At 53.8% G+C, this 461,373-nt stretch carries 334 protein-coding genes and 38 pseudogenes (1 of these 372 only partly in view); 212 read left to right on the top strand and 160 right to left on the bottom strand.

Annotated features, from left to right (window positions below):
- Nucleotides 1-690 precede the first annotated feature (690 nt).
- Entirely contained in the window at nt 691-1,131 is a 441-nt protein-coding gene (locus KRAC_RS55660) for a LexA family protein (protein ID WP_211221541.1), read from the top strand.
- Entirely contained in the window at nt 1,128-2,414 is a 1,287-nt protein-coding gene (locus tag KRAC_RS55665; protein ID WP_007922224.1) for a Y-family DNA polymerase, read from the top strand. The genes KRAC_RS55660 and KRAC_RS55665 overlap by 4 nt, the downstream gene beginning before the upstream one ends.
- A 162-nt stretch (nt 2,415-2,576) precedes the next feature.
- Here the strand turns inward: KRAC_RS55665 and KRAC_RS55670 are convergent, their stop codons facing one another.
- From KRAC_RS55670 to KRAC_RS55695, 6 genes and pseudogenes are all read right to left on the bottom strand, one after another.
- Nucleotides 2,577-3,752: an RNA-guided endonuclease InsQ/TnpB family protein gene (locus KRAC_RS55670; RefSeq protein ID WP_274532223.1), complete on the bottom strand. Its 1,176-nt coding sequence runs from the start codon at nt 3,750-3,752 to the stop codon at nt 2,577-2,579.
- A 5-nt stretch (nt 3,753-3,757) separates the two neighbouring features.
- Nucleotides 3,758-5,551, bottom strand: coding sequence for a group II intron reverse transcriptase/maturase (gene ltrA, locus KRAC_RS55675; protein ID WP_007922226.1), 1,794 nt, complete (start codon nt 5,549-5,551; stop codon nt 3,758-3,760).
- A gap of 697 nt (nt 5,552-6,248) precedes the next feature.
- The gene (locus KRAC_RS55680; RefSeq protein ID WP_476629975.1) at nt 6,249-7,436 is read right to left on the bottom strand and encodes a group II intron reverse transcriptase; all 1,188 of its coding nucleotides are present in this window, start codon (nt 7,434-7,436) and stop codon (nt 6,249-6,251) included.
- A gap of 792 nt (nt 7,437-8,228) precedes the next feature.
- Nucleotides 8,229-8,822, bottom strand: a pseudogene (locus tag KRAC_RS55685) (reverse transcriptase N-terminal domain-containing protein); the annotation flags it as partial.
- Nucleotides 8,823-10,002: 1,180 nt separating this feature from the next.
- Nucleotides 10,003-11,250 carry an oxalate decarboxylase family bicupin gene (locus tag KRAC_RS55690; protein WP_007922231.1) on the bottom strand — a complete coding sequence of 416 codons (1,248 nt, stop codon included), beginning with the start codon at nt 11,248-11,250 and terminating at the stop codon, nt 10,003-10,005.
- A 423-nt stretch (nt 11,251-11,673) separates the two neighbouring features.
- The gene (locus KRAC_RS55695; protein ID WP_007922236.1) at nt 11,674-12,525 is read right to left on the bottom strand and encodes an MBL fold metallo-hydrolase; all 852 of its coding nucleotides are present in this window, start codon (nt 12,523-12,525) and stop codon (nt 11,674-11,676) included.
- A 50-nt stretch (nt 12,526-12,575) separates the two neighbouring features.
- Between KRAC_RS55695 and KRAC_RS77780 the strand changes: the two genes are divergently transcribed.
- Nucleotides 12,576-13,160 carry a hypothetical protein gene (locus tag KRAC_RS77780; protein WP_007922238.1) on the top strand — a complete coding sequence of 195 codons (585 nt, stop codon included), beginning with the start codon at nt 12,576-12,578 and terminating at the stop codon, nt 13,158-13,160.
- Between the two features lie 163 nt (nt 13,161-13,323).
- The gene (locus KRAC_RS55705; protein ID WP_007922240.1) at nt 13,324-14,538 is read left to right on the top strand and encodes a cytochrome P450 family protein; all 1,215 of its coding nucleotides are present in this window, start codon (nt 13,324-13,326) and stop codon (nt 14,536-14,538) included.
- A 389-nt stretch (nt 14,539-14,927) separates the two neighbouring features.
- Here KRAC_RS55705 and KRAC_RS55710 read toward each other — a convergent pair.
- From KRAC_RS55710 to KRAC_RS55715, 3 genes and pseudogenes are all read right to left on the bottom strand, one after another.
- A pseudogene (locus tag KRAC_RS55710) lies at nt 14,928-15,386 on the bottom strand (IS6 family transposase); the annotation flags it as partial.
- Nucleotides 15,317-15,754, bottom strand: a complete 438-nt coding sequence (locus KRAC_RS74260; RefSeq protein WP_075164657.1) for a hypothetical protein — start codon at nt 15,752-15,754, stop codon at nt 15,317-15,319. The pseudogene KRAC_RS55710 and the gene KRAC_RS74260, both read right to left, overlap by 70 nt.
- 2,302 nt (nt 15,755-18,056) lie before the next feature.
- A pseudogene (locus KRAC_RS55715) lies at nt 18,057-18,313 on the bottom strand (IS6 family transposase); the annotation flags it as partial.
- Nucleotides 18,314-19,146: 833 nt separating this feature from the next.
- Here KRAC_RS55715 and KRAC_RS55725 point away from each other — a divergent pair.
- From KRAC_RS55725 to KRAC_RS55735, 3 genes are all read left to right on the top strand, one after another.
- Entirely contained in the window at nt 19,147-19,629 is a 483-nt protein-coding gene (locus KRAC_RS55725; RefSeq protein WP_083815301.1) for a DoxX family protein, read from the top strand.
- Nucleotides 19,630-19,690: 61 nt separating this feature from the next.
- The gene (locus tag KRAC_RS55730) at nt 19,691-21,121 is read left to right on the top strand and encodes a sensor histidine kinase (protein ID WP_244422618.1); all 1,431 of its coding nucleotides are present in this window, start codon (nt 19,691-19,693) and stop codon (nt 21,119-21,121) included.
- Nucleotides 21,118-21,723 carry a response regulator transcription factor gene (locus KRAC_RS55735; protein ID WP_007922245.1) on the top strand — a complete coding sequence of 202 codons (606 nt, stop codon included), beginning with the start codon at nt 21,118-21,120 and terminating at the stop codon, nt 21,721-21,723. The genes KRAC_RS55730 and KRAC_RS55735 overlap by 4 nt, the downstream gene beginning before the upstream one ends.
- Before the next feature lie 52 nt (nt 21,724-21,775).
- Here KRAC_RS55735 and KRAC_RS55740 read toward each other — a convergent pair.
- Nucleotides 21,776-22,396 (bottom strand): annotated as a pseudogene (locus KRAC_RS55740) (IS6 family transposase); the annotation flags it as partial.
- 121 nt (nt 22,397-22,517) lie between these two features.
- Nucleotides 22,518-23,030 carry a maleylpyruvate isomerase N-terminal domain-containing protein gene (locus tag KRAC_RS55745; RefSeq protein ID WP_007922246.1) on the bottom strand — a complete coding sequence of 171 codons (513 nt, stop codon included), beginning with the start codon at nt 23,028-23,030 and terminating at the stop codon, nt 22,518-22,520.
- A gap of 610 nt (nt 23,031-23,640) precedes the next feature.
- Between KRAC_RS55745 and KRAC_RS55750 the strand changes: the two genes are divergently transcribed.
- The 3 genes from KRAC_RS55750 to KRAC_RS64550 all read left to right on the top strand — a co-directional run bounded on the left by KRAC_RS55750 (nt 23,641) and on the right by KRAC_RS64550 (nt 26,538).
- Nucleotides 23,641-24,429 carry a hypothetical protein gene (locus tag KRAC_RS55750; protein ID WP_007922250.1) on the top strand — a complete coding sequence of 263 codons (789 nt, stop codon included), beginning with the start codon at nt 23,641-23,643 and terminating at the stop codon, nt 24,427-24,429.
- 74 nt (nt 24,430-24,503) lie between these two features.
- Nucleotides 24,504-25,520 (top strand): DMT family transporter, encoded by a 1,017-nt coding sequence (locus KRAC_RS55755; RefSeq protein ID WP_007922252.1) that lies wholly within the window; start codon nt 24,504-24,506, stop codon nt 25,518-25,520.
- Between the two features lie 173 nt (nt 25,521-25,693).
- Nucleotides 25,694-26,538 (top strand): IS5 family transposase gene (locus KRAC_RS64550; RefSeq protein ID WP_274532247.1). Its coding sequence is split into 2 segments (ribosomal slippage): nt 25,694-26,021 and nt 26,021-26,538, totalling 846 coding nucleotides; the frame shifts between segments, so codons are not numbered across the junction.
- 651 nt (nt 26,539-27,189) lie between these two features.
- On the opposite strand, the gene KRAC_RS55765 is transcribed toward KRAC_RS64550, so the two are convergent.
- Complete coding sequence (locus KRAC_RS55765) at nt 27,190-29,397, bottom strand: baseplate J/gp47 family protein (RefSeq protein ID WP_007922256.1); 2,208 nt, start codon at nt 29,395-29,397, stop codon at nt 27,190-27,192.
- Nucleotides 29,398-30,039: 642 nt separating this feature from the next.
- Complete coding sequence (locus KRAC_RS55770) at nt 30,040-31,035, bottom strand: phosphotransferase enzyme family protein (RefSeq protein WP_007922258.1); 996 nt, start codon at nt 31,033-31,035, stop codon at nt 30,040-30,042.
- 1,104 nt (nt 31,036-32,139) lie between these two features.
- Here KRAC_RS55770 and KRAC_RS55780 point away from each other — a divergent pair.
- Both KRAC_RS55780 and KRAC_RS55785 read left to right on the top strand, forming a co-directional pair.
- A complete protein-coding gene (locus KRAC_RS55780) occupies nt 32,140-32,376 on the top strand; it encodes a hypothetical protein (RefSeq protein WP_007922260.1) in 237 nt (78 codons plus the stop codon).
- A gap of 307 nt (nt 32,377-32,683) precedes the next feature.
- Nucleotides 32,684-33,514 (top strand): phytanoyl-CoA dioxygenase family protein, encoded by an 831-nt coding sequence (locus KRAC_RS55785; RefSeq protein ID WP_007922264.1) that lies wholly within the window; start codon nt 32,684-32,686, stop codon nt 33,512-33,514.
- 53 nt (nt 33,515-33,567) lie between these two features.
- On the opposite strand, the gene KRAC_RS55790 is transcribed toward KRAC_RS55785, so the two are convergent.
- The gene (locus KRAC_RS55790; RefSeq protein WP_211221543.1) at nt 33,568-33,858 is read right to left on the bottom strand and encodes a hypothetical protein; all 291 of its coding nucleotides are present in this window, start codon (nt 33,856-33,858) and stop codon (nt 33,568-33,570) included.
- Between the two features lie 1,127 nt (nt 33,859-34,985).
- Here KRAC_RS55790 and KRAC_RS55795 point away from each other — a divergent pair.
- The 7 genes from KRAC_RS55795 to KRAC_RS55825 all read left to right on the top strand — a co-directional run bounded on the left by KRAC_RS55795 (nt 34,986) and on the right by KRAC_RS55825 (nt 42,996).
- The gene (locus tag KRAC_RS55795; protein ID WP_007922270.1) at nt 34,986-35,237 is read left to right on the top strand and encodes a ferredoxin; all 252 of its coding nucleotides are present in this window, start codon (nt 34,986-34,988) and stop codon (nt 35,235-35,237) included.
- The gene (locus tag KRAC_RS55800) at nt 35,224-36,645 is read left to right on the top strand and encodes an NAD(P)/FAD-dependent oxidoreductase (RefSeq protein WP_007922272.1); all 1,422 of its coding nucleotides are present in this window, start codon (nt 35,224-35,226) and stop codon (nt 36,643-36,645) included. Before KRAC_RS55795 ends, KRAC_RS55800 begins: the two co-directional genes overlap by 14 nt.
- 75 nt (nt 36,646-36,720) lie before the next feature.
- On the top strand, nt 36,721-37,923 hold the full coding sequence (locus KRAC_RS55805) for a cytochrome P450 (RefSeq protein WP_007922274.1): 1,203 nt from the start codon (nt 36,721-36,723) through the stop codon (nt 37,921-37,923).
- A gap of 428 nt (nt 37,924-38,351) precedes the next feature.
- Nucleotides 38,352-39,299, top strand: coding sequence for an AEC family transporter (locus tag KRAC_RS55810; protein ID WP_007922275.1), 948 nt, complete (start codon nt 38,352-38,354; stop codon nt 39,297-39,299).
- 207 nt (nt 39,300-39,506) lie between these two features.
- Nucleotides 39,507-39,725 (top strand): hypothetical protein, encoded by a 219-nt coding sequence (locus tag KRAC_RS55815; protein ID WP_007922277.1) that lies wholly within the window; start codon nt 39,507-39,509, stop codon nt 39,723-39,725.
- Nucleotides 39,726-39,949: 224 nt separating this feature from the next.
- Nucleotides 39,950-41,467, top strand: coding sequence for a catalase (locus KRAC_RS55820; protein WP_007922279.1), 1,518 nt, complete (start codon nt 39,950-39,952; stop codon nt 41,465-41,467).
- A gap of 791 nt (nt 41,468-42,258) precedes the next feature.
- Nucleotides 42,259-42,996 (top strand): alpha/beta hydrolase, encoded by a 738-nt coding sequence (locus KRAC_RS55825; protein ID WP_007922281.1) that lies wholly within the window; start codon nt 42,259-42,261, stop codon nt 42,994-42,996.
- A 216-nt stretch (nt 42,997-43,212) separates the two neighbouring features.
- On the opposite strand, the gene KRAC_RS55830 is transcribed toward KRAC_RS55825, so the two are convergent.
- Together KRAC_RS55830 and KRAC_RS55835 are read right to left on the bottom strand one after the other, a co-directional pair.
- Nucleotides 43,213-43,851 carry an HD domain-containing protein gene (locus KRAC_RS55830; protein WP_007922283.1) on the bottom strand — a complete coding sequence of 213 codons (639 nt, stop codon included), beginning with the start codon at nt 43,849-43,851 and terminating at the stop codon, nt 43,213-43,215.
- Nucleotides 43,852-44,132: 281 nt separating this feature from the next.
- A complete protein-coding gene (locus KRAC_RS55835; RefSeq protein WP_007922285.1) occupies nt 44,133-45,365 on the bottom strand; it encodes a citrate synthase family protein in 1,233 nt (410 codons plus the stop codon).
- Between the two features lie 195 nt (nt 45,366-45,560).
- Here KRAC_RS55835 and KRAC_RS55840 point away from each other — a divergent pair, with 195 nt between their 5' ends.
- The 3 genes and pseudogenes from KRAC_RS55840 to KRAC_RS55845 all read left to right on the top strand — a co-directional run bounded on the left by KRAC_RS55840 (nt 45,561) and on the right by KRAC_RS55845 (nt 47,866).
- On the top strand, nt 45,561-46,139 hold the full coding sequence (locus KRAC_RS55840) for an isochorismatase family protein (protein WP_007922286.1): 579 nt from the start codon (nt 45,561-45,563) through the stop codon (nt 46,137-46,139).
- A gap of 45 nt (nt 46,140-46,184) precedes the next feature.
- Nucleotides 46,185-46,320 (top strand): annotated as a pseudogene (locus KRAC_RS80595) (IS982 family transposase); the annotation flags it as partial.
- Nucleotides 46,321-46,393: 73 nt separating this feature from the next.
- Complete coding sequence (locus tag KRAC_RS55845) at nt 46,394-47,866, top strand: MFS transporter (protein WP_007922287.1); 1,473 nt, start codon at nt 46,394-46,396, stop codon at nt 47,864-47,866.
- Between the two features lie 296 nt (nt 47,867-48,162).
- Here the strand turns inward: KRAC_RS55845 and KRAC_RS55850 are convergent, their stop codons facing one another.
- From KRAC_RS55850 to KRAC_RS55870, 5 genes and pseudogenes are all read right to left on the bottom strand, one after another.
- Complete coding sequence (locus tag KRAC_RS55850) at nt 48,163-50,073, bottom strand: PAS domain-containing sensor histidine kinase (RefSeq protein WP_007922289.1); 1,911 nt, start codon at nt 50,071-50,073, stop codon at nt 48,163-48,165.
- A 670-nt stretch (nt 50,074-50,743) separates the two neighbouring features.
- Nucleotides 50,744-51,298: pseudogene (locus KRAC_RS55855) on the bottom strand (excinuclease ABC subunit UvrA); the annotation flags it as partial.
- 159 nt (nt 51,299-51,457) lie between these two features.
- The gene (locus KRAC_RS55860) at nt 51,458-51,856 is read right to left on the bottom strand and encodes a VOC family protein (protein ID WP_007922298.1); all 399 of its coding nucleotides are present in this window, start codon (nt 51,854-51,856) and stop codon (nt 51,458-51,460) included.
- A 222-nt stretch (nt 51,857-52,078) separates the two neighbouring features.
- Complete coding sequence (locus KRAC_RS55865; protein WP_007922301.1) at nt 52,079-52,303, bottom strand: hypothetical protein; 225 nt, start codon at nt 52,301-52,303, stop codon at nt 52,079-52,081.
- Nucleotides 52,304-52,485: 182 nt separating this feature from the next.
- On the bottom strand, nt 52,486-55,692 hold the full coding sequence (locus tag KRAC_RS55870) for a DUF6788 family protein (protein ID WP_040448515.1): 3,207 nt from the start codon (nt 55,690-55,692) through the stop codon (nt 52,486-52,488).
- A 759-nt stretch (nt 55,693-56,451) separates the two neighbouring features.
- Here KRAC_RS55870 and KRAC_RS55880 point away from each other — a divergent pair.
- From KRAC_RS55880 to KRAC_RS55890, 3 genes are all read left to right on the top strand, one after another.
- Nucleotides 56,452-57,834, top strand: a complete 1,383-nt coding sequence (locus tag KRAC_RS55880) for an ABC transporter substrate-binding protein (protein WP_007922304.1) — start codon at nt 56,452-56,454, stop codon at nt 57,832-57,834.
- Nucleotides 57,835-57,981: 147 nt separating this feature from the next.
- Nucleotides 57,982-58,950 (top strand): carbohydrate ABC transporter permease, encoded by a 969-nt coding sequence (locus KRAC_RS55885; protein ID WP_007922305.1) that lies wholly within the window; start codon nt 57,982-57,984, stop codon nt 58,948-58,950.
- Entirely contained in the window at nt 58,947-59,915 is a 969-nt protein-coding gene (locus tag KRAC_RS55890) for a carbohydrate ABC transporter permease (protein ID WP_007922306.1), read from the top strand. The genes KRAC_RS55885 and KRAC_RS55890 overlap by 4 nt, the downstream gene beginning before the upstream one ends.
- A gap of 32 nt (nt 59,916-59,947) precedes the next feature.
- On the opposite strand, the gene KRAC_RS55895 is transcribed toward KRAC_RS55890, so the two are convergent.
- The gene (locus KRAC_RS55895) at nt 59,948-60,838 is read right to left on the bottom strand and encodes an AraC family transcriptional regulator (protein WP_007922308.1); all 891 of its coding nucleotides are present in this window, start codon (nt 60,836-60,838) and stop codon (nt 59,948-59,950) included.
- Between the two features lie 182 nt (nt 60,839-61,020).
- Between KRAC_RS55895 and KRAC_RS55900 the strand changes: the two genes are divergently transcribed.
- Complete coding sequence (locus KRAC_RS55900; protein WP_007922310.1) at nt 61,021-64,398, top strand: DUF5107 domain-containing protein; 3,378 nt, start codon at nt 61,021-61,023, stop codon at nt 64,396-64,398.
- 98 nt (nt 64,399-64,496) lie between these two features.
- Here KRAC_RS55900 and KRAC_RS55905 read toward each other — a convergent pair whose 3' ends face one another.
- The 5 genes and pseudogenes from KRAC_RS55905 to KRAC_RS80605 all read right to left on the bottom strand — a co-directional run.
- Nucleotides 64,497-65,483, bottom strand: coding sequence for an aldose epimerase family protein (locus KRAC_RS55905; RefSeq protein ID WP_007922312.1), 987 nt, complete (start codon nt 65,481-65,483; stop codon nt 64,497-64,499).
- A 222-nt stretch (nt 65,484-65,705) separates the two neighbouring features.
- Nucleotides 65,706-68,297, bottom strand: coding sequence for an NPCBM/NEW2 domain-containing protein (locus tag KRAC_RS55915; RefSeq protein ID WP_007922314.1), 2,592 nt, complete (start codon nt 68,295-68,297; stop codon nt 65,706-65,708).
- Between the two features lie 694 nt (nt 68,298-68,991).
- Nucleotides 68,992-70,173, bottom strand: coding sequence for a chromate efflux transporter (gene chrA, locus KRAC_RS55920; protein ID WP_040448725.1), 1,182 nt, complete (start codon nt 70,171-70,173; stop codon nt 68,992-68,994).
- Between the two features lie 123 nt (nt 70,174-70,296).
- Nucleotides 70,297-70,599, bottom strand: a pseudogene (locus tag KRAC_RS80600) (rhodanese-like domain-containing protein); the annotation flags it as partial.
- A gap of 76 nt (nt 70,600-70,675) precedes the next feature.
- Nucleotides 70,676-70,849, bottom strand: a pseudogene (locus KRAC_RS80605) (VOC family protein); the annotation flags it as partial.
- 522 nt (nt 70,850-71,371) lie between these two features.
- On the opposite strand from KRAC_RS80605, the gene KRAC_RS64555 reads away from it, so the two are divergent.
- The 6 genes from KRAC_RS64555 (at nt 71,372) to KRAC_RS55955 (ending at nt 77,351) form a co-directional block, all read left to right on the top strand.
- Nucleotides 71,372-72,103: an ArsR family transcriptional regulator gene (locus KRAC_RS64555; RefSeq protein ID WP_244422619.1), complete on the top strand. Its 732-nt coding sequence runs from the start codon at nt 71,372-71,374 to the stop codon at nt 72,101-72,103.
- A 94-nt stretch (nt 72,104-72,197) separates the two neighbouring features.
- Nucleotides 72,198-73,196 (top strand): NAD-dependent epimerase/dehydratase family protein, encoded by a 999-nt coding sequence (locus tag KRAC_RS55930; RefSeq protein ID WP_007922322.1) that lies wholly within the window; start codon nt 72,198-72,200, stop codon nt 73,194-73,196.
- Between the two features lie 399 nt (nt 73,197-73,595).
- Nucleotides 73,596-74,204, top strand: coding sequence for an IS607 family transposase (locus KRAC_RS55935; RefSeq protein WP_007918819.1), 609 nt, complete (start codon nt 73,596-73,598; stop codon nt 74,202-74,204).
- Complete coding sequence (locus tag KRAC_RS55940; RefSeq protein ID WP_040448517.1) at nt 74,173-75,624, top strand: RNA-guided endonuclease TnpB family protein; 1,452 nt, start codon at nt 74,173-74,175, stop codon at nt 75,622-75,624. Before KRAC_RS55935 ends, KRAC_RS55940 begins: the two co-directional genes overlap by 32 nt.
- A 217-nt stretch (nt 75,625-75,841) precedes the next feature.
- The gene (locus KRAC_RS55945; RefSeq protein WP_040448518.1) at nt 75,842-76,396 is read left to right on the top strand and encodes a hypothetical protein; all 555 of its coding nucleotides are present in this window, start codon (nt 75,842-75,844) and stop codon (nt 76,394-76,396) included.
- A 616-nt stretch (nt 76,397-77,012) separates the two neighbouring features.
- Nucleotides 77,013-77,351 carry a DinB family protein gene (locus KRAC_RS55955; protein WP_075164660.1) on the top strand — a complete coding sequence of 113 codons (339 nt, stop codon included), beginning with the start codon at nt 77,013-77,015 and terminating at the stop codon, nt 77,349-77,351.
- Nucleotides 77,352-77,457: 106 nt separating this feature from the next.
- Here KRAC_RS55955 and KRAC_RS55960 read toward each other — a convergent pair whose 3' ends face one another.
- On the bottom strand, nt 77,458-77,802 hold the full coding sequence (locus KRAC_RS55960) for an MFS transporter (RefSeq protein ID WP_075164661.1): 345 nt from the start codon (nt 77,800-77,802) through the stop codon (nt 77,458-77,460).
- Nucleotides 77,803-78,314: 512 nt separating this feature from the next.
- Between KRAC_RS55960 and ppsA the strand changes: the two genes are divergently transcribed.
- Together ppsA and KRAC_RS80610 are read left to right on the top strand one after the other, a co-directional pair.
- Entirely contained in the window at nt 78,315-80,927 is a 2,613-nt protein-coding gene (ppsA, locus tag KRAC_RS55965; RefSeq protein WP_007922328.1) for a phosphoenolpyruvate synthase, read from the top strand.
- Nucleotides 80,928-81,239: 312 nt separating this feature from the next.
- Nucleotides 81,240-81,365 (top strand): annotated as a pseudogene (locus KRAC_RS80610) (aromatic-ring hydroxylase C-terminal domain-containing protein); the annotation flags it as partial.
- 91 nt (nt 81,366-81,456) lie between these two features.
- Here the strand turns inward: KRAC_RS80610 and KRAC_RS73305 are convergent.
- A complete protein-coding gene (locus KRAC_RS73305; protein WP_157508284.1) occupies nt 81,457-81,609 on the bottom strand; it encodes a hypothetical protein in 153 nt (50 codons plus the stop codon).
- Nucleotides 81,610-81,732: 123 nt separating this feature from the next.
- Here KRAC_RS73305 and KRAC_RS73310 point away from each other — a divergent pair, with 123 nt between their 5' ends.
- The 3 genes from KRAC_RS73310 to KRAC_RS55980 all read left to right on the top strand — a co-directional run bounded on the left by KRAC_RS73310 (nt 81,733) and on the right by KRAC_RS55980 (nt 85,085).
- A complete protein-coding gene (locus tag KRAC_RS73310) occupies nt 81,733-82,020 on the top strand; it encodes a hypothetical protein (RefSeq protein ID WP_157508287.1) in 288 nt (95 codons plus the stop codon).
- A 344-nt stretch (nt 82,021-82,364) separates the two neighbouring features.
- Nucleotides 82,365-83,750 carry an FAD-binding oxidoreductase gene (locus KRAC_RS55975; protein WP_007922334.1) on the top strand — a complete coding sequence of 462 codons (1,386 nt, stop codon included), beginning with the start codon at nt 82,365-82,367 and terminating at the stop codon, nt 83,748-83,750.
- Between the two features lie 57 nt (nt 83,751-83,807).
- Entirely contained in the window at nt 83,808-85,085 is a 1,278-nt protein-coding gene (locus KRAC_RS55980; RefSeq protein ID WP_007922336.1) for a hypothetical protein, read from the top strand.
- A 222-nt stretch (nt 85,086-85,307) separates the two neighbouring features.
- Here KRAC_RS55980 and KRAC_RS55985 read toward each other — a convergent pair whose 3' ends face one another.
- Nucleotides 85,308-86,399 carry an SDR family oxidoreductase gene (locus tag KRAC_RS55985; RefSeq protein WP_007922338.1) on the bottom strand — a complete coding sequence of 364 codons (1,092 nt, stop codon included), beginning with the start codon at nt 86,397-86,399 and terminating at the stop codon, nt 85,308-85,310.
- Nucleotides 86,400-86,540: 141 nt separating this feature from the next.
- Here KRAC_RS55985 and KRAC_RS55990 point away from each other — a divergent pair, with 141 nt between their 5' ends.
- A complete protein-coding gene (locus KRAC_RS55990; RefSeq protein ID WP_007922341.1) occupies nt 86,541-86,936 on the top strand; it encodes a winged helix-turn-helix transcriptional regulator in 396 nt (131 codons plus the stop codon).
- 236 nt (nt 86,937-87,172) lie between these two features.
- On the opposite strand, the gene KRAC_RS80615 is transcribed toward KRAC_RS55990, so the two are convergent.
- The 4 genes and pseudogenes from KRAC_RS80615 to KRAC_RS56005 form a co-directional block, all read right to left on the bottom strand.
- Entirely contained in the window at nt 87,173-87,322 is a 150-nt protein-coding gene (locus tag KRAC_RS80615) for a DUF4113 domain-containing protein (protein ID WP_083815253.1), read from the bottom strand.
- Nucleotides 87,323-87,416: 94 nt separating this feature from the next.
- Nucleotides 87,417-87,743: pseudogene (locus KRAC_RS80620) on the bottom strand (DinB/UmuC family translesion DNA polymerase); the annotation flags it as partial.
- A 58-nt stretch (nt 87,744-87,801) separates the two neighbouring features.
- Nucleotides 87,802-88,092 (bottom strand): DNA polymerase Y subunit UmuC family protein, encoded by a 291-nt coding sequence (locus KRAC_RS56000; protein ID WP_040448521.1) that lies wholly within the window; start codon nt 88,090-88,092, stop codon nt 87,802-87,804.
- A gap of 383 nt (nt 88,093-88,475) precedes the next feature.
- On the bottom strand, nt 88,476-88,763 hold the full coding sequence (locus KRAC_RS56005) for an ArsR/SmtB family transcription factor (protein ID WP_211221549.1): 288 nt from the start codon (nt 88,761-88,763) through the stop codon (nt 88,476-88,478).
- 394 nt (nt 88,764-89,157) lie between these two features.
- Here KRAC_RS56005 and asnB point away from each other — a divergent pair, with 394 nt between their 5' ends.
- Both asnB and KRAC_RS56015 read left to right on the top strand, forming a co-directional pair.
- Nucleotides 89,158-91,005 (top strand): asparagine synthase (glutamine-hydrolyzing), encoded by a 1,848-nt coding sequence (gene asnB / locus KRAC_RS56010; RefSeq protein WP_007922350.1) that lies wholly within the window; start codon nt 89,158-89,160, stop codon nt 91,003-91,005.
- 454 nt (nt 91,006-91,459) lie between these two features.
- On the top strand, nt 91,460-92,464 hold the full coding sequence (locus KRAC_RS56015; RefSeq protein ID WP_007922352.1) for a zinc-dependent alcohol dehydrogenase family protein: 1,005 nt from the start codon (nt 91,460-91,462) through the stop codon (nt 92,462-92,464).
- A 621-nt stretch (nt 92,465-93,085) separates the two neighbouring features.
- Here KRAC_RS56015 and KRAC_RS56020 read toward each other — a convergent pair.
- Nucleotides 93,086-94,468: an aldehyde dehydrogenase family protein gene (locus KRAC_RS56020; protein ID WP_007922353.1), complete on the bottom strand. Its 1,383-nt coding sequence runs from the start codon at nt 94,466-94,468 to the stop codon at nt 93,086-93,088.
- On the bottom strand, nt 94,468-95,565 hold the full coding sequence (locus KRAC_RS56025; protein WP_007922354.1) for an acyl-CoA synthetase family protein: 1,098 nt from the start codon (nt 95,563-95,565) through the stop codon (nt 94,468-94,470). The genes KRAC_RS56020 and KRAC_RS56025 overlap by 1 nt, the downstream gene beginning before the upstream one ends.
- A gap of 288 nt (nt 95,566-95,853) precedes the next feature.
- On the opposite strand from KRAC_RS56025, the gene KRAC_RS56035 reads away from it, so the two are divergent.
- Complete coding sequence (locus tag KRAC_RS56035) at nt 95,854-97,680, top strand: ATP-binding protein (RefSeq protein ID WP_007922355.1); 1,827 nt, start codon at nt 95,854-95,856, stop codon at nt 97,678-97,680.
- On the opposite strand, the gene KRAC_RS56040 is transcribed toward KRAC_RS56035, so the two are convergent.
- A complete protein-coding gene (locus tag KRAC_RS56040; protein WP_007922356.1) occupies nt 97,677-100,070 on the bottom strand; it encodes a glycoside hydrolase family 65 protein in 2,394 nt (797 codons plus the stop codon). The genes KRAC_RS56035 and KRAC_RS56040 overlap by 4 nt on opposite strands.
- A 429-nt stretch (nt 100,071-100,499) precedes the next feature.
- On the opposite strand from KRAC_RS56040, the gene KRAC_RS64560 reads away from it, so the two are divergent.
- Both KRAC_RS64560 and KRAC_RS56050 read left to right on the top strand, forming a co-directional pair.
- Nucleotides 100,500-101,003 (top strand): DUF302 domain-containing protein, encoded by a 504-nt coding sequence (locus KRAC_RS64560; protein WP_007922359.1) that lies wholly within the window; start codon nt 100,500-100,502, stop codon nt 101,001-101,003.
- A gap of 104 nt (nt 101,004-101,107) precedes the next feature.
- The gene (locus tag KRAC_RS56050) at nt 101,108-102,487 is read left to right on the top strand and encodes an IS4 family transposase (protein ID WP_007904297.1); all 1,380 of its coding nucleotides are present in this window, start codon (nt 101,108-101,110) and stop codon (nt 102,485-102,487) included.
- A gap of 23 nt (nt 102,488-102,510) precedes the next feature.
- On the opposite strand, the gene KRAC_RS68495 is transcribed toward KRAC_RS56050, so the two are convergent.
- On the bottom strand, nt 102,511-102,702 hold the full coding sequence (locus KRAC_RS68495) for a ribbon-helix-helix protein, CopG family (protein WP_007922465.1): 192 nt from the start codon (nt 102,700-102,702) through the stop codon (nt 102,511-102,513).
- Between the two features lie 78 nt (nt 102,703-102,780).
- Between KRAC_RS68495 and KRAC_RS56055 the strand changes: the two genes are divergently transcribed.
- Nucleotides 102,781-103,980, top strand: a complete 1,200-nt coding sequence (locus KRAC_RS56055) for an RNA-guided endonuclease InsQ/TnpB family protein (protein ID WP_007922363.1) — start codon at nt 102,781-102,783, stop codon at nt 103,978-103,980.
- 227 nt (nt 103,981-104,207) lie between these two features.
- Here KRAC_RS56055 and KRAC_RS64565 read toward each other — a convergent pair whose 3' ends face one another.
- The 4 genes from KRAC_RS64565 to KRAC_RS56075 all read right to left on the bottom strand — a co-directional run bounded on the left by KRAC_RS64565 (nt 104,208) and on the right by KRAC_RS56075 (nt 108,420).
- Complete coding sequence (locus KRAC_RS64565; RefSeq protein WP_083815254.1) at nt 104,208-104,435, bottom strand: hypothetical protein; 228 nt, start codon at nt 104,433-104,435, stop codon at nt 104,208-104,210.
- 313 nt (nt 104,436-104,748) lie between these two features.
- The gene (locus tag KRAC_RS56065; RefSeq protein ID WP_169461079.1) at nt 104,749-106,650 is read right to left on the bottom strand and encodes a DHA2 family efflux MFS transporter permease subunit; all 1,902 of its coding nucleotides are present in this window, start codon (nt 106,648-106,650) and stop codon (nt 104,749-104,751) included.
- A 201-nt stretch (nt 106,651-106,851) separates the two neighbouring features.
- Nucleotides 106,852-107,577, bottom strand: a complete 726-nt coding sequence (locus tag KRAC_RS56070; protein ID WP_007922367.1) for a hypothetical protein — start codon at nt 107,575-107,577, stop codon at nt 106,852-106,854.
- A gap of 93 nt (nt 107,578-107,670) precedes the next feature.
- Nucleotides 107,671-108,420: a glucose 1-dehydrogenase gene (locus KRAC_RS56075; protein WP_007922369.1), complete on the bottom strand. Its 750-nt coding sequence runs from the start codon at nt 108,418-108,420 to the stop codon at nt 107,671-107,673.
- A gap of 287 nt (nt 108,421-108,707) precedes the next feature.
- Between KRAC_RS56075 and KRAC_RS56080 the strand changes: the two genes are divergently transcribed.
- From KRAC_RS56080 to iscB (KRAC_RS56105), 4 genes are all read left to right on the top strand, one after another.
- Nucleotides 108,708-109,106, top strand: coding sequence for a winged helix-turn-helix transcriptional regulator (locus KRAC_RS56080; protein ID WP_007922371.1), 399 nt, complete (start codon nt 108,708-108,710; stop codon nt 109,104-109,106).
- A gap of 323 nt (nt 109,107-109,429) precedes the next feature.
- Nucleotides 109,430-110,662, top strand: a complete 1,233-nt coding sequence (locus tag KRAC_RS56085) for an RNA-guided endonuclease InsQ/TnpB family protein (protein ID WP_007922373.1) — start codon at nt 109,430-109,432, stop codon at nt 110,660-110,662.
- Nucleotides 110,663-111,790: 1,128 nt separating this feature from the next.
- Nucleotides 111,791-113,638, top strand: coding sequence for a reverse transcriptase/maturase family protein (locus tag KRAC_RS56095; RefSeq protein ID WP_007922378.1), 1,848 nt, complete (start codon nt 111,791-111,793; stop codon nt 113,636-113,638).
- Between the two features lie 611 nt (nt 113,639-114,249).
- A complete protein-coding gene (iscB, locus tag KRAC_RS56105) occupies nt 114,250-115,566 on the top strand; it encodes an RNA-guided endonuclease IscB (RefSeq protein ID WP_007922380.1) in 1,317 nt (438 codons plus the stop codon).
- 149 nt (nt 115,567-115,715) lie between these two features.
- On the opposite strand, the gene KRAC_RS56110 is transcribed toward iscB (KRAC_RS56105), so the two are convergent.
- Nucleotides 115,716-116,438, bottom strand: coding sequence for an alpha/beta fold hydrolase (locus tag KRAC_RS56110; RefSeq protein ID WP_007922382.1), 723 nt, complete (start codon nt 116,436-116,438; stop codon nt 115,716-115,718).
- A 381-nt stretch (nt 116,439-116,819) separates the two neighbouring features.
- The gene (locus tag KRAC_RS56115; protein ID WP_007922384.1) at nt 116,820-117,461 is read right to left on the bottom strand and encodes a tautomerase family protein; all 642 of its coding nucleotides are present in this window, start codon (nt 117,459-117,461) and stop codon (nt 116,820-116,822) included.
- A 129-nt stretch (nt 117,462-117,590) separates the two neighbouring features.
- Between KRAC_RS56115 and KRAC_RS56120 the strand changes: the two genes are divergently transcribed.
- A complete protein-coding gene (locus KRAC_RS56120; protein ID WP_007922388.1) occupies nt 117,591-121,262 on the top strand; it encodes an eIF2A-related protein in 3,672 nt (1,223 codons plus the stop codon).
- Between the two features lie 94 nt (nt 121,263-121,356).
- Here KRAC_RS56120 and KRAC_RS56125 read toward each other — a convergent pair whose 3' ends face one another.
- Both KRAC_RS56125 and KRAC_RS56130 read right to left on the bottom strand, forming a co-directional pair.
- Entirely contained in the window at nt 121,357-121,932 is a 576-nt protein-coding gene (locus tag KRAC_RS56125) for a hypothetical protein (protein WP_007922391.1), read from the bottom strand.
- A 304-nt stretch (nt 121,933-122,236) separates the two neighbouring features.
- Complete coding sequence (locus KRAC_RS56130; protein ID WP_007922393.1) at nt 122,237-122,692, bottom strand: PAS domain-containing protein; 456 nt, start codon at nt 122,690-122,692, stop codon at nt 122,237-122,239.
- A gap of 286 nt (nt 122,693-122,978) precedes the next feature.
- Between KRAC_RS56130 and KRAC_RS80625 the strand changes: the two genes are divergently transcribed.
- From KRAC_RS80625 to KRAC_RS56170, 7 genes are all read left to right on the top strand, one after another.
- Nucleotides 122,979-124,165 (top strand): IS630 family transposase gene (locus KRAC_RS80625; RefSeq protein WP_420795887.1). Its coding sequence is split into 2 segments (ribosomal slippage): nt 122,979-123,420 and nt 123,420-124,165, totalling 1,188 coding nucleotides; the frame shifts between segments, so codons are not numbered across the junction.
- A gap of 335 nt (nt 124,166-124,500) precedes the next feature.
- Nucleotides 124,501-125,100, top strand: coding sequence for a TetR/AcrR family transcriptional regulator (locus tag KRAC_RS56145; RefSeq protein ID WP_007922400.1), 600 nt, complete (start codon nt 124,501-124,503; stop codon nt 125,098-125,100).
- A gap of 473 nt (nt 125,101-125,573) precedes the next feature.
- Nucleotides 125,574-126,083, top strand: a complete 510-nt coding sequence (locus tag KRAC_RS56150) for a DUF302 domain-containing protein (RefSeq protein WP_007922402.1) — start codon at nt 125,574-125,576, stop codon at nt 126,081-126,083.
- A gap of 45 nt (nt 126,084-126,128) precedes the next feature.
- Entirely contained in the window at nt 126,129-126,584 is a 456-nt protein-coding gene (locus tag KRAC_RS75060; protein WP_052569402.1) for a hypothetical protein, read from the top strand.
- Between the two features lie 12 nt (nt 126,585-126,596).
- Complete coding sequence (locus KRAC_RS75065) at nt 126,597-127,196, top strand: hypothetical protein (protein WP_052569403.1); 600 nt, start codon at nt 126,597-126,599, stop codon at nt 127,194-127,196.
- A 256-nt stretch (nt 127,197-127,452) separates the two neighbouring features.
- Nucleotides 127,453-128,454, top strand: coding sequence for a zinc-dependent alcohol dehydrogenase family protein (locus KRAC_RS56160; RefSeq protein WP_007922404.1), 1,002 nt, complete (start codon nt 127,453-127,455; stop codon nt 128,452-128,454).
- Nucleotides 128,455-128,950: 496 nt separating this feature from the next.
- Nucleotides 128,951-129,295, top strand: a complete 345-nt coding sequence (locus tag KRAC_RS56170; protein WP_007922406.1) for a hypothetical protein — start codon at nt 128,951-128,953, stop codon at nt 129,293-129,295.
- A 379-nt stretch (nt 129,296-129,674) separates the two neighbouring features.
- On the opposite strand, the gene KRAC_RS56180 is transcribed toward KRAC_RS56170, so the two are convergent.
- Entirely contained in the window at nt 129,675-130,175 is a 501-nt protein-coding gene (locus KRAC_RS56180; protein WP_007922410.1) for a GNAT family N-acetyltransferase, read from the bottom strand.
- A 538-nt stretch (nt 130,176-130,713) separates the two neighbouring features.
- Between KRAC_RS56180 and KRAC_RS56185 the strand changes: the two genes are divergently transcribed.
- Nucleotides 130,714-131,037 carry a GYD domain-containing protein gene (locus KRAC_RS56185; protein WP_007922412.1) on the top strand — a complete coding sequence of 108 codons (324 nt, stop codon included), beginning with the start codon at nt 130,714-130,716 and terminating at the stop codon, nt 131,035-131,037.
- 1,067 nt (nt 131,038-132,104) lie between these two features.
- Here KRAC_RS56185 and KRAC_RS73315 read toward each other — a convergent pair.
- Entirely contained in the window at nt 132,105-132,245 is a 141-nt protein-coding gene (locus tag KRAC_RS73315) for a hypothetical protein (protein ID WP_157508296.1), read from the bottom strand.
- 156 nt (nt 132,246-132,401) lie between these two features.
- On the opposite strand from KRAC_RS73315, the gene KRAC_RS56190 reads away from it, so the two are divergent.
- Entirely contained in the window at nt 132,402-133,349 is a 948-nt protein-coding gene (locus KRAC_RS56190) for a glycine betaine ABC transporter substrate-binding protein (protein ID WP_007922421.1), read from the top strand.
- A gap of 47 nt (nt 133,350-133,396) precedes the next feature.
- Here the strand turns inward: KRAC_RS56190 and KRAC_RS56195 are convergent, their stop codons facing one another.
- A complete protein-coding gene (locus KRAC_RS56195) occupies nt 133,397-133,732 on the bottom strand; it encodes a hypothetical protein (RefSeq protein WP_157508298.1) in 336 nt (111 codons plus the stop codon).
- Nucleotides 133,733-133,909: 177 nt separating this feature from the next.
- On the opposite strand from KRAC_RS56195, the gene KRAC_RS56200 reads away from it, so the two are divergent.
- Nucleotides 133,910-134,350, top strand: coding sequence for an IS4 family transposase (locus KRAC_RS56200; RefSeq protein ID WP_040448526.1), 441 nt, complete (start codon nt 133,910-133,912; stop codon nt 134,348-134,350).
- 270 nt (nt 134,351-134,620) lie between these two features.
- Nucleotides 134,621-136,250: pseudogene (locus KRAC_RS56205) on the top strand (nuclease/transposase family protein); the annotation flags it as partial.
- Nucleotides 136,251-136,332: 82 nt separating this feature from the next.
- Here the strand turns inward: KRAC_RS56205 and KRAC_RS56215 are convergent.
- Both KRAC_RS56215 and KRAC_RS74270 read right to left on the bottom strand, forming a co-directional pair.
- Nucleotides 136,333-137,004 (bottom strand): class II aldolase/adducin family protein, encoded by a 672-nt coding sequence (locus KRAC_RS56215; RefSeq protein ID WP_040448528.1) that lies wholly within the window; start codon nt 137,002-137,004, stop codon nt 136,333-136,335.
- Between the two features lie 104 nt (nt 137,005-137,108).
- Nucleotides 137,109-137,294 (bottom strand): hypothetical protein, encoded by a 186-nt coding sequence (locus KRAC_RS74270; RefSeq protein ID WP_040448529.1) that lies wholly within the window; start codon nt 137,292-137,294, stop codon nt 137,109-137,111.
- Nucleotides 137,295-137,632: 338 nt separating this feature from the next.
- Between KRAC_RS74270 and KRAC_RS77795 the strand changes: the two genes are divergently transcribed.
- Nucleotides 137,633-138,181, top strand: a complete 549-nt coding sequence (locus KRAC_RS77795; protein WP_244422658.1) for a DUF3102 domain-containing protein — start codon at nt 137,633-137,635, stop codon at nt 138,179-138,181.
- 120 nt (nt 138,182-138,301) lie between these two features.
- Here the strand turns inward: KRAC_RS77795 and KRAC_RS77800 are convergent, their stop codons facing one another.
- Nucleotides 138,302-138,442, bottom strand: a complete 141-nt coding sequence (locus tag KRAC_RS77800; protein WP_244422622.1) for a hypothetical protein — start codon at nt 138,440-138,442, stop codon at nt 138,302-138,304.
- Between the two features lie 406 nt (nt 138,443-138,848).
- Here KRAC_RS77800 and KRAC_RS64580 point away from each other — a divergent pair, with 406 nt between their 5' ends.
- From KRAC_RS64580 to KRAC_RS77810, 9 genes are all read left to right on the top strand, one after another.
- Nucleotides 138,849-139,568, top strand: a complete 720-nt coding sequence (locus tag KRAC_RS64580) for a winged helix-turn-helix domain-containing protein (RefSeq protein ID WP_244422623.1) — start codon at nt 138,849-138,851, stop codon at nt 139,566-139,568.
- Nucleotides 139,565-143,449: a protein kinase domain-containing protein gene (locus tag KRAC_RS56240; RefSeq protein ID WP_007922433.1), complete on the top strand. Its 3,885-nt coding sequence runs from the start codon at nt 139,565-139,567 to the stop codon at nt 143,447-143,449. The genes KRAC_RS64580 and KRAC_RS56240 overlap by 4 nt, the downstream gene beginning before the upstream one ends.
- A 48-nt stretch (nt 143,450-143,497) precedes the next feature.
- Nucleotides 143,498-144,865 carry a protein kinase domain-containing protein gene (locus tag KRAC_RS56245; RefSeq protein WP_007922435.1) on the top strand — a complete coding sequence of 456 codons (1,368 nt, stop codon included), beginning with the start codon at nt 143,498-143,500 and terminating at the stop codon, nt 144,863-144,865.
- A 70-nt stretch (nt 144,866-144,935) separates the two neighbouring features.
- Nucleotides 144,936-145,745 carry a PP2C family protein-serine/threonine phosphatase gene (locus KRAC_RS56250; protein ID WP_007922438.1) on the top strand — a complete coding sequence of 270 codons (810 nt, stop codon included), beginning with the start codon at nt 144,936-144,938 and terminating at the stop codon, nt 145,743-145,745.
- A 113-nt stretch (nt 145,746-145,858) separates the two neighbouring features.
- Entirely contained in the window at nt 145,859-146,737 is an 879-nt protein-coding gene (locus KRAC_RS56255) for a serine/threonine-protein kinase (protein WP_007922440.1), read from the top strand.
- Nucleotides 146,738-146,758: 21 nt separating this feature from the next.
- Entirely contained in the window at nt 146,759-147,115 is a 357-nt protein-coding gene (locus KRAC_RS77805; RefSeq protein WP_007922441.1) for a tetratricopeptide repeat protein, read from the top strand.
- Nucleotides 147,116-147,201: 86 nt separating this feature from the next.
- Nucleotides 147,202-147,423: a hypothetical protein gene (locus KRAC_RS56265; RefSeq protein ID WP_007922444.1), complete on the top strand. Its 222-nt coding sequence runs from the start codon at nt 147,202-147,204 to the stop codon at nt 147,421-147,423.
- 111 nt (nt 147,424-147,534) lie between these two features.
- Nucleotides 147,535-148,485, top strand: a complete 951-nt coding sequence (locus KRAC_RS56270; RefSeq protein ID WP_007922449.1) for an ADP-ribosylglycohydrolase family protein — start codon at nt 147,535-147,537, stop codon at nt 148,483-148,485.
- A gap of 10 nt (nt 148,486-148,495) precedes the next feature.
- A complete protein-coding gene (locus KRAC_RS77810) occupies nt 148,496-148,774 on the top strand; it encodes a hypothetical protein (RefSeq protein ID WP_007922451.1) in 279 nt (92 codons plus the stop codon).
- Nucleotides 148,775-148,816: 42 nt separating this feature from the next.
- Here the strand turns inward: KRAC_RS77810 and KRAC_RS68515 are convergent.
- The 5 genes and pseudogenes from KRAC_RS68515 to KRAC_RS56310 all read right to left on the bottom strand — a co-directional run bounded on the left by KRAC_RS68515 (nt 148,817) and on the right by KRAC_RS56310 (nt 159,779).
- Nucleotides 148,817-150,348 (bottom strand): annotated as a pseudogene (locus KRAC_RS68515) (RNA-guided endonuclease TnpB family protein).
- 667 nt (nt 150,349-151,015) lie between these two features.
- Nucleotides 151,016-152,317: an MFS transporter gene (locus tag KRAC_RS56290; protein ID WP_007922452.1), complete on the bottom strand. Its 1,302-nt coding sequence runs from the start codon at nt 152,315-152,317 to the stop codon at nt 151,016-151,018.
- 37 nt (nt 152,318-152,354) lie between these two features.
- Entirely contained in the window at nt 152,355-154,931 is a 2,577-nt protein-coding gene (locus tag KRAC_RS56295) for a beta-mannosidase (RefSeq protein ID WP_007922453.1), read from the bottom strand.
- 299 nt (nt 154,932-155,230) lie between these two features.
- Nucleotides 155,231-158,476 carry a winged helix-turn-helix domain-containing protein gene (locus KRAC_RS56305; protein WP_007922455.1) on the bottom strand — a complete coding sequence of 1,082 codons (3,246 nt, stop codon included), beginning with the start codon at nt 158,474-158,476 and terminating at the stop codon, nt 155,231-155,233.
- Nucleotides 158,477-158,957: 481 nt separating this feature from the next.
- Nucleotides 158,958-159,779 carry an alpha/beta fold hydrolase gene (locus tag KRAC_RS56310; protein ID WP_007922456.1) on the bottom strand — a complete coding sequence of 274 codons (822 nt, stop codon included), beginning with the start codon at nt 159,777-159,779 and terminating at the stop codon, nt 158,958-158,960.
- A gap of 151 nt (nt 159,780-159,930) precedes the next feature.
- On the opposite strand from KRAC_RS56310, the pseudogene KRAC_RS73320 reads away from it, so the two are divergent.
- Nucleotides 159,931-160,068: pseudogene (locus KRAC_RS73320) on the top strand (RNA-guided endonuclease InsQ/TnpB family protein); the annotation flags it as partial.
- 680 nt (nt 160,069-160,748) lie between these two features.
- On the opposite strand, the gene KRAC_RS56325 reads toward KRAC_RS73320, so the two are convergent.
- On the bottom strand, nt 160,749-161,192 hold the full coding sequence (locus KRAC_RS56325; RefSeq protein WP_007922459.1) for a hypothetical protein: 444 nt from the start codon (nt 161,190-161,192) through the stop codon (nt 160,749-160,751).
- A 457-nt stretch (nt 161,193-161,649) separates the two neighbouring features.
- Entirely contained in the window at nt 161,650-162,849 is a 1,200-nt protein-coding gene (locus KRAC_RS56330) for an RNA-guided endonuclease InsQ/TnpB family protein (protein ID WP_007922464.1), read from the bottom strand.
- Nucleotides 162,850-162,927: 78 nt separating this feature from the next.
- Between KRAC_RS56330 and KRAC_RS68520 the strand changes: the two genes are divergently transcribed.
- The gene (locus tag KRAC_RS68520) at nt 162,928-163,119 is read left to right on the top strand and encodes a ribbon-helix-helix protein, CopG family (RefSeq protein ID WP_007922465.1); all 192 of its coding nucleotides are present in this window, start codon (nt 162,928-162,930) and stop codon (nt 163,117-163,119) included.
- A 323-nt stretch (nt 163,120-163,442) separates the two neighbouring features.
- On the opposite strand, the gene KRAC_RS64585 is transcribed toward KRAC_RS68520, so the two are convergent.
- The 4 genes from KRAC_RS64585 to KRAC_RS56350 form a co-directional block, all read right to left on the bottom strand.
- On the bottom strand, nt 163,443-163,895 hold the full coding sequence (locus tag KRAC_RS64585) for a DoxX family protein (RefSeq protein WP_007922468.1): 453 nt from the start codon (nt 163,893-163,895) through the stop codon (nt 163,443-163,445).
- Between the two features lie 103 nt (nt 163,896-163,998).
- Entirely contained in the window at nt 163,999-165,417 is a 1,419-nt protein-coding gene (locus tag KRAC_RS56340) for a hypothetical protein (RefSeq protein WP_040448536.1), read from the bottom strand.
- A gap of 832 nt (nt 165,418-166,249) precedes the next feature.
- Nucleotides 166,250-166,831 carry a dihydrofolate reductase family protein gene (locus KRAC_RS56345; RefSeq protein WP_007922470.1) on the bottom strand — a complete coding sequence of 194 codons (582 nt, stop codon included), beginning with the start codon at nt 166,829-166,831 and terminating at the stop codon, nt 166,250-166,252.
- 335 nt (nt 166,832-167,166) lie between these two features.
- Nucleotides 167,167-167,868 carry a helix-turn-helix domain-containing protein gene (locus KRAC_RS56350; protein WP_007922471.1) on the bottom strand — a complete coding sequence of 234 codons (702 nt, stop codon included), beginning with the start codon at nt 167,866-167,868 and terminating at the stop codon, nt 167,167-167,169.
- Between the two features lie 683 nt (nt 167,869-168,551).
- On the opposite strand from KRAC_RS56350, the gene KRAC_RS73325 reads away from it, so the two are divergent.
- From KRAC_RS73325 to KRAC_RS56375, 6 genes are all read left to right on the top strand, one after another.
- Nucleotides 168,552-168,731: a hypothetical protein gene (locus KRAC_RS73325; protein ID WP_007922472.1), complete on the top strand. Its 180-nt coding sequence runs from the start codon at nt 168,552-168,554 to the stop codon at nt 168,729-168,731.
- A 363-nt stretch (nt 168,732-169,094) separates the two neighbouring features.
- Nucleotides 169,095-169,355, top strand: coding sequence for a hypothetical protein (locus KRAC_RS56355; RefSeq protein ID WP_007922473.1), 261 nt, complete (start codon nt 169,095-169,097; stop codon nt 169,353-169,355).
- A 19-nt stretch (nt 169,356-169,374) separates the two neighbouring features.
- Nucleotides 169,375-170,829, top strand: coding sequence for an ATP-binding protein (locus tag KRAC_RS56360; RefSeq protein WP_007922474.1), 1,455 nt, complete (start codon nt 169,375-169,377; stop codon nt 170,827-170,829).
- A gap of 661 nt (nt 170,830-171,490) precedes the next feature.
- The gene (gene iscB, locus KRAC_RS56365; protein WP_007922475.1) at nt 171,491-172,780 is read left to right on the top strand and encodes an RNA-guided endonuclease IscB; all 1,290 of its coding nucleotides are present in this window, start codon (nt 171,491-171,493) and stop codon (nt 172,778-172,780) included.
- Nucleotides 172,781-172,963: 183 nt separating this feature from the next.
- Nucleotides 172,964-173,200, top strand: a complete 237-nt coding sequence (locus KRAC_RS56370; protein WP_244422624.1) for a hypothetical protein — start codon at nt 172,964-172,966, stop codon at nt 173,198-173,200.
- Between the two features lie 390 nt (nt 173,201-173,590).
- The gene (locus KRAC_RS56375) at nt 173,591-174,355 is read left to right on the top strand and encodes a MerR family transcriptional regulator (RefSeq protein ID WP_007922485.1); all 765 of its coding nucleotides are present in this window, start codon (nt 173,591-173,593) and stop codon (nt 174,353-174,355) included.
- 69 nt (nt 174,356-174,424) lie between these two features.
- Here the strand turns inward: KRAC_RS56375 and KRAC_RS56380 are convergent, their stop codons facing one another.
- From KRAC_RS56380 to KRAC_RS56390, 3 genes are all read right to left on the bottom strand, one after another.
- On the bottom strand, nt 174,425-175,324 hold the full coding sequence (locus tag KRAC_RS56380) for a hypothetical protein (protein WP_007922487.1): 900 nt from the start codon (nt 175,322-175,324) through the stop codon (nt 174,425-174,427).
- Nucleotides 175,248-175,577 carry a hypothetical protein gene (locus KRAC_RS79115; RefSeq protein WP_075164665.1) on the bottom strand — a complete coding sequence of 110 codons (330 nt, stop codon included), beginning with the start codon at nt 175,575-175,577 and terminating at the stop codon, nt 175,248-175,250. Before KRAC_RS79115 ends, KRAC_RS56380 begins: the two co-directional genes overlap by 77 nt.
- Before the next feature lie 359 nt (nt 175,578-175,936).
- Nucleotides 175,937-176,749: a hypothetical protein gene (locus KRAC_RS56390; RefSeq protein ID WP_007922489.1), complete on the bottom strand. Its 813-nt coding sequence runs from the start codon at nt 176,747-176,749 to the stop codon at nt 175,937-175,939.
- A 243-nt stretch (nt 176,750-176,992) separates the two neighbouring features.
- Here KRAC_RS56390 and KRAC_RS56395 point away from each other — a divergent pair, with 243 nt between their 5' ends.
- Both KRAC_RS56395 and KRAC_RS74275 read left to right on the top strand, forming a co-directional pair.
- On the top strand, nt 176,993-177,331 hold the full coding sequence (locus tag KRAC_RS56395) for a VOC family protein (protein ID WP_007922492.1): 339 nt from the start codon (nt 176,993-176,995) through the stop codon (nt 177,329-177,331).
- A gap of 236 nt (nt 177,332-177,567) precedes the next feature.
- Complete coding sequence (locus KRAC_RS74275) at nt 177,568-177,873, top strand: hypothetical protein (protein WP_169461069.1); 306 nt, start codon at nt 177,568-177,570, stop codon at nt 177,871-177,873.
- Between the two features lie 22 nt (nt 177,874-177,895).
- Here KRAC_RS74275 and KRAC_RS77815 read toward each other — a convergent pair whose 3' ends face one another.
- Complete coding sequence (locus KRAC_RS77815; RefSeq protein WP_007922495.1) at nt 177,896-178,432, bottom strand: protein-L-isoaspartate O-methyltransferase family protein; 537 nt, start codon at nt 178,430-178,432, stop codon at nt 177,896-177,898.
- A 755-nt stretch (nt 178,433-179,187) separates the two neighbouring features.
- On the opposite strand from KRAC_RS77815, the gene KRAC_RS56410 reads away from it, so the two are divergent.
- From KRAC_RS56410 to KRAC_RS56430, 5 genes are all read left to right on the top strand, one after another.
- Nucleotides 179,188-180,816, top strand: a complete 1,629-nt coding sequence (locus KRAC_RS56410) for a hypothetical protein (RefSeq protein WP_007922512.1) — start codon at nt 179,188-179,190, stop codon at nt 180,814-180,816.
- On the top strand, nt 180,813-181,127 hold the full coding sequence (locus KRAC_RS77820; RefSeq protein WP_040448538.1) for a hypothetical protein: 315 nt from the start codon (nt 180,813-180,815) through the stop codon (nt 181,125-181,127). The genes KRAC_RS56410 and KRAC_RS77820 overlap by 4 nt, the downstream gene beginning before the upstream one ends.
- Nucleotides 181,128-181,342: 215 nt before the next feature.
- Entirely contained in the window at nt 181,343-182,356 is a 1,014-nt protein-coding gene (locus KRAC_RS64590) for a HEAT repeat domain-containing protein (protein WP_007922513.1), read from the top strand.
- 327 nt (nt 182,357-182,683) lie between these two features.
- Nucleotides 182,684-184,372, top strand: a complete 1,689-nt coding sequence (locus tag KRAC_RS56425; RefSeq protein WP_007922514.1) for an ISL3 family transposase — start codon at nt 182,684-182,686, stop codon at nt 184,370-184,372.
- A 65-nt stretch (nt 184,373-184,437) separates the two neighbouring features.
- Nucleotides 184,438-184,956 carry a DUF6398 domain-containing protein gene (locus tag KRAC_RS56430; RefSeq protein ID WP_007917628.1) on the top strand — a complete coding sequence of 173 codons (519 nt, stop codon included), beginning with the start codon at nt 184,438-184,440 and terminating at the stop codon, nt 184,954-184,956.
- Between the two features lie 174 nt (nt 184,957-185,130).
- Here KRAC_RS56430 and KRAC_RS56435 read toward each other — a convergent pair.
- Nucleotides 185,131-185,307 (bottom strand): annotated as a pseudogene (locus KRAC_RS56435) (HTH domain-containing protein); the annotation flags it as partial.
- Nucleotides 185,308-185,524: 217 nt separating this feature from the next.
- Here KRAC_RS56435 and KRAC_RS56440 point away from each other — a divergent pair.
- From KRAC_RS56440 to KRAC_RS56450, 4 genes are all read left to right on the top strand, one after another.
- A complete protein-coding gene (locus KRAC_RS56440; RefSeq protein WP_007922516.1) occupies nt 185,525-186,355 on the top strand; it encodes an alpha/beta fold hydrolase in 831 nt (276 codons plus the stop codon).
- A gap of 19 nt (nt 186,356-186,374) precedes the next feature.
- Nucleotides 186,375-186,512 (top strand): hypothetical protein, encoded by a 138-nt coding sequence (locus KRAC_RS73330; RefSeq protein WP_007922517.1) that lies wholly within the window; start codon nt 186,375-186,377, stop codon nt 186,510-186,512.
- A gap of 45 nt (nt 186,513-186,557) precedes the next feature.
- On the top strand, nt 186,558-187,619 hold the full coding sequence (locus KRAC_RS56445; protein WP_007922518.1) for a hypothetical protein: 1,062 nt from the start codon (nt 186,558-186,560) through the stop codon (nt 187,617-187,619).
- Nucleotides 187,620-187,688: 69 nt separating this feature from the next.
- A complete protein-coding gene (locus KRAC_RS56450; RefSeq protein WP_007922519.1) occupies nt 187,689-189,056 on the top strand; it encodes a dipeptidase in 1,368 nt (455 codons plus the stop codon).
- Nucleotides 189,057-189,417: 361 nt separating this feature from the next.
- Here KRAC_RS56450 and KRAC_RS79120 read toward each other — a convergent pair.
- From KRAC_RS79120 to KRAC_RS80630, 4 genes and pseudogenes are all read right to left on the bottom strand, one after another.
- Nucleotides 189,418-189,645 (bottom strand): annotated as a pseudogene (locus KRAC_RS79120) (hypothetical protein); the annotation flags it as partial.
- A 190-nt stretch (nt 189,646-189,835) separates the two neighbouring features.
- Nucleotides 189,836-191,494 (bottom strand): IS1634 family transposase, encoded by a 1,659-nt coding sequence (locus KRAC_RS56455; protein WP_007922520.1) that lies wholly within the window; start codon nt 191,492-191,494, stop codon nt 189,836-189,838.
- Nucleotides 191,495-191,622: 128 nt separating this feature from the next.
- A complete protein-coding gene (locus KRAC_RS56460) occupies nt 191,623-192,813 on the bottom strand; it encodes a WD40 repeat domain-containing protein (protein WP_007922521.1) in 1,191 nt (396 codons plus the stop codon).
- Between the two features lie 200 nt (nt 192,814-193,013).
- Nucleotides 193,014-194,227 (bottom strand): annotated as a pseudogene (locus KRAC_RS80630) (ISAzo13 family transposase).
- A gap of 457 nt (nt 194,228-194,684) precedes the next feature.
- Between KRAC_RS80630 and KRAC_RS56475 the strand changes: the two are divergent.
- Together KRAC_RS56475 and KRAC_RS56480 are read left to right on the top strand one after the other, a co-directional pair.
- On the top strand, nt 194,685-195,119 hold the full coding sequence (locus KRAC_RS56475; RefSeq protein WP_007922523.1) for a MarR family winged helix-turn-helix transcriptional regulator: 435 nt from the start codon (nt 194,685-194,687) through the stop codon (nt 195,117-195,119).
- A 53-nt stretch (nt 195,120-195,172) separates the two neighbouring features.
- Nucleotides 195,173-195,730 (top strand): hypothetical protein, encoded by a 558-nt coding sequence (locus KRAC_RS56480; RefSeq protein WP_007922524.1) that lies wholly within the window; start codon nt 195,173-195,175, stop codon nt 195,728-195,730.
- On the opposite strand, the gene KRAC_RS80635 is transcribed toward KRAC_RS56480, so the two are convergent.
- Nucleotides 195,663-195,935 carry a restriction endonuclease gene (locus KRAC_RS80635; protein ID WP_075164667.1) on the bottom strand — a complete coding sequence of 91 codons (273 nt, stop codon included), beginning with the start codon at nt 195,933-195,935 and terminating at the stop codon, nt 195,663-195,665. The two genes, KRAC_RS56480 and KRAC_RS80635, sit on opposite strands and share 68 nt — an antisense overlap.
- Before the next feature lie 561 nt (nt 195,936-196,496).
- On the opposite strand from KRAC_RS80635, the pseudogene KRAC_RS70030 reads away from it, so the two are divergent.
- Nucleotides 196,497-197,401: pseudogene (locus tag KRAC_RS70030) on the top strand (ISAzo13 family transposase).
- A 169-nt stretch (nt 197,402-197,570) separates the two neighbouring features.
- A complete protein-coding gene (gene argC / locus KRAC_RS56500) occupies nt 197,571-198,644 on the top strand; it encodes an N-acetyl-gamma-glutamyl-phosphate reductase (protein WP_007922531.1) in 1,074 nt (357 codons plus the stop codon).
- On the opposite strand, the pseudogene KRAC_RS80640 reads toward argC, so the two are convergent.
- Nucleotides 198,531-198,791: pseudogene (locus tag KRAC_RS80640) on the bottom strand (CGNR zinc finger domain-containing protein); the annotation flags it as partial. The gene argC and the pseudogene KRAC_RS80640 sit on opposite strands and share 114 nt — an antisense overlap.
- A gap of 83 nt (nt 198,792-198,874) precedes the next feature.
- On the opposite strand from KRAC_RS80640, the pseudogene KRAC_RS56505 reads away from it, so the two are divergent.
- Nucleotides 198,875-199,135 (top strand): annotated as a pseudogene (locus KRAC_RS56505) (ISAzo13-like element transposase-related protein); the annotation flags it as partial.
- Nucleotides 199,136-199,176: 41 nt separating this feature from the next.
- Here KRAC_RS56505 and KRAC_RS70040 read toward each other — a convergent pair.
- Nucleotides 199,177-200,024, bottom strand: a pseudogene (locus tag KRAC_RS70040) (IS5 family transposase).
- A 217-nt stretch (nt 200,025-200,241) separates the two neighbouring features.
- Nucleotides 200,242-200,532, bottom strand: a complete 291-nt coding sequence (locus tag KRAC_RS56520; RefSeq protein ID WP_007922532.1) for a hypothetical protein — start codon at nt 200,530-200,532, stop codon at nt 200,242-200,244.
- A gap of 926 nt (nt 200,533-201,458) precedes the next feature.
- On the opposite strand from KRAC_RS56520, the gene KRAC_RS56525 reads away from it, so the two are divergent.
- The 5 genes from KRAC_RS56525 to KRAC_RS56540 all read left to right on the top strand — a co-directional run bounded on the left by KRAC_RS56525 (nt 201,459) and on the right by KRAC_RS56540 (nt 205,529).
- A complete protein-coding gene (locus KRAC_RS56525; protein WP_007922534.1) occupies nt 201,459-202,631 on the top strand; it encodes an RNA-guided endonuclease TnpB family protein in 1,173 nt (390 codons plus the stop codon).
- Nucleotides 202,632-202,694: 63 nt separating this feature from the next.
- The gene (locus tag KRAC_RS56530; protein WP_007922535.1) at nt 202,695-203,213 is read left to right on the top strand and encodes a hypothetical protein; all 519 of its coding nucleotides are present in this window, start codon (nt 202,695-202,697) and stop codon (nt 203,211-203,213) included.
- Nucleotides 203,214-203,652: 439 nt separating this feature from the next.
- Nucleotides 203,653-203,820: a hypothetical protein gene (locus tag KRAC_RS77840; protein ID WP_007922540.1), complete on the top strand. Its 168-nt coding sequence runs from the start codon at nt 203,653-203,655 to the stop codon at nt 203,818-203,820.
- 55 nt (nt 203,821-203,875) lie between these two features.
- Nucleotides 203,876-204,859, top strand: a complete 984-nt coding sequence (locus KRAC_RS64595) for a sensor histidine kinase (RefSeq protein WP_007922541.1) — start codon at nt 203,876-203,878, stop codon at nt 204,857-204,859.
- A complete protein-coding gene (locus KRAC_RS56540) occupies nt 204,852-205,529 on the top strand; it encodes a response regulator transcription factor (protein WP_007922542.1) in 678 nt (225 codons plus the stop codon). Before KRAC_RS64595 ends, KRAC_RS56540 begins: the two co-directional genes overlap by 8 nt.
- A gap of 112 nt (nt 205,530-205,641) precedes the next feature.
- Here KRAC_RS56540 and KRAC_RS56545 read toward each other — a convergent pair whose 3' ends face one another.
- Nucleotides 205,642-206,307: a nucleotidyltransferase domain-containing protein gene (locus KRAC_RS56545; protein ID WP_007922543.1), complete on the bottom strand. Its 666-nt coding sequence runs from the start codon at nt 206,305-206,307 to the stop codon at nt 205,642-205,644.
- 219 nt (nt 206,308-206,526) lie between these two features.
- Here KRAC_RS56545 and KRAC_RS79125 point away from each other — a divergent pair.
- A pseudogene (locus KRAC_RS79125) lies at nt 206,527-207,265 on the top strand (RNA-guided endonuclease InsQ/TnpB family protein); the annotation flags it as partial.
- Nucleotides 207,266-207,511: 246 nt separating this feature from the next.
- Nucleotides 207,512-208,327: a class I SAM-dependent methyltransferase gene (locus KRAC_RS56555; RefSeq protein ID WP_007922544.1), complete on the top strand. Its 816-nt coding sequence runs from the start codon at nt 207,512-207,514 to the stop codon at nt 208,325-208,327.
- Between the two features lie 757 nt (nt 208,328-209,084).
- On the opposite strand, the gene KRAC_RS56565 is transcribed toward KRAC_RS56555, so the two are convergent.
- Nucleotides 209,085-209,711 (bottom strand): TetR/AcrR family transcriptional regulator, encoded by a 627-nt coding sequence (locus tag KRAC_RS56565; RefSeq protein ID WP_007922546.1) that lies wholly within the window; start codon nt 209,709-209,711, stop codon nt 209,085-209,087.
- Nucleotides 209,712-209,952: 241 nt separating this feature from the next.
- On the opposite strand from KRAC_RS56565, the gene KRAC_RS56570 reads away from it, so the two are divergent.
- Nucleotides 209,953-210,930 (top strand): zinc-binding dehydrogenase, encoded by a 978-nt coding sequence (locus tag KRAC_RS56570; RefSeq protein ID WP_007922547.1) that lies wholly within the window; start codon nt 209,953-209,955, stop codon nt 210,928-210,930.
- Between the two features lie 536 nt (nt 210,931-211,466).
- A complete protein-coding gene (locus tag KRAC_RS56575) occupies nt 211,467-214,385 on the top strand; it encodes a PAS domain-containing sensor histidine kinase (protein WP_007922548.1) in 2,919 nt (972 codons plus the stop codon).
- A gap of 406 nt (nt 214,386-214,791) precedes the next feature.
- On the opposite strand, the pseudogene KRAC_RS80645 reads toward KRAC_RS56575, so the two are convergent.
- From KRAC_RS80645 to KRAC_RS56610, 7 genes and pseudogenes are all read right to left on the bottom strand, one after another.
- Nucleotides 214,792-215,971: pseudogene (locus KRAC_RS80645) on the bottom strand (RNA-guided endonuclease TnpB family protein).
- Between the two features lie 372 nt (nt 215,972-216,343).
- Nucleotides 216,344-216,724, bottom strand: a pseudogene (locus tag KRAC_RS77860) (AAA family ATPase); the annotation flags it as partial.
- Between the two features lie 39 nt (nt 216,725-216,763).
- On the bottom strand, nt 216,764-217,801 hold the full coding sequence (locus KRAC_RS56590; RefSeq protein WP_007922550.1) for a LacI family DNA-binding transcriptional regulator: 1,038 nt from the start codon (nt 217,799-217,801) through the stop codon (nt 216,764-216,766).
- A gap of 112 nt (nt 217,802-217,913) precedes the next feature.
- Nucleotides 217,914-219,076: pseudogene (locus KRAC_RS56595) on the bottom strand (RNA-guided endonuclease InsQ/TnpB family protein).
- Between the two features lie 189 nt (nt 219,077-219,265).
- Nucleotides 219,266-220,840: a carboxylesterase/lipase family protein gene (locus tag KRAC_RS56600; RefSeq protein WP_007922551.1), complete on the bottom strand. Its 1,575-nt coding sequence runs from the start codon at nt 220,838-220,840 to the stop codon at nt 219,266-219,268.
- A gap of 89 nt (nt 220,841-220,929) precedes the next feature.
- Entirely contained in the window at nt 220,930-222,267 is a 1,338-nt protein-coding gene (locus tag KRAC_RS56605) for an MFS transporter (RefSeq protein WP_007922552.1), read from the bottom strand.
- Between the two features lie 663 nt (nt 222,268-222,930).
- The gene (locus KRAC_RS56610) at nt 222,931-225,693 is read right to left on the bottom strand and encodes a glycoside hydrolase family 78 protein (protein ID WP_007922554.1); all 2,763 of its coding nucleotides are present in this window, start codon (nt 225,691-225,693) and stop codon (nt 222,931-222,933) included.
- Nucleotides 225,694-226,054: 361 nt separating this feature from the next.
- On the opposite strand from KRAC_RS56610, the pseudogene KRAC_RS56615 reads away from it, so the two are divergent.
- Nucleotides 226,055-227,409: pseudogene (locus KRAC_RS56615) on the top strand (RNA-guided endonuclease InsQ/TnpB family protein).
- A gap of 62 nt (nt 227,410-227,471) precedes the next feature.
- Here the strand turns inward: KRAC_RS56615 and KRAC_RS78920 are convergent.
- On the bottom strand, nt 227,472-227,888 hold the full coding sequence (locus tag KRAC_RS78920; RefSeq protein ID WP_274532239.1) for a ribbon-helix-helix domain-containing protein: 417 nt from the start codon (nt 227,886-227,888) through the stop codon (nt 227,472-227,474).
- Nucleotides 227,889-227,938: 50 nt separating this feature from the next.
- Here KRAC_RS78920 and KRAC_RS56625 point away from each other — a divergent pair, with 50 nt between their 5' ends.
- Nucleotides 227,939-229,066, top strand: a complete 1,128-nt coding sequence (locus KRAC_RS56625; RefSeq protein WP_007922558.1) for an RNA-guided endonuclease InsQ/TnpB family protein — start codon at nt 227,939-227,941, stop codon at nt 229,064-229,066.
- Between the two features lie 105 nt (nt 229,067-229,171).
- On the top strand, nt 229,172-229,300 hold the full coding sequence (locus tag KRAC_RS78925) for a hypothetical protein (RefSeq protein ID WP_007922559.1): 129 nt from the start codon (nt 229,172-229,174) through the stop codon (nt 229,298-229,300).
- Nucleotides 229,301-230,166: 866 nt separating this feature from the next.
- Here the strand turns inward: KRAC_RS78925 and KRAC_RS56635 are convergent.
- Complete coding sequence (locus tag KRAC_RS56635) at nt 230,167-230,994, bottom strand: helix-turn-helix transcriptional regulator (RefSeq protein WP_007922561.1); 828 nt, start codon at nt 230,992-230,994, stop codon at nt 230,167-230,169.
- 117 nt (nt 230,995-231,111) lie between these two features.
- Between KRAC_RS56635 and KRAC_RS56640 the strand changes: the two genes are divergently transcribed.
- The 3 genes from KRAC_RS56640 to KRAC_RS56650 all read left to right on the top strand — a co-directional run bounded on the left by KRAC_RS56640 (nt 231,112) and on the right by KRAC_RS56650 (nt 235,059).
- Nucleotides 231,112-232,182: a quinone oxidoreductase family protein gene (locus tag KRAC_RS56640; RefSeq protein WP_007922562.1), complete on the top strand. Its 1,071-nt coding sequence runs from the start codon at nt 231,112-231,114 to the stop codon at nt 232,180-232,182.
- A gap of 463 nt (nt 232,183-232,645) precedes the next feature.
- On the top strand, nt 232,646-234,013 hold the full coding sequence (locus KRAC_RS56645) for an IS701 family transposase (RefSeq protein WP_007922566.1): 1,368 nt from the start codon (nt 232,646-232,648) through the stop codon (nt 234,011-234,013).
- A 155-nt stretch (nt 234,014-234,168) separates the two neighbouring features.
- Nucleotides 234,169-235,059, top strand: a complete 891-nt coding sequence (locus KRAC_RS56650; RefSeq protein ID WP_007922568.1) for a hypothetical protein — start codon at nt 234,169-234,171, stop codon at nt 235,057-235,059.
- 225 nt (nt 235,060-235,284) lie between these two features.
- Here KRAC_RS56650 and KRAC_RS56655 read toward each other — a convergent pair whose 3' ends face one another.
- Nucleotides 235,285-236,577 (bottom strand): serine hydrolase domain-containing protein, encoded by a 1,293-nt coding sequence (locus KRAC_RS56655; RefSeq protein WP_007922570.1) that lies wholly within the window; start codon nt 236,575-236,577, stop codon nt 235,285-235,287.
- Nucleotides 236,578-236,904: 327 nt separating this feature from the next.
- Between KRAC_RS56655 and KRAC_RS56665 the strand changes: the two genes are divergently transcribed.
- The 3 genes from KRAC_RS56665 to KRAC_RS56675 all read left to right on the top strand — a co-directional run bounded on the left by KRAC_RS56665 (nt 236,905) and on the right by KRAC_RS56675 (nt 239,041).
- Nucleotides 236,905-237,582 carry a DinB family protein gene (locus tag KRAC_RS56665; RefSeq protein WP_075164671.1) on the top strand — a complete coding sequence of 226 codons (678 nt, stop codon included), beginning with the start codon at nt 236,905-236,907 and terminating at the stop codon, nt 237,580-237,582.
- A 407-nt stretch (nt 237,583-237,989) separates the two neighbouring features.
- Nucleotides 237,990-238,490 (top strand): IS1/IS1595 family N-terminal zinc-binding domain-containing protein, encoded by a 501-nt coding sequence (locus KRAC_RS56670; protein ID WP_007905782.1) that lies wholly within the window; start codon nt 237,990-237,992, stop codon nt 238,488-238,490.
- Nucleotides 238,451-239,041, top strand: coding sequence for a hypothetical protein (locus tag KRAC_RS56675; RefSeq protein WP_244422627.1), 591 nt, complete (start codon nt 238,451-238,453; stop codon nt 239,039-239,041). Before KRAC_RS56670 ends, KRAC_RS56675 begins: the two co-directional genes overlap by 40 nt.
- 447 nt (nt 239,042-239,488) lie before the next feature.
- Here KRAC_RS56675 and KRAC_RS56680 read toward each other — a convergent pair whose 3' ends face one another.
- A complete protein-coding gene (locus KRAC_RS56680; protein ID WP_007922578.1) occupies nt 239,489-241,009 on the bottom strand; it encodes an MFS transporter in 1,521 nt (506 codons plus the stop codon).
- A 369-nt stretch (nt 241,010-241,378) separates the two neighbouring features.
- Here KRAC_RS56680 and KRAC_RS80650 point away from each other — a divergent pair.
- Nucleotides 241,379-241,432: pseudogene (locus tag KRAC_RS80650) on the top strand (hypothetical protein); the annotation flags it as partial.
- 271 nt (nt 241,433-241,703) lie between these two features.
- Complete coding sequence (locus tag KRAC_RS56690) at nt 241,704-242,528, top strand: RNA-guided endonuclease InsQ/TnpB family protein (protein ID WP_052569411.1); 825 nt, start codon at nt 241,704-241,706, stop codon at nt 242,526-242,528.
- A 1,693-nt stretch (nt 242,529-244,221) separates the two neighbouring features.
- On the opposite strand, the gene KRAC_RS56695 is transcribed toward KRAC_RS56690, so the two are convergent.
- From KRAC_RS56695 to KRAC_RS56715, 5 genes are all read right to left on the bottom strand, one after another.
- Complete coding sequence (locus tag KRAC_RS56695; protein ID WP_007922582.1) at nt 244,222-245,007, bottom strand: SDR family NAD(P)-dependent oxidoreductase; 786 nt, start codon at nt 245,005-245,007, stop codon at nt 244,222-244,224.
- A 567-nt stretch (nt 245,008-245,574) separates the two neighbouring features.
- Complete coding sequence (locus KRAC_RS77870; RefSeq protein WP_040448550.1) at nt 245,575-245,940, bottom strand: zinc ribbon domain-containing protein; 366 nt, start codon at nt 245,938-245,940, stop codon at nt 245,575-245,577.
- Between the two features lie 8 nt (nt 245,941-245,948).
- Nucleotides 245,949-246,542, bottom strand: a complete 594-nt coding sequence (locus tag KRAC_RS64605) for an RNA-guided endonuclease InsQ/TnpB family protein (RefSeq protein ID WP_052569412.1) — start codon at nt 246,540-246,542, stop codon at nt 245,949-245,951.
- A gap of 185 nt (nt 246,543-246,727) precedes the next feature.
- Nucleotides 246,728-247,570, bottom strand: a complete 843-nt coding sequence (locus KRAC_RS56710; protein WP_007922584.1) for an IS4 family transposase — start codon at nt 247,568-247,570, stop codon at nt 246,728-246,730.
- Nucleotides 247,571-247,912: 342 nt separating this feature from the next.
- On the bottom strand, nt 247,913-248,389 hold the full coding sequence (locus tag KRAC_RS56715; protein WP_040448551.1) for a hypothetical protein: 477 nt from the start codon (nt 248,387-248,389) through the stop codon (nt 247,913-247,915).
- Between the two features lie 229 nt (nt 248,390-248,618).
- Between KRAC_RS56715 and KRAC_RS56720 the strand changes: the two genes are divergently transcribed.
- Both KRAC_RS56720 and KRAC_RS56725 read left to right on the top strand, forming a co-directional pair.
- Nucleotides 248,619-249,965, top strand: a complete 1,347-nt coding sequence (locus KRAC_RS56720; protein ID WP_007922585.1) for an IS701 family transposase — start codon at nt 248,619-248,621, stop codon at nt 249,963-249,965.
- A 268-nt stretch (nt 249,966-250,233) separates the two neighbouring features.
- The gene (locus KRAC_RS56725; RefSeq protein WP_007922587.1) at nt 250,234-250,701 is read left to right on the top strand and encodes a GNAT family N-acetyltransferase; all 468 of its coding nucleotides are present in this window, start codon (nt 250,234-250,236) and stop codon (nt 250,699-250,701) included.
- A gap of 165 nt (nt 250,702-250,866) precedes the next feature.
- Here the strand turns inward: KRAC_RS56725 and KRAC_RS56730 are convergent, their stop codons facing one another.
- Nucleotides 250,867-251,760, bottom strand: a complete 894-nt coding sequence (locus KRAC_RS56730) for a DUF2268 domain-containing putative Zn-dependent protease (protein ID WP_007922588.1) — start codon at nt 251,758-251,760, stop codon at nt 250,867-250,869.
- Nucleotides 251,761-252,035: 275 nt separating this feature from the next.
- Between KRAC_RS56730 and KRAC_RS56735 the strand changes: the two genes are divergently transcribed.
- Nucleotides 252,036-252,878 carry a MerR family transcriptional regulator gene (locus KRAC_RS56735; RefSeq protein WP_007922590.1) on the top strand — a complete coding sequence of 281 codons (843 nt, stop codon included), beginning with the start codon at nt 252,036-252,038 and terminating at the stop codon, nt 252,876-252,878.
- A 61-nt stretch (nt 252,879-252,939) separates the two neighbouring features.
- Here KRAC_RS56735 and KRAC_RS56740 read toward each other — a convergent pair whose 3' ends face one another.
- Nucleotides 252,940-253,896 (bottom strand): tyrosine-type recombinase/integrase, encoded by a 957-nt coding sequence (locus tag KRAC_RS56740; RefSeq protein WP_007922592.1) that lies wholly within the window; start codon nt 253,894-253,896, stop codon nt 252,940-252,942.
- Between the two features lie 606 nt (nt 253,897-254,502).
- Between KRAC_RS56740 and KRAC_RS56745 the strand changes: the two genes are divergently transcribed.
- From KRAC_RS56745 to KRAC_RS56770, 6 genes and pseudogenes are all read left to right on the top strand, one after another.
- A complete protein-coding gene (locus tag KRAC_RS56745) occupies nt 254,503-255,369 on the top strand; it encodes a nuclear transport factor 2 family protein (RefSeq protein WP_007922594.1) in 867 nt (288 codons plus the stop codon).
- 284 nt (nt 255,370-255,653) lie between these two features.
- A complete protein-coding gene (locus KRAC_RS56750; protein ID WP_007922596.1) occupies nt 255,654-256,199 on the top strand; it encodes a hypothetical protein in 546 nt (181 codons plus the stop codon).
- A gap of 78 nt (nt 256,200-256,277) precedes the next feature.
- Nucleotides 256,278-257,498 carry a serine hydrolase domain-containing protein gene (locus KRAC_RS56755; RefSeq protein WP_007922598.1) on the top strand — a complete coding sequence of 407 codons (1,221 nt, stop codon included), beginning with the start codon at nt 256,278-256,280 and terminating at the stop codon, nt 257,496-257,498.
- A gap of 165 nt (nt 257,499-257,663) precedes the next feature.
- Entirely contained in the window at nt 257,664-257,996 is a 333-nt protein-coding gene (locus tag KRAC_RS56760) for a DUF4158 domain-containing protein (RefSeq protein WP_157508314.1), read from the top strand.
- A 219-nt stretch (nt 257,997-258,215) separates the two neighbouring features.
- Nucleotides 258,216-258,554: pseudogene (locus KRAC_RS68585) on the top strand (RNA-guided endonuclease InsQ/TnpB family protein); the annotation flags it as partial.
- 107 nt (nt 258,555-258,661) lie between these two features.
- A pseudogene (locus tag KRAC_RS56770) lies at nt 258,662-259,318 on the top strand (DUF7737 domain-containing protein); the annotation flags it as partial.
- A 429-nt stretch (nt 259,319-259,747) separates the two neighbouring features.
- Here KRAC_RS56770 and KRAC_RS56775 read toward each other — a convergent pair.
- Nucleotides 259,748-260,302, bottom strand: a pseudogene (locus KRAC_RS56775) (response regulator); the annotation flags it as partial.
- On the opposite strand from KRAC_RS56775, the pseudogene KRAC_RS56780 reads away from it, so the two are divergent.
- Nucleotides 260,291-260,542, top strand: a pseudogene (locus KRAC_RS56780) (recombinase family protein); the annotation flags it as partial. The pseudogenes KRAC_RS56775 and KRAC_RS56780 overlap by 12 nt on opposite strands.
- 110 nt (nt 260,543-260,652) lie before the next feature.
- Here KRAC_RS56780 and KRAC_RS56785 read toward each other — a convergent pair.
- Both KRAC_RS56785 and KRAC_RS64610 read right to left on the bottom strand, forming a co-directional pair.
- Entirely contained in the window at nt 260,653-261,330 is a 678-nt protein-coding gene (locus tag KRAC_RS56785; RefSeq protein ID WP_007922600.1) for a response regulator transcription factor, read from the bottom strand.
- Nucleotides 261,311-262,669, bottom strand: coding sequence for a sensor histidine kinase (locus tag KRAC_RS64610; protein WP_007922601.1), 1,359 nt, complete (start codon nt 262,667-262,669; stop codon nt 261,311-261,313). Before KRAC_RS64610 ends, KRAC_RS56785 begins: the two co-directional genes overlap by 20 nt.
- 269 nt (nt 262,670-262,938) lie before the next feature.
- On the opposite strand from KRAC_RS64610, the gene KRAC_RS56795 reads away from it, so the two are divergent.
- The 4 genes from KRAC_RS56795 to KRAC_RS56810 are packed head-to-tail and all read left to right on the top strand — an operon-like array spanning nt 262,939 to nt 268,339.
- Complete coding sequence (locus tag KRAC_RS56795) at nt 262,939-263,706, top strand: ABC transporter ATP-binding protein (protein ID WP_007922602.1); 768 nt, start codon at nt 262,939-262,941, stop codon at nt 263,704-263,706.
- Nucleotides 263,703-266,246 (top strand): ABC transporter permease, encoded by a 2,544-nt coding sequence (locus KRAC_RS56800; RefSeq protein ID WP_007922603.1) that lies wholly within the window; start codon nt 263,703-263,705, stop codon nt 266,244-266,246. The genes KRAC_RS56795 and KRAC_RS56800 overlap by 4 nt, the downstream gene beginning before the upstream one ends.
- Before the next feature lie 40 nt (nt 266,247-266,286).
- Complete coding sequence (locus tag KRAC_RS56805; RefSeq protein WP_007922604.1) at nt 266,287-266,883, top strand: hypothetical protein; 597 nt, start codon at nt 266,287-266,289, stop codon at nt 266,881-266,883.
- Nucleotides 266,867-268,339, top strand: coding sequence for a S41 family peptidase (locus KRAC_RS56810; RefSeq protein ID WP_007922605.1), 1,473 nt, complete (start codon nt 266,867-266,869; stop codon nt 268,337-268,339). Before KRAC_RS56805 ends, KRAC_RS56810 begins: the two co-directional genes overlap by 17 nt.
- A gap of 245 nt (nt 268,340-268,584) precedes the next feature.
- Here KRAC_RS56810 and KRAC_RS75070 read toward each other — a convergent pair whose 3' ends face one another.
- From KRAC_RS75070 to KRAC_RS56840, 6 genes are all read right to left on the bottom strand, one after another.
- Nucleotides 268,585-268,818 carry a PLDc N-terminal domain-containing protein gene (locus tag KRAC_RS75070; RefSeq protein WP_007922606.1) on the bottom strand — a complete coding sequence of 78 codons (234 nt, stop codon included), beginning with the start codon at nt 268,816-268,818 and terminating at the stop codon, nt 268,585-268,587.
- Nucleotides 268,819-268,939: 121 nt separating this feature from the next.
- On the bottom strand, nt 268,940-270,190 hold the full coding sequence (locus tag KRAC_RS64615; RefSeq protein ID WP_052569414.1) for an RNA-guided endonuclease InsQ/TnpB family protein: 1,251 nt from the start codon (nt 270,188-270,190) through the stop codon (nt 268,940-268,942).
- Between the two features lie 494 nt (nt 270,191-270,684).
- Nucleotides 270,685-271,560: an ABC transporter ATP-binding protein gene (locus KRAC_RS56825; RefSeq protein ID WP_040448765.1), complete on the bottom strand. Its 876-nt coding sequence runs from the start codon at nt 271,558-271,560 to the stop codon at nt 270,685-270,687.
- Nucleotides 271,561-271,603: 43 nt separating this feature from the next.
- A complete protein-coding gene (locus KRAC_RS56830; RefSeq protein WP_007922612.1) occupies nt 271,604-272,563 on the bottom strand; it encodes an ABC transporter permease in 960 nt (319 codons plus the stop codon).
- 90 nt (nt 272,564-272,653) lie between these two features.
- Nucleotides 272,654-273,517 (bottom strand): hypothetical protein, encoded by an 864-nt coding sequence (locus tag KRAC_RS56835; protein WP_007922613.1) that lies wholly within the window; start codon nt 273,515-273,517, stop codon nt 272,654-272,656.
- A complete protein-coding gene (locus KRAC_RS56840; protein WP_040448554.1) occupies nt 273,518-274,087 on the bottom strand; it encodes an RNA polymerase sigma factor in 570 nt (189 codons plus the stop codon).
- 514 nt (nt 274,088-274,601) lie between these two features.
- On the opposite strand from KRAC_RS56840, the gene KRAC_RS56845 reads away from it, so the two are divergent.
- The 10 genes from KRAC_RS56845 (at nt 274,602) to KRAC_RS56890 (ending at nt 286,923) form a co-directional block, all read left to right on the top strand.
- Entirely contained in the window at nt 274,602-275,297 is a 696-nt protein-coding gene (locus KRAC_RS56845) for a response regulator transcription factor (protein WP_007922615.1), read from the top strand.
- A complete protein-coding gene (locus tag KRAC_RS64620) occupies nt 275,284-276,756 on the top strand; it encodes a sensor histidine kinase (protein ID WP_083815264.1) in 1,473 nt (490 codons plus the stop codon). Before KRAC_RS56845 ends, KRAC_RS64620 begins: the two co-directional genes overlap by 14 nt.
- Before the next feature lie 156 nt (nt 276,757-276,912).
- Complete coding sequence (locus tag KRAC_RS56855) at nt 276,913-278,289, top strand: ABC transporter permease (RefSeq protein WP_007922623.1); 1,377 nt, start codon at nt 276,913-276,915, stop codon at nt 278,287-278,289.
- A 28-nt stretch (nt 278,290-278,317) separates the two neighbouring features.
- Nucleotides 278,318-279,169: an ABC transporter ATP-binding protein gene (locus tag KRAC_RS56860; RefSeq protein ID WP_007922625.1), complete on the top strand. Its 852-nt coding sequence runs from the start codon at nt 278,318-278,320 to the stop codon at nt 279,167-279,169.
- Nucleotides 279,170-279,485: 316 nt separating this feature from the next.
- Nucleotides 279,486-280,889, top strand: coding sequence for a S1C family serine protease (locus tag KRAC_RS56865; protein ID WP_007922627.1), 1,404 nt, complete (start codon nt 279,486-279,488; stop codon nt 280,887-280,889).
- A gap of 448 nt (nt 280,890-281,337) precedes the next feature.
- On the top strand, nt 281,338-283,446 hold the full coding sequence (locus KRAC_RS56870) for an ArnT family glycosyltransferase (protein ID WP_007922629.1): 2,109 nt from the start codon (nt 281,338-281,340) through the stop codon (nt 283,444-283,446).
- Between the two features lie 83 nt (nt 283,447-283,529).
- Nucleotides 283,530-284,684, top strand: coding sequence for a bifunctional lysylphosphatidylglycerol flippase/synthetase MprF (locus KRAC_RS56875; protein ID WP_040448555.1), 1,155 nt, complete (start codon nt 283,530-283,532; stop codon nt 284,682-284,684).
- Between the two features lie 58 nt (nt 284,685-284,742).
- Nucleotides 284,743-285,399 carry a GtrA family protein gene (locus tag KRAC_RS56880; protein WP_007922635.1) on the top strand — a complete coding sequence of 219 codons (657 nt, stop codon included), beginning with the start codon at nt 284,743-284,745 and terminating at the stop codon, nt 285,397-285,399.
- Complete coding sequence (locus KRAC_RS56885; protein ID WP_007922637.1) at nt 285,347-286,063, top strand: glycosyltransferase family 2 protein; 717 nt, start codon at nt 285,347-285,349, stop codon at nt 286,061-286,063. Before KRAC_RS56880 ends, KRAC_RS56885 begins: the two co-directional genes overlap by 53 nt.
- Nucleotides 286,064-286,329: 266 nt before the next feature.
- Complete coding sequence (locus tag KRAC_RS56890; protein ID WP_007922639.1) at nt 286,330-286,923, top strand: transposase family protein; 594 nt, start codon at nt 286,330-286,332, stop codon at nt 286,921-286,923.
- A gap of 75 nt (nt 286,924-286,998) precedes the next feature.
- On the opposite strand, the pseudogene KRAC_RS78930 reads toward KRAC_RS56890, so the two are convergent.
- Nucleotides 286,999-287,124: pseudogene (locus KRAC_RS78930) on the bottom strand (ribbon-helix-helix domain-containing protein); the annotation flags it as partial.
- Between the two features lie 55 nt (nt 287,125-287,179).
- Here KRAC_RS78930 and KRAC_RS56895 point away from each other — a divergent pair.
- Nucleotides 287,180-288,307 carry an RNA-guided endonuclease InsQ/TnpB family protein gene (locus tag KRAC_RS56895; RefSeq protein ID WP_007922641.1) on the top strand — a complete coding sequence of 376 codons (1,128 nt, stop codon included), beginning with the start codon at nt 287,180-287,182 and terminating at the stop codon, nt 288,305-288,307.
- Nucleotides 288,308-288,387: 80 nt separating this feature from the next.
- Nucleotides 288,388-288,708 carry a transposase gene (locus KRAC_RS56900; protein ID WP_157508316.1) on the top strand — a complete coding sequence of 107 codons (321 nt, stop codon included), beginning with the start codon at nt 288,388-288,390 and terminating at the stop codon, nt 288,706-288,708.
- A gap of 370 nt (nt 288,709-289,078) precedes the next feature.
- On the opposite strand, the gene KRAC_RS56905 is transcribed toward KRAC_RS56900, so the two are convergent.
- The gene (locus tag KRAC_RS56905) at nt 289,079-291,052 is read right to left on the bottom strand and encodes an MFS transporter (protein WP_007922646.1); all 1,974 of its coding nucleotides are present in this window, start codon (nt 291,050-291,052) and stop codon (nt 289,079-289,081) included.
- An 888-nt stretch (nt 291,053-291,940) separates the two neighbouring features.
- On the opposite strand from KRAC_RS56905, the gene KRAC_RS56910 reads away from it, so the two are divergent.
- Nucleotides 291,941-296,500 (top strand): AAA domain-containing protein, encoded by a 4,560-nt coding sequence (locus KRAC_RS56910; RefSeq protein WP_007922651.1) that lies wholly within the window; start codon nt 291,941-291,943, stop codon nt 296,498-296,500.
- Between the two features lie 19 nt (nt 296,501-296,519).
- Here KRAC_RS56910 and KRAC_RS56915 read toward each other — a convergent pair whose 3' ends face one another.
- Complete coding sequence (locus tag KRAC_RS56915; protein WP_040448558.1) at nt 296,520-296,888, bottom strand: hypothetical protein; 369 nt, start codon at nt 296,886-296,888, stop codon at nt 296,520-296,522.
- 355 nt (nt 296,889-297,243) lie between these two features.
- Here KRAC_RS56915 and KRAC_RS56920 point away from each other — a divergent pair, with 355 nt between their 5' ends.
- The 22 genes from KRAC_RS56920 (at nt 297,244) to KRAC_RS57025 (ending at nt 353,228) form a co-directional block, all read left to right on the top strand.
- A complete protein-coding gene (locus tag KRAC_RS56920; protein ID WP_052569415.1) occupies nt 297,244-297,942 on the top strand; it encodes a vWA domain-containing protein in 699 nt (232 codons plus the stop codon).
- Between the two features lie 13 nt (nt 297,943-297,955).
- Nucleotides 297,956-300,028 (top strand): protein phosphatase 2C domain-containing protein, encoded by a 2,073-nt coding sequence (locus KRAC_RS56925; protein ID WP_007922653.1) that lies wholly within the window; start codon nt 297,956-297,958, stop codon nt 300,026-300,028.
- A 42-nt stretch (nt 300,029-300,070) separates the two neighbouring features.
- Nucleotides 300,071-301,396: a protein kinase domain-containing protein gene (locus KRAC_RS56930; RefSeq protein ID WP_007922655.1), complete on the top strand. Its 1,326-nt coding sequence runs from the start codon at nt 300,071-300,073 to the stop codon at nt 301,394-301,396.
- Between the two features lie 85 nt (nt 301,397-301,481).
- A complete protein-coding gene (locus KRAC_RS56935; RefSeq protein WP_007922663.1) occupies nt 301,482-301,847 on the top strand; it encodes a TerY-C metal binding domain-containing protein in 366 nt (121 codons plus the stop codon).
- Nucleotides 301,844-303,835 carry a right-handed parallel beta-helix repeat-containing protein gene (locus KRAC_RS56940; protein WP_007922664.1) on the top strand — a complete coding sequence of 664 codons (1,992 nt, stop codon included), beginning with the start codon at nt 301,844-301,846 and terminating at the stop codon, nt 303,833-303,835. Before KRAC_RS56935 ends, KRAC_RS56940 begins: the two co-directional genes overlap by 4 nt.
- A gap of 68 nt (nt 303,836-303,903) precedes the next feature.
- On the top strand, nt 303,904-305,571 hold the full coding sequence (locus tag KRAC_RS56945; protein ID WP_007922665.1) for a coiled-coil domain-containing protein: 1,668 nt from the start codon (nt 303,904-303,906) through the stop codon (nt 305,569-305,571).
- Entirely contained in the window at nt 305,571-306,089 is a 519-nt protein-coding gene (locus tag KRAC_RS56950; RefSeq protein ID WP_007922666.1) for a hypothetical protein, read from the top strand. Before KRAC_RS56945 ends, KRAC_RS56950 begins: the two co-directional genes overlap by 1 nt.
- 371 nt (nt 306,090-306,460) lie before the next feature.
- Entirely contained in the window at nt 306,461-310,378 is a 3,918-nt protein-coding gene (locus KRAC_RS56955; RefSeq protein WP_007922667.1) for a serine/threonine protein kinase, read from the top strand.
- A 16-nt stretch (nt 310,379-310,394) separates the two neighbouring features.
- Nucleotides 310,395-312,080 carry a methylation-associated defense system protein MAD7 gene (gene mads7 / locus KRAC_RS56960; RefSeq protein WP_007922668.1) on the top strand — a complete coding sequence of 562 codons (1,686 nt, stop codon included), beginning with the start codon at nt 310,395-310,397 and terminating at the stop codon, nt 312,078-312,080.
- A 5-nt stretch (nt 312,081-312,085) separates the two neighbouring features.
- Nucleotides 312,086-317,200 carry an ATP-binding protein gene (locus KRAC_RS56965; protein WP_007922670.1) on the top strand — a complete coding sequence of 1,705 codons (5,115 nt, stop codon included), beginning with the start codon at nt 312,086-312,088 and terminating at the stop codon, nt 317,198-317,200.
- 166 nt (nt 317,201-317,366) lie between these two features.
- Nucleotides 317,367-318,203, top strand: coding sequence for a hypothetical protein (locus KRAC_RS56970; RefSeq protein WP_007922672.1), 837 nt, complete (start codon nt 317,367-317,369; stop codon nt 318,201-318,203).
- Between the two features lie 176 nt (nt 318,204-318,379).
- Nucleotides 318,380-327,760 (top strand): RecQ family ATP-dependent DNA helicase, encoded by a 9,381-nt coding sequence (locus tag KRAC_RS56975; protein ID WP_007922674.1) that lies wholly within the window; start codon nt 318,380-318,382, stop codon nt 327,758-327,760.
- A 444-nt stretch (nt 327,761-328,204) separates the two neighbouring features.
- Nucleotides 328,205-331,402 carry a DISARM system SNF2-like helicase DrmD gene (gene drmD / locus KRAC_RS56980; RefSeq protein ID WP_007922679.1) on the top strand — a complete coding sequence of 1,066 codons (3,198 nt, stop codon included), beginning with the start codon at nt 328,205-328,207 and terminating at the stop codon, nt 331,400-331,402.
- Between the two features lie 12 nt (nt 331,403-331,414).
- Complete coding sequence (locus KRAC_RS56985; protein ID WP_007922680.1) at nt 331,415-335,596, top strand: Eco57I restriction-modification methylase domain-containing protein; 4,182 nt, start codon at nt 331,415-331,417, stop codon at nt 335,594-335,596.
- Between the two features lie 259 nt (nt 335,597-335,855).
- Nucleotides 335,856-337,973, top strand: coding sequence for a UvrD-helicase domain-containing protein (locus KRAC_RS56990; protein ID WP_007922681.1), 2,118 nt, complete (start codon nt 335,856-335,858; stop codon nt 337,971-337,973).
- 456 nt (nt 337,974-338,429) lie between these two features.
- Nucleotides 338,430-339,683, top strand: a complete 1,254-nt coding sequence (gene iscB / locus KRAC_RS56995; protein WP_007922682.1) for an RNA-guided endonuclease IscB — start codon at nt 338,430-338,432, stop codon at nt 339,681-339,683.
- Nucleotides 339,684-339,858: 175 nt separating this feature from the next.
- Nucleotides 339,859-343,701: a DISARM system helicase DrmA gene (gene drmA, locus KRAC_RS57000; protein WP_007922683.1), complete on the top strand. Its 3,843-nt coding sequence runs from the start codon at nt 339,859-339,861 to the stop codon at nt 343,699-343,701.
- A gap of 16 nt (nt 343,702-343,717) precedes the next feature.
- A complete protein-coding gene (gene drmB, locus KRAC_RS57005; RefSeq protein ID WP_007922684.1) occupies nt 343,718-345,580 on the top strand; it encodes a DUF1998 domain-containing protein in 1,863 nt (620 codons plus the stop codon).
- An 81-nt stretch (nt 345,581-345,661) separates the two neighbouring features.
- On the top strand, nt 345,662-348,022 hold the full coding sequence (locus KRAC_RS57010; RefSeq protein WP_007922685.1) for an AAA family ATPase: 2,361 nt from the start codon (nt 345,662-345,664) through the stop codon (nt 348,020-348,022).
- 68 nt (nt 348,023-348,090) lie between these two features.
- A complete protein-coding gene (locus KRAC_RS64625; protein WP_007922686.1) occupies nt 348,091-349,212 on the top strand; it encodes a hypothetical protein in 1,122 nt (373 codons plus the stop codon).
- Between the two features lie 20 nt (nt 349,213-349,232).
- Nucleotides 349,233-351,521, top strand: coding sequence for a hypothetical protein (locus tag KRAC_RS57020; protein ID WP_007922687.1), 2,289 nt, complete (start codon nt 349,233-349,235; stop codon nt 351,519-351,521).
- Nucleotides 351,522-351,596: 75 nt separating this feature from the next.
- Entirely contained in the window at nt 351,597-353,228 is a 1,632-nt protein-coding gene (locus KRAC_RS57025; protein WP_007922690.1) for a restriction endonuclease, read from the top strand.
- Between the two features lie 148 nt (nt 353,229-353,376).
- Here the strand turns inward: KRAC_RS57025 and KRAC_RS57030 are convergent, their stop codons facing one another.
- Together KRAC_RS57030 and KRAC_RS57035 are read right to left on the bottom strand one after the other, a co-directional pair.
- Nucleotides 353,377-353,994: a CYTH domain-containing protein gene (locus KRAC_RS57030; protein WP_075164674.1), complete on the bottom strand. Its 618-nt coding sequence runs from the start codon at nt 353,992-353,994 to the stop codon at nt 353,377-353,379.
- On the bottom strand, nt 353,927-354,811 hold the full coding sequence (locus KRAC_RS57035) for a radical SAM protein (protein WP_007922693.1): 885 nt from the start codon (nt 354,809-354,811) through the stop codon (nt 353,927-353,929). The genes KRAC_RS57030 and KRAC_RS57035 overlap by 68 nt, the downstream gene beginning before the upstream one ends.
- A 241-nt stretch (nt 354,812-355,052) precedes the next feature.
- Here KRAC_RS57035 and KRAC_RS57040 point away from each other — a divergent pair, with 241 nt between their 5' ends.
- The 6 genes from KRAC_RS57040 (at nt 355,053) to KRAC_RS57065 (ending at nt 358,773) form a co-directional block, all read left to right on the top strand.
- Nucleotides 355,053-356,081, top strand: coding sequence for a sugar-binding transcriptional regulator (locus tag KRAC_RS57040; RefSeq protein WP_007922694.1), 1,029 nt, complete (start codon nt 355,053-355,055; stop codon nt 356,079-356,081).
- A gap of 397 nt (nt 356,082-356,478) precedes the next feature.
- Nucleotides 356,479-356,697 carry a hypothetical protein gene (locus KRAC_RS57045; RefSeq protein WP_007922695.1) on the top strand — a complete coding sequence of 73 codons (219 nt, stop codon included), beginning with the start codon at nt 356,479-356,481 and terminating at the stop codon, nt 356,695-356,697.
- A 10-nt stretch (nt 356,698-356,707) separates the two neighbouring features.
- Nucleotides 356,708-357,052: a hypothetical protein gene (locus KRAC_RS57050; protein WP_007922696.1), complete on the top strand. Its 345-nt coding sequence runs from the start codon at nt 356,708-356,710 to the stop codon at nt 357,050-357,052.
- Nucleotides 357,052-357,957: a class I SAM-dependent methyltransferase gene (locus KRAC_RS57055; protein WP_007922697.1), complete on the top strand. Its 906-nt coding sequence runs from the start codon at nt 357,052-357,054 to the stop codon at nt 357,955-357,957. Before KRAC_RS57050 ends, KRAC_RS57055 begins: the two co-directional genes overlap by 1 nt.
- Before the next feature lie 31 nt (nt 357,958-357,988).
- Nucleotides 357,989-358,294, top strand: coding sequence for a hypothetical protein (locus KRAC_RS57060; protein WP_007922698.1), 306 nt, complete (start codon nt 357,989-357,991; stop codon nt 358,292-358,294).
- Nucleotides 358,291-358,773, top strand: coding sequence for a hypothetical protein (locus KRAC_RS57065; protein WP_007922704.1), 483 nt, complete (start codon nt 358,291-358,293; stop codon nt 358,771-358,773). Before KRAC_RS57060 ends, KRAC_RS57065 begins: the two co-directional genes overlap by 4 nt.
- A gap of 198 nt (nt 358,774-358,971) precedes the next feature.
- On the opposite strand, the gene KRAC_RS57070 is transcribed toward KRAC_RS57065, so the two are convergent.
- The gene (locus tag KRAC_RS57070) at nt 358,972-359,292 is read right to left on the bottom strand and encodes a nitroreductase/quinone reductase family protein (RefSeq protein ID WP_007922705.1); all 321 of its coding nucleotides are present in this window, start codon (nt 359,290-359,292) and stop codon (nt 358,972-358,974) included.
- A 215-nt stretch (nt 359,293-359,507) separates the two neighbouring features.
- On the opposite strand from KRAC_RS57070, the gene KRAC_RS68595 reads away from it, so the two are divergent.
- Nucleotides 359,508-360,119, top strand: coding sequence for a hypothetical protein (locus tag KRAC_RS68595; protein WP_244422632.1), 612 nt, complete (start codon nt 359,508-359,510; stop codon nt 360,117-360,119).
- Here the strand turns inward: KRAC_RS68595 and KRAC_RS68600 are convergent.
- The 3 genes from KRAC_RS68600 to KRAC_RS57085 all read right to left on the bottom strand — a co-directional run bounded on the left by KRAC_RS68600 (nt 360,018) and on the right by KRAC_RS57085 (nt 363,473).
- A complete protein-coding gene (locus tag KRAC_RS68600; protein WP_007922706.1) occupies nt 360,018-360,593 on the bottom strand; it encodes a class I SAM-dependent methyltransferase in 576 nt (191 codons plus the stop codon). The two genes, KRAC_RS68595 and KRAC_RS68600, sit on opposite strands and share 102 nt — an antisense overlap.
- Before the next feature lie 42 nt (nt 360,594-360,635).
- On the bottom strand, nt 360,636-361,886 hold the full coding sequence (locus tag KRAC_RS57080) for an RNA-guided endonuclease InsQ/TnpB family protein (RefSeq protein WP_007922708.1): 1,251 nt from the start codon (nt 361,884-361,886) through the stop codon (nt 360,636-360,638).
- 384 nt (nt 361,887-362,270) lie between these two features.
- Nucleotides 362,271-363,473, bottom strand: a complete 1,203-nt coding sequence (locus KRAC_RS57085; protein WP_007922711.1) for an outer membrane protein assembly factor BamB family protein — start codon at nt 363,471-363,473, stop codon at nt 362,271-362,273.
- Nucleotides 363,474-364,507: 1,034 nt separating this feature from the next.
- Here KRAC_RS57085 and KRAC_RS57090 point away from each other — a divergent pair.
- The 7 genes and pseudogenes from KRAC_RS57090 (at nt 364,508) to KRAC_RS57110 (ending at nt 369,533) form a co-directional block, all read left to right on the top strand.
- On the top strand, nt 364,508-364,951 hold the full coding sequence (locus tag KRAC_RS57090; RefSeq protein ID WP_007922712.1) for a MarR family winged helix-turn-helix transcriptional regulator: 444 nt from the start codon (nt 364,508-364,510) through the stop codon (nt 364,949-364,951).
- Between the two features lie 61 nt (nt 364,952-365,012).
- The gene (locus KRAC_RS57095; RefSeq protein ID WP_007922720.1) at nt 365,013-365,372 is read left to right on the top strand and encodes an ester cyclase; all 360 of its coding nucleotides are present in this window, start codon (nt 365,013-365,015) and stop codon (nt 365,370-365,372) included.
- Between the two features lie 214 nt (nt 365,373-365,586).
- Nucleotides 365,587-365,802 (top strand): annotated as a pseudogene (locus tag KRAC_RS68605) (IS607 family transposase); the annotation flags it as partial.
- 32 nt (nt 365,803-365,834) lie between these two features.
- Nucleotides 365,835-367,130, top strand: coding sequence for an RNA-guided endonuclease InsQ/TnpB family protein (locus KRAC_RS57100; protein ID WP_007922722.1), 1,296 nt, complete (start codon nt 365,835-365,837; stop codon nt 367,128-367,130).
- A gap of 189 nt (nt 367,131-367,319) precedes the next feature.
- Complete coding sequence (locus KRAC_RS73370) at nt 367,320-367,577, top strand: hypothetical protein (protein ID WP_169461070.1); 258 nt, start codon at nt 367,320-367,322, stop codon at nt 367,575-367,577.
- Nucleotides 367,578-367,654: 77 nt separating this feature from the next.
- Nucleotides 367,655-368,407 carry a cyclase family protein gene (locus KRAC_RS64630; protein WP_007922725.1) on the top strand — a complete coding sequence of 251 codons (753 nt, stop codon included), beginning with the start codon at nt 367,655-367,657 and terminating at the stop codon, nt 368,405-368,407.
- 43 nt (nt 368,408-368,450) lie between these two features.
- The gene (locus tag KRAC_RS57110; protein ID WP_007922726.1) at nt 368,451-369,533 is read left to right on the top strand and encodes a tartrate dehydrogenase; all 1,083 of its coding nucleotides are present in this window, start codon (nt 368,451-368,453) and stop codon (nt 369,531-369,533) included.
- A 554-nt stretch (nt 369,534-370,087) separates the two neighbouring features.
- Here the strand turns inward: KRAC_RS57110 and KRAC_RS57115 are convergent.
- The 4 genes from KRAC_RS57115 to KRAC_RS57130 form a co-directional block, all read right to left on the bottom strand.
- A complete protein-coding gene (locus KRAC_RS57115) occupies nt 370,088-370,321 on the bottom strand; it encodes a hypothetical protein (RefSeq protein ID WP_007922727.1) in 234 nt (77 codons plus the stop codon).
- 422 nt (nt 370,322-370,743) lie between these two features.
- Complete coding sequence (locus tag KRAC_RS57120) at nt 370,744-373,188, bottom strand: hypothetical protein (RefSeq protein ID WP_007922730.1); 2,445 nt, start codon at nt 373,186-373,188, stop codon at nt 370,744-370,746.
- A gap of 1,232 nt (nt 373,189-374,420) precedes the next feature.
- Complete coding sequence (locus tag KRAC_RS57125; RefSeq protein ID WP_007922731.1) at nt 374,421-375,584, bottom strand: RNA-guided endonuclease InsQ/TnpB family protein; 1,164 nt, start codon at nt 375,582-375,584, stop codon at nt 374,421-374,423.
- Nucleotides 375,544-376,194 (bottom strand): IS607 family transposase, encoded by a 651-nt coding sequence (locus KRAC_RS57130; RefSeq protein ID WP_007922732.1) that lies wholly within the window; start codon nt 376,192-376,194, stop codon nt 375,544-375,546. The genes KRAC_RS57125 and KRAC_RS57130 overlap by 41 nt, the downstream gene beginning before the upstream one ends.
- Nucleotides 376,195-376,370: 176 nt before the next feature.
- On the opposite strand from KRAC_RS57130, the gene KRAC_RS70055 reads away from it, so the two are divergent.
- Entirely contained in the window at nt 376,371-376,778 is a 408-nt protein-coding gene (locus KRAC_RS70055) for a tyrosine-type recombinase/integrase (RefSeq protein ID WP_274532248.1), read from the top strand.
- Between the two features lie 72 nt (nt 376,779-376,850).
- On the opposite strand, the pseudogene KRAC_RS57140 reads toward KRAC_RS70055, so the two are convergent.
- Nucleotides 376,851-378,087 (bottom strand): annotated as a pseudogene (locus tag KRAC_RS57140) (RNA-guided endonuclease InsQ/TnpB family protein).
- A 403-nt stretch (nt 378,088-378,490) separates the two neighbouring features.
- Complete coding sequence (locus KRAC_RS57145) at nt 378,491-379,786, bottom strand: RNA-guided endonuclease InsQ/TnpB family protein (RefSeq protein WP_007922734.1); 1,296 nt, start codon at nt 379,784-379,786, stop codon at nt 378,491-378,493.
- 1,033 nt (nt 379,787-380,819) lie between these two features.
- Here KRAC_RS57145 and KRAC_RS57150 point away from each other — a divergent pair.
- The gene (locus KRAC_RS57150; RefSeq protein ID WP_007922735.1) at nt 380,820-381,608 is read left to right on the top strand and encodes an SDR family NAD(P)-dependent oxidoreductase; all 789 of its coding nucleotides are present in this window, start codon (nt 380,820-380,822) and stop codon (nt 381,606-381,608) included.
- A gap of 272 nt (nt 381,609-381,880) precedes the next feature.
- On the opposite strand, the gene KRAC_RS57155 is transcribed toward KRAC_RS57150, so the two are convergent.
- The 3 genes and pseudogenes from KRAC_RS57155 to KRAC_RS57165 all read right to left on the bottom strand — a co-directional run bounded on the left by KRAC_RS57155 (nt 381,881) and on the right by KRAC_RS57165 (nt 384,396).
- On the bottom strand, nt 381,881-382,858 hold the full coding sequence (locus KRAC_RS57155) for an MFS transporter (protein ID WP_007922743.1): 978 nt from the start codon (nt 382,856-382,858) through the stop codon (nt 381,881-381,883).
- Nucleotide 382,859: 1 nt separating this feature from the next.
- A pseudogene (locus tag KRAC_RS57160) lies at nt 382,860-383,549 on the bottom strand (RNA-guided endonuclease TnpB family protein); the annotation flags it as partial.
- Between the two features lie 58 nt (nt 383,550-383,607).
- Nucleotides 383,608-384,396, bottom strand: a complete 789-nt coding sequence (locus tag KRAC_RS57165; protein ID WP_007907679.1) for an IS5 family transposase — start codon at nt 384,394-384,396, stop codon at nt 383,608-383,610.
- Nucleotides 384,397-384,961: 565 nt separating this feature from the next.
- Between KRAC_RS57165 and KRAC_RS57170 the strand changes: the two genes are divergently transcribed.
- The 4 genes from KRAC_RS57170 to KRAC_RS57185 all read left to right on the top strand — a co-directional run bounded on the left by KRAC_RS57170 (nt 384,962) and on the right by KRAC_RS57185 (nt 389,776).
- Entirely contained in the window at nt 384,962-385,825 is an 864-nt protein-coding gene (locus tag KRAC_RS57170) for an alpha/beta fold hydrolase (protein WP_007922744.1), read from the top strand.
- A 128-nt stretch (nt 385,826-385,953) separates the two neighbouring features.
- Nucleotides 385,954-386,166, top strand: a complete 213-nt coding sequence (locus KRAC_RS57175) for a GNAT family N-acetyltransferase (RefSeq protein WP_040448565.1) — start codon at nt 385,954-385,956, stop codon at nt 386,164-386,166.
- A gap of 48 nt (nt 386,167-386,214) precedes the next feature.
- Complete coding sequence (locus tag KRAC_RS57180) at nt 386,215-387,957, top strand: M3 family oligoendopeptidase (protein ID WP_007922745.1); 1,743 nt, start codon at nt 386,215-386,217, stop codon at nt 387,955-387,957.
- Nucleotides 387,958-388,240: 283 nt separating this feature from the next.
- The gene (locus KRAC_RS57185; RefSeq protein ID WP_007922746.1) at nt 388,241-389,776 is read left to right on the top strand and encodes an RNA-guided endonuclease TnpB family protein; all 1,536 of its coding nucleotides are present in this window, start codon (nt 388,241-388,243) and stop codon (nt 389,774-389,776) included.
- Between the two features lie 311 nt (nt 389,777-390,087).
- Here KRAC_RS57185 and KRAC_RS57195 read toward each other — a convergent pair whose 3' ends face one another.
- The 5 genes and pseudogenes from KRAC_RS57195 to KRAC_RS57215 form a co-directional block, all read right to left on the bottom strand.
- Nucleotides 390,088-390,543 carry an SMI1/KNR4 family protein gene (locus KRAC_RS57195; protein ID WP_244422636.1) on the bottom strand — a complete coding sequence of 152 codons (456 nt, stop codon included), beginning with the start codon at nt 390,541-390,543 and terminating at the stop codon, nt 390,088-390,090.
- 307 nt (nt 390,544-390,850) lie between these two features.
- On the bottom strand, nt 390,851-391,048 hold the full coding sequence (locus KRAC_RS57200) for a hypothetical protein (RefSeq protein ID WP_007922750.1): 198 nt from the start codon (nt 391,046-391,048) through the stop codon (nt 390,851-390,853).
- 682 nt (nt 391,049-391,730) lie between these two features.
- Nucleotides 391,731-392,252 (bottom strand): flavoprotein, encoded by a 522-nt coding sequence (locus KRAC_RS57205; protein ID WP_007922753.1) that lies wholly within the window; start codon nt 392,250-392,252, stop codon nt 391,731-391,733.
- 316 nt (nt 392,253-392,568) lie between these two features.
- Entirely contained in the window at nt 392,569-393,864 is a 1,296-nt protein-coding gene (locus KRAC_RS57210) for an RNA-guided endonuclease InsQ/TnpB family protein (RefSeq protein ID WP_007922755.1), read from the bottom strand.
- Nucleotides 393,865-393,880: 16 nt separating this feature from the next.
- Nucleotides 393,881-394,455 (bottom strand): annotated as a pseudogene (locus KRAC_RS57215) (IS607 family transposase).
- A gap of 302 nt (nt 394,456-394,757) precedes the next feature.
- Here KRAC_RS57215 and KRAC_RS57220 point away from each other — a divergent pair.
- Nucleotides 394,758-395,579 carry a nucleotidyltransferase domain-containing protein gene (locus tag KRAC_RS57220; RefSeq protein ID WP_157508323.1) on the top strand — a complete coding sequence of 274 codons (822 nt, stop codon included), beginning with the start codon at nt 394,758-394,760 and terminating at the stop codon, nt 395,577-395,579.
- Here KRAC_RS57220 and KRAC_RS57225 read toward each other — a convergent pair.
- From KRAC_RS57225 to KRAC_RS73380, 3 genes are all read right to left on the bottom strand, one after another.
- Nucleotides 395,526-396,899, bottom strand: coding sequence for a helix-turn-helix transcriptional regulator (locus tag KRAC_RS57225; protein WP_007922757.1), 1,374 nt, complete (start codon nt 396,897-396,899; stop codon nt 395,526-395,528). The two genes, KRAC_RS57220 and KRAC_RS57225, sit on opposite strands and share 54 nt — an antisense overlap.
- A gap of 304 nt (nt 396,900-397,203) precedes the next feature.
- Nucleotides 397,204-398,841: a hypothetical protein gene (locus KRAC_RS57230; RefSeq protein WP_007922758.1), complete on the bottom strand. Its 1,638-nt coding sequence runs from the start codon at nt 398,839-398,841 to the stop codon at nt 397,204-397,206.
- Nucleotides 398,842-399,194: 353 nt separating this feature from the next.
- Entirely contained in the window at nt 399,195-399,368 is a 174-nt protein-coding gene (locus KRAC_RS73380) for a hypothetical protein (RefSeq protein ID WP_007922759.1), read from the bottom strand.
- Between the two features lie 1,122 nt (nt 399,369-400,490).
- Here KRAC_RS73380 and KRAC_RS64635 point away from each other — a divergent pair.
- Both KRAC_RS64635 and KRAC_RS68620 read left to right on the top strand, forming a co-directional pair.
- Nucleotides 400,491-400,847 (top strand): carboxymuconolactone decarboxylase family protein, encoded by a 357-nt coding sequence (locus KRAC_RS64635; RefSeq protein WP_007922761.1) that lies wholly within the window; start codon nt 400,491-400,493, stop codon nt 400,845-400,847.
- The gene (locus tag KRAC_RS68620) at nt 400,828-401,367 is read left to right on the top strand and encodes a peroxidase-related enzyme (RefSeq protein ID WP_007922762.1); all 540 of its coding nucleotides are present in this window, start codon (nt 400,828-400,830) and stop codon (nt 401,365-401,367) included. The genes KRAC_RS64635 and KRAC_RS68620 overlap by 20 nt, the downstream gene beginning before the upstream one ends.
- Before the next feature lie 849 nt (nt 401,368-402,216).
- Here KRAC_RS68620 and KRAC_RS57250 read toward each other — a convergent pair.
- On the bottom strand, nt 402,217-402,408 hold the full coding sequence (locus tag KRAC_RS57250; protein WP_007922764.1) for a ribbon-helix-helix domain-containing protein: 192 nt from the start codon (nt 402,406-402,408) through the stop codon (nt 402,217-402,219).
- Between the two features lie 74 nt (nt 402,409-402,482).
- On the opposite strand from KRAC_RS57250, the gene KRAC_RS57255 reads away from it, so the two are divergent.
- The gene (locus tag KRAC_RS57255) at nt 402,483-403,682 is read left to right on the top strand and encodes an RNA-guided endonuclease InsQ/TnpB family protein (RefSeq protein ID WP_007922766.1); all 1,200 of its coding nucleotides are present in this window, start codon (nt 402,483-402,485) and stop codon (nt 403,680-403,682) included.
- Nucleotides 403,683-403,759: 77 nt separating this feature from the next.
- A complete protein-coding gene (locus KRAC_RS57260) occupies nt 403,760-403,993 on the top strand; it encodes a hypothetical protein (RefSeq protein WP_007922773.1) in 234 nt (77 codons plus the stop codon).
- A gap of 72 nt (nt 403,994-404,065) precedes the next feature.
- Here KRAC_RS57260 and KRAC_RS57265 read toward each other — a convergent pair whose 3' ends face one another.
- Together KRAC_RS57265 and KRAC_RS64650 are read right to left on the bottom strand one after the other, a co-directional pair.
- Nucleotides 404,066-405,067: an LLM class flavin-dependent oxidoreductase gene (locus tag KRAC_RS57265; RefSeq protein ID WP_007922775.1), complete on the bottom strand. Its 1,002-nt coding sequence runs from the start codon at nt 405,065-405,067 to the stop codon at nt 404,066-404,068.
- 440 nt (nt 405,068-405,507) lie between these two features.
- Nucleotides 405,508-405,987: an ester cyclase gene (locus KRAC_RS64650; RefSeq protein WP_007922777.1), complete on the bottom strand. Its 480-nt coding sequence runs from the start codon at nt 405,985-405,987 to the stop codon at nt 405,508-405,510.
- 291 nt (nt 405,988-406,278) lie between these two features.
- Here KRAC_RS64650 and KRAC_RS57275 point away from each other — a divergent pair, with 291 nt between their 5' ends.
- The 3 genes from KRAC_RS57275 to KRAC_RS57285 all read left to right on the top strand — a co-directional run bounded on the left by KRAC_RS57275 (nt 406,279) and on the right by KRAC_RS57285 (nt 409,968).
- Nucleotides 406,279-407,982, top strand: a complete 1,704-nt coding sequence (locus tag KRAC_RS57275) for an ISL3 family transposase (protein ID WP_007922778.1) — start codon at nt 406,279-406,281, stop codon at nt 407,980-407,982.
- A gap of 469 nt (nt 407,983-408,451) precedes the next feature.
- Nucleotides 408,452-409,285, top strand: a complete 834-nt coding sequence (locus KRAC_RS57280; protein ID WP_007922780.1) for a helix-turn-helix domain-containing protein — start codon at nt 408,452-408,454, stop codon at nt 409,283-409,285.
- Nucleotides 409,286-409,383: 98 nt separating this feature from the next.
- Complete coding sequence (locus KRAC_RS57285; RefSeq protein ID WP_007922781.1) at nt 409,384-409,968, top strand: dihydrofolate reductase family protein; 585 nt, start codon at nt 409,384-409,386, stop codon at nt 409,966-409,968.
- Between the two features lie 320 nt (nt 409,969-410,288).
- On the opposite strand, the gene KRAC_RS57290 is transcribed toward KRAC_RS57285, so the two are convergent.
- The 7 genes from KRAC_RS57290 to KRAC_RS57315 form a co-directional block, all read right to left on the bottom strand.
- Nucleotides 410,289-410,774: an iron chaperone gene (locus KRAC_RS57290; RefSeq protein WP_007922783.1), complete on the bottom strand. Its 486-nt coding sequence runs from the start codon at nt 410,772-410,774 to the stop codon at nt 410,289-410,291.
- 167 nt (nt 410,775-410,941) lie between these two features.
- Complete coding sequence (locus tag KRAC_RS64655; protein ID WP_007922784.1) at nt 410,942-411,394, bottom strand: pyridoxamine 5'-phosphate oxidase family protein; 453 nt, start codon at nt 411,392-411,394, stop codon at nt 410,942-410,944.
- Between the two features lie 21 nt (nt 411,395-411,415).
- Complete coding sequence (locus KRAC_RS73385) at nt 411,416-411,559, bottom strand: hypothetical protein (protein WP_157508325.1); 144 nt, start codon at nt 411,557-411,559, stop codon at nt 411,416-411,418.
- 27 nt (nt 411,560-411,586) lie between these two features.
- Entirely contained in the window at nt 411,587-411,964 is a 378-nt protein-coding gene (locus tag KRAC_RS57300) for a glyoxalase superfamily protein (protein WP_007922787.1), read from the bottom strand.
- A gap of 59 nt (nt 411,965-412,023) precedes the next feature.
- Nucleotides 412,024-412,239 (bottom strand): hypothetical protein, encoded by a 216-nt coding sequence (locus tag KRAC_RS57305; RefSeq protein WP_007922789.1) that lies wholly within the window; start codon nt 412,237-412,239, stop codon nt 412,024-412,026.
- Between the two features lie 198 nt (nt 412,240-412,437).
- On the bottom strand, nt 412,438-413,616 hold the full coding sequence (locus KRAC_RS78935; RefSeq protein ID WP_274532243.1) for a LuxR C-terminal-related transcriptional regulator: 1,179 nt from the start codon (nt 413,614-413,616) through the stop codon (nt 412,438-412,440).
- Nucleotides 413,609-414,736 (bottom strand): RNA-guided endonuclease InsQ/TnpB family protein, encoded by a 1,128-nt coding sequence (locus KRAC_RS57315; protein WP_007922558.1) that lies wholly within the window; start codon nt 414,734-414,736, stop codon nt 413,609-413,611. Before KRAC_RS57315 ends, KRAC_RS78935 begins: the two co-directional genes overlap by 8 nt.
- 50 nt (nt 414,737-414,786) lie before the next feature.
- Here KRAC_RS57315 and KRAC_RS68625 point away from each other — a divergent pair, with 50 nt between their 5' ends.
- Nucleotides 414,787-415,002 (top strand): ribbon-helix-helix domain-containing protein, encoded by a 216-nt coding sequence (locus tag KRAC_RS68625; RefSeq protein ID WP_244422638.1) that lies wholly within the window; start codon nt 414,787-414,789, stop codon nt 415,000-415,002.
- Here the strand turns inward: KRAC_RS68625 and KRAC_RS64660 are convergent.
- Complete coding sequence (locus KRAC_RS64660) at nt 414,942-417,131, bottom strand: DUF6788 family protein (RefSeq protein ID WP_052569420.1); 2,190 nt, start codon at nt 417,129-417,131, stop codon at nt 414,942-414,944. The two genes, KRAC_RS68625 and KRAC_RS64660, sit on opposite strands and share 61 nt — an antisense overlap.
- 565 nt (nt 417,132-417,696) lie before the next feature.
- On the opposite strand from KRAC_RS64660, the gene KRAC_RS57325 reads away from it, so the two are divergent.
- The 11 genes from KRAC_RS57325 to KRAC_RS57375 all read left to right on the top strand — a co-directional run bounded on the left by KRAC_RS57325 (nt 417,697) and on the right by KRAC_RS57375 (nt 432,512).
- Nucleotides 417,697-418,113 carry a tyrosine-type recombinase/integrase gene (locus tag KRAC_RS57325; protein WP_040448569.1) on the top strand — a complete coding sequence of 139 codons (417 nt, stop codon included), beginning with the start codon at nt 417,697-417,699 and terminating at the stop codon, nt 418,111-418,113.
- Nucleotides 418,114-418,537: 424 nt separating this feature from the next.
- Entirely contained in the window at nt 418,538-419,827 is a 1,290-nt protein-coding gene (iscB, locus tag KRAC_RS57330; RefSeq protein WP_007922790.1) for an RNA-guided endonuclease IscB, read from the top strand.
- A 150-nt stretch (nt 419,828-419,977) separates the two neighbouring features.
- Nucleotides 419,978-423,175 (top strand): DUF6788 family protein, encoded by a 3,198-nt coding sequence (locus tag KRAC_RS57335; protein WP_007922791.1) that lies wholly within the window; start codon nt 419,978-419,980, stop codon nt 423,173-423,175.
- A gap of 137 nt (nt 423,176-423,312) precedes the next feature.
- Nucleotides 423,313-424,062: a GyrI-like domain-containing protein gene (locus KRAC_RS73390; RefSeq protein ID WP_007922793.1), complete on the top strand. Its 750-nt coding sequence runs from the start codon at nt 423,313-423,315 to the stop codon at nt 424,060-424,062.
- 70 nt (nt 424,063-424,132) lie between these two features.
- Nucleotides 424,133-425,062 carry a cysteine peptidase family C39 domain-containing protein gene (locus tag KRAC_RS57345; protein ID WP_007922795.1) on the top strand — a complete coding sequence of 310 codons (930 nt, stop codon included), beginning with the start codon at nt 424,133-424,135 and terminating at the stop codon, nt 425,060-425,062.
- Nucleotides 425,063-425,180: 118 nt separating this feature from the next.
- Nucleotides 425,181-426,359 carry a protein kinase family protein gene (locus tag KRAC_RS57350; protein ID WP_007922796.1) on the top strand — a complete coding sequence of 393 codons (1,179 nt, stop codon included), beginning with the start codon at nt 425,181-425,183 and terminating at the stop codon, nt 426,357-426,359.
- A gap of 453 nt (nt 426,360-426,812) precedes the next feature.
- Nucleotides 426,813-428,525, top strand: a complete 1,713-nt coding sequence (locus KRAC_RS57355) for a M3 family oligoendopeptidase (protein ID WP_007922797.1) — start codon at nt 426,813-426,815, stop codon at nt 428,523-428,525.
- 553 nt (nt 428,526-429,078) lie between these two features.
- Complete coding sequence (locus KRAC_RS57360; RefSeq protein ID WP_007922798.1) at nt 429,079-430,446, top strand: IS701 family transposase; 1,368 nt, start codon at nt 429,079-429,081, stop codon at nt 430,444-430,446.
- A 155-nt stretch (nt 430,447-430,601) separates the two neighbouring features.
- Nucleotides 430,602-431,492: a hypothetical protein gene (locus KRAC_RS57365; protein WP_007922799.1), complete on the top strand. Its 891-nt coding sequence runs from the start codon at nt 430,602-430,604 to the stop codon at nt 431,490-431,492.
- Nucleotides 431,493-431,822: 330 nt separating this feature from the next.
- The gene (locus KRAC_RS57370; protein WP_007922801.1) at nt 431,823-432,299 is read left to right on the top strand and encodes a DUF2975 domain-containing protein; all 477 of its coding nucleotides are present in this window, start codon (nt 431,823-431,825) and stop codon (nt 432,297-432,299) included.
- A 9-nt stretch (nt 432,300-432,308) separates the two neighbouring features.
- Entirely contained in the window at nt 432,309-432,512 is a 204-nt protein-coding gene (locus tag KRAC_RS57375; protein WP_007922803.1) for a helix-turn-helix domain-containing protein, read from the top strand.
- 267 nt (nt 432,513-432,779) lie between these two features.
- Here KRAC_RS57375 and KRAC_RS57380 read toward each other — a convergent pair whose 3' ends face one another.
- Entirely contained in the window at nt 432,780-433,466 is a 687-nt protein-coding gene (locus tag KRAC_RS57380; RefSeq protein ID WP_007922805.1) for a dienelactone hydrolase family protein, read from the bottom strand.
- A gap of 510 nt (nt 433,467-433,976) precedes the next feature.
- Nucleotides 433,977-434,483 carry a DinB family protein gene (locus KRAC_RS57390; protein ID WP_007922807.1) on the bottom strand — a complete coding sequence of 169 codons (507 nt, stop codon included), beginning with the start codon at nt 434,481-434,483 and terminating at the stop codon, nt 433,977-433,979.
- Nucleotides 434,484-434,752: 269 nt separating this feature from the next.
- Between KRAC_RS57390 and KRAC_RS57395 the strand changes: the two genes are divergently transcribed.
- The 5 genes and pseudogenes from KRAC_RS57395 to KRAC_RS80655 all read left to right on the top strand — a co-directional run.
- Nucleotides 434,753-435,718, top strand: coding sequence for a hypothetical protein (locus tag KRAC_RS57395; RefSeq protein ID WP_244422660.1), 966 nt, complete (start codon nt 434,753-434,755; stop codon nt 435,716-435,718).
- An 8-nt stretch (nt 435,719-435,726) separates the two neighbouring features.
- Nucleotides 435,727-436,467, top strand: a complete 741-nt coding sequence (locus KRAC_RS57400; protein WP_007922809.1) for a hypothetical protein — start codon at nt 435,727-435,729, stop codon at nt 436,465-436,467.
- Nucleotides 436,468-437,042: 575 nt separating this feature from the next.
- Nucleotides 437,043-438,953 (top strand): hypothetical protein, encoded by a 1,911-nt coding sequence (locus KRAC_RS57405; RefSeq protein WP_007922812.1) that lies wholly within the window; start codon nt 437,043-437,045, stop codon nt 438,951-438,953.
- A 502-nt stretch (nt 438,954-439,455) separates the two neighbouring features.
- The gene (locus tag KRAC_RS57415; protein ID WP_157508332.1) at nt 439,456-439,917 is read left to right on the top strand and encodes a hypothetical protein; all 462 of its coding nucleotides are present in this window, start codon (nt 439,456-439,458) and stop codon (nt 439,915-439,917) included.
- A 10-nt stretch (nt 439,918-439,927) separates the two neighbouring features.
- A pseudogene (locus KRAC_RS80655) lies at nt 439,928-440,089 on the top strand (OsmC family protein); the annotation flags it as partial.
- A 150-nt stretch (nt 440,090-440,239) separates the two neighbouring features.
- Here KRAC_RS80655 and KRAC_RS57425 read toward each other — a convergent pair.
- From KRAC_RS57425 to KRAC_RS57435, 3 genes are all read right to left on the bottom strand, one after another.
- Entirely contained in the window at nt 440,240-440,758 is a 519-nt protein-coding gene (locus KRAC_RS57425) for a nucleotidyltransferase domain-containing protein (RefSeq protein WP_007922816.1), read from the bottom strand.
- A 608-nt stretch (nt 440,759-441,366) separates the two neighbouring features.
- Nucleotides 441,367-442,008 (bottom strand): HAD family hydrolase, encoded by a 642-nt coding sequence (locus tag KRAC_RS57430; protein ID WP_007916830.1) that lies wholly within the window; start codon nt 442,006-442,008, stop codon nt 441,367-441,369.
- Between the two features lie 369 nt (nt 442,009-442,377).
- Entirely contained in the window at nt 442,378-442,689 is a 312-nt protein-coding gene (locus KRAC_RS57435; protein ID WP_007922822.1) for a hypothetical protein, read from the bottom strand.
- Between the two features lie 449 nt (nt 442,690-443,138).
- Here KRAC_RS57435 and KRAC_RS80660 point away from each other — a divergent pair.
- Nucleotides 443,139-443,231, top strand: a pseudogene (locus KRAC_RS80660) (IS5/IS1182 family transposase); the annotation flags it as partial.
- A 3-nt stretch (nt 443,232-443,234) separates the two neighbouring features.
- Here the strand turns inward: KRAC_RS80660 and KRAC_RS57440 are convergent.
- The 10 genes and pseudogenes from KRAC_RS57440 to KRAC_RS73400 form a co-directional block, all read right to left on the bottom strand.
- A pseudogene (locus tag KRAC_RS57440) lies at nt 443,235-443,807 on the bottom strand (Type 1 glutamine amidotransferase-like domain-containing protein); the annotation flags it as partial.
- Nucleotides 443,808-444,106: 299 nt separating this feature from the next.
- Nucleotides 444,107-445,321, bottom strand: coding sequence for a hypothetical protein (locus KRAC_RS57445; protein WP_007922824.1), 1,215 nt, complete (start codon nt 445,319-445,321; stop codon nt 444,107-444,109).
- A 273-nt stretch (nt 445,322-445,594) separates the two neighbouring features.
- Nucleotides 445,595-445,813, bottom strand: a complete 219-nt coding sequence (locus KRAC_RS73395; RefSeq protein WP_157508336.1) for a hypothetical protein — start codon at nt 445,811-445,813, stop codon at nt 445,595-445,597.
- Nucleotides 445,814-446,169: 356 nt separating this feature from the next.
- Entirely contained in the window at nt 446,170-447,900 is a 1,731-nt protein-coding gene (locus KRAC_RS57450) for a CocE/NonD family hydrolase (RefSeq protein WP_052569422.1), read from the bottom strand.
- 152 nt (nt 447,901-448,052) lie between these two features.
- A complete protein-coding gene (locus KRAC_RS57455) occupies nt 448,053-448,448 on the bottom strand; it encodes a DUF6262 family protein (RefSeq protein WP_040448573.1) in 396 nt (131 codons plus the stop codon).
- A gap of 709 nt (nt 448,449-449,157) precedes the next feature.
- Complete coding sequence (locus KRAC_RS57460; protein ID WP_007922827.1) at nt 449,158-450,693, bottom strand: DUF3995 domain-containing protein; 1,536 nt, start codon at nt 450,691-450,693, stop codon at nt 449,158-449,160.
- A gap of 181 nt (nt 450,694-450,874) precedes the next feature.
- Nucleotides 450,875-451,567: a response regulator gene (locus KRAC_RS57465; RefSeq protein WP_007922828.1), complete on the bottom strand. Its 693-nt coding sequence runs from the start codon at nt 451,565-451,567 to the stop codon at nt 450,875-450,877.
- A gap of 14 nt (nt 451,568-451,581) precedes the next feature.
- On the bottom strand, nt 451,582-453,051 hold the full coding sequence (locus KRAC_RS57470) for a HAMP domain-containing sensor histidine kinase (RefSeq protein WP_211221553.1): 1,470 nt from the start codon (nt 453,049-453,051) through the stop codon (nt 451,582-451,584).
- A gap of 406 nt (nt 453,052-453,457) precedes the next feature.
- Nucleotides 453,458-454,867, bottom strand: coding sequence for an ISKra4-like element ISKra2 family transposase (locus KRAC_RS57475; RefSeq protein ID WP_007905642.1), 1,410 nt, complete (start codon nt 454,865-454,867; stop codon nt 453,458-453,460).
- Nucleotides 454,868-455,338: 471 nt separating this feature from the next.
- Entirely contained in the window at nt 455,339-455,506 is a 168-nt protein-coding gene (locus KRAC_RS73400) for a hypothetical protein (RefSeq protein WP_157506249.1), read from the bottom strand.
- Here KRAC_RS73400 and KRAC_RS57485 point away from each other — a divergent pair.
- Entirely contained in the window at nt 455,499-457,181 is a 1,683-nt protein-coding gene (locus KRAC_RS57485) for a recombinase family protein (protein ID WP_007922831.1), read from the top strand. The genes KRAC_RS73400 and KRAC_RS57485 overlap by 8 nt on opposite strands.
- 144 nt (nt 457,182-457,325) lie before the next feature.
- Here the strand turns inward: KRAC_RS57485 and KRAC_RS57490 are convergent, their stop codons facing one another.
- Genes KRAC_RS57490 through KRAC_RS57500 form a run of 3 tightly spaced genes read right to left on the bottom strand, consistent with a single transcriptional unit; the run spans nt 457,326 to nt 459,581 of the window.
- Nucleotides 457,326-458,390 (bottom strand): ADP-ribosylation family protein, encoded by a 1,065-nt coding sequence (locus KRAC_RS57490; protein WP_007922832.1) that lies wholly within the window; start codon nt 458,388-458,390, stop codon nt 457,326-457,328.
- A gap of 57 nt (nt 458,391-458,447) precedes the next feature.
- The gene (locus KRAC_RS57495; RefSeq protein WP_007922833.1) at nt 458,448-458,912 is read right to left on the bottom strand and encodes a hypothetical protein; all 465 of its coding nucleotides are present in this window, start codon (nt 458,910-458,912) and stop codon (nt 458,448-458,450) included.
- A 36-nt stretch (nt 458,913-458,948) separates the two neighbouring features.
- Entirely contained in the window at nt 458,949-459,581 is a 633-nt protein-coding gene (locus KRAC_RS57500; RefSeq protein ID WP_244422639.1) for a transposase, read from the bottom strand.
- 35 nt (nt 459,582-459,616) lie between these two features.
- On the opposite strand from KRAC_RS57500, the gene KRAC_RS64670 reads away from it, so the two are divergent.
- Together KRAC_RS64670 and KRAC_RS57510 are read left to right on the top strand one after the other, a co-directional pair.
- Nucleotides 459,617-460,189 carry an ArsR/SmtB family transcription factor gene (locus tag KRAC_RS64670; RefSeq protein ID WP_007922835.1) on the top strand — a complete coding sequence of 191 codons (573 nt, stop codon included), beginning with the start codon at nt 459,617-459,619 and terminating at the stop codon, nt 460,187-460,189.
- Nucleotides 460,186-461,373, top strand: the 5' portion of a protein-coding gene (locus KRAC_RS57510; protein ID WP_007922839.1) for an MFS transporter. The gene runs 36 nt beyond the window's last position; only the first 1,188 of its 1,224 coding nucleotides appear in the window; its start codon is at nt 460,186-460,188; its stop codon lies beyond the right edge, outside the window. The genes KRAC_RS64670 and KRAC_RS57510 overlap by 4 nt, the downstream gene beginning before the upstream one ends.

The raw sequence follows: 461,373 nt of genomic DNA on the forward strand, positions 1-461,373 counted from the left end.
GGCTGAGCCAGGAAGGTTACGCTCAATGACGCCACTACATTTTGAACAGGTAAATCTGCTGTAGGCACACATCCGTCGGGATAGTGTGTGTATGCCTCAATTCTGTCGCAACGGTATTCAGGATACGTGGTAGGCTCCTTTCAACCTCAAAGCACGCGTTCTTGCCAATCCTGTATACGACGCGTCCAGTTTAGAAAGTGAGGCAATGCCAGTGGCTCACCTTTGCGTGCCTCAAGAAGTGAGCGCAGTGTCTCAGATGCAACGGCTGCAGGGGAAACGCGGTCACTCCAACAAACTAGGGAAGGCCCGTAGCGCTCCCGATAGCGGCAATGGTGGGCAACGAGGCCTACATCCATGCTTTACTGATATTGAGAATGGCGGTTTTCCTGTCGGGCATGGCAAAGAATCCCTTCTTTTCCATGATACGTCCTTAGATAGACGAAAATTAGCCTGCTTTTTCTCATGCTGAGGGAACAGTATATGTGGAGAAACATAAAAGAGCAGTCCTTTTATCCGCATCCATATGGACATCGCTGTTTCAAGGGCCGACATTCATTGACAGGTTGCTTGTTCCTTGGGTATACTGATACTACAAATAGTAGAACAAAGGTTCTCATTTGCGTATAGAGCCATGGTATGGCTGTTCAAGGCGTCATGAGACAAATTCACTCTTTTTTAGGAACAAAACCTATGGGGTATTTCTATGTTGGTGAAGTTGGAGCGGGTTTCCCCTCCCCTGCGGAGCGTTGGCGTGAGCGCTCGCTCGATCTGAATGATCTGCTCCAGATGCATCCGGAGGCGACGTTCTTCATGCTGGTTCGCGGCGAATCCATGAAAGGCGTTGGTATTTATGATAGGGACCTGGTAGTGGTTGACCGTGCGCTTCAGGCAACCCATGGCAATATCATCATTGCGCTTGTCAATGGAGGCTTCTCGATCAAGCAATTGCGCATCCTCTCTGATGGAAGTATGGAATTAGCTTCTGCACATCCCAGATTCCCTCCGCTGGTGATTACCCCCAGGGTGTCCTTTGAGGTCTGGGGAGTCGTTACCTTTGTTCTTCATAGCGTCCACCCCTCTGCTTCACTGAAAAGCAGGCTGTATCGCTTCCTCCGGCAGAAGAATCTATGAAACCGCGCGTCTTTGCTCTCGTTGACTGCAATAATTTCTATGTCTCGTGCGAACGTCTCTTTTGTGCCGAACTGCGAGATCGACCCGTTATTGTCCTCTCCAACAATGATGGCTGCGTCGTGGCACGCAGTAAGGAGGCGAAAGCCCTCGGCATCGCGATGGGGCAACCGCTGTTTCAATGCCAAAAACTTATAGAGAAACATCAGGTCGCGGTCTACTCTTCGAATTACGCCCTCTATCAAGAGCTCTCCGACCGTGTCATGGCTGTCCTCAAACGATTTACTCCAGCAAGAGAAGTGTACTCGATTGATGAGGCCTGGCTTGACCTGAGCCATGTGCCCTCTGACAAGCTTGAGCGCTATGGTCAGCAGATCCGCCAACGCGTTCTACAAGAAACAGGCATTCCTGTTTCTGTTGGTATCGCCCCCACCAAGACACTGAGTAAAGTCGCGTGCGAGCTAGTGAAACGCCACGGGATGTTTTCTGGCGTCCTGAATATGTTGCCCTGGCCAGAGAAAGAATGTGACGCATGGCTCGCTGGGATCCACGTCGGGGATGTATGGGGCATCGGTCCTCAACTCAGCCGGAAACTCAAGGCCAGAGGGATACACAGCGCGAGAGCCTTAAAACAGGCTGATCACATCTGGATACGGCATTATTTGAACGTGACGGCACAGCGAGCCGTTCTCGAACTTCAGGGTATCTCTTGCTTGCCTGTTCAGACACACACCAAGCCGAGAAAGGGAATCATGGTCTCGTTGGCGTTTGGCCGAGCCGTGGAGGAACTGGACGAATTAGAAGAGGCCATCGCAACCTATGCAGCGAGCGCCGCCGAAACTTTGCGAAGACAACGCTCCCTCGCTACTCAGGTCAGTGTCTTTCTGCAAACGAATCCGTTTGAGCGGCGCACCCCGCAATATGCGATGAGCGCATCAGCCTCCCTGCCATTAGCCAGCGCTTTTACACCTGACTTCCTTGACCTGGCGCTCGCGCTGCTGCACACTATCTATCAACCAGGCTATAGATACAAACGTACAGGCATTTATCTCACGCAGATCCGGCCGCAGTATGTGGTACAAAGCGACCTGTTCGGCATCTTTTCGCCCGAGGCCTTCGCCAGACAGATGCACTTGATGGCAACCATCGATGAATTGAATAGGTACTGGGGGCGCAATATGCTCTCCTTTGGCACCCAGATCGGACGCAGAGACTGGTTTATGCAACAAACACGGCGCTCCCAACGCTTCACGACCCGTTGGGAAGAAATATTTACCGTTTCCTAGTGCAGGTTCAAAAGACAACCTGTGCAAGGGAAGGGAGTCAATCTTGTAGAAGAGTGCGTTTTCCAGAGATCAAGGCATCTCACAGCAGGCTACACGCATACATGCAACCAATCATATGGATCATCCACGTGACGACTCCCCACGGCTAAAGCCGGGGGCTTCTCAGGAGGCTTGCGCTTCCTGATGGCTCCGTCCAAGCCAAAGAGCTTTTATGTTGCGTGCGGCATTGTGGTCGCGATCCAGCTCACACCCACATTCGCAAGAGTGCCAACGTTCAGATAGCTCTTTCTTGCGAACCGTACCACAACTGCTGCATCCCTGGCTGGTATACCTGGGATCAACTCTCACGACCTGCACCGTACCAGCGTTTGCAGCTTTGTACTCGCAAAAGGCGATGAATTGACTCCAACCAGCATCCATGATGGACTTGTTGAGGCCGGATTTCGCACTGGCCCCGTTAGGAAGATAGTGCCCTGTCTCCTCATCCTGCTTGGGCTTCGCCCGTCTGGAGAGATTGGCAGGCGCGATATCCTCAAACACAATGGTTTCGTAGGTATTCACCAGACGACACGACCACTGGTGAAGGGAGCCATTGCGCTGATTTCTCACCTTCCTGTGAAGCTTCGCCACACGCTCAACAGCCTTCTTGCGTCGATTGCTCCCGCGCTTCTTTCTTGACAGAGCTTGTTGTGCTTTCTCAAGCTTCCTCTCTGCTTTGCGATAGTAACGCGGATTCTCGATCACGTCACCAGTGGAGAGTGTTGCCAGCTTGGAAACACCCAGGTCAATGCCCACTGTCTCATCTGTGTAGGGGGTGCGTGGTACACGCCCCACTTCACAGGAGAAACAGACATACCAGCATCCGCCTTCTCGCTTGATCGTACAGGTCTGGATAGCCCCTAGCACTTTTCGATGGAGCTTGATTTTGACATGCCCAATCTTGGAAAGAGCGAGACGCCCGTTCTCAATCGAGTAGCCCGTTTGTGGGTAGGTGAAGCTGTCGTAGTGATTGCGTCCCTGGAAGCGTGGGTAGCCAGGGGTAACACCTGCCTTGACTCGACGAAAGAAGTCTTTGAACGCTTTGTCCACCCGCCTGAGCACATCCTGCAACACCTGAGAATGAATGTCTTTGTACTCTTGCCTGATCTGCTTGATCTCAGGCAATTGCATGGCTTGTGCGTTGTAGGTCGTGCCCTTGCCTGTGTATTTGTACATCTCTCGACGCTCTTGCAACGATTGGGTAAGGACACGGCGCGTTACATCCCTTTCGGCATGTACGTTTCCGCATCCTCCCCACCGAACCCGGCGTGCAAGTTGTCCCTGCACCGGGCTCTCCATTATCCTTAACCCAATTGGCTTCTTTTCTTGAACTTCACTTTGTTCTGATGGATGCGTTCTGCCCGATGTTCCTTTGTGTGACACTCAAAACAGATAGCTTCCAGCATCTCTGGTCGATTGTCTGCTTGACTGAGCTTTCGTTTCCCTGTTTTTATCCTGTTTTTGTGGTGCGTAAAGAGCTTCGTTGCTTTTCCGCACCGCTCACAGCAACCTTTGGCCCTTTTCAATGCTTCCCTTCGATTGGCATCATAGATCGGAGCTTCTCTGTTACCATGCCAGGCGTTTTTGAGCGTTGGGAGTACGAATTGCTCGACTTTCTTCTTCTCTAGATAGGGGTTGGGCCAATGTCGTTTCCATGAAGGGCGGTAATGAATCAGTTTTGTGCGCATTGCTCGTCTTCGCCACAACCACTTTCCTTCCACGTCTTGGGCGGCGAATTCGGCATAGCCTCCTTCTGGCCCATTGCGATGCCGCATGTATTGCTTCCTTACCTGGAATGAGCTTATCTGATACTTCTTTTGCAACCAGCGTCTCAGTCGTATCCAGACATATCGGTCTAGTTTGTCAAAGATTCGGCAAGGATTGACCGCTCTGTAGTAGCTCGCCCATCCTCCTATCAGGGAGTTGATGGCCTCAAGCTTGTGCAAGTAATCATCATTGAGTGTCTTTTTGTTGGTCATCTCTTTAATCTTCTGCCTGATCCGCTTTAGGCCCTTTTCCGTTGGCTGCATAAAGACGCCAACGATATTGCCATTAGAGGTTCGGTTACAGCGGAAGATGCGATATCCCAGGAAATCAAATCCATCGATGATGTGAGTGATGACGGTCTTCTCTTCGCTTAGCTCTAATCCCAGTTCGTCTTGAAGGAAGCGTTTGCATTCCTGCTTGATTTCCTGGGCTTGTGCTTGTGTTCCGCGTACGACGATAATCCAGTCATCAGCGTAACGAAACATTTGCGTTGCGGCTTTGCCTTTCCCTTTCTTTCTTGCTCGTTGCCAAGCAGACCACTTCGCCACGTCTGTTTGTCTATCTGGCATCCCGTAGTGTTCGTGGTACCATTCATCGAACCGATGCAAATAGATATTGGCGAGTAAAGGCGATGCAATGCCGCCTTGGGGCGTGCCTTCTTCGCTGGGGGCCAACTTTTCATGATCCATTATGCCGCTTTTGAGAAAGCTTCTAATGAGTTTGAGAATGTTTGGGTCAGCGATCCGTCGTGCTACCTCAGCGACTAACTTGTCGTGGGGTATGCGGTCAAAACACGCTTTTATGTCTCCTTCAATCACCCATCGGTATCCGGTAGTGGTATTGCCTAATTGGTACAAGGGCTGCACGCAATCCATCGTGTTACGCCCAGGCCGAAAGCCGTTGGAGAAGTAGTAAAAATCTGCTTCCCATATCGGCTCCATGAGCATTTTCAGCAGAGTTTGAACACAGCGATCTTTAATGGTTGGAATTCCTAAAGGTCGCTTCTTGTTCGTTCCGGGCTTAGGTATCTCTACCCGTCTCACGGGCATCGGTTTGAACGTGCGGTTTTTCAGTTCCGCTTGCAAGGTCTCAATGAATTGTTGTCTGAACTTCTCGTTCTCGAAGTCGCTCTTGTCCACATCATTGAAAGCTTTCCAACTCATCCCGTCAACGCCTGCTGTTTGTGAGCCGTCGTTGTCCAGCACGTGTCGGAGGGCTTCGTCAATCCACTCCCTCTTGCACAAAAGATGATAGAGATCTTCAAAACGGTGAGTTCGGTCTGCTTCCGCTTTTCGGGCTAAACCTTGTTGAGCTTTGATGATATCGGACATACGTATCCAGTCCTCTCATACTCTCCTCGGTTTATGGGATAACTGCCACCCTTCCCCTCAGTCCAGGTGTTAGCTGGCTTTCCTGGGTACTATGGTGGCTCTGACTGCTCCCTTGCCCATCAAGTGCAAGCAACCGTAGCCCTTTCGGGCGGGCAAAGAAGCTCTCACAAGTTTACCAGTTGACCCACTACGATCACCTTCGGGTCGCTCCTCTAGGCCGGATACAGACGCATCTCGTCTGCCGTATCGGGAGGCTAGTTTCTACCCCTGTAACATCGCCTTCGCTAAACGCCATGTAGCTTTCTGGAGTAAACGCAGTGTACTCCTTACCCGATACTCACGGTTGTTCTCTTGCGAGATTGGCTATCATCAGGCCGTGTTGCTCTTAACGACCCATCAGGCAGAGCTTTCTTTCGTAACCCTGGTGATCTTTGGCTAGCAGACCGCTTCAGAGGGGATAGCTTTCTTCTGGCGTCCACATTGTCCGAGCAGCTCTTTCACCACCAATGCTTCTTTGGTAGCTACGCTCGTAGCCATCAGCCTCTTGGGGGAGAGGCTGAATCTTACCAACAAACTTCTTTGTTTGTTGCTTCAGATAGTGTCAAAAGGTAAGTGCTTGTCGCACCGGCATTGTACAGCTCGCAACATCTGGCAAGCGTCCATTCCAGCTTCTCGGCTTGCTTACGGGTAGGATAAACTAAGCGCATGGGTCGCCCCATCCGCTCGTCTGCAAAACCGAGCATGAAGATTTCTCTTCACTCAGCTCCTCAATCATATGGCCCTTGTTATGGGTACCATGTCTTTGGTCGTGGCAATGTCGGTGGAGAGCACACTTGTTACTCAGTTCCTCTCCTCCTCCCTCACTTTTAGGAGTGATGTGGTCTATCTCGATTTGATCTCCTTCGCGGAACTGCAAATCGCACCATCTACACTGGCGATGCTGCTTCAGAAGCAGCATTGCCAGTGTTCCTCTCGTTGTTGGATGGTTTTTCAGTCGTTGGCTCCAATACAAGAGATTTCCGTCATAGGGACTGGCAGCACCTTTTACTTTGACATGTCGTTGGATCTTCGTCGCATCATGCCTTCTCAGGTCATAATCTTCGGAGGTTGCAAAGATGCTGTATTGGCCTTCGCCTCTCTTCCAATACCTTTGTCTAATCCAATGTCTGTTTTTGTTTGGGTGCCTGCGAATTGCCCACGACCATAGCTGTTGCTGAAGAATGTAGTCACATCTACTGTACTCAGCCTTGGAGCAGACTGTTCTGTAGTAGTTGGACCATCCCCTGATGATGGCAGAAAGTTCCTTAATCAGTTGTCCTTGCGGCGCTGATCTCCGTTTGTTGATTTGCTGCTTCATCTGGGCTATGTGTCGTTTGACGGCTTCTTTGCTCGGTTTGATGATCGTTTTGAAGCCAAGCGGAGTGCCTTGTGAGTTTGTCCCTGTACGGTTCTTTCCTACCGGATATTGCCGGATGGAAAATCCTAGAAACTCGAATCCCACATTTCCTTCATAGGGTGTGAGCGTGTGGGTTATTCTCGTTTTACTTGGCTTCAGTTCCAGTCCCATGTCCCTTAACCAGTCATTGATTCTTGTTTTCACTTCAAGGATGGTTTCTAGCGTTGAATGAAAGACCACTAGATCATCGGCGTATCGTACCATTTGGGGTTTATCCCTTGTGGTCCTCTTTACGCCTTTGAGAGCCTCTTCCAGCCCGTGCAACGCTATATTCATGAGTAAAGGAGAGACAACGCCACCCTGCGGGGTTCCGCTGGTTGTAGGTGTGAACTCCCCCTCTGTCATGACTCCCGATTTGAGCCAGGCCTGGACGGTCTGTCTCAGACGTGGATAGGTCTGAAGTTTTTTCAAGAGTGCTGTCTGGTCAATGTGGAGTCAAGGTGAGGCGCCTGGCTCACTTTCATGAGTAGGTTTCCCCACCGTGCTCCCTCAAACTGAGCGGACCCCTTTCGGAGTACTCAGCTTTCCCTGTTGACTCTTGTTGTTTAGCAAGATGTGTTTGTTCCTGTTTGACGTTGTTTAAGGGTCTAGTTCCCTCGTCTTTCGGTACTAAAACACCGTCAACACTACCGCCCTTCCCCATGTTCGCGGCTCTCCCGCGCTCAGAGTACTACAGCGGTTCCGCCCCATATGCCCTCTTCGGTGTCCTCACCACCTCTCCTTCAAAAAAACTTTGGAGGAGCGAGGAACACATGGTTCTCCGGTAGCGCCAGATCACTTTACCCGCTGACCGTAGGTAGGACAACCACATGCGTAACCTCTGCTACGCTGAGATCATTCCTGCTTTGGTGATGCAGCCTCTACAGCACTCGCAGGGCGAGGGAACGGCTACGACAAACAAGTAGCCTATTCGTCAGATCTCATCGGCCCTTCAACCGTCCTGAGCCGGGTGTGCTATTTTAGTGGCTTTATCCTTCGCGGATTCGACCCGCTTACCTTAGTCAGCTCTCCTCGCAGCACATGCCTCTTGGTACGACGATTTCCCGCACATGCGCCGCATGTCCCTCTCCGGGCTAACCGATACGCACAGGGCTTATTGGCTTCGTCACCTGCGCCCCCTATCGAGTGAGACCGACAGGGCGGGAGAGGTTAGGAACGGACAGCTTCATCCTGTCCGTAGGCTGTTCACAGCCTGGTCATCTGGCACCCGAACGGACGCCCGTTATCGAAACAGCCCCGGATGTCGGCGTCAAAGACATATTTTGCCTTTTTTCCGATATCCAGAAAGATTGCTGCGATAGCATCGTGACAGGATCGTCCAGGGCGAAAACCATAGCTGTTCACCTCAAAGCGAGCTTCCCATTCTGGTTCGAGCGCGGATTTCACAAGACATTGTCGTCCGCGCTCATACATCGTAGGAATCCCTAAAGGCCGTTGTTCGTTTTTTCCAGGCTTGGGGATAAATACCCTTCGGACTGGTTTTACTTTCTGCGGCCATTGTTTGGGATGAATGAGCGATGCCACCTGTCGCCTCTGTTGAGGTTTCAAGTTCTTCACTCCATCAACCCCCGCTGTTTTCTTGCCCTGGTTATCCTGTGAGACGCGGCGTACAGCAAGAAGCCTTGCTGCTTCCGATTTCATCAAGAGCTTTTGAAGTTTTTGGACTGCACGTTGATTGCCACGTTGACTGGCTCGGTAGATTCTCTTTTGGATGCGGTAGACATGCTGCTCAAACTTGCGCCAGGGCAACTTGTTCCAAGCCTCACTCTCAGGGTCAATTTTCTTCTTGATCCTGGGTGCTTTCCTATTTGTCATCGTACTTGATCTTCTACTTTCCATACAACTGTGTCCACGTCAGCCTATCCTCTCGCTTTCCGAGAGGCATTCGCTTCTTGGACAATCCTTCCGTCGTGCTGCTTGCGGTTGGCACCTGCTCATGGTATCGACCCCCATGAGAGCAAACACGCGGTTACTCCGTTCTGTTGCTCTGTTTTGCGCTACCGTAGGTGTGCATTCTCCACCGGAGTCCTGACAGATAGGCAATGGAGCTGTACCATCTCCATTGTGTACTCGACTCGTTCCCGTTTTGGGCTGGCTTGTTATCCTGCGTAGGCCAGTTTTCCGTAACGATGGTTCAGTCATGCATTCGTTTTATCTGCCTTGTTAGACAGGCTTCTCACCGTAGTAGCCAGCTAGAAGGTGTCCTCATATCAGGTTTATGAGGCATCCCCCGTTTCATCCCGCTTCACTGATTGAGGGCCAGTCGCTACAGTGGGGATGATGCTATCCATTCCTATCGAATGAGAGAGGAATTGCGCCTCTCGTCAGAGAAACAGTTGTCAGTGTCTTTCAAAAAAAAACACCGCTGCTCGTCCCCCATTTATCATGGTTTGGAGCAAAACGGGTCGCACGGTACAAACGATACTTAAACGTCTTCACGCGGTTTGTACTCCCCCCCCTGTACTCTTTGTAATTCTTGTTCTACCAAGCGATCCATTGTCTCTATCATGCTTTCATGTGTTAATGCTGAAAGCAGCTTTAACCGTTGCTGGGTCTTGACCCAAATACGAATCGTTTGATGTTCATGAGGCTTCTTTTGCATGTAGGCATTACAGCAAAATGCCTACATGCTGTCAATAGTGTCCGCCACCCTATCCACCCAAACAAGGAACGCGCCTTCTATCCCCATAGCTCAAGCTAGGGGTTTTACGGCGCGTTTTGATAAAATTCTTGCTGTTGCGGCAACATTGGAGAAGATGGCTCTGATGTTGAAGGGTCGCTCTTCGGTGTGATACGCTTTTTCTTGGATACAGGCATAGTTTCCTCCTTGTTTGGGAATGAATGTTTTGTTGAAGATGACAACTTATGCCTGTATTATCACCTCAAAAGCGCCTCGCTGGATAGGCTTCTCTTTACACAACTTTCGGGATGGTATCTGCTCTCAAGCATTAGCCAACGTTGATTACCCTCCGCTGGATCACTCCCACTAGGTCAGCTAAACGATGAGCGGTTTTTTCTTCGGCAGGGCATTCATTACCTCCTGGGGTAGATTCAGATCTCCCTGCACGAGCTCGGGTGGAGTCACTGCCATCCACTGGGCCAGGGAGATTTCGGCAAAGTGATCGGTTTTGAATAATACCAGAAAACGCAGGAGACTGTCTCCTGTATTCTCGATGTAGTGCCCCATATTTGTGGGAACATACCCGACGTCCCCTGCCTGGTAATCAAAGGTGCGAGCTTTGCCCTCTGCCCCAAACACGGTCATGCGCCCACTGCCTTCGATGTAGTATTGCCACTCATCTGCATTTGGGTGCCAGTGCATCTCCCGTATCCCGTCTGGCTCAACATCCTGCAACACTGCCGCGATGGTCTTCGAGACATGGAAGCTGCTGGAGTCCACAATACGCACCGTGCCTTTCGGGGTTTGGATTGGTGGCTGTGCCAACATCTGGTAGGTGAAGCTTTGCGGCGCTGGGCCATAGGGGTCGGAGACCTGCATAACTAATGGCGGACCAGGCACGATGCCTGGGTAAATATACCGCTGTGATGGAGAGGGGAGATGCTGAAAATCGCTTTGAGGCACGCCAAAATTTTTTGCCAGGACCCCTTTGGGGGTATGCGCGAACCAGTCACTGAGCAAAAAGGTGTCATTCTCAGAGAAATTCCCGCTATCGAAAGCAAGCAGGAACTCACAGCCTTCTTCCAGGGCTTGAATAGAATGGGGATAGCCAGCGGGAAAGTACCACAGGTCACCGACGCCGACATTTCCCACAAAGTTGTGGCCTTGCGGGTCAAGGCATGTCACCTGGGCAGTCCCAACAAGCATATAGGCCCACTCTGCAACCGGGTGCCAGTGCAGTTCACGGATCGCTCCCGGCTTCAGACGCATATCCACGCCCGCGATGCTTGTCGCAATTGGCAAATCGACCTGCGTGACCTGCCGTGCCCAGCCACCATCTGTCAGCCGCATGGGAACATTGCTGAACGAGAATTTCAGGTTCGGCATATCGCCAGCGTCAGTTGGTGGTGGCGTTAACATATCGGGATTCAGTCGATCAAGTATCACATTGCGTGGGCCGGGATCATCCGCCCCAAGATGGCCCTCAATCGGCTGTGGCACGGCGGAGGTACCAGTTGGAGGGTCATCAACGGTCGAGGAAAAAGCCGCCCTGGTCGTGCCGGAAACAGCGGCAGCAACCCCAGCAGCCAGAGACTGGACGATTTTCCGTCTCGTTACGTCCATTCTATTTGATCCTTTCTTTTTACCAAACCGAGGACCGTGGGACAAGACGCACAGCCCTCTATCCTTTTTACTATACGAGACTGGTAAAAGAAGAAAGGAGCACCTCCCAGGTGAGGGAGGCGAGAATGTTGCCAGAGGCTCACAGGGAGAGCTCCATCAAACCTCATCACGACCTTTACACAACATTCGGTATGGCATCAGCAGATGCCTTCTTTTCGTTTCCTCAATTGAAGGTTATTTGTTTACTCGAGTACCATTGTGTTCATATTTTCGTCAGAAATTACTTATGTGTAAAGATCCCCTATCCAAAGAGAAATCTTCGAAGTGATAATACAGGCATAGCTCGCGCCTTTGGAACAAAACCTTCATAGTAAAACAAGGAGGGACTATGCCCATACACAAGAAATAGGATACCACACCGTCCTAGAGTTGCTTCCACTTGAGACCAGAAGAAGTGTGCTCTACACAACCAATGCCGGCAATATGAGCAGCGGTGAGCAGGGCTTGCTCGTCCAAAGCTGCCTGTATGAGCGCTTGGCGACTACTCAAATTGGTGTTGAAATCTGCCCATGAGGTCATCCAATCTGGATGTTCGACCTCCACTGGATCATGATAGAGGTCACCCAGACAGTAAAGTGTCTGCCCCTGGGAGTGGATACGCACAATCTGGTGACCAGCAGACTCGCCAGGAGCCGGGATGATTTGGATACCAGGGACAAGTTCACGCTCCCCCTCGACCAACTCCAGCAACCTCCTCTGGTACAATACACCAAGCGTGCTCCCATCCTGGGAATGGAGGTCCTGGAGCGCTTTCTGCATTTCGGACTGCTCCCAGTCAGCTCGTCCGAGAAAGCACCTGGCAAGGGGGAAACAGGGGACCATCTGCCCATTGCGCTCAGTCGTGGTACCCGAATAATGATCAAAATGGGCATGTGTAATGACGAGGTGCGTGATGTCTTCGGGCCGTACTCCTTGCTCGCCCAATTGAGTAACCAGGCCTGGCGGTGGCTGATAGCCCGGCAGGAAGTATGGTGAAGATGGTGGAAAAGAGCGCGTGTAGTTGCACGCATCAATCAAGACCGACGCCCCGGGAAGGGCAATATGAAAACACTGTGTGGGAAAGCGTGCTGGTTGCTCAAGCCGTGCTGTGATAGCAGCATCCTGCTTATCCTCTGGAATGACCAGCTCATCGGACAGGCGAAACTCGATATCGCCGACATTCATGACAGACACGGTCGCGATACCAACTTCAATCCTGCGCGTGTGATGACTCATGTTCTTTGCCTTTCTCGCTAGACTTTCTGACCTCACCCCTTAGGAGATTATTGTTACAGCTCTCCTCGTGGGTATTCTATGCCAGAGCGAACGTGGTCGTAAAGAGCAATCATTCTATTCTGAGGCTTTACGCACAACTCGGCATGGTGTCTCAGCTTCACCCTGATCCGGTACGCACGACCGAGTTTGCTCCTGCTCTCTCACCACCTTCCCCGCACACGGCTCCCGCATCGGGCTACGCGTCTCCTCACGTGGGCTTGTCCTGGAAAACTGGCCGCTTCTCGGGCCAAGACTTTGCGCTCCAGCCCGATAGGACCCTGCGGTGCCCTGCTGACCAGGCGCTTTCCGCCCATGAGCAACGCAGAGAAGCCGATGGTAGCCTGCGCGTGGTGTATGGGGCTAGCATTGTTGCCGCCCTTGTACGCTACGTGAGCAGTGTCAATGGCAGGGTGGCGCCACCAAGAAGCCGTGCCAGGTCAGCGTATTGTTGCATCCATTGGTCGTCGGGAATGCGCCGCAGTACCACCATCCGTTATGCTGCCATGCACTTCCAAGGATATCAGGATTATCTCCTGCATCGACCACTCGACAAAAATTATCTCGACTACATCCACCAGCACCATTTAGATTTATGAAATATGCAACCCTGCTAGTTTGCTTGAGGATCATCTCGTTGCGCAATTCGTGGGGGCAGGAGGCTGGCTCAGCAGGTTGAAGGTCAGCTGATAGAACCCGAGGCGGTCCACAACCGTAGATAAGAATATATATATTTTCCGCTACATCATGGAGGGAATCTGCGTGACCCAGTCCCCAGAGATTGATCTGTTTTCGTCTGCTGCCAAGGCCAATCCGTATCCCAGCTATACCCTGGTGCGCTCCAGTGATCCCGTGTATCCTCTGAACATGGAAGATGGGCACACCAGCTGGCTCATTACGCGTTACGAGGACGCACTGGCCATTCTGAAAGATCAGCGGTTCATCAAGGACTTCCGTCGCTTGCTTACCCCAGAACAACGGGAGAAGATTCGGGAAGATGCATATTCCGCGTTGAGCGCTCATATGCTCAGTGCTGATCCACCAGATCATACCAGGCTGCGCGCACTGGTCAATATCTCGTTTACCCCGCGTTTGGTTGAGCAGTGGCGCGAGCGCATCCAGGTTCTGGCTAATGAGCTTATCGACGCGATTGAGCGGCAGGAAGACCGCGAGTTCGATCTGATCGACGCTTTTGCCTTCCCTTTGCCTATTGTGGTTATCACGGAGATGCTGGGTGTGCCCACGGAGGACCGCGCCCGTTTCCGCGAGTGGTCAAATGCGCTGCTTGATGCAACGGGAAAGCCAGAAGCCATCCTAGGTACGCGTGAGAAAATTATCGCGTTTACGATGTACCTGCGTCATTTGATCGAGACGAAACGCCAGCAGCTTGGCGACGATCTGATAGGTCGACTGCTCGTGGCCGAGGCCAATGGAGATACATTAAACGAGACCGAACTCATCTCGATGATCTTCCTGCTCCTTATAGCTGGACACGAGACGACGGTGAACCTGATTGGCAATGGCATGCTGGCTCTGTTGCAGTATCCCGAGCAAAAGCAGCTTCTCCAGGAGAATCCTTTACTGATTAAGAACGCCATCGAAGAGTTTCTGCGCTTCCACAGTCCAGTTGCCATCAGCACACGCCGATGGGTGGGCGAAGACCTCGAATTTGGCGGCAAGCAGATGCGTCGGGGCGACCCTGTGCTGGTCAGTCTAGCCGCAGCCAATCATGATCCCGAAGCGTTCGCGCAGCCGGATGAGCTGGATATCACTCGTCAGGAGAACCGCCACCTGGCCTTTGGCATGGGCATCCATTACTGTCTGGGCGCCCCTCTGGCACGCTTGGAGGGGCAAATTGCCATCCGCACACTCTTGCAACGTCTACCCAATATGCGTCTGGCTGTGCCCGCTGAGGAGTTGGTCTGGCGGCCCAGCATGCTGCTGTTGGGTGTCAGCAAATTGCCGGTGGCGTTTTAAAGTTGTTCAGGAAACAGAAAAGGTTGAGATTGATATATCAAGCCCAGCCTTTTCTGCTCTTCAAACAATTTCATAGCACGGGATGTTCACCGCGATTGTGCCCGAGATCGTGCCTATGAAGACCATAGGTTCTGACAGAACCTAGGAGGAGAACTCCATGGGCTGTAATAAGTGTTGCTATTCTCAGTGAGAATAGCGTGGCTGAAGATCCCCTCCATGACGAGAACAACTACCACGTATGCCGCCAGACTTGCTATACATTCCATCCTGGCATTCTTCCACGTAGCCATGTCCATTCCAAAAACTGGCGATACAGGAAAAATAGGGCTATGTTGCAAAAATACGAAGAGGAACACAAAGAACGGAGTTTCATCGGTCTTCTGTTGCGTTTAGATAGCTACTCCGAACAGTTCTGCAATGAACGCAGCCTGCTTTGGGCTGTCGCCTTTCTTTACCTCTCGTACCTGTCCTTTTCTGATCATATTCATGATCTCATATCCTTGTAAAGTCTTCATTGCCGTCTCAAACGAAAAGAAGCCCAGTCCTGGTTTGACCAGTCGTTTGATAAAGCGGTGATCTTGCTCGATCAGGTTGTTGAGGTACTTGTTCTGCCGCAATTCACACGCTACGGCAAGAAGCCCTGCTGTTTTCAAATGCTTGAGGGCTTTGGGATACGCCGCGTTTTTGTCAACCGTGATGACGCGGGGAGTGGTCGTGTGAGACGCCCCAAGAGCTTTTGCGAAAAAACGCCCGGCGGCCTGAGCATCACGGATGATGCTCAAATGGAACTCCAGAGTGTTTCCCTGAGAATCCACCGCGCGGTACAAGTACATCCAAACTCCTTTGACGTAGGATAGGCCGCTGGCGAGGTACTGTCATCGCTTTGACCTGCCAGAATACATCTGGTGGTGTCTGGGCCAGCCCTTTTCCATCGGCCCTCCCCCGAACCGTGCTTGCAGGTTTCCTCAGCACACGGCTCTCCAGTTTCTCGCCGTTCTTCCGAGTTGGCTCTCCGCATTACGCGTCCCTTTCCCGGTTCCCGACGATACTCCCTGTTCCCCTTCGTCGTGTCCCAGGAATTCCCCTGGGCATTTGGCATGAAGTAGACCGCCAGCGAGGTACTGATGCTGTCCCGACCTGCCTGATGTTTCAGGTGGTTTCCTGGACTCAGCCCTTTTCCAACGGTCTCTTCCCGAACCCAGCGGGCCACTTTCATGGCACTGTAGCTCTCCAGAACCCTTTGCCTCGTTGCGCAAAGATCGTGTGGCCCATCCAGGCCAACCTCTGCCGCTGAGACGAGTTCCTGGGACCCTTCGCCCTGTCTGTGTCTTTCTCACAGGCCCCGGCGGAGCGTGACTTCCGCGACTACTTCGGTCCCTCTGTACCCATACACCTCGCGGTGGTTAGGGCAACCCCAAGTTGCCTCCAAGAATCTCAGTTCGTGCTCCAGGTGTCCTTTACGTCTTTTCCCGTTCCTTACGGGTAGGCTCCGACGGAAGCTTTGTCGGGAAGTAGTACCGTTCCCGGCAACGTCGAACACAGGCGCTAGTACCGTTTCCTGTGGGCTGCCCCGGTTCCGCCTTGACTGGGCTTCAGACAATCAGTCTTCACCATACACGACTTACCTGACGAGCCTCTGGCCCCTGGTACTGGGACTTCACTCGCCTTTGATACAACATGCTACGGTCCCCTCAACTCTTTCGAGCGAAAGTAAGTTGCTGGTTTATCCACACTGCTTCAGTGGACCCACCCCGACGGGTGAGAGAGATTCTTGTGCCACATGGGCGCACGTAGGGTAAGAGGCCAAGTCCCGATTGCTCGGGAGCATCAACCCCTCCCCTCCGAACTCCACGTGCACCCTTTCGATGCATGAAGCTCTCCAGAGGCCAGTGTCTTTTCAACACCACTCCCACAGTGGTCTTCTGACACATCCGTGTCAACCACCATTTTTGAGTGTGGCCTCCTGCAACCCTTTGCTGGGTACATACCCAACTCGTATGGTCGCTCCGTCACCATGCCCCTTACGGGGTTTAGGCGATCCCTTAGTTCCATCAAATGTCTCAGTCTGTACGTAGGTGCCCATTTCGTCATTTCCCTCTCCGTGAGGGCTGGCTCCAACGAGAGCTTGTAGGGAAAGTAGTACCGTTCCCCTACACGTTGGACACAGGCGATAGTCCCTTCTCCTGTGGGCTGCTCCATTTCCGCCGTGACTTGAATTCAGCCAATCAAGACTTCACCCTATACAGCTTCACTGATGAGCCTCTGGCTCCTGGGACTGGAGCTTCACTCACCTTTGACACGACATGCTATTTTCCCCCCACGCCTTTCGGGTGAAGGTGTCCCCGCTCTCTATGAGAACGGGTAAGTCGCTGTGTTACTCACCTTGCTCTAGTGAGCTTACCCCGACGGGTAAGGGAGACATTTGTGGCACAAAGGCGCACGTAGGGTAGGGTAAGAGGCCAAGTCCCGATTGCTCGGGAGCATCAACCCCTCCCCTCCGAACTCCACGTGCACCCTTTCGATGCATGAAGCTCTCCAGAGGCCAGTGTCTTTTCAACACCACTCCCACAGTGGTCTTCTGACACATCCGTGTCAACCACCATTTTTGAGTGTGGCCTCCTGCAACCCTTTGCTGGGTACATACCCAACTCGTATGGTCGCTCCGTCACCATGCCCCTTACGGGGTTTAGGCGATCCCTTAGTTCCATCAAATGTCTCAGTCTGTACGTAGGTGCCCATTTCGTCATTTCCCTCTCCGTGAGGGCTGGCTCCAACGAGAGCTTGTAGGGAAAGTAGTACCGTTCCCCTACACGTTGGACACAGGCGATAGTCCCTTCTCCTGTGGGCTGCTCCATTTCCGCCGTGACTTGAATTCAGCCAATCAAGACTTCACCCTATACAGCTTCACTGATGAGCCTCTGGCTCCTGGGACTGGAGCTTCACTCACCTTTGACACGACATGCTATTTTCCCCCCACGCCTTTCGGGTGAAGGTGTCCCCGCTCTCTATGAGAACGGGTAAGTCGCTGTGTTACTCACCTTGCTCTAGTGAGCTTACCCCGACGGGTAAGGGAGACATTTGTGGCACAAAGGCGCACTACTACGGGAACTCCGTCGCCATCGGATTCTCATCCCTTAGGCGATCCCGCATTTGCGCCTGTGAGACGTTCAGTCCGTTTAGGTGCCCATTTCGTTCCCTTCAACCAGTTCACTACTGGTCACTCACTGGAGAAAGCGTTCCCTCTCCGTGAAAGTCTGAGAGGTATTCCAGTGTCATCGCTTCAGATAGGCTGCGATGGATGACCTACACATCGTTGGGAACTTGGGTTCAACTCATTCAAGCTTCACCATGCGGACAGGACTTGCGGCGCACTACACTACCTATCTTCGTGTTCCGCCGCTTTACAAGCATGCTACTTTCCCCTTTGTCTTTCGACGCCAGGTCGGCCAGTCATCCTCAAGGTCATCTGCTTTCAACCTTGCCATCCTCGAGATGGAATCATCACAAGCGCCGAAGAGGCGCACCTTCACGTAGGTCTCATCTACCCACCAGGAGTCATTGGTGGTCTTGAGATGAGGACGGCAGCGCTTCTCCAACTCGGGAGCGTAACGTTGTACCCACCGATAGATCGTGGAGTGATCCACCAAGAGACCCGCTCGCGCATCATCTCTTCCAGATCGCGGTAGCTGAAAGCGTACCTTAAATACCAGCGCACGCACAACAGAATGATCGATGTTTCGAAGTGGCGCCATTTGAAGAGATGTTGTCCTGCCATGAGAGGTCCTCTTCGGTCTTCTTTTGGGCCCACTCTGCCAGATCAGCTTTCTCTTTGCAACACAGCCGGATTCTGCGGGCGCAATTGGTATCATTCTTCGAGTCGCTCCCATGCCGAAAATCCGTGTTGCAGAGACCGCTTGCCCACCCAGAGATCCGTGCCGATTTTCCCACCCGTGAGATTTGTCATGGTCAAATCTGGAGGAATTTCACTTCTCCTCCCGTCCAGATGCGGGTACACTCCTGCGTAGGAGCAGATGCGAGCATCGAAATGGAGCAATGTACCAGAGAGATCTTTCTCTGATCTCGGCTGGGAAAAGGAGGAAAGACCGTTGATCGTTCGGATAGCACAATGGGTATTGCGTATCTGTATTGGATTGGCCTTGATCCTTGGAATCCTATTCTGGACAAGCCACGCAGCCGATAGCCTAGTCTTTGTCCATATGGGATTGGGTATCCTGGTCGTGATTTCCCTTTGGACACTGGGTTTGGCCCAAGCCCTGACAAAGGGGGGAGACTGGAGTTTGGCGATAGGTGCCGTGGTGGTAGGCCTCATCCTCGTAGCATCCGGGGGACCCAGGACGAGATTCTCACGGGCTCGTGGCACTGGCTCATCCAGATGATCCACCTGCTGCTGGGTCTCTCAGCGCTTGGCCTCGGAGAGAGGATTGGCGGTCGCTCCAGGCACCGCAGAGTGCCAGCAATGTCTTAACCATCGCCGTATGCAGATTCGAAACGTTCCCGTCTCCATGGACTGTCTTCCAGATAGTGACGAGCCTGAGCGTGATTCGCGTTCTGGAGAAACCAGAGATGCATGAGAAAGAAACAAGCAACATGTCAACGAGAACCAGCACGATGTCAGCACTACATCTTCAAGAAGACGCGCTGCTGAAACTGAAGCTGATCGGATATTGGGTGACCACCATCATCGTCACGCTTGAGCTGCTAGCAGGTGGCGTGACAGACCTGATCCATAGGCCAGCACTACTCTTTGCCGGCGACCCTGTCGTCCTTATCCTGGCAAAGCTTGGCTACCCAGTGTACTTGCTCACGATCCTGGGCGTGTGGAAGCTGCTGGGAGCCGTCACCTTGCTTATGCCGCGTTTTCCTCGGCTCAAGGAATGGGCATATGCCGGCACCTTCATCGAACTGACAGGTGCCGCTGCATCGAGTGCGGCGCGCGGCGGTGGCATGGGCGATCTCATAGGACCCCTTATCCTCGCCGTGCTCACGCTCGCTTCGTGGGCGCTTCGACCGCCAAGCCGGACCCTCGGCGTCCTCTTTCCTGGGAGGCGCACAGGCGTAGGACCGTCCTGAACGCTTGCCCCGGTCATCCATATGGGGCCAGATGCAAAGAAAGGGACAGTGCTGAAGCACAGTGCGACGGGGAGCCGACCTCGCACGTGATGGGACGGAGGGCCTCGTCGTCATCGAGGGAAACAGGATCGAGGAAGATCAGCCTGGACAACAGCAGTGGTACAATGGAAGCGGATGCCCGGCGACATCATTGACGGTACCGGAAAGAAGGGACTCTGCTATGCGGGCACGAGACGAGAACTCATGGCGAGCAAAGAAAAACACATGCCAAGGGGGGGTCGAAACGAGCGATGAAGTGATGAGGGAGAGTGGCGTGACCATCCCCCTCTGGCGGCTCTACCAGCACTTCTGGCTTCTGGTTTGTCTGTTCTTTCCTCTAGCTTCTTTGGTGCGCAAACCGGATGCCTGGCTTCGTCTCGCTGTGGGCAGCACGGCCCTGCTCTTTTTCGCGATCAGTTATACCTGGATCATGTGGCCTCATCCCGCGAGCCAGGGAGCGCGAACCCGTGGCCTATCTCGTCTGTCGGTGCTCCTCCTGGTTGCGCTCTGCCTCCAGGTCACCATGTTCAGCCTCCTTGATGACCCTGCCTGGCTCTGGCCCTTTCTTGGGGTGAGTGCCATGGTTGGAGTGGTGCTCCCTATGCGCCGTGCGGGGATGGTCGTCGTGCTCTTGACGCTGTTGCCGCTCCTCATCACCATCTTCATCCATAGAGGCGTAGCGGGGATCGATTGGTGGTGGCTCATCGCGCTGATGCTGCTCGTGCGAGGACTGGGCCTGGATATGATTGGCGTGTCCCGCATGGGCAGCGCCATTCGAGAATTGCATACGGCGCGCCAAGCCCTCGCTCGCCTGAAAGTGGAGGAAGAGCGCCAGCGTTTGGCACGGGATTTGCATGATCTGCTGGGACAAACCCTCTCGGTGATTACCCTCAAGAGTGAACTGGCCCGTGGCCTGATCACGGAAGATCCCGCACGCTGTGCTCAGGAACTCGCTGAGATTGAACAGGTCGGGCGTACGACGCTGCGAGAAGTCCGCAAGACCGTCGCAGGCTACCGGCAACCGCGACTTGCGAGCGAATTGGACGGGGCGCGACAACTGCTCGAAGCAGCGGGGATTGAGTCTTCCATCGAGGAGCTTGCTGGAGAGCTTCCCCAGCCGCTCGATGCAGTCCTGGCATGGACAGTGAGGGAAGGGGTCACCAACGTCATTCGTCACAGCCGGGCACGACACTGTCTGCTGCGGTTCGAGCGGGATCAGGGAGAGATTGGGGTGGAGATGCTCAACGACAGGTCAGGGACAGAAGATGCAGAAATGCAATGCATCGGCCAGAGGAGTGGGCTGCTTGGCCTGAGGGAACGGGTGAGTGGACTGGGAGGAACGATGGAGGCTGGTCCACTTCTGCTGGGAGGTGAGCCACATTTTCGCTTACGCGTGGAACTGCCAATGCAGCCCCAGGTGGAAGTGACAGCGATGCCGGAGGAACGATCATGATCCGTGTACTGTTGGCAGAAGATCAGGCGATGGTACGTGGGGCACTGGCGGCGTTACTGAGTCGAGAAACAGATATCGAGGTCGTCGCGGAAGTGGCACGGGGCGATACCGTCGTCGAAGCAGCTCTGACCTCTCGCCCGGACGTGGCGCTGCTGGATATTGAAATGCCTGGGGGAGGCGGACTCGAAGCTTCCCACGCATTGCGCACGGCGTTGCCATCATGCCGCGCGGTGATCCTGACCACCTTTGGGCGCAGCGGCTATCTGCGCCGGGCGATGGAGAGCGGGGCCGTCGGCTTTCTGCTCAAAGATGCCCCAGCCTCAGAACTCGCTTCCGCTCTGCGGCGTGTGATGCACGGGGAACGAGTCGTTGATCCCGAACTGGCCTTGCTGGCGCTTTCGGAGGGAAACAATCCCCTGACCCATCGAGAGCGGGAGGTGCTCGTTGCCGCTCTCCCTGGCCTCAGTCATGCGGAGATCGCCACCCGCCTTGCTTTGTCCGAAGGGACGGTACGCAATCACCTTTCTGCGGCCATGCAGAAATTGGGGGCGCACAATCGGATGGAGGCGGCACGCCTGGCTGAACAAAAGGGATGGTTGTGATCCTGTTTCTCTCATTCCCTCGCTTTGGGTAAAGGCAAACGTTGTCTTAGCGAAAGGCACAACAGAAACGTGCTGCCGCTTCAAATGTTCCAAAAGCCACGCATGGGATAGTATCGTTGCTTGATATCACGATGATCTTGTTCCAACCGGTTATTGAGATACTTATTCGTTCGATGCTGGACATGGTTGCCCATCGTCTCGTGTATAGCACGCGGATAGGAACGATGCCCATCAGTCGTCACTTGGTCGGGAGCATGACCAACCACAGCAACTGCCTGCTTGAAAAACCACTTCGCCACCTCCATGTTCCGCTTCTCGCTCAACATGGAATCAACGAGATTGTCCTCATGGTCGATCGCCTGATACAAATAGCACCACTTCCCATGCACTTTCAGGTAGGTTTCATCGATGTGCCAGGAGATCCCTGCTTGTCCACGTCGCCTTGCTCGTAACTGTTCCGCTATCAAGGGAGCGAACTGCATTTCCCAGTCTCGGATAGTTTCGTGCGTGAACGAAAAGCCACGCTCGAGAAACATCTCCGCCACATCACGCAGACTCAGTTTCGTTCGTTGAAAACATGTTGGCATTTGAGACAGAAGAAGGTTGCATACCCAAGTTTCGTTTTCTTTGCTCGCTCCTTGGTGCTCGTGGCAGTACAATGAGGGCAGTTCATGAGTTACGTTCCTCGTTCCGTCAGAGTGCTGAGATCAGCATACCAGAAAGATAACCCCTGTGCCAAGATTGTGTTTGAGTTCTGACAGAACCAAGGTTCGCGAGAGGTTCTCAACCGAGCACTATTTACCAGCCTCTGCCTGACCATCCAGCCACGTTTTCAGATCTGGTGCGTGCTCTCGATAATGCTCATACGCATTCCCGACAAGCCCTTCCCACAGCGGTCGTCCCACCCAAAACGAATGCAGCCGTCCGCCCAATCCATCGGTGCTATTAAATTCTTCGTTGGAGAGCGCCTGTATTGCTTCTATAAGTTGCTGGTATGTCCGCCGAGAGAAAGCCAGCGTGTCAGTGAGCGTCCGCCTGCGCTGCTGCTCATATAATCTCGCATTTCGCTCATCGTCGCTCAACCCCGTCAACTCCGGGTCCCACTCTGGCTGCTCGCCTCGCAGTGCGCGTTGGATCTCATTTGCGGTCCATTCTTCATACACTGCGATATGTGCAATGACATCCTTTAGTGACCATTTCCCGGCGAAACCCGGTCGCGTCATTCGCTCCTCGTCGATCTGCGCCACCTGTGCATCCCATTGTGCGCGTTCACCGTGCAGCGTATCAAGAAACGCCTGCTTATCCATGGTCGTCTCCTTTCACGAATCGCTCAAATTCTACACATTTTTCCTCGCTGTCTCATTTGAGATTACCACAAAAAACGGATAGAACTTGCCCTGATTGTTGTTTGAATAACTTTTCATATCAACGCGAAAAGAGGCTTGTTGCCTGGATTCTGCCTCACGCAAAACAACTTGCCGCACCCCCTGGCTAAAGCCCTGCCTCCTATACACATTTAACAAAGTGATTTTGCCACTTGGCTGAAAAAGCTGTCTTGGAAAGAAGAGCTGACAAACAGAGATGTGAAAGCTCAAGCTTCCCGTCCCGCATCTGATGCTCGCTCCCTTTTGCCAATGTTAAATGTGTATAGGAGGCAGGGCTTTAGCCAGGGGGAGGAAAGAGGTCAACGTTGATGACTTTCTCATCATTAAGCGCAGCTTATCGATGGATATCAATGACAGTAAGCACGACGAGTAAGTAGGTTTTGAGACGAAGCATGATTCATTGTCTAGGAAAACCGCTTCACATCTGGTATCCTCTTCTAGAAATTGTAAATAGTGTTCTTTATCTCGGAGAGAGTCGCCTGTATTCTCTCGATGGAAGTATATTTGGCATTGCCACCAAAGGTGAAAAAATATGACGGGATACGACTGGACCTGTCAGGCATGTGGGAACAAAGAACCTGGCGTCCGCTTCCCTGTTCTTGAAAAGCTGCCAGACGGTGAGCAGAGGCAAATCATGATCTGTGAAAACTGTGAGCCGCAGTTTGAGAGAGTAATGTATCTGCTTCGGCGGTTTGATGGGCAACTCTTTCCCATAGAAGAGGGAAAAGCACCACTTCCACAATGGAGAAATGATGCCCCTCTGCACTATACACACAATCATATCATCTACTATATGCTAGAGCAAAAAATAGCTGGTCTTGATGAACAAGAACGTTCCATCTATCTCAGAGAACATGCCGTTGATTCTGCGCGGCTCCCCCTTGACGATTTTCCTCTCGTCGAGGACTTTGAAGTGAGCTTAGAGACAGTGGTCGCCAGGCACAATATGCAGAAAATGCTGGTTCCATACTTTACGGCTCGTCTCTACAGTCCATCTCACGGGTCCCTTGGCAGCTTTTCAGGACGTATCCAATCTGATTACATGTGTCGCTCTGATTTTGTGATCCCCCATGGCGATTTTACGCTTCCCTACTATGACCTGGAGCAAGGAGTTGATCTCCTCATCATGGAAGATGATCGATTTGTCTATGTTCTCTCTGGCGATTGGGAAAACCATAATTCTGGTCAACTCTATGTGTGGCAAAGAATAGAAAATTATTACGACAGCTGGGTAAAAATAAAGAGAGAAGCTTACTATAGTGCATGGGAGAACGCTATTCTACAGAGCCGTGCGTTTCATGGGAAAGAGGGCTCATGTTGAAGAGGCACAAAAGCCACCTGGTTCTGTGCCTCTTCAACACGATCGCTCGCTTTCATTAAAAGGAGAATCCCAGAGTGACCCCACTGATACGAAAGAACGTGCCCATACGAGCCTATAGTGCCCTGCTCCTCTCAGCCATATGTTGGGGATTGGCTCCAGTCGCAACGCGCTATTTACTCATTGCTTTCACACCACTGCAACTTGTCTTCGTACGTTTTGTTCTTGCAGCGCTTTTCTTCCTCCCCTTGCTTACGTCCTTGCGCCATTTCCAGTGGAGTATGAAAAAGGTCTCCTGGATCATATTTTGTGGGATGACTGGAGTTCTCGGCTACAACGTTCCTGTCGCCTATGGCTTGCGCATCATTCCTTCTAGTCTTGCAGGTTTGCTTATTGCAACGGAGCCAATCTGGATTCTCCTCATTGCTGCCATCGTACTCCGTGAAAAAATCGCGTGGACAGCGGTGATTGGGCTCCTCTTCTCCCTCCTTGGAATAACCGTCCTCTTCGGCCAAGCATATGTTGACGCAATCTGGAACATGCAAAATGTTCCAGGCGCCCTGCTCATAGTGCTCGCGGCGTTCATGTGGTCGATCTATACGCTCTCAGTACGTCGGCTAAGCAAAGAAGTAGGGGCACGGACAGCTACTGCTCTCACAATGATTGTTGGGACAGTTCCCCTCCTCACATCGTGGGATACTCACATCTGGACGATTCTCAGCCAGGTGAGTGGAACAGCCTGGCTCGCTCTTGCACTCTTAATACTGGGAAGCACGGTAGCTGCAACGATCCTCTGGAACTATGGCGTTGCCTATACAACAAGCTCGCAAGCAAGTCTCTTTCTCTACCTGATCCCATTCATCAGTATCATCGGGGGAACGATCTTTCTTCATGAGCACACAAGTATCCTCTCGCTGTTCAGCGGACTCCTCATTCTTGGAGGAATAGCACTCGCTCAATTTGCCCATCCTGGAGCAACAAAAAAAGAGATGTCAACAGAAAATCCCTCGCCCTCAAATAGTGGAACAGGAATCGCAACAAGACCTTGTGCCAGAAAAAAGAGCCTGAATTCTTCAGAACACCTTTCCGTCTGAGAAGGTGTAAAATAGTTGGGGATACTTGGTAGAGCAACTCTCCCCCAACCAGCACTAGAGACTGTATGTAAAGCGGTAAAATTGAAAGGGAGAGGAGTGTCAAAGAAACTGAGCAGGGACGTTTATCTCAAGCAGGAGGACTTCCATGAGATGGCGTGCCTATCCCGCGCGATATGAGTGATGAGGAATGGGCAATCTTGGAACCCTTGATCCCGCCCGCCAGGCTAGGTGGACGACCACGAGCGGTGAACATGAGGGAAATCGTGAATGCGATTCTGTATATCTTGAGAAGCGGTTGCCAATGGCGCATGCTTCCTCGTGAGTTCCCGCCCTGGTCAACCGTCTGGACCTACTTCCGTACGTGGTGCAGGAACGGGAGTTGGGAAAGGATGCATACTGTTCTGAGAGAGGCGCAAAGGAAACAGCAAGGGCGAGAACCTCCCCCCAGTGCCGCCATTCTCGACAGTCAAACGGTCAAGACGAGTCAAAAAGGGGGGCCCGTGGCTATGATGGCGGCAAGAAAATAAACGGGCGAAAACGTCAGGTTCTCGTTGATACGTTGGGATTGATCCTGCATCTGAAGGTTCATACGGCAGATGTGCAAGATCGAGCAGCGGTTGCGTTCCTACAGGGGGTTCAAGCTCGCTATCCTCGCCTCGAGCACGTCTGGGTTGACCAAGGCTACACGGGAAGTGGGAAAACCTGGATGGAAGAGCATTTGGGGTGGAGCGTTACCGTCGTCCAACATCCCCCTCGTTCCCGAGGAGAGTGGGTTCCCATAGGCGACATCAATGATCTGGCTCATCTACGCTTTGAGTGGCGACGACTTCCTCCTTTGCATACCGGTTTCCGAGGAGTCCTTCCGCGCCGCTGGGTGGTCGAACGGACCTTTGCTTGGCTCACCTTCTGCCGTCGGCTCTGCAAGGACTACGAGTTCTTGCCAGAAAGCAGCGAAAGTTGGATTTACGCGTCTCAGATCCGCTTGCTTCTGCGTCGCCTAGCGAGAGCCCCATCTTGAAGCCTTTACATACAGTCTCTAGCAACAACCTGAACCATGAAGCCCAAGCCCTCATGGAACGGAAGTACGATAAACTACTAGCAGCTTGTCGGAGAGAACGGAGCAGCGGTCACGCGAGTTGCTCAGACCATGCACGCGTTCTTCATGACATGGGCAGGAGTGATTCAATGGAGCCGACTCACATGCAGAACATCGTCGGTGATGCTGTGCTATTCGAGTTGGAAGAATGCCGTTGCTCCTGTGCTACGCCCAAGATAAGGTCCAGAACCGAAACCGGCTCTGGCCCAATTTAGGTGAATGATGAGCTTATCTTTCTGGCTTCTACTATTTTTCAAGCTCGGATTCATGACATCGGCGAGCTTATTGAAGACCTTATCACCTAAATTGAGCCAGAGCCGCTTAATGTCAAAGTTTACACTGTTCTAGCACAGTGTTCAGTTCTGTTCCCAAGTTGACAATACCAGTAAGCGGCTTGAGCAAAGAAGGGCAACCAACCAGCTATTCAAACCAGTAGGTTGCTATGAAACACCTTCTCAGGCCCATTCGTTCGTTTTGCACCGGATACTCGTACTACATTCTTCTCAGCCCTCGGCCCGTTTGCTGGCAGCTTGTGTTCACGGCAGGTGGCACACGAGGGTGGTGCCCCAACCCCTACGGGCCAACCTGTATGATAATCTTGTGCTCGTCGAGGGGCAGCACATTGCCGGGACTATCGGTGACTGTAATGCGGGCCTGGGTAATCCCGGGCCGGCGCAGCAGCAGATCCTGCGCCGAGGCCGCATTGAGGCCCGCGATCAAACGCGCCATCTCCTGCCGGCTCGCTACATCAAACTGTGCCACCCACTGCCCCTGCGCCTCGATGTGCAGCGAGGCCATGCCCTGTGGATTCTGAATCACAGCATTGATCAATGTCGTTTTCAGCCGGCTGGTCAGGGCATAGTTGCTGTGAAAGGTCTGCGTGGCATCACTTTTGAGCAGGTTGGCCGCCATGGCATAGGCATCATCGCGATTGAATACTTCAGCTATGCAGGTCATCGTCGTGGAGACGGTCACGCTATTGGAGCGCTCGCCCGCGCTATGGCTGGCGCTCGAACTGGCACTGCATTTCGCATTTCCGGCCTGCTGTTCCCCGCTCTGAATCTTCCCTTGTATCGCCTGCTGTCCCTCGGTGGTCATTTCGGCTGTCAGGTTGCTGACGGCCATATCAATATCACTCTGCTGCACATACGAGTAGGGCCGGGCATCCTGTCCGTCACTGAAGGCATCATGATTGGTCAGCGTAATGCCAGCGTGGCAGCAGGTTGTCTCTTTAAAATCCAGGGCCGGGATATTGCCTTGCGCGCCGGGAATGAGCGCGTGGGCGATACTGCTCATGCTGCCTTCGGTGGGCGGATTGGCCGCGGGAATGGTAATCGTTTCGTCGGTGGCGACCTGGATGCCTTTCTCATCGGCAAAGATCGTTCCGGCGGGAATGTTCTGTGAATAGGGTAGGGCATTATAAAAGGTCAGCAAGCCCAGGGCATTGGTGGCCTGAATCATGCCGCGTCCGGAAGTTTGCACCGTTTTTGTGTGGGGTGACGTGGTCACGCTGATAAAGTGCGCGGCTACCTGGTGCAGCGTCGGGTCAGGCACCCAGGTAATCGCCGAAATAGCATAGACATTTTTAAATATTCTCTTCTCAGGCGTGATGGTCACACTGGCGGAACTGCCGGGGAAGAGCCGGGCCAGCGGGCCGAATCCGGCAAAAACGCTCAACATTGAGCCGCCGATCAGCAGGAAGAGCGCCAGCAGCATAGCAACCAGTAGCGCACGTGTGCGCCTGTGCTTGCGTCGTGGCGGTGAGGTTGGGACCAGGCTGACCACCACATCTATTGGAGTGAGCATCTGGCTGGGAACGCTGCGCGGCGTGACGGCCTCATCCACCACTATCGGTCTGGCCTCCATTGGCTGTAGTGGTACTGGTAGATCCTCTTTCTCCTTCTGTGCGACCTTGTCTCGTGGCGCTGGCTTCTTAGGTGGAGCGGCAGGACGTTCAAATGGCTGAGCTGGCGACTGATCAGCGGAGGCTGGCGCCGGGGTAGAGGTGCGTGCTGGCTTCTTAGGCGGAGCGGCAGGACGTTCAAATGGCTGAGCTGGCGACTGATCAGCGGAGGCTAGCGCCGGGGTAGAGGTGCGTGCTGGCTTCTTAGGCGGAGCGGCAGGACGTTCAAATGGCTGAGCTGGCGACTGATCAGCGGAGGCTGGCGCCGGGGTAGAGGTGCGTGCTGGCTTCTTAGGCGGAGCGGCAGGGCGTTCAAATGGCTGAGCCGGCGACTGATCAGCGGAGGCTGGCGCCGGGGTAGAGGTGCGTGCTGGCTTCTTAGGCGGAGCGGCAGGACGTTCAAATGGCTGAGCCGGCGACTGATCAGCGGAGGCTGGCGCCGGGGTAGAGGTGCGTGCTGGCTTCTTAGGCGGAGATAAAGGTGTCTCGGTCGTCTTTTTTTCAGCGGAGTCCGGAGGCTGATCTCCGCTAATAAATGTTTTAGCATAGCTGGCATAGTTTTCTAGCGAGAGAAAGACCGGGAATTGCTGGCGTTGGGCGATTCTGGCAATCGTAGTGTTAGATGAGGCCACAATCACAAGTTGGGTCTTCAGCCCCTGTAGCAGGTTTCTCAGGTCTGCGAAGTCGGTTGTACGCCGGAATGCGGCGTTATCGTCAGGCATGACCAGTACGGTATGTCTGCGTCCCAGCTTATCCTGAGCAAGAATCGCGGTCAGAATGCTTTGCCGGTCATCTGACGCAGCCACGTGAATAATTCCAACGCTGGCGCTGCGTGGATCGTCGGGTCCAAATAGTTCCGTGCCATTCTTCTGTCGCATAATGCGTTCCTTTCCTGCTACTTCGGTAGGGTTTTTCAGTTTTCCGACCTCTCCAACGCAAGCTCGCTGACGTGCCTGCTCCTCACCCAGGCTTTATTGTATAACGAGCAACGCTAGCAAGGTTTCTCTCTTTTCCTTTCGTGTATGACTTTCCTCTCCTTTTCCCATCCTTATGAGCTATTTCATTGTAACCTCTCTCATGGATAGAGATGTATGATATCTTTACCTCTCTGCGGATGCATTGCCTCAGAAAAATCTTCCAAAATCTGTCTGAGAATCCCCCCTCTTTCCCGCTGCTTTCGTTGTAAACTTTGACATTAAGCGGCTCTGGCTCAATTTAGGTGATAAGGTCTTCAATAAGCTCGCCGATGTCATGAATCCGAGCTTGAAAAATAGTAGAAGCCAGAAAGATAAGCTCATCATTCACCTAAATTGGGCCAGAGCCGAAAGGCGGACCGATTTTGCACTGAAGGGTGGGAATTTGATCTGAAGCATGGGAATTGACGCTTCATTGCCTGGGAAATCCGCTCCACATCTGGCTTCTTTCATCGATACCTTGTAAATTAGCAGATTTTACCACAAGTATCCCGTCAGTGACCCACCAGGAGAAGTGTGTGATTTTCAACAGAACAACGTTTGGATTTATACCGGTATCGAGAGAAGAGACGTTTTGTAGTTCTGTTTCCAGTTTTCGAGCTTCAACAGAAGTGAGGTACACCATTCTGGATAGTCCTGATCCTGCGTCAGATCTGTCGCCCGCACCAGCTTTGCATAGATGATGAGATTCACGAGTCTCATAAATGTTGGCAGATGGGAAAGCAGTTCCTCATCCAGAGAATACTGTTCGCAATACCCACGGATGAACGCGCGAAATGATGGATGGCTCAGATCCACACCGGTTTCAAAAAGATCCCTGAGGGCAAATGCAACATCTGCAATATACCAAGAAGCAGCACACTCGTCGAAGTCGAACATCGCTAGGGTCTCGTCTTGCCACCTGAGATTATCGAGTTCAAAATCCCCATGAATGAGACCAGAGTTCATTTCTGTCACAGGGAGCGCAGCAAGAAACGAGGTGAGGTAATCGCATTCGGCCTGGACTCTTGGTTCATCTGTTGGCACAGCATTTCGGACCAGAGTAAGGTGATCTCTCCAGGTCCCGCGTGCGGCTACCTTGGGGTCCTGATACCGATGCGTCATGGCATGCAGTTTCCCGAGTGTGGCTCCCCATATCTCAAATTGAGCGGGACTCAGCTCTTCAATCTCTACCTCTCGACCTGGCAGTTGCGTAAATACGACTGCATGAAAGGTGCCGAGATCCGTCTCGACCGTTGCCACACATCGGCCATTTTTGGACACAACTGGCGTCGCCACGGTCATTCCCTGGCTAGCGAGAAAGTTGAGAAGAGCCATCTCGGCCTCAATCTCTGCTCGTGTCCGCTCGGTACTCTCGGCAAAGCGCAGAAAGCAGGTTTCACCACCTTTGCGGAAGATGTACACGAAGTTCGTGCTCGATCTGAAGAACTGTGCTGACCCTTGGTCATGCTCCCACTGCTCCAAAATGTGTTCTGCAATTGGGCTTTGCCCCTCTTTGTCCACCGTTCTATCAACCTTGAGCATCGTGCTCAATTTCATCATACATTCTATCCTTCTTTTCTCTCTAATGATAGCACAGTAACACTCTTCATCGAAATTACCACTATTTCCGCTCAATGATACCACAATTTACAGAATGGCGATGGAAGAAACCAGATGTGGAGCGGTTTGGCCAGACATCGAAGCTTGAATTTCCATGCTTCAGATCGAATTGTACGGATAGGTAGGAGCTTACGCCCTTTCCCCCCGTCCACACCGGACATGCGACTTTCACCGCATCCGGCGTTCCAGTACTCGGATAAACACTCTTACGTGTACCTCAGGGGGAGTCGATGGATTGGGGTTTTACCCCCCCAGAGCGCACCAGCCAGAGCACAGCTTCACCTGTTGCATGGAGTCCCCCGCTATGCCGGAGAACAAGGCTCCACTACTCTGACCGTCATTTGCTTTCTCTGGTTCATCCATTTCTTCTCTCTTCAGGTTCCTTTCCCTGGCGAACCTTCGCCCTGTCCAGCCCATTACAGGCTGGCATTTGACTACTACGCCGCCGCCGCCCTCTCTCCCGCATGCTGGCATTCTCGCATCCCTTTCGGGTAAAGCGGTTTGAGAGTTCCCTGTCTTTCTCCTTATGGAGTTATAGTGATCCGTAGCTGCCTTCTATACGCCGCGCGAACAAAGGAAGAGTCCCAGATATCGGTGGAACATATCTGGGCAGTCGCGATACCATTTTGGTCAGAGTGTGTCAGCCAGTTTCACTCTTCACTGATCACGACGCTTCAGATGAAGGTTCCTCTCGTCAGCATAGATCACAGGGTTTGCCCTTCTTTCCCTTCTGACTAAGTTGGTCGGGCGTTATCAGCGGGCTTCACACCCCCGGAAATGCCGTTTCCAGACGCATGCCGCCTAACCCTAGCACCACTCTTCAATTGCTGCTCTTTTGAGCAACTCCATAAAGCCTTGCAGGCGCACCCCACCCTTCAGTGCAAAATCGGTCTACTCTTCAGTTAATTTACCACCTCGCTGATGGCCTGCTCGGCCTCGACGAGTGTGGCGACTGAGACGCCGAGAAGATATGCTGGTCCCAGCACCTGAGACGGTGAAGGAAGCTGAAGCCGTCTGGATGAGTCACGATGAGCAGGGACTCTGGTGACGGTGAGCCGCTGGAGTAGCTTGCATTTCCGGCAAGCCCGCGAGACCCCGGTTCATGTGTTCCGTGTGCAACGAGAGGGCGCCAAAGACAGCAAACGCGATCCGCGCGAGAGTTGGTTTGTCTGCATTGCTCTGTGTGGAGTCGATCTGGCTTTTGGTCGCTGCAAAGCCATGCTCAATACAGAACGCGAATGGCTCAGTGTGACAATTGCGCCGGTCATAGAAAAACGTTGAATGTCATCAAAAGCTGTATCTGAACGTAAATTGAGGTGTTTACACTGGATTTTCATCCAGTGTAAACACCTCAATTTACTTATAAGCATTACCAGGGGAGAAATGGCAATTTTTAAGTAACTCTGATGTTTTATTCTTAAATAAGAAAATGGTAATATTATAATAAAAGGGTACAAAGTGATCAGTCAAGAGTTCTTACTTTTCAATGGGCTAACAATCCTCTATTCTGAGCCAGAAGCTAGAGAGTACTATTCATCCGTAGCCATGTTTTTGCATATGACACAGCAAAGGAAAGGATACTTTAGCCATGACCATATTAAGCAGCGTTGAACCGATCCTGAGCGAGGATGAGGTTGCTCAATTTCATGAACTTGGCTATGTCCTCGTGAAAGGTGTACTTTCACGGGATGAAGCCGCCTATTACCACGGCCAGATTTTAAATCTGGTCCCACGTGATTTGACCCTCCCGGCCCATTGGGGCACCCACAATGGTAGACTCAAACCAATGAATGAAAATGGAAGCCAGACAATTGATACGCCGGAACTTTTACCACTGATGATCAATGAGAAACTTTATAGAGCGGCAGTCCAATTGCTTGGCTCGACGCGCTTGCGATCGATGGATGGGTCAATAGGCATTACGTTGCGCAATGCAGGCGAAAAAAATATCCTGAGTCAGCGTCTTCACCTTGATGCCTCTGTCCCCAACACTGTGAACAACTTCCAATTTACACAACAAGAATTACAGGTTGGAGGATGCTACTATTTCAATACTGTTGAACCGCAAGGCGGTGGTATCCATGTCGTTCCTGGTGGACATCGACTCGTCGAGGAAAAAGCACGAGCACATACAGAAGGACGTCAACTTTATGAAAAATGGAAAAATATTACCGATTTTCCGGAAACAGTCGAGGTAACCGGGGAGGCGGGAGATTTTGCCTTACTCCATCATCTGATGCCACATGCGGCATCACACAACCACCTGCCCAGGCCGCGAATAGCTCAATTTACCCGCTTCATCCGTGAGGATCATCCGCATTATCCAGCCAGGCCTGCTGCGCCTGATCAATATAGTCAAGCGCAACTTCGCGTGATGACTCCGTTGGGCCGTAAACTACTGGGTATTGATCCCTGGTAGCAATACATTATCCTTTTCGGGTTCTCAAAACTGACGACGTACGCCACAATTTCTTACGATCTGAGTACGTCGTCAAGCTTTTCCACCGAGAAGAAACTCATTCCAAGTACACATTCTATGCTGTAGCAGGCGACATCCCCGATACCACAGGCAAACAGTTGCTGATGAGCGGTTGGACTCTGAAGCATACCTGTGTATTCACTTCCACCTGCCTGTGTGATGGGCATGGAGGAAGAAGAGGTGTACTGAACGGTGGAAGAGGTGCCATATGGCACAGGTGTATGTGTAGTGAGTAGAACACCTACCAGCATGAGCATGGCAATACCTCCCCAGCGCGTAAGCATGACATACGGTCTTCTTGTCATCAGTGTAATTAAAGCGCGAGTAAGCAGGCGAGACATCAGGTAGCTCCTTCTTCTGTATTGATCTCTCTGTATTAAGGGTAAGTGTACTCAACGGGGACGGTGAAGGGGAAGAGGAAAACCACCCAATGTCGGGCGAAGTTCTTCCCAGTTTAGGGCGAAGTGGGGGGAAGTGAATGTACAGGAAAGTATTTTTATTGCATATTGATAAAAATACTGTTACTTTGATCTGATTTTTGCCATCTACATTATCTATTCGGGAATAGAAATCAAAAGCTCTCCCTGTCGTTGGAAGAAAGAGGCGGTTTGCTAGAAGTAGACGCACTCTCCTTATGGAGTGTGCGAAAGGAGCACAGAAAAAAGGAACAGGCAGAAATTTGTGCGATTGAAATTTGTGTAGGTGGTGTGTGACAGCATCTTTGGTGCATCATGAAAACATTGCATCGGCCGTTAGCTGATACACAATACTTTGTGCTTGCCAATACCTTGTATGGAACTCGCCGATCGACTGCACAGTAGAGAAGGAGGTGCGCAGATACCCCTCCTCCTGATGAGTTCTGATTTGCTACGGGAATGCTTGCCAGAGACCATTTCAGAATGCTGCAAAAAACCTTCGACATAGAGAGGCTATAGCGATTACACGGCGGAACTGCTTGTTTCATGAGGAGATGGGTGCATCGCCGAGAAGAAATGATACGCATGTCACCCCTTCCTGGCGACGGGCTGGCGATCATTGACGTCTTTTGACATCCTCTTCCGGACGGATAATATCACGGGGAATTCCTCGAGGGTTTTCCTGCTTCGCTGAGCCTTGCCAAGACGGGACAAAACCAGTCCAGGTCTTACGGACTCTCCACAGGCAAGAAGAGACTTTCGTCTATCACTATCCGCCTTCATGGAGGAGACGAGGAGAAAAGGAGAGGTATGGAGATCGGAGAGTGTTTCCGCAGAAGAAGTTTGTGTTCTCGTGGCGTGCTGTGCTCGTAGATTGCCGTTTGGGTATGCTAAAAGAGGTGAATACAGATACTAATCACTTCTTGGCTGTTCAGTCACTGGTTTTTTGTGCATCACCAGACATGGGTCTCCCCTTTACACGAAGGAGGTTTGTGATGAAGCTGGTCGTTGATTTAAATAAATGCCAAAGCTATGGGCAATGTATCTACGCTGCCCCAACCGTGTTTCGGTGGCATAGCGAGGAGTCGCTCGAATTCAACTACAATCCCGATGATGGCCTGCGTCAGCAGGTTGAGCGAGCCGCCGCGGCCTGCCCGGTTCAAGCCATCCGCATCGGGCGGTCGAATGAGCAGGTAGCAACAGCGCAGCCATCGGCGCAGGAGGCTCATCATGATGAGGAGGAATGATGGGCGCTTCAATGGGCGTATTATCATTGTTGGTGCATCTCTGGCTGGTCTGCGTGCAGCCGAAACACTGCGAGAGGAAGGCTTTAATGGGCCACTGATACTGATTGGAGACGAGCCGTATCCACCCTACGACCGCCCACCGCTCTCCAAGTCGGTGCTGACTGGCTGGCTTCCCGCGACCAATACCTTTCTGCCACAAGGTCGGGATCTCAATGCCGAGTGGCTGTTGGGAGTGCCAGCGACACACCTGGATCTTGCACAGAAGGCCGTCCAACTCGCCGATGATCGGCGCATTTCCTTTGATCGACTCCTTATTGCAACAGGGACACGAGCGCGACCGTGGCCAGATGCGTCACAGGCTGCACTTGACGGCGTCTTCACCATCCGCACCCTCGATGATGGCGCGCGACTGCATCAACGCCTGGCCGCTAGCCCACGCCATATCCTGGTGATAGGTGCAGGCTTTACAGGTTCAGAGGTTGCCTCGGTGTGTCGTGAGCTTGGTCTGGTCGTGACCGTGACCGAGCGGAGCGCGGCACCACTGGCGGGAGCGTTGGGAGGTGCGGCCGGCACCGTTGCCGCTCGTCTCCAACGAGCGTATGGGGTTGATCTGCGCTGCAATACCACGGTGATGGCACTTGAAGGAGATGCACAGGGACGCCTCTGCCGCGCCCACCTTTCAGACGGCGACGTGTTAGAGGTAGATGTCGCAGTGGTCGCGCTCGGGGCCGTCCGCAATGTCGAATGGCTGCAACATGCGGGACTGGCAGCCGATGCCCGTGGCGTGGTCTGTGATGGAACCTGTCGCGTGTTTGACGCCAACGACATCGTCACTGATGATCTCTTCGTGGCTGGAGATGTCGCCCGCTGGCCCCATCCACTCTTCGATGGGCAACTCCTTGCCGTTGAACACTGGGGCAATGCGGTCGCACAGGCAAGCATCGCAGCACATAATATGGTGTGTGCCCCGTGGGAGCGTCGCGGACATCGCCATATCCCCAGCTTCTGGTCCAATCAATTTGGCTTGAATATCAAGTCAGTCGGTCTGCCAACACTTGCCGATGAAGTCGTGGTCACGCAAGGATCAGTCTCCGAACGTCGTTTTGTTGCTGTCTACGGACACAAGGGACGCGTCGTTGCTGCATTAGCTGTCAATATGCCTCGTGGACTCGATGTCTATGAAGCACTTATTGAGCAGAAGCGTTCTTTCCCTCCCCATCTCAACGCACCCGACGAGCCAAAACCGTTGCGCGTTGTTGCAGCCGGTTTTCCCGTACCGGGGCAGCCTACCCACAGCCCGATTGCCACTGCAACTGGACCGGGCCCCAGTACCCCACCAGAGGAGCGTGATGCCGCTGCTGCCCGTGCCTCCGATCCACGCGTTCCGTCCGGCCCCCTACCATTATGAGAGTCTTGGACACCGTTTTTCGCATGATCCGAAGTGCATCATTGCGATGTTTCAGTTCCTGAAAGGAGGACAGCTATGCATTCCACCAAGACCAGCGTCGCGAGCCTGTTCGAACGACTGCTCGATCCTGCGAGTCGTCCGAACCCTTATCCGATTTATGAGCAGATGCTCGAGATCCCGGTGGCGCAGTTGGATGAGAATTACTTTCTGGTCAGTACGTACCATGAGATCCTCTTTCTCCTCCACGACCCGAGTGTGGGCAAAGATCAACGCAAAAGCAAGATCCCTGTTGAAGGCCTACGCGACGTCGCGAAACAATGGATACTCTTTCTTGATCCCCCTGAGCACGACCGCTTACGACGGCTTGTCATGCATCAATTCACGCCGGAAAGGATCACGGGGATGCAAGGACGGGTCGCCGATACCGTGACCCAACTGCTCAACGCCCAGCGCGACCAGAAGCAGTTTGATCTTGTCGATGCCTTTTCGTATCCACTTCCAGTCACGGTCATTTGCGAACTGCTCGGGGTGCCGCGAGAGGATGAGACGCGCTTCCATGCGTGGGCTGATATGCTGACGTATGGCCTGGACCCGGCGCTGGCGATGGACCCCGGCATCACAAAGGCCTTTGAAGAGATTTCTCAGTACATGAGCCAGCTGATCGCCGAGCGGCGTATGCATCCCAGAGATGACCTGGCGACAGGACTTGCCCTCGGCAATGATCCTGCGGGGCGCATGGATGACGAAACGCTCATCAGTACCATGATCTTGTTGCTGTTAGCTGGTCACGAGACGACAGTGAACCTGATTACCAACAGCATGCTGACCTTGTTACGTCATCCCCAGGAGTTGCAGAAGCTCCGCGATCATCCTGAACGTGTCCATCTCGTGATTGAAGAGGTCTTGCGCTACGATCCGCCAGTTCAATTTGCCACACGTTTTGCACTCACCGACATGACGCTTCATGGAGTGACGATTCCTCAGGGGTCAGGCCTACGGCTGATGTTTGCGGCGGGCGACCGCGATCCGCGCTGTTTCGCTCATCCCAACGAGTTTGACCCTGACCGTCCTGACAACCGGCACTTTGGTTTCGGGAATGGTGTTCATTACTGCGTTGGCGCACCGCTAGCACGCATAGAGGTACAGGTGGCGCTCACTGAGCTCTCTCGTCGACTGATTCAGCCACGCTTAGTCGTCGATCCTCCTCCATATCGAGCAAATGCAGTGTTACGAGGTCCCCAGCATCTGCCCATTGCCTTCGATCGTATGGAAGCCTGAGTGCCAAAAAGCACTTCCATGTGTTCCATGTACGCGAAGCTGCTCTCGATCCTTTTGAGACAGCTTCGCGTAATGAATGAGAACTTTAGAGAATGACAGAGTATCATGAAGAGCATTTTGCGCTTTCCTCTCATATTTTCTCGTCTGAAGAGAGGTTGCACCTCTGCTTTTGGTAGGCTTCAAAACGACAACGAGCGATACTGTACACATCTACCACACAGCATTGCATAGTTGCCGGAACCGATATCCCACCCCCACGATGGTTTCAAGATACGTAGGATGCCTGGGATCGTCTTCGAGTTTCAGGCGCAGGGTATGCAGGGGGAAGAGAAAAGAGGAACAATGCATGTCCAGGTTGGAATGAAGCTGTTGATTTTTGGGTCATTCCCCTGTTGCAGGCTGAGGAAATGCCATTGAAAGGAAACTGAATGCCCATGTCCACGGTTATCAACGCGTTCTTGGTGCTCTTGCCCGTGCTGTTCGTCATGGCCCTGGGCTTCTTGGCGGGACGTGCCAGGCAATTCGACCGCGACCAGGTCCAGGGCTTGAATGAATTGGTCCTCACCTTTGCTTTGCCGGCGTTGTTGTTTGTGGGAATCGTGACCACGCCGCGCAGCTCACTCCTGGCCGCAGGGCCGTTCGTGCTCGCGTTGCTCATCGCTTTTGTGGGACTGTTTGTGGTGGTGGCGGTGGGAAGCCGGTTCGTGCTGCATCATAGGGTGGGGGCAGCCGCTCTTCAGGCAAGCTGCATCGTCTTTTCCAACGTCGCTTTCATCGGCCTTCCGATTTTGACCCCTTTATTTGGCTCATCCAGCACTCTTTCCGTTGCCATAGCCGCTCTGGTCTCGCAAGTGACGCTGGTTCCTCTCATGGTGACCATGCTCGAATATGATCGACAGCGCTCGGCTGGTGGAGAGACGCCCCGTCTTGCGGCGCTGGTCGGTCAGAGCCTCTTGAGCAGACCAGTCGTGCTCGCTCCGCTGCTGGCAACGATCCTCGTCTTGCTCGCTGTGCCCGTGCCCAAAGAGATTGAGAGCACGCTCAATCTGATTGGGTCGGCAACCGCGGGTGTGGCCGTGTTTGTGGCCGGGCTCATCATTGCCGCCTATCAGGTCAAAGTGACCGTGGAAACTGCCGCAAACACGCTGGTCAAGATGATCGTGCAACCCGCCCTGATGGCATTGCTGGTGGTGGCATTTGGCATTGGCAAGCCACTGGGCAGCCAAGCCATTCTCATCTGCGCGCTTCCGACCGCTGTCGTTCCGGCCATGTTCGCGCTCCGCTATAAGGTATACGAGGCCGCTTCGACACTGCTTTTGACGACGATAGCGATGATCGTGGTGATGCCGCTGTCGATTGCGTTGACAGGTGCATGAGAAGCAGTGTAACGAGAGGCACCTCTGGCTATCCCTTTGCAAGCCTCTCGCCTGAGCGCGCTTTTTGGCATCTGTTAGGACGTATGACTGTCCTTTGCCTCTCTTGCTCTATCGGGCCGTCGCATGGCTCTTTTTGTCCGGAGGGTACACTAAAAGCGATGGCATGTTCATTGAGGAGGAATGGAAGCGTGAGATGATGGGAATCGTATGAGCCAGAGCGGTCAGGAGAGCCAGTTCTCTCTGACCGTTGCCCAGGTAATAGCCAGACTGCGCGTGACTGATTGGACAATCCAGCGGCACACTGAAGCAGGGCAATCGCATCGTATTTTGGGGGCTGATTCCCCAAGCAGCGTCATGACCAATCAGCTTTCAAGGCCCTGCTTTACGAATGGGCTCGACAAGACACTTGAAAAGGGAGCAGAATGAACCGCTACGCCTAGCTGGTGACCACCGGCAGTGGAGACAGAAAAAGTAACTGACCAGATCTCTTCTGTGTTTGAGCAGAAAGAGATCACGTGTGCTTCCTCTCCTCCCTCTGTTTGTTGAATATGCTCATCATTGCTGCCGAGAGAGCACTTATGAGGAGCGTGCGACATGTTCATCTGACGACAACAGGAATAGTGAAGAAGAGATCATGATTGGAGGAACAATTGAGCAAACAACGCGAACAAAAAAGACCACTAACGACGACTGATGCTGGCATTCCCGCACCAAGCGATGAATATTCGCTCACCGCAGGGCCCGATGGACCCGTGCTGCTCCAGGATGCCTACCTGAACGAGAAGCTGGCCCACTTCGTCCGCGAGCGCGTCCCCGATCGCGTGTACCACGTCAAGGGCGGCGGCGCCTTCGGCTACTTCGAGGTGACCGCCGACGTCACTCAGTGGACCAAGGCCGCCTTCCTCAACAAAGTTGGCAAGCGCACACCGATGCTCGTGCGCTTCTCGTCGGTGGCCGGCGAAGAGGGCTACCCGGACACGGACCGCGACGTGCGCGGCTTCGCCCTCAAGTTCTACACCGAAGAGGGCAACTACGACATGGTCGGCAACGACACGCCGGTCTTCTTCATGCGTGACCCCATGAAGTTCCCTGACTTCATTCACTCGCAGGAGCGCATGCCCGACACCGGCCTGCGCAGCAACAACATGCAGTGGGACTACTGGACGCTCTCGCCCGAGTCGGCCCACCAGGTGATGATCCTGATGAGCGACCGGGGCACGCCGCGCACTTGGCGCAACATGAACGGCTACAGCAGCAGTACGTACATGTGGGAGAACGCAGCTGGCAAGAAGTTCTGGGTCAAGTACCACTTCAAGACCGAGCAGAGCATCCAGAACTTTACTGACGCCGAGGCCAGGGCCATGCGAGCTGAGGACCTCGACTACCACCGGCGTGACTTGTGGGAGGCGATTGCACGCAAGGACTACCCGTCCTGGCGCCTCGAGATGCAGATCATGCCGTACGAGGACGCGGCCAACTACCGCTTCAATCCCTTCGACATCACCAAGGTCTGGCCGCACAAAGACTACCCGACGATCCCAATCGGCCGGATGGTGCTCGACCATAACCCCGAGAACTTCTTCGCCCAGATCGTGCAGGCCGGGTTCGAGGTGGCGAACTTTGTCCCGGGCATCGGGCCCAGCCCGGACAGGATGGTGCTGGGGCGGATGTCCGCCTACGGCGACTCGATCCGTTATCGCAACGGCGTGAACTCTGATCAGCTGCCGGTCAACCGGCCGCTCAACGAGGTGCACAACTACAACAAGGACGGCCAGATGCGCTTCCGCCACAATGGGAACCAGCCTGTCTACGCGCCCAACAGCTATGGCGGGCCGCGGGCTGACCCGCAGCGCTACCACGATCCCAGCTGGTTCGTGGAGGCTGGCGAGATTATGCGCAGCGCGTATAGGCCGCACGCGGAGGATAACGACTTCGTGCAGCCCGGCACGCTCTACCGCCAGGTGATGTCACCAACCGATCGGGACCATCTGGTCGGCAACATCGTCTGGCACCTGAGCCAGGGCGTCGAGCGTTTCATTCAAGAGCGCGCGGTCAAAAGCTACTTGTCCCCGATCGACCCCGATCTGGGAGCGCGGGTAGCCAAAGGCCTCGGTTTGGAAATCATGGCTGAGGCAACCGCGTCAGTTGGGAAAGTCCGGAGGAAATAGTCGCCGGGGAAAGGACAAGATGCGTGGAGGCGACTGCCAGAGCGGATTGAAGACAGACGAGAGGGAAAGAGGAGACAGCTCTTCCTCTCCTCTTTCCCTTAGGGTGACAGACGACAGCGGTTCGCTGTGGCACTCAATCCTGGAGACCATGGCAATTCCGGGGCTGGCAGATGGACCGCGCTCCGCTCCGCATGGGAGACGCTTGCCGACAGATGAAGCGGCTTTACAGCCTATCGTTGTTTCCCGGTTTGTTCATACTCGATCCCCTTTTTCTCCCTCCAATTTACAAGGTGTCGATGGAAGAAGCCAGATGAAGAGCGGTTTTTCCAGGGAACGCGTGTACCAGTGCTCAAGATTGAGGGCAAAAGCTGCTCGCTTTCCGGCTCATGCCCTGGTTTGGTGAATCATGAGCTTATCGGTGTGAGGTTCCCTAAGATTCGCGCTCACTCGATAAGCTAGCGTAACTCATCAATTTCTCGATTCACCAAACCAGGGCATGAGCCGCTTTCCAGGGCATTTACCATGAAAGAGTCATAATACGAAGTGTCTAACAGTCTCCTTTGTACACTCACGACAAAGAGCCGACCTGCTACTTGCGAGACAAGCCAATTGGCTCTAGAAAGATGCTCTGTGAATCGTGCTTGTGCGGTAGAAGATGTGGCAGAAGCCCATTCGCATCATGGGCACTTGTGTCGAGTACGCTCTGCAAGCAGCTTTTAGTGTAGGTTTCGCCCGAAATCATACAGTGGCCCAATAGGCGGGCATTACCTCGTTAGAAAAAGGAGATCATTATGGCTGGAGTATCTCATTCGGTGGAAAGAACAATCGTTCTTGTCCACGGTGCCTTCGTGGACGGTTCCGGTTGGGAGAGCGTCTATAGGATATTGAAGAAGGACGGCTATCGTGTCACCATCGTCCAGAATCCGACGATCTCGCTGGCCGACGATGTCGCTGCAACCAAACGCATTATTCACGCGCAGAACGGCCCGGTGATTCTCGTCGGCCACTCCTACGGAGGAGCGGTGATCACCGAAGCCGGCAACGATCCACAGGTCGTGGGTCTTGTGTATATCGCAGCCTTTGCCCCCGACACGGGCGAGTCCGTGTCCACGCTTCTCAAGGATACCCCGCCTGGCGCGCCTGCGTCCCCGATCCTGCCGCCCCAGGATGGCTATCTGTACCAGGACAAGGTCAGGTTCCCTGCCTCATTTGCGGCTGACGTGGACGAAGAAAAGGCTGTGTTCATGGCCGATTCGCAGGTCCCGTGGGGCGAGGAGGCACTGAACGGCATGATCAGCGAACCAGCGTGGAGGACCAAGCCGAGCTGGTACTTGATCGCTAACGACGACAAGATGATCCCACTGTCAGCCCAGCGTTTCATGTCCAGGCGCGCAGGTTCGACAGTCGTCGAGGGAGCGGGCAGCCACGCGATCTACATGTCGCAACCAGGTGCGGTAGCTGAGCTCATCGAACAAGCCGTACAAGGAGTGAAGGTGTCGGCGAACGAAGCTCGGCGAACGCTTCCATAGTGATTTGGCTTGAGAGCGTTTTTCGCGGCTCTTCCGCTTTCATTATGCAGAAGTATTTCCAGCCTCTTAGCCAGCAAAAAGCCGGAACATTGAACGGGCCAGTGAAGACTCCTCAGCACAAAAAGCATCTCATTGCGCAATCCGTGGACATTTACCATTCCTGCAGAATAACATCCCCTGAAACGCTCTGAGAAGCATTCTCAGCATTTCACGCTGCTAGTTGTTCCACGGTGACTGGAGAACCAGGTCGCAGAAGTTCGGCCGTTTGTAGCCGGGGAGATAGCGCTCGCAGACATCCGAGTCGATGTTGCCAAACGCCGTCTCGGGTTTGTGTCCGATGCCATCGAGAAACGCATGCAATATCTTGTTCTTGAAACCGTCGCGGGGGAAGGCAGAGACGACCTGAGAACGTGTCTGCTCGGAGAGTTCGTCAAAGCGATCACCCATGACGTCGAAGCCAACTCCGTGATAGAGCAGAGCCACCACCGTTTCCTTGTACTGGGCCACTCCAATGGTTTGATGCAGCGCGATCGCGTCCCAGACAAGCTGTGTGGACTCTTTGGAGAGACCATGTTGTTCAAGCAAGCTACGAGCCGCATTGGCTCCATCTATCTCGAAGCGCTTGTCTGGGCTCCTGTAATGCTTGGTGAGCCCAAGATCGTGAAACACGGCGCTCACGTAAAGCAACTCAGGATCGTACTTCTGGTTCTCCTGACGGCCGAGCAGTGATCCAAAAAGGAAAACACGGTGCGAATGGTTCCACAGCAGCGGGTCGCCGTATTCGCGCAGTAACTCCGCGGCTTCGTTGGCCAGTTTGCTATCGGGAATAGCAATACCTGCAATACTTTTTGTCATGATTTTGTTCTCCTTGCGACATCTTGACTGCTTGTTCTGTTCCAAGAGGACGTAAGCGTAGGGGGTGTTTCTGCTTCCCCTCTCTTTCGAGTCTACTCCCTCCACAAAAATGGGCCATGGTCACAGCAATCTTCCCCCGAAAGGACGGAGAGCCCACTAATCAAGTTAAATGACACTCACCACCCTTGCTACTCAAAAAGTCTGTATGTGCAACAATCCATCGTTGTAAGCGCGGATATACCTGGAAGCCGTAAATACTGAGCGTAACCAAAGCGCTTCTTCTAGTGACCGCCTTCTGGCTGTATTCCCGTATAACGAGCGCGTGGCCGAATCCCTTGCGGGCTCCACGCTTGCTCCAAGGCATGCCCGATCCAACCGACACAGCGGGCCAGCGCGACGAGAGCCTGAAACTGCTCATTGGTGAGCTTCAGGTTCAGGGCCAGAGCTGCGTAGGCGAGCTCGATGCGCGGATGGATACCCAGTATTTGCTCAACTTCGGCAACCAGCGTCTCAACGAGCCTGGTACCGGAGGCTTCAGGATATTGCACGTGCAAGAGTTTCAACAGCATCACTACCCGCGGGTCCCCAGCTGGGAAGAGAGGGTGCTCGAAGCCTGGAATATCTTCCCCTTGCTTCAGGCGTTCGACGAGTACCTGATTTATTTGTTGAGGTTGACCAAGACTGCTGAGAAATCGAAAAACCTGCCCGGTCCGGAAAGCTGCTAATGCTCCATTGATAGCGGCATACAGTGTTGCACCAGTTGATGCGATGCAGCGGGCAGTAAAAGCTGGAGCGCTTAATTCGTTATCAGCATTCAGAATCAGGGCCGCATTCAAGATCTGCGAGGCCTGGTCATCATGTGGTGACCAGGCCTGCTGGAGCGTCTCAGCCAGGGAGGCCTGAGGACTTGTTGCATGGACTAGAAAGCACGTGAAAAGCCAGATCAGGCGTACGCTTGTAGTGAGTGCGGCCTCCTGACTCGGACGATAGGCACGCATATCCTCTGCGCCTAGCAGGGGCAGCACCATCTGGAACTGCTCAAGAAGCGACAAGTTGGTAGGATACAGTTTTTCCCGGAATGTCGCCAGTTTTTGGAGCAGAGCTGGCTGAGGCTTTTCCTCAGTGAAAAATTGCTCTACTTGTCGGGCATTCTCGCTTTCAGCAAAACCCCAGAGCAGCGCCGCGACTTGTTCAATCTTCCATGACGCGGCCAACTCCACTGCCTCGCGGCCACGATAATAGACGCGATCATCTCTTACCAGGGTCAGTTCGGAATCGATGATGGGCTCCCCCCAACTAATCGCCTTGCTCACCACTTGCTCTGGATGCTGGCGCATCTCCTTGCGCGCTTTCAAGCGTTGAATATCTTCCGCCAGGTAGGCCCGCACGCGACGCGAACCGCCGACTGCTTCCGAACGGATCGCCCCTCGACTCACATATGCATACAACGTTGTCAGGCTGATTCCTAATTCAGATGTCGCCTCCTGCGCACTCATATAGCGCTCATTACTCATGTGTTTCTGCCTCCTTCAGATGTTTTGTTGCCCCTATCATACAACATATTGATTTTAAAATCAATATGTTGACAATCTATTGACATTAAAATATACTCATGGAGAAATGAATACAACCACACGTGAACTGTCTTCAACCGCCTTTTCCCGGGTGGAGAGAAGAGCAAGTACAACAACCGCGAGGAAAAGAAAAGAATGTCAGTAACTGAACTCGATGAAAAAATAGCTCTAGTCCTGATTGATCTCCAGAATGGTTTTGCTGGAATACCGACGACTCCCCATTCGATGGAAGAGGTGATTGCCAATTCAATCAAGTTAGCCGAAACGTTTCGCCAGCAGGCATTGCCTGTGATGCTTGTCCACGTAACGTACTCACCTGATGGTGGTGATATGTTTGTGCCGCGCACCGACACTGAGTCTACAACTCGCAGGTCTTTAGGAGCAGATTGGGATCAACTGGTGAGGGAGATTGGTCAACAAGGCAACGATATTGTCGTACCCAAGCGTAGCTGGAGCGCCTTTCATGGAACATCGCTCGATATGCATCTGCGACGCCGTGGTATCACCGAGATTGTGCTGGCTGGTATCATGACAAGCATCGGAGTCGAATCGACTGCACGAGAGGCGCACGATCATGGATATCATCAGATTTTTGTTGAGGATGCGATGTCAGATCGCAGCGAAGAGTCTCATCAACATACCATCAGCCGCATTTTTCCACACATCGGGCGCGTCAAAAGCACCGAAGAGGTTCTCTCTCTTCTAGCACGTTGAGCCGAGCGCTGGCTAACATGAACGCCTGGTGTGAGATAGCCAACACGCGAACGGCCTCATGCCCTGGCTGGTTTCCAGGCCCAGCTCGCCGCTAAAGTTGGCTTGCACAACTTTTACTCTTGGCTCAAACTCTTCCCTCCATCGGGAACTCTTGGCCTTTGCCGACTTGCTGGAGGGATAACCTATCTCACACCAGGCGTTCATATTTCCCAGTTCAATGACATTTGAAGGTATCTTTACATGGAGAATAGTCAATGGTAACAAAAAATATCTCAGAAGCCCATTCCATCCAGAATGCTGAATTGTCTTCTTTTCGCCGCAATTTGATATTGATTATATGCTGCGTCAGCGTATTTCTTGTTGGCGTAGATACAAGTATTCTGAACGTCGCCCTTCCATCGATTCAGCACGACTTCCATGCTTCAATCGCAGAAGCACAGTGGACCCTGGATGCATATACGCTTGTGATCGCTAGTTTACTGGTATTGTCCTCTTCAACTGCAGACCGTGTAGGGCGGCGGCGTATCTTTCAGCTAGGGGTGAGCCTCTTCACGCTCGGATCACTCCTCTGTAGCCTTGCACCAAGCATTACGTGGCTTATCGTGTTCCGAATGATGCAAGCAGTCGGTGGCAGTATGCTCAACCCGGTCGCCATGTCAATTATTGGTAACACATTTATCAAGCCAGCAGAACGGGCTCGCGCTGTCGGTGTTTGGGGTGGTGTTGCTGGAATCAGTCTCGCCGCCGGTCCGATACTCGGTGGCCTCCTTGTCGACAGCATTGGTTGGCGCTCGATTTTCTGGATCAATGTTCCATTCGGAATCGCCGTTATATTGCTAACAGCCAAATTTGTACCAGAATCGAAGGCTCCTCATCCGCGCCGTTTCGACCCTATCGGTCAGATTCTCGTGATAGCTTTACTCGGACTGCTTATCTATGGAATCATTGAGGTCCCGGCATACGGATGGACCTCGTTTGAAATCCTCGCCTGTCTCATTGGTGCTGCAGCTTGCTTTGTTGGATTCATCGCCTATGAGCGAGTCCGTAAAGAGCCGCTCATTGATATACGGTTCTTCCGATCTGTTCCATTCAGTGGTGCCTCGATTATTGCATTATGCACATTCACGGCTCTGGGTGGCTTCTCAATCCTCAACACATTGTACCTGCAAGACATCCTGCATTTCTCGCCTCTTCAGGCTGGTACCGCTTTTTTACCAATGGCTGTAGCCCTGGCAATCTCCTCGCCGATTTCTGGCCGCATAATTGGGAGATATGGAACTCGCATATCACTCCTTATCGGGGGCGCAGCAATTGCCATCGCGGGTCTCCTTGCCGCCATAGAATATAATAATCTACCTTTTATCGGACTTCTTGTCTGTTATGCACTTGTCGGTTCAGGCGTTGGTTGGATCAATGCAGCAATCAGCAATACGGCTCTCTCCGGGATGCCCCGTTCTCAGGCAGGTGCTGCGGCTGGCATCGCTTCGACGATGCGACAACTAGGTCAGGCACTCGGTGTAGCGGTGATTGGTTCTGTTATTGCCTCACGTGTCACACACTTGACAGCGAGTAGTGGATTTACTGACGCTTCTCGCATAAGTTGGGGTATCATCGCTGGTTGCGGTTTCGCTGTCTTGTTTCTCGGCTTGATCACAACTGGCACTTGGGCAAAGTGCACCGCCAGCCGAAATGCGGAGCGCATGCAGTTAGAGATGGAGCACATTTGATCAGCATCTGGGAATGTACGGGTGCGCTCACACCTTGCAGGAGGTAGGGCTAAGATCCTGACCAAAGTGTGCATTCATGTCATATCTGAGATGTAAATGTTGGAATTAAGCTGTTGATTTCTTAGTGATTATCCTATGGATGAGTTGTATCCTCTTACAGAACATACTAGCTCAGGAGATGATCAACACACTTTGACACTTAGACATGGCAAACCACCCCACTTGCAGGACAAGCGGGGTGGTGGAATGATCACCCTCTATCAGCTTCCTGCCGAGGCCCGCGACCATGAATCCTCTTATGGGACGATTGGCAAGGTAAACCAGAAGGTAGAGCCTTCCCCTAATGTACTTTCCACACCAACTTCTCCCTGGTGTTCGGCGATGAGCATCTGGCAGATATATAAGCCCAGACCCAACCCTTTCCCCGAACCACTCTGGACGGGTACGCCTTTCACCTGGTGAAAACGCTGCCAGATTTCTTTCTGTGCTTCTGCCGAGAGGCCCGGCCCCCGATCGCGCACCCAGACGCGAGCAACACCCTTCTCGGCGGTGAGACCAATATGCACCGGCTGGTCGGGACGCGAATAGCGCAGCGCATTGGTCACATAATTGGTCACCACCTGACTGATGCGATCTCGATCAGCGAGCACGTGGACCAGAGTATTCTCTGGCATTTCAAGGAGGAGCGAGCGTTCGGGCGCAGTGACCCGCAAATCCTCAACAGTTTCACGCACCAGGCTGACGAGTTCACAGCGCTGCGGCGAGAGCTTCAGGGTATTGGATGTGATGCGCGAGATGTCCAGCAGGTCATTGATCAAGCGCGTTTGTGCATCGACCTGGCGTGCACAATCCTCCAGATTTTTCGTGAGTCCCTGGACGAAGGTGCTCCATTCTGGGGAGACGTTGTCCGCCGTCGTGACTACCCGTTTCAGGCGCCGTTGGATTAATTGAAGCGTCCCTCTGAGGGCAGTTAACGGTGTTTTTAATTCGTGGCTGGTTATGCCAAGGAAGAGGTCTTTTTGCCGTTCCACTTCTTTGCGGGCCGTCAAATCTAAGACGAACGTGATGGCCAGCGGTGAGGAGCCGACCCGACGCAAAAGGGTTCCCCCGTTCAGGACCGGTACGCGCGTGCCGTCTTTGGCCACATACTCTTTTTCAAACGGCTGAACCACCCCGGTTGTCTGCAGTTCCTCGATCGCCCGCGCGTCTTGGGCCCGATATTCCGGGGGAGTCATCGTCGTCCACTGCATCCGTCCGGCTGTCAGGTCTTCCCGGGTATACCCCAAAAGCTTGAGCAAGGCATCGTTGGCCTCATGAACGGTTCCCTCCAGGTCAACGAGCGCCATTGCGATGATATTGGAATCCATGAAATGACGAAACCGGGCCTCGCTCTCCCGCAGGGCCTCTTCCGCCTGTTTCAGTTCCGTCACATCCAGGCCAACTCCTATCAGATGGATCGGCTTGCCGCGGAGATCAGAGATGCATTGTACTCTGGCTATCAGCCAATGCAGGCTCCCATCGGGCCAGATCGTGCGGTACTCAATACTATAATCCCTCTTCTCAGTCAGGGCCCGTTGGTGCGCGCGTTTGACTTTCTCGCGATCGTCAGGATGCACGCACGCCAGGAACTGTTCCTCACTCCCTGAAGTCACAGGAGAGAGACCAAGATGGACCGCCATCTGATCCGTGCAGACAAATTGCAGGGTCAGGAGATTCCAATCCAACAGACCCACACCGGACGCTTTCACGGCGAGCTGCATCTCTGCTTCACTCATCTGTTTCGCCAGTTCCTGCTCGGTGACATCGGTGCCATAGGCCACCAACTCATAAATAGCCCCCGAAGGCTTGCGCACGGGGATCAGACGCCAGTGTATCAGGCGGTAGCTTCCATCATATCGGCGCACCCGGCGTGTGTGTTCACTGCTCCGCCCGGAGATGACCGTTTGGATCAGCGCTTCTTCGACTTGCGGCTGATCAGCCGGATGGAACGCCTCCAGCCAGCCCTTCCCTCGATACTCGTTCTCCTCTTGCCCGGTAAAGTTGTGCCAACTGGGGGAAATTTCTCGCACCTCGCCTCTGAGCGTGAGAATACAAAAAATATCCGTGCTTCCCTCCATCATCGCACGAAAACGATCGACAAAATCGGCCTCTTCAGGGGGACGTTGGGTGGTGTTTTCTTGCTGAGGGTTGTCGTTAAAGAAAGCCATAGAATAAGAGCCTCTCCTCTCTTGGACCAGGACACAGACAAACGCACCTTCGATCTTCGGGGCAACAGATCCTTGGTCCTCGGTTTTTCATTTGAAGGTGTGAGCAAAGGCTAGCCTCCGATCCTCCTCGCATGAGGCAATCATGACGGGAATAATTGCCTCTTCATCTTAGGAATTTCATCGCTACACATGCAAGCACAAGAAGCAGCGTCAGAGGTGTCGGTCGGAGAAACTGGTGCCGACTCGTTCCCCATGGGGAAGATCAAAATGAGCCAGAAAAGCAACCGTTTTCAGGCATTTCCTGGCGCATTTCCCATATATCTTGGCGAATGAGTTGCGAGATCAGACGGAGGAGGGAGACAGGAATGTATCTGATCGGCACGACCTACAATTTCTGTTGGGCTCATCAGGAACTTTCCAAATCGACGCACATGGACAGAGCATGTACGCCTACCATGGCCGCGGGGTTGACGGATCATATCTGGAGTGTCAGTGAGGTGTTACAGTACAAAGTTGCGCCCTTACCGTGAGTTGAGCCAAAACGACGAGGGCGACAAAAGAAGCAGGCTGACCTGTCTGCTTCTTCGGTGAAGCCATCCAGTCATCGGCCGCTGGTTCGCCTTCGTCAGGGACAATTGTGCTCAACCACCGGTTAGTGGGTCTCTACCGCATCGACGCGGTTCGCCGCTGCAAAATCCTTGCGCACGTCATCCATGATGCCAGTATAAGTCGCGGGATTAGAACGGCTGGATGTGCCTATGGCTTCTTGATCAATCACTACCGCCTCCTGGTGCTGGCGGAGAAAGGCTTCATTGATCAGCGAACTCTTGCCCGAGCCGGCCACGCCGGTGATGACCGTCAGGACGCCGGTGGGAATATCCACACTGACGTTTTTCAGATTGTTGACGGTGGCGCGGACAATCGGCAGGCTGCCGGTCGCCTGGCGGAAGGTGTCCTTGAGCGGCCTGGTACGCAGCAAATGGTTGCCAGTCAGCGTGTCGGCATCAAGCAGGCCAGCGTAGTTGCCTTCATACACGACCTGGCCGCCCTCGCTCCCGGCATACGGCCCCATATCGACAAGATAATCCGCGACTTTGATAACATCAGGATCGTGTTCCACTACAATCACAGTGTTCCCTTTGTCGCGCAATTTCTCCAGGAGCTCGTTCAGACGATGAACATCCCGCGGGTGCAGTCCGACGCTCGGCTCGTCAAAGATATACAGGTGGCAAGGCAAACGGCGCGACGCCTCGAATGAGAGAGCGTCGTGCCGTTCGGCCCGGCGGCACGCGTCTGATCAGTTCTGACCTGCTCACCTCGCTGGTGGAAGCGGGGAGCAGTTGACGCGGCTGGGCGCCTCAATCATGGGAAGAATGATCGATTTTTACCCGTTTCCCGGACCTTTTTCTGACTGAACCATCAGCCACCGGTTGCCATCGGGATCACTGAAATTAAACCACTTGACGCCAGAGCCCGGGCCATACAGGTCATCCTTCACTTCGTGGACCTCGGCGCCCTTTGCTTTGAGTTCGTTGTACGTCGCTTCAATATTTGAAGTCGAGAGATAGAGCGTCATCGTCCCCGGTTTCAGCTTTCCATGCATCGTCGACAGCGTCAGAGTGGCGCCTCCTCCTGGGAGCGAAAGCGTGACCCAGTGCCGATCGCCTTCTCCGTAGTCTTGGGTGACAGACCAGCCCAATTGCTCCGCGTAGAACGCTTTGGCCTTCGCCATATCGGTGACTGACATCGTCACCATCAGAATTTTTTCATCAGCCATTGTCATAACCTACCTTTCACCTGTCGTCAAACAGCCTGTTGTGTGTTCTTCTCGCGCTTGTCCGCAGTCGGCTCGCGGGAGTCAGACTCCTGTTGTGTTTTCGCGCGTCACTCTTCTGACTGCTCATCGCGCAGAAATGTGACCGGCTTCCCGCGCATATGCGGGAGGACCATTCGCGGCCCGTGCTCACGCAACCAGAAAAGCTTCTGCATTCCCTTTGCGCGCGGCTCAGAGATCATCCCCTGTCTCGTTCGGCGCCTCGCTCGTTTCAAGCGAGAGCAGAGCCAGACCGAGACGGATGATCTGTAGGAGCACTCCATGCAGCGCGGCCTGATCCGGCAGCGTCCCCGAAAGCAGCGTCGTCCCGGTCTCCTGCTGCTCGATGCAGAGTCCGCCAAAGCGGTCTTGCCAGGACGGGCTCAGGTGTCCTTGGACACGTATCGCGTAGTACATTTGCCTCCTCCGCATTCTGCGCGTTTCACTGCCTCCTCGCTGTGCTCGGAAGGAAGATCACCATTGTCTCCTTACCGCGTCTTCACAAAGCATAGCAGAACGCGAGCCATTCCACAGTCGTCAAAAGTATGCCAAAGGGAGTAGTTGTATGAGGAGGAGGCCACCTGTTGGGAGGAATCAGGTTAGAGCAGTGAGAGGGCACGTGCCCGGCTAATCGCCTGCGTGCGGCTAGAGGCTCGCAGCTTGCCGAGCAGGTTGCTGACATGTTTCTTGACCGTGGGCAGCTCGATCACCAGGGTCTGGGCGATCTCCTGATTGGAGGCTCCTGTGGCCAGCAGGCGCAAGACTTCCTGCTCACGCTGGGTCAGGGAAGCACCCGGCACGGAGAAAACAGCCGATGCCTGCTGCGCAGAGGAAAGAGCAGGCTTGGGAGTGGGTGCCGCCAGGGATGTGCCTGCGCTTTGCCGCTCCTGCTCGAAAACGGCCAGCAGCTTTGAGATATAGGCTCTGGTGGAGGGAGCCAACTCATGCTGCTGGGAGTGCGGAGTGAGCAGTGCCTCAAGTGTCTGGCGCATCGGTCCGCCTTCATCCAGGTACACGCGCAGGTAGCCCTCTGGTTCGGTCAAGGCAAACAGGCGCTCCGCGACCTCGTGGGCTTGCTCGTTCTGGCCTGCGTAGTGCAGCGCCACCATGTACTGGGCCAGATACGTGAGGGTGATCCTGCTGTTGGCCGAACGACCCAGACCCCCGCTAAAGCGCTCCAGCAGCTCCAGCGCCTCTGTCCAACGAAGCTCTGCAAAATACACCCGCATCACGACCGGGAAAGCGTCATACAAGCTGCGTTCCCATGCCCCTTCTGGAAAGACAATGCTCACCGCCCAGTCGGCTGCCTCCTTCATCTGTCCCTGGGCCAGCCACCACTGTGCTCGCATGATGGGCAGCCAGTTCCGACGGTGATATCCTTGATATCCTTCCAACTGCTCAAACTCTTGCAATGCTTGCTGGACAGCAGACAGATCTCCTCTCGCCAGCTCAACTTGCATCAGGCGGATGTATCCCGACAGGAGTAAATCACTCTGCTGCCAGGTAGCGGCATCCTGAATGACCGTTCGCAGCCAGCCACGCGCCTCTTCCAGCCGATTCCACTGATACAACACCATCGCCAGGACATCCTTAAAGTACCCTTTGAGCAGGGCATAGCTCGCCGTCTGCTCGATCAGGTCGAGGGCGGCCAGACTCTCCTGATAGGCTAGGCGCAACTGTCCCGCCTCTTCTGCCGAGAGCGCCAACCACTGTATGACTCTGGTAGCCGCAAAGTGGCTTCCCGACCGGCGCACCCGCTGCCTGGCATCCAGCAGTTGCGGCAAAAGCTTCGCTCTCTCTTGCCGGAATGTGTAGTAGACGACGTTACAGAAGAGCGGGAGCATGTGCCAGATGACCTCCTCGTCCTGGTCAAGCTCCTGCATCTCCTGATGGAGGGCGGGCAAGCGCTCATACGCCGAGGCCTCTATCGCCTCATACAAGGTCATCCCCGCGCGTAACAGGCGCAGACGCCGATGCAGCAGTGCCTCCGAGGCCTCGCGGGCCTCCAGATCGATGAAGCGAGAGGCCGAGCCTGCGCGCGTAGCCAGGATCTCCTGGTTGGTCTCATTCGCTTGATGCTGCAAGGCGGCTTCGACCCGCGCCATGAGTTGCCTCACCTGCTGGTGGCGACTTTCGCGCAGCTCGCGGGTCGAATAGGTGACGGGGTGGAGCAGGTAGAGCGCTGTGGTGAGCGCCAGGCGTGTGTGTTCGCGCACCAGCGGATCAGGCAGCGCCAGCACCCAGCGCGCCATCGTTGCCGCCTCTCCACGCACCCAGAACTGCTCGACCGTCTGCTCCATCAGCCGCGCTGCCGTGGAGAAGGAAGCTCCGGCAAGCGCATGGGTAATGGCCTCGGTCCACTGCCCCTCGGCCTCATAAAAGCCGGCGGCCCGGCGGTGCAAGAGCGACACCATCTCTGGTTGGCTGGTGTGGAGCGCCGAGAGCAGGGCTTCACGAAAGAGATCATGCAGACGATAGGTGCGCCGCTCCTCATCCAGGGGCACCAGGAAGAGGTTCGCTCGCTCCAGCAACGCGAGCATTTGCTGACTGGCCGCCTTCGTTGGTGCGGCGGTGACGGCCTGGCACACAGCAGCGTCCAGACGCGAGAGGATGGCGATGTGGAGTAAAAAGTCACGCGTATTGGGGGACAGACGTGCCAGGATGTCCTCCTGCACGTAGTCCAGCAGATACCGCTGACTACCGGTCAATGTCTCAAGGTATGCTGTGCGATCCTCACGCTTCTGCATAGTGAGCGCGACCAGGTGCAGACCGGCGATCCAGCCTTCCGTCCGGCTCACCAGCCGCTGCAACTCTTCTTCCGAGAGCGGCGGGGAGAGCATCTTGCCCAAAAACTGACTCGCTTCGCCCTCCTGGAAGCGCAGCTCGTCCGCACGAATCTCGGTCAACTGCCCGTGGGCTCGTAGACGCGCAAGGGGCAGGTCTGGGTCCACGCGGCTGGAGAGGATCAGATGCAGATGAGCGGGCAGATGCTCCAGGAAGAAGGCCATGCCCTGGTGAATGACCGACTCTTCTATCACCTGATAATCGTCCAGAATGAGGACGATGGGAGCAGGATGCGCCTGCTGGCTTTCCAGCTCATGGAGAAGCACGGAAAGACAGGAGGAAAGCGGCGGTGGCTGGGGCGATTGCAACTGTGCCACCACGTTTTCCCCAAAGTTCGATGCCAGACTGGGGCAGCGGCGCAGGGCCGCGATCAGCGCGACCCAGAAGCGTGTCGGGCTGTTGTCCAGTTCGTCCGGCGAGAGCCAGGCCACCTGCGTCTTTTGCCGGTGCGCCCAAACCGAGAGCAGCGTGGTTTTGCCCCAGCCCGCCGAGGCAGAGAGCAGGGTCAGTGGTGTCGAAATCGCCTCATCGAGTGCAGTCAGCAAGCGTTCGCGCTCCACCAGGGCGTTCGGCAGTCGCGGCGGAGCAAGTCGGCTGGAGAGCGGCATCATCCCCTGCTCGGTCGTGGTCGCGGGCTGCCGCGCGTGCAAGAGCGAGCGCGCAGTCTCCTCTAACCGCGCCAGCGAGAGGCTTTCCGTTTGTCCGAGATAGCGCTTGCGGGTGCGGCCCTCTTTGGTCTGGTAGGCATACCAGTATGCACCTCCACGTGGCCTCTTCTCCAGGTAGACATTCAAACTCCCAGACGCGCCGTGGAAGGCAAAGGAGGTCGCCTCGCCGAGCCAGGCCAGCCACACGGCTGGCTCTGCCGGTCGAAAACGCTGCTTCAACTGGCCCTGCGTGTACAGCTCATAGAGACGCTGCTCCCCGGACCACATGAGGGCGTGAAGAGGTGCTCTTCCCATCAGGTCTTCCCTGTGCCTCCTTTGTTTCCAACTGCCCCTCAATTCCTCCCAACACCAAGAAGTATACCAAAGAAGAAGCCAACAGGGCAAGGGATGCGCGACGATCCATTCGGTCAACGACTTGTTCGTCTGCATCCTGCGGCGGAGGCTTTCGATGCTCTCCTCGATGCGTTCCTCCGACACGGAATGGTCCCGCAACGAGTGGGCAACAGCCGATACCAGGGGAAAGAAGAAAAAGGTGGGCCATACAGTGCCGATAAGATGCACCGGATAAATATACTGCGGATCGTCACCTATCTTCGTGCACACATTCAATGCAAGCCTTCGTGTTCTGAACGTCGAACATCGCCCTCTGCTTGTCTCAAATAGGTGGCTTGACCAGTTCATCCAGATGTCTGAACAAAATTTCCCAACAGAGTATTCTGAAACACCTAAAAAAGCTCTGGTATTCGCGTTTCATGCGGAGTGGTGCGCCAATCGGCGCATGACGTTTCATGTATGCGTGGGGAGTCGTCACATTCTTGAACATCTTGATGACTTCCGCATCTCTTTGGCGCCTGCGGCACTCAGGGGGTAAGGTTCTCCTGAGAAGGGAAACCATTATATTGTCCATCCGAATCACCATATCGTCAATTGTTCCTAAGGTGTGTCGATTTTATACTAACAGCAGATATTTCCACTGAAGGTTGTTTTAATTTAAATTCATAACATGGAGGCAGTGTTGCCTCTACACAACGACGAGAGAAAGGTGTCGTCCATATGGCCAATACGGAAAAGAGTAATATTTTCCAGGACATCATGCAAGGCAAAATTGGGCGCCGAGATCTCCTGACGCGGGCACTGATGGTCGGTATGACTGCTGGCAGTCTTGAGGCCTTACTGGCGGCCTGTGGAGGAGACCAGGGAAGTGGCGGTGGCAGCGGCTCCACAACCGTAAAGTACGCGAACTGGGCATCCGCTGAATCAGCGACGAAGACGCAGATCGACCAGGCACTGAAAGATTTTGAGACGCAGTTTAAAGCCAAGGTCGAGAATATTGGCATTCCCTTCGATAATATGCTCACGCAGTTGCAGACTATGACCACAGGCGGTAATCCTCCTGATGTCATGGAGCTCAGCGGAAACTGGCCCTATGCCCTTGGCGGAGGCGGCGCGCTCCAGTCGCTCAATTCCTACGCTGGGAGTTGGCGCAACGATGCCTTTACCAACACCTTTGAGGTAGGCACCTATAAAGGTCAGGTCTACGCAGTTCCTTTCAGTATCTCGCCACATGGTTTCTGGTATAACAAAACCATCTTGCAGAAGTATGGCCTCAGCCCCGATAAGCCTCCCATTTCCATAGATGAACTCAATAGTGTAATGGAAGAGCTACGGGCCAAACTACCGGCCAATGCTCATCCGATCGGTATTGATATATCCAAAACCGAATATGCACTCGTTGGCTTCTGGCCCTGGATCTGGACCTTTGGAGGCGATCCTATGCACGAAGACGACCAGGGTAACGTCACCATCAACTGGGCAGATGATGGAACGGTAAAGGCCTTCCAGTGGCTGCAAGATGCGGTAAAGAAAAACTGGACTCCGCCCGATCAAGCCATCAAAGCTGAGCGCCAGTTGATGTCGACCGACCAGATGGTCTTCAAGCTCGATGGTCCTTACCTGACAGGTATCCTCCAGAGCGATAATCCATCCGTCTATAAGTCTGTCGCTGATGTCAATACACATTGGGGCGTGACCACCACGCCAGTCGGACCGGGACAAAGCGCTCCTGTAACCTGCGCCGATATTCACAACCTGGGCATGTCGGCCAACTCCAACAATAAAGATCTGGCCTGGAAGCTTATTGACTATCTGACTTCCAACAAGCAAGTACTGACCAACTACCTGGTTACAGAGGGTGTCTTCCCTCATAAGAGCCAGGTTACAAGCGGTGGCCCGTATGCCAACCTCTTCTCAGACGATATCAGCCAGGCTTTTATCAACAAAGTCTTCCCAACCATGCGTCCGCCAGCCTATCATCCTAAGTATAGCCAGGCCGCGACCTATGTCGTGACCGCGTTACAGGATATCGCGGGTGGCGCGAATGTGCCCAAACGTCTTGCGCAATTGAACACAGATGTGAAAACCGCCTTTGGGCAGTAGGCGCTCCATCACCACGAAAGTGGATATATAACGTACGCATATATCATTGTGGAGAGAGAATGCAAGCTGTTTATCGAGAGCAATCTCGATAAACAGCCTGTATTCTCGCATGTTCGTTTCTAGCATCACGAGAAGAAAGGTGGTCACGTGTCTCTCATCAACACTCGGGTGCAGAAGTCACATGCTTTCAGGAATCGGCCATACTATGGACGTGGTCTTAACGGCCCATTGCTTTTCTGGGTTCTGCTCACACCATCGCTGATCCTGTTCATTGGCATCATCTTCTACCCCCTTTTTAACACGATTCTGCTCTCATTCCAGTCGCTGAACCTGGCCGATCCTCTTGATAACAACTGGGTGGGCTTGAAAAATTATGTCGATGTGCTAACACGGCCAACGTATAATTTTTGGAGTTCCGCTGGATTTAGCCTCCTTTTCAGTGTCGTCACTACCTGCGTCTCGTTTGTCATTGGTTTTCTCTTCGCGATCATCCTTAACCAGCGCCTGCGCTTTCAGACGCTCTGGCGCGGTCTGGCCCTCATTCCCTGGGTCGTTCCATATGTCGTGGTCGCCTATCTCTTCTTCTACATGTACAACTCTCAGTATGGGATCATCAACCAGCTTCTGACCTCGATCAATCTCCTGGGATGGCACCCTTTCCCTCAGCCACTAGCATGGTTTGGCGGTGATGGGAAACTGGCTATCGTTGCCGTGATCTTCGCCAGCATCTGGAACAAGTTCCCTTTCTTTACGTTGATGCTGCTCGCGGGCCTGCAAACAGTCCAGCAGGACTTACTGGATGCGGCGACCGTGGACGGTGCTGGGATGTGGGGGCGCTTCTGGCACGTTATCGTGCCACAGCTACGCGGCATTATTGTCGTTGTCACGACGCTTCAATTCATCTGGAGCCTCAACGAATTCACCATCATCTACTCGATGACCCAGGGCGGTCCTGGCAATGCTACCAATAACATCATTGTCAACATTTACCGCACGGGTTTCATGAACCAGAATATCAGCATTGCAGCTACCATGGGCACGATCTGGCTGATCATGCTCCTCCTCCTTACCAATTTCTATATCCGTATCATGGAAGGGAAGGCTGGGTCCCAATGAGTAAAGACATCTCTAACCGCCAACCGCTGATCACCGTACAGGAAGAGGCGAATGAAGAACAGGCGCGCACGCAGAGCGTAATTAGCGCGGATCAGCAACATTCGCGCCACGCCGATGCGCAGCGCCACCGCACAAGGTATGTCTTCATGCGCATTGTGACCTACGTGCTTCTTGTCGCGCTACTACTGTACGCCTTCTTTCCCATCTTCTGGCTCGTCTCCACGTCCTTTAAGTCGCAGGGGGAAGCCTTCTTCTATCCGCCTACTTTCTGGCCACATCAATTCACGCTGCATAGTTACCAGATCTTGCCAGCGGACCAACAAGGCTTTGTACGCTACTTCGCCAACAGCTTGATCGTCAGCGTCTGCACATGCCTGCTGACACTGCTGGCAGCTGTGCCTGGTGGTTACGTCCTCTCGCGTTTCCACTTTCGCGGCGTTCGAGCAGTGCTACTGGTGATCCTGGCGACACAGATGTTTCCATACGCGGTAATCTTGATCTCACTCTACACCCTGTTTCGCCAGTTGCATATGTTAAATACCTATCCCGCCCTGGTGCTGGCCTTTACCACCTTTTCCTTGCCCTTTAGTATCTGGATGGTTAAGGGATTTTGCGATACGCTACCTACCGATCTTGAAGAGGCGGGGCGCATTGATGGGTTGAGCCGTGTGGGCGTCCTGGTACGTATTGTCTTCCCTTTAATCGTTCCTGGCGTGGTCGCGGTTGGCTTCTTTGCCTTCCTCAATTCCTGGAATGAGCTGCTCTACGCAGTCACGCTGACGACCAGCCCGGATATGCGCACTATTCCAGCCGGCTTTATCGGTACCTACGTGGGTGAGTTCCAGGACCGCTGGCCCGATATGATGGCGGCCAGCGTTGTGGTCTCGCTCCCGATCGTGATCCTTTTCACCATCTTCCAGAAACAACTGGTAAGTGGTCTCACAGCTGGCGCGGTCAAAGGTTAGCGGAAATTCTCGGCAAGGCCGGTATAATCCTGCTAGCCCTGCCGCGTCCGGCGATAGTCGCTAGGAGGTTGACCAATCACCTTACGAAAGACGCGCGAAAAATAATAGGGATCATGAATGCCAACGCTCTTGCTTACCTCTTTGATACTCGCATTTGTCATGTCAAGATAGAGACAGGAGCGTTGCATCTTCAGACGCAGGTAGTAATCAATCGGGGAATAGCCAGTCACCTGTTTGAACATGTGGATAAAGTGAGGTTTGGAGAGGTTGACATGGTGGGCCAGGTCGTCGAGCGTGAGGGAGGACTGTATTTGTTCAAGCATATATTGGATGGAGCGTTCGATGACCTCTTTCTTGTTATCGTCCTCCTGCGCCTCCCCATGCAAAAGTATACACATTCCTAGCAGGTAGTGCAGTGCCTGCGTCACGTAGAGATAGTGTCGCAAAGAATAACCTTTATACTGTAGAATACTGTAACACTCCTCAAAGAGATTGATGATTTTTGTGGCCTGAGTGGCGGGGACATGTAGCGTTGCGTTAAGCATATCAAACTGTTGAACGAAATTCACTACCGCCTCGCCCTTCAAGTGAAACCAGTAAATACTCCAGGGATCGTCTTCGCTTGCTCCATAAATATGCGGCGTCCTGGCCGGAAGCACCAATAGTCTGCTCTTGGGTATACGCTGTTTCTTGCCCCTTTCCAGGATGACCCATCCCTCACCTTCTGCACAATAGATAAAGACATGCTCATCACAGCCATTTGGTCGCTCACGGTAATGGTAGCGCGCATGGGGAAAGAAGCCAATATCAGTGACATACAGAGGCTTCAAGAGTGAATGGTGCGAGGCATCTTCCAGGAAAGCCTCCGGAAGAACAATGAGCTTCTGAGCCTCAAAGCCATCCGCCTTTTGTATTATCTTCATCGTGCCTTGGCTCCTTCGTCCACACAAAACAATCAGAGGGACCGGCCCTCCCTTCAGGCAAGCGTTAGGAGGGACCATTATATAGTCCATCATAATCACGATATCGTCAATTGTCAATATAATTGCCTGCCTGTACACTAACATCAAAACTATAGTTAGTAGTACCAGGATGGATGATACGCATGGAAGAACAATCCAGTTCACAGGTACGTGTGTGGGACGAAGATGTTGTCATTCCCACCTATGCCACTGGACAACCAGACAAAAATCCAATGTTCTTAGAAAAACGGGTGTACCAGGGTAGCTCAGGCAAGGTTTATCCCTACCCGGTCATCAGCAAGATTGAGAATGAGAAGACGCTCCAGTCCTATCACCTCCTATGCCTTGAGAATGAATACCTGCATATTGAACTTCTGCCCGAGCTGGGGGGGCGTATCTATCGCGCGCTCGACAAGACCAACAACTACGATTTTGTTTACTATAATCGCGTCATCAAGCCAGCTCTCGTCGGGCTGACTGGGCCCTGGATCTCTGGTGGCATCGAGTTTAACTGGCCACAACACCATCGACCAAATACGTATGGCCCGGTCGAATATCGTATTACGCATAACCAGGACGAGAGTAAGACCATCTGGATAAGCGAAATAGATCGTATGTATGGCACGAAGATGACGGCTGGTTTTACACTTCATCCAGGCAAAGCTTATCTGGAAATCCAGGTACAGCTCTATAATCGCACGCCCGAACCACAGACCTTTCTGTGGTGGGCCAATCCCGCGTTCGCCGTCAACGAGCATACCCAGTCCGTCTTCCCCCCCGATGTCCATGCCGTCTTCGATCATGGGAGACGGGATGTCTCCCGCTTCCCCATCGCCACTGGCACCTATTACAAAATGGACTATTCCGCAGGGGTGGACATTTCGTGGTATAAGAACATTCCTGTCCCGACCTCTTATATGGCGTACCAGTCACGCTATGACTTTATTGGTGGATATGATCACGCGCTACAAGCCGGACTCCTTCATGTCGCGAGCCATCATATTTCACCGGGGAAAAAACAATGGACATGGGGCAATGGCGAGTTTGGTAAGGCCTGGGATCGTAATTTGACCGATGAAGATGGACCATATATAGAACTCATGGTTGGCGTCTTCACCGATAATCAACCCGATTTCTCCTGGCTCCAGCCCTACGAAACCAAATCCTTCAGTCAGTATTTTATGCCCTATAAAAACATTGGGCTCGTCAAAAATGCCTCGATTGATGCCGCAGTCAACCTGGAAATCGACGACGCGAACCATCTCGCTAGCATTCAGGTCTATGCCACAGCTCTCTTCTCTGGTGCCGCGATCGAGCTGAAAGGCAAGCATCAGCACTATCTGCACGAAGTCACGATGCTCTCGCCTACTCAAACCTTCACCACCACGGTACCACTCAACCCTGAAGAACAGGCACACGACGTCACCATTACGGTCAGCGACGCGCAAGGGCGCCTCCTGGTAGCCTATACGCCAGTCCAACCGGAGATTGCGAAATTACCGGAGCCCGCCTCTCCACTTGGAGCCCCTGAAACACTGAGCAATAATGAGGCCCTCTACCTGGCTGGACAGCACCTGGAACAGTATCGCCACGCGACGTTTGAGCCCGCCCCTTACTACCTGGAGGGACTCAAACGCGATCCCGGTGACAGCCGCATTAACGTCGCGTACGGCAAGCTCCTCTTCCAAAGAGGACTATTCCAGGCAAGTGAAAGCTATTTCCGCACCGCCATTGCAACCCTTACCCGCCACCATCCCAACCCCTACGACAGCGAAGCCTACTATCAGCTTGGCCTGACCTTAAAGTTCCAGGGACGACTCGACGAAGCCTTCTCGGCACTCTACAAATCTACCTGGTCGGAGGCCTGGCAGAGCGCGGGCTACTTCACCCTCGCCCAGATTGCCTGTATGCACCAGAGATATACCGAGGCACTGAAATTGGTTGAGCTCTCACTGCAACACCATACACATAACTACGAGGCTCGCCATCTCAAAACATCACTGTTGCGTAAGCAGGGGCGTGTGGACGCGGCCATGCATTTCGCCATTGAAACGACGCAGCTCGATGCCGCCGATTTTGGCGCGCAGTATGAGTGTGTTCTGCTTCATGTGGCAAAAGGTGAAGAGGGGCTGGCGCGGGATAATGAAGAACAATTGACCGCTTTGATGCGCAGAGATGCGCATAACTATATTGCCCTGGCAACCGATTACGCACACAGTGGGCTTTATGAGGAAAGTATCGCGCTGTTGTCCCGCCTGACAAGCGAGAACCAGGAAACTCTCTCGCCCATGGTCTACTATTACCTCGCCTATTTTTGTGACCAGGCAGGGCAACAGGAGCAGGCACAGATCTATCGCCATGCAGGCCAGAATGCGCCTACAGACTATTGTTTCCCCAACAGCCTCGATGATCTGATCGTCCTTGAACATGCCACGAATGCCGATGCGAGTGACGCCCGGGCCCACTATTATCTCGGCAATTTACTCTATGACAAGAAGCGGCATACAGATGCGATACGCCATTGGGAGACCGCAAGAGCGCTCGACACTGGCTTCGCGACGGTCCACCGTAATTTGGCCCTGGCTTACTACAATACGCTGCACCAGCCGGAGCAGGCGTTGCGCTCACTCGAAACGGCCTTTGAGTGTGATCCAACCGACGCCCGTGTGCTCTACGAGTTAGACCAGCTCCGCAAAAAAATAGGGGTTGCTTCTGAAGAGAGGCTCGCAACCCTGGAAAAGCATCGGGGGCTCGTCATCGAGCGTGATGATCTCTACCTGGAATACGTCACCTTGCTGAATACCCTACAACGCTATGAAGAGGCACTGGCGCTACTTACTGAGCACATCTTCCATCCCTGGGAAGGCGGCGAAGGGCAGGTCGCCCGGCAGTATATCTTCTCGCATGTCGAGCTAGGGAAGCGCGCACTCCTGGCGCGAGATAGCCAGCGAGCCATCGACGAACTTCAGCAGGCACTCATCTATCCCGAGAACCTCGCGGAAGGGAAATTGACGGGCACACAGGAGAATAACATTTACTACTACCTGGGTTGTGCTTATGCAGAACAGGAGCTTGTAGACAACGCGAGAGAGTGCTTCCAACGCGCAGCCCATGGACTCGAAGAACCCACTAGCGCGATGTTCTACAACGATCAGCCACCAGATATGATCTTCTATCAAGGACTTGCGCAAATCCAACTCCAGGAGCAACAGAAGGCCAGGAGTCGCTTCCATAAGCTGATCGATTATGGCGAGCAGCATCTCTTTGATACGGTCAAGATAGATTACTTCGCCGTCTCGTTGCCCGATTTCCTGGTCTTTGAAAGTGATCAGGATAAGCAAAATGAGATTCACTGTCACTACATGCTGGGTCTTGGGCATCTTGGCCTTCAGGAGTACGAGCAAGCCAGAACGCATTTCGAGCAAGCCTTGCGCTTAGAACGCTATCATCAAGGTGCTAAGATCCACCTTGCAATGTGTAGCGATCCCGCGCTACTCTTTATCTCCTCGAAGGAAGCCTGATAGAGTTTTTCCATCGCCTTTGAGTAGGGGATATTGGTGTGGGGGCTGGCATCCGCCAGCCCCCACACCAATATCCCCTACTCATGAGCTTAGTTCTTTTAGCGTGCGCTGAGATGAATCTCAAGCCACCACTCTTTCATCCCATTGGCCGGTAACATCTCATATCGCTGATATTTCTCGACCGCATCTTCCAGCGAGTCCTGTGCTCCTATGCATGGCTCTAGACCAAGGTTGTAGTAGGGGGCGCCACCCATGCCCGAGTAGCCCCGGGCATTCATCCATATCCCAAGCTGCGGAAGCTTGGCAGTATCAAAAGTAAAGCGAAATTCCCCGTCGTGCGCTATCAGTGCGGCAAAACCTTGTGCAAGAGTTTGACTCCATAGCTTGATTCCGATGCCCGCAGTCTCGTCAGGCATGTAGCTCAAATCCCATTCATGCTCGCCTAGCATGGCATGGATCGGCCACGCCTGTTCACCACCTTGAAGGTCAAGTTGTGCAGGCATGCTCACCCATGTGTTCATACGTGTGTTGTCTGGCAACTGTATGCGCATTCCGGGCTCGACAGCGAAAAGCGGGTGGCTGCTCCAGATAAATGCAGTGTCGTTATCAGACAGGTTCACAACGCGATAGTCAAACCGCAGGCTAGGTGAGTCCGCGGTGATGCGGATGATACGTTGGAACACATATGGGAGACCAATGCTTTGGACCTGCATGTCGATTATCAAAGTGGTCTCAGTATCCCCATCGCACTTTATTGACCATTGCAGAGGCCAGATCTCTCCGTGGTCTGGTATGCTTCGACCCTTCCAGGGGGGAAGGGGATAGGAGCACGCGCTCACAGTGGGGAAGCATTCGTCCCACCCGCCTGTATCGGCCTCCTGTACATACGAGGTTCCATAACCATGCAACTGATATGGAAGCTGGGTGTTCGTCCAGAGCCATTCCCGTCCATTGCGCAGATCGCGAATACTGCTGATCTTTCCACCTAGATCTGGGATGATCGTCAGAGATAGGACCTGATTGGTTATGTGCAGTGCGCGGAAACCTTGGATCTCAGTTTCTTCTACATGAATTTTGCCTGACATGGAATTTCTCCACTTATTTTTACTCAATATCCATATAATTTCGGATGAGTCAGGTGCGACCTCCTCGGCTCGCAAGCTCGCCTTTGGGGTATTGGTGTGTGCGCGTGGGAAACGGGGCAATGTTTTGTTTCCCACGCGCACACACCAATACCCCAAACCCCTTCGTGCCGCAGACGCGAAGGGGCATGGTGGTGGGGTGCTGACTTTTACATTGCATGGGCATTAAGCGGCAGGTATATCAGCCACATTGATCTCGGCGGCAGATGCGTAGCCACCGACACCACTTGTGGCCTCGAGCCTGACATATCGTGCCTGCTGGGTGCTAAAGCTAACGGATTTGAGAGACCGGTCGGACGACCAGGAGCCGCTCGCGACCTTTGTGAACGTCGTCCCATCAGTGCTGACATAGACATTATAGCCAGTAATGTTTCCTGTCGTAGACGTGTCAAGGCGTGGCTGGTAGGTCAGCCCGGCTATGCTCTGAACACTCCCAAGATCAATGGTAATTGCTTGGGGCATCGGAGCTTGCGGAGTGAATTCGTCATGCCAGATCGTATTCAGATTGCCATCGACGGCTGCGCTGGCTGGGTAACCATCGTGGGCACTCGTTGCGGTCGCACTCAGCGTTGACTGCGGCACAAAATGCGGCCAGGGACCATTAGGAACAGTATTGACCGGTGCACCGCAGGTCAGCTGTAAATCTGCCCAGTCGGTACGATCATTATAGTTACCGTCACCTCCATCATCGACGTGTAGAGTGAGCACCTTCGCTCCAGTCAGGTTGACATCAACAGGTTTGGTTGCGGCCCGGGTGACGAGTCCACTGTCGTAGATCTTCGTCCCATCAGCGAATATCTGGAATATTGCTGTGCCGCCTTGTGGGTTGATCTGATTCACAATGTCGTTGATCCCAACCGTCGCGGACAGGCGTGTGCAATTATTTCCCAGGTAGTACTCAACATCGGATTGTGGAACAACACCAATGCCCTTAGAATAGGTATGTCCTTGTAACGTAATCGGGTATCCTTCCACGCTGGCATTGGGGAATGGAACGCTATAGCTACTGCTTGCATCGAGCCAGTAATGATCGCTGAGGTAACCAGTGCCAGATGGTGGCGCTGATGGCACGGTTACTGCTAATTGGGTGCTTGTGCTCTCCTTATGGTGATTACCCCATTGGTATGTCGCAGTCACTGAGAGAGTGTAACTGCCAGGAAGGGTACCAACTGATGGCGTTACGAGCCAGGTCCCTTTGACTTGCTCCCCAGTTCCAACAGTATGGGTACCGACAGGTTGCTTTTTCACCTGCCATCCCTGGGGGGCTGAGAAATCGAGGCTCACATCATTAACAGGTTTACGCCCGTAGTTCTCAAACATCGAGGAAACAGTCATACCCGTTCCAGGGAGAGCCAGGTAAAGATTCGATCCAGGATAGGCCGCAGGCGTGCTTGGGGCTGATAGGCTTGTTGACGGAGGAGTCTCATTTCCAGCTTTTTTGGAAACACGGTAAAGAATGGCACTCTGTGGCGCAACGGTTGCGCTAATTTGCCCCGCCGTCTCTGTACTCTGGTGTGCCCACAAATTGTTCAGCGTGTAATCAGAGGCATAAGCAAGACCAGTATCGGCCGCGCTGGTTGTGATTGTCAAAGGACTTGTTCCTCGATTAAGGAGGGCAACAGCACGATCACCGTTGGCAAGAGGCTTGACCCAGACATCGCCATTGCCATCTTGCTTAATCCGAGTCCCCTGCACGCCAAGCGTATCCTGGTCCACGGCTATGACATCGCGATTGGTCAACATCCCCTGGATTGTCGCGGACATGTTGCGAATATCACTCCCAACAATTAAAGGGGCGGCAACCATAGACCACATAGTGAACTGAGCCTGCGACTCAGCATCGGTCATGCCAAGCCCTGGTCCAAGATAGTCGGGATCGTTCCAGTGCCCAGGTCCGGCAGCTTCGGGATGGGCGGCATCGTGGTCCAGGTTTCTCAGCACATCGGGCCAGAGCACGCTATTGGGAAAACCGACATCAGTGTCTGTGCGCCACGAATTACCAGTGTTTGGACCAAATGAGTAGGAGTAATATGCGGATTTTTGCAGAGGTGGGTTATTCTGACCGAAGACATTTGGCGGGAATGGATTGCAGATATTGAACAACATAGGCCTATGGCTGTTGTTATTCAGGAGTGCATCACGAAACTGGCCATATGCCGTAGCTGGATCTAAATCCAATTCATGACCGCCACAGAAGTCTACCTTCACCGCGTCAAATCCCCAGGCAGCAAACTGGTCTACATCCTGCTGATAGTGGCCGTAACTGCCCTGATTGGCGCCGCCACAGCCATTGCTTCCTGCATCCGTATAGATACCAGCCTTCAGCCCCTTGGAGTGGATATAGTCCGCGATCCACTGCATGCCATGCGGCCATTGCGTCGCGTCAACAGTGATATTGTTGTTGTTATCACGCGTACCAGACCACCAACCACCGTCGATCCAGACGTACTGATAACCGGCTGCCTCTAATCCACTACTTACCATCGCGTCGGCGATACTGACAATTGTCTGCTCATTAAAATTACTGCCGAGTCCATAGTAGGTATTCCATCCCATATAAGGGGTGATGGCAAGACCGTTGTCCAGGTTGGCCTGAGCTTGTACAGGCTGTGTCGATCCAAAGAGCATAAACTGCACTGCAATAGCTAGAGCCAAGCTCACTGCAATAGCGGCACGAACTACATGTCTGCTCACTACAGCGCGTGGCCTAAAACACAGCGTGCGGGCACCGCTCGATAGATTACGTACAATATTCACGTTCTCTTTCCTTCAAGGTACGTGGTGCACTGATCGTCCATGATCAATGATTTTATTGGGGAGCTCTTCTTTCATAGAGAAAGAAGAAGTGCTCCACTCTTTCAACAAAAAAGCTTTCCGTATCAAATGATGAACTGTCGTCCGCTCGTATTGTCTACATGATAAAAATAGTAGTTACGTTCTCGGAGAAGATAGCTCCTTTCACAATGAAGAATCCCTTATGATTGTTAGTGGTGCATTTGGCAAGTGAGAAGGAGAATTTGTGGGGAACACCCCACGCCCCGGCAGGAGGGGTCCCTCCTGCAATTCCCCTTTTGTGCTGGATGCACCATGAGGAAGCAACCATAAGTGTTCATCCTATTCCTAAATATTGCCATGCACGATTTTGCGATTTGTTGTTAGTGTATCGTTGGAAGTATCTGCCTACAATTGACGATCTAGTGGTAACAATGGACAATATAATGGTTTTGCTCATCAACTCTTCATGAGCGGACCGCCTTCCCCTATCTTTCAAGTGGGGCAAGGTCATCCCCTACATGATCGGTATATTTGGCTACTAACAAGTGCAACTGTAGTGAGAGAAGAGTAAACAGCCGCAAAGTAGCGGGCATGACGGGCATAGTATCGTTCAACATGGTACTTTTTGCACGTTGAAGGGCGCGTAAGCCCTCCGATGGCACTAGGAATCGCATCGTTACAGCAAGCTCATGCTAGCCCCCAGCAGAGCGGAAAGGACGACCACCACCCAGGGCGGCACCTTCCAGAGCACCAGCAGCCCAAAGGCAATGAGGCTCAGGGCGAAATCGACCGGTGCGTGAATAGCACTGGTCCAGATGGGTTGATAGAGTGCTGCCAGCAGGATACCCACCACCGCCGCGTTGATGCCACGCAGGGCGGCCTGGAAGGCTTCAATGGTACGCAGTCGGTTCCAGAACGGAAGAATGCCTGCCACAAAGAAAAACGAGGGCAAGAAGATGGCGGCCAGAGCAATCAGTGCTCCCAGCCACCCATTGGGCGCGGATTTACTCACTGTTCCCAGGTAGGCCGAAAAGGTGAAGAGGGGGCCAGGAACCGCTTGCGCGGCCGCATAGCCGGTGAGGAACTGATCATTGCTGACCCATCCAGCCGGAACCACTTCACGCTGCAAGAGCGGCAAGACCACGTGTCCACCGCCAAAGACCAGCGAGCCAACGCGAAAGAAGGTGTCGAAAAGCGCCAGGGCCTGATTATGCACGAAGAAGCGCAAGAATGGCAGCCCGAAGAGGAGCGTGAAAAACACGATCCAACACGCAACGGCAAGCCGACGTGGTACGTGGAGGGGCAGGACTGCGGGCTTAGAAACCTCGGCCCTTTGGAGGAAACGCCAGCCGAGCAGTCCGCCAACAGCAAGGATGAGGATCTGTCCAATAACCACCGGCCACAGCAGAATGGCAATGGCCGAAAGGATGGCGATGGTGGCGCGTGGACGATCAGGACACTGTGTCCGTGCCATGCCCCACACGGCCTGCGCCACCACGGCGACCGCCACGATCAAAAGGCCACGCAACCATCCTGCCTCCGTTATCCCTTGGCCCCCCGCAGTGACGGAGGCAAACATGGTGAGGGCAATGGCCGAAGGCAAAGTGAAGCCGAGCCAGGCGGCCAGTCCCCCGAAGATGCCTGCACGCGTCATCCCCAACGCAATGCCCATCTGGCTGCTGGAAGGACCAGGCAAGAACTGGCACAAGGCCAGCAGATCCGCGTAGTTCTGTTCATCGAGCCACTTGCGGCGCACGACTATTTCCTCTCGGAAGTACCCCAGGTGCGCGATAGGCCCGCCAAAGCTGGTCAGACCGAGCCGCGTAAAGACGAGCAGCACTTCCCAAAAAGATCCCAGCGGTCTGAGGTGCGCGGCATCCTTGTTCCCTTGTGCCTCATCTGCATCGGCGTTGCTCTCTTCTTTTTGTGCTTGTTCCACTTTTCGTGCCTCTTCGATTGGGAACAAGAGGTTCTTCCAGTTCGGGTAACCGCCAGTGAGCACTCGCGCTTGGTAGCCTTGTTCCCGCAACAGAGCTGCTGCCCGTTCCCCCTGTGACTCCCCCTGATGAGACATGTTGCAGTAGGTGACCACAAGCTGATCATGGGGGAGCTCCACAAGTCTGTCAGCAAGCTCTCCCAGAGGAATATGCACGGCTCCCTGCACATGTCCACTTGCGTACTCATCGATGCTGCGCACATCGATGACCAGGGGTTGCTGCTCACCGAAGTCCCCGTCGTGCAACTCCTGTGGCTTGATCTGATGGGTTGTTGGATCGTTCTTCATGCGTGTTTCCCGTAAGTGTTTTTTTGACAGTAGGTGTAAATCTCAGAATTCCCATTGAGTGGCACCATTGAGTGGTGCGAAACTGTGCTCCGCTCAAACGCAGCGCCTCGACCAGACCGGCAAGATTTTTGACCTCGATCTGGATGCGATTCCAGCCTCCAGGTGCAGGCTACCTTCCATCCGGCATGAGCTGGGCCGCGCCGCCTGACCCACCCACAACCGAGAGGAGGAGGCGCAAGTTCCCTCTGGTATCGAGGTTGTACACGAAATAGCGAATGTTGACAGTCATGGGAGGTTATCCTTTCTGTTTGACGTACGCAACTGAACGACAAGTCCTGGAACGAATGGGGGGGAACCACATCTTTTTCGTCCCCCATGCGCTCCGCTTCGCCGAAAGAAGGGCTTTCCTCTTGGAGAGACCCTTGCCTCGGATGCACGAGCCATTTCATCTAATCTCATTTGAAGCAAATATATTTAATAGAAATATAGCACGTCTCCTCAAAAAAAGGCAAGGTCAGAGGGACAGCCAGTGACTGTCCCGTGTTTTGCGGGAGAGCTGCGTATGAGTTCTAACGAGATCTGGTCCTTCCTCTCGCTGTCAGCAGGGAGATCATCAGTGGTTACAAGCGTGGGCTGTGGCTCACGCGAGACCCCACCATGAGGCCGTCTTCTCCAGAGCCACAGACCTTCTCTCTTGACTTTTCAACCCCACTCGGGTTATAGTTTTCTTAAAGTGGATTGCTTCAAATAAGATTGGAATAAAATGATGCAGATGAGAGAACAGCCAGCACCATCGGTGCTGAAACTCCTGGCGCATGATCTGCGGTGGACGTTACTCCAACAGCTCACACGGAGCGATTACCGTGTAGCCGAACTCGTTGCGCAGGTGAAGCAGCCACTCAATCTGGTGTCCTACCACTTACGCCAGCTCCGCCAGGCGGGCCTCGTTCATGAGCGACGCAGTACTGCTGATGAGCGCTCGTTTTACTACAGCCTGGACCTGCAACGCCTGCACACGCTCTACCTGGAAGCGTCGTCAAGCCTCCATCCGAGCCTTGGGGAAGCGATCTCTCCAGCACAGCGTACGCAATGGCACTTTGACAGTCCCCCACCGCGTCTTCTGTTTCTCTGTACGAGCAACAGCGCCCGCTCTCAGATGGCCGAGGCGCTGGTGGGTCACCTGAGCCAGGGACAGGTCCAGGCGTTTAGTGCCGGGAGTCATCCTGCCCAAGCGGTCCATCCGTTGGCGATGCTCGCCCACAGGGTGCTCCATGAGATTCATGGCGCACCCGAAAAGGGCCTTGTTGGGGTATCGCTATGTAAGTTGGAACCTTCCGCTCGGCCTCGCGGGCGATACGAGTATAATCTGAACAATGAAAAAGTTCCGAAAAATTTTCTGGAAAGGAACTTGACCCCATTTGCCCTACTGGAAGCGTGCTTGGTTGTGCTCTTCGCTCGTGTTCGCTATACTCAGGCGGACGTTCCCAGTTCCGACTCCGTCTAGTAAAGGCCCAACCTGCTCAAGCCTCTCTTGAAGACAAAGAGACTGAGTATCAGCCTTTTCTGCCAGAGACAAGCAGCAAGGAGGTGAATGGTCCATGAAATATTTTGTAACGGGCGCCACCGGCTTTATTGGTGGGTGTGTGGCGCGGCAATTGCTCGTAGCAGGGCATAAGGTCATCACACTGGCGCGCACGCCATCCAGAGCACAAGCATTGGAGGCACTGGGTGTCAAGGTGCATGCGGGCGATATTACCGACAAAGAAAGCTTGCGCACCCCGATGACGGGCGTGGATGGGATTTTTCACATCGCAGCCTGGTACAAAATAGGCGCACGGGATACGAGTCAGGCCGAGACGATCAACGTGGATGGCACACGCAACGTGCTGACGATGATGAAGGAGTTGGGTATTCCCAAGGGCGTCTATACGAGCACTCTGACGGTCTTCTCCGATACCAGGGGGCAGATAGTAGATGAGAACTATACGTACACCGGAACCACTTTTCTCAACGAGTATGATCGCACGAAGTGGAAGGCGCATTACGAGGTGGCGAGGCCAATGATGCAGGCTGGACTCCCACTGGTGATTGTCCAACCAGGGTTGGTCTATGGGCCGGGCGACGCCAGCATCGTTCACGAGGGGTGGGTGAACTATCTGCGCGGAAAGCTGCCCATGACGCCCAGCGGCACAACGTATTGCTGGGGTCATGTCGATGACACGGCGCACGGGCATCTGCTGGCCATGGAGCAGGGCAAAGTCGGTGAGAGCTATATTATTGCCGGGCCGAAGTACAGCCTGATTGAAGCGTTCACTCTGGCAGAACAGATCAGCGGCGTGCGAGCCCCACGTCTGCATCCAGCACCCTGGATGATGAAGGCACTGGCCTCGATGATCGGACTCATTGGTGCTGTGTTTCCTCCGCCAGAACCCTACAGCGCGGAGAGCATTCGCAGCAGCGCGGGTGTCAGCTACCTGGGCAGCAACGAGAAGGCCCGGCGAGAACTGGGCTACGCGCCACGCACGCTGGAGCAGGGACTGCCAGAAACGCTAAAATACGAGATGCAACAACCGGGAATAAGATTCCAAAAGAGGTAAATGCGGAGATGGGAGGGTGGCAGCAAGATGTGCGTGGCGTGATGGGGGTGAACAATGGCGGCAACTCTAGCTCTGCTTTCTTGACCTGAAAACCGAGTCATGTGCACTTTTGATGTATGGAGAGAATATCGATGGGCTTACTCTATCACTCCCGGTTTATGGACGCAACCAAGCGACCTCTACCGAAAGTGAGCAAGATCCCTCTTTGGAACTGCCCACGGGATACGCAACGAGATGACAACAAGCTAGCAGCGTGAAGAAAAAAGCGACCTCTAATGAGAGAGCAACAAAAACCACTCTCAAGAGGAGGTCGCTTTAGGTATCCATTTTGTATAAGCAACCATCACAAAGTATCATCATCTCTTGCATATCTCAAGCAGATAGAGTATACTTGGATGTATGAAGTTATCGAGTTATGCCAAGAAGATTGGGATCAGTTATAACAGCGCCTGGCGTATGTGGAAACGCGGCCAGATTCCCGGCTATCAATTGCCCACCGGCACCGTGATCATTGATCCGCCAGAGCTTCGCTCGGTTCCGGTCCACGCCGTCGCTGTGTATGCTCGTGTTTCAAGCAGCGAAAACAAAGACAACCTGGAAAGGCAAGCCGAGCGGCTGGTGACCTGGTGCAATGCCCAAGGCTGGTCGGTCAGCAAAGTCGTCAAAGAGTGCGGCAGTGGCATCAACGATCAGCGGCCCAAGTTTCTGGCGCTGCTGGCAGATCCCAAAATCGGGCAGATCGTGGTTGAACACAAAGATCGCGCTTCTCGCTTTGGCGTGGCCTATATTCAGACCTTGTTGGCTATGCAAGGACGGAAACTGGTCATCGTCAACACCGCTGATACCGCCGACGATGATCTCATGGGCGATTTTATCAGCATCATTCCCTCGTTTTGCGCTCGTCTTTATGGTCGCAGACAAGCCAAACGCAAGACGGAACAAGTGCTAGCGGCTTTGCAGCAGAATGGACCCGCCTGTGAGCAAGAAGCCCCAAAAAGCCTCGCTTGATGAGAAAAAAAAGCGCAAGCGCAAAAAGAAGACGAAGCAGACCATCACTCGAGCGGTGACCCATATCCGTCTCATTGAGGCCAATCCTGGCAAACTTGAGGCGCTCGATCAGCTTGTGGCGGTTTACTTGCCGCTGTGCCAACAGTACACCACCCTGTTTTGCGAGGCCGAGACAAGCCCGGACAAGTACCAAGAAACCGTCTTCAAAACCGATCTTTCCGACCGCTTGCATCGAGTGGCAATACAGCAAGCCGCAGGCATTGCCAAAAGCTTTCGCACGAATCGAGCGAACGCCTATCAGGCGTACCTGGAAGATGTGGCTGATTACGCTCAGGCCAAGGCTCAGGCGGAAGGCCGGATGTCCGCCTTCAAACGCCGCGAACCGACCTGGACCGAATGGGATCTCCCTGTGCTGCGTGTGCCAGTCATCCAAGCCAATGTCAACGTGGTGGTGCTCGAGAAGTCGGAGGACTCCACGTTCGACTACTGGCTGCGCGTGTCCACCTTAGATGTCGGGAATCCGCTTCGAGTCCCAGTCAAACTCGCCTCCTATCACAAACGAGCACTCGAAGGCCGCACGCTCAATGCATCCACAACACTTCACAAGCGCAATGGAGTCTGGTGGCTGACGCTCTCCTTTGACGAGGACGTTCCTCTTCAAACCAAGCCTGACGCCCCTACAGTAGGCGTCGATGTGGGCATTGCCCATTTCCTCACGACCTCCACCAATAAAGCGTATGGCAGTTTTCATGGCAAGATGGCCCGACAGCACAAGCACGATCGGGAAAAGCGTCGCCGCAAGGCGAAACTGCGAGCCTGTCTGGAAAAGAAAGGCGTCCCAAAGGGCAAGCTTCCTTCGACAAGTTCTGAAACGTCGCAACGCTTGAGCCGTCACGTCAAGCAAGAGATCAACCGGGCGGTCAATGCGTTGGTCAAAGATCATCGAGATGCCAGACTCATTTATGAGGACCTCAATGTGGCCTCGATGCGCTTCAAAGCAAGGGTGATGAACAGTTATCTGTATGCTTCTCACCTGGGGCATATCCCAGAGCAGCTGGCCTGGGCCGCCGCCAAACAGGGCATGGCAGCCCACACGGTCCGAGCCGCCTATTCCTCTCAGGAATGCCCCCGCTGCCATTATGTCGATCGCGCTAATCGGCCGAACCAGAAAACCTTCAAGTGCCTGGTCTGTGGTTACGCAGACCAGGCCGACCGCAAAGCCGCACAGACGCTCGCGGGACGCTGGGGGGATCGGAAACTGGCGGCATGTCGCTCGACCTCGGAGGTCAAGGCGCTCCTCATGACGCGGCATGAAGCGTGGAAACAGCAGAATCAGCAGAGGATCCAGGATGCCGGGCCTCCCGTCCAGTTGAGCTTCTGGGATCCCCCAGAGATGTTCCTGGAATCATCTCACGAGTGAGCATCTCTCAGTAGAGAGAGGTGCATAGGATGCTCGTAGTGCATCCTCCCGCCTAGTCCGCTGTTTGGTAAACAGGCGTAGGTTAAAGTGAGAAGGATAATCATTGCAATAGATGGTTATGCTTTGATCAACTATGATACCGAACCCAAGCATAGAGATTCAAACCTCTTCAGTAAGTCGGCCTTCTGTTCCTGCATGGTTTGCCGAAGTGGTCATCTTGTCCCAGCACCTTACCACCAAGGGACTTCTGGAAACCTTCTCGCATCAAGTCCAGTTAGTGCGCGGACGTTTCGGCAGCTATGAACCGATTGATTTTCTTGCGCTCCTGTTAGGGTATGCAATTAGTGGGGAACAAACATTGTCGGCTTTCTTTGAACGTGTCGCTACATTTGGAGCGGCCTTCATGGCCCTGTTTGGGCGTACGGAGCTGCCCCATCGTGCCACGCTCAGCCGTTTCCTGGCAAGCGTAGATCGTCCCTGCTTAGAAGCGTTTCGCAAGCTCTTCGAGCAAAACAGTTTCGCTGAAGGGTGGACCCCGGAGACGATCGGTGGTATTTGGGATCGGCAAGGTCGTCGCTACATCGTCTTTGACGTGGATGCCACACGCCAGGCGGCACGGCAGCGAGCCTTACCCTGTGATCCCATGTTACCTTCTCCTCGACGCCGACTTGATGCGGTCTGTGCATCAGGCTACACCGGGAGAAAACGGGGGGAGGTGCACACGTACGGTCGCTCTACAGATGCATACTCGTCAATCTCTCATCAAGTATGAGCGCTCAGCCGTTCTACGCCTAGAATACCGCAGGGCATGATTCCTGCTCGACGGCCTTTCTGGCTTTGCCAAAGCAAGACGGCGGATAGTGATAACGCAAGAATTTGATGGTGCTCAGAGATATGGAGAAGCGTGCGGCAAAGAGGTGTCAGGCATGGAACTGCGGCGAACGCATCGCCGATGTTCCCCATCCACCACACGCACCCGCAGATGGATGCCATCTTTTCCCCTGTCGTGGCAGCCGCATATTCGATCATTGTGCAAGCGATGACCTGCTCTCTCTCCTCCCTCTGGTCTCTCCCATCGTTTCCTCGCGCGAGTTGATACGATCGTGCTGTTTTTTCTCTCAGAAAAAAGCAAGGAATGCCTATCATGACAGAACATCAGCTTTCACTCCTCCCCTTCTACGCGGGTTGGGGTATCTACCAGCAGCGTCTTGTCGCGGCCATCGCGCCCCTTACAGGAAAGCAGCTTGCCTTGCGCAACACTGGTCGATTGGCATGTACGCGACGCATATTGTCGCAGATCGCGCCTGGTGGTTCCACGCACGGATGGGCGAGGGGAGCGCTGATCTTACTTCCCTCGAATTATGGGCTCTCGGAATCTGTGAGGGGGCGTGGATCCATGCCACCCGGCGGCAGAACTGGTTGCCGGACTGGAGAAGACCTGGCAGATGATCCAGAATACGCTTGCCCGCCTGACCCCTGCCGATCTTGAGCAGGTCTTCCCGCCTTTCGGCGAGGCGGAACGTGTGCGTCACGCGAAACTGGTAGAGCCTGCGCTCCAGCCATTCGCCCAGATGTGGTTGGATGCAGCGCGTCTGGCTGGAGTAGTGAGACCCGCAGTTTCGCTCCAGTGGATCATCTGGCATGTGCTCGAACATGACATCAATCACGGCAGCGAAATCTCCACCATTCTCGGCGTCCACGGCCTGCCAGTAGTCGAGTTGGATTAAGAACAGGAACGTCTTCAGTTCCCCTCTCTCATGGGTGGATATGTTGCGCATGATGCGGTCGCTTCAGCGACAAGGTCGCCCCTGTCGCTGAAGTGACATACCATGCTCACATGGTATGGGTGGCTCGCAAAATGAGCAGGGTGGCTGCCACGTTGCTCGCTTCAAAGGAACTGACGCCGAGCAACACCTGCCCTAACCGTCCACGCAGGAGCGGGCGAACGGTGATCTTGAGCTGGGTACGTTCCCGACTGGTCACGCGAGGGAGATGGCGAATGGCGTAGAGGATGGAAAGCGCTGCCAGCACGCCCGGAATGACCGAGAGGAGAATGGCAGTCCGCACGCCAACAAGCGAGACCAATCCAAGTGCCAGCAGCGGTCCTCCAATGGCCCCCAGATTGTCCATCATTCGCTCAAACCCGTAGGCGCGTCCGTAGACGGATGCCGGAACCATATCAGCTAGCAGCGCGTTGCGAGCGGGGTGGAAAGCAAAGCATCTGGCACGTTAGAATGATGCCGAACTACAAAGTGCGAGGAGGAGAAGGAGGCTGACAGATCGTCTGTCTCACGTACGCGAGAGCAAGGAACGGTATAGTTTCCGAAGCTCAAAAACGAGCCCATTTATTCTCACTTTAATTATATCACCTCCTGTCTATTCGTACACTGCCTTTTTGGACGATTTTTTTTTGCGTTCTTTCCCCTATACTCAGGCGGAAGCGACGCGCGTCTTTCGCACCTGCGGTGAAAGCTCTCCTTTAAGCAAAGATACCTCTTGTGTGTGTGCTGAAATCAGCACATGCTTCATCAGGCGTGTGCCAGACCCTTGTCGTGTGCGAAAGGGGGCCTTACGTGCCGTCACCGCTTAATGAGGCTGTACCAGGCTAGTACAATACTCCGGTAAATCGTTTTAGCCCGAAGGATGTCATCAAAATTATCAAAGAAGGAATTGCCCAAGGAGGTAAACATATGAGTTCCTATGTGCTTGGTTTTCAGGACATTGACAAAACAAAACTCATGGTTGTTGGGGGCAAAGGCGCGAACCTGGGGGAACTAGCCAAGATTGAAGGAATACGCGTACCAGATGGCTTTTGTCTTTCTACTGAAGCCTTTAAAAGAATCATCGGGGAAACGTCGTCGATTAACGAATTACTTGATCAGTTATCGCTTCTAAAGGTGGAAGACCGGGATAAAATCGGTGAACTGAGCGGTGAGATTCGCAGGGTCATCGAAGGGATAGCCATCCCTGCCGACATTCATGAAGAGATCGCCCGCCTCCTCTCCAGGCTTGATGAAAAAAATGCCTATGCAGTACGATCCAGCGCAACTGTAGAGGATTTACCAGCGGCTTCCTTTGCAGGCCAGCAGGATACGTATTTGAACATTATCGGAAAGGAAGCAATCCTAAAGCATATCAGCAAGTGCTGGGCATCGCTATTTACCGAGAGGGCAGTAACTTACCGCCTTCAAAACGGCTTCGACCACCGTAAAGTCCATCTGTCTGTGGTTGTTCAGAAGATGGTCTTCCCGCAGGCGGCAGGAATTTTGTTTACTACCGATCCCGTCACTTCTAATAGGAAGGTGTTATCCATTGATGCTGGCTTCGGACTTGGTGAGGCTTTGGTCTCCGGCCTGGTGAATGCTGATATCTATAAAGTGCGTAACGGCGAGATTATCGAGAAGAAGATATCCACCAAGAAGCTGGCTATTTATGCCTTAAAAGATGGCGGTACGAAAGAACAGGAGATTGAGCCAGAGAGGCAGAATAGGCAAGCGCTGACGGATGAGCAGATTTTGCAGCTTGAGCGCATGGGCAGAAAGATCGAAGAACATTTCGGTTGCCCCCAGGACATCGAATGGTGTTTGGTTGATGATACATTTTCTATTGTCCAGAGCCGGCCAATCACTACTTTGTTCCCCATCCCTGAAGCAAATGATCAGGAAAATCACGTTTATATATCTGTTGGTCATCAACAAATGATGACCGACCCCATGAAACCATTGGGAATCTCTTTCTGGCAGCTAACGGCTGCACGCCCCATGTTTACAGCTGGGGGAAGGTTGTTTGTTGATATTACACAGGATCTGGCTTCACCAGCCAGAAGAGCAATTGTAGTAGATGTCCTGGGAAAAGATCCGCTTATAAAAGACGCACTCATGACTATCTTAGGGCGGGGAGATTTTATCAAATCTCTACCGGATGATAAGCAGGAACAGATTCCCGGTAAAAGCAATCAAGGTTCGTCGCTTGCGGATTATAAAACACTAAACGAATACGATCCGGCAATCGTTTCTGATTTGATCAAGCGTAGTGAAACATCAATAGAAGAACTAAAACAAAACATCCAAACGAAATCAGGATCGGATCTGATTGATTTTATTTTGGAAGACATTCAGCAATTAAAGAAGAGTTTATCTGGTCCGCAAGGTTTTGGTGTGATTATGACTGCTATGAATGCTTCATCATGGATCAATGAAAAAATGAAGGAGTGGTTAGGTGAAAAAAACGTGGCAGACACGCTTTCTCAATCTGTACCCAACAATATCACTTCGGAAATGGGTTTGGCGCTGTTGGATGTTGCAGATGTGATTCGCCCTTATCCAGAAGTAATTGAGTACTTGCAGCATGCAAAAGATGACAACTTTCTGGATGAACTGGTTCAGTTTGATGGTGGACAGGAAACCCAAGACGCTATCTATGCTTTTCTTAACAAATACGGAATGCGATGTGCCGGAGAAATCGATATTACGAAAACTCGTTGGAGTGAAAAACCAACGACACTTGTCCCCCTGATTCTCAGTAACATCAAAAACTTTGAGCCTGGTGCCAGCACTCGGAAATTTGAGCAAGGGCGTCAGGAAGCATTGAAAAAAGAACAAGAGTTATTAGATCGATTGAGGCAACTACCGGATGGTGAACAAAAAGCCAAAGAGACAAAACGAATGATCAGTCTCATCCGGAATTTCATAGGGTATCGTGAATATCCAAAATACGGCATGGTTCATCGCTACTTCGTTTATAAGCAGGCTTTACTGAAAGAAGCCGAACAACTCGTACAAGCCAACGTTCTTCATGAAAAAGAAGATATCTACTCTCTCACTTTTCAAGAACTTCGCGAAGTCGTACGCACAAAGAAACTGGATTACCAGATCATCAGCAAACGAAAAGATGAGTACACATTCTATGAAAAACTCACTCCCCCACGTGTTCTCACGTCTGATGGTGAAATCATTGCAGGTGAGTACAAACGAGAACATCTCCCAGCCGAAGCTCTTGTAGGTCTCCCTGTTTCTTCCGGAGTTATAGAGGGACGAGCACGTGTCATCTTACACATAGAAGATGCTGATCTAGAAGAGGGAGATATATTAGTCACCTCCTTTACTGACCCGAGTTGGACACCATTGTTTGTCTCCATACAAGGCCTCGTCACCGAAGTTGGTGGGCTGATGACCCATGGAGCAGTTATCGCACGTGAATATGGCTTACCAGCAGTTGTCGGAGTGGAAAGTGCTACCAAACTGATAAAAGATGGGCAACGAATTCGCGTGAATGGAACAGAAGGCTATGTAGAAATCTTCTAATGGGGAAGATGTTGTTTTCTCGCCTTTGGAACTAAATAAAAGATGAAAGCTAGGAAGGCGGCCCAATCAGGGTCGCTTTCTCAGATGGAAAAAAGTAATTATATGAGTCAATTTCATAATGTTCAATAGCTAAAGATTAGTCCTCCAGAATTTTGCATAACACTTTTTGGAAAATTCAAGCAGCAATATGTTTAGATTTGTTCAATCGGTACATGACACGGTTGCTTCCAACCAACCTATATTGTTCACATAAACTGGACAATATTTACTGTTACTTTGCCCCTGGTGTCATGGATGCTGGTACTACCCCATGTCAGCGAGGAACTGGACGTGCCTGCGGTGCTGCTGCGACCGGACGGCCACGTGGCGTGGGTCGGTGAAGATCTGCAGGATCTGCGCACCATGCTGCCAAAGTGGTTCGGCGCTGCCGTTAGCTGAACGCGCAGGTGTGGCCCGAAAGGGTGGGGGCTTGTGACGACCCGCCTCATGAAGCTGTCCTGAATCTCTGTTCGCAGCAGGTACGGAAAGGCTAGCGCGGGCCTACAAGGATGAGCACATCTTCCACGGGATACCAGCGCCCCCAGCCGCGTATGAGTGCCAGAAGCTGCCCCTTTCTCCGGCGAATGCCCACCACCTGGCCTATGGGACAACTGACGCTGGTATCCCCCTGAACGCCTGGCACCAGATCGCGGCTTTAATCCGACGGACATCTGTTGACCATTGCATGAGACATTCCTCCTTCCTCTGAGCCTCTCCCGATCTCTGAGGGCGTGAGTACAAACAACGGAGGATAGGGTGCAGGCGGATGGAAAAACGTTGCCAGATCAACCAGAAGGTCTGTGGCCAGTTCGAGCGCGCATGTCACGTGATAGACGATTTGCTTTGTATCGTCGCCCATGACGAGCGGGTACGCAGCAAGGGGCTGGGAACAGGAGACACACTGCTCCCCCAGGCTTGCGATGGAGGCTCGGCGGAGTTGGCTATCATTCACCATGAGCATGGATGCTCTCCTACACTCATCCCTATTCGATCACGCGGTCCTTATCGGATCGCGCTTGTTATGAATGAGTGTAGGAAATGGTTTGGTGGTTGACAAGTCCCTGTGCCAGTTTGAAAGCTCCATCGGCGTAAAGCATGTTATGTCCAGGCTCTGCGAAAAAAACGGCTGCATGGCAATCTTAGCGTGAGGCAAGCGTGAAACTGTCTCTTGTTCTCCTTACAATGAGCGTAGCTCAAGGCAAGATTGCCATGCAGCCGTTTTTTTCGCAGATTCTTGTCGCTTAACACAATGAAGGTAAGCGTGACCAAACTGCTTTTCCCATTATTCATTCCCTAAAATGCCCTCTATTCGGCGTCCTCATATTAAGGGCACCGTCATCTTTATCGTTCTCTACAGCAGGATACGGTTGAAAACAAGAAGAGGTGAAAGGAAAAAGCATGACAACTACTCGTGGAGAGAGCCATTCCTTTTTTGATGATCTCGATGCACTCCTTGCTGGCTCTCTCGTCCTCCCTGAGGACCCAACCTATGATCAAGTGCGCCAACTCTGGAATGGGAGGGTCAATACACATCCAGCAGTGCTCGTTCGCTGTGCGGATGCGCAAGACGTCGTTCACGCTGTTAGTTGGGCTCGTACGCATGGGTTTGCGCTCTCTGTTCATGGTGGTGGGCATGATTTTGCGGGACGAGGGCTGCGCGAAGATGGAGTCGTGATCGATTGCTCGCAGATGAGAGCCGTCACCATCGATCCAGAGACGCATACCGCCAGGATCCAGGCTGGAGCAACAGTGGACGATCTTATTGGCGCATCCCAGCAGTATGGGCTTGCGATGACCACAGGTATCGTCTCAAGCGTCGGGATGGCCGGGCTCACATTGGGGGGTGGCTATGGTCCTCTAATGAGCAAATATGGCCTGGTTACTGATAACCTGCTGTCAGCGCAAGTGGTCACAGTGGATGGGCAACTCGTGACGGCAAGTGCAACGGAGCATGCGGACCTCTTTTGGGGACTGCGCGGTGGAGGTGGCAACTTTGGAGTGATGGTGTCGTTGGAGTATCGTCTCCATCCCGTCACAATGGTATTGGCTGGCTTGCTGCTCTATCCTTTGGATCAAGCCAGAGAGGTATTACGTTTTTATGACCAGTTCATCAAAACCTCTCCCGACGAACTGACAATTCAGGCTGGCTTCCTCAAGATGCCAGATGGCATGACTGTGCTATTTCTCCATCCCGTGTATTGTGGTCCGCTCGAAGAAGGAGAGCGAGTACTCAAACAACTGCGCACCTTTGTCACACCTCTAGTCGATCAAATCCAGCCAGTCATGTATTATGATCTCGTTCACGCGTTGGATGCACCGATGCCCAAGGGCCGTTACTACTTCATCCAGACACAATCGCTGGATGGTCTGTGTGCCGAGACGGTTGAGGCGCTCATCGAGTGCGCGCAGCAGTTTTCTTCTCCGTTTTCTGCCATCTCGCTCCATCACTTTCATGGTGCTGCAAGCCGCGTGGCAGTTTCCGAGACCGCCTTTGCGCTGCGCCAAGATCATCTGTTGGTCGAAATCATCGCGGCATGGGAGCCACAATCTCCAGAAGAGGATCAGAGGCATTTGCAATGGGCGCAGGGAGGCTCGCGTGCCCTTGCGCCGTATGCACTGAAGGGAGGGTATGTCAATTTGTTGGATGAGGGTGAACAGGAGCGCGTTCCGCTTGCCTTCGGACCTAACTATGAGCGTTTGCTTAAACTCAAGCGCATGTATGACCCTGACGATGTTTTCCATTCTACGATTGGGCATGTCAAACCAACAGCCTCTCAAGAGTAGCACTATGTAAGGCCTTTTTTTAAGAGGGCTATGACTAAGAAAGGAGCAGGCAAAAAAATGGCTCTGCAGCAAGATGCATCATCAGGGCGATGGGATGCGCAGAAAAGTCCCTGGCGCCGCGAGATCAGGATTCTTCTGGCCTCCGCTATGATTATCTTCCTTCTTACCGTAGGTATTGGCATCCTCAATGGGCAGCGCATTGTGACCCTCGATCATAATGTACTGCTGACCCATGTCCATGCCGGGACGCTTGGCTGGATCACACTTAGCGTGTTCGTGATCAGCCTTTTTCTTTTCGGTGAAGGCGCAGGAGGAGGGAAGGCTTTTGTCCGCTGGCTCTGTATCTTTACCGCTATATCCATCCCACTGTATATACTGGCCTTTTGGAGTAGCAGCATACCGGGTTTCTCGGGCAGTTATTTTGCCCGGGCAGCCCTGGGAGTTCTTGTGCTTCTGGCCATCCTGGGCTATTTGGGTTGGGTAATTGCCAGAAGTAGTAAAATACGTCTCGGTGTGGCGCAACTGGCTGTGCTAGGAGCGCTGGTGACGCTGCTGCTGGCGGGTCTGGTTGGGGTGCTGCTTCAGTTTCAGTTTGCCTTCAATAGCCTCTTTCCCCAGCTGGGTGACGAGATCGCTACGCATGCGGGGACGATGACTGCTGGCTATCTTGTGCTCATCGGCATGGCGCTCTCTGAATGGAGTCTGATGCCGGAGCGCAGGCGGATTTCCTGGTTAGGCCTGGTCCAGATCACGCTCTTCTTCCTGACTGGCCTGGCCCTTGGTGCGAGCTTCCTTTTCTCGCTTATGCCGCTCCAATCGGTCAACCTGCTTTTCTCCGTCATTGGTGTGTTGATTTACATCGTACGTTTTGCCCCTCCTCTGCTGCGTCTCAACTGGCTTGGACACAACAGCGGACGTTTCTTTGCCATGAGCGTACTCTTCGTTGTTTTCAACATTGGCCTGACCGTCTACTTGATCGCTAATCTCATTAGCGGTACTATCCATAATCCAGCAACTGATGCGCCGGGGCTACTCCTCGCGCTCGATCACTCGATCTTCGTCGGCGTCATGACCAATGCCATCTTTGGCCTCCTCCACGCGACGACGCAGGAACGCCGCTTGTTGTGGCCCTGGGCTGAGGATATCCTCTTCTGGGGTATGAACATTGGGCTGTCCGGCTTCCTCTTTGCCTTGATCTCTGAGATGCGTGACCTGGAGAGGATCTTCACGCCTATTATGGGTCTGAGCATTCTGCTGGGCCTGCTCCTCTTTGCTCTGCGTATGCGCAGCTCTTCTGTCGAGGCGCCGGTCGGAGCGAAAGACGTTGCCATCTAATCCTACAGTTGCCAATGACTGGTGTATCTGAGGAATTCCCGCAACGTGTTCCACAGGACCAGGATTTGGCCTAAGTACAATCACACAACTTTTTTTTGCATTGAGTGCCCTTGATAAACGGGATTCATCCCGAAAACTTTGCGTGATTGTACTTAGCATGTGTTTTCGCTCACCTCCATTGGCTCAATGAAGACAGTATGGCCGGCTTACAGCATGACCAGCTTAGGGAATGACCTTGCGACGACGAAAATCCTCGAAAATATTCAAGAACATCACTTCCGTGTCAATGTATTCGTGGAAGCCGAAGCGACGGGCTTTTGAACCGTCGGCAAACATGTCGTAGTCCCAGGAGAAGACGAAATCGCCGAAGCCCCAGGACACTACCCTTTGGTAGGGGTGGGGAGCAAGTCCATACTTCTCGATCATGGCATTCCAGAGCGGCTCCTTGTCAGCCATGACGACATCAAGCGACATCTGCAGCGGCGGGGCCACCTCAAGCTCAAAGAAACGCGCGATCTTCGGCCACATCTCGTCCCAGCGAAACAGATCCCCGTTGTTGATGTTGAAGGCCTGGTTGGAGCAGCGCTCGTCGGTGGCTGCCCAGACGGTTGCCCGCGCCAGCAGGCCCGCGTCGGTCATTTCCAGCAGTTTATCGTACGCGCCCGGCTTGCCTGGGAAACGCAACGGCAACCCCAGTTCCTTCGAGATAGCAGCGTAGACCGCGATCACCGCAGCCAGGTTCATTGGATTGCCCAGCGCGAAGCCGCCGACCACAGACGGGCGGATCGCTGACCAGCCCCAGGTTTTGCCTCTTTGCCGCTGCTCAAGGAAGGCTTGCTGATCGACGTTGAACTCAGGCGGCATATGGGGGGCATCGCTCTCGCGAGCCGGCGTCTTGAACGGACCCAGGTGCGCGCCATAGACCTTGTAGCCCTGCATCAGGCTAACATGCTGCAAATCGGGCGCGATTGGCTCGACTGCCTCGATCACATTGACGAGCATGGCAAGATTGGGCGGAACTAGCTCGGCCCAGGTTGGCCGGTCCTGGTACGCGGCATAGAAAATGTGCGTCACCTGAGTGAGGCAGCTCAACTTCTCCCGGCAGTCGTCTCGATCAAGCAGATCAACCGTCACATACCGAATCCGGCTTGTGGGCGCTCCGTCGCGTCGCGCTAAACCGATGACATCCCAATCGTCTAGCGCTGTCAGGTAATCGACGAGATTGCGGCCAATGACTCCTTGCGCTCCGACAACCAGAGCCACCTTGCTCGTTTGTTTGTTTTTTCTGGTAATGAACATATCTTGCGGTATCATCACATAAAATCCTTTTCTATGGTCCATACTGATATTATTTGCCTTTGTGTTCTCACTATAAACGCCCATGGGAAACCTTACAAGTACGCACTTTGAAGTAACCGAGAAGCGCCTGGAAGGAAACTATGTTATACTGGAGGTATGGAAAGGACACTGCCAAGATCTTCAGTCCATAGCGTGCTGATGGCCCGCTGCTATTCGCGGGAAGTACTCGATCTGATTGCCGACAAGTGGACAGCCCTCATCTTTGCCCTGTTGGAAAAACAGCCCACGCGCTTCAATGAGTTACAGCGTGCGATCGAAGGGATCTCCCACAAGATGCTCACGCAAACGCTGCGCAATTTGGAGCGCAAGGGAATTGTAGAACGCAAGGTAACGCCGACGATTCCGCCTGCCGTCGAATATTCACTCTCTCCGCTGGGAACCACCCTCATCCCGCTGATGGCTGCCCTGCGACAGTGGGCAGAAGAACATATGGAGGCGGTTGAACAAGCCCTTCAGGCATATGAAGAGAAGGAAGAAAAAGCGGATTATTGAGGTTGAATCATGCTAAGAAGGATCTCTATTCGTTCTGCAGACGCAACGCAGATTCAACGAACAATGGCAGAAATATGACCCCAAAGCGGGAGTGGGCTGGAGCTTTTCTGGGGTCCGATGGTCCAAGTACGATGGAGGTACAATCAATGTCTCCTTGCAGTACCTTACCTACTCTCAACGCTCAGGTCTTTCCGCTTTTCACTCAGATTCCGTTTCTCAATTCAGAGATTGGCAGCCTAGAATAGCGAAGAACACGCTGTCAAATGGCCCAATTTTGCAGGAATCCTTGCACTATCCCATCTAGTGGTAAAGCGCTTTGACCGCCGCTCCTGCCGCATATACCAGGTCCTTTGCGCCCCCTGCGACCCAAAGCTCAAACGTCTCACGCCCCCATTGCTCGTTGATCGAGTCCACCAGGTCCATCACCTGTGCCTGTCGCGCATATGCCTCCTGCGTCACCATGCCAAAGAGGTCCCTCTGGAACACCTCCTGCGAACTCAACTCCGTAACATACACCCCTGCCCGCTTATACCGATACCCAGGGGCATAGATCGTTCCCAGAAGCGCCAGCGCGAGATCCAGCACATCCGGCGTAAACGAGCTCGCATACGGAAGTTTGGCTGACGCCTCATTCGCATACTGCGCAGTGTGTCGATCCCAGGAATTAGTCTGGATGAACACGCTTACTCGCCTGACGCGTGACCCTTGTCTCATCACTTTCTCCATCACCGCCACCGCATACGTTGCCAACGCTTCCTCCAACTCCTTCCTCACTTCGATCTCCCTCCCAAACGAGAGCGCCACCATCCTTCCTTCCCGTGGCTGAGGCCTCACCTCCAGGAGCTGGCACGAGATCCCCCGGAGCTCAAAGCACCACCCGCTGCACTCCTACATTCATAGCGTGACGTATCCATGCGTGATCTGCCTCCTTCAACCCTCGCGCACTCACAATCCCCACGCGCCGTAACCGCTCCCCCAGGCGCTTGCCTATTCCCCAGACATCTTCGATAGCAAGCCCTTTCAGCCACGCATCCACTTCTGATTCTGGCCAGGACACCAGGCTCACCACACCCTCAAATATCTCATGCTGCTTCGCCAACTCCGTCGCGACCTTACTCAAGACCTTCGTTGTCACAAGCCCCACCGAGACGACCACACCCACCTCCCTATACACACGTGTAGAAGTTGACTTTGCACTGGAGTGGAAGTGGTGCTGTTTTGGAGTAGCGGGGAAGAATCGCACAATTTGGCTTTTTTTTCAATGTGTATAACGAATTTGAGCATAACGAAAAGGGCATTTTGCACCTATGGGAAATGAACATGCTCATTGCGTATTTACCGCAGAGGACGAAAAAAGCACGAATATCTTCAGCAATTGCTTCTGGGTGTTCCCATTCGGGGAAGTGGCAACCCGCAGGCAAATCTTTCCAGTGATCATACTTTCAGAAGCGATCGGGCTAGAGGCCTTTCCTCCATTCATGACGCATGAGCCACCGAGATCGTCTGAAGAGTAGTATGCCAAACATGAGAGAGAAACCGTTACTTCTGCTGATAGGTCAGAAGTATTTTCTCCAGTAGCCCAGGGAAGCGTATCTCCAAATCCTCTCGACGTAGCGTAACCTGCATCCGTCTTCCTTGTGGCACCATTCGTACCAACCCAGCTTCACGCAACGCCTTAAAATGAAACGAAAGCGTTGACTTTGCCACGGCTTCGCCGACGAGAAAGTCATGACATGCCATCTTTTCCTCCGACTCGCTCGCCTGAGCCAGCTCTGCCACCATTTGTAAGCGTACTGGATCACCCAGAGCATACAAGATCGTTGGCAAGGAAAGATCCTCGCGTGATGGATGAACAAGAAATCTCATGCTTGACAGTATAGCACCTTCTCCGTTACACTTCAATTGTTCAATAATATTGAACAATTGAACAATTAGCTATGTATATTAGGAGGAAGCGCGGGAGCATGAGCTTTCACGTGTTCCCACAACTGGCTTTTTGAGGAGGAGGAGGAGGTAGGCCCAGGAGAGAAACGTCATGCATTGACGCTCTCCTCTCAAAAGCTGTCAATGTACAACGTAATGACGAATGAAGCGAGATAGGGAGTGGTTTTCCCAGGTTCTGAATAGCCAATTCCTAGCCATTCGCGCCGATTTCCTCGGTGTCACATTAAAATCGGTTGAAGTTTCAACTTATTTACCACCTGGAAAGTGAGTTTCTTTTATGTGTGGTATCACTGGATGGATCGATTGGGAACGGGACCTCTCGGAGCAGCAAGCGGTGCTGGAGGAGATGGCCTGTACATTAAAAGAGCGTGGGCCAGATCGCGAGGGCTACTGGCTCTCTCCCCGCGCCGCACTGGCGCACCGCCGCCTGATCGTTATTGATCCCATTGGCGGTACACAACCCATGCTCTTTACCCAGGGTGGACAGACCTATGCCCTGACTTATAATGGTGAGATCTATAACTTCCGCGAGTTACGCGAGGAGCTGCGCACACGCGATCATGTCTTTCGCACGCATTCCGATACCGAGGTGCTGCTGCATGCCTATGTCGAGTGGGGCGAGGATTGCGTTAATCACTTTAATGGTATCTTCGCCTTTGCTATCTGGGACGAGGCGCGTCAGCGGCTCTTCATCGCCCGCGACCACCTGGGGGTCAAGCCACTCTTCTACGCCCAGGTAAGCAGCACCATCGTCTTTGGTTCAGAGATCAAGGCTCTGCTAGCGCACCCGCTGATCAAGCCTGTACTGGATGACGAGGGCATGAAGGCCATCTTTGTCTCAATCTTTCTGTCCGGTGGCGGCATCTTCCGCGATATTCAGGAGCTGCGCCCGGGTCACTGCGCGACCTTCACACGTGAGCGCACGCATGTTCGCCCCTACTGGCAGTTGGTCAGCAGGCCCCATACCGATGACCTGGAAACGACTGCCGGGTATATCCGCTCGCTCCTCAAGGATACCGTCAAGCGCCAGCTCATCGCTGATGTACCCGTGGTGACGCTCCTCTCCGGCGGGCTGGACTCCAGTGGCGTGACTTCCCTGGCGGCTCGCGAGTTTCAGCGGGAAAACCAGGTGCTCAACACCTATGCCATCAATTACGTCGATAGAGAAGAGCCTTTTGAGGGAAGTGCCTTTCGTCCAAGCATCGACCGTCCCTATGCCGAACAGGTAGCGCGCTACCTGCCGACCAATCACCATGACGTCGTGGTCTCCACTGAGGAGCTACTCGAGAACCTGCTTGTGCCGATGCGCGCCCACGACCGGCCTAAGATGGGGCAGATCGAGACCTCGCTCTACCTGCTCTTCAAGGCGATCAAGCAAAACGCGACGGTGGCGCTCTCGGGCGAGTCGGCCGACGAGATCTTCGGCGGCTATCCCTGGTTCCACCAGGAGCATGTGCTCAATACGCCGACCTTCCCCTGGATCGCCGCGCGCATGAATCCCAGGAGTGATACTCAAGTTATGAATACAGGAACGCCCTTCGTCTCTCCAGCTCTGGCGCAGGAACTCCATCCACGCGAGCACATTCAGCGCCTCTATCAGGAGGCGCTGGCCGAGGTCCCGCGCCTGGAGGGTGAGTCTCCACGTGACGCCCGCATCCGCGAGATCTTCTACCTGAATATGACGCGCTTTTTGCCCCTGCTGCTGGACCGCAAAGACCGCATGAGCATGGCAACTGGCCTGGAGGTACGCGTCCCTTTCTGCGATCACCGCCTGGTGCAGTATGTCTGGAATATCCCCTGGGAGATGAAGACCGTCGATACTATCGAGAAGGGCATCCTACGCCGCGCCTTTAGCGGATTGCTCCCCGAGGAGGTGCGTATGCGTCGTAAGAGCGCGTATCCTACCTCGTACGATCCAGCCTATACCCAGGCTGTGCGCCGCTCGACGCTGGAGATTCTCAATAATGCCAATGCGCCCGTAAACGCCTTTGTCAATGGAGCGTTTCTCCGCCAGCTCGCGGAGCATCCCGATGAGAACCGGCGGGGCGAAAGCGCCTACTTCCTCTTCGACTACCTGATCCAGACCAATGCCTGGCTGCAAGAGTATCACGTCGTAACGACTTAAATAAAATGAGGAGGCCTCCCATGCCAGTTCATCCTCCTCGCGCAATACAGAAGAGGGGGACCCTGCGCTATTACCTGGAAATTCACCGGGCGCTCTGGCACAGCCTCGCCACGACCTGGAAGGCAGCGTTGGACTAGCAAGAGCCGCCAAATCACGTCATGTTCTTTCAATATGCTCGACAAGAGAAAGAGCGATCGTTCGGAATGCAGCCCAGCAGATCCGTGTCAAGGGGTCAATGGCGTCGGCATCGTGGATCTGATGGGGAAAGCTGGGAGCAATTGGTGCCATCGCCTCATGCCCACAATTGCTTGGGACAGCCAGAAAAAGTCGTGGCTACGATAACACGTCTCACCAGCCCAAGTAGTATCCTCGCACCAGCAAAACCCTTACGGTCAGTAAGGCCCGCTGGCGTCATTGATATCGAGAACCATAGAGAACAAAGGAGCGTAGAAAGATGAAAGCGATTCGATTCAATCAATATGGTGAGCCTGCAAAGGTTCTTGAGATAAGAGAGTATCCTCTCCCAGAACCTGGGGAAGGAGAAGCACGCGTTCGTATCCTGGCCAGCCCCGTGAACCCGTCTGACTTGCTGTTTGTGCGCGGACACTATGCAGGCGTTCAACCACAATTTCCCTCACCCGTCGGATTTGAAGGGGTTGGCGTGGTAGATGCTCTGGGTCCACAGGTGCATCATCTCGTTCCTGGACAGCGCGTCGCGGTTCTTAATGGGAGAGGGGGCAACTGGGCGGAATACGTCGTTTTGCCGGCTCCCTTTCTGATTCCAGTACCCGACGATATTCCTGATGAACAGGTAGCCACCTTCTTTATCAACCCGGCCTCCGCTATTCTCATGCTTCGTCACATCCTGGCTGTTCCTCAAGGCGAATGGCTGCTCCAATCGGCAGCCGGGTCCGAACTGGGGCGCATGATCATCAGGCTGGCGAAACACGATGGAGTCCGCACACTGAACGTTGTTCGCCGACGCGAAGCAGTGGCTGAACTGGAACAACTGGGGGCCGATGCCGTGATTGTGTCCACCGAGGGGCCCATTGACGAGCAAGTCCGCAGGATCGTCGGCCCACAGGGCGTCAAGTACGCCATCGATCCAGTGGTCGGAGAAACGGGAACCCAGATATTTCAGGCCCTCGGCGACGATAGCAGAATGCTGGTGTATGGCTCCCTGACGGGTGAGCCCATCCGCGTGGGAGCTGATCCGCGCTTCATTCTGGCAGGGCGCCGCATCCTGGAAGTGTTCTGGCTCGGTTACTGGTTTACCAAAGGACTTGATGCAACAGCCCGACAGCAGCTGGTCCAGGACGTTGTCACGCTCAAGCGCGAGGGTATTCTCCTGACCTCGGCGGTACGGAGATTCTCCCTCGACGAGATCGGTACAGCCGTCGCGTACGCGGAATCAATGGGCAGGCAGGAGAAGGCGCTCCTCGTGCCTGAAAAGCACTAGGCCATGGAGCCAAGGAGGAGGCAGCGTCCCGCCGTCAATATGTTCCCCGTTGGAAACGCCGTCTCCTCCCGTTACGCTCTGAAAGAGAGGTCCAACAGCTGATGTTGGACCTCTCTTTCGGCATAGTTCCCTTCGGCCAATGTCCACTGCTGTAGAAGTTGACTTTGCACTGGAGTGGAAGCGATGCTGTTTTGGAGTGGCAGGAAAGCAAAATGAGAAGTGAACTTTTGGTTCTATAACCATATTGGCTCTCGCACCAAGAAGTCAAGCATCTTTCCCCCTTATTCAAGGAAAAGATGCTTGACTTCGTCTGCTTTATGCTTATCCACGTCCCTTGGGAGCGAAAGAGGACCCACATTCACTCCGTCTTTTCTCGCTCTCACTGCTTATCCAGGTCCTCACGTGAAGAGGAAGCGAACATGCGCACGCAATCAGGCGGAAGCACGAGGTAGGGCTGAAGAACCTGCACCAACGGGAGCTGTGCGAACTGAGCACAGTTAATTTCCACCGTCAGGTGGGCTGTGTCGCTCCCTGGACGGCCACACGATCATCCATGCGTCTTTCCCTCCTTTCCCATCCATCGTTCTCTTGATCGCGGGCGCGCTGACCAGTCCATGTGTCTCAGTCGCGGATGACGGCTTTAGCGCGCATCAAGAACTCGCCGAGATAGCCATCATGTGGGATACCTGGCGCCATCCAGTACGTCGGGTGGTTGCCGATATAGAGGTTCTTGATCGTCGTATCTGCGAGCAGTTCGTCGAGCAGCTTCTCGTCCCGGGTGACCGCCGTGAGCACCAGGGTATTTTTGAGAGGAGCGATCCCAGCCTCCCGCGTCCACGGCGCAACCCACACACATGGGAAGGCCAGTTCGATGTTCGCCTGCTCCGCAAAGGGATTGCCTAGTTGGTGTACGGCGGGCCGCAGCACCGCGCTGCCATCCCCCAGTTCGTCTACGACCCCATCGCCGCCCAGGTAGGCCCGAGTCCCAGCGGCTTTGTCCAGCAGGTAGCGCTCGATCTTCTTCGCGGCCTCCAGGGAGTAGGCGGGCAGGACCGCCTGCTCGTTTTCCGGCGGCAGGCTTGGAATCGTCGCGAGCCGCTCGGCGATGGCCTGTGCGGCCGGCGCCGGGTCGCCCTCTACAAACACTGCCGTGGTGTTGATGCAGGCCGTCCCGCCCATATTGCTGATCGAGGCGACGATTATGTCGAGGGAGGAGCGCCAGTCCGAGTCGGCTGTGACCAGGATCTTCGACCGACCAGGCCCGTTGGGCAGGACGGTGGGGTTTGCGGCGTACTTCTCGATGACTTCCTGCCCCCCATAGACCATACTCAGATCGGCCTGGCGCAAGATCTCGTCGGCAGCGTCATAATCGGTAGGCAGCAGGACCACCTGATCATCTCCGAACCCGCAGGCCCGCAGCGCTTGAATCAATCGATACGGGGTGAGCGGTTCCCGCCGCGAGGGCCGGACGGCCACGCGGTAGCCCAGGGCCAGGGGCTCCAGCCATAGACTGTGCACACCAGGTTCGTTGCCTGGCGCATGCACCGCGAAGACGTTCCCACGCCGGATCCAGACTGCCGTGCCCTCACGAGCCTGCGGGTCACGCCAGTCGTTCACCGCGCCGATGGGCCGGGCTTGCTGCGCGCTCCAGTACGCCTTGGCAGCATAGTGGGCAACGGCCTCCACGGCTCCGCGCACGATGGATAGTGGTGTGCCAGACATGCGACTCACCATATACTGGTACTCAGTAGAGGACATGCCATCGACCTCTCCCGTTGCGAACAGCTTCCCAGCCCTGCTGAGGGCGGTCAGGCGGTCCTCCAGGGGGAGAGTCTGCGCTTTATGCAGCGCGGCCATGGCCCGCGTGACGAACAATCTGGGCACCAGGCTCAGTTCGGCCAGCGGGTGGCCCGCGACATCCGTGACGGTCAACCGGTTATGTGCCCGGTACGCCCCTTTGGGTCCCAGCGCATCTATGCAGAGCAGTTGACTGAGTACACTCATCAGTACACCCCCTCGATCACGGCTTCGTTGCCAAACTGCGCGACGGGAGCCACGTCGGCCACCGAGTCGCCTACCTGACCCGCCGGGGGTTCGATCCGGGTGGCCAGGTCGCGCTCCAGGTTGTTAGGGAGCAGCATGTTCTTGCTGATGTGGTTCATCACGACCTGGCCTCGCTCGCCATAGCCTACCCTGCGGCCGGTGGCAGGGTCGATGACGGTGAAGGTGATGAAGGGCGAGGGGGAATCGTAGATGCGGGGATCGTCGTCAGTGAGGCCCACGCGCTCGGGGATCCCGCCAAGAATCATCGTGCTTCCATATGCCCCCATGAGCTTCACGCTGGGAAAGACCTCAGTCCGAAACAGATGGCGAGTGTCGGTATCCATGTGCGCCCCGGCCCACAGGATTCCCTTCACCTTCTGGTTGATCAGTTCCACCAGATCGTCGTGTTGGGCGATGCGCTCCAACAGAGGTGGCGTGGTCATGAGGACGCCGATGTCCTGGCTGTGCAGTAGGAACGAAGCCTGCTCGACGAGGTGCTCGACGTACGCGCGGGCCTCCTCGCTTTTGCCGGCGGCGATGAGCTTCTTGACCCAGCGCGGGTCCATGTCGATCATGAACGCGAGACCACCGCGTGTAGTAGCGTGCAATCTGGCGACCTCGCCGACCATATGAGGCCCTCTCGGGAGGAGGGCAAGCCAGTTCACATTTCGTGGGAACTTGTGTGCGTCTAGCTGCGTGTCCATCCATGCTCCCATTTTGTCCGCCCAGTCACGCAGGATGACCACACGCTTGGGAGTGCCGGTTGTGCCCCCGCTTTCGGGGACGCCAACGACATCGGGGTGCGACCCGTATCCTCTGGGGATAAGGTCTTCCGCCCGGACGTCACGCAGTTCATCGACGATATTGGGGAAGAGTGCCAGGTCCTCCATACGTTTGACGTCTTTGCGCGGATCGAAGGGCAACGACTTTGCCCGCTTCAGCCAGTATGGCGAGCCGGTCTCCGGATTGAAATGCCACTCCATGGCGGCATGAAGAAACTCCTGGGGGTCTATCCTGGCATCAAGTGGGAGATCCAGGAGAGCTTGCGATGCGATCATATGAGACTACCTCCATTCCTGACCGACGTTATCGATCAGGTGATCAGAGTGTTTCACCTTCAATAACTTTTGGAAGAGTCCCTTCAGTAATATTCTATACATATGCCAATAGATCGGATCAGCCGATTTTTTCGCCGGTGCTATCATGAAGAGAGTCAGGGAAGGGCTATTTGAACTTGATGAGCAGGCCATCTCTTCCATTGCGGCGGAGGATGATCGTCTGTCTCTCATCTCGCGTCTTTTTCTTACTCGTCGCCTATGCACTCACGTCCACAAAGGAGGGACAAGATGGGTCAGAACGCGCCGCAACCAGTACCATCAGCATCGCAAAAATCGATGGCGTTACGGCACCTCGAAGCGTATTTTGCCTCCCTTCCCAATGCCATCATGGTGTGGGACCGGGCAGGCAAGCTCCTCTTCCTGAATGCAGCGGCGCTGACACTCTTTGATGCCCAGCCTTCAGCCTCCTGGTTGGGCACCTCCGCTCAGCAGTTTCTCCAGCGCTATGAATGGTATGACGAACAGCAACGACCGTTCTCTTTTCCCCCTTGGTTGCTGGACCTGACCACCTTCAAGGAAGAAACCGCGTCCTTTCCCTACGAGCAAACCCTTGTCCTTGCTCATCCTTCCCAGCACCAGGCGTGCCTCGAACTGCGCTGTTCACTGGTGTTTGACGGCGAGCCTCAGCCAACAGGCGTGCTCGCGTCCTTTCAGGTGGTGGCTTCCCGCTATCAAAAGGCCCTTCACATCCAGCGGGTCTACGAAGCGTTGATGACCTTGAACGAAGCCATCGCGCAGGTTCCTGAGCAATTCCAGGGAGCGTCCTCTAAGGAAACCTTTCTCCTTTCCCCGCCGGTGCTCTTTGTCGACCAACAGCTCGTGGACGTCATTCGTCAGGTCCTGGAGTGCTGGTGCGTGAGCATGATCGCCCTTTGCGCTTCGGCCCCTTATGTGGCGTACGTGGTGGGCAGCGGTTTCACCGCCGAGCAAGAACACCTCTTCCGGGCGTTGAGTGAGAGCTTTCACCTCGCTGACTTTTTTGACGAAACCGTGCTTGCTCGTCTCCAGGCCTATCAGGACGTGGTTCTCGCACCAGGTTGCTTCCGCATTCCGATCGGGTATCCTGAAGAGTTTAGGAACGCGATCCTCCTGGTGCTTCCCATATTCTGGAAGCAGAATCTGGTTGGGATGCTTGTGATCCACAAACACCAGCGGGAGGGTGAGTATACCCAGGAGGAGATTGATCTCATCAGAACGGTCGCCGAGCACGTCCGGCTGTTCATTGAATGTTTGGGCTCCTTGCAAACGTACTTGGGGAAACAGGCCAGAGAATTGGTCATGCCCGAAGTGAATCGGCTGCTCAACGACTTCCTGCGGCTTGCCAGCCATGAACTGCGCACCCCGCTGACGGGGATTAAGGGCAATCTGCAGTTAGCACAGCGCCGCTTAGAGCGGTTAAAGAGCGAGCTCGCCCAGCAGGCTGAGCGCACGAGTGCGCAGCTTGAACGGGCCCGGCAGTCGCTCGAATCTGCCGAGCAGAGCGTCCGGCTGCAAGAGCGCATGGTGCAGGATATGATCGATGACGCGCGTATCCAGGCTGGTCAGCTGGATCTCACGCTTGCTCTCTGTGATCTACTCGTGCTGGTCAAACAGGCGATGGCAAAGCAGCAGGAATCTATGCCCGAACGAGCGATCAAGCTCGAGATCCTGACTCCCGAACCCACCATCCCTGTCATGGCCGATGCCGGGCGGATCACCCAGGTACTCGCCATCTACCTGGCCACTGCCCTCGCTTCTTCCCCGGTGGAGCAGCCCGTGACCCTTCAAGTGCAAGAAGAGGAGCAGATGGCCCGCGTCTCGGTTCACGACGAAGGAGCAGGCATCCCTCTTGAAGAGCAGGTTCGCCTCTGGGATCGCTTCTATCGGGGAAAGGGCAGCTCCGTTCAGCAGGAACTGGATTTGAGTGGAGGGTTACGCTTCTACCTGTGCCGGGCACTCCTCGAACGTCATCACGGCACGGTTGGGGTTGAAAGCACCCCTGGTCAGGGAACGACCTTCTGGTTGACCTTACCACTTGCACGACCTGCGAGAGCGTCAATAGAATCACCACCCTAGCTGTTGTGATGGGGCGGCTCTGTTGTTCCGTTGGAAAGGGAGCGGGCAGTCCGTTTCAGCGGGGCGCGCCCGGGTGGTTGCTTCGGCCGTGGCCCTGCCTGGATCCGTGGCGTGGGCCGGATGACGGCTTCCTGGGTGGAAAGGGTGATGTTCTCGCTCTCATGCCAGACCGCCAGCGGCTCGCCTTCCAGAAGCGCATACCTGACCTCGGTCGCCGTGATGTCCACACCGATGCGACGGTTGCGGAACACCACGTGGAAGGCGATCCGGGTGATCCCCTCTGGCAGCCTGGGGGCAAACGCGAGTGAATCGCCGCGCAGGCGCAGTCCTCCGAAGCCAGCGACCAGGGCAGTCCAGGTTCCCAGCAGCGACGCGATATGGAGACCGTTGCACGTGTTTTGCGCCAGATCATAGAGATCCAGAAACGCAGTCTCGGCGAGATAGTCATACGCAAGCTGCAGGTGACCCACCTCCGCCGCGATGACGGCCTGCGTCGCTGCTGAGAGCGAGGAATCGCGGACGGTCAGCGGCTCGTAGTAGGCGAAGTTGCGCGCCTTCTGCTCGGGAGAAAAGGCATCCCCTCGCAGGTGCATGGCCAGGACGAGATCGGCCTGTTTGACCACCTGCTTGCGATAGAGGTCAAAATACGGAACGTGCAGGAACAACGGGTACTGCTCTGGTGTGGTATCCGCGAAGTTCCATCGCTTGTACGAGGTAAAGGCGTCATCCTGAGGGGTAACCTGGAGATCCTGGTCATAGGGGATGAGCATCTTCTCAGCGGCCTCGCTCCAACTGGCCATCTCGTCCGCGTCTACCCCGAGAGCGCGGGCCACCTGAGGATGGCGCCTGGCTGCTTCTGCCGCGGCGCGTAAGTTCTGCTGGGCCAGCAGATTGGTATAGACGTTGTTGTTCGCCAGGGCGCTATACTCGTCGGGGCCAGTGACGCCATCGATGCGGAACTGCCCATGGGCATCGAGGAAGCCGAGCGAGTGCCACAAGCGCGCGGTTTCGACGAGTAATTCCAGGCCCACCTCCTGCTCGAACGCGCGATCGTCGGTGCATGCGACGTAAAAGGCCACCGCGTACGCGATATCCGCGTTAATATGAAACGCGGCCGTCCCCGCTGGCCAGTAACTCGAACACTCCTCGCCATGAATCGTTCGCCAGGGAAAAGCGGCGCCGCGCAGCCCGAGCTGGCGAGCACGTTCCCTGGCCAGCGGGAGGGTCGAGTGACGCCAGCGCAGGGCGTCGGCGGCAGCGGAAGGGACGGTCAGGGTCACAGAAGGCAGGACAAAGATCTCGGTGTCCCAAAAGGTGTGCCCATCATAGCCGGGTCCGGTCAATCCCTTTGCTGGGATCGGGTGCTGCTCTCCTCGGCGGCACGCCTGGAGCGTGTGGAACAGCGCGAAGCGCACGGCTTCCTGAAGCTCCGCATCGCCTTCAATCTCGATACCTGCATTCTTCCAGAACTCGTGCAAAAAGTCACGCTGCTCCGCGAGCAGCCCCTCCCAGCCCGTGGAGCGGGCAGCGGTGAGCGCGGCGATGAGCTGATCGTGGATGGCTGATTGCGAGCGCCGGCTCGACCAGCCATAGGCGAGAAACTTGATGATCCGCAGTCGCTCACCTGGCCGCAACCGCACGCTGACGGAGACGCGGGCGATGTTCGGGATACTCTCCGCTTCCATCGTCGTCCCCTCCGGCCCCTCGACCAGATGATCCATCGCCGCGCCGATACGCAGGCGGCTGGCCCGGGTGTGATGGATCAGGAGTCCACGCAGGTTCTGAACCCTATGCTCCTCGCTTTCAAGGGGGGCCAGGGAAACGGTGCCCGCTCGCGGATCTGTGCCGGCATCCGGCAGCGCCTCATTCGCCACGAGCTCCGATTGCACTACGATGTGCACAGGATCCTCAAGCGGCTCAACTTCATAGCTGATCGCCGCGATGGCCCGCTGGGTAAAGGAAACCAGGCGGATCGACGACACCTTGACCGAGCGGCCGGTCGGAGAGATCCACTTGGCGGTCCGGCGCAGGACCCCTTCGCGCAGGTCGAGTTCCCGCTCATGGCTTTGAAGCCGACCATACCGGATGTCAAACGGGGTATCATCGACCAGGAGGCGGATGATTTTGCCATCGGTCACGTTGATGATCGTCTGCCCAGATTCAGGATAGCCATAGGCTCCTTCTGGATACGGCAGGGGATGGAGTTCATACAACGCATTGAGATAGGTGCCGGGAAGACCACACGGCTCTCCTTCATCCAGGTTGCCACGCAACCCGATGTGTCCGTTGGAGAGGGCGAATACCGACTCGGTCTGTGCCAGCACATCAAGATTGAGTTCCCTCTCGTGAATGGTCCATGCTTCGACGGCGAGAGCCGGTTGTGTGATCATCGGTCGTTTCTCCCTTTGACTCCAGGAAGGGACGAATTGGGGCAGAGTCATATGCGAGGACTTCTTCCCCATGAAAGCGAAAGACTTTTGGCGCCAGAAACACACACCGCCCAGAGTTCTGACAGCGTGTCAGATCCACCACAACCCTCATGTCAACGCTCCTTCATACCCTACTATTTCTGATCCACCTCCGTGGATGAGAGGCTCCTTCATAGTATGAACCCAGGAACAAAAATCAACCAAAAACTGAGAGCCAGGTTATGGGTCAATGTAGCGCTGTGTTTCATCTCAGCGCTACATTAAGGATGTATTCGCATAATCTAGAAAGATGATTGATGAGAGATGTTGAGAGAGAAGCAATCATGTTTCCCCTTTTCAACACGACCCGATCTCTCCCATCTTCCTATTTCAAAAGAAAGGGCAAAAAGCATGTCTCCTTCAGAACAGCAAGTCCTTGCTGACCACGTGGTCGTCGAGACCACACAAGCATTCGATCGTGTCATTGAAGCATTTGAGAGGCAAATCGGGCGCAAGGGACATGAGGCGTATCAGCACGTCGTCACGTCTAGTCGTACACCAGAAGAGCTCACACAAGGCATCGAGCAGCTTTTGGGATCAAGCGGGTTCATGGAGTTTTTTGCTATTGATCACGGGGAGTGGTTCTCTCACCTTATCCATCCTCTCAAAGCAAAACTCTATGTTATTGGCAATCCACTGATTGCGCAGCACTTTTTAAAGTACTCGGCTAAGGCAGGACTCTATGTCCCGATTCGGGTACAGGTGTATGAAAATACCCGGGGAAACACTTGTCTCAGTTATGATCGGCCATCCTCTTTGCTGCAAATATGTGCGGTGACGGAGGAAGAGTTTGTGCAAACCGCAGCGGACCTGGATCAAAAAGTTACGCACCTCGTCCAGAAAGCTGCCTCTTAGATCGGGTAGCTGTGAGGCTGCCCGATTACAATAAACGAGCCAGAAAGCCCCGGTCATTCATGCCTGTCTTTTACCCACAATTTACAATCGTATAGAATGGAGAGATGAAAACGCAAGAGATTCTGGACCCAGAGCAATGGGCAGAAGCTACCTTTGGACAGACGCAACTGAAAGACATGCGCCGCACGAGGCGGGCCGTGACGACAGCGGCTCACATGGCCGAGGAGCCCGCAGCCTCGCTGCCAGCCCAGGCGCAGACCTGGAAAGATGCAAAAGCCGTGTATCGACTGCTTGATGAACCCAATGTCACCTTTGATGCGCTGATGCAACCCCATTGGCAACAGACACGCCTGCGCATGGATACCTTGCCACTTGTGTTGCTGGTACAGGATACGACGGACCTGGATTTGAGCCATCGGCGCAAAATGAGCGGCTTGGGAGAAATCGGCAATGGGAATGGGCGTGGGATGTACCTGCAAACCGTCCTGGCCGTTGAACCGGACAGCCGGGCGGTGCTGGGGTGTGCCTATCAATGTCCCTTCATTCGCATTCCTGCACCCAAAGGCGAAACTCGAGCGCAGCGGTGCAGGCGCGAGAAAGAAACCGATATCTGGCACCAATGTGTCCAGCACATTGGACCCTCTCCCGCATCGAGTGTGCGGGTGCAGGTAGCAGATCGTGGAGCCGATATCTTTGAGTTCCTGCACGTTTGCCGAAGCATCGATACGCACTTTGTTGTGCGTGCGACGCAAGATCGGCGTGTTCAAACCCAGGAGGGAACGCTCGGGTATCTCTTTGAGCAGGTCCGTTCGCAGCCAAGTTCGGACGTGCGTCCGTTTGATCTTCCCGCTCGGCATGGGCACCAGGCTCGTTCTACCACGTTGTATCTGTCGTGGACCTCTCTTGAACTGCTGCCACCGCGCAATGATAGCCGTCTCAACAAACTTCCTCCCTTGCCTGTCTGGGTCATTCGGGTGTGGGAAGAAGGGGCTCCAAAAGGCGAAGAGCCGCTCGAATGGATTCTGTTGACCTCTCTGGTCGGGACAACTTGTGAGCAAGCCTGGCAACGGGTCGAGTGGTATCGCGCTCGCTGGCGGGTGGAGGACTATCACCATTGCCTCAAAACGGGATGTCGTATCGAAGAGCGGCAAGTCCAAAGCGCCGAGCGCCTGATCCGCTTGCTGGGAATGCTCTCTCCTCTCGCCGTGCGTTTGTTGCAAGTGCGTGATCTCTCCCGTCAAGCGCCAGAAAGCCCGGCCCATGAGGTCATCGAGCCAGAAACGCTCACGATCCTGGCTGCTCACGTCGGTCTCTTGCCTTCCACCATGACGGTTGAGACCTTCTGGACAGAGATTGCGCGCATGGGAGGGTTCTTGGCGCGTCGAGGTGACGGGCCTCCTGGCTGGAAAACCCTTTGGAAGGGCTGGCTCCACTTGCAGGCACTGCTTGAGGGCGCTCATTTGGCTTTTCACCTCCGTTTGTAAAATGTGGGTAAAAGACAGGTCATTCATGCCGGGGATGAATGGCTGTTCCTTGTTTGGGGCTTGGGTGGTGTAGGATGATACGTTGGATCGTCCCACAGAAGAAAAGCATCAACCGCACGCCGTACTAATTCCGCAACCGGAACACCCTCTTTCTCAGCTTGCTCTTGTAATTTTTCGTGTTGTTTTTCATTCAGATAAATGTTTGTACGCTTCATTCTTTCACCTCTTGCATACATCAAGATTTTGGTGTATAATATACCACAGCAAAAGGGAAGGAGCAAGAGAGAGAGAGAATGCTGATCTACGAGTACAAGCTCGACGGCAACACTGCCCAGTATAGCGCCATCGGCGAGGCCATCAGAATCACTCAATGTATCCGTAACAAGTGCCTGCGCCTCTGGATGGATACTCGTGGCATCAACAGGAACGATCTGCAATGCTACTGTGCTGAGCTTGCCAAAGCGTACAGCTTTGCCACACTGCTCAATTCCCAGGCACGGCAATCGGCTGCTGATCGCGCATGGGCTGCGATCTCTCGCTTCTATGAGCATTGCCGCAATCAGAAGCCAGGCAAGAAAGGCTATCCCCAATTTCAGCACGATTGCCGCAGTGTGGAGTACAAACAGACCGGATGGCGGCTTGAGCCTGATGGAAAGCATATTATCTTCACCGATGGCTGTGGCATTGGGCGACTACGTCTGATAGGCTGTCGTGATCTGGCGACGTGCCCTCTTCCACAGATGATGCGGGTACGTCTCCTCAAGCGTGCAGATGGCTACTATGCTCAAGTTCTTGTCAAAGCGGAGAGGCATGGAGAGCATGTGCCAACAGGCAAGCAGACTGGCATCGATCTCGGACTCAAAGCGTTCTTGACTGATGCCCAAGGCAACACCGTCGCCAACCCGCACCATCTGAGAAAGGCCGAACGCAAGCTCAAGCGGTTGCATCGTCGCCTTTCTCGCACACAGAAGAAGTCAGCCAACCGCAAGAAGGCCAGGAAGAAACTTGCAAAAGGCTATCTCAAGGTCCAGAGGCAGCGTGAAGATTTCGCCAGAAAGACGGCGAACGCGCTTATCACCTCTCACGATCTGATTGCCTATGAACACCTGAGAATAGCCAATCTCGTAAAAAACCGCAAGCTGGCAAAATCGATCAGTGATGCAGCCTGGGGCCGCTTTCTCCAGTGGCTCAACTACTATGGATCGATGCATAGCATACCAGTTATTGCGGTCGAACCAGCTTTCACCAGCCAGGATTGTAGCGCCTGTGGGGCACGCGTCAAGAAGTCGCTCAGTGTGAGGACGCATATCTGTCCCTCCTGTGGCGTGGTGCTTGACCGCGACCACAACGCCGCGCGCAACATTTTAGAGAAAGCCTATCGTACTGTCGGGCAGACAGGAACGGGTGAGGCGCAAGCCCCACCGAACGCTTCTGGACAGACCGCCTCTACTCGTTCTGGTCGCAGGGCCAGAGCGGGCAAGCGGGCTGGATGAAAGAAGAATCCCCCTGGATGTATCCGGGGGAGTGTCAAAGCATACGTCTTTTCGGCCACGGTGAAGTTGCCAATCAGGTAATTTCGACTTCGTCCGCTTCTAAGTTCTTCATGTTTTTCATATTTTTCATATTTCTACCTTCGCTCCAAGATTCTTGGTGGTTGAATACTCAGTCCTTCAGAAATAGCTTTGCCGTTTCACTAAAGCCGTCACTGATGGGTCTTGAATCATTTAATGTCCAGGAAACAACCGTTGATAGCCCTCGGCAAACTGGTGGTAAGATGCCGTGTCGAAGGCCGCGTCGGTGACCGGGTAGAACAGCATCTGCAACAGGATGTCTGGCTCCCCGCACTCACCGTCGCCATGTTGTCCCAGGCGCTGTCGCCAGCTACAGCTAGCTGCTCGACATCCAAGCCATGTTCCTGCTTGGAGCTCTCGACCCACCGCGCCACCATGCAGCACGCCTCGAGGGCTGTCGGATAGCTCACCTCCGGGCAGAGCCGTTACACCGGGAAGACGACGGTAGCCCCGGCTCCGACCGCGAGTTAGTGCACCGGCCAGTCATGTCTCCGCGGGCTGCCGAAGACCCATGACCGGCACCATGGATATACACGATGACCGGCAGCGGCGTCTGCGCGTGCTGGGACCATCTATCATGGTCAGGTCTTCCATATCGACCGCGGGCTTGCGAACCTTGTCAGATTGCTCCTCATTGAGAACGATTGTCGTGGGCAGCCTGTTTTTGATGAGAAATGTACAAAGTCGAGCTTAGATTTCTCCCGACGCAGGAACGAGCTCTTCCGGCGTATCTGATGGAATATCTTTGTCGGCTTCCACGTGTCTCGGGACCTTGAGTAACAACGCGCAGACACCCCCGGTAAAGAGTAGTAGCGTCCCAGTAGTCAGGAACGAGATATGCAGGGAATCAGTAAACGCTTGATTAATGACCTGATGGAGCACGTGTGAGGCAACAGGGAGGCTTCCAGAGAACTGAACCTGGCCTCCTTCTGCCCCGGCACTGGCGATGGTGGCGACCATCTTCTGACTGATTGACCCTGGAATACCCAAATTGGACAGCTTGCTGAAAAGATTGTTGATAAATTGTTGTTCCACCAGCGCACCCAACAACGCAATCCCGAAAACACTGCCAATCTGACGGCTCGTGTTCAGTACCGCAGAACCCAACCCTGCTCGATGTTGTGGAATGGTGGAGAGTCCAGCCGCCGTGAGCGGACTGAGCATCAGGCCAAAGCCAATCCCGTACATCCCCTGATTCCACCAAATGTTCGCATAGCTTGTGGTAGGATCCAGGCGGATCAGGAGCAGCAGCGCGACCCCAGAAAGCAGCGCACCCAGCGTGATAGGAACACGTGGGCCAAAGCGTGCAGCCACTTGTCCGGCGACTGGTGCCGTTAGGAATATCCCCATAGAGGATGGCAGCGTGCGCAGACCAGCATCGAGCGCTGAATATCCTTGGACGCTCTGGAAATATTGTGTCACGAAAAAGACTGTGCTCAGGAGAGCAAAACCGACAACGGCTGCCGCTGCATTCGCAGTAGAAAAGACGACGCTTTTGAAGAGCTGCAACGGCAGCAATGGCTCACGCACACGTGCCTCCACAACCAGGAACGCAATGAGAAAGGCGGCAGCGCTAGCAAAGAGAGAGAGGATCAGTGGAGAAGTCCAGCCGGCTGACTCGCCCTCAATCAGGGCATAGGTGAGCGAGGCTAGTCCGGCGATCGCTAGTACCTGGCCAGGTAGATCAAGGCGGCGAGCGTGTGGATTACGTGACTCCGCCAGGATACGCCAGCCCAAAATGAACACCAGCGTACCAATAGGCAGATTGACAAAGAAGATGGCAGGCCAGTTGGAAACTCGAATGAGCACACCACCAACCACCGGGCCCGCTGCCAGAGCCAGCCCAGAGATGCCGCTCCAAATACCAAGAGCCTGGGTACGTTCTTTGTGATCGGTGAAAGCTGCAACAAGAAGCGAAAGACTGCCTGGAGAAAGCGCTGCCCCCCCTGCGCCTTGCAAGGCGCGCCCGGCAATGAGCAGTTGCAGATTGGGCGCCAAGGCACACAGAGCCGATCCAAGCGTGAAACCAATCAGACCAATAAGAAAGAGGCGCTTGCGCCCAAAGCGATCACCCAAAGACCCTGCGGTCAGTAAGAGGGCAGCGAAAGGTAGCGTATACGCATCGACCATCCATTGGAGGTCTGTCAGGCTTGCATGGAAATCAGTTTGTATGGTAGGCAGCGCAACGTTGACAATCGACGTATCGAGCAACACCATAAAGAAACCAACACAGGTAATAATCAAGATGGCCAATTTTCTGGCCCGGTCTTGCGCAAACATTCGTTCCTCCACAAAGATAAGTATGTATCGCACGCATATGCGAATATAACAGGATTGCTCTCGCCGTGAGGCGCGAATGAACCAGCCTCCAGAGAGGAAGATTACACGGCGGGCGCCAGCTTGATAAGGATCAGCACCCAAAAGTTCATGTGGCAGCATATGGAATGCCTTGACTAATCGCGTACCAGGAACCAGATCAGCTACAACCTCACTCGATGTTCTTCCATGCAGGTCAGCTACCTGAAAGTCGGGTAGACCGAACGGATTAGCTGGATCGATGACGATGCGTTCTTCCCACGAAGGCACATCCATGAGCGCTTGAGGAAGCTGCTCCAGAGCACGGCGATGAGACCCATGTTCTCTATGGCAGCCACTCGAACAGTGCTAGCCCTGATACGAGACCCAAGCGCTCGAACAAGAGGGCAAGCCTGCTATCTTTCGATACACTCCTTTTCTGCACTGAAGCAGCGCATCAACTCGTTGAACATCCATGGGAAGGCCCATCTTCCTCTCTCATTTACGTATGAATCTGAAATTGCTGAGGTCGAGCGAGATCAACAGCAGGTCGTGAATCGGTTTCATCTGCGGCCCACACACGTAGGCACGGCGCTTCGTCGGGAAGCGAATCCCATCGGCTTCCACACTATCGTAGACATACTGCGCCACTGGCGTACCACCTGCTATTTCAAGATGGTAATCGTGCCGACGCAGAAGAAAATCGTCACCAAAGTAGAAGTCCTGTTCTTTGCTATGACTAGCAAACGCATCGGGGAAACGCACCCGCAATCCGCGCCAGGTCTCCCCATCTTCTTGCCACGGCGTGATTTCGGTCACCTCGAAGCCAGGCATGGTCATAAAGAATGGGGTCGTAAGGTAGGTCCATATGGCGTACCCGTTGAAGTACGCCCGGTGAAGCGAATCCCACACCGTCTCCAGAACGTGTCCCTTGAAAGCAGCCCTTGGATTGGAGCGCTCGCTGACGATCTCACCCGTAGCGTTCTCGATCACCACCCGCTCGGGAGTAAAAACCATATGCCAATCAGGCTGACCAAATGGGCTGATGTACGACATCTCCTCATGGAGCGAGACCGTCCTCTCACGGGGAATGGGGGAATCATCGAGGCCTTTGAGTGGAATCAACCCTCCGCCAGCGACGACGGTTGCAGTCACCTTCTTATATGTGTTCCAGCGATCAAGACCGCCATGTGCGGCAATGACCTGTGCTAGCAGATCGTTCATCTGTTCCTCCTGTGTCGTGATCTCCTCCTGATGAGCTAGAATCAGCGAGGTTGCGTATGAGCCATTTAATAGTAGGATTTACATCATCACGACCTATACTTGTGCAAAGCCGCCATCTACAAACAACTCAGTTCCCGTGATGTAGCTGCTGTCGTCGGATGCGAGAAACACCACGGCCTTCGCGATCTCATTGGGTGTGCCAAGCCTGCCAAGCGGAATACTGTTGGAAATCGTCTTCTTGCGTTGCTGACCCACGTCTGAGGAAGCCAGCAGGTCAGCGAATCCGGGCGTGTCGATGGAGCCTGGGCTCACCGCATTCACGCGAATGCGCCGGTCCCTTAAGTCCGTTGTCCATGTGCGGGCAAACGAACGCACGGCAGCTTTTGTGGCGCTATACACACTATTTGACGCCAGGCCTTTGCTCCCGACGATGGATGCATTCAGGATGATAGAAGCACCATCCGGCATGAGCGGAAGCGCCTTTTGTACTGTGAAAAGGAGCCCTTTGACATTGATATCGAAGATCGAGTTATAGAACTCCTCAGTAATCTCGCCGATGGGGGCATATTTCGCAACACCGGCATTCGCGAAGACAATATCGAGCTTGCCTTTCTCCCGCTTGATGTGTGCGAAGAGGCGATCCAGGTCGGCAAGGTTTGACACGTCCCCTTGGACGCCGATCACATTGCTTCCGATGTCCTTTACCGCCGCGGCCAACTCTCGATCGCGGCGTCCTGTGATGAAGACGTGGGCGCCTTCGTTCACAAACTGCTCCGCCGTGGCCTTGCCAATACCGCTCGTACCACCGGTAATGAGGGCAATTTTTCCTTCAAGCTTGTTCATAGTAGTTTCCTCTCATTGGCTCCCAGGAACTGGAAGTCAAATCATTTCAGGAACACGATCAGCGCTCAACAACGCAACAGGTTCCAGGTCTGCCACGTTCACAAACCATCCTTCTCCACGTATTCTCTGGCTCTTCCTGATAAGCAGGGAAGGTTCTTGTAGGTCAGTTTTATCATGCAACTGACTCCCTCAGGATAGCACAGTGGGTTGCATGATGCAACCCACTGTGCTATCCTGAGGGAGAACAAAGAGGAACATTCCATCTCTTTAGGAAAGGAGGGAGAGATATGCGACGACAACGGTTTGCATCTATGGCTTGTCCCATCGCTCGCAGCTTAGATATCATTGGGGAGTGGTGGACCCTACTCATTGTGCGCGACCTGGCGCGCGGGATCAATCGTTTTGATACCCTTCAAGAAGACCTGGGGATTGCACGCAATATGCTCACGGTGCGCCTACAAACGTTGCTTGACCACGGCGTGATTGAACGCCACTGTTATCAGCAACGACCAGAGCGCTTTGAATATCACTTAACCGAGAAAGGAGCCGAGCTAACCGCTGTGCTCCGCGCACTCAAACAATGGGGTGAACGGTGGACAGAAGCTCCATCTTCTTCACCAGTCATCTCTTTGGCAGATGGACAAAAGGACGAAGACGCTGTATTTGAGATGCATGCTCAAGAATGATGAAAACGGGTTGCTCCGCTTCGCAAGCCCCGACTCAGCTCGCGCTTCTGTGGTCAGTTTTTTGTCCTTGATACAAGGGAGAGGGAAACAGATGACTTCCCAGGTGGACTACTCCCAGGGCACATGAGAGGCAGCCGTTTGTTGCCCAATCGCCACCCAATCTTGCGGCAGACCGAACCAAGCCTTCAATAAACTGCCGCAGGAGTCCTCTGCCTTTGAGGCATGGGGAGGAATGCGGCGTTCCTTCATTGGAGAGGAGGAGAGGGCAGATTCACACAAGGGAGGCATTGACAGCTATCAGTGGATATGGTACATTTGTTCGCATGAAACAGACCATCACCGCTAAGCTCAAACTGCACACCGATTCCACCCAGTTCGCAGCCTTGCGAGCGACCCAACTGGCGTCTCGCGATGCCTTGAACCACGTGAGCCGCTATAGCTTTGCGCACGGCAAGACAAGTAACCAGCGCGTATTGCAGCATGCGTGCTACGATGAGATCCGTCTGCTGTTTGGCTTGCCTGCCCAGATGGCTTGTAATGTCCCCCGCCAGGTAGGGGCCACCTACAAAACCCTCTGGACCAAAGCGAGACACAATGCCCAAGCCCGCAAAGCCGGCTGGACCAGGAAACGCTACAAGGGACTCGATCAGCCACCCAGGTACGTCTCACCGACCCTGACCTACAACTATCTGCGTGACTATTCCTTCAAGAAAGTGCAGCAGGTCAGCATCCTGACCCTCGAGGGGCGAGTCGTGCTTCCCCATCGCGGCTACGAGAGGCATGTGGCCCTCATTGGGCAGGGAGCGGTCATCGGGGCCGCCAAGCTCTGGTATGACAAGCCGCACAAGCAGTTCTACCTGCTGGTTTCCCTTGAATTGGAGGTGGAGGACCCTCCACCCGAAGCGCATTCACAGGTCGTTGGTGTGGACGTTGGTCAGCGCTACTTGGCCGTGACGGCCACCACCACCGGACAAACCTCGTTTTTTCCTGGGAAACAGATTCGAGCCAAAGCGGATCATGATGCACGTCTGAGAAAGCGGTTGCAGCACAAAGGCACTCGTTCTGCCACGCGACGCTTGCTCGCCATCAGCGGACGAGAGAGACGGTTGAAACAAGACCGCAACCACCTCATCAGTCGTCGCATCGTGGATGTCCACCCTCAGAGTCTCATTGGTCTGGAAGACCTGACCCACATTCGAGAACGCACGAAGCGCAAGCGAGGAAAAAAGGCGAGCAAGAAGCAGCGGCGCGCCAATCGCCATGCCTCCTCGTGGGCGTTCGCCGAACTCCATGGCTACATCGCCTATAAGGCGAGGCTATCAGGCAGTCTGGCCATCAAGGTGGATGCCTACCACACCAGTCAGGCCTGCCCTAGATGTGGCTTTGCCTCTCCTGACAACCGCCCCAACAAGGGGCGGTTGTTTGTGTGCCAGGAGTGTGGGTATCGACTCCATGCGGACCTGATCGGTGCCAGAAATGTGGCGCTGCGAACGTTGCTCACCCGGCAGGACTGGGTGCGTACGGGGATCTTGTGTGCGCCCAGAGAGGCGCAGTGAACTCTGCCGTCAATGGACGGCGCTACTGAAGCAAAGTAGCTAAAACAGCACCTTACCTTCTATCGAAAGATCAGAGGGGACAACAGCATGGTGCGAAAAGGCCAATGAAGTTCGAGCACTACGAGCCAAATGTTGGTCAGTTAGGTCGTATACGGCGAAAACTGTATTGTTTGAACCCAAGTCGTGGTGATGCCACCCCCATCCGCAGGCCCAACGAGTGCCGATGCCTGCTGTTTGATGCTACGAAGGAAGACAAGAACTTCCGTGGAGCTTCCATCAAAACCGGCCTCTAGGGAAGAGGAAACGACGAGCGGGAACCTACGTACGAACCGAGTTCGCTGTGTAACCTGGGGATCGCCTACACGTCGCGAGACGCATGGCGACGGAGGAGTCGTAGTAGTGCGCCTTTGTGCCACAAATGTCTCTCTTACCCGTCGGGGTAAGCTCACTAGAGCAAGGTGAGTAACACAGCGACTTATTCGCCCACGTAAGTGGACGGAGATACCTTCAACCGAAAGGACTGAAGGGAAAGTAGCATGTCGTGTAAAATGCTGGTGAAGCTCCAGTCCCAGGAGCCAGAGGGAAGTCAAGCGAAGCTGTATAAGGTGAAGTCTTGATTGGCTGAATCCAAGTCATGGCGGAAAAACGCCAGCCCACAGGAGAAGGGACTATCGCCTGTGTTCAACGTGCAGGGGAACGGTACTACTTCCCCTGCAAGCTCTCGTTGGAGCCAGCCTGCAAGGAGCAGGAAGTGACGAAATGGGCACCTACGTACAGACTGAGACATTTGGAGGAACTGAGGGATCGCCTAAACGCTGTAAAGCGCAAGGTGACGGAGCGACCATACGAGTCGGATTTTATCTGACAAAGGGTCGCAGGAGACCAGACTCAAAAGTGGCGGTTGACATGGATGTGTCAAAAGACCGCTGTGGGAGTCGTGTTGAAAAGACACTGGCCTCTGGAGAGCGTAGTGCATCGAAAGGTGCATGCTGCGTTCGGAGGGGAGGGGTTGGTGCTCCTGAATCATCAGGACCCGGCCTCTTACCCTACCCCAAACGCTCACCGTAATGGGTGAGACACGAGGAAGGACTCCAGAGAGTACATTCCACTTGAAAGGGGTTGGCTTGGATGAGTCAAAAGATCCCGGAGAGACTGGAAACCTTACGGAAACTCAACAGCAACAGACAGTGGACAAACGACGATCTCTATAGGCTGATGTTTAAGGAAGACTTATACATCATCGCCTACGAACAGATCAAGTCAAAACCTGGAAACATGACTCCTGGAACGGACGGAGAAACCCTTGACGGCTTTTCTCTCAAAACCATCAGAGAGATCATTGAAGCGATGAGATCCGAATCTTTCCAATTCAAACCTGTCCGCCAGAGCTTTATCCCAAAGGCGAACGGAAAAATGAGGAAACTCGGCATCCCCAGCGCAAAAGACAAAATCGTACAACAAGCTATCTACATGATCTTGGAGGCGATCTATGATAGCCCTCACACTCCTTACTTCCAGGAAACCAGTCATGGTTTCCGGCCCAATCACAGTTGCCACACGGCGTTACGAGAAATCAGAGAAAACTGGCCAGCCATCAACTGGTACATCGAAGGGGACATTCGCGCCTGCTTCGACGAAGTGGATCACTTGACCCTGGTCGCCATCCTGCGCAAAAAGATTACGGATGAACGGTTTATCAACCTCATCTGGAAACTCCTGAACGCAGGATACATGGACCTCCATGGGACCAGGAAGGATAGCCTTGTAGGAACCCCACAAGGCTCAATTGCCAGCCCCATTCTCGCCAATGTTTACCTCCACGAACTTGACAAATTCGTTGAAGAACTCCAAACGAGGCATGAAAAGGGAAAGACAAAAGCCCGAAATCCCCTCTACCATAGACTTTCTGAGAAAAAGCGGGTCATGGTGAAGCAAGGCAGAACCAAAACCGACGAATTCAGAAAAGTGGTCGCACAAATGCGGACACTCCCATCTAGGGTAGTGAACGATCCACACTTTATCCGTCTCAAATACCTGAGGTATGCCGACGACTGGATCATCGGCATATGCGGAAGTCAAGAACTGGCAGAAGAAATCAAACAGGAAATAAAAAACTTCCTGAGTGAAACACTCAAACTTACCCTGAGCGAAGAGAAGACCCGCATCACCAATGCCAAAGCTGAAGAAGCTTTCTTCCTGGGAACGATCCTCAAGATCGGAAACGGAGGGACGGCTAAGATAACGCTGTCCACCAGCAGGTCAGGAAAGAAAGTCAAACGGCGATCTACTGGTTGGGAAACGGTGATAATAACACCTATACCCAAGCTTATCAGGAGATTGAGTGAAAGAGGCTTCTGCACAGCGAAAGGCTTCCCCATCGGAAAAGCAGGCTGGGCCTACCTGGACACAGACCAGATTATCAGTCTGTACAGCAGCGTTAATCGAGGCATACAGAACTATTACCGATTTACCGACAACTGGTCCAGAGTACGGCGAATCCAATACATTCTCAGGTTCTCGTTAGCAAAAACTCTGGCAAGGAAGTACAAAATCTCACTTTCCAAAGTCTTTAAACGCTCTGGAAAAAAGCTGAGTATCGTCATCAAAGGCCAAGATGGAAAGAAAGACAGAGAAGTTTCTTTCTACTCGAATCAGAACTGGTCAAAGAACAGAGACGCCTTCCAGGACAAAACTGCTCTAAATGTAGACCGAGTTCGGATGGCGACACAGATGAAAACACGCTCCAAGCTAGGAAAGCCGTGCTGCATTTGCGGAGAAAGCGCAGAGCAAATTGTCATGCATCATGTCCGGCATATACGAAAGCTCTCTCACCGACGAGAACCAATGGGCTTCAACCGGATACTCCGAGCAATTAACCGAAAACAAATCCCTGTCTGTGGAATCTGTCACGGAAAAATCCACCGAGGTGAATACGACGCTGTAAAACTGACGGATCTAGCGTACATTCCAAGCTAAAGAGGACCAAAGGTATTCTTGGCGAGCCGTGTGCATGGAAATCGTGCCCGCACGGTTCTGAGGGAGACCGTTGGAAAAGGACGCTATTCGATTGTTAATGTGCAACGGATAGAGTACCTCGCTGGCGGTCTACCCTACCGGTATCCCCTGATGTGTCGTGCGAGGAAGCCAAAGCACAAAGGCGGCAACGCTTTCGTGAATTGCGGTGGAGCACAGACACAAGCCTCCGCCTTTAGGCGTGGGGTCACTGACTGCGTTAATCACCTGTTCGTACAGCAGCTTGAAGGCGACAATTACATGTTCGATGGTCATGGACCCCGGTTTGAAAACCGGGGCTTGCAAGAAGTTTGAACGCTTCTTGTAACCCCCAACGGTTGGCAAGCTGAAACATGACCAGATCCAGCCACCGCTCTTCTTCGGAGGAGCGATGGGGCTACGTTATCAGGAAGTGTCAACGTTCGTACCGGAGGATGCGCGGCCAGTCTTCCGCTCTACAACCAGCAGGTTAAACAGACCGTGGGTATAGTCAGTGCTTGCTGGATGTACCGCCTGATAACATCATCGAGGCCACCATCACCCGAGCAATCGGAGGCTCTGAAAGGAGCAAGCACATGAGCCACGTTTGTGTCGTCGATGCCAACAAGCAACCGCTCGATCCGGTCCATCCTGGAAGGGCACGCTTATTGCTCTCGCAAGGGAAGGCGGCAGTACTCAAACGCTTTCCTTTTACCATCATCCTCAATGTTGCGATAGACGCTCCAGTCGTTGAAGAACTGCGGATCAAGATTGACCCAGGCTCAAAGACCACAGGCATAGCTCTCGTCAACGACCAGTCGGGTGAAGTCGTCTTTGCGGCTGAACTCCATCATCGTGGTGCAAAGATCAAAGAGGCGCTCGATGATCGAAGAGCCGTCAGATGTTCACGACGCCGACGCCATACACGCTACAGAAAAGCGAGATGGCAGAATCGGAGACGACGCGAGGGCTGGTTGCCGCCATCGCTTACCAGCAGGATCAGCAATGTACTGACCTGGGTGAAGCGTCTGCGCAACCTTTGCCCGATCACAGCAATGAGCATAGAGCTCGTGAAGTTTGATATGCAAGCGATGGAGAACCCCGATATCCAGGGATGGGAGTATCAACAAGGCACACTGGCAGGCTATGAACTCCGTGAGTACCTGCTAGAGAAGTGGAACCGAATGTGCGCGTATTGCGGCAAGGGCAATGTCCCTTTGCAAGTGGAGCACATTGTGCCTCGTGCCAACAACGGCACGCATCGCGTCAGTAACTTGACGCTCGCATGCGAGAAGTGTAACCAGGCCAAGGGAACCCAGGACATCAAAGACTTTCTCAAGAAGAAACCAGCGATGCTCAAGCACATTCTTGCTCAGGCAAAAGCCCCGCTCAACGATGCCGCAGCGGTCAATGCCACACGTTGGGAGTTGTTCAGAGGGGTACAAGCGTTAGGGCTGCCAATCGAATGTGGTTCTGGCGGGTTAACGAAGTACAACAGGACGATACGTGAGCTTCCAAAAACGCACTGGATAGACGCGGCGTGTGTCGGTCAGAGCACTCCTGAGCATCTGAACATCACAGGGATCTCTCCCTTGCTGATCACGGCAACAGGCTATGGTAATAGACAACTGTGTGGCGTAGATAAGCATGGTTTTCCTAAGCGCCATCGACAACGCAAAAAGGTGCATCATGGGTATCAGACGGGCGATCTGGTGCGAGCGGTAGTACCAGAGGGATTTGCGGCAGCGGGGAGACATGTGGGGCGCGTCTTAGCACGAGCAACGGGATCGTTTGATCTGAGAACCGCACGTGGGCGCATAGAAGGAGTCCCTGTGCGCTATTGTCGTCCTCTTCATCGCAATGATGGATATAGCTACCACAGCACGAGAGGCGGCAATTCCTCCCCGCTCTAAAGAGGCGGGGCTTCCTTGCCGCTTCTCTGTGATGGGTGTCGTCTGTCTCATGGTATCTTTCTTCCTCGATGGGGATACTTGGACATGTTACTGATGGCAAACAGAACCCTCGCTCCTGGTACAGGCAGGAGCGAAGGTTCTGTTTGCCATCAGGCAGGGACGACCTTGTTGACCGCTTCCAGGATCACTTGGGCCACCTCCTCAGGGTGCGACAGAAACGGGACATGGCTCGACGAAATCTCGCGCGCCGTGGCCTTGCTCCGTTGCGCCATCCACCGATGCTGATCGGGGTGGATCATCCGATCCTCCGAACCAAACAGCGACCACGACGGGAGCGATTTCCACGCTGGCTGGCCAGCGGGGGTGTTAAAGATACTGGCATTGGGTGGCACCTGAGAGACCGCCAGAGCTCGCGCCTCCACCAGGTCAAGGTCGTTGGCAAAGTGCTGGGGGAAGACCTCAGGATCGATCCAGGCAAAACCTTGCCCGGTGATGAGTAGATGCTGGAAGACTTCCAGAGGAGGGAAGTTGGCACCGGAACTGAGCAGGGTCTCCCCTTCATCCAGGAGGAATGCCGAGATATAGACCAGACCTACCACTCCTGGTGCATCTTTGGCCGCCTCAGAAATGACGAAGCCGCCATACGAGTGGCCCACCAGCAGCGTTGGCCCTTCCAACTCCGCGAGCAGTTGACGCGTCGCGGCCACGTCATCAGCCAGAGAGGTGTGCGCATGCTGCGCGGCAACCACAAAATGGCCTTGCTCCTGCAGGATAGGAATCACTTTGCTCCAGCCGGACCCGTCAGCCCAGAAACCGTGAACGAGGACAATGTTCGCTTTATTTGAAATACGTTTTGACGCAAATACGCCCATGAGTGTTCTCCTTTTTCCATTTCTTGAGCAGAAACCCTGCTCTTCCGCTTGAGGACGTGCAAGAAGAGCGTCCCCAGCCACAACTGTTGCTCTGTCCAAGAGCGCTCTCACCTGGGACATGACAAAAAACATGTACGGCAGCGAAGAAAGCTGCGATGGATTCAACGCCGACACATGGGCCGTTTAGTACCGAAGCGTCAAGAGTCGGATTCGGAGCAAAAGCCTTGCCGAATTCGGCGGTGCCATTTTTTCTGACGATTGAAATCCAGTCTTGTCCTGGTGCGTGCTAAGTCATGATGGAATACCCTTCGGATGAGCGTATGAGCAAGCGGTGCGTCCTAGAAAGTTGCTCCATTGTTATTTCGCTCCCCCATGACGGTTTTAACTTGACGCAGATTTTAGCTTCGCGATTTCGTCCCTTGCAGCAGCCACTAATTCTTTATTCGTGTATGCATGACCCCAAAGCCCCCAGCCACCTTCTTTCGCTTCTGTTAAGAGCACCCACGTTCGTTCTTTCAGTGTTTCGTCACCGGCAGCAGTGCTCACGAGCTTCGTAAGCTGTTCTACAACGGCCATTTGTTTTTCACGGTCGAGGGCACCCTCGTTTGTCAGTACTTGCACACGTACATAGTTTTCTTCACCCTCCACATTGGCAAGTGTGCCTTCTGGCAACTCATGCACAAATGCAGCTGTGTTTTTACGGAACATCGGGATATCAGGCACTCCCTCGATCGTTTTCACCGTATTTGCCGCATCAATTGCCAGTTGCTTCGTATTGGCAAACATACCAGCAACTGCGTAGATATCGATCATTGGCATAGCGTTACTTTCTCCGTCAAATTGAGTACGTAATGTCGAGGCAAACAGCACACTTCTGAACAGGTCAAAGGCGTTCAGCTGGAAGGCACAAACACGCAATCCAGATGGACTCACCTGATCGGCTTGGAAGGTGGCTCTGCTCCTTTCATCACGACCTCCTAGCGTAGGCTCACGATGCAATCCAAGCGTGTCCTGCACCACCATGCAAGAATGCTCCTGTTTTGTAGTATACTAAGCAGCATACGTGTGCGTCACCGAACATCACGACACTTTCGCGCCACACATTCCTTCACATTGCAGCACTTATGAGAAGGGGAGGTAAAGGGAACGTTCATGAAGGGATCCTCGTATCGCGAGCGGGACTACTCATTTGGTCAGGTTATGCTGACCTTGCGCACCAAGCTTGAGCTGACGCAAGCCGAATTAGCTGACCAGCTTGGCGTCAGGCGCCGCGCTGTGATCGATTGGGAGGGAGGCCTCACCTATCCGAGTGTCGATCACTTGAAACGCTTTGTGATCCTCGCCATCCAGCGCCAGGCGTGGCCTGCCGGACGCGAAGCAGAGGAAGTTCGAGCTCTTTGGCAAGCAGCCCACCAGAAGGCGCTCCTCGATGAAGCCTGGCTTCGGGAGCGCCTGTCTCACGCACAGGCGCAACCCGCATCCCAGCTCAATGAGGAGATCAGTGTCGCTGCCAACGCTCCCGCATCTCCCTCCAAGGGCGCACCCCGCGTCGATTGGGGCGAGGCGCTCGCTGTGGCGAGCTTTTATGGGCGCGCGTGGGAACTGGATTTGCTCTCTGCGTGGGTGGTTGGTGAGCGCTGTCAAGTCGTCAGCGTGCTCGGTCAAGGTGGCATTGGCAAATCGGCGCTGGCGACAAAAGTGATGCATCGTGTAGCCGAACACTTCGAGGTGGTTATCTGGCGCTCCCTCCGCGATGTCCCAAGTTGCGAAGCGTTGCTCGACAGCTGCCTCCAGGTCCTCGCCCCCCAGGCGCTGAGTGACGCCTCTATGAGTCCCGAAAAACGCCAGGACCTTCTGTTGGAATGCTTGCGCACCAGGCGTGTTCTGCTGGTCTACGACAATCTGGAGTCGTTCCTGGAGGAAGGAGAGGGCATTGGGAGCATGCGCGCAGGCTACGAAGGCTTCTCCCGGGTGCTGCGCCGAGTAGCAACAACCGAGCATCAGAGTTGCCTGCTGCTGACCAGTCGAGAGAAACCAGGCGACCTCGTGCCGATGGAAGGCAACCGATCTCCTGTTCGCGCCTTGCGCCTTGCCCGGCTGGATATAGAAGCATGCCAACAGTTGTTGGAGGAAAAAGAAGTCACAGGCACCACGGCTGAACAGGAACAACTAATTGAAGCGTATGCAGGCAACCCCCTGGCACTCAAAATTGTGGCGCAGGCCATCGTGGAGCTTTTCGACGGGCATATCGCCCCCTTCCTGGAGCAGGGCGAGGTGGTCTTTGGTGGGATACGCCAGCTGCTGAGGGAACAATACGCCCGCCTCTCTGCAATTGAGCAGAGAGTACTACTGTGGTTGGCGATTCTGCGCGAGCCGGTCAGCCTGGAAGAGTTGCTGGCGCTACTCGCCACACCACTACCGCGTGCCACGATGCTGGAAGCTGTAGAGGCGCTGCTCAACAGCTCACTGATCGAGCAAGGGCTACGCCCAGGCAGCGTCACGCTGCAATCGGTGGTGCTCGAATATGCAACCGCGCAGCTCATTGAAGAAACAAGCGGAGAGATACAGCAGGGTCAGTTCTCCCGCCTGATCGAGCAGAGTCTCACCCTGGCCCGATCCCCTGCCCACGTCCGGCAGACCCAGGTGCGCCTCATTGTAGTGCCACTGCTTCTCAAACTGCGCAGTGCGTATCCGAAGCGTACGGAGCTCGAGGACCAGTTGCTCGCGCTTCTGAAACTGTTACGCGCGCGAGCTGACTACGCGCAGGGGTATGGGCCGGCTAACGTGCTGGCACTCCTGAAGGAGCAGCGTGGACATCTGCGTGGCCTGGACCTGTCCGACCTCTCCATTCGTGAGGCCTATCTGCAGGGGGTCGAGATGCAGGATACCACGCTGTCCGGGGCTACCCTGCAAGAGTGTGCCTGGACATCGACCTTTGGGGCCGCCTGGTCTGTGGCGATCAGTCACGACGGGCGGTACCACGCTGCTGGCAGCAGGCGAGGGGAAATCTGTGTGTGGGATCAACAAACACTGCACCGAGTCTGGCGAGCGCACTCCGATATCGTCCGATCCCTCTCTTTCAGCCCAGATGGCCACTTTTTGGCCAGCGGAAGTTATGATGGGATGGTCAACGTGTGGGGAGTGGAGCATGGCGCATTGCTCTGGTTGGGCTCGCATACCGCCAATATCTCTGGCCTGGCCTTTTCCCCAGATGGTAGCCTGCTCGCCAGCGGCGGAATAGATGCGACCGTCCGGCTCTGGGACAGGAAGACGGGTGCGCTTCTTGAAACGCTCCCGCATCCTCATGCGGTCTTCACCCTTGCCTGGAGTCCCGATGGGCACCTGCTCGCCAGTTTCGGCTTCGATGGTCAGATCCGTCTCTGGAAGAGGCGACAGAGCGAGACAACCACCTGCGTCGCGTGCCTTTCGGGACATACCAACTGCGGAATGGGGCTGGCCTTTTCCCCCGACGGGAGCAGGCTTGCCAGTGCAAGCTGGGACCACACGATCAAGCTCTGGGATGTTGCCAGTGGAGACGTCATCCAGACGCTGATGGGACATACCGATCGGGTACAAACGGTGGCCTGGAGTCCCGATGGTCAGACGCTGGCGAGCGCGGCCTTCGACCACACCATTTGGCTCTGGGATATGGAGCAACGCACATGTCGGATGGTACTCCAGGGGCATACAGACCTGGTGTTCTCTCTCGCCTTCATGCCCAATAGTCGGAGACTGCTCAGCGGCAGTGTCGATGGAACCATGCAGGTATGGGACACGGAAAATGGACAGAGTGAACAGATTCTACAAAGCTACGCAATCTCGCTCTATGACATCGCCTGGAGTCCTGATGGCACCCGAATTGCCAGTGGTAGCTCCGATGGCTTGGTGATGATCTGGGAAGTCGATGGCCTCACGCCTCCCAGGCTGCTCCAGGGACATCGCCACCTCGTGTTTGGGGTGGAATGGAGCCCCGATGGGAGGCGGCTCGCCAGCGGCGGATGGGATAATGCCATCCGGGTCTGGGACACGACCACGGGAGAAAGCCAGCAGATCATGAGAGACCCTGACGATGCCTACACCTCCTTCTATGGCATCGCGTGGAGTCCGGACGGACAGCATCTCGCTTGTGGCACCTATCGGCCCGAGGTCCAGATGTGGGAGGTATCCACCGGCACCCGCCAATGGATGACTCGTCAACAGCCAGCTTCAGCCCGCCGGGTAGCCTGGAGTCCAGATGGGACCAGGCTTGCCAGTGCCGGTGATGATGGCCTTATCTCCCTGTGGAATCCCTCGGACGGGAGATGGCTCAGGCAACTCAGGGGCCATCTGAGCAAAGTGAACGACATCGCCTGGAGCCGTGATGGCAAGTGGCTTGCCTCAGGCGGGGGGAGCAGAGAGAGCGGGGAGGTGTTCGTGTGGGAGATTCACAGCGGGGAGCGCGTGCGAGTCCTGCCGAGACATGCTGGGATCATCTATGCACTGGCTTGGGGTCAGACTGGAGCGATACTGGTCAGTGGCAGCAGCGATGGGATGCTGCGCTGGTGGGACAGGCACAGCGGGGAATGCGTACGGGTTCGCCAGGCGCATCAGGGAACAGTCCAGCGGCTCCAGGTGAGTCCCGATGGAAAGTGGCTCGCCAGTTGTGGGGACGACGGGGCCATTCACCTCTGGGATCTAGAGAGTGGCAATCTGCTACGCACGCTGCAACGCGATCGGCCCTACGAGCGACTGGAGATCAGTGGAGCGAAGGGATTAACGCAGGCGCAGAGGGCGTCGTTGCGCACGTTGGGGGCACAGGAAACCCAGAGACGACTCGGTGTATAAGGGCTGAGCAGCACACCCATTGATCGCCTGAGAAGCCGCTCTAGAAACAGAGAGACGTCGTGATTCGTTATAAATTCAGGTGATCAGCCAGCCCTCAATGAGGGCCGTCATCGTTTTGGGTGAGTTGTGGTTCCTCTCGTGAAGAAATCCATCCCTCTCGCTGTTGTGTCAGCCAGACCGTCAGCACCCAGGAATTGTGCAGCCCAATAGCCAGGCAGAGCAGAGTAATCATGGGTACTCCCATCAGCGCGAATGGCAAGCGGAGGAGCAAACCAATGGAGGTACCGATGGAGAGGATACCTGCAAGCAGGGGAAAGGCCATATACCAGATCCAGTGCCCTGCATCGCGGGCGTCCTCACGATGCAGGACTTGCATGCGCCAGGAGACCCTCCCCGTGAGAAACAGGTCGAGGCTTGCCAGCACGAGCAGCAAGACGCCAAGCAGCAAGGGATTGGGAAGCGGCATGATGGCCACACAAGAGAGCGCCAGGGCCTGCACATAGTACAGCAACGTCGGTTCGACAAAGGTTCGCAGTGAGGTCGTTGCCTGCCTCAAGGACAGAGTAGTTCCCATGGAAATGGAGACCGCCACGAACAGCAACCCGATCAAAGTCGCTGAGGCCGTTCCTGCCAGCATGTAAAAGTTTTGCCAATCATGCAGCACAAGCATGGTTCTGCTCACCCCACTCTTTGCATTTGAAGCGTTCGCTGACGAAAACGAGCAATACTTCACCGGCTCGAGTCTCCGCCGTCTTTCATAACTGGCAAGGTCAACTAGAACGTTGCACCATGACCAGGCTCGCTCTCCACTCCAACACTGCCATGATGCCGCTCAATCAGCGCCCGACAGAGAGAGAAGCTGAGTCTCAGACTGGGATCCAGTTCATGTTGGACGGCGCTCCCTTTTCCCCGATAGAAACGACTCCAGAGGCGCCCCGCTCTTCGGGAGGGATGCCTGGTCCTTCACCATGGACTTAGACACTTGCCATCTGGTCCTCCTCATGAAAGACTGAGAACCTCCCGATCGGCTTCGGATCGGCACCGAGCACCAGTGAGCAGAGCAGTTCGAGGAACACCTTGCGGTGAGAAGGGAGACCAAGCACAAAGGGTTGAGGGTCGGAGAAACAGGACCCAGTTTCTTCCTTGAGGGTCGTCTGATCCAGCAACCAGGGAGCGAAGACGAACGGCCTTTGCTGTTCATCCCACCACTCATAGCGCTGGAAAAACTGCTGAGCAGACATTCCCACCCAGGAGTCAGAAGCCGGAACCTCAAAGAGCGTATACGCCGCGGTATTCAGGAAGAGGATCTTCCCTGTCCAATCCCATACCACAATGGCATTGGGAAGTGAGGCAAAACACGCTTCGAGTTGTTGGAACGACAGGTGCTTGTTTGGTGCGGATTCCTTTGGTGGCTGCGGACTCGGACCCATCTCGTCTTTCCCTCTAGGAAACAATCAACCATACGACGAGCAAGGGAAAACACACGGGAAGAGGCGTGCGATCTTCTCCCTCCCCAGGACAATGGAAGAGATGACGCGCTCGTCCATCTCAACGATTCTTCCCTGACTACCTTCATCATAGCACCAGGGAAAAAGGCTGTGTTGCAAAGATAAAGCTGATCTGTTAATAGTTTGTCACACATGGTTTGCAACACGACAGAGGATCTGCTATGCTGGAGCCTGGAAGAGGTGAGACCAAGATTCCCAGGAGAAAACCATGCAGGAACGCCCACATAAGCATGAAATCGTCTTAAGCGAGGAGCAGCGCCACGCGCTCCACCAATTGATTTCCAAAGGCAAAGCCCCGGCGCGCAAACTCGCCCATGCACGTGTCTTGCTCAAAATTGATCGCAACGCTCCCGGCCCTCGCTGGACCGATGAACAGGTCGCTGAAGCGTTCGAGATGAGTCGCTACACGGTGATCCGCATTCGCGAGCGCTTTGCGACCAACGGATTGGATGACGCACTCACTCATCGGCCTCATACGCAAACGCGAGCGCGGGCGCTGGATGGGGAACAAGAAGCGCATCTCATTGCGCTCTCCTGCAGCCCAAGTCCGCAGGGGCAGGCGCGCTGGACGCTGCGGTTGCTCGCCAAGCACATGGTGGAATTGGGCTACGTGGAGCAGGTCAGTTATGAAACGGTGCGACGCACGCTCAAAAAAACGAACTCAAGCCGTGGCTAAAGGAGTGCTGGTGTATTCCTACGCATGCCAACGCCCAGTTCGTCTGGCACATGGAGGGTGTGCTCGAAGTGTACACTCGGCCGTATGACGAACGCTTTCCCCAGATCTGCATGGATGAATCGGGCAAGCAACTGATCTCTGACAAGTTGGAAGGGCTCCCCCTCCAACCGGGGGGACCCGAGCGTTACGACTATAGCTATGAGCAAGGACCCATGCTCAACCTCTTTCTGGCGTGCGAACCCCTCGCCGGAAAACGGATGGTCAAGGCGACCGAGCAGAAAACGAGCAAGGATTGGGCCCATTTCATGCAAGAAGTGATCGATGTCCACTCCCCCCACGCTGAAAAGATTCTCCTGGTGATGGATAACCTCGCCACCCATTCCCCAGCAGCCTTTTATCATGCCTTTCCGCCAGCCGAAGCGCGCCGTCTGGCCTCCAAACTGGAGATCCATCACACTCCGCTGCATGGGAGTTGGCTGAATATGGCCGAGATCGAATTCGCCGCCCTGGCTCGCCAGTGCCTCGCCCGCCGCATGGCCACGGTGGAAGAACTGGAACACCAGATCGCGTGTTGGCAAGAGCAGCGCAACGCGGCTGCGACCACGGTCAATTGGCGCTTCACGACGGCTGATGCCCGCATCAAACTCAAACGCCTGTATCCCTCTTTGAAGACCACAACCACCAATTCAGAGCAAGAGCATGTTGCGAAGGATGTGTGACAGACTATTAAAGCCTGAGAAAAGGGTCAGATTCACATTTTTGCAAACACAACACTACCAGGCTCGGATAAGAACAACCGTCTTTCAGGATGCGAACACGACTGCCAAAAATGTGAGCCACACTCTCGCGACACACAGCTTTCCATTTTCTTTCTTCTACAAAAAACCGGGTCGATAACAGTAAAGCGCTCTCTTGACATCACCGCTCTCCGTTTGTATGATGAACATCATATATGTTAAAGGATAGTTGGGAAACGTCTTCTGCGGAGGCAGAAGGCATATGTCGACGTGGTTGAGACGCAAGCATATCGGAAAGAAACGAGAGAGGAGTGGAAATGAAGCGTTCGCGCCAAGAGAAAGAGCAAACGCATCAACGGATCGTTCAGAATGCTGCTCAGCAGATCCGTGCCGAGGGCGTCAATGGCATCGGCATCGCGGATCTGATGGGGCAAGCTGGCCTGACGCATGGCGGATTTTATGCCCACTTCCGCAACAAAGATGCTCTGCTTGCAGAAATTTGCCATACAGGGACAGCTGAGACGCTTGAGAAGCTCTCTCAGGCGGTAGACCAGGCACCAGCAGGGGCCGAACTCTCGGCTCTCGTGACCAGGTACCTGAGTATTGCTCACCGCAATGATCCATCTCATGGTTGTGTGATGCCGTCTCTGGCAGCAGACCTTGCTCGTCGCCCAGAAGAAGTGCGCTCCGCATTTACGGAAGGATATGAAGAACTCCTTCAGCTTATTGTTTCCGTCCTGCCAGTAGGTACAGGCGAGAACCGGTATGATGCGGCCATAGCCCTGTTCTCTGGGATGGTCGGGGCATTGCTGCTGGCGCGTACGGTAAATGACCCGGCTTTGAGCGAACGCATCCTGCATACCACTCGAGATTTTTTAATTCAGACCTTCTCAAAAATAGCTTCGGAGAACGAGTAACATCATTCTCCCACGCCCTTCGTTTTCCTCTCCCCCTCTTGACATGCGAATCTTCATCACGTATCTTTTTATATGATAACCATCATGTAAACTCAAGAAAAACAGAGAGAACCACCTGGAAGATGAGACTGGTTGTTTGCGGGCGGTGAGCACATGCCCTCCAGAACACAATGTCGAAAGGAGAGCGTCTTATGAAGATTGAGAAACCACCACTCGTCACCTGCACTGCGGGCGATGTTGGTGGTATCAGATAACGCCTCGTTGAGTGCGTGCTACCCCATAGCTTTTCTGTCCGTGCATCCGTTCATCAGGATGGCGACCAAGCAATTGTGCCATCCGGGGACAAACGTCTTTCTCAGTAATGGGACGAGCACCTTGGATGCGTTGCCCGCGCGAAACGGGTACGGGGCCGCATGTTCTTGAGTAAAGTAACAATGTTTTAGAAAGACAACACCGAAAAGGAAATGAAATAGATGAGATCAACCAGGCAGATCGCGATCGAACATAGTGTCATCGTATCGAACCAACCATATGAAAAGGTGCTTGAGGGGCTTGAGAGCCGGTTAGGCTCGGCGAGCGGCTGGCAAGAGACAGAACAGCGACTCCAAGCATTGGCTACCGCTCAAGCTTCCTGGGAGCAGGTTTCGGAGATGATTGAAAGGAATATCGGGACGAGCGATTTTATGCTCTTTAAGACGGTCGAGCATACGCCTCTGCTCACCCTGGTAGGCAAACAGAGTCGAGCCGTCCAGTATACGGCTGGCAATCCGCTCCTCGCCATTCAAATGAGCAGGCTCCAGCCAGAAGCCGCCTTATACGCTCCATTACGGTTTGTCGTGTACGAGGATGAAGCACACAACACGTTCGTAGCCTATGACAACTTTGTCTCACTGCTCGCTCAGTACCAGCGCGCGGAGATCATCAAGGTTGCGCAGATGGTGGAGCAAAAGTTGGAAACGCTCATCGCAGAAGTGACACAGTGAGAGGGTTTTCGCAAGATACGCTATTATAGAAAAGAGGAGAGCGCTATGCCTCAGATGCCCCTTCCCGATCCCGAAGAGTTGCCATTGAAAATGCGCACGCACCCAACGGTTCAGCGCGCGTACCAGCAGCAAACCCAGGAGGCACAGGCGTCTGGATCGTCCAGTCCGCTCGATGTGGCCTGGTTACGGCAACTATGCCTTGAGGCTGGCGCGGACGATGTGGGCTTTGTCTCACTTGCCCGGCCCGAACTCGACGATCAACGCGCCGACATTCTCGCCCATGCTCCTTTTGCTCGCACACTCATCAGTTTTGTGTGCAAGATGAATCGTGAACCTATCCGCTCGCCAGCTCGTTCCGTTGCCAATGTCGAGTTTCATGAGGTGAACGACCAGGTAAAAACGGTCAGCCATACTATCGCTGCTCGGCTCCAGGAGCAGGGAATTCGCGCCATAAATGAAGCGACTGGCTTCCCGATGGAGGTGGGACGTCCTCTAGAATAGAGGAAAAAATGGGTGATTTCCCACAAACCCGTGGCTGTTGCCGCTGGCCTGGGCATGATGGGGATCCATCGGATCGTCATTCACCCGACCTTTGGCAACTTTATCCTATTGGGGACAGTCATCATTGACGCCGATGTCAGCGAAGAGAGCCATCCCGTGGCGTATAATCCCTGCCTCGAATGCAAATTATGCGTTGCTGCCTGTCCCGTGGGAGCGATCAGCCCGGATGGCAACTTCGATTTCACGGCCTGTGCAACACACAACTATCGGGAGTTTCTCGGCGGCTTCAATGAGTGGGTGGAAACCATCGTAGAAAGTCCCAGTGCAAGCGCCTATCGAGAGCACTTCGCGCCACCAGAAACGCTGTCCATGTGGCAGAGCCTGGCTTTTCAGCCCAATTATAAAGCGGCGTATTGCATGGCGGTCTGCCCGGCAGGAGAGGACGTGATTGGCCCGTATCTCAGAAATCGCAAAGAGCATGTGCAAACGGTCGTCAAACCGCTTCAGGAGAAGGTGGAACCGGTCTACGTCAAAGCAGGATCTCAAGCGGAAGCGCATGTACGTCGCCGGTTTCCCCACAAGATCGTGCGCCAGGTGAAACGGGGAACGTAAGTGGGCCCAGAGACAGACATGACATTGTCGCACAACCTGATGCAGTCGGCACTGTCATGAATCCAGCCGAGAGCATATTGCCATCCGCCTCGTGCTAAGCATCGCTTGGAGCAGCGAGAAACGGTCGCTGCTGCGATTGCACTTCTCGCCAGCCTAAAGAGTATCCTCCAGCACCAGCAAAACGCTTACGGCCGATTGGACGGCCCGCTGGCGTCATTGATATCGAGAACCATAAGGAACAAAGGAGCGTAGAAAGATGAAAGCGATTCGATTCAATCAGTATGGTGAGCCTGCAAAGGTCCTTGAGGTTCAAGAGCGTCCTCTCCCAGAACCTGGGAAAGGAGAAGCACGCGTTCGTATCCTGGCCAGCCCCGTGAACCCGTCTGACCTGCTGTTTGTGCGCGGACACTATGCAGGCGTTCAACCCCAATTTCCCTCACCCGTCGGTTTTGAAGGGGTTGGTGTGGTGGATGCTCTGGGTCCACAAGTGCATCATCTCGTTCCTGGACAGCGCGTAGCAGTCATCAATGGAACGGGGGGCAACTGGGCTGAATATGCTGTTTTGCCAGCTCCCTTTCTGCTTCCAGTACCTGATGATATTCCTGATGAACAGGTAGCCACCTTCTTTATCAATCCGGCCTCCGCCATTCTCATGCTTCGTCACATCCTGGCTGTCCCTCAAGGCGAATGGCTGCTCCAATCGGCAGCCGGGTCCGAACTGGGGCGCATGATCATCAGGCTGGCGAAACACGATGGAGTCCGCACACTGAACGTTGTTCGCCGACGCGAAGCGGTGGCTGAACTGGAACAACTGGGGGCCGATGCCGTGATTGTGTCCACCGAGGGGCCCATTGACGAGCAAGTCCGCAGGATCGTCGGCCCACAGGGCGTCAAGTACGCCATCGATCCGGTGGTCGGAGAAACGGGAACCCAGATATTTCAGGCCCTCGGCGACGATGGCAGAATGCTGGTGTATGGCTCCCTGACGGGTGAGCCCATCCGGGTGGGCGCTGATCCGCGCTTCATTCTGGCAGGGCGCCGCATCCTGGAAGTGTTCTGGCTCGGTTACTGGTTTCCCAGGCTCGATGAAACGGCACGACAGCAGCTGGTCCAGGACGTTGTCACGCTCATGCGCGAGGGTATTCTCCTGACCTCGGCAGTACGGAGATTCTCCCTCGACGAGATCGGTACAGCTGTCACACATGCAGAATCAATGGGCAGGCAGGAGAAGGCACTCCTCGTGCCTGGGAAGCACTAGGCCATGGAGCAAAGAAGGGGGGCGGTGTTCCGGCCGTGAATATGTTCACCGTTGGAAAACGCCGTCTCCTCCCATTACTCTCTGAAAGAGAGGTTCAACAGCTGATATTGGACCTCTCTCATTTTTTCAGCAAGAGAAAAAGATCGCTCACAACGGGGATGAGCACTGAGACAAACACCACAAGAATTGGTTTGAAAAGCGACAGACGAAGTCTTACTGAGGCTTCGTCTGTTTTTCTAAAGAAAAAGCGATGAAACGCAACATTATTTCAAAATTGATTCAACCAGACTCCCCTTCCCCCTGTGGGAACGCGAGACTGGACGATGCGGCGAAAACGGTGCTGATCGGGCCGGGACGCGATCGTTTTGCGCAGATGGCAGGGGACGTGAGCTTTTGCATGTGCCCCCCATGCAAAAAGACAGAGAGAGGCTGAGCACCCCATGAAGCGAGCCCGCGACCCCAACGTTTCTCCTCGAAGTGCCAGGCCGCGCAGCAGGTGATTCCTACCGAGCAACTGGCAAATGAGATTGATGGTCAGCAACGACCAGTCACGCTGCAATCGAAGTTCCAGAGCGGCCAGACGGTCTATCTGTCCTACAAATGGGCACAAGGAAACACTGGCTATGTCCAAACCCGCTGGTATGTCAATGGCGAAATGAAAGACAAAGCCATGTCCAAATATATCAATCAATATGCCAATGGGTATGGATATTTCTCGGAGAGTTTTTCTACCAATGACGTCACTTTTCAAGGAACGGTAGAAGTTTTCTGGTGCCAGGATGCTGACTGCACGCATGGCGGACTCGCGTGGGCGCGCCCATTTAGCGTGACCGCCAGCTAGCCAGGAGAGAATGCTTTCCATAAACGGGAAGAAACGCGCGGGCAGGTTGAGGCTTGCTCGCGCGTTTCTTGTGCTCCAAAACCAGCGCAAACCCACATTCCTTGGGGCAGTTAAGATGTTCACGCCGCTTCTCATGGCCATGCTGGCCAATGGTATCTGTATCCTTCTCACTCTCAAGAAGACATCCTTCTCCAGGATGCTCTCAACGCTCATAACGGACAGTAGTCTGCCCATCATCCCAGATCAGTGCCGGGAGGCTCACTCTCTCGCAGGGATTCCTCGCACAAGGATGTCTCCTCCATCTCTCTCACATCACCTGTGGTGCTCTTGACGAGGGTGGAACGCTCGTTGTGCCACCAGGTCCAAGCAATTGCTTGCCTCAGTGAAGGAGTTTTGCCATGATATACTCATCAATATACGCTCCATCAATGAGCATGGTGCGTCTCATTGTCCCCTCGATTTCAAAACCACACTTCTGGTAGAGCGCAACTGCAGCTTGATTGGCTGTCATCACAGTCAACTCTAAACGAAGAATGCCTTGTCGGCGAGCCCAGTCTTCCATTGCCATAAAAAGTTGGGTTCCCATGCCCTGCCCAGTAAAGGCTTGCAAAATACCAATCATAAGACCAAGCCGTTGCCTATTGCGCTGGCGTACCCCTCGCTCTCCGATCAGAAACCCGACTAGTTGCTCGCCATGTTCGGCCACAAGAATGAGAAGACTGTCTTGGGAGGATTGGCATCGAAACTGTTCGAGCTGCTGCTGGGCAAGCATCGCGTTTTCATCAGGCTCACGCAACATAAAGGATGTTTCTTCATTGATCTGTTTCCTCAGAGAAAGAAACGCTTCGGCATCACGTTCACCGAGCAGACGAATTGTCATAGAGATACTCCTTTTTCCATATTTCTCTTGCCGAGAAACACTGAAGCGGCTCTTTATCACGCTCCAGTGCTTCTCGGCAAGAGGGCCATTGTATAACACAAGGGCGAGGGAAAACAAGGAGTCATCTCGGCAATTTTCAAGAAGATCGCATTCTAGCGTGATTGGCCTCTCATCGCGAAACCGCCAAAGAGAGAGAGTGCATCATCTCTCCTTTTCTTTCCGATCATGCTGCTCTCTCTTATCGTACCACCTTTCCGTTGCTCTGGATGAGCTCGACGCAAAAAAACTTGCCGCACCCGGGATGAGCGTTGGCGTGAGTATTGGTGATATTGATTCCATCTTCCTGCTACACTGAATGTAACGTGACAACAATGCAGTGAACTCAGCTTCAGTTCACTGGTGGACCAGAATAAGGGGTGTTCCAAGCTCACCTGCCACATCACACGAACAGCAGACACCTCAACACCTGTGAACTGAAGAAATGTGATCTTCGCTCTCGCTGCATGTATTCTAACACCCGCGAAAGGAGGTGACAGAGATGACTCTCTACATGACACGTTTTGCCTACACGCCCGACGCCTTGGCTGCGCTCGTCAAACATCCACAGAACCGTGAGGACGTTCTCCGCGCGCTGCTCGAGAAACTTGGAGGACGGTTGGTATCTTTCTACTACTCCTTCGGGACGTACGATGGCTTGTTTATCGCTGAGATGCCCGATGAGACCACGGTCACGGCAGCCATCTTCGCCGTGGTCTCGCCAGGCCATCTCAAAAGCGTTGAGACAACCGTGCTACTCACGACCGAGCAGACGATGGAGGCGATGCGCAAAGCGGGCACCCAGACGTACCGAGCACCAAGGTAGGCATCCCACCCTGGACCATCCTGGCGAGGACATCGGCGACGATGTCCTCGCCCCCCAAAAGACAAGAGCCAACTCCATGACACCAGGGCCATCAAAGCCTTCTCGCTTGCCAAGCGCTCCTGCACATTCACTGGGAAAGCACCAGCAGCAGTAGCAGAACATCCCCTCTCGCTTCCATCCCCCTCCTCGCCCCCTCAGTTGCCGCTGCTGCTTGATTAGCTCTCGGCTTCAGACTCCAACCAAGGGATAGGCGACGGCGAGCAGCCTCGCGAACAGGGCTGCACAACACTTTCACGCCAGGAAAATTGCTGCGGCTCCTTGTTGCTCACCTTCCTCACCATGTACCTATGATCATGGAACCAGCCACACGCCCGCGATAGCCCTGGCACACACCTCCCCGCACACAATAGCTACATGCAATTCTTTGCGATATCACATGTATTCCACACCCACACGACCAGGCATGGCCGTCACACACCCCCGCGATCATAGAAGGGAAAGACGCACATCAGCCGATCCGTTGCATGATTTTCCCCTTGATTGACTGCCAGGCAATACACAAACCATCTGCTTTTCACTCCGCGCCATCCACTGGAAGCAGCTCGATCTGTTCTTCGACGTGCAGCGTCCCCGTTCTCATCCCCTGGAGCAAGTAATTACGGCATCAGAACCATTACCGCAGAGAAAGGGTGAGTTTCCTGCATCTTTTCCTTGTGGAATATGCTCATATGCACTTCGATTTGCTGAGCTTTATTTTTTGCAACACTACCTCACCCGCAACCTGCTCGGCACTATCCCGTGGTCCTCAAAAGCAAACGCAAGGCCAAAACCAAGGGCTAATAGTCGTCAATGTGAGCATGTTTCCTTTTGGCAGAACTTGCGTTGCAAGTTCTCAAAGATCCTGTTTATCTGATATCTTAGTAAGAGGCCAGAACTGCTAGGAAGAGATCAAAACGTGTAACAGCTAATAAATAGTATAGGACACTATCTGCCCGCCACCAGCGAGCGCGAGAACTATCCTGAAGCGGTGTCGCCGGAACATTGGGGGAATTGCGCTATTTGCATCATCAGATACGGCACTTCTCGATGTCATGCTTCAGTTCCTTTCCTCCAATTCCTCCGCTCTTACCGTCCAGGACACCAATAACAATGAGCTCCTCGGCATAGTGATCCTTGCCAGTATTCATCGCGAAATTTCGAGCCATCATGGCATCCATGTATCATCAACTGTCGAGAGCATCAACGAGTCAGAAGAGACGCGCACCTAACTGCGCGCTGTTTGCTGGTACTATGCTCGTGATTGCTTGAAGAACAAGAGGAACGGTATGTATTACCTACCGAGCGGATACACTAAGGAGACCTTTATGTCTTTACGTTCACTCAATTTCAGGTTGGTGGGAGCACTGGCCCTGGTCTTCTTGCTCTTACTTTCGGCCTGTGGGACAAGTGGGAACTCGGATTCCAGCTACTCTGGCAGTTTCAAGGGACAACTCACCGTTGCTAGTAAACTCGATATTGAGTCACAACTGCTGGCCAAGATGTATACGCTGCTGCTACGAAAGGAGGGATTCCAGATCAACGAGAAACCTGCGCTTGGCAACAGCACCATCATCTTTCAAGCCATTACCTACGATTCGATTGATCTTTATCCAGAGTTTACAGGCACGGGTTTGAACAGGTTGCACATCCCGAGTACCTACAATCCGCTGAAGGATTACCAAATGGTCAAGGATGACTTCAAGAAGAAATACAAGCTTACCTGGCTTGATCCGACCCTGCTCCTCAACGATGGTTACACGTTCTGTACCATGAAAGAGAATGCTCAAATGCTCGGCCTTGTCTCTATTTCAGACATCGTGCCAAAGGTCTCTCAGTTAACGCTGACGACACCCAGTGATGCTACCCCATTTGTAGATGGTCTCAAACGGGTCTACAAGATCACAACCAGGAGTTTTAAGAGCGTGAAGACCATCGATTATGCCCTCGGTTTTGAAGCAGTGAAGAACGGCAAGGCCCAGATCACCGTCTGCTACAGCACCGACGCAAACGTTCCCCAGAGTGGCTTCATCTTCTTGAAGGATGACAAAAACGGCTTCCCGCCCTCTCATCCCGCGCCTCTCGTTCGTAGCAATATTCTGCAAAGGTACCCAGATATCTCCAGGATTCTCAATCCCCTGGCACCTAGACTGACGACTGATGTGAGTATCCAGTTGCAGATACAAGTCACACAGAAAAAGAACGAAGGCGCATCCGTATTCCGGGCCGTTACGCTCGTCGCGACTGACTTTCTGAAGCGAGAGGGTCTCCTCTAGCAAGTACGCACCTCATTGCCACCGATGTGTTGCAGGAAGAACTGAAATTAGGTGTCTGGGATATTATAGATCTCAGCAAAACTAGCTAAACGGGAAAAGAGGTAAAAGCGTTGTACCGTTTCCTTGACGAGCCGGATGTCACGTTTGCTGCTCTGATGCAGCCCCACTGGTTGCAGACGCGCGGAGAGATGCAAGAGCGTTCCGTCATCCTGCTGATCCAGGATACGACGGAACTGGATTTGACGCATCGACACAAGATGTCTGGCATCGGGCAAATCGGCGATGAAAAGGGACGAGGATTGCTGCTGCAAACGATGTTGGCCGTGGTGCCTGAGAGCCGAGAGGTCCTGGGGTGCGCAAAGCCAAGAGCCTTTTGTGCGCATCCCGGCTCCCAGAGGAGAAACCAGAGCCCAAAGAAGAAAACGTCCCAAAGAAACGGATGTCTGGACGCGCATGGTCACTCAGATCGGAAGCGCTGAGAAGGGTTCTGATTGGGTCCATGTGGGAGATCGAGGGGCCGATTTCTTTGACTTCTGCGCGGGCCTGTCACCAGAGTCAACATGACCCTCTTGTCCCCTCGTAATGAGCCCAAGGCGCTGCACGAGCAGAGAAGCCTGTGGGTGATTCGCGTCTGGGAAGAAGATGGCTTGAGACCACAAGGAGAAGGGCCTGTCGAATGGATTCTGTTGACCTCGGTTCCAACATCCACCTTGCAAGAAGCATGGGAACGCGTCTCTTGGTATGCGCATCGATGGATCGTGCCAGAGCGTCCTGCCACCCAAGTCATTGAGCCTGAGCTTCTGGCGGTGGTGGCTGCATGCGCGAAGCCGGATGCTTCCCTCATGACGCTGAGCACGTTTTGGACGGAGGTTGCTCGCCTGGGTGGCTTCCTGGCTCGTCGCAGCGATGGCTCTCCTGGCTGGAAACCCCTTTGGAAAGGCTGGCTCCACGTGCAAACCTTGCTTGAGGGCGTCCATCTCGCTTTTCACCTCCATTTGTAATTTGTGGGTAATTTTCAGTGTTTAAAAACAGGGGTCTTCTGGCGCGGTTCGATAAGTAGATGTAATACAGGTAGTGCTCTCTGCCGGAGCGCATTACAGAGAACGTGGCGAGAAAGCCCCGGTCATTGATGCCGGGGATGAATCGCCGCCCCCGCGTGAGCGTGAGGACCGGGAAAAGCCAGCCTTCTAGAACTTGCGTTCTTCCCGACTCTCTGGTACAATAGACGTGCGAGGATCGATCGCACGTACGAGATTGAAGGAGGAGCGGGTGTGCCAAAGAAACGCCAGGGACAACGCAAGAAGAAGGAACGGCAGGAGAAACGGCCTGCCACTCCCACGTTTCTGCTCGAACTGCCTCTGATGGTCGGTCCAGGACAAGCCGCTCGCCTGCGTGCCCACCTGGAAGCCGCCCGCCAGCTCTACAATGCCATCCTCTCCCAAGGCCAAAAGCGCCTGCGTCGCATGCGCGCAGCCCCTGCCTGGCACGTGGCTCGTACCATTCCTCGCACCCAGAAAGCCGAACGGTCCGCCGCCTTCTCCGCCTTGCGCAAAACCTATGGCTTCACCGAAGCGGCCTTGCATGAAGCGGTCAAACGTCTGCGCGTGGGCTGGATTGCCGAGCATATCGAGGCCGTGCTGGCACAAACGCTGGCCACTCGCGCCTATCGCGCCCTCAACCGCGTCTGCCTGGGAAAAGCCAAACGGGTGCGTTTTAAGAGCCGAGGACGCGGCTTCTCCAGTCTCGAGAATAAGCGCAACGATACCAGCCTGCGCTTCGTCCTGCAACTACCCGAGGAGGGAAACGCGGGGTCTCTGCTCTGGAACGGAGATCAGCTGCCCTCCCTCATCGATTGGAAGGATGAAGTGGTCACCCATGGGCTGAGGCATCGCATCAAGTATGCTCGCCTCATCCAACGTCCTGCCAGCAGCCCCAGAGCGGCGGGCGCTGATCGCGAGAGGGACCGCTATTTCGTTCAACTGGCCTTGGAAGGCAAACCCCACCGGAAGAAAAAGCACGCCGTAGGCACGGGTATTGTTGGCGGTGACCTTGGCCCCTCCACCCTGGCTCTCGTTCCTCAGGAAGGGGAGGCGAGTCTGGAGGTGTTCTGCGCGGAACTGGCTCCTGAGGCCTGTGCCATTCGTCGTTTGCAACGGCAGATGGAGCGGCAACGAAGGGCGGCTAATCCCGAGCACTACGACGAAAAGGGGCGCATCAAAAAGCAAGGCAAGAAGAAGCTGCGCTGGAAGCAGAGTAAGCGCTACCAGATCACACGGCGACGAAAGGCGACCAGAGAGCGCAAGCTGGCAGCGCATCGCAAGAGCCTACATGGGCGCAAAGTGCATGAAGTGCAAAAGCTGGGCACTACCATCATCATCGAAAAGATTTCCTACAAGGCATGGCAGAGGCAGTTTGGCAAGAGTGTGGGACTGCGAGCACCAGGGATGTTTGTTGAGTTATTAAGACGCACCGTTGCAAGCACGGGCGGCACCCTGGTGGCGCGTCCCCACACGCACGAGTGCATTGAGCCAGTGGTGTCATGGCTGTGGCAAGAAGCTCAAGAAGCAGCTTTCGCAGCGTTGGCATCACTGTGAGTGTGGCGTGGGTCCTGTCCAACGTGACCTGTATTCGGCCTTTCTGGCTGCCTACCTTGATCCAGCAGATCCCATTCCCTCGTGTGCCCGATACCAGGGGTATTGGGAAGGTGCGGAAGCGCGCCTGCGGGCAGCATACGAGTGTCTCACACAACGCGCGAAAGAGGGGCAGACCTTGCCCCGAAGCTTTGGCATTCCCAGAGCCAGAGCGCGTCTGCCGAAAAGTTCAGGGGAACCACCACTAGAGCCAGCTCTTCTCCTTGAGGGCGAAGGACGGGAAGCGTGGGCCGAACCCCTGGATACCCCCGTCGCTTTAGCGTGGGGAGCTCTCAGCGTCCTGCTCTCCAGCAGGCTTGTCATCCTTAACTGGAGAGCAGAATACTGAACTACTAGGTCGAACCAAAGCGTTGCATATGTTGACGCTCGTGTTCGAGCGCACCGGAGGGGAAGGGCTGGGCACCACCAAGGGAGCGGGCGTCAAGCGTGAGTTGCGCTGCTTCTTCCATAATGATGATGAGCTGTGCTGTCGCAAGCGGATCGCTACTAAAGGCCAGGAGCCCGTGGTTCGCTAAGAGGACCGCGGGCGTGGTTGGATGCTTCTGTAACTGCTCTACAATGTAGCGAACGGCTTCTGACGATCCACGCGGCGCCCAATCCGCAACCGGGATGTCTTCTGTTATTCCCAAACGCAAGAAGGCCTCATAGACACACGGCAGGGGCTGGTGGGCCAGTGCGAAACTTGTGGCCCGTGGCGAGTGCGTATGAATAACGGCATTGACCTCATTGCGCTCGAGAAAGACGCAGGAGTGCATCCCCACGATTTCGAGTGTGGTGGCATCAATGGTGCCTTCTATCACCTCTTCGTCGAAGGTCACGACCACCAGTTGCTCTGGGGTCAGGTGCGTCAAGTGACTTACCGATGTCAGCAGCATCAACCCTGGCTCGGGCAATCTCATGCTCATATTGCCATGGCCGCTATGCGACATCACGCCTGCCTGATCGAGGCAGTGTGCGGCCTGTACCAGTTGCTCACGTTGCTGGTGATAACTCAATATCATCATAATACCTCACTATTCGAGTTGTGATGGCTACTCAGACTGGATTTGATCTGGTTGACACGCATCTGGTTCATCTGGGGAGTAGTGCATCAGCTATGACCGTGCGGCTAATGTAACCCGATGGGTGGCCTGCTGTACTTGTTCACGTGATTGTACAACAGATTCGTCAGATCATGCCTCGCACGCCTGTAGTGGTCTGTTCCCAGGAGGAAGAAGAGGCGCACATCGTCAGGATGCTCGATGCTGGGGCCGATGATTATGTCTTCTTTTCCTGTGGCAAACAGGAACTGCATGCCCGCTTACACGGGTATGCCAGGCGCTATCGAGCGTCACTGGCCTCCTCGTGTGATGTCTCAAGACAGACTAGCCCTTGCTCAGTGCTGGAAAGCGAGGATCAACAGATTCGCTTACGGTGCATAGAGCGATGTGTCGTCGTTCGTGAACAGATGCTGCGTCTGACGCCCATAGAATGTACTTTGCTGATCACCTTCATGCGCGAAGGGGGGAAAGTGCTCTCTCATCAGTCGTTGCTCCATACCGTCCGGGGAGCAGGATATCATGAGGAAGTGGATTACCGGAAACGAGCCAGAAAGCCCCGCTCTTTTAAGGAAAGGAGTGAGTCGTGGACACCATGCCTACGCCTCGACGACAGGATGCGCAAGAACCAGATCAGCAGCTCGCGTTCGACTATTCCCTTCTCGATGAGGAGACGCGTCACTTTGTATACCAGAAGACAGTTGAGACACAGGGGTACCTCAAACGAACGGCTGAAGATGTCGTCTGCATTGGGCTCAATCTTCGCGCCGTCAAAGATCGCCTTCCGCATGGGCACTTTATGGCCTGGGCGAAAAGCGAGCTGGGACTCAGCCGACAAAGCTGCCAGAACTTTATGCGCGTGGCAGAGCGCTTTGGGGAACGCATCCATAGGTTCGGTGCGATCCCCGTTAGCGCCCTGTATGAGTTGCTCGATGCCCCTGAGAACGTGCTTAAGCAAATTGAAGAGCAGCAGATCCCGCTCACGCGCCCAGCTGTACGCGCAGCCAAAGAACAGGCTCGTCAGGACACAGTCGTAGAACATTACCTCACGGAGTCATCAGAGCACATGCCAGATGAAGATGAAGCAATGCAACTTCGCCAGCGGATCACATTCCTGGAACAGGAACGCCTGCAACTGAGCTAGGAAGTTGAGTACCACAAGCAAAAGGAACGCGAGGGGCCCGTTCTGCCAGTACAGGTACAGCAACATATACAGGCGTTAGAGCAACAAGTGAGAGAGTTGAGCATACAACGCGAGGCGCTCTCACGGCACCTTGCCAGCGCGACCGCTCAGGCGCGAGAACAGGTGCTTGAGCGCAATGCCTTGAGTCACGAGCAGCAGACCCGCGCGCGTTGGCGAGAGGTCACGACGGAATTTTTGCGAGGCGGGGGATGTTACTCTCAAATCTGCCTTCTGCCCTGATGCTTGACACCTTTGAGGCGGAAGATTGGGCCAGGCTGGAACAGGTAGAACACGTCTTGACACAATTAATGCAGGCAATTGACTGGATCCATCATTACACGTCTCATACAGTTGAGTCCGGCTAACAATAGCTCTCAGTTCGTCAGGAAAAGGAAAAACTTGACACTCCCCCGGATAAAATTCAGGGGATTCTTCTTTCATCAAGGAATGTGCTATAGACGACATGTCTCTTCTCCCGAGAAGCCCTGAAGCATTTTCATGGCATTTCCATCCCGTTTCCATCCTGTGACCATAGTCACAGACACCTATGATAGACTACAGTAAAAAAGAGAAAGAAGCGAAAAGCCTTCTCAATCACAGATGAGGGATAAGAGACGTGGACATACTTTTGCCGTTTCTTAACATCGTTGGACCTGATGGACGGCAGTTTCAGATGGACTTGGAGAAAGACACGGTGACCATTGGACGCTTTGACCAATTCAATGATATTGCCCTTTCCCCAGATCCCCAACAACTGATCACACGCAAAGTGCATTGTACCCTTGAACATGGCCTGTATGGCTGGTGGATCGTCGATAACGGCAGTGTGAACCGAACCTTTGTGCTTTGTGGTAACGATGTGCAGGTAGTGCAAGGGCGGACGCTGAGCGAGGGAGAGAGCATTCGTATCCTGGGGAAACTGAGCGAGACGGGCAAACCGGGCTACTGGGAGTTGACCTTTAGTGATCCATTGGGAACACGTCCTTCGGGTCCACCACTCCAGGTCGCTTATCTGGAATACGATTGGATCCAGGCTCGGCTCTATCGTATCGAGGGTCCCAGGAGGCAGGAGATTCGCGAGTTACGGCCTCAGGAGCATAAGCTGATCCGTTACATGGAACAGCGCAACTGGGCCAATGGCAACGTGCCAGTGATGTGCTCCTACGAAGAGCTGCTTGCAGCTGTGTGGGGCGAGGAAGCGTACCACACGGAGGGGGATGACAATCACCTGATCTGGGAACTGCGCAAGAAACTTGAACCCGATCCCAAAGCGCCGCGCTTTCTGGAGACGGTACGCGGGCTGGGCTATCGGCTGATCACTGCACCCAGGGCGAAGGAGGAAGCATGAATACACAGAACTGGCTGAGCCGTCTATTACGTCGCAAGCCTGATCAACAGAGAACCACTCATGCTACCCAATCATCGCTATCAGTACCATTACCCCAGTCTACAGATGAGAGAGACCAAGACTCCACGATGGGCGTTTCTGAACAGAGGGTTGAGCAAGAGCTACACGCATCTCCAGTGGGTACTCCTCCCGCATCACAAGGCATCCGAGCTGCTGCCTGGCATATCGGAGATACACTACTCGATCAATACGAGGTCATGGGGACCCTGGGCGAAGGAGGGATGGGTACGGTCTATAAGGTCCATCATCGGGGCTGGAACATCGACCTGGCTGTCAAAAGCCCCAAGCCTGCTCTTTTTGCCAGAGCAGGCGGCAAAGAAAACTTCGTGCGTGAAGCGGAAACCTGGGTAAATCTCCAACTGCATCCCCATATCGTGAGTTGTTACTACGTGCGCATCATCGATGAGATCCCGCGTATCTTCGCCGAATATGTGGATGGAGGAAGTCTGGCAGACTGGATTGGCAGTCGTCGCCTCTACGAGGGAGAACAGCAGCAAGCCCTGGAGCGGATGCTTGATGTTGCCATCCAGTTTGCCTGGGGACTGCATGCCGCCCACGAACAGGGGTTGGTGCATCAGGATATCAAACCCGCCAATGTGATGATGACCCCGGATGGGGTCGTCAAAGTAACCGATTTCGGTCTGGCGAAGGCACGGGCGATGGCGAGTGAGCAAGGAAGTGAAGAGGACAATGGTCTGCGAAGTATGTTGGTGAGTTCTCGTGGCATGACCCCGGCCTACTGTTCCCCCGAACAGGCAGCCGGCCAGGCGCTGAGCCGCAAGACGGATATGTGGAGTTGGGGCGTCTCGCTGCTCGAGATGTGGGTAGGAGAGGTAACATGGCGCAGCGGTGTGCTTGCACGTGAGGTGCTCTCGAGTTATGAACCGCAGGACACAGCTATTCCTCCAATACCTGCCGAGTTTGTGAAATTGCTGGCACGCTGCTTTGAGTCGCGTCCAGAGGCGCGGCCTGCCACGATGTTAGAGGTGGCATCAATACTCCAGGAGATCTATGCCCGCGAGATTGGGCAAGTCTATCCACGAGAAGCGCCGCAAGCAGCCAGCATGCAAGCGGACACCCTCAACAACCGCGCGCTGTCACTCTATGACTTAGGCAAAGTCGAGCAGGCTATGCAGGTCTGGGAGCAGGCGCTACATGTTCACCCCCAGCACCTGGAAACGACGTATAATCGGGGGATAGCGCTCTGGCGACAAGGAGCAATGGCGGATGAGACGCTGATCCATCAGATGGAGATGGCGCAAGCGACCCACCACTCTCATGGGCAAGCATCCTATTTGCTTGCCCAAGTTCATCTGGAGCAGGGAAAGGTGTACAAAGCGCTTTCTTTGCTCGAAGAGGCCTCAAGCCTGGTGGACAGAGAGGGAGAAGTGCTAAAACTTTACAAGTTGGCACAGGAAGAAGTTACCACGAATAACCTCGATTCGCTTCTCTTCCAAGCGGATCAGGAACACAGCAGCTTTCGGGTGGGGCGCGTAAGTTTGAGCGCTGACGGGCGCATACTTGCCTCTAGCATTCAAAACAGGGATATTATACTCCTGTGGGAGAAAGGAAGTACTGGCTACTCCCTGCGCACCTTTACCTTTCAAGGGAATCATGATTGGCCAGGAGAACATGTAAGCCTGAGCGCCGATGGAAGCTTCCTCGCCGCTGGAGGTAGTGATCAGGCCGTACGGCTGTGGGAGGTGAGCACTGGCCGCTGCCTCCATATCCTTCAAGGCTACACCATGCAGGGCCATACCAAGGCGATAAGTTCTGTATGCCTCAGTGGTGATGGAAGTTTCCTCGCCTCTAGTAGTTGGGATGAGACCGTACGGCTGTGGGAGGTGAGCACTGGCCGCTGCCTCCACATCCTCCGAGGGCATACTAACGGGGCGACTTCAGTAAGCCTGAGCGCCGATGGACGTTGGCTCGCTTCCGGGGAAGGGCGGAAGGACGGGACGATACGGCTGTGGGAGGTGAGTACTGGCTACTGCCTTCACATCTTCCAAGGGCATACTGGTGGGGTGACTTCAGTGAGCCTGAGTACTGATGGGCGTTGGCTGGCCTCCGGTAGCGAGGATACGACTATACGGCTGTGGGAAGTGAGTACTGGCCGCTGCCTCCGTATCCTCCGAGGGCATATTGGCAGGGTGACTTCAGTGAGCTTGAGTGCCGATGGAAACTGGCTGGCCTCTGGAGGGGCGGATAAGACCATACGTCTATGGGAGGTGAGTAGTGGCCGTTGTTTGTGCACGTTTCAGCAGGGAAGTTCGACAGACTCAGTAAGCCTGAGCGCCGATGGACGTTGGCTTGCTTCCGGGGAAGGAGGGACGAGAAACGTCTACTTATGGCGATGCCATGACTCTGGTTTCAGGGGAGCTTTCTCTCCATCACGCATCCACTCCTATGCCACTGTGACACAGACTGAGCAACATGCCATGAGTTTGATAAAACAAGCCGAACAAGCTTATCGAGAAAACCATTTTGCTGGAGCATTAGGTCTCTTACATCGGCTACGAACATTACCTGGAGGGGAGCGCCACCCTCAGAGCCTGGAGGTGTGGAACAAACTTTCACTTGTCTGTTCCCGGCGTAATTTTCGTACGAGCTGGTCAGACAGAGTCATTGCTGAGTCCGAAGAGGCAATTTATTCAGTATATCTGAGCGCGGATGGACGCTGGCTGGCCTCTGGGGGTGGGGATAAGACTGTACGTGTGTGGGAGGTAAGTAGTGGTCGTTGCCTCCATATTCTCCAGGGCCATACCAAGGCGATAAGCTCTGTATGCCTCAGTGGCGATGGAAGCTTCCTCGCCTCTAGTAGTTGGGATAAGACTGTACGTGTGTGGGAAGTGGGTACTGGTCGTTGTCTTCACACCTTTTCGGGATATCCTGATGCGGTAGAGTCAGTGAGTCTGAGCGCGGATGGACGCTGGTTCGCCTCTGCTGTTCGTGATGACAAAATTTGCCGGGTGTGGGAAGTAAATACAAGGCACTGTCTAGGCATCTTCCAAGGCCATACTGCTAAGGTGGGGGTCGTAAGCTTGAGCGTGGATGGGCGCTGGCTGGCTTCTGGCAGTTTGGGGTTTGATAGGACAGTGCGTCTGTGGGAGGTAAGCACTGGTCGTTGCGTCCATATCCTCCAAGGTCATACCAATTGGGTAAGTTCTGTAAGTTTTAGTGCGGATGGGCGCTGGCTGGCTTCTGGCAGTCTGGATAGGACAGTGCGCCTGTGGGAGATAAGCACCGGTCGTTGCGTCCATATTCTCCAGGGTCATACTGACTGTATTGATGCAGTGAACCTGAGCGCGGATGGGCGCTGGCTCATATCAGGCAGCCGGGACACTACCGTTCGTCTGTGGGAGGTGAGCACTGGTCGTTGTCTCCATATCTTGCGGGGACATACTAGCCAGGTGGAATCAGTGAGCCTGAGCACTGATGGACGCTGGCTGGCCTCTGGCAGTTCGGATGGTACCATCCATCTCTGGGAACTCGATTGGGAACTGGAAGCGCACGATCCTGCCGACTGGGACGAAGGTGCTCGCCCCTACCTGGAGAGTTTTTTGACCCTGCATATGCCCTATGTGACTGAACTCCCGCCAGATCGTAGATCGATTGCGCCGGATATTCAGCCAGCACTTACCCGCCAGGGCAAGCCCATCTGGAATGAGGAAGATTTCCAGAGACTCATCCGCCAATTACAGTATGTTGGCTATGGTTGGCTGCAACCAGAAGGTGTACGTAGGCAACTTGGGCGCATGGTGCGTGAACTGCAAGAACCATCGATATTGTCAAACGAAGAAGACAAAGACAATGATGCGTAGGACAAGAACTTTTCTCACAAGAAAAAAACAAGAAGCGGGAGAGTAACGATGCCAGGGAAGATCATCTTGACCATCACCGCTGGCCCAATGGAGGGTAAGGCGTTTACTTTCGAAGAACACGATACTTTGCTCTGTGGCCGCATGGGCGATTGCCATGTCTGCCTGCCAGATGATCGACAGATCTCGCGCCATCACTTTCTGCTGGAAGTCAACCCACCCGATGTCCGTATCCGCGACCTGGGCAGCCTGCATGGCACCTACATCAATGGGCAGAAATATGGGGGACGCGAAAAGCGTGAAACGCCCGAAGAAGGCGCGAAACGCGAGTACCCCCAGGTGGATCTGCATGGTGGTGACGAGGTCAAAGTGGGGGCGACCGTGTTCCACGTCCGCCTGGAAGGTGCTGTGGCGTCGGTAGAACCCGTGCGTTGCCAGCGCTGCGGTAACAAGGTCTCCGCCGAGGTAGGGGCCGCACAGCAGGGGGCATATGTCTGTGCGCGGTGCCGCGAGCAGGTCGAGCAGGACCCGCTCGCCTTGCTGATGGCCGTCCTTGATCGCGCTGTGATGCGCGATCACAGGCAGCAGGAGATTCAGATTGAAGATTACGAAATGGGCAAGCTGCTGGGCGCGGGCGGCATGGGTGCAGTCTATCTGGCCCAACACAAACGCACGAGAGAACAGGCCGCCGTGAAAGTCATGCTCGCCAAAGTGCGCGTCTCGGATGATGCGCGCAGGCAGTTTCTGCGTGAAATCGAGACCACACGCCGCCTACGCCATCCGCATGTTGTCCGCTTTCTCAGCCATGGCGCAGAGGGGAGCCTCTTCTATTTCCTGCTGGAGTATTGTGCCGGGGGAAGCGTAGCCGATCTGATGAAACGGCGTGGCGGTCGGCTCGCGCTGGAGGAAGCCAGGCCAATCATGCTCCAGGCGTTGCAAGGGCTGGCCTATCTCCATGAACAGGGCTTTGTGCACCGGGATCTCAAACCCCACAATATTCTCCTCGCGGGTCAGGCAGGAGTGCCGGTGGCCAAGATTTCCGATCTGGGGCTGGCCAAGAATTTTGAGCAGGCGGGTCTCAGCGGCATGACGGCCACCGGCAGCTATGCTGGCTCATTCCCCTTTATGCCTCGTGAGCAAGTGATCAATTTCAAACGGGTGCAACCGGTCAGCGATGTGTGGGCAATGGGCGCGACCTGCTATACCATGCTCACGGGCACCTTTCCACGGACCCACCGGAGGGGAGAAGATCCGATGCTCGCCATCCTTCATGGGGAGATCGTGCCCCTTCGCCAGCGTGATCCCCAGTTCCCCGTTCGTCTTGCCGAGGTGATCGACCAGTCTCTTGCCAGCAAAGAAGGGGAACGGTTCCGCCATGCCGGAGAGATGTATGAAGCCCTGGTGAAAGCCAGTGAGTAACGTGATACGTAGACAATGCACGCTTCAAAGAGCGGTACGGATCTGAGAGTGAAAGGAAGGGTGGAGAAACATGGAGCCTCCCGTGCATGGGCCTGTTTCCTGGTCAGTTCGAGCAACGGGCGCAAGCGATGTGGGACGTCGCCGCCAGCAGCAGCAAGATCGGTCCCTGCTCGACCCTGAGCGCAAGCTCTTCATCGTCTCAGATGGGATGGGAGGACGCCAGGCCGGTGAAGTCGCCGCACAGGCGGTGGTCACCGTCCTGCCCGCCCTGCTGGAGCACGGTCTGGAGCGAACCAGTGGCTCTGGGATTGAGAAACGGGAACGCGTCCTGCGTGAGAGCATCGTGGAGCTAAGTCAGCACCTGCGAACGGAGAGTACTGGGCGTGTTGGGCTGCATGGCCTAGGCGCGACTGTCGTCGTGGCCTGGCTTTATGATGCGCAGGTATCCCTGGCTCACCTGGGCGATAGCCGTCTTTACCTCTTCCGCGCTGATCGCCTCCTGCCATTGACCGAGGACCATTCCGTGGTGACACTCTTGCGGCAGCGCGGAGAGATCACCCCGGAAGAGGCGCGCACACATCCAGCTCGTGGGCAACTCACCCGCTATGTAGGAATGGAAGGCGAGGTCACACCCGTTGTCCAGACGGTGCCTCTCCTCTCCGGAGATCGACTCCTCCTGTGTACCGATGGGCTCACCTCTCTGGTGCCCGACAAGCACATCGCCCAGATCTTGCTGACCTCCCCGCAAGCCGAGGCCGCTTGCCAGGCATTGGTGCATGCAGCAAATACGGCGGGAGGAAAGGACAACACTACCGTGCTTATCATCGATTGTATCGTGGACTATCATGGTTCACAACTCTTCCCAGGAGATGCAACGTGATGACATACGTCCCCCGCCGTCAAGCACATCAGAGATGGCGTCAAACATAAGAATCGACCATTGATAATTGCGCCTCCTGGTGTCATCAGCGAAGGAAGGATCAGAACAGGACCATGGAGAAAAAGCCGAGTTGGATACAATCCCTTTTCGGTCATAAGTCCGCAAAGCAAGCCAACACCCCGCCACTTGCATCACCAGTGCTTGCCGAGGATGGTGTGCCTGCTTACTGGAAGGTTGGCGACTGTATCTTCAATGAGTTCGATGTAACAGGCATTATAGGTGAAGGCGGCATGGGTACCGTCTACAAAATCAACTATCACCCTTGGCTCTCCATCGATCTCGTCGTAAAGAGCCCCAGGCCAGAGTTTTTTGCCAGGGAAGGAGGCAAAGAGAACTTCATTCGCGAAGCAGAGACGTGGATGGGGCTAAGAGTACATCCCCATCTGGTCAGTTGCTATTTTGTACGCAGCCTGGGTGGCATTCCGCGTATTTTTGCCGAATATATCGATGGGGGAAGCCTTGCGGATTGGATTCGTCAGCGAAAATTGTACGAAGGTGGCCTGGAACGGGCACTGGAACGGATACTGGACATCGCGATCCAATTTGCCTGGGGATTGCATGCGGCCCATGAACAGGGACTGGTCCATCAGGATATCAAACCAGCGAATGTGATGCTCACCACGCAGGGGATCGCGAAAGTGACCGATTTTGGATTGGCGAGAGCGAGGGCAATGACCGGAGAACAGGAGATGAAAGATGAACAAGCGCATCAAAGTATCCTCGTCAGTTCACGCGGGATGACTCCCGCCTACTGCTCACCAGAGCAGGCGGCGGAGCAGAAACTCAGCCGGAAGACGGATATCTGGAGTTGGGGGCTCTCCGTCCTCGAGATGTTCACGGGGGAGGTGACGTGGAGGATTGGTGTGGCAGCGCGAGAAGCACTAGCAGAGTACAGGGGGACAAGATCCGGATATTCCCGTGATGCCTGCTGACCTCGTGGATTTGCTCACCAGGTGTTTCCAGATGCAACCAGAGAGCCGTCCTGCTACGATGCTGGAAGTGGCAACGGAGTTGCCAGCGATCTACGCACGCGCGGTTGGGCGGAGGAGGCACTGGCAGCCTATGAGCAAGCCATCCGTCTGGGCCCTAACAATGCCCGTGCCTATTATAACCATTATAATCAAGGTACCGTACTCCAAGCGATTGGGCAGTTCAATGAGGCGCTGGCAGCCTATGAGCGAGCTATCCGTTTGAATCCCAACGATGCCGATGCCTATTACAACCAGGGGAATGTACACCAAGAGCTTGGACGGCTGGGGGAGGCGGAACAGGCTTTCCGAAAAGCACGAGCACTTCGATCACAAAGCTGAAACGTTCTGGCGTTGCCCACAAGAACAAGAAGAGCATAGGGTAGCGGACCATGCTGAGCAAGGTAAACGGAACCGGAGGAGCGTAGATGGCATCTGGCAAGTTCATCATTGCAGCCGGAGGCGCCTTTGGCTGCAACGAAAGAGACAAATCCTATCAGCAGGAGCTGACGGCGACTATAGGTTATGCCACGATCATCAAAAAAACACAAACTACTGTAAAATATCTGCAGCCCTCCCCTCTCATCACAAATTCCTGCCAAAATGGTACAGTGTTTCTGACCCTTGCCATGAGGATCTCAACCGACTGATGCGAGGGCGCTGTCTGCAAGAAGACACGCGAACTGTTGCGCCGCGAATACCCTGCTGCTCCAACGGATTCAGCACAGATCACCTCTGAGTGAGAAGGAAAAGCAATCTCTATGGAACTGATTGAACGCTATCGAGGCAGTCTTTTAGGGCTCGCAGTTGGCGATGCGCTCGGCACCACCCTTGAATTCCTCCAACCAGGATCATTTACCCCAATTGATGACATGATTGGCGGGGGAGCCTTTCGCCTCAAGCCTGGTGAATGGACAGACGATACCTCCACGGCTCTTTGTCTGGCTGCCAGCCTGATCGAATCCAAAGGCTTCGATGCTCGCGACCAGATCGAGCGCTATCTCCGCTGGCGCGATCAGGGCTATATGGCGAGCAACGGGCAATGCTTTGACATTGGGGAAACGGTCGATGCGGCCTTACGAACGTTTCAAAAAACAGGTGATCCTTTTGCTGGGCCTTCGGGACAGTTCTCCGCAGGCAATGGGTCAATTATGCGACTGGCTCCGGTTCCTCTGTTCTACGCTTTCCATCCGCGTCTCGCTCTTGAAAAGTCAGAGGAGAGTTCTCGGACTACCCACCAGGCGAAGAGTGCTCTGGATGCCTGCCGCTATTTGGGCGGTCTTCTGGTGGGAGCCCTGCAAGGGGAGAGCAAAGAAACGCTGCTCTCACCTCTGTATAGTCCTCCTCCCACTTCCTGGAAGGATGCTCCGCTGGTCCCAGAAATAGCCGAAGTGGCCGCTGGCTCTTTCAAGCGGCGCAATCCCCCAGCGATCAAAGGTTCGAGTTATGTCAAAAAATCCCTGGAGGCTGCTTTGTGGGCTTTTTTTCACAGCGAGACCTTCCGCGAGGGGTGCTTGCTCGCGGTCAACCTGGGAGATGATGCCGACACCACGGGTGCGGTCTATGGACAGCTTGCAGGCGCCTTCTATGGAGAGAGAGGAATTCCGCAAGAGTGGCGGGCGCGCCTTGCGCAGCGCCAACTGATAGAAGACCTGGCTGAACAGCTCTTCCATCTGGCGAGCAGCGGGCTGTTGGGGAAGAGAACAATGTGAGGGAACTCGCGTGTTCCTAAGTACAATCTACGAACTTTTAACAAGTGAAACGCTTGAGCTCAAGAGTGGGTGTTGCCATGGATGTGTGCCAGAAAAAACCTGGGTCTATGGAGTGCTCCGAGTGCGCGATGGCAAGGAGATCACCCATTGCACTGCCTCGCGGAATTCCAAGGGCTACATTGAGTTGCTCAAAGCCATCGAAGCAGATAACCCAAGCGGAGATATCTTCATCATTACCGATAATCTGAGTAGTGACACTCCGCGTCGGCTAAAGCCGAGCAGCTTCTGACACTGTGCCGTAGTCGGATTCGTGAGATATGTGGCGTAGCCACTACTCAAAGTGAATCCGTAGTTGGGACGCAATATCTGAGAGGGGCGCGCCCATCCGGCGCCTTCCTCTCTGGGGGGTGCCATCCCCGTTGGCATGATCTCCACGCCTGGCCGCAGGAATAGATGGTCCCATCTGGCGTTTGGCATCCTGGGAGATCCCAACACCTGAGCCTTTCGGCTCCCTCTTCGCACGTCGCGTCAGAGCATGAGGCTTTTCCTTCAAAGGTGCTTGCGTACGCTCGATCAAGCGCTGCCCGACTCTCAGGCTGGCATTTCTGTCGGCATGGTCGCGCATCTGGCACTGTGGGCAGAAGCAGAGGGCGGCGCCGGGAGTATAGCCCTCCTGGGGCTGTCCCTGGTTGTAGCGCACGACCAGGCCATGACAACGATGGCATTGCCGGCTCGTATTGCGCGGATTCACACGGGCCGTGATGAGACCGCCTCCATTCCACGCCTTGTACTTTGCGTAGCGGAACATGCGGCCCTTCATCCAGTAGGCCCGTTTCGTATTGCCCCGACGCGAATACTTGCCCTGCTCTGGTCGCAGGTTGCCTAGATGCTCGAAGACGAGAATACTCGCCTCATGCTTGGTGGCGAACTGGACAATGCGGCTGCTCACTAGGTGCGCGATCTGTTCGTCAACGTGCCTGATTTTGGCCCAGAGGTCGGCATTGTCCTGTTCGTTCTCGGCAATGATGCCAGTCTGAGATCGGTTGCGTGCAATACGTCCAAGCAGTTGCGCCTTGTGCCCGATACCGCTGCGCCATTCCCAATGAAGGAAGTAGCCAGGATGGTGCCGTCAACGGTCTGGACGCTGCACACAGCTACGTGATGGTCGAGATTGAGATCCACCGCGCAGATCCGTGTCTGGGCGGTGGTGAGTTGCTCTATGACTTTTGCGGGAGCCTCGAATGTCTTCTCGATGGGAGTATGCAACCACCAGCGATCTCCTTTGCGGACAAGTTGCGGACTGCCCATCTCGAAGCCATCGGGGAGATCGCGACAGAGGATCTGTATTTTAAGCCAGGACCAGCACGAGCCGGTCCAGACTTTGAGCATGATAGAATGGGTATGACGCTCGCGCCAAAGGCTTGCGTAGAAGGGAGCTGACTTCTTCCATGATCGGGGCGGGACTGGTGGCCGCACCCTGAACGGCCTCCTCTTGCCCTTCTTCGTTTGTTTGGCTTCGTGTTTCTGCTTACGTGCTCGCCATGTTTTGAGAGAGGAGAAGAAGGAGCGAGCTGAGCCGAGCGCGGTATTGATAGCAGCGCGTCGGAACAGAGCAGGGATATCTGGCGCGAGATCGGTGAGTGGCATGATCGGATGGGGTTTGGACTCCGTTGTATGCGTGAGTTTCTCCAGGGCCGTGAGGGCCTCCTTATTTTTGAGGGCAAGAAGACCTTCGTGTGCCTGGATGACTTCAAAATAAAAGGCCACAACCAGATTGAAGAGGGACTGGTTTGCCGCGAAGTAGGCAGCATACTGCGGTGGATAGTGTAATGCCTGCCTGATGGTTTTCGTGGCTTTTGCCATGTTCAGTACCTCCTCTCGCAAAATATATGGTATCTCTCTTAGAGAGTACCAGACTGATTTGAAATTGCCAAACATCCGTTCTATATAGTACTCTATTTTGCAAGGGCTCAAGCCCAAGAACACGCCTCACCACGGTCTAAAGAACCGTGGCTTGCGGCGGGCTAAAGCCCTCTCCTGTCACAAGGGTCTGGAGACATGCACCTGGCTGGACGAGCATCCACGCCTTCAGCAAGTCTTCATTTCTACAGGAACCTGTTGGTTGAATTTGCAAGAGGCTGGCGGCGACTCTTTCGACATGATGCACTCGCTGGGCAAAGCTTCGCCAATCCCAAAGGGATCGAGCAGGCCACCCGTGTGGTCAGTGCCCAACTCAACCGGCGAGCCAAGCCTTGGATCTGGGGACGGTCTCCCAGGACTCGCCGTCGCTGTCGCGTGTTTTTTGTTACCGCATCTAAGAAAATGCGCATTAGAAGCTTTAGCCGAAATAGCTGCAGAGAATAGGCGCGAGTGCAATAGCAAGCCTCACAAAGGGCTTGCTATTGCACTCGCGACATGAGCCGGAGAGAACTTGCATTTACACGCGACAGGCCAATGGGAGGTTCGGACACTACCGACGACCTATCGCGGCGCAGCAGCGCCTCCGGGGAGGCGCTGCTGCGCCGCTGCGTTAGCGCACAGACCTAATAGGCTGAACCAGGAAAGCACCTGTCAGCGCGATCAGCCCGGCCATCACGAACAAGATGAAGTAGCTATTGTGGGTCAGGCTGAGGACAATCCCGGCCAGCAAGGGTGCTAGGGACTGGGGCAGCGAGTTGGCGATATTCAGAATTCCCAGGTCTTTTCCCCGGTCTCCCTCAGAGGGCAGAACGAGCGTGACCAGCACAAAGTCAACCGCCAGGTAACAGCCAAACCCGACGCCCTGCAAGCAGGTAGCGACGATCACCACTGGCCACGAGGGGAAAAAACCCATCAAGAACAGCGCAAGTGCGATGATGACGCTGGCGACAATCACAAACAGCTTGCGCCGCTGAAAACGATCAGAGAGCATGCCGCCCACTATGGTCGAGAGAATCAGGAAGACGACCGAAAACAGGCTTAAGAGCGAGGAACCCTGCGCAATCGTCTGGCCAGGAAAGAGCTGCGTGTAGTGGACCGCGTCCTGGAGATAATAATAGGTATAGCCGGTTGCTGAGGCATAGCCCAGCATGACAATAAAACGCGCGAGCCAGGCCCAGCCAAAATCAGGATAGGCCCGGGGGTTGATCCAGAAATTTTTCAGGAACGTCCCTAACTGGAAGGGGGGCAGGTATCCCTTGGGAAGCACCTTTTCACGGAGAAAGAACGTGTAGGGAAGCAGAACCACCAGGACAAGTGCGATCAGGAATAGGTAACTGATGTCGAAGTTCTTCAATACCTGGCCGATCAGGATCACGCCAAGAATCGCGCCGAGCGGCGTGGACATACTCACAAGGCCGGTAATGGTTCCACGCTGGCTCGCGGGAATCCGGTCAGGGACAATGGCCGTGGCTGCTGCCTGGAGAAAATTCGAGAACAACTGCATCAAGCTCCAGCCGATGACCAGAGCAACAATGGTAGTCGCCTTCCACAGCAAAGCCAGGGCCAGGGCGCTCAAAAGCGCCCCGGCCAGAATCCACGGACGCCTCCGTCCCAGACGCGAGCTCGTTCGATCGCTTAACGCGCCAACAATGGGATTGGCGAGTAGTGAGACGAAAGCGCCAATGGAGGTCACAATACCCAAGTTGAGCGTTTTGTGTACCGCGTCAATGGCTCCCACCTGTTCTGGTAATAATAACTGGAGCACAGGGAGAACGCTTATCCAGATAACCAGGTTTGCGGCAGTCAGCGCGGCGACAAAGCCTTTGCTCACGGGCTGAGTGGGAGCCTGCAACGCTTCAGGAATCTCCTGAGATGACGTCGGCTCTAACGAAGAAAGTGGATAATCTGCCATAATGATACCTCTTCTTTGAGATCAGGATAGGCGCTGTTTAGCGCCAGGCGACAGAAAGCATCTCGGGCGTAATGGCCCGAGCCGGGTTTGAGACAACAATGGTTCGCTCATCTTCCGCGCTCATATCAAAGTAATTGTCACTAAAATGCGTTTGCTCATCCGCGATGCTAAGATAGACGAAGTAAGCATAAGAAGACGCATGTATGTTCACCTGCATTTCGTGCTCACTCTGTGAGGTTATGGTAAACTCCAAGGCAGCCGGAGAACGCTCCAGATCCTTGACGGCAGTGAAGAAGTGGCGGTTGGCGGGAAACTGCTCTTGTTGGGAACGCACCAGGAGATAGTGCCTGGCAGAAGCAGCGCCGTGCAAGATGTCCGACTGCCAGACTGGCTGACTTCCATTAGCTGGGATATGGACTTGCAGTGCTTCTTCCCGGAGGACACCCTTGTCAAAAGAACCATACTGGATCACCACCGTGTCGTTAAGCTCACACTGCGTATCGTTGGTCAGCCAGAGTTCGACCGTTCCATCTGTCAGAGCTTGGAAAGAGGCCAGGACTGGCGCGTATGCTCGCCGGACATAGTAATAGCTGGCTTTGCCAAAGCCATAATAGTCGAGGATACTCCAGCTAAAGCCTGGCCAACAGTCATTCAACTGCCAGATCAGCGAGCCAGAACAGTGAGGTTTGCGCCGGCGGAAGTGCTCGATGCCAAATTTCAGTCCCTCGGCCTGAGCGATCATGCTGAAATCGATATATTCTTCCAGGTTCTGCGGCAGACCAGTGACCGATGACATCAACAGATCTCCCTTATTTTTTGGGTTGTCTTTATTGTGATGATCGATCGAGGGGCTGTGATGATAGAGCTGATCCGGTGGAATGACTCGGCGCAGCGTCTCAGCTACGGGGGAGGCATGCATGCCAAATTCGCTGACAAAGCGGGCTCTATCTTCCGCGTAATGCACAAACGAGACGGCCTCCGGCGTCGGCTGGAGGAAAAGTGCGGGCGCCTCGGACGTCTGGGCTGGCGGATTGTCGGCATCAGGCAGCGGAAAGCCGTGCCAGACATGCCAATCGTGATAATCTCCTTCCAGCATTCCGTTTCCGAACGGGCTGCCCGGCCAGTAGGGGGTATGTCCATCATTTGCCTGGACAGTGTGAGGCATGATTTCGTCGTAGTAGAGCGTGCCAGACAGAGGAGGCAGACCCGGAATGGACGAGCTCAGCATCTGATGAATCATCTGCGATTCATTGTTGCCGCACCAGAGGGCCATGCTGGGATGATTGCGCAGCCGTTTGACCTGGTAACGCACTTCCGCACTCACTTCGTTGACAAAGTCTGCGTTATCCTCGGGATACTGTCCACAGGCAAACATGAAATCGTGCCAGAGTAAGATGCCGAGCTGGTCGCAGAGGGCATAGAACTGATCCTGCTCATAAATGCCACCGCCCCAGATGCGCAGCATGTTCATATTGGCATCCCGCGCCGCTGTAAGCAGGGCTGTATAGCGTTCGGTCGGAACTGATCCTATGAGAGAACTGGCCGGGAGCCAGTTTGCCCCGCGTGCAAAGATGGGCACGTTGTTGAGAATAAAGCGGAAGAAATGCGTTCCTGGCTCTGCCGGGTCCGGCGTCTGATCCAATTGCAGGGTACGAATGCCCACCTGGAGCTCTTGCTGATCCAGCTCAACCTCACCCTGGCGCAAACTAACCTGCAATGTATGCAGCGTTGGCTCACCCAGTTCGGGAGTCCACCAGAGCCGGGGATGCTCGACCCGCACGGAAAAATGGGCAACCTGATCCTCGCCGCTCTCACCTGAAAGCACTGTTTGCGCTTCTGCAATCTCTTCCGAGGCTTCTCCGGGGGCTGTGAGTTTGAACGCGACAGTGAACGGACCCTCCCCGGCAAAGTGCTCTACCTCGACCTTGATTGAGATCAAGGCCAGATCCCGCTCCTGGTCTACTTTCTCCGTCGCGAAGTGGACCCCCGCAATCGCCGCCTGGCGCTGGCGGTACAATTTCACCGGGCGCCAGATTCCCACCGTCGGGAGATCAGGGCCGAAATCCCAGCCATAGCCAAATTGAGCCTTGCGCATCAACGTGCGACCAGTATTCCCCAGAAGACCGGCATCGTCTAAGAGAGGCAGGCCCCAGGAAGGCGCGGTCATGTCTTTGATGCGATCCAGTGGGCGGTCGAAGCAGAGGGCCAGCGTATTCGGGCCGTTCAGGCACATCTGCTCGGTCACGTCAAAGACGGCCTCGCGGAACATGTTGGATGAGTGCCCAATTTCCTGGCCGTTGAGCCAGATGGTCGCAAAGGTATCCAATCCCTCGAAGACAAGTTGCAGGCGTTCATCTGCCTGGAGGGATGTTTCTTGCTCATACAGAAATTCGACGCGATACCACCATTCGCGGTCGCGCACCCAGGCGCACGTTAATTCGTTCTGATCATAAAACGGGTCTTGCACCCGGCCCGCCGCCACTAGTGCCTGGTAGACATCTCCAGGCGCCGAAATATCGATCCACTCATCATCGATGGTGAAGTGCTCAGTAAAAGCCCCGAGAGCTCTTCCTTCTCCTGGAGCAAAATCTTTGAGCTTCCAGCGATCGAACATGGTTTGCCTCCTCTTTCTTCTGTGGTTTAACCTGGCGCCCTTCCACCAGAAAAGCGGTTATCTTCCTGAATGGAGAATGGCTGTCCTTTATTTGGAGTATAGGGGGCTGACCAGCCATTGTCATGCTCCCAATGATACATTTGATGGTGTTTCTCCTGGTGTAGAGATGGCAGAGAGAGCGGCAAAAGCGGCAAAAGGGAGCAGCTGGTTGAGGAGGCCGGCAGCTAGTTTGTTTCCCAACGTGAGGAAAGCCATACCTGTTGGGTAACAAAACTATCCAGTGAGCTGAATGGGTGGACTTAGAGGAGGGAAAGCTCGCGCGCGCGGGCAACAGCCTGAGTGCGATTGCTGACTTGCAGGGTTGCGAGAATAGTGTTCACATGGCGCTTCACCGTCCCGAGGGTGATGATTAGCTGGTTCGCAATCTCCTGATTCGAGGCGCCGGTGCTCAGCAGGAGTAAGACTTCCCTTTCTCGCGGGCTCAGGATCTGCTCCCCGGCCCGCGTACGTTCGCGCAGAAGCGCCAGATGATCGGGTTGTATTGTGGATGGGGCGTTGAGACTGCCCGCGGTGAGAATGGACTGGAGAGACATGCTCATCGCAGGCGAAGACTCAGCGATAGTTCGCAGGAGCGGTTCAAGGAGCGGCAGTTCGCGCACAACACTGCTCCGGTATCCTTCCAGGCGGACATACTCTAGTACGGCGGAGAAAAAATCCTGGGCGAGTGCGTGCTCTCCCAGCATCTCGTGGACCACAGCCAGCAGTATCAAAAGCTCAAGGCTGTTTCCCGGACGAGTTCGGGCTTTCCCTTCTCGCAACAACTGGTGGAGCACGGGCTGTGCTGCTCGTAGCATGGTGCGTTGTAAACGGCCATGAGCCTGTATGAGCACCAGGCGAAACTGGACCATATAGCTGCGCTGCTCTTGCATTTCAGGCAAGGAGACCAGGGAGATCCCCTGCTGCTCAGCCCAAGTGAGCGCTTCCGTGAGCTGTCCAGCCCTCAGTGAGATGGCTGCCCGCTGCGCCGAGATTTGCGGCAGCAGAGCAGATGCTAAAGGGAAGGGCTCAATCAACTGAGCAAAATCGCGCAGGATTATATGGGCACGCTGCACATCACCCTGGGTACTGGCAATTTCGGCCAGCGTGCTGATACCCTGCAACAGGATCTCATTCTGGATCAAAGGCAGCATTTTAGAGAACTGTTTACTGAAGTGTTGCCAGGTAGTATCGGCGTTGCTGGGAGAGGTAAATATCTCCTGCAAGAGCTGGTATCCGCGAGTCAGGATGCTCTCGGCCTCCTTGAGATTGTTCTGCTCCCAGCGCAAATAGCCCAGGCCGAAGTAGAATGTGATGTTCAGTGACGTATCTGGAAAAAACTGTTTCTGCTGCTCAATCAACTGTGCCGCGCGCTCATAGAGAGCCTGAGCGCGTCGGAGCTTTCCCTGTTGCTGGCAAGAGAAAGCGCTGTGTACCAGGCGAAACAGGGTAGCGGGAGAACGAAACTCTTTCAGCACCGCGTTCTCGCGCGAAGGCTCCCCTGAACGCGCCGGGTTGCCCTGTTTCGTCTTTTGCATCTGTAATAACGAGCTCAGGAACAGCGCGATAGTCTGCTTCTCGGAAAGAGCGGAGAGCAGCCGGGCGGCCTGTTGCTCCCAGAAAAAGCCCCGCGCAAGATCGCCTTGATAGATCGCTAGGAAGCCGCGCAGCAAAGCGATTTCTCCCAGACGCGTTTCCTGCTCGACAACATGTTCCTCTCTCTCGTACACTGAGCGCTCGATGATCTCCAGGTGTGCTTCCGCTGCGGTAAACTGGTAGGTGATCAGCAGGAGCGTCACATAATGCAGGTGGAGTTCTGGATATTCCAGCAGTAGTGCTTCCGGCAGGGCGCGCACCCACTCCAGCATTGTCTGGAGTGGCACTTCCTGGGAAAGTGTATCTTTATCGGGCAGAATGAGGTGCAGCGCCTGGCGCGTGTCAGGAATAGCCAGGGCGTGCCGCACCGCTTCTGGGATAAGCATGTGCCGGGCATACCATGTACAGGCGCGCCGGTGCAGCTCCGGCACCAGCTCTGCCCCAGTTTGCTGAAGCCGGGCGTGCAGCATTTCCGCGAAGAGCGGATGATACCGATACCAGCAGCGCTCTTCGTCCAATGGATACAAAAAAAGCCTGGCTTCTTCGAGCGCCTCCAGGGTCTCCTGTCCATGAGATTGGCCAGTGACCATCTCACAGAGAGAGGCATTCAAACGCGAGAGCAGGCTGGTCTGCACCAGAAATGCCTCCCACTCAGGCGGCTGGTGCGCCAGGATCTCTTCAAAGAGGTAGCGATAGACAAAGCGATGCTGTCCGGTAAAGGCATTGAGGACCTCTCCCATGCCTGCATGTTTCTGGAGCAGCAGGGCCGCTAACTGCACGCCCGCGATCCATCCTTCGGTGCGCTGCTCTAGAAGTTGCACCTCCTCAGGAAGTAGGGGCCTTTGCATCAACTCGCTAAAATAGCGGGCAATTTCTAGCGCGTTCAAACGGAGATCGCCCTCATCAATTTCGAAGAGCTGCCGATTGACCCGCAAACGCCCGAGCGTTAAAGGAGGGGTAGTTCTGCTGCTCAGAAGCACATGGATCTGCGGCGGCAGGTGGGACAACAGATAATCCAGCGAGCTATGGGAATCGCGCGAGATAATCAGCTGATAATCATCCAGGACCAGCAAGCAGGTGGGCAATGAGGCCAGATCATTGGACAGCGCAGGCAAAACAGCCTCCCATGCCGTGAGCGGTTGTTTCTGGAGAAGCTCCGTGGCGAGCATCCCCAATCCCGGCTCAATCTGCTGGAACGCGGCAATCAGGTAGCTCAGAAAGCGACGCATCTCATTATCCTCAGCCTCACACGTCAGCCAGGCGACCGGATGGTGATACTCGGCCAACCATTGTGCCAGGAGCGTCGTTTTGCCAAAACCAGCGGCCGCAGAGAGGATCGTCAGGGTGCGCATCGTGCCTTGCTCTAAAAGAGCAAACAGGCGCTCACGCCTGATCAGCGGCTGCTGGACTGGTGGGGGCGAGAGCCTGGTGGTCAGAAAGAGGGGTGAGTCTGCTGCCAGCCGAGGCGCTAACGTCGTCTGCTGGAGTTCACTGGATTTTTCCGAGTGTGTGGCAAAGGCAAACTGCGCGGCAAGTGCGACAGGAGAGCGCTGTGAGAGCGCCGCCCCACCCTGCGGGTTTGGCAACCCTCGTGTCTGCTGCAACTGTTGTGCCACCTCTTCTAAGCGCCCGACAGTAAGTTCACGAGAGCGGCCAAGGTACTTTTTCACGACTTTTTGTGCATTTCGGCGATAGGCATACCAATAGCTGCCTCCGCGCTGTCGCCGCTCCTGGCAGACCGTCATCGCTCCATTTTTGCCCTGGAAAGAAAAAGAGGAGTGAGCAGCAAGCCAGTCAAACCATTCCTGGCTTCCCGGCTCAATGCTGAGCCGGTGCCTGCGCTGATCCTGGTATATATCATAAGCCACACGCTCTGAACGCCAGATTACGCCACAATCAGCAGTTTTAGGCATAGTTCCCTCTGCTTCTCTCTCTCCAGAAGTAAATTCTCTTGTTTCCCAACACCTAAAGATACCATAGCAATCGGGAAACAAAAATGCAAATCGATGATGGAAACACGGGTCTGAAAATGATTGCTGGGGAGTCTAATACCGGAAGATCAGGTTGTGTTGCAAGAGATCTGATGGGAGGGCAATGACTCTACTTTGAGTGCGGAAACATCCTGCGCTCTTGGAAAGATGTTACTCGCGCTTACGCGCCTATACCTTTCACCTCTTTGAAGAACAGGGGACTGATCTGGATCAAGAATTGCCTGTGTTTTTTGGCGGCTATTGATAGAATCTCCCTGGCAATTGACAAATCGGACTGAAAAGAATGCTCCCGAACATCAGCGCTTGATGTGGGTCAGTACAGATCAAATGGCGAGGATTTGCGTCAAAATCCTCGCCTGATGGCTCCTCAATTTCTCACGAGGAGATAGGTGCGACTGCTCAACTATTCCGGTGCTTGCTTTTCGCCAAGAAAAGGTGCAAGCACCGGGAGCAGCAGATCGGGTCGGAAGACAATATTGTAATGGGTCGCGCCGGGCAAGATAGCGAGTTGTGAAGGGATAAGGTGTTCACCATTCCAACCGGCATCCTTCAAGCCACCGCCGAGGAGATTGAAAAACTCGACGGCATGCGAAGGAGGAAACCCATCGGAATCGCCAGCGATAATCAGGGTGGGAGATTTGAGAGCAGCGACCTGCTCCCTCCAATCATAGTCCTGACTCATCCCTTCCCTCAAGGTGGCAACAAAACGAGAAAAATCTTCTGGCTTTGGCGCCACACGCATATAGGCCTCATGCATAGGAGTACCCAGGAAGAACTCAGGGGACGTCGATGCCATGCCAGCTTGCATCTCGGGGTGCCAGCCAGTTCGTTTGAACGGCGTGGAGATCACCACGAGTTTGTCGATCCGTTCTGGATGGCGAATGGCGGTCTGCAGAGCCACAGCGCCTCCAAGGGAGTAGCCCAGGAGATCAGCTGTTTCCAATCCAAGGTGCTCTATCAGGCCAGCGATGTCATCAGCCAGGTGCTCAAAGTCAAAGGGGCGATCAGTGAGGGCAGTGCGCCCGTGCCCGTAAAGATCGACCCCAACGATCTGGTGATTCTGAGCAAGCGCGGGAGAAAGAGCGGCGAACATGTCAAAGGTTCCAAAGCCACCGTGCAGCATGATTAACGGCTTACCAGTGCCATGAAGCTCATAGTAAAGATTGATACCATTGATAGGGGTGTATTTTCCTGCCGGATTGTTCGTATTGGATGTAGTTGTCATGAGCAAAAAACTCCTCGATCCTTGCGGAATGACAGGCATGCTTACAAGATGCCACTCACCTATCCTACCTCCTTGGAAAGAAGAAAACTTCTTCGATCTTGCGCTTCTTGCACATACATACCAGGCGCTTGTTGCGCCATCAGGCGTATCGCTTGGCGTGGACGTGGGTCAGCGCTACCTGGCCGTGACGGCCACCACCACCGGACAAGCCTCCTTTTCTGGCAAACAGGTCCGCAGCACAGCGGACCATTATGCACGCCTGAGAAAGGCCCTCAAGTACGAATGGACCGGATTACAACGCTAGCGTTGTAATCCGGTCCATTCGTACTTGAGGGCTTCTACTGATTATCATCCTGCATAGGCAAGCAGAATTTGCGGCTAGAAGGTACTAGAAGGGAAAGGCCATCCAAAAGGAGAAGCGCAAGAGGGCATTTGTCACTAACCCTAAGGCAAGTAACAGCAGGAGTATACACAGATGACTTAGGATCATACTCCATCGTACCAGTCTTCTGACACGCCTCTCCCTGGCTCTGAATAAGTGGTTCAGACTGGCATACGATGAGATGAGTGCAGCTATCATGACACCAGCCCCCACAAGCAGGCAAAAAACACCTATGGATAGTCCCAGTTCGCAGCCTTGCCAGTTAAAGCCGGGGACATCCCAGTAATGATATCCATTTATCCTTGCCACCTCGTATGTTTCAGCCGTATACAGACTATCCGCTAGCTGTCTAGCATAAACCGCGCTTATACAAGACACAAGGAAAAGCAGGATACTTATGAGGGCGAAACGAAGCCCGGCGAGGGACGCCTCGCCACCCCGCAGGAAGATCAGATCGACAGGCCGCCCTTCTACAACAGGTACATCATCTGTATGCTTCAGATCAGAAGCGGGACCAGTTCCTCCATGAGCTTCAATAGACTTGCTTCCTTTTATTGTTGAGGACATGCTATCAGCCTGAAGGATAGTTACAGACGATGTACGAGGTGGGCTTGCCAGAGCCAGTTCAAACTGACCGCCAGTAATAGAAAACTAATAGTCACACAGGAAACTCCCCAGGCCGTGAGTAAGCGTTGGGCGTGACCCTTCGTCAGTCGTGCTCTGCGCCAACTCAAGGATACGGTAACGAGCGCGATGACCAGCAGGATAGTTCCTAGTACCACAGTGACCTCGCCTATAAGTTCCATCGCATCGAATGCTTCATGATTAAAGCCAGGAGTTGACGTAAAACGGCTAACGCGCTCCTGTTCTGGCATGTGGTAAAGCACATCCGCCATACTCAGCGCCCGCCAGGAACTCAACATGGAAAAGCCGAGCAACACCATACTAAGCGTACCCAATAGACTCCCCAACCATCCTGAAAGCGAAACCTCGTTCTGAGATGAAGTCGTACCAGGTTGGGATAAATCCACATCATACCTCCTTTATTTGACGACAATCCAGTTACATCAAGCATAAAACGCTTACTCCCTCAAAAAGAAGTGTCATCTGACTTATCTCTGCTCGAATCAGCCTACTATAAGGCCCGGAGTGAAGGTTATTGTTCTCAGGGGTAGGATTTAGGGAACTAAAGTATTTAAGTAATATATTACCCAGATTACGTGTAAATAACCGTCGCTATGAGCAATTTATAGGCCCTCGAGTACGAATGGACCGGATTAATCCGGTCCATTCGTACTCGAGGGCCTATAAATTGCTCGCTCTGTTCGCGCTGTTCGCTCTTGGTGTTCGGGGTGGGTTGAAAAGGTCGAGCGCGACAAGTCAAGCAAAAAGAAACCAGGGAGCATAGTTTGTACTCCCCGGCCCGATGGATACTTTAGCTTCCAAGTATTTGACACTCCCCCGGATACATCCAGGGGGATTCTTCTTTCATCCAGCCCGCTTGCCCGCTCTGGCCCTGCGACCAGAACGAGTAGAGGCGGTCTGTCCAGAAGCGTTCGGTGGGGCTTGCGCCTCACCCGTTCCTGTCTGCCCGACAGTACGATAGGCTTTCTCTAAAATGTTACGCGCGGCGTTGTGGTCGCGGTCAAGCACTACGCCACAGGAGGGACAGATATGCGTCCTCACACTGAGCGACTTCTTGACGCGTGCCCCACAGGCACTGCAATCCTGGCTGGTGAAAGCTGGTTCGACCGCAATAACTGGTATGCTATGCATCGATCCATAGTATTTGAGCCACTGGAGAAAGCGGCCCCAGGCTGCATCACTGATCGATTTTGCCAGCTTGCGGTTTTTTACGAGATTGGCTATTCTCAGGTGTTCATAGGCAATCAGATCGTGAGAGGTGATAAGCGCGTTCGCCGTCTTTCTGGCGAAATCTTCACGCTGCCTCTGGACCTTGAGATAGCCTTTTGCAAGTTTCTTCCTGGCCTTCTTGCGGTTGGCTGACTTCTTCTGTGTGCGAGAAAGGCGACGATGCAACCGCTTGAGCTTGCGTTCGGCCTTTCTCAGATGGTGCGGGTTGGCGACGGTGTTGCCTTGGGCATCAGTCAAGAACGCTTTGAGTCCGAGATCGATGCCAGTCTGCTTGCCTGTTGGCACATGCTCTCCATGCCTCTCCGCTTTGACAAGAACTTGAGCATAGTAGCCATCTGCACGCTTGAGGAGACGTACCCGCATCATCTGTGGAAGAGGGCACGTCGCCAGATCACGACAGCCTATCAGACGTAGTCGCCCAATGCCACAGCCATCGGTGAAGATAATATGCTTTCCATCAGGCTCAAGCCGCCATCCGGTCTGTTTGTACTCCACACTGCGGCAATCGTGCTGAAATTGGGGATAGCCTTTCTTGCCTGGCTTCTGATTGCGGCAATGCTCATAGAAGCGAGAGATCGCAGCCCATGCGCGATCAGCAGCCGATTGCCGTGCCTGGGAATTGAGCAGTGTGGCAAAGCTGTACGCTTTGGCAAGCTCAGCACAGTAGCATTGCAGATCGTTCCTGTTGATGCCACGAGTATCCATCCAGAGGCGCAGGCACTTGTTACGGATACATTGAGTGATTCTGATGGCCTCGCCGATGGCGCTATACTGGGCAGTGTTGCCGTCGAGCTTGTACTCGTAGATCAGCATTCTCTCTCTCTCTTGCTCCTTCCCTTTTGCTGTGGTATATTATACACCAAAATCTTGATGTATGCAAGAGGTGAAAGAATGAAGCGTACAAACATTTATCTGAATGAAAAACAACACGAAAAATTACAAGAGCAAGCTGAGAAAGAGGGTGTTCCGGTTGCGGAATTAGTACGGCGTGCGGTTGATGCTTTTCTTCTGTGGGACGATCCAACGTATCATCCTACACCACCCAAGCCCCAAACAAGGAACAGCCATTCATCCCCGGCATGAATGACCGGGGCTTTCTGGCTCGTTTCTTGTAACACATTCCTGCTATACGGTGGTTAGTAGCTGGCGTGGCGCTAAGATAGCCTTCCTAACGTTATTTCGAGGTATACCAAATAGATCAGAAGGTGAGAACGGTACGAACACAGGCGCAAAGTATTTATCGCAAGGTGGGTGTCCACACACAAAGCCGCCAGTGAAGTAGCACGTGAGCTTCGTTCCACAATCTCCCCAATCACGACAAATCGATATCTATCATCATGATTACCCTTTTTGAAACGCCATCACGCCACCCATACACCACCACACACAAAACCATAGGTATCACGCTACCCCCTGCCGCGCTTGATCACATCCAACCCCCACGCCCACCGCCCATACACCACCACCGCACTCAAAATCGCCAATATCAACGGCGACAACACCAAACCCCACCCGAACATCACCACCGTATACACCACCGCACCAATCATAATCACCAATAACCCACTCGCCGCCAGCGGCGTCAACCACCGCCACCTCCGCACAATCCCCGGCAAAATCAACCCCAACGCCCCCAAAACCTCGCACACCGCAATAAAACGCATAAACACGTTCGGCATCCCAGGATAAAACTGCGTCAACATCTCATTCGTTCCAATCAGCTTAAAGCTCCCCGCCATCAAAAGCAGAGCCGCCGCCGCCACCTGTATCACCCACAATACCACCGTTATCACCACAGCCTTCCGATCCCGCTTCTTCTCGCTCTCAGTTGCCTCTTGAATGTTCAAAACATTACTCATAGCTCTTCTCCTTCTCGGTTACCTATCGTACTCGACAATATGCAGTTCATATGACCACCATTCTGAGGCCTCTCCGGCATAAATGCACGGAGGTTCCTGTTCCTCACCCACCGTTTCCGGACTCTCCCGAAGGAGAAACCGGCTCTTGGTGGAGATAGGCAGGACTTTTCAGCCGACGCGCTCTGGCACGGGCAGCTTTGCCAGAAGCCGACACGCCCATGCTTCGGGGGAATGGCTCCCCTTCATTCGCACGTTGTTGCAGATCCTCCATCACGGCTCGCAGGCGCGGCTCCGCACCTTCCCAGACGTGCTGGGTGATGGAGGGTGTTGTTTGCTCAGGTTCCAGGTGGGCAATCAGGAAGGCCGAATACAGATCACGCTGCACTGGTCCCAACCCGCACTCACAACGATGCCAACGCTCAGATCGTGGCTTCTTGTGATACTGCCCCGACTTCTGGCAATATTGAGACAGTTTGCTCTTGTAGGCTGAAACTTCGTGCAGAGTGCCGCCAGTTTTTGCAACTATGCGGGCCAAATGCGCTACAAACACTCCTGGAGAGCGAAGTCCCATGCTTCGACCATACTGCTTCTGCCATCCTTTGAACGAGGTTTTCTCTATGGCGATCGTGTTCCCCACCGAAGCGATGCGATGAGCCAGATTGCCATGCAAACTTTTGCGGTGAGCAGCCAGCCTTCTTTCGGTAGTGGCCTGTTGTCGCCTGCTCGCCTGGTATCGCTTACTCTCCTTCCAGGTTCGGCGACCTTTTTTTACACGTCCCTTTTCGTCGTAATTGTCGGGATTATTGGCGCGTCTTTGCCGCTCCATCTTGCGCTGCAACCGGCGTTTTTTGCTGGCATTGGGGGAAAGCTCCTGGCAGAACGTGACCAGGTCCGCTTTTGCTCGACGAGGGACAAGAGCGAGGGTCGATGGGCCAATATCCAGGCCAATCGTGTCTTTGCCTCCCTCCTCATGCTTCGGTTTGACGAAGGTATGGCCCTCTAAAACCAATTGCACGGAATAACGATTGCTGCCTTTATCGGCTCCCTGTGCCTGTGGTGAGGAAGCTTTGCGGCGAACCAGGCGCACATACTTGATGGGGTGGCGCATGCCATGCTGCACCACTGGGTCTCGCCAGTCGATGATGGCTGGGATGACCTCTTTGTTCCAGATCAGGAAGCCGCCATCGCCCGCATTGGGATCACACACGAAGCGCATGCCGACATCGTTGCGCTTGCCCTCCACGCTATCAATGCCACGTCCCTTGCTGCGGAAGCGTAAGCGTTTGGCTTTCCCAACACAGACCCGATTGACCGCCTGATAGGCGCGAGTCGCAAGGGTTTGAGCCATTGTGCTATCGATGTGATCAGCGATCCAGGAGACACGGGCAGACGTGGCATACTCGTGCAGCTCATATTCCGAGAAGTGATACTTCTTGCGTAAGGCAGAAAAAGCCTGAGCGCGTTGCTGTTTGTGCGAGCGTGGGAGAGCCCGCGCCTTGTTCCATGCCGGATCATTGCGCATGCACCGGAGCCGCTTCATGGCTTCAGCAAGCAGAGCGTTGTAGAGGCACCGAGCCGCTTCCAGGTGCGCACGTACATGGCGTTCCTGGCTCCAATCGACTTGGAGAGGGAGTTCGAGAAGAAAGGTCGGTGTCGCGGGCTCGCTTCATGATGTGCGTTGCCTTCCAATGCAGAATATCTCTTTAGAAAGAGACGGGATTACTGCCCGTCCCTCGTGTCTTTCTCCACGTTCACATGCCTACACAGCTATTCCAGTTGAGCAGGCTTCTTCCGGTCACTCGACGACGTACCGTTCGGAAATGAATTCGTGAGAAGCAACTCCGCGCTCTTCAGGTAGGTCGAAGAGGAGGATACCGGATCCGGCGCTCTGACTTCCATGAGCTTCGCGCGCAAGCGTGAGACAATACAAGACGATAATCGTTCTTCATCCTGTGGAGAACACAGTGCGAAAGAAGAGCGATGCTTCCTCTCCACCCAACCAGCCCGAAAGGAACGCCCATTCATCCCCGCCTTAGAAAGAGCGGGGCTTTCTGGGCCGTTCTCTGTAACAAGCCCTCATACCAAAAATTTCTCCAATCTTGCCCTCTTTTCCAACTCCACCGGCTGTAAATAGTGGAATTAAGCTGTTGGAGTTTCTGCATTATCCTGGCGAGAGAGTTTTTCCGCCTTTGGCTTCCCAAGCTAATTTCGAGGAACTCGCCGAGGAAGAATGTCCTCTGATCAGCAGAGTAATTGCAAAAAAATCAACAGCTTAATTCCACTATTTACAAATTGACACTGTCGTGCGTTCACCGCTCAGATTCATCTTTTAACAGTGCGTAGCCGGCGGCCCATCATGCGCGCGCGTAGCGCATGAGCACAACGCCTGATGGGAATGGCCTGGATTCGATCAGGCGCAGATGAACGCGCAGCCCCTCTGGAAAAAGCTTCTTGCCACTGCCGAGCACAACCGGGTACACAAGCAGGCTATATTCGTCAATCAGATCGTGCTCGGCCAAGATATGAACCAGCACGCTGCTGCCATCGATGACGATGTTCTTGCCGGGCTGTGCTTTCAAGCTGCGTACTTCCTCGACAACATTGCTGCTAATCAAGGTGGAGTTGCGCCAGGCCGAGGCCGTGGTCAGGGTGGTGGAAACCACGTACTTCGGCATGGTGTTCAAGACATCGGCAAAAGGGTCACCGGCTGGCATTGGTTCCCATGCCCCGCCGTGGATCTGCCATGTTTTGCGCCCCAGAAGCAGCGCGTCACTTTTGCTCATTTCCTCAAAGAAGTGCGCGCCAATGTCATCGTGCCAGAACGGCCCTGTCCACCCGCCGTGGGTGAAGCCGCCCTCGGTATCTTCTTCTGAGCCACCAGGCGCTTGCATGACATTGTCCAACGACACAAACTCGGATACAACGATGTTTCGCATGATTACCTCCATATCGAACAACAACTCTCGGCTTTCAACCGTAGAACACACCTTTCGCAGCCAAGCAGGAAGGTTTGGAGTTTTCTCCTATCGATTTCTCCTTCCGTTGTCTCTTGGATCAGCGGGCTCGCATCCGGCCAGATGGAGATAGTATGCCTCATCCAAAGAGCGTTGTCTTGTAGAAAAACGCAACTGCTCGAGTCGGCTTTGCTTATAAATTTGATACATCGTTGTCCCATCTTTTTTGACCATTCGGTGACGTAGTAGCTCATCAGGTAAAGCGTGGCCTGAGCAGGCTAGAAGAGGACTTTGATACGTCACCGAATGGTCAAAAACTAGAACGCGAAGTTTTGCAGTTTACAGCTATGCTCTCGGATCTGGGCAGGGGTTTGTCCGATGAGGGACTTCAGCGATCTGCTCAGATGCGGCTGATCGAAATAGCCTGCCTCGAAAACCACATCGAGGATTGGCATTCCCTGTTCTAACAGGCGAGCGGCGAGCCTCGCACGTTCAATTTGCAGGAGAGTACGATGTGTCAGTCCGGTGACGTGCACAAAACGATATTGCAACGAGCGGAGGGACAACTCCTGGGGGTGGCCTTGTAAGAGCGCATCCACGACGGGGTCACGTCTGAGCAGTCCGTTCCGAACCAGTTGGTCTACAAATAGATCTGCATGTTCATAGTCTGGATATTGCCAGACCGAGCCGTGCAACCAGAAAGATTTCCTAGTTGCCTCAGGCAAGATACTATCGTGTAAATCTCTGACCTTTCCTGGTGGAAGATGGGGCATATAGGTGCCGGGCTGAAAGGTAATGCCAACCATTTCGGCTTCTGCCCATGAATAATCCACAGGCGTGGCTTTTGTCTCCGGCCCCCGCACGGTGAGTGTCATCTTCCCTTGATGTTTTGTGATAACTATTTCCCAACGGCTCGTCGCTTGAGAGACAAAGGTGCCAGTACCATCATGGTGAACGCGCCAGATGGTGTCAACGAAAGAGGTGTTTAATCGTTTTTCTTCTACGAAAAGAAAGCTCATGGTATGTGACTCCTGAATATCGCTCTTTCCATTCATAAGGATCAATCAGTGAAGAGGGAAGGGTAGACCCCAACCCACTTACTCTATTCAATGCTGTACTGGATCATTCTTTTTGGCAAAGAAAAACCGCTCGACTGGGGACCTCTCACTCCAAATAGGTGGAAATTCGGGTGGGCACTGCGCCGCATATGTCGCGAGGAAACAGCCCAAAGAGGTCAACGGATCGGCCTTGGTTGGGTCCACACCTTTCGCTCTTCCTTTCGCGCGAAAGAAGCGAAAAATGGCTGTCTGTTCCACCGCGAATTTACAAGAGGCTTGTGTGTAACAGCCCTTCTAGTGGGGATTTGCATCAGATCAGATGGTCGATTCCAATGATTGGCCCAAAATTCCCATCATTGACCTGAAAAATCATTGCATCTTTTGCTGGATATATGCTTGGTTTTGAATGTTAGCCGTTCCGAAAACATCCACAATGCACTTGTTACTTGGCTGTCTCATGGCTCTCTCCAAGGTTCGCCAACGGTATCTTCTGAGGTCATGTAGAACCTCATCGGGAGTGGTGCGTTTGCAACGCATGACGTTTCAAATGTGAGCTAGATCCACTCTCTACGCTTCTTTCCAACTCTAAATTGCGCTATTGTCCCCATGCGTTTGGGCTTCCGTCCTGGCTGGAGAGCGCCCAGATGAGCCCGGTACGAGAACTGCGGCAGTTTGCGCAGGGGATTGAGCGGGGTCGTGCCGCTTCTACTGCGGCACGACCCCGGCCAGAAAGCAATGAGCGAAACCGAAGGCTACGTGCCAACTTGAAACTTATCAAGCGTGAAATGTATGTCCAAACCACGTTTGACGTCCTTCGCTCATGAAGAAATTTTAGATTGAGCACAATCCTATTGACAACAACACAATTTGGGGGTAATCTTTTTTCACATGTTGGCCATTGTATGTTGACGTTTGTGAAAAAGGCTGTTCTCGACAGGAATAGTCATGGGAACGCTTGCTCAGGAGAGAACGTCTTTCACCTCCGTTGCGCATGGCACCCCCTCTCTTCAAAGAGAGGAAGATGGTACTTGCCGTAGAGTGCATGCAAAGACGCAGAATACCATCTGCTGAAGAATGATGGCGTGGTGAACGTCCAGCCAGGTTGGAACAGATCGTTTCATTGAGCGAGCACGTCTGCTCCTTTTGCCCAAGGGACTGAGCAAGGGGGAAAGAAGAGAGGTAATGCTATGTGCCCAGATAATATATTAGTGGGCGCTCTGCTCACATCACGTCCTCAACATACGTCTCTCTTGGAGGCGCTTCCCCGTGCCTCATGTGTCGTCGATGACACTGAGAAGGTTGTGGATGCCAATACGAGCGCACAGGCCGTGACCGGGGGAATACGAAGTGCCAGCTCGCTTGTTTCTCGACTAGAGCAGATCATTTTTCTAGACCTCTTGAGTTCAGAGCAGGTACGCATCTTCGCCACCAGGGATTGGGACACGTGAAAGGGATATTAACTGCGCTATGTTGAAGAGCAAGCAAACCAGGCGTGTTCCGCCTGCATCAGGTGACACACTGATCGAGGCTATTCCCCAGTTGGTCTGGACGGCACGACCCAACGGCTGGCACGAGTATGTGAACCAGCGCTGGCGTGACTACGTCGGGCTCACGCTTGAACAGGTACAAAGCGTATGGGCTCATTTCCAGTTCATCCATCCTGATGATCAGGAAGGCAACCGAATGCATTGGGAGTATGCCCTGGAGACGGGAGCCATGTTTGAGCACGAAGAGCGTCTCAAACAGGGCCCGACGGGGGAGTATCGTTGGTTCTTAACTCGTGCCATGCCAATGCGCGATGAAACAGGTCAGATCGTTACGTTGTTTGGCACCTGCACCGATATCGACGAGCAGAAGCGGATCGAAGAAACCTTGCGCCCGGCTCTGGAGCGCGCAGACACCTTGATGAAATCCAAGATTATCGGGATCTTTGTCACCGAAGGCGAGCAGATTGTGGATGCGAACGATACCTTTCTGCGCATGACCAGCTATACGCGAGAAGACCTGCGCGCGGGGTGCATGAACGTGTTGCAGATGACCCCTCCAGAATATATGGCTCGGACCCTGCAGGCTCGTCAGGAACTGGACACCCAGGAGTCGATGACGCCCTATGAAAAAGAGTACCTCTGTCAAGATGGCAGTCGCCTGCCGGTGCTCGTGTGCGGGGTCGTCTTCCAGCATTCTCCACGCCAGGTGATCCACTCTGTGCTGGATAATTCGGCGCGCAAAGAACTGGAACAACACAAGTATGATTTTCTCAATATCGTTAGCCATGAACTGGGGACTCCGCTCACGGCAGTCAAGCTGCAGACCCACCTGGTGCGAAAACGCCTTGAAAAGCACTCCCAGCACGAGGCGGCCACCGAGCTTTCCAGGGTGGAGGGGCCCGTCAAGCAACTGGAACGCCTGATCGCAGAGTTACTGGATGCCTCCAAAATCCAGGCAGGGAGATTGGAGTACGTCCGGAAGCGTGTGGATCTCGACGAGCTGCTGCGGGAGGTCACCGACACCATGCAACATACGAGTCCCAGTCATACCATTGTGGTCCGTGGGAGCGTGCAGACCAGCCTGATTGGGGATCGAGACCGGCTGGGACAGGTCTTCAGCAACTTGCTCAGCAATGCCATGAAGTATTCTCCCGATGCAAAGACCGTCGAGGTGGAGCTCTCCTCCTCCGAAGAGGCGGTCACGATCTTGGTGCGAGATCATGGCCTGGGCATCCCTCGAGAGCAGTGCGACAAGATTTTTGAGCGCTTCTATCGGGCCGATATTGCCAGGCTGCGAGCGATCCCCGGGCTGGGCATGGGGCTCTCTATTGTGGCTGAGATCGTCAAGGGCCATGGGGGAACCATCGTGGTGGACAGCGACGTCGGAAAAGGATCGGCCTTTACCGTCACCCTTCCCAGGAGGAGGGAGGCCTGAGTGTGGAGAGCACGCCACGCACGTCATCTGAGCCCGTGAGATCTGTGTTTGGGCACTGATGGTACTCCCGCTTGCTGTGGACGCCTTCGCACGTTTCGTGCCACCCGAGAAAAAATCCCCCTATGGCGCGGCGGAGCCGGTAGACCTCTCCGGTTCAGCAAGCTGTCTGAAGCATGAGCTTCTGGGACGGGAGCGACCCACGACGGCAACCATCCCCAGTGAAGCCTCCTACCACTCAACCGGAGTAAGGCGCATATTCTCTTTTTCCAAGAGAAAAGTCGCTTTTTGAGAAAGTGGTGGAAAACATGTAACCACAGTCTCTGCTCACCCGTATTACAGTAGAACATGCGTTCTCGTACGTGAGAACCGCAGCGCATAAGAAGGGATAGCAGGGTCAGGTACCTCATGCCTAAAGGCAGGGGCTTGTGAAAGCAAGCTCGGACCTGTCCAGACTTAGCCATGGACCTTCTGCGCGAGGCAGGAGGTTATCAGGCTACGATAGAGGAGAAGTGTTCAAGTTCCTACCTACAGGTGTGTGCCAGCCGGTAGCTCTAGAATCTCTGGGTTAAACAGCAAAGCGGGGTCTATGCAGTGCTCAGGGAAAAGTACCGCCCTCTATCATTGTCGAGGCAAACATTACCCTGGAAACAGGAGGCTCAACGTGAGCAATGTTTTTGTGATTGATAGTGACTGCAAACCTTTAAATCCGGTGCATCCAGGACACGCGAGGCGCTTGCTCAGGCAAGGGAAAGCAGCCGTGTTTAGACGGTATCCGTTTACCATTGTGCTCAAACGGGTGGTAGAACAGCCAGAGGTACAACCCTTGCACCTCAAGCTCGATCCAGGCAGTAAAACGACGGGAATTGCCCTGGTGAACGGCACCAACGGCAAAATTGTGTTCGCGGCTGAACTCTCACATCGAGGGCATGCAATTAAAGACAGTCTTGATAGCCGTCGTGCAAGTCGCCAGGGGCGTAGGCAGCGTAAAACACGCTACCGCAAGCCGCGATTTGACAATCGACGGAGGAAGAAGGGATGGTTGCCACCATCGTTAGAAAGTCGCCTTGCCAACATTCTGACGTGGGTAGCTCGCCTGTGTCGATATGCTCCCATTGCCACTCTCAGTCAGGAGCTTGTGAAGTTTGATATGCAATTGATGGAGAATCCCGACATTGCAGGTGTGGAATACCAGCAAGGAACCTTGCAAGGCTATGAGGTCAGGGAATACTTGCTGGAAAAATGGGAACGCACGTGTGCCTATTGTGGCAAACAAGATGTCCCGCTTCAGGTAGAGCATATCCATCCACGTGCCCGTAGTGGTACGAACAGGATGAGCAATCTTACCTTGGCGTGCGAACCATGCAATACTGCCAAAGGCACTCAGGAGATCGAAGTCTTCTTGAAAAAGAAACCTGAAGTGCTCAAGCGTCTTCTCGCTCAGGTCAAAAAGCCACTCAAGGATGCCAGCGCTGTCAATAGCACACGATGTGCTTTGCTCGAACGGCTGAAAGCTCTCGGCTTGCCTGTCGAGTGTGGGAGCGGTGGATTGACGAAGTTTAATCGTACCACGCGAGGACTCCCCAAAACCCACTGGCTCGATGCAGCTTGCGTAGGTAAGAGCACGCCTGATGTGCTTTTGCAGAAGGGAGTCATCCCACTGCGCATCAAAGCGACAGGGCATGGGAGGAGGCAAATGTGTGTGCCTGACAAGTATGGATTCCCGAAGCAGCACAAAGAGCGCAAAAAGAAATTTCTTGGGTATCAAACGGGTGATCTGGTCAAAGCCATCACGCCCAAAGGAACATTTGAAGGACGGATAGCCATTCGTCATCGGCCTTCATTCCGACTGGAGAAGGTCGATATTCACCCCAAATATATGCGTTGTGTGCAACGATCCGATGGCTATGAGTATACACAGAAAGGAGTGCGCCATGCTCCTCCCCATGGCTAAAGCCAGGGGTCCCCGTATGGCGCAATTTTTAGATGGATGTTGAGTCCCTCCACCCATCCTGGTATGCTGGCGCTGCACGTGCAATAGATGGAGCTTGGCTCTCTGTCTGCACATCACGAGAAGACAACACGTGGCCTGTGTAGACTGGTGCATGGTTCCCATCTTCTATGGCAAGGCAGTCTGGTGCAAGGAAGGAGTGAGGAAGAGAAGGTCTTTGCTCGTATCCCAAGCCGCCTGGATATCCACGCGTATCGGCGACAGTATGCTCAGGCCCTCTATCAACAACTCTCAGGCCTACCACTTCCCCCCGCCACTGGTCGACTTCCGCGTGGCATTCTTGATGAAGAGGCAGTACTGGCGGTCTCGAGAGCGCTTGGGCATAATCGGCGAGACGTGGTCCTGACCTACTACCTGCGCTAATCATACGCTCATCCCAGGAACATCGCTGTTCCTGTTCACATAGATTCCCATTCACTGGCTCACCCACCTGCCAATGCAGGTGGGTGAGCCAGTTTTTTCGTGTCTTTTTTTTCTACGGCGGCAATCTTTTCAGGAAGAGTTTCCCACAAAAGTCACCAGCTTCCCATTGAGAGTGTGCCTGATTCCCATCACGACCGCTTGCTCGCGGAAGCCGCGCGAATTTCTGACGCGAGAGGGCGGAGGCCCCGGGAATCGAACACGCTCTCAAATTGAGGGCGGTCTACCAGCCTCTATTGAAATGCAGTGCAACATTGGTTAGTCTCTAGAAGGTTTCCTCGGCTAGCAGCCAGTTAAAAAGATTTCCTCGTAGAAGGTCGTAGGATTGGATGTATGGGAACAACGTTTTTTCGCACGAGCGACCTGGCAAAAGAGCTAGGAGTCCACGTGAACACAATTCGGCTTTATGAAGCCTCCGGGTTCCTGGCCCCAATTCCGCGCGGAACGAATGGCTATCGCCAGTATAGTGTGCTGCATCTCGAACAGGCACGGCTCGCATGGCTGGCGCTTCGCTGGCCATATGTAGGCGATAAGCACCAGCTCGTTATGCTGGTGAAAAATGCAGCGAATGGCGATCTGGGCATGGCGATGGAGTTTGCTTATCAGTATCTTGCTCAGGTGCGTGTCGAACGCACCTATGCCGAATCCGCGCTTGAGTTTCTTGAGCGTTGGGCAGCGGGACGCACGATGGACGCCTCACCACATCCTATGCATATTCGCCAAGCGGCCCTCCATCTTAATGTATCCGTTGATATGCTGCGCAATTGGGAGCGCAACGGTCTGCTCACCGTCCCGCGTGACCCGACCAACCACTACCGTCTCTATGGAGGTGCCGAGTTTGGACGGTTGCGGGTTATTCGCATGCTTGTCAAGTGTGGCTTCAGCCTCATGGCGATTCTGCGTATGTTGCAACAGTTCGATAGCGGTAACACGAAGAGCCTGCGTGAATCGCTGAGTATTCCGCCTGAAGAAAATGCCGATAAATTTATTGTCGCTACTGCTGATCATTGGCTTGCGAGCCTGCTAGAGCTGGAGCAACGCGCCCAGGAAATTATTGAGCAAATTGGACGCATGATCGAGATATTCCCAGCAGGATAAGAGGCTCCTCCCCTTTTCACGGGTAGGTATTTCATTGAAGACCCTTGGTGAGCCACCTCATCAGGTAGATCAGGGAGGATTTGCTTGCCGAGACGGTTCGGGATGCGCCGGATCAAGAAAGCTCTGGGCCTGGCGGGCGACACGCTCCTGGGTGCGAACCTGACGTTGGTACCGTGTGCGCGCACACTCCTCATGCCACAGCTGGCGTTGGGCGCGGATCTGCTCCTGTTCCTCGTGACGCTGCCGCCGCGCCTCACGTTTCCTCTCGTGCTCGTGCTCCTGTTCTTGCGTGCGCGACACTTTTTCCCGTGTGCGTTGCGCTCGGTGTGCTTCGTGTTCTCGCACGCGCTGGGCTTTCTCCTCTCGATGCCGTGTGCGCTGTTCCTCCTGTTCTCGTGTGCGTTGCGCTCTGGCGTTTTTGTGCTGAGCGCGGCATTCGGCCTCGTGCGCCTGCGCCTGCACTTTCTCCTGCCGTTTCTGCTCGCTTTGTTTGCTTTTGCGTTGCCGTTGACGCTCTTCTTTGTGCTTGCGCTTTTTCACCCAACTGGAGGGGGGCTTGCCCACCGCATACACCTGCCTCGGCCAGGACTCTCCTACTCCCGTGCCCATAGGCAGATTCTCCCCGCGCATGACTGCTGCACTGATAGCCTGTTGCCCCCGCACAAAACAACTCAGTTCTCGCCCGCGGGGACGATGGAACTGCTTGCGCGGACGACCCACTTTCCCCTTGCTTCCCGCCTTTGGCCGACGCTTCTCTGCTTGTTGCCTGACCTCTTGCTCCCCTCCGACCAGCACGACCCAATGCATCGCCACCGCCATCGCCAACCATCGCCGACTGGCCCGCCCCGGATCGGTCATTTTCGTCTGTTCCCACCGCCATCCCCCGCGTTTCTCATCCTTGAATTCGTCTTCGATCCAAAATCGCATCTGGGTAGGGTAAGAGGCCGGGTCCTGATGATTCAGGAGCACCAACCCCTCCCCTCCGAACGCAGCATGCACCTTTCGATGCACTACGCTCTCCAGAGGCCAGTGTCTTTTCAACACGACTCCCACAGCGGTCTTTTGACACATCCATGTCAACCGCCACTTTTGAGTCTGGCCTCCTGCGACCCTTTGTCAGATAAAATCCGACTCGTATGGTCGCTCCGTCACCTTGCGCTTTACAGCGTTTAGGCGATCCCTCAGTTCCTCCAAATGTCTCAGTCTGTACGTAGGTGCCCATTTCGTCACTTCCTGCTCCTTGCAGGCTGGCTCCAACGAGAGCTTGCAGGGGAAGTAGTACCGTTCCCCTGCACGTTGAACACAGGCGATAGTCCCTTCTCCTGTGGGCTGGCGTTTTTCCGCCATGACTTGGATTCAGCCAATCAAGACTTCACCTTATACAGCTTCGCTTGACTTCCCTCTGGCTCCTGGGACTGGAGCTTCACCAGCATTTTACACGACATGCTACTTTCCCTTCAGTCCTTTCGGTTGAAGGTATCTCCGTCCACTTACGTGGGCGAATAAGTCGCTGTGTTACTCACCTTGCTCTAGTGAGCTTACCCCGACGGGTAAGAGAGACATTTGTGGCACAAAGGCGCACTACCACGCCCCCTCCGCCTCCTCTCCCGAGAGATCCGTCACCACCGCCAACTCCTCATCATATCCCCTCTCCCATCGCACCAGCACCGTTCCCTCTCTCGGCGTCCCCTGTTCACTCCACACCCCTCGCCCACTCCATCTGCGCCCGTGGCGGACGACGCGCTCCCCAATCGGGCGAAACGTCTCCTCGCCCACCGCCCGCAGGCTCATTCCCTCTTTGACCCGCAGCATCGGATGCCACCCTAGGCGCTGGATGGCCCGGTACAGCCAGGGCGCGTACAATCCGCGATCTGCCATCACGAGCACTTTCCAGTCCACAGGGATCGCTCCTTGCAAGGATTGCAACAGCGCTTCGAGAGGCTCTTGCCAGCTTCCTGCCTCCTTCGCCCGCAGAAAGTGCCAGGCCACCGGGATCGCACACCCACGATACACCACACTGATCGAGAGCACCGTGAACCGTTCTCCCAGTGTCGTTGCATCCAGCGCCAGCGCCAATTCGTGCTTCCCTTGCCAATTCTGGATGACCCACCGCAGCAAATCGGCAAAGCACTCTTCCACTTTCACCTCCCGTCGCCTGGCTCCCCGTTTGGCCGACGCTTCGTACTCCGCTTCCCGCAAGCGCTGACGCAGCCGCCCACGCGGACACTGCAACACATTGGCTAACCAATTGCTGACCTGCGTGATCCCACTGCTCTTGGTGAACACCATCGCGTAGCTCCACAACCCCACCACCCGCGCCTGGGGCAGGCTCAAGCTCGGCAAGTGTTTCTGCACCTCCCCTTGCCACTGTGGTATCGTAGAAAGAGAAGACATCGCTTTCCCCTTGTAAGTCAAAGTTCGAAACGGTTTCTTCTTTTTCTATCGGCAGGCTCTAGCGATCCGTCTGCTTTATTCCTCTTTTTCTTGCTTCTCCCACCTCTCCCCAGGCTCTCTCAACACATACCTACCCGTGAGAGCTCCTCCCCCCTCAAACTCTCCACTTATACACCACCCTTTTAAAATAAAATTACTGTTTAGCAGCAAAACGTTTTCTAGTTTAAAGGAGAGTATCTATCCATGAAATTGAATCATCTCAATCTGAGCGTTCCCGATGTCCCGGCAGCAGCAGATTTTCTCGAAAAGTATTTCGGGTTGCGCAAACAGCCAAGCGATAAGAAGAGTTTTTGCGCGCTTTTTGACGATGACGGCCTGGTTCTCACCTTGATGAAAGCCGCGAATGTCACCTATCCCGGTACGTTTCATATCGGCTTTGCTCAGGAGAGCGAGTCGCGAGTGAACGAGATCTATCAGCGATTGAAAGATGACGGATTTGACGTGAATCCACCACAACGAAGACATGCCTGGACATTCTCTGTTCAAGCACCAGGAGGATTTGCTGTCGAGATTGCCGCATAGGTAACTAACCAGCATTCTCATTTCCTCTCTGAGAAAGCATGAATACAGTATCCTATGCTCTCTCAGAGACTTTAATCATCTTTGAGGGTATCTGCCTCAAGGCAAGGAGCCCGGGAAAAGGTGCTGGGGGGCAGAAAATCACCGAATTTTCGAGGTTGGAGAGGTCTCCTCTCCTGATTCTCCGATCTTTTATGAGAAAGACAGGAGCGCCTCCCCGCTCGACGGGGGAGGAGTACATGGCAAGAAAGCACTGTCGTCCGCCTGCGACGAGAGAAAAACGTCTGGAAACCATTCAGCAGTTCTGCTCTGCGTGTGGGAAGCGCTTGTATGCAGCGTATCATACAGCCCGCACGGTGACCACGCTGGCTGGAATGTATCGTTTGACGCTTCAAGTGCGTCATTGTCGAAACCCAAACTGCGTGCGGTATCAGGTCTCGTATCGACCCGAGGAAGAGGGAGCGTGGGGCAGAAACTGTGCAAGAGAACGGCAAATCCGCTCGACCTCTCCAGAAGAGCTTCTAGATCCTCATCAAGCTGAATGACCTGCTTTGGCAAGGTCGACAACTATTTCCAGTGAAACCTGGGAAAGGGGTCAATGCTATTGGGTCCAGTCAGCCGCATATAGCTGGCCTGGATGGGAAGCAGGGATCCTATACCGACCGCCCCAACCTTCTCAACACGCACAAAGATACTCGCGAGGGGAAGGAGTACATTGGCGATCAAGATGCCACCTTCCCGAAGTTGCTGAAGCCAAAACGGCGGAATGGCAGAGACCCCGCAGGTTGCTAACAACCGATCATAGGGTGCATACTCGGCGTATCCCTTATATCCATCCGCAGTGAGCACATGCACATTGGTAATCCCAGTCTGTGTGAGCCGATCTGTCGCACGCTGGACCAGGTCCTCAGCGATATCCATGCTGACCACCATCCCTATCTGCTCGACCATATGAGCCATAAGGGAGACATTGTAGCCTGTCCCAGCGCCAACTTCCAGAACACGTTGCCCAGGGGCGAGCGTGAGCGCCTCCAGTTGCGCTGCCATGATCGAGGGCTGCGAGCTAGAACTGCTTGGCATCTTGCGGGCATCAAGTCTTGTCACCAGAGGATGGTCTTGATACACATCTTCGAGTGTAGGATCGAGAATCGTATCCCAGACAAGTTTATTGCCACGTTGTCGATAGTATTGGTCAACAAAATTCTCGCGAGGAATGCCAGAAAGGCATCACGAACGACTGGCATGAGATGATGTCCAAGCGAGGACTCTATGTTTTTCACTAGTTGTTCACGGTGCTGAATGGATGTTTGCTTGCTCATAGGCGGCGTATTGCTCCTTCTTTCCCTGTATCAGTAATTGCGCCAGATGGGCGTGAAGTGGTATCCCTGTTGGCTCCTCCAACCAGGCAAATTGGCCCGAAGAGTTCCTACGGGATGTGCAACGAGATGGCAGAAAGGAGAGAGCGAAGAGACAGGAATTCCATGCTTCTTCGCTCTCTCCTTTCTGCACTCCATTCCATCATGATGAAATTTTGGTTCCTACCTCACTCAGTTCCGAAAGCGTGTGCCCAGCTTTCGTCCAAGCCTCGACAAAAGGTGGGTAGTGCTGCAAAAGACGCTCGAACAACTCACTATTGTTGACCTGCATCCTGTCCAGGCAGGCAATGGTTCTCACGTCGATAGAGAGTTGACGGGGTTGGCGAACGACTCCGCTTTTTGCCTGTGTTTTGCGCCCGGCAGCACTTTTCCGCTCCCTGGGCCCACGACATGCGCAATGAGCTAGCACCTTGTAGCGAATAAGCTGAGAAATGTGCCTCATTGAAAGGGAAAAACCACATTCTTCCCATCAAGGAGGCAGACATGATCAGTATCGCCGATGGATCGGTACGTATCCAGACCTCAGCGGAGTCGCAACCTGCGACCCCATCCTGGTTGGGTGAAGTCGCTCTGGTGGCATCCCACCTTCAGAAGCAAGGAATCCTGAACAAGATCTGCGAGCGCGTGCGTTTTGCGCGACGGCGGTTCGGACGCTACGACGTGCTTGACTTTCTCGCCGTACTCTTCGGCTATGCGATCAGTGGCGAACGGACCCTGGAAGCGTTCTACGAGGCTGTGCATCCATTTGCTTCAGCCTTCATGGCCTTGTTCGGGCGCGCCAGCTTGCCTGCGGCCTCGACGCTCAGCCGCTTTTTAGCCGCGTTGCCCGCCGAATCGGTGGAAGCTCTGCGGACGCTCTTTTTGGAAGATCTGCTGGCACGCCGCCTTTCCACTGAAGAGCAGGACGCTGGAATGTGGGATCGGCAGGGGAACCGCTGGCTCGTCTTCGATGTTGATGGAACGCGAGAAGCGGCACGTCAACGGGCGTTGCCTGAGACGCCGGATCGGCCTGCTCCCCAACGGCGCTTGCGTCCTCTCTGTGCTCCTGGCTACACCGGACGCAAACGGGGAGAAATTGTTCGCACACGCACGACCGTCTTGCAGATGCATACGCATCAGTGGGTGGCGAGCTTTGGCAACCCGGGCAATGGAAAGTATCGGGAGGAACTGCGCAGGGCAACGTCCAGCATCCAGACCTACATCAAAGCCCACGGCTTTCTTGCTGAACGCACGCTGCTGCGCCTCGATGGCCAGTATGGGACCGGGGCGGTCGTCTCCGACCTGGGCGATTTTTCGTATGTGACCCGCGGGAAAGACTACAGCCTCCTCGATCGCGCCGATGTCCAGACGCGCTTGCACTTGCCTGCTGATCAGCACCTCCGAAGTTCCGAAAGCGGGATCTGCCGCGCGCTCTACGACTGCCCAGCCCAACGCCTGAACGAGGACGGACCGCTCGTGCGTATCATTGTGGCCACCCACCCGGTCCCAGCCAAGAAGAAAAAGAAACGGCAGGTCGGACGCATCCGCAACGGAGTCGTGTATGAACTCTTCTTGACCAATCTCCCTCAGAGCGCTTTCACCGCCTCCGATGTGGTGTCTCTTTATCTGCATCGCGGTGCGTTTGAAACGGCTCTGGAAGACGAAGACCAGGAACAAGAGCCGGACCGCTGGTGCAGCCACTCGGCCTGGGGACAGGAAGCCTGGCAATGCATTTCACAGTGGACCTGGAACGTGCGCCTGGAATTGGGGCATATCCTGGCACCTGAACCGCTACGCACCACAGAGTTTGCACCTGCCATCCCACCACAGCCTGAACTCGCCCCCACGCCTCCGTCCTCACCTCCTGCCTCTGCGCCTGCCTCGGGGTATGCACCACCCGCCACCGCGACGTCCTGGAAAGCTGGCCGCTTCACAGGAGCCGACTTTCCTCTCCAACCCGATGGGACCCTGCGATGCCCAGCAGGCAACGTCCTGGTCCCGCATGAGCACCGTCGAGACGCGATGGCAGTCTGCGGGTCGTCTATGGGGCGAGCATTCGCGACTGCCGTTCGTGTCTGTTGCGGGAGCAATGTCAATGGAGTGGGAGCACAACGACCAAACCGCGCCAGGTGAGCGTCCTGCTCCATCCCCTGGAGGTGGGATCGGCTCCTCTGCTCTGGCGAGACTGGAGCAGACGGCACCAGCGACGGGCGTGTATCCGTCTGCATCGCCAGCATCTGGACCTTCAGGTGGAACTGGCTCTCCCTAGAACCGTTGCTTCTTCTTCTCCGACGATCTCTCGGGTCCAGCGGGCGCATTCCCGCTTGTCCTGGGACGAGCGGCTGGCTCGCAACGCCCGAAGCGAAGCGGCGGAGCGGATCACACTCACTCTTTTCGGGATTCCAGACCGCCTGGCGACCTTTCTCGGCCTGGCCACCGCCTAATGCCTCCTCGCGATTTGCTGTGAACCATCCCCTTGAAAGGGTCAGTGGAGCTAGTGGAGGGTCAAGTGGATCGCTTTGGGTTGCCGCCTGGTGCCAACTCTTGGTCGTTGTGGACGAGCCATGGGTGACCCGACTTCACCGCTTGCCAGAAAACAGGCCGTCGGAGAGAATACGAGGAGAGAACTCGTTGGAAATCAGGAAGGAGAACCCATGCCATGAGCCCATCCCCGATCCCGTTCGCGACCTTACTAGCACAACTGTCCGATCCCAATCCCCAGGTGCGCCGCCAGAGCATCAAGGACATCCTGCGTCGGCGCAAGGAGCGTGCGCAGGCGTTTGCCTCTTTGCAAGCCCTCCTCTCCGATCCCGATCAGTCGGTGAGCAAAGCCGCCATCAAGGCCCTGGAAAAGCTTGGCGATCGCCGCGCGCTGCCCGCTCTGCAAACCCTGCTCACCGACCAACAGCAGAGCGTCCGTCTGCGCCTGGACGCGCTGCGAGCGCTGCTACGCCTCGATCGGCAGCAGCCACTCCCCCATCTGCTCATCGCTCTGCAGGATCCGGGCGCCCTGGTTCGCCAGACAGCCGTCGAGGGACTGAAAAACCTGCGGGAGGCGCGCGCCGTTCCTCCCCTGATCGCCGCGCTCAGCGATCCCAACCGCCGGGTCCGTGCGCAGGCGGCCAGCGCACTGGGGTGGCTAAGAGATGCGCGCGCTGTCGAGCCGCTGCTCACCGCGCTGAGTGATATGGACGTGCAGGTCCGTGCGCAGGCAGCCTTCGCCCTGGGGAGTCTGCGAGATGCGCGCGCCGTCGAGCCGCTGCTCGCCCTGCTCAGCGATACAGACGCTGATGTCCGTAGGCTCGCGGCCAGAGCCCTGGGGAGTCTGCGAGATGCGTGCGCCGTCGAGCCGCTGCTCGCCCTGCTGGAAGATGTGGATGAGTTTGTCCGTGCGAACGTAGCCGCTGCGCTGGGGTGGCTAAGAGATGCGCGCGCTGTCGAGCCGCTGCTCGCCGCGCTCAGCGATCCCAACCGCCGGGTCCGTGCGCAGGCGGCCATCGCCTTGGGCAAGCTGGGAGATGTACGCGCCGTCGAGCCGCTTCTCGCCGCGCTCAGCGATACAGACGCTGATGTCCGTAGGCTCGCGGCCGAAGCTCTGGAGAAGCTGGGAGATATGCGCGCCCTCCCGCCCTTGCGCGCCAGGCTTTCCGATCCCAGGCCCGACGCGATCTAGCAGGCCAGAGAGGCCCGTGCGCAATTGAAGGGATTAGGGAGCAGGCACTTCAGACAGGGAACACATGAGGTCCAGGCTCCCGGAAACCAGGAGGAGAACCTGAAGAGTAACTCATCCCCTGACTTGGACAAGCATGCTTGTCCGAACGGTCTTTCCTGCCTGCTTTTCTTGATCGTCCTTCGTATCCACACGCCTTTTTCGGCTCTTGGACATATTCGGTGTGCCTTCTGACTTGGCTTTGTGGTAGAATAGCATCAGTTCCAATCATTTGAGTTATCTGGAGGCATTCCCATCGATCTCTCCCCTGTTTTTGCATTTCCTTCAACGGTGCGTCTTGAGACCATCGAGATCCAGAATCAGACCATCATTATCCAACTTCACGCCACCTCGTCAAGTGCTCTTTGCCCACGATGTGGGACGCCGGGCTCTCGGGTCCATAGCCGCTATGTGCGCACCATTGCCGATGTTGCCTTTGGCGGGCGATGCCTTGTGCTCAAGTTACGGGTGCGCAAGTGGATCTGCCGCGAGACATCCTGTCCCCAACACATCTTTGCTGAGCGCTTTCCAGAGTTGGTCCAGCGCTATGCACGAATGACGGATCGGCTCGTCAAGGCTCTTCAGGCACTAGGAGTGACCACCAATGGAGCCGATGCAGCGCGGATCGCCTCGTCCCTTGGCATGCCCACCACAGCCAAAACCATCATTCGTCGCGTCTTGCAGCTTCTCTTACCCAGCGAAGGCAAGGTAGTAAAGGTGGGAATAGACGAGTGGGCGTGGAAGAAAGGCCAATGCTATGGAACCATTCTCGTTGACCTGGAAAAGCGACGGATTGTGCAGTTGTTAGCAGAGCGTTCGGAAGAAACAAGTGCAGCCTGGTTGCGTACACACCCTGAAATTGACCTGGTCTCACGAGATCGTGGCAAAATCTTTCGCGAAGCTGCTACGAACGGCGCTCCACAGGCCAACCAGGTCGTCGATCGTTTTCACTTACAGAAGAACTTTGCTGAAGCGCTGGAGAAGTTCTTTCGCACCCAGGATCGTGCGCTCAAAAAGGCAACACAAGGGAGCACAGGCAAAACGCGTCCAGCTGCGAGGACGGCAGTCCCTGAAAAAGTCGCACAAGAGCGGCAGGCGCGTCATCGCCAACGAGTCAAACTTCATAAGCGGATCTGGAAACTGTATCGGCAAGGCTACCACAAAGGGCAGATTGCCCAGCTCGTCGGCGTCAGTTCGAGCAAAGTCTACCGTGTCCTCGAACAGGAGACACCTCCGCCTCCGCGACGACGATCTCGTTCTTCTTCCATCGTTGATCCCTACCTTTCCTACCTCACTTTGCGATGGAACCAGGGGTGCCACAACGTGGCCAAGCTGTACGAGGAAATTGTCACTCAAGGATATACTGGGACGCAGCGCACGCTTCAGATGCGGCTTCGTCCTTTTCGCCAGAACGTCGCCCGCCCTGTCTCCAAGCAGACGGTCATCTGGGATAAGCCTCCTTCGTCCAGAGGTGTTGCGCTCATGATGGTGAGGTCAACACAAAACCGTACGAGAGAGCAAGCAGCCTATCTGGATCAGCTCGTCCAGAGCGACGAGACCATTGCAGTCGTATTCAAGCTTGCGCAGGACTTTGGCTGTCTCCTACGAAAACACGAGGGACGGATACATCTGGAGCAATGGAAAGCTGCCGTCCAAGCGAGTGGGATTGCGGAACTGATCACGTTTGTCAATGGACTTGACGATGATGCGGAGGCGGTTGCCAATGGATGCAGTCTGACCTGGAGCAACGGAGTGGTAGAAGGTTTTGTCAATAAAGTAAAATGGATCAAGCGTAGTTCCTATGGACAAGCTGGATTTGCGCTGCTGCAACGCCGTGTTCTGCTCCATCCAGCAGCAGGTGATACCTTGCCCAAAGAGCAGAGCAGACGGGCTTTCCAAAATTCGGCATCCGCTCACGAGCCTGGTGCAGGTGGTTCCAGGTCCACTTTCGTGACCTTTGCAGAAGGAAGAAGCGCTTGATGAAGGGAGGCATGAGCTCAAGAGAAACACTCATGCGCTCGTAGTGAGAGAAAAAGGAGACAGGTATGCCGAAGAGGAGCTCATCGTTGCAGGTCCCGAAAGAGATGCAAGCACGCTTCCAGGAAATTACCCACCTCACTGATACGTTCAGTCAGCAGTCCTTACATGAGGAGTACGCCCAACTCTGCCGTGAGTTGACAGCGACCCTGTGCCGGAAGCGTCCTTCACCATTGGCACGAGGCAAGGCCCCCACGTGGGCCTGTGGGATCATTCATGCGTTGGGCATGGTCAACTTTCTCTTTGATGCCTCCCAGACTCCCCACATTGCAGCAAGCCAGATCTGGGAGTATTTCGATCTCAGTTCGAGCACGATGCAGGCGAAATCCAAACAGATTCGTGATCTGCTGGGCATGTATCCCATGGACCCGGATTGGTCGATCCCCTCGATGATTGACAAGAACCCTTTGATCTGGATGCTTGAGGTAAATGGGCTCATCATCGATGTGCGCCAGGCACCCAGGGAGATCCAGGAGGCCGCATTCCGTCAAGGGTTGATTCCCTACATCCCCGATCCTGATCAGTAGCTCGCCAAAGTCAGGTAGGCACACCGAATATGTCCAAGAGCCCCTTTTTCTCGTCTTTTCCTGCGTTCCTCTATTTCTCTTCACACTGACTTGCTTCACACTCTTGTTGAGCTATCTGGCCCCTCCGAGGACAAGCAAAAACGTTTCGGCGAACTCATTGCGCATGTCGTGGGCATAGCGGCCACGCACGGCCTCGACGGGGATTCCCAGGTCAACAAGGACCTCAATGTAATGCCGCACCGTCCGAATGTCCACTTCCAGTCGTCGCGCCAGTTCTGCACCGGTGATGCGCCCACGTGCTTGCAGGAGTTCTAAGACCGCCAACACACGGGCCGTCGGGCGATAAACCACATTTTTGCTCCTTCATCAAAATCTCTTCAATGAGGAGCAATTGTATCACCTTTTCACGCTACAATCAAAAACGTCGATGATGCGCCAGGGAGCAGAAGAGTGTTGACCATCTCTGCACCTCACAAGGACACTCTTCCCTATGGACGACGATTCCCTTGATATGCATCCTTCACAAATCGTTTTTGACGTCTATTCTGACCAGAGGAGATTCTTGCTCATGCCTTTTATTGAAACCAACAATCACACCAGCCTGTATTATCGAGACTGGGGGACGGGTGTGCCCGTCGTGTTCTTGAGCAGTTGGGCAGCAAGTAGCCCGATGTGGGAGTATCAGATGCTGCCGCTCAGCGAAAGCGGCTTGCGCTGTATCGCCTATGATCGGCGCGGCCATGGCCGCTCGGATGATCCTGGGCGCGGCTATGATTTCGACACCTTGGCTGATGATCTGGCCAAACTTCTTACGCAACTCGACCTGCGCGAAGTGACTCTGGTCGGCCACTCGATGGGCTGTGCCGAAATTGCCCGCTATCTCTCGCGCCATGGCACGAGCCGCATCGCCCGCGCCGTCCTGATGGGCACAACCACGCCTTTCCTTCTGCAAACGCCCGATAACCTGGCAGGAGTTCCCAAACACCACTTTGAGGCCAATACTGCCATACTGTTGGCGGATCGCCAGCGGTATTTCGCCAGCGGTATGATCAAGTTCTTCGGCCTTGGAAGGTCATGGCCAGCACCGGAGAACGTGTCGCCGGAAGTGATGCAATGGGCATTGCGCTTAACCGATGAGTGTTCGCCCAAAGCCATTCTTGCCTGTCGCCGCATCATAGATGAGACCGATTTCCGGCCTGACTTGCGCGCCTTTACGATCCCGACGTTGATTCTTCATGGAGACAACGATCAGTCCACTCCCCTGGAGAGGTGTGGACGCAGGACCGCGCAGGCAATTCCACACAGTCAACTCAACGTGTATGAGGGAGCGGCGCACGGCCTGTTTCTGTCGCACAAAGAACGCGTCAACAACGATCTGCTGGCCTTTATCCAGGGCTGAGTGAGTGGAGGGTGGGCGCGTGGGTCCAGTGCTGGACCCACGTGGCTTCGATCAAACGAACGTCGATGCTCTCCCACATCTCCTGTTTGGCTCTACAACCGAGCAGGAGATGTGGGAGAAGGGCAAAAGACTCGGGAAATGGGTCTCCAAAGACTGAGAAAAGAAACAGAACGCATCCAGACAAGGAGAACAAACACAGCGCATGACGCATTCTGAAGCGACTATCCAGATTACTTCCACATCGCTTCCCTCAACCCCTGTCTGGATGGGAGAAGTGGCGGCCTTTGCTCAGGTGCTCACCCATACGGGAATCTTGAAAGCGATCCAGGATCAGGTGCGTTTCGCTCGCGCACGCTTTGGGACGTATGATCTGATCGATTTTGTCGTGGTGCTTCTCGGCTATGCGATGTCCGGCGAACTCACGTTGAAAACATTTTATGAGCGTCTCTCGCCATTTGCCGCTCCGTTTAGGGCACTCTTTGGGCGTCACCTCTTGCCCCATCGCTCGACACTTTCCCGCTTTCTCGCCGCTCTCGATCAGGCCCCAGTGGAAGCTCTGCGTGCGCTCTTTCAGCAGGATGTGTGGACCCGCCAACCATTTTCCTCGCCAGGAGGATTGGTTGACCGGATGAGGCATCAGTGGCTGATCGTTGATGTGGACGGAACCCGACAAGCCGCTCGCCAACGTGCGCTCCCGCAGGCGGAGTCATTACCTACTCCCCATCGTCGTTTTGATCAGGTCTGTGCACCAGGCTATCAGGGGCGCAAACGGGGAGAAGTGGTGCGCACACGCACGGTCATCCTCCAGGCGCACACCCATCAATTTCTGGGCACATTTGGTGGGCCAGGCAATGGAGATTACCGAGGCGAACTGGTGCGAGCCATCCCGGTGATCACCGCCTATGCGACCAAACTGGGGCTTTCCACCGCTTCGGTGCTGCTTCGTCTGGATGGACTCTATGGCGACGCTGCTCCGCTCATCGATGTGCTCACTGCTGGTCTTGGCGTGATTGCCAGAAGTCGTGACTACCGTCTCCTTGATCTGGAGGCCGTCCAGCAGGTACTGGCACGTGCCCCAGATCAGGTGAGCATCCATCCTGAAAGTGGCATGACACGAACGCTTTATTGTTCCAAGAAGTCGAAAGCCACGATTATCGACGGCAATGCTTGCTGCAAGGGAGCACGGGGGGATATACTGAAGCTCAGCGCAAAGAGGCGTACCGGATTCCAAACGTACTATGCGGAGCGAGATCAACCAGGCTGATAGTGCCTTGTGGGAGATATCTCACGACAGGGATCTCGCCTGCCCCTTAGAAATGGAGAATCCACCACGATGTCATGGGAAACGTACCTTGCAGAGCAGCAGTTCCGCCACCAGGACGAGCTGCTGCAATTTCTCAGCATTCCCAGTATTTCGTCGCTGCCTTCCCACGCCGGTGAAGTGCAGCGAGCCGCTCAATGGGTAGCCGAACGTCTGGCAACAGCCGGTCTGGAACAGGTGCAGATCTTACCTACAGGGGGACACCCGGTTGTCTACGGAGAATGGCTCCATGCCCCTGGCAAGCCAACGATGCTCATCTACGGACATTTCGATACCCAGCCAGTAGACCCACTGGAACTCTGGGCCCACCCGCCTTTTGAGCCAACGATTATCGACGATCGCGTCTATGCTCGCGGCGCATCGGATGATAAAGGAAATATGTTTACCCCCATCCTGGGCGTCGAGGCGCTGCTCAAGACCGAAGGGGCACTGCCGCTCAACGTCAAATTCTTCCTGGAGGGACAGGAGGAGATTGGCAGTCCGCAGTTGCCCGCCTTTGTAGCCAGCCATCGCGACCTGCTGGCATGCGATCTGGTGCTCAGTTCCGATGGCGTCCAGTATGGTGAAGATCAGCCCTCGCTGTTGCTGGCCTGTAAAGGACTGGCCGGTATCCAGATCGATGTGCGCGGTGCGAAAAGCGATCTGCACTCCGGCATCTATGGCGGGGCCGTGCCCAATCCCATTCACGCCCTGACTGCGCTGCTCGCCTCCCTGCGCAGCTCCGAAGGCGCCATTCTGGTAGAAGGCTTCTATGACAGCGTCCTCCCGCTCTCCGCCGAGGATCGCGCGGCCATCGCCGCCATTCCCTTCGACGCACAGGACTATCAGGAGCAAATCGGCGTGACTGCTCTCCTTGCCGAGCCTGGTTACACCTCCCAGGAGCATCTTGCGGCCAGGCCCACGCTGGAGATTAACGGCATCTGGGGAGGCTTCCAGGGCGAAGGCGTCAAAACCGTACTGCCCGCCGAAGCGCATGCCAAAATCACCTGCCGCCTGGTCGCCAACCAGGAGCCTGCCGCCATTGTCGAGCTACTCACCCGACACGTCGAAAAGCACGCGCCTCCCGGCGTTCAGGTCACCGTCCACGCCCTGCCCGGCACCGCCCGGCCCTATCTGATCCCCGCCGATCACTGGGGCAACCAGGCAGCAGCCGACGTGCTACGGGAAATCTATGGCAAAGAGCCCTACTCCATCCGCGCGGGCGGCAGCATTCCCGTCTGCGAACTCTTCCTCAGCCACCTGGGAGCCTACACGGTCGGCTTCGCCTGGGGACTGATGGACGAGCAGATTCACGCCCCCAACGAGTTCTTCCGCCTGAGTAGCTTCCAGCGCGGGGCGGGTGCATATTGCAAGATCTTGCATCGCCTGGCGGAGAAATAAGAGAAGACAAAAAGAGAGCGAGCGTTCATTTTCCTAGGCACAAGAGGAAGGATGCGGATCTGCTCTCCGGACCTGGGAGCAGATCCGCATCCTTCCTCTTGTGCCAACCTTTCGGGCCTGTCTCAGCCATACAAACAACATCAATCTGATCAGTGCTGTGACGACTCCCCACGCCTAAAGGCTGTCACTTATACACAAATATGCGATCTTGAGAAAGAACACGGAAGCGATGCGCTGCAGGTGCCTCGTTTTTCCCCACACGAGAGGTGACACACGTTCGGTGAAAACGTCGCTTGTCTCGCCAAGCTGAAAGCACATCATTGTGCATCAAGGGGCGTTTTTTCAACACCTTTCCCTCGCATCATTCTGAGGATCTTCTACAAACGTTCATATTTGTGTATAAGTGACAGCGCCTAAAGGCGGGGATCTCCTCATCTTGCTTCGGCTTTGCACGCTTGGAGAGATTGGCAGGCGCAATATCTTCAAACACGATCGTTTCACAGGTATTCACCAAACGACGTGACCATTGGTGCAGGTAATCTTGTCTCTGATGGCAAACCTTGCAATGGAGACAAGCAACTCGCTTGACTGCCTTCTTGAGTCGAAACGCTTTCCGATGGGGTGATAAACGTGTATCAGGTCACCAAACTATCTCAGTACCTCTGTGACAGAGAAGAACCAGCCGCAAGACACTGAATTGCGGCTGGTTCTTCTCTGTCACAATTAGTATTTACACTGCTTCTGCCGCCACAAGGTGCATTAACCCACATTTCGCAGTTTCAACTGGAGGAAAGATAGATTTGTTCGTAGAGCGGCCCGAAGAGGAATAAAATGAGGCGATGAACCGTTTGAAGACGCAAAACCAGGGTATGGGAGGAAGAGGGGGTCTGGATATGGAGCAATTCAATCCCCTCAAAACATTGGAAGACCCAACGCATCGTCGGGCGCGCGGTGGGCTTGTTGAGTTGATCGGGAATGGTCTGGGCTGTTTCGGCTAAGCGCGTGCGCAGACGAAACTCTGCCAAGCGATAGACCAACAAGCACAGCACCATAATCAGGCTGAGCGCCATGATCCGTTCCGGTTTTTTCACGAACACGGAGGAAGCCAAGAACAAGGGATCTTTGAGAAAGCGAAACCCGCGCTCGACGCCCCCTTGCTCTTTGTAGATGGTAGTCAGCTCCTGATCAGAAAGCTCCGTCTCCTCCAAGATATTGGCCCCTACAATCCAGCAGGCTTTCCGAAAGGCTTCTTGTTCAACTCGTTCTTGGTTCACGCTCACCGTCGCCACAACTTGCCACTCCGTTGTGAGCGGACTTCCCTCCTTGCTGGGTCGTCCCCGCTTGGCATGACGCACATGAGCCACCAGCTCATACGAGAGATCCAGCCAGATCGGTTGGCCTTTCGTCTCCCGAACCAGCGCTGCCTGGGCATCCGTTTCGCAGGCAAAGCGACGCGTGCCCAGGTGCCAGCACTTTTTCTCCCACTCGCTGTGCGCACGCGTGACCTGGCGCTGGAGCGTGGCCTGGCTCCGCTGCTTTGAAGCTGAGGTGTACACAATGACCCAGCGTTCCTTGCCCTGCGGCAGATCCATGCTGCGGCTCACCCAATGCGTGCTGCCGTCTTCTGAACTGTGCCAGGTCTCATATGTGTACGCCAGCGCCTCTTTGGCACCTGTTGAGGTCTCCGACACCCGGCTGACCCACTTGACCTTCGCCTGATTCAAGGTGCGCATATTCGCTTCGCTGTACACACCATTGTCGGCTACATAAACGGCTGGCGTCTCATCACTCACCCGCAACTGTTCCTGGATAGTCTGGATCGTTGCCAATAAGCTGACCTTATCGCTGCTGTTGCCAGCAAGGGGTTGCAGAAAAAGCGGAATATCCCCCTCGTGGGTAGTGGCCAGAGCCAGCATCCACTGTTTGAGATCCTCGCGATGGTCGCGTGAATAGCCATAGGTGATGGCGATCACTGCTGGATCAGCCCCTACTGCCGTTTCTTCCTTGGCTGAGGCATACTCCCCACTGACGGAGAAGGATGTGGTATCCACATGGACCTGCTTGGCAGAGATCCCAAAGATCTGGCGGGCTCGCCAAGCAATCCCAGCAAACAGTTTGGTGGGATCATGGGCGTAGAGCCAATCCAGCGTGCGTCCGAGGCAATCGTCATTAAGCATCTCTGCCGTGATCCCCTTCCCCAGCAGGTGTTCGACAGGCTTGTTGGCAAAGTATTGCGGGACTAAATACAACTGACGATTGCTGAACCCCAATCCATTGAGGATCATCGCCATTGTTGCCGTTCCCACGCTCACCTGTTGTCGATGGTTGGGATCTTGTTCATCTAACCAGGCGGCCAGACCGATTTCTTGGCACACTCCCGCCACAATCCCCAGGTGATCCAGTCGTTTATTCACATACCCCTCTGTGGCTTTTGGCATCTTGCGCCCTCCAGGCTAAATTCTCTGCTCTCCATGCCGCAACACATCGGTGACGTTTCTGGGCTATCGTCCCTCACAGATAGGTTCCTTGACCAAACGAGTGAAGCCACTACAATGCCGTGCATTGCTTAGTCTGGACTCCAGACCTGGACGGTCTTATCATCGCTTGCCGAAGCAATGAAGCGGCCATCGGGCGACCATGCTATCCCCGTCACTTTGTCGGAGTGGCCAGTATAGGCAAAAACATTTCTCCCAGTCAGAGCATCGCAGACCTGGACGGTCTTATCATCACTTGAGGTGGCAATGCGCTTCCCATCGGGCGACCACGCTACATCATTGACTCCAGAAGAATCAAACCAATTTCCATGAACCGGATAGTGACCAAGAAGCTTGCCTGTGGAAACACGCCAGACCTCCAGTTCCGTGTTATCCTGAGAATAAACGGCGAGGCACTGATGATCAGGTGACCACGCTACCGTGTCATCAACGAGAACATCAGGATAGACGATGACATCACTGCCATCGGAGGCATCCCAGGACTCCGTTCTATGGTCAGAATTGCAGAAGAGACGTTTCCCATCGGGCGACCACCCTAGCTGCGCGCTGGTGCCAACACCGACATGGGTGTAAGCCAGCGTACCGTTGGCCGCCTCCCAGACCTGCACGGTGTTATCCCAACTTGCCGATACGATATGTTTCCCATCGGGCGACCATGCGACAGCACTCACACTATCTGAATGGCCAGTGTAGGTGAAAACAGGGGTCCCGTTGGTGGCGTTCCACATCTGGACAGTATACGCCCAGATATCAAAAATGTTCCCATGAGAATCCGGTGGTTTTTGCCCGACAATACTGTTCACGGGAGCAGCAATGAATTGGCCATCAGGTGACCACACAGCGTCACCGAAACAGAGTTGCCATGGATCGAAGGATGGCAAGGCAGAGCGACCGGAACCTCTGGAAGCGTCTGTATACGTGCAAACAGGGGTGCCGCTGAAGGCTGCCCACACCTGCGCATTCACGCCGGATGAGACGATGCGCTGACTATCAAGTGACCACGTCAGCCCACCTATGTTAGAACGGCTACAGTAGGTAAAGAGAGATCTTCCCGATGATTTCGACGGCCTGATGCTCGACGAATTGCTGATTGTCTGGGCAAGAAAAAACGCGGCTGTTCCTCCTCCAACGCAGAGACCCCCTCCAATGAGGCACCCGGCTCCTATCAGGGCAGTCCGGCGCGAGAAGCGCGATGCCCCTGGCTTGGTCAGGTTTGACTGAAGTGGCGAGTCATTGAATGATTGGTTCCCATGATCCATCATAAAAGCTCCTTTGCAACTCTCTGTGGGTAGAGCGCAAATCATGTGTTTGCAGTAAAAGTTCCTCTTGAAATGATTGTAGGAGTTTTGGGCAAATTGTGCCAGGTACCCAGGAGCGACGGATCAGAAAGGTTACCGCTATTTTAAACACATCAGCTCTGCGCCTCTCAATTCCCGGATTCCTGTTAGGGACTCTCAAATAATTAATTATCCCTGCCAACAGGCAGAGAATACATGATATCTACGAACCATTTCTCCAGGGAAGGCCATCGCTGGAGGTGGGTTTCCACCCCTTGCATGGCTTCCTTCGTCAGCTTCACCCCGGTCTGATAGGTGGTCGTCACCAATTCGACCATCGGATGGTTCCCTTTCCAGGTCATCGTTTTGGCAAATTGGATGACGGCATCCACTGAATCGAGCAAGGACCCATTCCAATGCTGTTCTAAAATGCCCCAACAGCGCTCAACCGGATTGTATTTGCTATGATAGGGTGGATAATACGCCAGACGGACGGCGATCTGATACTGTTGCACAAATTCGAGCAAACGCTGCATAAACTGGGTGCGACGACTGTGATTCTCCGGTCCATTATCCACATTGATGACGAGGGTCTTGATGTGGGAAAAGCGCTCTTTCACGCTCTCCCACCACTGCACCAGACGATCCACCAGACAGTCGCTGGTCACTTTGGAGGCGACTCCGTACAGAAAGAACTCATCGGAAGCGGGCAGGAAAATCCCCACTGGTGTCACTGTGGCTTTTGCCTCAAAATCATGGTCAGCCGCTTTGGTTAGCACGCGACTCTTTCCTCCTCGTGCAAAGGGACCAACTTTGACTGTCGCCTTGGCATCCATCGAAAGACGTAAGGTCGAGTCTTGCGCATCTGCCTCCTCATTGACCTGTTTTAGATGCTCGAAGATGATATCCGTTTCTGGGAGTTTTTTTGGGGTTGCGTCTTGGCCACCTTTCTGAGAGAATATCCCAGCGCGTTGAGCTTGGTCGTGATCGTGACTGCCGTTGGTAATTCAGCATCGGTGTAATGGAACGTCGTGATCAACTGGCGACGGACTTCTGCGGCAGTCAGACGCGTATAGAGTCGAGTACTGCGAAACTGCGGATCGGCCTGGCTTTGCCCATCCACAATGGTGATGAGATCCTTCAGCAAGTTCGGCAGATGCTCTTCACTGCGTTTCCTGCCTCGAAGCTTGAAGGCATCTACACACACCCGTCCGCTTTTCAGTTCATGCTCGCCTTTCCTGATCGTTGCACGATTCCAGCCCAACTCCTCTTTGGCTCGACGTTGCCCTCCTTCTCCCAATGCTCGTACCGTCCGTGCCATAAAAAGACGACGAGCGCTGCCTTTTAATTCATTTGCTGTCTTGATCAGTAACTCTTTCACCTCCTCCGTCAGTTCCATCTTTCATCCTCCCGTAGCTTTTTTGCTTCTAGTCTATCATCTCTAGGCAAGGATGTTTCTGGGGTGATTTAATTTTTTAGCTTCCCTTAGTGGTATTTGTGGGGAGCAGAAAAGCGTTGGCACTGGCTGTCAGGAACAACCAGACCATTGTTAGGCAGACGGCACTTCAGCAGTTGCTGATCGAATCCCCAGGGAAAAATACAAAAGCTCACACTTGAGTGAACGTAGCCCTTTCTGGGCTACGTTCCTATTCCAACTTTTGGTTCCTACTATTCACAAACCCCTACCAGCCCCTTAAGGCCCTTGAGTACGAATGGAACCGGAAGACAACGCTAAGCGCTTAGCGTTGTCTTCCGTTCCATTCGTACTCAAGGGCCAAATACGCGCTCCTCCTCTTGACAAAGGAAGCACTGCTGGCTTAATATGTGTATATACACTTTTACAAAGAGGGAAAGAAATGGCTAGGCCGGACTTTTTTGATGTACGTCAATGCGTGTGCGCGGCCCTTCGTCATGCTGATCGCGCAATTACCCAAACCTATGACGAGATCCTTGCTCCGAGCGGTCTGCACATCACGCAGTTTACGCTGCTCGCGGGCCTTGCTCAGGCTGCTCCCATCTCTATCAACCGCCTAGCGGAACTGATGGGGATGGATCGGACGACCTTGACGCGCAATCTCGGCCCGTTACGCCAGCAGGGATGGGTTCGAGTTGAGGAGGGCGAAGATCATCGGGTGCGGGTTGTGACACTCACCGAAGAGGGCAAACAGGTTCTTGCGCAGGCCATGCCATTCTGGCAACAGGCCCAGAAACAGATGATTCAACAGCTTGGCTTAGAACATGTTGAGGCATTACTCGCTGAACTCTCGACGGCGGTCGAGTCACGTCACTAGCGCCTTCTTTTTTCTCCCATTACGTGTAATTACACCTATTAAGGAGAGCGTATATGAACCTTGCATTTCTTGCATTTCTGGTCAGTGTGATGGTTAGCCTGCTTTCCTTCACACTGATTGCTTCCTGGTATGTTGTTCCCCGTTTGTCGAAGCAACCGTATATGCAGGCATTACTCCCATTGGTCCTGCTAAATGTGTTTCGGACAGGGGGGGTAGTGTTTCTGCTCCCACAGGTGATGGGAGGGACTCTTCCGTCTGACTTTGCCGTCCCCGCTGCTTATGGCGATCTCCTCACGGCCGTCTTAGCTTTGCTGACTGCCCTCGTGCTACGGCTTCGGCCAGGGTTGGCCCTCCCGCTTGTTTGGCTGCTCAACATTGTGGGGTTCGCCGATCTGTTGTTCGCCACATACAAAGGCGTGGTAGTCGGCTTTCCATCCTTCCACGTTGGGGTTGCTTGGTTTATCCCAACCGTGTATGTGCCGCTCTTAATAGTGAACCATGTCGTTGTCTTCTGGTTCCTGCTGCGGGTTATGCCATCCGCTGTCAAGATTGCTCCTGCCCCACTAAACGCGCTTGCCAGTGTACAGGAAGGCGCTCCCAACAGGCAGTAACGATGGTGAGGAGCTGCGAGCCGTCGATCACGGTGAGCCAGCCGCGTGAGCGGCCCATTTCGCACGCGTGGATGGCCTCGCTGGTGAAGGTGGAGGTGGTAACGAAGATTAGCTCGCGGGCGGCAAAGTTTTCGCGTGCGCCCATAAATTCGCGGATCTGGGGCGAGTCAACCGTGGTGCGAGGAGCGTAGCGTTTGCACTGCACAATCAGGACATTGCTGGTAAATTAACCGAAGGGCTGACAGTTTTTGAACTGAAGGGTGGAAATTTGCATTGAAGGGTTGGAATCAACTGCCTCTCTTGAGACGAAGCCGCCCCGAGAGCGGCTTGTTCCACGCGTTTTCTGTAAATTCGGAGCACGACACGGCGACCTCGATCCGGCGAATCCGCTCGTCAGCTGATACGGATCAGACAGCTCTGGTGTGCAGACGGCTCATGCGCTGGTCACACACAGGCTGAAAAGTGGGAAGACACGAGCGTGAGAAGGGTCGGGCACGAGAGGTGAATTTACAAAAACGGTGCGTAACGATCCGCCTCTGGGGCGGTTTTTCCAGGCACCCTCGCGTCAAGTTCCATCCTTTAGTGCAAATTTCCACCCTTCAGGGAAGCTAAAAAATTAAATCATCCCAGAAACATCCTTGCCTAGAGATGATAGACTAGAAGCAAAAAAGCTACGGGAGGATGGAAGATGGAACTGACGGAGGAGGTGAAAGAGTTACTGATCAAGACAGCAAAAGAATTAAAAGGCAGCGCTCGTCGTCTTTTTATGGCACGGACGGTACGAGCATTGGGAGAAGGAGGGCAACGTCGAGCCGAAGAGGAGTTGGGCTGGAATCGTGCAACGATCAGGAAAGGCGAGCATGAGCTCAAAAGCGGACGGGTGTGTGTAGATGCCTTCAAGCTTCGAGGCAGGAAACGCAGTGAAGAGCATCTGCCGAACTTGCTGAAGGATCTCACCACCATTGTGGATGGGCAAAGCCAGGCCGATCCGCAGTTTCGCAGTACCCGACTCTATACGCGTCTGACTGCCGCAGAAGTCCGTCGCCAGTTGATCACGACGTTCCATTACACCGATGCTGAATTACCAACGGCAGTCACGATCACGACCAAGCTCAACGCGCTGGGATATTCTCTCAGAAAGGTGGCCAAGACGCAACCCCAAAAAAACTCCCAGAAACGGATATCATCTTCGAGCATCTAAAACAGGTCAATGAGGAGGCAGATGCGCAAGACTCGACCTTACGTCTTTCGATGGATGCCAAGGCGACAGTCAAAGTTGGTCCCTTTGCACGAGGAGGAAAGAGTCGCGTGCTAACCAAAGCGGCTGACCATGATTTTGAGGCAAAAGCCACAGTGACACCGGTGGGGATTTTCCTGCCCGCTTCCGATGAGTTCTTTCTGTACGGGGTCGCCTCCAAAGTGACCAGCGACTGTCTGGTGGATCGTCTGGTGCAGTGGTGGGAGAGCGTGAAAGAGCGCTTTTCCCACATCAAGACCCTCGTCATCAATGTGGATAATGGACCGGAGAATCACAGTCGTCGCACCCAGTTTATGCAGCGTTTGCTCGAATTTGTGCAACAGTATCAGATCGCCGTCCGTCTGGCGTATTATCCACCCTATCATAGCAAATACAATCCGGTTGAGCGCTGTTGCAGGGCTTTCCAATTCTAAAAGGATGAGTATGCAAAAGCCTTGTTCTCAGATTCAATTGGTGGTTTCAATCAAGACGCAATGAGCGTACAATATGCATAGCTATCATCACCTACTCAGCTATCAGAGAACGCCTTCTCATCTGGCTGAATAGCGGCTGGAAGACTATTTCCTACGGGAGGAATATTCATTGCAACAAAATCTCTATCGCATACAAATTGTTGGAGCAACCGGCTATGGCGGTCTAGGACTTATTGAACAATTGATGCGCCATCCAAATATCGAACTCACCTCACTGCTTGCTAAAACAGATACGGGAATGCAGTTGAGTAAAATCTTTCCCCATCTCACCGGCTTCTGTGATCACATTGTCGGAGAGGTCCAGGATGAACGGATAGGAGAGAATGCCGATCTCGTCGTCTTCGCCACACCCGACCGTGTGGCAATGAACTACGCTGCCTCCCTCATCCAGCGCGGCATCAAAGTCATTGACTACTCCGGCGATTTCCGTTTTTCAGATCTCGCTGTCTACGATCGCTACGCTGCTCGCAAACCTGGAATGGGTGGGAAACCTCACCAGGCTCCTGAACTTTTGAAACAGAGCGTTTATGGCGTACCTGAGCTATTCCGCGAGAAGATTCAAAATGCCTCCCTGGTCGGCAACCCCGGCTGCTTCGCCATTGCGATAGAGCTCGCACTGGCTCCGGCTCTGCGCTCTGGCATTCTCAATCCTCAATCGATCATCGTCGATGGCAAAACGGGAACATCCGGTGGAGGCAAAAAACCATCGACCGTGAACCATTTCTCTGAACAGAGTGAAAATGTCCTGCCCTACCGGGTAGCAAATCACCAGCACGGCACAGAGGCAGAGGGTGTATTGACACACGTCAGTGGTTCTCCGGTTGGAATAACCTTTGTGCCTCATCAGATTCCTACATCGCGTGGCATTGAATGCGCCATTTTTGGACAGTTGAACCGGGAAATCTCACTGGAAAAAATCCAGGAACTCTATCATGAGTCTTACTCCCATGAACCATTTGTACGCGTGCTTCCTCCAGGAGTCGCACCGGGGCCCAAAGCTGTGCGCGGCAGCAATCTTTGCGACATCTCGCTCTTCGTGGATCAGGCGAACAATCGACTGGTGATTATTTCATCCATCGACAACCTGCTCAAAGGTCAAGCGGGAACAGCGCTTCAGAATATCAATTTGATGCTCGGTCTTGAGGAAACTACCGGGATTAATCGCGTTCCCCTCTATCCATAAAGCAGATTTATGTGTCGATACGTGGGCAATTTTACTGATGCCTTCCACTTTCTTAATGGCCCTTAGCCGCTGAGAGTGCTGGCGCACTCTGACACGATTGCCACAGTCCTGGCTATTGCACCAGTGGCAACTTTGGTTCCTGCTCCTGTCAAGAAAAAGTCACCCACACCCAGGGCTTCCCAATTGTTCCTCACGGATCGGTGTTCCGTTTTTTAGAATTGGAAAGCCCTGAGCGCTGTTGGGGCATTTTAGAACAGCACTGGAATGGGTCCTTGCTCGATTCGGTGGATGCCGTCATCCAATTTGCCAAAACGATGACCTGGAAAGGGAACCATCCGATGGTCGAATTGGTAACGACTACCTATCAGACCGGGGTGAAGCTGACGAAGGAAGCTATGCAAGTGGTGGAAACCCACCTCCAGCGATGGCCTTCCCTGGAGAAATGGTTCGTAGATATCATGTATTCTCTGCCTGTTGGCAGGGATAATTAATTATTTGAGAGTCCCTTAGAAGGTGTGCAGAATGACACCAGTTAGGGAGCGGCGCGAGCCAGCCTGGCCACCATCAGTTTACTCATCGCGAGAGAGATCAATGCCTCGCTACTCGAATAGGTGCCCTCATAATCGCGGGAGAGCCGACGGTTCTGGGTGATCCAGGCATTGGTGCGTTCCACTACCCATCGGTGGGGAAGGAGGTGGAAACCTGGGGGAATGATCGCATTCCAGTCGACTTCCTCCCCTTCTTTCACCCAGACGGCGCGAATGCCGGTCCAGGGATGATTCACCACCTCCACACGTACCCCCAGGTGCTCTTTGACCCACTGCTCTCGCGTGGTGGCCTGCATACCCGCTATCGACCCAGATCAGCTGGAGACGAGGCAGCGCTCCTTTCAGAGGCAGAAGCAGAACCTTGCCTCCTTCCCGCTCATCGATGTGAGCGTTCAGCACTTTCACCGCGATCACCAGCCCCTGGGTGTCAACCAGCACAAACCGTTTTCTGCCGTGGATTTTTTTTCCCGCCATCAAACCCGCGCTCATCACCGCGCACCGAACTCGTTTTGATCGATTGACTATCGAGAATGGCGGCACTCGGTTCAGGATCGCGCCCAAGGCTTACGCGCAGATCACGTCGCAGGGCTGCATTCACGTGTTCCCAGACGCCTGCCTGTTTCCACAGGCGGAAATAGAGATACACCGTGCTCCAATGCGGCAAATCATGGGGCATCATGCGCCAGGCACACGCACTCCGCAGCACATACAAGATGCCATTGAGGATTTCCCGCCGCGCAATTTCCTGCGGACGTCCGCCTGGCTTCTCTCCTGGAATCAACGGCTCCAGAATCTCCCATTCTTCGTCTGTTACATCTGATGGATACGGCATCCGCAGAGAGTGAGTACTTTCCCATCATCCCGCTCCTTTCGATAGCTTTGCTCGGCTTTTTTCTCTCCTTTCTCTTTTCTATCGGCTAGTTTTCGGCTTTCTGCACACCTTCTTAATCAAGTGCGGAATGTGGGCATTAATTCAGCATCAGTAGCATTGAGTGCTAAAACAAGAAAACCCTTACTCACTCGCCGCCTAGTTTTTTAAGATATTCATGTCATCCAGCATGCGCATGAGTTGTTTTTGTTTTGTTTGCAGAAGATTTTGGGCTTTGTTCTCGGCACAAGATCACCAGGCTCTTCAGTACTATCAGCACCTTGTGTTCTCCGTCCAACGTCATAGCCAACTCATATATGGCAGGTGACCCAGACATAGCCGGAATCTCTTGGAGCAGTTCAACGCCAGGCACTATTTCGCCTGACGAAACAAAGGTGAGGTCACCACAAATATTACGGAAGGTCATGGATCGTTGGAATACGAGCATGTAAGTTTCCGGCTTCTGCTTCATCGCGCATCTCTCCTGAACAATCATAGTACAACTGTTATCGTTGGCCTTAGACGAGATAGAAAGCACATTCTGGCATCATTTCTATCTGCAATGTGTACTACTAGCATGTCCATTCATCCGTTTGTCCTTCTCTACGAGCGCACAATGTTTCTATTTTCTAAAAAATGCGTTACAATTTATACGTTACCAAAATGGTATTTAACTTTATATAGGCGTGGCGATTCATCCACGAGGTCTTCAGCCTCGTGGATGAATCGCCGGACCGCCTCTTGTTCTTTTGAGCAAGAGACGATCCATTGACTCAAAAACTCTGCCCGAAGGCAGGTGGTGCGTATCCCTTCGCTATAACCACGAAGGGAATTCGACTTCATCTCGACAAGGTTCAAAAGGCTTTTTCTGCTGAGAGCACCGGCCCTTCCCTCAAGCCTACTTAACTCTCAGCGACAGAGCAGCGGCCTGATGCGTCAACCGCAGGTGTCATGACCTATTCGAACGTAGCGCCCATTTCTGGGGCTGAGTCTGGTGAACTCAGACTTCCGAAGAAGCTACAGAACCAAGTTTTCAGTGACTTCCGAAGAAGCCGCTGCGTCTTCAGCTCAGCGGTAGTTCACTACAGACGTGATGCGCGCACCTGTAATGTAAGGAATCCTTACATTACAGGTAAATAATAGGGATAAATGAGGTACTTGTCAAGCTTTTTCTAATATTTCTTCCTCATTTAGTATTTTGTGATGCAAATGAGAGGAATGTGTTATAAACAATTCTACGTTGTGTAACATGTAGATATAGATTTCAAAATTTTATCTAACCGCGCCAGAAGACCCCTGTTGCGCAAACATGGGGATGAATGGCGCGCTCCTTTCTTGGGGTGGATAGGGCAGTGCAAATTGTTGCATTTTTACGCCGTAACTGCTATAATGTAACCTATGAAACAGAAACGCGCTTTCAAGTACCGCGTGTATCCCACGCCAGAACAACAGCAGATCCTTGCTCAAACCTTTGGATGCTGTCGCTTCGTCTATAACTGGGCATTGCGCAAGAAAACCGATGCCTATTACAACGACCATCAGCGACTCTATTACAAAGAGTTAAGTATCCTGTTAACTGACTTGAAAAAGCAAGAAGAGACGCACTGGTTGAACGAGGTTTCCAGTGTGCCCTTGCAGCAGGCTCTTCGCCACCTGGACAAAGCGTTTCTCAACTTCTTTGAAGGACGTGCCAAATACCCGACCTTCCACAAAAAGCGAAATACCCAATCCGCCACGTATACAGCCAATGCTTTCACCTGGCGCAATGGCTCTCTTACGCTTGCCAAGATGAGCGAGCCTCTCCAGATCGTGTGGTCGCGTCCTCTGCCAAACGAGGCCATTCCTTCAAGCGTCACTATCACCAAAGATTGCGCTGATCGCTACTTCATCAGTCTCCTTGTGGAAGAGGAAATTGCCCATCTGCCTTGCAATGAGAAGGCGATTGGTGCTGATCTTGGCTTGAAGTCCTTTGTGGTTCTCTCGACGGGTGAAGTGGTAGGCAATCCCAGATTCTTTCACAAGGACGAAAAGAAACTGGCGAAAGCTCAACGCCGCCATGCCAAGAAGAAAAAGGGCTCGAAAAATCGAGACAAGGCGCGTCTCAAGGTCGCACGCATTCATGCTTGTATCGCTGATCGTCGCCGTGACTTCCTGCACAAGCTCTCTACCCGCCTGATTCGTGAAAACCAAACGATGTGCGTGGAGAGTTTGCAGGTCAAAAATATGGTCAAGCACCCAACCCTGAGCAAAGCGATCAGCGATGTGGGATGGAGTGAGTTTGTGTCTCAGCTCGAATACAAGGCAGACTGGTATGGTCGAAACCTTGTCAAGATCGACAAGTGGTATCCCTCCAGTAAACGGTGTTTCGAGTGTGGTCATATTCTCACCTCCTTACCGCTTGATATCCGCCAATGGGATTGTCCTGAATGTGGTATCCATCATGACCGCGATATCAACGCTGCCAAGAATATTGTGACCGTGGGGCTCACGGTCCTCGCCTGTGGAGAGTCCATAAGACCAGGACGGGTTTCGTCTCGTTCTGGCAAGACTCAGCGAAGCAGGAAACCCTAGAGGCGACTCTAGGAATCCCCTGGCTTTAGCCATGGGGAGGATGTCAATAACAGGAGAATAATATTGCCAAAAGAGCGAGAGCAACATGTTCCAATTGAGGTGCAAAAGCTAGCCGAAGAAATACTCCACATGTTTAAAGCATCTAAGGAGAAAGGCATCACGACTGAGATGTTGGGACAGAAATGTCGTACAAATCGTCAGTGGGTTTCTAATCTCCGGTCTATTTTTAAGAACATTGACAATAATATATTAGAACCATTGCCAGGATGGCCTGCCATTGTTACGTTAGTAGTTGCCATGACCCCAGATGATGAACTGGCGTATGGAACTCACTTGAAGTGGATGCTAACTGAACTGAGCGCGATGTACGACGCTGCTGAAGAAGCTCATCCACATAAATATGGCTCCATCACCGCCACACGTGAGGCTATCAAAAAATCGTCAAAGAAAGCCCTGGATACAGCCTCGAATGCGGCGCTGGTTAATGAGGTCCAGGCTTTAGACGCTAACGTGCGACGACGAGAGCTATCAAAACAGGCGCAAGAGGCTGCGATGCGTGCTGCACAGAAAAAAAATCGCTAGAAGCCTATGGCCTATATCTCCGCCGTGCCACGTGAAGGTTACAACTGCTCCAGCGGGCAGCGCATAAGAGAAGGTTGTTGCCTCGGCGCTACTCGCACAGCAAAATGACACGAGTTTTTAGGAATCAATATCCCGTCCCTCAAGGCAGGAGTTTTACGCTGCGGTCTGATAAAAAAGGGTGTTTGCGGGCGGGCGTGCCCGCAAACACCTCCCTCTGCCTCGTGCCAGGTATGAGGTATACTTGAGGTGCCTGAATGACTGTAGATATACTAAGCGACTATGAACAGTTATTTCTTCTCGACGACGACGCAATGGCCTGGAAATCGGCAGTGGTGCGCCGCAGACGATCCACAGTGGCGTGTACTTTGTGGCGCTTTCTCCCCCTCCTGCAGATTTCAAGGACGTGTCTCCTCTTACGCAATTGCAAAGTGGCGTTGTCATGAAGCCCACATTGCCCCTCTCATCCATCCCCATCTTCTTGCTGCTTGTGGCGCTTTATAGCTTCTTGCTCTGGAGAGGGCTTTCTGGCCTGGTGCAGCCCCGGTTCTTCTGGCTGTATTTCTTGTTGCAGGGGCTGCTCGTCGTGGCAATGCAGTGGGGGGGGTGAGCAGCCAAATCTCGCGCTGAATTGCTACCTGGTGCTGACGCTGTGCGCAGTAGCCATGTTCAAACGCGCTGTCCCGGCGCTCCTGATTGGCACCTGCTACCTGCTGCTGTTTTTTGTCTCGCTCAGCATAAACATCCCTTACGGCGTTCCCCTTGGGATGCACCTGGCGGCGCTCTGGCTCAGCTTCTGGAGCTTCTCCGATTTGACGACGATTGTCTTTTTCGTGCTCGGATACCTGATGCTCTACACGCAGCAATCGAGCGCTCAAATACAACTCGAACAGGCTCATCTGGAATTACAAGGAGCGTATAGCAGGCTCGCTGCCTCGTCCAGACAAATTGAAACGCTGACCTTGCTGACCGAACGCCAGCGCATAGCACGAGAACTGCATGATACCCTGGCCCAGGGAATAGCCGGGATGATCATGCAATTGGAGGTCACCTCCGCCCAGATAAATCGCAAGAACTATCAGGAGGCACAACAGGTACTCAGCCAGGCGCTCTCCTATGCGCGCACAACCCTGCAGGATGCGCGTCATGCCATTACGAATCTGCGTTCCAGAACCCCTCGTGTGGATCAGTTCGTCGAGTCGGTTCAGGGAGAGATCGCGCATTTTTTCCAGACGACTGGCATCGTGTGCCACGCCCACCTGGACGACCTGATCCATACGCCTACTCACGCTTGCGAACATGTCCTGCGCGTCATCGGCGAAGGGTTAAGCAATGTGGCACGCCATGCGCAGGCCCGGCGGGTGAGCGTAGAAGCAAGGGTCGTGGAGACGTGGCTCTCGATCGTGGTGCAAGACGATGGTCGGGGCTTTGATCCTGACAACCAGGCTCTCTACAGCGGTCATTATGGATTGCTGGGGCTGAAAGAGCGAGCCAACCTGGTAGAGGGGACCCTGTCGGTGAGCAGTTCAGATGGAAAAGGAACGACACTTGAGTTCCGTATCCCTCTCGCCACATCAGGCGCTCCAGTCCCATCTCGCACAGAAGCGAGTCAAACCTCTCCGAGCGTCGAGGAGCAAACCTATGTCTGAGAAGATCCGCGTGGTCATCGCCGACGATCACCCGATTGTCCGTACTGGCCTGCGCTTGATGCTTGGCATGGAAGAAGGGATTGACTTGGTAGGCGAAGCCGCTGATGGAAGCGCCGCGCTTCACCTGATCAGCTCACTTGAGCCCGATGTGGTCTTGATGGATTTGCGTATGCCTGTTATGGACGGGTTGGAAGCCATTGAGCGGATACGTGTCCAGTGGCCCCACATCGCCATCATCGTGCTGACCACCTACGATGAAGACGATTTGATGCTGCGTAGCCTTCAAGCGGGCGTTCGTGGCTACTTACTGAAAGAAAGCAGTCTTGAGACGGTTTTGCAAGCGATTGAGAGCGCTGCCCGTGGCGATATGCTGCAGCAGCCGGAGCTGATGAAACGCATTCTGGATCATGCGACGCAGAAGAGATCAGCTCCATCAGCTGCACACGAGAACAGCGACTTCCATCTGACGGCACGTGAGCGGGAGGTGTTGGCCGGGATCGCATCTGGAGAGCGGGGTAAAGAGGTTGGTGCTCGCCTGGGGATTACACGTCGCACGGTCGAGTCCTATCTGAACAGCATCTACACCAAACTGAACGTCGATTCGCGGGCCGCGGCGGTCGCCATTGCTATCGAGCACGGTCTGCTTCCCAGGCGAAGGGAAGAGACCTGATCCGCGATTGGCGATGTCAGGCTATCTTATTCGCGCTAGAAGACCCCTGCGCTTTTAGCCCTGCCACTTATACACAAATATGAGATATCAAGAAAAAACCCAAGAACGGCAATCATATGCTCAAATGAAGATTGCCGTTCTTGAGTTTTTTCCGGTGTGGAACAAAATGTGAAACTTCTGGTCTGATCCCTGCTCGGCGAAAATCATGCAGATGCTTTTCAGAAAGAGCGCCGCCATGAAGGTGAATGTAGGCCTCTTTCTGCATTAAGACGGTGCGGTAGTGCTCAATCCAGACGGTTTGCCCTTTATAGTGGACACTTCTGATCGTGTTCCATGACTTTCCTTCCCATACAGCCCGATCGCCCCGGATAGTAAACGTGCCGTCCCAGACACTTTCCGTCCCTGCATACACGGCCATCGAGATTTCACCGTCCGCCCCCACAGCAATCGGATAGACATCAGCAAAATAATCGTTGGCTTCATTGATTACCGAGAAAGCGTTACGCAAGGGCTCCATATCTGTATCTTTGGATACAATATATCCTTGCGAGCGGAACCGCTCTTGCCACCACGCTGTATCTTCTTCCCTCGGATAAAAGTCCAGGTCGGGATGAGGACGTGTAAAGCCTCCGAAATTGAGGTCGACCGCGATCCCACCGCCGAAATAGTACTGCTTCTGATAGTTCTGGGCTGCTTCGGCAATACGTAGTAATAACTCTTCAAGCAAGGTCGTCCAGCGATTGAGATCCTCTTCGTTCGTCGTAGGATAATCCTTCATTCTCGCAACCAATCTTTCCAAAATGAGATTCCCCCACTTTTGCGGAGGAGTGAAAGTTTAGCGTATACTTCTCGCAAAGGAGACAATGGCTAGCACTCGACAAAAAACGCAAAAGTGTGTAAGACATGTATATGTACACGCCGAGAGACTTTGGCAAGAGAATTCACGTTTCCGTGAAGACGCTGCAACGATGGGATCGGCAAAGGTGCTCAAAGCCTGCGGAACAAGCGCAAACACGTGGTGTGTGAGCGGGTCAAGATCCTGGGGGCAAGCGTCTCTTGTGAAGCAGGACACTGGTACGTGAGTATCCAGGTCGAGATCAAGCGCGAGCGTCCTCCGACTCCTGCAGCTGTGGTAGGAGTGGATGTAGGTATCAAGCAAACTGCTATAGTTTCGGATGGACGACGGCTTGAGAACCAAAGGCCGTTCGCACTCCATCTCAAGAGGCTCGGCAAGCTGCAACGAAAACTCAGCAAGAAACAAAAGACGAAAGATCCTGAAACCAGGCAAACCGTCTTCAGCAAAAACTATGAGAAGCAACGGCTCAAAGTGGCATGCAAACATGCTCAGATTGCCACCATCAGGGCGGACATCCAGCACAAGTTCACGACGGAACTGGCGAGGACGTGCGGGGTAATTTGCATCGAAGACCTCAATATCCTGGGGATGATGGCCAACCGCAAGCTCGCGAGATCGGTGGCCGATTCCGCGATGGGGCAACTGTTGCAGTTCCTCAAGACCAAAGTGGCCAACGCCGGGGGAGACCTGTTCATTGTCTCTCGCTGGTTTCCCTCGCGGCATCCGCTGTTCGTGCTGTGGGCATGTCAAAAAGCGCATGCCGCTGAAACATCGGACCTATCAGTGTCAGCAGTGTGGCCTGGTCATGGACCGAGATCTCAATGCCGCCTTGAATGTGTTGTGGTTTGCAACTGAACAGCTTCGCCAACTTCATGCGTAAAGTTGGCCGTCCTGGGCAGTGGCTACGACCGACGACGTAAAAGCGCCTGTGGAGCCAATGTGAGACCGAAACGAGGGGCTGATCCAAAGGTCCTCGTGCCATGGCAACTGGCTGTGAAGCAGGAACAACTGACCGCTCAGGCGTGTCTTGCACACGTTTGGGTATGAGAAAGGTAGCAGGGAAGGGATCCTGGACAAAGTCCGGCCAACGTACTGGAACGACCAGAGACGAAAGGAAGAGAACCTGATGGAAGCCGAAAAAGTTTACCTGACGAAGGAGAAAGAGACGTCCCTCATCACCCTGTATAGCAGGGCCCTGGAAAGTCGCTCGCAGGACCCAGTGCTGCGGGACGAGGCAGCCGAGGAGGCGATCCGTCGCATCGACTACGATTTCGGCAGACTCAAGCTGCGTAAGATGGAGACACTCTTCATAGCGAACAGGGCCAAACAGTTTGATCTGTGGACCTCCCAGTATCTGGCCGAGACCCCTGACGCGACAGTGCTGCATCTGGGCTGCGGTCTGGACAGCCGCGTCTTCCGGCTCAATCCAAACGCCTCCGTGCGCTGGTTTGATGTGGACTACCCCGAAGTCATCGAGGTCCGCCGACGCCTCTACCCCGAGCGTGCCGACTACTTCATGATTGGTTCGTCGGTGACGGACCCCGGCTTTTTGGACGAGGTACCGACAGATCGCCCTGCGATGATCGTTGCCGAGGGGGTGATGATGTACCTGGCAGAGCACGACGTGAAGCAGCTCCTCAACCGATTGACCGACCATTTCCCGAGTGGGCACATGGCCTTCGATGCGATGAGCCGATGGGGGACGAGGGTGGCAAAAGCCGACCCGAGCTTCGGAGCGACGGGCGCATCCTTCCGCTGGGGGATCGATGACCCCCAGGACCTCGGGCACCTGGAGCCGAGACTCGAACTCGTCACAGAGATGAGGGTACCCGACCTGCCAGGGTACGCCAAGCTGCCTTGGGCGATGCGCGCGCTCGCCCGGGTGCTGGACCCCATCCCCGCCCTACGGAGGCTGAACCGACTTTTGCTCTATCGGTTCTAGCCTGACCTGTTCATGGTTGGCCGGGCGAAACGCTGGCATCGAAGCTCGGAAGCAGCAAGGAGCCCCATGCCCAAGCGAGCGACAAGGATTCAGTTGAAAGAGAGCATATTGAATGAGGGAGTGCGACACAAGGCCGACACTCCCTTGGGCGCAGCGTCGCTGCTCCGTAAGCTTGGTGCCATTTCCATCCCCCGGCTCTACTCCTTTCCGCTGAGGCGCGCCATAGGTATGCTAAAAAAACGACCAAAGCACTCTTCATCTAAGAGACACTTTCACCTTTAGGCCATGTGACTTCTAAACACAGATGATTGTTGTGACACTCCACATGGTCTAAAGACCAGTGGCTTCTCGCAAGTACATTTTCTCCTTGCGAGCTACGCGCATAGCATTGCTGCTATCCGTGGGTCGTGCCATTCGACCAACTACAGGGGAGCAATCGATTATCCCCTGATACTTTTGTACGTTGATTGAAATGCCTACACGTTGCAATTGCTCTCTTTAGCAAGTAGCCGTGGTCTTTGGCTAACACGGTAGCGTTTTTACCCATAGCCCTTCGCTATGGAACCCATACACTATTCAGTTCTCAATGTACTGCTGATCAATTCTTTTCGCGTACAGAAAAAACGGAAGGGCAAGGGCTAAAGCCGCAAACGCCTAACCACGGGATGAATCCCCGTGGCTTGCGGCGGGCTAAAGCCCAATAACGTCACCTCAAGCGGCCCCCGAGAAAAAGGAACAGGAGGCGAGCAACGCGGAATCATTCCCACGTACTTGCCTCCTTGAGCAGCGCAATGATCAGCCGCCAGCAGTACATTGCGATCTGCTCCGGCGAATACGGCCTGTTCTGCTCTAGCCACCACGTGACGGTATCAATGAGCAGCGCGTCAACAAGCGCGGGCACCAGTCCAGCGACATTTGGGTGACTGGAGATCGCTCGCTTCCCATTGGCATTCGAGGCTGGCACTTGCTCGTGTTCGCGTCTTATCTCGGCCAGAGAAGCACGCATTTTCTGCGCAAACCAGGGACTTCCTTTCCCGCTGAGCAGCACGCGGTACATCCGCTCATATTCCGTGAAATGCTCGAAGAGCCTCACCCAGCGCTGCGGTGTGGGTGCGTTTGACGGATCGAAGTCACTGAGCGAATCGTGTGAACGATGACCGACATCGTTCACCAGAGCCTGCATGGCCTCGTCAAAGATCTGCTCGACCAGGTCGTACTTATCCTGATAGTAGCGGTAGAACGCGGCCCGGCTCACCATGGCGCGTTCGGCAATCTCTCCCACGGTGATCGCGTCGAAACCACGCTCCTCAATCAACTCAAGCAGGGCGTCCCGCAGGAGCTTGCGTGTGCGCCTCGTGCGTAAATCGCCGGAGTTCTGAGTCATTTTGCGCTCCTTGTCTCAGCTAAGACAAATCCCCTCGATTGATTCTTGTTTCTCGCTGCCTATCAGACTACACTTTTCATAGACAGATCGTCATGTAGCGACCATTGTGTCACGAATTGATACTCTCGTCAATCTGCTGTTCTGCAGAGCCAAAGTTTCAGGCTGCCACTCCTCATCTTTCTCTTTTTCCTGGGGTGTGGCAGCCTGAGGGACACAGTATTGAATAGTAAGGGGACTGCTCATGCGTATTGTACAGGTACATCAATTTGGCCCACCGGAAGTATTGACGCCTGTAGAGCAAGAAGAGCCACAGGCAGGACCAGGACAGGTCGTTATCGCGATTGAAGCAACGGGCGTCGGCTTCGGAGAGACCCTTATACGTGCCGGGAAGTACCCATACCCGCTTCCGTTTGTACCCGGTTGGGAGGTTGGTGGTCGGGTAATTAAAGCTGGGCCGAATGTCGATCAGTCCCTATTGGGAGAGCTCGTCGTGGCGCGCAGCATGGCTGGCGGCGGCTACGCCGAGCAGATAGCCGTCGATACTTCCAATGTTTTCCCCATTCCAGCAGGACTATCAGTTGAGCAGGCAATGGGCGTGTTTCTGGCCGGACAAACAGCCGTCTGCCTACGAAAAGCGATGGACATTAAAGCGGGTGATACGGTGCTGATCACCGCGGCGGCGGGCAGCGTCGGCTCGCTGCTCATCCAACTGGCGAAGGCGGCGGGCGCGAGCACAGTAATTGGTGCGGCGCGAGGAAAGGCGAAGCTCGATGCGGTCTCTCGGCTGGGAGCTGACGCGGCCATCGATTACAGCGAGGACAATTGGGTCGAGCAGGTGCGCGAGGTCACGGAAGGCAAGGGCGCCGACGTCGTGCTGGATTCGGTTGGAGGAACCATCGGGCGCCAGGCCTTTGAAGCAACGGCCAATGGCCACGGCCGCATAGGCATTTATGGAGCCTCCTCTGGAGATGGCATCACGATAGAGACCCTGGCTCTAGCGAGGCGAGGCGTCACCGTGATTGGCGCCCTGGGAATCGCGATGGCGATGATGGAGCAGGAGCAGGTGATGCGCGCCAACGTCGATTTCGTGCTGGCCGAGGCGGCTGCCGGGCGACTGACCGCTGTCATCGGCCAAACCTTTCCTCTGGAGCGCGCCGCCGAGGCTCACGCCGCCCTGGAGGCGCGCCGGACCATCGGTAAAGCGCTGCTCATCCCTTGATGAATCTGTCAGCAGGCCAGCACGGGGTTGCGGGCCTGCTGACAGATTTCGCACGTGAGTCGTTCCAGTCCGTCTGTTGGATGTGCGAAAACACACCCGTTTTCTTTGCATGACGTGCGCACGTCTTCTCCGCTTCTCCGATAGGTTGGAAGCTAAATCATGTTTCCTCGACCGTGTATCAGGCTTTGCCGCCCGATAGTTGTCCAGTCAATGTTCCCGATGGATCTGCGGAAAAACCGCCTTCAGATGCTGATGGTTGTGTGCAGAAGGTATCCATGTACAAAGCTATCAAGGATTCCAGCAAACGACAGCCATTGAGCATATTTTTACAAGTTCCACTGAGGTCTATATGTCTCATTGATGTGCAGAAGCCGACAGTCCTATGAAGAGGACGAACGATTTCACCAATATCTCATCGTACAGCTCGCTTGTTTCTCGAAGAGAGCGCATCATTTCACGAGACGCCTTGAGGTGAGAGCAGGCACGCAGTTTCGCTACCAGGGATGGGGATACGCGTAAGGGAGGTTGACCGCGTTATGTTGAAGACAAGGCAAATCAAGCGTCTCACCCCAGAGTCTCATGAGACGCTCCTCACTATTCTCGAGGCACTTCCTGGGGCCTTGTTTGTTCTGGATGATGCCTCAACGATCATCTATGCCAATGCAAGCGCACAGGCCTTGACCGGAGTCGCACCAGAGACACTGGTTGGAAACAGCTTCTGGCGCTGCGCGCCACAGTTGGTGAGCACTGCGCTCTACCAGGCCATCCAGAAGACGAAACAGACCCGAGCCCTGACCGAGGTGCAGTATGTGTCTCCCGTGACGGGGAGCTGGTTGCACGTGCATCTCTCTCCGACCGCTGGGGGACTCACCTTGCAGTTCCATGAGATGGAAGCCCCAGCCCACCGCCAGGAGATCGTTCACCAGCGCGGGTCCCTCTCCATGGATGTCCTCAAGAACATGCGTGCTGGGATCGCCTTTCTGACCCCCGATGGGATCGTGTTGGACCTCAATGAGGTCCTGTTAGACGATGCGCACATCAGACGCGAAGAGGTGGTTGGCAACCCCCTGGTCGAAGGCCCCTGGTGCTCCTCTTCTCCTGCCAGTCAGGCGCAATTACGCGCCGCCATCGCGCGAGCCAGCATGGGTGAAACGGTGCGTTTTGAGACGCTGGTTCACCCCAGAGAAGGAATGGAGCTTTCCCTTGATGTCGCGATCACCCCCCACAGTGATGCGGAGCACCACATCGAGTACCTCGTCCTCGCTGGCGTCGACATCACCACACGCAAGCGCGCCGAAGCGGAACTCCACGCCCTCATCGATGCCATACCCCAGCAAGTCTGGACCATGAGACCCGACGGGTATATCGACTATTCTAATCAACGCTGGCTTGACTATACCGGCTTGAGCACCGAACAAGCACAGGGTGACGGGTGGATCCAGTGCCTGCATCCCGATGACCAGCAACGCATCGGGGACGCATGGCAGATGTCCAGGGAAACAGGCACCCCCTTTGAGACAGAACAGCGCCTGCGCCATGGCACGACCGGAGCCTATCACTGGTTTTTAGCCCGCGCCATGCCGATGCGCGATAAAACAGGCCAGATCATCAAATGGTTTGGCACCTGCACCGACATTCACGACAAAAAGCAGGCCGAAGACGAAATCCGTGTCCTAGTCGATGCCATCCCCCACCTCGTCTGGATAAAGCGCCCTGATGGCTCAGCTGAATACGCGAACCAACGCTGGCGTGACTATACCAACATGACCGCCGAACAAGCTCAAGGAGACGGCTGGCTCCATGCCATCCACCCCGATGACCAGCAGCGCGTGCTGGAGGGGTGGCAGCGTTCCGTCCAAACTGGCATGCCGTATGAAGCGGAGCTGCGCATGCGCCATGGCACGACCGGAGAGTACCGCTGGTTCCTTGTCCGAGCCATGCTGCACAAGGATGCTCAGGGCACACCCCTAAAATGGTTTGGCACCTGCACCGACATCGATGACCGGAAACGGGTCGAGCACCAGCTCAAAGAAAGCTGGGAGAACTGGCGCGTGCTGGCCGAAACGGTGCCGCAGTTCGTCTGGACGACACAGCCAGATGGATCGGTAGAGTACTGGAGTCAACGGTGGTATGACTATACCGGTTCCTCCCCCGAACAAGCATTGGGTCAGAGATGGAACCAGTTTTTACACCCCGACGATGATGAGAGCACCCTGACGATCTGGCGGCATGCGCTTGAAGCGGGTGAATCCTACGAGATTGAATATCGTCTCAAGGAGGGCCAAACGGGGGAGTATCGCTGGTTCTTAACTCGCGGCATGCCGGTGCGCGATGAAACGGGCCAGATCCTCAAGTGGTTTGGCACCTGCACCGACATCGAGGATCAGAAGCGTATCGAGACAGCCTTGCGCCAGAGTCAGGAGCGTGCGAGCATCCTGATGAACTCCAACATTATCGGCATCAACGTCATCGAAGGTGAACAGATTGTGGACGCTAATGACGCCTTTCTGCACATGACGGGTTATACTCGCGAAGACCTTCGCGCGCGGCACATGAACTGGTTACATATGACGGCGCCAGAGTATCTGGATCGTACCTGCGAGGCCCATCAGGAACTTGCCGCCCAGCAGTCGTTGACGCCCTATGAGAAAGAGTACGTGTGTAAAGATGGCAGTCGCCTACCAGTGCTCGTGGGCGGGGTTGCCTTAGAGCATCACCCGCGTCAGGCAATCAGCTATGTGCTGGATAACTCGGCGCGCAAGGAACTCGAGCAACGTAAGGATGCCTTTATCAGCATGGCCAGCCATGAACTGAGGAACCCACTCGCTGCCTTGAAACTGCAGGCCACCTTGCTGCACCGGCAACTGGCTAGGCAAGGGCTCGAGGCTTCTGCTCCGGCTCTTTCTCGCATGCAGACCCAGATCAACACCGTCACCCGGCTCGTAGAAGAGTTGCTGGATGTCTCCAAGATCCAGGCAGGCAGGCTGGAGTACATCCGGGAGGCGGTCAATCTGGATGCCTTGCTCCGTGAGGTGGCCGACACGATGCAGCAGATCAAGACGACCCATACCGTTGTGGTGCGTGGCGCAACTTTCTGCTCTCTGGTGGGGGACAAAGACCGGCTGGGGCAGGTCTTCACCAACCTGCTCAGCAATGCCATCAAGTATTCACCCGATGCCAGGACCGTCGAGATGGAACTCTCCGCCACCGAAGATGCGGTCACTGTCCGGGTGCGGGATCATGGCCTGGGCATCCCACAAGAGCAGCGCGACAAGATTTTTGAGCGCTTCTATCGAGCCGTTGGTCCCAGGCAACCGACGATCCCTGGTCTGGGCATGGGATTGTATATTGTGGCCGAGATCGTGAAGGGCCATGGGGGAACCATCACTGTGGACAGCGCCGCCGGGAAAGGATCGACCTTTACGGTCACCCTTCCCAAAAGGAGGGATACCTGACCGTGGAAAGCACGCTGCGCACGTGATAAGGAAACGCCCTGAAAAGTGAGTGAGCACCTTTTGCCTTGGCAAGCGAGCACTCTTCGGGGCACGTGCTCGCTTGTCGGATCTGTCTCAAAGTCACAAACCATCTCCCATCTGGCGAGAAGACGCCATCCATCTTGCCCTGCCACGCACTCGTCAGTGTTGCGAGCTGCCACCCTTCCCTTGACCATACCTGAAGGCAATCTTCTCCATCACGGAAAACCAGTAACCTTCCGTCAGGGGAGAGTAGAGGAAACAGTGCCCGAATATGAAATGTCTGTTGATAGGTCCAATTTCGTACCTACCTCTATCTCACAACTGATCAAATGCGTTTTTACCAGTTGACATCCTCCCCACGGCTCAAGCCGTGGGATTCCTCGAATCACTTCGAGGCTTTCCTGCTTCGTCGAGAACTGCCTGGTTTGGTTTTCACCGCTCCAGGTCTTCTGCTCTCTCCACAGGCATGAACCGTGAGTCCCACGGCAAGGATATTGTTTGCTGCATTGATGTCACGGTCGTGATGGACACCACATTCAGGGCAGGTCCATTCACGCACATCAAGCGTGAGAGCGTCGAGAAGATGACCGCACTCGAAACAGCGCTTACTGGAAGGGTACCACCGATCAATCTTGACCAGGGTTCGACCATACCAGTCGGCTTTGTATTCCAATTGGGACACAAACGCAGACCATCCGACATCGCTTATCGCTTTGGCGAGCTTCTCGTTCTTGACCATGTTTTTGACTGCCAGCGACTCAACACAGATCGTTTGGTTTTCACGGATCAGTCGTGTCGAGAGCTTGTGCAGGCGCGTCACGGCGCCGATCAGCGATACGGGCATGAAGACGCGCTACCTTCTTGCGTGCCTTGTCTCGATTCTTTGAGCCCTTTTTCTTCCTGGCATGACGACGTTGTGCTTTGGCAAGCTTCTTCTCATCTTTGTGAAAGAATTTGGGATTGCCCACGATCTCACCAGTCGAGAGAACCACAAAGGACTTCAAGCCAAGATCAGCACCAAGAGCATTCTCATTAGAGGGTAAATGTTCAATCTCATCTTCAGCTAGAATGCTGATAAAGTAGCGATCAGCACAGTCTTTGGTGATGGTCACACTCGAAGGAGTTACATCATCAGGAAGAGGACGCGACCAGCGAATATCAAGTGGCTCACTCATCTTAGCGAGTGTAAGAGCCCCATTGCGCCATGTGAAGGCCGTGCCAGCATAGGTAGCAGATTGACGGTTGCTTTTCTTCTTGAAGGTAGGATACTCTGCGCGACCTTCAAAGAAATTAATGAAAGCTCTATCGAGGTGACGCAAGGATTGCTACAAAGGAACGGATGCAACTTCAGAAAGCCATGAATACTCTTTCTGCTTTTTCAAGTCAGGGAGCAGAGCAGAAAGATCTTTGTAGTAGAGGCGTTGGTTGTCATTGTAGAAGGCATCCGTCTTCTTACGCAACGCCCAATTATAGACGAAACGAACACAACCAAAAGTACGAGCAAAAATCGGTTTCTGCTCGTCAGAGGGATAAAACCTGTACTTGTAGGCGCGTTTCCGTTTCATATTCTACATTTTAGTATATAGCATGTAGAAAGTCAAAAGAAAGGAACGGCGTCATTCATCCCCATAGCTAGAAGCAAGGGGTCCTCTGACGCCTAATTAGAGATAGAAGCGAGCAATTTGCTCGGACAATGCGTCGAGTACGATTTGGGCAACATGTTCGATCCGGCCTATACGATGGTATGCAAATTAAAGAAGGAATTTTTGGCGTAATAGCGGTCCCAATATTTTTTCTTGCTAAGCAAGAGAAGAAAATGGACAACATTAGAAGCAGTTAGTGAGAGACTGAAGCTCCCCGCGCTAAAGCGACGGGGGTTCCAGGGGTTCGGCCCACGCTTCCTGTCCTTCTCGCTTCAACAAGAAAGCTGGCTCTAGAGGAAGGGCGCGGGCCTCTTGCCAGGCGGGGTCAGCGCGCATGCGGCGCAGGCGCTGTTGTCCTTGGGAGAGGATGGCGTTGTAGAGCTGACGAGCGGCTTCCAGATGGGCGCGCAGGCGGGCGGCTTGCCCTGGATCGACGGCCAGAGGCAACTCGAGCAGAAAGGTGGGGGTCGCAGGTCGCTTCTCCTGCTGTTCCTTCTTCTTGCGTTGTCCCTGACACTTCTTCGGCATTGTGGCCCCTTCTTCGAACACACACGTGATCTCGATCCACTGACGTCTATTGTACCAGAGGAACGGGAAGAACGCTAGTTCTAGGTATCTGACCCTGCTCTCTTTCCTCTCATCCAGCAGAGGCGGCGATTCATCCCCGGCATCAATGACCGGGGCTTTCTCGCCGCGTTCTCTGTAAAAGGGAAATCACGTTGATTCCCGGATAAGGAGCCGTGGTTGGAGTGGGCGGGTCAGCTCTGCCGGGATGGCCTGCCCGCTGCGCAGCGCTAACAGCATCTCGATGGCGCGCTGGCCAATGGCTTGATTGTCGGCGTGGATGGTTGTCAAGGCTGGCTGGATAAATTCGCCAAAGGAGACATTATCCGTGCCCAGGACCGCGATATCCTCTGGAACGCGGAACTTTCGATCCGCCAGCGCTCTGAGCAGGGGCAGCGCGTAATCATCGTTGTATGCGTAGATAGCAGTGGGGTGACCTGGTCCATCCAGATATGTCTCGATCAGGGCGCGCGCGCCGGAGAGCGAGAGGTGCATGGGGAGGATCTGGAGGGTTGCCCCTGGAGTCTGGGAGATAATCGCACGCATTCCCTCCAGGCGCTGCTGAAAGCCGTAGGCGGCGGCGGCATCGTCCGGGTGGACAAGTCCGAGATGGTGGTGCCCCCGCTCCAGGAGATGCTGAGCCGCCAGGGTGCCAGCTTCGTATGAGGGCAAAACAATGCAGGACGTATACGTCGCGGGCTCGGCCGAGACCAGCACGACCTGTTCAACGCCCATCTGCCTGGCTCGCGCGACTTGCTGCTCGGTCATGCTGCGAGCGGTCGCGATAATCCCCATAGGCCGGCGCGCAAAGATGCGCCGCAGCAGTTCTTCTACCTGCTGCGGAGGAAGGCCGTGACTGACATACAGAACCGGTGCCAGATTGTAAGAAAAGGTTTGCTGCTGGATCGCGGCAAACAGCTCAAAGAGGTGGGCCGAAACCGGCACATCAGCAATTAAGCAGATTTCATCGCTCTGCCCCTTGCGCAAAGCTCGCGCCGAAGGATGAATGCTATAGCCCAGCTCTTGAGCGGCCTGCCAGATTTTTGCCTGGACCTCCTGGCTGACATGGGTACGCTGAACGCCGTTGAGCACGTACGAGACAGCCGCCTGTGAGACGCCTGCTCGTCGCGCCACATCGACGCTGGTGGGAGCCGCCTGGCGCGCTGTCCGGGGCTTTTTTTCTGGCATATCATCTCTGCTCCGATTAATGTAGGAAAACGTATGCAAGCATCGCCTTCCAGATCTTTCGTTGTTGCTGCTTCACTCGTAGGTGCCTCAAGACCGGTTGGTCTTTTTGGTCTTACCCCGCGTCCACAGCCAAGTTTACGCCATCGTCCGAGCCAGTACCGGTGGCGACTCGATCTATGAGCCCGATCAAGCGCAGGGCTTCCCGCAGCACATTCTGAGCGGCATTGTGATCCCGATCTTGCGGGAATTGATAGTACGGGCATGAGGGATTCTGACAGACAAACACCCGGTCTTTGAGCGTCATGTCTTCCCATTTCCACCCGCAGCAGTGACAGGTTTTACTGGAAGGAAAGAAGCGGCCCACCTTGATCACCTGTCCCCCGCGTTGCGCGACCTTGGCCTCCAGCAGACGCCTGAGCGCGCCCAGCGAGGCATCAGAGAAGGAGCGAGCCAGGCGTCGGTTCTTGAGGAGTCCCTTGAGATTCAAGGTTTCCACTCCCACGATCCCATAACTGTCCGCCAGTCGGGGGTCAGTTTCTGGAGCGCATCTTCGCGTAGACAGCCAATGCGGTAGTGCAGGCGTGCGACCTGCCTGCGGGCTTGCTCCCGGTTGTTTGATCCTGGTTTGCGACGATGCAGGCGCTTGTTCGCCCGGCGCAGTTTCCCCAGAGCCGTTTTGAGGAAGGCTTGGTTCTCGACTTCCTCTCCCGTACTCAAGGTCGCCAGGCGGTTGAGCCCGACATCGATGCCCACCGCTGCCGGTTTCTTCACCGGGATCTCATCAGGCATCTCCACCTGGATTGAGACAAACCACCAGTCCGCGGTTTTGGTGATCCGAGCACCGGTGACCTTGCCAGCAAAGCGGAGATTCTCGGCCATATTCACCCATCCGAGCTTGGGAACCCAAATGCGATGATCCCCCAGTTCAAACTGATCGTTGGCGAGATAGAAGCTGGGTTTACTGCGCTTTTTGCTTTTAAACTTCGGGTGACAGGCTTTGCCTTCAAAAAAGGCTGTAAAGGCTTTTCCCAGATCCAGGAACGGCTGATCCGAGGCGTTCTTGGTGACCTCCCAGGTCCAGGGGAATTGCTCGCGCCGGATTTCATTGAAGTGCTTCTTGAGTTTCAAGGCGGTCGATTTCTCCCCCGCCTCATACTGCCGGTTCCATTCGGCCAACGCCCAATTCCACACGAATCGTGCAACCCCTGCTGCTTTCGCCAAGTAGACGTGTTGTTCTTTGGTCGGATGCAGACGTATTTTATGCGCACGAATCATGTGTTTACTCACTTATTCTACGCTAAACTATCTCATGCCTTTTTATTATAGAACGTTTATTCTTCTTTGTCAAGAGAAAAGCTTTGTATGCTCCTTGATACCCTCTCAATACATTTTCTTCGCTTTTGGTCAACTGTTAAATTCTCTTTTCTCTGGGTGAGGCTTGTGGCAAAAGCTTTCCTGGCAAAATTATGCCCCGCTGGCTTCTGTGCTGTCAAGTTCCCCAGCCACCGAGAAGAAATCGTCCCAGACCTGGCGTTCGGCCGCTTGAGGGTCATTGATCACCTGGCACATTTCGTGAAAGATCATGGTGCCCCGGCGCTCAAGATCGTAGGCTGGCCAGGTTGGGAGCTCGGGAATGTTGGGGTCTCCGGTGCGTGCAAAGGCGATCCAGGCCGCTTGCATTCCGCAGGCCAGCTCACGCGGAGGATTCGCTCCAAGCAGCACGCTCATACTCGACGCATCCAGCTTATTCCAGACAAAGGGCAGTTCCAGCGCGTGACACGCCCCGAATTTCAGGTGAGGCGAGGGCCAGTCAAAGCGGTACATCCAGACGCGTCCGCCCTGTCGCACTTGCTGTTCTGCCAGGCGAATTGATGGGATGCGCGCCGCGTAATCGGTGATTATCTCCAGCAGGAGATCTTGCAATTTCTCGTCAGGCATCCTCAAGGCGAAGCATGCCAGAGCCCGCCAGAAAGCGCGTTTGCTTTTGCTGTAGGTCCGCAAAATTTTCAGAGCGTTCTTTCTGAGTTCTGGTGAAATAGCAGCAGAAGCGAGCGAGGATTCGCGCTTCTCCCCGGTGATCGTGTCGGTAAAGAGTCTGGCCTCATCGCGATTGGTCCCGATCAGCAGCGTCACATCTCTGGCCGCGCCCCGCGTGAGCGCTTGCAGAGGCGTTGCGAGCAGATCTTTGCCATCGAGTACCGGCTGAATGCCGCCGAAGCGACCATCTTTGATCAAGCGAGCCTGAGCGGCCAGCAGCTTTTCATAAGGGAGGGTCCACAGCGCGGCGATCTCGCTGGTTTTCAGGCCAAGGATTTCCAGAAACGTTTGGGTCTTCTGACTGGCGGCCTTTTTATCTGGTACATCGCTGGCCGGGCCACTCTCAAGAATCGCCCTCTGAAACAGTCCTCTGGCCACTGGCATACCGAAAAGCATCGCGATGCTGATCGCGCCTGCCGACTCGCCGAAGGCCGTGATGTTGTCGGGATCTCCCCCGAAGACCGCGATATTCTCACGGACCCATTGGAACGCCGCAATTTGATCCAGCAGGCCGCAATTTCCTGAAGAGGCATAGGCTTCCCCTGCCAGCTCTGCCAGGTAGAGAAAGCCCAGGACGCCCAGGCGATAATTGATAGTCACGAGGACCAGATCGCCTCGCTCGGCAAAGTCCGCCCCATCATAATCGGATTGTGAGCCAGATCCGTTCAGCAAGGCGCCGCCATGTAGCCAGACCATGACCGGGCGCTTCCGACCGTCTTGGCGTGGCGCCCAGATATTGAGATACAAGCAATCCTCGCTTTGCGGCTCCGGCATCTCTACTTCCAGCGTGCCATTCGCCAGCAGGAAAGGGAGCTGTGGCGCGATCGGGCCAAAGGTCGTCGCATTGCGTACGCTTGCCCAGGGTTCCGGCGGCTGTGGCGGCTGGAAGCGGCGCGCTCCCACCGGAGGAGCCGCGTACGGAATGCCTTTCCAGGCGATGACCTTGCCCAGGTCCGCGCCCCGGATTTTTCCCGAATGCGTCTCAACAATCGTTTCGTCCATGTCTTCAATCCCTTCTTAGAAATAGCAGAAAACCCGGTTTGCTGGCCCTGTATGTCAGGTCTTGCAGCAGGGCCAGCAAAGATATCATCTTATCTTACACCCTTGATTGGCAGGACGAGAAGCGCCCCCAGGAATGTGAGGACTGCTGCGAGCAGGTAGAGGCTGGTGTAGCCCACGTCCACATTAGAGGCAAAGAGGCTGATCGCGAGGGCGCCCAGCGAGGGCGCGATGAATTGCGCGAGACTCAGCGCGATGCCGATCACGCCCATATCCTTGCCGCGATCTTCGGCGCGCGGGAGTACCTGAGTGACCAGCGCACTATCCACAGCAGAATAGGCGCCGAAGGCGATGCCAATCAGGACGAAGGCGACGATGGTCGCGGGCCAGTTATGCACAAAGGCCAGGGTCAGCAGGCTCAGTCCTAGCAGAATGCTGGACATAATGACAAACGGCTTCCGGCTCCCCAAGCGGTCTGAAGCGAAGCCGGCCAGCAGGACAGAAAAGAGGGAAGTAATCAAGGCGATGGCGCTTAAAAGGGTGACGCCAGCATCGACGCTCTGGCCGGGAAAGAGCCGGGCATAGTGGATCACGTCGCGCAGGTAATAGTTACTATAGCCAATTCCCACAAAATAACCGAGCAGCACCAGGAAGCGCGTGACCCAGGCAAAGCCAAAGTCCGGGAAGCGGCGCGGACTCACCCAGAAGTTCGCGAGAAAGGCTCCCAGGCGAAACGGTGGGCGGGCCTCTCTGGGCAGGCGTGGCTCACGATAGAAGAGCGTAAAGCCACCAACCAGCACCAGGCCAATCGGCAGCAGCGTGTAATAGGCCACAGAGAACGACTGCTTGCTGGCACTCAGCACAAAGGTGACGAGGATTAACCCTAAAAGTGCGCTGAGTGAGGTGGCGAGGCCCGCCACCGCCGAGGCGATACCACGCTGCTGGACAGGGACGCGATCCGGGATGATCACGTTCAGCACGCTATACATCACATTTCCACTGAAGTTCATCAGGCTCCAGCCAATCGCTACCAGCAGAATACTGTTCGCACTGGAGAGAAACACGAGCGCGACCGCCACGGCTAGCGCTCCACCGAGTATCCAGGGGCGCCGTCGGCCCAGCCGCGAGGTGGTCCGATCGCTCAGAGCACCGCTCAGGAGCGTGCTGACGATACCAGCAAGCCCTCCAAGCGTAGAGATCACGCCGAGCATAGCCACTTTGTGAAGTGGGTCAAGCGCGTTTACCTGATCGGGTACCAGAAGCTGGAGTACCGGAATGCCGACGAGGAGCCAGCTCATATTGGCGAGCGTTAGCATCACCAGAAAGCCGCGCCCGACAGGCGTGATGGGTGGGCGCAAAACCTCAGCGATGGCGTCTCCGGCATCCGTGGACACTGGAGACGCCTGAGATGCTGGAACAAAATCTGCCATGGAGTGTGTTTTCCTTTCATCGAATACCAAATACTATGAGTACGGTGGGTGTCTCTTCCTTCTCATGCGTCGATGCATGAGAAGGAAAGTCGTGTTGGCACCGTGAATGGAGCGACGCCCCTTGCGCGCGTCGTTTGCCTCCACGCAATTCTGTTTGCCAGGGACCACCAACGCACAAGGGACGCTGCTCCATCAGTGGAAATCGCGTGAGGTGGGAACCCCTGGCGTGCAGACATGGGGAGGAGCGTCACGCGCTCCTTTCCCCGTTGTCCTCGCTTGCGTCAGAAGAGCATGCGAACACCGTTGGTGACACGCTTTGCAACGGCGCTCGTCTGAGATGCCCGCAGTCCGCTCACTCGAGAGCGGTGCGCACCGTCAACGCGCAGAACATGCGCAGGGTAGTATGGTGAGGGGGAACGCAGCGTCTCCGCGAGACCACCCTGGAGACGCCGTCCTGTGTGGGGCGGCTGTTCTCGCAGCTCGGGCCTGGCCGTGCCACCTTGAGGTGGTTCGACCGAACGCACCCGTCCCACTGGGTCCCCGGATCAGCCGGGAACCCGTGCATCCGTTCCTCGCCGAAGGTGAGATGCAAGCTCCTCCTTTCGCTAGGGGTCTTGGTGACTCGCAAGCAGAGAATATGCCTGCTTTTTCACGGATTTGGTATTATGCATTGGGATATGTAAATGTATATATGCCTGAGTCTAGCTCCACGATGATCCCTGAACTCTCCTGGCGCACCTGCCTGATTCCCTCGCTCGTTTCCAGTGGTTGTCCACTTTCTTTTACTTCGGCACCGGCTGATCCGGGCAAATGGACGCTGGCCGTGGTGTTGGAGGGAACGGTGACCGTCAGCGTGAAGATGCCGTCCTGGAGCTGCCACCAGCTCGCGATCTCTCCATAGAGCGACTGATAGGTCACGCCAGCATGCGTCAGGCCGCCGCCTGGACGGGGCTGGAAAATGATCCGTTTATACCCAGGCGCGCCGGGGTTAAGTCCCGCCACCACCTGATAGAGCCACTCTCCGACCGCACCATAGGAGTAATGATTGAGCGAAAGCTGCGGCGTGCCATCTTCCTTGATGCCTTCCCAGGATTCCCAGATCGTGGTTGCCCCTCGCTTCACGGCATACAACCATGATGGAGCGGTTTCTTGCAAGAGGAGATCATAGGCCACATCCAGGTATCCATTGGTGCTCAGGACATGACAGAGAAAGGGGGTCGAGAGAAAACCGGTGCCGAGATGGGTGTTGACCCGCCTGACTAATTGCACCAGCCGCTGGACCGCGGCGGGGCGCAATTGCTCAGGCAGAAGGTCGAAGGCCAGGGTACGTACATAGGATGCTTGCTTCTCTGGACGAATCCGGCCATCTCTGCCGATGAATTCAGCAATATATGCCTCTTTGATCTGCCGATACAACGCGGCATATTCACGCGCATCGTCATCCTTGCCCAGCACCCGCGCGATTTCGGCCAGCAGGCCGGCTGAGCGTGCGAAGTACGCGGTCGCCACAAGCGGAGCGGAGAACAGGGTGCGCCACAGAATGCCCGCGATCATCTTGACAAGCCCCACATCTCCCGGCTCTAACCACTCGCCCCAGTGGTATTTCGTATTCCACAAGAAGGCTTCGCGCGCCCGTCGCTTGCGGCTGAACCAGCGTACCGGCGCCAGTCGCCTCACCCAATGCCAGTTTCGTGCGTTGTGCCGCTCATATTCTACCCAGGCTTGCATACTGGGGTACTGCTCCTCCAGGAGACGCCGATCGCCATAGATCTGGTAGAGCGTCCAGGGAACTAGCACAGCTGCATCTCCCCAGCCAGCCGACCCCTCGCGGATTGAGCCATGCGAGGCCGGTGGCGAAGGGATTCGGTTGGGAACCATGCCGTCAGATCCCTGCTCGGCAGCCAGATCTTTGAGCCATTTCGTCAAAAATCCGGCGGTCTCTAGATGGAACGAGCCAGTTCGCGCGAAAATCTGGGCATCACCGGTCCAGCCGGAGCGTTCGCGCGTGGGACAGTCAGTGGGAATCTCCAGGAAGTTACTCTTCTGGCTCCAGAGGATATTGTGCTCTAACTGGTTAATCAGTGCATTTGAGCAGGAGAAGGTTCCCGTTTCCGGCAGATCGGAATAGAGCGCAATCCCCGTAATCTGTTCAGGAGAGAGCCGGCCGGGGAAGCCTTCAAGCTTGACATAACGAAAGCCATGCGCGGTAAAACGCGGTGTATAGATTTCCTCTCCATCGCCTTTCAGGATGTAGTGGTCTTCCTGCGAGACTTTTGCCAGCAACGGCACTTCCATATTTTTCATGGTGAAATTGCCATGCTCGTCGAGCGTTTCGCCATAATACAACGTGACGATCGTTCCCCTCGGTCCCTGGACGCGTAAGCGCACCACTCCAGCAAAATTTTGCCCCAGATCAGCCACGGTCTCACCCGCCGGGGTGGTCAGCAGCGCGACCGGGGGGAACTCCTCTTTGCGCCGGACCAGCGGGCCAGCAGCTGCGATCAGCTGATTCAGGGGGAAATAGGCCAGGCGTACCCCTTGCCATTCTTTGTCGTCAAAACCCGGTCGATCCCAGCCAGGCATCTCCAAGCGCGCATCGTAGATTTCACCGTCTTTGAAATCGGCTTTCAGCAGCGGCCCGGTGGTCGCGCGCCACCGCTCATCGGTGGTCACGATTTCCGTGCTACCATCGGCATAACGCAGTTCAAGCTGGAGCAAGAGGGCCAGGCGATCTCCGTAAACATTGCGCCGGGAGGACGCGGCAATTTGCCCGCGATACCATCCATCGCTGAGAATCGCGCCCAGAGCGTTTTCCCCGGCGGACACCAGGGCGGTGACATCGTAAGTCTGGTACTGCAGGCGTTTGTGGTAGCTGGTATACCCGGGCGTAAAATAGGCATCGCCGACCCGCTGGCCATTGAGCGAAAGCTCATACAGGCCATGCCCGGTCGCGTAGATTCTCGCGGCTACAACCGGTTTGGTGGTCTCAAACCGCGTGCGCAAATAAGGGGCCGGCTTGAAAGCTTCGGGGTTATCATCCCAATCAGGCTCAATCCAACGCGCGCGCCAGTCTGCGGCTTGCAAGAGACCCATTTCCCACCACGCGGCCTCGCTCCACGCGGATACCTGGTCGTGTTCATCCCACACGCGTGCGCGCCAGGTGTAGCGCTGGCGCGACTGCAAAGGCGGGCCAGCATAAGCAACATGAGTAGATTGGTCAGAGAGTACTTTTCCCGTGTCCCAGACCTGATTCTGCCCGCTTGTAACCTGTACCTGATAGGCGGATTGGCGAGTACCCCGCCGTTTGGAAGCAATCACCCAGTTCAGACGAGGCTGGGGAATATCAATACCCAGTGGAGCTTCCTGATATTCACAACGAAGCGTATGGACAATGACAGGCGAAAGCGCATGGGGTAACAGCGTCACGAAAACCTCCTCTCACGGAGCAAGCAACATCACCGTTGTAGCCGCGCCGGGCGCCCAGAGCCGGCGCTCCTTTACGCGGCATCTCTTCGATCGGTTAACCGTATGTTATACGTATAACTCATGGCTATTCTTAATAGTATCTTCGGAATATGTGCTTGTCAAGCCCTAGTGCGGCCTGGCTCTCTGTAAATACAAACTTTCAACAAACCGCCGCAGGAGTCCCCTGTCGTTTACGCATGGGGAGGAAACCCCCACGGGAGGGGGGGCACGGTGCGGCGTTCCTTCTCGCAGAGGAGGGGAGAGGCAAACGCACACAAGGAAGGCATTGACAGGTATCGGCGACTATAGCACATTTATTCGTATGAAACACATCATCACGGCCAAACTCAAACTGCACGCGACTCCAGAACAGTTCGCGGCCTTACGGGCCACCCAACTGGCCTATCGCGATGCCCTGAATTTTGTGAGCCGCTATGCGTTTGAGCACGGCAAGATGAGCAACCAGCGACGCCTGCAAGATGGGACCGATAACGACCTTCGCGCTCGCTATGGGTCGCCAGCCCAAATGGCCTGCAATGTTGCGCGCCAAGTCGGAGCCACCTACAAAGGCCTGTGGACCAAGGTGCGTACCTCGGAGCCACCTACAAAGGCCTGTGGACCAAGGTGCGTACCAATGCAGAGTTGCGTCGGGCAGGCGTGACCAGGAAGCGCTACAAGGGACTGGATCAGGCCCCCCAGTACCTCTCTCCCACCCTGACCTACAACTACCAGCACGACTACGGCTTCAAGCACGAGCAGCAGGTCAGCATCCTCACGCTCTCTGGGCGCGTGATCGTCCCTTACAGCGGCTATGGGAAGCATGTAGCTCTGATAGCGCAAGGAGCCCGGATCGCAGCGGCCAAGCTCTGGTATGACCAGGCCAGGAAACGCTTTTATCTGCTCGTCTTCCTACAGATCGAACTCCTTGAACCGACCTTTGAACAGTACAAACAACTGGTCGGCGTTGACGTCGGCATCCGCTACCTGGCAGTCACTTCCACGGCTACGGGAGATACCTGCTTTTTCTCGGGAAAGCAGAGCAAACAACGGGTCAACCACTACGCACGCATGAGAAAACGCTTGCAACACAAAGGCACTCGCGGCTCAAAACGCTCCATCCGGCGGATCGAGCGGAGAGAGAGACGGTTGAAACGGCAAGCCAACCACCACATCGCCAGGCAGATCGTCACGACCTACCAAGAGGCCCTGATCGGCTTGGAAGACCTGACCGGCATCCGCGAACGCACCAAAGTGCACAAGCGCAAACGCAAGAAAGGCAGCAAAGGGACCGAGCCTGCGACCCCGAAGATGCGGCGCGCCAACCGGGTGCGCTCCCAGTGCTCGTTTGCCGAACTGCATGCCCTGATTGCCTATAAAGCGGCCCTGGCCGGGTCGCTGGCCATCAAAGTGGAGGCGCAGTATACCTCGCAAGCCTGGCCCAAATGTGGCTACACGCATGAGGACAATCGCCCGAACAAGGGACTGGTCTTCCATTGTGGCAAGTGTCACTACGAGTTGCACGCGGACCTGGTGGGTGCGCGCAATCAGGTCATGAGAACGCTCTACCTCCGACAAGATTGGGGGAAGATGGGGCAGTTGTCAGTTGCCCCCGATACCTCCGACAGGGAAGCCAAAGCTGAGCGCCTTCGCCGGTACTCAGAATCGCGGTGGAGTTGAGAGACAAGCTCCCGAGTTTACTCGTGGGGTCACTGACCAGTCTCAGGGACCAGCACAGATTATCAGACCGAGCGTAAGACCCCTGCCTTGAGGCATGGGGATACAAGCGAGTCCTTTGTTGGTGGATAGGGTGGCGGGGCTTGTAACCTTTCCCCATCGTATTCGGCCTGTGAGACCCCATGGCTAAAGCCATGGGGATACATGGTGCCCTTTCTCTTGACAGATTTGTACTTACAGAAAACGAGCCAGAAAGCCCCCGTGATGTATCCGGGGGATGAATGGCTCTTCCTTGTTTGGGGTGGATTGGGTGGAGTTGGACAGTAGGACGGATCATACCACAACAGAAATGCATCCACAGCACGGCGTACCAATTCCGCGACAGGGACACCCTCTTTCTCAGCTTGCTCATGCAATTTTTGGTGTTGCTTTTCATTCAGATAAATGTTTGTACGTCTCACTCTTTCACCTCTTGCATACATCAGAATTTTGATGTATAATTATAACACAAAGGAAAGGAGCAAGGGGCGCAATGCTGATCTACGAGTACAAAGTGGATGGAACCAAGGCACAATACGCTGCCATTGATGAAGCTATCCGCATTGTGCAATTTATTCGCAATACGTGCTTGCGTTTGTGGATAGATGACCACGCGACCAGGAATGACTTGCAAATGTATTGCGCCGTCCTTGCCAAAGAACACCCCTTTGTCTTCTTGCTCAATTCTCAGGCTCGTCAAGCCAGTGCGGATCGGGCGTGGTCTGCCGTTGCACGCTTCTATGACAACTGCCGTAACCACAAGCCCGGCAAGAAAGGCTATCCCCGTTTTCAGCACGATAACCGAAGCGTCGAGTACAAGACAACCGGGTGGAAACTCGACCCTGATGGCAAGCACATCACCTTCACCGATGGGTGTGGTATTGGGAGGGTACGTTTAATCGGGAGTCGTGATCTTGCGACTCGCCCCATACCCGCCATCACTCGTGTTCGTCTCATCCGGCGTGCAGACGGCTACTACTGCCAATTTGCTATTGTTGCTCAACGACATATTGAACATATTCCCACTGGCAAGCAGGTTGGAATTGACGTTGGTTTGAAGGCGTTTTTCACCGATTCTGAAGGGAACACCGTCGAGAATCCCCGCCACTATCGCAAGGCTGAAAAGCGTCTCAAACGCTTGCAACGTCGCCTCTCACGCAAACAGAAGAAGAGCAAAAACCGCAAAAAAGCTCGTCAAGCCGTCGCCAAAGCGCATCTCAAAGTCCAAAGGCAGCGCGAAGATTTTGCCAGAAAACAGGCAAACGCGCTCGTCACATCTCACGATTTGATTGCCTTTGAAGAGTTGCAGATTCGCAACATGGTGAGGAACAGGCACCTTGCCAAGAGCATCCACGATGCTGGATGGGGGCAATTTCTGCTTTGGGTCAAGTATTATGCAGTAATACATACAATCCCTGTCATAGCAGTATTCCCCCACTATACTAGTCAAGCGTGTAGTGCGTGTGGAACGCTTGTGAAGAAAACCTTGAGTGTGCGTACGCATGTGTGTACGGGGTGTGGTGTGGTTTTAGACAGGGATCATAACGCCGCATTGAACATTTTGCAAAAAGCTCTCAGTACCGTAGGGCATACGGGAACTGATGCATCTGTGAGTGCATGAAACGCTTCTGGACAGGAGGGCCACTACACTATCTCAGCAATGGGATGGCGCAAGTCACCTGGATGAAGGAAGAAGCCCCCTGGATTTATCCGGGGGAGTGTCAAGATGCTCAGTCAACAGCTTACGCCCCTTGAGTTCCTCTTCAGTCCGCTGCTGATCCTGGCAACCCTGCTGTTTCTCCTGCTTGTTGTCACGCTGGCCAGCGTTGGCCCGGCTCTCACAGCTTCATGGTAAATGACCTACCAAGTGGATCTGTCTCAAATTTGGTGAAGGATGAGTTTATTCCCCTAGCAACCTCCACTTCTTGAGCTCAAGAATTTCATGCGTTCCTGCTAAAATAAGAGCTTATCACCAAGATTGATACTGCTGGCGAACCTTAGAGAGAGCGATGAGGTAGCTAGGGAACAGGCGTAGCGTGAAGAGGCCCGGATCTGCGAACACCCTTGAGTCAAACAGAAGCCTGACAAAAGGAGGAATTGCTGATATATTCCGCATTTCACTGAAGATTGAGGAGCTTTCAACATGCTTGGGATCCAGACGCGCTCTTTACAATGCCATTCTGATGCGGTCGAGAGGGGTTCGCCAGCAGTATCAAGATTGAGACAGAGCCACCAAGTGGGCAGGTTTTGACCTCAAAGGTTAGCACTTGCCCTCAATGTTGAGCAGCACAGCGGTTGACACGCTGAAAAAGCGCCAGAGAGGCGGATTGTTGCACATCGTTTTTGTAAATTCAGGGAGGCGCTGCGCCACAATTGGGCGAGAAAACAGTCCAAAGAGGTCAACGGATCGGTCTGATGGGGAGCGTAGCAGCAGGACAATTTGGGGTCCCAACAGAAATTCCCCAATAGTTTCTGGTAAGAGCGAGGAAGCGGTAAAGAGGTCCTGGTAAATAGCGTGAATGTTCGACGATTTTTGAGGCGAAACATAGGAAATCGGCACGAAACATGGGAATCGATTATTCAGAGCCTGGAGAAGCCGCTCCCCATCTAGGGTATCAGCACGGAATATTGTAAATACATCGCTCGCGATCTCGCCTGCCGTGCGAGAAGTCAGGGCTTGTGCATTCTCTGCTGGATGGCAGGCTTTCTCCGTGTCGTGTGTTAGGGCAAAGCAAGTTGTTCGAGCTTTCTGGCTGTCTCCTCACAAGCAGGGAGATAGACCACCATTTTTAGTCCCGGTGTGTCCTCGATCTGAAAGGTGTTGTGTTCGAGCACGAGCAAGCCGACCAGAGGATGCCTGAATTCTTTTTGCCCCTCATGACGTTCTTGCACTTCATGCCGTGACCACCAGCGCGCAAATGTTGGACTGCGCTGCTGAAGCTCTGTAATCAGTTGGTTCAATTGTGCATCTTGGCGATACTGGCTACTGCTGGCACGCAACTGTGCCAATATACGCTGTGCGACGCCTTCCCAATCCACGCAGCGGCGACGATATTCCTCATTGGTAAAGATGAGGCGCACGATATTGCGCTCTTCGACCGGTATCGTTGCGAAGTCCGCAAACACCTGGCAGGCCGCCTGATTCCAGGCCAGCACATCCCATCTTCGACCAGTGATGTAGGCAGGATTGGTTCCCATGTGCTCAAGGAGGCGAGCAAGAAAGGGGCTGACTTGCTCGCGCTGCGGTACCGGATGTGCAGGCGATGCCTGACCCGCCAGAAGAAAGAGATGGGCTTTTTCAGTAGGAGTCAGCTGGAAGGTTTGTGCCAGGCTATCGAGCACCTGGGTGGAGACATGGATATCCCGTCCCTGTTCCAGCCAGGTATACCAGGTCACGCCAACTCCTGCAAGGTGGGCTACTTCCTCTCGTCGCAGTCCCGCCGTTTTGCGACGTGCGGTGTGTGGCAACCCCACATCTGCTGGTGAGAGTTGACTTCTCCGTATCCGTAAGAAGTTTGCTAGTTCCGAGCGCTGCTCATTCTCCGTCATGCGCGCGTTCCTTTCCCTGGTAGTGCTACTACTAGTATCAACACACTCTGGTATGGCTTGAGAGCTTATGGCAAGATAATACCATAAATAGAAAAACATTGGGAAAGGAAACTTTGTATGAAAGCCGCAATTCTGAAAGCATTTGGTCAGCCTCTTCTTCTTGAAGATATTCCTGAACCTGTTCCCAGCGCGGGTGAAGTCCTCATTCGTGTGCTGGCGGCCCCTGTTGGTTGGTATGCACAAGAAGTCTTTAGTGGAGAAAGACCCTATCCCCTGGTCCTTCCTCTTGCTCCCGGCTGTGGAGCTATTGGAGTCGTGGAAAAAACTGGACCTGATACCACTCGACTCCAACCCGGTCAGCTTGTTTTTTGTGATCCGATGGTTCGACCACGCGACGACAGCACGACACCAGCCAATAGTATGCTGCAAGGATGGATAGCCCGAGGAGAGGGGCCACAGAAACTCCAAACCTACTTTCGCAATGGTCCATTTGCTGAAAAGATGCTCATTCCCCTTGAGAATGCTGTTCCACTCGACCATATGGATGACATAGACCCTGTGAAACTGACCTGGTTGGTTGCCCTGCTCGTTCCTTACGGTGGACTGTTAGCAGCAAACGTCCAGCCGGGACAGACGGTGATAGTGAATGGAGCCACTGGCTACTTTGGCGGCGCAGCAGTGGCGGTTGCTCTAGCGATGGGCGTGGAACGAGTCGTTGCACCTGGAAGAAATAAGGACCGTCTTGATATCCTAGTGAACCACTTTGGGGAACGTGTCCGTCCCGTTCTGCTCTCTGACAATGAAGCAAGCAATAGGCAACGCATTGCACAGGCTGCCGAGGGTCCAATTGACTGCATGCTCGATATATTGGGGCAAACACAAGATACTGGGCCAACTCGTCGCGGCATTCTGGCGGTACGCCCAAACGGAACCGCTGTTTTGATGGGAGGCGTCAATGCTGACATAGAGATACCGTACTGGTATGTCATGCATAATAACATCGTGATACGCGGTCAGTATATGTATCCACAACACGCTCCCTCATTGCTCGCAGGATTAATTCGCGCTGGTCTACTCCGTCTCGACGTGCTCTCAACCCGTGTCTTCCCCTTGGAAGAGGTGAATCAAGCGATCCAGTATGCCCATGACCACGGAGGCGCGTTTCAGTTGACCGTGCTTACGCCGTAGCTTGACTTTCTCCATGTGGGGAGAAAGAGCTTCTTGAGAGAGAAGAAGAAGCTGATCAGGAATTTCCGCGAAAATCTGGCCTCTCTTCTCCAATAGAGAGGCCAGATTTCATTTCCACCAAGTGATGCGGCATGCTCTCGCATTCAACTCTGCGCTCCTTTGCGGCTCGTAGTAGCGAACGCTTGCCCTGGGCCTGAAAAGACCATATCCACGACAAGAACGCGGAAGGAGAGATCGCGAGCGATGTATTTACAATATTCCGTGCTGATACCCTAGATGGGGAGCGGCTTCTCCTGGCTCTGAATAATCGATTCCTATGTTTCACCACTACAGTCGCACTTGTTAACTCAGCAATAAGAACCAGAAAAGTATAAGAAAAGCAACATCATTATCTTCTTCCAGATGTGGCAATCTGTAGGTGTGAAACCTGAAATCAGATAGCGACATCTAAAAGGAGAAGAAGATGAAGCAAAACAAGCATGCCACCTTCACCGGAACCAAGACGACCCCTGCCGATGTCTGTCGCTGGGTCCACCCCCTTTTTCGCCTGCATGAGCGCCTCGCCCAGCGCTTTGCCCGACCAGAGCCACATCGCCGGGTACTGGCCTACCTGCAAGGGATTTTGAGCGATATATCCCGCAAAAACGGCTGGCAATTAGCTGAACACGCCGGAGAAGCTCGTCCTGATGGCATGCAACGCCTGCTCTCGCAAGCCGTTTGGGACACCGATGGCGTACGTGATGATTTGCGTACGTATGTGCTTGAACAACTAGGCTGGCAATCGCCTATCCTGGTCATCGACGAAAGCGGCTTTCCCAAGCGAGGCGAAAAATCAGCTGGCGTTGGCTTGCAGTATTGCGGAACCACGGGCCGAGTCGAGAATTGCCAGGTCGGAGTTTTTCTCTCATATGTGACGGCCAAAGGGCATACCCTGATTGATCGCGAACTGTATTTGCCCTTGGACTGGTGCGAGGATCGCGATCGGTGTCGAGCCGCAGGCATCCCAGCATCGGTTCGTTTCCAGACAAAGCCAGAGTTGGCCCAGCGCATGATCGAACGCATCTGGCAAGCTCAGATCCCCATTTCCTGGGTCGTAGCTGATACGGTTTACGGGGGCAATCTGGACCTGCGAACCTGGTTGGAAATGCGTGCGTATCCTTACGTGATGGCTGTGGCTTGCAATGAACCAGTCGGATTCCAGACACCGACTGGACGCAGACGCGAAGAGGCCGCATTGGTCGAAGCGTTCGTCCTTCACGATGGGAACTGGCAGCGCCTGTCAATGAGCGAAGGCAGCAAAGGCCCCAGGCTCTTCGACTGGGCCATCGTCCCCATGCTGCGCCAGTGGGAGGATGATGGAAGACATTGGTTGCTCATTCGTCGTAGCCTCGCTGATCCATCTGAGAAAGCGTACTACTTTGTCTTTGCTCCGCAAGGAACCACCCTGCCAGCAATGGTCAAGGCCATTGGTGCCAGATGGCGTGTTGAGGAAAATTTTGAGATTGGCAAAGATCTCGGCATGGATCACTACGAAGTACGGAGCTTCATCGGTTGGTACCGGCACATTACGCTCGTGCTGTTGGCTCTTGCTTATCTTGCAGGAATTTGTGCCACAGAGCGTTTCCCCACTGATCATCCTACGACTTCTGAGTCTGCTACCCAACCCTGCGTACTTCCCTTGACCATTCCTGAAGTGCGCCATTTGCTCGCACGGCTCATCTGGCCTTTGTCTTCATCTGCCTGTCGGGTTCTGGCCTGGTCGTGGTGGCGTCGCTGCCACCAAAGTCATGCCAGCTATTACCACACGAAACGTCGTCTGACAGCGGGCTAATCCTGGCTGGCCCTCCCAGCATTGCTCTCGGCTTTGTTGCTTTCGAGCATTCATTTCCCAGATATCCCAGAAATTTCCTGGAAGTGCTGGAGTTCCTGGAAATCTGGACGTGTGTTGTCTCCCATCGTATCTTTCCTTGCGCATGAGTTCTGAATATGACTCTTCTTCCTGTCGCAGACGGTGCTCGTCTGCTTGGCATTCATCCCAAGACGCTCCACCACTGGCTCAAAGAGGCCCATGTGCCCTTGTCCACCCACCCGACGGATGCACGGATTAAATGTGTGATGGAGGAACACCTGCAACAGGTAGCCAGTCTGCATGGCCGCCCACTCCAGGCATCTCGGCCGTTGGATGTAGCCTCTCCTCTTCTCGTCCCTTCTCAAGTGCAAGCCCTCTCAGCGCCTGAAAATGAAAGGGAACCGGCCTCCACCGCCTGCTTGTTGCCCCCCTCCCACATGCAGGAAGCGGACCAGATCCAAAGGCTGGCTTCCCTGGAAACCAAGGTGGTGACTCTTCAGGAGCAGATTGCCCAGCTCACGCTGGCGCTGTTCCAGGAGCGGGAGCGATCGGTCGAGCATCGTCTCACCGCCCTAGAATCCTTCCTGCAACCACTGGTGGGAACGCAGCTCTCCGCACTGTCAATTCCTGGGGTTGAGCAAGAACCTCCTGGTCCACGGCCCGTACCGAGACCTCTGCATCCCGTTGAACAACTCGCTCGCTCTCGCATGCCTCCCCTGATCGAATACAGCGCGCTGGGCACCTACGTGATCATCAGTTCACAAGAAGGCGAGGTGCATCTGGAACCCAATTCGCGCGCGTGGTTTGACTGGTTGGCTACCCTTTCCTCCTTCCGTTTCGTTGGGCCTATGGGGCGCTTTACGGGGCATCGAGGATACAAGGATGGTCAACAGACGCGCTATTGGTCGGCTTCTCGTTGTGTCCGCCGTCATACCTACAAGCAGTATCTTGGCATGACGGAGAGCTTGACCATTGCCAACCTGGAGCGCACAGCTGCCAGGCTCCAATCTGACATCGAAGCGCGCTAGATTGTCGCGCTCTTTGCTGTCAATGATCTCCTCTGGTTCCCAACAAGTGCGACTGTAGTGTTCACGCTGATTTCCCAGGTTTCACCCTAAAAATCGTCGAACATTCACGCTATTTACCAGGTCCTTCATTTTTCCGTTACGGGTGGAAGGGCCGAGTCGCAAAAACGTTGGTTTCTTGCCTTTCTCACCCTCGGTCAACATCACCCCGCAATAGAGAAACCCTGCTCACGCAGGGTCGTCTTTCTGGCGCATCAGGGTCAATGGGGAGAAGGGGAAGTGAAGCGTGAGCGTGCCAAAGGCATGATCTTGTGGATCAGAGAAGCGTACCTCAATCTCATGATCATGGGCAAAGCAACACACCATCTCCTCAATTGGCAGCAGTTCTACATTGAACGGGTGCAGGATCATCTGGTGCTCTGTTTGCTCCACGGCACATTTGAACAGCTTCCCCAGTGTATAGGTCCCAGTCATCCTCTTTCGAGCATCTGGATCAAGAGGGAAGCCTTCCTGGTTCAAAGGAGCAATAGTGAGGACCTCTCGGACGATGCGCCGGAAGAGGGGGTCGATATCTCTTCCGTTGGCATTGGAAAGCAGGACTACCGTGACGGCATCATCGAGGAAACGAGCCAAAAAGGTGATGAAGCCGTTGATCTCTCCCTGATGGTAGACGACACGATGACCGCGATAGTCCCCCACTCCCCAACCAAAACCATACTCAGTGGTGGTGCCATCTACCAGTTGGGCGGGGGTATACATGCGCTTGAGCATCTGCTTACTGAGCACCTGGCCCTGCTCCAAAGCCGCATCCCAGCGGACCAGGTCGGTGAGGGTCGAGCCAAGTGCTCCCCCAGCGAAGGGGATCGTCATATCCAGATAGGGGACAATGCGGTAGCCCTGCTCCGTTTTGACGTATCCCCCGGCACGCCGGGGAATAAGCGCCTCATTCCACATGTAGTAAGTGTCCTTCATTCCCACAGGCGTGAAGATCTGCTCTTGAAGAAACTGCTCGTACCTTTTGCTTGAGAGGATTTCAATGATCATGCCCAGCAGATAGTAGCCAGAATTGTTGTATTTGTAGCGCGTCCCTGGCTCAAATTCCAGCGGCAAATCCTGAAAGAGGGCGAGCACCTCTTCATGAGAAAACCGCTTTCTCATATAGAGATCGAAAAAGTTATCCACTTCGTTGTAGGGCACAATGCCAGAGGTATGGGTAAGCAGGTGAGCGACAGTGATCGTGCGCCCATGCGTGGGATAGTTGGGAAGAAAGTGTGTCAACGGATCATTCAGCCGCAGGAGGCCTTGCCGCTCAAGCAAGAGGATCGCTGCGGCGGTGAATTGCTTGGTCAGTGATGCGAGGCCAAAAACGGTGTCAGGCTGGGCGGCAATATTCCACTCCAGGTTGGCGAGCCCATATCCTTTCCCATGAGCGAGCTGTCCGTTCTTGATGACTGCCACCGCCATCCCTGGGTCTTGCTCTCCAACCACCGTCTTGACGATTTCATCAATCTCTGCAATCATGCTGATCGATTCCCAGCCTTCCTATCTCTGCTTTTCGTTTCATCGCCAGGTTCCCAGCTTCTTCCCCTCAGAGGGCTTAGAGACGTGCCAATGTGAGAGATGAGACCCCTTCTCAGAAACACGGGCTACTTTGGCATACCAGCCGGTCTTGAGAGCTGTCAAGAAGTCCCGCTTCAGCATGACCCAATGGGTTCGGCAGCAGACGTACCAAGATGAGAAGAGAAGATGTTGCAGAAACGACCGATTCTGGGAGCCTGCTGGATACTGGGTTGAGATAGCCCAGTGTGGAAAGAAGAGCAAGATAGAAGAAGTTTTTGGTGGGTTCGCATGCTATCCTTCCGAGGAGGTGCTGCTCGACGCGCGGAGCCACGCCGGTGGTTGCCGTCTGGACACGCCTTGTGCTTCCCACTGGTTTCTAGGAGGGTAATCATGCCAACTCGTGCAGAGATTTTGGACACACTTGCGGCATCGCAGACGCAGGTCCTGGCGTTTTTTCAAGGGCTGAGCCCGGAAGACCTGGAGCGCCCGGCAACGGCGAGTGAAGTTCCCGGAGCAGCTCCGTGGCGCGCCAAGGATCATTTTGCTCACCTGGTGAAAAGCGAGCGCAACATCCAGCGATTGCTGCGCCGTACACTCGCCGGTGATACTCGAGATGTTCTATTACGCCTTCAATACCCGTTGGGAATGGAAATGCCGGGCAATCCGGGCAATCTGAGCGAGCTGACCCCGGAGGAGCAAAAGCGGCTGGGGATGGCCGTCGCCAACGTCAATCAAACCTACGTGAACGAGCACCATGACGACAGTATGGAGATGGTGGCAGCGGATTACCTGGCGGCGCGGCAGGAAACATTGGACCTCCTGCAACAGTTCACCGATGATCAGCTGGCCGCTCTGGTGCCCACTGTCATTGGTGACCAGGCCGCCGGCGACTTGTTTGCCGGGAGAGCGGGGCATGCGGCTCAGCACATTACCTGGATTGAGGAAGGATTTCGTCAGGGCGTGTGACACTCCCCACGGCTAAAGTCGAGATAAGTAACCTAAAGCTCAAAACGAGATTACGCTCAGATGACATCGAGGACATATCCTTGATGTCATCTGAGCGTAATCTCGTTTTGAGCTTTAGATAACGACCGTTTTCTGACATTCATAGTTCTGTTTTTCTGCCAGAGAAATGCGCTATCTCCGCAAGCGTGAGCACAGCGATTGGAAGAGTATCAAAAAACGTACCACAATCAAAGTGTCATTTTCTCCAGAGGCGAGATGAGTATCTGACACTCACAGGAGAGGTTTTTTGTAAGCTGGAGCAATCGGTGTTTCCTTAGCGGAATTTAGAGAGGTTTTTATGTTGGGACTCCAATTTCGGGTAGTGACTCCGGAAGGGGGGTGATAGAATAGAGAGGAGGAGGTGAACGATGAACAAGCGAGAAGCAGAGGAGCAGAGCAGTCTGCCAACGTGTCCCAATCCCGCATGCTCAGGGCCGCGCGTTGTGCGCAATGGCAGCCACCGGGGACGGCAACGGTATCTGTGCCGCACCTGTAAGACGTACTTTGGAGCAACGCAAGGCACGCCGATGTATGGGTTGAAGACGCCTGCCCCCGAGGTAGCGCAAGCGCTCTTGGTGGTGATGCGGCGCGGCAGCTTGCGGGCTGCCGAGGAGATCACCGGGCACAAATACGAAACGATCAGTGTCTGGCTCAAGCGAGCAGCAGAGCATGCCGAGGCCCTGACGCAGGTGATGGCTTGCGATCTGCACGTGAGCCAGGTGGAAATCGATGAGTTCTGGTCGTTTGTCCAGAAAAAAAGGGGACTGAAGGGGCGTCCGACGAAGGAGCACGCTGGGCTTGCCTCGTCCAAGATCGGGAGAGCCGCTTCGTGGTTGCCAGTGCCACCGGACCGCTGGGCGAGAACCTGATGACGCGGGCCGTCAGCAGGACGGTCCTGCGAACCCATCGCCGCCCGCTCTGCTGGTTTAGTGATGGCTGGCATGGCTATGCGGCCATTCTCCATCGTGCCTATCGCCAACCCCAGTCGCGTCAGGGCAAAACCGGACGGCGCAAGTTGGTGGTGCCTGACACCGTGTCGTTGACGCAAACAGTCAAACACCGTGATGAGCATGGACGCCTCCTGTCAGTAGCAATCCGCATGGCGATGGGAGCAAGCCAGGGACCCGCCGGGACCGTGCACGTGGAGCGACTTCATGGAGCGTTGCGTGATTGGTTGAATGCGCTGACCCGCAAGACGCATGCTTTTGCCAAACGAGACGCGACCTGGGATGCGCTGGTCGGCTTGCAGATCTTCGATCACAATTTCCATCGGGCTCATTACGCTCTACGCCTGCCGCTTCAGATTGTCGATGGCGTTCATCGCTATCACCATCGATCTCCAGCAATGGCTCTGGGCGTGACTGATCATCTCTGGTCCTTCCAAGACTTGTTGACTACTCGACTCCCTATCACCTCTTAGAGGAGTCACTACCCAATTTCGCAGATAGGCTGAATTTACAAAAACGGTGTGCAACAATCCGCCTCTCTGGCGCTTTTTCAGCGTGTCAACCGCTGTGCTGCTCAACATTGAGGGCAAGTGCTAACCTTTGAGGTCAAAACCTGCCCACTTGGTAGGTCATTTACCACTTCACGCCTGCGCATTCGTGAACTGCTCCGCTACGAATAAACTGGAGGAAATTCTGGCTCTTCGCCCCTATGGAAAAACTGTAGGGGCAAAGAGCCAGAATGGAACCCATTTTTCTTGTTCTCCTCGGACTTTCTCATCTGTGCAGTTTGTCTCAAGAAACCTTCGCAGCCTGTTGAAAAGGGGAAGATGAGGTTGGCACCCGGTGGTACGTTGAAGTGACAAGCTGCGCGAGGAGGAACATTACCAATGCTGGGTTTAAAAGAGCGGGCATTTGCCCCCCTACAGCGTGCTGTGCACGGGATTGACCGCTTTCTGCAGATCGTTGTGCTCCTGCACGTCGATAGCTCCAATGGTTTGCTCGCTGTATGACATATCGGGCGCCTGGATTGTGGCTTTCGGGGTGCGGATGACGAAAATGGACACAAGCAGCGCCACGACCATCAGTGCCGCCGAGCACAAGAATGCCATCTGGTAGCCATGTATACTGGCTTGCGCAAACCCCTTCCCGCTCGCTACATCTGCTGCTGTGGTTGTGCTAGCCACCACCGTGAGAACGGCTAAGCCCAGGGCGCCACCAAGCTGTTGCGACGTGTTGATTAGTCCCGATGCCAATCCAGCTTCATTATCTGGCATCCCTGATGTGGCAGCCACCGTCACAGCCACAAACGAGAGTCCCATACCAAGCGCCAGGATCAGAAAGGCTGGCAGCAGATTGGTCACATAGGACGAGGTAGGCGTTATGAAGCTCAACAAGAACATGCCGATGAGCATCAAAGATGCTCCTGTCATGAGCAGTGGCTTAAATCCAAAGCGGTCCAGCAGACGCGGTGCCTGTAGAGAGATGATACCTATGATGCTCGGCAACGGGAGAAAGCTCAGGCCGCTCAACGAGGGCGAATAGTGCAGCACATTCTGGACATAGAGCGAGACGAAGAAGAACGTGCCAAGCGTGCCCGCTACCACCGGCAGCATGACCAGATTGCCACCACTCACATTCCGGCTCCGAAAGATGGTGAGTGGCATCAGCGGATGCTTCACCCTGGCCTCGTTGAACAGGAATGCAGTCAGCAGGACGATGCTCACACCCAGCATCATCAACGTGATCTTCTCGGTCCAACCGACCTGCGAGACCAGCGTCAGAGCGTAGACCAGCGCTATGAGACCGCCTGTCACCAGTACAGCGCCTGGAAGGTCGAGGTGCCTTTCGCTGGCATCTTCTCTCTGTGACGGAACATACTTCATGATGCCTACGATAGCTAAGATGCCAGCCGGGACGTTCACGAAGAAGCACCACTGCCAGCCCAGGTATTGCGTCAGCACTCCGCCCAGGAAGACCCCCACCGCCGCACCGCCCGCCGACACCATGCTCCAGACGCTCAGTGCCCGGTTGCGCTCCTCTCCCTCCTCGAACGTCGTGAGCAGGATCGAGAGAGCAGTAGGGGCCATGAATGCGGCGGCCAATCCCTGCAGAGCGCGCAACGCGATGAGCAGAACGCTAGAACTGGTCAGACCCAGAAGTAACGAGACCAGTGAAAATCCTGCGATGCCCAGCACCAGCAGGCGCCGCCGCCCAAAGAGATCGGCAGTACGCCCACCCAGCATCAAAAAACCGCCGAAGGTCAGGATATATGCGGTCAGTACCCATTGCAGCGATGAAGTATCAAAGTGCAAAACTGCTTTCATAGAAGGCAATGCGACATTGATAATCGCACTGTCCAAAACGACCATAAACATCGCCAGCGAGAGCAGCAGCAAGATCATAGGACGATTCTGGCTTTGATTCAGAATTACTTTTGACATAGGGTCTCTTTCTGAGGTGAAAAACTCCCTTGCAATTTGCAAGTAGGCGTACCATACCACCAGTGGTCAGAAAGATCTTCTTAGATCTTGCTCTTCCTAACAAGAAGAACATCAACTGAGCAGCTATCTATTCCAGCCCATCAGTGTTTTTCTGACGGTCGGTGGAAAGGCTCATCCCGGCTTTGGTGAATCCGAGGAAAATCCCTGTTTCTCTCCCTGCGCTCAGGCTCGATCTTTTGCGGGCTTTCCATCATAAGAATCGCGCCATGCGGGGACCCCTGGCGCGCAGACCTGGGGAGGAGCATGGCGCACTCCTTTTCTCATGGGATGCAATTGACGAATACTCGTCATATATGGTATAATTTATGCATGGAAAGAACCGTGCGGATTGAGCTCCACCCGACGAGAGAACAGGCAAGCGCTTTGCAGGAAACGCTGGGCCAGTTTACTCTGGCCTACAATCATGTGTGTGCCTACGGCTGGCACCAGGGCGAGAAGAATGGTGTGCGACTGCACCACGCCACCTATTACCAGACCAAAGCTCTCTGTCCCGGTCTGGTGAGCGACTTGCTCATTCAGGCTCGCGTCAAGGCCACCGAGACGCTCAGGAGCACCTTCACCTGGAAAGCCAAAAAGGAAGCGGCTTACCCCAAAAAAAGTCACCAGGGCACAACAACAGGGCAAGCCCGTTCCCGTGTTCAAACCGGTTCGTTGCCCTCGTTCGCAGCACTGTGCGGTTCGCTACAATGTCCATACCTCTACCCTCGATTGGCAGACCCAAACGGTTCGCCTTTCCACGACCCAGGGCAAGATGAGCCTTGCCTTCACCGTTCCTCATTTCAGCGAGCGCTATCGAGGCTGCAGGATCACCACGGCCGACCTGCTCTGCTGCAACGGGACGTGGTGGTTGCATGTGGTGGTTGACGTCCCCGAGCCCGTGGTGCAGCCTCATCCCGAGGTTATCGGGGTGGACTTGGGCCTCAATCGCCCTGCCGTCACCTCCACGCGTCACTTCTTGGGCACCCGCCGCTGGAAAGAGATCGATCGCCGCATCTTTCGCCTCAAACGCAAACTGCAGTCCAACGGATCCAAATCGACCAAACGCCACCTCAAAAAGTTGGCGCGCAAGCAGATGCGCTTCCACCGGGACTGTGACCATGTGCTCTCCAAACGCCTGGTGCAACAGGCTCCCCCTGGCAGTACGATCGTACTTGAGAACCTGACGAACCTGCGAGAAGGGGTCCGTCACCGCAAAGGGGAGGGACAGCGCCGGCTGCATACCTGGTCCTTTGCCCAGTTGTACGGCTTCATTGCCTACAAAGCGCAAGAGCGAGGGATCGTGGTCGAGCGAGTGGATCCGCGCCATACCTCGCAAACCTGTTCGCGCTGTGGGCATCAAGCCCGCAACAATCGCCGTTCGCAGTCGGTCTTTCACTGCCGTGCCTGTGGGTATCAACTGCATGCCGACCTCAATGCGGCAATCGTGCGCCGTTTCGGCGCTTATCAGATTTCCCTCTGAGAGGGATAAGGTTGAGAGGAAATGACCTTAAGGACACCTGACTAACCTGGCGGGGAAACTCAAAGGGAAAAGTAGCATGTTCGGAAAGCGGTTAAACGTGAAGGTATGTAACGTGATGCACCGCAAGTCCTGTACGCATGGTGAAACCTGAATGGCTGAACCCCAGTTTCCAGTGGTCTAAGCGTTGGCTCATCACACCATACCTAAAGTGATGTCATCGGAACACGCATATATTGATTGCGTATGCGTCACCCTCTCTTCGATGAACGACCAGCAATGAGCTGGTTCAAGGAAACGAACGGGGCACCTACACGTACTGAACGTTTGATAGGCGCAAATGCGGGATCGTCTACGGGCGCGAGCCTATGACGACGGAGTTTCCGTAGTAGTGCGCCTTTGTGCCACAAATGTCTCCCTTACCCGTCGGGGTAAGCTCACTAGAGCAAGGTGAGTAACACAGCGACTTACCCGTTCTCATAGAGAGCGGGGACACCTTCACCCGAAAGGCGTGGGGGGAAAATAGCATGTCGTGTCAAAGGTGAGTGAAGCTCCAGTCCCAGGAGCCAGAGGCTCATCAGTGAAGCTGTATAGGGTGAAGTCTTGATTGGCTGAATTCAAGTCACGGCGGAAATGGAGCAGCCCACAGGAGAAGGGACTATCGCCTGTGTCCAACGTGTAGGGGAACGGTACTACTTTCCCTACAAGCTCTCGTTGGAGCCAGCCCTCACGGAGAGGGAAATGACGAAATGGGCACCTACGTACAGACTGAGACATTTGATGGAACTAAGGGATCGCCTAAACCCCGTAAGGGGCATGGTGACGGAGCGACCATACGAGTTGGGTATGTACCCAGCAAAGGGTTGCAGGAGGCCACACTCAAAAATGGTGGTTGACACGGATGTGTCAGAAGACCACTGTGGGAGTGGTGTTGAAAAGACACTGGCCTCTGGAGAGCTTCATGCATCGAAAGGGTGCACGTGGAGTTCGGAGGGGAGGGGTTGATGCTCCCGAGCAATCGGGACTTGGCCTCTTACCCTACCTCAAACGCTCAGGGCAATGCCTGAGACAAGGGGAAGGGAAACAGGGAAATGCACTGGACCCAAAAGAATGACAAGGCCGCGAGATGCGTAAGTCCACGTTGATATTCGATTGTGAAGGTGCAGGAACCAGAGAGCCGTGTGCATCGAAAGGTGCAAGCACTGGTTCGGGAAGGGGCGGATGAAAACGTACCGCAAGGCAACGCGTCAGCCGCCTACTTCACAACATTCGAGACAAATATTGTCTTGCTCAGAATGGCACATCTGTTCTGAGTGGGCCGCTGTCAGACGGCCTCTCGTCTCAGGCTTCGGCCTAGGGACAAGCCCCTGCATTCATGCATGGGGTTTCTGACTCTGTTAAAGACTCTTTCATCGTAAGGTTCCTTTTGTTCAGGAACCTTTCATCTATGCCTCATCCCCGGAGGAAAAGGCATGCTCAGTTTTTTTGGGTCTGCATATTTACAACTGTAGAATTAGGCAGAAAAATACCCGAAACAAGCCCGGTAGACAGAGCATATGAACAGCCGCCTGGGCTTGTGTTAGAGTTGCATCTCATGTTTCCATGAGGCACTTTAACCGAAGATACATCTCGCTGCTGGTCCCGTGGGCTGTTCAATTCTAGTCATCCAAAACGACACCAGCCGCGAGATGTTCGGCTAGTCCACGATTTCGCCGCAGGTCACGTTAGCAACCGCGCCGGTGACCGCGCTTGCGTAATCCGACGCCATCAGGGCCGCCACGTTCGCCACTTCGGCAAGCTTCGGCAGCCGTTTGAGCAGCGTTTTCTCCGCAATACCCGCCTCGAACGCCTCCCGGGAAATACCAGCATCCTTGGCATGACGGTGGAAGACCTCGTCCACTCCGGGTGTGTCCGGGGAACCGGCCGATCGCAGACAGATGACGCGAATCCCCTGTGGTCCTACTTCAGCCGCTAGCTGTCGGCAAAAGCCCTCGATCGCGGCACCAGCAACCCCGAAGCCGCCGACATTGGGGTACGGTGACCGCGCGGCCTGAGCGGTGAGAGCCAGGATAACGCCCGATCCGTTCTTGCGCATATGGCGTGCCGCTGCAGTCGCGGTGAGAAAATGAGTCGCCATTGCGTTGACGATCGGCAACGCGAAACGCTCATGCTCCATCTCGACGAGGGGAGCCCCCTGGGTGTCGCCGAGTCCGATGACGTTGAAGGAGACGTCGATGCTTCCAGCTTTTCTTGCCACTTCTTTCAGGTAGTTCTCTACTGCCCGCTCGTCGAGCGCATCGACCTGAGCGACCTCAGCCACTCCTCCCGCGTGGGAGATGTCCTTCGCCACGGCCTCAAGCGAAGAAAGGGAGCGACCGGCAAGGAAAACCTTCGCTCCCTCGCGGGCGAAGGCGCGGGCCACAGCGCCACCGATGGCTCCTCCTGCTCCGTAGATCACGGCGTTTTTGTTCTTCAGTAACATTTCCGTCCTTCTGTTTGTCAAGTTGCCTCCTCTGGATTGTCGGGTGAAAGTCGCCATCGAAGGTTCCATGTTCGATCCTGTACCAATTTACCCATCGACAAGCTGCGCGAGGAATGGTGGTCACCCTTGCTTATGCCCATCCCTTGATTGCCTTAGGAAGTTCGCCCACGTGGGTGAGTCATAGCCGTGTTCCGGTCCTCTCTAGCTCTGGCAACACCTCTAGCTTACTCGCACGCCTCGAAAAAAACTTCTCCTATCTTGCTGAAAGATCTCACATGCATGAGAAAACGTACCATCCTTGCCTCACGCTTCCTCGTCACAAGGGTGCTGTTCTTTTCATTCTGCCTGGCGGCATCTGTTTCTGTGCTCTCTCTGTCTCGTTGCGCACTCTGTGGGTGTTACGTACGCGACCCTCAAAGTGGATGTCCTGTGGGGACGACTCGGTGAAGATCGTAGTGGGTGAGCAATACCGTTCTCCGACACTTGGACAAATATGGACAAGCCACATTCACCCGGATCGGTTCCTGCTTCACCGAGGGCAGTTTCACTGAACCATCTCACGACGGATCAGCCAGAGCTGCCCTCTCCGACAGGCGTTTCACCCTTCCCGAGGAACTCCCGGTAGGGACCTGGCTGCCCGCTCAGATACAAGATCGCCAGCGCTGCTAGGTTCAGCGCGGCATTGAGGTCACGATCGATCACCAGCCCACAGGCCGGATGCTCGCAGACATAGATGCGCTCTGAAAGGTCTATCTCTTCTTTGATATGGTTGCAGCCAGAGCACAGTTTGGTGGAAGCAAACCAGCGATCTGCCCACAGCAGGTTTTCGCCTTGCCAGAACGTTTTGTAGCCCATTTGCCGCTTGAACTCGCCTAATCCGACATCGCTGATTGCCAGAGCCAGCTTGTGGTTCTGTGCGCATCCCTGCCACATGGAGGTCTTCAAGCACGACCACGGCAGGACGCCTCTGGGCATCCGAGATGCAAGCCTGGAGCAGCAGTTTTTTTCATCTGCTTGGCTTTGACCTTGTTCGCATTGGTTTTCGGCAGGGGCTCTGGGGGCGGCTCCTTCTTCGATCGCTTGCCACGCTTTGGCTTCACCTTGGCTTTCGGCTCTGGCAACGTAACAGCAATCTCAGCTTTGCGGATTTCACGTTCTTCTGGAGGAAGTTGGGCGCGGGTGAGCTGGCTTGTGCCTTTGTGGAGGGCATCCTCGCGCACATAAGCGACGCGGGCATATTTGCGCGCTACTTTTTGACGGGCTTTGGCGCGGTTCTTGCTCCCTTTCTGTTTCCGGGAGAGCCAGCGATGCAGCCGCTTGATCCGCTTGAGTTCGGATGTGAGGGCTTTGGGGTTGGCAATGGCACGCCCATCGGAGCATTGGGCCAAGGTTTTGATCCCGGTATCTACGCCGATCGGCGGACCAGCTGCCTGTGGGGGATCGGGCACCTGCTCACTCACCTGCACCGAGACAAACCAGCGCCCTGCCTTTTCACTGACTGTGGCCGAGAGCACAGCGACGCCGCCGGTAGGCAAATAGCCACACTCGTGCAGGCGCAGCCGTCCGAAGCGCGGCAGTTCAATGAGCCAACGTTCACGCGAGCCTCATGAGGGCTTGCTCCGCACTGACCTGCTTGGGAGCAGCATTGGTGACCACCAGGGTCCACTCTGCCAGTTCCCATTGCTGCTGACTCACCACTTTGCCTTTCTCACGAGCCTCTTCACTCAGGCGCTCGCGACGCTGCTTGGTCACCTCGCGCGCGAACACGCACCATGAGCAGGCGTACTGGCAAGGGATCATGTTTTCCCAGCCAGACGTACATGGTCTTGACCTGTCCAATGGCCCATGGCAGTGCCGTCTCCAGATCGATGCGCTTTCCTTGTCGGTTGTAGAAGACGGTGTTGGCCTTTGGGTGCTGGCAGAAGCGCACGCCCTGTTCGGACAACTCCCGCAAGCGCTCCAGGCTCCAATAGCCGCGATCCGCCACATACAAGCTGCCTGCCGAAAGCGTGTGCTCGCGGAGCGGTCCGTGCAGTTCATGCACGCGTCCGTCAGACAAGTACGGGCCAATGAGCTGACCTCGTTTGAGATCCAGGCGCACATGCAGTTTGAGTGCGGAGGCTGTGTGCTCCGTCGAGCCTGTGCTGCTCCCCCCGCAGCCCTGCCACAGTTCAGCCAGTGCAGCGGGCAAAACAATCGTCGAGGCATCCTCGACGATGACCTGCTTAAAGCGCTTGAACCAGGCCACGGGGACAGCTTTGACCATGACCACTTGTTCCACCAACTCCCAGAGCACCGCGTGCAGGAATGTCGCTGCACGTTCCGTGCAGCGTTGATGCAGTCCCGAGGCACTGATCTGTACGCCACACACCTGGGCATCCTGGGTCAACTGATCCAGCGGTGCTCCTGGCTGATGCAGGCGGCCCAATGCCATCACTTGTACAAAGGCCGCTCCCGTCAGTTTGCGTTCTCGTTGGACAAAGCCGGTTTCTCTTGCCAGCACATTGGCTCGCTCGTTCAACACATGCTTCAATATGGCTTCACACTGTGTTACACTCGTCATTACAGTCGCTCCTTGCTCGATGAAAGTTTGATGGACCTTCATCTTCTCTCAAGGAGCTTTCTGTTGTCTTTTTTCTAAACTTAATGCCTATGGGGTTTTTATGTTGAGACTCCAATTTCGCAGATAGGCCGAATTTACAAAAACGGTGTGCAACAATCCGCCTCTCTGGCGCTTTTTCAGCGTGTCAACCGCTGTGCTGCTCAACATTGAGGGCAAGTGCTAACCTTTGAGGTCAAAACCTGCCCACTTGGTAGGTCATTTACCAGTACGCATTTCATCCCTTTGGGTGTGCTCATAGTTTGCTCCTTCGCTCTAGTTTCTGCCTGGCTCGACGCATCAAACCTATCTCCCCTCGTGCGCCACCTCCGGATCAGCCGGCCCCGGCGTCAACCGCGTCTCATACGCCACGCCGCTCTCCATCGCCCGCTGCATCTCGTCGTATATCTCCAGGATCACGCGCTTTGTGCGATACTCGCCGAACTGCTTCTCATCCTCGCGTTTGACAATCGGGAAGGTCTCCATAATATAGTCCACATCCTCACGTTTGATGCCATAGAGATGGAAGTAGGCGGCATCTAGCTCACAGCGCAGGAGGAAGCGCCGCTCCTCGTCCCAACGGAAGGGCGGGCCGTCATAGCCACAGTCTTTGGCAAAAGCTTCGAGATCCAAGGCGGTATAGGTCAGTTCAAGGGCATGGGCGTGAATAAAAGTTCGCAGTGTTGAAGTGAATGCGTCGGGCGATGGGCATGGAATTTGTTCAATAGTAGATAGTGGAATGCTCGGCTGACTTAAGGCATTTCGCAATGAATAATCAAACACGAAGGAATTGAGAACTCCGAGGAGTAATAGTAAATCATTAGTGTCAGGACCAAATATAAGCAACCATCCATATGATGCTGCGCCCCAAGGAAGAATAGGCCTGTCAGTGTTTTTTTGACGAAAAAACACCTGGACTTTGCACATTTTTACTGAAGAGCCTTTTTGACCTCTGCCAGTACACTGCAAGGAATAGTAGTGTCCGTTGTGCGAGAAAAGGAGGTTTCTTCTAGTGTTCCCACATCCTCTTGCGAGCCTTTTAGCTCCATTCCGAGGAGCTTTCACGAGGCCGACCTGGCAAAAGGTCGTGCAACTTATTGAAGGAACGCTCCTGACGCATGGACGCAGGACAGTAACAGCAGCGCTACGAGCGGCAGGACTGCAAGAAGAAAGGCATTTCAATCTCTTCCACCATGTCCTCAGTCGCGCTCGCTGGTCTCCTCTTCGAATCAGTCGCCTTCTATTGCTGCTGCTCGTTCAGACGTTTGTTCCCAAAGGGGCAACAGGTGAAATCGTAGCAGATGAAACGTTAGAGCGGCGATGGGGGCCACATATTACGAAGTGTGGATACTACCATGACCCTGTGCGCTCGTCAGAGAAGCATAAGAGGATCAGTCGTGGTTTGAGGTGGCTTTGCCTGATGCTCATCGTCACCCCTCCGTGGACGAGCCGACCCTGGGCACTTCCTTTTCTCTGTGTCTTGTTGACTTCCGAGGAGGTCGATATGAGGTTAGGGCGCCGGCATAAAACCGTTCCAGACTGGACTAAACAACTCATGAAGCTCGTACGCCGATGGCTCCCTGATCGAGCTATCAAGCTTGTTGGTGATGGCGCATATAGTGTTGTAGAGTTGGGAACGGCCTGCCGAAAACAGCAGATCACGCTCATCGCCCCGTTGCGTTTTGATGCCTGTCTCTATACGCCTCCTCCAACACGTCAACCACGCCAAATGGGGCGACCACGCCTGATAGGCCAACGCCTCCCGCAGTTTGATCAGGTGCTCTTTGACCCACATACTACCTGGCAGCAAGCCTGGGTCACATGGTATGGACAAGGCAAACGGCGGATCGAATGGTGCAGTGCAACGGCACTGTGGTATCGCGGAGGTCAAACGCCTTTACCTATCCGATGGGTTTTGAGCCGTGATCCCGAGGGGAAACACGAGCCACGAGCCTACTTCTCGACTGATCAAACCCAATCTGGCCTCTCTATCATCACCGATTTTATGAAACGCTGGTGTGCTGAAGTCACCTTTGAAGAGAGCCGGGCACATTTAGGTGTGGAGACACAGCGACAATGGTCAGACAAGGCGATCGAACGGATGACGCCTTGCCTCTTTGGGCTCTACAGCTTGGTCGCGTTTCTTGGTCACCACCACCATCCCACAGGGGATATTCCATTCCAACAAACAGCGTGGTACCGAAAGCGCCAGGCGACGTTCGCCGATGTGCTTGCTGTTGTGCGGCGTCATCTGTGGAATGATTTCCGTTATTCGACATTGCCCCAAAACCCTAATGTCATTTTACTTCCGCGCTCAGACCTCTCTCGCTTCGCTGATATCGTCTGTTCCTCAGCTTAAAATGTGCAAAGTCCAGAATACGACGTACCATATAACTGATAGAAGGCCAATGAGTTGGCCCTTGAGTATTAACGGACCGGAATACCACGCTAAGCACTTAGCGTGGTATTCCGGTCCGTTAATACTCAAGGGCCATATAGATCCGCTCTTATTAAACCGCTATAATATGCGAAGGACATAATGACTTTAGAATAAATAATTTCAATGATTTTTAAGGGGGCTCAACCCCTATGCTGTCTAAAAAAGAATAAAGGAGCTGTTACGTTAGATGAAACAGATTACTCTTCGCCAATCCCAAAATTCCGATGTCGAGACAATTGCTAATTTACGGGCAATTGTACTACGAAATGATTTAACTAGGTTAGGAAGGTTTGATGAAGAGAAGGTTCGTCAACGCTTCCATAATTCATTTGACTCAGTTCACACTCGGATTATTGAGTCAGATTCTTCTTTTGTTGGCTGCGTAGCTCTTAAACCAACGTTAGATGGTTATTTATTGGAACATTTTTATATTCATCCCAATTACCAAGGTAAAGGGGTCGGTAGTCATGTATTAAAAAAATTGCTTGAACAAAATGATGTAAAAGGGAAACGTGTAACATTAAATGTCTTACAAGGAAGCTCTGCTAAACGTCTTTATGAACGGTTTGGTTTTAAAGTTGAAAGTGAGGATCTCATAGACGTTTACATGTCTGTGAATGTAGAGGAAAATATCAGAACCGTCGAAGGAATGTAATAGGCCCTTGAGTATGAATGGACCCGACTACAATGGGCATTGTAGTCGGGTCCATTCATACTCAAGTGATTAATCTTCCTTTTGGCCAATGGACAGAAAATGCCTGGTCATCCCGAGTCCTTTAGGTGTCCTCCCTGTTTCTTCAATCTGTACCCTTCTTGCTTTCTACTCGAAAAACCTGGACTCCGCGATAATCTCCTGTGAAGGGAGAAAGGTAGCTTCGACGACGGATCTACCTGTGCGCTGGAGATATTGCCGAACGACACGATAGCCGATGGCATAACCGGCAAAATCAGGAACTCCAGCTTTGGGCCGCCCCGAGCTTGCGGTAATCGTATCGCCGAAGATATAGCCGCTCACAGCATTGAAGCCGCTCACATCAAGCGCGCCGCCGATAACGTGCCGTGCTGTGTCCAGCTCCTCCTCATTAAAATCGGTGACAAAGTAGCCGACCAGATCCTCTCCAAAGAGCTCGGCCGCGAACGCTTCCGCCAGCCCTTCGGCGATGATATAATCGGCGACTGTGACCTGCATGGGCAGGAAGGGGACGGTCTTGAAACGCACGTTATGGTTGAGCTCGTGAACCGACGCGGGCCCAACGCGGGGCAGCGTATAGTTGTCGGTGAGGCTGAGCGAGACCATGAGATAGCCCGGGATGCCACCAAATCCCGCATAGCCTCGACCGGGAAGATTGCTATTGTGCTTGGTGAGGACCACCGCACAGTTGATGGTGTCCAATCCAATGCGGTCAGCATAGGGGGCGAATGCAGCCACACCTCGTTCAAGTGCAGCCGTGGACCTCTGCCAGGCCCCATCATCGGTCAGTCGCCTGACCATTTCCTCAATGAGGGGACGCTGCTCGCCATCGAAATCTTCAGGCGTATACAGGGTCCACATTTTCGCCCAAGCCAGGGGATCGTCGCCTCCGCCATAAATACGCATCATGCCTTCAAAGGGGGCCAGCAGTTCCTGTCGATATATGGCCTCTCGTTCCTGCGCGCTGGCACTGTTAAGCAAACGCCGATAGATAGACTCGACATCTATGATCTGCAATTTCATCTGGTATTCCTTTCGAGCTTTCGCGACATAAGAGTTACTGGGAAGAGTCTAACCTATGACGTAACGTCATATGCAAGCCCATTTCACGCTTTGTGGGTTCGACTTCTCTCTGTCTGTGAGCAGAGCTTTCGGGATGGGGAAACGATGTCTGGCAGCCGTGTGATAGCTTATCCATCTTCACATGCAATGCTCACCCAATGATCCTACTGGTCGTCCAGAGTATTGCGTATGACGCTACGTCATACCGTATACTTTCGAATGAAAGGAGAAAACGCGTGGATCGCAAACACTATACGACCAGTCAATTTGCGCAGAAGGCCGCAGTCACAGCACGGACCTTACGTTTTTATAACAAAGTGGGTCTGCTCTCCCCCTCTGAGTATACCGAGGCAGGACACCGACTGTACTCGGATGAGGATCTGTGGAGTTTGCAGCAGATTCTCGCGTTGAAATTTCTGGGTTTCTCTCTCGAAGAGATCAAAGTGTGTCTGCAAAAGAATCCGGAACATTTACAAGAGACACTTGTGATGCAGAAGGCGATGCTGCGGGAGAAGCGCAGCCAACTGGATGCGGTCCTTCGGGCCATCGAGAAAGCTGAAGAATTGTTAAAAAGGAACCAGAGAGATTGGGAATCAATTCTTATCGATGTGATCCAGGTGATGCATATGGAACAGGATAAAGCGTGGGTGAAGAAATATCTCACTGAGGAACAACAACAGAAGTTGGCTGAAATCTCTCAGAAATCGTACAGTCCTGAAACAGCGCAGAAACTGGCAGTATGGGAAGAGAACTGGACCGAGGAGGATCAGCAACGTGCAAGTCAGCAATGGGATGCAGTGTTCGCAGAACTGAGGAGGCTGGTTGCGGAGAGGAAAGATCCAACCAGTGTGGAAGGTCAGGCTCTGGCGAAGCAGCACAGTGAGCTGATCAAGCAATTGACCCGGGGTGATGCGGATGTCGAGGCAGGTGTGAAACAATGGTGGAAGAACTATGAGGAGCTTCCCCTGGAGGAGAAGCCGTTCCCAATGTATCACTCCAGTAAGGAGGAAAAAGCGTTTCTGCAGAAAGCGCTGGCGCACTACAAGCTCAGCAATGGGATGCAGTGTTCGCAGAACTAGGCCCTGCGTTAAGGAAGACACCCTCTAGCCGCAAAGTAGATAAGTGCGGCACAGTTTTTGCTTAGAGTGCTTCAGATGTGCCCATCATCCGTGCCAGGTCATCGGCAGAAACTCGCGTGTAAATGGTCGTTGTTGCAATATCAGCATGACCCAGCAATTGCTGAATAGCAGGAAGAGGCATCGGAGGGCGGTCCAATCCATAGGCCGCAGGATCAAGGAGTGCTTTCGCGAACGTATGACGCAGGTCGTGAGGGCCGAGAGGGGAAGGGAGCTTTGCGGCCTGGCCCAGTTTGGCAATAATCTCCCGAATGCCGCGCTCAGCCAGAGGGCCGCGCTGGCCGAGGAAGAGATGTCTATCGGGCCAGCGACTCCAGGAAGCAACGGATTCTCCCCGGAGAACTGCCCGCTCACGCCAGCGTTCGGCAAGATGCTCACGATAGGTGAAATATGCATCGAGCGGTTCGCGAGCTTCCTGGACCAGCGGGATCTCGCGGTGTTTGAGTCCTTTGCCTCGGCGGATAATGAGCAACCCGCGCCTCGCCGAGACCTGCACATCGGGGATCTGGAGGGCCGCAACTTCTGAAACGCGTGGGCCTGCATAGCGGAAAAGGGTTGCCAGCGCCAGGGCTAAGCCATGATCACGGCGAGCCGCTTGTTCGGCACAGCGTCGAACTGCATTCCATTCGGTCTTGGATAAGGCGACAGGGGCTGGTTCCACGATCTCGATCATGGTCAGGTGGCGAAAGGGATTGCTCTCAGCAATGGTATCAAAGAAGAGCATGAGACTGATCAACGCTCGATTGATGGTCGTCGGGGCATAGCGTTTGGCGAGCAGGTGATCCCGATAGGCTTTGGCATCGGCAGATGTGACCTCGGTGGCTTTGAGGAGAGGCGCGTTCCTGCTGCAACCAGGTGGCAAAGCGACGAGCATCCTGGGTATAGAGCGCGATGGTCTTGGCTGCAAGATCCGGACGCAGGTTGAGTTGTTCCCGGCCTGGGTGGCAATCTCATTCCACATAGCTCCTCCTTGTTATCGGCACAGTTACATTATCGGTGCAGTTTTTTCTGAGATAGCGTCCGCAACTCTGCCGATAACATACCACACATGGGGAGAAACGGTGCCGATAATCCTGCTTTTCGGCGCAGTTTCCTTTCCTCCTGGTAAATGCCGTACCAAGTGAGCAGGTTTGGCCCTCCGACGTAAGCACTTGCCCTCCAATGTGAGCACTGGTACAAAACTACTTGAGCAAACCGCTTCACATCTGGGGTATCAGCAGAGAAGAGTGTAAATAACAACGAGATCCACACGGTCCGATGGGGAGTATGCAATTTGACACACTGGAGTATGAGGTGGTTGTGCTGCGTGCAGGCTAGGTAGGGCAGCGTTTTAGCGGCCTGATCTCTCCGCGTTGGCCTGAGCTGCAGCAGGCAGTCAAGCAACAACGGGACCCATGCCAGATCAGTCTTTATCCTCGTCGCCGCCTCTGGTGGTAAACAGGTGCGCGGTCCTCCATTGGGGTCAACGCGCGGACGTGAGGCGCAAGCGCTTTTTCAGTCAGGATGCAGCATATGCTACAATAAAACCTAAAAGCAGAGATACACATGGATGCAAAGGAATAACAAAATGCAAGAGACAGCGGGAGAGATGTTCTATTATCGCCTGAGCAGCGCTATCGAAGCACAGGATCTTGCCACCCTGGAAACCCTGTATCATCCTGACGCCACCCTGATCTCCCTCACGACTGGACAGATCATCCAGGGGCGAGCCGCCATCATGGCAACCATCAAACAGACCCTCTCAGTCACCAGTCCCATCAAACCGATAGCCATTGAGAGCTTCGTTGAACTCTCGGATGATATTATCTGTGTCGAGGCCACCCTGTCTACCCGCTTCACCCAGAACCGCCAGACCTATGATATCTATTTGCTCCAGGCAGGCGTCATACGCAATCATTTCAGCGGCATGATTTCGCCACGTCAGCCCGCTACTCCACTCCATCTCGGAGCCCCAGCCACACCTGAGCAGCAATTTCACCGCCGCTACTGGACCGCTCGACAGGCACAGAATCTCGCCCAACTTCGCACCCTCTATCACCCCAACGCTATCAGTATCTCCGTCAGCGGCGGTTCCGTCACCCAGGGATACGATACCATTGAGAACAACTTTCAACACGAGACGCGCGAATTGGGTCCTTCGCGGCTCAAGGCTCTTACCCGCTTCATCGAAGATTCCGATCTGATCTGCACCGAAGGGACCTTCACCATTGATATAGACCCCGGCATGTCTCTTACCAGGGTCCCCCTGGATCTGCAATTCTACAACATCTTTCTCCTGCGGGCCGGAGTCATTCGCCTGGCCTTCAGTGGCCTCATTTCCCCACGTCCCGCCGAACTCAAAGAGGCATTCAAGCTCATTGCCGAGCGTCGCCGCAAAGCGCTGGGCATGACGTGGGACGCCTTTATAACCTCCCGGCGCCGCTGGGGGTTATAAGGGGTGTAGATCTCGTTGTTATTTACACTCTTCTCTGCTGATACCCCAGATGTGAAGCGGTTTGCTCAAGTAGTTTTGTACCAGTGCTCACATTGGAGGGCAAGTGCTTACGTCGGAGGGCCAAACCTGCTCACTTGGTACGGCATTTACCACCTCCATTCCTCCCAGACTTTTCTTCGACCTCTTTCGAGAATAGACAGAGAGACGCTTCTTGACAACTAACGTTAGTTACGTTATAGTGGCGGGGAAGATTTGATCCTATCTCAAAGACAAGGAGGGGGTCGATGGCTCTCTTTGACAACAGGCTGGCCCGGGAAATCATCATGCTGGTGCGACAGCGGTATGGGGAGTTAGGAAACGCGCTGGGAGAGGCATGCCAACAAGAGGGTCTGGACCAATGGAACGAGTCCAGTCTGTTGCAACGTGATCTGAAACTGTTGATCGGGGTTGCCAATGGGGAATACCACCGAACAGAAGAGGCCGTTCGTCACGCCGAACAAGCACTCACGCGCCTGCTGGATTTGCTGTTGGGGAATCCGCTGGCAAGCCGAATAGTCATCCCGGATGACTTTTGGAAAACGGACCCCGGCATTCTGATCTCGCGAGTCCGGTGGTGGATCTCGGTTGATGACCTGATTACCATCAGCAATGCTGCGGCGTTGGCCTTTGGGGAAAACACGCAGGCCAATCGCATGCGCATCGGACGTGCAATCGACAGTGGCTTCTTAGAATGGGTTCCTGATCCCTCAGTGGCCAACCCACAACAAAATAAACGTGTGCTTCGGCCTCAGGTGGAGCGTTTGCGTGATCAACGCCGACTGCCTGAATAAACGAGATAGACCGCATCTAAGGCGCGTTGCTCTTCTACACCCAAGCGATTTTTAGAATACACACGAAAGGATAACGAGATGTCTTTCCAACGACCTCCCAAAACAGCCGATGAGCTCGGCTTGATGCGTGGTTTTCCACCATCACCAGACGCGCGTGTCACTCACGCCACACAACTCCTGGGTCCCTATAACCGCTGGAGTTTCCAGAACATCCAAAAACTCAATCCTACTGCGGATGTGTGGCGTGGCAATGGGCCAGTCGCACATTTCGACGAAGAGCTTGGCGACATCGACGAAATTCCCTACCAGAGACGAGATGGAACCACCTATACCTTTGGCGAGATGCCTGAACTCAGCTACACAGACGGCATCGCCGTTGTGCATCAAGGAAAAATGATCTATGAGCGCTATCTCAATGGGATGCAGGCATATACCCGTCACGCCTGGGCCTCTGGAAGCAAGTCCATGACGGGGACGATCGCGGCGATGCTGGCTTATGAAGGGCTCTTTGATCTCAAAGCTCCTGTGACAACGTATCTCCCAGAGCTGAATGCGAGCGGCTGGGCCTCTGCTACAGTCCGCCAGGTAATGGATATGACCACCGCTATCACGTTCGCTGAGGGTAAACCAGATCCATTGCTTGAGCAGCCAGGCATGGCTCATCCAAGCATGGTCGAGAACTGGATGTATAGTGTCACCATGGGCTGGCGTGCACGCCCCCAAGGCTATGCAGGCCCGGAGACCAGCTATGACTTGCTAGCAACCATGAAAAGAGCGGGGAAGCATGGCGAGCGTTTTACGTATCTCACACCAAATACCGACATCCTCGCGTGGATCATGAAGCGTTTGCTGGACAAGCCGCTTGCTGACATCATGCAGGAGCGGATCTGGTCAAAACTGGGTGCCGAGCGGGATGCGTGTTGGGTGGTTGGCCCAACGACGGAAGAGACTTCTGGCTCCGGGCTGCTGACGACGCTGCGTGATATGGCACGCTTTGGCCAGATGTTGCTGCAACAAGGGTGGTTTAACGGGCAGCAGATTATCCCTACCGCTATTGTTGAGGACATTGAGCGGAGCGCGAAAGGATCTTCGCCCTACTCTCATCACTGGTGGATGGTGAATAAGGAACATGGTGCCTATTGCGCTTTAGGGTTCGGAGGTCAAATGCTTTACATTGATCCTCGCGCGCAACTCGTGGTGGCGAAGTTTAGCTCGTATCCCACGCCAGTCGATGGCGGTGAAGAATTCTTTCATGCCTTCGCCGCTCTCCCGGCCCTGGCAAACGCGTTGGTGAGGTAATTTCTGAGGCAATTCAATCAAATAGGATATTCAGGCTGTCTCTCTTGCCAGGAAGCATCCTTCCTGACTATACTCGCCTGGATCTCATAGAGACAACAATATGCTCCGATGAGAGTGGAGATGGGACGGTATGTGAAAGGGCAAAAACAGAAGAAGGAAAAAGGGATGAAGCGAACGTGGACATCGGAAGAGCTACTCGAACATTTTACCCTTCTACCAGACGAGTTAAAGGCGGTCGGCAATAAGTCGGGAGCGACGCGCCTGGGGTTTGCTGTTTTATTCAAGTGTTTCCACTATGAAGGCCGTTTCTTGCGTTCCAGGCAAGAGGCGGCTCCTGAAGTGGTTCGCTTCCTCGCCACCCAGGTGGGCGTTGATTCTACCCTCTTTGCGCAGTATGCCTGGGAGGGGCGCACCATTGAGGCCCACCGAGCGCAGATCCGTACGATGACAAAGGTCCGCGAATTTGGGGTCATAACATTTTTACCCCATGCGCATTAAGTTAAGAGCCAATCGAGTCCTTCGAGGAGCAGCTGAGCTAAGCAAGGTTCAGCGGCCCGTCGATTGAGCTGACAGCCTGACTGCATCCGTCGGTACAATTTGTGAACCACCGGATGTAAGTGAGCGAGGCCATAGAGGACCTCTAACAAGTCCAGAGCCAGAGCACGAACCACGGCGGAAGCTTTGACCAGGCTGCGCCAGGGATCATGCCAGCACCCAAATTTGATTGCCTTTGAAGAGTTGCAGATTCGCAACATGGTCAAAAACAGACACCTTGCCAAGAGCATCCACGATGCTGGATGGGGACAATTTCTGCTTTGGGTCAAGTATTATGCAGCGATACATACAATCCCTGTCATAGCAATATCTCCACACTCTACTAGTCAAGAGTGTAGTGCGTGTGGAACGCTTGTGAAGAAAACATTGAGTGTGCGCACGCATGTGTGTACGGGGTGTGATATGGTCTTAGACAGGGATCATAACGCAGCGCTCAACATTTTGCAAAAAGCTCTCAGTACCGTAGGGCATACGGGAACTGATGCACCTCTGAGTGCATGAAACGCTTCTGGACAGGAAGACCTCTACACTGTCTCAGCGATGGGATGGTGCAAGTCACCTGGATGAAGGAAGAATCCCCCGTGATTTATCCGGGGGAGTGTCAAGAAACGGATATCAACAACGCAGGCACCTACCTCTATCTCACAACCGATCAAGTGCGTTTTTACGAGATAGACGCCTCCGAAAACTACGCGCACGCAGGTGGCGGCGGCTATGTCTCCAACTCCTGGCGCGGGGATGATACAGCGGTTCCCCTCTCGCTGGATCGGATACCCCCCCTGGTCTTCTCCGAAGTGCTGCGCGACATCGATCTCTTCGTGGGCGTCGCCAGTGTTGGCAACGATCCCACCTGGCAAGATGGCGGACCCGAGGGACGGTACCGAGACTACTGGCAGTCGTACAGCTTCGGCGAGCTCTCCGCGACTGCAGAGACGCGCAAACAGATCCTGGAGCGCCTCCTTCCTCGGCTCTCGCTCGCGCAGCGGTGCCGCATTGAAGGCCGCTTCCTCAAGGTACAGGGTGACCTTCGTACCTACAAGATCCACCTTGGGTCGGGGAACATCCTTATGGAGCCCAATGATCAGTATCTCTGCATCGTACCTGGCCGTGGTCCAAGTACAACGCAGGATCTCTACCTCCCTTTCGAGGGAGATACAGTCCTCGCCATCATCCTCTCCAAAGCCTTCCTGCTTGCAGAAGACACCAAAATCGCCGACCCCACCATCACCAGTCAAATCGGCAAACGCAAAATCACTGTCTCGTAAGATCGCTAAAGAGCTTCCACAAAAGAGGAGGCCACGCGGCAGCCATGGCTGCCGCGTGGCCTCCTCTTTTGGGTTCTGCGGCGCAACTGGTTGAAGCTCCTTGAGGAAGAATGAGAGCAGCTTCGGCCTAACTGGTTGAAACTACTCCCTTCGGAGGAAACACAGGAGCTGGAAAGCTCCGGCTCAAAAGGTTGAAAAACTGGCGGGCCTTGATCCCGCCAGACCTACCTCTCCCGGTAACGACTTCTCAGAACACGTTACATCTGGAGTTTGCCCATGGTTGGAAGAGGAATCTCGCCCAAAGCGACTCTCTCCGTCTGTTAGGAGGCTCGCATGGCTCAACGTGAAGGGATTTGCGGCGCAATGAAAAAGGAAAGCGGTTGAAGCAAAAGTAGGGAGCTACAATAGCCTGATATCGCCAATCACAGATTAGGTTTCTTCCCTTCGCCTGGGAAGCAAACCGTGCTCAATAGCAATGGCGACCGCCGCTGCCCGCGAATCGACGTTCAGTTTGGTGTAGATGCTATTCAAATAGGACTCGATCGTGCGACGTGTAATCCCCAGGTGAGCACCCACCTCTTTACTCCGCTCTCCAGAGGCGATCCCGGCCAATACCTCCAGCTCACGTGCTGTCAGATGGAAGTCGCTGTTCTCGTGTACAGCTGATGGAGCTGATCTCTTCCGCGTTGCCTGGTCCGGGATGCGTTTCATCAGTTCCGGCTGCAGCAGCATATTCCCACGAGCAGCGCTCTCAATCGCTTGCAAGACCGTCTCAAGACTGCTTTCTTTGAGCAAGTAGCCACGTGCGCCCGCCTGAAGGCTACGCAGCATCAGATCGTCTTCATCGTAGGTGGTCAGCACGATGATGGCGATCTGTGGCCATTGAGCACGTATCCGCTCAAGAGCTTCCAACCCATCCATAACAGGCATGCGCAAATCTATCAAGACCACATCGGGTTGCAGCGAGCTGATCAACTGGAACGCGATCTGATCAGTTTGCGAACGAAAGAAGCGCTTGCGGCAAAAAAGCAGCAGGGCAAAACGCTCGGAAAACCAAGGGGCACCATCCAGAAAAGTAAATTTGACGCGGATTTGGAGCGCATCAAGGATCTCCTCAAATTGGGACTCTCAGTGCGCAAGATCGCCACTCTCCTTGGCTACAACAACCATCTTGCGCTCAACACCTACATCAACAAACGCAAGCGCCGCGAACAAGGCTCATAGGTGGCTTAGCGGGAACGATTCGAGTTACTTTTGGCCTTGGGAAGCCTTAGCGGGAAAATGGAACGAAAAATGTTATCACCCCATTTTCGGTGAGGCCTTTGCTCTTCAGGTTATCGCGAAAGTAGACCGCGCTTAATGCCAACAGCCACTGCCGAGGCACGCGAATCGACGCCGAGCTTAGCATAGATACTCGTGAGATGTGATTCAACTGTGCGTAAACTGATACCAAGCCGAGAAGCAATCTCTTTGCTTCGTTCGCCGCATGCTACGGCCTCCAACACGTCACGCTCGCGCTCGGTCAACTCGCTCTCTCCTTCTGCTTGAGATCTTGAGGGTGTTGGATGAAATGCATCCGTGGTTCGGACCAGAATGCGTGCCATGACCTCTGGCTGGAGAAATATATCACCACGAGATGCCGTGCGAATAGCATGAAACAATGTCTCACGGTCAGTATCCTTCAGAAGATAACCGCACGCGCCTGCACGCAATCCTCGCAGCATCAAATCATCTTCATCATAGGTCGTCAGGATGATGACTGCGATGTGCGGCCACTGCTCCCGTATCTGAGTGATCGCCTCCAGGCCATCCATGCCTGGCATGCGCAGATCCATTAGCACAACGTCTGGCTGGAGTGCTTCTACTACCCGCACAGCTTCTGCCCCATCGGCCGCATCGCCAAGCCAGGTAAAGCCCTCTCTAGCGATTTCCAGCATCATATGCAGCCCTTCTCGCACGACAAGATGGTCGTCAACCACGACGATGCGAATATCATTCTGCTTTTCGTCCATTTTCGCCTCCTCTCTCCAAGGAAAGGCAGAGGCGCACGATTGTTCCCTTGCCCGGCTCGCTACTAATCAGCAGTTGGCCATTCATCAGGCGCGCGCGTTCACGCAAGCCCTGGAGCCCATAGTGATCAGTTGTGACCTTTGCTGGATCAAAGCCGATCCCATTATCACCTATTTCAAGGGTGATCACCTCATGCTCGCCACCTGCCCGTATCCATGCCTGGCTGGCCTGGGCGTGGCGCGCGATATTGGTCAGTCCTTCGCTAACCACGCGCAAAAGATGTTCGTGATACTCGCCTGGGAGTCTGGCTGGCAGATAACAGGTACAAGGAATACCGGTTGCCGTCGTGAAATGGTCCGCTTCCGTCTCAATGGCGACGAGAATATCACCTGTCGTAGGTATCTCTGTACGCAGATCGGTGATCGCGGCTCGCGCGCTGTTGATCGTAGCTCGCGAACGGGTCATAGCCCGCTGGACAAAGGTTCGCGCCTGCTCGCAACGCTGACTGATCAAAAGCAAGTCAATGGTTTCCAGTTGCATGGTCAGGCCAACCAGTCCCTGAGCCAGCGTATCGTGCAGTTCGCGAGCCATGCGCTGCCTCTCTGTAGTCAACGTCAGATCTTTGACACGTGCTGCATAGTCTTCGAGCTGAATATGCGCCGTCTCCAGCTCGTGTAAGAGTTCCTGATCTCTGCGATGTGCACTGGTTTGTTGGATGTAGAGAATCAGACTGGCGCACACGAACAGTAAGATGAGTGAACCCTCCGCAATTGTCCTGATCAGCTTCGGCGCAACAGCGAGACCGGGTATGCTTTGACTATCTGACAGGAAGGTAAGCAGGACTATACTTTGAATGACAAAGCAAAAAAGCAGACAACCAGCGACCACTACGATGATATGGGATGTCCGTTTGAGCAGGATAAATGCCTCAATGGCTAGCGTGAGCCACAATCCAAACACTGCGTTATCCGCACCGATCAGGAAATAGATGAGCCATATACACACAGCCTGGAGCAGGAAATAAGGCCACAGATAGCGCTGATTGATATTTTTAAAGAGAGCCCACCAGTGCAGACCACCATGAAGCACCATCAAGAGAGTAAAGACAAAGAAAAAAAACAGTATGGCGCTTTTGCTATCCATTCGCAAGAGATCTGTAGCAAGAATACGAGAGATCGTGATATTGATGCTTGCTGGAGATCTGTCATCCATTGGCTGCAGCAGCTCTGCAATACTTGCCAGTATATATTGCACATAGGTAAGACAAAGCCAGAAGAAAAGCAACCAGTTCAATAGCCTTTTCTCTTTGTGTATGAGTGGATGAATTGGTGTGTTTTCCATCGCGTTCCCTCTTCTCCGTGCGTGGGCTCGTCCCCGAGCTCTTTGCTGAAATGCTCGGAGCTATCCTCAAGTATAACATGAGCCACTCCTGGATAGCATGTCAATTCCCGCAAATACGCTTGCGTGTTTCCGCAACATCTCGCTGCGGGGTTTGGCAGAGAAAAGTGCGGAGTTTCTCGATAGCTTTGCCTTTCGCGGCTAGCTATCCTTAGACTCAAGGTAGTAAATGGTCACCTGCTACGAATTATTGCAAGGAAAGAGGTATCAACATGGAAATGGGTAAATCCATAGATCCACCACAAGAAGATGTCATCATTGAGGCTATCGATGTTCACAAGCATTACGACACGGGGAAGGTGGTCGTGAAGGCTTTACAGGGGGTGACACTGCGCATCCAGCGCAAAGAGGTCGTCGCTATTATGGGGCCGAGCGGCTGCGGTAAGACCACGCTGCTCAATTGCCTGAGCGGATTGGATCGGGTGACAACGGGGAGCATCAGGATTGCGAATCAGGATATTCGCCACCTGTCTGATCGCCAGCTTACCCTTTTCCGTGCCCGCGAGATGGGCTTTGTTTTCCAGACCTATAACTTACTGCCGGTCCTCACAGGATTGGAGAATGTGGAGCTGCCGCTGCTAGTGAGCGGTGTGTCTTCCAGGGTGGCCCGGACTCGTGCGCTGGAGAGCATTGAGCAGGTAGGCTTACGTGACTGGGCTCGTCATCGCCCAGCTGAGATGAGCGGCGGTCAGCGTCAGCGTTTTGCGATTGCGCGTGCGCTGGCAACAACCCCCTCTCTTGTGTGGGCAGATGAGCCTACGGGCGCGCTTGATAGCACGACCAGCCAGGAAATTATTGATTTGATGCTCACCCTCAATCGTGAACTGGGCCTCACGTTTGTCTGGGTCACGCACGCGCTGGATATCGCTCGTCAGGCCAGTCGTGTGATTACCATGAGCGATGGCCTGATCAGAGAAGATGTCCTCGTCGAGGCACTATCGAAGGTCGGCACATTCGAGGAGAAAGGAGCCCAAGGATGAATATGTCGCTGACGCTTCCTGGCTTCTCCCCAACCACGCAGACCCTGCTGCTTGCCGTTGTTGTAGGAGGAGCCGTGCTGATTATTGTTGGTCTGAGCATCAACACCCCCCTGCTGTGGCGGATGGGGATGCGCAATATCCTGCGTCACCGCGCGCAGACCCTCATTATGCTCTGTGGTCTCTTGCTCTCTTTCATTTTTCTTACAGCTACCTTTGGATTACAGGATAGTTTAACTCACTCCGTAGAGGCTGACCGCCTGACAAAAGTTGGTGATGTCGATGAGTCTGTCACCGGTCCCTTTACGCAAAATCAAGTGGAGAGCGCCCTCACGCAAATTCGGCAGCAAGCGGCGGTGCGGGCAGCCACGGCGCTCTATCTGAATCCTCTCGGGGCGAGCTTTCGTTCACAACGAACCGGCGTCACCCAGACCAATCAGTATATCCTGGGGGTGCCGCCTGACTTTGATCAGGTCTACGGTGCTCTGAGAGATAGCCAGGGGCAGGCCATCTCTAGCGCGGGTCTTCGTGCCGACGAAGTGTTACTCAGCCATTCAGCCGCGAAGTCATTGGATCTCAAACCGGGAGATCAGCTACAGATTAAACTCAATGAGCAAAAAGAAACGTTCAATGCGACCGTGCGGGCCGTCCTCTCGAACGATGTGGCTGTTACCGGTGGCGAACTTGGTTTTGATGGGTCCTATCCAGAAATGCTCCTGCCTCTGGCAACTCTCCAGCAGTTTTACCTGCAATCTACCCATCAATCTTTGCCCCCAAATACGATCTGTATCAAAAATATTGGTCCTGGGGCAATGAACGACAGGATAACTGACCAGACCGTTCTCACCTTCTTAGAAGGGCGCTTTCACACGTCGGCTGATACGCGCGGTACGATTCCTACCCCCTATGATAGGACGATTATTCACGCGCTCAAACCTACGCAAGTAGAAGGGACGAACTGGAGCCCCCTGGCTGGTAAGGGAGATTTCCTATCAACATCAGCAGCACGGCAATTTACCCTGCTGCTCCCTGCCTTTACGGGCTTGCTGGTCAGTGCGGGGATGTTGCTGTTGGTATTGTTATGTCTCTCGCTCGCAGCGGATCGACGGATGGAACTGGGTATAGCTCGGGCGGTCGGTTTGCAACGCCGTCACCTGGTACAAACCCTGCTGATCGAATGTTTTGGGTATAGTCTGCTGGCGGCTGTCCCTGGAGTGCTGCTTGGCATTGGTGTGCTGGGGCTTGAATTACTCACATTCTCCAACATACCCGCGCAAAGCTTCGTCTCTAGTGCAGAGATTCCGCTCCATCTCTGGATAAGCTGGCAAAGCGTGCTGAGTGTGCTGTGTTTCGGGTTGCTGACAACGCTCATCGTGACATGGCTGACCGCTATCTGGATCAGTCATAGCAATATTGTGACTGCGATCCGCAACCTGGACGACCTTCCTGTGCATGCGAACTTCAAAGATCTTCTGAGCGAACTGAGAACCGCGCCAACGGTGGCACGACGCGTCGTCGCCTGCGGGCGTTTGCTCTGGGAACTCCTGGTGCGTGGTCCGCTCTGCCTGCTTGTTGGGTACCTGTTACTGCGACAGGGGCAGACTCTCAGCACAGACTGGCTAGAGCATCTGAGCGTTGCCGTTCTGATCGTAGGCGCCGGGTTACTGTTGACCTGGCTGAGTACCGCCATACGCCTCCCGGTAACACTCTGCCGTTGGCTTGGTGGAACCCTGATTGGCCTGGCCTGGCTCGCCTATGGCCTTCAGACAGGGGCAGGGACGATTCTTCTCGTTTTTACCACGACGCAGCCACAGAACGGAAGCGAGTTCCAGGATATCATGCTCAGCCTCTTGCTCAGCCTGCTCCTGCCGCTGATTGGCATAGTGGTGTTGGTAATGAATAACGGCGATGGTCTGGCTACCGCCTTGCACTTGATCATCCGGCAGGTGCGAGGTCTGGCGCCAATCAGTCGCCCCAGTATGGCGTATCCGCTGACCTTTCGCTTCCGTACCGGGGTGGCCGTCTCTCTCCTGAGTCTGGTGCTGTTCCTGATTACGCTCATTATCACCGCCAATCTCGGTATCGGGCAGCAGGTGGCTAACACTTCCCAGCAATCCACCGCGCAGTTGATCGCGACGCAAAATGCCTACACGCTGAGCATTACCCGGTTTTTAGTCGCACACCTGGTCATCGGAGTGCTCTTTGGCGCGCTTTCGATTGGGGTGATTGCCAGCCGCGCCGTTGTCGAGCGGCGGCAACAGATCGGAATGCTACGGGCACTGGGCTTCTCGCGTGCATTGGTGCGTCGCTCGTTCTTGCTGGAGGCGAGTTTTATCGTGACATTGAGTCTGGTCATCAGCACAACGCTCTCATGGTGGCTGGTCTCACAGGTTGCGCACGCCACCTCAAAAGAATTCTTGATCCCGGTGCTTCCCACACTCTGCCTCGTGCTGGGCTGCTACCTGATGTCATTCATTTGTACATTCATTCCTGCTCAGCAAGCTTCTGGCATCTTGCCCGCCGAAGCACTGCGGTATGAATAATCAATATGAAAAGAAGATCTGTCGAAATGGGAGCGAAGCTATGCTCAATAACAACGAACAAAACTCGCTACAAAGAAAGCCGGAGCGGCAGAAGAAACTGCGGCTTGCACCACTTCTGCTTCTGCTGGGAGGTGTCGTCATTATGGGCACTCTTCTTATGGTTGCCTGGCAAGTCTACACCACGAACCAGTCCCCTTCGAGCACAGGACGGGGATCCACGCAAGGCACGGAGGGCCCTACTCATGCTCCCTGGGATGACTACCCTGAGGTTTACTGGCAAACACTGAGAGCACAGGTCGCCCAGGGATTGCATATGACTGAGCAGCAAATACACGATAACTTGCACTCAACGCTTCTTGCAAATGCCTCCACCGGGAGCAACCAGACTGAGATAAGTTCAGCCGATGCCGCGCAATGGATGAGCGATCTTGCCAGCGCGCATGGTGTTTCGCAGGCGCAGCTCCATACTATAGAGGTTACTGCGGTCCAAAAGGCTCACACGATACTGGTAAACCAGCATGTTTTGACACAGCAGCAGGCAGACGAGAATATGCACATGATGAACCAGGACAACTTGAATTTTAATATGGTAAATGCGTTTTCCAGAGGAGACAAGACAAATGGGCAAGGTAAGTGAAAAGCCGGAGCTTCAGGGAAGAGAGACACTGGCGCCTCTCCCCGGCAGGCAATGGTGGCAGCAGGATAGTGTCACGCTTGTACGCCTGGCGAGTGTAGTAGGACTCATCGCAGCAGTTTTTTTGTATCTCGCATGGCGGGCGACGCCTCCCACTGTGTTAGGAACCTCATCATGCGACACTCGACCGTCATGGTTAGAGCCAGGGAGAACCCCGGCCCCCAGTAGCGTGCATACTATAGAGCAGGCATACAACTGTATTCTCGATACCTATCCGGCGACTCTCGATAATCGTAGACTGCTCCAGTATGCTATGGCTGGTCTGGTCGGCTACCTCGTTCAACAGCATCAAGATCAGCACAATGCCGTCTTGCCCGCGCTGACTGGCAATCGTCAGACGGATTGGCAGGCGTTTCAGAAGACCTATACGACGATGACAGCTCATCTTTCGTTGAACCAACAGAGTCTTGTTGGCGCAGCGATCACAGAGATGGTGAATGGCTTACATGATAATCATGCCCATTACATTCCCTTCTCCAACCTCAACACCGGGGGATCAGCCTCCCAGCCCAACACCCAGATGGGGCTGGGCATTGTCCTCTCTTTCGATCCCGACCAGCTTGCAGATGCCGCGCCTCCGCTTTATATTCTTGGCGTTGATCCCGGCAGCCCGGCGGAGCAGGCCGGATTGCGACCCGGTGATATCATCGTCACTATCAACGGCCTTTCCCCTTTTATCAGTCAGAAGCCAGTGTCGGAGATCATTAACCAGCTCAGTGATTCGAAGCCCGTACAGTTACAGATACAGCATCCGGGTGCTGCTGACACGAAGAACGTACGTCTGATTGCTGCCGCTTATCCTGCCCTGCCTCTCGCCTCCAAACGTCTGCTGCCCGGTAACATTCTCTATGTGCGACTGACCCGATTTAAGACGGGCGTAGCAGACCAGATACGCCGCGCCGTGCAGGAGGCCGGGGCGGCGCAACTCAAAGGCTTGATCCTCGATCTACGCGGGAACGGAGGTGGAGATGTAGAGGAACAGAGGCGTGTTATCAGCATGTTTGTCCATAATCAGATCATCGCATCCTTTGTTGACAAACAGGGGCAACGCACAGATCAGAGGACCAATGATAGTCTACCGCTATTCCACATCCGGCTGGTGGCTTTGATTGACCGAGGCTGCGCATCTGCCTGCGATGCTACCGCCACGGATATTCATGACCTCCATCTGGGGCGCCTGGTAGGAGAAAGGACGGCGGGAGCGGTCTCTGGACCATCGACAGATTTGTTCCTCGACGATGGGGGCGTAATAGGGTTGCCGGTTGCATTTATGCAAGGGCCTGCTGGTGAGATTGTTGATGGCATTGGCGTGCCGCCTGACGACGAGGTACATCCCACACCGCAAGCTCTGGCCGCAGGCCATGACCCCGTCCTTGAGAAAGCGCTTCAGGATCTCTAGCAAGACCTCAAATTCAAGGAAGCCAGGAGAAGATGAAGGAGACAGCCAGATCAGCGCTTCATCATCTTCTTTCTCTGGTTGACACCGGTTTGACGGTAGTCATCTGATGCAGGCCAACCTTGCCTTGGTCAATACCCTTCTGCTTCGGGAGATTCTGGCCGAGGAGAAATGGAAACAGGCCATGAAGCAGGGGAAGACTGACGCGGATTGACTCCGCATTTACACGTATCCTCAGCTTACCTCCGCTACCGCTGATACAGACGTTTGCGCTTAGGACGACGCACGAAGTAATAGATGATGCCACCAATTCCACCGGTAAAGATGATGATCAGTAGCCAGAGCAACTTTTCATTGCTCTCAGGAGGCTCGTTCGTCGCACAATCGATGAGCATCCAGATCCAGATCACCAGCAGAGCGATCCCAACAAGGCCGAAGAGACAGCTCAGAGCGAGCACGAGTAGACCAAAAAGACCTGACACAATAACTCCTCCTCTTCTGTGTTATATGTGGTAACGGGAGATGTTTTCCCTTGTTTGCAATGGGAGATTGGAGAACAATTTTCTTCCAGTCTGCCTTTCTAAATCTACTCAAATGTGCTTATCAACCCTCGAATAGATTCAATTGCTGCACTTGGCCCTCACAGGAAGTCCCCATGACTTCTACGCCGCTTTGGGTCGCCTGCAGCACATCGCACTCAGGACGAGCCTGAGTGTATGGCCCTCGCCGGGCAAGGAACCTCGTCAAGATGTTGTGAGCACTATTCTCATCTCGGTCCATGACGAGTCCACATTCCGCGCACTGATACGTTCTTTTCCACAGGGGCATGGCGTGCAGATTTCCACAGCCACTACACTGCTTAGACGTGTTGCGCTCATCTACGAACTGAAGCCCTTTCCCATACAACTGGCATTTATAGGTGAGCATCTGGACAAAGGCATACAGGCCCCAGTCGTTATAGACTGCCCGATTGAGCGTCCTGTTGCGCTCCTGATGCTCTTTCATGACCATCTGCCGCTGAGAAAGATCGCCCACGACGACAGTTCTCTCAACCAATCGTCGTGCGATGAGATGCGATGCCTTGTGCAGGCTATCGCGCTGTTTGTTGCGCTTCCTCTGCGAAACGCGCTTGTACACCTTGCTCAGATGAAGATAACGACGGGACTTCTTCTTGCACTTGCCGCGTTTCGAGCGAAGCCGATCCAACTGCTTGTTGTACCAACGCGAGCCTTTGAACCCACCGATGTGATAGATTCGGCCCTCTTGCGTGACCCCAGTTGCCAGCGTCTTGATGCCCAGATCGAAAGCCACGGTGTTGCCATCGCGTTTGGCTTGCTCGGGCTCTCGGTAGCTGAAAGAGGCGTAGTAGTTACCTCTGCCATCGCGACTGATCGCCACCTCTCGAAAGCCTTCTGGAGGCAGTTCGGTGAGGTGAGCACGGATGGCAGGAAAGCGTTTGTGCTTGCCCTTGCCTCCTGTGGGCAAGATGAGGGTGTTTCCCTCAAGCGTGAGATACATCGCCGGGTAACAGAGGGTAAAGAAGCCATGGCGAGGGCGCACGCGGGGAAAGCCTGGGGTTTCCCCATTGGCGACGCGACGAAAGAAGGCTCGCATGGCCCCATCCAGGCGATAGTACACTTCCGCAAGCAATTTCCCATAGACCTGATTAAGTTCAGGATCATGGGCACGGCTCTCGGCCAGCGTTTTCTTGCAGGCGTTGAAGCGCCACTTCTCACCGTCTCGCAATTTCATCACCCACCAATTGTAGAGCCCTCTGCATTTGCCTTGCATGAACTCAAGGGTAGCCATGTCTTGCTCGCTGAGGTCAAGTTTGATTTTTTTGCAGAGGAGCATGAAGACCCCTTCCCTTTCAACACCACACTGAGAGAGAGACGTCGCCTCTTTCGCTAGAAACATCAGATATTCTGGTTTAGAACACTTTTTCTCATCTGGTACGTGTAGCATACCATGCTATCGTCTCTCTGTCAACGCCTCCAAAGGTGGACAACAAGCGCACATTTAAGCAGAGTCGCGCACATGTTCGATTGCTGTTCTTACGCTCCTTTCGTCCCGGATCGAATGGGATAGTCGGTCAAACCCATCGAAGGCGGGCATCACCACTAAGTGAGTTGAAACAATCGAAGAGTTGGCTTGACCAACAAAGACTGAGGTAAGGATAGGGGAGAAAAGGCAGGAAGCGCTATGAACCAGTTCACAAGAGGCGTGTCTTCTCATAGGGAGATGAAAGGGTGGGGATGCGGGAGATCTCTGTGACGCGAGAGATCTCCTGGTATGCCTGAGTGCATGTGAGCCAGGCGCTCCTCCTGGTAATGGCGTGCGCACTCCTGTCAAACCTGAACTGCTTGCCTGCCTGTGGCCAGCAGATAGGCCTCTTCCAGGCTAGGGTCAATGACGACGGCAGCCTCGTGCGGGCGCGTCGCGCTGACGATGCGCAGCGTGATGCCATGCACCTGGTTGACCATCGTGCTGACTTGATAGCTCGCCTGCAACTGCAAGGCCGTGGCCTGATCAGTGGTTACACTCCAGACCGATCCCGCCGCGCTTGCCAGCAACGCCTCCGGCGTCGTATCGGCCAGCACGCGCCCCTCCCGCAAAATCAGTAAGCGGTTCGCCACGGCCTCCACATCGCTGATGATATGGGTACTCAGCATGATGATCCGGTTGCTGGTCAGGCTGGCGAGCAGCGTACGAAAACGCACGCGCTCGGCGGGGTCAAGTCCGGCGGTTGGCTCATCGACAATCAAGAGTTCGGGGTCGTTCAAGAGGGCCTGCGCGATGCCGATGCGCTGCTTCATGCCGCCAGAATAGGCGGGCAGCTTGCGATCGGCCACCTGCTCCAGATTCACAATCTCCAGCACTTCATCGACGCGCCGGTGGACGAGCGAGGTGGGCAGCCCCTTCATCGCGGCCAGGTAGCGCAGGAACTGGCGTCCCGTGAACTCTGGATAGACGCCAAAATCCTGGGGCAAATAGCCCAACACCTGCCGGAGTGTCTGGCCATGGGTGCGAATGTCCTGCCCATTCCAGCGGATGGTCCCCTCGGTCGGTTCCAGCAGCGTCGCGATCATGCGCATCAAGCTCGTCTTGCCCGCGCCGTTGGGGCCAACCAACCCCAGCATGCCCGGAGCGCCCCGCAGCGACAACTCACGCAGCGCCCAGTGTTGGCCGTAGCGCTTGCTCAGGCGTTCAATCGTCAATTCCATCATGGTTCTCTCTTTCTTTGTTGTGCGCTCATGGACAAACATTTTAGCTGAGCGTGTCGCGGGAGCGCTGGAAGGCAAGGGCCGCAACCAGCACCAGCAGCAGGCTGACCCCGGAAAGCCCCAGGTGTGGCGCGAACCAGCCCGCGATGTCAGGCATCTTGTTCTCAACGCTAAGAATGAACTGCTGAAACTGCGCCTCGTTCGTGATCGTCGGGCCGAGGTGAATGGCATATACAGGAAGGAGCCCAAGCGCGGTGATCCCACTGGTCGGGTCCCAATTGACATACCAGGCAGGAGGAGTGGTACCGCCTAGCCCGAGGGGGATCACCAGTCCCCCCACGATCCATGCGACCATGATCACCACCTTGACCAGTGTGGACAGGCGCGGGAGCAGGGTGCTCAGGGCAAAACCGAAGCTGCTGACCAGGATCGCCGCCGACAGCACCATGCCAACCCAGAGAAGCAGCACGGCGCCGATTTCTGGCGCTGGATAGTCGGTGGTGGTCAGATGCAGCAGCCAGCCCATCCCCAGGATGGAGGCCAGCAACAGGAGCGCCAGTCCCAGGCTCATCACCAGGCCCGCCAGGTAGCGTCCCCAGACATATGCCCAGGTTGGCAGAGCGGTGGTCATCAACAGTTCGTGCGTGCGCCGGGTCAGGTCCCGCGTCACGCCATCAGCCGTGACAAAGGGCAGGAGGAGAGCCAGCACCACCAGAACGATTGGCAGGATATGAAGAAGTCCCCCTGCGCTGGTTCCGGCAACGAAGCCGCTGAGCGGTTCGCCACCACCGCCGCCAACCGCCACGCCTGCACCGATTTGCTCTGGTGCGTGCAGGGCCCACGTCATGAGGAGCAAGAAACCGAAGAGGCCGAGAGCCTGAAACCAGAAGAGGCGGCTGGCGAGAAAGCGACGAAATTCCCAGGCCATAACGCTCAGGAGCGGACTCGGGCGCCCAATCGCTTGGGTTTGTTGGCCGGTGCCGGTCAATGCAGTGATATTCACGATACTCTCCTTTTATGTATTAGAGTTTGAAGGTGCGACACTTGCTGCACGTGCCTCTTACGAGCCAGCCCTCAAAAAGGTTCGCGAACCTTATGGGCGAGGGAGTAGGCGGTGCATGTCAGCGTGGAGGCGCAGCAGCGCGATGGCCAGCAGCACGACGCCAATACAGCCCGGTAGTACCGAAAGCTCAGGCGTGAGCAGGAGCGCCTGGAGATTGGTGGTGCTGCAGATGGTCAGGATGGCCAGCCAGCTTCCATAGGACAGGGAGGCTGCTGCCTGGACCGAGAGGCGAAGCGTCAGCAGCAGAGCCAACCCCGCGACTAGGAGCAAGGGCATGAGCCAGGAGAGCGTCAGCGCCAGCACATGCTCAGCGCCGCCCGCCCAGAGCGCCAGACCCAGCGCCAGACCCAGGCCAACATCATAGCCCAGCACAATCACCAGCCGGGCCATGACTAGCTGTAGCGGCGAGGGCGGGCAGACCAGTTCCAATTCCAGCACCCGCGCTCCTCTCCCGCGAAAAGCGACGAGGGTCCCCAGGTAGGCCAGAAGCGGCCCGCTGGCGCGCAGCACCACTTCCTGGTCGGAAAGGATTTTGCTCAACACGACCACGGAACCCACCAGGGTCACGAGCGCGCTCACCAGCCAGAAGCCCAGGCCGAAGAGGCTGACTTGTGCGCGGGCTGTTGCCAGTAGCAAGGAGGCGTTCGCGTGCCGGCGCTGTTGATGCGCGCGGATGGCCTGGCGCACAGGCGAAGGCGCGGGCAGCGCGGGCGTCAGCCGGGCAAGCAGACGCCGGGTGTCTGCGGGTTCCGGCTGTGGTGCCTGCCACTCGGACAGGCGACGCAAGGCAGGAAGCAGATCAGCGCGCTCTTCTGGCGAGGCTCCCTGCTCGCGCAGCAACTCTCCTAGTTGCTCTGGCTGCTCAAACGGCCAGGGTGATTGGGGATGGGACATCTAATCCACTCCTTCCTGTACTGGGGCCAGCATAGCGCGCAAGCGGTGAACACCCACCGAGAGCCGCGATTTGACCGTGCCCAGCGGAATATGAAGCGTCTCGGCAATTTCTTGTAAGCTGAAACCTTGATAAAAGCGCAGGACCAACACGACGCGGTAGTCCTCGCCAAGCTGCGCGAGCGCAGCCCGCACCTCATCGCCTTGCTCTGCCGCCAGAGCGCATTCTTCCGGGCCAGGCTCGCTATCGAACAGGTGGAGCAGCACTTCCTCCTCATCCCCCTCTCGCCACGACGTTCGCACTGCGGCGGACTTGAAGTAGTCGCGGGCCAGGTTCGTGGCAATCATGTAAAGCCAGGGCTTGAAAGGGCGACCGGCCTGGTACGTGCGTTGCCGGAGCACATGCAGCAACGTTTCTTGAACCAGATCTTCGGAAAGGTGCAGATCACCGCCAACAAGCCGATAGAGATAGCCGAGCAGTGGGGCGTGATGGCGAGTCACCAGCGCGGCCAATGCCACCTGGTCCCCTGCCATCACGGCTGTCATCAACTGTTCGTCGCTGCTCTCTTGCATAGGACGCGGCTTTTTGACTCCTTCCGTCTTGTGCTGTTCCCTGTTACGAGCGAGAGCCACAAAAGGTTCGCGCGTGCTGGGTGCGTTTCGTTGGTGGAAGTGCTTCGATGGTGGCCCTCGCCACCGCGTTCTGGAGTCATCACCGATTTCCCTGCCTTCTCCGAGACGCGCGGATTTTGGCAGGGAAACAGGCGGATGCATCCCCAAGGAGATTACGACGCGCCAAGCATGACACGACCAGGGGAGCAAGGCAAAAGCCCGATCATCCTCTCAGAAAAGGGAGAGCAGAGGAGGAGGAGTCATCTACAACTCATATACTAATTGGTAGAGAAGAGCAAAGTGAAGCAAAATTCATGTGTCACTGATTTGCAGTAGGAGAAAATTGAGAGTCATTCCTCACAAAAAGCTTACAACTTTTGTGTACAGTAGAAACAGTAGAAACGACCGATCTCTCTTTCTCGTTCTTAGTTCCGGGCTCTCATTGAAAAACGCTCACACCATCTGAGGTAGAACCATGAAATACAAAATTCTTGTTGTGGATGACGATAAAAAAACGGTGGATTTGATCCGACTCTCCCTGAAAAACGAACATTTCGAGACGCTGGAAGCGTATGACGGGATTGAAGCCCTGGCATTGACTCGGAGTGAGGCTCCTGACCTGATTATTCTTGATTGGATGTTACCGCATGTTGGCGGCCTCGACCTCTGCCGGATTGTGCGCTTAGAATCCACTATTCCAGTGATTATGTTGACCGCCAAAGCCACGGAAGATGATAAACTCCTGGGATTGAACCTGGGCGTGGATGATTACCTGACCAAACCATTCAGCCTGCGTGAGCTGGTCGCGCGTGTGCGCGTCGTGCTCCGCCGGACGTACCGGTCTGAGGAACGTCCCGCAACGCTGCATTTTAGCGATCTCGTGATCAACGTGCAGAGGCACGAGGTCTGGCTCAGCGGGAAAGCGATCCGCCTCACCCCCAAAGAGTTCAAGCTCCTTGAGACGTTTGTCCGCAATCCTGGCCGGATCTTTAGCCGTGAGGAGTTGGTGGAACGGGTCTGCGGCTCAAACTACGATGGCTTTGATCGCGCTATAGACTTTCATCTGGGAAATTTGCGCAAGAAAATCGACACTCATTCCGAGCAGCCCTCGTACATCCAGACCGTACACGGCGTCGGCTATACATTGAGGAGAGCAAATGATGTTGCATAGCCTGCGTTTCCGCCTCATTTTCATGTTTATGCTGGTAGTCATGGTAGCGGTGGGTACCGTCGCACTGTTTGCCAGCCAGGCGACAACCAACAACTTGCAGATCTACACTCAGGCCAAGGACGACCAGCAGGTCATCTCGACGATGCTCACTGCCTACACTCAGCATCAGAGCCAATCAGCGTTACAAAATCTGGCAGAACAGTTGGCGCGCAGCTCGCACCGGCGTATCGTCCTGTTCGATCATCAAAGGCTTGTCATCGCCGATTCAGAGCGCACACTCATTGGGCAGACGCTTCCTCCAGGACCAGAGTTTTTTGTTACCTCATACTCTTCCTCCTCTGACACCTCTTCTCCACTCTCAGCACCGCTCTATATTCCCACGGATCTGTCGTCTCAGCCTCCCAGCCAGGGCGTCGTTACCTCTTTTCAGGGCATCTCTTTATCCACCGATAACTCACCAGAAGCAAGCTTTCTGACGTCTGTGAATCACTCGCTCTGGCTGGCCATCCTCATCGCCGGGCTCACTGCTCTGCTGCTGGCCCTGGTGTTTGCCCAGACGATTCTGAAACCGCTCCATACGCTCAAGACGATTGCCGAACGGATGGAGCAAGGCGACCTGAGCCAGCGGGTTTCCATCACAACCAGAGGCGAAATCGGAGCGCTCGCTCACGCCTTCAATGCGATGGCTGATAGCCTGAGCCGCTCGGAGCAATTGCGCCGCAACCTGGTCAGCGATGTGGCTCACGAACTACGCAACCCTCTGATGAACATTCGAGGCTATCTGGAACTCCTCCAGGATCAGGTGCTCGAGCCAACGCCGGAGACCCTCGCCTCGCTCTATGAAGAGACCTCTCTGTTGAACCGGCTGGTAGCCGATCTGCAGGATGTCTCCCTGGCCGAGGCTGGCCAACTGCACCTGACGCGCCAGCCAATCGAGCTTGCAGATATCGCGAGCCAGGCCGTCCAGATCGTCCAGCCACACCTGGCAGAGAAACAGCTGACGCTGCATGTGTCTATTCCCTCCGATCTCCCCCATATCGAAGCCGACCAGGAACGGGTCGCTCAGATTTTGCGCAATCTGTTAAGCAATGCCATCAGGCACACTCCCAGCCAGGGAGAGATCTGTCTCGCCGCCGGTCTCAGCGAAGCGGGAGTCCACATAAGTGTGCGGGATACCGGGGTTGGTATTGCGCCTGAACACCTCCCCTACCTCTTCGAGCGTTTCTATCGCGCCGACTTCTCCCGCGCCCGCGCCACCGGTGGCACAGGGCTGGGTCTGGCTATCGTCAAGCAGGTGGTCCAGGCTCACGGCGGCCAGGTAAGCGTCGAGAGTCAGGTAGGGAAGGGTACCTGTTTTACGTTTACGCTACCCGTCGCAGCCCTCGCCCCCGCGCATCAGGATCTTTTACCCGTCGCTTTCATCTCCAAAGAGCGGTTTTCACCAGGGATCAGGTGCTGATGGCTCACCACACCTGATCCTTACTATTTCCTCGCACGTTCCTCGCACGTTCCTCACATCGATCACCTATCCTATGTATGGCAGAGAAAAGCCGTTTCTTCTCTTTCATGATTTTCTTCATGAATAGCCAGTGTAAGATAAGAAAAGGAGTTTTTCATGAAACTCGTCATACGGAGCATCAGGAACGTGCTTCGCAACCCGCTCAGGATGATTCTCGTGGTCATACTCCTGGGAACGAGCCTGATGTTTGTCGCAGCAATGGTGAGCCTGAGCGCAAACTCGCAACAGGAACTCGCCACAGTGCATAAGAAGGTAGGGACGGGTATTACGGTAAGTTACGCGTCCAACGATGCCAGAAACGCGCAGCAAAGCGGCGGGTCAGTCATAATCGGTCCATCCACAGGGAATGGGAACGGGCCTTCCTTGGCCGGGAAGGGTCCCACACCCATTCCAAATAGCGCAGTCGCGAAGATCAGGAAGACCCAGGGGGTCGCGAATGTGCAGGAGAGCCTGGCGCGTCCAGACATGGAAGGGGCTCTCAAAGGCAGTCAGCTGACCGATCCTACTGGACAGAGGGTGAACGCACCTCTCTTCGTGAACGGCATTTCCAGCAACGTCACCAATTTTACCCTGATGGGTGGGGATACCCCAAGGCTGGTGGCTGGACGCGGCTTTCGATCCAGCGATGCCAACGCCAATGTGGCGTTGATGGATAAGGATGTGGCGAAGGCCAATAACCTGCACGTTGGCGCAACCTTCAAATTGCACGGGACCACCTTCACGCTTATCGGGCTCTATACCACGACAAATCAATTCTCGGGCAGCAGCGTGATCCTGCCGATGGCGACCATGCAGAGGGTGTTTGGCATCAATGGCGTGGATAGCGTGACGCTCAACGCGGCCAGTTACGAGCAGGTTGAGGCCGTCGCGGCCAGGCTGCGCAGCGCACTGGGGAAGGCGTACGATGTTGTCACTCAGGATGCCCCGTACAGCAACGTGTTTCAGGCGCTCCAGGTGGCGCAAAACAGCATCCAGGTTGCCCTGTTCGTCTCGTTTCTCATCGCGGCAGCCGTAATCGTTTTCGCGGTGCTCATGCTGGTGCGCGAACGGACAGCAGAGATCGCCATCCTCAAGACCATCGGCGCCTCCCATTTGCAGGTCCTCAGACAGTTCTGGACGGAAATCGCGGCATTGAGCGCCACGGCAGCAGCGCTGGCCGTTCTCCTGCTCGTAACCGTGGGACCTTTCATCTCCCAGAAGTTCGATATTGATGCGTCCTCACTGGCAAATGCCAGTGCTCCTGGTCCGAACCAATCCTCTGGTCCTGGTTTGATCATCAATGGCGTGACGTCAAGCTCAACAGCGTCAAATCATCTGAGCGATGTGCACCTGGCAGCAGCCACACTTAATGCCCAGACGCTGCTGATTATCGTGGGAGTAGGCATCGGGCTGGCACTCCTCACGAGCCTGATCCCCACCTGGTTCGTCTCCCATATCAAGCCCGCCGAGGTCTTGAGAAAAGCCAGTCATTAAACGATTTGAAGAGAGGAGATCATTTCTTATGGATGCAGAATTCTTTTCTGTGGAACACACACACACGCAACTGGACCTGGCACCGCCTGTGGAACAACAGCCAGAGCAACCAGAGCAACCAGGCCCAACCCTGCCAACGGTGACCGTTGTTGCCGAAGGATTGAGCAAATCCTTTCGGTTCGCAGGTGAGGTGATTCAAGCGGTTGATGAGGTCAGCTTTGCCTTTACCGAGGGACAATTTATCGCGATTCTGGGACCCAGCGGGTGTGGAAAATCCACGCTTCTCTATCTATTGGGAGGACTGGATAAGCCCACCTCGGGGGAACTGTTGATTGACGGAGTAGATGTCAAAAAGCTCTCAGGTGGACAGGAGCACCGCTTCAGAAGGCAAAAGCTCGGCTTCGTGTTTCAATCCTTCCACCTCATCCCCGGCCTAACCGCGCTCGAAAACGTGATGCTGCCCATGGAACTCAAGGGAGGCATGACGAACGCAGATCTGCACGAACGAGCACATACCTTGCTCAGACGGGTCGGCCTCGATGAGAATCGGCACACGCATAAACCAGGCAAGTTATCCGGTGGACAACAGCAGCGCGTGGCTATCGCCCGCGCGCTGGCCAACAATCCCAGGGTGATCCTGGCCGACGAACCAACCGGCAATGTGGACTCGCGCAACGGCAAACTGATTATTCAGTTATTGAAGCAGCTTGCTGAACAAGGGCGGACGGTCATCGTGGTGACGCATGACCGCAGTATTGCGGAAGTCGCGGATGTGCGTATGGAAATGGAGGATGGACAGATCAAAACGATGGAGAACTACGTGCGGCCAATCAACAGCAGATCATTACCACAGAAGCAGAAGAAAGGTCGCAAGCGATAAAGCACTGAGCGGCTTCTGCTGTATCCCGCTCTCCACCAAAGCCTATTGGTCGCCGGAGGGCGGGAGGAAGATGCGAAAAAGGGAACCTTACCCCTTCTGGAAAGGAACCGTTTGAGCGTTCCCTCTCGCTCTATTGCGCCATCAGAGCTTTGTATGTGACGCAACCGCAGGCGACCAGTCAGCGGGAAGAAGGCTGGCGTATCGAGAAGAGAGCCATACGGATATCGCCGGGAGGTGCGCACATAGAGTTCCTGACGAGAGACGTGAAAAACTGAAGGATACGAAAAAAGGGCTATCATAAGGGGAAGAAGAACGTATGCAACCTATAGATGAGCATCTGTTGCGGCCAACCATCAATGAACGAACCAATCATGAGCAATCCGCCCAGGAAACACCGGAAGACTGGGAGAGCAGGTCGTTTGAGACACAACCAGGGCCGACCCATCGCCCGCCAGGTGCGAACACCTTCGGACATGCTTCTCCACCCGCCACGCCTGCCGGGCTGCCCTCCTCGACCCCCACCGAGCCAGCGGCTCAGCCAGGCATGCTGGGTACACAGCCTGGGATGCTTGCAAACCAGCCAGTACAACCCCGGCGCTCAGGACTGCGCACCAGCGCGTTGATCGCCCTGACGTCCTTGCTGGCCCTGGTCTTCGCGGTTGGACTCTTCGCAGGCTGGCAGTTCGGGCGCACCGGCGGCACCGCGCTCTCGCCCTCAAGCACGAGCACGCTCCAGCCTGGCACGAGCTCCAACGTAACCGTGCCACCACTGACCGGCAACAACGCGGATGCCGTGCGCGAAGCGGTCATCAGCAAAGTACAGCCGGGAGTTGTGCAGGTTCACGTGAGTAGTCCGGGCCAGCAGGCGTTGGGTTCGGGCGTGATTATCGATGGGCGTGGATATATCGTCACCAATAACCATGTGGTTGCAGGGGCGAGCACCGTCCAGGTGACGCTCGCAAATGGTACCATGCTGCCCGCGACCGTGGTGGGGACCGATCCGGCGGATGACCTGGCCGTGATGAAAATCACCCCCCCTGCCTCTGGCCTGACGACGATGCATCTGGGTGATTCGTCCAAATTACGTGTTGGGCAGGGCGTTCTGGCCATTGGCAGCCCACTGGGCAACGCAGAGACGGTGACGAGCGGCATTGTGAGCGCACTCAATCGCAACGTTTCTGAGGGTCAGAACGGCCCAGTTCTGCCCGATGCCATTCAGACGGACGCGCCTATCAACCCCGGCAATAGCGGCGGCGCACTGCTCGATATGCAGGGCAACCTGATCGGGATACCCACGCTGAACGCGATCGATACCGAGTTTAACACCCCCGCGAATGGTTTGGGTTTCGCCATTCCGGTGAATCGCATCAACTTTATCGCCCAACAGATGATCGCTGATGGCCATGTCACCCATACTGGCCGCTCTATCCTGGGGGTGATAGTCACCAATGTGGATCAACAGGTAGCGGCGAAGAATCACCTCAGCGTTACTTCTGGGGTCATGCTTGTCAACGTCACCTCTTCTGGACCGGCTGCTTCAGCTGGCATGAAAACAGGCGATGTGATTGTGCAACTGGGCAACAGAACCGTCAAGAGCGCCAGCGATCTGAGCACGGCCCTGCTCCAACACAAGCCGGGCGATGTCGTCGCAGTGAAAATCTATCGCGGCACCCAACAGGTAACGCTCAACGTCTCCCTGGGTGAACTGCCGGTTGGCTAGAGCGCGAATTCGGGGTCTACCATTTTTTCCTAGCAACATTCCCGCTAAGCAAAGAGAGAAATAGCAGATAATAGTGCTATTTCATGGAGAAGCTGCATTGAATCACGGCCCATGAGCAATCGTCCAAGCAGAAAGATGACTCTTCATCCTAATGTCTGAGATAAGAGCCAACCTTCACGGCTGATTGAGAGGTCATGATGCATAGTTTACATCTATTGCATCAAATGACATCTGCTTAGCGGGAATGTTGCTGAAAAAAATTAGTATGAGCCCGAATCTGTGCCGCCTCATCAGACATTTCTACAAGGGGAGTTCCACGATGACAGGCGGCAGAACAGACTGCGAGAGTAGCAAGTGCGAATCATCCCTTTCATCTTTGTAGGCAGGTATCTATCGTGTGATGATCTTCCTTCCTCGAAGGCGAGAATCGCAACAGGAGAAAAGAGATATGGCTGAGACTATCACAACAAGTAATCAGGCTGAGCCTGAGTATCCGACAGAACAACCGGAGCCGCAGAAAGACACTGTAGTCTGGCAGCGCATAGCGCTGGGAGCAATTCTTCTCATCTCTGTCTTCATGAACTTCTACAAGTTGGGGCAAATCGGCTTCGATACGTATTATCCCCCCGCCGTGAGAAGTATGATGGACAACTGGCATAATTTCTTTTTCGCCGCCTACGATCCAGGTGGCTTCACGTCGCTCGACAAGCCACCTGTGGGCTTCTGGTTGCAGGTGCTGAGCGCCAAAATCTTCGGCCTCACCCCTTTCAGCGTGCTCTTGCCCCAGGCACTGTGTGGCGTGCTGGCGGTGCTGCTGCTCTATTCTCTGGTACGCCGCCAGTTTGGGGCAACGGCTGGTTTGCTGGCAGCGCTTGCTCTGGCACTCTCGCCGGTCAGTATCGTCACCAATCGCAACGTGACGATTGATAGCACCCTGGCTCTGGTCCTGCTCGTGGGAGCCTGGGCCGTCCTGCGGGCGGCTGCGACCGGGCGGCCGCGCTGGCTCCTGCTGTGCGCCGCCATGGTCGGCATCGGCTTCAATATCAAGATGCTGGAGGCGTACCTGGTGCTTCCTGCCTTTGGACTGCTCTACCTGCTTGCCGCGCCCACCAGCATCTGGAAGCGTCTCTGGCACCTGGCGGTTGCCTTGCTCTTGCTCCTGGTGATTTCGTTCTCCTGGGCGCTGGCAGTGGACCTCACCCCGGCGACGCTTCGGCCGCATGTTGGCTCTACCCAGGAGAACTCGGAGATCGGCCTGGCTCTTGGCTACAATGGCCTCCAGCGTCTGCTGGGGGTGGGGATAAAAGGAGGAACGGCTACTCCCAACAACGTACAATCACCTGGCAGCACATCTGGCAGTCAAGCAGGCCCTGGCAAGGGAAAGGCACCAGCGGGGATCTCTATCACTACAGGGAACGGTACCTGGAATGCCCCGGGGAACGCTGTTCCAGCTCCATTCCACCTCTTCACTGAACCTCTTGCAGGCCAGAGTGGCTGGCTCTTGCCGCTGGCGATTGTTGGGATGATCGCGCTTGTGAAATTTCGGCGTCCTCGTCCGCGAAGTGATCGCACACTGCAAGCGCTGATTCTCTGGGGCATGTGGTTGCTCACGATGGGCGTCTTCTTTAGCGTCGCGGGTTTCATTCACGAGTACTACCTGACGGTGATGTATCCAGCTCTTGCGGCGCTGTGCGGGATTGGTCTGGTGACGATGTGGCAGGACTATCGTCGTTCGGGCTGGCGCGCCTGGTTGTTGCCCCTGGCGCTGATCGCCACGGCCGCTGAACAGGTCTTCATCCTCACCGGTTATCCCAATTGGGGCCGCTGGATGATCCCGCTGCTCATCGTGCTGTGCGCCCTGGCAGTGTTGGTGCTCATCGGCGCCCGCCTCCCATTGCGCTTCACACGTAATGAGAGGGTGGCCCGCCTGCTCATGCCTGCACTGGCTCTTGGGCTGGTTGCCCTGGTACTTGGCCCGACACTGTGGGCAGCCATCCCCATCTTCCAGGGAACGGAATCGGATCTGCCGCTGGCGGGTCCCAGTCAAAATGATGGCCCTATGGGGGGCTTGAACCCCATGAAGAAAGGGGTCGTGGATAAGGGCGGCGTGGATCCAGCGCTGATTCGCTACCTGTCGACCCATCAGGGGAACGCGCAAATCCTGGCCGCTGTGGCTGGTATGGCTGATGACATCATTCTCGCGACCAACAAGCCGGTGATCCCACTCGACGGTTTCTCAAGCTATCCCCTGACGACCAGCGAACTCGCGTCCCTCGTCTCCTCGGGTAAGCTACGCTTCCTGCTGCTGAACGAGCCGCAAGATCCCAATCAGGGTCCCCAGCAGGGACAGGGGCAAACCATAGGAAAGATAGGCGGCGGGTCCGCTGGTACTCATGGAGAAGATGTGCTTACCTGGGCGAAGCAGCACTGTAAGGTGGTACCGTCGAGCCAATGGCAATCTTCCTCATCCGGTCCCAGCGCTAGTTCTGGCCCCCAGCTCGGTTCTGGCCCTAATCCCAACGACATGAAGTTGTACGATTGCGCCGCTGCACACTGATGATCCACGAGCGTTCGGGCACCGGGGCGACAAGACACCGGTGCCCAGCTCCTGACCCATTTTTACAGAAGGACTCGCGCAGAATGAGCAAACAACCTCCGATAGCAGGCGCCGATCCAAAGGACCGGTATGCCCAGATCCCTCAACCGGAAGCAGAACTGCTGCGCCTCTATGGTGACCACACGCTCGCATTCTTTGGACTGGCCCCGAAAAACAGGCACTTCCTGGCATCCGGTGGATCGGGATTGGTGAATTATCAACTGATGCACAAGGTCGCGGTCGTGCTTGGTGACCCGGTGTGCGCACCAGAAGCCCACGAACACGTTGCACGTCGTTTCCTTGACTTTTGCGCCTTGCATCGTTGGCGTGTCGCTTTCTATCAAGCAGCCCCTGGGCGCCTGGCCGCCTATCGCTCCCTCCATTTGCGAGCATTCAAGATGGGTGAGGAAGCGATCCTTCATCCTCAAACCTTTACGCTGCGAGGCTCGGCTCTGGCAAATGTGCGCACCAGTTGTCGGCGCGCCGAGCGCGAAGGCGTAGACATCCAGTGGTATGAAGGTGCGCCTCCTGTGGACGTGATGCAGCACCTCGAAGACATCACTGGGGTCTGGCTGGGTCAGAAAGCGCGCAAGCAGGCAGAGGAGAGAGGCTTCGGCATGGGGAGAGTGGATGAATTAACCGAGTCAGCTGAGCAGGCTGAAATGATCGCCACCATCTCCACACCGGCTTCCGTCCTGCCCCTCGCCGCCCCGCGCCTTCTGACCGCAGTTGCAAAAACGAGCGCGGGCCAGCCCTGCGCCTTTGTGACCTTCACCCCCATCTACGGATGCTTCGCAAGTGAAGTCACAGTGCCGGGGAGGCAATCCGAGATGCAGGGATGGGGATGGACGCTCGATTTGATGCGTCGGGTCCCCAACGCACCGCCGGGAGTGATGGAACTGTTACTGGTGCGGGCCATGGAGCGCTTTCGTGTGTGCGGAGCGCACAGGGTCAGCCTGGGCCTGGTTGCCCTGGCCGATAGCAGGCAGGAAATGACTGCTGCGGGGCGGGCGCTTGCACGTTTTGTCACTGATCGGACGGCGCTGTTGGGCCCCAGCCGGACACTTTTCGCCTTTAAACGGAAATTCGATCCCTGCTGGGAGAGCCGATACCTGGTTGCCAACACTACGTTGGGCTTGCCGAATATCATGCGAGCTGCCCTCAAACTGCGAAACTCCTCGGGGGATGGGCAAGACTGAGAACACCATGAATATCATGCTAGCACTATGCTCGCTTTCCAAACAGGAGGGATTGGTCATGATCTTGAGAGAAAGAAAAGAAGGACAGATCCAAGCAACTTCATCAAAGAACATATCCGATACTCCTATCCATCGCTACCATAGCTGGGGCAGTCGCTTCTGGCAGTGGTTCCGCTACTGCCTGGTAGGTGTCGCAAACACGCTCATAGATGTGTTGGTCCTCAATATCCTGCTTTTCCGCTTTCCCACTACACAGGTGCACATCCTGGTCATCTACAATTCCTTTGCCTATATCGCTGGCGCCGCGAGTAGTTTTTTCTTGAACAAGTATTGGACGTTCGGGCACAAGCAGAGACCGACCAGCCAGGAAGTGGGCCGCTTTCTCTTGAGCCTGTTGCTCGAAATCCTGTCGAGCAATGGGCTGCTGTGGCTCATAGGCAATGCCTTGCATCCATTGCTTGCCAATGCCATGCTCTGGGGGAATGCCTCAAAACTGCTGGCGGTTGCTGCGAACACCGTGCTCTCGTACCTCATTCTGCACTTCTGGGTCTTTCGCAGCGAGCGGATCACACCATCGCCTGAAACAGCAGGCAACCATCCATCCAGCGCATTCTCGATCGACGAGAGACGGACTCACCCCCCTGAAGAAAACGGAGCCAGTTGTGAAAGAGAACATCGCCACAGCGAGTATATCAGTGATTCTGCCAGCCTATAACGAAGAGGCGGTGATTGCGAGCACCGTAGCCACTGTGCTTGAGACGCTGGCAACATGGACGTTGGATTTTGAGGTCATCGTGGTGAATGATGGGAGTCAGGACTCGACTTCCACCATTCTGGAGAGCGTCGCGGCAGCTCATCCGCGTTTAACGGTGCTGCATCATGTCGTGAATCAGGGGTACGGAGCGGCCCTGGTGAGGGGTTTCGAGGCGAGCACCAAAGATCTGATCTTTTTTATGGATGCGGATGGGCAATTTGATATCCGCGATCTGGAGCGTTTCTTCCCCTTGTTACAGGAGTACGATGCCGTGCTAAGCTACCACTTCAAGCGCCAGGACAGCTGGATGCGTAAGCTCAATGTCTGGGGCTGGAGCATGCTGGTGCGCCTGGTTTTTGGCGTGTCTGTACGGGATATCGACTGCGCGTTTAAACTGTATCCTGGCACGTTCTTGCGGGAACTGCGCCTGGAGACGCGTGGGGCAATGATCAATACAGAAATCCTCTATAAATTCAAGCACGCTGGCTTGGCCTCTACCCAACTGGGTGTGCGCCACCTGCCGCGTAGAGGGGGCCAGGCCACGGGCGCGAAGCCAGCGGTGATCCTGCGTGCTCTGCGCGAACTCCTGGTCTGTGCCTGGAAGTGGTACGGTGCAAAGAGATGAGCCACGCAGGCAAAGCTCTTTTTCATCATAGTACCTATAAAATCTTCTTATGCACTTTTATATTACGAAAGACTTTATTGCAAAAATAAGAGCACACATCTTTTCGGGAAAATCTTTTCCGTCATTTTGGTTGTGGAAAAGAACGGGGAATGCAAAGAGAGTGATACCGTTATTTCAACTATCAAAAGCCAGAACATTTTTTAGTGCAAAATATTGATTTGTTCAATTTGCCTGGATGGGTTGTATGCAACATCCAGGAAGAAGAGATGCACCTCCTGATCGAAGCTGAGATCGAGGATGCATTTTTCGCGTGTCCATTGTGTGGGAGTGCCAGACCTCCCTATCGCTTTGGCTCTCGATCTCGCACGCTTTTCGATCTCCCCATCCGTATGAAGCCAGTGCAGATCCTCGCGCACCGTCGCCGCTACCGTTGCCGGGAGTGCTCTGGCACGTTTCTTGACCAACTTCCAGGCATTCACGCATCTCATGATGCAACCGAGCGGCTGATCCGGTATATCGAGGCCCATGCGCTCCAGCTCACCGGCACCTTCACAAGCCTCGCAAAGACGCTGGGTATGAGCGAAAAAGTGGTACGCATGATCTTTCATGCTGAGGTTTCGCGCCTGGAGCAAGAGTATGTCATCCAAACTCCTCGATATTTAGGCATCGACGAGATCTACGTCGAAGATCATATCTATTGCGTGCTGGCTGACATTGAACATCATTGCATCATTGACTTGCTTCCGAAACGCGACATGGATTCTGTGAAAAAGTGGCTGAGTCAGCTCCAGAACAAAGATCGAGTGGAATGCGTTACAGAAAACGAGCCAGAAAGCCCCCGTGATGTATCCGGGGGATGAATGGCTCTTCCTTGTTTGGGGTGGATTGGGTGGAGTTGGACAGTAGGACGGATCATACCACAACAGGAATGCATCCACGGCACGTCGTACCAATTCTGCGACAGGGACACCCTCTTTCTCAGCTTGCTCATGCAATTTTTGGTGTTGCTTTTCATTCAGGTAAATGTTTGTACGTCTCACTCTTTCACCTCTTGCATACATCAAAATTTTGATGTATAATTATAGCATCACACAGAGGGAAGGAGCAAGGGGCGCAATGCTCATCTACGAATATAAGATTGATGGCACCAAGGCACAATACGCCGCCATTGATGAAGCTCTTCGCAGTGTGCAGTTCATTCGCAATACGTGCCTCCGCTTGTGGATGGATGACCACGCCACCAGGAATGACTTGCAACTGTATTGCGCCGTCCTTGCCAAAGAACACTCCTTTGTCTTTTCGCTCAATTCTCAGGCTCGTCAAGCCAGTGCGGATCGGGCGTGGTCTGCCATTGTACGCTTCTATGACAACTGCAAACAGAACAAACCCGGCAAGAAAGGCTATCCCAAATTTCAGCATGATAACCGCTCGGTGGAGTATAAGGGGACAGGTTGGAAACTGGACCCTGATGGCAGGCACATCACCTTCACTGATGGGTGTGGTATTGGCAGAGTGCGTTTGATCGGGAGTCGTGATCTTGCGACCCGCCCCATACCTGCTCTCACGCGTGTTCGTCTCATCCGGCGTGCAGACGGGTACTATGCTCAGTTTTGTATCCAGGCACAGCGAAGGGTGGAACATGTTCCCACTGGCAAACAGGTCGGAATTGACGTTGGCTTAAAAGCCTTCTCTACCGATTCTAAAGGGAACACCGTCGAGAATCCCCGCCACTATCGCAAAGCTGAAAAACGTCTCAAACGCTTGCAACGTCGCCTCTCACGCAAGCAAAAGAAGAGCAAAAACCGCAAAAAAGCCCGCCAAGCCGTGGCGTATGCCCATTTGAAGGTCCAAAGGCAGCGCGAAGATTTTGCCAGAAAGCAGGCAAACGCGCTCGTCACATCTCACGATTTGATTGCCTTTGAAGAGTTGCAGATTCGCAACATGGTCAAAAACAGACACCTTGCCAAGAGCATCCACGATGCTGGATGGGGGCAATTTCTGCTTTGGGTCAAGTATTATGCAGCGATACATACAATCCCTGTCATAGCAGTATTCCCCCACTACACCAGTCAAGAGTGTAGTGCGTGTGGAACGCTCGTGAAGAAGACATTGAGTGTGCGCATGCATGTGTGTACGGGGTGTGGTGTGGTCTTAGACAGAGATCATAACGCCGCATTAAACATTTTGCAAAAAGCTCTCAGTACCGTAGGGCATACGGGAACTGATGCACCTCTGAGTGCATGAAACGCTTCTGGACAGGAAGACCTCTACACTGTCTCAGCGATGGGATGGTGCAAGTCACCTGGATGAAGGAAGAATCCCCCGTGATTTATCCGGGGGAGTGTCAAGAACGCTATCGAACCTGGCAACAGCAGATTCCGCCCACGTTGGTTGAGGCGTTCCACCCACTTCAGCAAACCGTAGCCGCATGGGGGAAAGAGATTTTCGCGTTCTTTGAGACAGAGGAGCCACTGACGAACGCATACACGGAAAGAGCAAATCTCAGCATTCGAGAAGCAACAAGGATTTGTTACGGCCTGGACTACCGAACCTTGCGCACCAAACTGTTATTTTGTCCCTCGAACGCAGCCGCTCGCTGCTCAGCATCGCCCCGCTTTCAACCGCAAGAGGCTGCTATTCTCTGAGCGGACTCCATGAGCATTTCAACCGTCAGCGTGGTTGTCGAGCGGATTGTCTTGAGGGGCTTTCAACCGGTTGCGCCGCAGAACCCTCTTTTGCAAATGTTTCCATTCCGCCGCTATTGGCCTATTGGAGCGTACAAACGACTATATGAATTTCAATTCTATAGTTTCACCGAACACGCCGCAGGATGCCCCTTTTCAGGCATGGGGAGGAATGCGGTATTCCTTTGTAGGCATTGATAGAGGGCAAATTTCTCCCGAAAGACAGTCGCGAATGACCCAGTGGACTTCATGTCCAACATCCGGTCGGAGCCCATCAATGGCAAGAATGACACTCCCCTGGCTCGTGAGAAGCTCTTCCATTCTCTGTTGCTTAGTTGGGTGCAGTGTCACCAATTCCTCGTAGCGATGCACCAGAAGCGTGACAGTACGACCAGCAATCTGGACATGGCGAGATTGTAAACATTGATGGATCTCCAGCACGCTGCGATGCTCGGCAAAACGCCACGTTCCGATTAAGGCGATCAGATCTAACCCAAACTCGCCATGAGGCAGCGCCCAAGCTCCTTCGATAGCCGAGGTGAGAGTATTGGCACAGGGGATTGTAACAGCGACGCACGACCAGGGTAATCTCATAGAGGTCATCGAGCCTCATGATCTTACGGCTATAGTGATAAGCTACCCACAACCATTGCCCACAACCAGGGCACTGTTCGGGTTGAGGCATGAGCGTGCATTGATAGGAAGCAGCAGGTCGGAGTTCTCGTCGGGCCAGGATGTTCCTCTTTGAAGACTCTTCACGTTGTCCCTTTGAGACAACACCTGCTGCCAAGCTAGGCTTGCCGCTCTTAGATGTATCTTGCACTGTACTCCTCACATGACCAGTTGCCAATGCCCCTTTTCCCGTTTTATTGCGACAAAGCAGAGCACTGAGGAAAAATGTGATGACCGCCATAACAACCAGAGCAGAAAGCGATGCGACAAAAGCTTGACCATAATACTGTGGCAGGAGTCCTGGCTTCATTGGCATCTGCACCTGTGATCCTAACAGGCCAAAGAATATCAGACTGATAAACGCTACACCCAATACATTTGAAATTTGTGTCACCGTCGAAAGCACACCTGATGCAGCGCCTGTATAGCGAGAAGGGATAGTAGACAGAGCTGCATTCACAAGTGGAGGCCCGATCAGTCCTTGACCAAGTCCCACACAGAGAAGGACCGGGAACAAAGGAAAACCATTGTGTAATGTAGTCCCTATATGTTGTACGACGAAAATCGTTCCCACATCTCCCAGGATCAAGAGGGCAGCACCACTACATAACACCCTCAGCCCGAAACGCGTGACAAAGCGTGGCATCAACAATGAACTGATGAAAGAACCCAGGCCAAGAGGGAGAAACGTAAGCCCCGAACTGAGAGGGGAAAAGCCGTGACCAACCTGTAAAAAAAGGACCAATGTAAAGAAGAGAGCCGCATTTTCTCCATAGTATGCCAGCGCAATGATGATCCCCAGCGTAAACCGCCGCTCTCGAAAGAGACTCAACGGCAAGAGTGGAGAAGTGGATGTACGAGTAACATGACGTTCATATAAAAGAAACGTGATAAAAAATGGTATTGAGAGCAAGAGACACAAAATGATCCATAATGGCCATCCAGTATCGCGCCCTTCCGTAAGAGGATAAACGAACAAAGCCAGTGTGAGAGCAATCAATCCAACCCCGATAAGATCCAGTTTTCGATTCTCGCGCGTTGTCGATTCCTCAATAACGAAAAAACCAATGATGAGTGCAATGATACCAACTGGAACATTCACGAGAAAAACGTTACGCCAGCCAAGGCCAAAGAGATTGCCTGTAATCAATATTCCTCCCACGACCTGTCCCAGGATTGAGGCAATACCGATCACTGCACCATAAATCCCAAAGGCTTTTGCCCGCTCATCGCCGTGAAAGCTTACCTGGATAATGGATAAAACCTGGGGAAGCATCAGGGATGCCGTTAGCCCCTGTATCACACGTGACGCTATCAGGATAGAGGGTTCAGGTGCCAGACCACAAAGCAGAGAGGTACAGGTAAAACCAAGCATCCCAAACTGGAACAATCGCTTGCGACCAAAGATGTCACCGAGCCGCCCTCCTGTTATGAGGCCAACGGCATAAGCAAGTGTGTAACCGGCTAGCACCAGTTGGACCTGGGCAAAACTGGTATGGAGTTCCTGTTGAATGGGGGGGAGAGCAACATTGACAATAAATGCATCTAAAACTGCCATAAAAGTCCCAGTCAATACAACCAACAAAGCTTTCCAGCGCCGGGAATCAACGGAGGCGCGTGCTAGAGTCTGCATAATGTCCTTCTCTAAAATGGCAATGTGCCATCTCTCGTCTCGTTTCGTCTCTTCATCGTAAAGGTTAATGGCATATGGACATACGGGCAGCTATAACGAATGCTTAACAGCGTTGTAAGACTACTCGTACTATCGATCTCCTTGTCTCGCCTTATAGTATAGGAGCAAAAATATCAATTGTGGCTACAAAGACAAGAATTCTCGCTCAAATCTTCCTCAAAAAGTCTCTATCCTAGAGTACAGCTTCAGTGCCCGTCTCGATCGTTACGGGTCTTTTTCACCGGCAACGGCTCATTCACCGGTACGACATTGGAAATAATTTACTTACCCAAGCGCATATCGGCCTCAACAATACCAAAGCTATGGCTAGCCACATTTACTACCTGCAGTTCAGCAGCCTTTGCTACCACAGCGTTATCACTGTATTTCTCGCGTGGAGGAATAAAGAAATTTTTAAACTAACTGGGATAGTTCTATATCAGCAGTCATCTTCTCTTAGACGAGAGATCCTACCACAAGCCTAATGGTCGCTTGCCATCGTAACGGACAGAGTGCATTCTACTCAAAGCAGTCATGGTTGAGATTAACAAGCCCCATTTACGGCAAAGGCACTCTGGTTAACCCCATCGAGACATAAGTTTTTTTCTCTCCCTTCTCTCTGACAATCAGCACATGAGCCGCCATATATCCTATGCAATAACAAACAAAATAGCAGTTTATAAGTATTACTACTCAAGCTTCTATTTACGACCTTCCTTAAACTCTGCTATACTCAGCGATACATAACCTTTGCGTTTATTACTATTTCTACTAACTATCAAAAAACATTATTTACCTTCTTCGCCTCCTATCACATTCCTAATCAAGAGAGAGAAGGAAAGGACACCCGTGCTACTACAAACTGATATGGCCGCGCAGGAAGCGCGCTCCAAACTCTTCCAAATCTTCCGTTATGCGCAAGCATTTAATCATCTACAAAATCCAGTACAGCAAGATGTTGAGAAACAATCATGGTTGCTCTGGCTCAATAGCCTCCCAGTTCACCCCGCTATTCGTCTTGGGCTTGGCAGCTACAGTGGAGAGGAAAATACTTCTTCTATTTCAATACACCAGCAAACAAGGCTCAACGACAACCGAAAATCAGCAGAGTTTGACGGCGATGATTTTATCCTAAAGGTCAAACGACCAACACTCACTGATCCTCCCACCCCACCCAGAGAGATACTTCCCTGGTTAGAAAATGGTTGGCAGAACGTCGACGGCCAGATACGGCTGAACCAAACAGTCACCCCTAAATTTAGCGATAACTCCAAAAGAGAGCAGTTGTTAAAACAATGGCAGATTAATCGTGAGCAATGGGTCAAAAAAGAGCTGCCCGCTCGCAAGGCAATGGAAATCTTTGGCCAACTCTATGCACTACGCGCCCAACTGGAGCGAGAAGCAGAACGTGTAGAGCTTATCCTGGGTGATGGCATTCTCGACTGGGATCCAGCCAGATCCCAGAACGGCGTCTACCATCCTATTTTGCTGATCCGCCTGCAGCTCTCTTTCAACGATCAGATTCCGGAGTTTACTCTCAGCGCGACAGAGCATGCGCCCGAGTTCTACACGTCCATGTTGCAGACACTGCCCGAAGTCAATACCACAGCAATTGGTCAGGCGCGTCGGGAGTTTGAACAAAATACGGTCCACCCTCTCGGAGGTGAGGATACCGCTCAATTCCTGAAGCGTTTCATCAATCAACTCTCACCGCGCGGCGAGCTTCTCTCGCACCCTACGCCACGCGCTCATCGGCAATATCCATCTATTTCGCGCAGTCCCGTCATCTTCTTACGCAGCCGCGCGCTCGGTTACAATACCGCGTTTGAAGCCATTCTCGAGCACATTCCTCACCAGAGCGATCTCCCCTACTCCCTCCTGAGCCTGACAGGCATCAACGCAGTGACCAATGGGCAACACACACAAAGTTCGCCCGACACGCTCCTGTCCTCGCCCAATGGAGAAGACGAGCGCATTCTCTTCAGCAAACCAGCGAACACGGAACAGCTTGAAATAGCCCGTCGCCTCGACCACTACGGTGCCGTCCTGGTCCAGGGTCCTCCCGGAACGGGAAAAACACATACCATCGCGAACCTGCTTGGACATCTCCTCGCCCAGGGCAAAAGCGTGCTCGTCACCAGCCATACATCGAAAGCGCTCAAAGTACTCCGCGAAAAAGTAGTCGAGCCACTCCAGCCACTCTGCGTCAGTATTCTGGAAGACGACAGCCGCAAGCAGATGGAGTGGGCCATCGACACGATCACGGAACGCCTCTCTTCTATCAACGTACACGCACTCGAGCAAGAAGCCCGGCGGCTCACGCAGCAGCGCATTGACTTGATCGAGGAACTGCGCAAAACGCGTGGGCAACTCATGGAGGCACGTCAGAGCGAATATCGAGAAATTGTGCTCGACGGGCGAACATATGCCCCTTCAGACGCTGCGCGCTATGTGGCCGCCAACAGCGCAACCCACAGCTGGATCCCAACTCCCATTACGCCCGATACCCCTCTCCTGCTCACGACAGAAGAGTTGAGCGCGCTCTATCGCACCAATGTAACCGTCACCTCTCAGGACGAGCGCGAGATGGCGGTTGGTCTACCCAACCCACAGAGCCTTGCTTCTCCCGTGGACTTCGACCAGTGGGTACAGGAGCACGAGCGCCTCGCCAAGAAACCGCTGGATTTCCGCCGTGATGTCTGGATAGCGGTACCGAACAGCCCATCTATAGAGGGCTTCCAGCAGCTCCAACATCGCCTGGTCCAGGCCCTGGAACCCCTCAAAGCCTCGAATCAGGAGCAGCGCTGGCGCCTGGCGGCTATCGCAGCGGGGCGCGCAGGTGGTCCCAACCGTCAAATATGGGATGATCTCATCGCGAAAATCGAGCAGGTCGAGAGCTTGGCTCTGCAGGCCCAGCCACTGCTCCTCGAGTACGACCCCTCTGTGCAAGAGGACGCTTGCTCCCTGCAAACGGAGCGCACCCTCGAGGACATCCTGAAGCATGTCGAGCATAGTGGGCGCCTCAAAGGGATGACCCTCCTTCTCCACCGTGATTGGAAGGCAGTGATCGAACAGGTACAGGTCAAAGGGCAGCGCCCGGAGACGAAAGAGCACGTCCTCACACTGCTCCAGTTTGTGCGCCTGGTGAATGCCCGCAGGGATCTAGCAGGGCGCTGGCAGCGACAGATGTCGGTCCTTGGAGCCGCGGACGCGGCCGCATTGGGGAAAGAACCGGAGCGGGTATGCAGACAGTACATCTATCAATTACAGCAATGCCTCTCCTGGTTCGATGCCACCTGGTCACCGCTCGAACAAGAACTCAAGCGCTATGGCCTCCAGTGGGAGACGATCCTGGCCGAAATGCCGGTAAACCTGTCCGAGCACGGAGAGCTCTTGCGCATCTTTGACGCCATCCGGGAAAAGCTGCCGCCGATCCTGGCAGCGGAGGTGAACCGTCGCCTCTACCAGGCAAACGAGGCCCGCTTTATGGGCCTGCTCCGCGCGCTTGATCAGAGCAGCCAGTCCCAAACGCACGCGGAGGTCGTGCAGCGGCTGCGCAGCGCCATTAACGGCTATATGACAAACGCCTATCGCGAGGCCTACGAGCGCCTCGTCGAGCTCCATGAGCGACAAAGCGAGTTGCATATCCGCCACAGCCTTCTGGAGAAACTGGGGAAATGCGCGCCTGGCTGGGCCGCCGCCATTCGCCAGCGGGACGGCATCCATGGACAGCGAGCACTTCCGACAGATCCACAAGAGGCCTGGCATTGGAGGCAATTGCAGGACGCCCTTGAGCGTCGCTCAAAGGCCTCACTGGAGCAACTCCAGGAGCGTTGCCTACACTTAAGCCAGAACATCCACACCGCCACTGCGGAACTTGTGGAAAAGAAAGCCTGGGCGGCTCAGGTCCGTCGCACGAGCTTAGAACAGCGGCGCGCCCTGCAGGGCTGGAAAGAGATCATGCGCAAGGTTGGCAAGGGCACAGGCAAGCGCGCCGCGCAACTCCTCGCGGAGGCGCGTAACCTCATGCCAGTCTGCCAAACCGCCGTTCCCGTCTGGATTATGCCGCTGAGTCGGGTTGTGCAAAACTTCGATCCCCGGCGCAACAGCTTTGACGTCATCATTATCGATGAGGCCAGCCAGGCCGATATCAAGGCCCTGGCCGCGATTTACATGGCCAGGCAAATTGTGGTCGTGGGCGACGACGAGCAAGTAACTCCCATCGATGTGGGGCAGAAGCTAGAGCGGGTAGATAAGCTCATCAATGAGCATCTCCAGGGCATTCCCCTGGCATCCATCTATGATGGGCGTCTCTCCATTTACGCCCTGGCCAAGACGACATTTGAGCCTGTCTGCTTGCAAGAGCACTTCCGCTGCGTTTCCCCGATCATCCAGTTTAGCAATATGCTGTCCTATAACGGCAAGATCAAACCGTTGCGTGACGACAGCGAGGTGCAGCGCAGACCTGCAACCGTCGCCTATCGCGTCCAGGCATTTGACACACCTGGACAGGTCAATGAGCCGGAGGCACAGGCCATTGCCTCTCTCATCATTGCCGCAAGCAAACAGCCAGAGTACCAGGACGCGACCTTTGGAGCCATTTCACTGGTCGCCGACAAACAGGCGCTCCGCATAGACAGCTTGCTGCGTCAACATCTTTCGATTACGGAATATACCCGCCATCAGATCCTCTGCGGCAGTCCCGCCCAGTTTCAGGGTGATGAGCGCGATGTGATCTTTCTCTCGCTGGTGGACACCCCCAAAGGGGATGGGCCGCTCTCGCTCAGAAGCGAAGATGCCTTCGAGTACATGTACAAGAAGCGCTTCAATGTCGCGGCGAGCCGCGCGCGCGACCAGCTCTGGGTCGTCCATTCGCTGGATCCCCACATTGACCTGAAAGATGGCGATATTCGCAAGCGCATCATTCTCCACGCCCAGAATCCCGAGCACCTACTGGCGAGCCTTGCCGAGCAAGAAAGCAAGGTGGATTCCGAGTTTGAGCGGCAGGTCCTGAGCCGACTGGTGCAGGCTGGCTATCGCGTGGTTTCCCAGTGGCCGGTTGGCGCCTATCGCATCGACCTTGTCGTCGAAGGCAACGGTCAGCGCCTGGCGGTAGAGTGCGACGGCGATCGCTGGCATCCACTCGAGAAGCTCGAAGAGGATATGGCAAGGCAGGCCATCCTGGAACGCCTGGGATGGCGCTTCGTCCGTATTCGCGGCAGCCATTTCTTCCGCAATCCCGACCAGGCCATGGCCCCCGTCTTCGCCCGCCTGCGTGCGCTGGGCATCCCTCCCACCAATCACAGTACAGCAACACAACCTGTAAGCACAGACGGGAAAGAGCTTCAGGCCCGCATCCTGCGAGACGCCGCTGCACTTCGCATGCAATGGCAAACGGAGAAGAAATAGGACACTTTTTCCACTACTTTTATACAACGTCAATGCAACAAGACCGACTGAGAATGTAATCAGCAGGTCTTGTTGCATCTGCTTTATTGTCTTGCCCAAGAAAAGCTTTTACCTTTGGCCCTTTTTGTGACTCGCGGCATAAAATGGCCGAAGCGGTTAGGATATCACGTTCCGGCTGTTTTTCAGATTGCGTTTTCACGCTCAAATCTTGCTCCTGGCTCAATGTCTTCTCAGCAGTTAACTGCTGAGAGCGCACTAGAAGCCGATAAAATCCGTTCTCAGGAATTGTACTTTCGGCCATTTTATGCCCAATTTTTGCACTCTCGGCCACATTATGCCGTTTTAGCACAGCAGCAATTGAGCTTGAATGCTTCTGTTTATCGGCCAAGATATGCCGTTTTTGGCGGCCATTTTATGCCAAAAGTGACACTTTTTCATTTAAGAATATTTACGCCCTTAATGCTTGACAATTATATATGATTCCATTAATATATTGATCAGTTTGGATGAGTTATAAATAGGCAGACATTCTGGGTATACTCATTATAAAAGTCTATCCCATTCGAATGCGCTGCTTTCTCCAAAATCGCAGGTCTATCAGAAAGATTTTTTATCAAGCTATAAAATATTATAGCTTGACCTTTCATCTTCTTTTCCAATTCTATGCTACTGCTCTTGGAATCTAAACCAATGTTCCGTTTCTATGACTATTTTCATATTCAATGAAAGCGAGACCTCATCCTATGACCACACTACCAGGCGGCGAAATGTCTGGACGCCCCCTTCATTTTATTTGGATTGCTGATTGCTCTGGCTCTATGGCAGGCGACAAAATTCAATCACTCAATACCGCTATCCGCGAAGCCATACCCGAGATGCGCGGAGTGGCTCACTCCAATCCCCATGCCCGTGTACTGGTACGCGCCTTAAAGTTTTCGAGTGGCGCGACCTGGCATGTAACGCAACCTGTTCCGATTGAACAATTCCAGTGGCAGGACCTGCAGGCTGGTGGCGTGACGGATATGGGAAAAGCATTATTAATGGTCGCCGATGAGCTAAAAATGCCGCCTATGGACCCGCGTGGACTCCCTCCTGTATTAGTACTCATCTCTGATGGTTACCCCACAGACGACGTTAATAAAGGCATCAGTGCTATTCTGGATCAGCCCTGGGGGAAGAAAGCGGTGCGCATCGCCATTGGCATTGGACACGATGTCGATAATAACGTTCTGCAACGCTTTATTAACCATCCAGAGATTCAGCCACTCCAGGCGCACAACGCGGAGCAGCTCGTCAATTACATCAAGTGGGCCTCCACCGCAGTGCTTCAGTCCAGCTCCTCGCCCGCTGTGACCGACGCCCCTACCCACAGCAGCTCCAACCTCAACATCCCTGTTCCCGCACCAACCCATAATATGCCGACCGATAGCGACGTTTGGTAAGGATAACAAGACCATGCAGGATACGCATGAACCAAAATGGGGTATTATAGAGGCTTCTGTAGCTGGAGCAACTCATAAGCAGAATCAGGATGCAAAAAAAACGCACCAGGATCCAGGATATTCACTGCTAGCGGTTGCGGACGGGCATGGAAGCAAAGCTTACACACGTAGCGCGCAAGGAGCACAGTTGGCCGTTGAGAGCGCTATCCAGGGAATAGAATACCTCCTAAATCAACTGCCACCTTTAACAGACATAAGCCACGCGATGATTGAACACATTCTGCTCACATCATCACCCGTGAAAATTGTTGAACAGTGGCGCAAACAGGTGGAAGAAAATATTAAGACCCAACCTTTTGTAGAAGGTGCAGATCAACATAGTTATCCATTCAAACCTTACGGAACAACTCTGTTGACCGCCTTAGTCACTTCGTCCTTCATTTTTTACAGCCAGATTGGTGACGGTGATATTCTGGTGGTAACAGAGGATGGTCATGTCTATGAACCCGTTCCAGGCGACGTACGTCTTTTTGCAAATGAGACGACATCTCTTAGCAGCAAACATGCTGAGCATGATTTCCGCAAGACCTTCAAATGGTTAAGCGAACAAGACAGCGGCTCTACTCCAGCGCTCATTATGCTTGCTACTGATGGCTATCGGAATTCCTTCACTAGCGAAGCGGATTTCTTCAAAGTCGCGACCGATATCCTCAATCTGCTCAGGCAACAGGGGCCAGATTATGTTCAACAGCATCTGGAAAAATGGTTGCAAACCGCTACAGACTTGGGAAGTGGTGACGACATAACAGTGGTTCTCTTCTGGAATAACCGCCTGCTTCAGACACACAGGAAAACAATAACAACCCAAGGCTCCTTGCAGGTACCTGCAGACCAAGAGCCAATAGCTCCAGGTTCAGAGGCAGAAAACATCTATATGCGGGCTCAAGAGGAAAGTGCTAACATTAGCTCAATACAAATGCAGCCCCCAGCGCCTTCAGATAGGCTCTTGTTTAGTAATACTAGTTTTCACCATACACCAAAGCAGATAGGCTCGGGTATTGAAACGCTTTTTCAAGGAGATTTTAAAGCTCACAAAGCTGATCAAAGAGCAATACTCGTAGTATCTCAAGAACCTGGCCTAGGAGATTACACAAGCATTACGGAAGCGCTTCAATTTGCCTCGGATGGAAGCACAATCATCGCTTATCCCGGTGAATATCAGGAGCAACTAAATATTGAGCGTAATATATGTATTAAAGCAAAAGAACCAAGGAAAGTTTTTATCACATCCCCCGTGCCTTGTATAAAGTGTTATGCACCCTATGCCCAAATTAAGGGTCTTAGTATCTCTGGTCAGAGCCACCAAGACATCCGAGATCAGCCAGCTATTTCTCTTGGGGCTGGTCATACTGAGTTTATCGATTGTGATCTCACCTCAAAATCACAACTCATAGTTGGTTCTTCCACACAAAATACATCTTCTCTTTTCTTACAATGCACAATACATGAGGGCGATAAAACTGGCTTTTTGCTTGAGGGATTGGCTCGCTGTAAGGTAAAACAGTGTACTTTTTCGAACAATGGAGAAACACATATCGTCCTGGATGCAGAAAGCGAACTTGAAAGCTATGACAGTACTTTCTCTGCCAGTGGAAATCATGGAATTTTTATTGGTAAGAACTGCTCGCTTCTGCTTCAACATTGCACTATTGAAAAGTATGCACATACTGGCATTTGTTTACGCCAGAATAGGGACGCTCTTCTGGAAGACAGCATTCTACAAGAAGGACAAAAGATTGGCTTATCTATTATAAAAGGCCACTGTATGGTACAAGGTGGCGAAATTAAAAATCAACAAAAGCACGCTGTGCATGTAGAACAGGATAGTACACTTAGCCTTAGCAATGTAAAAATTCAACATTCTCGTAGTGAGACGCCAGCACTGATAGTGTTACAGCAGAGCGTAGCACGCCTTGAAGCGTGCCTTCCTGTAGATCCTAATGACAACTGGCATTTTTGTGATACAGGTAGTCATGTTTACATACAAAATGATGCGCTTCCCGCACCTACTATTGAGCAAGATTAAGAGGCAATATATACGTTCACAAGAACTCGAGGAAGGTTTTCAATGGCAACCCATCATATGTTACAGCCCGGTCAGGAGCTACGTACAAAATCTGGTATGGTCTGTGTAATAAAAGAGTTTCTTGGTGGTGGTGGGCAGGGTGAAGTGTATCGTGCGGACCTGGCAAATACACCAATGGCCCTTAAATGGTATTTCCCGCAATTTGCAACCAACACTCAGTATCAGGCCTTAGAAAATCTAGTACGCAAAGGGCCGCCAGATCAACGCTTTCTCTGGCCACTTGATCTAATTGAGCGTCTCGACCAACGTGAGCTTGGCTATCTCATGCCCCTACGCGATAAACACTATGTGGATATCGTTGACCTGATGAAGCGACGGGTGTCAACCACCTTTCGCGAGCTGACAACAGCTGGCCTGTACCTGGCAGACAGCTATCATCAGCTTCACACTCATGGCCTTTGCTATCGCGACATTTCGTTTGGGAACGTCTTTCTCGATCCGCAAACGGGCGAGGTGCTCATTTGTGATAATGACAATGTCACCATTAATGGGGAAACAGCGGGAGGCGTACTCGGCACATCTCGTTTCATGGCACCCGAAATTGTGCGCCATGAAGCGCGTCCATCCACCCATACCGACCTCTACTCCCTCTCGGTCCTTCTTTTCTATCTCTTCATGTTTCATCATCCCCTGGAAGGACAGCGCGAGGCCGATATCCATGTGTTGGATGGGTACGCTATGGATAAAATCTATGGCACAGAGCCCATCTTTATCTTTGATCCCAACAACACAACGAATCGGCCTGTCAGGGGATACCAGGACAATGCCCTCACCTTCTGGCCTCTCTATCCTCAATTTCTCCGTGACCTTTTTACACGCGCTTTTACTGATGGCCTGAGCAATCCAGTAAATGGGCGAGTACGCGAGACTGAGTGGCGTAGCGCCATGATCCAGTTACGTGACGCCATTTTCTATTGTCCTCATTGCCAGTCACAGAATTTCTACGATGTCACGGTCCTCAAGCAGAATAATGGAAAACCTAACCCTTGCTGGCATTGTCAGAAAGCGGTTATACTTCCCTACCGCCTACGGCTAAACGACCACATTATCATGCTCAACCACGATACTGTGCTCTTTCCACACCATATTGATCGCAAAAGCAAGTGGGATTTCTCTCGACCAGTTGCTCAGGTGAATCAGCATCCATCAAATCCACAGATGTGGGGCCTGAAAAACCTCTCCCTGGAGAAGTGGGTTCTGACCAAAGTGGATGGCAGCAAGCAGGACGTAGAACCCGGGCGCAATGCCCCACTCGTCGCTGGCAGCAAGATCAATTTTGGTGATGGCGAGGGTGAGATACGCTACTAGCCCTCTCATCGCCCTTTAGCTATACCCGAAGCATGATCATGCCAGAATTACACAGCAAACCAATGATACAAGGGAATATTCTTTTATGAGTTTTCCAGCCAACGTGGTCATCGTTGTCAGCCGATGCGCGCAGCAGAAAAAGGGCTTTTGCATCCGTTTCGAGGAGAAGGTGCCGGGACAGTGGTTCGCCGACTGGGCCTTTAGTATTCAGGAGCAGCAGGCCAGGCGCGAGGGCTACGACTCTAATGAAATCAACGGCTCCATCCTGATAGACAAAGCATATCCAGGTTGCCCCTACTGCGAAAGTGAAGGCTTTGTTCTCTGCGGCGCCTGCAACAAAGTTGCCTGTTACGATGGTTCCAGCCATCAAGTCCTCTGCCCCTGGTGTGGCAATCATGGTGAGATCAATAACAAGCGCGTTAATAGTTTGCGCGCAGGAGGTGACATTTGAGCGATATTCCACGCCAGGTCCTCTGTCGCATCGTAGCGCAATACTCGCGCGAGGTCTGGGGCGATCCCCAGAGGTGCCATGCGCTACTCATGGACCTATGTGCTGAACAAGGCGGCTATCAGCAATATCAACGCCAGTTGACGGTGCTTCAAGAGGCCCTAAAAAGTAAGTTAGTCGATAACTTAGAAAGAACCGTTTTGCCTGTAGAAGCCGCCATTTCCCAGGGCACCCAGCAATTGCAGGCCGACAAGGGGTTTGAAGCACAACTGGCCTACTGGTGTATGGAGACCTGGGCCATGGCGCTCGGCCGTCTGCCACAAAAGACTTCAACAGTTTATCCCTCCCACATTGTAACCGTCGCAGCTCAGGGAGACGGACACTACCGCACTCTATCCGAGGCGGTGCGTAATGCCGGACCGGGACACACTGTGCTAGTAAAACCTGGTGTTTACAGAGAAGCACTTGTCCTGGACAAACCACTGACCATTATGGGCAGTGAACCTGCCGACGCGATCGTGATTGAGAGTCTGGATAAGCCATGCATCACACAGGTAGCCGCCACCGTACGAATCCAGGGGTTAACCCTTCGGAGTAACGCTCACGCGCCGAGGGAACGCTTTGCCACGATCGAACTACATAGAGGAATTTTAGAGCTACAGGATTGCGATGTCTCTTCTGCCTCCTATGCGTGTATTCAGCTCTCTGGTCCCGATGCTAATGCGGCCATCACCCGCTGTCACATCCATGACGGCAAGGAATATGGCGTCGTCATCGAGCATAAAAATCAGAGTGTGCTACAGGAATGCCATATCTCCGATCATGGACGGGCGGGGATAACGATCAGCCGCGAAGCCAACCCGCACATCAACGCCTGCACATTTCACTGCAAACGCGGCGTGAATGCCCTCATTCATAACCAGGGCCGGGGAGAGATTGAGCGCTGTGAGTTCACGCAGAGTGGCTCGTTTAGTATCGAGATCAAGCAAGGTGGCAATCCTCACATTCAGTACTGTACCATTCACAACAGCCTCATGAGTGGTGTGCGTATCTGGCAAGATGGACAGGGACTGCTTGAGCACTGTGATTTCGCTGAGAACATTCTCGCCGGAATTGAGGTACGTAGCATGGCACGACCTACCATCCGCAGTTGCCAGATTCACCATGGTAAGGGAAGCGGCATCCTAGTTTGGGACCGAGGGCGCGCTCAGATTGAGGAGTGCAACATCTACGCTAACACGGTCGCAGGCATTGAAATCAAACAAGGCGGTGACCCTCACATCAGCCAGTGCAAAATTTATCATGAAATGGGAACTGGTATCCTTGCTCATGATCACAGCTATGGCACCATTACGCACTGCACTCTGTACGAAAACAGACAAGCAGGTATAGAGGTTCGCGAACACAGTCATCCCACTATCCAGGATTGTAACATCTCACGCATGGGATATGCCGGTGTGCTCATTCACAACGAGGGGCGTGGTGTTCTGGAAAAATGCGATATTTCTGAAAACGTCAGGGCCAATGTCTATATCTTGCAGCACGGAGCACCCACACTACAAAAGTGCTCAATTCACAACGCAAAAGATTATGGCATTCTCTGCGAAGATGAGGGGCAGGGTCTGATCGAAGAGTGCGATATTCACCACAACTCACTGACTGAAATCGAGATCACACGTCAGAGCAATCCCACGATACGCCGCTGTCATATTCATGATGGAAAGGGTCACGGCATTCTCATTACGCGAGAGGGACGCGGTACAATCGAACACTGTGAAATCAACAAAAACGCCGCCAATGGTATCGAAATTAAGCAGTCCAGCGCCCCTCTTATTCGCCAGTGCAAGATTCAGCAACAGGGCCAATATGGGATAGCTGTCTATCAAGAGGGACAAGGTACGCTTGAAGCATGCAACCTCCAACAGAACGCACGAGGACCTCTCTTTTGCGCTCCTGGCACGCACCTTCAGCAACATCGGTTAACCTTTTAATTCTTTATACCTTTATATTTTTTTTGCCTGGAACTATTTCTCACAAAGGAACATAACGGAGACTAACTATGGGCATACGCGAATCCAAACTTGCAAAAAATACGAACTATAGCCATATCGCCACAAACCTCGCCGATTTGATGGATGAAGGGCAAAAGCTAGGAGTCTCAGAGGGTATCCAACGCGTCGAATTAATCTGCGAACAATACAAATCACTCACTCCACACACCGCCTACTTATGGCTCGATCCCTCAGGTTTTCAACGCGAGATCGAAGAGGCTCAAACCAATACACGCTGGATGCATTTTGTACGAGGTCTGCGCAATATTTTTAGTCTGGCCCCACTGATAACCACCTGGATAGGCCTCTACGAAGGCGTGAATGCCTACCAACAATATATTTCAACCCCGGGCAGCAATAAACAGGGATCGTTTCTGACCCTCTGGCAGGCTGGCTTTGATGGTCGCGTCTTACCCTTCACCGTCACGGCTCTCCTGGATGTCGTCTTCTTAATCGGTTATCTGCTTCTCATTTTGTATGAACAGTACCTGGAGAGCCAGGTGATGAACAAAGCAGCAAAATATACAAAGCACCTTCAAAGCAAAGTCGATGAGCTAGTCACCTGCGTCGCTGAGGAGGGCTATCCCCTGATCACAGATCAATCTGACCTGGATCGAGCAGTCAATGGCATCAAAAGCGTTGTTGATAGCACGACAGAAGCACTCAAACAAATTGTAGATCATACCGTCACCTCGCTCAACACCATGATGGAGCAGAATTTTAAAGATTTCAAGCAGTGCCTGAGCGATAACTCTGAACTGGTAAGAACGAGTATCGACGGTGCGGCCCAAACGAATGCTACCGCGCTTGAGAAAGTAGAACAATCCCTCAATGTACTCTTGAATACCTCTCACACCACACTCAAGCAATATATCGATCACGCCACAGATACCCAGAACCAGGGTCTGGTACGCTTTGAACATACTCTACAAACGACCCTGAGCAATACCAGTTCCACTATCCAAGATATGGTGGATACAGCAACACAATCGGTCACAGCCACCCACACGAATGTAGAACGATTGATGACCAACACTGTCGTACCCATGATGGAAGGCTTCCACCAGGATATGGCGTCGCTACATGCTGAGCTGGCAAATTACCAGGGGCGCATCAACAACCTCTCGCAAGTTGGTCAGGAGCTCGCAACGGCAGGACAGAAACTTGCTGATGCGTCACAAAACCTGATTGATAATGCAGATAGATATGTCGAAGTTGGCGATAATATTAATGGCCAGCTTGCCGCTCTTAATGCCACACAAACAGAAGTACTGCGCGAAATGGAAGGTGTGGCCGGAGGTGTGACAACCGCGGCAGGTCACATGAATATAGCCAGCACAAATATGATGAATGCCACACAGCAAATCGAGAGTCTCACAACCCGTTTAGGAGCCAATCTAGACCATACTATTGAGCACATGTCGCGTAATCTTGAATATGCTCATACGCAGACAAATGATACCGTTAAGCACCTTGAGAGTGAAGTTAACGCAACAATTGAGTTAACTTCAAAAGATTTGCAAAAAACCAGCCGTACCCTCGCTCAGGTTGGTCCGGAACTCGTCCAATCCGTCAAGGATCTCAAACAGGCAAGCAAGGATCTATCTGAAGTTGAGGTATCCTGGCCCTTTAGAAAGCGTCGCTCCAGAGGTACCGTCACCGCGGGAGGACGTTAATGAGGAAACGTTCCTTTCGCAGTTCACCTGTCTCTGTTGGTTGGCTCTTTGCTGATCTCTTGCTGGCGCTCGCGATGATTTTCCTCATCGCGAACACCACCATTACACCACTCAAAGCAAGTGTTCGTCCCAAGCCTACGCCAACACCGACACCTTCGCCAACGCCAATTCCCATTCCAAGGCTTGAGTTGCAGCCGCATCGCTTTACGATCAACATCGATGCCACTGGCTATCTTAGCAATAACGCAGATGCCATCAATAATGCAAAAAAGCAAATTCGCAACCAGGGCTTTCTCAAGGGGCGCAGTGTCGGCCTTGTGATCGCCTACGGAGGGGCACCGACGACCGATAATATTCCCACAGCCCTTGATATTGCTGCCAAAACATACGACGTATGCAAGAGCATAGGTAGAGATCACTTTGCCTTTGAAAACACATCCTATTACACCGAAAAACTGTATCGCCTTGGTGATTCGCCCAACACCGTAACCATTGATGTGTTCCTTTTTAAGGTGTAGGCAGGCAAAATTATCCGCCCATACACTGCACATAATCCGTACTGCAAACATGCTTTGTTTCTTTGCAAGGAACTCAAAAACGCTTTTCAAAGAACAGACCATGCTTGCAGTACAGCGTGCCAACAACCGAACATAAAAGCGCCTGAGTAAACTTTTTTACTGATCCAGAAACTATTGCCCCTTTTTCCTCTCCATAAGAAGGAGGCAATACTTGTAGGTAGCACCTTTATATGTTATATTATTGTTTACGTATTTATGATTCATTATATAACTTCCAAAATATCTACTCCATTCTTCAGGCACTTTCTGAACATCACAACATTCATTAACCATGGAATTACAGCTTACCTATCATACAAGGAGCAACTCCCGTGGCTGAACTATTTAGCGCTGGGCCATCCTCCTTCGCTACCGATGGAGAACGCCAGGCTGCTGCACTGTTGCAGCAGCAGCTCCCAGCCAATTGGACAATCATATGTAACAAGATTTTCTCTACACGCAATGGCAATTCCAATGAGATGGACTTTATTATCATTGCGCAAAACTGGATTTTCCTCTTAGATGAAAAATCATGGAAAGGGAGAATTCGCGGTGATGATGAGCAGTGGATTAGAGCTAATGGGTCATCCGAACGCAGCCCTTTAGGAAAAATCGATTATATCGCGAAGGTTTTTGCTGGCGATCTTGGTTATAGACTTCCTGTGCTGAAGCGAGGTGGTCATTATGTACGCGGTGGTGTCCTACTCTCAAAACAGGAGACCTATCCGCAGATTCACGATCCGCGTGCCGCACAGGGCGTATTTCTCCTCGCGGATGTTGCTCAACGTTTAAAAAAATTGGATAGCCAGGGCGGGAATCCCGCAGTTGGACAGCACCGTGCAAAAATCAAGGAAGAACTCCTGCATTTCGCCAATCGACCTCAGGTCCCCCAAAGCATTCACTTCTTCAAAATCGATGATGCAATATCCTTGCGCCCTAATGTCCGCCTCTTCAATGCGACAATGGAGGACGAGCCAAGCGAAACGCGACATCTGCTTGTCTATGATCTGGGGAAAGACCCTCTAAAAACAGATGAACTGAGCGATTTTTACAAGCAAGAATATCGTGCAATCAAAAAGCTGCACACAACCGGATTAGTGCCCGATGTCCAGGACCCTTTCATCTGGTCAGAGGACTATTTAGTAGTGCCATTCACGCCTCCTTCGGGGAAGGCACTTAAAGCCCTGGCACTTCCTGAAACACGTGAGGAATTTGGCCAGGAGCTACAGCTAGCTGCTGCTTGCTTCAAAGGCCTGGACCAGATTCATAGTCAGGGAATTATCCATCGCGCATTGGGCCCCGAAACAATTTACGTGCAGAGTAAACATCCACCTAAAGTGATGTTTACTAATTTCTATGCCGCGCGTGTTGGCACCAACACCATCGCTCCCTCGCTTGATACGCTTTCTTTTGAAGATCCCTATGCTTCAGTAGATGTTGCGATAGGATACGAATACGCCTCGGTCCAGACCGATACCTTTAGCCTCGCCCTTATTCTCCTCGAACGTCTCTCAGGCATTTCGATTTCCAAGCTGCGCCCAGGGGCTGAAAGTAAGTTGCTTTTGCCTGACCAGCCACGCTGGTCCTCCTTCCTTTCGGCAGAATTGTCCAATGAGCTTATCGCCATCTTACGCAGGGTTGTCGAACCTGAAAACGGCGCGGCGCCACTCTCTGCGAAGGACGCAGGCAACCGTCTATCAAGCCTTGCCCAACGTTTACGTGATGAAGACAGGAAAGTGGAAGAGAGCTTACTTTGCAAGCGCTACAAGGTCCAACAAGTCCTTGGTCAGGGCATGATGGCACGCACCTATAAAGTGAGCGATACTGAATATGAAAATCTTGGCTCCTATGTACTCAAGCAGTTCCTGCGCCCTGAAGAGGTGATCAAACAGGCAGTGGCAGAATACAAGGCGCTGAAGGACATCGCCAGCAAATACTTGCCACGTATCGACTACATCTTTCCACCTGGAGAAGATGCTCATATCCTCATGCAATATATTCCAGGCCCGACGCTCCAACAGGTTGAGATTGAGTTCCCCTGGCCACTGGAGCGCTGGTGGTCCTTTGCGCAAGATCTCCTAAACGCAATTGAGGTGCTGGAGCAAAAAATGCTTCTGCACCGAGATATTAAACCGGCAAATATTATCCTCCACGAAGAAGATAATCACCCAGTACTCATTGACTTTGGCTTCGCGATGCAACTAGGAGCAGAGGAGAAGATTGCGGGAACGCCGCTCTACCTCCCACCCGAAACGATTTCCACCAGGCAAACACCCATTTCAGCGGATCGCTATGCCGCAGCAATCGTACTGTTCCAAGCCTTAATTGGCTCACTTCCCTTTACCATTGTGGATGGCGGCAAACGCAATATGCTTGATCTGGAGCAAATTGAAGACACGAAGGTGCGCAGAATCGCTGCAGTCTTACAACGAGCGCTTTCAATTGAGCCCGCAGAGCGACCGGCAAACGTTAACCAGATGCGCAACGAACTGCAAACCGCATTTTTGGCTATTGAGGAACCAATAGGTACACAGGAACTCAAAGACGAAATCAATACCTGGGTCGATAATATTCGTAGCCTTTATCGCAATAGCGATATCGGCAATACCAACAACCGAGGACTGGATAGCGATTTTGTCCGTGAAACCTATATTCAAACCGCTCTTGATCGCAATCTTCTCCCCGCGTTGTTTGCTCAACACCCACGTATACTTTTTCTCTCTGGCAATCCGGGCGATGGGAAAACCGCTTTCCTGGAGCAGGTCTATCTAGAATTGAAACGTCTAGAGGCCACGGTAGTCAAACATGATCCCAGTGGTTGGGAGATCGTGTACCAGGGGCATACCTTCCGCAGCTGCTACGATGCCTCCGAATCTCACGAACAATTGAGTGCCGATGAACAGCTCAGCGAAAAATTACAGGGGCTAGAGGGGCAACACCCGTCTCATCCCAACTTGACGGTCCTGGTAGCCATCAATGATGGTCGTCTGTTCGACTTCTTTCAGCGCCAACGAACACGCTTCCCCTGGCTAGCGCAAAAAATTGATGAGCTAGCAGATGTGGAAATCATTGAGGAACATGATGTCTGGCTCGTCGATATGAAAAAACGCGCCTTTGTGAGCATTGATGCGCATGAGGCTTCTATTTTCAAACAGATCCTGGACCGCTTCACAGAGCCCGAACACTGGGCAATCTGCGAGGGATGTGCGGCACAAACAGTCTGTCCGATCCGCAATAATAGTCAGGCTTTGCGGCAAAAACGCGTCAAGTCACGCCTGGAATTCTTATTCCTACTCATTCACCTGCGTCGCCAGCGCCATATTACGATGCGCGACCTCCGCTCGGCCATTGCATACCTCATTACAGGCAATCAAAGCTGCCAGGATATCCACGAGATGCGTAATGGAAGCGATGGTAGTACATCCCTTATGAATCTCTCCTACTGGCAGAACACATTCGCGCCCGCCGATACAAGTGATGATCTCCTTAATGATATCGCGAACCTGGATCCTGCACGTTTTGCGCGCCCACACCTTGATCGTTTTCTTCACTTCCATCAGCTTGAGAGTGATGCAACGCAACGTCGCCAGCTTTTCATCAACAAACAGGACCTTCCACCACAGCGCTTCAAAGACGCCGTTGATTGGATTGCAGCGTTCAAGCGTCGCCTCTACTTTGAAGTGGCCAAGTTAGAACCTGAAAGTGGCCTGCCTATTGTAAATCCTCGGCAGCTTCTCCCCTATCGCTACGCCACAAAGTTCTTGCAACTGCAGGATGATCGTCTTGATGCAGATGTAGCACTCGAGCGCCTGGCCCTCGGACTACTGCGCTCGGATGGGGTGTTTGAGGATGTACCTCCCGGAAAGATGAGCATCAAGGTCAGCGCCTCTGACGAGCAGCAACTGGTCGTGCTCAAGCAGCTCCCTCTTGAGGATTTTACTCTTAGCGTCCTCTATCCGCAAAACACCGAGTTGATCGAGACGTTACCTGAAATTGTCGTCCTAGAGCATTTCTCTGGCACGCCACGTATGGAGATCACTCTGGATACATTCGAGCTCCTTGCTCAGATGGCTGATGGGCTCCAACCAGATGCGCGCGAATATGCCCCCTTGCTCGCAGACCTTAAACCCTTTAAAGACGCGCTCCTGTTGCGCGAAACCCAGGAGCTTATCCTTATTGAAAGCCAGTTCCGCGTGCATCATGTGGCCCAACGCGATGGAAAAATAGTGCGCCAGCTTATTCAAGGCTAGCTAGAAGGAAGAGCTTGTGAAAATAAAACTCCCCAAAGATATGCGAGGCGTATCCTTTCCTCGTGTCCTTAATCTCGAACTAAATGATTTTGATATTGATCTCTTTCTTCCCGCGCTCTTTTTTACCATCCTCTCGCAGGGCAAGGGAAAAGCGAGACAGACAAACAATCCTCAGGACATACAAAAGTATATCGATAGTCTAATAAAACATCCAATGCTGAAAGGTTTTGATACCGCCGAGGGGCGAAGAGTTTTAGAGCGCTTCGCTCGCACCTCTCTTATGGTTACTGGACGCGTGGGACGGGCACAAAAAGGGGAACAAATTTTGTCTCTTGTCCCTTATACGATACTTACTCACAAAGCAGGGTTTCCAGAGCATAGCAGCCGCCAGAGAAGAGTAGATGTCTTTATTTATCAAGCGCTGCGAGATTATCTGCAATCTGATAACAATTTACGCGACTTTGTGAAGCAGGTCTTTGGACGGGGTGTGGAAATCGGTCAACTACCCGAACTGGGTGGGAAATATGATGGACAAACGCAGTTAGATATTCTTACACGCATCTCGGTCGCGTTTCTGGATGGCTTTGAGAATACGCGCCCACGCCTGGATCGCGAGAGAAAGATTCCCAATGTCTACCCTGCCTTGGTGAATGAGCTGGCAAAAGATCTTTTACGCTACCTGTTTGAATTCCATGATCGTATGCCTACGCAGGCTTTTACACAAACACTATTGGCACTTACCAGCTTTGAAGTATTCTCTTATACCTTGTGCGCTGTCCACGCGACGAATGCATTAGTACGTGAGCCCGATACTTTACCATCAGCCATGCAAGAAGAAATCCAGCGATTTTCACCGCATATCTACCTGGATTTTACGAACGGTACCTCGCCACGAAGCCTGGAGATGTCCAAAGCCTGCGTTCGGCGTGACATCGAGGCTTATCAGCAATTCTTGTGGTCAAATCTACTACTGCGCCAACTCGATATCTATGTCAACAAACTACAGAAAAACCCGCGCCGAAAAGCAGATATTGAGAAAGTTTTGCCTTCTGAAGCAATTGGCGCGCAATACCTCCAGGGATTGTTGCTCCTGCAAGATAATCCCATAATCAGCGTACATTTAGAAGCGGCCGCACAGCTAGACGAGGAACGTATCCATGAAGAGAATAGGGAGAAAGAAGAGGAAGGAAATACAGAGACAACTTCCTGGATAGACGAGATTGCCAGTACAGGGGAAACGGATATTGAGCGAATCGTCAATATATTAACTGAAAGTCAACGTGTAAATGCTTTTAAGAATTTTATTGCTTGGTTTCACGGCATAGGCGGCATCAAAAAGCCTTATGGGATTTTACGTGGCCTTACCACTCATCGCCAGACATGGCGTTATGCGCCTGAAAATGACCTGCTGGCCGCGTTAGTGCAGGTTGCGGCAGCTCGCCTCTCACAACCAGGACAGCTGAGAGATATCAAACTTCAAGAGTTCTTGGAATTTTTGACCTTTCGTTACGGCATTCTCATCGATAGGCCGCCCGCTCAATTTCAAGGCGCGGAGTATGCAGCGGCGGCACGGGATAACCTGCGCGCCATGCTCGACCGTCTCCGGCAGATGGGAATCTTCCGCGATCTCTCCGATGACTTTACAGTACAGCGCTTGCATCCACCTTATGCCAGCACAGCAGCAATGAAGGTTGAGGCATAATATCCATGGACATCATACGCATTCAACTCCTCGCAGAAGATATTCTGACTCGTTTTAAAGGCACACAACCTGGGCACTGCGCCCGCGTTGATTTCCTCGCCACTACCGAGGCAATGGCGATTTGTCAATACATCATCAGCCAGCAGGCGAAACAGAAAATCTCCGCCTATATCCTGACCAAGCAAGATGAGCTGGCACATAATTCGCCGATCTTCATCACAGTCGACAAAGCAATAGAGCTACGCAACCGCAAGCAGGAGAAACTGTGTTTATTCGTTCCCGCGGATCTCGTTGATGCCGCATATAGCTCACTTGCTAACTCCTTCGCCGTCATTGATGGACGCGAACTGCATACGCGTGTCCTCAGGCGAGTCATAAATCAGCTACCGGAGAAAGTAGAGCAATTTGTGCGAGCCACCTTTGCCCAATTGCGCGGCTCTTCGCGTGCCAACGATGATCAGAAGCTGGATTTCGCGATTGCCATTCGCAAGCGTGCCGAAGACATGGAGATGCATTTAGCGGGACTGGAACTATGGCGTGTTGGCCTCATCGCCGATACCAGCGTTGGCGCCCTCGCCAATGGAATAGCCAATCCAGACCTTGAACGCAAGCTGGAGCACAACCGTAGTTGCACCATCGCCCTGGCTCGTCCCACAAAGATTGATGCGACGGCACGCGAACGCATTCAGAATCTTAAGGTCAACGCGGAGACTGCGGCAAAGTTGACGGCCTTCTTCCGTGGAAAATCAATGAATGATATTCACTCCTGGTCGCGTCAACTGGCAGCCCAACCAGAGGTCCTGACGCTAGATACTTGGGTATTTCCTGAGACAGAAGCCAGCGACATTCGTGAAGTCCTCATCAAACCCTTTGTCAATTCGGCTGGCATGGTTGAAAAATATACCCACCTCATCCAACCTGACGGGGCTAAGGGAAGTCTCATAGCACGTTGCGCCCCTAAGGAGAAACTGGTTGTTAGATGGGAATGTGAACCAAAGCAACCACAAAACCTTGGTGGCTGGCGCGTAGCTATTGTTCCCTCCGATGGGGAGATCGAGTATGAAGGCAACATTGAGCTACCCGAACGTGATCTCCCAACCCAGCGCCGCAATACCACCATCAACATGAACATCGAGTTTGACGAGCCACCAGACTTTGCTGTGCGTGTGCGCGTTATGCCACTCAATGCAGATGGCACTGTGATTGTGGATCCAACAGGACAAGAGGTATATGGGGAGAGCAACGAGTTCTTCCTCTCTAACACTATTGAGGAGGTCAAACAAGCTTCTCATAGAGAGAGCAAGTTCGTCGTCTCTAATCTCATGTATGGGCACCTGGAGTACGCCATTGAGGCTAATGTATCAGCCATGACCGAGGCAGAGCCACAATGGAGCAGTAAAGATTTAGAATATTTTAGTGTCAAACTTAATGATCGCCGCATGCTTCAGGTTGGTGTTAGCGCGACATTGCTTCAATTGGAGCGCCAGAATCTCGCGGATTCGCGCAAAGGTGGTTCATACACCCTCATAGTCGATGATATACATACTGTAGATGTAGCGAACATTATACACCAGCCCCTCCTCACTAGCAGTGATGATGATTGGAACGCGTTTTGGAAGACACGTGAGCTCTTTTTTAGTCGTCTACGCAAAGCCTCCTATCGTGATGTGATTGAGGTAGCCGAATGGACACCAGAACTCACAGGAGCTGCGCTGCGCTATGCGCAGGCCTATCGTGAGTTAATTGAGGATCTGTTAGAAAACCAGGTTAGTGCGAATAAGTTACGAGAGGCACTCTCCATTGACTCTATCCTCATACAGATTACTGGACGCAATAACACGACAGAAGAAGCCATTGTGATACTGCCAACCCATCCCCTGCGTGTCGCCTGGCTGGTAAACTACACTCAACTCTTGCAGGCTTGGGAGACACAACTCTTGGCGATGCCGTTACGTAACCGTCAACACAACCTGGATCTTCAGGCTCTACGCTTGCTCACGCCTATCAATGTCCCGGCCTTTGCTTATCATATTGGTACACAAACTGCATTTACCTTTTTCCAAAATCTGCGCTTTTTCTATGGTGTGGCTCTGCCTGTGGGAGTTCCCGATCCACATCGTCGCTATGGCGACATTACGACGCTCTTTGGCATGTCGGTTGAGCAGGGGACCGCGGGAGATACGCACCCAGAGCAACTGGCGGCTCACCTGAAAAACTTCCTTGAACTACATCCGTATACCAATACACTGGTAACGACTTTAGTCAATCCAGACCGCGGCGACTTCTTTGCCGAGGCATTGAAACAACTGATGCCAGGACATAGACTCGACGAAGACAACGAAGAACAGGCAAAAATACCGACATTTCAGATTACAGCCTATACCGATAGCAAACATAAGAGCACATTGCAGGCTTTAGAGCAAGTGCGCCAGCTAGGGGCTCAACAGCGCTATAAACAGGATACAGATCACTTTTTGCCCGCCCTTGCCACCACCCTGCGCCCTATCGAGCGGCTCGCAAAAAGCTCGCTCCCTGAGGCTCATATTGCCGTCGTTACTGATCTCACCCAACCAGCAATCAAAGCTATTACCACAACCGATCAGGACACAAACAAAACGGCGAGCTTCTCGCTCTATGGCCTGGTCAGCCGTTTTATCTCCCAAATCACGGTAGAATCCGAACAAATTCTCTGGCAACACAAAATTGTGACCGAAGGAGTGCGCAAGCCCGAGGCACATCCCGCTAGTTCCCGATTTAGCGACCTCCTGATCGAGCTTCATTCCTTGCTCCTCAGTGCTGGTGGATATCTGTTAAGTGGATCCACTGGCACACAACCCATCCTGGAGGTTACCCTTACTCAAGAACAGCGGAAACTGCTGGAAAATCTGCACAGGAGTACAAACTGGGTCGTCACATTAGATCGTTTCTTTTCGCTTGATTATTACGACTCACCTCATGAGCCCAGCTTGAATACCCTGGCACAGAAATATGTGCTGGACTACTCCCCTGAGTTCACCGATGGCTTAGGGCATCGCATGATGGTTACCACAGCCTGGCACGAGGAGATCCAGTCACTGCTGAGCCAAGCCATGAACGACCTTGGGTTTGCACGCGTGGATCAGAGTGTCAGCCATCTCTTGCACCACCTTAAAACGATCTCGGGCAGGCTCGCCCTCCAGGCGCTTGAATCGTCGACCACAGCCGCAGCTGCCGTCGGACTCGGCGTTGTCACCGCCTGGCTGGAGAAAAAGGGCAGGCTCAAGCAGGCAGTGCTCATCCCAGTTGACACCTATCCTCGCCTCTTTACCCTTAATGGATCAGGCAAACCAACCGCGGGCGAGAGACGCTGTGATCTTGTCCTCATATCGCTTAAGCGCAACATAGTTGACGCGACGTTTATAGAGGTCAAATGGCGGCGTGGTCAGGTGCCATTTGAAGAGCTCTCCAAAGATATGGTCTTGCAGATGAAGAATTCAGCCCTGATTATGCGCAACCGTTTCTTTAACGAGACCCGCGTAGACGGAGCCCTGCAACGATCGTATCTTGCCAATGTCCTGCGTTTCTACTTCGAGCGTTCCCGGCGCTATAGGCTCTTTGACCAGGAGGCTGAGACCACATTCCTCGAACATGTTTCGCGCCTGGAAAAGACTGGCCTCGAGTTTCGCTCAAACTATGAAGGATATATCGTAAGCCTGGAAGGGGAGGAACGCCGCCCATTCCCCATTGATGATGCCAAAATTACTGTCCTAACCGCCAAAGATTTTGAGCAAGGAACCGAATTTGCCTCGCGCATTTATACGCCTCTCGACAACGTTGATACGCTCTCTGATGAGCCTCTAGTAGAAGAGAGAGCAAACAATGAAGAGGATGAGGAAAACATAGTGGAGGCCACTGACGCACACGATGAGCAGCTAGCCGTCTTAACACCTGCTCTTAGAGCTGGCAGCGAGTATAGCTACGATATCGCACCAGCATCTCAAGCACAAGTGAGTACCCAAACGCCTGCACTAGAGAGGACATCTTCACAGCCAATACAATCATCTGAAGAGCAAGCTGCTCCTGATGACACTGTGATCATTCCACTTGGTAGCGCCGCTGGAACAGCGGTGGATTGGTTCCCAGCAATTAATGGCAGTCCCCATATCTTCATTCTCGGCATTCCTGGCCAAGGAAAATCCTGGACGGTCACGCGCATACTAACCGAGCTGGGCAGACAACAGGTTCCCTCCCTGGTGCTCGATTTTCACGGGCAATTCGCGGATCCACACGAGCCCTTTGTCCAGGCGGTTCATCCTACCATGTTAGACGCCGCCAAAGGGCTGCCCTTCTCGCCATTTGAATGCACCCAGGAGGCTGGTAGTGGCGGCTGGCTTGCCAATAGCTACGCGATTGCCGAAATCTTCGGGCATGTAGCAGGCCTGGGCGATATGCAGCGCGATGTCGTTTTCTCCGCCATACGCGATGCCTATAAAGCGCATGGATTTAGCGATGATGCCGATCTGCCTACCTCAGAACTCACCTATCCTACCCTCGCAGAGGTCTTGCAGCGCATCGAAAACCTTGCCCAGGTACGCCACGTTTCAAATGTAGCTGCGCGCTGCCGTCCTCTGCTGGAAATGAACCTTTTCCGCCCAGTCGAGCACACCCCCGACCTCCTATCGCTTGTACGTTCGGGACTAGTGATTGATCTGCATAATCTCTACATTGATGCAGCCCAACAAGCGGCTGGAGCGTTTGTATTGCGCAAGATCTACAAGGACATGTTCAGCTGGGGATATGCCAAGAGGATTCGCCTGGCAATCGTCTTAGACGAGGCACACCGCCTGGCGAAAGATGTGACATTGCCAAAAATCATGCGCGAAGGGCGAAAATTCGGCATCGCTGTGATTGTGGCTAGCCAAGGCATGGCTGATTTCCACCCAGATGTCCTCGCGACGGCCGGGACCAAGGTCATTTTCCGTATGAACTACCCGGACTCAAAGAAGGTCTCTGGCTTTATTCGCGGTCTGCCTGGACAGGACCTGGCCGCCCGAATTGAACAGTTAACAGTAGGCTCGGCCTATGTCCAAACGCCTGATATGCCCTTTGGATCTGTCGTAAAGATGTATCCATTGAAATAAGTTTCCCTTGAAGGGAGAGGAAAGTTGATCAACTTCTCCCTCCCCCATTCACCTCGTTTCCCACAATGGCAAGAAACACACAAAAAGGCACTTTTCGCCTTTTACCAAATTTTTGTATTTTGTTGCAAAGTACCTAATTGTACTTAATACACCTAAGGTGGGCGAAATGAGTTTAACGAGTTTTATTGCAGAACCAGATGTCAAGGCAAAGCTGCGTGAAACCTTCCCATATATCCGCTTTCAGCTGGAACAGAAACCAGTGATGAACGCATTGACCAATCATTATGCATTGATTGGGACAGCCTTCGACTACCTTATGCGTTGGTATCTTCAGAAACGCTATACTCACGCAAAAGACAAGCCATGGGTTGCAGAAATCGCAGCCATTAAGCAATACGACCAAATCGCAGCGTTATACAATACCCAAACGGCAAAGAAAGCTGTCAAATTCGTCCTAGAAGCCAAACAACACCATAAACAATTTCTCGCAGATGGTGTACTCACTGACAATGTCATCATTTCTGCGATCTTACTTGCCCAAATCGATTCCTTCTTTCGTGCAGAGAAACTTTACGAACCATTTGGCAGCATTGATCCCCATGATATACAGGATCTTCGGCAACTGGTCAGTATTATCCCTACAGCAGATTTCCCCTCACACTCACTCTGCCTGCTTGATCCAACTTTCGGTTCCTCCTTGCTTGTGCATGGGGCAGACGTTGATTTGGTCGTAGATCATGCCATCATCGACATCAAAACAGTGAAAACGCTTCAAATGAAAAGGGAATATATCGACCAGCTCCTTGGCTATTATACGCTCTACCGACTAGGCGGTATCAATGGGGCACCTGCAGACCATACTATCACGCATCTAGGCATTTATTTTTCACGGCATGGCTATCTCTATACATTTCCAGTCTCATTGTTCATCGACGAAATAAAATACACACCTTTTCTTGCCTGGTTTGAGCATCGTGCCAAACAATTGTTTGGCCCTTATTAATAGTTCCACCGAACCCGAACATGATCAAAGGTGCGAGAACAAACACAAGACAAAAATAGAAGTTCTGTATGAGCTTGTTTTATCTAAACATTAGCACAAGAACGGCTATTTATTAACTCAACATTCTATAGCATATTACACGACAATTAAAGTTAAAAATTTGGGGGAAATTACATATGTTTGAAGATGATAATACTGACATTAGCGAAATTGATGAAAGTGATGCCATTCTAAAAGAAGCTCAACTATATTATAAAAGGCGTGAATATAACCAGGCCCTGCACGCTTTTGAACAGATTCTTTCGCGCAACGCCACCACAGTTGAAGCACTCATAGGCAAAGGAAATTGCTTACGCAAACAAGGATATCATAGGGAAGCTATAGACACATTTGATGAGGCCATTAGTATTAATCCCCAAAGTATTGACGCTCATAATGATTTATGCAACCTACTCTTAGAAATTTATTTAAAGACGAATGATAATTGGTATCTACCAATAGCACAAAAAATTAACAACAAGGCACTGAGTATTGATCCAGAGAGTGCATCAGCTCACAATGCAAAATGTAGAATATTGAACGAGCAAGGCCGGTATCAAGAAGCCAGAGTAGAAATTGATGTTGCAATAGAAAAAGCCAAACCTGCTGATAACATTGCGGGGTACTATTACAATAAGTTTATTATTTTAAAAAGTTTAGACGATATACATTCTGCACATATTATGATACATGTTGCATCTTTTATAAATCCAACAAGATATGAGAGTAAATACCTTACTTATAAACGCGCTCTTGAAAAAAGAAGCTATGATCGTCAAATCAGGATAAAAAATTACGAGCAAGCCAGCCAGATTCTAGGCAGATTAGGATATATCGGAGCAGCTAAAAAATGCACAGAACAGGCTCTATACTACAAAGAGGTAAAAACCACAAAAGACAATAGCTCAAATCTTCGGGGTTATAGCGAGCAAAAAATAAAGCACAACGATATAACTCAACAGAGCATACAGCCTGTAGTACACAATAATATAAATGTAACAGTAGAGCCTCCTCTAAATAAAAGGGAAAAGGATTTAGGGAATATCCCAAGCTCTGGTCGAAAGGAGACTTCTTCTGCATCATCCCCAGACTTACGAAGTTCTCCAAGAGAGACTGCAGTTAAAAGTTATTCTACATTGATCAAAGAAGGACAGAGATATAGTGAATTAAAGCAGTATGATCAAGCATTCAAAGCCTTCGACTCAGCCATAGAGAAGAACAAAAATTTACCGGAGGCATATGTAGGCGAAGGACATATCTATTTCGAGCAAAAAGACTACAACCAAGCTCTGAGAGCGTATAACAAGGCAGTACATTTAAAAACAACAGACTATCTATGCTACTGCTCCATAGGCGCAATTATGGAGATTTATAAAAACTTTGAAGAGGCATATCGTTACTACGATCAAGCACTAGATTACAGCCCACAAAATGCGCAGGCAATACGAGGCAAAGCCAATGCTCTTTTTGAAATACAATACTACAGAGAAGCGCTTTCCTGTTACCATGAATTAGAAGAGCAGAGTCTAAAAAGCAACTTTTTTATAAGCTTTCGGATTGGTGATATTTACACTATCACGAAACAGCCTCTAGAAGCACAACAATGGTATACACACTCTTTCTCTCTCATTCCCAACCTGGACAAAGAAGAAGGTGCATTAGCCTGGTCACGACTACAATCCCCCAACGAATGCACAAGGCCCCTCGATACACAGATCATGCTCATATCGAGCTGTGCAAAATATGCTCCTGATGACTCTTCTATAGAGAAAATACTAGAAGATTTTGCCAATACATACCGCACTAATCTGGAAGAAAAGCTCTTCCAGATAGAATCAGATCAACACATCATCGATCTTATCGAGCAACTGCTCATCCAATTTCCCGAGCCACAACGGGCCAAAGTCATAGAAATTCTCGCAAACCATCAGCAACAACATATCGCCCTCTTACTTATCAAGTTGCAAGCTACTAATGTAACAGGTCTCACCCTACTAGCCACGACGATCGCACAAACCTGGGAACACAACACATCTCACGCCAACCTTGCACAATTCTTTTCTGAAACATTCAGCCATTATGGTGTATCACAAACCACTGCTGATTCCTTTCTTGCACACCATGCCATAACAACAAATAATTTCGAAAAAGCAGAACTTATATTGCAAAAACTCAACATGCGAAGCACGGCGACCAGCAATGAAGTTTGGCTACTCATAGAGCTACGGTTTATTCTTGAAAGGCCTCCAGAACAACGCCGTACAGTTCTCGAACAATTTATAGCCTCAGCAGATCCAAATGACCCGCGAAAAAGAAAAGCTTTTGAACTACTTATCGATATTATCGCTGACGCAGGAGATGGAAGAGCAATAATAGAATGCCTCATTAAAGGCGAGCAAATGGGCATAAGTGATGCTCGACTACACGAATACCGCAAGGGCAACTGGGATGTTATCCCCGCTTTGCGCAATCAGTCAGATTATATGTTCCCTACTGTGGTGGTCATTGATACCGAAAATGACTATCAACCAGAGGCAGCTCCAGGATCACGCCTTGTCGAAGTGGCAGCAGTACGTTTCAAAGGTAACACCGAGCTGTCCACATACAATGCCGTTGTTCGCCGTGACTTTCACTCTCAAAAAGTTGCGAATCGACAAGCGGAAGCCAAAAACATTGATATCGTTGCATACGAACTGAATACATTTATCAATGAAACATATACTCAAGACCACCCCGTTATTCTTGCTGGGCATAATTTTGCTGCCTTTGATGCGACACATTTGCGTGCGGTAGGAGTATCTATAGAGGATAATCAGATTATTGATACTCTAGAGTTTTCACGCCTCCTCTACCCCGACATACTCACACATAACCTTGGGGAAATGTGCGCGCTTCATCAGGTCGATTTTATAGGCACAGCACATAATGCACTTCCTGATGCCCAAAACAATGCTCGCTTACTCTACGCATTAGGGGAAGAATTAGTACACAATCGGCCCAATCTTCTCCCTGGGTTCCGGGCATTCATTCAAACTGGCAGTTCCTTTGATCGTGCTATCCTTCGACCACGCAACGTAGTGGTAGACCCTACTACGCCGTGGGAACTCACTCCGGCACCATTGCCACATGTCATGCTCTCTTACAAGAGAAACAATGCAATAACCAGCTATGCCTTAGATAAAGCGTTACAGCAACAGCAAGATTGCCTAGTGAACTATGCCTACCTCAATACAACTTATATGCATGCTCTTCCACAAACAGGAAAGCTCGTCATTGCGGTCGGGAACTCATCGCATCTGGAACATTTATTGGCAAACCGACAAATTGACCAGGAATGCTATGTTTTACCGGACACTCGCTCTCTACTGTGCGCCACACATTTGCGGCAAAAGATAAATGAGGAACTACAATCAGATATCAAATTGCAGCTATACTGCCTGTATCAGGCGTCACATAACCACGATGCACGCACGCTCTATCCCTTCCGGTTGCCAAAGAGCCATGAAGATGATCAAACAAAAGAAAGCCAAAAACTGCAGCATATAAAAGACATTCTCAGTTCTGCTTATTGTTCGCATGGGAAAGGACAAAGCCCAGAATGCGAAACTTTACAGCAGATGAAGCACGCAATTAAGCATCAACGCATTATCCTTGCAACCCACGAAATCTTCTTACATCACACATTATCACCACGAGATATGATCATCGTCGACGACCTCGATGAGCTACAAATGCGCATCGTGGGACATGTAGCACACAAAATTCGTAGTGAGGAGCTACAACGAGAAGACCCTGCTATCTTTTCTATACTTCATGAGGCAATCACAGCGTGTTGCGCATTTGATCGTGATCAAAACTACTTTCATATACGCATTCCCCTGCGCCACATCGCCAACAAATTTACTAAAACAGACACAAATAGCAATCTACTAGAAAAACTACAAGATCAAGGACGAACTGGTCAGCACTATGCCCGGCTTCTGGATAGCTGGTTCAAGAAAGCATGCACCGACCAGGATCCCTCGAACAAAAACGTTCAGGCACAATGGCTAGATATTCGATATGGCGATGTTAAAGATACCATGGCAACACCTTGCATTGAAGATTGGAGCATCTGCGAGGCCGATATAGATATTCCCATGCTCTTCGATGAGAAGTTTAAGCAGCCCTATAAGCGGCACATTTTCTGCGGGAAAGCATTATCTCTGGGACCAGTACGGACAGAACAACCGACCCATACGGCAGGCACAACCTTTCTTGAACATTTCTTTGGAATACCAGAGAACCTGCCTTACTCAGAAGAGAAACGTTCGGATTTGTCTGTCTATATCCCAACCGCAGAAGAAATACCAGCAGCAAGCTTCTTAGCTCATTATAGGTGGGCAACACAGGTGGGCGATTTTTTGTACCGTAGTATCACAGGAACACAGCGCTCACTGATAGTTTCGCTTCACGAAAACGCCCTGGCACAGGCATTGGTCGATGCATTTCTGGCAGTAAAGAAAAACCACATGTTTACTGAATACATCCCACGACGCATCTTCTCGCCGTTATGCGGCTACGCCTTAAGAAGGATACGTGAGATGTTGAGTGATGCCTCGCATACGTCTCTTACTATCGTCTCGCCGGGACAAAGAAAGTACCTATACGATGTTCCAGCAGACATAGAGGCCAGTGGCCCTTTGCGCTTTCTCAATCAGCGAGATCCCGTGGTCATGGCCCTTATGAATAGCTTCAATGCTCGCTATCCTGGGGGTAAATCATTTACAAACTATCTGCTTCCTCAAGCACTGCTTGAACTTAAATCACGCATCTCCACTCCAGCCAAAATCCACATTATTCTGGACAGCAGCCTACGCGACTCTCTGTATTTTGAAGAAGTAAACAAAATGTTGGTATGTACTACTGAAGCACCTAAGAGACCATTTTTACAGAGAGGTGTGGATTATTTCCAAAAAGCTTACACAAAAGCTCTTGAGCAACGAGGATATAATCAGCGTACCAAGGTTAGTAACGAAGAACTGCAAAACGTACTGGAAAATGTGTGGCACACGAGCAACTTTCGCAAGCAGCCTCTCGATCAAGAAACAATCGTCAAAGACCTACTCGATGGTAACGACCAAATGGTTATCGCAGCCACTGGTGGCGGTAAATCACTCTGTTTCCAGCTTCCTGCAATCCTCCTGGCTCAAGATTATGTCCCCAAAGTCACGCTTGTTGTTTCACCTCTCATAGCACTCATGCGCGACCAAGTACAAGCATTACGACACAAAGGCATCTTCTCCGCTGTTTCGCTAGACTCAATGCAAAGCCCACTGGAACAACGTAACAATCTCGTTGGCATTCGCATGGGCGACTATTCCATCATCTATGCAGCCCCTGAAAAAATTCGCTCATCGTCGTTTGCCAAAGTGCTACAAGGACGCACAGTCGGTCTGATAGCCTTTGATGAAGCCCACTGCATTAGCGAATGGGGGCACAACTTCCGTACAGACTATTTAAAGATACCCCAATGGATTAACAAACACATAGGAAATCGTCAGAGCCAAGGAATTCCTATGATTGCACTAACAGCAACCGCACGCAAAGGAACGGTTATTCCTGTTGAGCAAGAAGATATCAATAAACAAGAGGCATATCAGGCAGTAAACAAAGGGACCATAGAAGATATTCATGAAAAACTAGAGCTCCAGTGCCCAACCGATAACATCGTTACCTCTGTGGAACGCAAAGAGCTTGAATTCCATGTCGTTTCCATTGCTCACTGTCCTTATTGTGATCAATATTATGATCTTAAACAAGGCATTGGTGATTGCCGATCATGCCAACAAACAATAGACTTAGCAAACCGTAAAAAACTAGTTAGAGCGATCAAATCGGTCAAATTGAAACGGCTTCGTGCACTTCTTACAGGTAAGGATCAGCCTGACTTATTTCAACGCTGGAATAAGAATCAGTATCATGAGCGTCAAAGGGGTATTATCTACTGCCGAAAAAAAGATGATATTCAAGAGGTTTGCCAGTATTTAACGAAGCTCAACATAGGGCTACGTATTGAAGGATATCATGCTGACCTAGACAAACATCAGCGCCAAACAATTTATGAGCGGTTCATACGCGATGACGCAGATGGGCTCGATATCATCGTTGCCACCAAAGCCTTTGGTATGGGAATTGACGTACGCAGGCTCGGCTTTGTTATTCACTTTGATATACCTCCGACACCTGAAGCCTACTACCAGGAAGCCGGGAGAGCAGGGCGCGACGCCTTCTTCCAACGGGAGAAAGCACAATGTATTTTGCTTTATCATAAGCAGGATATTGAAACGCAACGCTATCTCTTAAAACAAAAACCTATCAACATTGATAGCCTTGAAGCCCTGTATAACGCCCTACACAAGAGAAGGCACACGCAACAAAAAGAAATACTTATCACAGCCAAAGAGATAGAGCGGCTATCTGGCATAGAAGAGAAGGACATAGATACCTGTCTTTATTATTTGCAACAACATAGCCAGGCAGGAATTGCGTTGGAGCAGAGCACCCTCAATGATTGGCAGCTCAAATTCTCGCCTGATTATAAGCAACAAATCGCGGTAACGCTTCTGGATGACGCTACACAACAGCTACAGCAATATTTTCAGCAGGAAGAGAATTTTCAGCTCAACGAAGAAAGCACGGTAGTTATCAAGACACAAGATTTAGCGGAAAAACTAGGTTGCTCAATTGAGCAGGTGAGAGAGCGAAAGAACCGCCTTATCCAGACGGGGATTATTCAACAAAACCGCGACGCGAATATATCCTGGAAGCAGAACAAAACAGAGGCAAGGAAAACCATTGATCTGCTTTTTGCAGCTTTAGAGCGTTTCTATCAAGAATTGTCTGAATACCAGACACCCGTAGCACGACCGAAACTCAAAATTTCTGAAGCGTGGCTCAAAGAACTAGCACACCAGGAACAAGAAGAGGATCCTACTTTTAATAACAAGTTGGTCACCTTCCTGACACTGTGTGCCGGGAGAAAAGCGGAAGAATGGCAAGTACTAGAACACTTTACGAAGTTAGTAAAAACAGATCCCAAAGAGCCTTTCATCTATCAAGAAAAAGAGCCTCACCAAACAAGACCACTAAGCCAAAAGATACTGGGTGTCCTTAAAAGCATTATCGAACAACATACATCCGAAGATACGCAGAGCGAGTCCAACACATGGCAGTATCATGATTTGCTGCAAGGCTCCAGAGATGGGCAACAGCGATTTGAGCGTGCCTTATTTTGGTTAAAAGAACTGGGCTTTATTGATATAAAACCTCCTGAGGAGCTGAGCAATGAAGGCCTCGCGAAGCATATTGTTTTTAAAGAAGAGCAGAAGCCCTTGGCACAACTTGCCATCGATCTCACAACCTTGCGGCAGCGCCAAAGGCAACAACTCAATATGCTTGATATTATGCAAGAATATGCCACCAGTCCAGCAGTCCAACGCTTAGAGTTACTCAATGACTATTTCCTTGGCAAGAAACCTCTCCTATATCCCTATGAGATTGCCCCTTGGCTCACGCAGGAGCAAAAGGATCTAGTAAGACTAAGCACAGGACGTCATCTCATCACAGGACCTGCTGGCAGCGGCAAAACAACTATACTACAAGAACACTTCAGATATCTCATAGAGGCACAACTGGTTCCACATGAAAATATTCTCGTCGCTACATATTATCGTAGCGCCAAGGAACGTATTTACGCTAACCTTGCAAACTCACACCCTTCAAAAGGGCAATACAAGATCTTAACACTAAATGCGTTTAGCGAGAATATTATAAAGCATTACCGGTACTTGCTAAGAAGAGTGGATGGAGAAACATGGTTTCGGCCAGACATTAAAAGACAACGTATAGATGAAAATTGGAGCACACAAAATCGCCCAAGCGCACTTCTTTTAGAAAAAGCACTTAGCCACCTCCAAAAGGAGAAGATTTTAGCCGACTACTGTCCTTATGATGCCCCCAAATATGCTTTTGATGGTAGGAAATTCGCTATAGCTTTCTATGGGGAAGCATTCAATAGATTCAGGAAAGAAGGCATATTTCCTTCACAGCAAACATCAATGCAAGCTCTTCGCAGATGTTTCGACCGAAACATGAAACCAACTGATGCTCTGCATGTTTACTGCGCATATGTACTCTACCTCATCACATTATTGGATGAAGGAAAATACACCTACAGTGATCAAACACTGTGCGCGTTACAAATCTTGCGCAGTAATCCAGAGGTAGCGCATCATTATCAGAGCCGCTTTGAGCACATTATTATTGATGAGGCCCAGGACTTTACTCAAGCAGAAAGAACACTCATCAGCATTTTAAGCAAGCACCACCAAAACATTTTCATGGTTGGTGATGACTACCAAAATATTAGACCCAATAACATGGGTAGATACACTCCACTCGAGAGATGGAGCTTAATACAAGACTTAACTCTTCATTCACTTATGATTAACTATCGCTCAGCACAAGAAATTCTCGATCTGGCAAATCTACTACTCGACGATCTACTAAATCCATTCCTATTCACAGAGACCAAACAAATAGCGCATAGAGGTTATCGGGGTGAAAGAGTCCAGGCACTTTACTTTTCTACAGGGAAAATACCCGCAATGATAGATCAAGTGCTAACGATCATTGACAATGAACTACAACTACGAGATAAAAAGAGTATAGCCATAATGCTGGCCAAAAGCGAAAGAGTGATGCTAGATGAAATTACAAAGCGGCTCACAGATCTTCATCGACCATTTATACTGATGAACATTCAGCATAAATATCAAACGCCACTGGCCCTCCAGGTCCGTACCTACTTCCAACTCATTGTAGAGCCACGAGAAAACGAAGCTATGAAAAAGCTTTTTCTTTACTGCTGCTCAGACGATACTGCATGGATGACAATTCACCAACTTACAGAAAAAGCGGCCTACGAAGAAAGGGCATTATTAGACATTCTCTTAGATAGGAAAACGATAAATCGTTATGGAGTGAACTTTGAGCAATATAACATATTAACCAAACATATGGAGCTCATTAAGCGCTACAGCAAGCTTCATGAGGACCCATATTACTGTTTTGGCGACCTCTTGAAGGATATATATGAGTTACCAGAGAGCCCATTCTCAGAGAAGAATACGCCATTAGATGAACTGCAAGAACTTAGAGATGCGTTTGAGCCACTCCAAGGGCTTACTATACAACAAGCCATAGATGAAATTAATCGCCATGTCTCCTTTATCGACGAGAATCAGCTCAATGACCATGTCATTGTAACAACTATCGATAACGCAAAGAGCCAAGCCTTTGATACAGTTTTTCTCGTGGGCGCACACAAACTTGGGGAAAAACATCGTTGGTATGTTAGCGTCACAAGAGCAAAAGAACGCTTTTTCATTCTCATAGACGAGAAAGAAGCCAATCATCACCAAATATTTAACCAAATTCGGCAGAATTATCAGTTAGATGAACGTCACTTCCTCTAGGAAAGGTGCGTCTTCCCACTCGTCCACAACACAATGATAGGAAGAGATATTATACATGTGAAAGCAGCACATGTATAATATCTCTTCCTATTGACCAATCCAGAAATTGATGAGTATACATATAGATTTTCTATGCTTGACGTTGTATAATAGCTCTTGCTCAATACTTGAGAAATGTGCCAGTTTCTCTCGTCTTCTTTATAGTATGATAAATCTTGTATTTCTTCTTTCTTTCTGTGTTTGTTATAATAGACAGATTCTCATAAAATATTTGCTGTGGCGTGTTGGTGCGCCTCCTAAAACACGCTGATGTGCTTTGCATGTCTCTCTGCGCCCTCCTACATGGGAACCTCCTCCTGTGTGAGTGCGCCGTGTGGCGACACATCACTCTCGCACCCGTACGCGCTCTTTGCCTGGAATGTGGCTAGAAAGAGATGAACGCTCGTGGGTTCTACGTTTGCTCTTCCTGAACCCGGTCAACTGGTGGCGGTCCGCCATCGCCGTTACGTGGTCGTTGATGTTGCTCAAAATACCCTCCCTCTCGATATTCTTGCTAAAAACTCGCTAACATCCAGGCAGCACCTGGTGACGCTCTCCTCGGTTGAGGATGACGCGTTGGGCGAGGAACTCCAGGTGATCTGGGAGGTTGAGCCTGGTGCCCAACCCTTCGATGGGGCGGCCTTGCCTGAACCGACCGGCTTCGATGCCCCTGAGCGCCTCGATACCTTTCTGAACGCGGTCCGCTGGGGTGCGGCCTCGAGCGCGGATGTGCAGGCGATCCAGGCCCCGTTCCGTAGCGGCATCCAGCTTGAGGACTATCAACTTGATCCCGTGGCACGCGCGATTGAGATGCCACGCGTCAATCTCTTAATCGCGGATGATGTCGGTCTGGGTAAAACAATTGAGGCGGGCCTGGTCATCCAGGAGTTGATCATTCGCCACCGCGCTCGCCGCGTGCTGATCGTCTGTCCCGCATCTCTCCAGGTGCAGTGGCGCGACCAGATGCGCGATAAGTTTGGCCTGGAGTTTCGCATTGTCGATAGCAAGTTGGTGAGCGAGCTGCGCCGCGAGCGTGGTCCCAACGTTAATCCCTGGAGCCACTTCCCACGCTTGATTACGTCGATTGACTATTTGAAGCGCGAGCGCCCGCTACGCCTCTTTAGCGAGACCCTACCCCGCGAGGGCGAGTCGCTCTACCCACGCAAGTATGACCTGCTGATCGTGGATGAGGCCCATAACGTCGCGCCCTCTGGTCGCGGCAAATATGCTACCGATTCTCAGAAGACGCAGGCCCTGCGCCGTATCGCTCCCCACTTTGAGCATAAGCTCTTCCTCTCTGCGACGCCGCACAATGGCTACCGCGAGAGCTTCTCTGCTCTGCTTGAGCTGCTGGATAACCAGCGCTTCGCGCGTGGCGTCAATCCCAACCAGAAGCAGCTTGAGACCATTATGGTGCGCCGACTGAAGTCGGAGATGAAGGACTGGGACGGCAGCGCCCGCTTCCCTGAGAGGAAGATCGCCGATATCCGCGTCTCCTATACGCAGCAGGAGCGTGAGATCCATCGCGCCCTGCGCGAGTATAGCCGCCATCGCGAGAAGCAGGCCCGCGAGAAGGGCGATAACACCTCGCTCTACGCGGTGGACTTTGTGACGACGCTGCTCAAGAAGCGCCTCTTCTCCTCGCCTGCGGCCTTCCTCTCGACGCTGGAGAAGCACATTGAGTCGCTAACGACGCCAAAGCGCCACGCGACGGTGACGCGCCGCCCCAGCGTGGGCATCCTGCGCAGCAAACTGGAGCAGATCGAGCAGGAGCATGACGATGAGGAGGAGCTCTACGACGCGACGGCTGAGGCGCTGGAGGCGACCGCTCCGCTCTTCGAGGCTCCCAATGCGCAAGACCTGGCTCAGCTTGAGCAGATGCGCGCCTGGGCAGAGCAGGCCAGCCAGCGCAGCGATAGCAAGGCCCAGGAACTGGTCAAATGGCTACAAGAACATATTAAGCCGGGTGGGAAGTGGTCGCGCGAGCGCGTGATTATCTTTACCGAGTATCGCGATACACAGAAATGGCTCTTTGAACTGCTGACGCGCGAGGGCTTTACCGAGAAGGGGCCTGATGGTGAGTCACGCACCCTCCTGCTCTATGGCGGGATGGATACGAAGGATCGTGAAGAGGTGAAGGCCGCCTTCCAGGCCGATCCAGATGATGCCTCGGTGCGCATCCTGCTGGCAACCGATGCCGCCTCTGAAGGTATCGATCTCCAGAACCACTGCTCGCGCCTGATTCACTACGAGATTCCCTGGAATCCCAATCGCCTGGAGCAGCGCAATGGTCGCGTGGATCGCCATGGTCAGCGTGCCCCCCAGGTCGATATCTATCACTTTGTGAGCAGCACCTACCAGCAGGCCCAGTCCTGGCTGGAGCCTGACCAGTTGGATGCCGATCTCTCCTTCCTCTGGACCGCCGTGAAGAAGATCAACCAGATCCGCGAGGACCTGGGCAGCGTCGGTCCCGTGATCGCCAGCCAGGTCGAGGAAGCCATGCTGGGCCGCCGCAAAGAGCTGGATACTCGGCAGGCCGAGGTCAATACCCCCTCCAAGCGCCTGCAATCCTTCCGGCAGCGCAAACGCGAAGAGATGCAGCAGCGCATCCATGAACTGCACCAGCAGCTTCTGGATGGCAAGCGCGAGCTACATATGGAGCCACGCAACATCCAATCGGTGGTGGAGATCGCCCTACAACTGGCGAAACAGCCACCGCTGCAAAAGCGCCAGCTGGTCGATCCACATGGCAAGAGGCCAACCATCGAGGTCTATGATGTGCCTGAGCTGAGTGGAAGCTGGGCGCGCTGTACCGAGGGGCTGGAGCATCCCCATACCCATCAGAAGCGCCCCATTGTCTTCGATCACGCCCTGGCCTATGGGCGCGACGATGTCGTGCTGGCCCACCTCAACCATCGCCTCGTCACCATGGCCCTGCGTCTCCTGCGCGCTGAGATCTGGTCCGGAGGCACACAGGGCAGCCTGCATCGCGTGACGGCTCGTACCCTGGCTCCCAATATCAGCAATACACCTATCGTGGTGGCCTATGCCCGCCTGCTTATCCTGGGCAGTGATAGCCAGCGCCTGCACGAAGAGCTGATCATCACCGGTGGGCGCATTCACGAGGGCAACTTTGAGGCGTTGGGCGAAGAGGAGCTTAGCCGCGTCCTGGCCTCTGTCCAGTCCAACCCGGCTCCAGAGAACCAGCAGCGCAAAATTCAGAATAGCTGGCTCAACCTACGCGCCCCTGTCACGCAGGCGTTGGAACAGCAGATGCGTGTACGCACCCGCGAGCTGCGCAAGAAGCTGGCCCAGCGCGCCAACAAAGAGCAGCGCGATATCACAGCCATCCTCAAAGAGCTTCAGAAGAGTATTCTGGACGAGCTACGCCAGCCCGAGGAGGGGCCGCAGCAGCTCACGCTCTTCTCCAGCGAGGAGCGCCAGCAGTACGATCACGACCTGCGCACCCTCGAGGCACGCGCCCAGCAGATCGATGAGGAGATAGAAGAAGAGGTCAAGCGCATCCAGCAGCGCTACGCGGACCCACAGCCCCGCCTCTTCCCCGTCGCTCTCATGTTCCTCTTCCCGCCCACGGGATGGTAGAAAGGCTCTAGTATGTCCAACGATAAAAGCACCGCACGCCAGCACGCCGCCTGGCTGTCGCTGATCGATATTTCTGGTCCCTTTGTCAGCATGCCCGTTTTAATGAAATATTTCCCGCAGGGCCTGGACCTCCAGGGCGATGAGTCCGAGCTGCGCCGCCGCGTGCGCCTGGCCTATGAGGAGTGGGCCGATAACCAGGGCGGTACGCGCCCCGATCCCGCCATCCATACCCAGTGGCTGCGCTTCGTGCTGGAAGAGGTTCTCTCGATGGACGAGCAGGCCATCCTCGAAGGGCAGGCCATCCCCGCTGACCTGGGCTATACCTCGAAAGAATATGGCGAGACCATCCGCCCGGATATGGTCATTCTCGACCCCTTTCTTCCTGAGCCCAAACCGCGCCTGCTCGTCCAACTCTATCCTCCCTCACAGGACCTGGAGAAGGCTGTTACCAGCACCAATTGGAAGGTCTCGCCTGCTACGCGCATGTCTGAGATGCTGCGCGAGAAGGGTGTACGCCTGGGCCTCATCACCAATGGCCGCTTCTGGATGCTCGTCGATGCCCCCGAGCAGGAGACGACCGGCTACTATACCTGGGACGCCACCCTCTGGACCGAGGAACCCCTGACCCTACGCGCCTTCCATAGCCTGCTGGGCATGGAGCGCTTCTTCAACGTGCCCGAGGATCAGACCATCGAGACCCTGCTGACAGAGAGCGCGCAGAAGCAGCAGGAGGTCACCGACCAGCTCGGCGAGCAGGTACGCCGCGCCGTCGAAATGCTGGTGCATACCCTCGACCGCATCGATAAGGACCAGGGGCGCCAACTTCTCACGGACGTCTCGGTGAAAGAGCTCTATGAGGCCGCGCTAACGGTCATGATGCGCCTGGTCTTCCTCCTCTCCGCCGAGGAACGCAACCTGCTCTGCCTGGGTGAGGCCCTCTATGACCAGAACTACGCCGTCTCGACGATGATCAAGCAGTTGCGCGAGCAGGCCGACCAGCAGACCGAGGAGGTGCTGGGTCTGCGCCACGATGCCTGGTGCCGCCTGCTGGCCCTCTTCCGCATCGTGTATGGCGGCGTGGAGCATCCCGATCTGAGCCTCCCCGCCTATGGTGGGCGCCTCTTCGATCCCGACCGCTTCCCCTTCCTGGAGGGCCGCGCCAAAGATACCAACTGGCGCGAGACACCCGCCAATCCCCTGCGCATCGATAACCGCACCGTGCTCTACCTGCTCAACGCCTTGCAATACCTGCAAGTGCGCATCCCCGGTGGCGGCACCGAGCCGCGCCGCCTCTCCTTCCGTGGCCTGGATATCGAGCAGATCGGCCACGTCTACGAGGGCCTGCTCGACCATACCGCCCGCCGCGCCGAGCATCCCATCCTGGGCCTGCAAGGCTCCTCCGATCTTGAGCCTGAGGTCAGCCTGGACGAGCTTGAGGCTCAGGCAAGCAAGGGCGCGGCCGCGCTCCTAGAATGGCTACAGGAAAACACAAGGCGTTCAAAGGTGGCACTCCAGAAGAGTCTGGCCGTGACGCTGGAGAAGCAGGAGGAGCGTAGCCGCCTGATGGAGGCATGCGATAACAAGCAGGAGCTCTTTGAGCGCGTGCTCCCCTTCGTGGGCCTGTTGCGCAGGGATAGCTTCGATAATTATGTCATCGTCACCCCTGGCTCGGTGTATGTGACCAAGGGTAGCGACCGCCGCTCCACCGGCACGCACTACACGCCACGCAGCCTGACCGAGCCTATCGTTAAGCATACCCTCGATCCCCTGGTTTACATCGGACCCGCCGAAGGTCTGCCAGAGGAGCAGTGGAAGCTGCGCGGTGCTGCCGAGATCCTCGACCTCAAGATCTGCGACTTCGCCATGGGCTCGGGGGCCTTCCTCGTGCAGGCCTGCCGCTACCTGGCCGATAAGCTCGTCCTGGCCTGGGAGCACACCGAGCAGCAGCAAGCCACGGACACCAGCGCGCAGCCCATCCTCACCGGACCCGAGGGCCGGGCCTCGCGTGGCATCCCCAGCGAAGAGCTGCTCCCCCTCGATCCCGAGGAGCGCCTGGCCTACGCTCGCCGCCTCATCGCCGAACGCTGCATCTACGGCGTCGACAAGAACCCCATGGCCGTGGAGATGGCCAAACTCTCGCTCTGGCTCATCACCCTCGCCCGCCACAAGCCCTTCACCTTCCTCGATCACAACCTGCGCTCCGGCGACACCCTGTTGGGAGCCAGCGAGCGCCAGGTATTTAACTGGTCACTTGCCGCTCAGTCTGGAGATACGTCGCAGGGCATGTTTGTCCGTGCGGGCATTGATGTCGCGGTTGAAAATGCACGCCGTCTACGCCAACAAATCCGCTCGCTGCAAAGCAACGTTATCGGCCAGATCGAAGAGAAGGCGCGGAATCTCAAAGAGGCTGATGAGGCGCTCGACGTGGTCAAGCTTGGCGCGGACATGCTCGTTGGTATCGCATTGCAGGACACCAAACGCCGCCAGAGTCTCGAACAAGGAGATCTGGGTCTCCACTATTTCGCTCTCGTGCAGGGCTTTGTCACAGCCCAGAGAGAACACTTCACCCCTGAGGGCTGGAAAAACAATCGAGAGGAATACAAACGTCTTAGATCCGAAGCTGATGCTCTGCTCAACAAGCGCACACCATTCCACTGGGACCTCGAATTCCCTGAAGTCTTTGCGGGATCAGAGAAAGAATGTGGATTCTCAGCTATCGTAAGCAATCCGCCATTTCAAGGAGGAAGCAAAATTACTGGTGCATTAGGTACTGATTATCGCGACTATCTTGTGGAATATATTGCAAACAAGAAGAGAGGCAATGCCGATCTATGTGCTTATTTCTTTCTACGCGCCACAAAACTCATGCAGTATGACGGCATGGCCTCCCTTATCGCAACCAATACTATTGCTCAAGGCGACACTCGGGAAGTGGGACTAGACCAAATCGTGGCAGAAGGTTGGAGCATTTCCCGCGCGATACCTAGCCGCACATGGCCCGGTGATGCCTCGCTTGAGATCGCCCAGGTCTGGCTGCGTAAGGGCGAGTGGCGCAATACTTATGTGCTAGATGGAACATCTGTAGTTGGTATAACTCCTTTTCTTACAATTTCTGGAAAAACTACAGGTAAGCCTTTTACACTAAAAATCACCTTTAATAAATCTTTTAACGGATCAAAGCCTTATGGACAAGGTTTTGTTCTTGACTATGAAGCAGCATATGATCTGATAAAAAAAGACGCTAGGAACAAAGATGTGCTCTACCCTTACCTAATTGGGGAAGATATAAATTCTCGACCAGATCAATCACCTAGTCGTTGGGTTATCAACTTCCATGATTGGCCTCTCGGAAGGGCTGAAACGTACTCTGATTGTATGAGCATTGTTCGGGAAAGGGTAAAGCCAGAGAGAGATCATAACAATCGCAAAACCAGACGTGAAAATTGGTGGCTTTATGGTGAGCGTGCACCTGGCCTCTACTCTACCATCGCGAACATGAAGCAGGTATTAGTCAGATCACAAGTAAGTAAGTATCACTGTATTGCATTAGTTCCAACAAATATCGTTTTCGATCAAAGGCTTATAATATTGGCATTCCAATCTTGGAGGGATTTTTCAACTTTGCAGTCTACAATCCACGAACAGTGGGCTGATACACTTGGTTCTACGTTAGAAACTAGACCTGTTTACACCCCCTCAGACTGCTTCCAAACCTTCCCCTTCCCTGAAAACATGGACGGCCTTGACGACATCGGGGAACAATACTATAACCACCGGCAGGCGATTATGCAGGCGCGGCAGGAGGGGTTGACGAAGACGTATAACCGCTTCCATGATCCTTATGAGCATGATCCAGCCATTGGGAAACTGCGCGAGTTACATAAGGAGATGGATGAAGCAGTGGCACGGGCCTATGGATGGGAGGATCTCAAGCTGGAGCATGGCTTCCACGAGACGAAGCAAGGCCTGCGCTATACCATCAGCGAGGCGGCGCGGCGCGAGGTGCTAGACCGGCTGCTCCTGCTCAATCACCAGCGCCACGAGGAGGAGGTCAAAGCGGGATTATTCGAGAAGGGTGCGAAGGCCAACGGCAAGGGCCGGGCAAAGAAAAAGGCTGGGGGCGAGCTTCCTGCCGTGCCTGAGCCCAGCGAGGTTATCGCGCCGGGGAGCACCAATCAGCCCACGCTTTTCTGATGCCGATAAGTGCGCTACTTACGTACGCGCCTACGCTGGTGGACATTATAACGAAAAGCAAAACATTTCGTTAAGGTACATTGGTCATGCACGAACCGTACGTAACGCGCCATCCCTTACAAAGGGATTTGCGCATAGGATTCGCACTCTGCCTGGGACGCGTAGGCGCGTACGTAAGTAGCGCACCGTCCCCCACAGAATTTCGCACGGATTTGCACTCTGCCCGACAGAATCACATAGAGAAAAGGAATCTCGTATCATGGCTACACAACGCCAGTTTCTGCTGAAGCCTGCGCTGCTGAATGATATCCTGGCCCTGCCGCATAAGGAGATGCACCAGGTGATGGAGAAGATCTCCGCCCTGGTGGCAAACCCGGAGCCGGAGGGCAAGGTCAAGATGCGCTTCAAGAAGTATTGGAAGCTGGGCATCAAGCTTTATCGTCTGCGCTCGGGGCGCTTCCGCATCTTCTATACCTATAATGAGCATAGCGTGAGCATCTGTACCATACGCATGCGCGACGCCAATACCTATGAGGATGAGGTCGAGCTGGATGATGAGGAGTTGACGCCCGAGGAGCTGGCGGACCTGGGTGTTGATCCCCAGGCCCTGGCCAACGCGCAGCGCGAGCGCTACCAGTGGCAGGAGGCCCACGATCCCGAGGACCCACCCTTCCCCGAGCCGGTCACGGTCGAGCTGCTCCAGCGCCTGCGTATCCCGCCCGCCTTCCATGCGCGCCTGCTGCGCGTCAATAGCAAGGAGCAGCTCTGGCACTGCCCCGGCCTGGACGAGGATACCATTCTTCGGCTCGACCAGTATATGTTCGAGGCCCCCCTGCTGGATGTCATCAGCCAGCCCGATCTCGTGGGCCATAATGTCGATGACCTGCTGCGCTATAAAGAGGGCGAGCTGCTCGACTTCCTGCTCAAGCTCTCGCCCGAACAGGAGCCCTTCGCCCGCTGGTCGCTCAGCGCCTCAGGCCCGGCCCTGGTCAAGGGTGGTCCTGGCACGGGCAAGAGCACCATCGCGCTCTACCGGGTCCAATCGCTCCTCCAGCAGCTCTTGCGCCAGAAGGGGCAGCCCGCACCGCGCATCCTCTTCACGACCTATACCAATGCCTTGATCAACTCCTCCTCCGAGCTGCTGCGCCAGCTCCTGGGCGAGGACGCGCGCTATGTGACCGTCCAGACCGCCGATAAGCTAATCAGCCAGGTCCTGCACGAATGCCAGCAGCAGCGCCCGGTCCTCGGCAACGATGAGCTGAATAAGCTTACGCGCCGCGCCGTCGAAGAGGCCACCTTCGAGGGCAACCTGCTCCAGCAGCAGGCGCAGAAGCAGACCCTCACACGCATGGGTCTGAGCTACCTGCTCGAAGAGCTGACCACCATCATTGTCGCGCGCCAGCTCACGACCCTGGAGGCCTACCTGGCCGCGCCGCGCACTGGGCGCAAGCTCCGCCTCAACGCCACCCAGCGCAAGGCCGTCTGGCAGGTCTACCAGCGCTGGTGTGCCCTGATCGAGAAGAGCGGCAAGGAGACCTGGCAGCAGCGCCACGCCCGCGCCGAGCAGCTCGTCGAGCAAAGCCGCCTCCACCAGCGCTTCGATGCCGTGGTGGTCGACGAGGCGCAGGACCTCGATCCCTGCGCCCTGCGCCTGCTCGTCAAGCTTAGCAAGGCAGCGAACCGCATCTTTATTACCGCCGATGCCAACCAATCAATCTATGGCAGCGGCTTCACCTGGAGCGATGTCCACCAGGATCTCCGGTTCCAGGGCCGTACCAGCATCCTACACGCCAACTATCGCTCAACCCAGGAGATCGGCGAGGCCGCCAACGCCTACCTGACCTTCGGCGCACTGGAACCGGTCGAAGCCGAGCGCCGCTACGTCAACAACGGTCCCATGCCCGACGTACGCGCCGTGCTCAACGGGCACCACGAGGTGCAGCTCCTCGCCAGCTTCTTTAGAAAGGCCAGCCTCAACCTGCGCCTGACCCTGGGAGCCTGTGCCGTGCTCGTTCCGACCGAGAAGTCCGGGCGCGCCATCGCCGATGGCCTCAACGCGCAGAACCTGGAGGCTTGCTATATGAGCGGGCAGGAGCTCAACCTGGCTCGCCCCGGCATCAAGGTCCTGACGCTCAAGTCCGCCAAGGGCCTGGAGTTTCCCATCGTGGCCCTGTCCGGCTTCCTGGGCAGTATCTATCCGGCCATTCCAGAGAACGCCTCCGCCGACGAGCGCGCGGAGATCCTGGGCAAGGAGCGCCGCACTATGTATGTGGGCATGACCCGCGCCATGCGCGCCCTCCTCGTCATCACACCCGTCGAACGTGACAACGAGCTGCTCATCGGCTTCGAGCCCATCTGCTGGAACCTGAGCAGTTAATATTGTGTGTCGTTGCCCGTTGTGCATCCCTGATGGGATGCACAACGGGCAACGACACACAATATGTGTTACACTGACTTCTATATATGTGACATTATATTGGGCGGCTACCGGAGTAGCACCACCAGATGTGAACTACCACTGAGCTGAAGACGCAGTGGCTTCTTCGGGAGCCACTGAAGACTCAGTTCAGTAGCTTCGCAAGAAGCCTGAGTTCACCAGACTCCTCATCAGAAATGGTGAGACCGTTTGAAAGGTCATGACACCTGCGGTTGACGCATCAGACCGCTGCTCTGTCGCGGAGAGTTAAGTAGGCTTGAGGCAAGGGCCGGTGCTCTCAGCGGAAAAAGCCTTTGAACACTGTCGAGATGAAGTCGGATGCTCTTCGTGGTCACAGCGAAGGGATACGCACCACCTGCTGATCACAGCAGAGTATCTTTCCGAAAGGAAGTTTTCATGAACGCTGTTTATGTTCTCACGCCAGAGCGACGCCCACTCATGCCCTGCTCCCCGGCTATCGCTCGCTTATTACTCAAGCAACACAAGGCCAGAGTGGTGCGGCGCACTCCCTTTACCATCCTCTTGCTTTCGCCTCCAGCAACCACCTATACCCAACCCATGACCCTTGGGGTGGATACCGGCAGTTGTGTTGTGGGTTCGGCTGCGGCGGACGAGCAGGGACACATATTCTATCTTTCCCACGTGGAACTGCGCAACGATATCGCTACAACTATGAAGGAGCGAGCTGTCAAACGCCGCAACCGTCGCAACCGCAAAACCAGATATCGTCCGGCACGCTGGTTGAACCGGAAGAAGTCCATCCAACACGGACGTTTCTCTCCCACCATGAGAAGCAAGATCGACGCTCATCTGCGAGAAATCCGCTTTGTCCAGTCCTTGCTGCCGATCACGTCCATCGTGCTAGAAACAGGAACGTTTGACCCGCATGCGCTCAAACATCCTGAAGTATTGCGACACAAGTGGCTGTACCAGAAAGGCATCAACTATGGGTATGCCAACACCAAAGCCTATGTGCTCACGCGGGATGAATACACCTGCCAGCACTGCCGGGGGAAGAGCAAAGATCGGAGATTGGAAGTTCACCACATCATCTTTCGCAGTCAGTGGGGCAGCGATGAGGAGGCCAATCTGTTGACCTTATGCAAAACCTGTCACGATGGGTTACATGCCGGAGCCCTCACGCTCAAGAAATCGGGAAAGAAGAAAGGAGTGCTTGCTCATGCCACGCTGATGAACAGCATTCGCACCCAATTGCTCAAGCGCATCGAGGGAGCAGAGGAAACCTGGGGCTTTGTGACGAAAGAACATCGACTCCTTGCAGGTTTACCTAAAGAGCACTGTTTTGATGCTACGATGATTGCCACCAGAGGCACCACGCCCACCTTCTGCACTGCGAGAGTCCTTACCAAGCGATGCGTGCCAGATGGAGATTACCAGCAAACGAAAGGGGTGCGAAGTGAGCAACGCATTCCTACCGGGAAGCTGGGAGGGTTCCGCAAGTTCGACAAGGTCCGCTACCAAGGTCGGGAGTACTTCATTAAAGGACGCATGTCTACCGGCTATGCGATCTTGATGGACGGGGCTTTCAGCAAGATTGATCTCAAGCCCATCCCGAAGTTTGAAAAGCTGAAGAGGGTGAGTGCCCGATCCTCATGGATGATCAGTCAAAGAACCATGCCAAGTTTCTGATCCTGTATCATCTCATGTTCATGTGCAAGTATCGGAAAAAGCTCCTCATCCCTTACGGAGAAGAAGTCAAGACGCTGTTTGAGGAAACTGCGACCCGTTCAGACGTTTCTTTTGAGGCACACGAAGCTAAAGACTTCGCGGTTTTCTCGCCCTACATGTATAAAGGACAAACGCTGTGGAAATCATCCAGCTCTCTGAAGAACTCTCGGAACGCGAACTGGGCAGACTCAATGAGCGCCTGCGCGCCGGAGAGGTCCGCCTCGACTGGCGCAAAGTCGCTCCCGATACCCGCGCCGAAGTGCTCACGCCTCTGCTCCAGGGACTCAGCCTCGACGAGCATTCTGAACTGCTTGCTATTGATACCGTTCCTGAAGCACTTCAACCCGTTATCCTTAAAGCCTTTGAGCAAATTCCTGAACTCGATGAGGAAGAGGGCGCACCCACACTTACGCATCAGGCCATCCTCCCTGCGCCCCAAATCTGGCAGCCTGAGCAATCTGAGAGCAGCGAGGAGAGAACATATGAGGAAGAGGTACCCACCCAGCGAGTTGTGCAGCCCGACGCTGACAACACTGTAATTATTGATAAGTCCGTGCTCTCCTCCGCCTTGCCTACACAATACGAGGTACGGGACGAGCTGATGGATATGGTCTTGCGAGACCTGTTGGGACCCGCCGGTGGTGCTGAGGAAGAGATCAAGGAGTCGCGCGTTCGCGACCGCTACCTTGTCGGTGCCCTGGCCCCCGATAAGCTACAGACCTTCCCCGAGGAGCTGGATGAGTTGGGTGGTGTCGAAGATCCAGGGGAAGAGGGGGATGAGGCCAATGAAGTCATCCAGGCCAAATCCCTTCTCCCCTCCTCCATGGGAATGAGCTTCAGCGTCGATCTGAGTGCACGCGCCATTCTGGTCACGGCGCGCTGGGGCCAATATATGCGTGGCGAGAGCGCCCTCAGTCAGGAGAGTGAGAAACCGGTCTGGGTCTGGAAGCGCCAACCTCGAGGCGGAGATGCTCGCCTCTTGCCTCTACGCGATGGTCCCATTGAGGCCTGGCGACCCGATGCTGAGCAGGACAAGGTCTTCGTCAAAGGCGTGATGCACCGGGGAAGCAAGAACTGGACCGTAACCCTCTTTCTGATCAATGGTCAGGAGGAGCCGACGACGCGCCGCGACACGGCCTGGATCTTCCAGCCGGAACTTATAGTTGAAGCTCCCGAAGGGCGCCCCATCTTTCAGCAACGCGACACCGACCACCGCTATGCCACAGAAGAGAGCGAGGCCATGGCGATGTTGTACCGTCACCATGTCAGCTTCGCGGTTGGCCATGGTGTGAGCGTCCATGCCGAGACGCTGGATGGCGACCCAACATGTGCCATTCGCCTGGCAACCACCTTTATCCCCAGCTATGATATTCCCCAGACTGAGCCGCCCAGCACAAGCGAAATACCGGCCCTCTCGGGGCTCGAGCTAGATATGTTCCAGCTCGCGGAAACACCCCTTGAGGAGCTACCGCAGAAGCTAGCCCCCCTCGTCACGGCCTACGCCCAGTGGATTGATGAGCAGGAACAACGCATCACAGATCCCCTCCAGAGGTTGGAAGGCTATGAAGTTCCTGCCAATAAGGCTCTTAATAATTGCCGCCAGGCCCTGACTCGTATTCAAGCGGGCATTGATATGATCACCACCCGTACCGATGCCGCGCAGGCCTTCTCTTTTATGAACCGCGTCATGTGGCTACAGCGTATCCGCTCGATTTTCTCGGCGGTGAAACGCAGTAGCGGCAACGAGAAGCTCACACCAAACGACTTTAATGCGCCACAGAACCGCTCCTGGCGCGTCTTCCAGTTGGCTTTTATCCTGCTGAACCTGCCCGCGCTCACTGATCTCCAGCATCCCGACCGCAGCACTGAAGCCAGTGCCATCGCCGATCTGCTCTGGTTTCCCACCGGCGGCGGTAAAACCGAGGCCTACCTCGGCCTGACCGCCTATACCCTCGCCATCCGTCGTCTGCAAGGCACTGTTGAAGGCCACTCCGGCATGGATGGCGTCGCGGTCATCATGCGCTATACCCTGCGCCTGCTCACATTACAGCAGTTCCAGCGTGCCGCGGCCCTTATCTGCGCCTGCGAGACACAGCGCCGGATCAATCCTGAGATCTGGGGCACGACACCTTTCCGCCTCGGGCTCTGGGTCGGCTATAACTCCACTCCCAACACCACCGAGCAGAGCGCGCAGGCCTGCGCGGAGGATCGCGGACAATACAACGGCGCGGGTGGCAGCGGTAGCCCTCGTCAGCTCACACACTGCCCCTGGTGCGGTTCACCCATCGAGGCAGGCAAGAACATCTTTGTCGAGAAATATAACGAGGGCCGGGGTCGCACCCTCATCTACTGCGGGAGCGCCTTTGGTCAATGCCCCTTTAGCTATAAACAGTCGCCCAAAGAGGGCTTGCCCGTCCTGGTCGTCGACGAAGAGATCTATCGCCTGCTTCCCTCCCTGCTGATCGCGACCGTCGACAAGTTCGCGCAGCTCCCCTGGAAGGGCGAGACCCAGATGCTCTTTGGCCGGGTAGATAAATATTGTCCGCGCCACGGCTTCCGCTCCCCTAGCCTGGAGGATAGTGACAGCCATCCAAAAAATACCAAAAAGAGCCTGGAGGCTGTTAAATCTATCGATCACGCACCACTGCGTCCCCCAGACCTGATCATTCAAGACGAGCTCCACCTCATCTCCGGTCCACTCGGGACGCTGGTTGGACTCTATGAGAATGCCATTGACTATCTCTCTACCTGGGAGGTCAATGGGAAATCCGTGCGCCCCAAGGTTATCGCCGCCACCGCAACCATCAGGCGTGCCAGCGAGCAGGTTCGGTCACTCTATATGCGCGAGGTCAACATCTTCCCACCCCAGGGACTAGATATCGAGGACAACTTCTTCTCGCGCCAGCGCCAGCCTTCGCCAGAGAAGCCAGGACGCCGTTACCTGGGCATCTGCGCCAATGGCCGCCGCATTAAGGCCGCGCACATCCGCGTTTACCTGGCACTCCTCTCGGCAGCTCAGACCCTCTTCGAGAAATATGGTGGCCTGGTCGATCCCTGGATGACCCTGGTTGGCTACTTTAACGCCATTAAAGACCTGGGAGGCATGCGTCGCCTGGTCGAGGATGATATTACCTCTCTACTACGTGAAACCGAGAAACGCGGCCTGAAGAGACGTAAGAGTCCCAGTGTCGAAGAGCTGACCTCGCGCAAGAACTCCAGCGAAATCCCCGAGGTCTTGAACCGCCTGGAGAAACGATTTGGTAGTGATGGCTCGGGCAAACCAATTGATATCCTGCTCGCCACCAATATGATCTCGGTCGGCGTCGACGTGAGTCGCCTGGGCTTAATGGCCGTAAGTGGTCAACCCAAAACAACCGCCGAATACATTCAGGCAACCAGCCGCGTGGGCCGTAACACCCCTGGTCTGGTATGCGTGGTCTACTACTGGAACCGGCCCCGCGATCTCTCGCACTACGAGCAATTCGAGCACTATCATGCCACCTTCTATCAGCAAGTCGAAGCCATATCCGTCACGCCCTTCGCGCCACGCGCCCTTGACCGCGGACTTGCCGCCCTGCTCACCAGCCTGGTACGTCTGCAAGGACCCGATTTTAACGCGAACATTTCCGCGGGGAAGGTGGAAGAGCAAGAGGAGATCCTGAACCAGGCTATCGACTACATCTACTCACGTGCCAGAGAAATCTCTGAAGACGCTGAAATTGTTGATCACCTCCTCGAAAGTCTGGAGAAGCTGAAAAGTTACTGGATCAAACGCAGCCAGGCGCCCAGCCTGGGCTATGAGACCGAGAGAAATGGTATTACGCAGGGCCTGCTCAAACATCCCAAACGCGGCTACTGGGAACCTTTCACCTGTCTCAACTCACTCCGCGATGTCGAACCAACGGTGAACCTGGTCCTCGACGAGAATAGCCTGGGCGAACTGCTCCCAGCGACTCCCCGGCCAGAAGAAGCATACTAGAAGAGGCATAGCACGCATGAATACGTCACACAAAAGATATAATGTAGGGGCCATTCGACCCAGCCAGGCACTCTTTACCTATGGCGTCGGAGCCGTTATCGATCTGCCACGCCTCTCAACTCTCGTCATGGGCCTTGACGAATGGAACATGAAAAACGCGCAGGTCATCACGGAGGATCGCCTGCTCCAGATTGTGCAAAGTGTCCTGGGTGGACAGGTGCAACAACTCCTTTCACCACCGGCCACTGAGGAAACTGGGCCGACCCAATCATACGCCGCTGCCCTCACGGGCATTCCCGTCGTGCCCTTCCCACGTTGGATGCGTTGTCCCTGGTGCAACTTGCTGGCCTCTATTGATGATGGCTACTTCACGCTCAAATCCCCCCCCAACAGGCCGGATAAGGTGCGCTATGTACATGAGAATTGCCCCAAGGCCAATCGGCCAGATGTGATCCCTGTACGCTACATGATCGCCTGCGACGCAGGTCATCTCGATGACTTTCCCTGGAACCACTTTGTGCATGGCGGAAGAATCTGCAATAAGGCCGTTTTACGGATGATGCATTGGGGAGCTTCCGGCGAGTTTTCTGACACAGTCGTCAAATGTGATACCTGTAATACCAAACCCAGGCCCATATCAGAGGCCTTCAATAGCGACGAAAACCAGTCGTATCACCCGGAGTGTCGTGGGCGTCGCCCCCATCTACGCGACTTTGAATCCAAACGTTGCCAGCTTCAGGCGAGAACCGTGCTGCTCTCCGCCTCAAATATCTGGTTCCCATTGGTCTTCAACACACTCTCTCTTCCTACCGCCGATAATCCTATCAATCAACTCATCAATGAGCATTGGAATATCTGGCAAGCTGCCTCAAACCTCCAGGAAGTCGCGTTATTCCGCAAAGTACTCCAACATGACCCTCGTTACCAGGAATACAGCAACGAAGAGATCTGGGAGCACATTCAACAAAAAACAGCCGAGCCAGATGAGCAGGATACCATCGAGGTGAAAGACCTGAAACGCCCCGAGTGGAATATGCTCATCAATCCCGAGGGCGTCAAACCGGACCTGGATTTCCAGGTCAGCAGCGCCAATGTGCCTGAGGAGTTCCGCGATTCTATTCGCCAGATTGTCCTGGTCGAGCGCCTGCGCGAGGTACGTGCCCTCACTGGCTTTACACGCCTGGAATCGCTTAGTGACTATATTGAGGATGAGAAACTTCCTCGTGACCACATCATGCCACTTAGTCGTAAAAAGCCAACCTGGGTACCGGCCTCTGAGGTACGAGGCGAGGGCATCTTTATTCAATTCCGCGAAGAGGAGATTCAGCGCTGGTTAGAAGAGGCACTGGTTCAGGAACATAACCATACCTTCTTTACTGCGCATAAGCGCTGGCGCCAGGCACGCAACATCGCTGACGCTGAAGCTAACTATCCCGATATTCGCTATGTGCTGCTCCATACCTTCTCACATGCCCTGATGCGTCAGCTCACGCTCGAAAGCGGCTATACCGCGGCCAGTATCCGCGAGCGCATTTATGCCCATGGAAGCGATAAAGATGGCAGTCCCATGGCCGGTATCCTCCTCTATACCTCTGCCAGCGATAGCGAAGGAACACTTGGAGGACTGGTAAACCTCGGCAAAAACCTGGCCTTTCACCTGGAGGGTGCTTTGGAAGAGATGAAACACTGCGCATCAGACCCTCTATGCGCCGAGCACGTGCGCCTGGACGATGCCACACTACACGGAGCCGCCTGTCATGCCTGTATGTTCGCGCCCGAGACCTCCTGTGAGCGTGGCAACCGCTACCTGGACCGTTCTGTCCTTGTCCCGACCGTCGAAAATGCCAACCTGGCCTTCTTTCACCCAGACAACGTATAGCTGGTACATCTTTTTTGAGTAGATCAACCAGTTATGCCCAAAGTGATCCTATAAATACATAGATTGGAAGACACCACCTGTATGGCAAACACGCTTAATGAACTGGTCGCGTCTTATCTGGCAGATACAGCCGATCATGAGGAAGCAAAAAAACTCATAGAAGAGCGCAAACCGACCTTCCCCATCCTCCAGGCCATCATTTACGCTTTCATCGAGGGTCATACACCATTCTCTGAATTCCGTGAACGACTGGGAAAAGCTCTGCGGCCAGCAGAGGTCTGGTACGCTCAGGGGCGCTTCATGATGGAGCTCAACAAGTTTGGCAAAAACCACAACGACCCCAGTGAAGCGCCTGCCAACGAGTTCCGCCAGATCCTTCAAGGGCTCAATGGGCGCAATGTTGGTCACAAAATCGAACAATTTTATCAGTTTCTCCTGAAAGAACGTAACCGCCTGCGGCACGAAGGCAAACTAGGTGGCGGTATTGTCGCCCCTGGAAATAGCGCATATATGATCTCACTCTTCGCGCTGTGGCTTGATCCCGAGGGAGGCGTGATTACCTGTAGCGAAGGCATCCGCAAAGGGCTTAATCGCTTCATTAAAGCAGGCTTTATCCCTGAGATTCCTGGCCTGAAGCTTAACGCAACTACCATTGACATTACCACAGCCCAGGATTACGAGGCATTCCTGGAGGCCAATCGCGTCCTGCTCAAGCGCGCCCCTGGCCTCGACTTCATCCCCTACTGGAGCGAGTTCTTCTTCTACTGGGTCCTGCAACAGGAACAAAGCAGCAAGGCAGGTGCGAATACCCTGATCAAAGAAGATGATCCCTCGGATCTTCTTACAGATTCTTCCACTCAGGCTGGTCGCGTTCAAGAGCGCTCTAGTGACTGGTCAGGCAATAAAGAAGGATATACAACACCTTCTTTTGACACTAAACTCATCATTCCTAATGAACCGCTTAAACCAACGCCCGAGCCACTACTCAGCAGGCTCATCCACGAAGTACAACGTCACATCCTGGTTGATGAAGCGGTAATCAGGCGTATCTATCACGCCTTACTCGCCGGGCATGTCATCCTCTCGGGCCCACCTGGAACTGGTAAAACAGAGATGGCCCGCCTTATTCCTGAACTCCTCTGGCGCAGCGAAAAGTCCACTTCACAAAACGGGAACGGTGCAGCCGCTAGCTTCGACCTGAGCGAATTGAGCACCGAGACCGCTTATTCCACGCGCCTGGTCACCGCGACCGACGACTGGACACCACGCACGCTCATCAGCAATATCGCGCCAGTCAGCAAAAACGGGACAGTCAGCTATAAAGTTCAGTTTGGCCATTTAACCGCGACGATTCAGAAGAACTGGTCCTTCCAGGGTGCAACACCAGAGGAATGGAGCCATGTCAGCCTGCGTCGTGCTCGCGTCTCCGCCTCCAGCAGCCTGGAGCGCAGCACCATCCAGACCTTCAAGGGGCAATGGCTCGTCATCGACGAGTTCAACCGCGCCCCCATCGACCTAGCCCTGGGCGAGGCCATGACCTCGCTGAGCACTAATGATCACCTGCGTGTCAATATCGAGGGCGGCAGCGCGGAGCTGCCCATTCCCCAGGATTTCCGCATCATTGGCACGCTCAACAGCTTCGACCGCAACTACCTGAACCAGATCAGCGAAGCCCTCAAGCGCCGCTTCTCCTTCATCGAGATCCTGCCGCCGACGCGTGCCATGCGCGAAGCAGAACAGGGCATTGTGCTCTACAAAGCCCTCCAGAAGGTCCGTCATTTAACGGAGGCAGAAAACTCGCTCCACACCATCACCATCGATGACGACCAATGGCTCACCTGGAATGATTCCCTCTCCATCGGCCCGGACGACATCGAGGGATATGCTGCGCTCTGGGATGAGAAGCATCATTTCCCCTTCCAGGAAGTCTTCTCCGCAGCCTGGAACATTTTTGAGGTCATTCGCATCTATCGGCAGCTCGGCACTGCCCAGGCCATTACACTGGTACGTCATATGCTGATCGCGGGCCTGCTTCAAGGCTATACAACGCGCGAACAGTGGCTACAAGCGCTGGATGCCGCGCTCTGCGACACTATCGCCGACCAGCTCCAGGTGCTCCTCCCCGACGAGCTCGCGGTCCTGCTGCTCTACCTGACCAGTCAGCGTGAGGCCTTTCAGGCCGCCTTACAGCGCCATCTCGATGACCTAGGACAGACCACGCATAACCGCCTCTACCGCCAGCTTCTCGCCTTCGGCAGCGTGAGCGACGAGCAGGGCCAGCCCTATCTTAATGATATCGAGATCGAGCGCATTGCGGCGAAGGCCCCACATACCGTACCTGCGGCAAGCTTGAGAGGTCTCTACCATCTCGATCACGAACTGCCAGTCCTACCACAGTTCACCCGTCGCCTGCGCACCTTTAAAGCCGAACGCGGCCTGTAAAAACCAGGATGGGAGATGCTTCGATCCAAGGATCTCCCTTAACTACTACGGCAGGAGAAACAGACCTTATGTCAGCACTATCTGAAACAGTAGATCAGCTTTTTGCGCTCCTTGGCGCCTCGCCCTTTGGGTTACACCAATTACAGCAAGCCGTTCAAAGGATTGTGGAAAAGGCATACGATGCTGCACCTCAGGATATTGAAGAGGCCCTCCAGCGCCTTAATCCCCTGCTCTTGCAAGGTCCACCACTTGGGGCCGCAGTCATCGCCATAGGCTGTGGGACACTGGTCGAACAGGGAGCCGATCCCACACTGGTGAGCATGAACATTTTGCATCGCACATTTGAAGCCTTGCAGCTAGCTCCAGCCTTTGTCTCAGCCTGCCAGGAAGCTGCGCGAAGGCAGGTAGATACCGAGTCCAGCATCGACCCTGAGGATATTGAAGCATGCGTCGAACAGTATGAGCAGCAGATCGCCCAGGAAAAGCCCGCAGAGTTCCAGGGATGGAAGGCCCTCCCCTCTCTCTGTACAGCGGCACTTGCTGTTTTGATGCGTGCCCCCAAAGGGCGTGAGGCCACTCGTCAACAGGCACAATTTATGGCCGCCCTGGAAGCATGCCGCCTATATCACAATAGTGTTGAATGCCTCTACGAATTACTCGCTATGAGCGAGAGCGAAGAATTTATTGTCCTGGATCCTCACCTCAAGCGTGGCTATCATGTTCGTATTCAGGGAGTTCACGACAACTTCCAACTCCATACCCTTCTTGCTGATGCCTTAATTGGCGATCCTGCTCAAGGCTGGTTGCCTGGCGAACGCCCCGATCCACGCGTCGCAGCCGCGGCCAAAGATGGCTCCTTCCCCATGCCAGGAGAGGAGAAGGGAAATTTTCCTGTGGCGGAGGGAAACTTCAACCTGTGGAACTGGCAGGGACTACAGCCAGATGGCACCCTTCCCACAGGCTTTGCACAAAAAGAGCACTGGATCTGGAATGAAGGAAAGCCCACCGATGTTCAGCCCTTCGAAGGCACCCGTATCATCTTGCTTGGAGAACCACCCTACAAACGCACCTGGAGCGCGATTCGTTATTTCCCTGGATTACCAGGACAAATTGAGGTACTCGCGCAACTCTCACCCGAGCAAGTCAATAACTGGCTCTCTCGCATCACGTCAGCTGTGACACAGGCATAGATTAGAAAGCACATAAGCCCATGCTTCCAGAAGAAACATCCCTGGCAACACCACACAACGACGAATCCCACGCTGCCGCCTGGACCCAGCATCTCCAGCGGCGCGTGGTGCGCTTGCTTTTACAGCATGATGAGACATTATTTCGCAACCAGTTCCGCCTTTTCTATACCGGCAGTACCCTGCCTCAAGAGCCACTCTGGCAACAATATGATCGCTATTTAAAGCTCTACACACTCAGCAACGACTTGCTCAACAACATCATGCCGAGCATCCGCCGCTCGCTGAGCCTTAAGGCAGAGCACCAGCGCCTCGTAGAGCAACCTCCCCTACGCGGAAATATCGATTGGGGTCGTACCCTGGAAAGAAGCTGGAATGATGCGCCGGGCCAGCCACCCCTGGAGTTCTCCACCCGCCTGCGCCAACGCAGCCTGGAGACACGCGAGAACCTCCTGACGGTCGCGATCCTTCAGCGTTACTTGAAAGAAATACAGATCACCAGGGACGAGCCCTTTCTGGACGAAGAGCTCAGTATCCAGGAGCAGCGCATCCTCGTAAGCGTCGAGGAGCAAACCGAGCGCGAGCTAGCCGCTCCCTATGCCCGACTCCTTGCGGAACAGGCAAAACATGTCAATATCGACGAGCTTTCGCAAGAAGTTGCGACCCACCTCCCACCCGGCAACAGCGCCTACCGCGACCTGCTCGCCTGGTGGCAACGCTTTCAGAACTTCCGCCTCGGGCGTTCCGCGGACCTCTCCGCCTTCACGCTCAATAGCGAGCGCGACAACGAGAAACGAGATGCATGGCTATACGAGATATGGATCGTATTAGAGCTCCTGCACATGCTTTCAGAGGACAATCTCCTCAGCAGTCAGGACGTTCAGGTCGCAACAGACCAGCTACAATCGGCATTCCTCTGGCAGGGGCGGCGATTTCGCCTGCATTATAACCGCCAGCTCAATACAGCCAGCGGCTATGAAAGCGATTGGCTGAATAGTCCCGCCACGCGTCCAGATTATGCCATTGAGCGCGCCGAACCGCTGGAAATTCGTCATAAAGGTGAGCTCATCTGGCGCGAACCGCCCGTCCTGCTCGACGCCAAGTACTACCTGGGCAATCTCGATGGCGACAACACCCATCTCCCCATCAAGAAACTCCTGGGCGATATGACCCTGCTCAATGCACATATAGGCATGCTGCTCTTCCCGCAACTACCTGGGCAGGCTGATAATGAAGGGGTTCCCCGTGTTATCCAACAGGCAAACAAGCAGTACAATAGCACAAGCGCCAGCGCCCAATCGGTTCACCTCTATCAACTTCAGCCTACGCAGCCTCTAAGTGAGCTTCAGAAACGCCTACGTGAGATCCTTGACCTGGCGGTTCAGCACTTACCTGAACGGTCAGCGCCTGTCTGCCAGGGTGTTATGCTCGATCCGGATACCATCAATGCTAGTAACACCCTGCAGAGCTCACAACTGGTGCTCTGCCCCAAACGTCATATTGGCCCACATGCCTTTGATGTCATCAATGCCGATACCGACTGCCTGCAAAACGCTCGCCTCTGCCACGTTATCGATCAACCTATCCTGCCACCCTTTGTTGTCCGTGCCATTGACGAAAAACAGCTCGCGCAACAAACAGCTCAGCTTCGTCAGCGTGGGGAGACCTTACTGCAACTGGCGGAACAGAACGGAGACGAGGAACGAGCCGAGCTACTTCGTACCCGTGTCATCAACGGTATCGCCCATGTCACCGAGCAATATGTGAAGCAATTCGCAAAAACAGAAGATGTCGAGGAGGAGTTTGAACGCTGGGTCTTCACCAGACACTGGAAGAATGACCCCTCCTGTCTGACTCAGACGAACCGTGACTCGCTGGTTAGCGGCGAATACATCTGGAAAGCCTTCCAGAGAGCAGAGCTACCGGATTGGGCCGCGCCCGCCGTCCAGTTCTGTCGCACGCTCGAGAGCGAACTCAAACGCCGCTTCTACGATCCACGTAGAAGAGACTTCAGACTGCAACGCGATTTTACGCTTGGGACGATACCTTACATTTATCAAAACTTACGTGCAGAACAATACAACTGGAACCTTTTACTTCAACGCGTCAAGGACTCTGGCGGTAAAGTAGAAGAGCTCGAAGGCATAGCGCAACGCATGAGCAAGGAGAATATCTCTGGGAAACGCAACAAGCTCGCCCATGGTGAGAATATCACTCGCCAGCTCGCCGCTGATCTCCGCACCAGCATTATCGGCGATGGCGGCAACCCCGGTATTCTTCTCTGGGTCGTGAAAAATGTGAATACGCGGTAGTAACCTATTTATTATTTATGTCCAGAACAGAAAAACAGTATATAAACGCACCACAATCACACTGAAGGGAATTCAATGGCAAGAAGAAGTGGATTTATAAGCAGTCTCGCCCGCGTGCAGCGTGAGGCAGAACGACAACGGCTTGCGCAACTACGTCAGCAGCAAAGAGCACAAACGCAGGCCGTAAGAGATGCTGAGCGCGCACGCAAAGCGTATGAACAAGCTGCCAAATTGGAAGCCAAAGAGAGAGCTAAACTCTATGAACAATCGCGATTAGCTGATGTTACTTTAAAAAATGAGCAGCTTGAGCAGACCATTGCATCACTGCAAACTATTTTGCAAGATGCGCTTAGCGTTGAACACGCTATCGATCTGCAAAGCCTCAAGCAGCCAGTTAATCTACCTGTATTCCAGCACACACACCTGCTCAATGCAGAACCCCCGCCACCACCACCCATCATCCCTCCTGAGCCCAGCGGGCTGCAAAAACTCGTACCAGGGGCAAAAGAACGACATGCTCAGGAAGTAGCGAGGTTACAAACCCTATATCAACAGTTCCTCGCAGAACATGCGGCCCGAGAGCAGCGACGGCAATCCGCACTGGCAGCAGCGCAGATGCTTCACAATAGAGAGGTAGAAGCTGAAAAAAAGAAAATTCTGGAGCAACATGCGGAAATAGATACGTTTCAACGTGATCTTGACGCTCAATTACCTTCTGCCATTACCAACTATTTCACGCTCGTGCTGTCTTCGTGCGAGTATCCAGAGAACTTTCCACAGCAGGCGAAACTTGCCTTCGTGCCAGAGTCCAAACAGTTGATTGTAGAATATGATCTGCCAACAATTGATGTCGTGCCAACAGTCAGTGCATACAAATATATCAAAACACGAGATACCATCACTGAAACAGCCCGCCCCCTGGCTCAACGCAAGACGCTTTATGCTTCCATACTCGCCCAGATCGTGCTACGGAGCCTGCATCAACTCTTCACCGCTGATCGCCGAGGTTTTCTTGAAACGATCGTCTTCAATGGTTATGTAGAGAGCCTCGACAGGGGCACTGGACATACCATGCGCACCTGCCTCGTGACCGTTCGCACCAATCGCGACACCTTCAACAGGCTGAACCTGAAACTTGTTGAACCCGAAGCCTGCCTCAAAGGGCTTAATGCCTCCGTCTCGAAAAGTCCTTCCGAACTGGCGCCCGTGCGCCCTGTCATGGAACTCAACATGGTCGATCCTCGTTTCATCGAGAGCACTGATGTCCTCTCTGGCCTGGATCAACGTGTCAACTTGATGGAACTCACACCCACAGAGTTTGAAGGACTCATCACCAATCTCTTCCAGAAAATGGGGCTGGAAACACGGCAAACCCAGGCATCACGCGATGGAGGAGTCGACTGTGTCGCCTTTGATCCACGGCCCATCTTTGGTGGCAAAGTGGTCATCCAGGCCAAACGCTACAAGAACACAGTAGGCGTCAGCGCGGTACGTGATCTTTTCGGTACTCTGCAAAACGAGGGCGCCTCCAAAGGCATTCTCGTCACAACCAGTGGCTACGGCAAAGCGTCCTACGATTTCGCCGAAGGGAAACCTATCGAACTGTTGAGCGGGAGCAATCTGCTGTACCTCCTGGCCGAACATGCCGGGATAGAAGCAAAAATCGAAGCTCCCTCCGACTGGAAAGATGCGCAACCGGATGCATAATAGGCTGTAGATTTCATAATGTCCGGGCTCCTTTTCTCATAAGCGCGATGTAGCCTGGACACTTCACGCTCTTTAATAAGACGGTCAGGCTTTCCTTTCGAGAAGCCTGACTGTTATTTGAGTAATACAACTTTTTTATTTTCATGCACTACAGATGATACTTGCCTAGCTGATATGCCTTAACGTTGTGTTCGTGGAGCCAGAGTTCAACATATCCAACCCCTATATGCTTGACATCAAGCTCAGACACGAATGCCTGTAACATCGTGTGGGCCTTCTCCGGATCATCATTCTCGTCACAGCGAACTTCTACTTCCAAAAAGTCACCAAGCTGAGCAACGTGATCAACACTGACATAGATACCATTCTGGGAGTATTCTTCCCGTTTATTATCGATGTGAGCCAGTTCAACAAGTCCATTTTGGCTTATGGCTGCTCCTACCGTCGGTTGAGCTTGCCAGGTAGGTAGGAAGCGAGTAAAAAGCGCATTCATTTTCTTCACCTGATCAGTATCAGGGTGAAGCGGAAAGGTTCGCTCTGTGGTCTGACCATGTACTTTTTCGATATTCTCGTTGAATTTGAATTCAACCTTTTCCTTATTCCTTACTCTTACAAACACCGCTTGCTGAAGGAGAGCATAGTCCTGGGTATCATAATAGATATCTCTGTTATGCACTTCACCATCAAAACGCATATGTTCAAGCTTTGAATGGAGTTTCTGGAGAAGCGCAGGTGAGAGCTGGCATTTTAATTCTACCTCGATCATCGACTTTCCTCTTTTCGTGAGCAAACTCTATGGCATCCACCGATGAGAGAAAAACCTTTCCTCCCTTACTCTCGATCATAGAAGCGATACGATGTAAACGAGCTTCGTCCTCATATCGTCTCCATGTGGGAGCGTGAGCAGACCAGGGAACGATGACTTGACGATGTGGAGTTTGTGTCAGGGTTTCTGTTGGGATGAAGCGAACAAACTGCCCTCCTTCATCTGAGTAAAGAGGACCTAGAACAAAGCCGTCACATCCAGCATCTATACCTGCCTGCGCTAGTTGTTCATATTCTCTATCCCGAATACCAGGTAAGATGGGTCGTAATGCAATATAGGTTGGAATGTCCCTACGTTTTAAGTTTTCGATGTTTGCAACTCGTTCTTGGGCAGTGGGGGTATGAGGTTCGACAAGACGAGCAGAATCCCAACAACTCAGAGAGATAAAAGCAACGAGTGTGTTCCCATCTTGCAACATGCCATCATGGATGTCTACAAGGACGTTCAAAATAGCATTATCCAGAAGCGCTTTGGTACTGAAGCTAATATTCTTACGGAATCTCGCCAACCGTTGTAGCATCATAGTACCGCGTTCTGGCCTATCAAATGGATCGCCGTCATACCCAAACTGAATAGTTTCAAAGGCATGAGTGCGCATAAACTCTTCAAACTGGCGAAGAATTTCCTCTGCATCAACCTTTGAAGGGCCAACCTCTCCTTTTCGGGTATAACAGTATTTGCAACCGAACCGGCAAGCCTGACCAACCGGAACGAGAACTCTGTTCTTCTCGACTTTAAACTGGATATTTCCGGCCATACTGATCCTCCCATACGATACGCGCTGTAAAAGCGTATCTCTGACAAGTGTAGCATGACAAGAATATCATGTCAAAAGAATAGCGTATTTGGAGGTTGCGCTTTAAAGAGAGATATTGTACTATGCTCTTTAGATAACATTAAATGATATTGTTATCAGAAGAGCATATTCTCTATTCTATCGGCTTATTTTGGCAAGCCGTGATGGAGCGTTTCCCAATGGTGAGAAAAGGAGCATGACGATGTTTACCGATTCACCTACTCCACAGAATATTTCAGAAGGAAAACTGCTTTCAGATGACCGCTTTTTGCGTGAAGTCGCTCATTTGTATTATGACGAAGGGCAAACTCAGGAAAATATTGCTGAGGCCCAGTATTGCTCAAGACAGACCATCTCAAAAGCGCTTCAGAGAGCCAGAGATCGCGGCATTGTTCGGATCTCAGTTATCCCCGAACAAAGAACGGGGTATTTGCGCAACCTTGCTCGCGACTTGCGCTTGCGACTCGGTTTAGAAGATTTAATCCTTGTGCCTGGCCGCAATATGGATGAGGAACAGAGTTCTGCGAGCGATGTGTTGGATGACATTGCTGGTACCGCTGCGGATTATCTCGATCAGTTGCTGACAGATGAAGATATTCTGGCCGTCTCAGGTGGGAAAGATACCATGCGCCAGGTTGTTCGCTATCTCAAACCAACAAAGCTTTTGCCTCATTTAAGGATTGTTCCAACTATTGGCTTTGTAAGACCGCAAACAAGTGTTGGAGATGCCAATCTGACCTCATTTGACATCGCCACAGCATATGGAGCCAAACATAACTGGCTTCCTATCCCTGCGATTGTCGAGTCCCAGGAACAACGTGAACAGGCTCGCGCTCTTCCAATAGCGCGAGACGTTTTAAAGATTATGGAGGACGCAAACATTATTATGACGGGATTGTGGCCTCCATTTGCTCAGAAAGCGATATTTACCCAGCAGAAAATTGAAGAAATCACGACATACAATCCAGCTGTTGATATTAATCATTGGATTTTTGATAACGTTGGTGCTTGCATTAATGACAGGTTAGAGTCTCCTCCCTATTACCTCACTGGATTAGAGATACCGCGACTGAAAGAGAAAATACAGCAAAGCCACGCGAGAGTTATTCTTGTGGCTGGAGCAAATCTCAAATATATACCAGCCATACGTGCTGCGCTGAAAGCAGGCATTGCCAACATCTTGATTACCGACCATGTAACAGCCGAAACACTCCTGAAAAAGCCAGAGTAATGGGCCTGAGCAAAAACCTCACGTTTCCACTTCCCTCAAACACATCACCATTGATGTGTTTTTTCTTTGCATTCCACCTTCTCTCCACGAGATCGAAGGGGCACATTGCTCGCACGAGACGCAAAAATAGCAGCGCGCTAACAATGATTGAGAAGTTTACATACGCTACAGCTTGGATTTTTGTTGTCTCTTGTCCACCCTTTAGGAACTCACGATCTTGTCATAAGGCAAACGTTTGGTAGTAGCATATGCTACAAAATTAGCAAATGCACTAAAATGCATTGATAAATGCGTTTTCTCATGCTACACTCCAATTATCGGCAACCTTGATCTGTCATATACTCTTACGTTTGCTCTTTAGTAAGATGTTCCTTCGGGTTGGTAGGAAGGCACTGTTATGGATAAGAATCAAAGTGAAGTGGCGACTCTTTTACAACAAATAGAAGCCGAATATCAGGCAGCGTATAACGGATTAGATGGCTTTGCTATGACTGCACCTCATGTCTTCCGTACCTCCTGCTCAGAGCGCATAGGGAAATTGCATGAGGATTTACAGCAGATAGTTGGCTTAGAAGATGCTATCCTGCTTGTCGCGCAAACATTAGATCGATTGTAGAGGAGCAACAATGGTAGCCCATAGACACATTTCTACGCTTCCAACCGAAACGATGCCTTCTTTGAGGCCCGCACCTCCGCAACAGGAACCAATGTTGCTCTACAACCAGAGCCTCGACCGCTGGGAAGGAGGTACCCGAGAGCGGTTCCTCTGGATGAACAATGCGACCTTCTTGCTCTACGTGGATGCCTATCTGGAGTGTCACCTCATGAAACCGCCAACGCCAGAGCAGGTGCGAGAGGCCATCCAGCATTGTGCTCGCCTCACCTATTGGGATGGCTGCGAGCACTTCTGTGACCGTCGTGTGCATGTTCAACGGTTCCGCACTCAAGAGAACGAGGAAAGGATTTCATAATGCCACTCTTCCCTCTTTTACGACGAAGACACCGGGGCATAATTCCGACCTTTGAACCTCCTTCATCCAGCGCGACACCAACTGCCACTGTGATCGGGGAGCGCCGATTCCGTGTCGATGTGCCCTATCTCTTTCCCAAAGATATGCCCGAATACGATCGACTGACCTTCCAGCACTACTTTTTGAAAACCTTACTGGGCGGCAATTATGTCGCTCCAATTGACTCTCCCAGGCGTATTCTCGACGTGGGCTGTGGCACGGGCATCTGGGGACGGGAGATGGCGCAACCCTTCCCGGGCACTCAGGTGGTCGGTTTTGATATTGAGCCCCACACCCTTGTGTCTCATGTTATTGAGATGCCTTCCAATTGCCTCTTTGTTCAGGGCAATGTCCTGCAAGGCCTACCATTCTCTGACCATGATTTTGACTTTACCCATCAGCGCTTGATGGTCGCGGCGCTCCCTGCTCGTGCCTGGCCCTATGTCGTGAGTGAGCTCGTTCGTGTCACCCGCCCCGGCGGCTGGATCGAGTTGGTTGAAGCGGCTGATACCTTCGAACATATGGGGCCCATGACGAGAAAGTTCATGGAATGGTGGCACAACCTCGAGAGCAAGACCGGCTTTGATGCCTCTCTTATGACCCGGCTGCCGACCCTACTGACAAAGGCTGGCCTCTCACAGGTCAAGGAGAGTATACTTCAGGTCCCGCTTGGAGCCTGGGGTGGGAGAGGCGGTGAACTTCTAGCGAAAGATCTGCATGCCATTTTTACCAATTTAAAGCCGGTGTATTGTACTCAGCTCAAGCTCTCAGAAAAAGAGTTTGACCACACCCTTCAAAAGCTTCCTCAAGAATGGGACACACACCACACGTACTTTCATTTTTACATCACGTATGGACAAAAATGACAGAGAGCAGAGGATTCAGGAGGGCCGGTCCATGCAGCGAACTCAAGAGACTTATCTGCTCGCATTTCGTCGTTCCATGACCTTTCGGAGCATCGATGGGAAAACGACGTTTATTTCATCTGCCGAAATTGTGCCCGGCGTCGAGCTGATACAGAAGATTCCCGCGACACGTGAGGCTCCTGCCCTCTATGAGCTGGCATTGACGCTCGATGGTGAGCCCAAAGTGCTCATCGTTGAGAAGGACCTGGTTGAACTGCACAAGGACAGGAACACATGCCAGCTATCTCCTTCTCTGAAAAGCGCATCTTGCAAACATGAGGAAGGGAAGACACCATGACTGAAAGCACCAGGCGACCAACAACCAACGAAGACCGACCGCGCGTGCTACTCGCACCATATGAGCTCATCGCGCTGGACAACATGCTCATAAGCTATCAGACCTATTTATTGCTCCCTGCGGTCATGAGTCGTGAAGAGACACACTACTTCAAACGGTTGATGGATCTCCGCCGAAGAATCGGCAGGCTTCTACGCCCCGAAGCACCACATGATGATGCAGTGTTCGACCTTGTGGAGGATGAGTTGGAGACCATCGAAGAAGCAGCCATTATGTTCATTCAACTCTTCTTCCGTATGTCTTTGCAAATGCAAGGACATACACTCGCAGAGGAAATAGCTCAGAAGCTTCTTCAGAGGATAGAAAACAGCATTGATCAATACAACAAAACGCTCGTAAAAAGGGAGAGCAATGGGCATCAGGCAGCTGGTGCCTCATCATTCCAGCAAACACGAAAAGAAGACCACCATGATTGCTGAGCGCTCCAAAGAGACTGTACCACACCATCTCCTGCACGTTTTCCTTCTGGGTAGTCCCCAAAAAGCGAAAACACTGAAACAGAGGCTACAAGGAGGCAATTTTGCAGTCACGCACCTGACCCACCTGGGAGGCTATACCTCAACGATGATAGCGCGGCTGATGCAGCCAGACATCTGGCTTACCTGCTGTACTCATGCTCAGACTTTCTCAGGCAACACCTCTGCGGTGCCAGTGCGCGTTTGTCCGCGCAAGAGGACTTGCACTGTAGCTCCTCCAACGAGATTCTTCCACCAGGGATAGACCACCGTCATCCGCAAGGTTTCGCCTTCCTGGACATAGCGCATCGGCGTCGTGAACGCTTTCCCACTCTTGCGCCCGGCAAACGTCAGAAGCAGGAGATGATTGCTCCTCATGGCGTGCCATCGGGAGTGCAAGAGAGTTGTCACCAGTGCGTTCACCACAATTCGGACAGGCCGGGGCGGCCTGAGATGGCGAACCGTCGTGTGGGTTTCGTTCATCAGTTTGCTCTTGTTTCTCTGACCCAATTGGGTCTATGCTCTGGGTTGGTTTTCCCATTCTATACGGGCCGCCCCAGGCGAGAGCCACTCAAAGGTGCTCAAGCACCCAACTTCTCCACCTCAGAGATTGACGAAGCAGAACACTGTGCTCAGAAACGCACCACACATTATCTGGCTCAGTATATGAAATGATGCGAAGAGGTGTCAATCATCTCGTGCGTTCGTTTGAGCATTCGGTTCGCAGGAAACGGAGCCAAAACGATACGAACGTACCCTCGCTGTACACTACAGGTCCCCTTTGGGAGGCGGGTTTTCGAACAACCAATAGTTGTACTGCCCAACATTTGGGTCATCGCCTCGCTGGCAAAGAACTGGCGGATCTCACCCATGGCGCACTCCAGGGAGAGCAGGCGCTGCACTTTCCGCTGCCGGAAAGCGTCTTCGCCCTCTCCGGCAAACCTTTCGCGCGTCCTGCCCTTGATGGGCGCTTACCACCCCCAGTACAGGAGGAGGAAGGGACCTCGTTTGCCCCCTATACCGCCCAACTAGAAGAGGCCTTGCTGCTGTCCTCAGCCCGTGACCGGTTGCTGACACCGGCTGACCTCATAGCCCTCAAGGACCTGCTCGCGCCGGATAGTGTTCGCGTCACCCCGCACTATCTGCAAATCGGGGAGGAATATGTGCGTGAGCTCGCGGTCATTGATTTCCATCAGATCAAGACAGGATCAAGACTTGCGTGCAATGATATGGTAAACGTGCCAGTGCTTCGGCTTCCCAACCGCCGTTGTACCATCCTGATCATCTTCCTCAAACTCGAGAAGCTCTAACCCATCAAGATATGCTAGGGCTTGTTGGCGAGTGAAGAAAGTCATACGTGTTTCAGGAGTATTCCAGGAGTCATTTACCCCAAAGAATTGCCCGACGAAGATCGCACCAGGTTTGAGCGCAGCCTTGAGGCAGACAAAAACGAGGGAAAATTGTTCCCGATCGATAAAAGGGAGCGCGAAATGAGCATTGATCAGGTCATAATATCCAAATTGAAAATCCTCAAATAAGGATTGTACACAATCAAGACGATCTGGTGGCAGATCGGCAAGAAGTTCCAAGGATGCTGCTTCTTGATCAACAGCTGTTACGCGAAATCCGCTCCCGAGCAGATACCGTGTATCACGGCCAGCACCACACCCCAGGTCTAACGCCTCTCCGCCACGCTTCAGCAGTTCCACAGCCCGAACCAGACGCGGCCAGGGCGGCCGATTCTTCGTACTGGTGTAAAAATCATTCCAGGCAAACGGCCGCATCGATTACTCTCCTTCTGCCATTCTAAACCTACTCAAAGGTGCTTACACACCATCGAATAGGTTCAATTGCTGCACGTGCCCCTCACAAGATGCCTCCATGGCATCTACACCGCTTTGGGTCGCCTGCAGCACATCGCACTCGGCTTGCCGAGTGTGTGGCCCTCGCCGGGCAAGGAACCTCATCAAGATGTTGACGGCGCTATTGTCGTCTCGATCCATGCTGAGTCCACATTCCGCGCACTGATACGTTCTCTTGCGCAGTGGCATGTCTTGCAGATTCCCACAACCACTACACTGCTTGGATGTGTTGCGCTCATCTAGAAACTGAAGCTCTTTCCCATACAACTGGCATTTGTAGGTGAGCATCTGGACAAAGGCATACAGGCCCCAATCGTTATAGACTGCTCGATTGCATGCCTTGTTGTGCTCCTGATGCTCTTTCATGACCATCTGTCGTTGGGAAAGATCGCCCACGACGACAGTTCTCTCAACCAATCGTCGTGCAATGAGATGCGATGCCTTGTGCAGGCTATCGCGCTGTTTGTTGCGTTTCTTCTGCGAAACGCGCTTATAGACCTTGCTCAGATGAAGATAGCGGCGGGACTTCTTCTTGCACGTGCTGCGTTTCGAGCGAAGTTTATCAAGCTGTCTGTTATACCAACGCGAGCCTTTGAACCCACCGATGTGATAGAAACGGCCCTCTTCAGTAACGCCAGTTGCCAGCGTCTTGATACCCAGATCGAAGGCCACCGTGCCACTATTACGTTTTGCTTCTTCGGGCTGCCGATAGCTGAAGGATGCGTAATAGTGGCCCCTGCCATCGCGACTGATGGCTACCTCTCGAAAGTCTTCTGGAGGTAACTCTGTGAGGGTCGCATGGATGGCAGGAAAGCGTTTGCGCTTGCCCTTGCCCCCTGTGGGCAGAATGAGCGTGCTTCCCTCGAGCGTGAGATACATCGCTGGATAACAGAGGGTGAAGAAGCAATGGCGAGGTCGCACGCGGGGAAAGCCTGGCGTTTCCCCATTAGCGACCCGACGAAAGAAGGCCTGCATGCCTGCATCCAGGCGGTAGTAGACTTCCGCAAGCAGCTTGCCATACACCTGATTGAGTTCAGGATCATGGACGCGGCTCTCGGCCAACGTCTTCTTGCAGGCGTTGAAGCGCCACTTCTCCCCATCTCGCAGTCGCATCACCCACCAATTGTAGAGGCCTCTGCATTTTCCTTGCATGAACTCAAGGGTGGCTGCGTCTTGCTCGCTGACATCAAGCTTGATCTTTTTGCAGAGGAGCATGAAACCCCTTCTCTTTCAACACCACCCCGAAAGGTGGAAAACATCTTCTCTGGCCAGAAACATAAGACGTCCTGATATAGAACATTTTTTCTTGTTTGGTGCGTGTATCATACTATGATATCGTCTCTCTGTCAACGCATACACATGTGTGCAACAAGCGCACGTTTGACCATGTTTGCGTATAGTTTTGCTTGCTGTTCTTATGCTCCATTTCCTTCTGTACAGATGGCGCCTTCCCAGGAACACCAACCGCTTCACATGCCTCCTCTCAGAATCTCTCGCAAGTTAGCGGCGAATGCGGCTGGCTGGGATTCATAGCCCCGTGACTACCCAGAAAACCAACTATTTGGCACGAGTTCCTCCACGCCTGTCTCCTCGACGTTATCAGACACTAAAGGCGTAAAAATTGGCATCATTTGAGCCGACGAAGAGCATTCCGCTATAAATCGCTGGCGAGGCATCAACGCCAAGGCCTGTGGCATAGCTCCAGAGTAACGTTCCCGTCGCAGCGTCAAAGGCGTAGGTGTTCGCGTCATCCGAACCAACGAAAACTACTCCATTGGCGACTGCCGCCGAAGAAAAGACGGTATTGCCTGTACCAAACCACCAGCGCGGAGCTCCAGTAGCGGCATCGAGCGCGTAAAACCGGTCGTCGTTTGAGCCTACATAGACGATGCCATTCGCGACCGCTGGCGAAGCACCCACCGCGCCACCAGTTCTATAGGACCAGGCTAGTGTGCCATCGCTTGCTTTGAACGCATAGACATTGTGGTCTAACGCGCCGATATAGACCATTCCATTGGCAATGGCTGGCGCAGAATCAAAGGGCATTCCTACCGAGTGACGCCAGGTAAAGGCCCCTGTGAAAGCATTGACCGCCAGGACATCACCCAGGCATGTGCCGACATACAGCATTCCATTGTCGACCGCTGGCGCGGAGTCCGCCACCTCTTCACAGGCCCCCGTGTCATACCCCCACACAAAATCTCCTGTCAGGGCTTTAAACGCATACAGCTTCTGGCTATTTCCAAGCACATAGAGGTAATCCTTCCATAGCGTCGGCGAGGCCGAAACACCCCGATAGCTGGTATAGAACTTCCAGACAAGCGCGCCCGTATCGGCATTGAGTGCGTAAACATAACCATCGCTTGAGCCTATATAGACCAGACCGTTCCCCACAGCGGGAGATGCATCAATTGAGCCACCAGTCGTGAATACCCAGCGCCTTGCACCTGTACGAGCATCGAACGCGTAAAGATTCCCATCGTCCGCACCCACATAGGCTACCCCGCTCACAATTGCTGCCGACGAACGCACGCCAGAAGAATATGGACCAGGCCCGGTCGCGTAACTCCAGGCAGAGTGCAAGCCTCCAACACTGCCAGGGCTGAGCAACGTCTCCGCAGTGTTATAATGCGAGTGGGTTGCGTTGTAACCGAACATATTCCAGGCATGAAGATCGCTCGCGGTCTCTGCTCTGGCTCGCTGAGGACTCGAGAAAACCACCAGAGCAATGAGTAGCGTTAAACTCAACATTCGCAAGCAGACAAGTTCCACTTGCCATCGAAACGAGGCATCCGTGCGCATAAAGCAACCTCTCTTTTGCAGGTACATATCCTGCCAAGTTGCTACAGAGACAATGATTACTGGTTAAACGCTGTCTCATCGGTCTTTTTTGCGTATAAAAACATAGTTTAGATGTACCCAACGCCCAGTCACAGAAGCAACCATTGATGGCGCACGCCAGGAACCATGGCTTGCCAACAAACACCTGGCTGATTACCTCTTCCCAGAAGAGATGAGGCCCCCTCCAGCAAGAGAAAAGCAGGCTCTCTTCGCACGCAATGCGACATCCCTCTAGATACGATCTCTTAAGAGCACAGTACCTGGAGGAAAATGCAAGCGCTTCCCAAGCGAACTTTTTTGAACAAGCAATTCTATAAATAATAGAATACAAAAATTTGGTAATTTCCCAAAGAGCTGGGGGGCAGCGCGTCGCCCTCGCACACACACATGTTCATTGCTCCAATCCCAATCGTATGGGCGCTGACACCTTCTCATGATCGGCGCATAACCGCTTTGCGCTCTCTTCGGGGAATACTCCCTTGTGAATAAAAGCTGATTAGCAGCGGTCAAATGTTATGAATGTTACTGGATTTACCCCTATTTAGATGATGTAGAGAAGCACTTATGGATGAGGGAACACGAGACTGCGCGTTGAAGCCAGAATGATCGCCGCGCTGGCGAGCGTGGAAGTCCAGGCTTTTGGAAGAACGCCGTCCCACGGGATGCGCAACGAGAATCATAGCTGAACAATAAGAGGGAAAACGGTCTCATAAAGATGGGGAATGACATTGCTTTTCCACCCATCTCCCAGTATATAGATCTCCCACCTTTCCTGGAGATTTCTCTTCTCTGAACCGCAAAAGGAGTCATCTTCTTACAAGGCAACTGTCATTTCTTACAGATACGCGCATCGCCGGGAGTCAAAAAAGCCAGGAGCCATATGTTTGATATCATCATCTATTGACGATATCAATAGATGATGATATAAATAAAAATATGCACCGCCTTCTTCCGAAGTGCGGAAATTGACAGAGGACTCGGAGGCAAAGTGACGAATGGATGCTCTTGAGGATACCTTTTTTCAACATTTGGCGTCTGTCTGTTCTGAATCCAGGCAAGCCTTTGATCAACATGTCGGCATGAGTCAGCTCCGACGGCAACTGCTAACCCTGCTGTCAGAGATCGGCGAGCTCAGCCATGCTGCTTTACAGCAGCAATTAGCCGTTGATGGAGCCACGATTACGCGTCTGGTCAAGCAGTTTGAGTCCGAAGGAGTACTCAGCCGTCGCCTCGATCCCCAGGATAATCGCTATACGCTCGTCTCTTTGACGGTTTCCGGTCAGCAAATCGTTGCTGGACTGCGGGCGGCGCACCGCTTGTTTCAGACACAACTGCTCAATGGTATCCCCAGAGAAGAACAGGAGATGGTACTGCACGTTCTCGAACGGTTACATGCCAACATACGCGCTCTTCAAGAGGAAGGCCAGCAACAAAAATGAATGCCTGCTCAACGCACAGGCAATGGATCTATCAGGAAGAATCATTCACAGGAGATTTTGCATGATAGCAACAGAGAACAAGGCTTTGGCCTCGCGTGTCTACGAAGCCATCAACACGCAGGACCTCGCGACCTTGGACGAACTCTTTGATCCACACATTATCAGGCATGCCATGGGAGAAGTTGGCATTGAGAGCGCGAGAGCGGCGGTGACCAACGCCTTTGCCATTTTCCCTCAGACGCACTTCGTCGTCGAGGATCTCATTGCTGAAGGCGACAAAGTCGCGCTGCGGGTCACAGTTCACGGTATTCCAACGCCTCCAGGAGAGCCTCTCCCTCTCATCATGGAGATTTTTCGGATCGAAAACGGACGAGTAGCCGAAATATGGGGGGCTGGAACCTTGCGCCGGTCCGATGCATAACCCATCCCACAGACTGGCGACAAATGGAGGGAAGTGAGCACATCCTGCCAAAACCGGAGCCAGAAGCCTCTTCCCTTGTCCAGCCCAACCTGTTTTTTGGTTTCCGGTAATCGTTCTCCGATGCCGTGCCGAACTTCGGCGGCTGCGCTCTCGTATTGAAGGAGATACATACTAGGTATTGACAAAGTGTGCGAAAGTAAGTGAGAATAAGTAGATGTACGCAGTCGTACCGTTTGCCAAGCAGGTGGATGTCAGCGTGAAAACAGTGCAGCGCTGGGACCGAGAAAGCAGGCTCAAAGCCAAAGGAACGCTTTCTGGGCGTCGCTCCTCTCATAAGGTCGATCTGACCACGGCGCTCAACCTTCCGAAGCTGCCAGCCGCTCGCCGAACGAGAGCCACTTGCCGGGTGTCGAGTCCTGCTCGACCGGAATTCCCGCAAAGCGGGAGAAAAGGCGCTCAAGGATGAAAACCGCGCACAAGATCCGGATGAACCCCACCCCTGAACAGGTGGAGTATCTCAAACGAGCCTGTGGCACGAGGCGCTTTATCTACAACTGGGGACGGGAGCAGTGGGAAAAGCAATATCAGGCGTACAAAGCCGAGCAGGAAAGCGTTCCCCAGGAGCAGCGCGTGCTCAACCCGCCACATGCCCTCGCACTCAAGAAGCAATTCAACCAGATCCGGGAGCAGGAGTATCCGTGGACCTATCAGGTGACGAAGTGTGTGGTGGAGGGTGCGTTCGATGACCTCAAAAACGCCTATGACAACTTCTTCGCGGGCAGATCGAACTACCCGCAGTACAAGAAAAAGGAGAAGTCGCACGAGTCGTTTTATCTCTCCAACGATAAATTCACCTTGGGAAGCCATTGGATCTCGATTCCCGGACTTGGCCGCTTCATCCTCGATCAGCGCCAAACGAAGAAGGACCGAGGCAAGCTCTTACGCAGACTGGGAACGGTGAACATCGCCGAAAAACTGCGCTTCGTCGAAAAGGGGAAAGCCACCACACCCACGAAGAAGCGAAACACGCGCAAGCACGTCGTGTGCGAACGGGTCAAGATCCTGGGGGCGACGGTCTGCTGTGAAGCGGGGCACTGGTACGTCTCCATTCAGGTAGACATCACACGGGAGTGCCCCACAACGCCCGAAGCAGTGGTGGGGGTGGATGTGGGCGTAAAGCAGGCTGCTGTGGTGAGCGATGGACGCAGGCTTGAGAACCAAAGGCCATTAGCGCTCCATCTCAAGAAACTCGGCAAGCTGCAACGCCAACTCAGTAAGAAACAGAAGACGAAAGACCCGCAAACCAGGCGAACCGTGTTCAGTAAGAATTACGAGAAGCAACGACTCAAGGTCGCACGCAAGCATCAGCAGATCGCCAACATCCGGCGGGATGTGCAGCACACGTTCACGAGCGAACTGGCGCGAACCTGTGGGGCCATCGGCATCGAAGACCTCAACATCGTGGGGGTGATGGCCAACCGGAAGCTCTCGCGTGCCGTGGCCGATGCCGCGATGGGGCAACTGTTGCAGTTCCTCAGGACCAAAGTGGCCAACGCCGGGGGCGGTCTCTTCATCGCCTCGCGCTGGTTCCCTTCGACCAAACGCTGTTCGTGCTGTGGGCAGGTCAAAAAGCGCATGCCGCTCAAACACCGCACCTATGAGTGCTTGGCCTGTAGGCTGGTCATCGACCGGGATCTCAATGCCGCCTTGAATTTGCTGTGGTTGGCAACACAACAGCTTCGCCAGCTTCACGCGTAAAGCTGGCCGTCCTGGAGAGTGGCTACCGCCGGACGTAAAATGCCTGGGGAGTTGATGTGAGACCGAAACGGGAGGGCCGATCCAAAGGTTCCCGTGCGCTGGCTATCGACGATGAAGCAGGAAGAACTGACCGCTCGGGGGTGTTTACACACATTCGAGTATGAGAAAGGTAGCAGATATGCTTGTCGTATGACACATCCGTTATGGTCAAATTGGTCTCTATGGCAGGCCAATCCCGCTCGATTCGATACGGTGTGTTATAAAGAACTGATTGTGACGGGCACAAACGCTTCGGTCCCTGAGGCCTGGCCCCGCGCGCTGGAACTCTTGCGCCTGGGACTGGTCAAGAGCGAGGCGATGGTTTCGGGCATCTGGCCGCTGCAAGATTGGCAGGATGCCTTTGCGAAGGTCCAGGAAAAAGGGGCCTTGAAGGTCCTGATGGCATAATCACGCATGTGGGCGGGGATATTCTCCCCGCCCACATGCGTTATAGATAGCAACACATCCACTTAGGAGGAACAACAATGGCGTCGATTCAAGAACTGGCAAATCTTTTCAACAACATGGAGGTGGTGGACCTCTCTCCTCTGTTCTACACTAATATGCCTCTCTGGCACACACATCCAGATGTGGCGATTGTCGAGGATGCGCGTACGATTGAGCGCAACGGCTACTTCCTCCAGACGTTGATCTTGCCCGAGCATAGTGGCTCACACGTGGATGCGCCGCCGCATAATCACCCGCATCTGATCGATCAGACCATCGAAAATATTCCTCTGACCACGCTGATGGGCATTGCCAAAAAAATCGATCTCTCTCAGGAGAACTATGCGCCTGGCGAACTGGTCCCTTTCAGCAAAATTCAGCAGAAGATGCAAGAGACTAGCATTACGATCGAAAAGGGCGATATCGTCTTCTTCGAGTTCGGCTGGGATAAGTATCTGATCGATGTTGACAAGAAGGGACCTGATGAGCGTAACTGGTGGGGGAGAAATGAGCCCGGTCTGGATGAGGAGACCTGCCGTTTTTTCAGCGAAGCGGGCGTCAAGGCTGTAGGATCTGATACGACTGCCTGCGACATTGCCCTGGTCGATGGAGTGACAAAACACCAGTTCGGCCACGCCATCTATTTCCTGCCGAAAAGTATCCTGATTGTGGAAGGGCTCTATAATCTTGCCAAGCTGCCGACAACATTTTATTTTATTGCTCTTCCGCTCAAGATTAAGGGTGGCTCTGGTTCTCCCCTGCGTCCGATCGGGATCTTTCCCCGAGCGTAGCAGCGAGAGGCTGCTATGATGGCATAGAAAAGGAAGAGGAAAGATGCAACATTATCACATTGCGGTGCTACCAGGAGATGGCATCGGGCAAGAGGTCATTACGGAGAGCGTTCAGACGCTGGAAGTTCTCGCGCAATTGCACGGCGGCTTTCGCCTGGACACACACGAGTTCGACTGGGGCAGCGACTATTATCTGCGCGAAGGCGCGATGATGCCTGCCGATGGCCCGACTATTCTCAAGCAGAGCGGCTTTGACGGTATCCTGCTCGGCCCTGTTGGAGACCCCCGCGTGCCGGACCATATTACGCTCTGGGGATTATTGTTGCCGATCCGCCAGCAATTCGATCAATACGTCAATCTTCGGCCCATACGCCTGCTGCCGGGTGTGCGGAGCCCATTAGCAAATAAGGGGCTTGCGGATATTGATATGATCTGCGTCCGTGAGAATACCGAGGGCGAATATGCGGGCGTAGGAGGACGTGTGCACCAGGGCACGAACGACGAGGTAGCCATTCAATCGACGGTCTTTACGCGTTCGGGCACCGTGCGTATTATCCGTTATGCCTTCCAGTACGCCCGTGAACATGGACGCCGCAAGGTCACCAGCGCCACAAAATCGAACAGTCTGCAATACAACATGGTATTCTGGGATGAGGTCTTCGCGCAGGTCGCCGCCGATTACCCGGAAATTCCGCACGAGCAGCAACTGATCGATTCTTTAGCGGCGCGTTTCGTCTCCAGACCCGAGAGTCTGGATGTCATCGTCTGCTCGAATCTCTTTGGGGATATCCTTTCGGATCTGGGGGCGGCGCTTGCGGGTAGTATGGGCTTAGCGCCGAGTGCGAATCTCAATCCCGAGCGTCGCTATCCGAGCCTCTTCCAGGCAATTCACGGTTCTGCCCCTGATATCGCGGGTAAGGGCATTGCCAACCCGATTGCCTCGATCTGGTCCGCGCAACTCATGCTCGACTTTTTCGGCGAGCACGAGGCGGCGACGCTCTTGATGCGCGCCATCGAGGATGTGCTCACCGCCCGCCAGGCTCTCACGCCAGACCTGGGCGGTACGGCCACCACGCATCAGCTCGGCGATGGGATCCGCACCCAATTGCGCACGCTGGCGCATTAACCATCACGCTCATGCACAGGGCATTTCATACCTGAATGACGGTAATGCCCTGTGCGCGTAAACGGTGGACCGTTTCCTGTGGGGTCTGCGTATCCGTCACTACCTTATGCACAGCAGTTATGGGTGTAAATTTGCGAATTAAGTGGGCGGATTCTGACTAAATCTTGACAATTAAATGGGAGGTAGAACGGACAGCAGAGCACAAAATTTTTGCTCCCCATCGAGGCGAAGTTTCGAGATCTCTCTGTGAGCCGATTCATATTGATTGCTTGCTCTCCCATTTAATATCAAAATTTTTAACAATCCGCCCACTTATTTCGCAAATTTACACTTATCTTCTCGCACAGAGAAGCACAATACAGGTGAAATAGTATTCCAAGCCAATTGGTAAATGACCTACGACATGGGCGAGTTTAGCCCTCCGACATGAGCACCTGCCCTTCCACTTGAGCAGCCGTGATCTGTTATCAGGGAATATAGCTTTAGGGACGGATCACGGCACTCAACAACTGTAAATTAGCGATACGGCAAAATTTAGCTACGAAGAATCTTTGTCAGTTCATTGGCCTTTGCGTGGGATTAGCTATGCGCTCTATATCCTCCTGGAAATGATCAGGACGGGGAAGAGTGCAGAGCCGTAGGTGTATAAGATCGTCCAGAGAGCAGCCGAGTTGAGCCACTAAAGCCGCATCATCCAGATGCTTTTCCTGTTGGTATGCCGCAATCATGTGAGCAACAAACTTAGGTCTGCTTGCTGCTTGGCGGGCGAGATTGGAAAGGTCTGCCATACTATTCCTCCTTTGTGGGATGGGTAAAAAACATTGTCTATACTACATCCCCGCGAAAAGGACAAAGTTCGAGGGAAAATGATGCCAATTTTCAATCTCTTGCGAATTTACAAAAACGGTGTACAACGATTCACCTCTGGAGCGGCTTTTCAGACAGTCAATGGCTGTGCTGCTCAAGTGGAAGGGCAAGTGCTTACATTGAAGGGCCAAACCTGCTCACTTGGGATGGCATTTACCACTGCTCTCACGAGACAATGAGCTCCACCACAATAGCATGCACACTACCAATCTGCAACACTATTCCCTCATTTAAACATCAGCAATTAAAGCAGATCAAACCTGATTATTTCTCGCTCTTTCATCTCCTTGTACCTCAATGCACCTATTTTTATAACTATAACCCATCAAGCTCTATTCCCCTCCTAAACATAGACTTCTTCGTTCTCCTGTTCTTCAGAGACAACACACGCCGAATGCTCATACCACGCAAGCCATAACAGGATATGATCCCGATTGCCCAGATGCCAGACCCGTTCTGGACTGGCCATCTCTCTGATTTCAATGACGCGTCGACGGATTCGAGGGGCCAGACGCACATCAATGCTATACTGATCCGTATCAATACGCTTCTCCAGGGCACTTACCCATTGCACCAGAGGGCGTGGCAGATTAGTGAGTAGCGCCTGTTCTTCCTCCGCGGGCAGCCTCTGGGATGCTCCCCAGGTGAGATATGACTGTATCTCATACATCACCTCGGAGTCACTCGGGTCATAGGGGGTGGCAAGAAAATGGTTTAACCCAACTTGTCGATGGCTTTCATACGCCTGAGGGGTCAGGAGTTCTCCATCACGGTGCACAAAGAGATATCCGCGACGCTCTACTCCCTGTGCACCTCCTTCCACCCAGAAATCACGTAACGCGGAAGAATCAACGACCACATCCTGAGGAAAAGGACGCGCTCCCCCGTCTTGTGACACGGTCCCCCGAAGCGATATGGCTTCGAGTACCCACTCCAGATGGTTATAAGAAAACCCTCCTTCCATCACCCAGCGCGCCCAGGCCACAAATTCGGCAGAAGGCTCTTCCTGCCCCTCGACATAGGCCCGATACCTGCTCATCACCCATCCACCACCCAACCGGGCAGGGCGGCGTCCAGGATCGGGGAGCCAGGTACGCACCAGGGCATCTACAGCGGCCAGGTGCAACCACTCGGGATGCTCGCGCAATCGCTTGAGATAGGCGCCAGCGTTCTCGTTGCCCTGGCTAAAACGCAGCGACAGGTCCTGGGCAAGCGCATGCAACATCTCACGAGGAGCGGTCTCAAAGTATGCCCTCATCTGCAGGACCTGGTCTCGAAGAGAGAGAGGGACATCACTCACATCGTCATCACCGCTCTCGACAAGAGATACCACCTCTGGAACCAGAGACAGTTGTCTGTCATCAGCAGGCTCTTCACTTGAGAGCACATATGGGCGACCTGATACTTCCTCGTCGTTGAGGTCGACCATCAGCAATTGGTCTACCTGTTGTGATGGATGATATGCTTTCACTTCATTCTCATTATTCTCTTTTTCTCTTTTTGGTGAAAGAGAATAAGTGAGATGAGTGAATTCAGCGCGCGCGTGCGCATGCGCGTGTGTATGGGTCTGTTTTTGTGCACCCAAATGGTCGACTTTTTCTCCCGCAAGAGGTCTACTATCCCCCACAAAGGTCGACGTTTGCTCAACAGGTCGACCTGTTTCGGCTAGGGCCGACGATTCACGAAGAGGTCTCGCATTCTCCTCGATGGTAGACCTGTCTTCTCCGGGTTGACCTGTTTCTGTTGACGCCGATGCTTCGATGAATGGTCGACGCTCTGTCTCTCCAACCGTCGATGTCCTGCCGAAGGATCGACCGTTTCGTTGGATCGTTGCTCGTTCCTTCACCAGGACATCATTCAGCATACTCATCTGTGTTTTCGAAGGCGAAGTGACATGCTGCCCCTGGTCAGATACACGTGGATGTGCAGAGCATGCTGATGCTGAGCTGGTAAGCTCTTCCATCAGCAGTGTCTGCATGGATGCTTTGACGACAGGCGTGATACGTATCCCATATGTGTGCAGCAGAGCCACAAGCCGCTCAATAACGTGCGTGACGGCACCTTCTCGCTCAGGCTGCTCGCCTCCATCTGGCGTTATCAGGCTCTCATCCACCTCTTGCGTGTGACGCTCCTGCCACTGTGGCTCAAGGGGTGGCGCAAGATTCAGATGAGCCATTGAGAGAGGATGTGACGTGCTGCTACGTTCTCTCCTCCCTTGCAGGTTTCCCTGTTGATGGAGATCCGCAATTTGCTGAGGAACTCGTTGCAAGGCGCGTGAACGCCCAACTTTTTTGCGTCGCGTCATTAACTGCTGCACCTGCTCTGTGCACACAGGCAGACAAGGCGTCGAGGTCAGTGGAAAGTAGTAGCATGCTCCCATGCCTCGCGGCTGTTTCCCCCTAAAAAGCAACCCCGCCGCCTGTAACAGCAAAAAGTATTTGCTGGTCGTGTCATAGCACCAGGGCCAGGAAAACGAGGGAGAGGTACACAACACGCGAATGCTCTTGATCGAGAGCACGGCAACCTGCCGGGGAGGTTCACCAGGGGCAAGGGGAATCTCTTCGATATGCGATACCTGGAGCAAATGGGCAAGGAATTTCTGTCCATTGATACAACGCCGGTCCTGCCCAGCGCCAAAAAGCTGTTCCACACGTTCGAGGAGCGGCGCGGGAACGAGGGCAAGGACATTTCGTCCAGCAACCTTCTCCTCGTTCTCTCCGACACGTGAGACGAGCGAAGGAGGTCTGGGAGCATTCAACGAATGCAGTTCGTGCACTCCTGCAACCATGTCGTTTGGTCCGCCTTTCAGAAAGATGAGGTCATGTGGCACTCACGCTCTCTATGGCCGTTGGAGAATAGTGGGGGGAGGCAGGAAGGGATCAACGTGAGCACCACACGGCCTGCTCCTAGTGTACTGAAGAACCCGTTCAAAAGGGAACCACAAAACCACCCAATAGTGGGCGAAGTTCTTCCCAGTTTTCGGCGAAGTTCACGCTGCATACAACAACTGCCTTCACCCCCCACCTTTTCATATGCCATATCACGGCATCACTGGAAGTGCTTACAGGGCTTCTCGAACCGAAACACGCTACAAACGAGCGTCACAGGCGTCATTCGTACAGGCGAGTATACGCGAGATGAGGACCCCCAATGCCTGCCTTTCGCTCTTCGCCTCTCTTGACCGGCCGCGCGCAGTCGGGTACAACAAGAGTGGAAGTGCTATTCATCCATAAGAGATGAATGGAGCCTGGCTAAGTCCGGGATCGCCTTGCCACCAGCATCGTGCAGGGGCAGGGCACGTAGCGCATATGTTATGCCAGACCCACGAAGGCATCCTCTGCTTGCTCGCCATTGCAGACCGCCTTCAGCGCTGGCAGTACCAATGTGCGCCTTCAGGCACGAAGGATGGCATCTCTCCCTCCGTCTCGGAGAAATAAACAGACAAGAGAGAGCACCAGGACAGATCGCGGAGCATCACCTTCTGCCAACCCACGTTTCGTAGTACAGCTTCGGAAAATTCTCAACACGACAAATGGCTTGTAGCGCAACACAAGAACGTTTTCGAAAGCGAGTAGAACGAGATGGGGAAACGACCAGGGCTGATGTATGAAGCCATACAACGACTCAACCAGCTCATGGCTCCGGGCGAGAAACGCTCAGAAGCTAAAGCGCAGGCACGCACTCGCGGGGAGACCTTCTGGTCTTTTTCCGATGGGAAGATGCACGCATACCAGACGCGAGAGACCTACCAGGGGGCGATTATGCGTTTCCTGCATTGGTGCCGGGATGTGCACGGGCTCAAACGGCTCGCTGAGGTCGACGCACGGGCAGATGAACTGGTCACCGGCTATCTCTCAGAACGAAAGGCACAGGGCTATAGCCCCTGGACCCTTACTACAGAGCGTTCCGCGTTTCGCCTGCTCCGATTTTCATATGCAAACGTATGCAAGCAGACGTTCACACCGAATTTCGTTGTTCCTGTTTCATCCGTAGGTGCCTCCGGGCCGAAGCCTTTTGGTCTTACCCCGCGTCCGCAGGCAAGTTTGCGTCTTCGTCCGAGCCAGTACCGGAGACGGCTTGATCAAGCAGCCCGATCAAGCGAAGGGCTTCCCGTAACACATTCTGACCTGCGTTGTGATCTCGATCCTGCGGAAACTGATCATACGGGCAAGCAGAATTCTGACACACAAAGATGCGATCCTTGAGCGTCATCGCTTCCCACGTCCAACCGCAGCAATGGCAGGTCTTACTGGAAGGAAAGAAACGGCCCACCTTGATTATTTGTCCCCCACGTTGCGCCGCTTTTGCCTCGAGCAGACGTCTGAGGGTGCCCAGCGAGGCATCGGCGAACGAGCGAGCGAGACGGCGATTCTTGAGGAGTCCCTTGAGGTGGAGATCTTCCACCCCGATGATCCCGTAACTGTCTGTCAGCCTAGTCGTGAGCTTCTGCAGGACGTCCTGGCGCAGGCAGGTGATGCGATAATGCAGACGGGCGACCAGTCGGCGCGCTTTCTCCCGATTCTTTGATCCCAGTTTTCGACGATGCAGGCGTTTGTTTGCCTGGCGTAACTTCTTGAGGGTGGTTTTAAGGAAGGCTTGGTTTTCGACTTCCTCTCCTGTACTCAAGGTGGTCAGGCGGTTCAGCCCCACATCGATACCCACAGCGGCTGGTTTCTTCACCGCGATAGTATCAGGGATCTCGACCTGGATGGAGACAAACCACCAATCTGCTTGACGCGTAAGACGTGCGCCTGTGACGTTGCCCTGGAAGCGCAGCTTCTCAGCCAGATTGACCCATCCGAGCTTGGGGATCCACATGCGATGATCCCCCAACTCGAATTGATCGTTGGCAAGGTAAAAGGAGGGTTTGCTTGTTTTCTTGCTCTTGAACTTGGGACGGCGGGCACGCCCTTCAAAAAACGCGGTGAAGGCTTTTCCCAGATCGAGAAAGGGCTGATCTGAGGCGTTCTTCGTCACCTCCCATGTCCAGGGGAATTGTACCCGCCGAATCTCGTTGAATTGCTTCTTGAGTTTCAAGGCGGTGGGTTTTTCTCCGGCCTCATACTGCCGATTCCACTCGGCAAGCGCCCAATTCCACGCAAACCGGCTGGTTCCTGCGGCTCTTGCAAAGTAATGGGCTTGCTCAGGCGTGGGATACAGTCTGATCTTGTGTGTCTTGATCATCCTTGATATCCTTTCCCAGAGCTGCCGCTCGAATCAGGTTTCTGTGCGAACGCAGGCCATGAAGCCGGGCGCTGAAGACGGTCACAATGGCCATCAAGTCCCGCACCAGTTCTTCTTCGGGGGAGAAGGGTTCGCCGTTCACAACCGTGATCTGGGTTCCATGCCGTTCACAAAACTGCTCAAACCAGTCATAACCAAAGCGCACGAACCGATCCTCGTAGCCGATAATGAGCTGCACCACCTGTCCTAATTCAATTTGCTCGATCACCTGATTGAAGCCTTTACGTTTGTAGTTGAGCGCAGAGCCAATGTCTTCGATCCACTGGTCCACTTTGATCCCATGTTCCAGGCAATAGGCGCGCAGAGCTTCTTTTTGGAGAGCCAGGTCTTTTTTCTGTGAGGGGGAAGACACACGAGCATACGCGATCACCAATCCCTGCTCGGAGGAAATCAGCCCACGATACTGCAAGTATTGTTCATGTGTGTAGTAGCGCCGATTCGTCGGACTCCGAAACGCGGGTAAAATCCCCTTGCGATCCCATTTTTGCAAGGTATTGACCGATTTTCCAATCAGTTTTCCAAATTGTTTTGGTGAATATGTATGCTCCATACACACATTATAACATGATTTCCCTACTTTTTCAATACTACTGAAGACTCTTTTTCGGATCGGCCACACTGGCGAACCAACTGGAACTTCCGCCTCGCCGTCGTGAGGCTATTCGGCGATCCCGCCATTCAAACGAACACAATCGCCATTTCCAACCACGCCACTTCGAGTCGCTGCTGGCCTTTCTGGATGCGACCGGGTTACGACGGAGCGAGGTGCGAGATGCGCTTGTTCGTGATGTACTGGTCGATGAAGAGCAGGTATATGTCCATGTGCGACGCGGAAAAGGGGGCAAAGAGCGTTGGGTACCAGTATTGCCAGGACGAGAAGCGCTGGTTCTCCAGGTCGTGCAGGGACGCGCTCCAGACGAGCATATCTTTGCCCAGCTTCCAAAACACCTTGATATCCATGCCTATCGCCGCCGATATGCACAGACCTACTATCAACATCTCTCAGGTCGTCCCCTGCCTCCCGGTTCCGGTCGCCTGCCACGCGGAGCCGTCGATCATGAAGCAGTACGGGTAGTATCGCGTGCACTGGGGCATAACCGGGAAGATGTTGTCCTCACCTACTATCTCCGTTAGTAGATTGCAACCGATGCCACCAGTCCATACAGTATCTTAAAATGATGACGAATATGCCTATACGTCATCCGCTCAGACGGCCAGCCGTCTGGGGAGAACTGCCGCTCCCGCTACTCCTCGCCCCACTTGCAAAGGGTCGGAGCTACTTTTGCGTAAGATGTTGTACGATCCGTTGATATCTGCATGAATGAGGCGTCCATCCCTGGCACGATACCAACTGCGAGCCACACGCTTGCCTGAAAACACCAGCTTCTCAGCAGCGTTGGCCTCATAGGGTGGGATGGGGTCGTCGTCCAGAAAACTGGCCTTGCTGGTATAACTTTCTTCCTGAAGGATAATCCTGATCCCCACCAGGTGCGCTTTGTAGGTCAACTGCTCAACGAAACGAGCATGGGGAAGCTGCACAAACTGCTGGTTGTTCCTGCGCCCCATACTCACCTCTTGTTTCCACAAGGGGTTCTTGCCAATCACCAGCGTTCCGATGCCTTCGCCCACCAGCAAATCAATGATCCGACGGCTGGCCGTGTGCAGATACGCATCCACACGGCGATTGCGCTTCGTCGTCACACGATCCAACTGGCGCGAGGTGTATCGGTTCTCATGCGCGAGGCGTTGCTGCTGCTGGGCGCGCTCTTTGTTATAGAACTGATTGAGGCTTTTGAGGGGTTTGCCACTCACCAGACGAGGCACAAAGCCGGGCTTGTCGCTGGTGATGGCTGCGAGCACATTGACACCCACATCCACGGCGGCTCGAAGCTGCGGGTTGACCGCAGCCGGTTGGATCTCCTGTTCATAGACGACCTCCAGCATGTAGCCATCAGCGCGTGGAACGATACGTACCTGCCGGATGGCCTCCCAGGTGATCTGGTTCGCGATCTCGATGGGGAGTCCTGATGGGACCAGCTTGCCCGTGCGCTTGAATGCCCTCTTGCCCAGGGCTTTTTTCTCGTAGATGAGCAGGAAACGGCCTTTGGTCTTGTCTTGATAGCCAGGGAGCTTGGGGCGTCCGGTGAAGGCAGAGGGGTCTTCGCGATAGGCGTCCATCACGCGCAAAAAAGCTGACCCAATTGTGGTGGAGCTGAATGAGGATGGCATTACTGACTTTGCGAGGCAGGGCACAATAGGCCTCATGCTGTTTCAAGCGATGGAAGATGGCAGCGTAGGGCAGGTAGGTTCCCTCGTGAATGAAGGCTTGCCAGACGTGGTAATTGGCCTGATTATAGAGGTTTTTGGAGGCAAAGGCTGCCCGATCAATGACCGCAAAGCGTGCATCCTGATGACGAATGAGATGTCGTTCGACCAACTGCACCTGGTGCCTTCTCCCTTTCCAACAACACGTCCTTCGTGTCGGTGAATCTCGCTCTTGGCATTTCATACAAGAACATTCTTTCTAGCAAAACTCTACCAGAGACGTCTCCATTTGTCAATATCTCTAGCATGATTCCTTGGAAACGTTTATCACACCTCCGCCTCAAGACAATAGCAAAACGCAAACATATACAGAGACCGTGGGAAGAAAGCCCGGGCTTCTCACCTGCTACCTTTCTCATACTCAAAGGTGTGCAAGACGCCTCTGAGCGGTCAGTTGTTCCTGCTTCACAGCCGACTGCCAGCGCACGGGAACCTTTGGATCAGCCCTCCCGTTTCGGTCTCACACCAGCTCCACAGGCACTTTTCCGTCCGGTCGTAGCCACTACCCAGGACGACCACCTTTAGGCGAGAAGGTGGCGAAGCATATCGCGTGCGAACTGCTCCAGATTCAGAGCAGCATTGAGATCCCGATCGATGACCAGCCCACACACCAAGCAATAATAGGTCCGATGTTTCAGTGGCATGCGTTTCTTGACGTGGCCGCACCCCGAACAACGCTTGGTGGAGGGAAACCAGCGAGAGGCCATGAAGAGGTTTCCGCCAGAAGCCGCCACCTTGATTTTCAAGAACTGCAGGAGTTGTCCCATCGCCGCATCCGCAACGGCGCGTGAGAGCTTCCGATTGGCCATCATTCCCAGGATGTTGAGGTCTTCGATGCCAATGGCTCCGCACGTTCGAGCAATCTCGGTCGTGAACTTGTGCTGGACATCCCGGCGAATGGCGGCGATCTGCTGGTATTTCCGAGCCACCTTCAACCGCTGCTTCTGATAGTTCTTGCTGAACGTGGTTTTCCCCGTTTCCGGGTCTTTGGCTTTCTGCTTCTTCGAGAGCGTTCGTTGCAGCTTGCCGAGCTTCCCCAGATGGCGTGCCAACGGCTTTTGGTTCTCAAGCCTGCGTCCATCCGAAACCACAGCAGCCTGCTTCACACCCACATCCACTCCCACCACCGGTTCGGGCGTGGGAGGTCGCTCACGGGTCACCTCGACCTGGATGCTCACGTACCAGTGCCCCGCTTCGCATGACACGGTGGCCCCTAGAATCTTGACCTCATCACACAGGACGTGTTTGCGTCGCGTGCGCTTCTTCGTTGGGACGGAGGCGTTCCCCTGCGTGACAAAGCGCAGTTTTTCTGCCAGATTGACCGTTCCCAGCTTCCGCCTGAGCTTGCCTCGATCCGATTGCTGCTTGCGCTGATCCAAGATGAAGCGACCAAGTCCAGGAATGGCGATCCAATGACTGCCTATCGTGAATTTGTCATTGGCCAGATAAAACGATTCGTGAGATTTGCCTTTCTTCTTGTACTGAGGATACGCTGCCCGTCCGGCAAAGAAATTGCTGTAGGCTTTTCCCAAATCGGCAAAGGCTCCCTCCACCACACACTTGGTCACGTCATAGGTCCACGGATAGGCTGCTTCCCGAATGGCATGGAACTGCTGCTTGAGCGCGAGAGCGTTCGGGGGCTTGAGCACACGTTGCTCTTCGGGAGTCGTTTCCTGTTCCAGCTTGTACGCGTGATACTGCTTTTCCCACTGTTCCCGTCCCCAATTGTAGATGAACCGTCTCGTCCCACAGGCCCGTTTGAGATACTCCACTTGTTCAGGGGTCGGATTCATCCGGATTTTGTGCGCCGTTTTCATTGTTGAGTGCCTTCTCTCACGCTTTGCGGTACTGACGCCATCCGCACAAAGAACGGCTCACCACAGTGACTGCTCCTCCCCGCCAGGAATGGGATGGGGGGCTGGGTTGGCTGTCACGCTCCTTGCCTAAAGAACAGGTTCGGGTGACAGGTCCGCCAGACGTTGGGTCGATGGGCTCGCCCCCTCCTCCACATCCGGGCTTCGGAGACAGCGGTCTCCTCATTCGCCCAGTGATGGGTTCTCTCGTCCGACCCGAGCTCGCACCCGGACGCTGGTGGGAATGTCCGCCATCGACGAGAGCGACGCTCCTTCTGGTAAATTGGAACAATTGTACCAGAGAAGGTGGGAACTGTCAAGGGGAGTTTGGTTGGGGGAACATCGATTTTCCCGACCGCGTCCCAAAAAGGAACGACTTGCGCATCTCCTGGGTTGAAACACCGGGGCTTTCCAGTCCAATTTCTGGAACCGTGTGGAGTGTTTCACGCACATTTGCACACTCTGTCAAGATCTAGTAAACATCTCCCTTTGTAAAATGTGGGTAAAAGACAGGCATGAATGCAGGGGCCTTCAGAGGCGGCGAAGGATAAATGCATCTTCCATCATAGACGCCATCACATCAGCATCAATCCAGGGCAGATAGAAAGCGTTTGAGGAAAATACCAACGTTTGGCGTGAGCGAATGAGCCGATGGCTTCGTCTCCTGGTCTTTTGGGGAGTTCGAAAATACCAAATTCTTGTATTATATAAATAGTATAATTATTCATTCAAATGCGCCTTTCTTTAAGACGAACTTTGGCTTTACACTTCCTATCGCGTGAGGGAAAGAGCGACAGTGCGTTGTTGACTTTGTCCTCTATAATGAATCTTTGAAGAGGAAAAGGAACGCATCCCAAAAATGCGGAAGCGGTCTCGCAGTTCTTTCTCAAAACCTTCACGGCGTCTCATACATAGCAGCAAGCCACGAATCCTCAACGTGGACAAAAACGCTGCCTATCCCAGAGCAAGCATTCAATGAAAAGAGAGGAAGCCACATATGGAACAGTCTGTAAAAGGACAGGTCGCTATTGTCACCGGCGCTGGACAGGGTATCGGTCGCGCCATAGCGTTGCGCTTGAGTCAGGATGGGATGAAGGTTGTCCTGGCAGACCTGCAAGGCGATGCCGTTGCACGAGTTGCCGATGAAATTCGTGCGAACGGAGGCGAGGCGATTGCTCTTTCACTGAACATCCTGCACGCTGAAGACCGCCAGCGTATGATCGAGTCAGCACTTTCGACCTTTCACCGTCTTGATGCACTGGTCAACAACGCGGGCGTTCAGCGCATCGCCTTACCACTTGATGTAAACGAGGAACATTGGGATCACATCATGGATGTCAACGCAAAGGCCACCTATTTCTGTTGCCAGCTGGCCCTCAAATATATGATAGAACAGAAGAATAGCGGGCGCATCGTCAATATAGCCTCTATTGCCGGGAAGATGGCCAGCACGACCTATCATCCCATTTATAATGCCAGCAAGGCGGCGGTACTGGCAATCACGAAAACGCTGGCCATATATGCAGCAAAGTACGGAGTGCGTGTCAACGCGGTCTGTCCAGGCATGATTGAAACATCGATGCAGGATATGGTGGACCATGAAATCGCCCGTATAACGGGACAGGCACCGGCCGAGATACACGTCGAACGCAACGCCCGTATTCCACTGGGCTACATGGGCGATGGAGCCGACGTCGCCGCGATCGTCTCATTCCTGGTTGGCCCGGACTCGCATTATATGACCGGCCAGGCCTTGAATGCCGATGGTGGCGTTCTCACCTATTAGACGTGTCGAGAAAAGATCTCCCACACATGGTCAAGCTGAAACGGTCAAACAAACGGATGGGACTCCTTTTGTGGACTCCATCAGTCATTAGTATTTTTGGGCTAGCAGCTTGTCGGAGAGAAGAAAGCCCTCCTCGTCTGTAAACCACAATACTCTAGAGTCTGCCCACGGATTGCGCAACCCGTGGGCAGACTCTAGGTGAAGGATGAGATCACCTTATTCAGATCCATTTGTACTCAAGAGTCGGATAAGCCGCTGCGTGAGACTGTTGCCTACTCTATCTCGCGATTGCCGCGTAAGAGCAGCAGCAAGCTGTTCAGCACCACCATCATCAGCCCACCGAGCAGGAAGACCGAGGTCGGGCCGAATTGGTCGCTGAGCCAACCAGCGAGCACGTAGCCAACAGGGAGCATGCCGAGCGCGCCGAGCTGATCAACGCTGACGACGCGGCCCAGCTTCTTGTTGGGGACCAATTCGTAAAGCAGGTTGACCCAGATCATATCCATGGTACTCATGCCGAAGCCAACGCCACAAGCGGCGGGCAGCACAACAAAGACGAGTATGTTCTGTGCAATGGGCAGACTGAACACAAGCAGAGCTAAACCGCTGAGAACGTAGGCGAGGAAAGCGATGATGCCGCGATGGCGCAAGCGCACCTGGCCGACAAAGATGGCCCCGCCTATGCCTCCGATGGCAGCGCTGGTGGTAATCGCGGCCAGGAGCCAGGGGCCGCTTTTATACACGGCGAAAACCAGCCTGGGTAGCGCAACGGACATGGCTCCTGTATACGCCACAAGGCCGAAAGTGGCAGCGAGAAGCGACCCGCACAGCCAGGTCGAGTTGAGGATGGTGCGAAAACCATCGCGCATATCCAGAAACATCCCTCGTGGCCTATTGGCCGACGTAGTGGCAGGCGAGTGCCCGGTACGTGGCAACGAGCGTAGCGCCAGGAGTGAGCAGACAGAGACAACAAAGGTGAGCCCGTCGAAGGCGAAGGCCGCGCTCGCAGAACCGTTGGCCAGCGCGATCAAACCCGCACCTAGCAGCGGACCAAGGAAGTTTCCAAATTGTAAGCTGAGTGCGGTCAGTGCGTTAGCTGAGGAGAGATGGTCTTTTTCAACCAGATCCGGGGTGATGGCGCGATACGCCGGATTGAAGATGGAGCGGCAGAGGCCAAAGAGCACCGCCAGCACAAAAAGATGCCACACCTGAAGCAGATGCAGCCAGACCAGGACCGCGATAGCCAGCACTGTCAGGGCACGCCCACTGTGTCTGGGCGGTGGTGAGTTGCTCTACGACTTTGGCGGGAGTCTCGAAGGTCTTTTCGATGGGAGTATGCAGCCACCAGCGATCCCTGATGCGCACCAGGGAAGGGCTCCCCATCTCGAACCCTTCGGGCAGGTCGCGTGAGAACGTGTGAACCTTGAGCCAGGACCAGCAGGAACCGGTCCAGACCTTGAGCACGAGAGAGTGATGATGGCGCTCACGAAAGATGCCCGCATAGAAGGGAGCCGACTTGTTCCATGATCGGGGCGGGACTGGTGGTCGCTCCTTGAATGGCTTCTTCTTCCCTCCCGATCTCGTCTGTTTGGCTTCGTGTTTCTCCTTCCGTGCTCGCCATGTTTTGAGGGAGGAGGAAAATGCGCGGGCCGAACCAAGGGCCGCATTGATGGCGGCACGTCTGAACATCGCCGGGATATCTGGCGCGAGATCGGTGAGTGGCATGATTGGATGGGGGTTCGCACCCGTTGCATGCGTGAGTTTCTCCAGGGCTGTGAGGGCCTCCTTATTTTTGAGGGCAAGAAGACCTTCGTGTGCCTGGATACAGTCGAAATAAAAGGCCACGACGCGATTGAAGAGGACCTGGTTTGCCACGAAGTAGGCAGCATACTGCGGCGGATAGTGCAACGCCTGCCTGATGGTTTTCGTGGCTTTTGCCATGTTCAGGACCTCCTCTCACACAATAGATGGTATCTCTCTTAGAACTTGTTTGTAAAGGTCATTTTCTTGCCAAGCGTCGGATCATCAAGCGAGTCATAGCAATGTAGATCATAGCTTCGCTGCTTTCTGTCAGCGTTTCATAGTCCTTACTCAAGCGACGACATTGGGTGATCCAGGCAAAGGTTCGTTCGACCACCCACCGCCTGGGCAGGACAACAAAGCCTTTCTGATCATCGCTACGTAGCACGGGCTGGAGAAGAAAGTGAAAATGCAGCATCACCCATTCGAGCAGATGACCGCGATAGCCACCATCGACCCAGATGCGCCGGAGCTTTTTGCAAGCCCCACCCAGGCGCTTGAGCAGAAGTTTGGCTCCTGCCGCGTCGGACATTGAGGCTGCCGTGACCACAACGGCCATGAGCAAGCCTAACGTATCAACCAGGATATGGCGCTTGCGACCCTTGACGTGTTTGCCTGCGTCATAGCCACGGATACCAGGCCCCTGTGTCGTTTTCACGCTTTGACTGTCCAGGGCACCTGCGGTTGGATGCTTGTGACGGCCAACTCGTCGACGAACCTGAGCACGCAGTGTCTCATGAATTCGGAGCCACGTCCCATCGCGACGAAACGCGCGAAAGTACACATACGCGCTTTGCCAGGCGGGATACTCTTTGGGCAGCATACGCCATTGGCATCCTGTCACGACCACGTAGAGGATCGCGTTGATGACGGCTCGCATGGGTAGGGTTCTGGGTCTTCCTCCCGGCTTGGCCGCTGGGATCAACTCTTTGATACAATACCATTGGGCATCCGTCAGATCTGTGGGATAGATTTGGTTTGCTTTCATATCCCAAGTGTATCTCACCTGACTGGTTGCCCCTTTTCAAACAGGCTCTTAGAGAATACTCTGCTGATGTGAAATTGTCAAACATATGTTCTATTAATACTATGCTTGACAAGGGCTCAAGCCCAATAACACGCCTCACCACGGTCGAAAGAACCGTGGCTTGCGGCGGGCTAAAGCCCTATCCTGTCAGCAGGGTCAACAGACGATCATGCAGAGGATAGATCAGGTTAAGGGAACTGTATCCATGCCGAAGCATTCCGTCAGCCAAGACCCGGAACGAACAGAAAACATTTCACGAAATGAACCAACAGCATAATATCCCATCACCTTAAGGATGAGAAATACAAAATTTTGGTATTATATTATTTATATAATCTTCCATCTAAATTGAAATATTCTCTTGAAGAGGTCGCACATTCATCAGGTTACCTCTAGAAGAGAACCCTCGTGACACGCCGGCGTGTCACGGGGGGTCTCTTCTAGAGGTAATGGTATAGTTACAAGGAACAAGAACAGCGTTTTATGAAGGTAGGCAATCCAACATGTAGAAAGGCCTGGTAGCTTAATGCAGATATGCGAGACCATCAATGCATCTGGCTGCTCGCTTTGGACAACCCATCAAGGAAAAGGACCCGCACTTGTATGTTGCCACGGAGGGCCTGGCTTGTGGGATTATCTTGCCCCTGTGGCAGAAATGGTTGATGACCTGGCCACGGTCTATCGCTACGACCAACGCGCTTGTGGTCGATCAACTGGTGAACCTTCCTACGGCGTAGCCACCGCTGTCGCAGACCTTGAGGCCTTACGGGTTCATTGGAACCTTCCCCAGTGGATCATCCTGGGACATTCCTGGGGAGCCACACTGGCACTTGCCTATTGCCTCGCACATCCTTCCCGGGCCTCGGCATTAATCTACCTCTCTGGAACGGGAATTGATGCCTCGTGGAAGGTGGAATATCATCGCAATCAAGGGGCACTGCTCACTCCTTTCGAACAGCAGGAACTGACCGACCTACGCGCACAACTCTCCGTTGCGCAAGGAGCCGAGTTTGATGCAGTTGAGCGAGCATACTGTGAATTATCCTGGTCCACGGATATTGCTGACCGCTCACGCCCCCGGGAACTCGCTCGGCAGCTCTTTGTGGACGGTTTGCATATCAATTTCCAGGTCAACCGGGTTCTCGGGAAAGACGGCGATCGTTTTACCCAGCAACCAACAATGGCTGATCAGGTTGCCGCCTCGCCCATACCGACCATGATCATTCAAGGGGCGTGCGATCCACGCCCTGCCAGGGTGGCTCAACACCTTGCTCAATGCATGCCATCTGCCAACTATGTGGAGCTTCCCGATGTTGGGCATCTCCCATGGATAGAACGACCAAGCCTCCTGAGAAACGTTCTCCGGCCATTTCTTCAGCGGCTCTCGTAGAGCAGCAGACAAATGTGCCTCATCCTAGCACCATCCATAGCAACACGTCTGGTGAACGTGCGCGGCAAAGGTTCGGTACTGCTAGAACGCTGCCAAGATATTCTTCTAGAAAGCTGGAAATATTTTTTATGACGAATCAGGATCTCTTTGCTCTCGCTCCAACCCTGGAGACAGCGCGCTTGCGGTTACGACAAATAACTCTTGGAGATACAGATGCTATTTTTGCATTTCAATCAGATCCAGAAGTTCTGCGTTATTACCGTTCAGAGGCATTTACTCGTTTGGAACAAACACAAGAATATCTACAACGAGCTTTGGATACACCAACAGAAGCAATGTAATCATGCTTTATGCCTGTACATCCGCGAGTTTACAGAAAGGGACAATCTATGGATATTCCGCTTCCCCTCTCCAGCGAGTCTTTTGAACAGTTAAGTTGGTCAAAAATAAAACCCTGGTACGATGAATTAATAGCCACAACGCTCTCATCCGAAACTGTGCCGTTGTGGCTCTCACAGTGGTCACACTTGAGTGAACTGGTCGATGAGACCCTCGCTCGACTGGAAATAGCGTGTACGCAAGATACTGGAGATCAGGAGGCAGTACAGCGCAAAGAACGCTTCCTGAACAATATTGCGCTTCCTGTGCAATCGTATGACCAGCAGATCAAAGAGCAGTTGCTCGCGAGCGGACTCACTCCCGAGGGATATGTGATCCCCCTGCGTAATCTGCGCACGGAGGCAATGCTATTTCATGAAGCCAACCTGCCACTCCTCAATGAAGAGGAGACCCTCAGTAGCGAATATCTGCAAGTGAATGGAGCGCAAATGGTTCCCTGGGGAGACAACCAGGTGAGCATCGCCTCGTTACGACCGGTGTTGTTGGATCCAGAGAGGCAGCGGCGTGAAATGGCCTGGCGCAGAATGAATGAACGTCAACAAGCGGATCGAGAACGGCTACACAGACTCTGGGTGAAAGGAATACAATTACGGCAGAAGATCGCACACAATGCGGGTTTCGATACCTATCGGGACTACCGCTGGCAACAGTTATTTCGTTTTGACTACACCCCGGCCGATTGCAAGAGGTTTCATGAAGCAGTTGAAGAGGTGATCGTACCAGCTGCCAGCCGCATCTGGGAGAAGAGGCGGAAGCAGCTAGGAGTCGACAGCTTACGTCCCTGGGATATTTCGGTTGATCCGCAAGGAAACACTCCTCCGCGCATCTTCTCTGATATGGATATAGTCCTCCAGAAGTGTACGACCGCGTTCGGGTTCATTGATCCGCATCTGCAATCCTACTTTACGACCATGATCCGGGAGGGCCTCTGCGACTTGGAGGAGCGCCCACGCAAAGCGAACCGAGGGTACAACATGCATCTGGAAGTCCGTCGTCGCCCCTTCATTTTTGGCCAGGTGAAATCGATGTGGGATCTGGTGACTGTGTTTCATGAAGCAGGACATGCTTTTCAGGTCTTTGAGATGAGTCATCTCCCCTCTATCCATCAGCGAAAGGAAAGTTTTCTCCCATTGGAGTTCGCTGAAGTGGCTTCAACGAGTATGGAGCTGATCGCAGTGATGTATCTGCACCGAGCAGGATTCTGCACACCGGCTGAAGAAACACGGCTCCGCATACAACATTTAGAGCGATTTGTGGCACAACTGTTCCCGCTTGCCGTTCGCGGGGATGCCTTCCAACACTGGGTCTACGAGAACCCTGAGCGGGCCATGGAGCAGGGCGCATGTAATCAGAAATGGGAAGAACTCTCTCTTCGGTATGTTCCTGACATTGATTGGAGCGGCCTGGATGTGGAGAGGGGGTCTGAATGGCAGCAAGTACGACATTTTTATGGGTGGCCATTCTATTATATCGAGTACGCCTTTGCAGCTTTGGGTGCGCTCCAGGTCTGGAACAACTATCTGCGTGATCCACACACTTCGCTCCAACAGTATCGTTACGCACTTTCTTTGGGAGCTACCAGGACCGTTCCAGAGCTTTTCGAGGCTGCTGGAGTGAAGTTTGCCTTTGATGCAACTACCCTCAATGGGATGCTTCAACCGATGATGCAAACCATTGAGAAACTGGAGTCTGAGGAGAATCAACGGACAACGCATCAGGAAAAAACGGAGTGATCTCCAGAAAACACCTGTAAACCAGCACAACTGTTCAGCTAGCTAGACAAGCATTTTTTAACTGTTTGGCCGCCTCAGCAATCCAATTGACCAGGGTGTCTTCTGAGAGATGACACAACGGGCTTTAGCCCGCCGCAAGCTGCGCCGTTTCAACGGCGGCAGTGAGGCGTGCCCCGGCTTTAGCCCTTGCAGAGCACAATAGAGAACATATGTTTGACAACTCCAACGGATTGCAGTATACTCTAAAAGAGACACAATATATTTTGAGAGAAAAGCACTAAAAATGGTAAAAGCCACGAAAACAATCAGACAAGCATTGCAGTATCCGCCTCAGTCAGCCCACTCCTTCGCGGAGAATCAGGCGCTCTACAATCGTGTCGTGGCCTTCTACTTTGAGGTCATCCAGGCCCATGAGGGCATCCTCTCTCTCAAGAACAAGGAGGCCCTCACCTCCCTGGAGAAACTCACCCATGCGACGGAGAAGAGCCCCCATCCCATTCTGCCACTCTCCGACATCGCCCCGGATATCCCCGCGATGTTCCGGCGCGCCGCCATCAATGCGGCCCTTGGCTCTGCTCGCGCCTTTTTCTCCTCGCTCAAAAAGTGGCGAGCACGCAAAGAGAAGCACGAGGCCAAACCATGCAAAAAGGGCAAGAAGAAGCAGCCGTTCAGGGAGCGGCCACCAGTCCCGCCGCGCACCTGGAACAAGTCGGCCTCCTTCTACGCGGGCTTGTGGAAAGAACGCTCTCAGCACTCCATCATGCTCAGAGTGTGGACTGGCTCGTGCTGGTCCTGGCTCAAAATTGGTGCGCTTTCTCGCGATATTCCCGAGGGGTACGCAATAGGGAGCCCGCAACTGGTTCGCAAGGGCAAGAGCTGGTGGTTGCATACTCCCATCGAGAAAACGTTGGAGGCCCCCGCCAACGTTGTTGAACAGATAGCATCCAAAGAGACACGTATCTGCGCGGTCGATTTGAACCTCGACCAGCATGTAGCTGTGTGTACCGTCCAGGCAGTCGAAGGCACCATCCTGGCTACTTCCTTCATTGGAAATGGCACAGCGGTATCGGGCTTTAGGAAGAGGCTGCTCGGACGCATTGCGCACAACCGATCTCAGACTGGTATCATTGCCCAAGGGGAACAGGACAATGCTGATCTGTGGCGCAAGATCAGGCACGTCGATGAGCACATCGCGCACCAAGTGAGCGCCCGCATTGTCCAGTTCGCCATCAAGCAGCAAGCAAGCATACTGGTCTTCGAGCATCTAGGCACCCTGCGCCCGCAAAAAGGCACGTATTCGCGCCGCAGCAACAGGAAACGCGCCTACTGGATGAAAGGGCGCATCTTCAAGTATGTGAAGTACAAGGCGTGGAATGCACGTGGCATCATCACGTGCCGCGTCAATCCGCGCAATACGAGCCGGGAATGCCATCGCTGTCACGCGCCCGTCATTCGCTACAACGAGGGCGAGCCGGTTGAGGGATACACGCCCGGCGCGGCGCTTTGCCTGTGCCCACAATGCCAGATGCGCGACCATGCCGACCGCAATGCCAGTCTGAGAATCGGGCAGCGCTTGATCGAGCGCTACCAAGAACCGTTGAAGGAAAAGCCTCATGCTCGTTCGCGATGTGCGATGAGGGGGTCGAAAGACCCAGGTGTTGGGATCTCTCAGGATGCCGAACGCGAAGGGCAACCATCTCTTGCTCAAGCAAGGCAAGGGGATCACGCCAACGGGCCTGGCACCGCCCAGGGGGGATTGCGCCGGATGGGTGCGCGCCTCTCAGATATGGCTACCACACTACGCCTCCATTTTGAGTAGTCCCTACGGGACATGTCTCACGGAGGCGCTTACGGAGCCGTGTCAGAAGCTGCTGGGCTTTAGCCCATGCGGAGTGTCACAGTGACACAGATCGTTAAGTGCCTCACAGGTTCATTCCAGGGGCAACAACTGAAATTGGGAGAGATACGCTGCCAACGATTGGACCTGAGGGCCATATTGAGCAGGAGCATCCCCCCTTGGAGGAAAGCTTCCAATTGTTCGATCCTGACAGGCCGGACAGCAGATTTCTTCGATCCTGTGTTCCTGCACCAGCAAGCGCAATTCTGGCAAATCGTGCATGGGAACGACTATCAATCCTTCTGATGGCTATCGAGCCAACTCAAGAACAGATACCACCAGTCCTTCCCCTTCTCTCCCTCTGGGTTAAAGAGGTCTGTCAAAAAAGCTTCCACCGAAGGGGCCAGAGGAGGTTCCCAATCGCCCCCATCAAACTGGAATGCTCTTACCTGATCGGTAGCAGCGTCCCAGACAACTGGACAACCACCCCCATCTTCAGCGAGAACCACATGTCGTTCTGGAAGCAGCACATCTCCACGTGTATCCCAATCGCTCAGGAGTTGGAACCACTTACGATTCTGCTCAACAAGTTGGGAAAGGGAAACCCAACGGAACCAGTTGAAATATCCCCCATCACAGAGACGATAGAAATCTTGTAGAGCCTGACAGGTTGGAAGATGAGAAGGCCAGTGATCAAAAGAAGGAGGATAAATAGCCCAAGCTATAAATTCCACTTGTTGTTGAGCCAAAGGTGCAATGCTGCTCTCCTGGGCTATCCATTGCTGAATGACATGTCTCCAATCTCTCATAGAGAACGACTCCGCATCTCTTCATTTCTCGCATGTACTAACGGCAGTGTATTATTGCACGCAGATGTCAATGACATATCCCTTTCGTTAGCAAATCCTCTCAAATACTGGACATTTTGCCTCAGCAGTTTATCACCTTTTAAGAGCGTTGCCAACGTATTCTAACCTTCCAAAAACGACTCACTCTTCGGCTAAAAATGTGCCAACCTCGGGCTAAACTACCATCTATCGTAGGGAACCTGAGTAGTTACAAATTGGCATCATTCGGGCCAATGAAGGCCATTCCATTGTAAATCGTTGGCAAGACATCCATGCTAAGGCCCGTGGCATAACTCCTAAGATCGCTCTCGGCCTCGGCCCTGGGTCGCTGAGGACTCGAGAAAACCAGCAGAGCAATGAGCAGCGTCAAAATCAACATTCGCAAGTAGACAGGTTCCATTGCCATCGAAACGAGGCATCTATGTGCATAAAGCAACATCTCTTTTGCAGGTACATATCCAGCCAGGCAACTATATAGGCAATAATTACTGGTTAAACGCCCTTCAGCCAGTCTTTTTTGCGTATAAAAACGTAGTTTGGGTTTACCCAACACCTGGGCACAGAAGCGACCATTGATAGCACACGCCAGGAACCCATGATCTGCCAACGAACGCCCGGCTGATTACCTCTCTCCCAGAAGAGATGAGGCACCCCACCAGCAGGAGAAATGCAGACGTTCCTCACACAACACAACATTTCTCTGAGTATGTTTCTCTTAAGAGCGCTGTAGCTGGAGGAATTAACAAACGTTACACAGGTTTGCTGAACGAAAATCTACAAATAATAGAATACAAATTTTGGTAATTTTGCCAAAAAATTGGGGAGCAGAGTATTGCCTTCGTTCACGAAGGTGTCCACTCGTTCAAAGCCAATTGCACGGTTGCGAATATCCTCCTTGGTTGACGCATATATACGAGGAAGTCGCACGAATTCTATGACCTGCTCTATCTGCTGAATATTGGATACTTATCTCATATGCCCTTTGTCTGATGAAGCAGATGTTCTCGCATGAAGAGACCAGTTAGCGGCTGTGTCCGGAGAGACATCAAACAACTCCTATAGAGTAGTCGCATGAAAAGTGCATCTTGCTATTCTGCTGCTTGATTTAGTCTTTCAAGAATCTGTTCCCAGGGGACAATCTTTGGAGCGGGATAGTTGTCGGGATCATAGAGAATGTGAACGCCGCATTCTCGAAGCAGGGTCAGGCTACGACCAAAGGCTGGGTGCCGTGAGTACGGACCTGTAATACAAGGAGCAGCTACGATAGGAAGCCCCAGGCCAAGCCCCTTACAGAGCTGGCTCAAGAGGAGATTGTCTGCATTCCCTTGCGCCCATTTCGTCGTAGTGTTGAGCGTCATTGGTGCAATGACCATTGCGGTCACCTTTGGCCAGATGTCAGCCGTCCCTATCGTTTTGTATTCACTTCTGACGGGATGACCTGAAAGCTGCTCGAGCACAGGAATATTCATGAATTTTGTTGCCTGAGGCGTTGCCAGGATGCATACATCCCACCCGTCTTCTTTCGCCAGTGGAACAAAGTCCTGGGCCTGCTGTGCTGGAGGAGAAGCACAGACAGCGTAATAGAGCACACCCTTTTTCTGTTGAGACATACGTTTCCGATCTCCTCAAGCGTTGTGTGGTGATGACGAACAATCGGTGTGAGACAATGCCCAAGCGAGGGCTCAATGCAGTTCACTAGCTGTTCACGGTGCTGGATGGATGCTTGCTGATTCATAAGCGATGTGTTGCTGCTACCTTTCTCATACTCGAACGTGAGCGAACCCACCCTCAAGCGGTCAGTTCTTCCTGCTTCATCGTCGATAGCCAGCGCACGGGAACCTTTGGATCAGCCCTCCCGTTTCGGTCTCACATCAACTCCCCAGGCATTTTACGTCCGGCGGTAGCCACTCTCCAGGACGGCCAGCTTTACGCGTGAAGCTGGCGAAGCTGTTGGGTTGCGAACCACTGCAAATTCAAGGCAGCATTGAGATCCCGGTCGATGACCAGCCCACAGGCCACGCACTCATAGGTGCGGTGTTTGAGCGGCATGCGCTTTTTGACCTGCCCACAGCACGAACAGCGTTTGGTGGAAGGGAACCAGCGCGAGGCGATGAAGAGCTCGCCCCCGGCGTTGGCCACTTTGGTCTTGAGGAACTGCAACAATTGCCCCATCGCGGCATCGGCCACGGCACGCGAGAGCTTCCGGTTGGCCATCATCCCCAGGATGTTGAGGTCTTCGATGCCAATAGCCCCACAGGTTCGCGCCAGTTCGGCCGTGAACTTGTGCTGGACATCCCGCCGGATGTTGGCGATCTGCTGATGCTTGCGCGCGACCTTGAGTCGTTGCTTCTCATACTGCTTGCTGAACACGGTTCGCTTGGTTTGAGGGTCTTTCGTCTTCTGTTTCTTTGACAGCTTCCGTTGCAGTTTGCCGAGTTTCTTGAGATGGAGCGCCAATGGCCTTTGGTTCTCAAGCCTGCGTCCATCGCTCACCACAGCAGCGTGCTTCAAGCCCACATCCACCCCCACCACTGGTTCGGGAGCGTTGAGGCGCTCCCGTGTGATGTCTACTTGAACGGAAACGTACCAGTGTCCTGCTTCACAGCTGACCGTCCCCCCCAGAATCTTGACTCGTTCACACACGACGTGCTTGCGCCTGTTGCGCTTCTTCGTGGGAGTGGTGGCTGCTCCCTTTTCTACAAAGCGCAGCTTTTCTGCCAGATTGACCGTTCCTAGCTTGCGCAGCAGCTTGCCTCGGCCCTTCTTCGTTTGGCGTTGATCGAGGATGAAGCGACCAAGCCCGGGGATCGAGATCCAGTGACTGCCAACAGTGAATTTGTCGTTGGAGAGATAAAACGAGTCGTGCGACTTCCCCTTTTTCTTGTACTGCGGGTAGTTCGCTCTGCCTGCAAAGAAGTTGTCATACGCTTTCTTGAGGTCGTCGAAGGCTCCCTCCACCACACATTTCGTGACGTCATAGGTCCATGGGTACGCTTGTCCTCGAATCGCATTGAAGTGCGCCTTCAGCGCAAGGGCAGTAGGTGGTTTGAGCACGCGCTCCTCTTCGGGGACGGTTTCCTGCTCTGCTTTGTACGCCTGATACTGCTTTTCCCATTGTTCCCGCCCCCAGTTGTAGATAAAGCGCCTCGTGCCACAGGCTCGTTTGAGATACTCCACCTGCTCAGGCGTGGGATGCATCCTGATCTTGTGTGCGGTTTTCATTCTTGAGCACCTTTTCTCACGCTTTGCGGTAGTTCCGCAGGCCATGCAATCTCGATGAAAAACAGTGGAGAACGCTCAGGACATCTTGGACAAGCTCTTGCTCTGGAGAGAGCGTCTCTGCGTTCATCACGACCAATTCCGTGTGGTGGGTCTCGCACAGATGCTTGAGCAGAGCAAAGCCGCGCGCGAGCGAGCCGATCCTGGTGGGCAATGACCACCCGTTCGACCTCTCCAGCCAGGATCGCATCCACGACCTCGAGAAAGCGTTGACGCTCAATATTGAGGCCTCCCCCAATTTCCATGACCCACTCATCGACGGCAATCTGCTTTTCCAGGGTGGAGCGTTCCAACGCGGCGAGCTGATGAGAGCAAGTCAGGACGTTGCGCAGGCTTGGATACCCGGCAAGAGGCGATCGTCCGGCGTGCTCCTGGTCGCTGAGGCGGGTTGAGCGCCGTAGCCAGATCAGCCTCATCATCGTAGCGACGCCCAGAAAGGGTTCGTTTGGCTCTGAGCCTGCCTTCCCGGTCTCAGCGCTGCAACGTTTTGACGCTGACCTCCACCTGCTTGGCAAACGGTGCAACTGAGTACATAGAGCAACGATAGCTCACGTTCGCACACGTTGTCAAGACCTAGTACAGACCTCCTTTTCCCCTTTATCAATAGTTGTGTCAGGCGGATTACCATCAAGAAATTATCTGATGCTTCTTGGTAGTACGGGAGCCACAGGTGAACCACGGGTGAGCCACCAAACCGGTCAAGGTCAAAGTGAGTATTCGACTAGAGAGCAAGAGAGAAACATGATACAGTATGCTTAAGAGACAAATGCTCTCTTTAATCTGAAATGAAGCCGATGTCTAAAGGCAAATCACATATAAAACAATCACAAGGGAACATGATGAACAATAACGTCTCTCCTTCCTCAGCCTCTCTCCCGCCTGAGTTTCTTGCGAGACTCATCACAGAACTGGATGACGAGAAGGTTCGAGCCATTATTTTGCATGGTAGTTATGTACGCGGTGAAGCTATTGCTCCCTACAGCGATGTCGATATTGTACGCATTCTCTACGAAGGCCCAGGGAGTACTGAGCACAAACAGTTTCTCTATCGCGATGGACGCTTCATCAGTGTTTCTAGCCGCCCGCTTTCACTCTACCGCGAGCGATTTTCTCGTCCTGAAAAAGCCATCTTTATTCTTCCTGGCATCAGAGAGGCCCACATCCTTCTGGAGAAAGATGATGCCTTTCGAACACTTCAGCAAGAAGCCCTCTCCTGGTCCTGGGGACCACTACAAACGGCTGCGAACACCTATGCTGGTCAACGTTTGGTTGAACAAACTGAGATTGTGCTCAAGATGCTCAGAGCCTTGATGTTGCACGATTCTATTGCGCTCTCAGATATGCTTCACGATCTATTCTCAGCTATAACAGAAGCGGTAGCAGTGCAACGAGGAGTCCTCATACGCAGCGGGAACACGTATTTTCACCAGGTGCAAGAGGCGATGGGATCACAATCACTTTGGACACACTATCATCTGCACGCGGCTGGCATAGATCCCCTCTCCACAACCATTGAGGAGCGAGGGAAAACAGCCCTGCTGTTATACGAGGAAACCGCACGAATTCTACGACCTGACATGTCCACAGAGCACTGGGCGCTTGTCTCACAAGCTCTTTGTTTGATTGAGCAGGCGCTCTCGCAGAAAGAGATCCGCTAACTGCTGTATCTGCGGCTCCATCTTCCATTTCTGCTGCATCTGGAGAAAGAGATGGAACGATTCTTGGAAGTGTCGCTGACTGCCAATGACAAGAGAGGCTTTGGCCGCAGCCTCAAGATAAACGCATGCTTGCTCCATACTGTTCAAGGCGAGAAATACCTCCACCTGGTATTTGAGCAACTCAATGCGCACACGCTCGGGTATCTGTATCTTTGGGTGCAGCCCATCGATGCTCCCTAGGATCTCTTCAGCCTTCCTGGGCTGGTTCATTTCAAGGTAATTGAGACCGTCAAAAAAGACCAGCGTCGAATAGCGGCAAATAGTGTGGAGGTAGTAAGGCTCACTATCCACATTTGTCGGGAAATGCTCGTAGGCCCGTTCCATAAAACGAAGAGCGTCTTGCTGCTGTCCTAATTGCGCGTATGCTCCCGAAACCCCTGCGTAGATACAGGCACGCAAGAGTGGGGACACGTCCCGAAAGTGAGAAAACGTTTGTTCCGAGATATGAAGGACAAGATCAGGTCGCTGAAGACAATCGAACGTAATTGCCAGTTGTCGTAATGCGACCATTTGCAAACTGATATTCCCTGCTAGTTTCCCGTATAAAAGAGCTTGCTCGCTGCGATATTTACGCTCCCAAAGGTTACTGCGATGGCCTGCAAGTGATGCAGCCAGCAAATAGCCTTGCGAAGCAATTTCGGCAGCTCTTTGTTGAGAGTCAAAAGAGAATTTCACAACATCTTCGACTCGCGGCAGATAGGACCATAGAACTTGCTCGGCTGTGCCCAGTTCATTTCCTTCGCTCAAGTGCTGGCAATGGACCGTCAGGCTCGCAAGCTGTTCGAGCGTCTCTGGCGTCATGGTCTCAAAGCGGCTTACAGTATGTAGTGTGGAAGGCATTCCCACTGAAGAATGCGAAACGGAAGAATTACTCTCAAGAAACGGTGGGAAAGCAAGAATTTGCTGCTGATGTACGTTCTTCAACTGATGATAGGAGCCTGATAGCACCATAGCTTGTGAAGCATACAGATCGCCTTCTGCTTGCAACTGTTGCTTATCAGATGCAGGCAATGCCTTGGGAGCAGGGAAAATATCATCCACGCTCTGTTTTAGCAGCTTCGAGAACTGGATACGGCGATCATCAGGTACTGCGCGACGACCACTGATATAGTGGGAGAGCGTCCCTGGGCTAACCCCTAACTCCTTAGCAAGCTGTGCCTTTTGCAACCCCAGATGGCATATAAAGCGATCCAGGTTGTTTGGGAAGGTTCCTGTAGGTTGAAGTGTGCTTAATTTCTTTTTCTCGCTCAGCTCTTCCATAAAACACCCTCTTCTCCCCCCTCTGGTGCTGAATCACAGCACAGAGAACGTAAGATTCTTTCGGAAGAGTATACCATAACGAATGCAAATATTGCATAAAAAGGCATTTGCATGTAGGTTGGCTTCTAGAGGTACTTTATCTCCTCAAAGACGTTCAGAATACTCTACTCCGTTCAAAAAGACATAAAAAAATGGATAAAAGCAGTGAAAGACTAAAGATTTGTACAGGTGCAAAGCACTTCCTGCACCAATTGGATACCAGTATCTGTACCTGAGCACCAATTCCCACTGAGAGCTCCCCGTGCTAAAGCAGCGGGGGTTCCAGAGGTTCGGCCCACGCTTCCCGTTCTTCACCCCCAAGGAGAAGAGCTGGCTCTAGTGGTGGTTCCCCTGAACTTTTCGGCAGACGCGCTCTGGCTCTGGGGATACCAAAGCTTCGGGGCAAGGTCTGCCCCTCTTTCGCGCGTTGTGTGAGACGCTCGTGTGCTGCCATGAGGCGCGCTTCCGCACCTTCCCAATACCCCTGGTATCGGGCACACGAGGGAATGGGGTCTGCTGGATCAAGGTAGGCAGCAAGATACGCCGAGTACAGGTCGCGTTGGACGGGACCCACGCCACAGGAGCACTGATGCCAACGCTGCGAAAGCGGCTTTTTGACCCGCTTGCCGCACCCATGACACCATTGGCTCAGCGCCGTTGTACGTGTGGGAACTTCGAGGAGGGTGCCGCCCGTGCTTGCAACGGTGCGTCTCAACATGTCTACAAACATCCCTGGTGCTCTCAGTCCCACGCTCTTGCCAAATTGCTTTTGCCAGGCCTTGTAGGAAATCTTTTCGATGATGATGGTGGTGCCCAGCTTCACCACCTGATGCACCTTGCGCCCATGCAGGCTCTTGCGGTGCGCGGCCAGTTTGCGCTCTTTGGTCGCCTTGCGTCGTCGGGTGACCTGGTAGCGCTTGCTCTGTTTCCAGCGCAGCTTCTTGTTGCCCTGCTTCTTGATGCGCCCCTTCTCGTCGTAGTTCTCAGGGTTGGCTGCCCGCCGCTGCCGGTCCATCTGCCGCTGCAAGCGACGAATGGCACGGGCCTGGGGAGCCAGTTCGGCACAGAACACCTCCAGGCTTGCCTCTCCCTCCTGGGGAACGAGCGCCAGGGTCGAGGGTCCCACATCGCCTCCAATGATCCCCTTGCCGATGGTGTGCTTGGGTTTGTGGTGAGGCTTGCCCTCCAGGGCCAGCTGCACGAAATAGCGATAGCCCTCGGCATCGGCTCCCTCCGCCCTGGAACTACTGGCAGGACGCTGGATGAGGCGAGCATACTTGATGCGGTGCCTGAGCCCATGGGTCACCACTTCATCCTTCCAATCGATGAGAGCGGGCAGCCGGTCTCCGTTCCAGAGCAGATACCCTGCCTTTCCCTCCTCGGGTGGTTGCAGGACAAAGCGCAGGCTGGTGTCGTTGCGCTTGTTCTCAATGCTGGAGAAGCCGCGTCCTCGGCTTTTGAAACGCACCCGCCTGGCTTGGCCCAGGCAGACGCGATTGAGGGCGCGATAGGCACGGGTCGCCAGGGTTTGGGCGAGGACCGCCTCGATATGCTCGGCAATCCAGCCGACGCGCAAGCCTTTGACGGCTTCATGCAAGGCCGCTTCACTGAAGCCATACGTTTTGCGCAAGGTGGTAAATGCAGCGGCCCGTTCGGCCTTGTGGGTACGAGGAATGGCGCGGGCCTCTTGCCAGGCGGGGTCAGCGCGCATGCGGCGCAGGCGCTGTTGGCCCTGGGAGAGGATGGCATTGTAGAGGTGGCGAGCGGCTTCCAGGTGGGCACGCAGACGGGCGGCTTGCCCTGCATCGATGACCAGGGGCAGCTCGAGCAGGAAGGTGGGGGTGGCAGGCCGTTTCTCCTGCCGTTCCTTCTTCTTCCGTTGTCCCTGGCATGTCTTTGGCACGCCCGCTCCTCCTTCAATCTCATAGGTGCGATCGATCCTCGCACGTCTATTGTACCAGAGCGTCGTGAAGAACGCAAGTTCTAGAGGACATGCTTTTTTCGTTCCTCACACGTATGCGGGAGGGCGATTCATCCCCGGCGTGAATGCTGTCACTTATACACAAATATGCGATCTCGAGAAAAAACGCGGAAGCGATGCGCTGCAGGTGCCTCGTTTTTCCCCACACGAGAGGTGACACACGTTCGGTGAAAAAGTCGCTTGTCTCGCCAAGCTGAAAGCACATCATTGTGCATCAAGGGGCTTTTTTTTCAACACCTTTCCCTCGCATCATTCTGAGGATCTTCTGCAAACGTTCATATTTGTGTATAAGTGACAGGTGGGGAGTCGTCACAGGAAAAAGCAAGGGGTGAAAGCGTCCCATCACCAATATTCCAGGGCTCTAGACACTGAATTTCGCCACCTGTGAGCTTCTCTGGTGCCGTTGGATCAACCTGGATATGGGCAAGAATAACTGGTTTGGTTGTCATGCTTGCTTCCTTTTCATCTGTATTGTTTTGCTAACGCAGTTGAGCGTAGCATAGATTTGCATGTGCTTTCAAGCACTGTTGGCTTCTTTTACCTCCGTTTTTGGAAGAGATGGGAAGAAGCCCCTAGGGTGAACAGAACCGGGATGACGAAACACAATGGGAGAACTGGCCTCTTTCGAAACATGGCTGGCTTTGCTTCAGCTGATCTGGGATGAAAGCGCCTGTTTGTTGCTTTCATGCACGAATTTCGATACGATGAGCCCCTCAGTGCATGTAGTATGGGAGGGGCCTACCCAATGAAGCGACATCTTGCAATCCTTCTTCTCGCTTTTTTCCTTGGCCTGGTGATCTTTTTCCAGATGAGCCAGCCATCCCAACACATTCTCATCCCCTGGATAATTCTGTACACGATGCATAGCCATGGGACACGTCTTCTCGGAAGCTTTACCATGTATCAACAGTGGAGTGTGTCCTGGAGATGTACATCATCCTCTACCGCATTGACCCTCCAGATTGATGATCGTCAAGGGCATTCACTGGGGGAAACAGCACCTTGTGATGGAAGTGCAAGCAGTGAGCCCATCCATGAACCAGGGGTGTTCTATCTCGCGGTAACAACTGAAGGAGAGTGGATGCTCCAGATTCAAGAAAGCCCCGTAGAATATGACGTGATAACACCTTGGAGCGGCTGTACTGGTCACGGCGACTATTCTGAGTGGCTTTGTCTTTCCGGATGTACTCATCAGGCGAGTATCTTCTCTATCTGGTTCGACTTGTGGGGATCCCGGCTTAATGTACGGAATTTTGAGAGTGACTTGTCGAGGCACACGGCCTGCTGTATTTTTTACTCCTATTTACTGTACAATGGTTACAATGCGAGAGGAGATCCAGTTCCTTAAATGGAGTAAAGACTATTTCCAGTGCTGCCCTGAGCGAGGAAGCCTTTAAGGCCAACCATCTTCTTAGGGGAAATCTGAACAGTGACGTAGGTTCCTACCTATTGAGAACAATGCATTCCCACTTTAAAATATTTTCTTGAGATTCATCCCGAACAGGAAAGGAAGACGGGCTGGTCGAAGCCCTTTCTCGATGTCTTCCTGAAGAAAAAGGAGTATTTTTCTCATGGACAGCCGGTATGCAAGATACACACAGGCATTGAGCGATGGAGTGCTCAATAGTCCAGGCGAGGTTGACTCTCTGCTTCGACACGCTGTCGAGGCGCAGGCGGCGAAGTTGAGCGGGCGCGCATCTCACCAGATCGGTCATGTCCCTGCAGCGTTGGAAGGTTATATTACCAAGGTTGCTCTCTCTGCTTACAAGGTTACTGATCAGGACATCGAAGCGTTGTGTGCGGCAGGGTATAGTGAGGATGCCATTTTTGAGTTGACCTTGAGTGCTGCTTTGGGTGCTGGCATGGCCCGACTAGAGCGGGGGCTGAGCGCACTGAAAGGAGAAATTGATGCGGCTCAAAGTCATTGAACAGGTGTTGAAGGGCGAACCCGCTTCCGATATTGGGCGTATCATGACCTATCGCTCTCACGTATTTGGGCAACCTTTCTCAGCTTACCTGCAGGAAGTGCTGCGAGGGCAGTCCGACTGGAGCATCGGCGAGCGCGAGTTGTTCGCGGCCTTTGTCTCGCGCAAAAATCAGTGTGCCTATTGAGCAGGTGCTCACGGCGCAGTTGCGTCGCAGGCGCTTGAGGGTGATCTGGTCAACGCTGTCCTGCAAGAGTGGCAGACCGCTCCCATTGATGAGAAGATACGGGCAACCCTGGGTCTGCTGGAGAAGATGACGCTGACCCCCTTTGAAGTTGGACCTGACGATATCACTCCTTTGCGGGTAGCAGGTGTGAGCGAGCAGGCTATCGAAGATGCTCTGGTAGTCTGTGCGCTTTTTAACGTGATTGATCGCCTTGCGGATACGTTTGATGTAGCGATCCCTTCGGAGGAAGGTTTTGCCCGGACAGGAGAACGCCTGTTAACAATGGGGTATCTCTGAAAAAAGTTCAGAGATGATGTTAGCTTCCAACTCTCCCGTTGGAACCGTGTCAACCCATGGGATGCGCAACGAGAAGCACTTTCGATGAAAGAACCTTCACAGGTTCGCTCACTACTTGCGCTTTTGACTGGCAAGGGATCAGAAATACCTCTGCCTTATGGACGCAGAAGGTCAGGAAGGATGCTTTCAAGCCAGATTACTGATGAGATACAGCTCGTTGCGCATCCCGTGGGCTTTTGCTGTCGTCCTTGCATAAAGAGTCTCTCCTACAATTCACTTTCTTCTATTTTATCAGAAAGGCTGGGCTTTTTAGAATGTTTCCCCTTAACCATGAGCAAGGTAACAATGTCTCCTCCGCGGATAAAAACATAGTTTAGATTTACCCAACGCTGGTCACAGAAGCAACCATTGTTGGAGCATACCGAAAGCCATAGTCTGCCAACAAACACCTGGCTAATTACCTCTCCCAGAAGAGATGAGGGCCCCTCCGATAGGAAAAACGCAGACATTCCTCATATACAATGCGACATTCCTCTGGGGTATGGTCTTTAAATGGCTCAGCGTCTATAGGAAAATGCAAGTGCTTCTCAAAAGAAACAACAAAATAGTTGCACTATTTATAAAATACAAAAATTTGGTAATTTCCCCAACGAGCCGAGGAGCAGCGCATTGCCCTCGTTCACACACGTGTTCACAGCCCCAAGCCTCATCGTATGGGTGCTGCCACCTTCTTGACGCATAACCGCTTTGTGCGCTCTTCAGGGGTATACTACCTTACAAATGAAAGCTGATCAGCAACAGTCAAACGCCATGAATATTACAAGAAACGAGCCAGAAAGCCCCCGTCTTTTAAGCAGGGGATGAATGGCGAGTCCTTGTTTTGGGGTGGGTTGGGTCGGGTTGATACGTTGGATCGTACCACAGAAGAAACGCATCAACGGCACGCCGTACCAATTCCGCAACCGGAACACCCTCTTTCTCAGCTTGCTCATATAATTTCTGGTGTTGTTTCTCGTTCAGATAAATATTTGTACGTTTCATTCTTTCACCTCTTGCATACATCAACATTTTGATGTACAATATAGCACATCAAGAGGGAAGGAGCAAGAAACGGTATGCTGATCTATGAGTACAAACTGGATGGCACACAGGCCCAATATCGAGCCATTGATGAAGCCATACGCGTGACCCAGTTCATCCGCAACAAGTGCCTGCGCCTCTGGATGGATACTCGTGGCATCAACCGCAACGATCTGCAATGCTTTTGCTCTGAGCTTGCCAAAGCGTACGACTTTGCCATCCTGCTCAATTCTCAGGCCCGGCAAGCCGCTGCTGATCGCGCATGGGTTGCGATCTCCCGCTTCTATGACAATTGCCGCAACCAGAAGCCCGGCAAGAAAGGCTATCCCCAATTTCAGCACGATTGCCGCAGTGTCGAGTACAAACAGACTGGCTGGCGGCTTGAGCCAGATGGCAGACATCTCACCTTCACCGATGGCTGTGGGATCGGTCGTTTGCGTCTGATCGGGAGTCGTGATCTTGCTACTCGTCCCCTACCCGCTATCAATCGCGTTCGTCTCATCCGGCGTGCCGATGGCTACTATGCGCAATTTGCGATACAAGCTGAACGGCACATTGAGCATGTGCCAACTGGCACGCACACAGGCATTGATCTCGGACTCAAAGCGTTCTTGACCGATGCAGAGGGCAACACCGTCGCCAACCCGCGCCATCTGAGAAAGGCTGAACGCAAGCTCAAGCGGTTGCATCGTCGCCTTTCTCGCACCCAGAAGAAATCGCAGCAGCGCAAGAAGGCAAGAAAGAAGCTTGCCAAAGGCTATCTCAAGGTTCAGAGGCAGCGTGAAGATTTCGCCAGAAAGACGGCGAACGCGCTGATCACATCTCACGATCTGATTGCTTATGAGCACCTGAGAATAGCCAATCTGGTGAAGAACCGCAAACTGGCAAAGTCGATCAGTGATGCAGCCTGGGGCCGCTTCATTGGGTGGCTCAACTACTATGCAGCCTTGCATCACATCCCCGTCATCGCCGTCGAGCCAGCGTTCACGAGCCAGGATTGTAGCGCCTGTGGTGCACGGGTCAAGAAGTCGCTCAGTGTGAGGACCCACATCTGTCCCTCCTGTGGCGTGGTGCTTGACCGCGATCACAATGGGGCGCGCAACATTTTAGCAAAGGCATATCGTACTGTCGGGCAGACAGGAACGGGTGAGGCGCAAGCCACACCGAACGCTTCTGGACAGAACGCCTCTACGCGTTCTGGTCGCAAGGCCAGAACGGGCAAGCGGGCTGGATGAAAGAAGAATCCCCCTTGCTTTAGCAGGGGGAGTGCCAATGGATTCTATCGCTAGTTAGATGGTGTAGAGAAACAAGTATGGATGAGGTAAACACGACACTGCGCGTCGAAGCCAGAATGATCGGGAAGCGCCAACCAGTAGACGCTCCCTGGCAGGTGACGCTCTCTCCCGATTTGCTACGCACCGACGCCGATACCGGGCAGGGTTATCTGCTGCGTAACGTGATCGCCTCGCTGGTGCGCGCGGAAGTCCAAGCTTTTTCGACGGCGCCTTCTTTCTTTGTGATACGAGAGGAAAACCCAACTCATTGAAGCAAGAGATCGCCTTCCCCAGATGTGGGAAGGCGATCTCTTGCTTCAATGAGCGTCCAGATGGCGAGGATGTTAAAGGGAACCGATGAGATGGAGCAATTGTTTTCGCTCCATTGCCTCATCCACAATGGGTATGGCTAAAAGCAGCAGTTCATCCAGACCACTCGCTAACAGCTCATGCACACGCTCTCTCACCGTCACCTCATTGCCACTGATCACGAGTGCCTGTGCCAAGGCATGCAACGCCGCCTCATCGCCATGCACAGCGGAAGCCCAACCAGCTTGAGCAAACATGCGAGCGTGCGCACCCGCCTGTGCTAACTGTTGTATCAGTCGACGCACTGCAACGCTCACCGCTGCTTCATCCTGACTTATAGCGACCGGCAAACACGCGATGACGGGGGGAGCTGGGCGAGACTTTTCCTCGGCTCCGGCTCGCAAGGCAGGCAGCGCCTGGTTGAGCAGATAGGGAACAGGACACAGCGAGGCAAGAGCCCCATCAGCAATCTCTCCCGCAAGTCGGAACGCCTTCAAGCCCAATGTCGAGATGAGCAGAGGAACCGGAGCTGTGCGTGGCAAGGTATCCGCCACCTGGAAAAATTCACCCTGGTAGTCGATCCTTCCCTCCCATAACACGCCGCGCAGCACCTCCAGATACTCTTTGAGATAGCTCAGGGGCGCTCTCTGCGGCAAGCCATATCGGTTCTCAAGGAACAATGGATTGCCGGAACCAATCCCTAATCGCAAGCGTTCTGGAGCGAGATCATGCACAGCGAGGGCCTGCTGTGCCATCACCAGAGGATGGCGCGTAGAGGCGGGCACAATCGCTGTTCCCAGTTTGATCCTTTCGGTCCGAGTGGCAGCAACCGCCAGAACGGTCAAGATATCCGCAAAGCCTGCGCCTCCCATAGCCATCCAGGCTTGTTGGACGCCTGCGTGCTCGGCCTCGCATATTCTGATAATGGCCTCTGCCGTATCTCTTGCTTGAATATAGACTCCCACGCGATGACGGGGAGAATGCTCTCGAACCGCGTATACTGGCGATTGCTGGCTCAAATCGTCTTTCTGTGACATATATTGTCCTCCTGATAGAATCTCTTCCGCTGGTTTGCGCACGGTTCGTTTGAACAAAAACAGTGCAGTGATAGTATGAAGCGATGGCTCTGCTATAACCAGGAGTGTGTTGTATCATATGTCTGGAAAGACATAGCCTTATTGTATTTGCTATAGATGATCAGGGAGTCACGCTCTTTTGAAAAGTCTGCGCATCTCATTTGCAACAAGCTTTTTCAAAAGAGCGTGACTCCTTGACCTGGTGGAAGGGCAAAAATGATCAGATGGAGAAAAAACGAGCTTGCTGGAGCAGATCGCGCTGGTCAGTATCTGGGGAGTGTCCGGCAACCATCGGGAGCCAAGCCGACCAGAGCGAAAGGTTTGACCCGCCAGGGGGAAGCAAGAGAAAAAACAAAAGCGAAGCGCCAGTTTTCTGGCACTTCACTTCTCAAACCGTCACGCTACTCTTGCTGTGGCGATTCGCCACGCTGCCCTTGCCGTGCTGGCGTCAGGCCGAGTTGCTCCCGCAATCCCAGAGCATCGTAGTAGCTGTGCTGGGTGACAATCTCGTTGTTGCTGATGCGATACACATCGCAGCAGCGCAGTTCGATTTTGCGGTTTGTTGGCTGAATGTCGCCTTTCAGGGTGTGCAGAACGCCGCTATGCGTCCCGCGACTGATGAACTCAACAGCGGCTTGATCGTTGGTCGCGACGACATTCGTGATCTCGTTCGAGCTTTCAGGAAAAGCGATACTCCAATTGAGGAGGCATTGCTTAAAGCCTTCCTTCCCCCGACATATATGGCCAGTTGAAGCGTTCAACGCTTCGCAGTTTTCAGAGACAAGCATGCTTATTTTATCGAGCCAATCCGCGTCAGTTTGATGGGCATTGTACAGGCTATAGAGGGTACGTACAAGGGTGGCTGCATCATGAATAACCATAGGTGGTGATCCTTTCTGTGGTGACACTGGTCATCGTTCAATGCCTCCTTGCCTCTCCAGAAAACAGACTCTGGTTATCCCCACCATCTAGTATAAAAGTTCCTGGCAAACCCAGCACTATTCCTCTTGTAAAGTACGGTGAGCGTTTGGCTCATACGCATTTTTGCTGAGACGAACGTTCCATGTTTGAGATGTAGCTTTGTTTATGCGCTTTTAATAGCCAGATGCCGGAAGAAGCGATATACTCATTTGCTGATGATTGTGGTCAGGATGGGAAGGAGGCCCACAAACATGGCAAGCGTTTTATTGCTCCCCGACGAGGCATATCTTGCCCTGGTCAGCGTTGAGGTGAATGAAGAGACGAAGATGATTATTGCTACCGCAAAAACGACGGGAAGTGTGGTCACTTGTCCTGTCTGCGGGCATACTGCTGATCGCGTTCACTCACACTATATTCGTACCCTCGGCGACCTGCCCTGCTGCGGGCAACAGGTTCGCTGGCTCGTTGACGTCCGTCGCTTCTGGTGTGAGAATACCACCTGCCAACGGGTGATTTTTACGGAACGGCTCCCCACTTGTGCTCCTGCTCGTCGAACGGAGAAGCAGGCCGCGATCTTGTGTGAAATCGCCTTTGCGTTGGGAGGCAAGGCGGGAGCACGGATCGCAAAACTGCTAAGCATGCAAACCAGTCATGATACCTTACTGCGGCTCATGCAGAGAGCTGAACCGCCACAGGTTTCAGCTCCGCGCATTTTAGGGCTCGATGATTTTGCGTGGAAGAAGGGGTCTCGATGGGGCACGCTGCTCATCGATCAGGAAACCCATCAAGTGGTAGATGTGCTTCCTGATAGGGAGGCCGAAACCGTGATCAGGTGGCTTGTCGAGCATCCTGGTGTAGAAATTATTAGCCGCGATCGTGCTGGTGCCTATGCTGATGCTGCCAGACGTGGAGCCCCACAGGCACGACAGATTGCTGACAGATTCCATCTGCTGCTCAACCGTCAAGCCGCAATGCAACGCCTCTTTGAGCGCAAGCATGAGATCCTCAAGCAGGTGGTGACTCAAGAACAGGCTCAGAACCAGGGCGCAGAGCCATCATGCAACCAGCAGGAGCAACAGGAAGCCAGGCCCTTGACGCCTACCGAAGAGCAACGACAAGCCCGACGTGCCAGGCGCAAGGATCGTTACGAGGAGGTGATCAAGCTGCACAAACAAGGGATGAGCCAGACAGCGATTGCTACCCTGGTGGGACTCAATCGGGACACGGTTCATGCCTACATCCGTGCTCCAGAGTTTCGTGAACAAGTTCGACCCAACAGGCACAAAAGCAAGCTCGATCCTTACAAAGACTATCTTCATCAGCGCCTTGCAGAAGGACAACCCAGCGTGACCGATCTGATCGCGGAAATCCGAGAGCAAGGATTTCGCGGCGGCGACACCATCGTCTTTGACTATCTGCGATCCAAACGTTGCGAGCCAGAATGGCAGCAAGCCTATCAGCAACGCAAGCAGCAAACTGCTCGCGGAGTATCCAGAAAGCCCCTTTCAGCTCATCAGGCTGCCTGGCTCTTTGTCTGCAATCCGCGCAAACTCAAATGGCGGCAAATTTGGTGGCAACTGGAGCCACTGCGCATCGAAGACGAAGAACTGGGACAAGCCTATCAGTTGGCGCAGGATTTTCGCACGATGATTACCCAGCGGCAAGTAGCCGTCTTACCACGTTGGCTCAAAGAGGCCGAGACCAGTGGCATTTCTGAGTTGCGTAGCCTGGCCGCAGGCATCTATCGCGATTACGATGCTGTCTATGGAGCGCTTGAAACGGCTGTCAGCAATGGGCAGACCGAGGCCCAGGTGCATCGTCTGAAATTGATCAAGAGGCAAGCCTATGGCCGAGCCAGCTTTGAGCAGCTTCGCCTGCGGGTGCTCCATGGATCGGGGGTAACGCATCAGGAGAAGTTACGCTTGGAACGTCTGTCTCAGCAAAAATGCGTATGAGCCAAACAGAAACCGTATTTTACACCTCTCACATCTGTCTGAACAGGGGTCCTGGTAATCAAGAAGCTTTCTGCGCAAGGTGCGAATGCAACGAGGGGAGTGGATGGAAAAAGAGAGCAAACATCCATCAGGAAATCAAGGAGCCTCGTTGACACCCTGGCAAAAGAGCGCCAAATCACAATTGAGCACGCTTGTTGAAGGAACACATTCTCCATTTACGCGAGAGTGTCCCTGTTGCAATCTTTCTGCGCAGGGTCATCGCCAAATAGCGTGACTCGCTGATGATACCTGCCTAGAGGCTGTTGTGAACTTTTGACGAAGAAGGGGGAGATAAAGAGCAAGCCAGAGAGGAGATAGTAAGATTGCCTCATCTCTCGCCGTTACCAGCTTTGCAGGCAAGCAAAAGAAGAAGAATTGAGAAAGAACCATCGGATAATGCGTCGTTTCATGAAACGAAGGAATGTGTTGTATGCACTCGATCCACTTTGCCATTCTCCCACCTCCAGCCATCCTCAAAAACGAGGTAGAGTGCGTAAGGATCGCCGACTATCGTGGCGAGGAAGCTGTGACCATTAAAGTTTCTCCCACTGGTGCGCCAGGAATGGTCTTTCATCACAATAAGGGGCACGCTGCTCTTGAACACATCGTCACCCATTCGGGACGCAGCTTTTGCCCACCTCCCCTCTTTCTCTCTGGACCCGTGATCGAGCCCAGCGTCATGACATACAAAAAAACAGCTTTCACAACGGTGCATGTGATTTTCAAGCCTTCCGCCCTCAAAACCCTCTTTGGAATCAATGCCTCGCAACTTGCTCCCGGATGGATAGGTCCTCAGGAGTGTGGGGCTCTCGATTTGACAAGTCAATTGATGGAAGCCCGGAGCGGGCAGGAACAGATAGCGCTTCTCACCACCTTCTTGGTGGCTCTGCTCAAGCAGGAGAAACCGCGAGATACGCTCGTGGAAGAAAGCCTCCGTTTGATCCACGCGCACATTGGTTCGCTGCATGTCAAAGACTTGCTGAACACGTTCCATCTCTCTGAACGCCAGTTTGAAAGGCGCTTCACCCAGGCGGTGGGCCTGACCCCCCAGGCGTATCTTCGGGTAAAGCGCTTTAATGCAGCGATCCACCTCATCAAAACCAGGCGCTTTGCACGGCTGACCGATGTGGCAGCTGCTCTTAACTTCACTGACCAGTCTCATTTGATTCACGACATGAAAGCCTTTTCTGGCATGACTCCTACACGCCTTGCTCAACAGGTCGATGACTTCTATCATGAGCAAGCAGGCCATGCTTTTGTCTGACGATGACGGTTTTTTACAAGCGCTCAAAGGAAAGGCAGGATATACTCCAACAAACGAGAGAAACACCATGGTTTCTCGACAGAAGGAGAAAAGAGTTCATGAGCAAAGTGATTGTTTTCACGAACCTGACCCTCGATGGGGTCAGGCAGGCCCCGGCGAGGCCAGACGAGGATCGCCGGGGCGGTTTCGAGCACGGCGGCTGGGGAGCGCCCTACAACGCGATGGCGCTGGCGGGGGATAGCATGCCCACTATCCCTGCCCTGCTACTGGGCAGGCGCACCTACGAGGACTTCTACTCCGTCTGGCCCAAGCGAACGGACAGCCCTTTCTCGGCAAGGCTCGACAACATGCCGAAGTACGTCGCGTCCACCACGCTCTCTGAACCGCTCCCGTGGATCAACTCCACGCTGCTCAAAGGCGACGCTGCAGAGACTGTGGCCAGGCTCAAGCAGGAGTCAGACACGGATCTGGTGATCATGGGCAGCGGAGAGTTGGTCCAGTCGCTCATGCAGGCGAACCTCGTCGATACGTACGTGCTCCTTATTCACCCTCTGGTGCTGGGATCGGGACGCCGCCTCTTCCCGGAAGGCGGTGCAGCAGCCACGCTCCAGCTTGTCGGCACCAGGACGACGAGCACAGGCGTTGTGATCGTAACCTACCAGTTGGCCGAAGAAAACCGCTAAAGGAGCCGCCCATTGCAAAGCTTTCCTTGATGTGGCTTCACTCCTCTCCTCTGAGAAGATGCGTGCGATCCGCTCCTTTTTCTGTAAGGAGCAGATCGCAGTGAAGTAAGCTCATCCTGACCAAATTCGATGGAGAGCAGCCTTTTCTGTAATTCGCACTGAGCCCGGAAAGTGAGCAGGTCGATCGATCTGAATAGCTGTGTTGCTCATATTTCGGATCTGTCCCGCTTTTGGTGATGTTGGATTGCCATCGCTGCATCAATAGATCGTTCTACAAGAATAAATCTCTCTTTGTAGTACGCCAGTGGCGAGTTCAGTCCTCAGCTCACCGCTTTCTTCACGAGCGCAGCGATCTTCGCCTCTACTTCAGCAGTCAACCCCTTCAGCGCGAAGGCGGTCGCCCATATAGCACCTTCGTCGAGATTCGCGCTATCCTCGAAGCTGAATGTTGCGTATCTGGTGTTGAACTTGGGGGCGGGTCGGAAGAAGCAGACGATCTTGCCGTCCTTGGCATACGCGGGCATCCCATACCAGGTTTTCGGCGAAAGGACTGGCGCGCTCTCTTTGATGATCTCATGGATCCGCGTAGCCATGGAGCGATCCGGTTCTGGCATCTCGGCGATCTTCGCGAGCACGTCGCTTTCCCCTTCTGCCCTGTTCTTGTTGGCGCGCGCCTCCGCCTTCTGCTCTTTAGCGCGCTCCTTCATCGCGGCTCGCTCCTCTTCTGAGAATCCCTTATACTTGTTGGTGGTTGTTTCGGTGCTCTTGGCAAAATCCTGCGTGATTTTCTTTTCAGACTGGCTCATAACAATCTCCTCATCTTCATTTAGGTTGAAAACCTCACCGCATTTCAACTGCGGACATATACGCTTCTTGACATGTGTCGCCTCACATGGTGGTGAAACCACGGTCGGCATTTCTTCAAGTATCCCCACTCAGATTCAGTACCCTTATGGCATCAGCACGTTTCTATTTAAGAGCCTTGCTTGCTTTTCCATCTTTTCCGTATTGGCTCACCAGTATCGGAGTACACCGTTGAAAACGCGCTTTCTACAGTCAACTCGAATAAAATATAGTGATCCTGCGGTGGATATCCGTATGTAGTAGCAAGCTCCCGCATGGCTGGACTATCAGTGAAATGAGCATGCCCAGTCAGCCTAAATTCTCCTTCGCCGCCATCATTGCTGCTTACCCAACAATGCAACGCATAGCCTGAGCCACGCTGTAGATCATGCCCTTTCGGAGATGTTGGCTCCATAAACAAGAGAAGATGCCCCTCGCCAATTATTGGCGTCACAGGATGAACTCTAGGCATTCCGTCCGCACGAACGGTTGACAGAAACGCTGGACCACTTTTCAAGCGGATCTCGCCAAATGAAGAGAGTTCGGGTTCAGCGAGCGCAAAATCTTGCCATGACTGTTTCATACATGCTCCTAATTTTCTACTTTACGTAGTGTCAATGGGCGCGACACCTCGCCTGATCCAGTTTTGCGCCGATGTGCCCGACAGCACACGTCTGAGCAGTTCTGACCCACTCCCAACCCGATGGGAGCGACTGCCAGCCCCCATCAGGTTGGTCACCGCGATCATGCAATGATGGTCGCCAGAAGGTCGCGGCTAGGACTGAACCACCTGCCACACGTTGCCATCGGGATCACGGAGGTCAAACCACTTGACACCAGACCCCGGGCCATACAGATCATCCTTTATATCATTGGCCTTAGCACCCTTTGCTTTGAGTCCGTTGTAGATCTCCTCAATGTTTGAAGTTGAGAGGTACATCCTCATCGATCCTGGCTTCATGTTTCCATGCAACGTCGACAGCGTCAGCGTGGCACCGCCTCCTGGGAGTGCAAGCGTCACCCAGTGCTGGTCGCCTTGTCCGTAGTCTGTGGTCACCTGAAATCCCAATTGCTCCGCGTAAAAGGCTTTGGCAGATCCCATATCGGTAACCGCAATCATCACCATCTGAATTTGTTCATTAGCCATTGTCATAACCAACCTTTCAGGTATCATAAAACAGTGTATTCTTAGCTTTAATTGAGCATACATGCTCAAGCATTATTCCTTTTGCTCTCGCTCGTTTCAAGTGAGAGCAGTGTCAGTCCAAGACGGACGATCTGGAAGAGCACTCCATGCAACGCGGCCTGATCCGGCAACGTTCCCGAGAGCAGCGTTGTCCCGGTCTCCTGCTGTTCAATGCAAAGCCCGCCAAAGCGGTCTTGCCAGGACGGGTCCAGGTGTCCTCGGATCCGTATCGTGTAGTACATCTGCCTCCCTCCGCTGATCTCTCGCGTTTCACGGCCTTCGCGCCGTGCGAGGGATCGGCGAGCCATTTTAGTTCACCAGGATCGCCTCACCGCGTCTGAACAAAGAATAACAGAACGCAAGGCATTCCACAGTCGCCAAAAGGATGCCAAAGGGAGTAGTTGCCTGAAGAGAAAGACCACCTGTTGGGAGGAATCTCGTTAGAGCAAGGAGCGAGCCCGCGCCAGGGCAACCGCCTGCGTACGGCTGGTAGCTCCCAGTTTGCCAAGCAAGTTGCTCACATGCTTTTTGACAGTGGGTAGCTCGATCACCAGAGCCCGGGCGATATCCTGATTCGAGGCTCCTGTGGCAAGCCACCGCAAGACATCCTGCTCACGCTGCGTGAGGGAAATGACCGACGCGGATGGACTGGCGGACTCCTGCCGCGCCTGGACCCTCCCCGGCGTGGGCGGAGGTTTCGCCACCAGAAATTTGGTTGCGCCACGCTGCTCCTGGGCGATTGCGGCCAGCAGTTGTGAGATGTAGGCCATCGTGGAAGCGGGCAGATCGTGCTGATGGGAATGAGGAGAAAGGAACGCCTCTAGCGTCTGGCGCATCGGTTCCCCTTCATCCAGGTACACGCGCAGGTAGCCCTCTGGCTCGGTCAAGGCAAACAGGCGCCCCCCGACCTCATAGGCTCGCTCGTTCTGGCCTGCGTGGTGCAGCGCCACCATGTACTGGGCCAGATATGTGAGGGTGATCTTGCTATTGGCCGAACGACCCAGGCCCTCGCTAAAGTGCTCTAGCAGCGCTAGCGCCTCTGTCCAACGAAGCGCTGCAAAATACACCCGCATCACGACCGGGAATGCGTCATACAAGCTGCGCTCCCATACCCCTTCTGGAAAGACCACGTTCACCGCCCAGTCAATTGCTTCCTTCATCTGTCCCTGGGCCAGCCACCACTGTGCTCGCATGATGGGTAGCCAGTTCCGGCGGTGGTATCCTTCCAACTGCTCAAATTCTTGCAGTGCGAGCTTTCCAGCAGGCAGGTCTCCTCTCGCCAGCTCAACTTGCATCAAGCGGATATATCCCGACAGGAGTAAATCACCCTGCTGCCAGGTAACGGCATCCTGAATAGCCGTTCGCAGCCAGCCACGCGCCTCTTCCAGCCGATTCCACTGATACAACACTATCGCCAGGACATCCTTAAAGTACCCTTTAAGCAGAGCATAGCTTGCCGTCTGCTCGATCAGGTCGAGGACAGCCCGGCTCTCCTGATAGGCCAGGTTTGACACTCCCCCGGATAAATCCAGGGGGATTCTTCCTTCATCCAGGTGACTTGCGCCATCCCATTGCTGAGATAGTGTAGTGGCCCTCCTGTCCAGAAGCGTTTCATGCACTCACAGATGCATCAGTTCCCGTATGCCCTACGGTACTGAGAGCTTTTTGCAAAATGTTCAATGCGGCGTTATGATCCCTGTCTAAAACCACACCACACCCCGTACACACATGCGTACGCACACTCAAGGTTTTCTTCACAAGCGTTCCACACGCACTACACGCTTGACTAGTGTAGTGGGGGAATACTGCTATGACAGGGATCGTATGTATTACTGCATAATACTTGACCCAAAGCAGAAATTGCCCCCATCCAGCATCGTGGATGCTCTTGGCAAGGTGCCTGTTCCTCACCATGTTGCGAATCTGCAACTCTTCAAAGGCAATCAAATCGTGAGATGTGACGAGCGCGTTTGCCTGTTTTCTGGCAAAATCTTCGCGCTGCCTTTGGACTTTGAGATGCGCTTTGGCGACGGCTTGACGAGCTTTTTTGCGGTTTTTGCTCTTCTTCTGTTTGCGTGAGAGGCGACGTTGCAAGCGTTTGAGACGCTTTTCAGCCTTGCGATAGTGGCGGGGATTCTCGACGGTGTTCCCTTCAGAATCGGTGAAAAACGCCTTCAAACCAACGTCAATTCCAACCTGCTTGCCAGTGGGAATATGTTCAATATGTCGTTGAGCAACAATAGCAAATTGGCAGTAGTAGCCGTCTGCACGCCGGATGAGACGAACACGAGTGATGGCGGGTATGGGGCGAGTCGCAAGATCACGACTCCCGATTAAACGTACCCTCCCAATACCACACCCATCGGTGAAGGTGATGTGCTTGCCATCAGGGTCGAGTTTCCACCCGGTTGTCTTGTACTCGACGCTTCGGTTATCGTGCTGAAAACGGGGATAGCCTTTCTTGCCGGGCTTGTGGTTACGGCAGTTGTCATAGAAGCGTGCAACGGCAGACCACGCCCGATCCGCACTGGCTTGACGAGCCTGAGAATTGAGCAAGAAGACAAAGGGGTGTTCTTTGGCAAGGACGGCGCAATACATTTGCAAGTCATTCCTGGTCGCGTGGTCATCTATCCACAAACGCAAGCACGTATTGCGAATAAATTGCACAATGCGGATAGCTTCATCAATGGCAGCGTATTGTGCCTTGGTTCCATCCACTTTGTACTCGTAGATCAGCATTGCGCCCCTTGCTCCTTTCCTTTGTGTTATAATTATACATCAAAATTCTGATGTATGCAAGAGGTGAAAGAGTGAGACGTACAAACATTTATCTGAATGAAAAGCAACACCAAAAATTGCATGAGCAAGCTGAGAAAGAGGGTGTCCCTGTCGCGGAATTGGTACGCCGTGCTGTGGATGCATTTCTGTTGTGGTATGATCCGTCCTACTGTCCAACTCCACCCAATCCACCCCAAACAAGGAAGAGCCATTCATCCCCCGGATAAATCACGGGGGCTTTCTGGCTCGTTTTCTGTAACTGTCCCGCCTCTTCTGCTGAGAGCGCCAACCACTGTATAACTCTGGTGGCAGCAAAGTGGCTTCCCGACTGGCGCACTCGCTGTCTGGCGTCTAACAGTTGCGGCAAAAGCTTCGCTCTCTCTTGTCGAGCCGTGTAGTAGACGACATTACAAAAGAGCGGAAGCATGTGCCATATGACCTCCTCATCCTGATCAAGCTCCTGCATCTCCTGATGGAGGGCGGGCAAGCGCTCAAAATCTGAGATCTCTATGGCCTCATACAAGGCCATCCCCGCGTGTAATAGGCGCAGACGCCGATGCAGCAGAGCTGCCTGATCGATGGATGGAATCGCTGAGGTCTCCTGGTTGGTCTCATTCGCTCGATGCTGCAAGGCGGTTTCGACCCGCCCGATGAGCTGCCCCACCTGCTGATGGCGACTTTTGCGCTGCTCGCGGGTCGAATAGGTGACGGGATGAAGCAGGTAGAGCGCTGTGGTGAGTGCCAAGCGAATGTGTTCATGCGCCAGCGGATCAGGCAGCGCCAGTACCCAGCGCGCCATTGTTGCCGCCTCTCCACGCATCCAGAACTGCTCGACTGTTTGCTCCATTAGCCGCGCTGCCGTGGAGAAGGAAGCTCCGGCAAGCGCATGAGTAATGGCCTCAGCCCACTGTCCCTCAGCCTCATAAAAGTTGGCGGCTCGACAATGCAAGAGAGGCACCATCTCTGGCTGGCTGGTGTGAAGCGCTGAGAGCAGAGCTTCACGAAAGAGATCATGCAGCCGGTAGGTTTGCCGCTCCTCATCCAGGGGCACCAGGAAGAGATTCGCTCGCTCTAGCAACGCGAGCATCTGCTGGCTGACCGCCCGCGTTGGCGCGGCGGTGATAGCCTGACATACAGAAGCGTCCAGGCGCGAGAGAATGGCGATATGGAGTAAAAAGTCGCGCGTATTGGGAGACAGGCGTGCCAGGATGTCCTCCTGTACATAGTCCAGTAGATATCGCTGACTACCAGTCAATGTCTCAAGATACGCTGTGCGATCCTCACGCTTCTGCATCGTGAGCGCGACCAGATGTAGGCCAGCGATCCAGCCTTCCGTCCGGCCCACCAGACGCCGCAAATCTTCTTCCGAGAGCGGAGGAGAGAGCAACTTGTCCAAAAACTGATTCGCTTCGCCCTCCCGGAAGCGCAGCTCGTCCGCGCGAATCTCGGTCAACTGTCCGTGGGCTCGTAGACGCGCGAGAGGCAGATCCGGGTCCACGCGACTGGAGAGGATCAGGTGCAGATGAGCGGGGAGGTGCTCCAGAAAGAAGGCCATGCCCTGGTGAATGATCGGCTCTTCTATCACCCGATAATCATCCACAATGAGAACAATGGAAGCAGGGTACACCTGCTGGCTTTCCAACTCATGAAGAAGCACAGAAAGGCATCTAGAAAGCGGCGGTGGCTGGGGCGATTGCAACTGAGCCACCACGTTTTCTCCAAAGTTCGCTTCCAGGCTGGGACAGCGGCGCAGGGCAGCGATCAACGCGACCCAGAAGCGCGTTGGGCTGTTATCCAGTTCGTCCGGCGAGAGCCAGGCCACCTGTGTCTTTTTTTGCTGATGCGCCCAAACTGAGAGCAACGTGGTTTTGCCCCAGCCCGCCGAGGCAGAAAGCAGGGTCAGCGGCGTCGAAAGCACCTCATCGAGTGCAGCCAGCAAGCGTTCGCGCTCCACCAGGGTATTCGGCTGCCTCGGCGGAGCAAGTCGGCTGGAGAGCATCATCATTTCCTGCTCTGTCGTAGTCGCAGACGGTTGCGCGCGCAAGAGCGAGTATGCCGTCTCTTCTAACCGCGAGAAACTGAGGCTTTCCGTTTGTCCGAGATAGCGCTTGCGGGTGCGACCCTCTCTGGTTTGATAGGCATACCAGTATGCTCCCCCACGTGGCCTCTGCTCCTGGTAGACATTGAGAGAGCCTCTTTCGCCATGGAAGGCAAAGGAGGACACCCCTTGGAGCCAGGCCAGCCAGGCGTCTTCCTTCGCTGGTTGAAAACGTTGCTCAAGCTGGCCCTGGGTGTACAACTCGTAGAAGCGCTGCTCTTTGGACCAGATCAGGGCGTGAAGAGGTGCTCTGGGCATCGAACCTTCCTTGTGTCTACATTGTTCCCAACGACCCTTCCATTCCTCCCAACAGAAGGCAAGTATACCAAAGAAGAGGCTCACCGGCAAGGAGCATTCCTCTCGGCGTGACGACCCGATCTGCCGACGCCTCGCCGTATGAGGGTGGGTCTTCCGCGGAGTTGATACTGCTGGCGAACCCCTCTCGACCGCATCAGAGTGGCATTGTAAAGAGCGCGTCTGGATTTCAAGCATGCTGAAAACTCATCAATCTTCGGCGAAATGCAGAATATATCAGCAATTCCTCCTTTTATCAGGCTTCTGCTTGGCTCCAGGGTGTTCGCAGATCTGGGCCTCTTCACGCTGCGCATATTATCTAGCTATCTCATCGCTCTCTCCAAGGTTCGCCAGCAGTATCGAAGTTGATGATTCAGAGAAAATACTGTTTGCTTGTTGACAAGTAGAGAACCTTTGAGTATGCTTGAGGAGCAGCTTCAGCAAAAACAGAGAAATTTGCAAAAACGGCCAAAAATCCTCCCATAGCTCCTCGTCCCCATTTCATCAACTTCGCGGAAGACCCAGCATCATGTGGCGAGGTGTCGAAGGGTTGCCCCCAATTGAGAGTGAACAGGAGCGCACACCACTGCTCGTGGGTATGCAGCGTGCGGTGGCCGGGCGTCCGTTGGTTCCGGGAATCAAAACACGGGTGGCCCGCCAACGTATTGCCCATCTGGGCAAGATCGCAGCGACCCAGCTTGGCGAGTCCGCCGCGCGCGAGCGCAATCTGGAGCGCGCAGAGCAGTTACGTGCATGGGCACGTCAACTGGAAAGTGCCGCGCCGCATCTCTTGCGGCATAGTCTGGCGCGGCGCATGCTCAAAACCGGGGCGCAGCTCCCCGAAGTACAGCGCATGCTTGGTCATAGCCGACTCTCGACGACGGGACTCTATCTCACGCCGAGTGAAGGGGATGTCAGAGCAGCAGTGGAGCATGCCGGTCTGTAACATACGTGACATGCAGCGATCAACGCACGCAGAAGAGAAGAGGAAAAGAACAAGAAGAAGGGGAAGTGGTGGAAGCGGAGAACGTGGAGAAGGAAGAAGAACAGAGTGGGGCAGAGAACCTCCTGGCCCTGCGACGGTTCAAAATCATTGATGGAGAGTCAGGTACCCCATGCCTAAAGGCAGGGGCTTGTGAAAGCAAGCCCGGACCTGTCCAGACTTAACCAGAATCTTCTACTTCGGTAGGAGGTTATCAGGCTACGATAGAGGTGAAGTGTTCAAGTTCCTACCTACGGGTGCGTGCCAGCCGGTAGCTCTAGAATCTCTGAGTTAAACAGTCATACGGGGTTGAAGACAGTGCTCAGGGAAAAGTACCGCCCTCTATCATTGTCGAGGCAAACATCACCCTGGAAACAGGAGGCTCACCTTGAGCAATGTTTTTGTGATTGATAGTGACTGCAAACCATTAAATCCGGTCCATCCAGGACACGCGAGGCGCTTGCTCAAGCAAGGCAAAGCAGCCGTGTATAGGAGATATCCTTTCACGATTCTCCTTCGCCGGGTGGTCGAGCAGCCAGAGGTACAGCCATTGCGCTTGAAACTCGACCCTGGTAGCAAAACGACAGGGATTGCCTTGGTGAACGATGCCAACGGTCACGTCGTCTTCGCGGCTGAACTTGAGCATCGAGGACACGCGATGAAAGACAGCCTGGATAGTCGTCGTGCAAGTCGCCAGGGACGGAGGCAGCGTAAAACACGCTATAGAAAGTCGAGATTCCAGAATAGGCGGCGGAAGAAAGGATGGTTGCCCCCCTCGCTGGAGAGTCGGCTTGCCAATATCCTGACGTGGGTAGCGCGTCTATGCAGGTATGCTCCCATTACTGCCATCAGTCAGGAATTGGTGAGGTTTGATCTGCAACTGATGGAGAACCCCGATATTGCAGGCGTGGAATACCAACAAGGCACTCTGCAAGGCTATGAAGTGAGAGAATTTTTGCTGGAGAAGTGGGAACGCACGTGTGCCTATTGTGGGAAGCAAAATGTTCCTCTCCAAGTCGAGCATATTCATCCTCGCGCCAATGGTGGCACAAGCCGGATGAGCAATCTTACCTTGGCGTGCGAACCATGCAATACTGCCAAAGGCACTCAGGAGATCGAAGTCTTCTTGAAAAAGAAACCTGACGTGCTCAAGCGTCTTCTCGCTCAGGTCAAAAAGCCACTCAAGGATGCCAGCGCTGTCAATAGCACACGATGTGCTTTGCTCGAACGGCTGAAAGCTCTCGGCTTGCCTGTCGAGTGTGGGAGTGGTGGATTGACGAAGTGGAATCGTACCACGCGAGGACTCCCCAAAACCCACTGGCTCGATGCGGCTTGCGTAGGCAAGAGCACGCCCGATGTGCTTTCGCAGAAGGGAGTCATCCCACTGCGCATCAAAGCGACAGGGCATGGGAGGAGGCAAATGTGTGTGCCTGACAAGTATGGATTCCCGAAGCAGCACAAAGAGCGCAAAAAGACATTTCTTGGGTATCAAACGGGTGATCTGGTCAAAGCCATCACCCCCAAAGGAACATTTGAAGGACGGATAGCCATTCGTCATCGGCCATCATTCCGACTGGAGAAGGTCGATATTCACCCCAAATATATGCGTTGTGTGCAACGATCCGATGGCTATGAGTATACACAGAAAGGAGTGCGCCATGCTCCTCCCCATAGCTAAAGCCAGGGGTCCCCGCATGGCGCAATTTTTAGATGGAAATGCTCCTTGAGGAGCACTCCTTGCCTGTTGGTCTTCTCTTTGGTATCCTCCTCTCTGTTGGGAGGAACAGAAGCCCCGTTGGGAACAACGTCGTGACACGCGAAAGGTCATATGCCGAAAATCTCTCTTCACACGCTTATTTGGTCTCGTGAGCATCATCTCTATGAACTGTATACGCAGGGCCATCTTGAGCAGTGTTTTCAACGAGCAGAGGAAGCGGCCTGGCAAGCATGGCTCAGTGAGGTCGTCTCCTTCGCTTTCCAGGGTGCGTGCGGTCGCCTCAACGTCTACCAGGAGGTTCGGCCACGTGGAGGGTCGTATTGGTATGCCTACCATACCACAGAGGGCCGCACGCGCAAGCGCTATCTTGGACCGACCACGAGAGTTTCGTTCGCTCGTCTGGAGGCTGCTGCACAGGCTCTCGCACGCAAGTCACCCCTCCCCTCGTTGCCCACTTCGCGCACGCAGCCACCAGCCGAACCGTCGATGACATTGCTCTTAACCAAGCTGGCTCCGCCACGCCTCCCAACATCGTTGGTCGTGCGAGATCGCTTGCTCGCTGATTTGGAGCTCGCACGCTCGGCCCCGTTCACGCTGCTGGCCGCTTCTGCCGGGTGGGGCAAGACGACGCTGCTTTCCACGTGGGCCAGCTTGCATCAAGAACAGATCGCCTGGCTCTCTCTGGATTCGCTGGACAATGATCCTTTTCGCTTCTGGGTCGCCGTGATTGCGGCGCTGCGCAGATGTCGGCCAGGCATTGGGGTGGTTGCTCTTGCCCTGTTGCACGAGCCTGTACCTCCTTCCCTTTCCGCGGTCCTGACCGTACTCCTCAATGAGCTGGCTCTTGTGACGGAGCACGCCACTCCTATCGTGGTAATTCTGGATGATTATCATGTGATCGACCATCAGGATATTGATGAAACGTTGATCTTCTGGGTCGAGCATTTGCCTCCCCACGTCCATCTCCTGCTCTCCAGTCGGGTTGACCCGGATCTTCCTCTGGCGCGCTGGCGCCTGCGAGGACAGTTGGCCGAGATCCGCGCCACCGATTTACGCTTTCGTCCAGATGAGGTCAGTCTCCTTCTGCGGCAAGCGGTGGGACTCTCGCTCTCAGAAGACGAGGTAACGGCTCTGGAAAGGCGCACAGAGGGCTGGGTAGCCGGATTGCACCTGGCGTCCCTGCTTCTGCGCCACAGGGAAGATCGTTCAGCCTGGATTGCGACCTTTACCGGCAGCCACCGCCATTTGCTGGACTATGTGCAGCAGGACATTCTCTCTCAGCAGCCTGGCACGCTCCAGGACTTCTTGCTCCAGACGGCAGTGCTCACCCGGCTCTCAGCGCCGCTCTGCCAGGCAGTGACCCAGGCGCCAGAGCCGCAGACGTGCCAGCAGATCCTGCAAGAGTTGGAGCGGGCCAACCTCTTTCTCCAGCCCCTGGACGAGCAGCGACAGTGGTATCGCTTGCACGATCTCTTCCGCGAGGCGCTTCTGGCTATACTTTCAGCCAAAGACCCAAAGCTGCTCCCTCAGCTGCACCTGCGCGCGGCTCGCTACTATGCTGAAAAAGGGGAGATACGAGAGGCCATTGCCCATGCCCTGCAAGCGCCAGATTTCTCCTATGCCGCACGTCTGATGGAGGACGGTGCTCAAAGCCTCTGGGTGAGCGGTGAAGCGCAGACCGTGCAGGCCTGGATGGAGGCTCTGCCGGATGCTGTCTTGTGGCAGCATGCCCGTCTCGCCCTCACAGCGACGCTCCGCGTGCTGGAATCCTTGCATGAAACGACCGAGATGGCCTATGCCAGCGCACAGGCACAAGTGGAACACACGCTCGCTCGCCTGCAAGAGCAGTTCATGCGTCAAGAGAGCAAGGCGGGCACATCTGAGAGCGAGTACGTTCACCATGCAGATGAACGCATCGTGATCGGGCGGCGCCTGCGTTTGTTGCGCGCCTTGATCGAGACGAGGGCAATTCTCAGGCGGCGCGACAAGGTGCGTCTCGCACAGCTTGCCAGAGAGCTAGAGGGACTCGCTCAGGATGAGGAAATGAGTTGGAACATGATTGTGCACGCTCTCTCCTTCTGGCTGACCGAGTCGTTTGAGCGTGAGGGTGCCCTGCTGATCCCGAGGCTCTTGCAGTTCAAGCAGCAGGCAGAACACGCAGGAGATCGGCTGGTGAGCATCAGAGTGATAGAGTGGCTGGCGAATGCGTATCTGAGAGCCGGGCAGATGCAGCAGGTCGAGCGAGAATGTTTGGCCGGGCTTGTCCTGGTGAAACACATCGGTGGGCATACCGCATGGGCAGGCTATCTGCATCTCTTCCTGTTTCATGCCTACTACGCCTGGAATCGTCTGGAAGAAGCGGCTGGCTCCCTCCAGCAGACACTGCGCATCGCACAGGACTGGCAGCAGGTCGATTTGCTGATATCGAGCCGTCTCTATATGACGTGGATCAGCCTCGCACGAGGTGATCTGGCTGCCGCAGACCAGGGGATGCATCAGGCGGAAGCATTGGCACAGCAAGAGCGCTTTGCGCTCAGCCCTATATCGGTGGAGGTGGCCCGCGTGCAATACTGGCTAGCTGCCGGAGATCTGGAGGCGGCGCGTTCCTGGGCACAGCAGGTGGTGTTCTCCCCACAAGCATGGAACCCCAACGAGAAATGGGCGGTGTTGATGCTGGTGCGCGTGTATCTCGCACTGCATCAATTTCCCCAGGCACTCGACATACTGGATCGTTTCCGAGAGCTTCTTGATCGGCCAGGGGATATCTATATGACGATCCAGATGCTTGTGTTGCAGGTCGTGGCCCTGTATCAGGTAGGAAAAAAAGAGCAGGCTCTGACCGTCACCGCTCGCTTGCTGAATCTGACCGAGAGAGATGGCTACCTTCGCGTGTATCTCGATCAGGGTGAACCGATGAGGCAGGTGCTCCTGGCGTTCCTCGCCTCTCATGGCAGGCAGCATGAGCTGCCCCGGTCCACAGCCGCCTATGCATCAAAGCTGTTGGCTGCCTTCAAGCAGGAGGGACAAGGCACAAGTCCATCCGAGGTCTCAGCAACCACACCTTCTCCATCATCGGCTTTTGCCCCGAAGATGGCTTCTCGCGAGCCCGCGCTTGTGGTATCTCTCACCCGCCGGGAGCAGGAGGTCCTGTGCCTGCTGGCCGCTGGGGCCTCCAATCAGGAGATTGCCCAAACCCTGGTGATTTCTCTGGACACGGTGAAAAAACATGTCGGCCGTCTGCTCGACAAGCTAGGAGCCACCAATCGCACGCAGGCGATTGCCCAGGCGCGTGCCCGCTCGCTACTCTAGACCCGTTTCCTCCCAACAGAGAGCCTTTCTGCTCACAAAACTTCTCCCTCTGGTACACTTTTGAGGGTTGTATTCGAGGACACGCTCCTTCTATACTTTCCAAGAGAAAAGAGCACTGCAAACAGAGGAGCAGACACATGCACTACCGTATTCGTGTGCAAGGACACCTTGCACTGATCTTTCAAGACCGCTTTGGGGGATTACACATCGAACACCAGGAAGCTGGAACGACCCTCCTCTCAGGATTTCTCCCAGATCAAGCAGCGTTGCATGGTGTGCTCTTACAGATGATCCGTCTTGGTCTTGTACTGCTCGAGCTTTCGGCAAACGAGCATGCACAGGACAGTGACTCAGAAAAAAGCGAGGAAAGCCCTATGATTACTGAACCGAAGGTAGAACAACGTAGCGAGCAGCACTATGTCGCAATTCGCACCCAGGTGACGCCGCGAGGATTGGGGAAAAGCCTGGTCTCCCGGCTTTTTAGCGAAGTGCGTGTCTGGTTGGAAAAGCAGGGCATCACCCCGACTGACGCGCCTTTCATCCGCTATCTCGTCATCGATATGTCGACGGAGTTCGATCTTGAACTAGGCTGGCCTGTTGCGAGTCCGCTGTCAGGCACCGAGCGCATTCGCGCTGGTATATTGCCCGCTGGTCGATATGCTTCGCTCGTCTCCATCGGACCATACAAAGGGAAAGCACTCATGAAGGCCAATGGCGCGCTGATAGACTGGGGAGTTGAGCATGGCGTCGTGTGGGATAGTCAGCAAACCGAACGGGGCGAGGCCTTCGGCGCACGTCTGGAATCTTACATCAAGGGACCGGAAAACGAGCCTGATCCAGACAAATGGAAAACAGAAGTGGCGATTCGGATGGCGGATCAATCTTGACACGAGAGGTCGAGCTAAACGTGTTGCGAGATGACCGAGATCGTCAAGGCAGAGAGAGGAGCGAAGCCCTATGATCCCCTTTGTTGGAAGCAGCGATTATTGCTATGTCAACAGTCTCTACATGAGTTTGCTTGGGAGTGGGGCAACCCCTGACCAGGTACCCTTGCCCGGCTTTTTAGAATGTCTCACCACGATGCCCTTTGGCAACACCTATTTCACGAGCACCAAACTCGTGTTGTTCGACGGGTTCGACCCGGATCAGGGGTTGACACGCGCGATAGAAACGTTGGGCTGGACATGTCAATTGGAACGAGGGGGGAATGAACAGGAGGCATTGAGACGCCTACGCACGGCCAGCCAGCGTGGTCCCGTGTTGCTTGGCCCTCTCGATCTGGGCCACCTGAGGTATCATCCCAACTATGCCTTTCTTGGTGGAGCGGATCATTTTGTGGTAGCGCTGGAAGTTTCGCAGGACTACGTCCTGGTCCATGATCCCAAGGGGTTCCCCTATGCCACCCTCCCCTTTGACGATCTACTGCAAGCCTGGCGTGCGGAGCGCATCCCCTATATTGACGAAACATATACCATGCGCTCAGATTTCCACCCAAGAGAAACGGTCAGTCGGAAGGCTATGATCGCCCGAACCCTGCCATATATCCGGGGAAACGTACAACGAGATCCAGGCGGGCCAGAGGTCTACGGCGGTGTGCGCGCCTTGCATATGCTGGCCCAAACCTTGCGTGCGGAGGTGCCGGAGCATCTCGCCGCGCACCTGCTCTACTTCGCCATCCCGCTTGCCGTTCGGCGTAACCTGGATGCGCAGGCATTCCTGGCAGAAGGGAACCAGCCGGAGGCGGCAGCACTGCTCGAACGACAGGCACGCCTGCTGGGTCAGGCGCAATATCCTGGAGTGCAGCACTCCTGGTCGGAGGTTGCCGCTTTGATTGATCAGGTTGCCGACGTAGAGGGGCGCTTCATTGCCGTTTCTGCCTCCTGGTAACGCTTTGCTGCCCATCCTGTGTGTGCTTTTGTCTGCCACGCGTACATAGGAAACTGGAGAAATACGAAACTACCATATAACTCTTATTTCATTACGCATCTTTTACAGGAGCTTATTTATGTCAACTGACCAGGGAAGGCCGCTTTCAATTCTCAAAACGCGGGTTGAGGAACTGCTTACGGAGGTCTGGGGTCAAGAGGTGCAACTTGCTCCAAATGCCGCAGATCTTAAGGCCAGTGGTCGCACCCAAGTGTATCGCTTCTCGCTCCTTAAAAAGCCGGTTGATGCCCCGCAGCACGTTATTGTCAAAGCCATGCATATGACGGAAGGCATATCTGAAGCCTCCAACACAACTCCAGAAAATACTTTTCAGCTCTTATTCAATGATTGGGCCGGATTACAGTTTTTAAGTGAGATCGCACCTCATCCGACTCTGGCACCCAGCTTCTATGCTGGGAACAAAGCGCATGGACTCATAGTCATGGAGGATCTGGGAACGGTAAACGGGCTACACCATCTGCTGCTCGCGGATAACCCTGAGGCGGCAGAAGAGGCAGCTGTACAGTATGCAGCTACCATGGGGAAGATGCATGCAGCCACGATTGGGAAGCAAGAGGCTTTCTACCACATTCGTCAGGAGCTTGGGCCAGTAGATATCCCCGACTATGCCTGGATTTCGTCAGCATTGTGGGAGACCATTCATATGCTCAATGTCGCACCTGCTGCTGGCATCGAGGATGAATTGAAGCTGCTTACTTCCATCATGGAAAATCCAGGGCCATTCTCAGCGTATACGCATGGCGATCCCTGTCCCGATAACATCCTTCTTGGCACATCCGTAAAATTGTTTGACTTTGAATTCGGAGCGTATCGTCATGCGCTCATCGAAGGCGTCTATGCTCGCATGCCGTTCCCTACCTGCTGGTGCGTCAGCCGACTTCCTGCTCACATCATTCATCAGATGGAGGCAAGCTATCGTATGGAACTGGCGAAGGGTTGCCCCGCAGCACATGATGACAAGCTATTTGCGCAGGCCGTTGCTGCTGCCTGCACCTACTGGACCATCGATGATTGTCGCTTTCTGCATCTTCATCTGAAGCAGGATTGGCAGTGGTCGCCAGGCCTTGCAACGGCTCGGCAGCGTTTCCTGCTGCGCTTCGATGTGGCAAGAGAAGCCATTGAAGCCAGTGAGTACTTGCAAGCTCTCGGCAAGACATTTGAGCGGATTGCTGGCAGGTTGCGTGAGCTCTTGCCTCCCGAAGCAGATCAGATGCCTTATTATCCAGCATTCCGTTAGCAAGTGTCATTGACAGACAAAGAGGGCTTCTGGGGCCTACCTCAGACACCTTCTTGAGGAGAGCTAACGCGAGCCTTTCTTTTTCTCCCTCCAATTTACAAGATATCGATGGAAGAAACCAGATGAAGAGCAGTTTTACCAGGGAACGCGTGGACCAGTGCTCATATGGGAGGGCAAGTGCTTACGTCAGAGGGCAAAACCTGCTCACTTCGGACGTCATTTACCAGGAATCAGTTCGAGATGCCCCCGACCGTCCTGGCTTAGAATTCGTCTTTATTGCTCACCAATGATACCAGCAAGGCGACGCGCAGAAGGTGGCAAAAGCCGAGTGGCAGCTGGGCGTACCGCGGAGTTCTCGCTATACGCGCCGCGCCGCCGCTTGTTCTGGCAAAATGAGAAAGGGGAAAGCGTTCGTAGCCTTTCCCATCCTTATTGAAAAGAAAGGTTTCATGTATGTTCACATCACTTCCCCAGACGAGCGAAGCGTTTGAACGTTTAAGCTGGGCGGAGATCGAGCCCTGGTATCGAGAGCTACTAGAGAGCCCTCTTTCACCGGAGACGCTCCAGCCCTGGATGATCCAGTGGTCAGATTTGAGCGCGCTTGTCGATGAGACGATGAAACACCTGGACATTGAGTGCACGCGGGACACGGCGGACGAAGAGCGTCCCCGCAGGAAACAGCACTTCATGGAGACAGTCTATACTCCACAACAGGCACTGGATCAGCAGGTCAAGGAACGTTTGCTTGCCAGCGGGTTGGAGCCGGAGGGTTTTGCGATTCCCCTGCGCAATCTGCGCGCAGAAGCAGCGCTTTACCGCGAAGAGAATCTGCCACTGTTGAATGAAGACAAGGCTCTGGATGACGAATACTACCAGATTGGCGGGGCGCAAATGATCACGTGGAACGGGGAAGAGATACCAAAAACCACCGTGGAAAATGTCCTATTTCATCCTGATCGCGCACAACGAGAACGAGCCTGGCGCGCTATTGCGGAACGTGAAGCTGAAGATCGCGAAAAGCTCGATACACTCTGGATTAAAAAGATGCATTTGCGCCAGCAGATTGCGCGCAACGCCGGTTATGAGAACTACCGCGATTATCGCTGGCGGCAATTGCTGCGCTTTGATTATACCCCGGATGATTGCAAGGCATTCCACAGGGCTGTTGAGCAGGTTATCGTGCCGGTGGCCAGCCAGTTGTGGGAGAAGCGCCGAAAGCTTCATGGTGTAGAGAAATTGCGCCCCTGGGATATGCAGGTCGATCCACGGGCGAGCGAGACGCCGCGCCATATCTCTGATGTCGATGGATTGCTGCGGCAGTGCATCCCCGTTTTTCAGCGGATCGATCCCCAACTGAGAAGCTACTTTGAGACCATGCTCCAGGAGCAGCTTTTCGATCTGGAGGAGCGCCCAAACAAAGCGGACGATGGCTACAATCTGCCGCTAGAAGTCAGGCGCCGTCCTTTCATTTTTGGGCACGTGAATTCGATCACCGACGTTGTGCCGTTGATCTTTCACGAAATGGGGCATGCCTTCCACGTCTTTGAGACCATCCCTCTACCTTACATTCACCAGCGAAAAGAGGATGCCGTACCACTAGAGTTTGGCGAGGTTGCATCAACCAGCATGGAATTTATCGGAGCGATGCATCTGCATGAGGCTGGTTTTTGTACACAACAGGAGGCGGCGCGCATACATATCCAACACCTGGAGAATGTACTCACGCGCTACCTGCCGTTTATCACTATGGGGGATGCTTTCCAGCATTGGATTTATGATCATCCTGAGCAGGGAAGCAATCCAGAACAGTGCCGGCAAAAGTGGGCGGAACTCACACAACGTTATTTGCCAGAAATTGATTGGAGCGGCCTGGAAACAGAGCGCGCAAATCGCTGGCAAGGGACGTTGCACTACTATTGCCTCCCGTTCTACTTCATCGAGTACGCCTTTGCCGCGCTGGGCGCTTTGCAGATCTGGGACAACTATCTGCGTGATCAAGAGACAGCGATCCGCCAGTATCGTTTCGCGCTCTCCCTGGGCGCAACAAGAACAGTACCCGAATTGTATGAAGCCGCCGGAGCAAGATTTGCCTTTGACACAGGTATGCTTGAGTATGTGGTGCAGCTGATCTCCCGGACTGTAGAAGAGTTAGAGGCGCAAGTGTAACTAAACGCCTGCGTCCCACTCCAGAATGTAAACTTTGAGATGAAATTGGTGCGCATTTTGCCCTTTTCTGTTTGATAGGCGGTTTTCACAGCAGCGAGAAGGCCGATGAAATGAGGATAGAGGGAACAATTCATCCACAAAACAATTCCCAAAGTTCCGCCAATTTCATCTCAAAATTCACACCTTGACTTCTCATTCTCCCTCCAATTTACAAGATTTCGCTGAGAAAAGTCTGACGAGGAGCGGCTTTTCCAGGAAAATTTGTCCCAGTGCTCAAGATTGAGGGCAAGTGCTTATGTTGGAGGGCAAAACCTGCTCACTTGGGAGGACATTTACCAACAGTACCCATACCAACGTAGTAAATAAGGTGAATGTTCGACGATTTTTAGGGTGAAACCTGGGAAATCAGCGTGAACACTACAGTCGCACTTGTTAACTCAGCAATAAGAACCAGAAAAGTATAAGAAAAGCAACATCATTATCTTCTTCCAGATGTGGCAATCTGTAGGTGTGAAACCTGAAATCAGATAGCGACATCTAAAAGGAGAAGAAGATGAAGCAAAACAAGCATGCCACCTTCACCGGAACCAAGACGACCCCTGCCGATGTCTGTCGCTGGGTCCACCCCCTTTTTCGCCTGCATGAGCGCCTCGCCCAGCGCTTTGCCCGACCAGAGCCACATCGCCGGGTACTGGCCTACCTGCAAGGGATTTTGAGCGATATATCCCGCAAAAACGGCTGGCAATTAGCTGAACACGCCGGAGAAGCTCGTCCTGATGGCATGCAACGCCTGCTCTCGCAAGCCGTTTGGGACACCGATGGCGTACGTGATGATTTGCGTACGTATGTGCTTGAACAACTAGGCTGGCAATCGCCTATCCTGGTCATCGACGAAAGCGGCTTTCCCAAGCGAGGCGAAAAATCAGCTGGCGTTGGCTTGCAGTATTGCGGAACCACGGGCCGAGTCGAGAATTGCCAGGTCGGAGTTTTTCTCTCATATGTGACGGCCAAAGGGCATACCCTGATTGATCGCGAACTGTATTTGCCCTTGGACTGGTGCGAGGATCGCCATCGGTGTCGAGCCGCAGGCATCCCAGCATCGGTTCGTTTCCAGACAAAGCCAGAGTTGGCCCAGCGCATGATCGAACGCATCTGGCAAGCTCAGATCCCCATTTCCTGGGTCGTAGCTGATACGGTTTATGGGGGCAATCTGGACCTGCGAACCTGGTTGGAAATGCGTGCGTATCCTTACGTGATGGCTGTGGCTTGCAATGAACCAGTCGGATTCCAGACACCGACTGGACGCAGACGCGAAGAGGCCGCATTGGTCGAAGCGTTCGTCCTTCACGATGGGAACTGGCAGCGCCTGTCAATGAGCGAAGGCAGCAAAGGCCCCAGGCTCTTCGACTGGGCCATCGTCCCCATGCTGCGCCAGTGGGAGGATGATGGAAGACATTGGTTGCTCATTCGTCGTAGCCTCGCTGATCCATCTGAGAAAGCGTACTACTTTGTCTTTGCTCCGCAAGGAACCACCCTGCCAGCAATGGTCAAGGCCATTGGTGCCAGATGGCGTGTTGAGGAAAATTTTGAGAATGGCAAAGATCTCGGCATGGATCACTACGAAGTACGGAGCTTCATCGGTTGGTACCGGCACATTACGCTCGTGCTGTTGGCTCTTGCTTATCTTGCAGGAATTTGTGCCACAGAGCGTTTCCCCACTGATCATCCTACGACTTCTGAGTCTGCTACCCAACCCTGCGTACTTCCCTTGACCATTCCTGAAGTGCGCCATTTGCTCGCACGGCTCATCTGGCCTTTGTCTTCATCTGCCTGTCGGGTTCTGGCCTGGTCGTGGTGGCGTCGCTGCCACCAAAGTCATGCCAGCTATTACCACACGAAACGTCGTCTGACAGCGGGCTAATCCTGGCTGGCCCTCCCAGCATTGCTCTCGGCTTTGTTGCTTTCGAGCATTCATTTCCCAGATATCCCAGAAATTTCCTGGAAGTGCTGGAGTTCCTGGAAATCTGGACGTGTGTTGTCTCCCATCGTATCTTTCCTTGCGCATGAGTTCTGAATATGACTCTTCTTCCTGTCGCAGACGGTGCTCGTCTGCTTGGCATTCATCCCAAGACGCTCCACCACTGGCTCAAAGAGGCCCATGTGCCCTTGTCCACCCACCCGACGGATGCACGGATGAAATGTGTGATGGAGGAACACCTGCAACAGGTAGCCAGTCTGCATGGCCGCCCACTCCAGGCATCTCGGCCGTTGGATGTAGCCTCTCCTCTTCTCGTCCCTTCTCAAGTGCAAGCCCTCTCAGCGCCTGAAAATGAAAGGGAACCGGCCTCCACCGCCTGCTTGTTGCCCCCCTCCCACATGCAGGAAGCGGACCAGATCCAAAGGCTGGCTTCCCTGGAAACCAAGGTGGTGACTCTTCAGGAGCAGATTGCCCAGCTCACGCTGGCGCTGCTCCAGGAGCGGGAGCGATCGGTCGAGCATCGTCTCACCGCCCTAGAATCCTTCCTGCAACCACTGGTGGGAACGCAGCTCTCCGCACTGTCAATTCCTGGGGTTGAGCAAGAACCTCCTGGTCCACGGCCCGTACCGAGACCTCTGCATCCCGTTGAACAACTCGCTCGCTCTCGCATGCCTCCCCTGATCGAATACAGCGCGCTGGGCACCTACGTGATCATCAGTTCGCAAGAAGGCGAGGTGCATCTGGAACCCAATTCGCGCGCGTGGTTTGACTGGTTGGCGACCCTTTCCTCCTTCCGTTTCGTTGGGCCTATGGGGCGCTTTACGGGGCATCGAGGATACAAGGATGGTCAACAGACGCGCTATTGGTCGGCTTCTCGTTGTGTCCGCCGTCATACCTACAAGCAGTATCTTGGCATGACGGAGAGCTTGACCATTGCCAACCTGGAGCGCACAGCTGCCAGGCTCCAATCTGACATCGAAGCGCGCTAGATTGTCGCGCTCTTTGCTGTCAATGATCTCCTCTGGTTCCCAACAAGTGCGACTGTAGTGGTGAAACATAGGAATCAGCCAGGAAGACGAGAGAGAAGCGGCTTCCTGCCTCGACCCATTCATTCCCATTTTGTAAATTGAGGTCCCATGCGGGGAGTGTAGGCCCTTGAGTATTAACGGAACGAAAAACCACGCTAAGGAATTTGCCCTCTTGTGGCTATGATGCGTATGCAATGCTAGAGCTGCTCACGAATAACGATAATAATGTATTGACAAACAATAAATCACGTGCTAAGATATGGTTACCTAATACAAATTGAGGTATTCATTATGAAACGAAGTTCAACATTATTCTTGAAAGTTGTTCTTTTACTTGTCGCAATCGGCGCGCTTGCTGGCATGATTCGGTTTCCTCAAACTGAAGGAAGAGCTACTCACTTAGATCTCATCAGTATTTATACAGATCCGTTTATTATCTATGGGTATATGGCTTCGATTCCATTTTTTGTTGTGTTGTACCAGGCATTCAAATTATTAAACCTCATTGATGCTGATAAAGCCTTTTCCCAAGGTGCTGTTAATATACTCAAGAATATGAAATTTGCTTCTCTCAGTCTTATCGGTTTTATTGCATTAGCAGAGTTTTATATCCGTTTCTTTGCGCATGGTGATGATCCAGCAGGTCCGACGGCACTTGGAATTCTTGCATCTTTCGCAGCCATTGTTATTGCAACCGCTGCTGCTGTTTTTCAAAAGCTTCTCCAAAATGCGGTAGACATAAAATCAGAGAATGACTTAACAGTATGAGGCTAAATTATGGCAGTAATAATACATATCGATGTAATGCTGGCTAAGCGGAAAATGAGCGTCACAGAACTTGCTGAAAAGGTAGGTATAACCATGGCTAATCTTTCGATACTGAAAAATGGGAAGGCAAAAGCTATCCGCTTTTCAACTTTGGAAGCGATTTGTAAAGCTTTAGATTGTCAACCTGGAGACATTCTGGAATATAAGAAATAACGAACTGTGTGATTTGCCAAACGTTTTAGCCGCCACGGACACAATATGGGTCAAAAAAAACTTAGACATGATATGGGTCAATTTCATAAGTGGTCCAGACTCCTGTTTTGGAATGTGTGGTTTGCCAATCAAGATATGGGTCAATTTCATAAAGTAGTCCAGATTCTCCGGAGAAGCAGGCCTTGACAAGATTTCCCCCAAAGTACATGAAAGCTTGCTGGATTTGGCTCTGCGCTGCAGAGCCAAATCCAGCGTTGCACAGAATGCTTAATCAAGCCGCTCGTGCAAGAATTCAACGGTCCGCTCCCAAGCCACATGAGCAGCCTGGGCGTCATACTCCGGGCGATTCTCCTCGAAGAACCAATGTGTCGTTCCAGGATACGTATAACTGGTGATCGGCCTGCCCGCGGCCTGGATCTCCTGCTCCATCTCCGCAAACGCCTCAGGCGGATCGAAAGGGTCATTTTCCGCGAAGTGGCAGAGGTACGCAGCCCTGGCACGGCTATATTCTAGTCCGGAGTAGGCGCAATAAAAGGTCACAACTGCGGCGATCTCCTCGGCCTCCTTGACAGACAGGTCGAGCGCGTAGGCACCTCCCAGCGAGAAGCCGACGACGGCGAGCTTGCCCTGCCCCCGCCCACCCGCTGGAGATGTCGCAACGTGTTGGAGCAGAACCTGCACTGCTCCCGCAATGTCGTCGCGCACCCGCTCCTTCTCTTGATTCAGCGCATCGACCAATGCTTCGGCTTCCTCGATTGCTGTGGTCGTCTTGCCGTGATAAAGGTCGGGGGCAAGCGCTACGAAGCCAGCCTCCGCGAGTTGGTCGCAGATCTGTCGAAACGGCTGTGTCAGCCCCCACCAGGCATGCAAGACCAAGACCCCTGCTCCACTGCGATGTTCAGGCTCGGCCAGATAGGCGTTGATCGTTCTTCCCTCACTTTGAAATGCTCTCATACTGTTCTGCTACCTTTCTCATACTCGAACGTGTGTAAACACCTCCGAACGGTCAGTTCTTCCTGCTTCATCGTCGATAGCCAGCGCACGGGAACCTTTGGATCGGCCCTCCCGTTTTGGCCTCACATCAACTCCCCAGGCATTTTACGTCCGGCGGTAGCCACTCTCCAGGACGGCCAGCTTTACGCGTGAAGCAGCTTATGGGTCAAAATAGCAAAGTAGTTCATTGGCCTGATAAGCCACTTGAGACAGCAGAACTACAGCCGTTGAAGGTCTCGGCACGACGATCTGTACTGACGTTACTTCCCAATCCATCAGAATGATTGCATACGTCTGATCACTCGTACATCTGTCCATGGGAAAAACTCTCTTTCTCTGGATTGAACCGTCTTCCCACTGCTCATCGCCTGGAGCTAGAGCGGGGAAATCTCGGGCATCCACCCGATTTCCCCGCTCACACCCCTTACTCTTGGGCAAAGTGGCATTCACGCACCTATCCATGCAGAGGCTCTAGCCAGGGAAATCAGCTGGAACCCCATGCATGCCGAGGGTGAACGAGAGTTCGCCGCCGTGATGCATATCATGCTCCATCACATGCCCGACGACCCAGGCGCGCGACAGGTAGACCTGTTTGCCGTCCCACTCATCGGGGAAGGTTTGTTGCATGTCGGGGGGACTCCAGCGAGCCAGACCATCCGCGATGAGTTGCCAGGTGAGGTCGAGACCTTGAGCCAGTTCGGCTGCGGTTGGGACGGGTGCCCCCTGTCGCAGCGCAACCTCGTTTCGCTTCAGATACGCACTCATCTCCTCGCCAAACTCTTCTCCTAGGATTTGAATGAACCAGCCGATACGGGTACCGATGATGTGCATGGCGTTCTCGCCAACTGAGCGCAGGTGAGGCGCGGCACGCAGCGCAAGCTGTTCAGCGGTAAGCGGCGCGATCGCCCCTTTGACGTGCTCCTGATACTCTTTCCAGATAGTGTAGTACGTCGTGAGTGTAAAGTTGTCTTCAGCCATAGAATGGGCTCCTTTTTGCTTCTTTTCTCATAGATTATCATGGAAAGCGGGCATAAACCGCCCGCTTTCCGTGGGTTCTGATAAAAACCCGGGTCAATTTACAAAGCAGTGCTGAATGAAACGGGAGATGGAGCGGGTTCTCGAACATTCAATGGTTTAACTGTCCACTCTTCACGCTGATTGATCACTCGTCGCCTCAAAACCTGACCACTCTTCGTCTTATTTACCAGCTCGACTACAAACCGTCTTTTTGCCACTTTGATCCATACATCAATGTACGTGTTTCTTGGCAGGCGCATAGCCTAAGTACGGCTGGAAGTAACGGGTCTAACCGGATTATGCCGAGGAGGCAATTGCTTGCCGATGGCATTGAGACGGATGCCTGTAGCGGTAATATTGCCAAACACCACCATGCTGCCCTTATGGCCCAATATGTGGAAGCGATGAAACTGCCATTGTGTCCCGCCTGTAAAACGCGTGATGGGCGCAGAGCCTCGATCCTTGTGAATCATCCAGACTATCCTGTTCTCTCACTGGAACGTATTCTCACGACCTGCGCGCTCTGCGACGCCCATGGATTCTTGCTCACTGCGAAGAACGCATCAGGCGGTACTGAGGCGGAAACGCGCCAACGACTGAACAAAAACTCGTTGTTGCACTTTTCTTATGCTCTTGCCCTACCTGAACAAAACCAGATGACAGCTCAAACCCATACCCGAAGTGGCTCCTCAAAAGAAGAAGGGCAAATGATTATGAAGCTGCCTGTTCGTTCAGGTGTCTATGCACTGCATGTTCGCTATCAGTGCGTAGGAGTGGGCGCTGATACCGAACAATGGAAGCTGTATGTAGTGGACCAACAGGAACGACGATGGCGGCATCAAGCTGTGCTTCACACGTTACGAGATACTTTGCTCAGCCCAGAAGGGGCGTTGACAGCAACCATGCTTCCTCATCTCACAGGCTTAAGTGGCATTCTCGTCGCCACGACCCTCGGGCGTGCGCCTATCTACTCGGCATTGCAAGATGACTTTGTCAGTCGTTTGCAAGCACTCCAATCTAACCACGTTCAAGTGTACCCTTTTGCCGACGTAAATGAATTCCATACTCAGATGAATCATCTTGTTGAAAATTCCACACCTGCCCTTCCACATATCTGGCACTCATCTCCCGATACGGAGGATGCGCCTCAGCAAAAAGGGCGGGAAGAGGAGAAGGAAACGGAGCAGAAGAAATAGTGACGAAGATGAGCTGGCTCGCTGCCTCCTATCATTTCCCTTCAACCTATTCTATTCGCGTTCCAATGAGTAGTGAAACGCATGCGCGGGTGCTTCCAACTCCAGGACCAGCAACCATTCGCCTAACCCTGCTACGAACAAGCATTGAAGTCTTTGGTGCTGAAGAGACACAACACACACTGTTTCCGCTCTTCATATCGTGTTCGCTCTCTATTCGGCCACCGGTGCAGGTCGCCATAACCCAACAGCAACTACGCGGATATAAAAGAAGCCCGAATAGAGAGGAGGCAACCGAGACGCTTCAGGAGTCACTGCTCCAGCGGGAGATGGCCTATGCGAAAGGAGAAATGACCATCTATGCCCACATTCCCTCCGCGTTTCTCACCCAGTACGCAACTCTTTTTCGAGCCATCGGCTACTGGGGACAAAGTAGTTCGCTGACGACCTGTCTTGATCTAAGCGAGCAGGAACCCAGGAGCGAAGAATGTATGATGCCTCTTGCGCAGCTTGCGATGCTTCGCCCCCAGGCAATGATTCAGCCATGGTTTCCTGCTCTGGTGTCGGAATTTGCCAATAATGGTGTGACCTGGAGAGAAGTGATTGCTCCGAACGCACTTTCAAAAAAAAGAGTACTTCATCTCGATGTCGCCGTCTGGCCACTCACACTCCTACGACAGAATGGAAGCGGGAAATATTTTCTTCGTCAAGCCTTTTTTGAAAGGAAGGAATTCAACGTCATTTCTTCATAGGAAAGGAGAAAGATACATACTATCGCGAGAGGCGATGTAGTAAACAAATTGAGCAGAACCTCTCGAACGCCTTGCAATGGCCTCTGGCGCTCAAAAGATCTAGGTCTTCACAATTTACTCCTTCTGGAAAAAACGAAAAGAGGAGCCTCTCGCAAAGAGTGTCATGAAAAAGGTATGATGCCATGAAGGGACTCTAGCAGTTACAAGGCAGGTTATCGCGCTTCAGCGTTTGCCGCCACCCGAGCACCAAGATGAGCGATCAGTGGCAATTGGTTACAAGGCAGGTTATCGCGCTTCAGCGTTTGCCGCCCTTGGTCATGCTCATCCTTTCAAAGAAATAGTATAGTTACAAGGCAGGTTATCGCGCTTCAGCGTTTGCCGCCAGGGAGGGAAGGGCGACTCTTCCCATCAAGAGCTGGGAGTGCCCTGGCGAAATCCGCCTCGTCCTTGGAACGCAGACCCTTGGCTTTGTAGAGCCCACGAATTGCGCAACGAGATGACCAGTAGCGAAGCAGCAGAAAAATATGCCTTCTTGATGAGGAAGAACAAAAGGATTCCTCACAAAGGAGGCATATATGAACAGTATGATAGATTCGACCGTGATCATCCAGACCACTTCACACTCCGTTCCCTCGACGCCCTCCTGGTTTGGGGAGATGGTGGTCATCGCCCGGTATCTTCAACGCATGGGTGTGCTGGCAAAGATCTCCGAGCGCGTGCGCTTCGCCCGGCGTCGGTTCGGGCGCTATGAGGTCATCGATTTTGCGGCCGTCCTCTTCGGCTATGCCGTGAGTGGTGAGCGGACACTGGAAGCGTTCTACGAGCGTGTGTATCCCTTTGCCGCTGCTTTCATGGCACTCTTCGGACGAGATCGCTTGCCTGCCCGTTCGACGCTCTCACGCTTTTTGGCCGCTCTGACCGCTGAAGCAGTCGAAGTCTTGCGCGCGCAGTTTCTCGAAGATCTGCTTGGGCCGCAGCCAGACTTTGAGCAGCAACCCTGTGGGCTCACCGACCGAGCAGGGAACTTGTGGAAGGTGTTCGACATCGATGGCACACGCGAAGCCGCCCGGCAACGTGCCTTACCCCAGATCCCGGAGCAGCCTGTCCCCCAACGTCGGCTACGGGACGTATGCGCTCCTGGCTACACGGGTCGTAAGCGGGGGGAAATCGTGCGTACCCGCACAACTGTCTTGCAAGCGCATTCGTACCAGTGGCTCGGCTCCTTCGGCCATCCAGGCAACGGAGAGTACCGAAAGGAGTTGCGCCGAGCAGTGGGGATGATCCAGTCCTACCTGCGAGCGCACCAGTTTCCAGAAGAACGCGCCTTGCTGCGGCTTGATGGCCTCTATGGGACCGGAGCCGTCCTGGCCGATCTGCTTGGGTTCGCCTTCGTGATGCGCGGCAAAGACTATCGGCTCCTTGATCTGCCTGTCGTCCAGACACGCTTGCGCTTGCCTGCCGATCAGCAGTTCTCCCGCCCGGAAAGTAACCTGGTCCGCACGCTCTATGACTGCTCTGACGTGACAGTGGGTGCGAGCGGGCAGCACTGCCGCCTGGTGGTGGCGACTCATCGCACTGGGCCGACAAAGAACCGGATTGGCATCGAACGCGACGGGCTTGCCTACGAACTGTTCTTGACGAAGCTGCCGCAGGAGGCCTTCACCGCTGCTGATGTCGTGGCGCTGTATCTGCATCGGGGAACCTTTGAAACCACCCTAAGCGATGAGGACACGGAGCAAGACCCAGATCGTTGGTGTTCTCATGCCGCTTGCGGACAAGAAGCCTGGCAGATCGTCTCGCAATGGGTTTGGAACCTCCGTCTGGAGTTGGGGCATCAACTTGAGCCTGAGCCGATACGCACCACCGAGTTTGCGCCTGCCCTTCCGCCAGCCAAAGAGCATACAGCTCCTGCTTCCGGCTATGCCCCCGCCGTGGTAGCCTTACCGCTCAAACAGGATCGCTTCTCGGGGCGCGACTTTGCTCTTCAGCCAGATGGCACCTTGCACTGTCCAGCAAGGCAGACACTCAGTACAACCGAAGAGCGCCGGGAGGCGGATGGCAGCCTGCGACTGGTGTACGCAGCTCGCATCAGCCACTGTCGAGGCTGTGGGTTACGCGAACAGTGTCAGTGGCATGGCGGCAACACACAGAAGCCACGTCGGGTCAGCGTGCTACTCCATCCACTCCGGGTCGGCTCTGCTGCTTTACTCTGGAAAGACTGGAGTCGCAGGCAGCATCGTCGAGCCTGTATGCAGCTCTTGCGTCACCAACGGGTCGATATGCACCTGGAGCCAGCCCTCCAGCCTAGCCCAACCACGTCTCAACCCGTGCTTTCTCGTGCCCAGCGTGCCCATTCTCGGCTCTCGTGGGAGGTGCGATTGGCCTACAATGCCCTTGCCTCAACGACTGGTCGATGTACGATCACGCTGTTCGGGGTGCTGGAAGGCTTCGCGACCTCGCTCGGTCTGTTCACTGCGTCACACTGAGATCGGTCGTCGTGGGATATCCTCTCCTCGGGAAGGCAGGCTTCTCCGAGCAACTCTTCACGCCTTCTTTGCCCGGATTTTTTCTCTGTTTTCCTCATCTTCTGTTCTTTTTGCTTCATCCTCCCCTATTTTCCTTTCCTCTCCTGGGCATACTTTCCCGTTCTGAGGAGCTTTCGCCTTCTCACCTAGTAATTAGCTCTTCAACTGGTTCGTTGCGCAATTCGTGGGCCAAGAGAGCTTCGGAGAGAGATGCTCATCATTGATGGGCTTTCTCGGAAAGGTCTCGATATCGCGTGTGCCAACCAGCCGGAGCCGCCATCTGGTCTGTTTGTACTCCACACTCACGTGTTGGATCTGAGGATACTCCAAGAAGGGATGGGCTTGGAAACACTCTCTATAGTATGTATAAACGCACAATATAAAATCGTGCATCTTTCATCAAGTCGGGGCAGGAGGCCCCGTGCCTTTAAACTGTCTTTTACTGATGGGAGAGGCGATTCACATGGAGCTACATACCACAACATCCTGCCCAAACCAAGATCTACCAGGAGAGCGCGAAGATTGGCCAACCTATCTTCAACAGTGGCAAACCCGCTACTATCAGGAGTGGCAAGATTATTTTAAGCCGTGGGATTGCTATATACAAAACAGTCCATCCCCTACCGACTGGCAAGGTCTTGACAAGAAAGATCTTGACAAGAAATCTCTTGCCCAGGTTCAACAACTCTACGATCACGAAACACACAATCAAGGTACTATTGGTTGGCAAGCTGCTGTGAAAGCCTACAAAAAATACTCGGTTCAGCCAAGTAGTGACAAGCGTTGCTATCTTAGTGCCTACCTTGCCTACCGCTACTACTGGACTGTTGAAAAGGATCAACTCTGGCGTACCGAGCCGGAAATCTCCCTGATTCGCCAACATTTTCATAATGTAGCTCTACCAAATGCGCAGAATTCTCTTTAATATAGATCTTAACGGGCAGGGTGGGTTTGGACTCGAAGTCGAATTGCGTGTCTCTATCCCTGGAGTAGATTCCGCCACCTGCGAGAAACTCCTTGAACTCGCCCATCAGGTCTGCCCCGATTCCAACGCCACGCACGGCAATATTCCTGTCAAACTCACTTTTGAGGAGTAATCGCTGGCGACCCTCTCATAGACTCTGGAGTACGAGCGGAGCGGAAGACAATGCCACGCCTTAGCATTGTCTTCCGCTCCGCTCGTACAGAAAGCGCCTTGCTTGCCTTATGGCAAGCAAGAGAGTTGGGAGAATTGCATTCAAGCCAGGTTACTGATGAGCTAAATCTCGTTGCGCATCCCGTGGGTAGAGCAACTGAATTTCGGGAGCAAGATAGGGAATGCCATCCTTGGTTATCCGTCCCAGTGTAGAGAGAGAACCACAGATCTGTGCAGTGCGACGAAAGATCCATTGATCACGGTCGGTGTCTATGACCATCAATTGGAGAGCCCAAGGATCACGCTCGTGTGGGCGACACCAAATATCGTGGACCGAAGCCGAGAGAAGCACATCCTGTTTCCATTCTTGGAATGGCCACGAACCGGGTAACAGCTCCGGATGCGCTTCTTGAACATCCCATCCCTGGAGCCGAGCACGAATCTCGTGCTGATCTGGGCGCAGAAAGAGGACATCGATATCCTCATGCTCTCGTGTTTGCACTCCGAGGAAGAGATCGAGTGTCCATCCGCCAGCGATCCACCAGGGAACCGTGAGCGTGGAAAAGAGCCTGGCAACTTCCTCTGGTTGCCACGGCTGCCATGACCCAAAATGGTTCGCCTCGTTTGTCATCCCATGCCTTCCAAATAGTGTTTCCGTCTCCTTCCTCATACGGATAGAGTAGCATCATTTCACGTTCCTTGCCGAATAAGCGCTCCATTTTTCTTCCAAATGCAGCGTTCATTTGCCCCAGTCATAGAGCGTGAAGAACCCGTTGGCGGAGCAGTGTTTCACTTACGTTCTTTCAACCTTGCTTCTCAACGAAGTCTTTATGTATTTGGGATACCCATAGTCACCTGCTTATTGATGAGTTTGTGGTGCTCTGGTGGGGTACACAAGAAATAATATCTTTCGCTTGCTTACTCCAAAACAGCACCACACACTCCGGTGCAAAGTCAGCACCACTCCGGTGCAAAGTTGAATCTACTCCAGTGCAAAGTCAAAATCTACTGTAAGTGTTGTTTTTCCACTGGACTGGTTGCGGTGATGTTTTGGACTGGCTGATCTTTATTCAGTCCTCAAACTACGCAGTCCGTTATTTTCAGTTTGGTTTTTTTTGCATATCCCCCCGAAACGGTGTACTCGTTTCGGGGGGATATGCAAAAACCCCCATAATCCGCGGATTTTCGCCCACGAAGCAAAATGATTTACAAGTATGGGACACACTGGTAAATGCTCCTTCAGGTTACATTAAGGATGATATCCTTCAATTCAATCAGAGTTTCGATTCGATAGCTAGCCTGTGAAAAGTCATGTGCTTTTGTAAAGTCGTTATAGACAATGACACAGTCAATGCCGGCCGCCACGGCTGAGTTCAGCCCTCTGGATGAATCCTCTACAACCAGTGTCTCTTCTTTGGTGGCTCCGAGGCGCTTTAAGCCGGTCAGGTATGGTTCCGGGTGCGGCTTGGTGAGCTTGTAGTCTTCGCGAACAAGGACGAAATCCATGAATTGTCTAACTTGGCGCTTTTCATGGATAATTTCAAAATCCACACGTTTTGCAGTCGTCACGATGGCCATGCGGACGTATTTTGACAGTTCAGCAAGAGTTTCAACGACGCCTTCAATCTCAATGGCTTCTGTTCTAAGATATTCCTGATAATAATCATTACGAACCTCACGCTGCCTGCTGATGGTCTGTTCATCAATACCTGCCGCCCTGGCTTGGGCCCAAGTGCCCAATCCCTGGTTCATGTCCCGGAGGTATTGATCCTTGTCCAAAGTCAAACCAATGTCCGCCAGGGCGCGTTCTCCAGCTTTGTAATACCAGAATTCGGTATCCACCAGAACACCATCATGATCGAAGAGTATGTACTTTTTCACTGTCTTGATCCTTTCCGGTAGCCGCGGTGTAAATCATTTTGCTTCGTGGGCGAAAATTGGATAACTAGGTGGGCGGTAAAACAGGCATTGACGATTCGCTTCTTCATCTCATGCTTCTGTCCTTCAATTTTCGCATCTTTTCTCGTCTATCTCCCATCATACCGCCCACATAATCCGCGGATTTTCGCCCACGAAGCAAAATGATTTACACTAGCATAGACCGTGTAATACTTGATCTGCTCGATCACCTCCTCCACCTCACAGTGGATACAGGTATGCAGGTAGATGCGACTACGTAGCCGACGAGGCATTGCATACGTGCAATACCCACGCTTGCAGGATGGGCAGCGAAACCACACTGCCATCCGCTTACGAGCGCAAATGTACATGGGTACCTTTCCTTTCAGCCTCGCGTTGCTTACGCCGCTTCTCACGCTGTTTCGCGACACGGACCTCATACGCTTCGGCGCGCCGCGCCTCACGGCATGATGGACAATAGCGGGGCAAAGGCCCTGGGTAGCGCATTTCTGTCTTTTGCGTTCCGCAGCGCTGGCACGTAAACGAGACCTCTCGTGCGGCTACTTGTCGCTCAAAGGCTGGCTTTCCTTGCGCACGCAGCTTGCCATACACCTGCACAGTATGGATGCGCGGCTGTTGGCCCGATGCTGCTGCTTCTGTCATTGAACCTCCTCGCTTCTTGTGTATGTGACTATTACTTGCAAAAATCTGGACCGCTTTTAGCTGAAGCCACCTGATATGCCATCTCATGCCTTGTTGATATACTCACAACGGCAGCGCCTTACCTATTAGTAAATGTCCTCCGATGTGAGCAGGTTTAGCCCTCCAACATAAGCACTTGCCCTCCAATATGAGCACTTGGAGAACCGTACCTGGGCAAACCGCTCCATATCTAGGGTGTTGGCTGAAATCAATGGAAATAACCTGACGGATCAGGCGACGCGTTCTCGTCAAAAAAACGGCACATCGTCACGCCGTGTGGGATCGCTCCGAGCCTGAAACGACCAAAGCGGCAAGGCCGACCTCATCCCACACAGCGTGACGATGTGCCGCTTACAGCGAAATCCGGAGTCAACAAACCAGTGGGGAAGCCGACTTGCGGACGGATTGAGCTAAGGCACAAACCGTTTCCAATGGCCTTCGGAGACAACTTCGACTGCTCCGTCGATCACTTTGATGGCGGTCTGATCGTCGATCGCATACGCCGGTACTGGTATCCCGGCGGCCCATCTTTCTGCGTCGGCCATGGAGTTGTCCGGCAGATAGTCGGCATCCAGGTGCGGAAGCAACGTAAAGTCAACCAGTCCCAGCATTCTGTCGCTGCGGCTCTCCGTCAATTGAGGGTCGTCGTAGACTCCGATGGGGGGGGTGACCACCATACTCCCACCGCTCAGCCCCACATAGACTGCCTCGCGCCGCAGCGTCGGCAAGAGGTCCGCCAATCCCGATTGCCACATCCAATAGCACAGATAAAACACCTCACCTCCTCCAACCAGCAAGGCGTCAACCTCTTGGACCAGAGGGACCCAATTCTCTTTCTTGATACTGGGGAGAGCGGTGAGCTCCAGTACTCCCAACGACTTCCACCCCAATTCGCAAAAGGGGCTCTTGGCCACTCCGTGGATCAGCTGGTAGACTCCGGCAAGACCACCGGGGTAGGCGTACCACGCAGTGGGAATGACGAGGGCGCTGGACTCGGCGATCGGTTTGCCCAGAGACTCAACCAGGGCTTTGTGAATGCTGTCGTTGGAGATGCCGCTAGACGTGAGAAGAAATTTCATGATGGTCTCCTTTCCAATTCATTACGAGCCGAAAGTCTTTTCCGGTCATGCTCTTTGATAGAACATTTGTCTCCTCCAAGAGTACCTGAGAGACAACCAAATGGCAAGATTTTCTAGGAGCAACGGACCATTTGGAAAGAAAAGGCCCCGAAATGTGTGAGCAGTTTTTCGGGGCCTGGCTGGATTGTATCTGGGGTCAGCGTATCCAAACTTGAAAAGTGTACGCTAAGGTTTGGATGTGCTGGCTCCCCATCATCCCTGTATGCAGAGACGGAGGCGCAAAGCTCCGTCTCCACGAGTTACTGTGACCTTTCTTCTAGATCAGATGGCAGAATCTGCTGGGTGAGCAACTGATGCAGGCGCTCGCGGCGCTGTGGTCCTCGCAGGATTGGTTCGAGCAGCCGACGACCATAGAAGTAGGTGAAAATGTAGGTCTCGCGGAGTGGCCGCTGTAGTGAGGCAAGCTGGCGCTGCGCCGCCTCTTCGTCCATGAGCGCGTAACGCATCAGATAATCTTTCACTTCGGTCTCCGTGCGTCCTTCGCTCAAGAGCCAGACAGCGTTGCACGACACACCAAACAAGAGATCCGTGGCGCGCTGGATCTTCGTCAGGTCGCTCCCGTCGGGAGATATGCCCGCTTCTGGATAGATATGTTCAGCCAGCCACTGCTCCGCTTCTCCAGGGGCGAAGAGCATCTCATGCGCGAGGAGAGCCAAACCCTCACTGATCACAAACGGCGGTGTGGACAGGAATCCCACCCGCTGTTCAAGATACCCTCGCTGCTGAATGAGGGCCTCGTCTTTGAACACGGCCTCCGCGAGGTGGCCGGGATAGCCCTCATGGCACAACACATAGAAAAGATCGGTGAGCGGAAAAGGCACCGCAGGATTAAGATAAATGCGCGAGCGATGATTCCCCAGATAACAGGCTATCGCTCGTATAGGCCGATCAATCACCGGCTGAATCTCTACCTGCTCATCCGCTGGCAGGGGAACAAGTTCCTGGGTGCGTCGCCGAACCTCGTCCAGGCCACGCTGGAGAAAAAGAGGCAACATATGAGCTTTCTCTGGCGGCAACGTGAAAGCCGCTTTCCATTGCTGGAAGCGGGAAGCAATGCTGCCGTTTCCAGGCAGCGCTTCATCATAGATCGCATGTGCCTGTTCAAAGATGCTCTCGGGCAGCCAATCGATGTGAAGATCATAGCAGCGCAGGATCTCCTCCTGCAGCGAGAGGCGCTCACCCTGCAAACGACGGCTGACCGTTTCCAACGCACCCAGCAACTTCGCCAGATACGCGGCCCGTTGTGGCTCAAAATGCTGCTGAGAGAGGGTATCCATCAACGCCTGCGTATCGCGTACAAGCGTCTCTCCCAACTGAACAGGCTCATGCTGCACCTGCTCATACCATTCCGGCGGCAGATATTCCTCAACTGGTTCGTAGGATGTGCGCGCATCAACGGCTTTTTGCAGCCTCAACACCAGGACGGTGTAGTCGTGTAACCATTGTTCATTCAAAAGAGGGTATCCTTCCTTTTTCTCTTGGGATGTCGTCGTGCTTTGCTCTGTCTTCCTCTGGAAAGCGAAAGGTGGAACAGCCTTCTCGCGCAGATTGTGAGCGCGCATGAACAACATGCTGCCGATGTTTAGCAATCAATTGGCACAATTGCTAAAAATGAGTGTAGCATATTTATCGCTTCAATGTAAGCAACATATTACTTCGTTCGCTAGCAATCTCTATTGTACTGTGCTAATTATGCTCGTTTTTTACCTGTTTGGGCAGAGTAGCAATTAGAGCGTCGTCAGGCGAGATTGGAGGTGGGCCGCCATCCGTTCCAGATGGTCGATAGTCAAGCGGTCAGTCACACCCAACCAGTGTTTGTAGTGGCGACCGTGGAGACTAATCATGGCAATCCAACCACGCGTCGGTTTGCCATGATTAGTCTCACGGTAAGCAGTAAAGCGACCAGATTGCCCAACGAAGCGGAACGAGGAAAGGGTTGCAACCAATCTATCTGAGCAGGAAAAGGGTCAGTGGGAGGGTGTTCTCTTGCATCCAACACCTGCGCTCAATGATGAGCAAAATGGGCTGAATCGCTCGGACAGATCACAAGCTACTGGCTTGAATGCTGCTGGTACGAGAAGACCGTCCGAGCATTGAGTACCAGCATGACGTTGAATCTTGAGCGACTCTCATTGACAGAAACAGTACACACCTCTTGGCTTGGAGAGCGGCTTCATTTGCGCCTGATGGCTCTGCTGCTCATATTGGCGGGCAAGTGCTCAAGTCGGCGGGCAAAATCCGCTCATGTCGGATGTCATTTACCACCTATCCAATGCCGGGATAAGTAAGGCAGACCTGTTCGTTACAGTGAACAAATGGGTAAGAGGATATGAGACGCTCTTGACCCACCAGAGAACACCGTGTTGTTGGCAACCTGCCCGCGGTCTCCCGTGTCAAACGCTTCCCCTGTGTTCAGATTCCGATCATAGCGGGGAAAGTCACTACTGGTTACCTCGACTCGGAGTCGGTGACCTGCTTGAAAGACTTGCGCTGTTGCCTGGAGGTCGATCTCAAAGCGATAAATTTGCCCTGGATGCATCAGTGTAGGCTCCGTCAAGGAATCCCGATAGCGTGCCCGCAAAATCCCATCGCAGACAGACATGGAACGCCCATCTGGCCAGACATCGCAGAGGCGCACCACCCAGTCGGTATCTGGAGCTGAAGATGTGCCGTAGAGGACTGCTTTCACTGGTCCAATCACTGTCAGATCCTGCTCAAGGGGATGTGAAGTATAGGTGAGCATCTGTCCCTCGATAGAGCGATGATCTTTTGGGCCGAGAAAGGGATAGGTCAACAGACTCTCGATTGGAGCCATTGGATCGTAGAGGAAGCTCTCTGCTTGCTCATCCGAGGCTGGTTGCTCAAAAGCAAGAAGTCCGTTGTTGAGAGAAGCAGCTGTTTGTCCAGATCCTGCCTGGAGATACATCGGCTGGTAGGTCGTATCTGGCAGCGGCCAGGACTCGGCCTCCACCCATCGATTGATGCCCATCAGGAACACACGCACTGCTGGGCCATCCATGATCCCGTTCGGCACCTGTTTGAGCCAGTAATCATACCAGTGAAGACGATAGTCAAAGAGATCGAAAGCGGCCTGCGGTCCGAAGTTGAGTTCGCCGACGACAGGCTCTCCAATTTGATTCGGGCCATGTATCCAGGGACCAATGATGAGTCGCTGATTCGACCGGCACTCCTCTGTTTTGCCTTTTGCTCGGATACCCTGGAAACACCGAAGCGTACTCCCCAGAAACACGTCAAACCAGCCTCCTAGGTGCAGGATTGGCACATTTACCTCGTGAAAGCGCTGCGAAAGGCTGGTCGGCCACCAATATGGCCCATCCTCCGAGTGGGCGAGATCGGCAAAATACCAGTCAGCGAGTCCTTCCAGAGGAGGACAGGCGGTGAGAGGAAGATGGCGATGCCAATCATCCACATTTTTGGCTGCCTGCTCCAACAGGGCGAGCGCTGATGCCGTCTTAGGAAGGACGTTTTGTCGCAAGTGCGCAAGCGTTGCATTGATAGCCCATCCTCTGTGCAATGCTAATTGGTAAGCGCCCCCTCGGAAAACAAAGTCGTGGTAAATATCTGACATGCCCTCGCGCACGAACAGGGCCTTGAGAAAATCGGGTTGTGTTGGGGTGAGTAAATATTGTGTCCCACCAGAGTAGGAGCCATCCAGCATGCCCACTACCCCATTTGACCAGGGTTGTTTTCCTGCCCAGAGGATCGTGTCATATCCGTCTCGATGCTCACTCCATCCATCATCCCGAAACGGAATGAAGTCGCCCTCGGATGCAAAGCGTCCTCGGACATTTTGCCCAACGACCACATAGCCACGGCTGGCGTAATATTCGCCGGCATATCGGCACCGTTCTGCTAATTCGTAAGCAACTCGTTCAATCAGAACAGGATAGCACCCCGGGTTACTGGGTCGATAGACATCAGCGCGCAGGATGGTTCCATCTGTCATAGGGATGGAAACCTGGCGTTCAACATGAACCTCATACTGAGAGGAAGAGGTATTCTGAGACTGCATCGGTTTTTGTGCTTCCTTCATCTTTGTCGAGCACGGCCCGACGAACATACTTCTGACTCATCAATCTCGACAAAGTGTATGCCAGAAAGAGAAACTTGACAAGGTCGCACAAACAACTCCATGACGATGGGAAGCCTTGTGGAGTAGCCACCTTAGCGTTGGTAGAGAGAGCTGTAGGCTACTTCCAGTTGCTTTTCGAGTTCTTTGATTTTTTCCGCTTGCTCACGAACCCGCTTTTGCAAGGCTGCAATCACTGTATCTTTCGAGGAAGAGGAAGCTTGGCTCTTGAGGGGGACGATAACTTGAGCTTTGGGAACCTGCTGGGAACGGAGATGGATAATCCGCATCTTGATATCCTCGTGTGCGTACAACCAGGCGGTTGAAATCTGTGCCGTTTCAGCAACGGCCTTGAAGGTAACGGGACGGTGTTGTGAAAGCAGGAGGCTGAGCGCTTCTTCTGCACGTCTTGATGTTTCCTCTGCCTTCTGTTTGGCTGCTTTTCGCAGTCCTTCAATATTCGATTTCTGGGATCTTGACGATGAGGTCATGGCGTAGCTCCTCTAGGGCGGCGATGAGTTGTCTCAGGCTGGCAACGAGCTGGGCACACTTTTCTTGCATACGGGTATATCCATGGGCGGCAAACATGGTTTTTTTTGCATATCCCCCCGAAACGGTGTACTCGTTTCGGGGGGATATGCAACCCCCCCGAAACGGTGTACTCGTTTCGGGGGGATATGCAACCCCCCCCTAAATGCTTAGCGTGGTATTCCGGTCCGTTAATACTCAAGGGCCTGGTTCGGCCAGGCACCTGGGTACATCTTTGAGAAGCAAGCTCTCTGGCATTAAATTTACACCCGTCCTCTCATTGCCTCCCTTCTCCCTTGTAGTCTACTCCGTTTTCATGCCGGGTGGTGCGGCTGCGCCGCATGGTTTCTTTGGAAATAAGCTGTTGATTTTTGGGCAATTGCCCTGTTGAAAGCAGCTCTCCTTCAGTCACATAGGAACCCATTCTTTAGGCAAAAGGCAGAGCGTGTGCATCGAGAACCACTAGCATCATGGGTAAGATTCCACTCACTTCTTTCCAAAATGCACCTATGGTTCAGGCGTGGTGGCAGGGAACATCTTATCGCTTTCCTTTTGTCTCTCACACTCGCCAGTAAAACAGAATGCTGTTAAGGAAAGCCGCCATTTCGCGCTCGAAGCGTTAGAGGCGGCCTTCCTGGTTCGCGGCCCCGGAATATGAGAACCCGGTCAACTTCATCCTACGAGGTTGGAAACGTGCTGTTTTTTTGCCCTGGAGAAGGGAGACTGACGCCGGTAGTTCCAGGCAACAGCACAGAAGAGCACACTCCCGATAAGAAACCACAGGCCGAGAAATGTCGCTGGCGCTACCAGGCCCATATGCGTCGCGCGCTTGAAACGTTCCAGGTCAGTGAATAAGCCAACCGCGAGGAAATCATTCAGCGCGTGCAGGGCCAGGAGTGCTGCGCCTGCCCACGTCAGGATGAGGAGCAGCCAGCGCGGACATTTCTGGCGCAGGGACTGGCTAAACGCGAGAGGGACCAGCACTCCCGCGAGACACAGGAGAAGAGCAAGCAGCACAGGTACGGCCCATATTCCCTCTGCGATGCCTGTGATCAAGATGAGCCCGAAAACCGTGCTCTGGTTCAAGGTCGCAGAGGCGAAAAGTCCTGCGCACAGGAGCGCCCAGGCGCAGGCTGCATATGCTGTCCATTGTGTGAGAGCTGGCGATATGTTTCCGCCGTGCGCCACGTCACGGCTTCCACGACCGCACCGTTTACAGTATCCGTTTGTCTTGTTGATGTAGGCGATAAGCGCCAGACCGAGGGTGATACCCCAGAGTAAAAAATTGGGATAGACGAAACCAAGCGATGGGAGTACATGCACGGGCAATGCTTGAAGGCCAAGGGCGGCGGCCAGGGCTTCTTCTGATCCCATGACGCCAACCGAGATCGACAGCCCGCACGTCCCGAAGGCGATACACATCGGTACCCAGCGCGTTATGCGGCCAAGCCGTTCGCCCCAGGGCTGCACCAGCGCCAGAGCAGTCACAATGGCAATGGCGGACAGGACAAATGAGCCATCAAACTCGCCTACCAGACCCTGCGAGATGGCCTGGGCCGGATTACGAAAGCCGATGGCAATACCCAGTGACCACAAGATTTTCAGAAGTCCGTAAAGCGCTGCTGGAATGCAGGAGACATAGCCGGAGATCGTCGCAACGCGTAACCATGTCTGCGATGGAGGGGCGTCTGTTCGTCCGCAGGTAAGACACGCGCTTCGGAGGCTGCGCTGGGCGAGAAGCGCCATCACCAGCCAGAGGAAAGCTCCCACCTCGGCAACTTCTCGCATCAGGAAGCCTCCATTGAACGGTTTCTGAGCGACGATATCGAGAGCCAGGCCACCAAAGGTTGAGAGATTTGCTTCATACAAGAGGATCAAACATGTTCCCCAGGTGAAGAGAAGCAACGGGACGCGAGGCAACCTGCGTCCCCATGACTGGACCAGCGCGAGCGCGATCAGGCACGCCACGAGGCTCACTCCTCCAAGGCCCCAACAGGCCGCGCGGAACCAGAGAGAAGCAGCCTGGGAAATCTGTTGACTCTGGAGAAGTGGGGACGCGGCAAGCCAGGCGTTTCCGCCGCTGGCCCAGTAGAAATGCACGATGGCGACCAGCAAGGCCCAGCCACAGGACGCGTACGACGCTCCCGCTGCCCACCATGGCACCCTGACAGATACTGCTTTTGCGTTTTTATCAAACAATTGTTGCATATTTTCTCCTTGTTTCATTGTGATTAATACCAGGAGTGATAGATGTATATCATCACTTTATCTGATTTTCGATCAAATTCTCTTTCCTGGAGAGAATGATACAAGGAAAATGGCAATTGCGGATGCGTCTGAAGTCTTGTTTTGAGAATGCGTCTGAAGTCCTGTTTTGAGGGAAACTAGCTCATTCATCGCGCATTTTGTTGTTGGTGGCCTTTTCGTCCCGGCGCATGAGTCCCTGTTGCCAGGCAAACACAGCTGCCTGGGTGCGATCCAGGAGATACAGCTTGCTCAGGATATTGCTCACGTGGCCTTTCACCGTTTTTTCGCTAATACTCAGCCGCGAGGCAATCTCGGCATTAGAACGCCCATCTGCGATCAGGCGCAGGACGTCGAGTTCGCGTTCGCTCAGTTCTGCGAAGGGATTGGTGGAGGTCTGCTTTGATTTCCGCAGTTCATGTACCACGCGCGCCGCCACCTGAGGGTGTAGCACCGACTCGCCGCGCACTGCTCTGCGCACCGTCTCCACCAACTCGTCAGGATCGACGTCTTTCAGGAGGTAAGAGAGGGCACCAGCGCGGAGCGCGGGAAAAATCTGCGCGTCTTCATGAAACGAGGTGAGCACAATCACCTGGGAACGAGGGCTGGCCTGTTTGACGCGCCGGGTGGCTTCGACGCCATCGAGGCCAGGCATCACCAGGTCCATGAGAATAATATCGGGCACCAGCAAAGCCGCCATGGACACCGCGGCTTCACCCGAATCGGCTTCGCCAACGACTTTGCAATCAGGTTGGAGCGCGAACAGCGCTCTCAGGCCCTGCCGCACAATCGCGTGATCATCTACAATCAGAATGGTGATAGGCTCTCTCTCTGCCATATGCTTTCTCCCTTTCAAAGAGATTTGAGCGTGTTTCCTTCGTGCTGCTGCTCACATTGGAGCGTAATCATCGTTCCCTGGCCTTCTTCGCTCTGGATTTCGATATGCCCACGCAAGGCCTGGATACGCTCGCGCATGGAAGAGAGGCCAACCCCCTGCTGATTTGCTTGCCTGACATCAAAGCCACGGCCATTATCGCTGATCGAGAGGGTTACGACCTCGCCAACTGCTAGTCGGAGCGTCACAGCGCTGGCCTGGCTATGTCGAGCCACATTTGTCAGGGCCTCCTGCGCAATCCGAAAGAACGCCTCTTCAATATTCGGAGACGCCAGTTGTGCTTCACTTCCCTCAAATGTCACGCTGATGCCTGTTTGCTTCTGCCATGTATGGGCATACTCTTGCAACGCCTGCGCCAGATTTTTATCAGAGAGCGCCACCGGGCGCAATTCGCGAATAAGCGCGGTCAGTTCTTGCTGCGTCTGACGAATCACCTGTTCAGCTTCATTTATTTGCTGGCGCGCTGCTTCCTCGTCATGCCCGATTAAACCTTTGGTGTTTCTCACCCAGATCGAGAGCGCAAATATCTGTTGTTTCACGCTATCGTGTAGTTCGCGAGCCAGACGGTTGCGCTCTTGCAGCTGGGCCAGGCTCTGGCGCGTGTGAAGCAGGTCGCGTAATTGTTCTGCCATGTGATTGAGTCGCAGTGCCAGTTGTCCCAACTCATCGTTGGATGTATCGAGCACCAGCGTCGAGAAATCTCCCCGCCCCCAGCCATCCACCGAAGCGAGGATACGCTTGAGACGGCGCACCAGGCCGTGGGCCGTCACTACTCCAAAGACAAGCCCAATGATTCCCGCCCCAACAAAGAAGATCAGGAGGCTTCCGCCGCCATAAAAGAGGAAGGCTGGCGCATATTCCCAGAGGTTGTCAGAGTGAAACTGCACGTGCTGAGCTATTACTAGCAGAACGCCCCTGATTTTTTGTTCGCTGACCATCGGAGCGACTATCGAGACGGTGCCCTTTTCCTCATAGGTAGAGGTACTGAGATTCGTAACCGTTGCAGGAGTAACCGCGAGTGCCTCTCGGATCTGCTGTTGTATGCCAGGAGATACTGCTCGCAGGAGATCGGAGTTTTCTGCCGGCGCATGGTCTCCAAATGCCGCCAGGACGTGACCGCTCGAATCGAGAGCTGCGATAAATCCCTGGAATTCAGTGCCGCTTCCCTGTCGCCATTCTTTCAAGGCTTGGGATAAGGTTGCGCGATTCACCAGCGGACCAGTGAAGTTCGAGCCGATGTTTTGCCCTGCAATACCGACCTGAGTCGCGAGAAGACCAGTCGCGTTCGCGGTGACGAAACCAAGGAGGAGCAGGGCAGTGATAATTTCAAGCAGAGACAGGACCAGCACCGTAGAGAGCGTATAAAAGATGGTCAGCTTCCACTGCAAACGACGAAAACGCCTGAAAAAGCGGGTTGGAAATTTCACTGTGGTGGTTCCAGATAGACTAACAGAGACGCTCATTTTGTGACTCTCGGTATAACCTGGCCGCCCTGGCCACATTTCGGCATTCCGGCAATACTTCCCATTCGGATTTGACCAGCCAGACAAGCCGCTTTGCAGATATCTCGATAATCCTTGAATACTCAATTGGCTTCAGGAGCCGATCAAACGCACTGGCAAAATCTGTACTTGCGGCCAAGTTATGCTTGATTTCTGCACAACCGGCCACTTTATGCTGTTTTAACACAGCCGCTATTGAGCTTGAATGCTCCTGCTTATCGGCTAAGTTATGCCGTTTTTGGCGGCCATTTTATGCCAAAAGTCACACATTTCTCAAGTATAGCACACTTTTTGACAAAAACCGATGACGCAGGGAGGCCAAGGGTGAGCGTCATCTTTTTGCAATGGATTTGGGACGACAAGCCAACACTCGTTTCCATGGATGATGGGTTGAAGGGCGTGAGGAACCAGGTAAGGTGGCAGCAGGTGCCATTGGACGAGGGGGAGGGGGAAGTGGCTTGGGAGTAGGGGAACGAAAGCGAAGGAGCGAGAGCATCAAGGAAGAGACCATCTGCTCAAGACGAGGTGTCGCTCGCTCGTTGCGACGCTGCTCCCGGTGACGGAGTTGCTCCCGCTCAATCTCTTGCCAGCAGAGATCCCATCGCTCATTACAGACGGCGTTGCGTAAGGTGAGCATGGGATTGACATGACTGGGCTCCCAATGCATACCTGCTCCTTTGAGGCGGGCTTGCACCACCACTTTATTGGCGCTTTCCACCATCCCTGACCCAATCGGCCAGCCTGCGGCTTGAAACTGGGGATACTGCATCAAGGCTTCGCGTTTGAGAAAATAGCCGACCTGTTCACGCACCCCTTCCTGTTGGGCGATCTGAGCTGGTAAACGAGCAAGCAGCCAGATGAGCAAACGGGGACCTCGATGTTTGAGTCGATGGCAGGCACGCTCCAGCAGGTCGTCAGGCAGAACGAGGCCGGCTTGTTGGAGCGCTTGGATGAGCAGATGGAGATGCTCTGCTGCATGAGGAAAATCCAAGATGCGCAACGCTTGGGGACAGTGGAGATCGAGGAAGCCCTGCAACCACTCGGCACCATCAGTGACTGCTCCGATTTCTTGAGCCTGCCGGACCCCTCGCTCTCGCATCTCCACATCAGCCAAGGTCGCAAAGGTCTGAGCATCACACATGCGAGAAAAATAGGAGAGATGACTGACCGTGACCTCTTGTGCTCCAGCCGGACTGGTGGAGGGTTCGACTTCTCCAAAAGCCACCGTTCGAACCTCTGCCCACTGCCCTTTGAGCAAAGGCACATAGGCCCCATCGGCGCTGATGGCCAGGCGCTTGGTAGGCTTGCTCACAGATGGTGACGAGGCGAAAGGTTCCGAGGCCAGAACCGTTTGCACCGCCAGGGCCAAGGCACCTGCCTGCTCACTCTGTCGACGCGCGCTCGCTTCACTGACCTGAACCCCGAGCAGACGTTGCATCATCTCAGCAGCTCGCGCAAAAGGCATCCAGCTCGAAAGATGGACCAGATGCTCGTGTTGCAACGATGTCAAGTTCCTCCCTCTTGGGAGAGCTAACTCCTCATCGAGGGGGAAAAAGCCCTGTCCCACACGTGGGGCAAGTTCCGTACGTTCTGCTGAGCGTGATCTCTTGTCCTCCTGCTCCTTGCAGACGGCGGGGTCGTTTCCCACGGGCTTGCAGTGGGGTGCCACACACGGGACAGGTGGGGCGCTCTTGGGCTGAGGTACCACTCCAGTCACGTTGCGCACTTGCTTGAGCTGCATCTTGAATCACTTGGGCTTCCAGTCGACTCAGGCGCTGATGCACTTCCTGTTCAATCTCACGTAAGGTCACCTTGGGATGGTCTCGCCGCCAGGCTTTGATATCGGTGAGAATCTGTGCGCTGAGTTGTTGCCAGCCTTGATCAGTCTCTTCGCTCATGTTTTTCCCTTCCCCTCTTGAGAATGAACACATCTTCGCAGAAGAGGGGGCTTTTGTCTAGCCCAATTGCAAAAACATGACGCTCACCCGGAGGCCAACTGGGGTATGAATTTTGGAAAGAAGACAGAGGAATCTTACCCATGATGGCCTAAAATGCGCGAAGCTGTCATCAAATGGTATGATAGCAAATGACAAATTCTGTATGAGCCGTCATACTCAGCTTCATCTTTCTCATTGGCGCTTGGCACATCACCCATGATAGAACGTTCTTTGTTCCCTCCTCGTATCTTCTCAACAGAGAAAGAAATCATTGGTTAGCGTCGTGGAGGGGACTGATGAAGCAACGCCACTGGAAGTGCCGTCGGCAAGGAGTTGAGCATATTCATGCCCTCTCCCGCTGGGATCAGGCCTACCAATGCCTTCTGCGATGGACGAATGCCCCGCAACAGGGGCCAGTCAGTCAGGAGGAAATCGATGAACATCGCAGCATATGTTCGTGTCTCGGGTCAGCGTCAAGTTCAGACACAGACCATCGAGCAGCAATTGGAACGATTACAGATATACTGCCAGTGTAAGAACTGGTTCTGGGAAGACGTCCAGATTTTTCGGGATGATGGCTACAGTGGAGCCAGTCTCAAACGACCAGGGTTAGATCGGTTACGAGATCAGGTGGGAAGAGCAATTTTTGATCGGGTTCTCATCACAGCGCCCGATCGTCTCGCCCGCAAATATGTGCATCAAGTCCTCCTCGTTGAGGAATTGGAGCGAGGAGGCTGTCAGGTGGAATTTGTGGAGCATCCCATGAGTCAGGATCCTCATGATCAGTTATTGTTGCAAATCCGAGGAGCGGTAGCCGAATATGAACGTACCCTCATTGCTGAACGGATGCGTCGAGGTCGTCTGCAAAAATTTCGAGCAGGGACGATGCTTCCCTGGAGTCGCCCCCCTTATGGGTATCGCTTAGATCCTGATCATCCACGGGATCCATCAGGAGTCCGCCTTCAAGAACCTGAAGCGATCCATGTGGCAGAAATCTTCGCGTATTATCTGGAAGAAGGGCATGGCTTGGAGCAACTCGCCAAGCACTTACATCAGCTAGGGATTCCAACCCCCAATGGAAAGTCGTATTGGAGCCTGACGACCTTACGTGACATGTTGAGGAATCCGGTCTACGCCGGAACCGTGTATGCTGGTCGAGAACGTGTTGTCGCGAAACATCGTCGTTTTTCCCCTTTGCAACCTATTGGGCGTCGATCCAGTACACAAGAGACGCCCTCTCAGGAGTGGATTGTGGTGGGACAAGTGCCAGCTATCGTTTCACAGGAGCAATTTGATTGGGTCCAGGCAAAACTGGCAGACAATTTGCACTTTGCCCGTCGGAACAATACCTCTCATCAGTACCTGTTGCGTGCCTTGGTCAGTTGTGGTCTGTGTCACCTTTCCTGTTTGGCTCGGACGAGTTCTGGACATGCCTACTATGTCTGCCGAGGAAAGCAGGGGCCCATCCGTTCTCGACGAGAGGAATGCTGTCATGCACGTTTCATTCCAGTTGAGCAGTTGGATACACTTGTCTGGCAGGACCTCTGTGAGGTGCTGCAACATCCAGTAGTTATTGAGCAGGCGTTGCAGCGAGCACAAGCGGGCGCTTGGCTTCCGCAAGAACTTCAAGCTCGCCGGACACAGGTCCGCAAAGCACGTAACACGCTGTGCGGGCAATTGGAACGACTGACTGAGGCCTATCTTGCCGATGCATTTCCTCTAGGAGAATACAAACGGCGGCGGCAGGACGTAGAACAGCGACTGGTGGCAGTGGAGATGCAGGCGAGCCAGATTGAAGCGAGTGTCCAGCAGCACATGGAATTAGCCAGCATCACTGGTTCGATCAACGAATTTTGTCAACGTATGAATCGCGGCCTCTCTCAGGCCACCTTTGAGCAGAAACGGCAGTTGGTAGAATTGCTCGTCGACCGTGTGGTCGTCACAATGGATGAGGTGGAGATCCGCTATGTGATCCCCACCTCACCGCGCAATGAACAGGTTCGTTTTTGTCATTTGCTTACGGACTATTCAGGTGCAAAGTGGCCAGTCAGAGTGATGATTTTCCGTTTCTGTTCTTACTTTCTGCTCGTCATCGCTATTTTTGACTGTTCTACCTGAGTATCAACACGGCTGTTTTGCTGATTCGGCTGGTACTAGATTTGAGTATCTAGTGCATTCTCAAGCGACCAATTCGGGAATAGGGTGGCAGGAGCAAGAGTTCCTGCCATCAGGGAGATCCTGTCTCCACTCCCTTGTTGAGCATTAGTAGATCTGTACACTGGGGAGGTTGCGATGTTGATGATGAAGTGTTGCAATGGTGGCAAGGGCATCGTATCCCAAAACCTCGTAGGCTCTGGTGAGCAGGCGCCAGGCTGCTTCTTCTCGATGAGGCTGGCCTGCTGATAACCAATGCAAATCATGCCCCAGTACTAGAGCGAAAGCTGGTTGACCTTTCTCACACGCCTGCTCTGCCTCAGTAATCCACGTTGTAACCTCTGGCGCATCGCTTCTGATAGCTTCATACACCACATGGCAGGGTTGAGGAACAGATTGGTTGTAAGGAGGAGGGACACGGACGCCAATGCCATTGTATGTAGCAAGGCGCTCCTGCAGGGCATCGTGAATGAAGACTTCGAGAGAGGCGTTTCCTCGTTCTCGTTGATCTATTGTCTCGTACTCCGTAATGGCATCACGCAGGAGCCAGGTGGGAAAGAGATCCTCCTCACCTTCTCTCACATTGGCAGGAGGATACCAGTCACGCTCTGTTCGCTCAACTGTGGCGTGCAGGACTTCCAACAACGTTCGACCAGCATATCTGATGGCGTCGGCATCGCGCGAATAGTACCCAGCAACAAAGGAAGGAAGCGCGTGAGGGGTATCATACCAGAGTCCATAATGGAGTCCGTCAGCATCCCCTGTCAGGACCGTCAGAAATTCGGGGGGATCGAGGTAGTATCTCCAAGCAAGCCGATGATCCAGTCCCTCGCGGGGAGTACGTTCTCGTCCACCTTCTTCAAAAAAAGAAAAGAGTCCAGCAGGATAAATGAAGCGAGTTATCGCCTCGCGTTCAATGGGACCCAGGCCAAGCCAGAATGTCCAGAAGGTGAAAATATGATCTGGCAATAACAAGCCATAGGACTGCATAATCCATGCGCGCATGGGTTCTTGTAGGACCGCAGTAACCTCTCGTGCTTCAGATCGCAAGAGCGCAAGGGCGTCGGTAGGAGGGAGATGCTTTTGTCGCCAGAGCTGATACTCGGCTTGCCAATGCTGGTATTGCAGAGCCTCTTTCTGCTGGTCAGGATGGTCCGATCCATGTTCATTCATACTTGCTTGTTCTCCATGTTCTTGATAGTGTGGGCACTGGGGCCGCTTTCCAGACGCCTATCGGGACACGAGTTGCTGGTTCTCAAAATACCAGAGCCTTGGATGTTCAGAGACTCCATGGCCTTGGCGAATGGAGTATCCAACGAAGCCTTGGGAATCGCTAATCGTAGCCAACCACTGCAATAGCCGCCAAACATCCCCTTCAGCATCATCGTGAACAGCAATCTGAAAGCTCAGGATGTAGGGGGCCTCGGAAGCCGTCGACCATTGTGTTCGAGACGAGTGAACACGAAAAAACCGAGCAAAATAACCCCTCTCCTCATCGGGATCAACCTGCAAGATGTCCCGCCATGCTTCGTATCGCTGCCCTTCAAATTCTTCAGCCCCAAAAAAAGGATGGTCTGATGGCGCGTCGAATGCGTACTCGTGCGTTCGAACCAGATAGCGAAGGGTGTCGAGGAGATGTGGATCAAGAGAAGAGGAAAACGTGCAATTGATGGCGTATTCATAGTAATCACTCATAGGGCTTCTCTCCATGTTGTTGATAGGTAGGCATATTTAGGCAGCAGGCAGCGACAAATGCGTTTCATGAGAACAACGAAAATATGCACAAACACGCTCGGCCAGTTGATGCGCCGAAAGGAAAGCATTCGGTTCAACAACAGCACGTTTTCCGTGGGCCCACTTTGGCTCAATTGGGTTGAGCCAGGGACTTTTTGTGGGCAAAAACAAGGGGAGGATGCGTACTCCTGTGTTTTCTTGTTTGACCTGCAGGTTGTGTTCGCGAATCCAAGTGCGCACCTGCTTGCTCAAATGCCAGGAGGCATTATCCCAGATCAATAACCAGCCGGTCTTGCCTTGTGCTTGCAATTGAGTACAGCACCAGTCCAGAAATTGGGTCGTGATATCACTCACGGGACGGCCCGTCACAAAACGTAACCACATTTGATCTCGCACCGGATCGTCGTATGTGCCCTCTTGCCACAAAACCCCATAGCAGGCCAGCGCTTTGGGATCAGGATCGCCTTTTTTCCATGTTGGTTTTTTTGCATATCCCCCCGAAACGAGTACACCGTTTCGGGGGGATATGCAAAAACCCCCAGTTTCAGCCTTTCCCTCCCCACAAGCTTCCTTGACAAAACTCCTTCCATAATTATACTTATTCTTATCGATTAAAATATACTTTATCAATTTATATAGAGCTGATCATAGAAAGGGAGCCACCAATGCGAGACGAGCTTGTCCTGGAGACGCCCGAACAGATTCGCGCCCTCGCCCATCCGCTACGGCAGCGCGTACTTGGCCTGTTAACCAACGCACCTTACACCAACAAACAGCTCGCTGATCTGCTACAGGTCTCGCCGCCGCGCCTGCACTTCCATGTGCGCGAGTTGCAGGCGGCGGGGCTGATTGAGATTGTCTCCCAGCAGCCAAAAGGCGGCGTAATCGAGAAATATTACCGCGCCGTGGCGCGCGTGATACGCCTCGCACCAGAGACAAAAGAAACAGCTAGAGATCAGGAACTGGTGGAAAGCACTCTGGAGGCGCTGAGCCAGGAGTACATCAGGGCGAACACGTTCTTTAACGGACACATACCAGAGATGCGGTTCGCGCACGAGCTGGTACGGCTCCCCGCGGATCGGTTGGCGCGTATCCAGGAATTGCTCGACGCCGTGGGTCGCGAAATCTACCAGGCTCTGGAAGATCCGGAGCGGGATACCTACGAACAGTTCGTCGCTGTCAGCTACCTGCTTCACAGGCTGCCACCAGTAAGCATGGAGCGAGAGGGGCCGCGATGAAACGGTTGAGCCTTACCCGTATGATCGCCCCTTTGAGTGACCGAGACTTCCGCCTGCTGTGGATTGGGCAGACAATCTCCGCGTTGGGCAACTCTTTCCAGGTGATCGCCGTGACTTGGCTGGTGCTGCAGCAGTTGAAGGGCTCGCCGCTCGATCTGGCGCTGGCAATGCTGGCCCTGTCGATCCCCAGAATTCCGCTGACCCTCGCCGGGGGGATCATTACCGATCGGCTCGACCCGCGCACGGTGATGCTCTGGTCCGATGCCACGCGCGTAGCAACCTCAGGCGCGCTTGGTCTGCTGGCGCTTACCGGTTACGCGCCGCTCTGGCTGCTCTGCATGCTTCTCAGCGCGCACAGTGTGGCAACAGGCATCTTCGACCCGGCAGCAGGCAGCATTCCCCCTCACTTGGTACCTCGCAAGCAGCTTGATGGCGCGAATTCGCTGATGGCCCTAATCTCGCAGTTGGGTACCTTGATCGGCGCGCTGCCTGCAGGTTTGGTCGTGGCGACACTTGGCACAGCGGCTGCCTTCGGCATCAACGCCCTCTCTTTCGCCGTCGCGGTACTGGCAGCGCTGCTGATGGCCCCGCTGGCCCGCGCTCTACGGGAGACAAAAAAGTCGTTGCACCATGATGCGCGCGATGGGGTGCGCTACGTCATGAGCTTCCCCTGGCTGATCGCACTGCTGCTGATCGACACATGCGCGGCATTGGCGGCGATCGGCCCGACCTCAGTCGGCCTGCCGCTGATTGCGCGGGATGTGCTGCACGTTGGCGCTGAGGGCTACAGCCTACTGCTCTGGAGCTTTGGCCTCGGTTCGGTGCTTGGGTTCATTCTGTCCGGCGTCTACAGCCCGACTCGGGCGCGAGGGCGCTTCTTCTGCCTGATACAGATTCTGGAGGCACCGCTGCTGGCCGGGGTAGCCTTCACACCGCTGCCCCTGACGATGTTCTGCTTGGCAGGTGTGGGCCTGCTCAACGGGATGCTGCTCGTGCTCTTCCTCTCGCTCATCCAGGCCAACGTAGCAAAGGAGATGCTGGGCAGGGTGATGAGCTTCGTCATGCTAGCGAGCGTCGGCTTTGTGCCCCTCTCACTCTACGGCTCGGGCGCGATCGCCGGCACCTGGGGAACTCGGATATTGTTTCTTGTTGCGGGAGCGCTCACCCTGGTGAGTGCCACAGCA

The organism is Ktedonobacter racemifer DSM 44963 (genome assembly GCF_000178855.1).
GTDB classification, from domain to species: domain Bacteria; phylum Chloroflexota; class Ktedonobacteria; order Ktedonobacterales; family Ktedonobacteraceae; genus Ktedonobacter; species Ktedonobacter racemifer.

What these genes read in the sequence shown, in the direction of transcription:
- KRAC_RS56305 (WP_007922455.1), bottom strand. Translation starts at nt 158,476, where the DNA reads ATGCCTAAAACTGCTGATTGTGGCGTAATCTGGCGTTCAGAGCGTGTG.
- KRAC_RS64655 (WP_007922784.1), bottom strand. Translation starts at nt 411,394, where the DNA reads ATGAAACAGTCATGGCAAGATTTTGCGCTCGCTGAACCCGAACTCTCT.
- KRAC_RS57255 (WP_007922766.1), top strand. Translation starts at nt 402,483, where the DNA reads ATGCTGATCTATGAGTACAAACTGGATGGCACACAGGCCCAATATCGA.
- KRAC_RS57020 (WP_007922687.1), top strand. Translation starts at nt 349,233, where the DNA reads ATGCTTCCAGAAGAAACATCCCTGGCAACACCACACAACGACGAATCC.
- KRAC_RS56970 (WP_007922672.1), top strand. Translation starts at nt 317,367, where the DNA reads ATGAGTTTAACGAGTTTTATTGCAGAACCAGATGTCAAGGCAAAGCTG.
- KRAC_RS56095 (WP_007922378.1), top strand. Translation starts at nt 111,791, where the DNA reads ATGAGTCAAAAGATCCCGGAGAGACTGGAAACCTTACGGAAACTCAAC.
- KRAC_RS64630 (WP_007922725.1), top strand. Translation starts at nt 367,655, where the DNA reads ATGGCGTCGATTCAAGAACTGGCAAATCTTTTCAACAACATGGAGGTG.
- KRAC_RS56120 (WP_007922388.1), top strand. Translation starts at nt 117,591, where the DNA reads ATGAAGGGATCCTCGTATCGCGAGCGGGACTACTCATTTGGTCAGGTT.
- KRAC_RS56125 (WP_007922391.1), bottom strand. Translation starts at nt 121,932, where the DNA reads ATGCTTGTGCTGCATGATTGGCAAAACTTTTACATGCTGGCAGGAACG.
- KRAC_RS56310 (WP_007922456.1), bottom strand. Translation starts at nt 159,779, where the DNA reads ATGACAACTACATCCAATACGAACAATCCGGCAGGAAAATACACCCCT.
- KRAC_RS56180 (WP_007922410.1), bottom strand. Translation starts at nt 130,175, where the DNA reads ATGACAATTCGTCTGCTCGGTGAACGTGATGCCGAAGCGTTTCTTTCT.
- KRAC_RS57225 (WP_007922757.1), bottom strand. Translation starts at nt 396,899, where the DNA reads ATGGAAGAGCTGAGCGAGAAAAAGAAATTAAGCACACTTCAACCTACA.
- KRAC_RS57040 (WP_007922694.1), top strand. Translation starts at nt 355,053, where the DNA reads ATGTTTACCGATTCACCTACTCCACAGAATATTTCAGAAGGAAAACTG.
- KRAC_RS56730 (WP_007922588.1), bottom strand. Translation starts at nt 251,760, where the DNA reads ATGAAATTGCAGATCATAGATGTCGAGTCTATCTATCGGCGTTTGCTT.
- KRAC_RS56725 (WP_007922587.1), top strand. Translation starts at nt 250,234, where the DNA reads ATGAAACAGATTACTCTTCGCCAATCCCAAAATTCCGATGTCGAGACA.
- KRAC_RS55865 (WP_007922301.1), bottom strand. Translation starts at nt 52,303, where the DNA reads ATGTACTACGCGATACGTGTCCAAGGACACCTGAGCCCGTCCTGGCAA.
- KRAC_RS55725 (WP_083815301.1), top strand. Translation starts at nt 19,147, where the DNA reads ATGTCAACGAGAACCAGCACGATGTCAGCACTACATCTTCAAGAAGAC.
- KRAC_RS73325 (WP_007922472.1), top strand. Translation starts at nt 168,552, where the DNA reads ATGAGCCCGGTACGAGAACTGCGGCAGTTTGCGCAGGGGATTGAGCGG.
- KRAC_RS56525 (WP_007922534.1), top strand. Translation starts at nt 201,459, where the DNA reads ATGAAACAGAAACGCGCTTTCAAGTACCGCGTGTATCCCACGCCAGAA.
- KRAC_RS57465 (WP_007922828.1), bottom strand. Translation starts at nt 451,567, where the DNA reads ATGGCAGAGAGAGAGCCTATCACCATTCTGATTGTAGATGATCACGCG.
- KRAC_RS55980 (WP_007922336.1), top strand. Translation starts at nt 83,808, where the DNA reads ATGGCTCTGCAGCAAGATGCATCATCAGGGCGATGGGATGCGCAGAAA.
- KRAC_RS56215 (WP_040448528.1), bottom strand. Translation starts at nt 137,004, where the DNA reads ATGATGATATTGAGTTATCACCAGCAACGTGAGCAACTGGTACAGGCC.
- KRAC_RS68495 (WP_007922465.1), bottom strand. Translation starts at nt 102,702, where the DNA reads ATGAAGCGTACAAACATTTATCTGAATGAAAAACAACACGAAAAATTA.
- KRAC_RS64620 (WP_083815264.1), top strand. Translation starts at nt 275,284, where the DNA reads ATGATGTTGCATAGCCTGCGTTTCCGCCTCATTTTCATGTTTATGCTG.
- iscB (WP_007922682.1), top strand. Translation starts at nt 338,430, where the DNA reads ATGAACGCTGTTTATGTTCTCACGCCAGAGCGACGCCCACTCATGCCC.
- KRAC_RS73380 (WP_007922759.1), bottom strand. Translation starts at nt 399,368, where the DNA reads ATGACAACCAAACCAGTTATTCTTGCCCATATCCAGGTTGATCCAACG.
- KRAC_RS57115 (WP_007922727.1), bottom strand. Translation starts at nt 370,321, where the DNA reads ATGGCAGACCTTTCCAATCTCGCCCGCCAAGCAGCAAGCAGACCTAAG.
- KRAC_RS57335 (WP_007922791.1), top strand. Translation starts at nt 419,978, where the DNA reads ATGCCGAAAATCTCTCTTCACACGCTTATTTGGTCTCGTGAGCATCAT.
- KRAC_RS55930 (WP_007922322.1), top strand. Translation starts at nt 72,198, where the DNA reads ATGAAATATTTTGTAACGGGCGCCACCGGCTTTATTGGTGGGTGTGTG.
- KRAC_RS56565 (WP_007922546.1), bottom strand. Translation starts at nt 209,711, where the DNA reads ATGACTCAGAACTCCGGCGATTTACGCACGAGGCGCACACGCAAGCTC.
- KRAC_RS57485 (WP_007922831.1), top strand. Translation starts at nt 455,499, where the DNA reads ATGAACATCGCAGCATATGTTCGTGTCTCGGGTCAGCGTCAAGTTCAG.
- KRAC_RS56540 (WP_007922542.1), top strand. Translation starts at nt 204,852, where the DNA reads ATGTCTGAGAAGATCCGCGTGGTCATCGCCGACGATCACCCGATTGTC.
- KRAC_RS77840 (WP_007922540.1), top strand. Translation starts at nt 203,653, where the DNA reads ATGAAGCCCACATTGCCCCTCTCATCCATCCCCATCTTCTTGCTGCTT.
- KRAC_RS56080 (WP_007922371.1), top strand. Translation starts at nt 108,708, where the DNA reads ATGCGACGACAACGGTTTGCATCTATGGCTTGTCCCATCGCTCGCAGC.
- KRAC_RS57110 (WP_007922726.1), top strand. Translation starts at nt 368,451, where the DNA reads ATGCAACATTATCACATTGCGGTGCTACCAGGAGATGGCATCGGGCAA.
- KRAC_RS56390 (WP_007922489.1), bottom strand. Translation starts at nt 176,749, where the DNA reads ATGTCTTCTCTTTCTACGATACCACAGTGGCAAGGGGAGGTGCAGAAA.
- KRAC_RS56190 (WP_007922421.1), top strand. Translation starts at nt 132,402, where the DNA reads ATGTCTTTACGTTCACTCAATTTCAGGTTGGTGGGAGCACTGGCCCTG.
- KRAC_RS57365 (WP_007922799.1), top strand. Translation starts at nt 430,602, where the DNA reads ATGACTCTTCTTCCTGTCGCAGACGGTGCTCGTCTGCTTGGCATTCAT.
- KRAC_RS56875 (WP_040448555.1), top strand. Translation starts at nt 283,530, where the DNA reads ATGAGCAAACAACCTCCGATAGCAGGCGCCGATCCAAAGGACCGGTAT.
- KRAC_RS56865 (WP_007922627.1), top strand. Translation starts at nt 279,486, where the DNA reads ATGCAACCTATAGATGAGCATCTGTTGCGGCCAACCATCAATGAACGA.
- KRAC_RS56345 (WP_007922470.1), bottom strand. Translation starts at nt 166,831, where the DNA reads ATGCGAAACATCGTTGTATCCGAGTTTGTGTCGTTGGACAATGTCATG.
- KRAC_RS56870 (WP_007922629.1), top strand. Translation starts at nt 281,338, where the DNA reads ATGGCTGAGACTATCACAACAAGTAATCAGGCTGAGCCTGAGTATCCG.
- KRAC_RS57280 (WP_007922780.1), top strand. Translation starts at nt 408,452, where the DNA reads ATGCACTCGATCCACTTTGCCATTCTCCCACCTCCAGCCATCCTCAAA.
- KRAC_RS57360 (WP_007922798.1), top strand. Translation starts at nt 429,079, where the DNA reads ATGAAGCAAAACAAGCATGCCACCTTCACCGGAACCAAGACGACCCCT.
- KRAC_RS56480 (WP_007922524.1), top strand. Translation starts at nt 195,173, where the DNA reads ATGAACCTTGCATTTCTTGCATTTCTGGTCAGTGTGATGGTTAGCCTG.
- KRAC_RS55975 (WP_007922334.1), top strand. Translation starts at nt 82,365, where the DNA reads ATGACAACTACTCGTGGAGAGAGCCATTCCTTTTTTGATGATCTCGAT.
- KRAC_RS56330 (WP_007922464.1), bottom strand. Translation starts at nt 162,849, where the DNA reads ATGCTGATCTACGAGTACAAGCTCGACGGCAACACTGCCCAGTATAGC.
- KRAC_RS74260 (WP_075164657.1), bottom strand. Translation starts at nt 15,754, where the DNA reads ATGAAAGTGGCCCGCTGGGTTCGGGAAGAGACCGTTGGAAAAGGGCTG.
- KRAC_RS64585 (WP_007922468.1), bottom strand. Translation starts at nt 163,895, where the DNA reads ATGAGTAATGTTTTGAACATTCAAGAGGCAACTGAGAGCGAGAAGAAG.
- KRAC_RS56240 (WP_007922433.1), top strand. Translation starts at nt 139,565, where the DNA reads ATGAATACACAGAACTGGCTGAGCCGTCTATTACGTCGCAAGCCTGAT.
- KRAC_RS56810 (WP_007922605.1), top strand. Translation starts at nt 266,867, where the DNA reads ATGGGCAAGGTAAGTGAAAAGCCGGAGCTTCAGGGAAGAGAGACACTG.
- KRAC_RS56150 (WP_007922402.1), top strand. Translation starts at nt 125,574, where the DNA reads ATGAGATCAACCAGGCAGATCGCGATCGAACATAGTGTCATCGTATCG.
- KRAC_RS57435 (WP_007922822.1), bottom strand. Translation starts at nt 442,689, where the DNA reads ATGACAGAAGCAGCAGCATCGGGCCAACAGCCGCGCATCCATACTGTG.
- KRAC_RS56035 (WP_007922355.1), top strand. Translation starts at nt 95,854, where the DNA reads ATGGGTCAGAACGCGCCGCAACCAGTACCATCAGCATCGCAAAAATCG.
- KRAC_RS55990 (WP_007922341.1), top strand. Translation starts at nt 86,541, where the DNA reads ATGGAAAGGACACTGCCAAGATCTTCAGTCCATAGCGTGCTGATGGCC.
- KRAC_RS55880 (WP_007922304.1), top strand. Translation starts at nt 56,452, where the DNA reads ATGGCCAATACGGAAAAGAGTAATATTTTCCAGGACATCATGCAAGGC.
- KRAC_RS55790 (WP_211221543.1), bottom strand. Translation starts at nt 33,858, where the DNA reads ATGCTTACGCGCTGGGGAGGTATTGCCATGCTCATGCTGGTAGGTGTT.
- KRAC_RS64590 (WP_007922513.1), top strand. Translation starts at nt 181,343, where the DNA reads ATGAGCCCATCCCCGATCCCGTTCGCGACCTTACTAGCACAACTGTCC.
- KRAC_RS57220 (WP_157508323.1), top strand. Translation starts at nt 394,758, where the DNA reads ATGATGAACAATAACGTCTCTCCTTCCTCAGCCTCTCTCCCGCCTGAG.
- KRAC_RS77870 (WP_040448550.1), bottom strand. Translation starts at nt 245,940, where the DNA reads ATGTGGCAGGGATGCGCACAGAACCACAAGCTGGCTCTGGCAATCAGC.
- KRAC_RS55795 (WP_007922270.1), top strand. Translation starts at nt 34,986, where the DNA reads ATGAAGCTGGTCGTTGATTTAAATAAATGCCAAAGCTATGGGCAATGT.
- KRAC_RS64670 (WP_007922835.1), top strand. Translation starts at nt 459,617, where the DNA reads ATGCGAGACGAGCTTGTCCTGGAGACGCCCGAACAGATTCGCGCCCTC.
- KRAC_RS64595 (WP_007922541.1), top strand. Translation starts at nt 203,876, where the DNA reads ATGTTCAAACGCGCTGTCCCGGCGCTCCTGATTGGCACCTGCTACCTG.
- KRAC_RS56985 (WP_007922680.1), top strand. Translation starts at nt 331,415, where the DNA reads ATGTCCAACGATAAAAGCACCGCACGCCAGCACGCCGCCTGGCTGTCG.
- KRAC_RS64625 (WP_007922686.1), top strand. Translation starts at nt 348,091, where the DNA reads ATGTCAGCACTATCTGAAACAGTAGATCAGCTTTTTGCGCTCCTTGGC.
- KRAC_RS57145 (WP_007922734.1), bottom strand. Translation starts at nt 379,786, where the DNA reads ATGAAAACGGCGCACAAAATCCGGATGAATCCGACCCCTGAACAAGTG.
- KRAC_RS55810 (WP_007922275.1), top strand. Translation starts at nt 38,352, where the DNA reads ATGCCCATGTCCACGGTTATCAACGCGTTCTTGGTGCTCTTGCCCGTG.
- KRAC_RS74275 (WP_169461069.1), top strand. Translation starts at nt 177,568, where the DNA reads ATGGCAAGAAAGCACTGTCGTCCGCCTGCGACGAGAGAAAAACGTCTG.
- KRAC_RS56460 (WP_007922521.1), bottom strand. Translation starts at nt 192,813, where the DNA reads ATGATGGATCATGGGAACCAATCATTCAATGACTCGCCACTTCAGTCA.
- KRAC_RS55850 (WP_007922289.1), bottom strand. Translation starts at nt 50,073, where the DNA reads ATGGCTTTCTTTAACGACAACCCTCAGCAAGAAAACACCACCCAACGT.
- KRAC_RS57315 (WP_007922558.1), bottom strand. Translation starts at nt 414,736, where the DNA reads ATGCTGATCTACGAGTACAAAGTGGATGGAACCAAGGCACAATACGCT.
- KRAC_RS55660 (WP_211221541.1), top strand. Translation starts at nt 691, where the DNA reads ATGGGGTATTTCTATGTTGGTGAAGTTGGAGCGGGTTTCCCCTCCCCT.
- KRAC_RS56760 (WP_157508314.1), top strand. Translation starts at nt 257,664, where the DNA reads ATGAAGCGAACGTGGACATCGGAAGAGCTACTCGAACATTTTACCCTT.
- KRAC_RS57475 (WP_007905642.1), bottom strand. Translation starts at nt 454,867, where the DNA reads ATGCAGCTCAAGCAAGTGCGCAACGTGACTGGAGTGGTACCTCAGCCC.
- KRAC_RS55890 (WP_007922306.1), top strand. Translation starts at nt 58,947, where the DNA reads ATGAGTAAAGACATCTCTAACCGCCAACCGCTGATCACCGTACAGGAA.
- KRAC_RS56290 (WP_007922452.1), bottom strand. Translation starts at nt 152,317, where the DNA reads ATGGCAGATTATCCACTTTCTTCGTTAGAGCCGACGTCATCTCAGGAG.
- KRAC_RS55840 (WP_007922286.1), top strand. Translation starts at nt 45,561, where the DNA reads ATGTCAGTAACTGAACTCGATGAAAAAATAGCTCTAGTCCTGATTGAT.
- KRAC_RS64555 (WP_244422619.1), top strand. Translation starts at nt 71,372, where the DNA reads ATGAGAGAACAGCCAGCACCATCGGTGCTGAAACTCCTGGCGCATGAT.
- KRAC_RS57400 (WP_007922809.1), top strand. Translation starts at nt 435,727, where the DNA reads ATGAGCTGGCTCGCTGCCTCCTATCATTTCCCTTCAACCTATTCTATT.
- KRAC_RS56740 (WP_007922592.1), bottom strand. Translation starts at nt 253,896, where the DNA reads ATGTGGAATGAGATTGCCACCCAGGCCGGGAACAACTCAACCTGCGTC.
- KRAC_RS57025 (WP_007922690.1), top strand. Translation starts at nt 351,597, where the DNA reads ATGGCAAGAAGAAGTGGATTTATAAGCAGTCTCGCCCGCGTGCAGCGT.
- KRAC_RS74270 (WP_040448529.1), bottom strand. Translation starts at nt 137,294, where the DNA reads ATGCAGTTCCTGTTTGCCACAGGAAAAGAAGACATAATCATCGGCCCC.
- KRAC_RS57375 (WP_007922803.1), top strand. Translation starts at nt 432,309, where the DNA reads ATGGCAGTAATAATACATATCGATGTAATGCTGGCTAAGCGGAAAATG.
- KRAC_RS68625 (WP_244422638.1), top strand. Translation starts at nt 414,787, where the DNA reads ATGTATGCAAGAGGTGAAAGAGTGAGACGTACAAACATTTATCTGAAT.
- KRAC_RS56070 (WP_007922367.1), bottom strand. Translation starts at nt 107,577, where the DNA reads ATGAACGATCTGCTAGCACAGGTCATTGCCGCACATGGCGGTCTTGAT.
- KRAC_RS56860 (WP_007922625.1), top strand. Translation starts at nt 278,318, where the DNA reads ATGGATGCAGAATTCTTTTCTGTGGAACACACACACACGCAACTGGAC.
- KRAC_RS56360 (WP_007922474.1), top strand. Translation starts at nt 169,375, where the DNA reads ATGTTGAAGAGCAAGCAAACCAGGCGTGTTCCGCCTGCATCAGGTGAC.
- KRAC_RS56430 (WP_007917628.1), top strand. Translation starts at nt 184,438, where the DNA reads ATGCCGAAGAGGAGCTCATCGTTGCAGGTCCCGAAAGAGATGCAAGCA.
- KRAC_RS57200 (WP_007922750.1), bottom strand. Translation starts at nt 391,048, where the DNA reads ATGGCAATGGAACCTGTCTACTTGCGAATGTTGATTTTGACGCTGCTC.
- KRAC_RS55735 (WP_007922245.1), top strand. Translation starts at nt 21,118, where the DNA reads ATGATCCGTGTACTGTTGGCAGAAGATCAGGCGATGGTACGTGGGGCA.
- KRAC_RS56670 (WP_007905782.1), top strand. Translation starts at nt 237,990, where the DNA reads ATGAACAAGCGAGAAGCAGAGGAGCAGAGCAGTCTGCCAACGTGTCCC.
- KRAC_RS57070 (WP_007922705.1), bottom strand. Translation starts at nt 359,292, where the DNA reads ATGAACGAAACCCACACGACGGTTCGCCATCTCAGGCCGCCCCGGCCT.
- KRAC_RS56455 (WP_007922520.1), bottom strand. Translation starts at nt 191,494, where the DNA reads ATGCCAAAAGCCACAGAGGGGTATGTGAATAAACGACTGGATCACCTG.
- KRAC_RS56020 (WP_007922353.1), bottom strand. Translation starts at nt 94,468, where the DNA reads ATGAGTGTACTCAGTCAACTGCTCTGCATAGATGCGCTGGGACCCAAA.
- KRAC_RS64610 (WP_007922601.1), bottom strand. Translation starts at nt 262,669, where the DNA reads ATGGAAAACACACCAATTCATCCACTCATACACAAAGAGAAAAGGCTA.
- KRAC_RS56895 (WP_007922641.1), top strand. Translation starts at nt 287,180, where the DNA reads ATGCTCATCTACGAATATAAGATTGATGGCACCAAGGCACAATACGCC.
- KRAC_RS57390 (WP_007922807.1), bottom strand. Translation starts at nt 434,483, where the DNA reads ATGGCTGAAGACAACTTTACACTCACGACGTACTACACTATCTGGAAA.
- iscB (WP_007922380.1), top strand. Translation starts at nt 114,250, where the DNA reads ATGAGCCACGTTTGTGTCGTCGATGCCAACAAGCAACCGCTCGATCCG.
- KRAC_RS56250 (WP_007922438.1), top strand. Translation starts at nt 144,936, where the DNA reads ATGGAGCCTCCCGTGCATGGGCCTGTTTCCTGGTCAGTTCGAGCAACG.
- KRAC_RS57290 (WP_007922783.1), bottom strand. Translation starts at nt 410,774, where the DNA reads ATGAGCCAGTCTGAAAAGAAAATCACGCAGGATTTTGCCAAGAGCACC.
- KRAC_RS56350 (WP_007922471.1), bottom strand. Translation starts at nt 167,868, where the DNA reads ATGAGCTTTCTTTTCGTAGAAGAAAAACGATTAAACACCTCTTTCGTT.
- KRAC_RS56395 (WP_007922492.1), top strand. Translation starts at nt 176,993, where the DNA reads ATGAAATTGAATCATCTCAATCTGAGCGTTCCCGATGTCCCGGCAGCA.
- KRAC_RS56200 (WP_040448526.1), top strand. Translation starts at nt 133,910, where the DNA reads ATGACCCTCTTGTCCCCTCGTAATGAGCCCAAGGCGCTGCACGAGCAG.
- KRAC_RS57285 (WP_007922781.1), top strand. Translation starts at nt 409,384, where the DNA reads ATGAGCAAAGTGATTGTTTTCACGAACCTGACCCTCGATGGGGTCAGG.
- KRAC_RS56055 (WP_007922363.1), top strand. Translation starts at nt 102,781, where the DNA reads ATGCTGATCTACGAGTACAAGCTCGACGGCAACACTGCCCAGTATAGC.
- KRAC_RS57265 (WP_007922775.1), bottom strand. Translation starts at nt 405,067, where the DNA reads ATGTCACAGAAAGACGATTTGAGCCAGCAATCGCCAGTATACGCGGTT.
- KRAC_RS57355 (WP_007922797.1), top strand. Translation starts at nt 426,813, where the DNA reads ATGTTCACATCACTTCCCCAGACGAGCGAAGCGTTTGAACGTTTAAGC.
- KRAC_RS55830 (WP_007922283.1), bottom strand. Translation starts at nt 43,851, where the DNA reads ATGACAAAAAGTATTGCAGGTATTGCTATTCCCGATAGCAAACTGGCC.
- KRAC_RS57010 (WP_007922685.1), top strand. Translation starts at nt 345,662, where the DNA reads ATGGCAAACACGCTTAATGAACTGGTCGCGTCTTATCTGGCAGATACA.
- ltrA (WP_007922226.1), bottom strand. Translation starts at nt 5,551, where the DNA reads ATGTCCGATATCATCAAAGCTCAACAAGGTTTAGCCCGAAAAGCGGAA.
- KRAC_RS68600 (WP_007922706.1), bottom strand. Translation starts at nt 360,593, where the DNA reads ATGCGGCCGTTTGCCTGGAATGATTTTTACACCAGTACGAAGAATCGG.
- KRAC_RS56255 (WP_007922440.1), top strand. Translation starts at nt 145,859, where the DNA reads ATGGAGAAAAAGCCGAGTTGGATACAATCCCTTTTCGGTCATAAGTCC.
- KRAC_RS56520 (WP_007922532.1), bottom strand. Translation starts at nt 200,532, where the DNA reads ATGAAGCAGAAGCCGGAAACTTACATGCTCGTATTCCAACGATCCATG.
- KRAC_RS56695 (WP_007922582.1), bottom strand. Translation starts at nt 245,007, where the DNA reads ATGTTACTGAAGAACAAAAACGCCGTGATCTACGGAGCAGGAGGAGCC.
- KRAC_RS57460 (WP_007922827.1), bottom strand. Translation starts at nt 450,693, where the DNA reads ATGCAACAATTGTTTGATAAAAACGCAAAAGCAGTATCTGTCAGGGTG.
- KRAC_RS57170 (WP_007922744.1), top strand. Translation starts at nt 384,962, where the DNA reads ATGCAGATATGCGAGACCATCAATGCATCTGGCTGCTCGCTTTGGACA.
- KRAC_RS56025 (WP_007922354.1), bottom strand. Translation starts at nt 95,565, where the DNA reads ATGATCGCATCGCAAGCTCTCCTGGATCTCCCACTTGATGCCAGGATA.
- KRAC_RS56445 (WP_007922518.1), top strand. Translation starts at nt 186,558, where the DNA reads ATGACGCATTCTGAAGCGACTATCCAGATTACTTCCACATCGCTTCCC.
- KRAC_RS56950 (WP_007922666.1), top strand. Translation starts at nt 305,571, where the DNA reads ATGAGGAAACGTTCCTTTCGCAGTTCACCTGTCTCTGTTGGTTGGCTC.
- KRAC_RS56835 (WP_007922613.1), bottom strand. Translation starts at nt 273,517, where the DNA reads ATGTCCCATCCCCAATCACCCTGGCCGTTTGAGCAGCCAGAGCAACTA.
- KRAC_RS56040 (WP_007922356.1), bottom strand. Translation starts at nt 100,070, where the DNA reads ATGATCACACAACCGGCTCTCGCCGTCGAAGCATGGACCATTCACGAG.
- KRAC_RS56440 (WP_007922516.1), top strand. Translation starts at nt 185,525, where the DNA reads ATGCCTTTTATTGAAACCAACAATCACACCAGCCTGTATTATCGAGAC.
- KRAC_RS56410 (WP_007922512.1), top strand. Translation starts at nt 179,188, where the DNA reads ATGATCAGTATCGCCGATGGATCGGTACGTATCCAGACCTCAGCGGAG.
- KRAC_RS57370 (WP_007922801.1), top strand. Translation starts at nt 431,823, where the DNA reads ATGAAACGAAGTTCAACATTATTCTTGAAAGTTGTTCTTTTACTTGTC.
- KRAC_RS56845 (WP_007922615.1), top strand. Translation starts at nt 274,602, where the DNA reads ATGAAATACAAAATTCTTGTTGTGGATGACGATAAAAAAACGGTGGAT.
- KRAC_RS56645 (WP_007922566.1), top strand. Translation starts at nt 232,646, where the DNA reads ATGAAGCAAAACAAGCATGCCACCTTCACCGGAACCAAGACGACCCCT.
- KRAC_RS55770 (WP_007922258.1), bottom strand. Translation starts at nt 31,035, where the DNA reads ATGATGAAATTGAGCACGATGCTCAAGGTTGATAGAACGGTGGACAAA.
- KRAC_RS56590 (WP_007922550.1), bottom strand. Translation starts at nt 217,801, where the DNA reads ATGCCAGAAAAAAAGCCCCGGACAGCGCGCCAGGCGGCTCCCACCAGC.
- KRAC_RS55985 (WP_007922338.1), bottom strand. Translation starts at nt 86,399, where the DNA reads ATGATACCGCAAGATATGTTCATTACCAGAAAAAACAAACAAACGAGC.
- KRAC_RS56110 (WP_007922382.1), bottom strand. Translation starts at nt 116,438, where the DNA reads ATGGGCGTATTTGCGTCAAAACGTATTTCAAATAAAGCGAACATTGTC.
- KRAC_RS57380 (WP_007922805.1), bottom strand. Translation starts at nt 433,466, where the DNA reads ATGAGAGCATTTCAAAGTGAGGGAAGAACGATCAACGCCTATCTGGCC.
- KRAC_RS56635 (WP_007922561.1), bottom strand. Translation starts at nt 230,994, where the DNA reads ATGACGGAGAATGAGCAGCGCTCGGAACTAGCAAACTTCTTACGGATA.
- KRAC_RS56545 (WP_007922543.1), bottom strand. Translation starts at nt 206,307, where the DNA reads ATGAAGGATTATCCTACGACGAACGAAGAGGATCTCAATCGCTGGACG.
- KRAC_RS73390 (WP_007922793.1), top strand. Translation starts at nt 423,313, where the DNA reads ATGCACTACCGTATTCGTGTGCAAGGACACCTTGCACTGATCTTTCAA.
- KRAC_RS56355 (WP_007922473.1), top strand. Translation starts at nt 169,095, where the DNA reads ATGTGCCCAGATAATATATTAGTGGGCGCTCTGCTCACATCACGTCCT.
- KRAC_RS56295 (WP_007922453.1), bottom strand. Translation starts at nt 154,931, where the DNA reads ATGTTCGATCGCTGGAAGCTCAAAGATTTTGCTCCAGGAGAAGGAAGA.
- KRAC_RS56185 (WP_007922412.1), top strand. Translation starts at nt 130,714, where the DNA reads ATGACTCTCTACATGACACGTTTTGCCTACACGCCCGACGCCTTGGCT.
- KRAC_RS57455 (WP_040448573.1), bottom strand. Translation starts at nt 448,448, where the DNA reads ATGACCTCATCGTCAAGATCCCAGAAATCGAATATTGAAGGACTGCGA.
- KRAC_RS64565 (WP_083815254.1), bottom strand. Translation starts at nt 104,435, where the DNA reads ATGGTGGCGCGGTGGGTCGAGAGCTCCAAGCAGGAACATGGCTTGGAT.
- KRAC_RS55815 (WP_007922277.1), top strand. Translation starts at nt 39,507, where the DNA reads ATGAGCCAGAGCGGTCAGGAGAGCCAGTTCTCTCTGACCGTTGCCCAG.
- KRAC_RS56570 (WP_007922547.1), top strand. Translation starts at nt 209,953, where the DNA reads ATGCGTATTGTACAGGTACATCAATTTGGCCCACCGGAAGTATTGACG.
- KRAC_RS55785 (WP_007922264.1), top strand. Translation starts at nt 32,684, where the DNA reads ATGACCATATTAAGCAGCGTTGAACCGATCCTGAGCGAGGATGAGGTT.
- KRAC_RS55765 (WP_007922256.1), bottom strand. Translation starts at nt 29,397, where the DNA reads ATGCGACAGAAGAATGGCACGGAACTATTTGGACCCGACGATCCACGC.
- KRAC_RS56075 (WP_007922369.1), bottom strand. Translation starts at nt 108,420, where the DNA reads ATGAACAAGCTTGAAGGAAAAATTGCCCTCATTACCGGTGGTACGAGC.
- KRAC_RS55935 (WP_007918819.1), top strand. Translation starts at nt 73,596, where the DNA reads ATGAAGTTATCGAGTTATGCCAAGAAGATTGGGATCAGTTATAACAGC.
- KRAC_RS57030 (WP_075164674.1), bottom strand. Translation starts at nt 353,994, where the DNA reads ATGATCGAGGTAGAATTAAAATGCCAGCTCTCACCTGCGCTTCTCCAG.
- KRAC_RS56475 (WP_007922523.1), top strand. Translation starts at nt 194,685, where the DNA reads ATGGCTAGGCCGGACTTTTTTGATGTACGTCAATGCGTGTGCGCGGCC.
- KRAC_RS57305 (WP_007922789.1), bottom strand. Translation starts at nt 412,239, where the DNA reads ATGTACTACACGATACGGATCCGAGGACACCTGGACCCGTCCTGGCAA.
- KRAC_RS57345 (WP_007922795.1), top strand. Translation starts at nt 424,133, where the DNA reads ATGATCCCCTTTGTTGGAAGCAGCGATTATTGCTATGTCAACAGTCTC.
- KRAC_RS56750 (WP_007922596.1), top strand. Translation starts at nt 255,654, where the DNA reads ATGGCTCTCTTTGACAACAGGCTGGCCCGGGAAATCATCATGCTGGTG.
- KRAC_RS56930 (WP_007922655.1), top strand. Translation starts at nt 300,071, where the DNA reads ATGGCAACCCATCATATGTTACAGCCCGGTCAGGAGCTACGTACAAAA.
- KRAC_RS56050 (WP_007904297.1), top strand. Translation starts at nt 101,108, where the DNA reads ATGAAAACGCAAGAGATTCTGGACCCAGAGCAATGGGCAGAAGCTACC.
- KRAC_RS56920 (WP_052569415.1), top strand. Translation starts at nt 297,244, where the DNA reads ATGACCACACTACCAGGCGGCGAAATGTCTGGACGCCCCCTTCATTTT.
- KRAC_RS64660 (WP_052569420.1), bottom strand. Translation starts at nt 417,131, where the DNA reads ATGCCCAGAGCACCTCTTCACGCCCTGATCTGGTCCAAAGAGCAGCGC.
- KRAC_RS56935 (WP_007922663.1), top strand. Translation starts at nt 301,482, where the DNA reads ATGAGTTTTCCAGCCAACGTGGTCATCGTTGTCAGCCGATGCGCGCAG.
- KRAC_RS56575 (WP_007922548.1), top strand. Translation starts at nt 211,467, where the DNA reads ATGTTGAAGACAAGGCAAATCAAGCGTCTCACCCCAGAGTCTCATGAG.
- KRAC_RS57495 (WP_007922833.1), bottom strand. Translation starts at nt 458,912, where the DNA reads ATGAGTGATTACTATGAATACGCCATCAATTGCACGTTTTCCTCTTCT.
- KRAC_RS64635 (WP_007922761.1), top strand. Translation starts at nt 400,491, where the DNA reads ATGGACAGCCGGTATGCAAGATACACACAGGCATTGAGCGATGGAGTG.
- KRAC_RS55960 (WP_075164661.1), bottom strand. Translation starts at nt 77,802, where the DNA reads ATGGTTCCGGCATCCGTCTACGGACGCGCCTACGGGTTTGAGCGAATG.
- KRAC_RS73385 (WP_157508325.1), bottom strand. Translation starts at nt 411,559, where the DNA reads ATGATCGCGGTGACCAACCTGATGGGGGCTGGCAGTCGCTCCCATCGG.
- KRAC_RS57415 (WP_157508332.1), top strand. Translation starts at nt 439,456, where the DNA reads ATGGAGCTACATACCACAACATCCTGCCCAAACCAAGATCTACCAGGA.
- KRAC_RS55690 (WP_007922231.1), bottom strand. Translation starts at nt 11,250, where the DNA reads ATGGACGTAACGAGACGGAAAATCGTCCAGTCTCTGGCTGCTGGGGTT.
- KRAC_RS56265 (WP_007922444.1), top strand. Translation starts at nt 147,202, where the DNA reads ATGGCATCTGGCAAGTTCATCATTGCAGCCGGAGGCGCCTTTGGCTGC.
- KRAC_RS73315 (WP_157508296.1), bottom strand. Translation starts at nt 132,245, where the DNA reads ATGATGGCTCGAAATTTCGCGATGAATACTGGCAAGGATCACTATGCC.
- KRAC_RS56665 (WP_075164671.1), top strand. Translation starts at nt 236,905, where the DNA reads ATGCTATCCTTCCGAGGAGGTGCTGCTCGACGCGCGGAGCCACGCCGG.
- KRAC_RS64650 (WP_007922777.1), bottom strand. Translation starts at nt 405,987, where the DNA reads ATGGTTATTCATGATGCAGCCACCCTTGTACGTACCCTCTATAGCCTG.
- KRAC_RS56975 (WP_007922674.1), top strand. Translation starts at nt 318,380, where the DNA reads ATGTTTGAAGATGATAATACTGACATTAGCGAAATTGATGAAAGTGAT.
- KRAC_RS64560 (WP_007922359.1), top strand. Translation starts at nt 100,500, where the DNA reads ATGTCTCCTTCAGAACAGCAAGTCCTTGCTGACCACGTGGTCGTCGAG.
- KRAC_RS57035 (WP_007922693.1), bottom strand. Translation starts at nt 354,811, where the DNA reads ATGGCCGGAAATATCCAGTTTAAAGTCGAGAAGAACAGAGTTCTCGTT.
- KRAC_RS57425 (WP_007922816.1), bottom strand. Translation starts at nt 440,758, where the DNA reads ATGACAAACGAGGCGAACCATTTTGGGTCATGGCAGCCGTGGCAACCA.
- KRAC_RS55905 (WP_007922312.1), bottom strand. Translation starts at nt 65,483, where the DNA reads ATGTCAGGCAAAATTCATGTAGAAGAAACTGAGATCCAAGGTTTCCGC.
- KRAC_RS68520 (WP_007922465.1), top strand. Translation starts at nt 162,928, where the DNA reads ATGAAGCGTACAAACATTTATCTGAATGAAAAACAACACGAAAAATTA.
- KRAC_RS56755 (WP_007922598.1), top strand. Translation starts at nt 256,278, where the DNA reads ATGTCTTTCCAACGACCTCCCAAAACAGCCGATGAGCTCGGCTTGATG.
- KRAC_RS56640 (WP_007922562.1), top strand. Translation starts at nt 231,112, where the DNA reads ATGAAAGCCGCAATTCTGAAAGCATTTGGTCAGCCTCTTCTTCTTGAA.
- KRAC_RS56195 (WP_157508298.1), bottom strand. Translation starts at nt 133,732, where the DNA reads ATGCGCACAAAAGGCTCTTGGCTTTGCGCACCCCAGGACCTCTCGGCT.
- KRAC_RS57205 (WP_007922753.1), bottom strand. Translation starts at nt 392,252, where the DNA reads ATGTCTCAACAGAAAAAGGGTGTGCTCTATTACGCTGTCTGTGCTTCT.
- KRAC_RS57055 (WP_007922697.1), top strand. Translation starts at nt 357,052, where the DNA reads ATGCCACTCTTCCCTCTTTTACGACGAAGACACCGGGGCATAATTCCG.
- ppsA (WP_007922328.1), top strand. Translation starts at nt 78,315, where the DNA reads ATGAGTTCCTATGTGCTTGGTTTTCAGGACATTGACAAAACAAAACTC.
- KRAC_RS57450 (WP_052569422.1), bottom strand. Translation starts at nt 447,900, where the DNA reads ATGCAGTCTCAGAATACCTCTTCCTCTCAGTATGAGGTTCATGTTGAA.
- KRAC_RS57300 (WP_007922787.1), bottom strand. Translation starts at nt 411,964, where the DNA reads ATGACAATGGCTAATGAACAAATTCAGATGGTGATGATTGCGGTTACC.
- KRAC_RS56965 (WP_007922670.1), top strand. Translation starts at nt 312,086, where the DNA reads ATGGACATCATACGCATTCAACTCCTCGCAGAAGATATTCTGACTCGT.
- KRAC_RS56065 (WP_169461079.1), bottom strand. Translation starts at nt 106,650, where the DNA reads ATGGATGTGCCTTCGTGGGAAGAACGCATCGTCATCGATCCAGCTAAT.
- KRAC_RS57130 (WP_007922732.1), bottom strand. Translation starts at nt 376,194, where the DNA reads ATGGAGCATACATATTCACCAAAACAATTTGGAAAACTGATTGGAAAA.
- KRAC_RS56650 (WP_007922568.1), top strand. Translation starts at nt 234,169, where the DNA reads ATGACTCTTCTTCCTGTCGCAGACGGTGCTCGTCTGCTTGGCATTCAT.
- KRAC_RS55860 (WP_007922298.1), bottom strand. Translation starts at nt 51,856, where the DNA reads ATGACAATGGCTGATGAAAAAATTCTGATGGTGACGATGTCAGTCACC.
- KRAC_RS56655 (WP_007922570.1), bottom strand. Translation starts at nt 236,577, where the DNA reads ATGATTGCAGAGATTGATGAAATCGTCAAGACGGTGGTTGGAGAGCAA.
- KRAC_RS56890 (WP_007922639.1), top strand. Translation starts at nt 286,330, where the DNA reads ATGCACCTCCTGATCGAAGCTGAGATCGAGGATGCATTTTTCGCGTGT.
- KRAC_RS57275 (WP_007922778.1), top strand. Translation starts at nt 406,279, where the DNA reads ATGGCAAGCGTTTTATTGCTCCCCGACGAGGCATATCTTGCCCTGGTC.
- KRAC_RS78920 (WP_274532239.1), bottom strand. Translation starts at nt 227,888, where the DNA reads ATGTATGCAAGAGGTGAAAGAGTGAGACGTACAAACATTTATCTGAAT.
- KRAC_RS56710 (WP_007922584.1), bottom strand. Translation starts at nt 247,570, where the DNA reads ATGACGAGTGTAACACAGTGTGAAGCCATATTGAAGCATGTGTTGAAC.
- KRAC_RS56015 (WP_007922352.1), top strand. Translation starts at nt 91,460, where the DNA reads ATGAAAGCGATTCGATTCAATCAATATGGTGAGCCTGCAAAGGTTCTT.
- KRAC_RS57100 (WP_007922722.1), top strand. Translation starts at nt 365,835, where the DNA reads ATGAAAACCGCGCACAAGATCCGGATGAACCCCACCCCTGAACAGGTG.
- KRAC_RS73400 (WP_157506249.1), bottom strand. Translation starts at nt 455,506, where the DNA reads ATGTTCATCGATTTCCTCCTGACTGACTGGCCCCTGTTGCGGGGCATT.
- KRAC_RS56840 (WP_040448554.1), bottom strand. Translation starts at nt 274,087, where the DNA reads ATGCAAGAGAGCAGCGACGAACAGTTGATGACAGCCGTGATGGCAGGG.
- KRAC_RS55895 (WP_007922308.1), bottom strand. Translation starts at nt 60,838, where the DNA reads ATGAAGATAATACAAAAGGCGGATGGCTTTGAGGCTCAGAAGCTCATT.
- KRAC_RS77795 (WP_244422658.1), top strand. Translation starts at nt 137,633, where the DNA reads ATGCCTACGCCTCGACGACAGGATGCGCAAGAACCAGATCAGCAGCTC.
- KRAC_RS56130 (WP_007922393.1), bottom strand. Translation starts at nt 122,692, where the DNA reads ATGGGTCCGAGTCCGCAGCCACCAAAGGAATCCGCACCAAACAAGCAC.
- KRAC_RS55805 (WP_007922274.1), top strand. Translation starts at nt 36,721, where the DNA reads ATGCATTCCACCAAGACCAGCGTCGCGAGCCTGTTCGAACGACTGCTC.
- KRAC_RS57090 (WP_007922712.1), top strand. Translation starts at nt 364,508, where the DNA reads ATGGATGCTCTTGAGGATACCTTTTTTCAACATTTGGCGTCTGTCTGT.
- KRAC_RS56450 (WP_007922519.1), top strand. Translation starts at nt 187,689, where the DNA reads ATGTCATGGGAAACGTACCTTGCAGAGCAGCAGTTCCGCCACCAGGAC.
- KRAC_RS56825 (WP_040448765.1), bottom strand. Translation starts at nt 271,560, where the DNA reads ATGGAATTGACGATTGAACGCCTGAGCAAGCGCTACGGCCAACACTGG.
- KRAC_RS73310 (WP_157508287.1), top strand. Translation starts at nt 81,733, where the DNA reads ATGGAAAAACGTTGCCAGATCAACCAGAAGGTCTGTGGCCAGTTCGAG.
- KRAC_RS57080 (WP_007922708.1), bottom strand. Translation starts at nt 361,886, where the DNA reads ATGCTCCTCTGCAAAAAGATCAAGCTTGATGTCAGCGAGCAAGACGCA.
- KRAC_RS56160 (WP_007922404.1), top strand. Translation starts at nt 127,453, where the DNA reads ATGAAAGCGATTCGATTCAATCAGTATGGTGAGCCTGCAAAGGTCCTT.
- KRAC_RS56625 (WP_007922558.1), top strand. Translation starts at nt 227,939, where the DNA reads ATGCTGATCTACGAGTACAAAGTGGATGGAACCAAGGCACAATACGCT.
- KRAC_RS57165 (WP_007907679.1), bottom strand. Translation starts at nt 384,396, where the DNA reads ATGAAAGCAAACCAAATCTATCCCACAGATCTGACGGATGCCCAATGG.
- KRAC_RS56680 (WP_007922578.1), bottom strand. Translation starts at nt 241,009, where the DNA reads ATGTCAAAAGTAATTCTGAATCAAAGCCAGAATCGTCCTATGATCTTG.
- KRAC_RS57250 (WP_007922764.1), bottom strand. Translation starts at nt 402,408, where the DNA reads ATGAAACGTACAAATATTTATCTGAACGAGAAACAACACCAGAAATTA.
- KRAC_RS56855 (WP_007922623.1), top strand. Translation starts at nt 276,913, where the DNA reads ATGAAACTCGTCATACGGAGCATCAGGAACGTGCTTCGCAACCCGCTC.
- KRAC_RS57350 (WP_007922796.1), top strand. Translation starts at nt 425,181, where the DNA reads ATGTCAACTGACCAGGGAAGGCCGCTTTCAATTCTCAAAACGCGGGTT.
- KRAC_RS56800 (WP_007922603.1), top strand. Translation starts at nt 263,703, where the DNA reads ATGAATATGTCGCTGACGCTTCCTGGCTTCTCCCCAACCACGCAGACC.
- KRAC_RS55670 (WP_274532223.1), bottom strand. Translation starts at nt 3,752, where the DNA reads ATGGAGAGCCCGGTGCAGGGACAACTTGCACGCCGGGTTCGGTGGGGA.
- KRAC_RS56745 (WP_007922594.1), top strand. Translation starts at nt 254,503, where the DNA reads ATGCAAGAGACAGCGGGAGAGATGTTCTATTATCGCCTGAGCAGCGCT.
- KRAC_RS56270 (WP_007922449.1), top strand. Translation starts at nt 147,535, where the DNA reads ATGGAACTGATTGAACGCTATCGAGGCAGTCTTTTAGGGCTCGCAGTT.
- KRAC_RS57490 (WP_007922832.1), bottom strand. Translation starts at nt 458,390, where the DNA reads ATGAATGAACATGGATCGGACCATCCTGACCAGCAGAAAGAGGCTCTG.
- KRAC_RS56805 (WP_007922604.1), top strand. Translation starts at nt 266,287, where the DNA reads ATGCTCAATAACAACGAACAAAACTCGCTACAAAGAAAGCCGGAGCGG.
- KRAC_RS57065 (WP_007922704.1), top strand. Translation starts at nt 358,291, where the DNA reads ATGACTGAAAGCACCAGGCGACCAACAACCAACGAAGACCGACCGCGC.
- asnB (WP_007922350.1), top strand. Translation starts at nt 89,158, where the DNA reads ATGTGTGGTATCACTGGATGGATCGATTGGGAACGGGACCTCTCGGAG.
- KRAC_RS57045 (WP_007922695.1), top strand. Translation starts at nt 356,479, where the DNA reads ATGGATAAGAATCAAAGTGAAGTGGCGACTCTTTTACAACAAATAGAA.
- KRAC_RS56905 (WP_007922646.1), bottom strand. Translation starts at nt 291,052, where the DNA reads ATGCAGACTCTAGCACGCGCCTCCGTTGATTCCCGGCGCTGGAAAGCT.
- KRAC_RS56880 (WP_007922635.1), top strand. Translation starts at nt 284,743, where the DNA reads ATGATCTTGAGAGAAAGAAAAGAAGGACAGATCCAAGCAACTTCATCA.
- KRAC_RS57210 (WP_007922755.1), bottom strand. Translation starts at nt 393,864, where the DNA reads ATGAAAACCGCACACAAGATCAGGATGCATCCCACGCCTGAGCAGGTG.
- KRAC_RS78925 (WP_007922559.1), top strand. Translation starts at nt 229,172, where the DNA reads ATGCTCAGTCAACAGCTTACGCCCCTTGAGTTCCTCTTCAGTCCGCTG.
- KRAC_RS56375 (WP_007922485.1), top strand. Translation starts at nt 173,591, where the DNA reads ATGGGAACAACGTTTTTTCGCACGAGCGACCTGGCAAAAGAGCTAGGA.
- KRAC_RS57085 (WP_007922711.1), bottom strand. Translation starts at nt 363,473, where the DNA reads ATGCGCACGGATGCCTCGTTTCGATGGCAAGTGGAACTTGTCTGCTTG.
- KRAC_RS56145 (WP_007922400.1), top strand. Translation starts at nt 124,501, where the DNA reads ATGAAGCGTTCGCGCCAAGAGAAAGAGCAAACGCATCAACGGATCGTT.
- KRAC_RS57405 (WP_007922812.1), top strand. Translation starts at nt 437,043, where the DNA reads ATGAACAGTATGATAGATTCGACCGTGATCATCCAGACCACTTCACAC.
- KRAC_RS56785 (WP_007922600.1), bottom strand. Translation starts at nt 261,330, where the DNA reads ATGGACGAAAAGCAGAATGATATTCGCATCGTCGTGGTTGACGACCAT.
- KRAC_RS55835 (WP_007922285.1), bottom strand. Translation starts at nt 45,365, where the DNA reads ATGAGTAATGAGCGCTATATGAGTGCGCAGGAGGCGACATCTGAATTA.
- KRAC_RS55900 (WP_007922310.1), top strand. Translation starts at nt 61,021, where the DNA reads ATGGAAGAACAATCCAGTTCACAGGTACGTGTGTGGGACGAAGATGTT.
- KRAC_RS56245 (WP_007922435.1), top strand. Translation starts at nt 143,498, where the DNA reads ATGCCAGGGAAGATCATCTTGACCATCACCGCTGGCCCAATGGAGGGT.
- KRAC_RS55870 (WP_040448515.1), bottom strand. Translation starts at nt 55,692, where the DNA reads ATGGGAAGAGCACCTCTTCACGCCCTCATGTGGTCCGGGGAGCAGCGT.
- KRAC_RS79115 (WP_075164665.1), bottom strand. Translation starts at nt 175,577, where the DNA reads ATGGGCACCTACGTACAGACTGAGACATTTGGAGGAACTGAGGGATCG.
- KRAC_RS56115 (WP_007922384.1), bottom strand. Translation starts at nt 117,461, where the DNA reads ATGGTGGTGCAGGACACGCTTGGATTGCATCGTGAGCCTACGCTAGGA.
- KRAC_RS57260 (WP_007922773.1), top strand. Translation starts at nt 403,760, where the DNA reads ATGGATGAGGTAAACACGACACTGCGCGTCGAAGCCAGAATGATCGGG.
- KRAC_RS56085 (WP_007922373.1), top strand. Translation starts at nt 109,430, where the DNA reads ATGAAACAGACCATCACCGCTAAGCTCAAACTGCACACCGATTCCACC.
- KRAC_RS55825 (WP_007922281.1), top strand. Translation starts at nt 42,259, where the DNA reads ATGGCTGGAGTATCTCATTCGGTGGAAAGAACAATCGTTCTTGTCCAC.
- KRAC_RS56795 (WP_007922602.1), top strand. Translation starts at nt 262,939, where the DNA reads ATGGAAATGGGTAAATCCATAGATCCACCACAAGAAGATGTCATCATT.
- KRAC_RS57120 (WP_007922730.1), bottom strand. Translation starts at nt 373,188, where the DNA reads ATGGTTGCAGGAGTGCACGAACTGCATTCGTTGAATGCTCCCAGACCT.
- KRAC_RS56605 (WP_007922552.1), bottom strand. Translation starts at nt 222,267, where the DNA reads ATGGCAGATTTTGTTCCAGCATCTCAGGCGTCTCCAGTGTCCACGGAT.
- KRAC_RS57050 (WP_007922696.1), top strand. Translation starts at nt 356,708, where the DNA reads ATGGTAGCCCATAGACACATTTCTACGCTTCCAACCGAAACGATGCCT.
- KRAC_RS57060 (WP_007922698.1), top strand. Translation starts at nt 357,989, where the DNA reads ATGCAGCGAACTCAAGAGACTTATCTGCTCGCATTTCGTCGTTCCATG.
- KRAC_RS56945 (WP_007922665.1), top strand. Translation starts at nt 303,904, where the DNA reads ATGGGCATACGCGAATCCAAACTTGCAAAAAATACGAACTATAGCCAT.
- KRAC_RS57175 (WP_040448565.1), top strand. Translation starts at nt 385,954, where the DNA reads ATGACGAATCAGGATCTCTTTGCTCTCGCTCCAACCCTGGAGACAGCG.
- KRAC_RS55800 (WP_007922272.1), top strand. Translation starts at nt 35,224, where the DNA reads ATGAGGAGGAATGATGGGCGCTTCAATGGGCGTATTATCATTGTTGGT.
- KRAC_RS56925 (WP_007922653.1), top strand. Translation starts at nt 297,956, where the DNA reads ATGCAGGATACGCATGAACCAAAATGGGGTATTATAGAGGCTTCTGTA.
- KRAC_RS73370 (WP_169461070.1), top strand. Translation starts at nt 367,320, where the DNA reads ATGACACATCCGTTATGGTCAAATTGGTCTCTATGGCAGGCCAATCCC.
- KRAC_RS55695 (WP_007922236.1), bottom strand. Translation starts at nt 12,525, where the DNA reads ATGAGTCATCACACGCGCAGGATTGAAGTTGGTATCGCGACCGTGTCT.
- KRAC_RS56990 (WP_007922681.1), top strand. Translation starts at nt 335,856, where the DNA reads ATGGCTACACAACGCCAGTTTCTGCTGAAGCCTGCGCTGCTGAATGAT.
- KRAC_RS56555 (WP_007922544.1), top strand. Translation starts at nt 207,512, where the DNA reads ATGGAAGCCGAAAAAGTTTACCTGACGAAGGAGAAAGAGACGTCCCTC.
- KRAC_RS57125 (WP_007922731.1), bottom strand. Translation starts at nt 375,584, where the DNA reads ATGATCAAGACACACAAGATCAGACTGTATCCCACGCCTGAGCAAGCC.
- KRAC_RS56600 (WP_007922551.1), bottom strand. Translation starts at nt 220,840, where the DNA reads ATGGACGAAACGATTGTTGAGACGCATTCGGGAAAAATCCGGGGCGCG.
- KRAC_RS55665 (WP_007922224.1), top strand. Translation starts at nt 1,128, where the DNA reads ATGAAACCGCGCGTCTTTGCTCTCGTTGACTGCAATAATTTCTATGTC.
- KRAC_RS57325 (WP_040448569.1), top strand. Translation starts at nt 417,697, where the DNA reads ATGTGGCGAGGTGTCGAAGGGTTGCCCCCAATTGAGAGTGAACAGGAG.
- KRAC_RS57180 (WP_007922745.1), top strand. Translation starts at nt 386,215, where the DNA reads ATGGATATTCCGCTTCCCCTCTCCAGCGAGTCTTTTGAACAGTTAAGT.
- KRAC_RS75060 (WP_052569402.1), top strand. Translation starts at nt 126,129, where the DNA reads ATGCCTCAGATGCCCCTTCCCGATCCCGAAGAGTTGCCATTGAAAATG.
- KRAC_RS55845 (WP_007922287.1), top strand. Translation starts at nt 46,394, where the DNA reads ATGGTAACAAAAAATATCTCAGAAGCCCATTCCATCCAGAATGCTGAA.
- drmB (WP_007922684.1), top strand. Translation starts at nt 343,718, where the DNA reads ATGAATACGTCACACAAAAGATATAATGTAGGGGCCATTCGACCCAGC.
- KRAC_RS57150 (WP_007922735.1), top strand. Translation starts at nt 380,820, where the DNA reads ATGGAACAGTCTGTAAAAGGACAGGTCGCTATTGTCACCGGCGCTGGA.
- KRAC_RS55750 (WP_007922250.1), top strand. Translation starts at nt 23,641, where the DNA reads ATGACGGGATACGACTGGACCTGTCAGGCATGTGGGAACAAAGAACCT.
- KRAC_RS56340 (WP_040448536.1), bottom strand. Translation starts at nt 165,417, where the DNA reads ATGCGCAATGATCCGGCATGGAACAAGGCGCGGGCTCTCCCACGCTCG.
- KRAC_RS57095 (WP_007922720.1), top strand. Translation starts at nt 365,013, where the DNA reads ATGATAGCAACAGAGAACAAGGCTTTGGCCTCGCGTGTCTACGAAGCC.
- KRAC_RS64615 (WP_052569414.1), bottom strand. Translation starts at nt 270,190, where the DNA reads ATGCTCCTCTGCAAAAAAATCAAACTTGACCTCAGCGAGCAAGACATG.
- KRAC_RS57185 (WP_007922746.1), top strand. Translation starts at nt 388,241, where the DNA reads ATGGTAAAAGCCACGAAAACAATCAGACAAGCATTGCAGTATCCGCCT.
- KRAC_RS55745 (WP_007922246.1), bottom strand. Translation starts at nt 23,030, where the DNA reads ATGGATAAGCAGGCGTTTCTTGATACGCTGCACGGTGAACGCGCACAA.